This window comes from Snodgrassella sp. M0351, assembly GCF_016100575.1.
Taxonomy (GTDB): Bacteria; Pseudomonadota; Gammaproteobacteria; order Burkholderiales; family Neisseriaceae; genus Snodgrassella; species Snodgrassella alvi.
Genome location: NZ_JACFSG010000001.1, coordinates 230685 through 692057, shown reverse-complemented (window position 1 = coordinate 692057; position 461373 = coordinate 230685). Strand labels below are relative to the sequence as shown.

General features: G+C 41.0%; 413 protein-coding genes, 7 tRNA genes, 1 other RNA gene and 5 pseudogenes (2 of these 426 running past the window's edge). 208 read left to right on the top strand and 218 right to left on the bottom strand.

Annotated features, from left to right (window positions below; all coding sequences use genetic code 11):
* The 6 genes from H3V01_RS03085 to H3V01_RS03060 form a co-directional block, all read right to left on the bottom strand.
* Nucleotides 1-58 carry the 5' end (the start) of a phage major tail tube protein gene (locus H3V01_RS03085; protein WP_037475438.1) on the bottom strand. It extends 458 nt beyond the left edge of the window, so only the first 58 of its 516 coding nucleotides appear in the window; its start codon is at nt 56-58; the stop codon falls past the left edge of the window.
* Between the two features lie 9 nt (nt 59-67).
* Entirely contained in the window at nt 68-1471 is a 1404-nt protein-coding gene (locus tag H3V01_RS03080; protein WP_198185969.1) for a phage tail sheath family protein, read from the bottom strand.
* An 8-nt stretch (nt 1472-1479) separates the two neighbouring features.
* Entirely contained in the window at nt 1480-1986 is a 507-nt protein-coding gene (locus H3V01_RS03075) for a Gp37 family protein (protein WP_172397401.1), read from the bottom strand.
* 263 nt (nt 1987-2249) lie between these two features.
* Nucleotides 2250-2340 (bottom strand) — tRNA-Ser (locus H3V01_RS03070).
* A 68-nt stretch (nt 2341-2408) separates the two neighbouring features.
* Nucleotides 2409-2864 carry a DUF441 domain-containing protein gene (locus H3V01_RS03065; protein ID WP_198185968.1) on the bottom strand — a complete coding sequence of 152 codons (456 nt, stop codon included), beginning with the start codon at nt 2862-2864 and terminating at the stop codon, nt 2409-2411.
* A gap of 111 nt (nt 2865-2975) precedes the next feature.
* Nucleotides 2976-3473 carry a DUF1841 family protein gene (locus tag H3V01_RS03060; RefSeq protein WP_198185967.1) on the bottom strand — a complete coding sequence of 166 codons (498 nt, stop codon included), beginning with the start codon at nt 3471-3473 and terminating at the stop codon, nt 2976-2978.
* 1177 nt (nt 3474-4650) lie between these two features.
* On the opposite strand from H3V01_RS03060, the gene ssrA reads away from it, so the two are divergent.
* Nucleotides 4651-5011: a transfer-messenger RNA gene (gene ssrA, locus H3V01_RS03055) on the top strand.
* A gap of 471 nt (nt 5012-5482) precedes the next feature.
* Here ssrA and H3V01_RS03050 read toward each other — a convergent pair.
* The 4 genes from H3V01_RS03050 to H3V01_RS03035 form a co-directional block, all read right to left on the bottom strand.
* On the bottom strand, nt 5483-5917 hold the full coding sequence (locus H3V01_RS03050; RefSeq protein WP_198185966.1) for a M15 family metallopeptidase: 435 nt from the start codon (nt 5915-5917) through the stop codon (nt 5483-5485).
* Nucleotides 5918-5968: 51 nt separating this feature from the next.
* Nucleotides 5969-6310 carry a hypothetical protein gene (locus tag H3V01_RS03045; RefSeq protein ID WP_078474178.1) on the bottom strand — a complete coding sequence of 114 codons (342 nt, stop codon included), beginning with the start codon at nt 6308-6310 and terminating at the stop codon, nt 5969-5971.
* 3 nt (nt 6311-6313) lie between these two features.
* Complete coding sequence (locus H3V01_RS03040; RefSeq protein ID WP_078474179.1) at nt 6314-6802, bottom strand: hypothetical protein; 489 nt, start codon at nt 6800-6802, stop codon at nt 6314-6316.
* A 298-nt stretch (nt 6803-7100) separates the two neighbouring features.
* Nucleotides 7101-8003, bottom strand: a complete 903-nt coding sequence (locus H3V01_RS03035) for a phage antirepressor N-terminal domain-containing protein (protein ID WP_084549712.1) — start codon at nt 8001-8003, stop codon at nt 7101-7103.
* Nucleotides 8004-8365: 362 nt separating this feature from the next.
* Between H3V01_RS03035 and H3V01_RS03030 the strand changes: the two genes are divergently transcribed.
* On the top strand, nt 8366-8956 hold the full coding sequence (locus tag H3V01_RS03030) for a helix-turn-helix domain-containing protein (RefSeq protein WP_084549710.1): 591 nt from the start codon (nt 8366-8368) through the stop codon (nt 8954-8956).
* 500 nt (nt 8957-9456) lie between these two features.
* Here the strand turns inward: H3V01_RS03030 and H3V01_RS03025 are convergent, their stop codons facing one another.
* Nucleotides 9457-9885 (bottom strand): hypothetical protein, encoded by a 429-nt coding sequence (locus H3V01_RS03025; RefSeq protein WP_084549689.1) that lies wholly within the window; start codon nt 9883-9885, stop codon nt 9457-9459.
* A 378-nt stretch (nt 9886-10263) separates the two neighbouring features.
* Between H3V01_RS03025 and H3V01_RS03020 the strand changes: the two genes are divergently transcribed.
* From H3V01_RS03020 to H3V01_RS03000, 5 genes are all read left to right on the top strand, one after another.
* Nucleotides 10264-10881 carry a LexA family protein gene (locus tag H3V01_RS03020; protein ID WP_084552753.1) on the top strand — a complete coding sequence of 206 codons (618 nt, stop codon included), beginning with the start codon at nt 10264-10266 and terminating at the stop codon, nt 10879-10881.
* Between the two features lie 642 nt (nt 10882-11523).
* Nucleotides 11524-12201 (top strand): XRE family transcriptional regulator, encoded by a 678-nt coding sequence (locus H3V01_RS03015; protein WP_084552752.1) that lies wholly within the window; start codon nt 11524-11526, stop codon nt 12199-12201.
* Between the two features lie 445 nt (nt 12202-12646).
* On the top strand, nt 12647-12868 hold the full coding sequence (locus H3V01_RS03010; protein WP_078474571.1) for a hypothetical protein: 222 nt from the start codon (nt 12647-12649) through the stop codon (nt 12866-12868).
* 580 nt (nt 12869-13448) lie between these two features.
* Nucleotides 13449-14243 (top strand): hypothetical protein, encoded by a 795-nt coding sequence (locus tag H3V01_RS03005; RefSeq protein ID WP_198185965.1) that lies wholly within the window; start codon nt 13449-13451, stop codon nt 14241-14243.
* A 64-nt stretch (nt 14244-14307) separates the two neighbouring features.
* A complete protein-coding gene (locus tag H3V01_RS03000) occupies nt 14308-15387 on the top strand; it encodes an XRE family transcriptional regulator (RefSeq protein WP_198185964.1) in 1080 nt (359 codons plus the stop codon).
* A 295-nt stretch (nt 15388-15682) separates the two neighbouring features.
* Here the strand turns inward: H3V01_RS03000 and H3V01_RS02995 are convergent, their stop codons facing one another.
* The 48 genes from H3V01_RS02995 to H3V01_RS02760 form a co-directional block, all read right to left on the bottom strand.
* Entirely contained in the window at nt 15683-16222 is a 540-nt protein-coding gene (locus H3V01_RS02995) for a TIGR02594 family protein (protein WP_198185963.1), read from the bottom strand.
* A 192-nt stretch (nt 16223-16414) separates the two neighbouring features.
* Entirely contained in the window at nt 16415-16627 is a 213-nt protein-coding gene (locus tag H3V01_RS02990) for a BrnA antitoxin family protein (protein ID WP_198185962.1), read from the bottom strand.
* Nucleotides 16624-16905, bottom strand: coding sequence for a BrnT family toxin (locus H3V01_RS02985; protein WP_037393889.1), 282 nt, complete (start codon nt 16903-16905; stop codon nt 16624-16626). Before H3V01_RS02985 ends, H3V01_RS02990 begins: the two co-directional genes overlap by 4 nt.
* 508 nt (nt 16906-17413) lie before the next feature.
* A complete protein-coding gene (locus tag H3V01_RS02980) occupies nt 17414-17746 on the bottom strand; it encodes a hypothetical protein (RefSeq protein WP_041880597.1) in 333 nt (110 codons plus the stop codon).
* Entirely contained in the window at nt 17746-18222 is a 477-nt protein-coding gene (locus H3V01_RS02975) for a hypothetical protein (RefSeq protein ID WP_041880599.1), read from the bottom strand. The genes H3V01_RS02980 and H3V01_RS02975 overlap by 1 nt, the downstream gene beginning before the upstream one ends.
* A gap of 43 nt (nt 18223-18265) precedes the next feature.
* Nucleotides 18266-18925 carry a hypothetical protein gene (locus H3V01_RS02970; protein ID WP_198185961.1) on the bottom strand — a complete coding sequence of 220 codons (660 nt, stop codon included), beginning with the start codon at nt 18923-18925 and terminating at the stop codon, nt 18266-18268.
* A gap of 11 nt (nt 18926-18936) precedes the next feature.
* On the bottom strand, nt 18937-20334 hold the full coding sequence (locus H3V01_RS02965) for a hypothetical protein (protein ID WP_198185960.1): 1398 nt from the start codon (nt 20332-20334) through the stop codon (nt 18937-18939).
* The gene (locus H3V01_RS02960; RefSeq protein ID WP_198185959.1) at nt 20331-20939 is read right to left on the bottom strand and encodes a DUF2612 domain-containing protein; all 609 of its coding nucleotides are present in this window, start codon (nt 20937-20939) and stop codon (nt 20331-20333) included. Before H3V01_RS02960 ends, H3V01_RS02965 begins: the two co-directional genes overlap by 4 nt.
* A gap of 20 nt (nt 20940-20959) precedes the next feature.
* A complete protein-coding gene (locus H3V01_RS02955) occupies nt 20960-22156 on the bottom strand; it encodes a baseplate J/gp47 family protein (protein ID WP_198185958.1) in 1197 nt (398 codons plus the stop codon).
* Complete coding sequence (locus H3V01_RS02950; protein WP_198185957.1) at nt 22153-22506, bottom strand: hypothetical protein; 354 nt, start codon at nt 22504-22506, stop codon at nt 22153-22155. Before H3V01_RS02950 ends, H3V01_RS02955 begins: the two co-directional genes overlap by 4 nt.
* Nucleotides 22503-23213, bottom strand: a complete 711-nt coding sequence (locus tag H3V01_RS02945; RefSeq protein WP_198185956.1) for a Gp138 family membrane-puncturing spike protein — start codon at nt 23211-23213, stop codon at nt 22503-22505. The genes H3V01_RS02950 and H3V01_RS02945 overlap by 4 nt, the downstream gene beginning before the upstream one ends.
* Complete coding sequence (locus H3V01_RS02940) at nt 23191-24087, bottom strand: baseplate hub protein (RefSeq protein WP_198185955.1); 897 nt, start codon at nt 24085-24087, stop codon at nt 23191-23193. Before H3V01_RS02940 ends, H3V01_RS02945 begins: the two co-directional genes overlap by 23 nt.
* Nucleotides 24077-24352: a phage baseplate plug family protein gene (locus tag H3V01_RS02935; protein ID WP_198185954.1), complete on the bottom strand. Its 276-nt coding sequence runs from the start codon at nt 24350-24352 to the stop codon at nt 24077-24079. The genes H3V01_RS02940 and H3V01_RS02935 overlap by 11 nt, the downstream gene beginning before the upstream one ends.
* Entirely contained in the window at nt 24349-24987 is a 639-nt protein-coding gene (locus H3V01_RS02930) for a phage baseplate protein (RefSeq protein ID WP_198185953.1), read from the bottom strand. Before H3V01_RS02930 ends, H3V01_RS02935 begins: the two co-directional genes overlap by 4 nt.
* A 90-nt stretch (nt 24988-25077) precedes the next feature.
* Entirely contained in the window at nt 25078-25587 is a 510-nt protein-coding gene (locus H3V01_RS02925; protein WP_198185952.1) for a hypothetical protein, read from the bottom strand.
* A gap of 111 nt (nt 25588-25698) precedes the next feature.
* Complete coding sequence (locus H3V01_RS02920) at nt 25699-25983, bottom strand: HigA family addiction module antitoxin (protein ID WP_078474829.1); 285 nt, start codon at nt 25981-25983, stop codon at nt 25699-25701.
* A 140-nt stretch (nt 25984-26123) separates the two neighbouring features.
* Nucleotides 26124-27056, bottom strand: a complete 933-nt coding sequence (locus H3V01_RS02915) for a hypothetical protein (RefSeq protein WP_198185951.1) — start codon at nt 27054-27056, stop codon at nt 26124-26126.
* A 211-nt stretch (nt 27057-27267) separates the two neighbouring features.
* Nucleotides 27268-28209 (bottom strand): SHOCT domain-containing protein, encoded by a 942-nt coding sequence (locus H3V01_RS02910; protein WP_100125160.1) that lies wholly within the window; start codon nt 28207-28209, stop codon nt 27268-27270.
* Between the two features lie 51 nt (nt 28210-28260).
* Nucleotides 28261-28647, bottom strand: coding sequence for a hypothetical protein (locus H3V01_RS02905; RefSeq protein WP_100117069.1), 387 nt, complete (start codon nt 28645-28647; stop codon nt 28261-28263).
* On the bottom strand, nt 28644-31292 hold the full coding sequence (locus H3V01_RS02900) for a CHAP domain-containing protein (RefSeq protein WP_198185950.1): 2649 nt from the start codon (nt 31290-31292) through the stop codon (nt 28644-28646). The genes H3V01_RS02905 and H3V01_RS02900 overlap by 4 nt, the downstream gene beginning before the upstream one ends.
* Nucleotides 31273-31473: a hypothetical protein gene (locus tag H3V01_RS02895; protein WP_025330135.1), complete on the bottom strand. Its 201-nt coding sequence runs from the start codon at nt 31471-31473 to the stop codon at nt 31273-31275. The genes H3V01_RS02900 and H3V01_RS02895 overlap by 20 nt, the downstream gene beginning before the upstream one ends.
* 8 nt (nt 31474-31481) lie before the next feature.
* Entirely contained in the window at nt 31482-31889 is a 408-nt protein-coding gene (locus H3V01_RS02890) for a hypothetical protein (protein WP_198185949.1), read from the bottom strand.
* Nucleotides 31889-32338 (bottom strand): phage tail fiber protein, encoded by a 450-nt coding sequence (locus H3V01_RS02885; RefSeq protein WP_198185948.1) that lies wholly within the window; start codon nt 32336-32338, stop codon nt 31889-31891. The genes H3V01_RS02890 and H3V01_RS02885 overlap by 1 nt, the downstream gene beginning before the upstream one ends.
* A gap of 16 nt (nt 32339-32354) precedes the next feature.
* Nucleotides 32355-32873, bottom strand: coding sequence for a phage antirepressor N-terminal domain-containing protein (locus H3V01_RS02880; protein ID WP_198185947.1), 519 nt, complete (start codon nt 32871-32873; stop codon nt 32355-32357).
* Nucleotides 32874-32963: 90 nt separating this feature from the next.
* Complete coding sequence (locus H3V01_RS02875) at nt 32964-34430, bottom strand: DUF3383 domain-containing protein (protein WP_198185946.1); 1467 nt, start codon at nt 34428-34430, stop codon at nt 32964-32966.
* A gap of 8 nt (nt 34431-34438) precedes the next feature.
* The gene (locus H3V01_RS02870) at nt 34439-34945 is read right to left on the bottom strand and encodes a phage neck terminator protein (protein ID WP_198185945.1); all 507 of its coding nucleotides are present in this window, start codon (nt 34943-34945) and stop codon (nt 34439-34441) included.
* A complete protein-coding gene (locus H3V01_RS02865; RefSeq protein ID WP_232332581.1) occupies nt 34915-35295 on the bottom strand; it encodes a hypothetical protein in 381 nt (126 codons plus the stop codon). Before H3V01_RS02865 ends, H3V01_RS02870 begins: the two co-directional genes overlap by 31 nt.
* The gene (locus H3V01_RS02860; protein ID WP_198186462.1) at nt 35282-35863 is read right to left on the bottom strand and encodes a hypothetical protein; all 582 of its coding nucleotides are present in this window, start codon (nt 35861-35863) and stop codon (nt 35282-35284) included. The genes H3V01_RS02865 and H3V01_RS02860 overlap by 14 nt, the downstream gene beginning before the upstream one ends.
* A gap of 1 nt (nt 35864) precedes the next feature.
* Nucleotides 35865-36272, bottom strand: a complete 408-nt coding sequence (locus H3V01_RS02855) for a DUF4054 domain-containing protein (protein WP_198185944.1) — start codon at nt 36270-36272, stop codon at nt 35865-35867.
* Nucleotides 36273-36281: 9 nt separating this feature from the next.
* The gene (locus H3V01_RS02850; RefSeq protein WP_100117059.1) at nt 36282-36593 is read right to left on the bottom strand and encodes a hypothetical protein; all 312 of its coding nucleotides are present in this window, start codon (nt 36591-36593) and stop codon (nt 36282-36284) included.
* A gap of 53 nt (nt 36594-36646) precedes the next feature.
* Nucleotides 36647-37648 (bottom strand): DUF2184 domain-containing protein, encoded by a 1002-nt coding sequence (locus tag H3V01_RS02845; RefSeq protein WP_100125152.1) that lies wholly within the window; start codon nt 37646-37648, stop codon nt 36647-36649.
* Nucleotides 37649-37659: 11 nt separating this feature from the next.
* The gene (locus H3V01_RS02840) at nt 37660-38136 is read right to left on the bottom strand and encodes a structural cement protein Gp24 (RefSeq protein ID WP_198185943.1); all 477 of its coding nucleotides are present in this window, start codon (nt 38134-38136) and stop codon (nt 37660-37662) included.
* A 10-nt stretch (nt 38137-38146) separates the two neighbouring features.
* On the bottom strand, nt 38147-39265 hold the full coding sequence (locus H3V01_RS02835) for a DUF2213 domain-containing protein (RefSeq protein WP_198185942.1): 1119 nt from the start codon (nt 39263-39265) through the stop codon (nt 38147-38149).
* Nucleotides 39262-40065, bottom strand: a complete 804-nt coding sequence (locus H3V01_RS02830) for a phage head morphogenesis protein (protein ID WP_198185941.1) — start codon at nt 40063-40065, stop codon at nt 39262-39264. The genes H3V01_RS02835 and H3V01_RS02830 overlap by 4 nt, the downstream gene beginning before the upstream one ends.
* On the bottom strand, nt 40016-41557 hold the full coding sequence (locus H3V01_RS02825) for a DUF1073 domain-containing protein (RefSeq protein WP_198185940.1): 1542 nt from the start codon (nt 41555-41557) through the stop codon (nt 40016-40018). Before H3V01_RS02825 ends, H3V01_RS02830 begins: the two co-directional genes overlap by 50 nt.
* Nucleotides 41554-42897 (bottom strand): PBSX family phage terminase large subunit, encoded by a 1344-nt coding sequence (locus H3V01_RS02820; RefSeq protein WP_198185939.1) that lies wholly within the window; start codon nt 42895-42897, stop codon nt 41554-41556. The genes H3V01_RS02825 and H3V01_RS02820 overlap by 4 nt, the downstream gene beginning before the upstream one ends.
* Nucleotides 42890-43321: a terminase gene (locus H3V01_RS02815; protein WP_198185938.1), complete on the bottom strand. Its 432-nt coding sequence runs from the start codon at nt 43319-43321 to the stop codon at nt 42890-42892. The genes H3V01_RS02820 and H3V01_RS02815 overlap by 8 nt, the downstream gene beginning before the upstream one ends.
* A 16-nt stretch (nt 43322-43337) precedes the next feature.
* The gene (locus H3V01_RS02810) at nt 43338-44750 is read right to left on the bottom strand and encodes a DNA methyltransferase (protein ID WP_198185937.1); all 1413 of its coding nucleotides are present in this window, start codon (nt 44748-44750) and stop codon (nt 43338-43340) included.
* A 235-nt stretch (nt 44751-44985) separates the two neighbouring features.
* Nucleotides 44986-45510 (bottom strand): hypothetical protein, encoded by a 525-nt coding sequence (locus tag H3V01_RS02805; RefSeq protein ID WP_025331427.1) that lies wholly within the window; start codon nt 45508-45510, stop codon nt 44986-44988.
* Between the two features lie 10 nt (nt 45511-45520).
* Nucleotides 45521-45814, bottom strand: coding sequence for a DUF1364 domain-containing protein (locus H3V01_RS02800; protein ID WP_198185936.1), 294 nt, complete (start codon nt 45812-45814; stop codon nt 45521-45523).
* Nucleotides 45815-45816: 2 nt separating this feature from the next.
* The gene (locus tag H3V01_RS02795; RefSeq protein WP_198185935.1) at nt 45817-46416 is read right to left on the bottom strand and encodes a DUF1367 family protein; all 600 of its coding nucleotides are present in this window, start codon (nt 46414-46416) and stop codon (nt 45817-45819) included.
* A 2-nt stretch (nt 46417-46418) separates the two neighbouring features.
* Nucleotides 46419-46766: a DUF1064 domain-containing protein gene (locus H3V01_RS02790; protein WP_198185934.1), complete on the bottom strand. Its 348-nt coding sequence runs from the start codon at nt 46764-46766 to the stop codon at nt 46419-46421.
* The gene (locus H3V01_RS02785; RefSeq protein WP_198185933.1) at nt 46696-47019 is read right to left on the bottom strand and encodes a hypothetical protein; all 324 of its coding nucleotides are present in this window, start codon (nt 47017-47019) and stop codon (nt 46696-46698) included. The genes H3V01_RS02790 and H3V01_RS02785 overlap by 71 nt, the downstream gene beginning before the upstream one ends.
* On the bottom strand, nt 47012-47275 hold the full coding sequence (locus tag H3V01_RS02780; RefSeq protein WP_198185932.1) for a hypothetical protein: 264 nt from the start codon (nt 47273-47275) through the stop codon (nt 47012-47014). The genes H3V01_RS02785 and H3V01_RS02780 overlap by 8 nt, the downstream gene beginning before the upstream one ends.
* Nucleotides 47268-48083 carry an ATP-binding protein gene (locus H3V01_RS02775; RefSeq protein ID WP_198185931.1) on the bottom strand — a complete coding sequence of 272 codons (816 nt, stop codon included), beginning with the start codon at nt 48081-48083 and terminating at the stop codon, nt 47268-47270. Before H3V01_RS02775 ends, H3V01_RS02780 begins: the two co-directional genes overlap by 8 nt.
* Nucleotides 48074-48970 (bottom strand): hypothetical protein, encoded by an 897-nt coding sequence (locus tag H3V01_RS02770; protein ID WP_198185930.1) that lies wholly within the window; start codon nt 48968-48970, stop codon nt 48074-48076. Before H3V01_RS02770 ends, H3V01_RS02775 begins: the two co-directional genes overlap by 10 nt.
* 85 nt (nt 48971-49055) lie before the next feature.
* Nucleotides 49056-49274, bottom strand: a complete 219-nt coding sequence (locus H3V01_RS02765) for a helix-turn-helix domain-containing protein (RefSeq protein ID WP_198185929.1) — start codon at nt 49272-49274, stop codon at nt 49056-49058.
* A gap of 17 nt (nt 49275-49291) precedes the next feature.
* Nucleotides 49292-49510, bottom strand: a complete 219-nt coding sequence (locus H3V01_RS02760; protein ID WP_198185928.1) for a transcriptional regulator — start codon at nt 49508-49510, stop codon at nt 49292-49294.
* A gap of 131 nt (nt 49511-49641) precedes the next feature.
* Between H3V01_RS02760 and H3V01_RS02755 the strand changes: the two genes are divergently transcribed.
* The 23 genes and pseudogenes from H3V01_RS02755 (at nt 49642) to H3V01_RS02645 (ending at nt 63520) form a co-directional block, all read left to right on the top strand.
* A complete protein-coding gene (locus tag H3V01_RS02755; RefSeq protein ID WP_198185927.1) occupies nt 49642-50361 on the top strand; it encodes a S24 family peptidase in 720 nt (239 codons plus the stop codon).
* A 656-nt stretch (nt 50362-51017) separates the two neighbouring features.
* Nucleotides 51018-51239, top strand: a complete 222-nt coding sequence (locus H3V01_RS02750) for a hypothetical protein (protein WP_198185926.1) — start codon at nt 51018-51020, stop codon at nt 51237-51239.
* A 131-nt stretch (nt 51240-51370) separates the two neighbouring features.
* Entirely contained in the window at nt 51371-51721 is a 351-nt protein-coding gene (locus tag H3V01_RS02745) for a hypothetical protein (RefSeq protein WP_198185925.1), read from the top strand.
* 45 nt (nt 51722-51766) lie between these two features.
* Nucleotides 51767-52561, top strand: coding sequence for a hypothetical protein (locus H3V01_RS02740; RefSeq protein WP_198185924.1), 795 nt, complete (start codon nt 51767-51769; stop codon nt 52559-52561).
* A 64-nt stretch (nt 52562-52625) separates the two neighbouring features.
* Nucleotides 52626-52883 carry a hypothetical protein gene (locus H3V01_RS02735; RefSeq protein WP_198185923.1) on the top strand — a complete coding sequence of 86 codons (258 nt, stop codon included), beginning with the start codon at nt 52626-52628 and terminating at the stop codon, nt 52881-52883.
* 182 nt (nt 52884-53065) lie between these two features.
* Entirely contained in the window at nt 53066-53383 is a 318-nt protein-coding gene (locus tag H3V01_RS02730; RefSeq protein ID WP_198185922.1) for a hypothetical protein, read from the top strand.
* Between the two features lie 37 nt (nt 53384-53420).
* The gene (locus H3V01_RS02725; RefSeq protein WP_198185921.1) at nt 53421-53651 is read left to right on the top strand and encodes a hypothetical protein; all 231 of its coding nucleotides are present in this window, start codon (nt 53421-53423) and stop codon (nt 53649-53651) included.
* Nucleotides 53652-53850: 199 nt separating this feature from the next.
* On the top strand, nt 53851-54735 hold the full coding sequence (locus tag H3V01_RS02720) for a recombinase RecT (protein ID WP_198185920.1): 885 nt from the start codon (nt 53851-53853) through the stop codon (nt 54733-54735).
* Nucleotide 54736: 1 nt separating this feature from the next.
* Nucleotides 54737-55384 carry a translocation protein TolB precursor gene (locus H3V01_RS02715; RefSeq protein WP_198185919.1) on the top strand — a complete coding sequence of 216 codons (648 nt, stop codon included), beginning with the start codon at nt 54737-54739 and terminating at the stop codon, nt 55382-55384.
* A 12-nt stretch (nt 55385-55396) separates the two neighbouring features.
* Nucleotides 55397-55864, top strand: coding sequence for a single-stranded DNA-binding protein (locus tag H3V01_RS02710; protein ID WP_198185918.1), 468 nt, complete (start codon nt 55397-55399; stop codon nt 55862-55864).
* Between the two features lie 11 nt (nt 55865-55875).
* A complete protein-coding gene (locus tag H3V01_RS02705) occupies nt 55876-56142 on the top strand; it encodes a hypothetical protein (RefSeq protein ID WP_198185917.1) in 267 nt (88 codons plus the stop codon).
* A gap of 54 nt (nt 56143-56196) precedes the next feature.
* Nucleotides 56197-56856, top strand: coding sequence for a hypothetical protein (locus H3V01_RS02700; RefSeq protein ID WP_198185916.1), 660 nt, complete (start codon nt 56197-56199; stop codon nt 56854-56856).
* A 39-nt stretch (nt 56857-56895) separates the two neighbouring features.
* Nucleotides 56896-57198, top strand: a complete 303-nt coding sequence (locus tag H3V01_RS02695; protein ID WP_198185915.1) for a hypothetical protein — start codon at nt 56896-56898, stop codon at nt 57196-57198.
* Nucleotides 57199-57276: 78 nt separating this feature from the next.
* On the top strand, nt 57277-57681 hold the full coding sequence (locus H3V01_RS02690) for a DNA methyltransferase (protein WP_198185914.1): 405 nt from the start codon (nt 57277-57279) through the stop codon (nt 57679-57681).
* A 106-nt stretch (nt 57682-57787) separates the two neighbouring features.
* Nucleotides 57788-58018, top strand: a pseudogene (locus H3V01_RS02685) (DNA methyltransferase); the annotation flags it as partial.
* A gap of 60 nt (nt 58019-58078) precedes the next feature.
* Complete coding sequence (dcd, locus tag H3V01_RS02680) at nt 58079-58645, top strand: dCTP deaminase (protein ID WP_100125396.1); 567 nt, start codon at nt 58079-58081, stop codon at nt 58643-58645.
* Nucleotides 58646-58787: 142 nt separating this feature from the next.
* The gene (locus H3V01_RS02675) at nt 58788-59357 is read left to right on the top strand and encodes a hypothetical protein (RefSeq protein WP_198185913.1); all 570 of its coding nucleotides are present in this window, start codon (nt 58788-58790) and stop codon (nt 59355-59357) included.
* A gap of 34 nt (nt 59358-59391) precedes the next feature.
* Nucleotides 59392-59841: a hypothetical protein gene (locus H3V01_RS02670; RefSeq protein ID WP_198185912.1), complete on the top strand. Its 450-nt coding sequence runs from the start codon at nt 59392-59394 to the stop codon at nt 59839-59841.
* A gap of 27 nt (nt 59842-59868) precedes the next feature.
* Entirely contained in the window at nt 59869-60303 is a 435-nt protein-coding gene (locus H3V01_RS02665; RefSeq protein WP_198185911.1) for a hypothetical protein, read from the top strand.
* A gap of 85 nt (nt 60304-60388) precedes the next feature.
* Nucleotides 60389-60628 (top strand): DUF4224 domain-containing protein, encoded by a 240-nt coding sequence (locus tag H3V01_RS02660; protein WP_198185910.1) that lies wholly within the window; start codon nt 60389-60391, stop codon nt 60626-60628.
* A 15-nt stretch (nt 60629-60643) separates the two neighbouring features.
* A complete protein-coding gene (locus tag H3V01_RS02655) occupies nt 60644-61702 on the top strand; it encodes a tyrosine-type recombinase/integrase (protein ID WP_198185909.1) in 1059 nt (352 codons plus the stop codon).
* A gap of 485 nt (nt 61703-62187) precedes the next feature.
* Nucleotides 62188-62451 carry a hypothetical protein gene (locus H3V01_RS02650; RefSeq protein ID WP_198185908.1) on the top strand — a complete coding sequence of 88 codons (264 nt, stop codon included), beginning with the start codon at nt 62188-62190 and terminating at the stop codon, nt 62449-62451.
* A 598-nt stretch (nt 62452-63049) separates the two neighbouring features.
* A complete protein-coding gene (locus H3V01_RS02645; protein WP_198185907.1) occupies nt 63050-63520 on the top strand; it encodes a hypothetical protein in 471 nt (156 codons plus the stop codon).
* 175 nt (nt 63521-63695) lie between these two features.
* Here H3V01_RS02645 and argH read toward each other — a convergent pair whose 3' ends face one another.
* Both argH and tgt read right to left on the bottom strand, forming a co-directional pair.
* Nucleotides 63696-65078, bottom strand: coding sequence for an argininosuccinate lyase (gene argH, locus H3V01_RS02640; protein WP_084564532.1), 1383 nt, complete (start codon nt 65076-65078; stop codon nt 63696-63698).
* A 123-nt stretch (nt 65079-65201) separates the two neighbouring features.
* The gene (gene tgt / locus H3V01_RS02635; RefSeq protein ID WP_198185906.1) at nt 65202-66317 is read right to left on the bottom strand and encodes a tRNA guanosine(34) transglycosylase Tgt; all 1116 of its coding nucleotides are present in this window, start codon (nt 66315-66317) and stop codon (nt 65202-65204) included.
* Between the two features lie 241 nt (nt 66318-66558).
* On the opposite strand from tgt, the gene thrS reads away from it, so the two are divergent.
* The 9 genes from thrS (at nt 66559) to H3V01_RS02590 (ending at nt 74653) form a co-directional block, all read left to right on the top strand.
* Entirely contained in the window at nt 66559-68466 is a 1908-nt protein-coding gene (gene thrS, locus H3V01_RS02630) for a threonine--tRNA ligase (RefSeq protein ID WP_198185905.1), read from the top strand.
* A gap of 7 nt (nt 68467-68473) precedes the next feature.
* Complete coding sequence (infC, locus tag H3V01_RS02625; protein WP_080690443.1) at nt 68474-69007, top strand: translation initiation factor IF-3; 534 nt, start codon at nt 68474-68476, stop codon at nt 69005-69007.
* 287 nt (nt 69008-69294) lie between these two features.
* The gene (rpmI, locus tag H3V01_RS02620; RefSeq protein WP_025330522.1) at nt 69295-69492 is read left to right on the top strand and encodes a 50S ribosomal protein L35; all 198 of its coding nucleotides are present in this window, start codon (nt 69295-69297) and stop codon (nt 69490-69492) included.
* Between the two features lie 12 nt (nt 69493-69504).
* Nucleotides 69505-69861 (top strand): 50S ribosomal protein L20, encoded by a 357-nt coding sequence (rplT, locus tag H3V01_RS02615; RefSeq protein WP_025330521.1) that lies wholly within the window; start codon nt 69505-69507, stop codon nt 69859-69861.
* Between the two features lie 276 nt (nt 69862-70137).
* Nucleotides 70138-71127, top strand: a complete 990-nt coding sequence (pheS, locus tag H3V01_RS02610; protein WP_078474578.1) for a phenylalanine--tRNA ligase subunit alpha — start codon at nt 70138-70140, stop codon at nt 71125-71127.
* Between the two features lie 341 nt (nt 71128-71468).
* Nucleotides 71469-73826, top strand: coding sequence for a phenylalanine--tRNA ligase subunit beta (pheT, locus tag H3V01_RS02605; protein ID WP_198185904.1), 2358 nt, complete (start codon nt 71469-71471; stop codon nt 73824-73826).
* Nucleotides 73827-73928: 102 nt separating this feature from the next.
* The gene (locus H3V01_RS02600) at nt 73929-74231 is read left to right on the top strand and encodes an integration host factor subunit alpha (RefSeq protein ID WP_025330518.1); all 303 of its coding nucleotides are present in this window, start codon (nt 73929-73931) and stop codon (nt 74229-74231) included.
* A complete protein-coding gene (locus tag H3V01_RS02595) occupies nt 74215-74541 on the top strand; it encodes a hypothetical protein (RefSeq protein ID WP_078474580.1) in 327 nt (108 codons plus the stop codon). Before H3V01_RS02600 ends, H3V01_RS02595 begins: the two co-directional genes overlap by 17 nt.
* A gap of 35 nt (nt 74542-74576) precedes the next feature.
* Nucleotides 74577-74653: transfer RNA gene (locus tag H3V01_RS02590), tRNA-Pro, on the top strand.
* 77 nt (nt 74654-74730) lie between these two features.
* Here H3V01_RS02590 and tssE read toward each other — a convergent pair.
* The 24 genes from tssE to panC form a co-directional block, all read right to left on the bottom strand.
* Nucleotides 74731-75138: a type VI secretion system baseplate subunit TssE gene (gene tssE / locus H3V01_RS02585; protein WP_051506417.1), complete on the bottom strand. Its 408-nt coding sequence runs from the start codon at nt 75136-75138 to the stop codon at nt 74731-74733.
* Between the two features lie 128 nt (nt 75139-75266).
* The gene (gene tssJ, locus H3V01_RS02580; protein WP_084552745.1) at nt 75267-75986 is read right to left on the bottom strand and encodes a type VI secretion system lipoprotein TssJ; all 720 of its coding nucleotides are present in this window, start codon (nt 75984-75986) and stop codon (nt 75267-75269) included.
* A complete protein-coding gene (locus tag H3V01_RS02575) occupies nt 75987-76949 on the bottom strand; it encodes a type VI secretion system baseplate subunit TssG (protein ID WP_025330514.1) in 963 nt (320 codons plus the stop codon).
* A complete protein-coding gene (gene tssF / locus H3V01_RS02570; protein WP_198185903.1) occupies nt 76946-78706 on the bottom strand; it encodes a type VI secretion system baseplate subunit TssF in 1761 nt (586 codons plus the stop codon). The genes H3V01_RS02575 and tssF overlap by 4 nt, the downstream gene beginning before the upstream one ends.
* 9 nt (nt 78707-78715) lie before the next feature.
* Entirely contained in the window at nt 78716-80293 is a 1578-nt protein-coding gene (locus H3V01_RS02565) for a TssA family type VI secretion system protein (RefSeq protein ID WP_198185902.1), read from the bottom strand.
* Nucleotides 80283-83525 (bottom strand): ImcF-related family protein, encoded by a 3243-nt coding sequence (locus H3V01_RS02560; protein ID WP_084585986.1) that lies wholly within the window; start codon nt 83523-83525, stop codon nt 80283-80285. Before H3V01_RS02560 ends, H3V01_RS02565 begins: the two co-directional genes overlap by 11 nt.
* 21 nt (nt 83526-83546) lie before the next feature.
* Complete coding sequence (locus H3V01_RS02555; RefSeq protein WP_084585987.1) at nt 83547-84668, bottom strand: hypothetical protein; 1122 nt, start codon at nt 84666-84668, stop codon at nt 83547-83549.
* Nucleotides 84655-85293 (bottom strand): tetratricopeptide repeat protein, encoded by a 639-nt coding sequence (locus H3V01_RS02550; RefSeq protein ID WP_025330509.1) that lies wholly within the window; start codon nt 85291-85293, stop codon nt 84655-84657. Before H3V01_RS02550 ends, H3V01_RS02555 begins: the two co-directional genes overlap by 14 nt.
* Before the next feature lie 13 nt (nt 85294-85306).
* On the bottom strand, nt 85307-86080 hold the full coding sequence (locus tag H3V01_RS02545) for a DUF4123 domain-containing protein (protein WP_078474588.1): 774 nt from the start codon (nt 86078-86080) through the stop codon (nt 85307-85309).
* 3 nt (nt 86081-86083) lie between these two features.
* Nucleotides 86084-88513: a type VI secretion system Vgr family protein gene (locus tag H3V01_RS02540; protein ID WP_198185901.1), complete on the bottom strand. Its 2430-nt coding sequence runs from the start codon at nt 88511-88513 to the stop codon at nt 86084-86086.
* Between the two features lie 536 nt (nt 88514-89049).
* Nucleotides 89050-93453: a T6SS phospholipase effector Tle1-like catalytic domain-containing protein gene (locus H3V01_RS02535; RefSeq protein WP_198185900.1), complete on the bottom strand. Its 4404-nt coding sequence runs from the start codon at nt 93451-93453 to the stop codon at nt 89050-89052.
* Nucleotides 93454-93476: 23 nt separating this feature from the next.
* On the bottom strand, nt 93477-94235 hold the full coding sequence (locus H3V01_RS02530; protein WP_198185899.1) for a DUF3304 domain-containing protein: 759 nt from the start codon (nt 94233-94235) through the stop codon (nt 93477-93479).
* Between the two features lie 129 nt (nt 94236-94364).
* A complete protein-coding gene (locus tag H3V01_RS02525) occupies nt 94365-95114 on the bottom strand; it encodes a DUF3304 domain-containing protein (RefSeq protein WP_198185898.1) in 750 nt (249 codons plus the stop codon).
* A 550-nt stretch (nt 95115-95664) separates the two neighbouring features.
* Entirely contained in the window at nt 95665-96354 is a 690-nt protein-coding gene (gene narI / locus H3V01_RS02520) for a respiratory nitrate reductase subunit gamma (RefSeq protein WP_025330500.1), read from the bottom strand.
* 12 nt (nt 96355-96366) lie between these two features.
* Nucleotides 96367-97002 (bottom strand): nitrate reductase molybdenum cofactor assembly chaperone, encoded by a 636-nt coding sequence (gene narJ, locus H3V01_RS02515; RefSeq protein WP_037488732.1) that lies wholly within the window; start codon nt 97000-97002, stop codon nt 96367-96369.
* Nucleotides 97003-97011: 9 nt separating this feature from the next.
* Nucleotides 97012-98565 carry a nitrate reductase subunit beta gene (gene narH / locus H3V01_RS02510; protein WP_198185897.1) on the bottom strand — a complete coding sequence of 518 codons (1554 nt, stop codon included), beginning with the start codon at nt 98563-98565 and terminating at the stop codon, nt 97012-97014.
* Nucleotides 98566-98578: 13 nt separating this feature from the next.
* Nucleotides 98579-102274, bottom strand: a complete 3696-nt coding sequence (locus H3V01_RS02505) for a nitrate reductase subunit alpha (RefSeq protein ID WP_084585995.1) — start codon at nt 102272-102274, stop codon at nt 98579-98581.
* Between the two features lie 100 nt (nt 102275-102374).
* A complete protein-coding gene (locus H3V01_RS02500; RefSeq protein ID WP_198185896.1) occupies nt 102375-103745 on the bottom strand; it encodes a NarK family nitrate/nitrite MFS transporter in 1371 nt (456 codons plus the stop codon).
* A gap of 12 nt (nt 103746-103757) precedes the next feature.
* Complete coding sequence (locus H3V01_RS02495; RefSeq protein WP_096765892.1) at nt 103758-104981, bottom strand: MFS transporter; 1224 nt, start codon at nt 104979-104981, stop codon at nt 103758-103760.
* 189 nt (nt 104982-105170) lie between these two features.
* Nucleotides 105171-105824, bottom strand: a complete 654-nt coding sequence (locus tag H3V01_RS02490; RefSeq protein ID WP_084547296.1) for a response regulator — start codon at nt 105822-105824, stop codon at nt 105171-105173.
* 17 nt (nt 105825-105841) lie between these two features.
* Complete coding sequence (locus H3V01_RS02485) at nt 105842-107773, bottom strand: histidine kinase (RefSeq protein WP_198185895.1); 1932 nt, start codon at nt 107771-107773, stop codon at nt 105842-105844.
* Between the two features lie 489 nt (nt 107774-108262).
* Complete coding sequence (locus H3V01_RS02480; protein WP_084552727.1) at nt 108263-108640, bottom strand: DUF805 domain-containing protein; 378 nt, start codon at nt 108638-108640, stop codon at nt 108263-108265.
* Between the two features lie 763 nt (nt 108641-109403).
* The gene (locus H3V01_RS10980; RefSeq protein WP_232332579.1) at nt 109404-113075 is read right to left on the bottom strand and encodes a DNA translocase FtsK; all 3672 of its coding nucleotides are present in this window, start codon (nt 113073-113075) and stop codon (nt 109404-109406) included.
* A 53-nt stretch (nt 113076-113128) separates the two neighbouring features.
* Nucleotides 113129-113968, bottom strand: a complete 840-nt coding sequence (panC, locus tag H3V01_RS02470; RefSeq protein ID WP_198185894.1) for a pantoate--beta-alanine ligase — start codon at nt 113966-113968, stop codon at nt 113129-113131.
* A gap of 243 nt (nt 113969-114211) precedes the next feature.
* On the opposite strand from panC, the gene H3V01_RS02465 reads away from it, so the two are divergent.
* The 3 genes from H3V01_RS02465 to H3V01_RS02455 all read left to right on the top strand — a co-directional run bounded on the left by H3V01_RS02465 (nt 114212) and on the right by H3V01_RS02455 (nt 117786).
* The gene (locus H3V01_RS02465; RefSeq protein WP_198185893.1) at nt 114212-115009 is read left to right on the top strand and encodes a basic amino acid ABC transporter substrate-binding protein; all 798 of its coding nucleotides are present in this window, start codon (nt 114212-114214) and stop codon (nt 115007-115009) included.
* Between the two features lie 184 nt (nt 115010-115193).
* Entirely contained in the window at nt 115194-116195 is a 1002-nt protein-coding gene (locus H3V01_RS02460; RefSeq protein WP_198185892.1) for a 2Fe-2S iron-sulfur cluster-binding protein, read from the top strand.
* A gap of 7 nt (nt 116196-116202) precedes the next feature.
* Nucleotides 116203-117786, top strand: a complete 1584-nt coding sequence (locus H3V01_RS02455) for a phosphoethanolamine transferase (protein ID WP_198185891.1) — start codon at nt 116203-116205, stop codon at nt 117784-117786.
* Nucleotides 117787-118009: 223 nt separating this feature from the next.
* On the opposite strand, the gene clpA is transcribed toward H3V01_RS02455, so the two are convergent.
* Together clpA and clpS are read right to left on the bottom strand one after the other, a co-directional pair.
* Nucleotides 118010-120304, bottom strand: coding sequence for an ATP-dependent Clp protease ATP-binding subunit ClpA (gene clpA / locus H3V01_RS02450; protein ID WP_198185890.1), 2295 nt, complete (start codon nt 120302-120304; stop codon nt 118010-118012).
* A 142-nt stretch (nt 120305-120446) separates the two neighbouring features.
* On the bottom strand, nt 120447-120752 hold the full coding sequence (clpS, locus tag H3V01_RS02445) for an ATP-dependent Clp protease adapter ClpS (RefSeq protein ID WP_198185889.1): 306 nt from the start codon (nt 120750-120752) through the stop codon (nt 120447-120449).
* 226 nt (nt 120753-120978) lie between these two features.
* Here clpS and H3V01_RS02440 point away from each other — a divergent pair, with 226 nt between their 5' ends.
* Nucleotides 120979-121182 (top strand): cold-shock protein, encoded by a 204-nt coding sequence (locus tag H3V01_RS02440; RefSeq protein ID WP_025330479.1) that lies wholly within the window; start codon nt 120979-120981, stop codon nt 121180-121182.
* Nucleotides 121183-121489: 307 nt separating this feature from the next.
* Here the strand turns inward: H3V01_RS02440 and H3V01_RS02435 are convergent, their stop codons facing one another.
* Nucleotides 121490-122710, bottom strand: a complete 1221-nt coding sequence (locus tag H3V01_RS02435; protein ID WP_078474813.1) for a uracil-xanthine permease family protein — start codon at nt 122708-122710, stop codon at nt 121490-121492.
* 201 nt (nt 122711-122911) lie between these two features.
* Here H3V01_RS02435 and H3V01_RS02430 point away from each other — a divergent pair.
* The 6 genes from H3V01_RS02430 to H3V01_RS02405 all read left to right on the top strand — a co-directional run bounded on the left by H3V01_RS02430 (nt 122912) and on the right by H3V01_RS02405 (nt 129347).
* Nucleotides 122912-122987, top strand: a tRNA-Thr gene (locus H3V01_RS02430).
* A 445-nt stretch (nt 122988-123432) separates the two neighbouring features.
* Complete coding sequence (locus tag H3V01_RS02425; RefSeq protein ID WP_198185888.1) at nt 123433-125166, top strand: MFS transporter; 1734 nt, start codon at nt 123433-123435, stop codon at nt 125164-125166.
* Nucleotides 125167-125183: 17 nt separating this feature from the next.
* Nucleotides 125184-126443 carry an HlyD family secretion protein gene (locus H3V01_RS02420; RefSeq protein ID WP_198185887.1) on the top strand — a complete coding sequence of 420 codons (1260 nt, stop codon included), beginning with the start codon at nt 125184-125186 and terminating at the stop codon, nt 126441-126443.
* On the top strand, nt 126440-127834 hold the full coding sequence (locus H3V01_RS02415) for an efflux transporter outer membrane subunit (RefSeq protein WP_198185886.1): 1395 nt from the start codon (nt 126440-126442) through the stop codon (nt 127832-127834). Before H3V01_RS02420 ends, H3V01_RS02415 begins: the two co-directional genes overlap by 4 nt.
* A 145-nt stretch (nt 127835-127979) precedes the next feature.
* On the top strand, nt 127980-128822 hold the full coding sequence (locus H3V01_RS02410) for an RnfABCDGE type electron transport complex subunit B (protein ID WP_198185885.1): 843 nt from the start codon (nt 127980-127982) through the stop codon (nt 128820-128822).
* A gap of 90 nt (nt 128823-128912) precedes the next feature.
* Nucleotides 128913-129347: an META domain-containing protein gene (locus H3V01_RS02405; protein WP_080690442.1), complete on the top strand. Its 435-nt coding sequence runs from the start codon at nt 128913-128915 to the stop codon at nt 129345-129347.
* Between the two features lie 136 nt (nt 129348-129483).
* On the opposite strand, the gene fumC is transcribed toward H3V01_RS02405, so the two are convergent.
* Nucleotides 129484-130872 (bottom strand): class II fumarate hydratase, encoded by a 1389-nt coding sequence (gene fumC / locus H3V01_RS02400; protein ID WP_084563420.1) that lies wholly within the window; start codon nt 130870-130872, stop codon nt 129484-129486.
* 371 nt (nt 130873-131243) lie between these two features.
* Here fumC and H3V01_RS02395 point away from each other — a divergent pair, with 371 nt between their 5' ends.
* Nucleotides 131244-133013 carry a cation:proton antiporter gene (locus H3V01_RS02395; protein WP_038648789.1) on the top strand — a complete coding sequence of 590 codons (1770 nt, stop codon included), beginning with the start codon at nt 131244-131246 and terminating at the stop codon, nt 133011-133013.
* A 199-nt stretch (nt 133014-133212) separates the two neighbouring features.
* Here the strand turns inward: H3V01_RS02395 and sbmA are convergent, their stop codons facing one another.
* From sbmA to H3V01_RS02370, 5 genes are all read right to left on the bottom strand, one after another.
* Nucleotides 133213-134415: a peptide antibiotic transporter SbmA gene (sbmA, locus tag H3V01_RS02390; protein WP_198185884.1), complete on the bottom strand. Its 1203-nt coding sequence runs from the start codon at nt 134413-134415 to the stop codon at nt 133213-133215.
* Nucleotides 134416-134897: 482 nt separating this feature from the next.
* Complete coding sequence (locus H3V01_RS02385; RefSeq protein ID WP_198185883.1) at nt 134898-135626, bottom strand: 5'-methylthioadenosine/adenosylhomocysteine nucleosidase; 729 nt, start codon at nt 135624-135626, stop codon at nt 134898-134900.
* A gap of 146 nt (nt 135627-135772) precedes the next feature.
* Nucleotides 135773-137554 carry an exodeoxyribonuclease V subunit alpha gene (recD, locus tag H3V01_RS02380; RefSeq protein ID WP_198185882.1) on the bottom strand — a complete coding sequence of 594 codons (1782 nt, stop codon included), beginning with the start codon at nt 137552-137554 and terminating at the stop codon, nt 135773-135775.
* A gap of 35 nt (nt 137555-137589) precedes the next feature.
* On the bottom strand, nt 137590-138285 hold the full coding sequence (lolD, locus tag H3V01_RS02375; protein ID WP_198185881.1) for a lipoprotein-releasing ABC transporter ATP-binding protein LolD: 696 nt from the start codon (nt 138283-138285) through the stop codon (nt 137590-137592).
* Nucleotides 138278-139528 (bottom strand): lipoprotein-releasing ABC transporter permease subunit, encoded by a 1251-nt coding sequence (locus H3V01_RS02370; protein WP_198185880.1) that lies wholly within the window; start codon nt 139526-139528, stop codon nt 138278-138280. The genes lolD and H3V01_RS02370 overlap by 8 nt, the downstream gene beginning before the upstream one ends.
* A 470-nt stretch (nt 139529-139998) precedes the next feature.
* Between H3V01_RS02370 and H3V01_RS02365 the strand changes: the two genes are divergently transcribed.
* The gene (locus H3V01_RS02365) at nt 139999-142776 is read left to right on the top strand and encodes a flavocytochrome c (protein ID WP_198185879.1); all 2778 of its coding nucleotides are present in this window, start codon (nt 139999-140001) and stop codon (nt 142774-142776) included.
* Nucleotides 142777-142800: 24 nt separating this feature from the next.
* Complete coding sequence (locus H3V01_RS02360) at nt 142801-143769, top strand: FAD:protein FMN transferase (protein ID WP_198185878.1); 969 nt, start codon at nt 142801-142803, stop codon at nt 143767-143769.
* A 78-nt stretch (nt 143770-143847) separates the two neighbouring features.
* On the opposite strand, the gene hisC is transcribed toward H3V01_RS02360, so the two are convergent.
* From hisC to H3V01_RS02335, 5 genes are all read right to left on the bottom strand, one after another.
* Nucleotides 143848-144906 carry a histidinol-phosphate transaminase gene (gene hisC, locus H3V01_RS02355; protein WP_198185877.1) on the bottom strand — a complete coding sequence of 353 codons (1059 nt, stop codon included), beginning with the start codon at nt 144904-144906 and terminating at the stop codon, nt 143848-143850.
* A gap of 81 nt (nt 144907-144987) precedes the next feature.
* Entirely contained in the window at nt 144988-146523 is a 1536-nt protein-coding gene (locus tag H3V01_RS02350) for a SulP family inorganic anion transporter (protein WP_037394002.1), read from the bottom strand.
* Between the two features lie 30 nt (nt 146524-146553).
* Nucleotides 146554-147741 (bottom strand): 5-(carboxyamino)imidazole ribonucleotide synthase, encoded by a 1188-nt coding sequence (locus tag H3V01_RS02345; protein WP_198185876.1) that lies wholly within the window; start codon nt 147739-147741, stop codon nt 146554-146556.
* A gap of 480 nt (nt 147742-148221) precedes the next feature.
* On the bottom strand, nt 148222-148812 hold the full coding sequence (locus H3V01_RS11235; RefSeq protein WP_198185875.1) for a ricin-type beta-trefoil lectin domain protein: 591 nt from the start codon (nt 148810-148812) through the stop codon (nt 148222-148224).
* Between the two features lie 28 nt (nt 148813-148840).
* Entirely contained in the window at nt 148841-149788 is a 948-nt protein-coding gene (locus H3V01_RS02335; RefSeq protein WP_198185874.1) for a class I SAM-dependent methyltransferase, read from the bottom strand.
* Nucleotides 149789-150213: 425 nt separating this feature from the next.
* Between H3V01_RS02335 and H3V01_RS02330 the strand changes: the two genes are divergently transcribed.
* From H3V01_RS02330 to H3V01_RS02295, 8 genes are all read left to right on the top strand, one after another.
* Nucleotides 150214-151545 carry a DEAD/DEAH box helicase gene (locus H3V01_RS02330; RefSeq protein ID WP_078475279.1) on the top strand — a complete coding sequence of 444 codons (1332 nt, stop codon included), beginning with the start codon at nt 150214-150216 and terminating at the stop codon, nt 151543-151545.
* A gap of 297 nt (nt 151546-151842) precedes the next feature.
* Nucleotides 151843-151983, top strand: a complete 141-nt coding sequence (locus H3V01_RS02325) for a hypothetical protein (protein ID WP_157785008.1) — start codon at nt 151843-151845, stop codon at nt 151981-151983.
* Nucleotides 151984-153263: 1280 nt separating this feature from the next.
* The gene (locus H3V01_RS02320) at nt 153264-153803 is read left to right on the top strand and encodes an RNA pyrophosphohydrolase (RefSeq protein ID WP_037394009.1); all 540 of its coding nucleotides are present in this window, start codon (nt 153264-153266) and stop codon (nt 153801-153803) included.
* 127 nt (nt 153804-153930) lie between these two features.
* Nucleotides 153931-155907 carry a DNA topoisomerase IV subunit B gene (locus H3V01_RS02315; RefSeq protein ID WP_198185873.1) on the top strand — a complete coding sequence of 659 codons (1977 nt, stop codon included), beginning with the start codon at nt 153931-153933 and terminating at the stop codon, nt 155905-155907.
* A gap of 608 nt (nt 155908-156515) precedes the next feature.
* The gene (locus tag H3V01_RS02310; RefSeq protein ID WP_025330457.1) at nt 156516-156878 is read left to right on the top strand and encodes a roadblock/LC7 domain-containing protein; all 363 of its coding nucleotides are present in this window, start codon (nt 156516-156518) and stop codon (nt 156876-156878) included.
* A gap of 447 nt (nt 156879-157325) precedes the next feature.
* Nucleotides 157326-157823: a PAS domain-containing protein gene (locus H3V01_RS02305; RefSeq protein ID WP_025330456.1), complete on the top strand. Its 498-nt coding sequence runs from the start codon at nt 157326-157328 to the stop codon at nt 157821-157823.
* A gap of 1 nt (nt 157824) precedes the next feature.
* Nucleotides 157825-158571, top strand: a complete 747-nt coding sequence (locus H3V01_RS02300) for a phosphate/phosphite/phosphonate ABC transporter substrate-binding protein (RefSeq protein ID WP_198185872.1) — start codon at nt 157825-157827, stop codon at nt 158569-158571.
* Nucleotides 158572-159349: 778 nt separating this feature from the next.
* A complete protein-coding gene (locus tag H3V01_RS02295; protein WP_198185871.1) occupies nt 159350-160750 on the top strand; it encodes a DHA2 family efflux MFS transporter permease subunit in 1401 nt (466 codons plus the stop codon).
* A gap of 251 nt (nt 160751-161001) precedes the next feature.
* On the opposite strand, the gene H3V01_RS02290 is transcribed toward H3V01_RS02295, so the two are convergent.
* Nucleotides 161002-162396, bottom strand: a complete 1395-nt coding sequence (locus H3V01_RS02290; RefSeq protein ID WP_198185870.1) for a nucleobase:cation symporter-2 family protein — start codon at nt 162394-162396, stop codon at nt 161002-161004.
* 224 nt (nt 162397-162620) lie between these two features.
* Here H3V01_RS02290 and dapA point away from each other — a divergent pair, with 224 nt between their 5' ends.
* The 12 genes from dapA to H3V01_RS02230 all read left to right on the top strand — a co-directional run bounded on the left by dapA (nt 162621) and on the right by H3V01_RS02230 (nt 172904).
* Nucleotides 162621-163496 (top strand): 4-hydroxy-tetrahydrodipicolinate synthase, encoded by an 876-nt coding sequence (gene dapA / locus H3V01_RS02285; RefSeq protein WP_198185869.1) that lies wholly within the window; start codon nt 162621-162623, stop codon nt 163494-163496.
* Nucleotides 163497-163542: 46 nt separating this feature from the next.
* Nucleotides 163543-164691, top strand: a complete 1149-nt coding sequence (gene bamC, locus H3V01_RS02280; protein ID WP_198185868.1) for an outer membrane protein assembly factor BamC — start codon at nt 163543-163545, stop codon at nt 164689-164691.
* Nucleotides 164692-165536: 845 nt separating this feature from the next.
* Nucleotides 165537-165740: a hypothetical protein gene (locus H3V01_RS02275; protein WP_084552937.1), complete on the top strand. Its 204-nt coding sequence runs from the start codon at nt 165537-165539 to the stop codon at nt 165738-165740.
* 192 nt (nt 165741-165932) lie between these two features.
* Nucleotides 165933-166172, top strand: coding sequence for an NGO_0222 family membrane protein (locus tag H3V01_RS02270; protein ID WP_037394032.1), 240 nt, complete (start codon nt 165933-165935; stop codon nt 166170-166172).
* Complete coding sequence (gene rdgB, locus H3V01_RS02265) at nt 166165-166776, top strand: RdgB/HAM1 family non-canonical purine NTP pyrophosphatase (protein WP_025330448.1); 612 nt, start codon at nt 166165-166167, stop codon at nt 166774-166776. The genes H3V01_RS02270 and rdgB overlap by 8 nt, the downstream gene beginning before the upstream one ends.
* Complete coding sequence (gene hemW / locus H3V01_RS02260; protein WP_198185867.1) at nt 166769-167968, top strand: radical SAM family heme chaperone HemW; 1200 nt, start codon at nt 166769-166771, stop codon at nt 167966-167968. Before rdgB ends, hemW begins: the two co-directional genes overlap by 8 nt.
* 30 nt (nt 167969-167998) lie before the next feature.
* Nucleotides 167999-168385 carry a RidA family protein gene (locus H3V01_RS02255; protein ID WP_084552939.1) on the top strand — a complete coding sequence of 129 codons (387 nt, stop codon included), beginning with the start codon at nt 167999-168001 and terminating at the stop codon, nt 168383-168385.
* Nucleotides 168386-168445: 60 nt separating this feature from the next.
* A complete protein-coding gene (locus H3V01_RS02250) occupies nt 168446-169264 on the top strand; it encodes a symmetrical bis(5'-nucleosyl)-tetraphosphatase (RefSeq protein ID WP_198185866.1) in 819 nt (272 codons plus the stop codon).
* Between the two features lie 257 nt (nt 169265-169521).
* The gene (locus tag H3V01_RS02245; RefSeq protein WP_174831343.1) at nt 169522-170070 is read left to right on the top strand and encodes a hypothetical protein; all 549 of its coding nucleotides are present in this window, start codon (nt 169522-169524) and stop codon (nt 170068-170070) included.
* Between the two features lie 231 nt (nt 170071-170301).
* A complete protein-coding gene (gene hslV / locus H3V01_RS02240; protein ID WP_025330443.1) occupies nt 170302-170835 on the top strand; it encodes an ATP-dependent protease subunit HslV in 534 nt (177 codons plus the stop codon).
* Nucleotides 170836-170892: 57 nt separating this feature from the next.
* Nucleotides 170893-172230, top strand: coding sequence for an ATP-dependent protease ATPase subunit HslU (gene hslU, locus H3V01_RS02235; protein WP_084563441.1), 1338 nt, complete (start codon nt 170893-170895; stop codon nt 172228-172230).
* Nucleotides 172231-172316: 86 nt separating this feature from the next.
* A complete protein-coding gene (locus tag H3V01_RS02230; protein ID WP_198185865.1) occupies nt 172317-172904 on the top strand; it encodes a biotin transporter BioY in 588 nt (195 codons plus the stop codon).
* Nucleotides 172905-173007: 103 nt separating this feature from the next.
* Here H3V01_RS02230 and H3V01_RS02225 read toward each other — a convergent pair whose 3' ends face one another.
* Nucleotides 173008-173346 carry a P-II family nitrogen regulator gene (locus tag H3V01_RS02225; protein ID WP_078475291.1) on the bottom strand — a complete coding sequence of 113 codons (339 nt, stop codon included), beginning with the start codon at nt 173344-173346 and terminating at the stop codon, nt 173008-173010.
* Between the two features lie 166 nt (nt 173347-173512).
* On the opposite strand from H3V01_RS02225, the gene purL reads away from it, so the two are divergent.
* The 16 genes from purL to H3V01_RS02145 all read left to right on the top strand — a co-directional run bounded on the left by purL (nt 173513) and on the right by H3V01_RS02145 (nt 191757).
* Nucleotides 173513-177448: a phosphoribosylformylglycinamidine synthase gene (gene purL, locus H3V01_RS02220; RefSeq protein ID WP_198185864.1), complete on the top strand. Its 3936-nt coding sequence runs from the start codon at nt 173513-173515 to the stop codon at nt 177446-177448.
* Between the two features lie 19 nt (nt 177449-177467).
* A complete protein-coding gene (luxS, locus tag H3V01_RS02215; RefSeq protein WP_198185863.1) occupies nt 177468-177974 on the top strand; it encodes an S-ribosylhomocysteine lyase in 507 nt (168 codons plus the stop codon).
* Nucleotides 177975-178360: 386 nt separating this feature from the next.
* Complete coding sequence (gene nrdA / locus H3V01_RS02210; protein ID WP_198185862.1) at nt 178361-180640, top strand: class 1a ribonucleoside-diphosphate reductase subunit alpha; 2280 nt, start codon at nt 178361-178363, stop codon at nt 180638-180640.
* 86 nt (nt 180641-180726) lie between these two features.
* Nucleotides 180727-181860 (top strand): class Ia ribonucleoside-diphosphate reductase subunit beta, encoded by a 1134-nt coding sequence (gene nrdB, locus H3V01_RS02205; protein WP_096765293.1) that lies wholly within the window; start codon nt 180727-180729, stop codon nt 181858-181860.
* Nucleotides 181861-181915: 55 nt separating this feature from the next.
* The gene (yfaE, locus tag H3V01_RS02200; protein ID WP_198185861.1) at nt 181916-182227 is read left to right on the top strand and encodes a class I ribonucleotide reductase maintenance protein YfaE; all 312 of its coding nucleotides are present in this window, start codon (nt 181916-181918) and stop codon (nt 182225-182227) included.
* 79 nt (nt 182228-182306) lie between these two features.
* Entirely contained in the window at nt 182307-183038 is a 732-nt protein-coding gene (gene pdxJ, locus H3V01_RS02195; RefSeq protein WP_084563445.1) for a pyridoxine 5'-phosphate synthase, read from the top strand.
* 29 nt (nt 183039-183067) lie between these two features.
* The gene (acpS, locus tag H3V01_RS02190) at nt 183068-183454 is read left to right on the top strand and encodes a holo-ACP synthase (RefSeq protein ID WP_025330433.1); all 387 of its coding nucleotides are present in this window, start codon (nt 183068-183070) and stop codon (nt 183452-183454) included.
* On the top strand, nt 183451-184242 hold the full coding sequence (locus H3V01_RS02185) for an NUDIX domain-containing protein (protein WP_037394061.1): 792 nt from the start codon (nt 183451-183453) through the stop codon (nt 184240-184242). The genes acpS and H3V01_RS02185 overlap by 4 nt, the downstream gene beginning before the upstream one ends.
* 87 nt (nt 184243-184329) lie before the next feature.
* Entirely contained in the window at nt 184330-184770 is a 441-nt protein-coding gene (locus H3V01_RS02180) for a hypothetical protein (RefSeq protein WP_025330431.1), read from the top strand.
* Between the two features lie 90 nt (nt 184771-184860).
* Nucleotides 184861-185166: an accessory factor UbiK family protein gene (locus tag H3V01_RS02175; RefSeq protein ID WP_025330430.1), complete on the top strand. Its 306-nt coding sequence runs from the start codon at nt 184861-184863 to the stop codon at nt 185164-185166.
* A gap of 11 nt (nt 185167-185177) precedes the next feature.
* Nucleotides 185178-186674: a YifB family Mg chelatase-like AAA ATPase gene (locus tag H3V01_RS02170; RefSeq protein WP_025330429.1), complete on the top strand. Its 1497-nt coding sequence runs from the start codon at nt 185178-185180 to the stop codon at nt 186672-186674.
* Between the two features lie 98 nt (nt 186675-186772).
* A complete protein-coding gene (locus H3V01_RS02165; protein WP_198185860.1) occupies nt 186773-187483 on the top strand; it encodes an SPOR domain-containing protein in 711 nt (236 codons plus the stop codon).
* Between the two features lie 29 nt (nt 187484-187512).
* Nucleotides 187513-188208 (top strand): thiol:disulfide interchange protein DsbA/DsbL, encoded by a 696-nt coding sequence (locus tag H3V01_RS02160; RefSeq protein ID WP_025330427.1) that lies wholly within the window; start codon nt 187513-187515, stop codon nt 188206-188208.
* Nucleotides 188209-188306: 98 nt separating this feature from the next.
* Entirely contained in the window at nt 188307-189125 is an 819-nt protein-coding gene (locus H3V01_RS02155; protein ID WP_038648776.1) for an undecaprenyl-diphosphate phosphatase, read from the top strand.
* Nucleotides 189126-189276: 151 nt separating this feature from the next.
* Entirely contained in the window at nt 189277-190428 is a 1152-nt protein-coding gene (locus tag H3V01_RS02150) for an ATP phosphoribosyltransferase regulatory subunit (RefSeq protein ID WP_198185859.1), read from the top strand.
* 36 nt (nt 190429-190464) lie between these two features.
* The gene (locus H3V01_RS02145) at nt 190465-191757 is read left to right on the top strand and encodes an adenylosuccinate synthase (protein WP_198185858.1); all 1293 of its coding nucleotides are present in this window, start codon (nt 190465-190467) and stop codon (nt 191755-191757) included.
* Nucleotides 191758-191892: 135 nt separating this feature from the next.
* Here H3V01_RS02145 and H3V01_RS02140 read toward each other — a convergent pair whose 3' ends face one another.
* Nucleotides 191893-193035 (bottom strand): D-alanyl-D-alanine carboxypeptidase family protein, encoded by a 1143-nt coding sequence (locus H3V01_RS02140; RefSeq protein WP_232332577.1) that lies wholly within the window; start codon nt 193033-193035, stop codon nt 191893-191895.
* 199 nt (nt 193036-193234) lie between these two features.
* On the opposite strand from H3V01_RS02140, the gene ilvA reads away from it, so the two are divergent.
* Complete coding sequence (ilvA, locus tag H3V01_RS02135; RefSeq protein WP_084551640.1) at nt 193235-194767, top strand: threonine ammonia-lyase, biosynthetic; 1533 nt, start codon at nt 193235-193237, stop codon at nt 194765-194767.
* A gap of 160 nt (nt 194768-194927) precedes the next feature.
* Here the strand turns inward: ilvA and recR are convergent, their stop codons facing one another.
* From recR to dnaX, 3 genes are all read right to left on the bottom strand, one after another.
* A complete protein-coding gene (gene recR, locus H3V01_RS02130; RefSeq protein ID WP_198185857.1) occupies nt 194928-195533 on the bottom strand; it encodes a recombination mediator RecR in 606 nt (201 codons plus the stop codon).
* A gap of 384 nt (nt 195534-195917) precedes the next feature.
* Nucleotides 195918-196259 carry a YbaB/EbfC family nucleoid-associated protein gene (locus H3V01_RS02125; protein ID WP_025330421.1) on the bottom strand — a complete coding sequence of 114 codons (342 nt, stop codon included), beginning with the start codon at nt 196257-196259 and terminating at the stop codon, nt 195918-195920.
* A 57-nt stretch (nt 196260-196316) separates the two neighbouring features.
* Complete coding sequence (gene dnaX, locus H3V01_RS02120; protein WP_198185856.1) at nt 196317-198275, bottom strand: DNA polymerase III subunit gamma/tau; 1959 nt, start codon at nt 198273-198275, stop codon at nt 196317-196319.
* Nucleotides 198276-198943: 668 nt separating this feature from the next.
* Here dnaX and H3V01_RS02115 point away from each other — a divergent pair.
* Nucleotides 198944-200101, top strand: coding sequence for a hypothetical protein (locus H3V01_RS02115; protein WP_198185855.1), 1158 nt, complete (start codon nt 198944-198946; stop codon nt 200099-200101).
* Nucleotides 200102-200450: 349 nt separating this feature from the next.
* On the opposite strand, the gene mltB is transcribed toward H3V01_RS02115, so the two are convergent.
* The 5 genes from mltB to rpsF form a co-directional block, all read right to left on the bottom strand.
* On the bottom strand, nt 200451-201530 hold the full coding sequence (gene mltB, locus H3V01_RS02110) for a lytic murein transglycosylase B (protein ID WP_025330418.1): 1080 nt from the start codon (nt 201528-201530) through the stop codon (nt 200451-200453).
* Between the two features lie 116 nt (nt 201531-201646).
* A complete protein-coding gene (gene rplI, locus H3V01_RS02105; protein WP_025330417.1) occupies nt 201647-202102 on the bottom strand; it encodes a 50S ribosomal protein L9 in 456 nt (151 codons plus the stop codon).
* 15 nt (nt 202103-202117) lie between these two features.
* Nucleotides 202118-202348: a 30S ribosomal protein S18 gene (gene rpsR / locus H3V01_RS02100; RefSeq protein ID WP_025330416.1), complete on the bottom strand. Its 231-nt coding sequence runs from the start codon at nt 202346-202348 to the stop codon at nt 202118-202120.
* Nucleotides 202349-202353: 5 nt separating this feature from the next.
* Nucleotides 202354-202650, bottom strand: coding sequence for a primosomal replication protein N (gene priB, locus H3V01_RS02095; RefSeq protein ID WP_037394077.1), 297 nt, complete (start codon nt 202648-202650; stop codon nt 202354-202356).
* Nucleotides 202651-202669: 19 nt separating this feature from the next.
* Nucleotides 202670-203053: a 30S ribosomal protein S6 gene (gene rpsF, locus H3V01_RS02090; RefSeq protein ID WP_025330414.1), complete on the bottom strand. Its 384-nt coding sequence runs from the start codon at nt 203051-203053 to the stop codon at nt 202670-202672.
* 318 nt (nt 203054-203371) lie between these two features.
* On the opposite strand from rpsF, the gene H3V01_RS02085 reads away from it, so the two are divergent.
* From H3V01_RS02085 to H3V01_RS02035, 11 genes are all read left to right on the top strand, one after another.
* Entirely contained in the window at nt 203372-204811 is a 1440-nt protein-coding gene (locus H3V01_RS02085; RefSeq protein ID WP_084552963.1) for a mechanosensitive ion channel family protein, read from the top strand.
* Nucleotides 204798-205241 carry a dihydroneopterin triphosphate diphosphatase gene (gene nudB, locus H3V01_RS02080; protein ID WP_084586539.1) on the top strand — a complete coding sequence of 148 codons (444 nt, stop codon included), beginning with the start codon at nt 204798-204800 and terminating at the stop codon, nt 205239-205241. The genes H3V01_RS02085 and nudB overlap by 14 nt, the downstream gene beginning before the upstream one ends.
* Nucleotides 205242-205263: 22 nt before the next feature.
* Entirely contained in the window at nt 205264-206019 is a 756-nt protein-coding gene (locus H3V01_RS02075; protein WP_198185854.1) for an endonuclease/exonuclease/phosphatase family protein, read from the top strand.
* A 232-nt stretch (nt 206020-206251) separates the two neighbouring features.
* Nucleotides 206252-206854 (top strand): LysE/ArgO family amino acid transporter, encoded by a 603-nt coding sequence (locus H3V01_RS02070; protein ID WP_198185853.1) that lies wholly within the window; start codon nt 206252-206254, stop codon nt 206852-206854.
* A gap of 360 nt (nt 206855-207214) precedes the next feature.
* Nucleotides 207215-208222, top strand: a complete 1008-nt coding sequence (gene hemB / locus H3V01_RS02065) for a porphobilinogen synthase (protein ID WP_198185852.1) — start codon at nt 207215-207217, stop codon at nt 208220-208222.
* A 1021-nt stretch (nt 208223-209243) separates the two neighbouring features.
* On the top strand, nt 209244-210134 hold the full coding sequence (cyoA, locus tag H3V01_RS02060) for a ubiquinol oxidase subunit II (RefSeq protein WP_084547451.1): 891 nt from the start codon (nt 209244-209246) through the stop codon (nt 210132-210134).
* A gap of 19 nt (nt 210135-210153) precedes the next feature.
* Complete coding sequence (gene cyoB, locus H3V01_RS02055) at nt 210154-212139, top strand: cytochrome o ubiquinol oxidase subunit I (protein ID WP_025330407.1); 1986 nt, start codon at nt 210154-210156, stop codon at nt 212137-212139.
* Nucleotides 212139-212750 carry a cytochrome o ubiquinol oxidase subunit III gene (locus tag H3V01_RS02050; protein WP_025330406.1) on the top strand — a complete coding sequence of 204 codons (612 nt, stop codon included), beginning with the start codon at nt 212139-212141 and terminating at the stop codon, nt 212748-212750. The genes cyoB and H3V01_RS02050 overlap by 1 nt, the downstream gene beginning before the upstream one ends.
* Entirely contained in the window at nt 212747-213079 is a 333-nt protein-coding gene (gene cyoD, locus H3V01_RS02045) for a cytochrome o ubiquinol oxidase subunit IV (protein ID WP_025330405.1), read from the top strand. The genes H3V01_RS02050 and cyoD overlap by 4 nt, the downstream gene beginning before the upstream one ends.
* A gap of 9 nt (nt 213080-213088) precedes the next feature.
* Nucleotides 213089-213979: a heme o synthase gene (gene cyoE, locus H3V01_RS02040; RefSeq protein ID WP_025330404.1), complete on the top strand. Its 891-nt coding sequence runs from the start codon at nt 213089-213091 to the stop codon at nt 213977-213979.
* Between the two features lie 95 nt (nt 213980-214074).
* Nucleotides 214075-215460: an MFS transporter gene (locus tag H3V01_RS02035; RefSeq protein WP_232332576.1), complete on the top strand. Its 1386-nt coding sequence runs from the start codon at nt 214075-214077 to the stop codon at nt 215458-215460.
* 136 nt (nt 215461-215596) lie between these two features.
* Here H3V01_RS02035 and H3V01_RS02030 read toward each other — a convergent pair whose 3' ends face one another.
* Nucleotides 215597-217327 (bottom strand): cation:proton antiporter domain-containing protein, encoded by a 1731-nt coding sequence (locus H3V01_RS02030; RefSeq protein WP_198185851.1) that lies wholly within the window; start codon nt 217325-217327, stop codon nt 215597-215599.
* Between the two features lie 333 nt (nt 217328-217660).
* Between H3V01_RS02030 and H3V01_RS02025 the strand changes: the two genes are divergently transcribed.
* Nucleotides 217661-218599 carry a Dyp-type peroxidase gene (locus tag H3V01_RS02025; RefSeq protein WP_198185850.1) on the top strand — a complete coding sequence of 313 codons (939 nt, stop codon included), beginning with the start codon at nt 217661-217663 and terminating at the stop codon, nt 218597-218599.
* Between the two features lie 104 nt (nt 218600-218703).
* On the top strand, nt 218704-220206 hold the full coding sequence (locus H3V01_RS02020) for a cation:proton antiporter (RefSeq protein ID WP_198185849.1): 1503 nt from the start codon (nt 218704-218706) through the stop codon (nt 220204-220206).
* A gap of 65 nt (nt 220207-220271) precedes the next feature.
* Here the strand turns inward: H3V01_RS02020 and thrC are convergent, their stop codons facing one another.
* Together thrC and H3V01_RS02010 are read right to left on the bottom strand one after the other, a co-directional pair.
* On the bottom strand, nt 220272-221687 hold the full coding sequence (gene thrC, locus H3V01_RS02015; RefSeq protein WP_198185848.1) for a threonine synthase: 1416 nt from the start codon (nt 221685-221687) through the stop codon (nt 220272-220274).
* 38 nt (nt 221688-221725) lie between these two features.
* Nucleotides 221726-222073: a hypothetical protein gene (locus H3V01_RS02010; RefSeq protein WP_041880335.1), complete on the bottom strand. Its 348-nt coding sequence runs from the start codon at nt 222071-222073 to the stop codon at nt 221726-221728.
* 168 nt (nt 222074-222241) lie between these two features.
* On the opposite strand from H3V01_RS02010, the gene H3V01_RS02005 reads away from it, so the two are divergent.
* The 4 genes from H3V01_RS02005 to recX all read left to right on the top strand — a co-directional run bounded on the left by H3V01_RS02005 (nt 222242) and on the right by recX (nt 225945).
* On the top strand, nt 222242-223555 hold the full coding sequence (locus tag H3V01_RS02005) for a replication-associated recombination protein A (protein WP_198185847.1): 1314 nt from the start codon (nt 222242-222244) through the stop codon (nt 223553-223555).
* Nucleotides 223542-224612, top strand: coding sequence for an aldose epimerase family protein (locus H3V01_RS02000; RefSeq protein ID WP_172397380.1), 1071 nt, complete (start codon nt 223542-223544; stop codon nt 224610-224612). The genes H3V01_RS02005 and H3V01_RS02000 overlap by 14 nt, the downstream gene beginning before the upstream one ends.
* 158 nt (nt 224613-224770) lie before the next feature.
* Entirely contained in the window at nt 224771-225478 is a 708-nt protein-coding gene (locus tag H3V01_RS01995; RefSeq protein ID WP_100125302.1) for a phosphoglycolate phosphatase, read from the top strand.
* The gene (recX, locus tag H3V01_RS01990) at nt 225475-225945 is read left to right on the top strand and encodes a recombination regulator RecX (RefSeq protein WP_198185846.1); all 471 of its coding nucleotides are present in this window, start codon (nt 225475-225477) and stop codon (nt 225943-225945) included. The genes H3V01_RS01995 and recX overlap by 4 nt, the downstream gene beginning before the upstream one ends.
* Before the next feature lie 147 nt (nt 225946-226092).
* Here the strand turns inward: recX and panS are convergent, their stop codons facing one another.
* The 6 genes from panS to aceE all read right to left on the bottom strand — a co-directional run bounded on the left by panS (nt 226093) and on the right by aceE (nt 235190).
* Nucleotides 226093-227046 carry a ketopantoate/pantoate/pantothenate transporter PanS gene (gene panS, locus H3V01_RS01985; RefSeq protein ID WP_198185845.1) on the bottom strand — a complete coding sequence of 318 codons (954 nt, stop codon included), beginning with the start codon at nt 227044-227046 and terminating at the stop codon, nt 226093-226095.
* A gap of 32 nt (nt 227047-227078) precedes the next feature.
* A complete protein-coding gene (gene rpsT / locus H3V01_RS01980) occupies nt 227079-227345 on the bottom strand; it encodes a 30S ribosomal protein S20 (protein WP_025330392.1) in 267 nt (88 codons plus the stop codon).
* Between the two features lie 121 nt (nt 227346-227466).
* Complete coding sequence (locus H3V01_RS01975) at nt 227467-228594, bottom strand: AI-2E family transporter (protein ID WP_198185844.1); 1128 nt, start codon at nt 228592-228594, stop codon at nt 227467-227469.
* 273 nt (nt 228595-228867) lie between these two features.
* On the bottom strand, nt 228868-230619 hold the full coding sequence (gene lpdA, locus H3V01_RS01970) for a dihydrolipoyl dehydrogenase (RefSeq protein ID WP_084549993.1): 1752 nt from the start codon (nt 230617-230619) through the stop codon (nt 228868-228870).
* Nucleotides 230620-230731: 112 nt separating this feature from the next.
* Nucleotides 230732-232372, bottom strand: a complete 1641-nt coding sequence (gene aceF / locus H3V01_RS01965) for a dihydrolipoyllysine-residue acetyltransferase (RefSeq protein ID WP_198185843.1) — start codon at nt 232370-232372, stop codon at nt 230732-230734.
* Between the two features lie 109 nt (nt 232373-232481).
* Nucleotides 232482-235190 carry a pyruvate dehydrogenase (acetyl-transferring), homodimeric type gene (gene aceE / locus H3V01_RS01960; RefSeq protein WP_370520371.1) on the bottom strand — a complete coding sequence of 903 codons (2709 nt, stop codon included), beginning with the start codon at nt 235188-235190 and terminating at the stop codon, nt 232482-232484.
* Nucleotides 235191-236143: 953 nt separating this feature from the next.
* On the opposite strand from aceE, the gene H3V01_RS01955 reads away from it, so the two are divergent.
* Together H3V01_RS01955 and H3V01_RS01950 are read left to right on the top strand one after the other, a co-directional pair.
* Nucleotides 236144-237112 (top strand): DnaJ C-terminal domain-containing protein, encoded by a 969-nt coding sequence (locus H3V01_RS01955; RefSeq protein WP_198185842.1) that lies wholly within the window; start codon nt 236144-236146, stop codon nt 237110-237112.
* Between the two features lie 15 nt (nt 237113-237127).
* Nucleotides 237128-237394, top strand: a complete 267-nt coding sequence (locus H3V01_RS01950; protein WP_078475325.1) for a chaperone modulator CbpM — start codon at nt 237128-237130, stop codon at nt 237392-237394.
* A gap of 34 nt (nt 237395-237428) precedes the next feature.
* Here H3V01_RS01950 and mtgA read toward each other — a convergent pair whose 3' ends face one another.
* A complete protein-coding gene (mtgA, locus tag H3V01_RS01945) occupies nt 237429-238124 on the bottom strand; it encodes a monofunctional biosynthetic peptidoglycan transglycosylase (protein ID WP_084547417.1) in 696 nt (231 codons plus the stop codon).
* Complete coding sequence (gene aroE, locus H3V01_RS01940) at nt 238121-238930, bottom strand: shikimate dehydrogenase (RefSeq protein ID WP_198185841.1); 810 nt, start codon at nt 238928-238930, stop codon at nt 238121-238123. The genes mtgA and aroE overlap by 4 nt, the downstream gene beginning before the upstream one ends.
* Nucleotides 238931-239391: 461 nt before the next feature.
* On the opposite strand from aroE, the gene H3V01_RS01935 reads away from it, so the two are divergent.
* From H3V01_RS01935 to recG, 15 genes and pseudogenes are all read left to right on the top strand, one after another.
* Nucleotides 239392-240864 (top strand): MFS transporter, encoded by a 1473-nt coding sequence (locus H3V01_RS01935; RefSeq protein ID WP_198185840.1) that lies wholly within the window; start codon nt 239392-239394, stop codon nt 240862-240864.
* A gap of 74 nt (nt 240865-240938) precedes the next feature.
* The gene (locus tag H3V01_RS01930) at nt 240939-242069 is read left to right on the top strand and encodes a DmpA family aminopeptidase (protein WP_198185839.1); all 1131 of its coding nucleotides are present in this window, start codon (nt 240939-240941) and stop codon (nt 242067-242069) included.
* 431 nt (nt 242070-242500) lie between these two features.
* Nucleotides 242501-243919 (top strand): type I glutamate--ammonia ligase, encoded by a 1419-nt coding sequence (gene glnA / locus H3V01_RS01925; protein WP_198185838.1) that lies wholly within the window; start codon nt 242501-242503, stop codon nt 243917-243919.
* Between the two features lie 352 nt (nt 243920-244271).
* Complete coding sequence (ppx, locus tag H3V01_RS01920; RefSeq protein WP_198185837.1) at nt 244272-245771, top strand: exopolyphosphatase; 1500 nt, start codon at nt 244272-244274, stop codon at nt 245769-245771.
* Between the two features lie 25 nt (nt 245772-245796).
* Entirely contained in the window at nt 245797-246873 is a 1077-nt protein-coding gene (gene corA, locus H3V01_RS01915) for a magnesium/cobalt transporter CorA (protein ID WP_084549883.1), read from the top strand.
* A gap of 81 nt (nt 246874-246954) precedes the next feature.
* Nucleotides 246955-247452, top strand: a complete 498-nt coding sequence (locus H3V01_RS01910; RefSeq protein ID WP_025330379.1) for an acyl-CoA thioesterase — start codon at nt 246955-246957, stop codon at nt 247450-247452.
* A gap of 20 nt (nt 247453-247472) precedes the next feature.
* A complete protein-coding gene (locus H3V01_RS01905; RefSeq protein WP_198185836.1) occupies nt 247473-248096 on the top strand; it encodes a riboflavin synthase subunit alpha in 624 nt (207 codons plus the stop codon).
* A 939-nt stretch (nt 248097-249035) separates the two neighbouring features.
* Nucleotides 249036-250112 (top strand): annotated as a pseudogene (ribBA, locus tag H3V01_RS01900) (bifunctional 3,4-dihydroxy-2-butanone-4-phosphate synthase/GTP cyclohydrolase II); the annotation flags it as partial.
* A 152-nt stretch (nt 250113-250264) separates the two neighbouring features.
* Complete coding sequence (locus H3V01_RS01895; RefSeq protein WP_198185834.1) at nt 250265-251161, top strand: DMT family transporter; 897 nt, start codon at nt 250265-250267, stop codon at nt 251159-251161.
* Nucleotides 251162-251294: 133 nt separating this feature from the next.
* Nucleotides 251295-251747 carry a 6,7-dimethyl-8-ribityllumazine synthase gene (gene ribH / locus H3V01_RS01890; RefSeq protein ID WP_198185833.1) on the top strand — a complete coding sequence of 151 codons (453 nt, stop codon included), beginning with the start codon at nt 251295-251297 and terminating at the stop codon, nt 251745-251747.
* A 34-nt stretch (nt 251748-251781) separates the two neighbouring features.
* Complete coding sequence (gene nusB, locus H3V01_RS01885) at nt 251782-252198, top strand: transcription antitermination factor NusB (protein WP_084586444.1); 417 nt, start codon at nt 251782-251784, stop codon at nt 252196-252198.
* Between the two features lie 232 nt (nt 252199-252430).
* Complete coding sequence (locus tag H3V01_RS01880; RefSeq protein ID WP_198185832.1) at nt 252431-253189, top strand: RDD family protein; 759 nt, start codon at nt 252431-252433, stop codon at nt 253187-253189.
* A 485-nt stretch (nt 253190-253674) separates the two neighbouring features.
* Nucleotides 253675-253881: an RDD family protein gene (locus H3V01_RS01875; protein ID WP_198185831.1), complete on the top strand. Its 207-nt coding sequence runs from the start codon at nt 253675-253677 to the stop codon at nt 253879-253881.
* Nucleotides 253882-254165: 284 nt separating this feature from the next.
* Entirely contained in the window at nt 254166-256034 is a 1869-nt protein-coding gene (gene ilvD / locus H3V01_RS01870) for a dihydroxy-acid dehydratase (RefSeq protein WP_198185830.1), read from the top strand.
* A gap of 191 nt (nt 256035-256225) precedes the next feature.
* Nucleotides 256226-258262 carry an ATP-dependent DNA helicase RecG gene (gene recG / locus H3V01_RS01865; protein WP_198186420.1) on the top strand — a complete coding sequence of 679 codons (2037 nt, stop codon included), beginning with the start codon at nt 256226-256228 and terminating at the stop codon, nt 258260-258262.
* Between the two features lie 151 nt (nt 258263-258413).
* Here the strand turns inward: recG and H3V01_RS01860 are convergent.
* The 5 genes from H3V01_RS01860 to H3V01_RS01840 all read right to left on the bottom strand — a co-directional run bounded on the left by H3V01_RS01860 (nt 258414) and on the right by H3V01_RS01840 (nt 261541).
* Nucleotides 258414-258488: transfer RNA gene (locus H3V01_RS01860), tRNA-Glu, on the bottom strand.
* A 10-nt stretch (nt 258489-258498) separates the two neighbouring features.
* Nucleotides 258499-258575: transfer RNA gene (locus H3V01_RS01855), tRNA-Arg, on the bottom strand.
* A gap of 159 nt (nt 258576-258734) precedes the next feature.
* On the bottom strand, nt 258735-260075 hold the full coding sequence (locus H3V01_RS01850) for a deoxyguanosinetriphosphate triphosphohydrolase (protein WP_084564835.1): 1341 nt from the start codon (nt 260073-260075) through the stop codon (nt 258735-258737).
* A 157-nt stretch (nt 260076-260232) separates the two neighbouring features.
* Nucleotides 260233-260988 carry a hydroxyacylglutathione hydrolase gene (gene gloB, locus H3V01_RS01845; protein WP_198185829.1) on the bottom strand — a complete coding sequence of 252 codons (756 nt, stop codon included), beginning with the start codon at nt 260986-260988 and terminating at the stop codon, nt 260233-260235.
* A gap of 16 nt (nt 260989-261004) precedes the next feature.
* Nucleotides 261005-261541, bottom strand: coding sequence for an NUDIX hydrolase (locus H3V01_RS01840; RefSeq protein WP_025330368.1), 537 nt, complete (start codon nt 261539-261541; stop codon nt 261005-261007).
* Between the two features lie 123 nt (nt 261542-261664).
* Between H3V01_RS01840 and crcB the strand changes: the two genes are divergently transcribed.
* A complete protein-coding gene (gene crcB / locus H3V01_RS01835; RefSeq protein ID WP_078474455.1) occupies nt 261665-262051 on the top strand; it encodes a fluoride efflux transporter CrcB in 387 nt (128 codons plus the stop codon).
* Nucleotides 262052-262099: 48 nt separating this feature from the next.
* On the opposite strand, the gene H3V01_RS01830 is transcribed toward crcB, so the two are convergent.
* Nucleotides 262100-262645: a GNAT family N-acetyltransferase gene (locus tag H3V01_RS01830; protein ID WP_100116310.1), complete on the bottom strand. Its 546-nt coding sequence runs from the start codon at nt 262643-262645 to the stop codon at nt 262100-262102.
* A 48-nt stretch (nt 262646-262693) separates the two neighbouring features.
* On the bottom strand, nt 262694-264322 hold the full coding sequence (locus H3V01_RS01825; protein WP_198185828.1) for an ABC-F family ATPase: 1629 nt from the start codon (nt 264320-264322) through the stop codon (nt 262694-262696).
* 145 nt (nt 264323-264467) lie between these two features.
* On the opposite strand from H3V01_RS01825, the gene H3V01_RS01820 reads away from it, so the two are divergent.
* The gene (locus tag H3V01_RS01820; protein ID WP_198185827.1) at nt 264468-265700 is read left to right on the top strand and encodes a chloride channel protein; all 1233 of its coding nucleotides are present in this window, start codon (nt 264468-264470) and stop codon (nt 265698-265700) included.
* 25 nt (nt 265701-265725) lie between these two features.
* Here H3V01_RS01820 and hemF read toward each other — a convergent pair whose 3' ends face one another.
* Entirely contained in the window at nt 265726-266652 is a 927-nt protein-coding gene (hemF, locus tag H3V01_RS01815) for an oxygen-dependent coproporphyrinogen oxidase (protein WP_198185826.1), read from the bottom strand.
* 221 nt (nt 266653-266873) lie between these two features.
* On the opposite strand from hemF, the gene grxB reads away from it, so the two are divergent.
* The 8 genes from grxB to H3V01_RS01775 all read left to right on the top strand — a co-directional run bounded on the left by grxB (nt 266874) and on the right by H3V01_RS01775 (nt 273766).
* A complete protein-coding gene (gene grxB / locus H3V01_RS01810; RefSeq protein WP_198185825.1) occupies nt 266874-267521 on the top strand; it encodes a glutaredoxin 2 in 648 nt (215 codons plus the stop codon).
* 543 nt (nt 267522-268064) lie between these two features.
* Complete coding sequence (locus H3V01_RS01805; RefSeq protein ID WP_198185824.1) at nt 268065-268301, top strand: hypothetical protein; 237 nt, start codon at nt 268065-268067, stop codon at nt 268299-268301.
* 140 nt (nt 268302-268441) lie between these two features.
* Complete coding sequence (locus H3V01_RS01800) at nt 268442-268759, top strand: hypothetical protein (RefSeq protein ID WP_198185823.1); 318 nt, start codon at nt 268442-268444, stop codon at nt 268757-268759.
* A gap of 37 nt (nt 268760-268796) precedes the next feature.
* Nucleotides 268797-268958, top strand: a complete 162-nt coding sequence (locus tag H3V01_RS01795; RefSeq protein ID WP_198185822.1) for a hypothetical protein — start codon at nt 268797-268799, stop codon at nt 268956-268958.
* 138 nt (nt 268959-269096) lie between these two features.
* A complete protein-coding gene (locus H3V01_RS01790; RefSeq protein WP_198185821.1) occupies nt 269097-269762 on the top strand; it encodes a hypothetical protein in 666 nt (221 codons plus the stop codon).
* A gap of 25 nt (nt 269763-269787) precedes the next feature.
* The gene (locus tag H3V01_RS01785; protein ID WP_232332575.1) at nt 269788-270867 is read left to right on the top strand and encodes an XRE family transcriptional regulator; all 1080 of its coding nucleotides are present in this window, start codon (nt 269788-269790) and stop codon (nt 270865-270867) included.
* Nucleotides 270868-271246: 379 nt separating this feature from the next.
* A complete protein-coding gene (locus H3V01_RS01780; RefSeq protein WP_198185820.1) occupies nt 271247-272959 on the top strand; it encodes a thiamine pyrophosphate-dependent enzyme in 1713 nt (570 codons plus the stop codon).
* 132 nt (nt 272960-273091) lie between these two features.
* A complete protein-coding gene (locus H3V01_RS01775; protein ID WP_198185819.1) occupies nt 273092-273766 on the top strand; it encodes an XRE family transcriptional regulator in 675 nt (224 codons plus the stop codon).
* A 531-nt stretch (nt 273767-274297) separates the two neighbouring features.
* Here H3V01_RS01775 and H3V01_RS01770 read toward each other — a convergent pair.
* From H3V01_RS01770 to pcnB, 16 genes are all read right to left on the bottom strand, one after another.
* Nucleotides 274298-276298 carry a transglutaminase family protein gene (locus tag H3V01_RS01770; protein WP_198185818.1) on the bottom strand — a complete coding sequence of 667 codons (2001 nt, stop codon included), beginning with the start codon at nt 276296-276298 and terminating at the stop codon, nt 274298-274300.
* Complete coding sequence (locus H3V01_RS01765; protein WP_198185817.1) at nt 276292-277227, bottom strand: DUF58 domain-containing protein; 936 nt, start codon at nt 277225-277227, stop codon at nt 276292-276294. Before H3V01_RS01765 ends, H3V01_RS01770 begins: the two co-directional genes overlap by 7 nt.
* A complete protein-coding gene (locus H3V01_RS01760) occupies nt 277211-278122 on the bottom strand; it encodes an AAA family ATPase (RefSeq protein ID WP_084586638.1) in 912 nt (303 codons plus the stop codon). Before H3V01_RS01760 ends, H3V01_RS01765 begins: the two co-directional genes overlap by 17 nt.
* 197 nt (nt 278123-278319) lie before the next feature.
* A complete protein-coding gene (gene greB / locus H3V01_RS01755; RefSeq protein WP_084547692.1) occupies nt 278320-278826 on the bottom strand; it encodes a transcription elongation factor GreB in 507 nt (168 codons plus the stop codon).
* 76 nt (nt 278827-278902) lie between these two features.
* Nucleotides 278903-281173 carry an NADP-dependent malic enzyme gene (locus H3V01_RS01750; RefSeq protein ID WP_025330355.1) on the bottom strand — a complete coding sequence of 757 codons (2271 nt, stop codon included), beginning with the start codon at nt 281171-281173 and terminating at the stop codon, nt 278903-278905.
* A gap of 939 nt (nt 281174-282112) precedes the next feature.
* On the bottom strand, nt 282113-282778 hold the full coding sequence (locus H3V01_RS01745) for an HAD family hydrolase (protein WP_198185816.1): 666 nt from the start codon (nt 282776-282778) through the stop codon (nt 282113-282115).
* Complete coding sequence (gene hda, locus H3V01_RS01740) at nt 282775-283443, bottom strand: DnaA regulatory inactivator Hda (protein WP_037392794.1); 669 nt, start codon at nt 283441-283443, stop codon at nt 282775-282777. Before hda ends, H3V01_RS01745 begins: the two co-directional genes overlap by 4 nt.
* 141 nt (nt 283444-283584) lie before the next feature.
* The gene (glnE, locus tag H3V01_RS01735; protein ID WP_198186418.1) at nt 283585-286278 is read right to left on the bottom strand and encodes a bifunctional [glutamate--ammonia ligase]-adenylyl-L-tyrosine phosphorylase/[glutamate--ammonia-ligase] adenylyltransferase; all 2694 of its coding nucleotides are present in this window, start codon (nt 286276-286278) and stop codon (nt 283585-283587) included.
* Nucleotides 286279-286471: 193 nt separating this feature from the next.
* Nucleotides 286472-286954, bottom strand: a complete 483-nt coding sequence (locus H3V01_RS01730; RefSeq protein WP_025330351.1) for an FKBP-type peptidyl-prolyl cis-trans isomerase — start codon at nt 286952-286954, stop codon at nt 286472-286474.
* Nucleotides 286955-287041: 87 nt separating this feature from the next.
* Entirely contained in the window at nt 287042-289039 is a 1998-nt protein-coding gene (gene rep, locus H3V01_RS01725; protein WP_037392787.1) for a DNA helicase Rep, read from the bottom strand.
* A gap of 72 nt (nt 289040-289111) precedes the next feature.
* On the bottom strand, nt 289112-289771 hold the full coding sequence (ung, locus tag H3V01_RS01720; RefSeq protein ID WP_025330350.1) for a uracil-DNA glycosylase: 660 nt from the start codon (nt 289769-289771) through the stop codon (nt 289112-289114).
* A 93-nt stretch (nt 289772-289864) separates the two neighbouring features.
* Nucleotides 289865-290689 (bottom strand): bifunctional hydroxymethylpyrimidine kinase/phosphomethylpyrimidine kinase, encoded by an 825-nt coding sequence (gene thiD / locus H3V01_RS01715; RefSeq protein ID WP_037392786.1) that lies wholly within the window; start codon nt 290687-290689, stop codon nt 289865-289867.
* 172 nt (nt 290690-290861) lie between these two features.
* Nucleotides 290862-291653: a 3-methyl-2-oxobutanoate hydroxymethyltransferase gene (gene panB, locus H3V01_RS01710; RefSeq protein ID WP_198185815.1), complete on the bottom strand. Its 792-nt coding sequence runs from the start codon at nt 291651-291653 to the stop codon at nt 290862-290864.
* A 545-nt stretch (nt 291654-292198) separates the two neighbouring features.
* A complete protein-coding gene (locus H3V01_RS01705) occupies nt 292199-292831 on the bottom strand; it encodes a deoxynucleoside kinase (RefSeq protein ID WP_025330346.1) in 633 nt (210 codons plus the stop codon).
* A 19-nt stretch (nt 292832-292850) separates the two neighbouring features.
* Entirely contained in the window at nt 292851-293357 is a 507-nt protein-coding gene (gene folK, locus H3V01_RS01700; protein WP_198185814.1) for a 2-amino-4-hydroxy-6-hydroxymethyldihydropteridine diphosphokinase, read from the bottom strand.
* Nucleotides 293354-294688, bottom strand: coding sequence for a polynucleotide adenylyltransferase PcnB (gene pcnB / locus H3V01_RS01695; protein ID WP_198185813.1), 1335 nt, complete (start codon nt 294686-294688; stop codon nt 293354-293356). The genes folK and pcnB overlap by 4 nt, the downstream gene beginning before the upstream one ends.
* Before the next feature lie 204 nt (nt 294689-294892).
* On the opposite strand from pcnB, the gene H3V01_RS01690 reads away from it, so the two are divergent.
* The 4 genes from H3V01_RS01690 to purE are packed head-to-tail and all read left to right on the top strand — an operon-like array spanning nt 294893 to nt 296984.
* Nucleotides 294893-295078: a DUF3460 family protein gene (locus H3V01_RS01690; protein ID WP_084554069.1), complete on the top strand. Its 186-nt coding sequence runs from the start codon at nt 294893-294895 to the stop codon at nt 295076-295078.
* 17 nt (nt 295079-295095) lie between these two features.
* Nucleotides 295096-295764: an O-methyltransferase gene (locus tag H3V01_RS01685; RefSeq protein ID WP_198185812.1), complete on the top strand. Its 669-nt coding sequence runs from the start codon at nt 295096-295098 to the stop codon at nt 295762-295764.
* Between the two features lie 27 nt (nt 295765-295791).
* The gene (locus tag H3V01_RS01680; RefSeq protein ID WP_198185811.1) at nt 295792-296490 is read left to right on the top strand and encodes a tetratricopeptide repeat protein; all 699 of its coding nucleotides are present in this window, start codon (nt 295792-295794) and stop codon (nt 296488-296490) included.
* Nucleotides 296487-296984, top strand: a complete 498-nt coding sequence (gene purE / locus H3V01_RS01675) for a 5-(carboxyamino)imidazole ribonucleotide mutase (protein ID WP_174831396.1) — start codon at nt 296487-296489, stop codon at nt 296982-296984. The genes H3V01_RS01680 and purE overlap by 4 nt, the downstream gene beginning before the upstream one ends.
* Nucleotides 296985-297529: 545 nt before the next feature.
* Here purE and H3V01_RS01670 read toward each other — a convergent pair.
* From H3V01_RS01670 to gltX, 3 genes are all read right to left on the bottom strand, one after another.
* Entirely contained in the window at nt 297530-299194 is a 1665-nt protein-coding gene (locus tag H3V01_RS01670; protein ID WP_198185810.1) for an AMP-binding protein, read from the bottom strand.
* Nucleotides 299195-299348: 154 nt separating this feature from the next.
* Nucleotides 299349-300455 carry a tRNA 2-thiouridine(34) synthase MnmA gene (gene mnmA / locus H3V01_RS01665; RefSeq protein WP_198185809.1) on the bottom strand — a complete coding sequence of 369 codons (1107 nt, stop codon included), beginning with the start codon at nt 300453-300455 and terminating at the stop codon, nt 299349-299351.
* Between the two features lie 258 nt (nt 300456-300713).
* A complete protein-coding gene (gene gltX, locus H3V01_RS01660; RefSeq protein WP_198186417.1) occupies nt 300714-302105 on the bottom strand; it encodes a glutamate--tRNA ligase in 1392 nt (463 codons plus the stop codon).
* Between the two features lie 112 nt (nt 302106-302217).
* Between gltX and H3V01_RS01655 the strand changes: the two genes are divergently transcribed.
* From H3V01_RS01655 to H3V01_RS01620, 8 genes are all read left to right on the top strand, one after another.
* Nucleotides 302218-303219 carry an asparaginase gene (locus tag H3V01_RS01655; protein ID WP_198185808.1) on the top strand — a complete coding sequence of 334 codons (1002 nt, stop codon included), beginning with the start codon at nt 302218-302220 and terminating at the stop codon, nt 303217-303219.
* Between the two features lie 517 nt (nt 303220-303736).
* Entirely contained in the window at nt 303737-304951 is a 1215-nt protein-coding gene (locus H3V01_RS01650) for a sugar efflux transporter (protein ID WP_198185807.1), read from the top strand.
* A 1084-nt stretch (nt 304952-306035) separates the two neighbouring features.
* Nucleotides 306036-306476: a hypothetical protein gene (locus tag H3V01_RS01645; RefSeq protein ID WP_096765477.1), complete on the top strand. Its 441-nt coding sequence runs from the start codon at nt 306036-306038 to the stop codon at nt 306474-306476.
* 772 nt (nt 306477-307248) lie between these two features.
* Entirely contained in the window at nt 307249-308523 is a 1275-nt protein-coding gene (gabT, locus tag H3V01_RS01640) for a 4-aminobutyrate--2-oxoglutarate transaminase (RefSeq protein WP_198185806.1), read from the top strand.
* An 81-nt stretch (nt 308524-308604) separates the two neighbouring features.
* Entirely contained in the window at nt 308605-310062 is a 1458-nt protein-coding gene (locus H3V01_RS01635) for an NAD-dependent succinate-semialdehyde dehydrogenase (protein WP_198185805.1), read from the top strand.
* A gap of 161 nt (nt 310063-310223) precedes the next feature.
* Nucleotides 310224-311609 (top strand): amino acid permease, encoded by a 1386-nt coding sequence (locus H3V01_RS01630; RefSeq protein WP_025330330.1) that lies wholly within the window; start codon nt 310224-310226, stop codon nt 311607-311609.
* 122 nt (nt 311610-311731) lie between these two features.
* On the top strand, nt 311732-312982 hold the full coding sequence (gene kynU / locus H3V01_RS01625; RefSeq protein ID WP_198185804.1) for a kynureninase: 1251 nt from the start codon (nt 311732-311734) through the stop codon (nt 312980-312982).
* Nucleotides 312983-313064: 82 nt separating this feature from the next.
* Entirely contained in the window at nt 313065-314438 is a 1374-nt protein-coding gene (locus tag H3V01_RS01620) for an amino acid permease (RefSeq protein ID WP_198185803.1), read from the top strand.
* A 299-nt stretch (nt 314439-314737) separates the two neighbouring features.
* Here H3V01_RS01620 and H3V01_RS01615 read toward each other — a convergent pair whose 3' ends face one another.
* Nucleotides 314738-315058: a hypothetical protein gene (locus H3V01_RS01615; protein WP_198185802.1), complete on the bottom strand. Its 321-nt coding sequence runs from the start codon at nt 315056-315058 to the stop codon at nt 314738-314740.
* 216 nt (nt 315059-315274) lie between these two features.
* Nucleotides 315275-317173, bottom strand: coding sequence for a molecular chaperone HtpG (gene htpG, locus H3V01_RS01610; protein WP_198185801.1), 1899 nt, complete (start codon nt 317171-317173; stop codon nt 315275-315277).
* A gap of 215 nt (nt 317174-317388) precedes the next feature.
* On the opposite strand from htpG, the gene H3V01_RS01605 reads away from it, so the two are divergent.
* From H3V01_RS01605 to H3V01_RS01580, 6 genes are all read left to right on the top strand, one after another.
* The gene (locus H3V01_RS01605) at nt 317389-318489 is read left to right on the top strand and encodes a conjugal transfer protein (protein WP_198185800.1); all 1101 of its coding nucleotides are present in this window, start codon (nt 317389-317391) and stop codon (nt 318487-318489) included.
* Entirely contained in the window at nt 318489-318968 is a 480-nt protein-coding gene (locus H3V01_RS01600; protein ID WP_198185799.1) for a low molecular weight protein-tyrosine-phosphatase, read from the top strand. The genes H3V01_RS01605 and H3V01_RS01600 overlap by 1 nt, the downstream gene beginning before the upstream one ends.
* A 170-nt stretch (nt 318969-319138) precedes the next feature.
* Nucleotides 319139-319867: a YebC/PmpR family DNA-binding transcriptional regulator gene (locus H3V01_RS01595; protein ID WP_198185798.1), complete on the top strand. Its 729-nt coding sequence runs from the start codon at nt 319139-319141 to the stop codon at nt 319865-319867.
* A 63-nt stretch (nt 319868-319930) separates the two neighbouring features.
* Nucleotides 319931-320140, top strand: coding sequence for a hypothetical protein (locus H3V01_RS01590; protein WP_025330322.1), 210 nt, complete (start codon nt 319931-319933; stop codon nt 320138-320140).
* Nucleotides 320137-320520, top strand: a complete 384-nt coding sequence (locus tag H3V01_RS01585; protein ID WP_198185797.1) for a VanZ family protein — start codon at nt 320137-320139, stop codon at nt 320518-320520. Before H3V01_RS01590 ends, H3V01_RS01585 begins: the two co-directional genes overlap by 4 nt.
* Nucleotides 320426-321838, top strand: coding sequence for an aminopeptidase P N-terminal domain-containing protein (locus tag H3V01_RS01580; protein ID WP_232332573.1), 1413 nt, complete (start codon nt 320426-320428; stop codon nt 321836-321838). The genes H3V01_RS01585 and H3V01_RS01580 overlap by 95 nt, the downstream gene beginning before the upstream one ends.
* A gap of 74 nt (nt 321839-321912) precedes the next feature.
* Here H3V01_RS01580 and hslO read toward each other — a convergent pair whose 3' ends face one another.
* Complete coding sequence (gene hslO, locus H3V01_RS01575; RefSeq protein ID WP_198185796.1) at nt 321913-322827, bottom strand: Hsp33 family molecular chaperone HslO; 915 nt, start codon at nt 322825-322827, stop codon at nt 321913-321915.
* A gap of 1231 nt (nt 322828-324058) precedes the next feature.
* Between hslO and H3V01_RS01570 the strand changes: the two genes are divergently transcribed.
* The 4 genes from H3V01_RS01570 to H3V01_RS01555 all read left to right on the top strand — a co-directional run bounded on the left by H3V01_RS01570 (nt 324059) and on the right by H3V01_RS01555 (nt 336077).
* Nucleotides 324059-326290, top strand: a complete 2232-nt coding sequence (locus tag H3V01_RS01570) for a calcium-binding protein (RefSeq protein WP_198185795.1) — start codon at nt 324059-324061, stop codon at nt 326288-326290.
* A 753-nt stretch (nt 326291-327043) separates the two neighbouring features.
* Nucleotides 327044-327931, top strand: a complete 888-nt coding sequence (locus H3V01_RS01565) for a hypothetical protein (RefSeq protein WP_198185794.1) — start codon at nt 327044-327046, stop codon at nt 327929-327931.
* 50 nt (nt 327932-327981) lie between these two features.
* Complete coding sequence (locus tag H3V01_RS01560) at nt 327982-335046, top strand: calcium-binding protein (RefSeq protein WP_198185793.1); 7065 nt, start codon at nt 327982-327984, stop codon at nt 335044-335046.
* Nucleotides 335047-335234: 188 nt separating this feature from the next.
* Nucleotides 335235-336077: a class II glutamine amidotransferase gene (locus tag H3V01_RS01555; RefSeq protein ID WP_100125261.1), complete on the top strand. Its 843-nt coding sequence runs from the start codon at nt 335235-335237 to the stop codon at nt 336075-336077.
* Nucleotides 336078-336340: 263 nt separating this feature from the next.
* Here the strand turns inward: H3V01_RS01555 and H3V01_RS01550 are convergent, their stop codons facing one another.
* Together H3V01_RS01550 and H3V01_RS01545 are read right to left on the bottom strand one after the other, a co-directional pair.
* On the bottom strand, nt 336341-337702 hold the full coding sequence (locus tag H3V01_RS01550) for a sodium-dependent transporter (protein ID WP_084551781.1): 1362 nt from the start codon (nt 337700-337702) through the stop codon (nt 336341-336343).
* A gap of 199 nt (nt 337703-337901) precedes the next feature.
* Nucleotides 337902-338705, bottom strand: coding sequence for a carbon-nitrogen hydrolase family protein (locus H3V01_RS01545; RefSeq protein ID WP_198185792.1), 804 nt, complete (start codon nt 338703-338705; stop codon nt 337902-337904).
* Nucleotides 338706-339109: 404 nt separating this feature from the next.
* On the opposite strand from H3V01_RS01545, the pseudogene H3V01_RS11230 reads away from it, so the two are divergent.
* The 3 genes and pseudogenes from H3V01_RS11230 to H3V01_RS01530 form a co-directional block, all read left to right on the top strand.
* Nucleotides 339110-340387, top strand: a pseudogene (locus H3V01_RS11230) (AAA family ATPase); the annotation flags it as partial.
* On the top strand, nt 340364-341323 hold the full coding sequence (locus tag H3V01_RS11225; RefSeq protein WP_370570120.1) for an ATP-dependent nuclease: 960 nt from the start codon (nt 340364-340366) through the stop codon (nt 341321-341323). The pseudogene H3V01_RS11230 and the gene H3V01_RS11225, both read left to right, overlap by 24 nt.
* A 2-nt stretch (nt 341324-341325) precedes the next feature.
* The gene (locus H3V01_RS01530) at nt 341326-343554 is read left to right on the top strand and encodes a UvrD-helicase domain-containing protein (RefSeq protein ID WP_198185789.1); all 2229 of its coding nucleotides are present in this window, start codon (nt 341326-341328) and stop codon (nt 343552-343554) included.
* Between the two features lie 128 nt (nt 343555-343682).
* Here the strand turns inward: H3V01_RS01530 and H3V01_RS01525 are convergent, their stop codons facing one another.
* The 3 genes from H3V01_RS01525 to H3V01_RS01515 all read right to left on the bottom strand — a co-directional run bounded on the left by H3V01_RS01525 (nt 343683) and on the right by H3V01_RS01515 (nt 346363).
* Nucleotides 343683-344132: a Fur family transcriptional regulator gene (locus tag H3V01_RS01525; RefSeq protein WP_370386278.1), complete on the bottom strand. Its 450-nt coding sequence runs from the start codon at nt 344130-344132 to the stop codon at nt 343683-343685.
* A gap of 62 nt (nt 344133-344194) precedes the next feature.
* Entirely contained in the window at nt 344195-344947 is a 753-nt protein-coding gene (locus H3V01_RS01520; RefSeq protein WP_100125256.1) for an SDR family oxidoreductase, read from the bottom strand.
* Between the two features lie 465 nt (nt 344948-345412).
* A complete protein-coding gene (locus H3V01_RS01515) occupies nt 345413-346363 on the bottom strand; it encodes a D-alanyl-D-alanine carboxypeptidase family protein (protein WP_084547286.1) in 951 nt (316 codons plus the stop codon).
* A gap of 410 nt (nt 346364-346773) precedes the next feature.
* Between H3V01_RS01515 and clpX the strand changes: the two genes are divergently transcribed.
* Nucleotides 346774-348036, top strand: a complete 1263-nt coding sequence (gene clpX / locus H3V01_RS01510; protein ID WP_084547285.1) for an ATP-dependent Clp protease ATP-binding subunit ClpX — start codon at nt 346774-346776, stop codon at nt 348034-348036.
* Nucleotides 348037-348200: 164 nt separating this feature from the next.
* Here the strand turns inward: clpX and H3V01_RS01505 are convergent, their stop codons facing one another.
* Nucleotides 348201-348878: a S24 family peptidase gene (locus tag H3V01_RS01505; protein WP_025330304.1), complete on the bottom strand. Its 678-nt coding sequence runs from the start codon at nt 348876-348878 to the stop codon at nt 348201-348203.
* Nucleotides 348879-349061: 183 nt separating this feature from the next.
* Between H3V01_RS01505 and H3V01_RS01500 the strand changes: the two genes are divergently transcribed.
* A complete protein-coding gene (locus H3V01_RS01500) occupies nt 349062-349337 on the top strand; it encodes a hypothetical protein (protein WP_198185788.1) in 276 nt (91 codons plus the stop codon).
* Nucleotides 349338-349531: 194 nt separating this feature from the next.
* Here the strand turns inward: H3V01_RS01500 and mpl are convergent, their stop codons facing one another.
* Together mpl and H3V01_RS01490 are read right to left on the bottom strand one after the other, a co-directional pair.
* Nucleotides 349532-350935, bottom strand: a complete 1404-nt coding sequence (mpl, locus tag H3V01_RS01495; RefSeq protein WP_198185787.1) for a UDP-N-acetylmuramate:L-alanyl-gamma-D-glutamyl-meso-diaminopimelate ligase — start codon at nt 350933-350935, stop codon at nt 349532-349534.
* A gap of 242 nt (nt 350936-351177) precedes the next feature.
* Nucleotides 351178-351594: a hypothetical protein gene (locus H3V01_RS01490; protein ID WP_041879145.1), complete on the bottom strand. Its 417-nt coding sequence runs from the start codon at nt 351592-351594 to the stop codon at nt 351178-351180.
* Between the two features lie 657 nt (nt 351595-352251).
* Between H3V01_RS01490 and H3V01_RS01485 the strand changes: the two genes are divergently transcribed.
* Complete coding sequence (locus H3V01_RS01485) at nt 352252-353292, top strand: alpha/beta hydrolase family protein (RefSeq protein WP_198185786.1); 1041 nt, start codon at nt 352252-352254, stop codon at nt 353290-353292.
* A gap of 143 nt (nt 353293-353435) precedes the next feature.
* Here the strand turns inward: H3V01_RS01485 and pnp are convergent, their stop codons facing one another.
* A complete protein-coding gene (pnp, locus tag H3V01_RS01480; protein ID WP_084585678.1) occupies nt 353436-355559 on the bottom strand; it encodes a polyribonucleotide nucleotidyltransferase in 2124 nt (707 codons plus the stop codon).
* A 430-nt stretch (nt 355560-355989) separates the two neighbouring features.
* On the opposite strand from pnp, the gene H3V01_RS01475 reads away from it, so the two are divergent.
* Entirely contained in the window at nt 355990-356565 is a 576-nt protein-coding gene (locus H3V01_RS01475; protein WP_041879139.1) for an acyl-CoA thioesterase, read from the top strand.
* 85 nt (nt 356566-356650) lie between these two features.
* On the opposite strand, the gene rpsO is transcribed toward H3V01_RS01475, so the two are convergent.
* On the bottom strand, nt 356651-356917 hold the full coding sequence (rpsO, locus tag H3V01_RS01470) for a 30S ribosomal protein S15 (RefSeq protein WP_025330297.1): 267 nt from the start codon (nt 356915-356917) through the stop codon (nt 356651-356653).
* An 87-nt stretch (nt 356918-357004) separates the two neighbouring features.
* Nucleotides 357005-357928: a tRNA pseudouridine(55) synthase TruB gene (gene truB / locus H3V01_RS01465; protein ID WP_100126402.1), complete on the bottom strand. Its 924-nt coding sequence runs from the start codon at nt 357926-357928 to the stop codon at nt 357005-357007.
* An 815-nt stretch (nt 357929-358743) separates the two neighbouring features.
* On the opposite strand from truB, the gene adhP reads away from it, so the two are divergent.
* The gene (adhP, locus tag H3V01_RS01460) at nt 358744-359757 is read left to right on the top strand and encodes an alcohol dehydrogenase AdhP (protein WP_025330295.1); all 1014 of its coding nucleotides are present in this window, start codon (nt 358744-358746) and stop codon (nt 359755-359757) included.
* A gap of 65 nt (nt 359758-359822) precedes the next feature.
* Here the strand turns inward: adhP and nagZ are convergent, their stop codons facing one another.
* The 11 genes from nagZ to H3V01_RS01405 all read right to left on the bottom strand — a co-directional run bounded on the left by nagZ (nt 359823) and on the right by H3V01_RS01405 (nt 371997).
* Entirely contained in the window at nt 359823-360920 is a 1098-nt protein-coding gene (gene nagZ, locus H3V01_RS01455) for a beta-N-acetylhexosaminidase (protein ID WP_232332572.1), read from the bottom strand.
* 167 nt (nt 360921-361087) lie between these two features.
* The gene (locus H3V01_RS01450) at nt 361088-362557 is read right to left on the bottom strand and encodes a DegQ family serine endoprotease (RefSeq protein ID WP_198186414.1); all 1470 of its coding nucleotides are present in this window, start codon (nt 362555-362557) and stop codon (nt 361088-361090) included.
* Between the two features lie 86 nt (nt 362558-362643).
* The gene (gene nth / locus H3V01_RS01445) at nt 362644-363285 is read right to left on the bottom strand and encodes an endonuclease III (protein ID WP_198185785.1); all 642 of its coding nucleotides are present in this window, start codon (nt 363283-363285) and stop codon (nt 362644-362646) included.
* A 12-nt stretch (nt 363286-363297) separates the two neighbouring features.
* On the bottom strand, nt 363298-363948 hold the full coding sequence (locus tag H3V01_RS01440) for a thermonuclease family protein (RefSeq protein ID WP_198185784.1): 651 nt from the start codon (nt 363946-363948) through the stop codon (nt 363298-363300).
* A 162-nt stretch (nt 363949-364110) separates the two neighbouring features.
* Nucleotides 364111-364779: a ribose-5-phosphate isomerase RpiA gene (rpiA, locus tag H3V01_RS01435; RefSeq protein ID WP_037393496.1), complete on the bottom strand. Its 669-nt coding sequence runs from the start codon at nt 364777-364779 to the stop codon at nt 364111-364113.
* Between the two features lie 87 nt (nt 364780-364866).
* Nucleotides 364867-365349 carry a 2-C-methyl-D-erythritol 2,4-cyclodiphosphate synthase gene (gene ispF, locus H3V01_RS01430; RefSeq protein WP_084553989.1) on the bottom strand — a complete coding sequence of 161 codons (483 nt, stop codon included), beginning with the start codon at nt 365347-365349 and terminating at the stop codon, nt 364867-364869.
* Complete coding sequence (gene ispD, locus H3V01_RS01425) at nt 365346-366053, bottom strand: 2-C-methyl-D-erythritol 4-phosphate cytidylyltransferase (RefSeq protein WP_198185783.1); 708 nt, start codon at nt 366051-366053, stop codon at nt 365346-365348. Before ispD ends, ispF begins: the two co-directional genes overlap by 4 nt.
* Entirely contained in the window at nt 366050-366790 is a 741-nt protein-coding gene (gene dnaQ / locus H3V01_RS01420; protein ID WP_232332571.1) for a DNA polymerase III subunit epsilon, read from the bottom strand. Before dnaQ ends, ispD begins: the two co-directional genes overlap by 4 nt.
* Nucleotides 366791-367392: 602 nt before the next feature.
* Nucleotides 367393-368766, bottom strand: coding sequence for a TolC family protein (locus H3V01_RS01415; protein ID WP_370570112.1), 1374 nt, complete (start codon nt 368764-368766; stop codon nt 367393-367395).
* Nucleotides 368767-368868: 102 nt separating this feature from the next.
* Nucleotides 368869-370806: a MacB family efflux pump subunit gene (locus H3V01_RS01410; protein WP_198185782.1), complete on the bottom strand. Its 1938-nt coding sequence runs from the start codon at nt 370804-370806 to the stop codon at nt 368869-368871.
* Between the two features lie 3 nt (nt 370807-370809).
* Nucleotides 370810-371997 (bottom strand): efflux RND transporter periplasmic adaptor subunit, encoded by a 1188-nt coding sequence (locus H3V01_RS01405; RefSeq protein WP_198185781.1) that lies wholly within the window; start codon nt 371995-371997, stop codon nt 370810-370812.
* 845 nt (nt 371998-372842) lie between these two features.
* On the opposite strand from H3V01_RS01405, the gene coaD reads away from it, so the two are divergent.
* On the top strand, nt 372843-373358 hold the full coding sequence (gene coaD, locus H3V01_RS01400) for a pantetheine-phosphate adenylyltransferase (RefSeq protein WP_025330283.1): 516 nt from the start codon (nt 372843-372845) through the stop codon (nt 373356-373358).
* A gap of 100 nt (nt 373359-373458) precedes the next feature.
* On the opposite strand, the gene H3V01_RS01395 is transcribed toward coaD, so the two are convergent.
* Together H3V01_RS01395 and H3V01_RS01390 are read right to left on the bottom strand one after the other, a co-directional pair.
* A complete protein-coding gene (locus H3V01_RS01395) occupies nt 373459-373809 on the bottom strand; it encodes an antibiotic biosynthesis monooxygenase family protein (protein WP_198185780.1) in 351 nt (116 codons plus the stop codon).
* Nucleotides 373810-374040: 231 nt separating this feature from the next.
* Nucleotides 374041-374934 carry a LysR substrate-binding domain-containing protein gene (locus H3V01_RS01390; protein ID WP_041879106.1) on the bottom strand — a complete coding sequence of 298 codons (894 nt, stop codon included), beginning with the start codon at nt 374932-374934 and terminating at the stop codon, nt 374041-374043.
* Nucleotides 374935-375039: 105 nt separating this feature from the next.
* Between H3V01_RS01390 and H3V01_RS01385 the strand changes: the two genes are divergently transcribed.
* The 3 genes from H3V01_RS01385 (at nt 375040) to H3V01_RS01375 (ending at nt 377719) form a co-directional block, all read left to right on the top strand.
* Entirely contained in the window at nt 375040-375444 is a 405-nt protein-coding gene (locus tag H3V01_RS01385; RefSeq protein ID WP_080690438.1) for a CidA/LrgA family protein, read from the top strand.
* A gap of 35 nt (nt 375445-375479) precedes the next feature.
* Nucleotides 375480-376169, top strand: coding sequence for an LrgB family protein (locus tag H3V01_RS01380; RefSeq protein ID WP_041879103.1), 690 nt, complete (start codon nt 375480-375482; stop codon nt 376167-376169).
* 179 nt (nt 376170-376348) lie between these two features.
* Complete coding sequence (locus tag H3V01_RS01375) at nt 376349-377719, top strand: NAD-dependent succinate-semialdehyde dehydrogenase (RefSeq protein ID WP_198185779.1); 1371 nt, start codon at nt 376349-376351, stop codon at nt 377717-377719.
* A gap of 98 nt (nt 377720-377817) precedes the next feature.
* On the opposite strand, the gene H3V01_RS01370 is transcribed toward H3V01_RS01375, so the two are convergent.
* The 9 genes from H3V01_RS01370 to gluQRS form a co-directional block, all read right to left on the bottom strand.
* A complete protein-coding gene (locus H3V01_RS01370; RefSeq protein WP_198185778.1) occupies nt 377818-378306 on the bottom strand; it encodes a hypothetical protein in 489 nt (162 codons plus the stop codon).
* Between the two features lie 28 nt (nt 378307-378334).
* Nucleotides 378335-378697 (bottom strand): DUF423 domain-containing protein, encoded by a 363-nt coding sequence (locus tag H3V01_RS01365; protein WP_100126447.1) that lies wholly within the window; start codon nt 378695-378697, stop codon nt 378335-378337.
* A gap of 370 nt (nt 378698-379067) precedes the next feature.
* The gene (locus tag H3V01_RS01360; RefSeq protein WP_037393517.1) at nt 379068-379349 is read right to left on the bottom strand and encodes a hypothetical protein; all 282 of its coding nucleotides are present in this window, start codon (nt 379347-379349) and stop codon (nt 379068-379070) included.
* Between the two features lie 260 nt (nt 379350-379609).
* Nucleotides 379610-379729: a cytochrome bd-I oxidase subunit CydX gene (cydX, locus tag H3V01_RS01355; protein WP_025330274.1), complete on the bottom strand. Its 120-nt coding sequence runs from the start codon at nt 379727-379729 to the stop codon at nt 379610-379612.
* 64 nt (nt 379730-379793) lie between these two features.
* The gene (cydB, locus tag H3V01_RS01350; protein WP_084553976.1) at nt 379794-380942 is read right to left on the bottom strand and encodes a cytochrome d ubiquinol oxidase subunit II; all 1149 of its coding nucleotides are present in this window, start codon (nt 380940-380942) and stop codon (nt 379794-379796) included.
* A gap of 9 nt (nt 380943-380951) precedes the next feature.
* Nucleotides 380952-382496, bottom strand: a complete 1545-nt coding sequence (locus tag H3V01_RS01345; protein ID WP_198185777.1) for a cytochrome ubiquinol oxidase subunit I — start codon at nt 382494-382496, stop codon at nt 380952-380954.
* 378 nt (nt 382497-382874) lie between these two features.
* On the bottom strand, nt 382875-384530 hold the full coding sequence (locus tag H3V01_RS01340; protein ID WP_198185776.1) for an amino acid ABC transporter ATP-binding/permease protein: 1656 nt from the start codon (nt 384528-384530) through the stop codon (nt 382875-382877).
* Nucleotides 384527-386230, bottom strand: coding sequence for a thiol reductant ABC exporter subunit CydD (cydD, locus tag H3V01_RS01335; RefSeq protein ID WP_198185775.1), 1704 nt, complete (start codon nt 386228-386230; stop codon nt 384527-384529). The genes H3V01_RS01340 and cydD overlap by 4 nt, the downstream gene beginning before the upstream one ends.
* A gap of 38 nt (nt 386231-386268) precedes the next feature.
* A complete protein-coding gene (gluQRS, locus tag H3V01_RS01330) occupies nt 386269-387162 on the bottom strand; it encodes a tRNA glutamyl-Q(34) synthetase GluQRS (protein WP_198186412.1) in 894 nt (297 codons plus the stop codon).
* A 261-nt stretch (nt 387163-387423) separates the two neighbouring features.
* Here gluQRS and tsaB point away from each other — a divergent pair, with 261 nt between their 5' ends.
* From tsaB to H3V01_RS01275, 11 genes are all read left to right on the top strand, one after another.
* Nucleotides 387424-388107, top strand: coding sequence for a tRNA (adenosine(37)-N6)-threonylcarbamoyltransferase complex dimerization subunit type 1 TsaB (tsaB, locus tag H3V01_RS01325; RefSeq protein WP_025330268.1), 684 nt, complete (start codon nt 387424-387426; stop codon nt 388105-388107).
* A complete protein-coding gene (gene rimI, locus H3V01_RS01320) occupies nt 388104-388535 on the top strand; it encodes a ribosomal protein S18-alanine N-acetyltransferase (protein ID WP_198185774.1) in 432 nt (143 codons plus the stop codon). Before tsaB ends, rimI begins: the two co-directional genes overlap by 4 nt.
* Complete coding sequence (locus tag H3V01_RS01315) at nt 388529-389395, top strand: uracil-DNA glycosylase (protein WP_198185773.1); 867 nt, start codon at nt 388529-388531, stop codon at nt 389393-389395. Before rimI ends, H3V01_RS01315 begins: the two co-directional genes overlap by 7 nt.
* A gap of 99 nt (nt 389396-389494) precedes the next feature.
* Nucleotides 389495-391468, top strand: a complete 1974-nt coding sequence (locus H3V01_RS01310) for a monovalent cation:proton antiporter family protein (RefSeq protein WP_179300377.1) — start codon at nt 389495-389497, stop codon at nt 391466-391468.
* Nucleotides 391469-391533: 65 nt separating this feature from the next.
* A tRNA-Val gene (locus tag H3V01_RS01305) sits at nt 391534-391609 on the top strand.
* Nucleotides 391610-391641: 32 nt separating this feature from the next.
* Nucleotides 391642-391718, top strand: a tRNA-Asp gene (locus tag H3V01_RS01300).
* Between the two features lie 462 nt (nt 391719-392180).
* Nucleotides 392181-393125, top strand: a complete 945-nt coding sequence (locus H3V01_RS01295; protein ID WP_198185772.1) for an ABC transporter ATP-binding protein — start codon at nt 392181-392183, stop codon at nt 393123-393125.
* A complete protein-coding gene (locus H3V01_RS11220) occupies nt 393122-393910 on the top strand; it encodes an ABC transporter permease subunit (RefSeq protein ID WP_025330263.1) in 789 nt (262 codons plus the stop codon). The genes H3V01_RS01295 and H3V01_RS11220 overlap by 4 nt, the downstream gene beginning before the upstream one ends.
* A gap of 268 nt (nt 393911-394178) precedes the next feature.
* Nucleotides 394179-395378, top strand: coding sequence for an MFS transporter (locus tag H3V01_RS01285; RefSeq protein ID WP_198185771.1), 1200 nt, complete (start codon nt 394179-394181; stop codon nt 395376-395378).
* Nucleotides 395379-396038: 660 nt separating this feature from the next.
* The gene (locus H3V01_RS01280; protein WP_198185770.1) at nt 396039-397007 is read left to right on the top strand and encodes a LysR family transcriptional regulator; all 969 of its coding nucleotides are present in this window, start codon (nt 396039-396041) and stop codon (nt 397005-397007) included.
* Between the two features lie 191 nt (nt 397008-397198).
* Nucleotides 397199-398209, top strand: coding sequence for an aldo/keto reductase (locus H3V01_RS01275; protein ID WP_078475075.1), 1011 nt, complete (start codon nt 397199-397201; stop codon nt 398207-398209).
* Nucleotides 398210-398282: 73 nt separating this feature from the next.
* Here the strand turns inward: H3V01_RS01275 and H3V01_RS01270 are convergent, their stop codons facing one another.
* The 5 genes from H3V01_RS01270 to H3V01_RS01250 form a co-directional block, all read right to left on the bottom strand.
* Nucleotides 398283-399326 (bottom strand): zinc-dependent alcohol dehydrogenase family protein, encoded by a 1044-nt coding sequence (locus H3V01_RS01270; RefSeq protein ID WP_198185769.1) that lies wholly within the window; start codon nt 399324-399326, stop codon nt 398283-398285.
* Between the two features lie 457 nt (nt 399327-399783).
* Entirely contained in the window at nt 399784-400461 is a 678-nt protein-coding gene (locus H3V01_RS01265; RefSeq protein ID WP_037393534.1) for a protein-L-isoaspartate(D-aspartate) O-methyltransferase, read from the bottom strand.
* On the bottom strand, nt 400455-401207 hold the full coding sequence (gene surE / locus H3V01_RS01260) for a 5'/3'-nucleotidase SurE (RefSeq protein ID WP_037393579.1): 753 nt from the start codon (nt 401205-401207) through the stop codon (nt 400455-400457). The genes H3V01_RS01265 and surE overlap by 7 nt, the downstream gene beginning before the upstream one ends.
* 454 nt (nt 401208-401661) lie before the next feature.
* On the bottom strand, nt 401662-402798 hold the full coding sequence (locus tag H3V01_RS01255) for a polyamine ABC transporter substrate-binding protein (protein WP_084548292.1): 1137 nt from the start codon (nt 402796-402798) through the stop codon (nt 401662-401664).
* A gap of 176 nt (nt 402799-402974) precedes the next feature.
* A complete protein-coding gene (locus H3V01_RS01250; protein WP_370570111.1) occupies nt 402975-404591 on the bottom strand; it encodes an inorganic phosphate transporter in 1617 nt (538 codons plus the stop codon).
* Between the two features lie 622 nt (nt 404592-405213).
* Between H3V01_RS01250 and H3V01_RS01245 the strand changes: the two genes are divergently transcribed.
* Nucleotides 405214-406857: a lactate permease LctP family transporter gene (locus tag H3V01_RS01245; protein ID WP_096765744.1), complete on the top strand. Its 1644-nt coding sequence runs from the start codon at nt 405214-405216 to the stop codon at nt 406855-406857.
* Between the two features lie 71 nt (nt 406858-406928).
* On the opposite strand, the gene moaA is transcribed toward H3V01_RS01245, so the two are convergent.
* Nucleotides 406929-407903 (bottom strand): GTP 3',8-cyclase MoaA, encoded by a 975-nt coding sequence (moaA, locus tag H3V01_RS01240; RefSeq protein WP_037393542.1) that lies wholly within the window; start codon nt 407901-407903, stop codon nt 406929-406931.
* Nucleotides 407904-408089: 186 nt separating this feature from the next.
* Here moaA and H3V01_RS01235 point away from each other — a divergent pair, with 186 nt between their 5' ends.
* From H3V01_RS01235 to H3V01_RS01220, 4 genes are read left to right on the top strand one after another with little or no spacing between them, the layout of a single operon-like run.
* Nucleotides 408090-408338 (top strand): MoaD/ThiS family protein, encoded by a 249-nt coding sequence (locus H3V01_RS01235; protein ID WP_198185767.1) that lies wholly within the window; start codon nt 408090-408092, stop codon nt 408336-408338.
* 1 nt (nt 408339) lies between these two features.
* Nucleotides 408340-408801: a molybdenum cofactor biosynthesis protein MoaE gene (locus H3V01_RS01230; RefSeq protein WP_198185765.1), complete on the top strand. Its 462-nt coding sequence runs from the start codon at nt 408340-408342 to the stop codon at nt 408799-408801.
* Nucleotides 408792-409403 carry a molybdenum cofactor guanylyltransferase gene (gene mobA / locus H3V01_RS01225; protein ID WP_198185763.1) on the top strand — a complete coding sequence of 204 codons (612 nt, stop codon included), beginning with the start codon at nt 408792-408794 and terminating at the stop codon, nt 409401-409403. Before H3V01_RS01230 ends, mobA begins: the two co-directional genes overlap by 10 nt.
* Nucleotides 409400-410590, top strand: coding sequence for a molybdopterin molybdotransferase MoeA (locus H3V01_RS01220; protein ID WP_198185761.1), 1191 nt, complete (start codon nt 409400-409402; stop codon nt 410588-410590). The genes mobA and H3V01_RS01220 overlap by 4 nt, the downstream gene beginning before the upstream one ends.
* A 203-nt stretch (nt 410591-410793) precedes the next feature.
* On the opposite strand, the gene H3V01_RS01215 is transcribed toward H3V01_RS01220, so the two are convergent.
* On the bottom strand, nt 410794-411363 hold the full coding sequence (locus H3V01_RS01215; protein ID WP_078475083.1) for a TetR/AcrR family transcriptional regulator: 570 nt from the start codon (nt 411361-411363) through the stop codon (nt 410794-410796).
* Between the two features lie 238 nt (nt 411364-411601).
* On the bottom strand, nt 411602-412741 hold the full coding sequence (locus H3V01_RS01210; RefSeq protein WP_198185759.1) for an MFS transporter: 1140 nt from the start codon (nt 412739-412741) through the stop codon (nt 411602-411604).
* An 80-nt stretch (nt 412742-412821) separates the two neighbouring features.
* On the opposite strand from H3V01_RS01210, the pseudogene repC reads away from it, so the two are divergent.
* The 4 genes and pseudogenes from repC to H3V01_RS01190 form a co-directional block, all read left to right on the top strand.
* Nucleotides 412822-412962 (top strand): annotated as a pseudogene (gene repC, locus H3V01_RS01205) (replication protein C, IncQ-type); the annotation flags it as partial.
* 307 nt (nt 412963-413269) lie between these two features.
* Nucleotides 413270-414085: a sulfonamide-resistant dihydropteroate synthase Sul2 gene (sul2, locus tag H3V01_RS01200; RefSeq protein WP_001043260.1), complete on the top strand. Its 816-nt coding sequence runs from the start codon at nt 413270-413272 to the stop codon at nt 414083-414085.
* 60 nt (nt 414086-414145) lie between these two features.
* The gene (gene aph(3'')-Ib, locus H3V01_RS01195; RefSeq protein WP_001082319.1) at nt 414146-414949 is read left to right on the top strand and encodes an aminoglycoside O-phosphotransferase APH(3'')-Ib; all 804 of its coding nucleotides are present in this window, start codon (nt 414146-414148) and stop codon (nt 414947-414949) included.
* Nucleotides 414949-415785 carry an aminoglycoside O-phosphotransferase APH(6)-Id gene (locus H3V01_RS01190; RefSeq protein WP_000480968.1) on the top strand — a complete coding sequence of 279 codons (837 nt, stop codon included), beginning with the start codon at nt 414949-414951 and terminating at the stop codon, nt 415783-415785. Before aph(3'')-Ib ends, H3V01_RS01190 begins: the two co-directional genes overlap by 1 nt.
* 106 nt (nt 415786-415891) lie before the next feature.
* On the opposite strand, the pseudogene H3V01_RS01185 reads toward H3V01_RS01190, so the two are convergent.
* Nucleotides 415892-416296: pseudogene (locus tag H3V01_RS01185) on the bottom strand (IS91 family transposase); the annotation flags it as partial.
* 532 nt (nt 416297-416828) lie between these two features.
* Between H3V01_RS01185 and H3V01_RS01180 the strand changes: the two are divergent.
* Nucleotides 416829-417896 (top strand): hypothetical protein, encoded by a 1068-nt coding sequence (locus tag H3V01_RS01180; protein WP_198185756.1) that lies wholly within the window; start codon nt 416829-416831, stop codon nt 417894-417896.
* A 266-nt stretch (nt 417897-418162) separates the two neighbouring features.
* Here H3V01_RS01180 and H3V01_RS01175 read toward each other — a convergent pair whose 3' ends face one another.
* A complete protein-coding gene (locus H3V01_RS01175) occupies nt 418163-418699 on the bottom strand; it encodes an HPP family protein (protein WP_198206709.1) in 537 nt (178 codons plus the stop codon).
* Between the two features lie 124 nt (nt 418700-418823).
* On the opposite strand from H3V01_RS01175, the gene H3V01_RS01170 reads away from it, so the two are divergent.
* Nucleotides 418824-419372 (top strand): TetR/AcrR family transcriptional regulator, encoded by a 549-nt coding sequence (locus tag H3V01_RS01170; protein WP_078475087.1) that lies wholly within the window; start codon nt 418824-418826, stop codon nt 419370-419372.
* Here H3V01_RS01170 and H3V01_RS01165 read toward each other — a convergent pair whose 3' ends face one another.
* The 7 genes from H3V01_RS01165 to fdnG form a co-directional block, all read right to left on the bottom strand.
* Complete coding sequence (locus H3V01_RS01165) at nt 419373-419936, bottom strand: hypothetical protein (RefSeq protein WP_198185752.1); 564 nt, start codon at nt 419934-419936, stop codon at nt 419373-419375.
* Between the two features lie 88 nt (nt 419937-420024).
* The gene (locus H3V01_RS01160; RefSeq protein WP_198185750.1) at nt 420025-420954 is read right to left on the bottom strand and encodes a formate dehydrogenase accessory protein FdhE; all 930 of its coding nucleotides are present in this window, start codon (nt 420952-420954) and stop codon (nt 420025-420027) included.
* A gap of 244 nt (nt 420955-421198) precedes the next feature.
* Nucleotides 421199-422524, bottom strand: a complete 1326-nt coding sequence (locus tag H3V01_RS01155) for a cation:dicarboxylate symporter family transporter (protein WP_037393559.1) — start codon at nt 422522-422524, stop codon at nt 421199-421201.
* 100 nt (nt 422525-422624) lie between these two features.
* Nucleotides 422625-423425 (bottom strand): formate dehydrogenase accessory sulfurtransferase FdhD, encoded by an 801-nt coding sequence (fdhD, locus tag H3V01_RS01150; protein ID WP_198185748.1) that lies wholly within the window; start codon nt 423423-423425, stop codon nt 422625-422627.
* 141 nt (nt 423426-423566) lie between these two features.
* Nucleotides 423567-424226, bottom strand: coding sequence for a formate dehydrogenase subunit gamma (locus H3V01_RS01145; RefSeq protein ID WP_084548277.1), 660 nt, complete (start codon nt 424224-424226; stop codon nt 423567-423569).
* Nucleotides 424226-425140 (bottom strand): formate dehydrogenase subunit beta, encoded by a 915-nt coding sequence (gene fdxH / locus H3V01_RS01140; RefSeq protein ID WP_037476001.1) that lies wholly within the window; start codon nt 425138-425140, stop codon nt 424226-424228. Before fdxH ends, H3V01_RS01145 begins: the two co-directional genes overlap by 1 nt.
* A gap of 12 nt (nt 425141-425152) precedes the next feature.
* Nucleotides 425153-428260 (bottom strand): formate dehydrogenase-N subunit alpha, encoded by a 3108-nt coding sequence (gene fdnG, locus H3V01_RS01135; RefSeq protein WP_198185746.1) that lies wholly within the window; start codon nt 428258-428260, stop codon nt 425153-425155.
* Nucleotides 428261-428723: 463 nt separating this feature from the next.
* On the opposite strand from fdnG, the gene modA reads away from it, so the two are divergent.
* The 4 genes from modA to H3V01_RS01115 all read left to right on the top strand — a co-directional run bounded on the left by modA (nt 428724) and on the right by H3V01_RS01115 (nt 431786).
* Entirely contained in the window at nt 428724-429491 is a 768-nt protein-coding gene (modA, locus tag H3V01_RS01130) for a molybdate ABC transporter substrate-binding protein (protein ID WP_025330237.1), read from the top strand.
* A gap of 65 nt (nt 429492-429556) precedes the next feature.
* Complete coding sequence (gene modB / locus H3V01_RS01125; protein WP_084587188.1) at nt 429557-430237, top strand: molybdate ABC transporter permease subunit; 681 nt, start codon at nt 429557-429559, stop codon at nt 430235-430237.
* 72 nt (nt 430238-430309) lie between these two features.
* Complete coding sequence (locus tag H3V01_RS01120; RefSeq protein WP_198185744.1) at nt 430310-431005, top strand: ATP-binding cassette domain-containing protein; 696 nt, start codon at nt 430310-430312, stop codon at nt 431003-431005.
* Nucleotides 430992-431786, top strand: coding sequence for a TOBE domain-containing protein (locus H3V01_RS01115; protein WP_198185742.1), 795 nt, complete (start codon nt 430992-430994; stop codon nt 431784-431786). The genes H3V01_RS01120 and H3V01_RS01115 overlap by 14 nt, the downstream gene beginning before the upstream one ends.
* A gap of 366 nt (nt 431787-432152) precedes the next feature.
* Here the strand turns inward: H3V01_RS01115 and H3V01_RS01110 are convergent, their stop codons facing one another.
* From H3V01_RS01110 to H3V01_RS01095, 4 genes are all read right to left on the bottom strand, one after another.
* Nucleotides 432153-432707, bottom strand: a complete 555-nt coding sequence (locus H3V01_RS01110; RefSeq protein ID WP_232332570.1) for a TPM domain-containing protein — start codon at nt 432705-432707, stop codon at nt 432153-432155.
* A gap of 434 nt (nt 432708-433141) precedes the next feature.
* Nucleotides 433142-434071, bottom strand: a complete 930-nt coding sequence (locus H3V01_RS01105; RefSeq protein WP_198185740.1) for a DnaJ domain-containing protein — start codon at nt 434069-434071, stop codon at nt 433142-433144.
* 124 nt (nt 434072-434195) lie between these two features.
* A complete protein-coding gene (locus tag H3V01_RS01100; RefSeq protein WP_232332569.1) occupies nt 434196-435059 on the bottom strand; it encodes a TPM domain-containing protein in 864 nt (287 codons plus the stop codon).
* A 395-nt stretch (nt 435060-435454) separates the two neighbouring features.
* Nucleotides 435455-436045 carry a LemA family protein gene (locus tag H3V01_RS01095; protein WP_078475098.1) on the bottom strand — a complete coding sequence of 197 codons (591 nt, stop codon included), beginning with the start codon at nt 436043-436045 and terminating at the stop codon, nt 435455-435457.
* Nucleotides 436046-436188: 143 nt separating this feature from the next.
* Here H3V01_RS01095 and H3V01_RS01090 point away from each other — a divergent pair, with 143 nt between their 5' ends.
* Nucleotides 436189-436410 carry a YdcH family protein gene (locus H3V01_RS01090; protein WP_025330229.1) on the top strand — a complete coding sequence of 74 codons (222 nt, stop codon included), beginning with the start codon at nt 436189-436191 and terminating at the stop codon, nt 436408-436410.
* Nucleotides 436411-436479: 69 nt separating this feature from the next.
* Here H3V01_RS01090 and H3V01_RS01085 read toward each other — a convergent pair whose 3' ends face one another.
* From H3V01_RS01085 to H3V01_RS01065, 5 genes are all read right to left on the bottom strand, one after another.
* Nucleotides 436480-436920, bottom strand: a complete 441-nt coding sequence (locus H3V01_RS01085; protein WP_198185738.1) for an acyl-CoA thioesterase — start codon at nt 436918-436920, stop codon at nt 436480-436482.
* Nucleotides 436921-436922: 2 nt separating this feature from the next.
* Nucleotides 436923-437963, bottom strand: a complete 1041-nt coding sequence (pyrC, locus tag H3V01_RS01080; RefSeq protein WP_100126374.1) for a dihydroorotase — start codon at nt 437961-437963, stop codon at nt 436923-436925.
* A 142-nt stretch (nt 437964-438105) separates the two neighbouring features.
* Entirely contained in the window at nt 438106-438345 is a 240-nt protein-coding gene (locus H3V01_RS01075) for a sulfurtransferase TusA family protein (protein ID WP_037475987.1), read from the bottom strand.
* A gap of 323 nt (nt 438346-438668) precedes the next feature.
* Entirely contained in the window at nt 438669-440330 is a 1662-nt protein-coding gene (recN, locus tag H3V01_RS01070) for a DNA repair protein RecN (RefSeq protein ID WP_198185736.1), read from the bottom strand.
* A gap of 241 nt (nt 440331-440571) precedes the next feature.
* A complete protein-coding gene (locus H3V01_RS01065; protein WP_198185734.1) occupies nt 440572-441462 on the bottom strand; it encodes an NAD(+) kinase in 891 nt (296 codons plus the stop codon).
* A gap of 700 nt (nt 441463-442162) precedes the next feature.
* On the opposite strand from H3V01_RS01065, the gene miaA reads away from it, so the two are divergent.
* The 5 genes from miaA (at nt 442163) to H3V01_RS01040 (ending at nt 447590) form a co-directional block, all read left to right on the top strand.
* Nucleotides 442163-443122 carry a tRNA (adenosine(37)-N6)-dimethylallyltransferase MiaA gene (gene miaA, locus H3V01_RS01060; RefSeq protein ID WP_198185731.1) on the top strand — a complete coding sequence of 320 codons (960 nt, stop codon included), beginning with the start codon at nt 442163-442165 and terminating at the stop codon, nt 443120-443122.
* 341 nt (nt 443123-443463) lie between these two features.
* Nucleotides 443464-444981, top strand: coding sequence for an acetyl-CoA hydrolase/transferase family protein (locus H3V01_RS01055; protein WP_037475978.1), 1518 nt, complete (start codon nt 443464-443466; stop codon nt 444979-444981).
* Between the two features lie 317 nt (nt 444982-445298).
* Nucleotides 445299-446549 (top strand): serine hydroxymethyltransferase, encoded by a 1251-nt coding sequence (gene glyA, locus H3V01_RS01050; protein ID WP_025330221.1) that lies wholly within the window; start codon nt 445299-445301, stop codon nt 446547-446549.
* Between the two features lie 293 nt (nt 446550-446842).
* Nucleotides 446843-447049, top strand: a complete 207-nt coding sequence (locus tag H3V01_RS01045; protein ID WP_025330220.1) for a hypothetical protein — start codon at nt 446843-446845, stop codon at nt 447047-447049.
* Nucleotides 447050-447338: 289 nt separating this feature from the next.
* Nucleotides 447339-447590: a GlsB/YeaQ/YmgE family stress response membrane protein gene (locus H3V01_RS01040; RefSeq protein WP_025330219.1), complete on the top strand. Its 252-nt coding sequence runs from the start codon at nt 447339-447341 to the stop codon at nt 447588-447590.
* A gap of 54 nt (nt 447591-447644) precedes the next feature.
* Here the strand turns inward: H3V01_RS01040 and H3V01_RS01035 are convergent, their stop codons facing one another.
* Both H3V01_RS01035 and alaS read right to left on the bottom strand, forming a co-directional pair.
* Nucleotides 447645-448262: an MlaC/ttg2D family ABC transporter substrate-binding protein gene (locus H3V01_RS01035; protein ID WP_025330218.1), complete on the bottom strand. Its 618-nt coding sequence runs from the start codon at nt 448260-448262 to the stop codon at nt 447645-447647.
* Nucleotides 448263-448347: 85 nt separating this feature from the next.
* Nucleotides 448348-450975, bottom strand: coding sequence for an alanine--tRNA ligase (alaS, locus tag H3V01_RS01030; RefSeq protein ID WP_198185729.1), 2628 nt, complete (start codon nt 450973-450975; stop codon nt 448348-448350).
* A gap of 320 nt (nt 450976-451295) precedes the next feature.
* On the opposite strand from alaS, the gene H3V01_RS01025 reads away from it, so the two are divergent.
* Complete coding sequence (locus tag H3V01_RS01025) at nt 451296-452459, top strand: extracellular solute-binding protein (protein WP_084565456.1); 1164 nt, start codon at nt 451296-451298, stop codon at nt 452457-452459.
* 91 nt (nt 452460-452550) lie between these two features.
* Here H3V01_RS01025 and H3V01_RS01020 read toward each other — a convergent pair whose 3' ends face one another.
* The gene (locus tag H3V01_RS01020; protein ID WP_198185727.1) at nt 452551-453048 is read right to left on the bottom strand and encodes a hypothetical protein; all 498 of its coding nucleotides are present in this window, start codon (nt 453046-453048) and stop codon (nt 452551-452553) included.
* A gap of 234 nt (nt 453049-453282) precedes the next feature.
* Here H3V01_RS01020 and H3V01_RS01015 point away from each other — a divergent pair, with 234 nt between their 5' ends.
* Together H3V01_RS01015 and H3V01_RS01010 are read left to right on the top strand one after the other, a co-directional pair.
* Entirely contained in the window at nt 453283-453918 is a 636-nt protein-coding gene (locus H3V01_RS01015) for a flavin prenyltransferase UbiX (protein WP_198185725.1), read from the top strand.
* Nucleotides 453919-454119: 201 nt separating this feature from the next.
* The gene (locus tag H3V01_RS01010; protein WP_232332568.1) at nt 454120-454695 is read left to right on the top strand and encodes a hypothetical protein; all 576 of its coding nucleotides are present in this window, start codon (nt 454120-454122) and stop codon (nt 454693-454695) included.
* An 18-nt stretch (nt 454696-454713) separates the two neighbouring features.
* Here the strand turns inward: H3V01_RS01010 and H3V01_RS01005 are convergent, their stop codons facing one another.
* Complete coding sequence (locus H3V01_RS01005) at nt 454714-455145, bottom strand: Lrp/AsnC family transcriptional regulator (protein ID WP_157784877.1); 432 nt, start codon at nt 455143-455145, stop codon at nt 454714-454716.
* Nucleotides 455146-455211: 66 nt separating this feature from the next.
* Between H3V01_RS01005 and H3V01_RS01000 the strand changes: the two genes are divergently transcribed.
* Nucleotides 455212-455757 (top strand): cysteine hydrolase family protein, encoded by a 546-nt coding sequence (locus H3V01_RS01000; protein ID WP_198185723.1) that lies wholly within the window; start codon nt 455212-455214, stop codon nt 455755-455757.
* Nucleotides 455758-456070: 313 nt separating this feature from the next.
* On the opposite strand, the gene H3V01_RS00995 is transcribed toward H3V01_RS01000, so the two are convergent.
* Together H3V01_RS00995 and rsmI are read right to left on the bottom strand one after the other, a co-directional pair.
* On the bottom strand, nt 456071-457006 hold the full coding sequence (locus H3V01_RS00995; RefSeq protein ID WP_198185722.1) for a peptidoglycan DD-metalloendopeptidase family protein: 936 nt from the start codon (nt 457004-457006) through the stop codon (nt 456071-456073).
* Nucleotides 457007-457156: 150 nt separating this feature from the next.
* Entirely contained in the window at nt 457157-458035 is an 879-nt protein-coding gene (gene rsmI, locus H3V01_RS00990; protein ID WP_198185721.1) for a 16S rRNA (cytidine(1402)-2'-O)-methyltransferase, read from the bottom strand.
* Between the two features lie 259 nt (nt 458036-458294).
* On the opposite strand from rsmI, the gene H3V01_RS00985 reads away from it, so the two are divergent.
* The 3 genes from H3V01_RS00985 to H3V01_RS00975 all read left to right on the top strand — a co-directional run bounded on the left by H3V01_RS00985 (nt 458295) and on the right by H3V01_RS00975 (nt 460204).
* Complete coding sequence (locus H3V01_RS00985; protein WP_025330207.1) at nt 458295-458882, top strand: D-sedoheptulose-7-phosphate isomerase; 588 nt, start codon at nt 458295-458297, stop codon at nt 458880-458882.
* A gap of 30 nt (nt 458883-458912) precedes the next feature.
* Complete coding sequence (locus tag H3V01_RS00980) at nt 458913-459539, top strand: BON domain-containing protein (protein WP_198185720.1); 627 nt, start codon at nt 458913-458915, stop codon at nt 459537-459539.
* Nucleotides 459540-459679: 140 nt separating this feature from the next.
* Nucleotides 459680-460204, top strand: coding sequence for a hypothetical protein (locus tag H3V01_RS00975; protein WP_025330205.1), 525 nt, complete (start codon nt 459680-459682; stop codon nt 460202-460204).
* Between the two features lie 217 nt (nt 460205-460421).
* Here the strand turns inward: H3V01_RS00975 and H3V01_RS00970 are convergent, their stop codons facing one another.
* Nucleotides 460422-460637, bottom strand: coding sequence for a hypothetical protein (locus H3V01_RS00970; protein WP_025330204.1), 216 nt, complete (start codon nt 460635-460637; stop codon nt 460422-460424).
* Nucleotides 460637-461176 carry a C40 family peptidase gene (locus tag H3V01_RS00965; RefSeq protein WP_025330203.1) on the bottom strand — a complete coding sequence of 180 codons (540 nt, stop codon included), beginning with the start codon at nt 461174-461176 and terminating at the stop codon, nt 460637-460639. The genes H3V01_RS00970 and H3V01_RS00965 overlap by 1 nt, the downstream gene beginning before the upstream one ends.
* A 73-nt stretch (nt 461177-461249) precedes the next feature.
* Between H3V01_RS00965 and H3V01_RS00960 the strand changes: the two genes are divergently transcribed.
* Nucleotides 461250-461373, top strand: partial view of an ABC1 kinase family protein gene (locus H3V01_RS00960; protein WP_198185719.1) — the start only. It continues 1547 nt past the right edge of the window; only the first 124 of its 1671 coding nucleotides appear in the window; its start codon is at nt 461250-461252; its stop codon lies beyond the right edge, outside the window.

Sequence of the window (461373 nt, the reverse complement as noted above, 5' to 3'; positions counted from 1 at the left end):
ACTGACTATTACCATTAACATAAACATTGGCATTATAAATTGCATTAAATTCTGTCATAACTCTTTCCTAAGCGGCAGACTGGTTACTAATCAAATTAGCCAGATAAGTACGGGTCATCACACTGGTATTAGTGATACGTTCTGCAGGCAGTTTAGGCGTATAGTCATACTTAATTGGTACCTGCCCTTTACTGAAAGCATCAGCCAGATCATAGTCATAATCCAGGCTGACACTAAAACCAACAATACTCTTCAACGTACCCAGATAAGTGCGCACTGTACCCAGAAGGCTGTCAATCAGCGCATCATCAATAGGCAAATCAATATACTGTAACTGAGCACGGCGAATTGATTCATTAATCAAATCACCAGTACGCTGTGCAGTTTCAAAGTTTTTAATATGTGTTACTGTCGGGAAACAGGCCAGACGGTTACCCCATAAGCGGAAACCAGTACCATAACTGTTAAATACCGTCGTAATACCCTTTTCATTCAGACGATTGGTTTCTGCCTGCGGATCATCAATACGTGCAGTCAGCGAAACCTCCATACCCGTTACACCGGACAGTTCACGATTGGAAATACTGAACCAATAACCCTGTTCAACATCAGTTCGCATCCGTAAACCGGCCGCATGAGTAGCCAGACTTTCCAGATCACCACTGGTACCGGTAACATAGGGATAAAATAATTGCGCCCGATCCGAAGACGTCTGAAAATTAATATTACCGAGTGAACCGCGCCCCTGAACAGCCTGAGTAAGCGTTGTTCCTTTCGGTGCAGCAATATAGGCAATAGCTTCAAGCTTATCAGCCAGAGTAACCATAGCTGCCGCCACAGTCGCTTCCGCATCAAACTGAGGCACAATTATAATTTTTGCATCTGCTCCCAGCCGGGTAAAACCTTCCGTAAGCAGTTCCATCCCTTTGCGTTTACCGGTAGCTGCCTCGTAACCGCCGATAATATCCTTTGAAGTTACCTTACTTGGATCAAGATAAGTATAACTAATAGATACATCTGAACGCATTTGAACAAAAGTCAGCTCACCTGTTTCATTATTCAAAGCATAGTCAGTACCCTCTGACAATGTCTGATTACCAGCCAGAACTGTATAACCTGCCTGTACAGCCGGATGTGCTGTTTTCGCAGTCAGCGTATCACCGTCAATAACCAGTAACTCAGAATCAACGACCGTTTTATGTTTATCTGGATCCAGTACATTCACCACATAAGCAACACCAGACTGATAACGAGTCCAGATATTGGCCGCATCAGGTAAAGTGAAACCTGCACCAGTCAGCAAACCGAACTGACTGAAATCTTTAACAGTCTGACATACAGTTAACTCATTAACCGGACCAGACATACCAGTACCGACAATTGCAGTAATTGCCCCGTCTACGGTATAGACAGGGCTGCTGCCACCATCAATACGAATTGTTTCAACACCATGCAAATAGGCTGCTGCCATGATGATTTTTACTCCTTCGAAATTACAGAATGTGAAATAGCTCTGGCCTTAATCTCACCACGAGTTGGTATAGACTTGACCAAATTTTGCTGATTAATCACCGGACGCTGCTCCACCTGAAGTGTCTCGGTGCGAGCGCGTAACCGGTATTGCCAGACCCCTTCGGCCTCACCCAGAAAGCGCTCACTCAACAATCGGATTTGCTGGCAATGTTCAGGCTGGAATCCCACTAATGCCAGACGTAAAGAATCGAGTAAATCCAGCACACCGTTTTCACCATCCAAAGCACGTGCAAAAACAATAAAACGCAATTGCAAATGCCTCTCCTGTACAATCAGATCCGTACTGCGCGGCTTTTTAAATTTACTGCGCTGATAACCGATTAAGACCGTACCCAGCGAATGAACAAACTGATAATTCTTTAAACTATTAGGCATCAGTTGTACTGAATATTTCGGCAATGCATGCTGAAGATGTGTCTGCACATCATTTAAAACAGAACGGGTTAAATTCATCCAGTACTCTCCATACATTCCGGCAGGCACAAAAAAACCCTCACAAACAAAATTGTGAGGGAAATAAATATTGCGACTAAACAGTTTACAGCTTAAACCTGCCAGCAAAAAATCAATAAGATATTTACAAAATCAAATTGTCATCTTTAACAAAGATGACATTCAGAATATGAATATACAAAAAAGTATAAACATAAAAATGACAAAAGCATTTTAAATAACAGCTATAAAAAAAGCTGCATTCGCAGCTTTTAATCATAATTTGGCGGAGAGGAAGGGATTCGAACCCTCGATACGCTATTCACGTATACACGCTTTCCAGGCGTGCGACTTCAACCACTCATCCACCTCTCCGTGAGAATGGAATTGCGCGCATTATAACGAGAGCGTATCTTTCTGGCAAGAACTTCGCAATCCGGCTACTATAAAATCAGCGATAACAATCCTGCCGCAATCAGAGGTCCGACCGGTACTCCGCGTAAAAAAGCCACACCAATAATAGTGCCAATCATTAAACCAGTGACAATGGTCGGATTGACCTGCATCAGATGAACACCGCGTCCGCCCAACCATGCCACCACTATACCTACCGCTACCGCAGCCATGGTTTTCCAACTGGTTACCAGAGCTGCAATTTGTGCGGGCTGAACCTTACCAGTAATTAAAGGAGTCAGTACCCCTATCATAAGTAACATAATACCCAGTTGCACACCGTATTTTTCCAGTACAGGTGCATATTTAAGCAAAGGCGTTTGCTGCACCAGCAAAATAATCAGTGCAGAAATGGTTACAGAAGGGTTATGCCCCATAATACCCAAAGCCACAAACAATAATAGCAGCAAAGCATTTGCATTACTTGCCCAGAAAGACATATTCATCCCCTGATTTAAGATTATTGAAAATAAATACCCGTATCAATCCCATTGCAACAATATGGGTAACTGATACAAATGTACAAAACAATAAACCATAATCAAAGTCTGAGCAATTCATGCTTGCATATCAGAAATTTTTCCGACTTCATGAGGGTTTAAACGAGCCTTATCTTCCTGCCCCAATCCGACCAGACTGCGTAAACGTGTCATATAATCATTAACATCCAGTCCCTGACCATAACGTTGCGCCTGCCATAAAGTTTCAGCCAGAACTTCTATCATATCGTGTTCCGCTTTCACCCAGTCGCCTGCATATTGCTGACACAAACGCTGATGAATAGCAGCAATCCCGAAAGGCTGATCTATCGCTACCTGCTCCTGTACAGACAAATGCAAAGATAAATGCAGAAATGGATTAGTTTCACCTTCTTCAGGCCGCCATACCCGGGTTAAATACTGCTCGATATTTTCCAGATAAGGTGCATATTCAGTGTGTGCAGCAATAATTCTTAACGCTTTTTGTTGCAGCGCATCCAGCAACTGCGGCTGCTGACGTTTACGCCATACATCCGCAAAAAAATGACGTACATCATTAGTATTAACATCATACATAACAGCACTCATTGCAGACAAAATAATGCAAATTATAAAACAATGACCTTATTACTGATAATTTATTACTTCTATCGCAATCAGTTTCTTCTTAATAATCCTTATTTCTGTAACAGCACATATTTTCAAAATGGATTAATAACCGGTCATCAATAAGTATTCATTAAATTGTATATCAATCAAAATAAAGAAAAATTAGCTGATGTATACAGTAATTACTGCTAGCCTTACCGCAGCTAGGGTAATAAATTAATCATAGATTTTTTATTTTCTTATAAGTCAGACTCATCCTATCAATTGGCATTATCAGATTGCCAGTACCGTAACTTTATAAAAAAAGCTAGCAAATAACTTACGATATAAGTTAACTGTTTGCACTAAATGTCTATGGCATACATTTTACCTGTACTGGTGACTTTTTTTTTCACAATAAGTTGCTTCCTTCGCATTAAGAACAACGTAATGACGGGTATTCTCATACGTACAAACTAATGAAGGTTCCCTTAATGTATCTAAATCCCATACTTCTTTATTTTTTTATACTCAGGTACTAATGATACATCCATACATACTGGACCATCATATACCATGACATTAATAAGTTTATGAATACCATGTCCGTCAGAAAAAGTTGACGGGCAGGCTACAACAGGAGGCTAGGCATAGCAATTAAACGAAATTAGTCCAAGAAAATAGATTGAAAATAATATCGCGTTTTTCTAGTTATTCAATAATATAAAATTGATTCCCGTCATTAAAAACATAACCATGCCCTTTAAATTGGATCAAACAAAAATGTAAAGTTACTCTATTTCATTGATCATAAACATTAATAGCGGCAGCTGTTCGACTAATATAAATTGCAGCATAACCTTTAAATTTACCGTTACTATTAAATGCTGCTGTAGTATTAACAGATTGAATACTAATTATTTACTTTAATTCTGGTGCCTTTTTCCAAAAACAAACATGTAGTGCTTTTGCAAAATATTTTACTATAACAACAACACATTCATGCATGTGATTCTCCAACCCAAATTCCATGCTCTTTAAACTCCTCAATTGATAATAATTTATCATTTTCTTCGGAAGTGAAGATTATTTTTCTGGGAAAAGAACCGGTAGCATAGATAACTATGCAAAATCACCAAAAAAAAGTATAATTGCCAGACCATCTGGGGGCGACCTTGGTTTCGACGGGGGTTGCAAAGCAGATGCGTGCATACCGGGGTCTCAGATTCCCGTTAAACACTGAATTTATATAGTCGCAAACGACGAAACTTACGCTTTAGCCGCTTAAGGCTAAACGTTGCAGCGGTTCGCCAATGGGCCGTGTGAGGCAACTCACCGCAACGACATTCACATTGGCTGGTTTAATGTCGTGTTGTCTGACATTAAACAAGATTTATGGCAACTGGTTTACAAACAGCCTGTCTGTCGGCGGTTTGTGAATAAGATTCGAAGTTGGCAAGACTAAGTATGTAGATCGCTCTGTAGAGGACTTTCGGACGGGGGTTCGATTCCCCCCGCCTCCACCAGTCTTTCTTTTTTTATTTCAAATTCTTTCTAATTTCTAAACATCTGTATAACAACCTGTCAAAAAATATAAACATAAAATTTCATTTCTTTAAAATGAAAAAAAGCTCCCTTTCGGGAACTTGTGTAATCAGCTGTTTAAGGTTAAGCATACCTGTTAATTTTTAAGAATTATAACATATTTTATGATTAAGTCAATAAATTTATTTTAATTAAGTAAATATTATCGTTGATAATATTAAAAAATAAACTATATAATTAATCTTGCTAGATTTTTATCTGATAAACAAGTAAGCAAGATTTTATTTTTAAACAAAAAATAAACTTACTATTACCAGAAGAATATATCATTTTATAATTATTTTTTATATATAATGTACTTTAATCAACTGATTTAATCTGATCTTTTTAGCTTGAAAAAAGCAAAAAAATAATTTAAATCAGATAAATTATCGCTATAATTATAAAAATATTTATAAAATTTCAAAATGAGGATAATCCTTACTGGTTTTCCAGTCTCCGCCCCAGATTATCTTCACTCCAAGTTCAGCAGCCGCTTGCTTCATTGCCAGCGCAATAGTCTGGAATTTGTTCAAATCAGTCCAGTCAACAGGATATGGAACCAGATCCACAGCTTTGCCTGTAACATGCTTACTGGCATAAGGATTATTTAACCAGGTCACCTTACTTAAACTTGGCTGAGCATATTTTACCGGTATTCCTTTCTGGCTGCATTGTTGTGCTGTTCGCCCCTTACCATAATTAATACAGCATTGCTCACGCGAACGCACCCCTTCAGTTATCATAAAATCTTGATTAGTTATCTGTATAGCCCGCTTTACCACGTTGGTCAGGCTGCAATTGACTCCATACAAACGCTGTAAGGATCGGTTACTTAATTTATACATATTTATCACTCAAAAAAAGCAGCCCAAAGACTGCTTGATTTATATTTATATTTATTCTTTTGTTGATTTATCACTACCAACAAACTCTTCTGCTTTTTTACTAACAATATTCATTATGCGTTGTGCCAGTTTCGGTGCAGCAGCTTTAAATGCATCAAGAAACGATGTAGTTGACATTCCTGCAAACACACCAACTCCGGCAAAAAGCCATGGATGATTCTGTGGGAAAAAATAATCAGTTATTGCCGCTGCAAAAATCATTCCCAACAGGACAAATAAAATTGTCATAAACCAACCATAGCGTTTGTAATCTGTAACCAGTAAAGAACCAGCCAGCCCACCTACCAGCGCAAATAAAATACAGACGGAAAAAGCATCTTTTAAAAATTCCATACTTTATCGTCCTTTATATTTAGAATCTTCAATCCGTTTAGCGTAGTTGATCAAATTTCTCCCGGCCAGAGCACATACCACAGCCAGCACAGGATAAGTTGTCATTCCGGTTGTTAATGGTGGATAAGAGGCCCAGAAAGTAGCTGAAATTACAGCCCATATTAGTGCTGAAAAAATCAGCAAATATCCAGACAATACACTGCATCGATTAGACTTAAATATTGCAATAACCAGCTGTGTTAAAGCCACACCTATCAGCAACACAGACAGAGTTAAAGGATGCAATAGCAAAAAACCTTTATACAGTTTCAGATGAAAAACTTCGCTGCCACCCAAAATAAATATGCCAGCAAAACCTATCATAACCAGCGCACTGGTAACAGTAATCACCCTTGTACCTGTATCAAACAACCATCTTTGTAATTTATCAGGTAAAAATCTTAAATCCAGCAGTGAATAAAGTAATTGAAATACCAATTCCACATTTTTCATAAATCTTCCATCAAATCCTCAAAAACAAAAAACCGGCTGAAAGCCGGCTTTAATACCAATATTTTATAAATATCTATTTATAATCATAAATATAAATAAATATCTTCCAATATATTTTTAATCTTTTATGAAATTTAAAATACAATTTAATAATATAAAACTATATTTTATATTCATAATCCTGATTTAAATCGTTTGTAATATTGCGAAATATCTTTAACAAATTAGCCATACCTTTAATTTTATAAAGCATGGCTAAAACTCAGTGAAAATTAAAATACTTCTTCAGCCTGAATGTTTACATCAATTTAGCCAGGTATTCCCGTGCTGATTCCTTGGCAGGAGAATCCGGTATTTTTTCGAATAAAGGTAAGAAAGCTTTATGACATTTATTAAAAATGCTATCCATACCATAGCCAAATTCATGAATTTGAGATTCATATTTACTACCCAGAATACGGAAAGCAGGTAATAAATGTTCATACATCAAACGCATTTTCTGAGAACAAACAAATGATTCATATAAATTTACCAGACTTTGTACCGAAACAAAAATTTCGTCTGAACAGTTTTTTGTAACTTCCTTACTGTTAAAATTAACTTTTTTAACAGCGACCCGGCTTAAAAGGCAAATTACATCAATAAATTTAGATGACGGAACTTTTTCATAGCTGACACCATAACGTGTGCGTACAGCCTGCCATAATGTCATAGCCAGTTCAGTCTGTTTTTCAGGCTCTACAGACATTACCAGCTGTTTGTGCAAAGTCTTAATCATGGTAATCTGTGCCGGCAACAATCCGGAAGCGCCATTCTCTTTAACTAATCCAGGTCGGCCACGCTTTTTAGCTACTCTTGATTTACGCCAATGTGAATGAATGGCTTGAGAACACTCATTCTGATACACCCCAACCAATTCCTTCAAACTGTCTTTTACTTTTTTCGGATTAATGCTTTGCAACCAGTTTGTCAGTTTTTTTAACGGAATAACCAGAATTTTTTTTGTGCCGCTTTTGATTGGTATAGATAAAAATCCACAACCATATTTTTGATAGCAGCCTTTTAATTTACGATGCTGGGTTGACCAATCCAGTCCAATCCCCTGCACCACGGATTTCATGCAAACGTAAATAGTATTTTTGACCTTGACAGTGGCCAAACTACTCCCATGAAAAGAAACAAATGTGATATTATTATCCATTCAAAACTCCTTAAATTAGTCTTGGGTTTTGTTTATCTAATACCTCATAGGTGGCAGCCTTTGAGGTATTTTCCTTTTTAAAAATAAATTCTATGTATCTAAATTTAATTTATTCAATTTTAACCTTATACAAATTAACCAATACTTAATAAAATATATTTACAAAAGCTATATAATAAGTTGAATAGCTGTTTTAACTCTATGTAAGTTTAAGGTAATATAACCTTAATTGGTTATCAAAATAACCATATATGGCTATATTAAAATTTATAAAAGATAATTACAAGCACTTTATGGTCTTTTAGTGCCATATTTTATCATTCATTATCATTTTTCCACTATTAATCAATTATGCTTATATTATGAAATTTGCTAATCAACTAAAAAATGCCAGACTGGCTGCGGGACTTTCCCAAAAAGAACTGGCTCAAAAAGCCTGTATTACCCCGTCTTTGATATCCAGATATGAGCTGGGCAAAGTTATACCCAGGGTAGATACAATGAATAAAATTATGAAAATACTTGATTTTCACAATATTGAATCATTAGCGCCTTCTAAAGATAATCAAAATAGTTATTTAACTATACCACCTTTATTTCAACAAACTGCAAATTCAGAGAATACTCATATTACTATTTTAAAAACTGATATAACTGCCCATAAATTTCATATGGATAATCTGTTCTATGTCATCATGAGTGGTAATTCAATGCAAAATCTTTTAAATGATGGAGATAAACTCATAGTTGATACTTCGCAGAAAAAATTAATAGATGGAAAAATATATGCTTTTAATCAAGGTAATTTATTCAGAATCAAAATTCTGCAAAACCTACCTGAACAGCGAATACGTATTAAAAGCTATAATTCCTATGAATATCCAGATGAAACTGTAACATTAAAAGATATCGAATTAATCGGCCAAATCATTTACAGAGGAGGCTTTTTATAAACTCTTTAATTACAACCTCAATATCAATAATAAATGCTTTCATCAGATATTAAGTCGAGTGCCAGAAATGTGCATTTGACTTAATATATAAATATAAGATTCTAAAAATATTAACAAGTAAATTTTTATAATTTACTAATAAATTGAAAATTTCAACATTTATATACCATACACTCTAAAATACAGGAATTTAATCTATTTAAAAATATTTAAAAATATTTAATTTCAATTTATTAATATATAAATGTAAAATTGAAATTGAATACAAAAATGATTAATTAAATAATAATTTAAAATTAAAATATAAACTGAGCTATAAACCTGCTTTAATTTTACTCATTCAATAATGAAATATAAAATTTATCTTAATAGTAAAAGGAAGTGAAAAACACTATCTCAAGACGCAAAAAAGCTCCCTTTCGGGAACTTTAATCATCAGCTGTTTAAGGTTAAGCATACCTATAAAATATAAATGTATTATAATCTTTGTAATATAATTGTCAAGAAGAAAACCGAAAATATTTTTCAAAATCTGGTTGTGTTTTCATTTCTTGCCAAAAAAGCCACAAACTTTGTTCAATTGACTCATTCCAGTCCTTACTGGAATAACGTCTACGCTGATTACGTTTGATTGTATTTTGATTCTGGCGTTTATATAAGGGACTTAATTTACAGTACTTACTGGATAATAAAGCAAAAGCTTCACGATTCTTGTAAAACAGATTTCCCATAGATGCTTTTACCATATCATACACTTCTGGCTGATAAGTAGGATAAAGTGTCTGCTGAACATTTTTTTTAGATGTCTGTGCCTGATATTTCCACTCTATACTTCGGCAATGTCCTTTTTTGATTGTATCTCTCATGCAATATTCATAAGCACGCAATACATTTTCCGCCAGATCTACTTCAAATTTATAGTCTTTCATAGATATACCTTAATTTAATAAATATGCTAATTAATTTAATTTTATAATAAATTTTTTAATTTATTATATATTTTTAATTAGGCATTAATATTTAAAATATATTCTCAGATTAAATATTGGTTAAAAATTTTTTTGCAAAATCATTTGATTCCTCTTTTATATTATAAATATTCCTTATTGATTAGATTATGCATTTATATTTTCATATAATTTAATAAATATCTTTGCTTATGCCTTACATAAAATTGATTATGATTAATAAAAACCGTAATTATCTATCAAAATTGTCATAATAATAAGCCAATCACTAATAAAATGCAAATCATTGCCTAATTATGCAACCACTAAATAAGATTAGGTAAAAACTAAGGGTTAATTATGTATACTGGTAAAAAATTAGGTGAGGCTATTAAATCGGCGATTGAACTCAAAGGTGTCCGCAAAGCGGATGTAGCTCGTGCATTTGGAATCAAGCCGCCTTCAGTAACTAGTTGGATCCAGACTGGTCGTGTAGATAAAACACATATTGACAAGCTGGTTTCATATTTTGCCGATGTTGTTCAACCTGAGCATTTTGGTATTGGTTCATTTGAAACTAACGAAATTTTGTTTAATGGTTATAAAGTGCCTTTACTATCATGGATAGATGCTACCAAACAGCTGGACAAAAATGCTTTAACAGAAAGCAATATTATCTGGGTACCGACACTACGCAAACCCGGCAATCATGCATTTGCACTTGAAATTAAAGGTGACAGCATGGAACCTGAATTTACCGCAGGCGACAGAATTATTGTTGATCCAGAGCATTCTGTAAAAGATGGCTGTTTTGTTATTGTGCGTGAAAATGACAACGAAGCCATGTTTAAGCAGTATATCTGTGAGGGTAGCTATCATTATTTGAAACCACTTAATAATCGCTACCCGATTATTAAAATGTCTGATAACTTTTATATTTGCGGGGTTGTCATAGAAAAATTTAAAATATATGTCTAAGAATTTGACTTGTTTATTGCTAGTTATTGAATACTTATAGCATTAAATAAACATAAAAAAATATTTATTACTTGCTTAGATGTTTTGGAATCAGGGGAATTATCCCCTACCATTCTGAAAAAATCAAGATTAGTTAAAATGAATTTTATTCATATAAATTCATATTTTCTGCAAATTAGTTTAATATAATTTAGCGTAATGCATAAAATTAATTCCGTTTCATTATGTGTTAATAAATTTAAATCTTATAATAAATTTTAAAATCAAAATATTATTTTTATAACAAAATAGATGAACCATTTTCATTTAAGAATCGAATTATTTATAGCAAATTAGTGCAGCGCTTTTTATTAGTAACTATGACCATACTAGCTCTGATTAACTCTTACTACTCTACTGACTAATATATTGCTCTGAATATTAATAGTAACATATAGCATAGTTGTTATTGTTTAAAAAAATGTGATAAAATTATAATAAAGCCAACATTTGATAATAATGTAACACATAATTCAACCGGTTATTTTTGATTAATTGTAAACAAATCTTTATATAAATTTGTATTAAATAAATAATAAAATTAAGCTATTGAAGCATTATCACAAATGTGATAAATTTTGACTTTTATTCAGAAAGTGATCCATGACCACATTCGGCGAACGTCTGGCTAAGCTTCGTGAGGGTAAAAATCTTTCACAGGCTAAATTAGCAAAAATGGCAGGCGTTCCACAAAGTACAATAGCTCAAATTGAAACAGGGAGAAATAAAAGCACAAAAAAAATCATAGAACTTGCAGAGGTTCTTGATACCACACCGAATTACTTATTAAACGGTGTAAAGGACTTAAGCGTTGTTCCGTTATCCTCTGAAATTGGTAGTTATTCTGACAAAAATATTAGTAACAGTATTGGGGCATATGTGAAGATTCCATATTATGATATTAGTTTATCTGCAGGTATGGGTAACGCAACCTGGATAGTTCGTGATACTCATGACAAATTGCTTTTCAGAGAAAGCTGGTTACAGAGAAAGGGGCTTGATGAGTCATCTCTTAAAGCAATGTATGTCCGTGGCGAATCTATGGAACCATTACTTTATGACATGGATACAATTTTGTTAAACATAAATGATCTGGAAATTGTAGATGGCGGTGTATATGCAATAATCTATAAAAACAGATTATATATAAAAGAATTACGCAACACAGAAAATGGTATAGATATTATTAGCTATCATCGTGACTATGAAACTATGCATGTTACACAAGAAACATATGATCAATTCAAAGTGCTTGGTAAGATGGTCTGGCGAGGAGGTTAAAAGTCTAAATTCATACCGCCATCCAATAGCGGTTTTTTTTACGTCATTCAATCACAAAATTAATCTTTAATAGATATAATAATCAAATAATTATAATATTTACACTTAAATTATCACAAAAATGATTGCAAATATTTAATTACAATTGTAATATATACACATGGAAAAAGTTAAGAAACCAATGGCTTTAACATTAAACAAAACTTTAAAAAGGAAGAAATTTATGACGGAACTAATTACTTTTTTTCATAAACTTAGTTTAAATAACTTTCGTATATTTTTTATTTGTTAATTATTTTTCTAAATAGATTTTAGCCAAAACAGAATTAAAGTGAGTTTAAAAACTACAGTATATTTGTCACATATAAGTATGTTTCAGTTTTTAGAACTTGGTAATAGCAAATTTTTATTACTACCACTTAATCATATTTTCAAGGAGCTAATTATGTTGGAAATTGTCAAACCTTCAAGTGAGAGAATTACTTATCCGGTAGCTCGCAGAGATCCGGAATATGGATTTATTGTTTTGTTTTTTTCTGAAAGCCATGGAGTAGTTATTTCTACAACTGAAGAAAATGAGTACAACATCGGCGACACATCTCTTAGTTGGTTATCTTGTAAAAATAGTGATGATTGGGAACCAATCGATATAACCATTTCTGGCTAAAATCAACTATTATAAGTACTGAGAGCATAATAAAAACCCCCATTTTACGGGAGTTTTAGCTTATTTTCTATTCCGCAAACATGCTTTTTTACTTGAAAATAAATGCTGAAAAATCAAATACTGTATTTTTTTTGCGGAATAGAAAAATGCAATTATAATTATAATATTTAAATATTTTGATATCCAAAATAACTGAATGTAATTCACAAAATCCAGTCGTTATGCACATCATAACAACTGAATCAAACTAGTAGAATTCAACCGTTGTGGAAATCGCAACGGTTGAATGTAATTCACGAATTCCAGTTATGGTGAATATCACCACAACTGAGTTAAAGTTATTGTAATCTCCACTGAAACTAAAGAGGCTTATTATGAACACAATTTATTCTGAAGATTGGGATTTTTGATATTTCCCCCAATGCTAGGATAGAAAACTTGCCAGAATTCAACTGTGGTGTTCTCCACCACGGTTGAAGATGTACGTAGTCTTAAAGCAGATAATGCCAATTTGATTTACTAAACCTGATTAACTAACCCAAGCCAGCCAAAACGCTGGCTTTTTTATTGGGGAATAAAAATGGAAGCTAAAGAAGAAGAATTTATAGTTACTCAAGAATGGATTGAAAAAGTGGGGGCTTATAAAGATGGGTTTCAAGCTTTTAAACAGCATTTCCCTAATGGCGGAGAAGCTTTAGAGGTACTAAAGCAATGCGAAAAGTTCAATTATAGAGATCTTGGGGAATGGTTGGTAGATATCTTGCCTATCACTTATCCACCTTTAGAGCTTAATAATTTAATAGGTAATCTTTTCTACCCCAATGATGTACATATTAAGGGCGATATTTCTACTCAAGAGTTCTTTTATATCAAAGGAAGTCTTAAGGTAGATGGGAAATTAACAGTCAACAAATATGGGGAGGCCTCCACCAATAAAGACTTTATAAATGCTGATGAGATTGATCTTGGTGAATATGCATATCTTTACTCACAAATTAAAGCTAATTCTATTAGCATGAGTGATTATGCTCATATTTTCGGGAATACTAAAGCTAAGGTTATTAATTTTAAAGGCGGTTCTATCACTGGCGATGTTGATGCTGATGAAATTATTAATGATAGTGGAGAGATTCAGGGATACGTTAAAACTATTAAAATTGAAAATATTAATGGCGGAGTAATAAAAGGAAACGTTAACACTATTAAAATTAAAAATATCAATGGTGGTCAGATACGTGGAGATGTTGATGCCGATGAAATTATCAACGATGGCGGATTGATTAGAGGAGACGTTAACACTTTCACCATTGAAAATATTAATGGTGGTAGAGTTAAAGGAAAGATTACTTATAAACGTTCTGATGAACATAAATAAAGCCAGCCGGAAAGCTGGCTTTTTAATTAAGGTTTACAATCTGAAATAAGAAAGGAATTGAAAAATGTTCAATCCAGATCAACTTAAATTTGCTTTAGATCTACGCGGATTATCAAAAGCAGATCTGGCAAAAATGATGGAGGTAACACCTAGAACAATAACTAATTATCTTAAAGGAAGAAGTGAACCTGATCTAAAAACATTGGGGAGAATCTTAAAATTCTCTCCTGATTTTTTTAAAAGGGATGATTTACCTGTTATTAGTGAGCATGCAGTCAGTTTCAGATCTTATGCCAGAATGCCTGCAAAATACAAAAAAATGGCTTTAAGCTATGGTGTAACTGCTTTTATTTTGGATGATTGGATTAATAAAAAGTTTGAACTAAAAACAGCAAATCTTCCTGATTTATCCTCTCTTCCCCCTGAAACAGCCGCACAGATATTAAGGTTAGAATGGAGCTTAGGTAATAAACCTATTCCTAATCTTATTGCACTACTGGAATCAAAAGGTATAAGAATTTTTTCTATATCTGTAAAGGCGAAAGAGATAGATGCTTTTTGTGTATGGAATAATAGCACTCCTTTTATATTTCTCAATAATCAAAAATCGGCTGAACGAAGCAGATTTGATGCGGCTCATGAATTAGGACATTTAATTCGCGATACTTCAAGTATGAAACATGATGGTTCCTTTAATGCTAATAACAATGATGGCGAAGATACCAGGCAAATAGAAAAAGACGCTAATACTTTTGCGGCGGCATTTTTGATGCCAGAACAGGCTTTACGCCAATATCAAATTACTCAAATTAGTATTGAGCAACTTTTAAACCTAAAGGCAATATTTGGTGTATCTATTACGGCATTAGCGTCTCGGATGTATAGTTTAAATATGATTACAGAATGGGTATATAACAGAGTATTATGCCCACAGTTCGCTCAACTGAAATACCGAACAAATGAACCAAGACCAATGAAGAAAGAAACATCAAAGGTTTGGGAAAAATTACTTCTCCTATTAGAAGAAGACAACATCTCAATAAAAGATATCGCAAACCAATTAAATATACATGAAAATGACATTTCAGATCTAATATTCAAGTTAACAAAAAACTCAAAAAATCAGCTTAGAGTTGTTAAATAGATTGTAGTCCCCCTCTCACACCAGCATGTTTAAGCCATCATCTAGCTGGTTTTTTTAGCACTTTTAAAATTGAGATAAAATAGACGAAGTATATAAATTAATGTACACTTACTAATGCATTGTATGTTAGTAAGAGTGCAAAATTATTTTGATCTTGCCTTTACAGAAGATGGAGAATAATTCCGTCTACCTCTCGAACTCAGTGAAGTTGCAGCTTCACTGAGTTCATCCTGAAATTATTTTTTCACTGTATCAAAGTAAAGCCAGCCAAAACGCTGGCTTTACTTTTTAATAACTACGCCTCATTAGTACTGAGTTTCCCAGAAGAAGTTAGAACAGGGAGCACATATCGACCAGGTAAAGGAGATGATTTAACTGCTTTACCTGACCATATGCTAGGCCAGTAATAACCTGTTACCCTACTTCGTGAAAAAGCGGCAATCTTAACCTCGTCCCCCTGATTACCGCCCAGTACCATCAGATTGTTTTTTGCATCTACGCCTACAACAAAACCAACATGACCGCCACCCTGCCGGGTAAAGGTAACAATACAGCCATATGCGGGTTTATCCAGCTTGGTCATTAATTGAGCATTATCCCATTCTCTTGCCCTGAACCAGTTTTTAACCACATACCGACCAGTTTCACCCAAACAATGCCCGACAAATAAGCCACACCATGGCGTTTCATCATCACGCCACCATGCTTTGTTTTCCGTACCGTACTTACCCATATCATCAAGCCATTTTAAGATTGTCGGGTTATGTTTAGCGCCTTTAATCTCACGTAACCCGATGTATTTACGTGCTTCACTAATCCATGATAATTCATTCATTGCTAAACCTTTCATGCATAAAAAAAAGCAGCCAGAACGGCTGCTGTGTATAGATTATTTACATTTATTAATGTATTATTAAATTTATTTCCCCTTTAATACATTTAAAGCCCTCAAATACTCCTCCGTGTTGAGGGTATTTTTTTGCCATAAAAAAGCTGCCTACTGGCAGCTTATTCAATTCCCAAAAATTCACTTAGTCCATTTAATATCAAGCTTACGCTTATTTTCGGCACAATCTTTTAAATACATATTCATTAAAACCTGATACGGTAATCCGGTTTCATCAGCCATATCTTTGAAATAGGTAATACTATCTTCATCAATCCGAATAGTGATTGCTTTCTTTAGCTGTCCTGAATACGGATTGCGTTTTGCTTGACTAAAATCGTACTCTTTTTTCATAAATGTGCCTCGTATTGTTTGCGTTCTTGCTTGGTGGCCGTTCTTGCAGAAATCAAACGGATTGTATTGCCTCTTTCACAATGAATAACCACTAATATGCGTAAATTCTCACTCATCCCTAGCAATATGAAACGGTCTTCATCTTCGGAATGATCTGGATCATTAATTATCAAGGCATTTTCGTCCCAAAATACTGTAACAGCTTCATCAAATGAGACGCCGTGCTTTTTGATATTGCTTGCTGCTTTTTCCTGATTCCATTCAAAGCCATTAATCATTCTATCCCCTTAGTTGTAAATATATTATATTTATATTTTAAATATACAACTAGTAGTTAATTTTTATAAAGATGATTTTTTCATATCATCTATGGTATGGGTCTAGCTTTGCAGCCGCAACAGAGAAAGCTAACAAGCAATCAAAGGCGGGTATCATCATTTTGATGACCCCTGCCAATGGCGACACTAAAGATGCTTGTTGTATTCCCTTGTATAAGTTATTTGGGAAGTTAAATCATTAATTCCTTTGTAATAGTTAAATAAGCCATAATTAAACGTCCTGTAAAAAAGCTGCCCTGAGACTACAATAGAAAAGCCAGCATTTAGCCGGCTTGAATCTGTTACACAATCAAATCACTATAACATCTGATACTAAAACAGGGTGGTGCCCAAATCACTCATATTTACCCCTAACTATTTGATAATTATAAATTTAGGGTGGTGCCCAAACCTATGTATCATAGCAGTTGATTGCGTAACAGAATCAAGTTAGCCACCAGCCGGCACCTTATTTCTGCTTATCATCTGTATCACCGATTATCTTTTCCGCCCTGTTACACACAGCATTAATCAGTTTTTTAGCCAGCTTAGGCGCAGTTGCTTTGAATGCGTCTAACAGAGATTTAGAAGCCATTCCGGCAAATACACCGGCACCGGCAAATAGCCACGGGTGATCCTGTGTAAAGAAATACTCTGTTACTGCGGCTGAAAAAACCATCCCTATAATGATGAATGTCACAGTGAGCATGACCCCATAGCGTCGATAATCAGATACTACCAGCGAGCCGAGAAAGCCGCCGGCAAGGGCGAAACAGTTGGACAGTGTAAAAACTTCATTCATTATTTCCCGCCTTTTTTATCTTCTGCCTGCTGAGTGTTTTTAATCAGATTCCTGCCGGCTAATGCGCATATGATAGCAATCAGCGGATAGGTGGTCATGCCTGTGGACAGTGGCGGATAGGCGGCGATAAACGTTCCGGATATCACAAACCAGATCAGTGCCGACCACAGCAGGCAGCACCCGGACAGAATATTGCTGCGGCTGGAATGACAAAAAGCAGTAAATAACTGCCCGATAGCAACCACAATTAAAATGGTCACAAACACCTTAGGGTATAAATGCGGGAATTTGCCGTACAGATCCTCCTTAATTATCTCATCGCCATGCAGGCCGAACACCAGTGCAAAACCCAGCATAGCGAATCCGTTCAGTACTTCGATTATTCGCGTACCGGTACCGAACAGCCAGTTTTGCAGTCTGTCCGGTAAAAACCGGAAGTCCAGTAACCAGTAAAACCATTTAATCGCTTTTGTCATGACATCTTTACTCCGTAAAAAACCGCTTTTCAGCGGTTATCAGTTAATAGTTGCTTTTAGCTTCTTCCCATAGCCGGAACAGCCTGTCCTGATCAATATCCAAGGTATCAGTAAAAAACTGCCAGATATCATCATTTTCCAGTGTGAATGTCTGTGCTTCCATGATGGCATTGCGCACTTTAATCAGATGAATACCGGTCAATTCCCGCTCTGCAATTTCCACCAGTTTTTCTTTATTTTCCCCATGCTCCAGCTCAATCTGAGTTAGTATCTGGTTACGATTCAGACTGCCGGCGTTTTTACGCCGGTCTTTTAAACGCAATTCCTCGGCATTGGTTTTTTCAACCCATTTGTTTTCAGATTCTGACCATTGGCTATATGGAGGTGGCACAATTGAGGTAACAGTATCAGGAAAGGCTCCTAACTCTCTATACACGATTTCTTCTCCGGTTGTTTTGAGATAAACCTTCTGTCCGCGAAAATCGTCGATTGTCGATACATTTCCGGTCACCGTAAAATATCCGTCCGCGTTTCGCTTTCCGGTTACGATAAATGTCTGATTTTCTAATAAAACCGGCAATTTACTATTTGCTATAACTGAATTTAACGGAATACTTGGTGTGCAGGCATCCAGATGATCTGCTTCTCGTAAGGTTTCAGGTATCAGCTCTTTCGTCTCGTTATTGTATGAATATATCTGCATCACATATCTTTCTAAATTCTGGTTGCAATCAGCATGGCAATGTTTACCGGTCGCGTTTCGTCCGCCCAGTTGCCCTCGTCCCCGTAACTGCCATCTTTTAAAGTTTTAGCTGGCTTATCAGTCGTACTTGATGGAATTTTATTTGACTTACCCCACGTCCAAACATCATCCGGAATAGCCCATTCATTTCCATTTGCACTTGTTGAGGTTGGCAAATAATGGCTATGGCCTTGAATACTATGATTTTGAAAACTATTAATATTTCTTAGTCTGTCTATACCTCGGCTGTCGTCTAAACCTCGTAAAAAAACACCTCTAAGATCGGCAATGTTAATAACATTATTGGTTATTAAATCCGGATATAGCAAAGCCAGCCGCCAAAACTTGTCTTTGTGCAGATTGCCGTCATTCCGGTATTTAATCAGTCCCTCACGAATGTTAGTTGTAGGCAAATAAATTGCACTGCCAGTTTCAGGGAAAGACAGCCAGCGACCAATTTTTAACCAATAATATGGCTTGGTCTGATCTGTATTCTGCCAGCCGCTGGGCCGGTATACAGGGTTCCTCGGGTCTTTACCTTTACATCCATCAGGGTGATAACATTCGTACCATTCACCATCAACTTTGACTAAATCCCCAGCTTCATACTTTTCTGTAGGAATATATCCGCCAGAAACTGGCAGATGGATATCTTGACTGCCGTTAAACGGTACGCTACCGATATTGCACGGGCTGAATAATTTAGATGCGGTCGCAGCATTACCGGTTGTATCCTGATTGCCGGGTTTATTTACACCGGGCAAATCTATATCTGTTTTGGCATTGAAGGTAACGCCACCGATTTTACGTGCCGCAATCTGGCCTGCATATGTAGCAGTGGAAGCATTGCCGGTTGTATCTTGGTTACCTTTGGTATTCACGCCGGGCAGATCAATATCCTGTGTACCGTCAAAGAAAACCCCGCCGATATTGCGTCCCTCAAATAATTTTGAAGCTGAAGCAGCGTTAATTCCTATGCCGGCAATAACCTCCCAGTATTGGGGATTCTGATTAGGGTTGTTAGTGTTCTTATCTGCAACTGAGATAAATACCTTCGTACCATCATCAGCCAGCAATATCGCACCTTTCTGATATCCGCCAAAAGCATCGCAATAGGCTTTATCAAAATAGAACAGATTACCTTTCTGCATATGTACAATAGTGGCGGATAAGGCGTTAAGAATGCCGTTAAAGTCCATACCCTTTGGAGGCAGGCCGCCCGATTCTACCGGCTGCATGGTTACGTTCGGAAAACCGTCGCTCCATGTTGCATCCTCCGGATCTTGTCCGGGCTGCCGGGTGTTCTGAATATTGTTTTTACTGCCGTTAGCCGCAAATGCCTGCGGGATTAATACTGGATTTTTACTCATGCGAAACTTCCCTGGTTAAATGGTTGAAAACCTGTTCCGGAAAAACCAAAAATCCCCGCAGGCGGGGATTCACGATAATCAATTAAAACGCCGGACGGGCGCGGTAATAATTGCAGGTTATAGATAATATGCCTTTCAAATTTATTGGGTATGAATTCAAAAAAATACCGCCCTTTCATGTGGCCGGTAATTAAAAAATACACGCGCTTCTCAGGAAATATCATGCGCAGGTATTTATTAATATTCGGTGCCGTTGCATGAAGAATATTGGCCGCTGCCTTAATCATAATAAGCAAGCGGAAATGTTTATCCGATAATTTATAAGCAGTAAATCGAGCCCCAGACGCACTAAACGGCCGGTTATTAAACGGCGTAAAAGCTTGAGGAGTGGTTTTAAAGCCGAAAGTATCGATATCATCAGGCGGAATACTGATATTGCGATTCACGCCCACAATCCGCCCCCAGATATCCAGCCCGAAACTCTGTGCAGTTTTCACATTGAAAGCCAGCCGGTAAAAATCATCAATTGATCTGGCAGGGTCTATGCATTCATTCATGCTTTCAATCAGACTGCAGATAACCGGACTGTTCGCATACTGTGACATTAAAGTGTCTTGAATATTTTTCATGATATTTTAATCTGATAAATTGAGGCTGTCGGGTATTCATCCACGCCGATTTCAAGCATGTCTGCCCATTTTTTACCGTTCTTACTCACCCGCAGCGATACAATACTTAAATGAGGAATAGCTGCAGCAACCGGACAGATAAATTTAGAAGCAATAACCGGCTGTCCGATTGCCGCCTTTGCGGCTCCGGTTGTAAAACCGGTAATAATGGCTGCTTTTACAGCCTCGCTATCCTGATATGACAGCAAATCAGGATCATCAACCATAACCTGAAAAAAAACCGGCACAAAAGCCGGTCGTAAAAATTTCACGGTGTATGTCGGCGGTCTGACGGGGAAATTTTCTGTATCCGCTATCACGCATTCTGTATTGCCATTAAAAGAACAGCCCGAACCGGCTTTGTTCAAAATGGTACGGGCAATGGTTTCATCATCTCCGCCCACTACGGAAACCAGAATACTGTTTCGGATAACCGGATAATTAGTGGCACCAACCTGTATAGTCTCATCTGTCGGGTTATCGATAACAAACACATCTTTAACATCGGCTAAATCAGCCACTGCGCCATAAGTTGAGGCATTGGTATTTTTGCTGTTAATCGCTACCGATGCCCGTCGGCGTTTTTCAAAATCTAGACGGCTTTCTTCTTCAACACCAGCAATGGCAGCATATGGGTTAGTTACCCGATCCAAGCCAGTAATTGCTTTAGGAATACCGGTAATCGTATCGGGTGCAGCACTGATATTGCCGGCAGATACGCATTGTGCATGCACGCTCACTTTACCGTCTCCGGCAATGGTTGCTTCATTAGTTAACTGCCATTTATTACCGTTATCGTCGTTAAATACCGTACCGGCAGGAATAGTTACCCCGGCCAGCCCGTTCAGTACCAGCATTACACTGGAATGCGTAGCCTGTTTGCGGGTCATAAAATAGATATAGCCCAGCCCGTCCTGCCAGATACCCTGCGCATAACGCGGGTCGAACTGATTCAGCAGGGTTATCATCTGATTGCGCTCATCGGTGATAATGGCTGCCAGAGAAGTTACTAACTGCCCTTGCGGTGTGTTCATGGCAGTATTCAAGTCCTGCCCGAAAGCATTTCTGAACAGCTCCCATAAGCCACTAATTACCTCATCTGTAGACGGTGCAATAATCCCCTTATCAGTAATCTGTAATTGCGGAATGCTCATAAACCAATTACTCCCGTTTTATGATTGCTGTTAGTAAATTTAATTTGTCCGCGGATAATCCGCTCACCGTCAAGCATTAACTCTGCCTGAGCGGTGACAACTCCGGGGACGCTGAGCGCGGCATCGTGAAGATGTTTGCGGTATAAAGCCAGCGGATAGCGACCGTTGCCAAGAATGCGCGTTAAATACGGTATTCCCTCCTGCTGGTTAAAATACATATCTTCTTTCATGGTACGGCAGGCACTGGCAATATCCTGTGCTTGCTGATAGGTGCTTTCAGCGACAGCGATATTGCCATCAGCATCAAGCACCAGATCCCATGTATCAGGCATTAAAAATAATGTTTTCATGAATTGGGCTTCCCTGTATTGCCGTTGCCAGTAGTTACACCTTTGTGAGTGTGATTTTGCAGACTGACTGAACCGGCTTTAATATCTCCATCGGCACTGATACCGCCGCCACCGGTAAACTGTGCGGTCTGTAAAGCATTGACCGCATAGCTGCCTGTCGTAGTAGTTACCGCTGAAGCTTGCATGTTGATTGATGGTGCCTCCAGCGTGATACTGGTCGGTGAGTGAATCACTATGCCGCTGTCTGAAAAACTAATGTACTGCTGCGGTGTACCGTTTAAAAATCCGCCGATATACAGCCCGTCATTCCAGTCATGCTGGCGGCGGCTGCCGGGTGCGGATTCGGCTTTATTGCGCTTAACTGCGGATATGTCGCGTGAGGCAAAAGCACATAAGCCGATATCGCCTGCGACCGGATCGCAGATAACCGCATTGCTGCCGCCCTGTAAGCGGAAATACGGAACGCTGAATATTCTGCCTGGTGAGTAGACATTACCTGCACCGTCAAGCATCTGCACCAGCGGCTGTACGTTTACTTCACCCACCGGACTGACACCGGTACCTGAAACCGCCAGCACTTTGACAAGGGTTACGGTCTGAACCCGCGATATCAGGTTGGAAATAACCGCGTTAAATTCTGCTGCTCCGCCTAGTGAATGATTGATATTCAGGTTGTCCAGATTTTCATATTCTGCTGATTGCTGCATCTTTGCTGTCTCTCCATGTTGCGGCTATATCACAAAACCAGTTCCCGTCCGGCTGATTGGATTCAAGGCTTTTATGCATGCCGTATATGCGCCATTCGCTGTTACATACTTCAACCTGGCTATCCTGTATCTTGCAGATACCGCCGAAACGCAATAACGGGTCGTACAGGCATTTAAAAGTTACGCCGCGTATATCGGGTACCGGATAGCTGATCAATCCTGAGGCGGGCGTAATGACCGGAATTTTGATGTTGCGTGAGCCGCCTTTCGGTGTAACCGCAATCAGGTTATTCTCAATGTACATATCAAACTCAAAATCATGTTCAAGCGTTTTAAGCTTATCCAGATTAGAGCCGTTTAAGGTCAGGTTTTTGGTGATTGCAGATACGCCGTTATTCTCAAGCTGATAACCCATACTGTCACAGATATCTTTGATTGCATCGGCAATATCCACCTCACCTTCTTTTTCATACGGCGGCTGCGGTTTTTTGTACTCCAGCATGGCCGCCTGAGATTCAATAACCAGACAGACATCGGGAGCCACGGAAAAATCCATTGTCGCAAAAGTAATATTGCCCTCAAATTCAGTAATCAGCTGATCACCCTCTTCTCCAACTTCAACTTTTACTCTGTTCATCAGTGCATCAAGCGTATTCCAGTGCACATGGAACAGTTTGGCCATTTTCTCCAGTGCCAGCCCGTAGATTCGTATTTGTGCTACCGGCATTACTGAGCCGTAACCGAACATGATGTTACACATCACACGAAAGCCGGTTGCGCTGATCTGGTTATAGTTGCCGGTAAAAACAATCTGCTCACCCTGTTTGTCCTTGTCCCGCAGGGTAACGGTTACTTTTATCTGTTTACGTTTCATCGGTATATACCAAAACAAACCGGCCATTCAGGCCGGTGTAAATTGGGTTATCGTCGCCATGTGTATCTATGAATACAAGATTTTTCGTTATCGGTGTTTTGTTGAGACAGACGCGGTTTTGCACCTGTACGCCGTCTTTGTCGTTTTCTACGCTGGCAAAAAGCTGCCCGAGCCGCGTAAATAACCGGATATGCCAGCGACTGCCGTTAATCACAAAAGATATATTCTGATTAGGATTAGCATCAAGAGGAATAACAAAAATCATTTAAATAATCCTTTTATGAAGTCCTTACCAAAATCAACAACTTTTCTAAGCACGGAGTCTGTTGGCTTTTCTGGCTGTTTTTCTCCGCCGTCGCTTTCTTTTGCATCATCAGGATTTTTTACCTCTTCGGTATCGTATTTCACTACCACTTCACGCACTTCTTCTAGATGGAGATTTACTTTAATCAGTTGTGCACCGTCTGACGCTTCACGCGCGGTGTCGTAACCAACAATACAGGCGTTGGTATAAACATATTCAGGCGTAATAATGTAAAACAGCAGTGTACTGGCAGCCAGTGTTTCAACCTGTCCGAGAAACACGCCGCGCATTAAAGTGCCTCCTGAGCCTTTAGTAAGCTGTACAGTGGCTTTATACGGATTGGCGACTTTGTTGTAACAGGCGAATGAGCCTTTTTCAACCGGTGCCTGTGCTATTTTGGCGGAATTACTGTACTTAAGAGAGGTAACGTTATCAGCCAGCAGAATGGGTATTCCATACTCGTTAAATACACCCCAGTAATTTCCGAATACGGCATTTATCAATGCTGCACCGCCCAGACTGATCAGGGCATTAGTACCGGCAACATTCAAGCCTTTAAAGTTTGGTATGTTAGGAATACCGTCAATTGGCAGCATAGTTTACTCCAATAAAAAAGCAGCCCGAAGGCTGCAATAGAAAAGCCAGCGCATGGCTGGCTTGAATTTTTATACAATCAAAATAGAAGCTTATAAAGCTTTATATTTTTCCATTATCATTCGTTTGTATTCTTCTACAGGCGCTTGAAAGGCAGCTTCAATATCACTATATTCTGACGATGTTACTGGAATCTCAAATCTTGTTTTATCAGATTGCGGTCTGCCATCATTTACCTGAATGATTAAGTTTTCATTTTCAATATAATTTTTAAAAGGTATATAAAAATTTGTTCTCTGAGAAGATTTCTCATCCCTTTCTAAAACTAAACTCAGCGCATAATCTATATAAAAAATATCTTCATTTTTAAACATGGGTATATCTAAAAAATTATCTTCAGACTTTTCCCCATTTTTATATGGATCAAGTCTAACATATTTTTTTTCTTGTCCATTAAGATTATATCTTTTATCCTGTAATCCTAAATTTTTAGCAAGTTCAACTGCAAATTTAAGAGCGGCTTCAATTAGTTGAGTTCTTATTTTGCTTTTAGTATCGATATCTTTTTTCCAAGCATTGCATAAATCTTTATATGTAATCACAATAAAACTCCTTTCAAGCAATAAACTTTATTGTTAATTTAATTTATACTATTGTATCAGTAAGTTAATTTTTTATAAATAAAAAGCCGGAACTGAGCCGGCTTGAATTTGTTAGATGGATAATGCTGTATTTAGTGGAACTACATCGGCATGTGATTTCTGGCTGGCTTTCCATAAATCATAATTTACCTGCATATTGAGCCAGAATTGCGGGCTGGTATTCAATAAGATGGATAACCTTACTGCCATATCCGCACTTATTCCGGTTTTCCCGTTAATGATTCTAGAAAGAGCCGCCCGCGTCACTCCTAAATGTTTAGCGGCTGTACTAATGCTGGTATCACCTAAATATTCTTTTAATACTTCACCTGCATGGCAAGGATTGTGCATACTCATACGCTTAACCTCCTAAAACCAGATATTTTGCTATAAATAAAACCACTCTTTGAAGTGGTTTTATTGTGTAATACATTCAAATATTCACTAAAAACTCATAGAAAAGTTGTTGCTATACTAAAGAATACTAAATTAATCAATTAAGATTCATCTTGGATAGATAATATAGTTGATTGTTTTATTTTATTTTCTTGTTTATCAAGATTGAGGGCTAGATTAATTTGACGTTTATTTCTGATTGCATCCCATATTTTATCAATATCATCTTGGCAGAACTCATCCTCATCAAACAAAGCTGTAAATTCACCTGTATTGGGGTTACTTAGTGTAAATTTACTAATTGTTTGGTGTTTAGTTTCTACAGCAAATATTCTAAAGTAATCTACCATGATCTCACTAGTATGTGATATTCTGTTGGCACGCCTACTTGCGTCCTGTATATCTGCTTTACTATATTCTACTTCATTTATAGTTGCTTTATCTGCATCTTTTATACCTTTAAGAATTGCAGCAACATTTTTTTCATTATTTTCTGTTAATTTATCTATTGCTCGATAGAAGCGTTTAGTTTGCTCAGTCTCTTTGTTATTCTCTAATTTAGTTTCCATGTACTTTCGACCCAAATAAACGCCACCCACAATAAGAGCTAATGTAACCAGTAAAATTATTTTTTCAACAGATGACATATCACTCATTGCCGTAGTAACCAAATTTATCAAGGATTGCTGATAATCCGACTCAACTTCTGTGCTTCCATTTTTAATTGTAAATGTTAATTGATATTTATCTCTATATGAGCTATTTAATCTTTTTAGGTTTTCTTCTCCAAACAAAGCTATGGATACAGCGCGATAAAAATTATCCTGAACTTCTACTAAACTTTGTGCAAAACTAGCAGGAAAACTGCAATTATAATTGTCTCCTTTAATTTTTATTATAAGCTTCGCATTAATTTTATCAAATACACATTTGTATAAAAATTCATCATCTTTATTAAGATTTTCATCAACTAATATTTCACTTAAGATTTTATCGATATCTACAGTATTATTCCCTGATACAACGTTAGTCAATTTTGTACCCTTTATATAAATTAGTAAATAATTATATTTATTTTACAATTTTTATCATATTTCTAAAATAAACAATTTTAGTAAACCTTATTAATAAAAATAATTGTCTTAATTATGTTACATAATCAAATTGTGTATACTTATACGCCTAATCTACTAAAACCCAGATAAACCACTCCGAAGAGTGGTTGATTGCGTAACAGAATCAAGATTAAAGTTTATATCCCTCAAGCTCTTTGGTTTTGGCTTTTATCAGCTTTATTCTACAGTTGAACCGGTTAATTTCTGTCTGCACCTCCGTATCAGCCGGCTTTTCCGAATCGCACTCATTATCCGCACTCTTAGTCCAACTTTTAAAATTTGAGCTTAACTGATCTCTAATTGATTCTGGTATAGCGTCCCATGTTGTTTGTAGTGTTTTTAATGAATCATCTGCTTCTTGCTTTAATTTCTGTAGCTTTGCTTCTTTTACGTTGACATAAACTTGATCCTGCTGTGCTTGAAGTTCTGAAATACGGCTACGCGTCAATTCAGTCTCACAGTTTAAATACTCAATTTGATTCTGCTCTGGCGTAGGGTATTGGTTTGACTGGCACTGCTTTTTCTTTTGTTGATTCCATGCAAGCTGTTGAGGCTTTAAATGGTTGCGCACATCAACGTCCATATTTGTCCATAAGGTATTTATCTCGTCATTTGCTGCTGCATTCTCCTGTTTTGCACTTTGTAATGATGCTTGTATATTTTCCTGAGTATCCTCTTGGCTATCTGTATTGGTAACAGTTTGAGCTGCCGGCTCTATTGCGGGCGTACTTGCTGCTGTCTTTTCTTCGCCATAGCATGCTTTCAGAATTACGCTAATTACAACCAAGAAACCAATCGTTGCCAAGATACTTTTTAAACAGCCACCATTTTTAGCTACAGCAGTCGCGCTAGATGATGCAGCCGCAGATGCACTTTGATTAATGATAATCTGCGGCTTTGCCTCAGTTGGCTTTGTTTGAACTGGATCACCATACCCATTATGGGAAGATGTATTACGGGCTTGGTTTAGTAATAAAGCTTTGTGTTCTTCATACTCTTCCTGAGTTATTGCCCCTTTTTCCAGTAATTCATATAAGCGTGTAAGTTCATTTGTTAATGATGGTTTAGACATAAAAAATCCTTATGCAGTATCAAAGTTTTTACCTAAGTTACTACAAAAAAATCAAGATGAACAAAACCAATTAGCAACTAGTGAAAACATTGTATCTGCCTTAATTTTCTTATACGTGTTTTCTTTTGCCTCATTATCTGTTTCGATAACTTTGTTATTTTTTAAATAAGCAGTATCAGCCATCTTCATTAAATTTTTTTCACAATTTATGTGAATTTTCAGCATTGTAGAATCAGCAGAATTTCCTTCTGGTGTTTTAAAAGGTTTAGGCTCCTTTACTATAATCCATGCAAAATCTTGCCCGTCATAAAAATTATTATCTGCATACAAAATCAAGCCATCAGGAGTATGGGCAATTTGTTCCCAATCAAACTCCTTTGCTGCTAAAGGCGTTGCAGTAATTAAACATGCTATACCAGATAAAACAAATTTCTTCATGTCATCGATACCCCTAGCTGGTTAAATAAATAGTTATGTGTTTCTTTCATCGCTGCCACGGTATTTCCACTAACAGTATTTGATGAAGTTTTAACATTCATATTTGGTATATTAACATTAACATATTTCCTATTGTCTGTATGTGTTGTTGTATTACCTCCAGCTAACTGATTGCTTTGGCTTACTCCTTTTGATATTCGATTTGCGTTATACGCCATTTCCATATTAGCGGTCTGTTTAAAAAAAGCATCCCGTCTGTCATGCCCGCTCTTGTATTTTGGGTCATCCTGCCGCCAGATAATATAATTATCACCTAATATTTTGTGTCCTTTATCGTATGCGACATTCGGATTATCCAAAAATTCTTTTTTGGTCTTGGAGTACGCGGGATTGTTGGATATTTCAGACAGCATATACTTAACCATTTCATCAAGCGAAGCTTTTGATCTGGTTATTTTTCCGTTTTTATATAAACCCTTTGCTGTTAATTCCGCAATTAGCTTTTTAGCCCGAATTCCCTGCCAAGAAATCAGTCCAACATTTGTTGCGCCATTTTTCGGGTCTGTATGCGAACCAAAAAGAAAATCCGGATTAAATGAATTTTCCCGACCAATCTCAGCAGTCATTATTCTCGCTTGCTGTGCGGATAAACCATGTTCACGAAGAGATGCATAAATTTGCTGAGCATAATTCATATTTCCTTTTACAGATACACTGGTTGCCGTTTTCTTCTGGTTTGGCGTTTCTGATGATTTCATACGTGCAATAACCGGCGTAATCTTTCCCGACCTGATATCGTTAAAATAAGCATCTGAAGGAGCGGCAGTATTCCCTCTTTTATTAGTCTGAATAAAATCTGAAACCCAATATTTACCGTTAAAGATAGCAGCATGACCATAGTTATGTTTCGATTTACTTGAGGACGGCATAGACATAACATCCCCTTTCTGAGGAGTGTAATTTTCATTGTAGGCAATACTTTGAAATTTCCCTGTTTTAAGTAAATTGCCTGCTACATCTCGTCCATGTCCCCAGATTTTAATACCTTGCGCTCTTAATGCATTATTAACATATTCAGCACACTTTTCCGCGCTAGCCTTTAAAGCATGGCTGGTGGCGTAATCCGCTGCTGCCTGCGCTGTTTCTGCTGTCTTTTTTGCTTTGGCAGGCGCATTAGCCTCTACAGGTTTCTGAATCCCGTTCTGCTCAAAGTAATCCTTACCGCCATGAAACAGCCGGTACATACTTTCACCGATGAAGCCCGCTACATCTTCTTTCTTTTCACCCATTGCATCAGCAATTATGCCTGTTGCAATATCAGAATAATTGTCAATCATCTGTTTGGCTTGCTTAGCCGCACCGGTAAAATCGCCGCGCACCAGTTTACCCAGAATTTCAGCATAACCTTTCAGGGTAGGAATGGTGTTATTTTTTACGGCATCAACCAGATTGCCAAATGCAGTACACAGAGTATCAACGGACATTTTGCTGTCTTTAATACCGGCACTGAATGAACTCCAGTCAAACAGAGATTTACCGCCCTTAGCCCAAGTGTCGTAATCGTCGTACAGAAGTACAAAAGCCCCTGCCAGAGCAGTTACCGCAGCAATAACCGGATTAATTGCGATTCCAAGGGCACCCATAAGGCGGATTAACGGCGTAAACGGAGCAATAAACGCCAGCAGTGCACGTCCGGCACTAAGTAAGGTAGGAATCAGCAGCATACCAATTACGATCGCTGCGGTCTGGAATACTGCCTTAATAACTTTTTCATGCCGTTGTAGAAACTCAAAGAAGCTGTTTACTACCTTAATCAGAGTAAGCAGTATCGGCGTTAATGCATCACCCACCAACTGCTTCATGCTTTGCCAGTGTGCGCTCAATATCGCCTGCTGTTTGGTTAATTCGCGACTACGGGCAATGGCTTCCCCGTCTGAGTGATACATTCTTTTCTGAATATTCAGAATTTCCTGTAACTCTTTGCGACCAGAAATTAAGGCGTTGATTGTGCCGTCATCAAAGCCCATTTTTTTACCGATTGTATAAGCCTGTTCCTTTGGCATTTTCTGGAATGAATCAGCCAGATCAAGCATTACATCATCCAGTTTGCGAACCTTACCGGCATCATCAACGACACTGACACCCAAGGCATTAAAGTATGGCAGCATGCTAGCGTCACCAAACATAACCAGCCCGTTCATAGCCTGTTTAATACCGGTTAAAGAGGCTGTCATACCCTGCGCACTGCCACCGAAAGCACCTGCCGCATTCTGCCAGTCTGTAATACTCGCAGTAGCCATACCTAGCTGACCGGAAAGCTTTGACACTTCCATATTGGCATGCGCAGCATCATTAGCCAGTTTAAACAGCCCTGTTGAGCCGATGATTACAGCAAAAAATCCGGTTAGCTCCTTAGTTACTTTTGCAATGGCCTGACCGAATTTTGCTGTCTGTTCGATAGAGGAATGATATTTCTTCGCTAGTTCCTCGTTAGCCTTTCCAGCCTGCTTTGAGGCTTTTTCGGTTTTATCCAGAGACTTTTCTAGTGCCTGATTTTTCTTTTCCGCTTTATCTGCCTGCGCAGCAAATTTAGATGTATCAAGCATTAGCTCGACAAGCATTTGTTCAACTATATTCGTTGTCATACTTATTCACCAACATTTTGTTATGTTCAGAAACCTGATAAACCTCAAGAATATTCAGTACATCCTCAAGCCCCAGCACACTATCCAGCTCAACGTAAGAAGCCAGTCCGGCTGTAATAACCTGACTGGCTAAAGAAGAGACATTCACTGTTTGTGCAAGCACGCCTTCACGGAAAGGCAATCCCGCCGTTAGTTCATATCTAGGGGATTGCCGTTCGTTAAAAAATCGATATGCACCAGTAAAGCCTCTTTGCGTAATTCAAACAGTGTTTTTAAATCCTCAATATCACTTTCTATATCCAGACTGCGCGCCAGTCCGCCAGAGGGCACTATCTGCACGCAGGTAAGCAGTTCATCCAGCAATTCACCGCCTATCTGCGGGTCTATCTTGCTGATAACACCAATGGCGAGTTTTGCCATTTCCAGCATGCCGCCGTTTGGATTGATACCCGCTGTATCAATGCCGCTTCCGGCAAGGGCAAACAGGGCGCGTTGTGCCCATTTATCCGCCTGTATAATCGGCATTTCGGTGATCAGAAAGGTTTTACCTTTATCGCGACCGGTATCTATGTTGATTGTTCTTGTTTTACGTGCCATCAGTTAATCTCCTCTGCGCCATTCAGAACTAATCTGAATGTGTACTGGCTACCTGCCAGTAATTTCTGACCGGAAGCCCCGCCGGTTAATTTAACCAGTGCACCAGTGGCACTGTAGCGTTTTTTTACAGACGGAATTTCAACCACAATATCAATCGGGCGTGTTTCCATGTTGGCATTGAAGTCTTTGCGGATATTCTCCATATGCTCGATTGACGGGCTGTTTGCTTCTAGATGCAGTGTCCATTCCACTTCGTGCGGCGTATAGCCCATTGACTGTTTACCATCTACGCCCATGCGGGTTTCTGAGATATTGGCATCACCAAAGCCCCATGCGTTATCTGCCTGAAAGCCTTGCATCGTAATATAGTTGTCGTATACACCTGTGCAGCGCAACATAAGTACGGAATTGGCTGATGTAATCGTTAGCGGGTTATGTCCCATTGGCATGATTTAATCCTTTTACTTAATCAATCTGTTTAAAAAGGTCGAGCTGATTAATTGCATCCAGTTGCATTTCAAGCTGCCGTTTTTCTAATTTGCGCTGATTTAAGGCTTTACCTGCTGCACTGCCGCGCGCCTCAGATTCAGCCTGCTGCTTTTTTAGCAGTTCCATTTCCTGCAAAATTTTTTCACGATTGGCTATGCCGTTAGTCCAGTACTGCCATAATGCATCGTCACATTCATTCTGATAGCGGATAATGGTTTGCCTTTTATGTGAGGCTACTTTGTTTGGGTTAATGGTCATCAGCCAGCCAAAAAGTTTTCTCAATGGAAGGCAAAGCATTGAACGATTTCTGTTATCATTGGCAACCGTGGTGATCTCCACCACGGTTGATTTAAATCTTTGTTTTATTTTTACAAATTGACTCTTCCAATCCAGTCCCATGCCATCAACAACCGTACGCATAGCCACATATGGCTCACCATCGTGGTTAATAACCATTATTTCTGAACCTAAAAAATTAACGTTTAAATATTCCATGTTTAACTCCGAATGAATAAATAAAAACCCGTACATTTTGTACGGGTTTTCAGGGTGGTTTCAGGGTTGTTCCCTTATTTGAATTCAGTGTTATTGCACAGCGATAGAAGCCAGATTCACAGTATGAACACTGCCGCCGTCTGCATACCAGAGCTTTAACGGCAGTGATTCGCGCTGTCCGCGTACCTGTGCTGAAGCTTTATTTATCAGCAGGCAGTAACCGGCTGTTTCAATCTGTCGCGCTGCATCAAAACCGGCCTCATAATTAATCTGCGATTTCTGCGCTTCGGAAAGGTTTACCCCGCGCTGAATGCCGCCAAAATTCAGCATTTCATTAATCGGGTCTTGTGCGGCTGCGCGATGAATAGCAATGCCTTCCTCGTTATACGGGATAGCTTTATAGCTGATAAGCATATTCATAAATGCCAGTTGCAGCTGAGCGTTGAAATACACCTGATTCAGGTAAGTATCCACCCAGGCAAAATCGCCGCTTACTCTGGTATTTCTGAAAAAGATAAACCGCTCATTAGCTGTTGCCCACGCGCCATAATAGGCGTAGCCGTTGCTTTCCAGCGCAGTGGCATCTTTAAGCGAAGTGACAGAGGCGGCAATACCGCTTTGCCGCTTGAATTCCATAGTCGAGCGACCGTTTCTTTCACTAAAGTTGATGGAGGCGGCATAACCGCAAGCCAGCCCTGCCTGTTCGAGTGTGCCGTAAATCGCTGTCGTTCCGGATATGGCATTTTCTTTCAGCCATGAGGCAAAGCAGTTGGTATTGTTGGCAATCAGGGCGGTTGGCTCCTGCGCATAATAAACAAACCAGTACCGGCTGTTCTGTTTACTGTTCCACTTAGCCAGTGCTTTCAGAACATCCTGAGTAAATGCATCGCCAATGGTAGTAATAACAGCATAATTCAGGGTATAGCCTGATACACGCTCCATTACAGAATCCGGACTGTCTGCCTTAGTGGCATTATCAGCAATCGCCCCGGTATTTTCAGTTAAACAGAGGGCTTCTGCCGCTGTTCCGCTGGCAAAGGAAATAGCCGAACCTGCACCGGCAGATGGCGAGCTGATAATAAATGCCTGTAACTGCGTATCAAAGACAACATCGTTAGTTAAAGCCTCTTTGATTTTTACCGCAGCATCACTAAAGCTTTTGGCTTTGCTTAAATCGATTGTTGCAGTGGTTACCGTGCCGTCTATGGTTAGGGTTATTTCTCCTTTGATGGCTTGCAGTTCATTCAACTGCAATGATTTAACACTAGCACCAATCAGCCGTGCACTAATATCAGTCTGATTGTATCGGGCGATAAACAGGGTTGCGGGCTTGATAGTTGAACCGACATAACCATCAAAATAACACTGAGCAAACTTATACTGTTCACTGTTATAACCGTATACAGTGCCTACATCGGCGGCACTGGCATACTGATTTATCGGGTAAATGCTGCTGTCTGACAGTACAACGGTATTTAAGTCCAGCGCATCACCGCCTGTACCGATTACCGCCGGATTGACGGTAACAATATTACTTGCAGGAATTGAAGGTAACATAATATTTCCTATGGGTTTTTCAAAGTTATAACCGGCATGTCCAAATAAGTCTGTTCATGCGAAAATTCAGGGTTGTATTGCAAAAGCAGTTCGACCATCCAGCGTTGCTCATAGCGTGACTGCTCATTGATAAACGTCATCTGTACAGGGGCTTTGCAGTAAAGCGGCTGGCAGGAGATAAGCCGCGCTGTGGAATAGTGGCTTTTCCAGAGATTGCACAGCTTGCGCGCTTTATCGCCTGAACCGGCACCATAAAAATCAATCTGCATGGTTATCTCAACTGACTGCTGCACAAAGGTCTGATTGTCTGCCGGCTCGTAATAATGAGCCGATACATCCAGTGCCTGTTCAAACAGAATTGACATAACGATCGCCTGATCAGGTAAAGGTGCATCATTCTGGTAACCCTGTATGACTGATTCAGGCGGGCATAAAAAAAGCCCGAGCAGATATGCGCGGACTTCTGTGTAAATCTGTTTATGCGTTACTGTCGCCATAGCAGCACCTTGCACCATGCCGGAAAGGATTCCAGCACCTGTTTAACCATCCATTCTGATGTTTCATTTTCGCCGTATGCGGTAAAAATTACCCGTTCCGCACCTTTGCCCTGTGAGCGGCGGATTGCAGCTATCTGACCGGTTAGATAGGCATAGATAAACTGCCCTTGCTGGTTAATCAGATTAAGGTGCTCAAGGTCGGCAGAGGAAATGCTTTGCAACTGAATAGTTATGGGCTTTTCCTCAAAGCATGGCTCAATGGCACCGGATTCATCTACTGCTGAGCCGGAATTGATTTTTAATACTGCCTCCTGATCAGGATTAACCCCGGCAATAATGCTGTTAGCCATTCCTCTAAGATTCATCATTATCTGATACCTCTACACCGATCGATCTGGACATCCGCATAGTGTCACGCAATGGAGCGTCCCTGCCTTTTCTGGCGATGGTCGCTTTTGAGTTAGGCGGGTCTGTCCATGTCATGATTGATTCAACCAGATCGCCTTTCATCGCCTTACCGACCAGTTCCAGTCCTTTTGTCGCGCCATGCTGGTTAACCAAACCCGGTAAAGCCTTAATCCATTTACCCTTATTCACCCGTACTGTTTTACGAAAAAATGAGCGCGCCGGAATGTTGATTGTGTGCGCCGGTACGGTATGAGTAGTGGCAAAATTGGCTTTAGACTGTTTAACAAAACGACCGTTAAGCCGGAAATCCCCGGTTTTCTCGCTAACCAGCCGGTAAACGGTTATCTGATGTTCCGGAACCTGAATCTGTGCGCCGTATTCATTCCAGAACGCCACCTGTGCAACAGGCAAAGGCTCGCCATCGGCTTTTGCATAGGTAGCTTTTTCAAAAATACCTGCCCGCACCTTTTTGTTTTTGCCGGCTGCATATTTTTTCAGTGCATCCGATAAATCACCGATTTTTTTCATACTAACGCCTAACCGGCATGGGAAACTTGCCGAGCACATAAAAGAATGAGCGGTACCGCTTCGTTAATACCCAATATCGTGCCCCATATGGTGTCTGCTGATACCATTTTTCTGAATCTTTAGTCTGCCCATTATCCAGCACAACAGACACACTACCCTCAGAAGCACTGGCAATACGACCGACCGCCTCGTTACCGCTGTCGATACGCTGCTGCAAGGTTGCAATATGCGCTGTCAATAAAAATAGCAAAAGCTCCCGTTCTTGCAGATCGTGGATAACACTGTGCTCAGTGTTATTACACGACATACTGGCTTCAACAAAAAACATACTAAGCTGATCATCAGTTGCGCTAATTTTCGGGTACAGTTTCCGGAACTTTAAGAGGTTAAACTGAACAATACCGCTCATAGTTGCACCTTATTCCAGCTCGTTGTTTTTGGGTGGCGAAATAGGCTCTGTGCTGGATTTAGTCTTGCGTTTCTCTTTAGCTTCTGCCGTAGTGTCTTTGGTGTTGCTGTGCGCAAAAATCAGCCCGTTCTTAGTAATATCGCGATCCTTATTTTTGGCCAGCCATGCCTGCCAGAAATCCGCCGGCACATTTTCGGTAATACCATGCCCGCCAATAACATTAGATGTATTAAACCCGTTAATCTTTACGGTTTTATCATCAACCTGTAAAAGCAAGCCATTAGCTATCTTGCACCCGATAATAACTGTGTCATTCGACATATGAACTCCTAAAATAAAAACCACCCCTGAGGGTGGTCGTCTTTATATAAAAATTAAGAAGCCAGCATACTTGCAATAAACAGCGGCCGGTAAATAATAGCTCCCAGTGTTCCCTGTGACCGCTTCTGCTCATAACCTGATGACATCTGAATCAGCGGGTGTACGCGCATTTTTTCGGTAAATCCCAGTTCTACTGTTGGCTGACCTTCATACTCGTCTACAATTAACTGAACTAATTCGCCAGCTTCGGTTTTATATTCCGGTATTGTGACTATTTTCAGATTCGGGAAATTTTTATTAACCTGATCAGTCACGTTTACATTGTAGGTATTGGTTTTCGTTAGTTGTACAGATGCATTTGGAGACAACAGCATAGTCATTGGTGTTTCAAGATCAACCAAACCGTCCGTTTGTTTTATGAGTTGAGCAAAAAGCCGCTGGATTGAATCATAAACCTCTTGTCCGTCCATGCTCTCCCATGATGAATCTACTATTGACGGCAATAGACGAGGATCATTTATCAAACCATAATTCTGCAAGCCTTCAATTCCGCGTAGATAGCTCTTGTTCTGGAATTTATTTAAAGTCAAGGCAGCCGCAATCTGCTTACGGCTTGCCCAATCCAGTCCGGCAGCACCAGCTATTGCTAATTCCCGTTCACCAATACGAATAAATGTCTGGTAGTGATAGGGCTGACGAGATGGATAGTTAACATTCGCATCACTTAGTCCGTTATTATTGAAATCACCATAGGACGAAGTCTCACCAGTGCTTTCCAGTACCTGAAATGTCACTGTTGTTGAGGTAAAGTCACCTTTTTTACATTCAGCGAATGCTTTTGCCGTTTTCATTGGCGTTACCAATACCTCAATAACCTTTGGATCAACATAAGTTGTAAACAAAGCGGGAATGCCGGCATTTGGCGAAGTTTGCAGGTTGCTGGCACTATCCATAGCCAGCGCCATTCGACTTTTATCGGTTAGCTCTACGGGAGCCTTACCCGTTGCAAATACAATCCCTGCACGTTGATTTAAAGTATTAAAATTTAATTCCATTTTAAATCCTTTTAATGTTTTGAAATCTTGGCTAATGCACCAGCTTCTGCTTTGCTGGCTGCAATAAAGCCTGTTTCTTCGTAACCGGCAGGAGCGGTATCGGCAGCAACAACACTGCCATTAGCTGTATTGGCAAAAACTTTCTGACCAATATTTGCACCACCAGCGAAACGAGCCCAAAAATCGCCGCCATCATATAGCGTTACGATAAAACCTTTTGGAATGGTTAAACTGGATTCAGCCAGATACTCATTAAGGAGTGCGGTATTGTCTCGGCGCACAAACCCGATTAACCCATTGGCAACTTTGGTATTAGTAGCCAATCCTGTTTCAGGATCGAACCATGCAAAGCTGCCAACAATTACGCCTTTATCACCGGCTTTGATTTGCCCTTCACCTGCAAGTACAGAGTAATAGGGATTGGTGGAGGCAAAATCACCCTCAACACCAACCGGCAGATCATTATTTAAATGTGTTTGAAATCCCATTTTTAATCCTTTATTTAAAACGTTCTGTAAGCTTATCCGCAGGTGCCAACATGCTATCCGTCGCCACAGTGGGTCTGGGTGTCTCCGTAATCAGCATTCCAACCATTGCCTTGTATGCGCTAGGGTGCACGCCATTAATATTTATGCCTTTTTGCTGTAAGGCATATTCATAAACCGCCTCGGCACTGTCCATAGCCACTACACCAACCAGCGGCTTGACCTGTTCGCGTGCTTCAAACAGCGCAGTAACATCCTTTACCGCTGCCGCACGGATTGAATCAGCATCCATCGCCGGCTTGGATTTTTCTGTATCGTCCGGCTCTTCGTCTTCTGCCTTTTCTTCCTTGTTATCAGATTCCTCATCTTCAGCGGTTTTTTCTGTTTTATCTTCGTCTTCCGCTTCTTTCGCCGGCTCTTCTGTGTTACTGGCAGCGGGTACCAGCATATTGTCTGCAACCGTTTTAATCACTCCCTCGACAACATCCGGCGTAATATCGCCATCCATGCCTATAAGAGGCTTTAACACTTCTGCTACAGCCTCAATTGCACCTTGTTTCAGCTTCATTGAATTCTCCATAAGTCCGATTGGTAAACCATCTGCAATAACTGCATCTCTTCCTATTCGTCCGCGTTCAACCATAGCTACATGATTGCCGTGGATATTCCTCATAATTCCGTCATATTTCTGTCCCTCAAATTCGCCCGAAGTCATATCTGCGGTGTAGGCATATCCGGCAGACAGTTCGTTAAGCTTTTCGTTTTCAATCAGTGCAATGGCTTCTTTGTCAAAAATACGCAAGCTGGCATAAACATCGTTACCCTCTAGCTGCGGGTTAATTACTGTTCCAACCGTAATATCGTTATGTGGCTCTTCTGCGCTGACTGGCGTATGCCTGAGCAGCAATTGCACCCCGTTAAAAGAAAGGAGAGCTTTTTCAAGCTCTCCCTTGTCGCGTAGCAGGTAATAGATTTTGTCCGGTTGCAGTTGCAGCCTTTCGTAATCCGGTATTTCCCGCCCGAAATACGGATTAACGGCAGCCTTACTGATAATTGTTCGTTCAACCAGTAAATGTCCGTTACCATCATAAGAACGCATGGATTTATCCATGGCCAGAGTTTTTTCGGTCATTGTCCTATCCCGTCTATAATGCTTTTACTGCCGCAGCGGCAATTAATCAGCATGCCCGGCTGTACCCATTCACCGTCCAGATACATTCCTTTGCTCACCTCAAATACTTTACCGTTTGCCTGTAAATGTGATTGCCGTGGCTTTTTGCTGCGGTGTGAATGCAACCAGATTGCCTTGGTGATACCCAGCTCCTGCCGCTTGGCGCATTCAATGACCGCATGCGCCTTTGCTCCCTGATCTCTTGCAATCAGTTCAGCACGGCGTTTACTGATGTCGTAATTTTTTTCAAGTTCTGTCGCCAGTCCTGAAAGGTCATAACCGCTGGTAACACACTGCCATACCTGCTTCTGTACCCGCTCCAGATACTGTGAAGCAATGGATTTAATCTCCCCGACATTATTTTCAATTGTCGCTTGTAACGCTTCACGCTGATATGGTGTTATCTGAAAACGAACAGTAAAGCCAGCTTTGCGCATTTGTGTTTTTAACAGGCTTTCGTAGTTAGTTACGGTTTTACTGACAAATGCCTCAGCAATTTCCGGCGCCAGCCTGTCCAGATTGCCTGACCATTTAGACGCCAGATAATCAACCACGTGGGCAACCCAGTCGACTATGCCGTCCATAGCCATCTGAGCTTTTCCCTGAGCGGCACGTTTGCGAAATTCTGTCACCAGCACCTGATTCACTTCATCGGAAATCTGATTAAGCAGTTTAACAAGTGCTTTGCGGTAGCTGTTTTCTATACCGGCATTAGGCCATAGTGCCGGCAGTGTCGCCGGCTTCTTCCTGATTATTGCCATAATTAAAATCCCACTGCGGCTGTTCCGGTACGTCTTCCACATCAATACCTGAGTAGTCTCCACTCTCATCTTTTGCTAACCGTGTGCGCACCTCTTCTTGCGCTAACACGCCTGCGGAAATTAAAGACACATCCCGTTCAGCTTTGGATTTTTCAATCGTTGCTAGCTGCTCATCGTTCATTTGTTCGAGTGGATTAAATTCGAAAATGATTTGATCGTCGATTTTTCCAAATAGATCTAATTGGATCAGATTTAAAATTACCTCAATCTGTGGACGTAAATGTGCCTCTTGCATACTGGCTATATACTCATGATAGACCTGTATTTCTCCATCACTGCTGGCATTAAGACCGCTAGGCGTAACACCCAGTAACTTCACTAGTGGTGTACGACTTGGCGCAGCCATTTGCTCTTGTGACTTTTGTAACAAATTATCCAAGGTGGACAGAGGCGTATTAAATTGGAAAAATTCCTCACCATCCTTATCAAGCATCATCAAGTTTTGATTGCTGCGCAGTAATGAAAATAACTTACTACGCAGCAATAATTGTGCTGTACCTTCGCCACCATCAGAAATGACATTCTGCATGTCAGTTTTTATACCTGTGATCGAAAACGAGTGAATTAGATCAGATACACTGTCTACAGTACGTTGCCAGCGTTCAACATACGGCTGCATAAGCTGCAACATGGAAATGCCACCAAAGTTATAAACAGGTTTAAACATATCGGGTACAGGGCGCATGATTAACGTTAACAGCCTGTCATCATGAATTTCCTTGCCTAAAACAAACCAGCGCAATGGCTTAAAAAAATCAGGTGCAGTGGCATCGTTGGCATTGTAAAAACTAGGTGTTGTCCAGATTGGCTCAATTAGAGTAAATCCCTTTAAACATCCCTTACCCAATGATTTATCATTAATCAGTAAGGGGATATCCAAATGTTTATGCTGTCTAATATCGATAAATATTTGCGAACGACCAAAAATCATTTCATTCTCAATATGCTTGCGCATTAATTCGCGAATATTGAGTTCTTTTAAACGACCCTCAATCGCCTTAATTTTGTCCTTATAGTCTTCATTACCTCCATTAGCGACTTTAACTTCACCCCAAGCACGTGTCATTTCTTGTGCTGTAGTCTCATACACGCAACGATAATCAGTTGATTGTGACATGTTCGCTAACGCAGGGTATCCAATGAATCCTTTATAAAAATGAGGAGCACTAGCTGCATAATTATTCAGATCAACAATACTATCTTGCGCAATTGCTGGCTGTTTACCAGCAGGAATGACACCAGCGGGGATCTCCGGCAAATCGCAGGCTGATTGATAACTTTTCTTTGCCTCCATTTCATTAATTAAAACAAATACTTGCTCATCTAGTTTATTGCGTTGTGCTTTAAGAGCTAACTCTTCTTTTTTAAGCCGGTTAGCCTCTTCAATTGCTGCAATTTCTCGCTTCTTTTTGCTTTGCCAAAATTTCATCATAAACCACTCAGAACATTAGGATTGATATTTAAACCAGCGGATACCGGAGCAAAAGCCATGATTAAGGCATCAGCACGGTTAGGTGACGGAATGCCGCGCTTTTTCATATCCTTTTTACTTTCTACCCGTACCCGCCCGTTATCGTCATACGCTACCTGCGGCCGGCTTAATTCAGCCTTGAGATATTCAATATCCCTGATACTTCCGTCCAGACTGATCAGCTCATCCGCAGGGTAGTTATCGCCTTTCTCAACTGCACGCCACGTCTTGTAAAACCGGTCGCGCACATGCCACCATGCCTGCGCTTTGATATTGGCAAACATATCTTTGTTCTTTTTAGCCGGCATATACGGCGATTCAGGCTTATAAACCTTGCCGCCGGCATTAAATCCTACGGTCTGAATGCGGCCTTTTTTACGCGCAAACTGAGCCTTGACACCAGCACCGACACCAATACTATCGAATATAACCTTATCAATATTGGCTTCCATTGCGTCCTGATAGACTTTATCAGCGGAATAGATGACATCCTGCCCGCGCCATTCATCCATACAGAACACAATCGAGCCATGCCGGCCGACAGTTGCGTTAGCGTCCTCGCCCTCGTCTGCCACATCAAACCCTAAAATGCGTTTGCCTGCTGCGGTTAAATCCAGACGGGTATGCGCATTTATTGCCGCCTCAATCCATGCTGGTTTAATAATAGCCAGCTCACTGTCTGCAACCGGCTCACCAAGCCAGATATGCCGGTACAGCTCATAATCCCGTTCCTTGCATGCTCCCATTTCTATTCGCAGCACTTCGGGGAAGTTCGGGTTATCGTAATAGTTGGCTTTAATAACAATTGCATTATCCGGAGGGCGGATTACAAACCGCTGGTGTGTATCGTCCAGCATATTTTTCGGATTGTAAGAAACCCATATCTCACTGCCCGGCGTACGGATTGTAGGGATCAGCGTATCCCACATCTCCTGAGTGATACTTTCCGCCTCTTCTATCCAGCATACGCCGGCACCCTCAAGTGACTTAATCTTTCCCGGGTCATTCTTAATCCCGAAAAAGATAAAGTTTGTACCTGTGCCTCTATGGATAATGGTTGATTTCTGTACTTCAAATTCATCATCATAGCCAAGGCGGGAAATAGTGTTTGAGAGTAGCTTGTGTACTGAATCAGCAATTGATAGCTGTAATTCACGTACACACGGGATAGTCGTTTTTGTACGTCTGGCTATTTCAATTGCCAGCTCTGCAAACATCCACGACTTACCTGATCCGCGACCACCATAAGCAACCTTGTAACGTGCTGGTCTGGCAAATTTGGCAAAGTGTTTACTAATCATCTGCCTGCTCAAAAACTTTACTTATTGGACTAGTCTCAATCATTACTTCATTTGTAACAGTAGACTTTTCACGCCATAGTTCAGGCTGTCTGTTCTTTAACCAGAATATCTGGGCGGTAGGATCAGGCGGGATGTGTTTTTTAGTTACACGCTTAACCTTTTTCTTGCCATCATCGCGCACCTCTACTTCCGTTACTTCGATGCCCGTAGCTCTTTTAAACAGCGATTCTGACACCTGTGCATCTGCGATAACCTTGCCGCTTTTTATGGACTTGCAAAATTCAGGATATTTCTGCTTCCATCTATTAATCGTGCTTTCGTTTACATCAAAAAAAACGGCTAGCTGCTTATCAGTAAAACCCAACAGACACAGTTTATGTGCCTGTTCGGCATACTCTTGCCTGTAGTCTGTTGGTCTTGCCATGTTATGCCTTCTCTATTTACTCTTCAGTCATCATAGTTATATCAACCTCACCGCATGCGGTAGTTGCTATTCTCGCGTCACCTTTAACAAATATGAGCACGTTCTGATGTGTTTTACCTAATTTGCGGCTTTTCTCGAACGGCTTACCTGCTCTTACAGGTAATGAGCCGGCCTGAGTAACCAGTATCGCTTCGTTATAGTATTTCAAGCCTGCATCTATAAATGCTCTTATCGTATCTCCGACAAAATTATAATAATTGCCCTTTTTATCCCTGACCTCACCCACAACAATACAAGCAAATCTATTCTCTTTTAACAAAGAGGTTGATTTTGAAATTATCTCTTTATAGACACCTATAAAATCCTGATATTTCATTGTTGAAAGGTCTCTAGGATCATCACTGTATACTTCTAAATCTGCATATGGCGGACAAGTAAAAACAAGATCTGCCTCAATACTCTGTGCATGCTCTGCTATGTCTTTGCTATCACCACATACCCATACTGGCGGGTATTCTGAATCTTGATTTAATTCTTTCCACTGTTCTTGATTGGCAGTAACTTGCTCTTGTCTCAGGTCGCAGCCGATGTACTGACGATTTAATAATGCTGCAACGATGCCCCTGACGCTGCCGCCGGCGAACGGGTCAAGTATCACCCCACCCTTAGGGCTAAACCATCGATATGCTATTTCACATAAAACAGGGTCGAAAACACTTGTACCGTTTAGTGTATTTAATTCCGGGTGTTTTAATAAAAATTCATCCCACGTGACCTTGCGCCCTATTTTTATTTCATATGATCTTTTGATTTCGTATACTTGAGGAGGTTTTGCCGAAGAAGAAAAAATTAAATTATCAGAACGTCCTACCTCTGATTCAATGCCGTAATCTAACCATTTTTTTTTACGTTCCTGCCACCATGCCTCGCGTGCATTAAACACAGAAAAAGGAGGTATCAGAAACTTATCTGACATGCTTGTTTTTTCGCCTACTTCGTTTAACTTTTCCTGTATATCTTCGTTAAACTGTTTAATAAATTCTTCGTCAAATCCCAGTAAATCAATATCAAACTCATTGAGTTCTAACGCTTCAATTTCAGCGCGCAAAATATCTAAATCCCACCCGGCATTTAAAGCCAGTTGGTTATCTGCAATCAGATATGCCCTCTTTTGCAATTCTGTAAGCCCATGCAGAATAATACAGGGCACCTCATTCATGCTTAGACTTATCGCAGCCTCAAGCCGCGCATGCCCTGCTATAACGTTGTGCTGCTCATCAATCAGAATCGGATTAGTGAAACCAAATTCCTTGATTGAATTAGCTACCTGATTGATCTGCTCAGGCGTATGCGTCCTACTATTATTCACATACGCGTTAATTTGTTTTACATCCTGATACACTACAACTAAATTTTTACTGCCTGTCATAAACTACTGCTTAACCCTGAAAATAAAACACCAACAAAAAAGCGGATTAGCTATTAGCCAACCCGCTATAAATAAATATCATATGTAATATAAGTAATTTGCTACTTAACAAAAAAACCAGCCTTTTGGCTGGTTAATATATACTGAATCGCGCGAATAAGGTTTATATATCTTTATCTAACGTCTTATCCGAAACATAGCATAATTATAAATTTTCACTCCCGCTTTTTCAATGCTAAAAGCTTGAATATTCCAAATTTTTACCTAATTTAACTAAAATATCACCCATTCCGACCTCCAGCTTATCTATACAGTCACAATGCAGCTTGTTAATGATGGTTTTAACATGGGATAACTTCCTGTTCAGCCTCTGTGCACCCCAGTCGAATTTATCCTGAAGCTGTATATAGGTTTTATTCTTGGTAAAAAGGTATTCCAGCAAGGTATCACACTCTAACGGCTGAATATATGAATCTCTGGCTAATACGTAGTTTGTTAAATCAATAATACCAGACAGGTTATAGCCGTATTCTGCATTAATCAGCGTCCATTCAATATCATTTAAAATACGTTCTACACGGGTTAATAGCATAGAACTGTTTGCATGCATATCATGCTGGCTTAGCCCTGATTTACTTCTGTCGACTACGCCTCTGGATTTAATCCATTCCTCAATGCGCGCAGAATTACTTTTACCCATGATTAGCGTATTTTTTATGAAAAACACTTCACACAGCATGTGATCTATTGATTCATACATTATTCAGCTCCTAAGCTATTTGTATCAAATGCTGTCTATTTAGTAGCAGTTGCGTCCTTAGTACGCCCTCTGCGTGGTACAGATGAGCGGTTTCTACATCCAGTATTGTTGTTCTTCTATCTGCCTCATCATGGCAGGCACTGCATGCGTATGCGCCTAATAGATCACTGGGTTTAATTCCGGTACCGCAACTGCCTGCCAGCCTGTAGTGAGCGAAAACCACTGTTTCAGGATTGCCGTTACAAATACCGGGCATGCGTACCTGACATTGCTGTCCTCGTGCTGATCGGGTGATTTTGCTCATGATTAATTCCCTAAAGATAAAAGCTGATCAATAGCCTGCTGTGCCTCATCTTCACTGGAGAAGCGGTTGCATAAAATCATGTTCCAGCAAACAGTGAAGCAGGCTTTATAGAAGGCGTTAAACTCGTCCTGATCCATCCTGGCAAAACTGATTGATTTAGGCTCTTTCACTACGCCAGCCGGTGTTACGCAAATATTAAAATATCCGGCTTCAATAGTTAGCCAGCGACGAAATGAATTAATGTCTTTGTCTATAACGGGTAGTTTTTCGGCGCGCTTTTTAGCCAGTAAGTTAAGTGCTTCCTCTGCGGCTTTAACAATAATGCCTTTATTACCGGCGAACTTATCCAGCCTCTTAGCTATCCACAGTACAACATCCCGCTCTTTAGGGCTGATAACTCCGCCTGCCGGTTGCCAGCAATCAAAAGCAAAAGGCAGTAAGCCACCAAAGAATAAACGGTGATGAGACAGGCTCCGGTCTTTTTGTCTTGTTACTTGTATCTTTACCGGTTGGCCCACTTTAAATCCTTTGAGACTATCGGCATCAATTGCTGTAACTGGTCGCAAGCTGTTATCAACTGCCTTAACTGCTACTAATTCCATGATTAAAATTCCTCAATGCTCCAGCCTCCGCCGTTCTTCTTGGCCCGGCGTTTTACCGCAATAAATTTAAGCGGGTACATATCAGCGGCTACTTTGATTTTTACCCTTGCATCATCCTGCCAGAAGCCTTTTACTTCATGCATTTCCATAGTGCCGTCACTGCGCATCACGCAATAATCCGGTGTGTAAAAGGTGTTATCTGCCAGCCTGAGTTTTACGCCTTCAAACCGGTACCAGCTTACTGATCCGTCCTGCATGGCCGGCTTTAATACTTCCATCTCATATGCCTGTTCTGTTTTGTTTTTTTGTCCGGTCGGTAATCTTCCCAGTGCGTAAAAATTTTTTGACATCTTTTCTCCAGTATTTATTTTTCCAGTTTCGTAAGCTACGCAGCTTTGCTTCAATGTCATCCGGGCTTATATAGATTTCTGCTAGAGCGCAGACTTCTTGAAAACCTCTACTCCTGAAATAGCCCATTTCCAGCCTAACTGCCTTATCCAGATCTCTGGAATCGCCTATAGCTTCAGTAGCGTCCTGCAATGCCTGAATTGCGTGATATTGTTCATAAGGGGATTCAACATAATCATCCGGCTGCTTATCCATGCTGCCTCCTGACATATTCACGCGGCTTATTATTTCGGGCTTCCCACCACTCTTCGCGCTTTATTCTCAGATCTTCGGCTATAGGTTCAAATTTATTGTTTGCACATTCTCTGCAACCGGGGAAATAACGCCATTTTTCATCATGAGCACAATAGCCATATCCGAGTGCCGCCATTTCGTGGGGGACATATTCGCCTTTATTATTTTTTTCTCTTAGCGTCCAGTATCGGCAAGCTATACAGGTATTTTCAGCCACGATGTGATCCCCAGTGAAAAACAAGCACTTCTCCGCCACCTTCTTTCAACCGGTCAAAGATTCGCTGACCAAGTGCTTCTCTGACCTGTGCCTGATTAAGGTTACTGATAACAATGGTTGATTTCATGTTCTGATAACGGGCATTAAAAACATCAAACAACGCACGGCTTTCTGCGTCTGAGCCGGATTGAATGCCTACCTCGTCAACTATCAGCAGGTCATAATTTCCAAAGGCTTCGATAACTTCCGTTTCTGAATATTTGGCGTTATAGCCTTTCGATTCTCTGACCAGTCTGTTGATTTCTGAAACACTGGTAAATCTTGCTGTACCGCAATATTTTTTAATGACATGTGAAGCCACCGCACAGGCAAGATGAGATTTTCCGGTGCCTGTATCTCCAATCATTACGATGCAGCGTCCAGAATGCTCCTGAGATGGTTTAAATTCCTCAGAAAAGGCAACAACACGGTTGAATACCTCTTCTTGCTTAGCGTTATCTTTGCTCAATTGATAATTATCGAACGTTTTTCCTTGAAAACGTTTTGGAATACCGGAATTGCCTAGAAGCTCATCAATCCGCCTGCTTTTACGTTTTTCCGCTTCTTCCTTTAGCTTAGTATTTTCATCTGCAATTCGCTGTTCTTCGTTTTCACGTTCGCAATCAGGGCACTTAGTTATCCTGCCGTTCTTGTATGTTGTTTGTATATATTCGCCATGAATGCTGCATAGGGCTGTATTTTTCCCAGTCTCAACAAACTGCGGGAAATTAGCCATCATTTTGCTTACTTGTGTTAAACCTACAGCCATGCCTGTACTCCTCCCTCCGTATGCTCCGGAATTTCTTTAACGCTAGGCTTAGGGTCGTTTTTAACGCTTGGCTTAGTTGATTGAGTTTGATTATGGCTTTCGAATAACCACGAAGCAGAAAACCCTTGCCAGTTTCTTTCTATGCATATTCGTAAAGCATTCTCAAGCGTCAACTTAGCCTTATTCGCTTCTCGTTTGATTCCATCTAACGCCGTTTGAGTGAGAGGCGCATTTTTTGCTTTGCGTATAGCAATAAAATCACTGGCAATCTGTTCATCTATGCCTTCAGCCAAGAGTAGCTTCATGCCTTCATTCCAATTTTTCTGATTTATGGCTTTTTTGGCTTTTTTGGCTGTTTCGGTTTTTTCGGGTTTATTTATATTTTTATTATTATTATTCTTTTCTTTGTTAGAAGTATTAGTATTTATTAATACACAGGGATTTTCCCCGTCGGGGATTTCCCCTGTTTGGGATTTTCCCCGTTTGGGATTTTCCCCATCAAGGATTTCACCTGTTGGGCTTTTTGCCTCTTCGGGATTTTCCCGATTTGGGTTTTCGACTAAACCAATATTGGCTGTCTCGTTGTTTGCAATCTGCGGAGTATCGTAAACAAAATAATCAACCTCACCAGTCGATCTGCGTTTCATGACTACATAGCCAGCCTCTTTTAACTCTTTCAGCATTGCGTACAAAGCATCTGCTTTTGAATGTTTCCGGCAGCCTTTAGTTTCATTTTCCAACGCTTTAACAATTACCGACCAGTCATCCGGCTTTGAAAGTAAAGTGCACAATAATCCTCTAGCGTCAAAAGATAAATTGCCTGGCTGAAAAATTATATTACCAACCACCGTAAATTTATCCTCACGCTTTGATCTAATTACAGCCATAATTTACCTCTGCTGCTTCTGTATCTTGATTATTCAAAATCTGAATTGTCTTATTTGCCGTTGATTTAACACTCATATTTCACCTCTAACTTAAGCTAACCAGTGAATAACGCGCGTATCGTTTCCCTGATATGTCATCTTTTATGATTAATGAATTGATGACATAGCCTTTCTGTCGTAAATCGTAGATACGCGCACCCAGTCTCAGGCAATTAAATTTGCGCATGGCTTCTAAGGGCGTTAAAGCGTTACCCGCCTGTAGGTATTTCAGGATTTGTTCTGATTGGGAGTAATTAATTTTCATTATTTATCTCGTTTATTTCAAAGCTCAGGCCAATATTTCCTATAATCTTTTGGCCTTAATTCTTTTCGACTAACTTCTCCATTAGTGAGGCTTTCAAGTAATAAGCATTTAGAAACTGGAATTGATTTTTTCCCAGATTTCCAAAGAGAAATATTAGATGGGTAGTCATTAACCCCCATTGCCAAACGCTTAGCTTCACCTCTTGGACGAGAGTCTAGATAAGATTTTAAATCCATTAAATTACCTTTTGTTTAAATATATTTCCTAATAGATAATTTTATTTTATCTATTATATTATCTTTTTGCAATTGTATTTTGGAAACTATTTAGGGTAAATTATTATCTAAATGATAATATGAATAGAGTTATGAAAATTACATCTGAAACAAGACTTGAAAATTTAAACCTATTAGTCAAAGAAGCTGGAGGTGTAACGCAACTAGCTAAAAAAGCAGGATATAAGCAGCCTAGCTACTTATATCAAATCATTAATCGCACACCTGTCCAAAATGGCAAAGCAAAAAATATCGGTTCTAATATGGCTTCAAAATTAGAAGAAGCCATGAATAAACCTAAAGGCTGGATGGATCAAGAGCACCAAAAAAATTCAAAATCAAATGCTGTATATCTAGGCACTCTAGAACTTTGGGATCATTCAACACCTTTAAGGGAAGATGAAGTGGAAGTACCGTTTTATAAAGAAATTTGTTTCTCTGCCGATAATGGTTTTGCAGAAAATATCGAAGATTACAATGGGTATAGGCTACGTTTTGCGCGCTCTATGCTTGAAAGGCATGGTGTTAATCCAGAATCGGTTGTATGCGTCAAAGCTAACGGAAATAGTATGTATCCTGTTATTCCTGATGATACAACTATAGGTATCAATACAGCAGATAAAGATATTAGAGATGGCAAAATATATGCGATTAATCATGACGGCTTACTTCGTATAACAATTCTAAAAAGACGTCCGGGAAATAAGTTATTGATACAAAGCTTCAACTCTGCAGAATATAGTGATGAAGAAGTAAATCAGGATGAAATTAAGATAATTGGTAGAGTATTTTGGTGGACTGTTTTAGCTTAATGTATAGGTCTATTTAAGAATAAATTATAATAAAACCTGCTATTAATTCGGGATTCTTTATAAAAGTTACAGTTTTTTTAAGCTAAAGCATCAATAAAAAGCCACGACTTATGTTGTGGCTTTTTTGTTGTCTATAAGTAACAAAAAAAATATTTAGAAATAAAATTAAATACTTTTTAGATACAATAAGATAACAATATTGTTATCTTTTGTTTAGTACTTTTTGTTGCCTTTTTATTATCTGTTAGATAATATAAGCCTATCGAAGTTAAACAACTTCACCGCATCGGCTCAGGGCAGCGGAATATAAAAGCTCGAGGCAAGTTTGAAAGCTTGCTGGCAAGCCGTTAAGCCCTAGCGGGCAGCCAGAACAAAATTGGTAAGCTCATGTAGGGCTTACAGACAGAAAAGTCTAAAAATCCAAAGAACTTTATGAAAGGACATAGATTTAAAATATTAAAAATATTAATTTTGTAGTTTATATCTGGATGACAAATTCCCAGATATAACAGTTATCAATTAGTTTTATTTGAGCAGTTGAATTCAGTTTAAAAATCGTAGCGCATTTATCAATGGTAAGTGCGCTTTAGTTTTTAAACTCGTAGCAGTCAATTTAAACCCTGCTATCACTTAGATATATTTGAAAGGAGTTAGTTATGTTGGAAGTTACTGAGTGGCCTAAGGAACAAATTAAATATCCGGTTGGTCGCAAAGGCCGCCTAACTGGAGTTGTTGTTATTTTCTTTTCTGAACAACATGGAATAGTTATTGATTGTGGTCCGGATTATGCAATAGAACAAGGTAAAGCTTACTTTACTGAGTTATCTTGTAACAATCGTGAAGAATGGGAACCCGTAAATATCACAATTACAGGTTAAGACAATACCAGTATCAATAATACAAAATCACACTAAGCAATCCAGTAAAGCCCAAAAATCGCAGCGCATTCAATTAGTAAATTGAGTGCGTTTTAGTTTTTGAGCTTATAAAAATCAAAGGAGTAAGAAAAATGTTACAAGTTTACAGTAATGAAAATACCACCAACCCAGAACCTGTTGGATACTTGAAAATGATGCAGTATGAAGAAGATTCGCAAAGAGCAAGTGACGCAACCGAAGAAAAGAAACAAGAAATACTGGAAGAGCTTGAAGACGATAATCTGATAGATATTGCAGCGGAAGCTTATGGTGAATTGTATCGTACAAAATATTCTAATGAAGCGGACAAGATTACAAATGAAATAGTTAAGGCAATTGGATCGGGCTGCAATAAAGAGATGACAGTAGGAGAACTAATAAGCAATCTGTCATCGGGAGCAAAAAAAATAGTAAATGATTATATTTTCACGCATGCTAATTAAATCAAAAGCCAGCCAAAACGCTGGCTTTTTTATTGGGGAATAAAAATGGAAGCTAAAGAAGAAGAGTTCATAGTTACCGAGAAATGGCTTAAAGAAATGAAAGCTTGTAAAGCTGAGCTTCAAGCTTTTGAACAGTATTTCCCTAATGGCGGAGAAGCTTTAGAAGTACTAAAGCGATGTGAAGAGTTAGATTATAAGAGTTTTGCAAGGTGGTTAGTATATCGCTTGCCTCCCATTTATCCACCTTTAGAGCTTAATAATTTAATAGGTAATCTTTTCTACCCCAATGATGTACATATTAAAGGCGATGTTTCTACTCAAGAGGTTATTTACATCAAAGGAAATCTTAAGGTAGACGAGAAATTAACAGTCAACAAATATGGGAAAGTCTGCTCAGGTAAAGGCTGTGTAAATGCTGATGAGATTGATATTAGTGGATATGCATGGATTCATTCAGATACTAAAGCTAACTCTATTATCATGAGTTATTGTGCTGGCATTCACGGTTGTGTTATAGCTGATAATATTAACCTAAGCGGTATTGCTGAGATTTTAGGAATTACTAAAGCTAAGGTTATTAATTTTAAAGGCGGTTTTATCACTGGCGATGTTGATGCTGATGAAATTATCAACGATGGCGGAATAATAAAAGGAAACGTTAACACTATCAAAATTAAAAATATCAATGGTGGTCAGATACGTGGAGATGTTGATGCCGATGAAATTATCAACGATGGCGGATTGATTAGGGGAGACGTTAACACTTTCACCATTGAAAATATTAATGGTGGCATAGTTAAAGGAAAGATTTCTTATAAAAGTCCTGATGAACATAAATAAAGCCAGCTAAAAATAGCTGGTTTTTTAATTGAGGTTTACAACCTGAAATAAGAAAGGAGTTGAAGTGATTAAACAAGAAATTCTGAGTAAATTAGCTAATAAAGAAGATTTAACACAAGAAGAAACTGAACTTATGTTGCAGGAGTTCAAAGAAGTTCAAAGCGATATTATTGATACTGGGCATTGGGATACTACTATTTCCGCCATCTTAGAGGTAGATGAAGATCTATATTATGAGGTAACCAGTTGTGTACCGAATAACGCTGAGGACATTGAATACCAACAACCCCGTAGAGTTAAAAAAAGAAACGGAACCTGTTGAATCTTTTGTACGTTGTGAGGATTAACTTATTAATTATTAAATTTGAATATAACCACTGTACAGTGGGTTTTAATTTCGAGCCTAAGCTAATCAATCCAAGCGCATTTAAACAAGTGTGCTTGTGTGGATTAGTAGACATGCCAGCTATTAGCTGGCTTTTTTATTAGCTATAGAGGTGATATATGTTTGCTGTATATGGAAAATCATTACAAAAAGAAAGAGCCAGAAAGCGCAGAGGTTGCAAATATGAAATATCAGATGAAACTGCAATGCGGGCGTTTAAGAAAGATACAGGAGCGTATCAGATTTCTACAGATTATTCATCTGAAAAACAGTGCTTAGAGTTTATTGACTTAGCAAAATCGTACCCAGAGGTCAGGTGTTTATACATTGCTAAATTAGACAGAGTGAAAAACGAAAAAGGCCAAGTCATTATCAATGAAAAAACAGACAAACCAAAAATGAAATACTTCCGATTTAAAGGTATCCCTACTCAATAAATTAAACCATGCAACAGCAACAACGAGGGAGTTGTACATGATTAAAAATTCTATAACTGCATTTATTGCAGTTTTTTTAATGTCTGCTTCTCTTTCAGTATCCCCTGCTTTGTCTGATAAGGAGCAATTAGAAATGCAGCACAATTATACGGCCAGACAAATGCAGCAGAAAGAATACCAGGCAGATCTGGAAGTAAAACGGTTAGCTGATGCATATGCGCGTATAAGTGATAGCGAGCGCATGAAAGGTGATGCAGAGCTTAAATGATTATAGGCTTATTCGGTTATAACACCGCCCAGCACGCCGGTGGCGGAAGTAACAGCGTGCAGCACGTGACTGGCCTGCCTTTCCAGTAGTACGTGCCGACTAGCCGCCGTAAGCGGCCATAACACAAGCAAGTAATTAAATTTTTAAACGAACGATCCCCAGCCAGCTAAATAGCTGGTTTTTTATTGGAGAATTAATAATGAGTAATAGTCCTGCCGTACAAAAAGCAATTAATATCAAGGCATTTCTGCAACTGCCTGCTACACAGAAAAAAATACAAGAGCTGGTAGATAAAAACTCTGCAAGCTTTGCAACATCAATCATGCAGATTGTTAACAGTAATCCAATGCTGCTTAATGCCGAACCCATGTCAATTTTCAATGCGGCATGCATGGCTGCAACGCTTAACTTGCCAATTAACAATAATCTCGGTTTTGCGTACTTGGTACCTTATAAGAACTCTAAAACAGGGCACGTTGAAGCCCAGTTCCAATTGGGTTACAAGGGATTTATTCAGCTTGCGCAGCGTTCTGGGCAATTTGAACGGCTGGTGTCGCTTCCTGTTTATAAGGATCAGCTAATAGAAAAAGATCTAATCAATGGATTTAAATTTAACTGGGCTATTGATCCGGACGAGAAAGAACAGCCAATCGGGTTTTATGCATATTTTAAATTGATAAACGGCTTTACTGCTGAGCTGTATATGTCAAGAGAACAAATTGACAAGCATGCCAAACGTTACAGCCAGTCATACAGAAAAAACTCTGGTGTATGGGCTGATAATTACGAGCAAATGGCTTTAAAAACAGTAACCAAATTACTGTTATCAAGACAAGCACCCTTGTCTATTGAAATGCAAAAAGCTGTTTTAACTGATCAGTCTGTAATTGAAAATGTAACTGAAGAAAACTTTGACTATCTGGACAATCAAACTGGCGTCCTTGACCTGTCGATGCCGGTAGATGATGAATTAATGAAAAAAATCATTGATAACATCACGACCGGAGAGATTGAAAAAGCTGATGTCCTAAACGGTAAATATGAATTTACACCTGAACAACGGGCAATTATTGAGGAGCTTTAATATGGGAAATTTAAAAATACGGTGCTCAATGATTAGCCAGATCATTGGCGATAGCAGAACTAAAAGCAGTCCGCTTTCAGATACGGCCAAATCCTGTTTAATGAATTTAGCCAAAGAATCTTTATTCGACTTTACTAAATTCCAAGGCAGTAAGGAAACGGAAAAGGGAAAGGTACTTGAAAACACGGCAATTCAGGCAAGCGGGCTGCATCGCTGTAAAAAATATACGAAAAATGAGACGCGCTTAGAAAATGACTGGATCACAGGTGAATGTGATATTTATGACCCTAAAGAACGTTTAATTATTGATACAAAATGTTCTTGGGACATAGGCACTCACCCGTTTTTTCCTGAAGAGGCACAAAAAAAGGCAGAAAAAGCAGGATATATCTATCAGATGCAGGGTTATATGTGGTTATTTGATTGTGATAAAGCTGATATAGATTTTTGGCTATTCCCCTGCCCTGAAAATCTGCTGGGCACTTACGATAATCCGACCATGTTGATTGATGCGGTTGAAGATATTCCTATCGCTAAGAGGTTAACAACGGTTACGGTAACAAGAGATGAAAAAATAATCGAAAAGATTAAAGAAAAAGTAGAAATTTGCCAGGAATATTATGACTTGCTGCTAAAACAGGTCGCGTAAAAGGATTTCATTATGTCAGTTAATAAAGTAATTCTAGTTGGTCGCCTTGGGCGTGACCCTGAAACACGATATATGCCCAATGGCGACGCTATAACGAATTTTTCTCTAGCTACTGATGAACAGTGGCGCGACCGTAATGGAGAACGCCAGACACGTCCAGAGTGGCATAACGTATCCCTGTACGGCAAACTGGGAGAAATAGCTAACCAGTACCTGAGAAAAGGTAGCCAAGTGTTTATTGAGGGCAAAATTCAGAGCCGTAAATATACCGATAAAGATGGTATCGAACGCATGGCATACAATATTATCGGCAATGAAATGAAAATGCTGGGCAATCGTAATGATGGTTCTGATTCTGGCAATAATAACGCTGCACCACCTACATCGAACCCACCGCCAGCAGCACCACGCCGGCAACCACCTCAACAAACACCAACAACCCCACCAATAGATGATATTGATGATTCCATTCCATTCTAGGAGAGATGATTATGGCTACTTATAAATATTTTGTAGATGATGAAAGTGATGAACTGTATGAATTTGAGTCTATTCGGGAATATGATTGTAATGTTCAGATTGAACTGGATTTGCTTGCGGAGTTGATAGCTGAGGATTATTACGATGAATATTATGGATGGGAAGATAATTGGCCTATTAGGATAACCATTATTAAGGATGGTCAGGAGATTGCTACTTTTAGCGTTAACAAAGAATATGAACCGGTATTCTCAGCATCTAGAATTGATGATAATTAAAATATTTATAACCCATAAACCAGCACTTAGCTGGTTTTTTATTAGAGAATTAAAATGGATACTGAACTTGAATATATATGTTTACGGTCATCTTACCCTGTTGGTCAAGCCTATTATCGTTTAGATTTAACCAATAAACTTGGTTACGATGAAATTATATGGCTTAACTCCCCAGAAAATCTCCGAGACGCATCTCTGAATGTTGTATTTTCTGAAATAAGAGAAGTACAACAGACTCAAATGTTAATTATTAATTATCTTTATTCAAACAAAGAGAAATTTAATTTTATAACAGAGGAACCGCAAGATGGAGAATACGTCTGGGTTAGTGACCTTTTCTATGAGGGTTTTGCGAGCTTCTTTGAATATGATTCAAGTTGGAATACGACTAAACAAGCATTTAAAAATCATATTTTATTTACAACCGCAGATGGAGCAGCTAAAGCCACTAAGAGCATAATACAAATTCTAAGGAGAGAGGCAGCAAGAAAGCGTTTTAAACCTCTTACTAAAACACCACCAAATGGGACTATCGTATTTGTGGCCGATGTTCTGGCGGAAGAAGGTTGGACATTCATTATTTATAAAGATATAGAGATATGCAACCGTTTGCTAAAAGCTGGGCTTTTATTTTCTACTGCGGAAGGAGCTAAACTGGCAACTACAGCAATGAGGCAATTAATTAACCCGGTAGTACCCGAATTTACAAGTTAAGCCCACTAAACAGTGGGCTTTAATTTTAAGGAGAGTATTTTGAGCAAAAAGGATCTTGAAAATCAGCTTCTTTATAAAATTGATAATAATAAACTATTAACAACAGCAGAGCTTTTTACTCTAGTAAAGAAATTTACGATTGAAGACGACAAGTTACAGGATGTTGATACTTTCATGCTTATTGAAAGCACTGTCAAAATACAGCAGAGACAGTTTGAAATACGTTGGCTACAGTCGTCCGTCCCAGACCAAAAAGATATTTTCTATATGCAGCCGCAAGAGTTTATCGACGTAACCAAAAGAGAACTTAAAACTATTACTTACAGAGAGTACGTCAGATAATTAATCAGCAATTAGCTGACTCTGTTTCGTATTAAACCACAACACAAGCTAAAGCCACCAAACGGTGGCTTTTCTATTATGGGACAACCTATGAGATTATTTAACGGCGACTGTCTAAATGAGTTACAGCACCTGCCAGATGCCAGTATTGATTTAATCATTGCCGATCCACCCTACGGCGTTACTAAGTGCGAATGGGATAAGGTGATCCCATTTGAACGTTTGTGGAAAGAGTTGCATAGAGTAGCAAAAGTCTCAGCAGCTATCTTAATTTTTGGAATTGAACCTTTTTCAAGTCGTTTAAGGCTTAGTAATGAAGATTACTATCGGTACGATTGGGTGTGGGTAAAAACTTATGTAACAGGGTTTCTTAATGCAAACAGACAACCATTGCGTGCACATGAATTTATTTCTGTGTTTTATAGGAAACAGCCTACATACAATCCGCAAAAAACAAGCGGACATATAAGAAAAAACATGTAGTAGAAATTCAGCAAATAGCAATCTTTACGGAAAAGCCGAAAAGGCTGTCAAATATGATTCCACAGAAAGGTATCCGCGCAGTGTCTTAGTTTTTTCAAGTGACAAACAAACCAATGCACTACACCCAACACAAAAGCCTATAGAGCTATTACAGTATTTAATCAAAACCTTCTCCAATCCCGGTGATACTGTCTTGGATTTTGCTATGGGATCAGGAAGTACAGGTGCTGCTGCTTTGATGCTAGATAGGGATTTTGTTGGAATTGAACAGGATCACCATTTTTTTAAAACTGCTGAGAAATGGCTTAATAGCATATGTAATTTTGAATTAGTTTAAACCAAAATACGAAATGAAAACAGCCAGCATATGCTAGCTTTATAATTTAAAGGATATGAAATGAGTATTAAGTCAGACAAATGGATACGCCGTATGAGTGAAGAGCACAGAATGATTAAGCCGTTTGAACCTAATCAGATTAAACAGTTAAACGGTGAAAAAATTATATCGTATGGTACTTCCAGCTATGGCTACGATATTCGCTGCGCACGTGGATGCGTAGTTTTTACTAGTATCAACAGAACCATTATTGACCCGAAAAATTTTGATACGCGTAATTTTGTAACTGTTACTGATGAATTTTGCATCATTCCGCCTAACTCGTTTGCTTTGGCGCGTTCAGTGGAATATTTCCGTATCCCGCGCAATGTCCTTACTGTGTGTCTGGGTAAATCCACTTATGCACGTTGCGGTATTATCGTTAATGTCACACCACTTGAACCAGAATGGGAAGGCTGTATAACTCTGGAGCTTTCTAACACTACACCGCTACCGGCAAAGATTTATGTTAATGAGGGTGTGGCACAGGTATTGTTTTTTGAAAGTGATGAAGAGTGCGATACTTCTTACAAGGATCGTGACGGAAAATATATGTATCAGACTGATATAACACCTCCAAGGATCTAAATCGTGCTAGTAATTAGCATGGGACCGGAATTCCGCCTTTTTGGGCTTGAAATATATAAATATCTATTTTAATCAATTTATTAAATCTGAAATATACCGGACCACTTCCGGATTTTTTTATATCTATATCACGGAGTAAACAATGGAAAACAGTAATCAAACTAAGATATTTTTTAAATTAGCTCTAGCTGAGAAATTTTATCATTCCTTTGAACAGTGCTTGCGAAGAGGTATAGATTTAAATTATCTTTGTAGAGGTAATGAAAAAAAAAGTTCATATGAAATTGTTATTCAAGCAGTTGAATTAACTAGGTTTTCAGATTTTAAATATAAATTTCAAATTGCTAATGTATTTCAAGAAATAGATGATGTTTTATGGAAAAATAAAACACTTATTGAAGGCAATTTTGCAATTAGCAATCATTACAATGGTTATTTAAATAGAGGTTTTCTTGCGCCGATATGTTCGCTTGTTGAAAATGCTGTTAGTGGGAAAGAAGAAGCTGAGCTACAAAAACTCCTAGATTCAATTATTGATAAATACACTAAAAACAATATTTGGCATTCAAATAACACAATTAAAGCAAGTATAACAATTACCAAACAGGAAGAAGATGATTTCCAAAGACATAATAAACTCAGTGAACGTTTAACCGATTGGGTAAACCAGTTGCTTAACAATCAATCACAACCATTAAACGCCACTGAATAGTGGCTTTTTACATATATAGCATGGAGTAAAAACAATGGAAAGAAATAGGCAAACTGTTATCTTATTCAGAACAAAAAATACCAATTATACTTATGACACATTATACGATTATGTATTTGATTCAGAAGATGGGAATATTCTTGAGGCAGTTGAATTCGATGGATTTACAAAATTCCCTCTCTCAGCGACGGGTATTATTGATGAGGCGGACAGGTATTTATATGAAGAGGGTTACATTGATGAAGATGATTACTATACAGGGCGCGTAACCCTAGAAGAAATAGAAGTATTACAAAAAGTCTTAGATTTAATAGCTAAATACCATAACAACGGCAATATACTCATAAATGGACGTACTGTACATATTCCAATAGCCATACGGCAAGAAGATATAGATTACTTTAATGAAACTAAAGAACTTAGTAACCGTTTAAAAGAATGGCTAAGCGAAGTAAAGAAAATTAGTCAAAACCTAAGCCGCTAAATAGCGGCTTTTTTAATGGAGATTACTATGAATAACGATTATCTAGATAACCAAGATAAATATATGTATGGTGTTTGTCGTAGGGATGAAAAAGATGTATATGAAAATACCTATTACAACACAATAGCTGATGCATTATCTGCAATGCCTTTTTTAGAAAAAGATTCACCAGCAGAAGTAAAAATTGCAGTTTGTGAACGGGGGGGCTTGTTCAAGCCAAGCGAATGCAACGCTTTTGATGAAGATGCGATAACGGATTTACTAGATCAATCTGATGAGATGTTAAGCCCTAATTTTATAGATGCTGAATTGTTTGATTTAACAGATGAAGAAATTCAAGAATTAAGAAAACTAATTAACGATTTCTTAGATCAGAAAATTGATACGACCGGTTATTATAGGGTAGGAAAATTTATCGAAGTAATAACCTTAACCAGAGAACAATATACAAAATATCTATGAACCAAGCCGCTTAAAAGCGGCTTTTTAATTAAGCATTATTAATGAACACGTCCCAGCAATAGCTGGTTTTTTATTGGGAAAAGCCATGAGTGAAAAATCGCCATATGATGAATTTTTAACCCGTGAGGAGGTATCTGTATTAACTGGATACAAATCCAAAGGCAAGCAAATTAACCAGCTCAAGAAGCAAGGCGTACCTTTTCGGCTAAATGGTAGAAACGAGCCAATAGTATTGCGCCAATCTTTATTAGGAATTAAAAAACAAAACTCTGGAAATTCGCCAGTTAAACCCAGATGGCAATCCCCTGTTTTTTCTTCAACATAATTTTATAGGTTATATATGGGACGTAAAGCAACTGTTAACCTGAATCTGCCTACAGGCATGCGCGCACGCAAGCGCAAGAAAAAAGGTGAGGTAATCATATGGTATTACTACGACACCGGAGGCAAGCCACGCAAAGAAATTCCCCTAGGCAGTGATTATATTATTGCCTGTAAAAAATGGTCGGAATTATCTTTAGAAAAGCTCGATAAAAGCCACAGGATTACTTTTGTGCAAGCTGCGCAAAGATTCCAACTGGAAGAAATGCCATTAAGAGCCGAAAATACACAAAATAGTTATAAATCTTCACTGAAACGTCTTAACTTATTTTTTGGTGGCAGTGATCCAGTTGCATTAGAAGATATTGATGCCGGACATATTAAAGATTATTTAACTTGGCGCAAAGAAACACCTGTGGGTGCTAATAGGGATTTAGAATTATTTAGTACGATATGGACGATGTGCAGTCCATCAAACTGGAATTATATTAACAAAGAATGTCCAATTAAAGGCATCAGAAAAAACAAAGAAAAACCAAGGGACGTATATGTTGAAGACTACATATATGAACTTCTTTACAGATATGGCACGCAAGAATTACAGGACGCAATGCGAATGGCGATGATGTTAGGGCAACGACCAAGCGATATGCTAAAAATCCATACTGGTCTTATTCACAATGGCATACTTAGTTTTAAACAAAATAAAACAAGCAATCCTTTGCGCTTTAAAGTTACTGAGAGCTTACAAGAAATAATCACACGACGCGCACCTCATGGAGGGTACTTATTTTTAAATACGTGTAAGCGCAAAATGACGATTGGCAACTTATGGTACCGCTACAATAAAGCACGGGATATAGCCATTCAAAAACACCCGGAACATGCTGAAGAATTAGCACAAGCTCAGTTTAGAGATTTACGCGCCAAATCAGCCACGGATAAATCATTAGTATCTAGTGAAGAGGCAGCGCAAAAATTATTGGGTCATTCCAACATAGAGATGACGAAACGGGTATATATCAGGCGTGAAAAAGAGATAGATCCATTTGAGGAAGGTGTAGTAAAAAATAAATGATGTTATTTAAATTGCGGAACAAGTAAAATAATTGCGGAATAGACATATTACAATTTATATTATTTATTAAATAGAACAATATCTTTCGAGAAAAGATGTTTTATTTTATTATGTACTGAGAACATAATAAAAATAGATTTGAATAAAATTAATACACTTACCTTATTTTGATTAAAAACATAAATAAGAATTTAAATAAATACATAAAAATATTAATTTATTAACTTATTAATTAATAAAAGCATGATGAAATAGTATATTTGCCAAAATACATAAACAGGTCTACAAAGGAGAAACATTGATTAATTATTGATTATCATGTAGATCAATTTTTTGACTACCTTTATCAGTATCAAATTCTTTTAATCATCTGAAAAAAATGTGATAGTCAGTATTTAATAAAGAAAAACATGAGAAAATCAAACGAGAAAAAAATATGAAAAAGTTATGAACAGTAAAGAATATAATCTTATAAGCGCTGTTATATGAGAGACATAGCAATGATTAACAATAAAATAACTTTATACCATTTTACGGACGAGGAACTGATTAACTATGTATGGCAAAATAGTGAAAAATTTACCAACACCTGTTTAGAAACAGAACTTTGTAAACGCCTGGATAATCGTCTGAATTGGATAAATCCGCTACTATTACAGCAATATGGCTATGCAGATTGTAGTGCTTTAATAGCAGATCTGGATATGCTTGCCCGACTACGCAATTACTTTTACTCTAAAATTGAATAATAAAATAAACAAAAAAATTTTATGAATACAACCATTGTATCAGCTGCTAAAATTTCTTATGACTTAATCTTAAATCTTTATGAAATAAATCTAACTGATTAAGTGAGTACAAATTTATCTTAAATTAGTTTTCTATTCAAAATAAGATAATATTTTATTAAACACTCCTTATCTATTAAAAATACCTCATAAGGAATCAATACATTTGATATGAACAATGCTATCCATGATATAAGATTAATTACTGTTGATTTTAAATCTAATAATAAATTATATAAGCAAAATTTATATAAATAATGATAATATGTTTTATTAATTGTCAGAATTCTTCTTAATTTAAAGGAATTTCTATGTAGCTGAAATTTAAAAAATGTTTTTTTATATTCGCAGTTGTAGAAATAGTTTCTTCATGTAGCCATATAATTGAAAACTCACTAGATACAAAACCATCTACCCATGCATCAGATACCATACCTGACAATAAATAACAGGGATATTCAACCACCAATATCACAGGAAACCATATCTGATATCTCTGTATCAGATTTATTAAAAAATTTACCCGATTATACATCTGATAGCTACGCCGCCGATCGAGATGTCTTCAAAAAAGGTAAATATTCATGACAGTTATGCAGCAATTAATCCCAGTGCTTTCAAAAAGGTAAATGTTGACAAGTACAGCAAAAGGCTAAAGGCAAAATATCAGCTCACGCCGAATACAGATAATATTGCAAGCTTGAAACATAATACTACATATCTTGATAATCTGAATATTTCTACGATATTAAAAGAAAGGTTATACAAAGCATATCCTGATAGTAAATATAAACCTGAGTTAGACGCTGCTGTAAAGAATATAGCTGCTTCATTATCTGATAGAAATAATTTTTTTATAAATAACCCAGATCAATTCGAATATCAATTTCTTCCAATGGTAAGCGATTTCTATTTTGATTCAAACGGAAAATTCATTAGTATAAGCTATCGGATTAAGATTCAAATAGAAATCAAAAATATAAACAAACCAATAAAAATAATTGTACCAATAGTATTCAGAGCCAAATAATATAATTATCTGAATTAATACTTTAAGCCAGTATGCACTGCATACCGGCTGTTTGATCCTGACAAATTATTCAGAGGAGATAATTTGAATTTAAATCCAATAATATAAATCAGACAAAAATATCTGACCCGTATTTTTAATATCCTCATAACCAGCTAAGCTGGTTTAACAAACGCTAAACCGCCTGCAAATACTGACGCCAGCGAGCAACCTGTGCGCGTACCTGAGCCGGCGCAGTACCGCCAATATGATTACGGGCATGAAGACTGCCCTCAGGAGAAAGTACCTGATAAACGTCTTCTTCTATCAAGCCGGAGAAAGACTGTAATATATCCAGCGGTAACTCACTCAATTCCCGTTGCTGCTCTTCTGCCAGCCGGACAGCACGTGCAACGACCTCATGACTATCGCGAAAAGGTAAACCTTTTTTAACCAGATAATCAGCCAGGTCTGTTGCTGTTGCAAAACCTTGCAAAACTGCCGCACGCATATTTTCAGGTTTAACGCTAACACCGCGCATCATCTCTGCGTAAATACGCAAAGTATCTGTCAAAGTATCAACTGTATCAAAAAGCGGCTCCTTATCTTCCTGATTATCTTTGTTGTATGCCAGTGGCTGTGATTTCATTAAAGTAATCAGCCCCATCAGATGTCCTACAACTCTTGCGCTTTTTCCACGTACAAGCTCAGGTACATCGGGATTCTTTTTCTGCGGCATGATACTGGAACCGGTACAGAACCGGTCGGCAATGTCAATAAAGCCAAAACGCGGACTCATCCAGTAAATTAATTCTTCACTCAGACGGGAAAGATGTACCATCAGAATGGATGCTGCAGCAGTAAACTCAATGGCAAAATCGCGATCAGACACTGCATCCAGAGAATTCTGGCAAATTTCTTCAAAACCAAGTAATTGAGCAGTTATCTCGCGTTGAATAGGAAATGTCGTTCCGGCCAGAGCAGCCGCACCCAATGGCATACGGTTTACACGATGACGGCAGTCCAGCATCCGTTCACTATCACGCCCCAGCATTTCCACATATGCCAGCATATGGTGGCCGAAGCTTACAGGCTGAGCTACCTGCATATGAGTAAAGCCCGGCATCACCACCTCTGCATTTTTATCGGCCAGATCAACCAAAGCAGATTGTAAATCTTTAATTAACAGAACAATACTGTCTATTTCATCACGCAGCCACAAACGAATATCTGTAGCAACCTGGTCATTACGACTACGTCCAGTATGTAAACGTTTACCGGCATCCCCTACTTTCTGAGTCAGTAAATGTTCTACATTCATATGAACATCTTCCAGATCTACTGACCAGTCAATTTTACCGGCAGCAATTTCTGCCAGGATTTCCTGCATACCGGTTTTAATTGCTGCAAGATCTTCTGCACTAAGCACGCCAGACTGATGCAGCATCTGTGCATGCGCCAGAGAACCCTGAATATCACATTGTGCCAAACGTTTATCAAAAGTTATTGATGCTGTGTACTGTTTAACCAGTTCACTTACCGGTTCATGAAAACGGCCTGACCAGGCTTTTTCACTCATACTTGCTCTCCACTATAACTCAACAATATTCAAAAAATTTACTAACTGCAGATTATAACCACTAGCCTGACATCATTTGCCTCTATCATATAAAGACAATAGTCGCTACCGTGCTTTTTCTGATCACAATACACCCCGGGCACGCTCAGCATGAAAGCGTGTTTGAAAATCTTCGAATTTACCAGCTTCAATAGCCAGACGCATTTCTGCAATCAGTATCTGATAATAGCGCAAATTATGTATCGTATTTAACTGTGCACCCAGAATCTCACCCACACGCTGTAAATGATGCAGATAAGCCCTGCTGAAATTGCGACATGTGTAACAGTCACAGCTTTCGTCCAGCGGACGCTGGTCATGCCGGTATATGGCATTTCGGATTTTTACATCACCAAAACGGGTAAATAGCCAGCCGTTGCGCGCATTGCGGGTAGGCATAACACAATCAAACATATCAATGCCGCATGCCACACCGTATACCAAATCTTCGGGTGTACCTACTCCCATCAGATAATGTGGCTTATGTGCCGGAAGTTTAGGTCCGATGGCACGCAAAATACGGTACATTTCAGGTTTTGGCTCACCCACAGACAGCCCGCCTACAGATAATCCGGGGAAACCGATTTCCTCCAGTCCGGCCAGTGATTGTTCTCGCAGATCCTCGTACATTCCACCCTGAACAATACCGAATAAAGCATTCGGATTATTCAGGCGTTCAAACTCATTTTTACTGCGTTCAGCCCAGCGCAAACTCATTTGCAGGGATTTTTCAGCTTCTCTGGCACCTACATTTCCATCAGGACATTCATCCAGCTGCATGACAATATCTGAATTGAGTACCGTCTGAATCTGCATAGAAATTTCAGGAGACAAAAACAGCTTGTCGCCATTAATGGGACTGCGGAAAGTACAGCCTTCTTCTGTTAACTTACGCATTTGTGCCAGTGAAAATACCTGAAAACCACCGGAGTCTGTCAGTATTGGCCGGTTCCAGCCAATAAAATTATGTAATCCGCCAAAATCACGGATAACATCAAGTCCGGGTCTGAGCCACAGATGAAAAGTATTGCCCAGAATAATCTGTGCCTTGATTTCTTCCAGATTACGCGGCGACATAGCCTTAACTGAACCGTATGTTCCTACCGGCATAAATACTGGTGTTTCCACCGTACCATGATTCAACTCCAGAATACCACGACGCGCAAAGCCATCGGTGCGCTTTAAAGAAAATTTCAGCATATTAAATAATTCAGAGGCAAAAATTATGACAGAATATATTATTATAGCCTAAAGCACCACATTTCGACGACCAAGCATTGCCAAGCAAAATCCAAATCGCTAAAATAAATTATTTAACAGAAGCAAAAGTGCACTTAAGTAACTTTGGCTTCTATTTACCCTTAATAAATATAATCAAAAGCAGCCATTTGATTTTCTCACTTGTATTAAGCGAGTCTGGTCTGTTGTTTGTGGAGTATGCATGCTGAACATCACCCTGCCTGACGGCTCTGTCCGTCAGTTTGAAGCGCCATTAAGCATAGCTGACATTGCCGCTTCCATAGGTGCAGGCTTAGCCAAAGCCGCAATTGCCGGAAAGATTAACGGCAAACTGGTAGATACATGTGATCAGGTAACAGAAGATGCTCAAGTCAGCATCATTACAGCCAAAGATAAAGAAGGTGTCGAAATCATTCGTCACTCCTGTGCACATCTGGTTGGTCATGCCGTTAAACAATTATATCCGGAAGCCAAAATGGTTATCGGACCGGTAATTGAAGATGGCTTCTATTATGACATCTGGTACGAGCGTCCGTTTACACCCGAAGATATTGCTGCAATCGAAACTCGCATGAAAGAATTGATTGCACAAAATTATGATGTAATTAAAAAAGTTACCCCGCGCGAAGAGGTAATTAATGTATTTAAGCAGCGTCATGAAGATTATAAGCTGCGCCTGATTGAAGATATGCCCGATGAAAAAGCTATGGGTCTGTATTACCATCAGGAATATGTAGATATGTGTCGCGGACCACATGTCCCTAATACTCGCTTCCTCAAGAATTTCAAACTGACCAAGCTTTCAGGTGCCTACTGGCGCGGCGATGCTAAAAATGAACAGCTGCAACGTATTTACGGCACCGCCTGGGCCAGTAAAGAAGATCTGAATGCTTACATCCGGCGTATTGAAGAAGCAGAGAAACGCGATCACCGCAAACTGGCAAAACAAATGGATTTATTTCATTTGCAGGATGAAGCACCGGGTATGGTATTCTGGCATCCCAAAGGCTGGTCACTGTGGCAGGTTATTGAACAGCATATGCGTCGCGAGCTGTCTGCTGCCGGCTATCAGGAAATCAAAACACCCATGATTATGGATCGCACATTATGGGAAAAATCCGGTCACTGGGATAACTACAAAGAAAACATGTTTATTACTGAATCAGAAAAACGTGTTTATGCTGTAAAACCCATGAACTGCCCTGGTCACATCCAGATTTTTAATCAGGGGCTGCGCTCATATCGTGATTTACCGCTGCGTCTGGCCGAGTTTGGTTCTTGTCATCGTAATGAACCTTCCGGTGCCCTGCATGGCCTGATGCGCGTACGCGGCTTTACTCAGGATGATGCGCATATATTCTGTACCGAAGATCAGATTGTCAGTGAAGCAAAAGCATTCAATGAACTGGTAATGCGCATTTACCGTCAGTTCGAATTTAATGATGTAGCGGTTAAATTATCCTTGCGTCCGGAAAAGCGCGCAGGCTCTGACGCCATCTGGGATAAAGCTGAACAAGGACTGCGTGATGCACTGACAGCCTGTGGTGTAACCTGGGAAGAGCTGCCCGGAGAAGGCGCTTTCTACGGACCTAAAGTAGAGTACCATATTAAGGATGCATTAGGCCGCTCATGGCAATGCGGTACCATTCAGCTGGATTTCGTTCTTCCGGAGCGGCTGGGTGCAGAATATGTAACAGAAGAAAACGGACGAGCCCGTCCGGTAATGCTGCATCGCGCCATTCTGGGTTCACTGGAACGCTTTATCGGCATCCTGATTGAACATCATGCAGGTGCATTTCCACTGTGGCTGGCACCTGTACAAATGGTAATTATGAATATTACTGAAGCACAAACCGAATATTGTCAGCAACTTGCCACGCGATTAACCGCAGAAGGGTTCCGCGTGCATTTAGACTTGCGTAATGAGAAAATTGGATACAAAATCCGAGATAACAGTACGCAACGCCTACCCTATCAACTGGTTATAGGCGAGAAAGAAAAACAGGACAACAAGGTTGCCGTTCGCAAACGCGGCGGTGAAGATCTGGGTCAGATGGATATTGAAACATTCATTAGCCAGCTGAAACAAGAAGCCTTGTCTCTTCATTAAACCGTGAATAAGGAGTACGACCATCGCTCAAGAACGCGAAGCACGCATCAACGGTGAAATCACCATTAAAGAAGTGCGTTTGATTGGTCCAACTGGAGAACAGTTGGGTGTAGTATCGACTCAGCAAGCCCTGAAACTGGCCGAAGAACACGATGTGGATCTGGTGGAAATTGCCCCCACCGCCAAACCGCCCGTCTGCAAATTAATGGATTTCGGTAAATTCAAATACGAGCAATCCAAAAAACGCGACGAGCAACGCAAAAAGCAGAAACAGGTACAGGTTAAGGAAATTAAATTCCGGCCTGGTACCGATGAAGGTGACTATCAGATTAAATTGCGTAACATTGTTCGCTTTTTGACTGACGGTGATAAAGTAAAAGTTACCTTACGTTTCCGCGGACGCGAAATGGCACATCAGCATCTGGGCACAGAACTACTCAAGCGTATTCAGGCTGATTTAATCGAAATTGGTACCGTTGAGCAGTTTCCAAAAATGGAAGGTCGCCAGATGGTAATGATTATTGCAGCGAAGAAAAAATAATCATTAACCGGAATTTCAGCCTGTCTTAAAAAAGTCTCATTTTATCTCAGTAAAATGAGATTTTTCATTTTATTAAAAACACAAATAATAACTTAACAAATCCGGATATATCTGGTCATAAGTTATTAACGCTATATTGTCTTAGCAGTACAGATATATTATAATCCGCTTCTTGTGCATCGCCGCTGTGCATGAATCAAATTTTAAGCGGCAAAAACCGTGGTGTGCGGGTTAAAGTGCTGAATTCAGCCACCCCTCGCCTGATCAAACAACAATGGAGTTTTCCCATGCCGAAAATGAAATCCAAATCAAGCGCGAAAAAACGCTTTAAAGTATTGGGTAACGGTGGTGTAAAACGCGCTCATGCGTTCAAACGTCACATTCTGACGAAAAAAACCACCAAAAACAAACGTCAATTGCGTGGCACCTCTATGGTGAATGAACGCGATATGGCTTCTGTTCATAAAATGTTACCCTACGCTTAAGGAGTTTAAATTATGCCTCGCGTAAAACGTGGTGTTACCGCTCGTGCACGTCATAAAAAAGTTTTAGCGTTAGCCAAAGGCTATCGTGGTCGTCGTAAAAACGTCTATCGCATTGCCAAACAGGCAGTAATGAAAGCCGGTCAGTATGCTTACCGTGACCGTCGTCAGCGTAAACGTCAGTTCCGTCAGTTGTGGATCGTTCGTATTAATGCAGCAGCCCGTCAGAATGGTTTGTCTTACAGCAAATTCATGAATGGCCTGAAAAAAGCTGCCATTGTTATTGATCGCAAAGTACTGGCTGATCTGGCTGTATTCGATCAGGCTGCATTTGCTCAATTGGCAGCACAGGCAAAAGCTGCTTTGGCCTAACAGACAAAAAGCTTAGCAAAAAGGAAACTTCGGTTTCCTTTTTTTGTATTTCTGCTTTAGTAAAAAATTTCCATCATTGTTCCATCAATATTTAGCATTGTTGAACAGATGAATTTCGCGCTAAAATAATCTTTTAGTACATACTTTATTATAAATTGTTATATAGCTCATTTAAGATCTGATATACGGTAATCGATAAAATACTGCTGCCATATTCAGCAAAACTAAAGAGCATCAAAACATTTTTTCATTATATTTTAAGTAAAGAATCTTGTTATGGAAAATGCCAACCGCATCGTTGCCGAAGGCATCGCTGCTGTTAATTCAGCCATTGATTTACCTGCATTAGAATTAGTAAAAGCCCGCTATCTCGGTAAAACAGGTGAACTGAATGCTTTATTAAAAACATTGGGTAAAATGTCGCCAGAAGAACGCAAAACAACTGGCGCACATATCAATGAGTGTAAAAACCAATTTCAGGATGCATACAACCGACAACGTGATGCATTAAATGAAGCAAAACTTCAGCAGCAACTGGCGGCAGAAGCGCTGGATGTTACCCTGCCCGGACGCGGACAAAATCTCGGGGGCTTGCATCCGGTCACTCTTACTTTGCAACGTATAGTAGAACTGTTTCATAGCATGGGTTTTACTGTAGCAGACGGACCGGAAATAGAAGATGATTTTCATAATTTTCAGGCTTTAAATATTCCGCCAAATCATCCGGCCCGTGCTATGCAGGATACTTTTTATGTAGAAAATGGTAACGTACTGCGCACCCATACATCTCCTATCCAGATTCGTTACATGCTGGATAAAAAAGAGCCTCCGATTCGCATTATTGCTCCCGGACGTGTATACCGCGTCGATTCAGATGCAACACATTCTCCCATGTTCCATCAGGCTGAAGGATTATGGATAGAAGAAGGCGTTACTATGGCCGATCTGAAAGCAGTCTTTACAGACTTTATCCGCCGTTTCTTTGAACGCGATGATTTACAGGTACGGTTTCGCCCTTCCTTCTTCCCGTTTACAGAACCTTCAGCAGAAATTGACATCATGGGTGAACGCGGCTGGCTGGAAGTAGGCGGCTGCGGCATGGTACACCCCAATGTATTAAAAAATGTCAATATAGATGCAGAAAAATATACAGGTTTTGCCTTTGGCATCGGTCTGGATCGCTTTGCCATGCTTCGCTATGGCATTAATGATTTACGCCTATTTTTTGATAATGACCTGAATTTTCTTAAACAATTTCAGGATTAAGATTACTGATCATGTAACTGACAGGTAATACTGAGCGGACTAAATCCCGTAAATATAGCGATTAAGTAGTTAGATTTTACATTCAGCCAGTTATCAATAACTGATTGTACAGAATACCGGATAGCGCACTGAAAATGAATTTCTCAGATTTAACCGACCGGAAACTGCCAGAAAATTATTTAGTCCAATTAAGTAACCTGAACTAATTTCATTAATCAAAGATATTAATTCCAAAAGTAAAAAAAGCGTTTGTAAGGCTTTATAATCGTGTCACTGAGCATGCCTGAATCAGCCTCCGAACTTTTGGATTAAACCGAAACAGAATATATACTGGAAGCATCATGCAATTTTCTCAAAATTGGTTATATTCATGGATTAACCCTGAATTATCTGCACAAGAGCTGGCACATTTATTAACCATGGCCGGACTGGAAGTAGAAGAAACCACCCTGGCTGCCCCTCCATTTCATGGGGTGGTCATCGCCGAAGTTAAATCTGTAATCAAACATCCGGATGCAGACCGTCTCAATATTACACAGGTTGATGCCGGTACAGGAGAACTGATACAAATCGTTTGCGGTGCCCCTAATGTACAACCGGGAATCAAAGTACCTTGTGCATTAGCTGGTGCTGTCTTACCGGGTGATTTCAAAATCAAACCAACAAAAATGCGCGGACAAGTCTCTAACGGAATGCTGTGTTCTGCCAAAGAATTAGGTTTACAAGATGAAGTAAACGGCTTACTGATTCTGCCTGCCGATGCACCAGTCGGCAATAATATCCGCGATTATCTCAATCTGGATGATTCTCTGCAAACCTTAAAAATCACACCTAACAGAGCAGACTGCCTGAGTATAAAAGGCATAGCACGTGAGGTAGGTGCTTTAACCCAGAAACCACAAAATCCAATAGAGATTGTTACTAATCCATCAACACTGGATGCCAGCCAGCCTGTCATCATCGAAGCACCAGAAGACTGTGGCCGCTTTATTAGCCGGATAATTCGCGGAATTAATATTAATGCTGTAACACCTGCATGGTTAAAACAGCGGCTCGAACGCAGTGGCCTGCGTAGCATTAATCCACTGGTTGATATAGGTAACTATGTCATGCTTGAGCTGGGCCAGCCAATGCATATGTTTGACGAAGATAAAATCTCCGGCAAACTGATCGTGCGCCGTGCCTACGAAGGTGAAACACTAGAATGCCTCAATGATAAAACCGTAATACTAAGCAGTAACACACTGGTAGTAGCTGATGAAAAACAAGTTTTGAGTATTGCCGGATTAATGGGTGGTGTTGACAGCTCAGTAACAGACAGCACGCGTAATGTTGTGATTGAAAGCGCATGGTTTACCCCGGATATCATTGCCGGAAAAGCACGGCAGTATGGATTCGGTTCAGATTCATCATTCCGTTTTGAACGCGGAGTAGATTTTAATTTACAACAACAAGCCATTGAACGGGCAACTACGCTAATAAAAGAAATCTGTGGTGGTGAAATTGGTGCAATTACAGAAGCAACCGGTAATCTGCCTGCAGTTAAACAGGTAAAAGTACGTACAGCAAGAGTAGCAAAAGTATTAGGCGTTACCATTGACTCAGCCAGAATTGCCATCATCCTGCAGCATTTAGGGCTGGAGCCGCAAGCTTGTGAAGATGGCTTTACCGTTACCTCACCCAGCTTCCGTTTTGATATTGAAATCGAAGCCGACCTGATAGAAGAAATTGGCCGCGTGTATGGTTATGAAAATATCCCCAATGATCATACCAATGGCAAATTGAACATGGTAGCTTTGCCGGAAACACAAAAGCCACTGTTTAGTGTTTACCATCAACTGGCTAATAGCGGCTATCAGGAAGTAGTCAGCTATGCATTTGTAGAAGAAGCATGGGAACGCGATCTGGCTGGTAATACTGATCCGATTCGTTTACAAAATCCGATAGCCAGTCAGCTCAGCGTTATGCGCTCTACTCTGTTTGGCGGCTTGATTGAAATATTACATAATAATCTGAACCGTAAACAAAACAGAGTAAGATTATTTGAAGTAGCACGTGTATTTCAAAAACAAAACCAGCAATATACACAAACCACAAAAATTGCCGGTTTAGCTTATGGTTCTGTCTTTCCTGAGCAATGGGCAGTACCCACTCGCAACACCGATTTCTATGATGTCAAAAATGATGTTGCAGGCCTGTTAAGTGCGCATAAAGTAAATTATCGCGCAGCACAGCACCCTGCACTTCATCCGGGCAGAACTGCTGAAATTATCATTGATAATAAAGTAGTTGGTGTTATTGGTGAATTGCATCCGCGCTGGACACAAAAATACGACCTGCCCTTGTCGCCTATTTTATTTGAGCTTGATTTAAGTGCTGTTCTGGCACAAGCCAGGATTACTTATCAGCCAGTATCTAAATTCCAACCGGTACGGCGTGATCTGGCCTTTATCATCTCCGAACAAACTACTGCTGAAGAGCTGATCAATGTGTTGTCTACTGTGAAACATCCAGCCATTCAGGAAATATCTGTTTTTGATGTTTATCGCGGTAAAGGTATGGCGGAAAATACGAAAAGTCTGGCGGTCAAAATTATTTTACAAAGTACAGAACAAACCTTAACTGATGAAGAAGTTGAAGAAATAATGACAAAACTCATTGATACAGCAGCCACAATTGGTGCACAATTACGTACTTAAAAAATTCAAACTGGGCAATTTGCCTAGTTAAAAATTTACATACTTGAAAACAAAAACTAATTTAGGGATAATAATGCCCTCTTTAATGAAAGAAATTCTGATATGACGCTGACAAAAGCTGAACTTGCTGATATTCTAGTTGAAAAAGTTGCCGGCATGAGCAAACATGATGCCAAAGAAATTGTTGAACTATTCTTTGAAGAAATTCGCAGTACTCTTGAAAAGGGCGAACAAATTAAAATTTCCGGCTTTGGTAATTTCCAGTTGCGTGATAAACCGCAACGTCCGGGACGTAATCCAAAAACTGGGGAAGAAGTACCTATTTCTGCCAGACGCGTTGTTACTTTCCACGCATCACAAAAATTAAAAGGTATGGTTGATCACTATAATGGAAAACAAGCCTAAGCAGTTGTTACCCATACCAGCACAGCGGTATTTTACTCTCGAAGAGCTATGCCGCCTTGCAGACATCAGTGCCGAGCAATTCTCTGTCTGGCAACAGACACATGGCATTATTGTAGGCTATGGCGGTAAGCACTATACCCGTGCTGATGTGATTAAAGTCAGACAATTGCGCGACAGCTTTACACCATATATAGACCCATTTACACGTAATCAGGTAGATGCTGATGGTAATCCCGTCATTAATGCACTGGAAACCCGTCAGCAAATTGAAAAAGTAGTAGATAACCTGAATAGTGTACTTGCTAAGTAATACGATTACTTTTATAATCGCTTCCTTTACAAAGTCGGAGTGTGGCGCAGTCTGGTAGCGCACTTGCATGGGGTGCAAGGGGTCGAAGGTTCGAATCCTTTCACTCCGACCAAAAAATAAATACAGCCTAAGTGGCTGTATTTTTATTTCCTATGATTCATATAAACATCATTCAATACTAAAAATCGATTATCTGAATACCTTAACTGCTTCATGCCCATCAAATGTGGTTGAAAATCGAATATAACCAACCTCTTTTAATTGGCATAATAATTCATAAGCAATAATAAAATCAGTAGATTTATTTTCAACTATTTGAATTTGTAATGCCTGTACGCGTGGTTCATATTTTAATAAAGTAAAAGTAATATATTTCTGTAATACAGACAAGCTGGAAGGCAAATGACGATAAATAATGCTTAAATCTGGTAATCCGTAATCAGGTATATGTTTAACGCTACCACGCCGAGTGTTTAAAATACGCTCAATATTATTCATAACGCTATAAATATAGCGTTCTTTAAGATCCAGAGTAATTAATGGAACATCTCCAGAAAAATTCAAAGTAATTTTCTCTAATAAAGACGCATCAATCATAATAAATTTATTTACACCTTCATAATATGTAATAATTATTTGAGTTTAATTATTTAACTATTTACCATCAGAATATTTTAGCCATGATAAATTGTGTAGTCCGGTTATTGATATCATCAGACAATACTCTATTTTTTCTTATCAGGTAATACTTTTTCTATTTTCTTCGCTACTTTATCCTGAGCTTTCTGCATACCCTGCTGTTGTAATTTATCCATCTGCTCCTGCATAGCCTGCTGAGCTTTTTTAGCTATCTTTTCCTGTTTTTTCTTCTCTTTTGATGCTTTTTTCTGTGCCTTCTCCGCTTGTTTTTGTTGTTTGCGTAAATCCTTAACCTGTTTTTTAGATTTTAACTGAGCCTGTGCTCCTTCCACCAAAATATAATTATTCCTAAATAATTTTAAATCATCTATAGGAATTAGTATTTTCCAGGTTTTATTGTCAGACTCTGGCTGATTAAAGAAAAACACTAATCCCAAATATTGTGTTTTACTATCTATATCTCCTTTTATATTCTGTGTATCAAAAGGATAAATCATACGTATATCTTGTTTAACCAGTTCATCACTAAGAGCATTGTCTGCATTAGTAAGTAAATCATAATAACTGGCCTGATTAAATAGATTATTACTCTTTAATTGAAAAATTACCATTCTGAAGGTATTTTGCTGCGAATTATCTGTCTGGTTTAAAAGATGCGCAGAAACCACCTTGAAATCATAATGATAATGTTTTAGCTCAATTGCTTCTTTTCCTGTTTTGCGTACATCCTCATATCCTTGTTGCAATAATCCACAACCAGATAATCCTGTTAGTAAAATTAATACAGACAAGAAACGATAATTCATCTATAGCACTCCGAGAAAAATCGAAAATAGTGCACCAGCTTCTGGCTGCCCTGCAGTAACACCAGCTTTGATTATCTGCGGGTTACTGCCATTTAATTGTGCCTGAGGTAATAAATCAGCACTGATTTTTGCCACTAGCTCTACATCCAGAGCGCATCCCACATATTTCCTGACCAAAGTTTTTAAAACCGTTCGCACAGGCTGATTTTCATAAAGTAAACTTAATATTGCATAATCATTAAGTTTCACAGATATCCTTATTCTGCTATTGGCATCATATAAAAACCGGCCTAGCACAGCCGTATCAAAAGTTATTCCAGTACCTATAGATCGTTGAGGCACGGCATATTTGACAGCAATAAACTCATCTATGACTACCTCTCTGGCAGCAGGAATAACATATTGAACAATCTCTTTTAAACCAAATATATTTTTATTTTTTTTATTTAAATTTTTAATTACACCAAGATAATAACATGGATCAATATCTAATTTGCTCTTACCATGAATCAGTGTCAGTAATGCCCGTGAAAGACGATCTGAAGCATCCGGACGAAATTGAAAATCATAATGAAAACGTTTCCATATCTGGTAAAACATAGTCATCATACGGTGATGAAACATATCCAGAAAGGCTAACAGATTTTCCATCCCGTCTTTTTTTTCTGCACTTTCTGCTATGAGCCAGTTTGGCATGACACCATCTGTACCGATTAAGCCCATAAAGGTAGTAAACACAACCGGTAATTTATAATCATATACAGATTCAGGCAGAGACTGTTTTAGCTCACTTGCAGGAAAACCAAGATATGGCCATGCACAAAATTGAAGAGTTAATTCACTATCACTTTGCAAGTCAGGTACGCGTAAATTAACCTGATGTGACTCCAGTAAATGACAAAACTGAAAAAAATTATATGCCTCTGGAGCCAGCATTAATCTGTTAAATAAACTGACATTCATAAAATTTTTTCATCCACACTTACTGGCCAGCTCAATGTAATAGCTTCAGGCTGCAATATGACATTTACTTTTATAGCCAGATTTAATTGTGCATAAGCTATTAAATAACAGTTCAGAACATAAGCAAATAAAGCAGCATCTGCTTCATTGATAAATCCAGTACTATCCAGTTCGATATCGATTACCAAACATCTAATCATCATACCATGATGCATAATATGTTGAATTTCAGTCTGAACAGAGTGAATAGCTGCTATATTTTTTTCATTTGCCGCTGCTGTCGACCAGTTCAATAAACGCAAGCTATTTTTCAAAGTACCGGTATCTAAGGTAGCCAGATAATTATTACTCATCTCAAACAATAATTGCCATTGCTGATTCTTATAATCCGGCGGGTAATGTAAAGCTGTAGGTACCATTACCATTTGAGCATCTTTTACACCCAGTACAGGCGAATGCAGACTGAGTATTTTGTTATATTTAGTAATCTGGCGTGGTAGATTACCATTAGCGCCAAGAATACTGATTGAAAAAATCTCTTCTTCATCAGGTTGGATTTCACCACTAAAACTTATAAAATTATCATAATGATTGCCGATACCTTGACGTGAGCGGATATAATAATATGGTCTGTCTTTATCAAATATATTGAGCTGACGTTTACTATGCTTAAACTCATTAAAAGGCAAATAATATTTTCTTTTACCACTAATCTGGCTGAATGATTCCACCTCAGTAACTGCACATACCGTTACCTGATCCTTAACTGAAAACGTGGGTGACAATTTGTATTCAGTATGTAATGGAGAACGCACAACCGGTTCTGCCTCTAAATCAAACAAGTTAATTACAGGTACACAAAACAGTTTTAAATAATTGCGGTTAAACACTAGCTCCAGCGGAAAATCCCGTTTTAAATGAAAATTTACCAATAGCTCATGTTTATCATTATTAAAATCTTTTTCACTTAGATTATTTAGTTCAAAAAAAAGAAACTTTTCTTTAAACAGGAAATATTCCATCACTAAATCATGTTCATTTGCCTGCCGGTTCTGTAACCATGTAACTGAATCATAATTAAAATGTGTTCGCTGTAATTTTAGCTTATGATTTATGATGTTTAAATCTTCATCAGTAGTAATATGTGACAAATAATTTGTCAGATAATGATAAATACTCAGTCTGGTTTCTATTTCACCAACAAGATGAAACTTGAGTGAAAAATTGTCTGGTAAACGAATATTCTGACCCGCATTCGTTTGACGAAGTTGTAAACGTAACTGGATGACAGATTGTCCGATATCATTATGTACAAGGCGGAAATCATTTATTTCAACAGGATAGATATCAACTGATTGAGTTGTCCGGTATTCACACGATATACCTGTATTGGTATCAACAGCAGTTTGCAGTATCAAACCAGCAGGAATATGCTGATCATTCGTATAAATCTCTTCATTTAACATTAATTGCACTATCGACATAGAAGCAATAGGCTGAAGATGATGTGGCCATAGTAATGCTACAGAGCTCTCAGTTAACTCTGGCATATCATCATCAATTTTTTGATACAATTTTGCAGCTAAAAAAGCAAATCCTTCAAATAATCGCTCCACCATCGGATCCCGCTCAAGGGAATCCTGCATTTTTAAATACTGTGCTGCATCAGGATGAACCTCAGCAAAATCTTCACCGGCCTCTTTCAGATAACGCATTTCCGCTTCATAATAACGCAGAATATTGTCTTTTTTTTCCATATTTTTCATTTACCTATACAACAATTGATGCGCCAGAAACGGATTGAGTAACACCAGTTCTTTTTTCAGCTCTTCAATTTGTCCAGCTATAAACTCTTTATTATTACCTTTGATAGTGATAAATTTTTGCTGTAAAAGCTTTAACAACTCTTGTTTGATCTGAAAAGTTAATTTTTTATTCCATTCAAATAATGGTTGCTGTGAAAAGGGCTGATTAAGCTTTTCCAGCAGAGATATTGCAAATTCTGTTTTGCCACTTTTAATAGCTAATCGGGCAAGTAAAAATTGTTTGTAGTATAACTGCTCAAGCCCTTCATCAAATTGCACAGTAGACAGCCATTCCATCGTTTTATCAAAACCCTGCTCTGCCAGAATTACAAATGCCTGTGCGTCAATATCTTCGGTTGATGTAAGCTTATTATCGGAAGACAATTGCATTTCTTCTACATTTTGCTGCTGAAAACGTGCATGAACTGCAATCCAGTCTAAAGCCTCACCGGAAGCAAAAGGATGATTATCATTAAAGGATAATGTTTCGAGTCCGGGTACACGGTTAAGCAGAAAAGCCATATCACTGCACAGCATATCAGCCCATACATTTGCTTCAGGTGCCAAATGCTGCATTGCATTCCAGCTCAGATATTGCAAATCAAGATAAAAGTGATTGGAAGCCTCCATAAAACCGGCATGGCATTGTTCTAATAATCCGTTCCACTCTTTACGCTGATACAATGTCTGTAAGCGATTTATCAGTTCCTGTCTCGGAGGAGGAATTTTTGTCAGTCCGTCCTGATGCAAAGGTAACTGCTCAAGCATATCCCATCGGAACTGACGCAATAATCTGTATGATGCATAGGGTTTCTGCTCTTTATCGGCAATGAACTGCCCTACAGTTTTCATTGTCTGCATCAAATCCTGAAAAGAACGTAAAATTACTTCATCATTATCAGTACTATTATTCTGGTTTGAATTATTATCAGTAGTTACTGAATCAGCTTGATTAATAGCTGCCTGAGTTTCACCAGCAGGCACAGGTAATAAGCTGAGTAAGCCATTGAGCTCATCTACTGTCGCTTCAAATTGTGCAGAAAAATTTTCCTGAATCAGCTCACATAATATGGTAATTACCTGATATTCGTTTGATGATAATGTACTTTGGCACAATAAAAATGCATCTTCCATTTTTGTGCCGCCCAGCCAGCGAAACATCGTTTTAATAAGGGTGATACGTTGGGGCTGAAAAGTAGGCGTATATATTGCCTGCATTCCATATATTAATAATAAACCTTTAATCAGTCCCTGAAAGGCTTCACGACGAAACAATACATAAGTCAGATATACCGCTACGCGAATATCCTTACCTACGTTCTGGCAAAGATAATTGGCCGCGTCTTCAATTTTACCCAGCTGAATATCACTGACCTTTTCCAATTCCTGTCGGATATCCAGAAAAGAATCGTGATGTGTAACATCTTCCATCTCACCTTCCACAGGAACAAGAAGATATTCAATACTATCCCATAAAGGTTTTATATCTTCATAGATTTTCCGCTTCTGGAGAACTTTCAGTGCTGCACTAATTTGCATCTTGATCCACCTTGAAAACCTGTTGCGGCAAACTCGCCCCTTTTAACTTCAATAATGTAATCAGGTCGTTAGTTTGTAAATTCTTTAGATTCATTTCTACAACCCTATTTTTTATTGTCCACTTAAGATGATAAGTATCATCATCATTTTTGCGTGCCTGAGCCTTTTCAAGTAAACGCAAAATACTCAAATCACCAACTACTTCAAGCTGAGCAGTCTTATCTGTCACATCAGACCACTGAATTGAAGCCTTTTTATCGGTACTATCACTAACAGACCAATTCACTTTATGCCAGAAAGATTTTTCATTATAAAATTGAATTTTCTGTTTATTAAAATTAAATGTAATCTGTTTAACTTCGGGAGTTGGCAATGGCATTATTTCAAAAGAAGCGGTATTTGAGCCATCTGAAACAAATTCTAGTAACTGATTTAATTCATTTAAACCAGTTACAAACTGATCATCAATCTGAACCTGATCCATTACAGCAGGATTAACAATCCACTGATTACCAACAAGATTCAGAATTTTATTTAAATATTGCTGATTAAACTGTGCAACAACACCCTTTTGCGGATCAATAAATTTCTGTAATTCAGGCAAAGAGACATCGAGATTGCTGGAAGGATTCAGTGGATAACGATTAGCAAAACGAGAATTCCATTGCGAAACCACCATCTGCTGCCACAATGCATTAATATTGTTTAAAGCCGGAAGCAAAATTGCTTTTTTAGCATCAGCAAAAGGATAAGTAAGTAAAGTGTGCCCGATATCCTGCCATTCCTCTCCCAGATTAGCTACTTGTAAGTTGATAGATTCTTCAGCTTTAGCCAGATTAGAACCATCATCACTATTCAAAATAGTATTGAAAGAAAGCTGTGAAGCAGAGGCCTGATTATTAGCTCCCTGAACTTTCTGTACTTCAAGATACATAGCCAGCAGATTTTCCTGATACTGATCCAGTTTACGGCTGGGTTGCTTATTCCTATCTTCAACTGTTTTAATCAAATCTACAATTGGTTCAAATTCCTGTAAAACTCCTTTGCCTTTTTCAGTCCGGTCTTCCGGATATCCGATACTGGCATTAAACTGAATGGCTGTTAGTAACTTAACAAGTACTGAATTCTTTTTATCTGAATATTTTTTCAAACGATCCATCTGTTTATTCAGACCAGTAACCGGTACCCACTGTATACCAGATAAAAATTGTGTCCATGCTTCAAAATAATCCTGCTTGTACAATGCCATTATCTGTTTACGGATATCCGTATTTTCGTTGCTTTGTTCAGACTCATTCAGCACCCATGAACCATTTTTAAAATGCTCAGGATTAAGTTTATCAATTTCCGGTTTAAACCATTCGTTCCATGCACGTGCAGTAAATGCACCATGCAATTTATTCTTATTTGTCCAGAATTGAGTGCTATCTTTGCCAGCCAGCTGCACTAAATCAATATCCCTATATTTTTCTAATGCAGAATCCAGCATATTCTGATAAATAACAACATCCTCCTGCTGCTGATTAACAATATTATTCAATACTCCCCGACTTTCTGCCACCAAAGCAGAATCTTCATTCAGAAACCAGCTTCGATGTTTCATCATATTCCGGGTATAAAATCTGAATATATTCTGAGCAGCATCGGCTTTTTGTAAGCCTTGTGTCCGATATAGGCGTGATAAATAATCACTTAGAAAAATATTATCCAGACGTTTAGGTCGACGTAACATTAAATATGCTTTCAGAGCATTAAAACCTTCGTCCAAAGCAACTGCATTACTGGTTTGTTCTGCAATTTTCTCTGTTTCCGCCGCATTTGTTTCAATTACGTTAGGTAAAGTCTGAAGCTGCTGTAAAGAACTCAGAACCAGAATAATCTGTTGATCAGCGGGTTTTATCAGCCATTTTTTTGCAGCATTACCATAAGTTACAAATGCTTTATTCAGCAAAATATCATCATGATTGAATCCAAGACGACGGTAAAATGGTTTCGGAACATTATTTATCAATGCAATATGATGTTGTAAACTGAGTATAGAATTAATCGCATTGTTGCTGCCCGAAGATTTATTCACGCTGGTGATTTGGTTTCGGAATGACTGTGCCTGCCTGTAATTACTGGTAAAAGCATACAGAATCATTAAAAAGGTTACAGTACAGATTACCAGACCGGCTTTGGCCAGTCGCTGAGTAGCGGGCTGTAGAATCAATTTAGCAGGTTGCTGATTTAACTGCTCTGCCACCATCGCCCATGTTTCCCACCAGTTACTCTGTTTAGCCTGTATAGCCATACCAGTAAACCAGGGTTGCTGCTGTTCAGAATAATTTTCAGCCGGATTTAATTTAGTAATAGCAATGGAATCAATCAGAGACAAAAACTGTCTGTCCCGGCTTTTTAAAAAAGCCTGAATAAATAAATCCTCAGCTTTAATTTTGATATCTGAAACAATATTTTCTGTTGGCAATGACCAGGTAAAAACCTGATTAAGAGGAAATTTATTTAAATCAATCTCACTTTGAAATACATGGATAAACGGAATTTTCCAGTTTAACAGCTGATAAAATTTTTCCAGCCAGACTGAAGTAGTATCGTGAGTAACCGGAGTTTTGTTACTTTTCATATCACGCAATATTATTAATCCATCAAAAGGACAATGATATTTGCCGCGAAAAGCCGGTATGGATTCAATTTCATCCACATCATTAATCAATACCAGATAAACATTGTCAACCTGTACCCACCCTGTACGCTGTAGCTGCTCACTCACGTCGCTGAAAGCATCCGGTTCACCATGTACTGCAAGAATATAACAGCGATTTAAAATAGATAAAGGATATTTCTGATCCAAATAATTCTGAAAAGCCACCAAATTCTGCTGTGCAGGACTTTCACGTGTATATTTCGAACGCTCAATAAAGCGGATTGTCCGTTCCTGCCCGTCAATAACCACAAAAATACGCCAGAATAATGGCAGTATAATGCAGAGAAATAAACCGGCCAGTGCCAGTATTATCAAATGAAATTTATGATTTTGCAGCCATTTTTTATCATAATACCAATATAAAAATGCAGTTAATCCGCAGATAAGTATCAACCAGAGGAAACTGCATAATAACCATAATTTGAGAATTTTAGGGCGCTGGGTAATTTTCTGATTCACCTGCGCTAATTTGGATAATTGGCTATTTACACGTGAACTGAATTGTCTTAACGGGTTCCACCTTAACATAAACGCGCCTGTAATTGAATTTTACTTAACCTGGGAAGCAGGTATTATCTTTTCTTTATGATTAAATAGTACTACATAGGAATGTTTATGCGCCTGATAAACTGCCAGCAGCAATTGCATCCAGTCACTCGTATACTGTAATTTTTGAAAAAAATCCGGTTTATCTATACTATACGGCAAGATTTCATAATCTTTTGCAGTTAAATCTTCAGTCAATTCTTTTATTTCCGGCTGAGTTACTTCTTGTGTATGGCTTTCAATCTGGAAACCAGAAACTTTTTCAGTCATGGCTGTAAAAAAATAATCCTGATCCATACGCCACATTTGTGTATCAAAAGCTCGCTGTATTTTTGCTATTTTTCCTTTTCGGGCAAAAATCATTGCCAGATACAATTCAAACTCAGGCTGACACTCAAACCCGAGTAATAGAATTTTTTGATAAAGTTCTTCCTGAAAACGGTCAATAATCCAGTTTAAATCCTCAAACTTAACATAATAATCCGGTACCGCCGGACAATATCCGCCTTCAGCAATAACAAGCTCCCTAAATACCAGCCAGCTTTCTCTGTCTGCTGCCCATAGCCATAAATACTGTGTATATTGTTCAGTAAAATATTCTTTTGAAGATAATATCTGAACCAGTTGTGATAAAACAATATGCAAACGGTCAGAATAAACAGAAGAATTGCTCTGAACCGGTATTTCCATACTCATTGATTCAAATACAGATTTCTGCCGCTCTTCTGGAGACAGTCCTAGATATGTATAAAAATCGGAAGCATGATTTAACTGGCCGCAGTGCAATATTACCTCTTCCAGTACCATATATTCCGACCAGTACTTTTGATTATTCAAAATTTTTTCATTATAAACAAACTGATTATTACGCTGGTAAATTAACCATAACTGATACCAGATACAGCGCACCAGCAGAAGTAAAGTTACTATTACTACTGCCGGCATTACAGATATCATCCACTTTTGCCAGTGTACTGTGATTTCCAGTCCGAAATGGGTAATAATTGAATCTGCATATTTTTTATTAATACCAATTGCCAAAGCATATAAGGCCAGCCACGCAAGCCAGCGAACTGGTCTTGGCGGCAGCCATGTAGTCTGACGTTGTATACTATTCGTAATCATGCCAGCCTAAATAATCTAACATAATATCCATAGGCGGTTTTTTACTCTTTACCTGATGCAGGGCTTTAAAAACTACTTTACCCTGCTCAATTTCCGCTTTGGTCATTTTGGTTTCAACTACAGCAAGATTATGCGGTGCTTCTCTGTCTTTAAGAATCGCAGCACTGGCAAACAAAGCCCATGCAACAGAAATATTTTTGGGCAGAATTTCGCCATTAAGGGCCATCACCCCCAGATTGTTCATGGATTTGCCGTCACCTCTGTTCAGACCATTAAAATAATAGCCCATCGCCTTGCCCCAATCCTTTTTTACACCTAATCCGCGCTCATACAATACGGCGAGATTACCATTGGCTTTTACATTGCCTTTTTTTACAGCCTGTTCATAATATTTTGCTGCGGTAGCATAATCCTGCGGTACACCCAAACCCATTTCATACAGCGTACCCAAACTGTTATATGCCCGTGCATCATCATTTTCATTAATGGCTTTCTGAAATAAAACTAAGGCTTTATCATATTGCCGGTTTTGAGCAGCAGCAGCGGCATCATCATATGTACCCGCCCAGGCCATTTGTATCAAAGCAAAGCATAAACAAAATGCTGTCAATATACGTCGTAACATCTTTCAGCCTTTCCTATATAATTTTCTGCAAATTATTCCTAAAAAACTGAACACGTTCTTCCTGGCTTAAAATCAATCTGGTATCAGCTTCCGCAGCAAGGACATATAGCTGGTTAATTAACATCCTTTCACCGCCATACTCATCTGCATCCAAAGCAATACCATAATTACGCCGGTAATTATATGCATCAGCCCATAACAACAAAGTATCATACTGTTTTTCAGTAAAAACAAAACCATTTACATCAAATTCATTCTGATCACACTGCGGATAATCGGCCTGATAAATTACCCACTCTCCGGAATCATCAACAAAAAACCAGCGCAACATATATTGATGCAGCCAGTTTTTTTGTGAATTTGTTAACACCATGTTAACCGGATCAAACATATCTGGTGCATAAAATCGAAGTAATCCCTCTTTTTTACCCCATTTCACTTGCATGGCACGGCGAAGATGAACTTCTAAAGTACCAAAAGGATAGTTGCTGTTGAAAGCCAGCAAGCGATTATTCATATGAGTAATTTCACATATTTTTTCCAGTATTTCCCGATGGTTTTCATTCCTGATATCAAGTGCCAGCAACAGCGGCCCTTCTTCCTTGATATGAGATTCGGGTGTTTGCTCAAATAGCAGAGAATACTGCAATGCCGGCTGCCAGTTTTCTATGGCAGCCAGAAGAGGATAGTCACAAGTACATAAATCGATAATCAGAAAAAGAGTTTTCTCATCAGTCTCGTTAGTAAAATTGATAAATTGTGCCAGCACGTCACGATAAGTATTCATTGATTATCTCTCTACAATGCCAACACCTTGTGCACGTGCCTTGCGCAAGCACTCAAGACAAACTGAACCAGGTAATTCCGGTAACGGGAAATTACCGCCCTGTGGCCCCTGAAACTGATGATTACCTTTATATTCAATCGGACCGGGGCTGTACAGGCTGATTTTTCCGCCTTTAATTTCTATATAAGCACCACCGCTGGCCAGCTTGATACCGCTTTTTGCATTAACCAGTACCTCATCACCTACAGACTGAACAGAGATTTTTTTCGCCGCAGTAATTTCCACTGCGCTACCATGTGAAGCCAGACGCGCAGTTTTCTTGCCGGCTACCAGATTTAAATCTTCTGTCTGAGCCAATACCTGTACAGATTTGACAGCAGTTTGTGTAATGTTTTCACCGGCACCGGTAAATACATCTTTACCCGCCTGCTGATGAATATCCTGACCAACACTGTTAAGAATAGATTTTGGTGAAACCTGCGCCATTCCGGCAACTGCACTGGTTAAAATAACCGGTTTTTCCAGATAAGCACAGTTTTCACCTAAATCAGATAATGTCTCTAATCTGGGTTTGATTGAAGTATGCTTGGCTGTCACGTCGGCAAGATGACTGGCCTGACTGAGTGCACCTTCAATTTCTTTGACTGCTACCGTACGATCCATTTGCATGCCGTTGGCGGCAGCCTGATTTTCAGTAGTCAGATATAATGCTCGTGCAGAACGCAAAGCTCCCCAGCCATCAGTTCGCAGCTCAAAACCTTCTCCACGCTTATCCCGTCCGCTGTCTACCAGATGCCCCAGATTAAGCTGGGTTTTATGGTACTCAGTAGCCATTTTGATATGTTCATGACCGCTGAGGTCTTCCATGCGGATTTTATTATTTGCCCAGGTACGAATTACATTACGGGTACGCCATGTATTCGGAACATGATCCGGCTGAGTGCTGGTATGTAAAACGCCAATAATATACGGCCGGTCGGGATCACCGTTCTGAAAAGCCAGCTGTACTTCTGTACCTACATGCAGCGGAAAATGCTGCCCGTACTGCCCGCCCGCATAAGGCTTAGCCAGACGGATGGGTCTGCTTTCACCACCCGGCTGCCAGCCATCCATATCCAGATTAAACTTAACGATGTAACGACCCATCTCATCAACCCATGCATATGGCCCCTGGCCGGCATCACAGATGGTTCCCGGTATCGTTCCGTCTATAATCGGGTGTTTAATCGGCTCCGGACGCCACTGGCTGTCTGAGGGTATAGCAGAGAATGAATTAATGTAATCTTCATCGCGCGCACCAGAATGATGAACACTGACCAGCAGCCACTGACGAATATTGCCTACTCTGGCATCAGAGGAAAATCCCATGGTAAAACCGGGAGCAAAGCTCTGAACATTACTTTTACCAGTGGCCAGAATATGGCGGGATACAGAATGCTCATGCAAAATTCGGGCATATTCCTGCGCCTGCCCGCTATCTTTATGATGAAAAAATCCGTAGATATAAGGCTGACCAAATGCTGCAGGCTGCTGCTCATTAAAGCCGGCTTTGCCTAGCAGACTGTTATTAGCATCCCGATAGTTATAATCTTTAATCTGTACACTTTCATACTGAGCTTTATAGCGAACATGAAATTCGGATACAGAATATTTTGCCATCAGCCCCTGCATTAATTGCTGTTTCAAATTATCCTTGATACCCTGTGCCGTAGCATTCACATCAAATGAGAGCTGCGCTTCCAGTTTGCTTTCCAGCCCCTCCAGATCACTTTCTAAACCAGCATCCGGTTTGAATGGTAATGCCTGCTGCCGCAGCTGAATATAATGGCTTACATCATCAGCTACAGAAATTACTTCATTGGAAGCTGTCTGTGTAAAGGTAAACCATAATCCTTCACGAGCCAGTACACGCTTAATAAATGCATAATCGGTTTCCCGATACTGCATGCGATGTTCATAGCGCGGTAACGAACGGGATGATTTCAGCAGAAAATCTTCACTGGCAAAACCATGATGACGCAGAATTTTCTCAACAATACTCAGTGCCGTCTCATTCTGAAACAGCCTTGTGGTAGTAATACGGTTCAGTAAAGCCAGGCGAGGCACAATAGTAAATCGATAGCAGGTTTCATCAGCACTGGTTGCTATCTGTTCCGCACTCTGAATAACACCATGCCAGCGCCGGTTGTCAGAATCATCGAGCTGCTGCCGAGACACCTGCATCACTCCGCTCCAGTCAATATCCGGAGCCATCTCAAACATTACACGCTGATGAATAAAATTTTCCAGAGGTAAGTCAGCAGCTATATGCGTTGCTTCAAGCTGTAACACGTAATAATCATCCAGCTTTTCTTCCAGATTGAATCTTCGCACCGAAAACTGGTCAAAATTAGCCAGATTTGCGTTCAGTTTCAGATAATAACGCTGTTGCATTTAATCACCCTTTATTAAACCTTTATACATGACTGACAGTTCTGTTTCCGTATCAGCCGATATAGTGCTGATACGGAAAAATATTCCCGCATACAGGTTACTGACTACAAAATTTAAAAAATCAATACAATTGAAAATATATATTTACTCAATTTATATACAGTCCAGTCTGCCGTATACTGCCAACTTTATTCCCGCATGAAATTCAAAAGCAAAACAAAAATATAATATCAGATTCAATCTACACTTGTTCACAGATTCGGTTAGTTTTCACAGCAGCCAGCCAAATCCGATTTGAATCTGAAATCACTTTTCAGGATTATAAGATGTAAATATTTTTGAAATTTACATCTAACTGATTTAATAATTTTAACACAAAAATACTTATTTTATATATAAATCAACTTTTCAGTTATTTGTGCAACACTATTCATCATTTTTGCTTCTTATGATTCAAAACCAAATCAGATAATATACTTTCACCTTTGCACAGTTTTATCAGACCGGCAGAGAAATAATCATGCCGGTCGTAAGCCTCAGACAAGCCAGCTTTCCAGCACTTTGGCCATTAGCTGCAAACGGTATTTCGGTAATGATTGCAGTTCAGCCGGAACATTTCCGCTGCGCAGTTGCTGTACCAGCTGAATAATTTCTGTCTGGCTGCGGTTAGCAATATTTTCCGGTAAGAATTCATTCAGCTCCAGATCCGACATTCCCATACTGTTTAGTGTAGTTTTGCTGATGTTATTTACTGCCTGGTCAGCAATATCACCCTGCGCATTTCGGTAAAAGACCTGTGCAAGCGTCTGCGGATCATTGACGCCATTGTGCATAAGCGATACGGTAGCCTGAGTCTGCTGCAGCAGATTTTGCTGATATTGAGCAATTTGATTACTCAGATAATCTGCCATAGATTGCGGATTAATATCCGCTAGTTGCTGTTGCGCCGGTAATACATTTACCAAACTGCCATTCGGAACCGTTATATTTCCGGCTTGTATGGCATTTTGAGCTCCATTTAAAGCCTGACGGGCTTTATCCAGATTACTGAGATTGTTTAGATTTAATCCTTTCACCAGTTGCGGATCAAGCTGCTTGAGTATTTCCTGAGCATGCTCCAGCGCACTGGCGTCCCCGCTACTACCCGACGATTCCAGTAATGATTGCAGCTGATTAATATTTTTATCAATTTTGCTAATCATTGTATTTAGCTGTTGTTCAAGCTGAGCGGCTGTTTCGGCACCGCCAGCCTCGGCCTCATTGGCTTGTGCTTCGCTTGCCTTAGCCATTGCTGCTGCCTGGCTTTGTGTTAATTCAGCCTGTTTCTTTTGTTTTTCAGCTTCGGCAGCTGCTTTAAGCGCAGCCTTTTGTTCCTCCAGCAGCTGGCGAATCTGCTGTAGATTTTTTATTGTTTCATCGCCATATTTTGCTATTTCCTGAGTAATCTTATCTGCAAAATCACGTCCGTTCCATTCAGTTAGTTTTTCATGGGCTTCTTTTATTTTCTGAATTGATTGCTGCGAATTCTGATACAGATTATAAATATTTTTAATATTTTTACCGTTAAGTATAATTTTACCGGTATCAGGATTGACTGCAATCGCATCAAATCCGTTAATCAGTGCTTCATATGCTTTGCGTTCATTTTCTGTTACAAAAAATTCAGGGTTATTGAGTCCTAACAAAATATAGGCCGGATTACCATAGCGGATAGACATATAAGCACTGCGAGCAAGACCGGCGATACCAATAAGATTATTCTGCAACATTAGCGGTGTAATCTGTTTATTAGACGTTGAACCACTGAATACAAGCCGGTGTGCAAAATAACTGGTAAATGGTTCACGGTCATTCAATATTGAATGCATGTATTTGGCACGCGAATCATGAATCTGTTCGTCAAACAGCGTAACTATTTTTCCGAATGTTTTGGAATACTGCTCCGGTGTTTTTTTAATTTTATCCATTAATACCGTTACATCACGCTTATCTTTGCTATTAAGCCGTTCCCAGACGCTGGATAAAATTGCCAGAGCATTATCCTTGCCGGATACCTTTTCCGGCTTTTTGCCAGACTTATCTTTTGCGGCTTCTGCTTTTTTCTTACCCTTATTAATTTTATCTTTTACTCTGTCTAATATAATGCCTGTAGCTACAGCGCCAATATCCAGATTTTCAAACAGCCCGTCAAAAATAGAACCAGACTTATCCTTTTTATTAGATGATACTATCGGCGGTGTTGCTCCCGTTGCTACCGGATCACCTTCAAATCCATCATCCTGAGAAGGAGGCGGAGGCGGAGCTTTTTTTTCATTTTTTGCCGGATCTCCAAAATAAAGCTTATCGCCTTCTTCATGTATATTTTTAAACTCAGCCGCCTCATCTACATTATTGAGCATATAAATACTGCCGGCAAAAGTTTTCATTAAGAATCCTAATGACAGGAAAGATTCAAAACGAAACTCATGCAGATAATCTGCTTTGAATTCTTTGGCACTTTCCAGCATATCCCAACCATCATTCACCGGATCATAATTTTTATTAATCATGCCATTTAAAAAATCATCGCGTTTTTCTGCCGGTATGTCTCCCAAACCGGCCTGCTGCCATAATTTATCATCATCTGCAATTGAATCAGATGATGCCGGCACTAAACCACCGGAGGCATTAGAAAGTTTTTCATTTGCCTCTTTGCGCCCCTGAGCAATGATTTTTTCCCGTGCGCTAACCTGTTCAGCATCTTCTTTTTCTCCGGCAGATCCTTTTTTGCGTGTAATGGCCAGCCCCAGAAATGTAGCATAACCATCTATTCCGTCTTTAACCCAGCGCAGAATCCGCCAGGCCGTAATATGATGAACCTGCTTCTGCAAACTCTTCGTGATATTGTCGAGAACAGTTGTTTCCAGCCAGGCATTAAACCGCTCTACCATTTCAGGTTGTGTGTCAAATTCCTTAATAGTATTTTTATTCATTTTCTCATAACGTTTAAGCTGAAATTTTGGCTTTTTTTTCATTTGAGAACTTAAACTTGGATGCTCTGCCCAAACTTGTAAAGGCATGCCATGCTGCCAGCAGCGTTTATACATATCATGCAAAGTTATCTGAGCTACTACATGCCCCATACCAAAGTTACTTTTAAACTGTGCACCCGGCGGATAGCCGCCGCCTATATCCGCATGGACACCAGGATAAGTATACTCACGAAACTCAGCGCCGCCACCACGCGGATAACCGCCGTCAATACAGATACTTTCAACGGAAAAACTTCTGCGCTGTTCATGCCCGGCCACAAAGTGATAGCAGCTTTTTACAAAGCGCGCAGCCGCTGCCTGTTCCAAAGACATGGTGCCATGCGCCCAGCCAAAATGACCACTAATCAAGGAAGTTAGCGGAGACATACCTACATTGGCTACCGTATCGAACAAACCAGCCATTTCGATATAGATCGGGATACCTCTAAGCTTAAGATAGATAAATTCAGGTTTAGGTTCAGTCTTCTTATCATCCTTGCGATTGGCATTGATATTGGCAGACTGATTCAGACTGGCCGTGGTATTGGCTCCGTTAACCGGACCGCTGTTGTTTGAATTTTTATTCGTACCATTATTATTGTTTTGCTGATTACCCGTATTATTGCCCGGGGCTTTAGGCGGCGCTGACTGCGACCCTTGTCCCGGCTTGGCTCCGTTCTGTGTTGTATTCGGTTTAACGCCACTGCTAGCCGCTTTTTCCTCTTCTATCGCCTGCTTTTGAGCTTCTGCCTTTGCTTCTGGATATTTACGATAGTACTCGCGTAATTCTTTTCGTTGCTGGCGACGCTGTTCCATCAATTTTTCCAGCTGTTTTTTTGCATCGGCATTCTCCGGACGCTCCAGCAAGTATTCCAGCAGCCAGTTAATAAAAGTACGTCCCTCAGCCGCTCCGCGTGAAAATCCGATTACATACAGTTTGATTGCCTGTGGTAATGGCTGATTACTGTTGGCAAAAACCAGCGAGTCTATATACTCATCAAGCTGGTTTTTACGGCCAATTTTTGAATCCATGCCTTTAATCATTTTTTGCGCTGTTGTTAATAATAAAGGCTTTTCATTAAAAACTTTACATAGACCAAGTGTGGCGCATAAGCGTGTCAGTGCCCAGTTAATCCGCGACTGCCCATAGCGTGCAAACATCTCACCACTGAAACCCGGATCCAAATCACCGATTTCTTCAAAACGCGTTCCCACGCCTTGAATATAATGTTTAAACCAACCATTTTCTATCATAGGCGAACTATAGCTAACCTCACCCGGTGTTCCTCCTGCTCCCATACAGGCATGGAATAAACGTGCTACATTACTGGTACGAGGATAGGTATACGCAGCTATCATTTTGGCTTGCGGTGCTGCTTTTTCCTGTTTTTTCAGTTCATCTTCAGTAGGTGCTTCGGCACCGCTGACTACTTTATCTGCCTTTTCATGATTATTGGTACCATCAAAGAAAAAACTGATTTTAATGATTTTCTGGCACGGCTTGTCCTCTTTAGGACCCTTATAAAAGCAATCACCTCTATTTTCCTGAATTACCTCAATTGAAGCCGGCAGGCGCCCGCCCGGCTCAGTTGGAAAAACCTGTGGCTTATGCATAACCGGCCAGTCAAAATCAATATCTTTCAATGGTGGTAACTCATCCAGTACCCCTTGAACTGCATCTATGCCTTTTTGAGCTATCTCACCTATACCTGTGCCAATCTCTCCTATTTTTTTACCGGCTTTATTAATTACTTTTCCGATAGCACTGGGTTTATCATTCGGGTCGTCGGTATTGACTTCGGGACGGTTTAAACCAAATATATCTTCTACCATATGTCCCAAATTAAACTGCTTATCGATATTTGAAGATTTAGAGCTGCCATTGGCTTTTGGTTTACTATCATCAGGCTGTTTTGCATTATCAGTCATAATAATCTCCCTTATTAATAAAATTATTGTACTTTACTGCCACTTACCGGTAATTTGCCTTCTGCTTCCAGTTGCTTGATATAACGCGGTAAGATTACCTGCGGAATATTTTTACGTTCCGCTTTCACTGCATCCATTCTGGCTTTGTTGCGGCGATAATCTGCCATCGATTTAACACTTGGGCGTGGCGTACACAATTTCTGGCTTTCGGCAAACAGTTTGTAATGCATTGGTGTATTACGACCTTCTTCTATCGTCCCATAAGTGATAAATAACTGATTGCAAGCAAGAAAATGTACCGTAATATTTGCTACTTTACCAAAATCATCTCCGGCTGATGGTGGTGGTGGTGGTAAGGGTATTTCTGCTGAATAATATTCATCATACTGATCAATTATTCGTTTTTCTTCTTTATCTAAATTCACTCCTGCGGTATTTAGCATTCTTGGCACCCATCCCGGATAAGGTAATATTTTCCAATTAATTTTCATAGTCATGCCTGGTGTCCATTTTGCTCTCAGTGCCGCTGCACCACAGGTAGCTCCTCCTCCATAACGTCTTTTACCAACTTCATAATCATCAACACCTGGTGTACCCGGAATACATCCTCCTCCGATACTACCCCCGCTCACATTTTCATAATTGTATTCATAAGCTTCAACAGGTGCGGCATACATGCGGTTTTTACCTGAGGTTATGCCAACAAAAGGTTCGAAATGGCTGGTACAACCCATTAATTCGATTGTTGCCAGTATCGCCAGCCACATCCATGTTTTTTTCATCTCTTCTGCCTTTCTTGTATTTATATATTTATAGTTATTGCTGACTTTTAAAATTCTATCTACCTATATCCTATTATTATAAAAATGAATTAACTTTGTTTGTTGTTATATTTATTTGATTATTAATATCTATTTATGTGTCGTTACCGGTAATTTACCTTCCTCTTCCAGCTGCTTGATATAACGCGGTAAGATTACTTGTGGAATATTTTTACGTTCCGCTTTCACTGCATCCATTCTGGCTTTGTTGCGGCGATAATCTGCCATCGATTTAACGCTTGGACGTGGCGTACACAGTTTCTGGCTTTCGGCAAACAATTTCCAGTGTACCGGATTACGCCCTTCTTCTATTGTTCCATAAGTGATAAATAACTGATTGCATGGAAGGAAATGTACTGTAATATTAGCTACCTGACCAAAATCATCTCCGGCTGATGGCGGCGGCGGAGGTAAGGGTATTTCTGCTGAATAATATTCATCATACTGATCAATTATTTGTAATTCTTTTTTATCTATATTTACTCCTGCAGTATTTAGTATTCTTGGCTTCCATCCTGGATAAGGTAATACTTCCCAATAAATCTTCATGGTCATACCCGGTGTCCATTTAGCCCTAAGTGCTGCTGCACCGCAAGTCGAACCGCCACCATAGCGTTTTTTACCTACATCATAATCATCTATTCCCGGAGTGTTAGGGATACAGCCTCCGCCAATACTACCCCCGCTCATATTTTCATAATTGTATTCAATTGCTTCTACCGGTGCGGCATACATGCGGTTTTTACCTGAGGTTATACCGACAAATGGTTCGAAATGGCTGGTACAACCCATTAATTCGATTGCTGCCAGCATCGCCAGCCATGCCCATGTTTTTTTCATCACCCTAACCTTTTTGATATTTATAGTTATTGTTGAATTGTACAAATTTTATCTATCAATATCCTATTATTATAAAAATGAATTAACTTTGTTTTTCGTCAATATTTACTTTATTAATCTTTATTTATGTGTCGTTACCGGCAATTTTTTCAAGCTGCCAGATATATCGCAGTAAAATTACTTGCCAAATATTTTTACGCTGTGTTTTCAATGCATCCGTTCTGGCTTTATTGCGACGATAATCTGCTATTGATTTAATGACTGAGTGTAGCTGACACCGATACTCACGTTGCTGAAATTATATGGTCAAATGATTCTTTTGCGAGTAAGTTTATTTCAGGCGGAAATGTTGATTTAGTAATTCTATCCACCAGTTTAAAAAAATATAGGTAAATTTTAATAATAGTAAGAAGACAGGAAAAAACAAAGATTTTCTGAAAATGAAATTTAAGCTGTAGAGGCAAATGAGCAGGTTAAATTTTAGATTGATTTTTAAATTATAAAAAAGGCAGTACTGAATACCAGTACTGCCTTTTTTTTTAGAAACTATTTAATAACGTCTGCTTCTGACCAGCTGTGTTTTACGCTTCAGATAGACTAAAGTACCAAATCCGCTCCAGATATGCACCAGACGGGTAAATGGAAAGATTACAAATACACTCATACCCATAAAGAGGTGTAATTTAAAAATCGGGCTGACATGCGCAATAATATCCGCTGCACCGCCTCTGAATGTCACAATATGCTGAGCCCACTGCATCAGGCTAATCATTTCTGCTCCGTCCAGATGATGCGCAGAAACATGGATAGTACCCAGCCCCAGACAAAGCGTAATCAGCAACCAGATTAATACCAGTTTGTCGCGCCAGCTACTGTTGGCCAGTAAACGTGCACAGCTGAAACGCCGGTAAATAAGCATCAGTAATCCGATTAAAGCAAGGGTACCCATTATTCCGCCGGCAATCATTGCTGTCAGCTGCTTGGCTTCATGAGTAACACCAAGTGTATCCCAAACTACTACAGGCGTAAGCAAACCGACCAGATGTCCGAAAAACAGTCCGAGTACACCAATATGAAACAGAATATTGCCAACTCGCAGCAGGCGCGGATAAAGCAGCTGGCTTGATTCAGACTTCCATGAATACTGATTTGTATCAAAACGAATCAAACTGCCCAGAAAAAAAATACTGGCGGCAATATAAGGAAAAATGCCGAAAATAAATTGATTAAGATAATACATGCTGTCTCCCGGCTAACTGAATTTTTTATTGCGGAAAAATTGCACTTCCTGCACAGACGGCTGATTTAATAACGGTTCCAGTCCTTCTGCTGTTGGTCCGAATTTTTCCAGAGCTTCGTCCATATTGCGTACTGGTGCAGCCTGTAATGGCTGTGGTTTAACTGGAGATAAAGCGACAACTGCATCCATAACCGGTGCATACACTGATTTACTCTGATGCAGGTTGTCAGCTATATAGCCAATCACATGTACTGCATCAGCAAGTAAATTTTTGGCTTCATCTTCGGCAACATGAGACAAAAATTCTAAAAATAAAGGCAGATAATCCGGCAATTCATTATCGGCAGGTTCAAAGCCGTGTTTCTGATATTCTGCCAGTAAATCGACCATCGCCTGACCACGGATGCGATCTTCTCCATGCAGATGTTCAAACATGTGTAAAGCATGTTTGCGACTGCGATCAAAAGTAGCTACATATACTTCTTGAAGATCGATTTCATCATGCGTGCGTAAATGTTCAAAAAATGGCTGTAATACCGAAATCTGATTAGCAGATAACTGATCGGCCAGAATTGAATGCAATTCATCAGTATGGTCTAACCATTCCTGCCTTGGATAGCTTAGTAAGATGGATAAAATTTTATACATTTGTCTGTCCTATGAGGCCGACTGACGATTATTTTTCTTACGCAGTCCATGAAAAATAATCGGTGAAGCTTTGCGTGTACCAAACAGGCTTTCTTTGCTGTGGCCGTTATGGCAGCCATCTCCAAAAGAAAATCCGCAACTGGCTTTTTCCTCAAAAGTATTGCTGACCAGTTCTTTATGTGCACTTGGAATGACAAATCTGTCTTCATAATTGGCAATTGCCATTATCTGATACATTTCTTCAATTTGTGCAGCACTCAAACGATGTCCGGACAATTCCTGTAATGCCTGCTCTTCAGAATAAATATTTTTGCTGCGCATGTATTTACGCATATCAATCATGGTTTGCAGCGCATTAATAATGGGTTCGGTTTTACCGGCAGTCAGCAGATTGGCCAGATATTCAATCGGAATTCGCATATCTTTTATTTCCGGAATCAGACCATTCTGACCAATAACACCGGATTCAACCGCAGACTGAATTGGTGATAACGGCGGAATATACCAAACCATCGGTAAAGTACGATATTCTGGATGCAACGGAAATGCCACTTTCCATTCAACCGCCATTTTATAAACTGGTGAATTCTGAGCAGCCTGTATCCAGTCTGCCGGAATTCCCTGAGCCAGTGCTTCTTTGGCAATTTCAGGATCATTCGGATCAAGAAAAATATCCAGTTGCTGTTCATATAAATCCTGAGGATTTTCTATCGCAGCACTCTCACTGATCCGGTCTGCATCATAAAGGAGTACACCAAGATAACGTATTCTGCCAACACAGGTTTCTGAACAAATTGTCGGTTGACCGCCTTCAATGCGCGGATAACAGAAAATACATTTTTCCGCTTTGCCTGCCACCCAGTTGTAGTAAATCTTTTTATAAGGACAGCCAGAAACACACATACGCCAGCCACGGCATTTATCCTGATCAATCAGGACAATCCCATCTTCTTCACGCTTGTATATTGAACCGGACGGGCAACTGGCCACACAGGCTGGATTCAGGCAATGCTCACACAGACGCGGCAAATACATCATAAATGTGTTTTCAAAAGCAGCGTAGATGTCTTTCTGAATGCCATCAAAAAGTTTATCTTTAGAACGCTTGGCAAATTCACCGCCTAAATCATCTTCCCAGTTCGGTCCCCAGTGAATTTTATCCATTTTCTGCCCGGTTAATACCGAAACAGGCCGTGCTGTAGGCGGTGTTTGCATCAGCGGGGCATTTTGCAGATGCTCATAATCATAGGTAAACGGTTCATAATACTGGTCAATAGCCGGCATATTAGGGTTGGCAAAGATATTGGCCAATACTTTGAGACGATTACCCTGCTTCAGTTTCAGTTTGCCTGAATTTTCACGTACCCAGCCACCTTTATACTGTTCCTGATCCTCCCAGTTTTTCGGATAACCGATACCGGGTTTCGTTTCTACATTATTAAACCAGGCATATTCGACCCCGTCACGACTGGTCCATACATTTTTACAGGTAACAGAACAGGTATGACAGCCAATACACTTGTCCAGATTTAACACCATTCCGATTTGTGCACGAATTTTCATGATTGTGTCCTTTTTATTCTGTCACCGGTGTTTTGGCCGGTTGATCCAGCCATTCCACTCTGTTCATTTTGCGTACCACGACAAGCTCATCACGGTTGGTACCTACCGTACCGTAATAATTAAAGCCCCATGATAATTGAGCATAACCACCAATCATATGCGTTGGCTTCATAACCACTTTAGTGACTGAGTTATGAATACCTCCGCGTTTGCCGGACAGCTCTGAACCGGGCACATTGACAATTTTTTCCTGTGCGTGATACATCAGAATCATGGTTTCAGGTACTCGCTGACTAACCACTACCCGTGCGGTCAGCGTACCATTCACATTGAATACTTCCACCCAGTCGTTATCTTCGAGACCGGCACGTTTAGCATCAATTTCAGAAACCCACACATGCGGACCACCGCGTGATAAGGTCAGCATGCGCAAATTATCTGAATAAGTACTGTGAATACCCCATTTCTGATGTGGTGTGATGAAATTCAGCACGATTTCAGGGTTGCCATTGCTTTGATGGCCTTTCACATTCAGCGTGGTTTTCAGGTCTACAGCCGGACGATAGGAAACCAGTCCCTCACCAAACAGTCGCATCCATTGATGGTCCTGATAAAACTGCTGCCGGCCGGTTAAGGTGCGCCATGGAATCAGTTCGTGCACATTGGTATAACCAGCGTTATAGCTGACTTTTTCACTTTCCAGACCAGACCAAGTGGGTGATGAAATAATCTTGCGCGGTTGTGCCTGCACATCGCGGAAACGAATAGCATCATCTTCACGGGCAATGGCCAGATGAGTATGGTCGATACCTGTATTTTTTGATAAAGCTTCCCATGCTTTAACTGCCACATGACCATTGGTCTCCGGAGCCAGTGTCAGAATCATTTCCGCAGCATCAATAGCTGTGTGCAGTTTCGGCTGGCCTGTGGCCACACCTTCGGATTGGGTGTTGTTAAGTTTGCGCAGTAAATCTACTTCTGCACCAGTCTGCCAGCTAATACCTTTACCACCATTACCGATTTTTTCCAGCAACGGTCCTACAGAAGTGAATTTGTCATAAATAGCACCATAATCACGTTCAACCACGGTCATTTTCGGCATGGTTTTGCCCGGTACCGGTTCACATTCACCCAGTTTCCAGTCTTTCGGGTCAAACGGCTGTGCCAGCTCTTCTGGACTGTCGTGCATCAATGGTGTTAATACCAGATCCTTACGTACTCCCAGATAATCTTTGGCAGTTTCGGAAAATGCTTTCGCCAGACCACGATAAATATCCCAGTCAGTTTTACTTTCCCAAAGCGGTTTTACTGCCTCGCTAAGCGGATGGATAAAAGGATGCATATCCGAAGTATTCAGATCATCTTTTTCATACCAGGTGGCTGTAGGCAGCACAATATCTGCATACAGACAGGTAGTGGACATACGAAAATCCAGTACGGTAAGTAAATCGAGCTTACCCTCTGCTGCCGGACGGACTTGTACATCAATCGGCTTAATAGCATCAGTTTCATCACTCATCAGTGCATTTTGTGTGCCAAGCAGATACTTGAGGAAATACTCATGCCCCTTACCGGATGAACCAAGAATATTGGAACGCCAGACAAACAGATTACGCGGGAAATTCTGCGGATTATCCGGATCAGTACAAGCCATATCCAGTGCGCCCGATTTCATCTGCTCAACAGCAAATGCAATCGGATCTTTACCTTGTGCTTCTGCATCACGGGTCACATCAAGCGGATTACGTCCCAGCTGCGGAGCAGAAGGCAGCCAGCCCATTCGTTCAGCTTTAACGTTGAAATCCAACTGACTCATATTAGCCATCTGACCGGCATGAGTAGGCGCAATAACTTCCGACATCTTGAGTTTTTCATGCCGCCACTGGCTGGTGTGTGCATAGAAGAAAGAAGTACCATTCATCTGGCGTGAAGGCCGGTTCCAGTCTGCAGCAAAAGCCAGAGGCGCCCAGCCGGTTTGCGGACGTAATTTTTCCTGACCGACATAATGGCACCAGCCGCCGCCGCTCTGACCGATACAGCCACACATCATCAGCATATTGATAATGCCACGATACGCCATGTCCATGTGATACCAGTGGTTCAGACCGGCACCCACAATTACCATACTGCGACCATGTGTTTCATGCGCGTTTTGGGCAAATTCGCGTGCCACCTGAATCACCAGCTCTGGCTTCACGCCAGTATGTTTCTGCTGCCACAATGGTGTATAAGGCACATCAGCCAGATAATCATCGGTAACACCATCACCGCCAAAACCACGGTCAATACCATAATTGGCACACATCAAATCAAATACTGTGGTTACCAGTATTTTTTCGCCATCTGCATTAATTATCTGCTTAACCGGTATATTTTTAACAATTACTTCTGCTGCATCATCTCCGCCGAAGTAATCAAAAGACACACCCATGATGGCATCATGATTATCTTTAAGTGATATCAGCGCTTTGATTTCTGTACTGTCAGATTTTTGTGCCAGCAGATTCCATTTACCCTGCTCACCCCAGCGGAAGCCTATCGATCCTTTCGGTGCAACAATATCACCGGTATTTTCGTCGATAACCAGTGTTTTCCATTCAGGATGATTGCTTTCATCCAGCCCGCCTGCTATCTGGCTTGCACGCAGGAAGTAGCCCGGCAGCAGTTTACCGTTTTCCTGATTAATCACCACCAGATTAGGCATATCTGTCAGACGACGGCAATAATCAATAAAATATTCTGACGGATTCTGCAGATGAAATTCTTTCAGAATCACATGCCCCATTGCCATTGCCAGTGCAGCATCCGTGCCCTGTTTTGGTGCCATCCAGATATCACTGAATTTCACCATTTCACCATAATCAGATGAAACAGCTACTGTTTTTGTACCTTTATAACGCACTTCAGTATAGAAGTGCGCATCCGGAGTGCGTGTCATGGGTACATTTGAGCCCCATACCATCAGATAGTTGGCGTTATACCAGTCGGCAGATTCTGCAACATCGGTTTGTTCACCCCATGTTTGCGGGCTGGAAGGCGGTAAATCGCAATACCAGTCGTAAAATGACAGCGGTACACCGCCAATCAGACTCAGATAACGCGAACCGGCAGCATAGCTCACCATCGACATTGCCGGAATCGGAGAAAAGCCAATTACACGATCCGGACCAAACTCTTTAATTGTGAATGCATTGGCAGCAGCAATAATTTCATAAGCTTCTTTCCAGTCCAGACGGACAAAACCACCCTGACCACGCTCAGATTTGTATTTTTTTGCCAGTTCCGGATTCTGAGTAATACTCTGCCACGCCTCAATTGCATTCAGAGTCTGGCGTTTTTCACGCCACATACGCAGCAGAGAAGAGCGAATCATTGGATATTTCACCCGCTGAGCAGAGTAAACATACCAGCTATATGATGCACCGCGCGGACAGCCCCGTGGTTCATGATTGGGTAAATCGGCACGAGTACGCGGGTAATCTGTCTGTTGCATTTCCCATGTAATCAAACCGTTTTTAACAAAAACGCGCCAACTACAGGAACCGGTACAATTTACTCCGTGAGTTGAACGTACAATTTTGTCATGCTGCCAGCGCTGGCGGTAAGCATCTTCCCATTCTCTGCTCTCAGCCACCACTGCCCCATGTCCGGCAGAAAATGTTTCTTTGGTTTTACGTAAAAAATTCAGTCTGTCTAAAAAATGGCTCATGAATTTGTGCTCCATAGAGGCAAAAGCCTCAAACAGTTTCTTATTGATTTATATTTTTTTTCTGCACCATTATCTATGACAATGGTGCGATCACTTCAAATTAACAACTCGTAACTGATTGTTTGCGAACATAAAACCAGTAGTTAACTATCAGACAGCTTACATAGAAAACAATAAAGCCCCATAAAGCCACTGATGCGCTGCCTGTCGCCTCAATCGAAGAACCAAAACTTTTCGGAATCAGAAAACCACCATAAGCACCGATTGCGCCCATAAAGCCTAATACCGTAGCTGACTCTTTAGTGGCATGAGCTTCTGAGGTCTTAATATCGCCCTGATGCAGATGACGATGAAACTGAGAGAAAATCCGCGGCACCTGCGCGTAAGTTGAACCGTTACCAATACCGCTAAAGGCAAACAGCAACATAAAACTACAGAAAAAACCAACAAAACTGCCTTCATTGCCGCCAATAGGCTGAGATACCAGAACGCCAATAACCCCGACAATCATCATGGCATAGCTGATTTCAGTAAGTTTTGCCGCAGACATCTTGTCAGACAACCAGCCACCCACAACACGCAGTACTGCACCTACAAACGGACCTAAAAAGGCAAACTTAACTGCATCCAGATGCGGGAAAGAATGGCTGATTAATAACGGAAAAGCAGCCGAAAAACCGATAAACGAACCAAATGTGCCCACATAAAGCCAGCATAAAATCCAGTTGTGCAACCGCTTGAAAATAACAAACTGTTCCTTTAGTGAGGAATGCATGCTGCCAATATCGTTCATCCCAAACCATGCAGCCAGCGTACTGAGCACAATAAACGGTACCCAGATAAAACCCGCATTCTGCAACCAAACCTGTGCAGAACCCTGCGGTGTGGAAATTGTCTGAGACTCACCGCCCATTGCACCAAACAGGCAGCTAGTAATCGCCAGTGGCACAGCAATCTGTACTGCGGATACGCCCAGATTACCCAAACCGGCATTAATTCCCATCGCCTGACCTTTTTCCGATTTCGGGAAAAACAGACTGATATTGGACATAGATGAACTGAAATTTGCTCCGCCAAAACCACATAAAAGTGCCAGAATGAACATCGTTGTATAAGAAGTATTCGGATTCTGTACAGCAAAGCCCAAACCCAGCGCAGGAATCAGCAAACTGGCTGTAGAAATTGTCGTCCATTTGCGGCCACCAAAAATCGGAATCACAAATGAATAGAAAATTCGTAAAGTAGCACCTGATAATGCCGGCAAGGCCGCCAGCCAGAACAGTTCATTGCTGCTGAACTTAAATCCAACCAGTGGCAGTTTCACTACCGTCACACTCCATACCTGCCAGATGGCAAACGCCAGCAACAATGCAGGAACGGAAATCCATAAATTTCTGCGTGCTATTGCACGACCGCCTGACTGCCAGAATTGTTGATCTTCCGGCCGCCAATCTTTTAAAACTTTACCCATATCAAACTCACTTTATTGGTGCTTAGGGTTTTTCAGAGAAAAATGCATCCAGATTAAACTGATACATACCGTGCCAAACATCAGCATGAAAGAGGTAGAACGTACACCTGTCCAGTCTACTAACCGACCAAACATAATCGGCAACAGAAAACCGCCCAGTCCCCCGGCCAGACCCACTACACCAGACACAGTACCCATATCATCCGGAAACTCATCAGAAATAAACTTGAATACCGAAGCTTTACCGATTGCCATAGCCACACCGACCACAAACAGCAGCACAGTAAATATCGTTGCATTTAAACCAATATGCATATCCAGATGACCACTCACTGTACGAATAGACATTTGTGTTTGCGGATAAGACAACAGAAAGAATGCAATTGCGCAAATCCACATTACAGCCCAGGTAACTTTATAAGCACCGTATTTATCAGACAGCCAGCCACCGAACGCACGCAGTACACCCCCCGGCAGAGAGAAGCATGCAGCCAGCAATCCGGCCTGTGCTAAGCCGAAGTTATATTCGTTAACATAGTAATTCACCATCCACAGCGAAATACCTACATAGCCGCCAAACACTACCGAATACAGCTGACTGTATTTCAGCACTTGCGGATTTTTCATTAATAACAACTGAGCTTTCAGACTTGGCTGTTTCGCAGAAGCTGCTTTAGGCTCCGGATAACTGAAAAACCAGAACAATACTGTAATGACCAGCAAAATTACGGCATATACACGGGGTACAGCCTGCCAGCCATATGCTGCAATCAGTGCAGGTGCCAGAAACTTATTTACGGCAGAACCGGCATTACCGGCTCCAAAAATACCCATTGCCAAACCCTGACGTTCCTTGCGAAACCATTTGGCCACATAAGGAGTACCAACAGAAAATGAGCCGCCTACTAATCCCAGCCACAGCGCAATCCAGAGAAACTGACTGTATGTGTGTGCATATTCAAGCAGCCAGACTGCCGGAACACATGACAGCATCAGCAGAAAAAATACAATACGGCCGCCAAAACGGTCAGTCCAGATACCTAAAGGTACCCGGATAAGTGATCCGGACAGTACAGGCATCGCTACCAGCAAACCAAATTGAGCTTCACTAAGTTGTAATTGTTTTTTGATAGGTATTCCCAAAACGGCAAATATCATCCAGATCATAAAACAGACAATAAATGCAATTGTGCTGGAAGTAAGCACTGTTACCGATTTTCTAACACCAGAATCCATTCTGTACCCCCATTAATAATTCTCTTTAGTGTACGTAATCACCTTTTCATATCCAATTAGTCATCCGAAGCAAAATCATTAACCAAAAAGCACAACGCCAAATAAGCAAAAAGACCTATTGACAAACTCAATAGGCCTTTATCAAATTCTGATATTCAGTAGTTATTACCCGATACTCAACTCACTTGTTTATTTATCCAGACCATGCTCAATGGCATAGACAGCAGCCTGCACCCTGCTGGCTACATTTAATTTGCGTAAAATATTCTGAACATGCACTTTTATAGTGCTTTCAGTTACATCCAGATTACGCGCAATCACCTTATTACTATTCCCACCTGCCAGCCAGCGCAAAATTTCCCGTTCGCGCGGTGTCAGTGGTTCAGTAATTTTCTCGTCTGCCTGCTCCTGCCTGCGCAACCTTGTTACCAGCTTACTTGTCATTTCAGGCGATAACACACTATCACCGCTAATCGCTTTTTCAATACTATCCAGCAAAAATTCTGTATCAATATTTTTTAACAGATATCCGCGGGCGCCCAGCCGCATACATTCGAGTAAATCGCTACCGTCTTCAGATACTGTCAGCATCAGCACCACCTGCTGCGGATTATGATTTATCATCTGCGGTAGTGCTTCAAGTCCTCTCATTACCGGCATATCCAGATCCAGAAGTACAGCATCCGGCTGGAGCTGTTGCTGCATTTTTACCCCTTCAAGCCCGTCTGTGGCTTCACCCACCACCTCAAAACGCTCACAACTATCAATCAGTGCACGCAAACCACGCCGAAACAAAGTGTGATCATCAACAATCAGAATCCGGTACTTGTTTTCATTAAGCATTATTAAATTCCCAAAAATTATTCCTGCGCATGAATATACTGACGCGGCACCATCAACTCTACACAGACCCCGTTATTTTCACGTGCAAATATTTTTAATTCTCCATTAATCTTGCCGGCTCGTTCTTTCATGATATGCACACCCACATGCCCGTGCAGCCCCTTCTGAATTAGCGTATCCTCGGCAAAACCTATTCCGTTATCTTCAATACAGAGATTCAGGCGATCAGCCAGATATACCAGCCTCACCCGCACAGCATCGGCGTGCGCATGTTTACGTACATTTGATAATGCTTCCTGCACAATGAACACCACCTGCAATTGTACATCCGACTCTACCTCATACACATCGCCTTCTACTGACCAGTCCGCAACAATATCTGTTTGTTGTTCAAATCTTTTCATCACTTCCTGCAACGAACTGATTAGCCCTTCTGAAACCAGACGTACCCGGAAATTTGACAATAATTCGCGTACATCATCATAGCATTGCTGAATACCCTCATGAATAAAATCCAGAGTCTGTTTAGCCTGTTCTTGTTTATGCTCTACAAGAGATTTTTCCAGTACCTGTATCTGCATATTCATAAATGAAAGCGACTGCGCGATACTGTCATGCAATCCTTGCGCCATCAGGTTACGCTCTTCCAATATCGCCATCTGCTTATCCAGTTCATTCAGGCGCATACTTTCAATCGCTATCCCGAACTGACTGCAAACAGTTGAAATCAGACGTTGATTTTCTTCACTCAGCGCAAACGGCTTCAGTGCAAACAAATGCAGCATACCAATTTCATCATCTACTGATTTCACTGCAAAAGTCAGACAAAACGGCAGAACCTGCTGCATCTGACAGCAATGATTATTTTCCTCATGAATGACCAGCGATTGATTATTGTAATTAACCACAGACTGATGCAACCGCACACAGCGCCCGCCATCACAGCGATAATCACGGAACATATCTACCTGCTCTTCTGTCAGCCCGTCCGAACCGGCTACTTCAAGCATCTGTGAATGGCGGTTTTTTAACTGCACCACACAGGCATCCGCACCACTGAATGCCTTCATTTTATGCATAAATATTTGTACCAGCACTGTCAGATCATGCTGTTCCTGAAACAATGAGGTCATAGCATATAATACCGCCAGCTCACGATTACGCTTAACCACTGCCTGCGTCTGTTCAGCCACCCGGTTTTCCAGCGTGTCATATACCTCATACAATTTGGCGGCCATCAGATTAAAACCCTTTGCTACCTGCCCGAACTCATTGGCTGTACCCACTTTCAGGCGTGTATCAAAATAACCCTTACCAATCTGACTGATCCCCTGATTCAGACGTAACAGCGGCGAAATAACCAGATGATGCAGTAACAGCAATGATACAATCGCAGATAGAACAGCCATTATTAATACTAGCACCTGCAACCAGCGCAACAGTTTGATATTGTGCGTATTATCTTGCTCAATAAGCAAAACCAGCCGGTCAATTACCGCAGTGAATTCTCTGGCCTGAGCAAGAAAAGCTTCTCCGCTTAGTCTGCCCTGTAAATAAGCTTCACGGTCAGCAAGAAAATCCTGCAACTGCTCCTCAATTTCCTGAACTTGAATTAATAACTGTTTATGACGCTGGCCGTTCATAACCCCGGTATCATGCAATTCGTATAAATGACCAAGTATTTCCTTAAATTGACGCTTTTCATCCGCAAACTGCTGCTCTGCACCCGGTGTTTTCGTGACCAGTACCATATAAAACACCCGCTTGCGCAGACTACCAGCTTCATTAATCGCCATTCCCAACTCTTCCAGCCTCCATGAGGTATTCAGCGACAACCCTACCAGACTGGTAGCCAGAAACAGCCATACAGCAATCAGCACAACCAGTACTTTTGATAACTTCTGTCCGCGTAAAAACGACCGATCAAACTTTTGCCACAGATTTTTCATAACACCCCAATCAGAAAACTGGCAGCACTATAACGCAAAAGTCGAAATATATCTTTGATATTCATTTAAAGTTTGATAAGAGTAAATTTATACATTGTTTAATTTTGGATTTTATTAAGTATTGCATCACCGAATTTGATATTGAGCAGACAGACTGGTCTGCTTATGGAACTGCCATATTTTATTGTTCTGAAAGTATTAACATTATTGATATTGGCTGATAAAAGTATTCAGCGATGGAAAATATCTGATTCAGTGTTAATGAGCCAACGCAGCATATGAAGAATGAGTACTGTAGATATCCAGTATCAAAAAATTATTTAAATCAATAAATAATATATTTTTAGCAATAGCAATTAAGATATTTATCCAGCAGCTTAATTTCAAGTGAAATAAGCTGCTGGTAAAAAGAAAAAATAAAACTAAGTTATCAAACAGCCAATTTAAGTAATACTGAGCTATTATTACAAACCAAATTGCCAAAAAGCACTAGAATAACCTTTGCTCAAAACGGTTTGGCTTACCCGGCAACAGCATCAGTATGATAAACCAGATTTGCCCGATGATCGGTATAAGAGTAATCAGAATCCACCATGCAGAACGGTTTGTATCATGCAGCCGTCTGAACTGAAGTGACAAAGTCGCTATCCACACAACAAAGCAGACTACCAGAAAGACAAAATCAATCGTCCAGTCGCCCCATGTATAGATATCATTAATCGGATGTCCGAGCATTTTTTCAACTGCATACGTCAAAATTATTCCAAGAACATAGTTAATCACAATCGGCCACCAATAATCAGCACGATTAGAAGTCCCTGAAAAATTCAGAATGTTATGCCAGAACCGTTTGTAAGATTCAATCATAAATTCATCTCCAGATAATTAATATATTTACATTTATATAAATTTTAAAATTAGGATTTATATTTCAAACATTGCCAAATTATCTTAAGACTTATCTATAAACGATTCAAACAACTTAACTTTAAAAACAATTACTTACAATATTTATTTATTGATAAAAATTGATATATATATTTTTTTATAATTTATCAATTATGAGAATTTATATACTTTAATTAATATATTTGTATATTTATTTGCGTTTTTATACGTACAAATCAAAATTAATTAATTGTTTGACATTATTTAAGCATAGACCGCATTTCAGCGTAGCAGACAATTCTTAATAAATATGACATTTTATTAAAAAAAGCTGTAAAATGTATAAATTAAACAACATTATTACAATCAATTCATTTTGATCATACAAATAAATACAAAGAATTAACTCAAATACTTAATTTGTTTAATATTCAGACTAAAAAATTTAGTTTAAATCTTCTATTTATCGTTTTTTTTATAAATATCTACATATCAGTAATTGAAAAAATTCAATACTATAAATTGATATTAAACATACCGTACTACCGAATATTATTTTATTGAATTTTTCATCAGATGCTGAATACTGATATCAACTATTATGCAGCAATACTGTTTTTTTAAAATCATCACTTTAATAAAATACTAGTACATACTAAAGGGTACATTTCATATTGATATAAAAAAACGCATATACAAATATGCGTTTAAGAAATCTATTCAATAAACTTATTTGAAAAGACTATCCATCCAGATGACTATTTTGCGGAGCCAGTACAGTGCGATTGCCATTACCTTCAGCAGCAGACACGATACCTTCTGCTTCCATCTGCTCAACCAAGCGCGCAGCACGGTTATAACCGATGCGCAATTGTCTTTGCACAGAAGAAATACTTGCCTTACGGGTTTTGATTACCAGCGCCACTGCTTCATCATACAGAGGATCAAGCTCATCATCACTACTGCGTGACGATGCATTGCTGAACATATCATCATCACTGACCCCGGCAGTTAAAATATCATCAATATATTGGGGCTCACCAAACTGTTTCAGATAATGTACTACCCGATGCACTTCTTCATCGGCGACAAAGGCCCCATGCACACGCTCCGGATAGGCGGTACCCGGTGGTAAAAACAGCATATCACCCTGTCCAAGCAAGTTTTCAGCACCCATCTGATCAAGAATGGTACGACTGTCTACTTTACTGGATACCTGAAAAGCAATACGGGTTGGAATATTGGCTTTTATCAGTCCGGTTATAACATCTACACTGGGACGCTGGGTAGCCAGTATCAAATGGATACCGGCAGCACGGGCTTTTTGCGCCAGACGCGCAATAAGTTCTTCAATTTTTTTGCCGGCTGTCATCATCAAATCGGCAAATTCATCAACAATCACAACAATAAAAGGCAATTTTTCCAGTGGTTCAGGATTATCCGGCGTAAGTGAGAACGGATTAAACAGTTTTTGATTGCGTGCACCCAGCTCAGCAATTTTCTGATTGAATCCGGCCAGATTACGCACACCGGCATGACTCATCAGCCGGTAGCGTTTTTCCATCTCGTTTACGCACCAAGTCAGCGCATTGGCAGCCAGCTTCATATCTGTAACCACGGGCGCCAGCAGATGAGGGATACCTTCATAAATGCTCAATTCAAGCATTTTCGGATCAATCATAATCAGGCGTACATCTTCAGGTGTGGCTTTAAACAGCATAGACAATATCATGGCATTAACACCTACCGACTTACCAGAACCTGTTGTTCCGGCTACCAAAAGATGTGGTGCTTTAGCCAAATCCGTTACCACAGGCTGACCGGTAATACCCTGACCAAGAGCCAGTGTCAGTTTAGAACGGGATTGCTGAAATACCGAAGCTGAAAAAATCTCACTAAGACGAATAATTTGTCGTTTGGGGTTAGGTAATTCCAGCCCCATACAGGTTTTGCCCGGAATCGTTTCAACTACCCGGATAGAAGCAAAGCCCAGACTGCGTGCTAAATCTTTTTCCAGATTAACTACCTGACTACCGCGAACGCCCTGTGCCGGTTCAATTTCATAACGAGTAATTACCGGGCCGGCAAATGCATCAATTACGCGAACTTTGACTTTAAATTCAGCCAGTTTTTCTTCGATGGTAATACCATTTTCCAGCAAGGTTTCTTCACTTTGCTGTGCTGCGGGATCATAATATGGTGGTAATAATAAATCCATCCCCGGCAGCATAGGTTTTAACTGTGGTTTATGCACCGGTGTGACAGCTACTGTCTTATGCAAAGCTTTTTGCAGTGCCATACCGATAGCAGTTTGCGATGACTGAGCACTATAGTCTTTTTGTTCTGCGGGTAGTGACTGCCGGTTATTTCGGATAACTACTCCGGTGCTTTCGACAACCGGTACTGATTCAGTCTGTTGTTCATCTTTTTCAATTACTTCAACATGATTAACTACTTCCGAACTGCCTTGTGGTTGAGTTTCAACCTTTGGCAAAAATGCAGATATATCTGTATTAGCTTCTTCTTCGTTGTAATGTTCATGCAAAGGGAAATAATCAGGTGTTTCTGTCTGCTCTTCAATTTCAGCAAAAAACGGATCTTCTGTAGCCAATACCGGAGTTTCCGCCACAGCAACATCTCCATCACTATCATCAGACAAATAGGAAGTGTTTCCAATACTAAAATCAGAATTCTCATAATAAGAATTTTCTGAATTATTATTGACAGTTACTGCCTGCTTTACTGTTGGCATATCCTGAGAATAATGAAACTGGCTTCTTCTCGGGCGCAGATTCTCAGTAAAATTTTCATTCTGCTGCTGTACTGGCTGCCGATTAAAAGAATCGCTATAGTCAGCATTACTGCTGGTGTAATTTTCTGCTACAGGAGCATTTCCGGCCACAACTGTAGTAATAGATGTTGGCGGCATGGAATGAAAAGGTGTAAATCTGGTTGACAGTGGTGCCTGTGCACTGCCGGCAGCATCTGTAAAACCTTTGTCTGCAGACATATCAGCTACTGGTGCCGTCATTTTTACTGTATGGCTTTTACCGATACGTGCGGCTGCCGGAATAACACTTTCTCTGACTACCGGTCGCTGAAATTTCTGTCTGTTTACCGGTGAATCGGTTTTGGCTAAATTCGCATATATTTCATCTTCAGCTATTACCGGTATGCTATAACCAGAATTAAACTGCTGGGCATTCTCGTTATGGCGCTGTCTTGCCAGTCGCTGACGCAGCAGATTCAAACGAATATCTTCTTCGTTAATAATTTGCACGCCATTATGTTCTCTCCCGAGTCTATGCTCATGAACTGACTGCTCAGGAACAGTAGTTACAGAATGCGGCAAGTGCGAAGGGGCTCCAACAGAATTACCCAGTTTGTGATGGGTAGCCTGTTGCAAATCATCCAAATCAAAATTTTTTAATGCCCGGGCTTTTAACAAAGCAGCCTGTTCGGCTTTAGTACGCGAACGAACCTTATTTAATATCGGATCATCGACAGTAATTTCTTTCGCATTGCGATTGCGCTGCTGATTCTGACTGTTTAAAGGTTTGTACTGCCATTTAAGCTGAATAACTTCAAGAGCAGGCGCCTGTTCACTAACCGTATCAGTAAGCGGATGAGTTGCCACTTTACGGGTAGCTTCTGCCAGAGTAATTACTTCCAGATTTTTATCTGGAGGGAACACCACAGCAGTTTCAGCATGCTCATCACTGGTAATCAGTATGTTTTTATCTGTCTGATCATCATTATCGATATCAGTCTCTTCGTCTGTATCCGGCAGGATATTTTCTTCGGCCACAGCTTCGGCATGAATATCATTACCATCGGCTGCATCTTCTTTTAAAGATTTAAACAGTTTAACCGGAAACAAAGGGTTATCCTTTATTACCAGCAATTCATTATCAGTTTCGGCTATATCTTGTAAACTATCTCCATTTTCACTGACTGTTTTATCCGTTTCACTTTTTACCGGTATAGGGGCGGATTCAATAACTGTAATCTGAGGAGTAACCGATTCAGATTCCGATTTTTCAGTCTGTTGTTCTGGCTGACAGCTCTCACCAGTACTATTAGCCGGTACAGCCGGGTGAATTTCTTGATGATTATTTACAGTATTTATTGCTTCAGATTCAGTCTCTTGCAGCTCTGGTTCTGACGGTTGTTCTTGTTGCGCTGAACTTTGAACTGTCTGATTGCGCTGTACAAGCTTTTGCGCCAGATAAGAAATACGGCTTTTCAAAGAGGGTCTGGCAACCTTCAATACCGGAAACTGACCTGCCTGAAACCGGTTTTCATAGCGGGTCAGGTAGGTCAATTCCAGTTGCCATTTGCGTTCCTGAATATTACGCCACCAGAATAAAGCGCCTATAGCAATAATTAACAGTATTAATACAATCCACCACATACGTGTTCACGCTGCCTTATGGTTAATATCTGGTTAACAGACTATTTTTATTATTAATGCGACAAATTGACTTCTATATTATCAATTAAACGGGTAGTTCCCAAAATTGCAGCAGCCAGAATAACCAGATTTTTATCGGATATCTGAGCTTTTGTCAGCGTTTGTGCCTGCCTGATTTCAATATAATCAACCTGCCATCCATTTTGTTGCAAATTCGTTGCGGCACTATTTTCCAAAGCCGAAAAGTTAGTATTTCCCAGCTTAATTGCATCGGCAATATTTTGTAACTGTGCAGACAGCTGTGCTGCCTGTACATGTTCCTGTGCCGAAAGATAACCATTACGGCTGGATAAAGCCAAACCGGTTTGCGCTCGTTCAATTTCTACCGGAATGATTTCTACATTCATATTCAGATCCTGAACCATGCCTTTTATCACAGCCAGTTGCTGATAGTCTTTTTTACCAAAACAGGCAACATCAGGTTGAACAATATTAAACAGTTTAGTTACTATTGTCGCCACCCCGCGAAAATGACCCGGACGGCTGCGCCCGCATAACTCATTCTGGATTGCCGGCGGTTCAACAAAATAACTCTGCACACCATTTGGATAAAGCTCGCTTTCATCGGGTGCGAATACCACATCGGCACCGGCTGCTTCAAGCTTTTCTGCATCCTGCTCTAAAGTACGCGGATATTTATCAAAATCTTCTCCGGCACCAAACTGTATCCTGTTAACAAATATACTTACTACCACTGAATCTGCATAAGCTTTAGCTGTACGTACCAGTGACAAATGACCTTCATGCAGATTACCCATAGTCGGTACCAGGGCTACGCGTTTAGCCTGCCTGCGCCATGAACGCATTTCAGCAATGGTATGTATTATATGCATAAATTATCCTGTAAAACTAAAACACACATAATTTATATACTGTTAATAAATGTCTTGTATATGTGAGAGTGAAATTATAACACTGCAAACCTACATTACAGAGTATCTATAAAGCTTGTGTCATCATTTAAATATGTTACTATCAAACCAGACATGGCAATAAGGATGCGCATTATCAAATGTAAATTTTTGTATAGAACATCTTCTTTAGCCAATTAACCCATCTGAACTCAAGGAGCATTTATGAAAATCAAACACTGGTTCGCCGCTGCAGCCATGTGCTCTGCACTGGTGCTAACGGCCTGTGGCGGAAGTAAAAATAATTCAGAATCTGCATCTGCACCTGCACAGTCTGGTGCCGATAAAACTTATATTGTGGGTACAAATGCCGAATTTGCCCCTTTCGAGTCACGTACCGCTAATGGTTCACTTACCGGTTTTGATATTGACTTGCTTACCGCAATGGCTAAAGCCGGTAATTTCAAAATACAGTTTAAAGACCAGCCCTGGGATGGTCTGTTTGCCAGCTTGAATAACGGCGATTTAGATATAGTAGCTTCCGGGGTAACCATCACTGATGAACGTAAACAAAGTATGACTTTCAGCGATCCGTACTTTGATATTTCTATGATGGTACTGACACCGAAAGCAAAAACCTTCCATTCTCTGGCAGAATTAAATAATATGCAGCGCGTAGCTGTTGCAAGTGGTCAGACCGGTGATCTGGCCGTTCAGAAGATACTTGGTGCCCAAAGTACCAAAATTGCCCGTTTTGACAATGTACCTTTAGCCATTAAAGAGCTGGAAAATGGCGGGGTTGAGGCCATGGTATCAGATGGTGCTGTTATCAGTAATTATGTTAAAGCCAACGGTGCTGATAAATTTACTATTAATAAGGTACCGGAATTTGGTGTAGACCATTATGGATTCGTGGTACGCAAAGGTGATACAGCCACAGTAGAAAAACTGAATGATGCATTGAAAAAAATTCGTGCCAGTGGCGAGTACGACAAAATCTACGCCAAATACTTTTCCAACTAAATCTTTCCCTGCCTTTTCAGGCAGTATTCATGATAAGCCTGTTATTAAGCATAACAGGCTTTTTTCATTAAACAATAATGTAATCTGCACTCCGATCTTTATTATCTTTTTTTACCTCCTGATTTGGCTTTTATCTGGCAAGGTTCTAAAATAATCGTTTTCTTTAAAATAATACAAAACAGATATGAGTTATCGGATAACTGTTTTACCGGCAAGTGAAACTTTTTACGCAAAACAAGGGGAATCACTGCTTAATGCGGCTATTGAAAACGGTATTATGCTGCCGCATGCCTGTAAAAGTGGCTGTTGTGGTGCCTGCAAGGCACAACTGACCGAGGGCAAAACTACTGAAATCAATTCACAGGCGGCCTTGAACAGTAAAGACAGCAATCAGCAGGATATTTTATTATGCTGTCAGAGTGCTGAAAGTGATATAACAGTTTATCTACCCAATTATCAGGGTAAAAATAATCAACCGGTTCAAACGCTGAATGCGCGGATTGATGATATTCGCTATTGTGCCAATGTAGCCATTGTTACCCTGAAACTGCCGCTAAAAAAACAGTTTAACTTTACAGCCGGACAATATGTCGATATTGTTCTGGCTGATAATTTACGCCGCAGTTACTCTATCGCCGGTTTTAATACTGATATTCGTCAGCTGGTTATTCATGTCCGCCGCCATACAGGTGGTGTTTTTTCTGAACAATTATTTGACGGACGGCTTCAGCAAAAAGATATTATTCACATTCACGGACCTTTAGGCAGCTTTCAACTGAGTAAACAGCAAAAACCATTAATTATGCTGGCATCTGGTACTGGTATTGCACCAATTGAAGCTATGCTGAATACTCTGGCTGAACAGCAATACCGGCAGGCCATCCATGTATACTGGGGAGTAGCCGCAGAAGAAAATTTGTACGATGCTGCCTTATTGGACAATCTCTGCGCCAAATTGGTTCAGGCAAAGTGGACTGCGGTACTGTCCCGTCCGGAATCAGCCTGGAAAGGAGCTCGAGGGTATGTACAGGATATCGCTTTAAATGATTATCCAGACATGAGCAACCATGAAGTATATGCATGTGGACATCCGCAAATGATTGCCAGCGCACAATCCTTATTCCTCAAACAGACTGCTCTGGCAGAAACAGCTTTCTTTGCCGATAATTTTACTCCTGCATCCTGAGTTATTTATGAAACTGACACCTCGTAAACATTATCTGCTGATGATTGTGTTATTACTTATTTACAGTCTGGTAATGATTTATGCGCTGGCTTATCCGCCTAATCCTAACCGGATTATTGAAACCTGGCTGCTTATGCTGCTTTTACAGCGTTTCTTCCCGAGTATATGGCACTGGCTGATGTGGTTAAGTGCTATTATTATTCTCTTATACCACCCTACTGCTACTCTGTACGGCCGGCCAAGTTTTGGCATTGTTGCTTCGTTATTAAGCACAACTGCCAGTGAAGCAAGTGAATATATTGGTGCTATTCCATGGCGCACCTACCTTGCTACTGTTTTACTGGCTGCCGTTCCGCTGTTTATTGTGCGTTTTAATCGTAAAGCCGCAGCACCTCGCTGGCGTTTTTACTGGAGTATTCCGCTGGTACTGATTCTGATGGTAATGACAGTACAGACAGCACGTAAGGGCTATACAACCGGTGGTTTTGCGTTGCGCGCACAGCCGGTTGAATTTTTAGCAGATGCCTATCTGCAACCACGAGCCTATTTTGCTGAACTGGCAAAAATGAAACAGGATTTAGCCAAACCTGACAACTGGCAAATCAGCAGCAGCCATCAGATTTATCGTAACTATGTACTGATTATCGGCGAAAGTGTACGTGCAGACTATATGCATCTGTATGGCTTTAAATATGCAGATACACCATTTCTGGATAAACATGCCAATATCGTTATGGATAATATGCTGTCTGCCGGCCCCAACACACCTATTTCATTATTACACGGCCTAACGCTAAGCCATGGCAAACCTTTCAGCATTCAGAATAATATTATTACTCTGGCTAAAAAAGCCGGTATGGATACTGTCTGGTTATCTAATCAGGGGGCTCTCGGACAATACGATACATCAATTTCCACTATTGCTCATCAGGCAAATCAGATGACTTTTCTGAAAACAACCGGATACGATTTTGGTATACGCAGCTTTGATGATCAGCTTATTGCACCACTGCAAAAAGTTTTAAATCAGCCACTGCCCGCGAATCGGTCACGACTGATTGTGCTGCATATCATGGGTTCTCATCCTAATCCGTGCGACCGCCTGCCTCAACCAGCGCATCACTATGTCGATAATAATAATAGTAACTGCTATATTGACACTATCCGGCAGACAGACAATTTACTAAGTCAGATATATAGTGCATTACAGCACAGCGGTCAGTCATTCAGTATGTTGTATTTCAGCGACCACGGTTTAAGTCACGATAAAAACAGTTATGAAAAAAACAGCCTCGTGCGTTCTGAAAGTATTCTTCGTCATAATGATCACTTCTATCAGAACTACCACGTACCATTAGTGATTATCAGCAGCAATCAAACCGGACAATTACGTAACAAAGCACGGCGCAGCGGTTTAGAATTGCTGGATGGAGTTGCACAATGGCTGGGAATCAGCACCCCGCAACTGCCGTATAGTAAACAATTTTTCAGTGAAACGGACAGTACTCAGCTACAGGTTCTGGATCTCAATCAGCGGTTACAACCTGTAGATAAGCTGCAAAACGATCCTCTTCCTGCACAATTGCAGTGATAATTGCATAAAAAAACAATCTCTCTGTTTCTCTTACAAAGCAGAGAGATTAAATTTTTCAAATAATTTCAGATTAAAGCTTTACATTTGATATGAATCAAAACACTTCTGAACAAAAACATTATAATGAATTTACTTTGATTGGTTTCCTCTTGATGTGTGTGTTTAAGTGTGGCTCTTCGCCACACTTTTTTTTATCTTAATTTTGACATTCTTAACATAATTATTCAATTGTTACTGATTCAAATTTGTTCTGACCAGATTTCTGCGAAGCCGCAAAATCCAGTACTACTTCATCTGACTGCGGAAGATAATCTATAAGCACGGCACCGCCCTCACTTAATCTGCCGAACAGTAATTCATCTGCCAGCAATTTACGGATACGTTCCTGTATCAGACGATGCATCGGACGCGCACCCATTGCTACATCAAAACCATTTTTAGCCAGAAAAGCACGCAGAGCCGGTGTAAATTCTGCTACAACCTGTTTAGACAATAACTGCTGTTCCAGAGCCAGCAAGAACTTATCTACCACTTTCGAAATAATTTGTTCATCCAATGCCTTAAATGGCACAATAGCATCAAGACGATTGCGAAATTCAGGAGTAAAAGTATTTTTAATGGCAATCAGACTGTCAGACTGTTCACGCTGACCGGTAAATCCAAGATTCGGTCTGGCAAGCTCGGCAGCACCTGCATTGGTAGTCATAATGACAATTACATTACGAAAATCCGCACTACGTCCATTGTTATCTGTGAGTTTGGCATAATCCATTACCTGTAACAGCACATTAAATACATCAGGATGGGCTTTTTCAATTTCATCCAGCAGCAATACACAATACGGCTGTTTATTCACCGCGTCAGTTAACAATCCGCCCTGCTCGTATCCAACATAGCCCGGCGGTGAACCAATTAAACGCGAAACAGCATGCCGTTCCATATATTCAGACATATCAAAGCGCAGTAATGGTAAATCCAGCAACTGCGCCAGCTGTCTGGCAACCTCAGTTTTACCGACGCCGGTAGGCCCGGCAAACAGAAAGCTGCCAATCGGCTTATCAGCCGGTTTCAAACCTGAACGAGCCATTTTTATTGAAGCAGCCAGTACATCAATAGCCTGATCCTGTCCAAAAACTTTTGCTTTCAGGTTATCGGCCAGAAAACGCAATACCTGCTTATCATCATGAGAAACAGCAGTTTCCGGAATACGTGCAACTTTAGCAACAATAGCCTCAATCTCAGCCCGTCCGATAATTTTACGCTGCCTGGATTTCGGCTGAATTTTCTGTGCAGCAGCTGCCTCATCAATAATATCAATCGCTTTATCAGGCAGAAACCGCTCGTTTATATAGCGTGCGGATAACTCAGCAGCAGCCTGTAATGCTGCACGGGTATAACGTACCTGATGAAAGTGCTCAAATGCCGGACGCAAGCCCTGCAATATCTGTACCGTTTCTGGTACGGAAGGTTCTACTACATCTATTTTCTGAAAACGCCGGCTTAATGCATGATCCTTATCAAAAATAGTACGGTATTCCTGATACGTAGTGGCGCCAATACAGCGCATACTCCCTTTAGCTAACGCGGGCTTAAGCAGATTGGATGCATCCATTGTCCCGCCGGACACACTGCCGGCTCCGATGATGGTATGAATTTCATCAACAAACAACACAGCTTTATCCAGCTCACTTAATTCTTTGATTACTGCTTTCAGGCGTGCTTCGAAATCACCACGATATTTGGTACCGGCCAGCAGTGCGCCCATATCCAGAGAAAAAACTACTGACCCCTTAATAGATTCAGGTACCTTTTCATTCACCAGCAAATAGGCCAGTCCTTCCGCCAGAGCTGTTTTACCCACACCAGCCTCACCTACCAGTAATGGATTGTTTTTGCGCCGGCGACATAATGTCTGAATCAAACGTTGCATTTCTTCATTGCGTCCGATTAACGGATCAATGCGTCCGGCCATTACCTCCATATTAAGATTCACTGTATACAGCTCGAGTGCTTTTGCCTCTGCTTTGGCTGCTTCTGTTTCATTATTCTGTTCAGTATTTTTATCCTGAGAAAAACGATGATTACCCAGTGTCAGATACCTTAGCACATCCAGACGGGTTACTGATTGCGATTCAATAAAATAGACAGCGTGACTGTCTTTTTCCGACATAATCGCAACCAGTACATCAACCGGTGTTACCTCTCCTTTTGCCTGAGCCGCACGTACATGCACGATAGCCTGCTGTAAAACCCGCTGAAAACCCAGTGTAGGCTGTAATTCAGACTGTTCCAGCTCATTATCCGGCAAGACCGGAGTGTTTTCATGTATACTCTGTTGTAATTGTTTGGACAGTAAATGATTGTCTACACCCACAGCCTGTAATACTTCACTGACATCTTCACTTTGCTGCAACAGGCCGAGCAATAAATGTTCCACTCCAATAAATTCAAAGGCACGGCTACGAGCCTCGGCATAAACATATTGCAGAATTTTTTCAAGCTGTGCCGAAATCATATCCGACCTCCTGACAAAGTAACGTTATCAATAGCGACTGCAACCAATTTTATTCACTTGTATAAACATGAAGCATACACGATAAAATTCAAGTGGCACCCGCAGAACCAATTTTTCACCCGTAATTACCCAAACAGGCAATTCAGGCCTCTTCTACCAAACACTGTAAAGGAAACCCGGCTGCTTCCGAGCGTGACAAAACCTGATTACATTTTGTTTCTGCAATATCTTTTTGAAACACACCACATATCCCGCGGCCTGATTCATGCACCATCAGCATAATGGCTATTGCCTGCGTATGTGGTAAATGAAACACATCCATTAAAATCGCAATTACAAAGTCCATTGTCGTGTAATCATCATTCAGCAAAACCACTTTATAGCGCTTGGGCGGCATTATCATGGATTTCTGGCTCTGGCTAACAATTTGTATCTTCGAATTTGACATTGTCTATTAATCTACATGTATCTGTGGGTTTTTAGTAACGGTTTTAATAATTTTATCATTTTTCGGTAAGCTTGCTTGACGTTAGTTCTTAACCTATGTAAAAAGACTACTTAACAAGTCAGACATAGACTGCCAGACAAACTGTTGTACAGTCGTTCACTACTTTGTTGGCCTTTTTGTGTCGTAAACTTGTTCTTTATTTTGTTTTTTATGTATAGGAAGTTTCATGGCAACTGGTATTGTTAAGTGGTTTAACGACGCTAAAGGTTTTGGTTTTATTACCCCAGATGAAGGTGGCGAAGATTTGTTTGCACATTTCTCTGCAATCAACATGAATGGTTTCAAAACCTTGAAAGAAGGTCAACGTGTATCTTTTGACGTGACCACCGGTCCAAAAGGTAAACAAGCGGCTAATATTCAGGCAGCTTAATCTTAGCCGGTTGTCCGGTTAGTCTAAAATAGCGGCAAAAGCCGCTATTTTCTGTTTGAATTTGAAGGAATTGTCTTTTGCAGGATAATGACCTGAATATTAATCTATATCATTAATCACTATTTAACTGGTCGTTAATATTCAGACAATTAATATTCCTGCACGTAATTTGTCCTGAAATTCCTGTAACTGAATGATATATTTCTTACTGAAACCATCTTAAAAGACAGAATTAATATCTAAATATAAAAACCGCAGCAATAAACAAGCTGCGGTTTTTTACAGGATAAATCGTTTAAATAATCTATCAGGACTGAACAGATGATTTAGCCGGTAACAGCAAATTAAGCACAATCGCCAGTAAAGCGCACAAACCCACACCAGCAAATGCCATCGTACCTATTTTCACAACCATACCACCGATACCGACAGTCAGTACGGAACTGACAATCACCAGATTACGCGGTTCCATCAAATCCACTTTGGCATCAATCAGCGTTTTCAAACCCAGTGAAGCAATAGTACCAAACAGCAATAACATAATTCCGCCCATTACCGGCAACGGAATAGAGCTGAGAAATGCATTAAACTTACCAAAGAAAGCCATAAAAATTGCAAAAACGGCTGCCCAGGTCATAATTACCGGATTACTGTTTTTAGTAATCATTACCGCGCCGGTAACCTCACCATAAGTAGTAACCGGAGGACCGCCAATCAGACCGGCTACACATACGCCCAAACCATCACCCAGCAAAGTGCGATGCAAGCCGGGGTCTTTGACATAATCGTGGCCTGTTACCTTACCAATCGCCATGATTCCGCCAATATGCTCAATAGCCGGTGCGATAGCTACGGGCAGCATAAACAGTGCAGCCTGCCAGTTAACCTCAGGCGTAGCAAAATGGGGCACAGCAAACCATGGTGCCGCTGCCATGGCACTGGTATCAACCATACCGGTAAATAAGGCCATAATATAACCGGCAGCCACACCGATCAGAATCGGAATCAGCCGCATCATTTTGCTGCCGAATACTGTAACAATAACCGTTACAGCAAATGTGAAACCAGACAAAAACAAAGAATGAGCGTAATCAACCACCTGCTTATCACCGGATCTGCCCATAGCCATACTGCTTGCTACCACAGCCACCGATAAACCTATCACCATAATCACCGGACCAATGACCACAGGTGGCAGTAAACGATGTACTGAAGCCAGACCGCGCCATTTAATTAATGCGGCAAAAACAAAATACATAAAGCCGGCAGCAAACAGACCAAACATAGTTGAACCCAGTCCCCATTCCTGCATGGCATAAATAATCGGTGCAATAAACGCAAAAGAGGAACCCAGATAAATCGGTACTTTACGTTTAGTACAAAGTTGAAATAATAAAGTACCTATACCTGCACCCATTAATGCCAGTGCCGGATTCAGCCCTGTCAGCAACGGTACCAGAACCATAGCACCAAATGCTACAAACAGAATTTGCGCGCCGGCAAGCGCGAGTTTCAAATGGTGTCCCACCCTGACACTCCCGATAAATAAACAAAACCCAGTATTATAATATAGGACGTTATAAAAAATAGTTATAGTTTGTCGCCGTCAGGCTAAAACTTGAATATTTTAATTAATCGTTAAAACAGCAGTTTAATTGTAAATTTAAAAAATAATCACCAAAAGGGCTTGCACGATTTAATTTTATTGCGCATAATGCGCTCCTCTTTCGCCGGCATAGCTCAGTTGGTAGAGCAGCTGACTTGTAATCAGAAGGTCCCGAGTTCGACTCTTGGTGCCGGCACCAGTTAAAAACAAAAAAGCATAATCTCAGGATTATGCTTTTTTGTTTTTAACGACCATCTACTCTTCTGGATTTTTTATTAACAAAATAAGTTAATACTTATGTGTGATTATCACTTTTGCCTGTCTCTAAAAATCAATCAGTAATTACTGAACTTTCATCCTATTTTGCATTAAACTAATATGCAGTCTTGTCTGTTTTAATTATCGTATATTTATGTAATCGTAACTTATCTCAATCACGTGAGACTTATTTTGACAGACACAATAGTTTTATATTTTTACAATGATAAATAATTTTAAAAATTAACAATTTATATCCGTTATTCTAAAGCAGAGTTATTATCACAGATATTAAAATATTGTTAGCAGAAACCAAAAATTTGTTTTAGAATACTTACACGCTGAACGTTTATCGCCCATCCATCTGAGTTAATCAGGATTACTGGATGGCATTTTTAATTGTAGCGGCTTCAGCATATGTATATTGCAGTAAAAAATCCATGTCTCAAAATACCTATCAGTTAAAACCGCATGAACGCCCCATGATGGCCGGCTCACCGTCATTTCCCGATCATCCGTGGAAAAGGCGTTTATGCTACGGCATCATTGGCACAATCGTTGGCTTAACTGCCGGATTTACCAATGGCATGATGCTGGCCAACATTCCCCAGATTCAGGGCTACTTGGGACTGACACCTGAACAGGGCGGCTGGATACAGGTATCCTATTACATGTTCAGCGCCATTATCAGTGTATTACTTTTTAAAATCCGCCAGAATTTCGGGTTGCCGCGTTATGTAGGCTATATCATTCTTGGGCTGATACTGACTAATTGCCTTCAGTTTTTTTTCCATGATTATTATATGGAATTATTTGCACGTGGTATGAGCGGGTTGGTAGGCGGCAGCTTAAACAGTGTAGCCATGTATTACATGATGCAGGCGATGCCGGCTATTCATCGTGGTAAAGGCATGATATTCGGGCTGGGGCTTACTCAGCTCAGCCAGCCGCTAGCCAGATTTATTTCTCCCCTGCTTTTACAGCACGAACAGTTTCAGCTTGTATTCAGTTTTCAGCTAGGTATGGCATTGCTGGTATGCGGTGCAGTATGGTTGTTACCTATACCATCCGGTTATCTGGAAAAATCTTTCGAAAAAATTGATCTGATAAGCTTCCCTTTGCTAGCTGCCGGAATTGCCTTTATTTCTGCAGGAGCGGTACAAGGCAGAATTGTCTGGTGGGACAAAGACTGGATTGGCTGGCTGTTTGTAGCCGGCGTCGTATGCTGTATGCTTTCCGTGATTATTGAATACAACCGCAAACGCCCGATGCTGGATATCAAATGGATGATGCATACCAATGGCATGCTCCAGATACTGATTTTCGGTTCATTGATACGAGTAGCTTTATCTGAGCAAAACATGGGTGCGGCCGGTCTGATGACAGCTTTAGGCCTGAGTAATGACCAGATGATACATTTTTATGCGGTTGTTTCCTGTGGTGCTGCACTCGGATTACTTACTAGTGTATTAACATTCAATCCTCTTGATATTAAATTACCTTTGGTCATTTCATTTGCCATTATTGCTATGGCCAGTTTTATAGAAGTTGGACAGAATCAGTGGTCACGACCGGTTAACTTCTATATTCCCGAGTTTATGATTGCCTTTGCTTCGCTGTTTTTCTTCGGACCGGTTATGATGGAAGGACTGATACGAGCTCTTTCCAAAGACCCTGTATATATCATGAGTTTCTCGGCAGTATTCGGTTTTTCACAAACTGTCGGCGGGCTAATCGGTTCAGCGTTACTTAATGCTTTCATTACGATCAGAACACGCATTCATCTGATTAACAGCGCAGACAGTGCATACCTGACAGACCCGTTAATCAATCAGGCAATTCAGAAGAATGCTCTGGCCAGCCAGCGTTTTAGTTTTGATAGCAGCTGGAATCATGCCTATGGTGTCAGTAAACTGATTCAACAGGACACCATGCTGGCACAAGTGGCTGCTTACAATGATTTATTTGTTTTGGTGGGAATCGGTTCGTTAATCTGCTTTCTGGTTGTCGGCGCACATCGCTGGTGGCATCAGATACACGGTACCAACCCAATCGGGCGTGAACTGAGAAACTATGCGGCTGCCCGCCAGCGTGCAATGCAAGAACCGCCAAAACAATAAAATAAAGAAGGACAATAATGACTGACACACAACAAAACAATCCGGATCAAAATCAGAAAACAACCGGCAATCAAACCGCACAGTCTGCTCCGGTAGCAAGCAAAACCGCTAATGAACAGACATCAGCACAGCCAAATACGAATCAGGCGGGCACAAATCAGCAAAGCAGCTCATCCGCTTCTGCCGGTAAGGCTAATCCCTCGCCTGCTCAGCCGGCAGCCAGTCAGTGGCAGCCTCCTAAACGTAAATGGTTTGTAACTGCCATTCTGGTACTGGTATTAATGCTTGGTGTCCTGATGATTTTACGTGCATGGAAATTACCGCCATTCCGCAACTCAATGGTATCAACTGATAATGCATATGTACGTGGTCAGACTACCATAATTAGTCCTCAAGTAACTGGTTACGTTACTAAGGTATATGTTCAGGATTTTGACGACGTTAAGGCTGGACAGCCACTCATACAGATTGATGACCGCATCTACAAACAAAAAGTTGCAGCCGCTGAAGCCGGAATTGGTTTACAGGATAGCTCTTTAGCCAATTACGAACAGAATCGCCGCAGTAAAGAAGCAACTCTGGCAGCTCGTGAGGCAGATATTGCCAATGCTCAGGCGCAACTGGAAAAAGCTCAGGCTGATATGGCCCGGGTAAATATTCTGGTTGCTGATGGTTCGCTTTCCTTACGTGAACGCGACCAGACAAGAGCTGCATTAAAACAGGCTCAAACCGGAGTTGCGGAAGCTAAAGCACAATATCGGGTTGCTCAGGAAGATCTGAAAAGCACTCATGTTAACAAGAGCGGCCTGAAAGCAAACGTTGATAATGCACATGCACAGCTTGGACTGGCTCAGATTGATTTATCCAATACCGTTGTCCGGGCGCCTGAAAATGGCCGACTAAGTGAAATCAGTGTCAAAAATGGTCAGCTGGTAAACGCCGGAACACAATTAATGTTTCTGGTACCTGCCCGCAAATGGGTAGTCGCTAACTTTAAAGAGGCACAGACAGCCAATATCCGTGTTGGTCAGCCAGCATGGTTTACAGTGGATGCCCTGAACGGAGCCAGAGTCAAAGGTATCGTAGAAAAAATTTCTCCGGCTGCGGGCAGTGAGTTTTCTGCAATCAAACCAGATACCACTACAGGTAACTTCGTTAAAGTACCACAGCGTATCGCTGTCCGCATACGCATTGATACCAGTAATGATCTTTTTGAACGTCTGCGCCCGGGCATGTCTGTGGTAGTAAGTATAGATACAACCAAAGTGAAAGCATGAAAACACATTTAATCAGACTATTTACCCTGATTGCTCTATCAGTCAGTGCCAGTGGTTGTATTCCCAGAATTCCGAACATTCCGGCAGCTGCGCGGGTCGATGTTCCGGTACAGTGGCATGAACAGTATCATCACTCCGCTCAAAATGCAGATGCACAATGGTGGACTCAGCTTAATGATCCGGTTTTAAACCGGCTTATCAGTGAAGCACTTGCTAATAACATTGATATCGCTCTGGCACAAACACGAATACAGGAAGCACTCGCTCAGGAACATGCTTCGCGCGCATCCTTACTACCCAGCCTGGAAGCCAGCGGCGGTACTTCACGGCAAAAAAGCCTGAATGCTTTTGGTATTGCTACCATTAACCGGGTAGAACAGCCAACATTTCAGGCTGCATACGAACTGGATGTTTTTGGTCAGAACCGTAATGCATGGAAAGCACGTCGTCTGAACCGGCAAGCCAGTGAAATTGCCGAAGAAGCGACCCGTCTAAGTGTCATTACAACTACGGTTAAATCTTATGTCACTTTACGTGCACTTGATGAAAAGCTGAATTTACTGCAAAAAACTCTGGAAGCGCGTCAGCGAGAGCTAAAAATTGCTCAATCTAAAGCTAATGTCGGCTATACATCCAAGCTGGAACTGAATCAGGCACAGGCTGAATATGCAGCTACACTGCAACAGATTCCGATAGTTCAATCCAGTATCAGCCAGCAGGAACATGCTCTGAGTATGCTGACAGGCAGTAGCAGCCGTACCATTGAACGCGGTTTATCCTTATCGGAACTGCATGCACCGGCTATACCTGACATACTGCCTTCTGATCTGATGAAAAATCGTCCAGATATAGTTCAGTCAGCACTATTAATAGCTGCCAGTGATGCCAGTCTGGCTTCGGCTCAGGCACAATTTTTACCTTCCGTGAAAATCAGCGCTACATTCGGCCGTCTGTTTACCACATCACCAATTAAAGAACCAGTTAATTTATGGAGTATAGGCGGCAGTATTCTGGCACCTGTATTCGAAGGCGGACAATTAAAAGCAAATTTTGATCTAAATGTAGCCAAACGTAATGAAGCTGTCTGGAACTATCGTAAAACTGTTCTGACTGCTCTGAAGGAAGTTGAAGACCAATTATCCGGCAGCTATCGCCTGCAGGAACAGGAACAAGCTTTGGAAATGGAAAGAGATGCACTGGCGAATGCCCTGCATCATGCAACAAATCGTTATCGTGCAGGTTATTCTCCTTATCTTGATGTTCTAGACAGCCAGCGCAATTTACTGAGCGTACAAAGTCAGCTGATTCAGAGTAAAGCAGATTATCTGATTTCACAGGTTTCACTTTATCAGGCTCTTGGCGGAGGCTGGACAGCACCTGCAGGTAAATAATTTCAGCAACAACCGCACAGGATTGAATACAAAGCAGAATAAACAGACTATAATATTTAATAAAGTCTGCTTATATGTATAAATTTGCTGTTTTAGCTTTATGTTAGAATAGTTCTTTAAGTATTAAAAACTACGTAGTTTTATCATGTCTATTGCTTCTGAACACATTGACCGGCTTTTACCTCAGACGCAGTGCAGGCAATGTGGATATCAGGGTTGTTTGCCGTATGCTCAGGCATTGAGTCGCGGCGAAGCTGAAATTAACCTCTGTACACCGGGCGGTACTGCTGTCATCAATGATCTGGCTAAACTGTTAAATGTGCAGATTCTACCTCCGGCTGATACACTTAAAGCTGCCTTTCCTAAAGCAATAGCTGTAATTGATGAAACCGAGTGTATCGGTTGTACGGCATGTATTAAAGCCTGTCCGGTAGATGCGATTATGGGCGCAACCAAACAAATGCATACAGTAATCAGCGCTGAATGCAGCGGTTGTGAATTATGTATTGCCCCCTGCCCGGTTGATTGTATCGATATGCAGCCGGTACTTGAACACTGGTTACCACAGGCAAGAACACTGACCGATGAGGAAGAAAGTGACCGTTTTGCCGCTGCTACTCAGGCCAATCTGCGATTTCAGCATCGTACCGAACGTCTGCAACGCTTGCAGCGTTTAAAAGAGAAACAACTGCATGCACGCAAAACTAAAGAACCTGCAACAACCACAACTTCTGCAGCAAAGTCTGCCGGCAAAATTAATCCGGCTGCCCTGATTGCAAAAGCAATGGCTAAAGCACAAACGCAACAGATACACAGAAGAGTGCCTGATAATCAGGACTCTTTTCAGCAGCAACAAATTGCCAAGGCACAGGAGCAGGCTGGTTACCGCCGCGCCATGCGAGATTTACAATATGGGAATGATCAGCAAAAAGCAGAAGCTCTTGAATGGTTACGTTTGTATAAACAACAACGCGAATCCGAACAATAATGCGCAAAATCTGACAAAATTGAATAAAAATGCTAAAATCCTAAAATATGTCAAAATTAATTGGCTATATAAGTAATTGAAATTTAAAAGATGAAGAAACTAACATTCTTTCTGGGCTGTATGGCTGTTTTGCTTATAACTAATGCCTGTGCTTTTGCAGATAAGCCTAATACCAGATTTTTATCCGGTAACTGGGAAATCCGTTCTCTGAATGGTGAACCCACACCAGATACTTCTTCTCGCATTCGTTTTGATCCGAATACACACCAGTATTTTGCTTATTTCGGCTGTAATCATATAAATGGAACCTATCGCGACTATCGTCATACATTGCGATTAAGTCAGCCTTTCGGCATCACTAAACTATGTGCCAATATAGAAGATGAACGGACTGGTACCGGTACACTAGGTTTTGTTAAATCATGGCGTATAATCAATGACACTACTGGTGTTCGTCTGCAATTACTGGACAAACACCGCTATGTAAGGTTAGAAGCGCGTTTAATTAAAAATACAGCAAACTAACTAAAATATACAAAAAATTTATTATCAGATTGTAATCAATTTCAATAGTTTAATCAGACACCTGATAATACTGAATTTAATATCAAAAAAGCCGCATTGAATTAATTTCGATGCGGCTTTTAATCAGATTACACCATTAGTGTGGTGCAATCATATCTTCAGGAATAACCCATTTATCAAACTCTTCTGCTGTCAGAAATCCAAGCTCTATTGCTGCCTGTTTCAAGCTTGTATTCTGTGCATAAGCAGTTTTAGCAATTTTAGCTGCTTTTTCATAACCAATATGACGATTCAGCGCAGTAACCAGCATCAGTGAATGATGTAAATTGGCATCAATTTTCTCTTTTACTGGCTCAATTCCCTGTGCACAACGCAGATTGAAACTATTGCATGCATCAGCCAATAAACGTACTGATTGCAGAATATTAAACACCAGTACCGGCATAAATACGTTCAGTTCAAAATTACCCGAAGCACCCGCTACTGTAATAGTTGTATCATTACCCATTACCTGAGCAGCTACCATAGTCATAGCTTCGCACTGTGTCGGATTCACTTTACCCGGCATAATACTTGAACCCGGTTCATTTGCCGGAATAGTAATTTCCCCGATACCGCAGCGAGGTCCGCTGGCCAGCCAGCGAATATCATTGGCAATCTTGTTCAGGCTAACTGCCAGAGTTTTCAGGCTTCCAGAAGCGAATACCACTGCATCACGTCCTGCAAGTGCTTCAAATTTATTAGGTGCACTAACAAACGGTAAACCGGTTAACTCAGCCAGTTTAGCTGCTGCTTTTTCTGCATACTGCGGATGACTGTTCAAACCAGTGCCTACAGCCGTACCACCCAATGGCAATTCATATAACCAGTGTAATGCCTGCTGCAAACGCTCTAGTCCATGATCCAGCTGGCTGACATAGCCACTGAATTCCTGACCCAGTGTCAGCGGTGTCGCATCCTGCAGGTGTGTACGACCAATTTTAACAATATCTTTAAAGGCTTCTGCTTTAGAAGCCAGTGTGTCACGTAAAGCCTGTACAGCGGGAATCAAATGCTTATTAATCTGAATTGCTGTAGCGACATGAATAGCAGTCGGAAATGAGTCATTGGTAGACTGAGCATGGTTAACATGATCATTCGGATGTACCGGTTTATAACTGCCCCGTGGCTGACCGGCTATTTCATTAGCCACATTAGCCAGAACCTCATTCATGTTCATATTACTCTGCGTACCAGAGCCGGTTTGCCATACTACCAATGGAAACTGGTCTGCCAGTTCACCAGCCAGAACACGTTCAGCAGCCTGTACTATTAAACCGGCACATTCTCCGCTGATACGTTCAAGCTGCTGGTTGGTTAAAGCTGCTGCTTTTTTCACCAAAGCCATTGCCTGTATCATTGCCGGAGGCAAAGTTTCGCCGCCAATATCAAAATTCTGCAGACTGCGCTGCGTCTGCGCACCCCAGTAAACATTTTCAGATACAGCGATTTCACCCATGCTGTCATGTTCAATACGTGTATTCATATCGTCTCCATGATTGTGTGCTTGTATTATTGATGAAAAACAATAATTTGTGCACAAGGCAGGCATTAATTACATTCACAGAAATCCGGAATATACTTAATTCCCATTATAAACATGCATAATTGTGCAGCGATTCAGCCAATTTAGCTACAAATTAATTGTATTTATAAACATAAATTAATATAACCTAAAGATATACATGTTAATTTCCATTAACATGTATTTGCCTGCCAAACAATCAGTCTAAGTTTGATAATCTGTCAATACAAATATCATTTAGTTAATACATAATCGTCACTTCATCGAAAATAATAATAACCAAACAAGTTTGTGGCAGAATAGCAATTCTGAGGACTACACAAATATAAGCAATGGATATCGCTTTTCAGTTATCGATATTACTGGCTCTGGGTATGGGCGCTCAATGGCTGGCATGGTATTTAAAACAACCGTCCGTACTCTTTTTGTTGTTTACCGGAATCATGATTGGTCCGGTTCTGGGCTGGTTTCATCCTGATACTGTGCTGGGAAGTTTACTTTTTCCTTCTATTTCACTTGGTGTTGCCATTATTTTGTTTGAAGGCGCACTGACCCTGCAATTTCATGAAATAAGTCAGCACGGACGTGTTGTGCAGAATCTGGTAACGCTTGGAGCAGTGATAACTATTATCGTATTATCGCTGGCGGCATACTGGCTGTTTAATCTGGATTTTCGGGTAGCTCTGTTATTTGGTGCACTTGTCTGTGTAACTGGCCCTACTGTCATTGCACCCATGCTGCGCAGTGTGCGTCCTCGTTCGAAAATTGCCAATATTCTGCGCTGGGAAGGGATTATTATTGATCCAGTAGGTGCCATTGCAGTTGTACTGGTATACGAATATATCGTTTCTGACGGACATGAAAATTCTCTATTACTTTTTAGCAAAATTGTACTGGTAGCATTTATTTGCGGAGGTCTCGGTGCAGTATTTCTTGCCAATGCCATCAAACGCTACTGGCTGCCTGAATATATGCGCAACGTCGTAACATTTGCTTTTGTTTTAATTTTGTTTTCCGTATCCAATTATCTCGAAAGCCAGTCTGGTCTGTTAACCGTTACAATTTTAGGGCTCGCCCTTGCAAACTGGCCGCAATTTCCCCGCCAAAGTATTCTAGCTTTTAATGAATCTTTAACTTTATTATTTATACCTACGCTGTTCATTATTCTTGCCGCCCGTATGGACGTTACTGCATTACTGGGTTTAGGCTGGCGTGGGCTGGCTTTGCTGTTTATCGCAATGTTTATTGCACGTCCTCTGGCTGTATGGTTCTCTTCTTTTAATTCCGGCCTGAGTATCCAGGAAAAAATAATGATTAGCTGGATAGGTCCGCGCGGTATCGTCGCTGCATCCATTGCTTCATTGTTTGCATTACGCCTGCAAAATCAACATTTATCCGGAACTGAGCTACTGGCACCAATGGTTTTTCTGATTATTATCGGCACTGTCTTGATACAGGGACTTGGTGCCAAAACCGTTGCCGGTATACTAAAAGTCCGTGAACCCGGTAATAACGGTGTACTGATTGTAGGCAGTAATGAAGTAGCCCTGATGCTGGCTACAACACTTAAGCAGCTTAATATTGATGTTTTAGTTGCCGATTATCACTATGTACAAATTGCCCGTGCGCGCATGAAGGGTTTGCGTACATATTTTGGCAACCCTGTTTCAGAAAATGCACAAACTGAGCTTGACCTGATAGGTATTGGCTATCTGTTTGCTGTTAGCCGAGATAAAGAACTGAATACATTATGTGAACTGCAATTTCGGCATGATTTTGGCGAACAGAATATATATCGCATCCGTTTTAATGAAGAACAGGATTTAACTTCGCGTGCACAAAAACAGTATCAATATGTTTCCCGCCAGCTTTTTGGCAAAGATGTGACTTTCAGAAGGTTGGAAAATATGCTTGGTAAGCAGACAAAAATTAAAATTACCAATATTACCGCTACCTATGATTATCACCAGTATTGTCATGATCATCCGCAGGCTATTCCGCTTTTTTTACAGGATAAAAATAACATTTTGTATATCATCAGCTCTGAATTTCAGCCAGCAACAGCTATTGATAAAAAATTGATTGCACTGGATTATCAATAAAAAAACTCTGCAAATATAATCAAGATTTATTTTGCTTAATTACAACTTGTAAATTTAAATTTGTGAAATACCCAATAAGAATCTCATGTAACTTTTGGTTACATTATCACTATTCATCCATTATTGGAGCAAACTGATAAAATTTAATGGGTATCCGGTCAGAGCTGAATACCCATAGAATTTTCTAAACAATCAGATATCAATTTTTGTCATTTAGTATAGATTCAAAAGCCTTCAAACGTTTATGAATTGACAGCAACTCAATAATGGTTTTCCATGAATTAATAAGATACTGAAATGATTCACGAACATTATTAAATACGTTAAGAATTTGATTAATTAAGCCCAGAGTCATGGTACCCGCTGCAATGGATGGAAATAACATAACAAGCCCATATATACCATCCAGCTGTAAATACCATATACTCACCATATTGAAATAGGCATAGTGAAAATACAGTCTGTAGTAATTAACCTTTACCCGTTCGAAAAGCTCTTTCAATGTCGCCGGCTGAGCACGTTCACTATCATCTTCCCCATATACCAGCTCTTTACGATATGCAGCTTCTACTTTTTGAATATTAAACTGAAGTCCGGGTAATTTAATACCGACCGCAACTAATAAAACTGTACCAAACAAGGACCAGCCCAGTGCTGCCCAAACCAGTGAATATTTTACTTCACCAATTAATGGTAATGCCGGCACATGACTGGATAACTGAAATAGTAGAGGTAAAAATGCAATCAATACCATAACCGCCCGCACCAGACTGACACTCAACTCTTCTACAATAGTGGCAAAGCGCATGGTATCTTCCTGAACACGCTGAGAAGCCCCTTCAACAGTACGCAGTTTCGACCAGTTTTCAATATAGTAATAATTCATGGCTGTACGCCAGCGAAATACATAATGACTGACAAAAAAAGTATTTAATACAAATACTGTCACTGCTACCATCGCAATCTGCAAAAATGTTAGTATATTCTGATACAAATCACTGATCGGCCCACCTCCACTACTGAGCATCTTCTGAATCATATCCCAGAAAGGACCATACCAGGCATTAATCGTTACATTTATCTGTACACTAAACCAGATATTAAAAAGAATTAAAGCAGAACCCCATATTGACCAGCGCTGCCACGGGTGTTTTGCTACTACTGACCAGAAAACAGCAAAAATGATTGTAGCCAGCAAAAACCAGAGATAAAACCACAAAAATGCCGGCGACCAGAAACGCGAAAGACCAATAGTCAGAGGTTTGTCCGCATAGCCTTGCGACCAGCCAAACCACTCTCCGGCACTCTCCCCACCGCAATACCAGAGGGCAATATTCAGACCTATCCACAATATGGCAGACGGAAAAAACCAACGTGGCTTTGGAAAAAATGAATGGAACACAATCTCATCCTGATGAAATAAATGCCGGTTAAAAATAAGCTATTATTAGTCTTAATTTTCTATAGCTGCGGGCAGCACAGTAAATACAGTTATTACATAACCAGCTATATTGTAAAGAAGCTATTAAATAGTGGCTTGTCTACAAAGTCAATTAATAATATTTAAATTGTTTATAATCAAATTTTTTCAAACAAAAATTTAATGTAAACACACAGCACCTGTATCAAATTCGATATCTGAGAAACCGGCAAAATTAAATTTTAGCAATGTAATGCTTGTAAGAAAATTTTCTGCATAAACATGCTCAATCACAGATAATCCAAATTATTTATTATTTTCTGCCAAGACTAATAAATGTCAAAAGATTGACAGTACCCAACACTATATTAAGACAATTCAGAGCAAGAAATAAAAAAACAGAGCAGTATCAGAATATTTATTTATCTGAATATCTACTCTGTTTTCAGTATCACTACTTTAATTTACTTGTTTTCAAAGGCAGATTTATTCAATCCTGAAGTAATTAAGTTGATTACCATTTGTGCAGAATTACCGGCAGCCTGTTGCAGAAACTGATCAAAGCTGACAGAAGCATTTGCATCACCATTATCTGAAATAGCACGAATAATCACAAAAGGGATATTAAGCTGATAGCAAGTTTGCGCAATGGCAGCGGCTTCCATTTCAACAGCCACAACATCAGAAAATTTTTCTTTAATCAATCGATTTTGTTCAGCAGTACCGACAAACTGGTCACCACTGACAATTAAACCAGTATAGATTTCTGCACCTGTAAATACGTGTGCGGCTTTTCTGGCTGCATCAGCAAGATACTGGTTAGCGTTAAATCGTGCCGGTAATTGTGGTACCTGCCCCGGCACATAACCAAAAACAGTTACATCAACATCATGATGAGCTATTTCGCAACCTACAACAACGTCGCCAATCTGAATACCGGCTTTCAAACCACCGGCACTACCAGTATTGATAACATAATCAGGTGTAAATCTTTCAATTATTACTGCTGTTGTCAGCGCCGCATTGACTTTACCAATACCACTCAGTGCAAGTATCACTGGTACGCCCTTAATTTCACCACGATGAAAATAAACAGCACCAGCCTGACTATCCTGCCGGTTATCCAGTTGTCCAAGCAGGTAATCCAGCTCAGGCTGCATCGCCGCAATAATGGCAATTAAAGGTTTTTGCATAATTGAAACTTTATTCTGTAACAGAATTAAACAGAATAGCATAATCTTATTTTATTCACCACATGGATGTAATGACACAATAATTTAACGATTCACAGATGAATTATTTGAACAAAACAACCAATGCGGATTCAGATTCCGCCAACTCAGAATAAAGACAATTGCGTCTGTTTCCTCAATAATTGAGCCAGAGCTGTACCTAATCCGCTATGCCGCTGCTGGTTATTTTTTATACCTTGTACTAGCTGTTTGGCCGTACCGCAAAAAGTAAACTGTTTTCTGGCTCTGGTTAATGCGGTATACAAAAGAGAACGGTTAAACAACGAATCATCAGCTGCTGCGCGCAACTGCGGAGCCAGCAACCAGACATCATCATATTCTGATCCCTGACTTTTATGTACCGTAATGGCAAAAGCTGCCTCATGCTGTGGTAAGCGGCTGAGGGAAATTGAACGATAATTTGCCCCTTCAGCAAAATAAGCGAGTAAATGCCCGCTATTATTCTGTTCAGGAAGAATCACGCCGATATCACCATTGAACAGACCCACACCATAATCATTCTGAGTAATCAGAATCGGCATACCAGCAAACCAGCTATCTGTATTCTGATGTAACTGAGTCCGTAAATAGCTTCGGTATTGCTGATTAAATGCTTCAGCATCAGTACGCCATGCAGTCAGCACCATAATATCGGTAAGATGGCTGAATACTTTAGTAATATTATTTTCAGCCACTGCCTGCCACCATAGCTGTTGCTGTGAATATAATTTGCGACACAGTACTTGTATATCAAATTGGTGCAGTTGTAACTGCTCCGGAAAACTGTTTACTGCATTAAGTGCAGACGTCGCGTCGCCGTTGATACAAGCGGAGGCCAGAGCGCCAATACCCTGTGTCGCATCAAACCGGTAACTGTGAGTTAAAGTTGCAACATATTGAGCCATACCGGCATTATCGCTGACAGGAGGCAAAGACTGTTCGGGCAATAAAGCTGTAAGCTGTTTTTTCAGTTCAGTAGACAGTACTGTCGGCTGGGATAATTCAGCCAGCACATTTCCTGCGCCTACAGCAGGCAGCTGATTAGCATCTCCCAGCAAAATGATACGAACATCAGGCTTTAAAGCACGCAACAGTGCACGAAACAGAGACAAATCCAGCATCGAAGATTCATCCACCACCAGTATATCAACCGGTAAAGGATGTTCTGCATCAAATGGTCCTGTTAACAATGGAGGCTGTAACTGTAACAGGCGATGAACTGTCTGACCTGATAAATCCGCCAGCAATTGCCTGCTGTCATCAGATAATGGCAGTTTATCCAATGCACGTTGTAAAGCACTGGCCATATGTGCCGCAGCTTTGCCAGTTGGTGCTACCAGTGCAATTTGCGGCGGGCGCGATAAATGCCAGATATGTTTAAGCAATAAACCCAGTATTTTAGCTACAGTAGTCGTTTTACCTGTTCCGGGACCGCCATTAATCACTACAAAATGTTGAATAAGAGCCAGCGCCGCAGCAAAACGTTGTTGGGAACTGTCGGCATCAGGAAACCAGTCCGCCAGATCAGCGGCTACATCCATATTCAAATGAACAGGCGGAATACTGGCCAATGCCAGCATAGACTCGGCTATATCCTGCTCAAGCTGCCACATTCTTCCTAAAAATAAATGATTGCTTTGCAAAATAAATGGCGTATAAGTACCAGCAGCTCCAACAAGAATTCTGCATTTACGAAGCGCCTCCGAATGCTGTCGGGGAACAATAATATAACTGTCTCCACGATTCAGCGCCCATAACAGCTTATCTGCCCATGGCTGAATAATTTCCCACTCATGCTGGGCAATCACCCGAAGCACATGCTCAATTGCAGCGAGTGCCGGATGTGCAGACTGTTCCTGAGTTTCTGACGGATTGATAGCTTCAGCCATATTTAATTAATCAATACAACCTATACATTCATACATCAACGAACATTGAATGGTACTAATTTACCATCTGTTACTGTCAATACTTCATCAAAACGTTGAGCAAGCTCATCATCATGGGTAACAACTACCAGACTTGTATTCAGTTCATGTTGTAAATCCAGCATCATATCCAGTACATTGCCGGCATTTTTCCGATCTAGATTGCCTGTAGGTTCATCAGCCAATATACAGGCGGGATGAGTAACCAGTGCACGGGCAATTGCAGCCCGTTGCCGCTCACCGCCAGACAATTCACCGGGGCGGTGGGTCATACGCTGCTTAAGCCCTACTTTATCCAGCATTTCCTTAGCACGTTCTTCTGCCTGAGCCTTCGGTATGCGCCCAATCAGTAAAGGCATCATTACATTTTCCAGCGCAGTAAACTCTGGCAACAAATGATGAAATTGATAAACAAAGCCCAGATATTGGTTACGCAACTGACCTATGGCTTTCTGCCCAAGACGGGTAATATCTTGTCCCATCAGACGTATAGTACCGCTACTGGGTGTATCTAGTCCGCCAAGTAAATGCAGCAAAGTAGATTTTCCGCTTCCGGACGCACCAACTATACTTACACTTTGACCGCATCTGACTTTGAAATCTAAATCATCCAGTACAGATACGTGTAAATGTCCGTCATCATAAGTTTTGCTGACATGCTCACACTCAAGAACATATTCTGGTTTATTCATAGCGCAGAGCCTCCGCCGGCTGAGTTTTGGCGGCACGCCAGCTTGGATATAAAGTAGCAACGAAAGCCAGTAATAATGAAATAACAGCAATCATACACACATCAGAAAATTCCACATCTGAAGGCAGATAGCTTACAAAATACACTTGCGAAGGAATCAGGTGCTTACCCGTCAGATGTTCAAAAAAGGCAACGATCCGGCCAATATTCAGTCCGAGTGTTACACCAAAAAATACACCAAAAAAAGTACCGAAGAATCCGGCTATGGCACCCTGAATCATAAAAATACGCATGACGCCGCCCGGCGAAAGTCCGAGGGTGCGCAATATAGCAATATCAGCCTGTTTTTCGGTAACAGCCATTACTAAAGAGGAAACCAGATTAAAGGCAGCTACAGCAATGATTAATAACAGGATAATAAACATCATCCGTTTTTCCATCTGCACTGCATCAAAATAACTGCGATTTTGAAAAGTCCAGTCGCGAATCCAGATTTCATTGTGAAGTTTTGCCGGTACAATATTTTGAATGACAGACGGGGCATTCTGCGGATCAGCCAGTTTTAAACGCAATCCGCTTACATTATTTCCCAGCCGGTACAATTTCTGTGCATCCGTAATATGAGTTAAAGCAAGTGTATTATCCACTTCATAGATTTTGGTTTTAACTACACCTACTAATGTAAACTGCTTCAGCCTTGGCACCATACCAGCCGGCGTAACATTGCCATCAGGGGTGATAACGGTTATCTTATCTCCGATATTGGCACCCAGTGCATCGGCTAAATCTTTTCCCAGAAGAATACCAAACTCACCCGCCTTAAGATCAGCAAACCCATTTTTGGGCATACCCTGACCATAATCTGCAACTTTACCCTCCAGTTCCGGATCTATTCCGCGTATTTGCACACCACGAACTTCGCCGGCATTAGCAAGCAAAGCCTGATCAGCCACATAAGGAGCTGAGCCCAGTACTTGCGGATTACCTTTAACAAGCTTCTGCAAATCCTGCCAGTGCTGGTCCAGACTATTTTCATAAAATCCCATTTCAGCATGAGGAGCAACACTCAAGAGCTGATTGCGGATTTCTTTTTGGAAACCATTCATAACAGATAAAACAACAATTAATGTTGTCACTCCTAATGCAATACCAACTATTGATACTGCTGTAATGAATGACATAAACCCATTACGTTTTCTGGCACGTAAATAACGTAAACCAATCCATGTTTCCAGAGATGCCATGAGTACTGTATTTCAATAGAAAAAACAGATTGTACCTGAGCGCAGCAGACAAAGTCATGCTTATACAGCAAATACCTGATTATTAATATTTGTAAAAAATTAATTTTTATCTTTTCAGCACGTTAAATAATATTCAGAACCAATACTAATTATGCTTTGCTGATAATATCTATTTCAATAATGAAAACCGCAAAGCCGGATGTGGCTTGTATGAAACAGTATGCAGTACAAACTATTTAATATAAGAGTGGTAGTGAACAATCTCACCCATAGTCAAAGAAGTATTTAAAACTGACCCAAAACAAATTATTTACCCGATTTAACCCGCTTAATTTGATAAACATCAATGCAATATATTATATATATGTCATTGTAATATATAACCCTTTTGCTTAATAGATGATTATTAGCGTTTACGCTACCATATATTTAAGTCTTTTTATCCCGTTCTGATGAACTCGTATCAAAATATGAACAAGCTATCTTCGCCCCTTTTCAATCCGCTGACGTTACCGAATGGTACTGTATTAAAAAACCGTTTAGTTATGGCTCCAATGACAACCTGCTGTGGTTTTTATGATGGAACTGTAACAGATAATCTGATTGATTATTATCGTGAACGTGCCGGCAGTATTGGCACAGTAATTGTTGAATGCGCGTATGTTGATACTTTAGGACCGGCTTTTCCGGGAGCAATAGGCATTCATAATGATGATTGTATCGAAGGTCTGAGCCTGTTAGCCACAGCCATAAAAGAGCGTGGTTCCAAAGCTGTTATACAAATCTATCATGGCGGGCGAATGGTTGAACCGCAATTAATCGGCGGTCAGACACCTGTCTGCCCCAGTGCGATTGCTATTCCGCGTCCGAATGCAACGGTTCCTGTAGCAATGACAGGCGGCGAAGTTGAAGATATGATTGAGAAATTCGGCGAAGCTGTCAGGCGCGCAATTGCCGCAGGTTTTGACGGAATCGAAATACATGGCGCCAATACTTATCTTATCCAGCAGTTTTTTTCACCACACGCCAATCAGCGCCAGGATAAATGGGGCGGCAGCCGCGAAAACCGCGCCCGCTTCCCGCTCGCCATACTTGAAATCAGCCGGCAAATGGCTAAAAAACATGCTTCTAATGAATTTATTATCGGTTACCGGTTTTCACCGGAAGAACTCGAAGTGCCGGGCATTACTTTTGACGATTCATTGTTCCTGCTAGACAAACTTGCTCAAATTGGTCTGGACTATATACATTTTTCAATGGCTGCCACACTGCGGCCATCCATTATTGACAGCAATGATGAAACACCATTAATTGATAAATACATACAATTACGCTCTGCCGTACTGGCTAAGATACCAGTTATCGGCGTCGGTAATGTCGTGAATAAAACTGATGCAGAAACAGCAATGACACATGGCTATGATCTCATCGCTGCAGGGCGCGCCTGTGTGGCCTATTCTGACTGGGCTGAACGCATTCAGAAACATAATAATTTACAGCTATCTATGAACAGCGATCAGCGTACTAACCTGAACATTCCCGAACCATTATGGCGCTTTCCGCTTATTCATAGCATGGTAAGAGAAATCAATACCAGAAAATTCCATGCCGGCACCTATCAGCAAACTGTCAGCGACGATTTTGATAACCAATTTGTCATAAATGTAGAGCTGGGGCAAGACTTTATCAAAGATTTGTCTTTAGTGAATGCCGAAAAACTGGATCATGTTTCTGTACGTAATTTCAATGAAATTAAAGAACGGATTCTGGCAGCCAATAGCCCTTATGTAGATGCAATCAGTGGCGCTACTTCACAATGTGATGCATTTAAAAAAGCTGTAACCAAAGCCATTTCAACCTCATATAAAGTAGCGACAATTGTAGAAGGCGGTGATGCTGATGATAAATCCTGTGACGTAGTCGTCGTCGGAAGCGGCGGTGCCGGACTGGCCGCAGCTATTGAAGCACATGATAAAGGGACTTCAGTAATTATTATTGAAAAAATGCCGGTTATCGGTGGCAATACCAACAAAGCATCCGCAGGTATGAATGCGGCTGAAACCCGCTTTCAGCAACAGGCAGGAATTACCGACCATAAAGAATGGTTTTATAACGAAACCCTAAAAGGCGGTAAAAATAAAAATAACCCGCAATTATTACACTACTTTGTCGAACATGCTCCCGCTGCAATAGACTGGCTGGATGAAAAAGGAATCCGGTTAAATAACCTGACTACCACAGGCGGTATGAGTGTAGACCGCACTCATCGTCCCGATAATGGTGCTGCAGTCGGCGGTTTTCTGATTAGTGGTCTGCTGAAAAATATTAATGACCGCGGGATAGAGGTAATGCTGGATACCTCTGTAACAGATATTGAAATGAAGGACGGGCGCGTTAACGCAGTAATCGTGCGTGACGAAGAAGGAAATGAACAACGCATCAGCACCAAAACAATCATTATTGCAACCGGTGGCTTTGGAGCCAATGCACAGATGGTCACCCATTACCGCCCTGATTTAGCTGATTTTGTCACCACCAATCATAAAGGAGCAACCGGTTCAGGCATTGCTTTATTACAAAAAATTGGTGCCGGCACTGTTGATATGAACGAAATACAGATTCATCCCACAGTAGAGCAAAATACCGCTTATCTGATATCAGAATCCATCCGTGGCGGAGGTGCTATTCTGATATCGCAAAAAGGCAAACGCTTTGTCAATGAACTGGACACACGTGACAAAGTATCCAACAGTATCATTGCCCTTTCTGAACATTATGCCTATATATTATTTGATGAACAGATTTGTGCTGAAAATAAAGCAGCAGAAACCTACATCAGCAAAGGACTGGCGGTAAAAGCCGGCTCACTGGCTGAACTTGCAGAAAAGCTGAATATTAATCCTGATTCTCTCATTACCACAGTAGAGCGCTACAATCATTTTGTAAAACAGCAGTATGATGAAGATTTCGGACGTGCTACCGGCATGCGTCACCAGTTGAACCAGCCATTCTTTTACGCTATCCGCATTGCACCGGGCATTCATCATACTATGGGTGGTGTAACCATCAATACGAAGACAGAAATTCTTGATACTCATGCAGAGATCATTAAAGGTGCTTATGCCGCGGGTGAAGTTGCCGGTGGTGTACATGGAGGTAACCGCATTGGAGGGAACGCCATTGCCGATATCATTATTTTTGGTATTCAGGCCGGTGATCAGGCTGCTGCATATGCTAAAAATCATTAATTACTGATAAATACCTCATCACTTATGTCTGGTACAAGTTACACCTATAGCCAACAGCTAATGGGGACAACGGTTTCCCTGAAACTGTTTGTTGAAAACCTAACCGCAGTCTCTGCCGTTTTTAACGCTATAGAGCAACTGGAAGACCGGTTAACGGTAAACCGCTACCATTCAGAGGTGATGAGCATTAACCATGCTGCCGGCAAACAGCCGGTAGCAGTAAGCAAACTGGTTTTTGATTTAATCAGTCAGGCCAAAGCAGCCAGCCTGTTACCTGACAGCAAGTTTAATTTGGCAATTGGTCCGTTGGTGAAATTATGGAAAATAGGTTTTAACGGACACAGTATTCCCGAAAAAGATGAAATAGGCCGTAGATTAACACTGACTAACCCGCATCATATTAAGCTGAACCGGACAAATCAAACTGTATATTTGGCTAAAGCTGGTATGGAAATTGATTTAGGAGCCATTGCCAAAGGCTATATTGCGGACATTATCAAATTGCTCTTAGCTCAATATAACATTTTTCAGGCAATTATCAATTGCGGAGGTAATGTGCTAACAATCGGCTACTCACCAATTACTGCTGACAAGCAATGGCATATTGGTTTGAAACGCCCTTTTGCCGAGGCAAACAATTTGCTCGGAATCATACATGTCGAAGACAAATCAGTAGTCACTTCCGGCATTTATGAACGCTATTTCATTTCTAACGACCAGCTATATCATCACATCCTAGATCCGCACACCGGCTATCCTCTGAACAATGAGTTGCACAGTGTAACCATCATTTCTGATAACTCATTAACAGGAGATATTTATTCAACTATGTTTTATGGCTTAGGTATCAGACAAGGGTTGAATGAACTGAAAAAAAAGCAAAATATCGGAGTCATATTCGTAACACGAGATAAAAAAATAATCATTCAATCCAATCAGCATTTCACATTTGAATTAACAGCAGATGATTATCAGCTCATCAGCTATTTTTAACTGCATTAACCAAACAAATACCTCTAGATAATAATTTGCATCTTCTTCCAGACCAGCAAAATCAAAATGTATATTTGTCTATGGATTCAGCATTTCTTCCAATACTTCAATCAGCCTTTGCTGCTGTTGCTGTGTTCCGACACTGATTCGTAAAAAATTATTGATTCTTTCCTGAGGAAAATGCCGAACCACTACGCCATGCCTGCGTAATTCAGCAGCAATTTCCACAGCTGTTTTATTTTTATGACTTGCAAAGACAAAATTGGCCTGCGAAGGTAAAACCTCAAATCCGAGCTGAGACAGATGTTTAATCAGCCAGATACGGTTTTCAATAACTTTGGCACAAGTTGAGCGAAAATAATTTTCATCTTCGAATGCCGCAATAGCGCCTGCTTGTGCTAAACGATCAAGCGGATAAGAATTGAAACTGTTTTTAACCCGCTCAAGTCCTTCAATCAGCTCTGCTTGCCCTAGTGCAAGACCAACCCGCATACCGGCAAGCGAACGAGATTTTGAAAGTGTCTGCACCACAAGCAGATTAGGATAATCAGCAATCAGTGCCACTGCAGATTCACCGCCAAAGTCAATATAGGCCTCATCTACCAGTACCACACAGTCCGGATTGGCTTGTAATATCTGCTCAACCTGAGCCAGAGGCAAAATACATCCGGTAGGTGCATTCGGATTAGGAAAAACAACTCCGGCCTGAGCACCATAATAATCGGCTGGATTAATAGCGAAGTGCTCATCAAGCGGGATATAACGGGCTTCAACATCATATAACTGACAATAGACCGGATAAAAACTATAACTGATATCGGGTAATAATAATTGTTGTTTTCCCTGAAAAAAAGCAGCAAATGCCTGAGCCAGTACTTCGTCCGAACCATTACCCACAAAAATCTGCTCCCTGGACAAACCATAATAATCAGCAATGGTCTGTTTTAATCTATCTGCATTCGGATCAGGATATAAACGCAAATCTTCAGTAGCAGCCTGCATTGCTTTTAATACCAATGGAGAAGGCGGAAATGGATTTTCATTAGTATTCAGTTTAACCAGATTAGCTATTTTGGGCTGCTCTCCGGGTACATAAGGTTGCAGCTGTCTGGTTTTCTCACTCCAGAATTTACTCATCTTCTCTCCAGCCTGAATAAAATATTCAGTATTAAAATCTCAGAACTGACATTCATATCAACAATTATCATATTGAGCAAATCATGCTATTACAGGACCATTATTATACTTATGACATATTAACAAAGATTCAGCACTGAGGGTACTGAATTGCTCGGCTGATAAATAATCCAGCTTTTTAGCAATAAGTATACGGTATGTTTTTTCATTCAGACCACATACAAATAACATTTTTTCCTGCTGATGCAATCTGCGGGCAAGAGCTTGTAAATGAAAAAATACAGTTACATCAGCATGACAGCCTGCACTCATATCCAGATATATTTTTTTAATATCCAGCGTATTAATAAGAAGATAGCTTTTATTCAGCAGCGTGCTGACATTAGCAAACAATAATATCTGCGGTAAAATGATAACCGCTTCTTGCGCAATAATCTGAACTTCAGGCAATAAAACCGGCCAGGCATGCATCCGGAGTGAATACCAGCACATTACTATCAGAGCAAAAGAAATCACCAGCCACAAACCCGTACAGACACCAAACAGAATAATCAGTATGGCAGATATACACAGCCACAATAAATCGCTCCATTGCCAGCAATATAAACGTAATTCACACCAGTTAATCTGAACACAAATAACATATAACGCAATTACTGCCAGCACCGGTAATGGTACATATGCCAGCCATGACCAGCAAAAAATCAGTGCCATAAGCAATAACATTGCTATCAGCGTATTACGCTTAATCCTGAGAACCTCATCAGCTATGTAGCCTAAACTGATTACCATACCTCCGGTGAATGCTGTCAGAATATTACTAAAACCAACCAGGCCAACATTACGCCTGAACTGATTAGATAAATACTGACAACTTTCCATATATATTAATAGTGCTATTGTGGCACTTAAAAAAAACAATAATGGCCAGTCAGCATGTACGGGATTCATAAATGGCCAGAGCTGCACATTTTGCTGAACCGGAGTAGCAATTCCGACTAGCGCAAACGGCCATATATAACTGAGAATCCATACCAGTAATAATACCCATAAAGCCTTGGGCTGAGTTTTACTTCTCCATAATACCAGCAAGGCAAATGATAAACCGGCCAAAACCACACTTGGCCAGTTCCAGCCTTGCCAATCAATCAGCAGTTCCCACATTCCCTGCCATGAACTATTATTGGCCTGCACACCTAAAATGACCGGAAAAAGCATGACAATCAGAGTCAGCGTCATACCCAAACCAATACCATGCCAGACTGGCCGTGCAATCCAGTTCAGACAATGTTTGGGTAATATCAGTGACATCAATAATAACCAGCCACCGGTAAACAGCGTAAGTAAACTGGCCACAGCAATACGTTCACTGACTACACCTGCATAATAGGCTATTGCCGCCATCAGCATTAGTGCGGAAAAAGGTGATGGTGTTAATAATATTTTTTTACTACCGCCCAAAAGCAGACTGCATAACAAAGCACACATCACACCTGCAATTGCCATAGAAACAGGTAAACCGGCAATACCAGCACAGGCTAGGGCCATTGGCAGGACATATCCCAATAATTTCCAGCCAGAAGAAAACCACGCCAATGGAGACAGTTTTGTGCTCATCAGTTTCAAGGTATTATCCTTTTGTCCATGTCAACAGGATTTATCTAAAGCAGTCGAGCAAGAATTTTGAGCTGAGTTTTGCAAGTGAAGATGAAGATCGAGTGCTGTCTGCCATGCCTGATCAGGGTTATCAGCCAGAACAGTAAAATGTCCCATTTTACGGCCGGGTCTCACCTGTTTTTTACCATACAGATGTAAACAGGCAGTTTTATGATTCAGAACAGCACTCCAGTCCGGTTCGCCGTTTTCAGGCCAGACATCACCAAGAATATTCGCCATACAGCAGGGCTTTAATAAATCTGAGGCTGCCGGAGGCAAACCACACATTAATCTTACCTGCTGCTGAAACTGATCAGAAATACAGGCATCTAAAGTGTAATGACCTGAATTATGCGGCCGGGGAGCAATTTCATTAACAATCAACTGCATATCATTGCCTACAACAAACATCTCAACTGCTAGAACCCCTTGATAATTCATGGCCTGAGCCAGCTTAAAAGCCATATTTTCAGCCTGCTTTAATATAGCCTGAGGTAGCCTTGCCGGTACTAATGAGTACGCCAGAATACCATTTTTATGCTGATTTTCTGCGGGCGGAAAACATACTGCATACTGATTATTCAGACGGGCAACCACTACTGATATTTCAGCACGCAAATCTACTTTTTTTTCCAGCACACAGCGCACATGTTGCAATTGAGTAAAAGCTTCACGCAATTCAGCGATAGAATCAACTGTTTTCTGTCCTTTTCCGTCATAACCCAGAGTAGCTGTTTTCAGAATACCCGGTAACAATTTTTTCAGAGAATCATTAATATCAGATTCTGTGCTGATAACAGTATAAGGCACGGTAACCAGACCGGCGCGGTCAATCCATTCTTTTTCCTGCTGCCTGTCCTGAGCAATCGCAACACAATCACCCGAGGGCGATACAACCGTATATTGTGCCAGCCAGTGCATTGAATCAGCACTTACATTTTCAAATTCAGTCGTAACAGCAGCACATTTGGCCATATGCTGCAAAGCATCAGCATCATCGAATGCGGAACACAAATGTCTGTCAGCAAACTGTGCTGCTGGCGCATTCGGATCAGGATCCAGAACCGTTACCTGATAACCCATTGTCTTAGCAGCTACCGTAAACATTGCACCCAGCTGGCCGCCACCCAGAATACCCAGCATCGCCGGCGGCAGAATACAGGAAGAAAAACGAGACATAGTGGTATTAAATTACCTTACCAAGAATATAAATAAAATTAGCTGAAATCAAAAATTCCTGCAATGAAAGTCATCAGTATGAAACCGCCTTTTCTCATACATATTTGTTATATTTTTACCTGATAAATCAAATTAATAGCTTAATTACCACTTCTTTAGCAGCTATTACTCCACCAGTGAAACCACTGAAACAGGCAAAGTTTACACAGGCACAACATAAATAAAACTGATGTCCGTATTTATGATTATGAAAATAAAAACAAATTTTTCAATAAATTTAAAGCAATTTCATTAAGCATTATCTTAACATAATAAAATATAACATTACATAAACATGTAGAATTATATTTAAGTCAAAGTTATTTACTTTTACTAAACTTATCAACTAAACAAAATATTACAAACATAGATTCGCATTATAAAATATAACAATAATTTTTATTGGATATATTTATTATATTAACAAATCTGTAAACAGATTTAATGAAACTGCTGACTTCTATCATTACTGCAAGGCCGCAATTGTAAATATCCTTGTGAACCATCCACACATAAATTACTGTTTCTGTCACGAATTTGTCTGCCTGTAAGCAACCAGTTATTGTTCCTGTCCGGCTCACAGGAAACAGTCCCTACTGAATGATTTTTCACCGCAAGACAACGATTATTCAGCCATACCTGTCCCTGATGAAAATAAAAAGCCTCGCTGATTTCACCACCGGCACAGGAATCGAGTGCTACCGACTGCCAGACCGAAGACATGCCGTCATTACGCAGACAGCCATGGCTTACTGGCCGTAAACTAATACTGGATGCAATAGGATAAACTGGCGGATACGGAAGTGCAGCAGGATAAACCGGCGTATCCGTATAAATCACTGTTGCACCGGCAGGAGCATCAATATGTACTGTTTTATTAATGGTTGTAGTTGATGAAACGGGTAAATCGACATAAACATGACGTTCGCCACGACCTGAATGGTAGATAACAGCGGCCTCAGCTACAGAAAATAACCACTCTGACAAACTCAATACACCAAAAACTAAAAATAATTGTATAGCCCGAATCATTTTTATCTCCCGCAAATTGACCTTTTGATTAACGATGCCGGATTTCCCAACATTGATGAATACGAGTATTGCGAAAATCTTCAGGTATTGTTTTTCTGGAAATATTATTTACATCATAACGTTGCTCCAGAACCGGATCTAAAGTAAAACTACGCAGATTATTTGAAAAATACAAACTACCCTGTTTCGATAATAAACGCATTGCACCATCTATCAGTTTTTCCTGATCCCGCTGAATATCCAGAATATCCAGCATTTTCTTACTATTTGAGAAACTTGGCGGATCCATTACAATCAAATCAAACTGTTTGTGATCTTCAACAGCTTTCTGCAAATATTGAAATACATCAGCACGAACAATCTGATGAGCCTGCATATCCAGCCCGTTCAATTCAAAATTTCGTTGTGCCCATTGCAGATAAGTATTCGAGAGATCTACAGTTTCGCTGAATAAAGCACCGCCAGTTGCAGCATATACTGAAAAACTGCCTGTATAAGCAAATAAATTCAAAAATCGTTTTCCCGCCGCTATATTGCCTATTTTCTGGCGAGTATTACGATGATCAAGAAATAAACCTGTATCCAGATATTTATCCAGATTCACCCAGAATGCACGCCCATGCTCATGAATTACAAAATCCGTACCCGTAACATCAGTTTTTTCATACTGATCTTTACCTTTTTGCCTTTGTCTTTTTTTCACATGAATATGTTCTTTAGGCAGACCAGTCACAAATAAAACAGCCTCTACTACTTCAGCCAACCATTTTTCATAGTCTGTCTTATGCATCAACCAGCCCGTATCATATTCTTGTAAATGTACATGATCGGCATAAATGTCAGCAGCAAATGGATACTGTGGAATATCCCGGTCATACATACGCCATGCCTCTATATCCTGACGTTGTGCCCATTTACGTAAATGCTTAATATTTTTGCCCAGACGATTGACAAAAGCACCAATATCTTCACTCATAAATAAAATTTTACATTTCTGCAATAAATACACTAACAGTCACATTGTAACGGAAAAAACCACAGAAACCTTCGCACATTTACATATATAGATATAATAGTGCTCTTGCTTAAAAAGACCATATCTCTTATAATTAAAAAGATAATATTTGAAACCATCGTTTGCAACCTTATTAAATACAGCGAATTCATTATTACTTTAATAGTTTTGTAATGCCGCTCACCCAACACCCGCAGCAATGCGTACGTTGTCTGGTTGTTGTCGATGTATAAAATACCTAAACACACACACTTACGACAACCAATTGCTATCTTTCCTTTGTTATTTTCTTTTTGGCTTAAGCTAGCAACAGTTCCCTGTAATCTAATTTCACATCAATAAACTAGATTATCACGTTTGGTTGCTCGTTTAACCAAAGGAAAATCATGACATTGTCTTTTTCAGATTTAAAACTAGACAAACAGCTTACCAATGCACTCACTGCTGCCGGCTACGAAAATCCAACACCAGTACAACTTGAATCTATTCCGGCAGTTCTGGATAACCAGGATTTAATGGTTTCCGCCCAAACCGGTTCTGGAAAAACAGCCGCATTTTTATTACCAACACTGCAAAAACTACTCAAACGCAGTGAAAAATCAGGCAAAGGCCCGCGAGCTCTGGTATTAACACCCACACGCGAACTTGCTCAACAGGTTGAAAAAAACGCTCAGATTTATGGTAAAAACATGCCTTGGCTGCGCACAGTAACATTGGTAGGCGGTACAGCTTTCGGTCAGCAAATCCGTGCATTATCCCGTCCGATTGATCTTATCGTAGCTACTCCGGGACGTCTGATGGATCACATGCGTCAGGGACGCATTGATTTTGGCCGGCTGGAAGTACTTATTCTGGATGAAGCAGACAGAATGCTGGATATGGGTTTTATTGATGATATTGAGACCATAGTTGCCGCAACTCCTGCTGAACGTCAGACCCTGTTATTTTCAGCAACCTGGGATGGCATGGTAGGTAAACTTGCCGAAAAATTAACACATCAGCCGCAAAAAATCGATATTGCCCGGGAAGAAAAACAAGGCAAAATTGATGAAAAACTGTATTACTGTGATGACATCCGGCATAAAAACCGTCTGCTTGATCATCTGTTGCGTGATACCAGTATTGATCAGGCAGTAATATTTACTGCCACCAAAGCTATGTCTGAACAGCTGGCTGATGAACTTTATGAAAAAGGCTTTTCGGCTAACTGTCTGCATGGCGATATGCCACAAGGCTGGCGTAACCGTACATTAATGGATTTACGCAAAGGCCGGATTAAAATACTAGTGGCTACTGATGTTGCCGCCCGTGGTATTGATGTACCAACCATTACACATGTCATTAATTATGATTTACCTAAGCAGGCTGAAGACTATGTACATCGTATCGGTCGTACAGGCCGTGCTGGCCGAACCGGTCTGGCCATTACTTTTGCTGAAGTAAACGAGTATATTAAAGTACATAAAATTGAACGCTACCTAAACCGTAAACTACCTGAGCAAACTATTGCCGGTATGGAACCGACACGTAAACGTGCTGGTAAAATAGCGAATAAAGGTCGCCGCTCCTATGGTAATCACAACAAAAATGGTAACTGGAATGCAAACCGCCGTCAGTCTGGCGAACAGCAACCAAACCGTTCCCGCCAGAACATTCCGGCTGCCCGTCAGAGAAACAGTCAGCCAAACAGACGTAGTAATAGCCAACCCAAGCAATAAGCTCCTCACTTTATCGTAATAAAAGGTCAGGCTACTGATTCAGGCCTGACCTTTTAACAATTCTGCGGTTTTTCTATTTATCATTTCCTCTCAATTTAAAGACAAACATACATCACCGTCTTGCAATATTCTGTTATATCTTATATATTGTTTAATGAACTAATAAATTATTACGTTAAAAACAATATCCGAACTGATAACTGATCTGCATTATTAATTTATCAGTAAACTTATACTTCCAAGTTATAAATGACAACAGTTGGTGCCCCACACCAGCAAGCGAGAAAGGATTTAACTATGCAACATCGTCGTAGATTACAAATTTTTCAGGCAGCTAAACGCGCTGCTTTTTATCAACATACTCAGGCTGTAAATGGCAAAGAGCAAACTCCTGAAAATGAAAAAGCCATTCACAATTTCGAACCTGTTCATCAATAAAATTTTTGCTAATAAAGAGCCCTATCTGTAGAGATAGGGCTCTTTTTATGTATGCTCTCTTTAATTCAAACTATAAATAATATTTTCGGAAAAATTATTAACAGTATCAAATACCTATAAACTCTTTACATTTTATTTATAATAAAATTTAAAATATAAAAAGATTGCAGTAATGTGGATTCTTTTCGGCTGAATTTGTTTTAATTCAATTATTAAGTACAGATTCAATTATTATAAATCGGTATGAAAATATTTTTTAATCAGTTATTAATTAGTATATTTAACCACATTAAATTAAATAAATTTTTATAAATCAAACGATTGCCTATACAATAAATATTATTATATCTTAGTCCTAAAATTGAATATTTCTGTGCTAAAATAAAAATATTAAATTTCTCTGCACCTGCATTCATTTTGTAAATGACTTTATTTCGACCAGATAGACATTTTTATCTTTTATATACCGTCCCACAATTTCAACCTTTTCAAGATTAAGCCCCAAGGGCGATATGAATTATCATCAGCTATACCAGTCACTATGCTATAAATTTAACTACCCTAACTACAACATTGCTTTTCTTTTAGACAATTAATTTTATGATAATTGATTAATATTAATGACTTTTTCAATTTAATATACCCTTACCAACTGTTCAATCATTCATAGATTTAACAGAATAGCCTTATTTAAAATATTAGAATGAAAATAAGCAGAACATTAGAAATAATGATTTACCTGTTTATCAACATAAAATTATCATCTTTCTGAGAGTATTGGAAATTAGAAAAATATTTGGAGAAATAATTTTTGTATATCGTTTATCCCGAACGACTATATAATCCCAATGATCTTCTATTCATAGATAAAGATAGATACGTTTTTTTACGCTCTTAACTGATTTGATATTTACTCAGTTATTTAGTTTCTGATAACTATAAATAAAATATAATGCAAACAAATATATTCTATCGATACAAATAAATAACCTCGCTGAATTTTTCATGCATCAGTTCGAATTGAAGCATAACAATTAATAACTAGACGATTAAATACCCAACTTGAATGATTAAAACTAACCCAGATATATAATTAATCTTTATTGTTAGACTTCACCAATATTATTCATAAATAAATCCTGATTTTTAACTGAAAACCTCATACATGCCAATATAATATAAAAATTTACTTAATTAAATTTGATATTTCACATTTAATCCTTACTAGTCTCACTGCCTGATTTGTGCGAAAATTCAATTTATTTATTGGGCGAACTACCATGTTAGACAGAGAAGGTTATCGCCCCAATGTCGGGATAATCATTACTAACGACCGTAACGAAGTTTTTTGGGGCAAGCGTGTACATGAACACTCTTGGCAGTTTCCGCAAGGCGGTATTAAGCCGGGTGAAAGCCCGGAAGCCGCCATGTATCGTGAGCTCATGGAAGAAGTCGGCCTGCTGCCGCATCATGTCAAAATAATCGGACGCACCCGGGACTGGTTACGTTATGATGTACCTACACATTGGATCAAACGCGAATGGCGAGGTTCTTATAAAGGCCAAAAACAGATCTGGTATTTGCTGCGCCTGACCGGACGGGAAAGTGATGTTCATCTGCGAGCAACCCATCATCCTGAATTTGATGCATGGCGCTGGCACCAATACTGGGCCCCTGTTGATGAAGTTATTGAATTCAAAAGAAATGTCTATCTGAATGCATTACACGAGCTTTCACGCTTTTTACACGAACTGCCCAGCTGGACTGAATTTGTTCAAACTCGACAAAATCATGATGATAAATACTCACTGGCAGAATGATGGCCTGTGAATAGTTCTGTATTGAAGATTCCGCCAAAATTCTGAATCTGAAACAAATTACCGAAAAAATAAATTTTTTACGGTAATTTGTTTTATATTGCGATTAATACTTATCTAAAAATAAATTATGAGCAAATCCACAACTTATGATGAATCCAGTGTCACCGTTCTGAAAGGACTGGCACCGGTTAAAGAACGCCCTGGTATGTATACCAGAACGGATAGCCCTACTCATATCATTCAGGAAGTAATTGATAATGCCGCAGACGAAGCTCTGGGCGGCTATGCACAAAATATCGATGTTACTCTGAATCCCGATGGATCCGTTACCGTCAGAGACAATGGTCGCGGCATTCCCACCGGATTACACCCAACCGAAAAAGTACCCGTAGTTGAACTGGTTTTCACCCAACTTCATGCTGGTGGTAAATTCAATAAAAAAAGCGGCGACGGTGCTTATGCTTTTTCAGGTGGCTTACATGGTGTAGGCGTTTCCGTGACCAATGCACTGTCTTCCCGGCTTGAAGTTACTGTTAAAAGAACCGGAAATATTTACCATATTGCCTTTGCTGGTGGTGACGTCATTAAACCTTTGTCTGTAACCGGTAAATGCGCCGTTAAAGACAGTGGTACCGAAGTTCGTATCTGGCCTGACGGACATTACTTCGATAATCCGCAATACAATCTGCCGGAACTGGAACGCAATTTACGTGCCAAAGCAGTTTTATTACCCGGCGTGAATGTTACCCTTACCCGCTACCAGAATGCTACGGATGAAGCTCAGACACAAAACTGGCATTATCCGAATGGCCTGAAAAGCTATTTACTTGACTTACTCTCAGACAGCCAGACTGCCACGCCCATTTTCTCCAGTGAAAATTATTTAAACTCAAATCATGGAACTGATTTTAATCAGGGTGAAGGTGCAGCTTTCGCTCTGACATGGCTGGAAGACGGACATACACCAAGTGAAAGCTACGTTAATCTGATCCCTACCGCGTTAGGCGGCACTCATGAAGCCGGGCTGAAACAGGCAGTTTTTCACGCTGTAAACAACTTTATCAATCATCATAATTTACTTCCGCGCGGCGTAAAACTACAGTCAGACGATGTTTTTTCACGCGTTGCCTTTATTCTCTCAGCACGGCTGCTCGACCCTCAGTTTCAAGGGCAGACAAAAGACAAATTAACCAGTCGTGATGCACTCAAACTGGTAGCGGCAGTATGTAGTGATCCATTAGAACTCTGGTTAAACCAGAATATAGATACAGGTAAAAAAATAGCTGAACTGGCTATTAGTCAGGCTCAGGCGCGAATGCGTTCAACTAAAAAAATTGAAAAGAAAAAAGGTTCTGGCGTAGCTGTTTTACCAGGCAAACTTACTGACTGCGAAAGTGAAGACATCCGAGAAAATGAATTGTTTCTGGTAGAAGGTGATTCAGCCGGCGGCTCAGCCAAACTGGCACGGGATAAAAATACTCAGGCAATTCTTCCATTGCGCGGTAAAGTTTTAAACAGTTTTGAAATTCATCGTGACCAATTGTTTGGTAATGCAGAAATACATGATATTTCTGTTGCCATCGGAGTAGACCCCCACGGGAAAAACGATAATCCTGATTTATCTGGCTTACGCTATGGAAAAATAGCCATTTTATCAGATGCCGATGTTGATGGTGCTCATATACAGGTTCTATTACTTACCTTATTTTATACCCATTTCCCGCGACTGATAGAGGCCGGACACATTTATGTTGCCCAACCACCACTTTTTCGTATAGATGTAAATGCACAGGGTAAAAGCAAACCTGCACGCAAGATTTATGCTCAGGACGAGGCAGAACTGGACAGCATTAAAGACAGACTGCAACTAGAAAAAAGTACTTATCACATAAATCGCTTTAAAGGTTTAGGCGAAATGAATCCTGATCAGCTCAAGGATACTACCATGAATCCGGATACACGCCGTCTGTTGCAAGTACATATTCCCGATGAAGAAAACAGTGAAACCCGAAATATTTTTATCAAATTAATGGGAAAAGGTGAAGCAGCTTCCAGAAGAGTATGGATGGAAGCTGAAGGAGATAAAGTAGAAGCCGATATTTGAAATTAATCTAACAAACAGGTTGTTTATCATATTAAGAACAACCTGTTTAAATTAATTTATATATTAAACAACAAAATAAACATAATTAACATTATCAAACTATAAAGGCATTAATTTCACTTAACTGTCTTTTTGATAAATAACATTAATTTAAATTTGTAAAATATATAAGCAAACTTACAACACACTATTAATTTATATATTAATATACACTAAAAAAGTAAGATTTTATTATTTAAAACAATTTATTTACCATTAAGTTAAGCATAGAATTAAACATATATTCGCAGTCTTAATAGCATATAAAATATAAAAAATGAGATAACATTTGATAAATATCAAACTTTAGCTAAGTTGACCGGATTATATTACGCAATCTCCTATTCAAAATGCTATAATTTCATTTACATTTCAATAGAATTCAATAAACTGTAACAATAGTTTTCATTGCTCTGAATAATTATAGATAAGCAAGAAAACTAAAGAAATGTAAATAAAATAGAAAACTTAAATAAAGATAATTAATAAAATTTAATAACATTTTTTTGCAAAAAAATTCACCCATCTTTATAATTGACAAAGTTACAGTCAATTTAAGAGGAATTTTCATGAAATATGATTTCATCGAAGGCGTATTGAAAACCCTGAACAGTACACCCGACATTACATCTTCAGCAGTTATCTCAACCGATGGTTTGCCAATTGCTTCAGCTTTGCAGAGTGGCATGGATGAAGACCGTATCGGTGCAATGGCTGCAGCATTACTGTCTCTGGGTAATCGTTCTGCAAAAGAAGTATTAAAAGGTACTCTGGACAACACCATTATTCACACTGATAAAGGCTACATGCTGCTGTTTCAGGCCTCTGAAGCTATTCTGTTAACCATTACTACCACTCATGAAGCCAAATTAGGTCTGATTCTGTTTGAAGCTAAACGGGCATTGAAAGAATTAGCTGACCATTTTGGTTAATAATCAATTTGCTTGATCTGAAATATGCAATGCTATTTAAATACCCGCTCATGCAAATTTGAAATTAACACGTTTTATTACAGTTTATAATACTGTAAAAATAAGCTTTAAAATCAGGCACTACCCTTATATCCGGATATTTTCTGAATTCTGACTAAATTGCTGTTAGTCAAACCTAAAGAAAACTAAAGCTAAAACAAAATTTATTGCATGAAAGGGCGTTTAAATGTTTTATAACTATATTGAAACGCATCGCATATATGTATTGGGTAATATTTAAAAATCCCGATTGTATGCATTTCCAGAAATTTATATTAGCAGTAAATTTATTAAAGCAGAAAGAATAAATTACTGTAAAAACATAAAAAATCTGAAATGCATTTCTATTAAGCACACACTCATTCTTTATCAGATTAAACCAAAATTGAAGGACAGATAAATATGGATATGAGTCGTTGGATTCAGCCAAAGCCTGAAGGTGAATTTTCAGAGTATAAAATTAAGCATTATCAGCAAGACGGAGAATCAACAGTATATGTAACTCATCAGGAATTTCCTTATCCTGATGGTGCTTTAATTGTATCACGTACAGATCTTAACGGTATTATCACGCATGCCAATGACGTCTTTGTTGATATCAGTGGCTGGACACGTGATGAAATTATTGGTGCTCCACACTGTTTGTTACGTCATCCTGACATGCCCAAAGCTCCATTTGCCGATATGTGGGAAACCTTGCAAAGAGGCGAACGCTGGTACGGTTATGTTAAAAACTTACGAAAAGATGGCGGCCATTACTGGGTATACGCCACTGTAATTCCGAACTTACGTCAAGGCAAAGTGATTGGCTATAGCTCAATTCGTCGCAAACCAAGCCGTGAACGTGTTAACGAAATGAGTGCCAAGTATGTAGAAATGCTGAAAACTGAACAGGAAGGAAAATAATATGCTGAGTTTAATGGTTGTACCCGATTATTTGCCTGATCAGTTCAGCACCTGGTATTTGCTGAATAATTACCTGCAAAAGAAAAGCGATCAGAATATTTCTCTGATTATGCCTCCTTCATTTGATGAAGTAAAAGCACAGCAAGATAAAGAAAAAGTCTCTATGCTTTTTGTTAATCCGTTTGCTGCTGGTAATTATGTACGTGAACAAGGTTATTTACCACTGGTTAAACCTAAAAATCAACCAGATGAGATTGTAATTGTTACTGCTGCTGATTCAGAAATTAATGCTATTGAAGAGCTGAAAGGTACTGTTGAACTGGCTCTTTCCAATAATGAAGATGCCAACTTTATTGGTTTGCGTTTGCTTGAACCGGCTAATCTGAGCGATGATGAGCTGGTTATCAATCGTAAAGATAACTTCCTCATGGTAGCTTCCAGCGTTATCCGCCAGCAGGCAAAAATTGGCATTATTCAAGCTGAAGTATATGACAGCTTTAATTCTGTAACCAAAGATCAGTTAAAAGTATTACTGAAAAGCCGGATTAATGAAGTATCTCATGTCATGTTATATCATAAAGATATAGCTGATAAAGTAGAGCCGTTAAGAGAGATATTATGCAAAATGGCAGAAGATTCTGATGGCGCTACTATTGTTAAAGCATTGAGTTTTCCAGAAGGCTTTATCGGACTATCTGAAGAAGACATGGAATTCATGATTGATGTTGTAGATACATTACGTATGTAAGTCTATAACAGTATTCTAGGCCGTGTTAGCTTTATTAAGCTAACACGGTTTATTTTATGTCTAACTTTTTTCTTTTATATAAACAGAGTAGATATTATCCATGTACAACATATATCAATTTTTTTGAGATTTATTCAATACTTTCTCATTTTTAAATTATCCGCCTTTGTCTAAAATTTTTTTACAAACCGGATACTAAAAGTAAGCTTGTACTTAACAGCATCTGCAATAATAAATTTATCTAATATTCATAATGATATATATACACAATGACTATTATTTAATATATCTGAATATTTTGTTTTTTACGCTAAATTTATAATAATTACTTTGTATGTTTGTTAGTTTTTTCCATTGTAGTGAAGCAATGTCTCCTCTGATAAACAATTTTAACAAATTTAAATAACAGTTATATCGTAAGTTATCCATATACTGGCATTTTTCACCAGACTTACATACAAGCTTAAATATAATTCAGAAAAAATAAAATAATATCTATCTATACAATTATCCGAATATTATAAACAAACTCAACAAACCTATGTTTTATAAAATTACTTATCAGAATTTGGTAATGCATGCCTGATCCGTATTATTAATCTGCCATAATAAAACATATGTCAACCCTAAAGCATAAACACTTGTTATATACATTTATTATCTTAAAATTATGAATATAAAATATATATTTTCATAAATTTATGCTTTTATATTAACAAAATGATGCATCACATGAGTCTGTTATAATAAATGAATCCATTATTGATAAACAGCAATTATGGCTACTATTAACGACAGTAAACCCTCACGCTTTTTGCCCATTTTGTTGGCAATAGCCATTTTTATGCAGCAGCTGGATGCTACTATCCTGAATACTGCTCTGCCCTCAATGGCTGCCGATCTGGGGCAGTCACCGCTTAATATGCAATCTGCAATTATTGCCTATGCGCTAACACTAGCAATAATGATGCCTCTGTCTGGTTTTCTGTCGGATAAATTAGGAACACGTAAACTCTTTATGGGTTCTATGGTCATATTTATTATTGGCTCTGTACTGTGTGCTGCAAGTAATAATCTGGCTTTGCTGGTACTGGCCAGAATCATTCAGGGTTTTGGGGGCGCAATGCTAACACCGGTAGCCCGTTTAACCATGATGCAGGCTTACGACCGCTCTAAACTCATAACTGTTATGAATTATGCCATCATGCCGGCACTGATCGGCCCAGTACTGGGACCGATTATTGGTGGCTATCTTGTGGTATATACCAGCTGGCACTGGATATTTTTGCTTAATGTACCGATAGGGTTATTAGGACTACTGGTTACCTGGTATATCATGCCCAATTTTAACCGGCCGGCAAATTACTTTGATGGATTAGGTTTCTTTCTGTTTTCGGCATCTGCTTTTTGCATGACGCTTACTTTTGAAACCATGTCACATGCTAACAATATTTTATTTGGCTGTATGATGGCTATTGCAGGTATTGGCGCTTTATTTGCCTATCTTGCTCATGCACGCCAGAACAACCGTGCTTTGTATCCTCCGCATTTAATTCTGGTGCGTACATTTCGTCTGGGGCTGGCAGGTAACTTAGTAAGCCGTCTTGGCATGAGCGCCCTGCCTTTATTATTACCTTTATTATTTCAGGTTGCTTTTAACTATAATGCGGTAAATTCAGGCTGGCTGCTGATGCCTCTTGCTTTGGCGGCTATACTTGCCAAACCTTTTCTAAAACCTTTAATGAATCATTTTGGTTATCGTAATACCCTCTCATGGAATACACGTATTATCGGTATACTGATTATGTCACTCGCTTTAATCAGTGCCAGTACACCGCAATGGTTGATATTATTACATCTGTGTATTTTGGGTGCCTGCAACTCTTTGCAATTTACTGGTATGAATACCATTACACTGGCTGATTTACGTCCTAATCAGGTTAGTAGCGGCACCAGTCTGATGGCTGTTAACCAGCAACTGGCATTAAGTTTCGGTATAGCAATTGGCGCATTACTTTTGCAATCTTTCAGTCGTGCCAGCTTTATCAATCACAATATTACTACCGCGTTTCGCATTACTTTTATTATTCTCGGCGTGTTCACTCTGCTTTCAAGCTGGATATTTGCCCGTCTGCATTCAACTGACGGTGCTAATCTGCTTTCAAAAGAAAATGCATAGATTAACAATTTTCTGAATTTTGACAAAAAAATTACTTATCCACCTGATATTGTTATTAAATCAAAGGATAATATCAAACTAAAAGTAATTTTTAATACAAAACTAATACCATTCAGAATTACAAATAATTAAACTTTTCCATGTAATTTATAGTACTCATTAATTAAAGTAGAACTTACTATTTAAAATTATTATTTTAAATTTTAAAAAAAAGCTGCCAATATTTTCGGCAGCCTTTTTTCAGATATTAATTAATGTGGAATGTCGTCACTTAAATAAACAGCCGGTTCACTTTTATCATGTGGCAGCACTATATTTAAAATAATCGCTACAATTCCACCCATACAAATCGGATTTTGAAACAATATTGGTAACTGAGCAAACACTTCCGGCTCAAAAGCCACACCCAGACCAAGCCCCAGTGATGTAGCACAGATAACTGCTTCACGGCGTCGAATACCAGCAGTAATAATAATTCTGATACCAGCAGTGACAATCAAACCGAACATAACTACCATTGCACCACCTAAAACCGGACTAGGAATAGTGGTAAAAATAGCTCCAACCCATGGAAATAAGCCAAGTATAATCAGAATAGCAGCAATATATTTACCGACATACCGGGAAGCAACTCCCGTCATCTGAATAACGCCATTATTCTGGGCAAAAGTGGTTAACGGCAATGAACCCAGTGCTGTAGCAATTACGGATACCAGACCATCAGCCATTACCCCGCCGCGTAAACGGTTTGTGTATGACGGACCATCTACCGGCTGATTAGAAATCATGGCGGTAGCAGTTAAATCACCTACTGCTTCAAACACACTTAAAAGATAAATGGTACCGGCCACCATAAAAGCATGCCAGTCAAAAGCAAAGCCGTATTTAAAGGGAATCGGTATTGTAATTAAGGGTAAATCGTGCAAATTGGAAAAATCTACAATTCCCATAAAAATCGCAATTACATAACCTGATATCAAACCTACCGCAATGCCGGCCATACGCCACCATGCATTTTTAAAGCAGTTAAATAACAATACAGTAAACAGTACAAATGTGGACAGAGCCAGATTAGACCATGAACCGAAAGTATGATTTGCTTTTGCAGCAAGACCACCGCCAAAGTCAGTAATACCGACATGAATAAGACTCAGGCCTATCATCAATACCACAACTCCGCTTACAGTAGGTGTGATGATTTTTTTCAGAAAAGGTAACAGCCATGATGCCCCGATTACTAAAAAGGCGCCCACGAATGAGACGCCCAGTAAAGTTGAAATCATAGTATTTTCATTCATCCCGCTTTCTTTCATGCCCAGCCCCAGCGCAATCATGACAGTGACAAATGAAAAATTAACTGATTGAATTGATAACAGCCCCGAACCAATAACACCAAAGCGGTGTACCTGAATATAAGTACCTATACCTGAAGCCACCATAGACATTGAGACCAGATAAGCAGTCATGTCAGCCGGCAGTTTCAGCGCACCGCCCACCACAAGAGCCGGTGCCACCATAGGGACAAAAAGAGCGAGTAAATGGGTTAATGCACTGAGCAAACCATTTAAAACAGGAGGTTTTTCCTCCAGACCATAGACCAGATCAGAGTGTTCATTCTGCTTACGAACAGAGGAATTATCGTCCATGTCATCCTTCCTTATTTGCTTTATGCATGTGTGAAATGTATATAAAGCAGCGTATTTTAAGCGATACGGCGCTGTTTAATCCAGAGCAAACTATTGAGGAATAGAATCTTTAACACAAGCAAACTACTTTTATCAAAAGTGGTTCAAATACCGGCAGTTTTCCATGTAAGCAAAAAATACGCTACAATCATCACATTTTTAGCTCACCTGTAAAGGGTAGAATTATGTTGACAGGCAGCCTGGTTGCCATCGTAACGCCTATGCATGAAGATGGCAGTATTGATTATGAACAATACAAACAGCTTATTGACTGGCATATCGAGTCCGGAACCGATGCCATTGTCGCCGTGGGAACAACCGGTGAATCAGCCACACTCAGCGTGGATGAGCATTTGAATGTCATCAAAACTGCTGTAGAACATGTAGCCGGACGTGTGAAAGTAATTGCCGGTACTGGCGCCAACAATACTCACGAAGCAATTTATCTGGCTCAGGAGGCTCAGCAGGCTGGTGCAGATATGACTTTGTCTGTAGTACCCTACTACAACAAACCGAATCAGGAAGGTATCTACCGCCACTTTAAAACTATTGCCGAAGCAACCAGTATCCCCATGATTTTGTATAATGTCCCGGGTCGCACTGTTGCCGATATGCAACCGGACACTGCCTTACGTCTGGCAAAAATTGACAATATTGTTGGTATTAAAGAAGCCACTGGAAACATTGGCCGTGCATGTTATCTGTTTAAGCACGTACCTGAAAATTTTGCAGTTTATTCCGGTGATGATCCTACTGCCCTGGCATTTTTACTGTGCGGTGGTCATGGTGTGATCAGCGTTACCGCTAACGTTGCTCCGAAATTGTTTGCAGATATGTGTCATGCAGCTTTGCGCGGAGATATTACAGGTGCACGCGCTTTAAATGATAAATTACAGCGTCTGCATGGTGATCTTTTCTGTGAACCAAGCCCTGCACCAACGAAATGGGCACTGTCTAAACTGGGTAAAATCAATCCGGTTTGCCGACTGCCTATTACTGAATTAACTCCTGCCGGACAGACTGTCGTGCTGGCCGCCATGCAGGAAGCCGGATTAATTTAAACACAAGCCTACATTGCCATTGTAATGCACACTGAAAGTGGCCGATATGAATATAAGTAAAACCGTTGCACTAACCCTGCTGGCAGCCAGTCTTGCCGCCTGTGCCAGCAAAAAAGAAAACCTGCCTAAACTGGATTATCAGTCTGACAATAAAAAAATTGTTCAGCTGGATGTACCTCCTGATTTGACTGATCCGAATCAGGGGAACCGCTTTAGTGCACCTGGCAGTACACTGATTAATGGGGCTGTACGTGCCAGTGACATGAACAAAAAAGCGGGCAAAACTCAGAATAATGCGAATGCACAGGTACTGACTCAGGTACCGAATATTCATTTGCAGCGTGATGGAAGTATTCGCTGGCTGACTATCGATAACAAGCAAGCTGCTGAATTATGGCCGCTGCTCAGAGCATTCTGGCAGGAACAGGGCTTTACTATCGAGCGTGAAGAACCATCTATTGGTCTGATGCAAACCAACTGGGCAGAAAACCGTGCCAAACTGCCATCTGATGTGATTCGCGGTATATTCGAAAAAGTAGGTCTGGGTGGTGTTTACTCCAGCGGCGAGCGGGATATGTTTACTATCCGTCTGGAACGTAACAGCAAAGGCGGTACAGATGTATTCTTCAGCCAGAAAGGTATGAAAGAAGTTTATACCAGCAAAGATGGTGACAGCACTGCATGGCAGCCAAGACCTAATGAGCCTGAGCTGGAAGCAGCATTTCTTGCACGCTTTATGCAATATCTTGGTGCAGACGCCAAACAGGTTCAGCAACAGATAGCTGCCCAAAAACAAAACCCGAATGAATACAATCTAGCCAAAATTGATGGCAACAGTATTTACCTGCTTGGGCCTCAGGAACGTAACTGGCGACGTGTTGCACTGGCTTTGGATCGTGTTGGTCTGAATGTAATTGGAGAAAACCAGAGTCAATATGCTTATCTGGTTGAAGTAGCTGCTGCAGAAGCCTCTTCTGTTTCTAATAAAAAACCAGGATTATTCGGACGTATGTTCGGACGCAGTAAAAAAGCTGAACAACAGCAACAGCCAAAACAGCAACCTCGTCTGATGGTACTGGCAATACCTCTCAAAGATAGCGGAACACGTGTCACTCTGGCCAATGAAGATGGCACAATATATACCGGAAAAGATGCCACAAAATGGCTTCAGCAACTGGATCAGCAATTACGCTAACTTTAAAAGCCTGCTTATGCAGGCTTTTTTAAACCAAACAACTACCCAGACTTTTATTTCAGGCCACCTAATTAAATAATTAGAATTAATTAGAATTAATTTGAATTAATTTGAATTAATTTGAATTAATTTGAATTAATTTGAATTAATTTGAATTAAATGGATTGTTTGATTTGTATTCAAAGCTAATCAATTACTTTAAGATTAATTTAACTGACATCAGATTTTTGTTTTATGCTGTTTTCAGGATTCGATTAAATTGCTTATCAAATACTTTTTTAAATTACATACTAACGACTTAATATTTATATCTTTTAAAAATAAAATTATTTTTATACAATCTTTTTTACTGTTCAATCTGTTTATTATAAAACCGGTTTTCTTGTTTATCAGACAGATAAACAGATTCTAAAGATAGAAAATAAAAAATTCTGAAGTGTCAAATATGAAAAAATTAATTGTTAGCTATTGTTTTCTTTCAATGACCGTAATTGCGGCTTTGGTTATCGGTACAATATTCTTTGCGGATATACATTATCCATTATGGTATAGTATCACCTGCTTTGTTATTGCTGCACTCGGCTTAATAATACTAACGCCATTTACCATTAAAATAATTAAAATTAATCGAAACTTAAATTAATTAAATATCCATTGTAAATAATATTAATTTATTTTATATACATATTTTCAACCGTAAGCTGTAAATATTTAGTGTTTAAATATTTACAATAGTTTTCATTTAACAGATTTTCTGTATATAATTAGTCGGAATTTCTTCTTTAACCTTTTATGATATCAGACTAATGAAAAAATTAATTATAATGCATATCTGCACAAGCCTTATGTTTGTAATCTTTCTCGGTATCGGATTTTTTCTCTATAATAAAGATCAGCAACTGACAATTTATAGTAAAACATTTTTTATCCTAGGTGCAATTATGGCCATCGGAGAAATGCCTTTGACCTTTAAACTAACCAAAATGAAACAAGAGAATCAGCAGAAATCTGAAACAACTACAGATTTTACTTCATTGGGAAAAAAATAAAATTTTTCAGTTTATGAAATCACTATAATTAATATTAATCTGTATTTTATAAATAACTCATATTTTTTACTTAAAATTGATTTATAAACTGATTTATTTTATTCCGGCTGTAAGTAATAATCGTATGTAGCTGTATCTTTTGTAATTAACCAATCTGCCCAGCCAATTTATATCTTTTTAAAGCATCCACGAATGACGAAACTCAAACTTTTATTACTCATTCTGGCTTCATGTACATTTATGTTTATTGGCTGGGTTGCGCTGGGCTGTTATTATTGGGTACATCAACAGCACACTATTGCGATAATCTGCTGTTTACTCGCTTTCATTAGTGTACTGGGGCAATTTGCTGCGCTGGCGTTTACTTTGCGTGAACGTGCATACCGGCAAATTAATCAAGTGTTATCCTCAAATGATGTAAACCATGAATAAAATTGTTCTTGCCAGTAATAATCAGGGCAAGCTGGCTGAATTCAGCCGCCTGTTTAATTCTTTAAATATCGAAGTTGTTCCGCAGTCTGAATTTAATATTCCTGAGTGCCCGGAACCTTATGTCACATTTGTTGAAAATGCACTCGCTAAAGCACGTCATGCCAGCCGTTATAGTGGCTTACCGGCATTAGCCGATGATTCTGGTATTTGTGCCAATGCACTGCATGGCAAACCTGGCGTCCATTCTGCACGTTATGCAGGTACAGAACCAAAATCAGATACAGCCAACAATGCCAAGCTGGATGATGAATTACGCAATTGTGATGACAAAAGTGTGTTTTATGTATGCGTACTGGTTTTAGTGCGTCATCCTGATGATCCACAGCCATTAATTGCTGAAGCCAATTGGTCTGGGCTGTGGCAATCCTCTGCTGCAGGAAGCAATGGTTTTGGATACGATCCGCATTTTTATGTTCCAGACCAGAAACTGACTGCTGCACAAATGAGTCAGGAAGAAAAAAACCGGATAAGTCATCGTGCTCAGGCATTAAATATTTTAATGGATAAACTGCGTCAGCAGTATGGTCTGAATACTCATGTCTGAGTTTCCCGTTTCTCTGCAAATACCGCATTCTGTTACGCCAGCTTTGACCAGTTTACCGCCACTATCTCTGTATATTCATATTCCATGGTGTGTTCGCAAATGTCCGTATTGCGACTTCAATTCGCATCAGCTTAAGCAGGAACTGGATGAGCAGAAGTATATTGCTGCCTTATTAACTGATCTGGAAACTGAACTGCCTTATTTCTGGGGTAGGTCTGTTCACACAATTTTTATCGGCGGAGGGACACCCAGTCTGTTTTCCGCATCTGCATTTGAAAAGCTCTTAAGCGGCATTCGTGCACGGGTTAATCTGATACCCACAGCAGAAATTACCCTTGAAGCCAATCCGGGCACATTTGAACGCGATCGTTTTGCAGACTATGCAGCAGCTGGTATAAACCGGCTTTCCATCGGAGTACAAAGTTTTGCCAATGACAAACTGGCTGCACTGGGTAGAATTCATAACCGCAAAGAAGCACTAAATGCCATTGAATCAGGCTTAATCCTGTTTCCTAAACTCAATATTGATTTGATGTACGCCTTACCAGGACAAACTGTCGAACAGGCAAAGGAAGATATTAATACAGCAATTGCAACCGGAGTAAGGCACATTAGTGCTTATCAGCTTACACTGGAACCCAATACACCTTTTGCCCATTCACCTCCTCCGAAGCTACCAGATGATGACCATATTGCTGATATAGAAGAAGCTGTACATACATCACTGTCACAGGCAGGTTTTCATCATTATGAAACGTCTGCCTTCGCCCACCCTCAGCAACAATGCCGGCATAATCTGAACTACTGGCAATTTGGCGATTATATCGGTATCGGAGCTGGCGCTCATGGTAAGATATCCAGTGCTCAGGCAATTGAGCGCACTACTCGGTGCAGGCATCCGAAAGATTATCTGCAAGCGATGCAGCAGCAACCTCAGTGTGCTATTGTCCGCCGGCAAATTTCTGCACAGGATTTACCTTTTGAATTTATGCTGAATGCTCTGAGATTAACTGATGGAGTTCCTACTACATGGTTTAGCGAGCGTACCGGCTTGCCTGTTACCTCCATTCAATATGCGATTACTCAGGCCGTAGAGCGAGGTTTAATGGACGCAGATCCGTTAAACTTACGTCCGACTGCACTCGGACGTACTTTTCTGAATGATTTACTGGCTTTATTTTTGAAAGACTGATAACCCCTTTTCATACCAAGGAGTAAAAACATGGGAAAAAATATTATTCATACTGAGAAAGCACCGGCCGCTATCGGTGCTTATTCACAAGCAGTACGTGCTGGCAATACAGTATATCTTTCCGGTCAGATTCCGTTAGTAGCTGAAACAATGCAAATCGTTGATGGTGGTTTTGCTGAACAAACACATCAGGTGTTTAAAAATCTCCGGGCGGTTGCAGAAGCTGCCGGAGGCAGTCTGAATGACTTGGTAAAAGTAAATGCCTATCTGACTGATTTGAGTAATTTTGCTACGTTTAATGAGATTATGGCGCAATACTTTACAACTCCTTATCCAGCTCGTGCTGCTGTTGAAGTTTCTGCCTTACCTAAAGGTGCTTTGGTTGAAGCTGAAGCCATTCTGATACTGGACAAGTAAACAGACAAATCGGGACAAATCAGTTTGATTAGGTTTATCCCGATTTCTCAGGAGATGAATATGGCACAGTATGTGATTGGTGATTTACAGGGATGTCTGACAGAGTTTAAAAAACTACTGGATAAACTGAATTTTAATCCCGGTACTGATACCTTATGGCTTACCGGCGATCTGGTAAACCGGGGCCCGCAATCACTGGCCACATTGCGTCTGGTAAAACAGCATGATGGTTGTATGCAGACTATTCTGGGAAATCATGACTTACATTTACTTGCACTGCATTATGGTTATGGCAAACTCAAACGTGCAGATACAATCAGTGACATTCTGAATGCGCCGGACAGAAAACAATTAATTGACTGGTTACTCCGACAGCCTTTATATCGCCAGCAGGACAATTATGTCATGGTCCATGCAGGGATCTGGCCAGAATGGACATGCGATCAGGCACAGCTACTGGCTCAGGAAGTGGAAACCGTATTGCAAAATACTCCCGAACAATTTTTTTCCCGAATGTATGGAAATAAACCTGTTCGCTGGAACAAAAATCTCAGTGGCGATGAGAGATTGCGTTTTATCACTAACAGCTTTACCCGGATGCGTGCACTGACTGATGATGGAGCAATGGATTTTGATTATAAAGGGACGCTCATTAATATACCAGCACATCATATTCCATGGTTTAAGGCGCCGCACCGACAAAATATCAATAAAACCATTCTATTCGGTCATTGGTCGGCATTAGGTTTTTATCAGGCCGATCATGTTGTATGTGTGGATACCGGTGCTTTATGGGGGGGCAGCCTGACAGCTTTTAATCTGAATGACAGAAGCGTGGTACAGATACCAAGTGAAATAAAGTTAAATATTGAAAATTAAATACAGTTAAAATAATGACCTTCACATACTGATAGTTGGCCTTGAATGCAAATATTTCACTTGAAACATGTTGTTGTGAAGAATTTTTTATTCATGTACTATTAATACAGTAACGATAACGTTTAAACTGTATTATTTAATACTACCCTACATTAGCTAAAAAAGACTAAGATACAGCTATTGCATCTTTACCTAAGCCAAGTATGATGGTTTATGTTATCAGAAGATTTATTCATAAATGCTTATAAGGAGTTGTCATGAAAAAAGTTCTTGTCCCGGCTGTATTGTTGATGCTGGCTGTTACCGGTTGTGCATCAAAACATCATCATAAAGCACCTTCTGCACAGGTAGCCGTACCTGCAGCAACTACAGCGAATGTACAGATTGATGCGCGTAAAGAAGTAGCTTATTTGTGCGGTACTGGTGCAGCTAAAAACCGTTTGACTGTAATGTATGGATTGCAAGGTCAGAACGTCGTGGCAGCTCAGGTAAATTATCAGGGCAGACTTTCTCCTGTAATGATGCGTGATGCACGTGATGTTAACTACAATACTTTCGTTTCTCCCGAAGGCATTACTTGGAAAACCGCTATTGCCAACAGCGATACTGTAGATAAAGTTGGTGCTCTGGGTCTGTTACAGCCAAGCAAACAGGTAATTAACGGTCAGGAAAAAATTGTTCCGCAAATTGTTACCCAGAACTGCGTAATAGATAATGGTACAGTGGCAGTAGCTCCGGCTAAAACCAAAACTGTTAAAACCACCAAAACTGTTACTACCAAAAAAGTATACAAACACAAAAAATAATTGATTGTGTTTTGAACAACGGCAACCTTTCTGGTTGCCGTTTTTATTTTATATATGAATAAAAAACTTTCCTGCTTAGTATCTGTACTAGCCAGCCGGAGTGATAGACAAATTCTAATAAATCAGAATAAATCATGGTTTAACTTGAAAGCGGTAATAACTGCCCTTATTTAAATGCAGTTATTTTATCCGGCAGCTATCCGGCTGCTGGTCAGCAAAGGATCACGAGACATGCAACAATTCGACGGTACAACCATTATTTCCGTTCGCCGCGGTGAAAACGTCGCCATCGGTGGAGATGGTCAAGTGACACTGGGTAATACCATTATTAAAGGGACTGCACGCAAAGTGCGCAAACTGTATAACAATCAGGTGCTGGCCGGTTTTGCCGGTGGTACCGCCGATGCATTTACCCTGATAGAACTATTTGAAAGCAAATTACAAAAACATCAGGGTAAACTGATGCTGGCTGCAATTGAACTGGCTAAAGAATGGCGTACCGATCGCGCATTACGCCGTCTGGAAGCAATGTTAATTGTGGCTGATAAAAAAAACACACTGGTAATTACCGGAAATGGTGATGTGCTCGAACCGGAACAAAGCATTGCAGCTATTGGTTCCGGTGGTGCATTTGCCCAGTCGGCAGCACGTGCATTAATGGAAAATACCGAGCTTGAACCGGCTGAAGTAGTTAAAAAGTCCCTCGAGATTGCCGGTGACATCTGCATTTACACAAATCAGAGCCACACTATTGAAACCTTGTAATTTTATTGGCCGTTTAATTTGTATTTTAAAACGGTCATATCTCAAGATTGGAACAAGATGAGTACATCTGTAATGACCCCGAGCGAAATCGTTCATGAATTAGATAATCATATTATCGGGCAGACTCAGGCCAAACGTGCAGTAGCAGTAGCGCTGAGAAACCGGTATCGTCGCAGTCGCGTTGCCGAACCCTTACAAAGCGAAATCGTTCCGAAAAATATTCTGATGATCGGGCCTACTGGTGTTGGTAAAACTGAAATAGCACGCAGACTTGCCCGTCTGGCCAACGCACCTTTTATTAAGGTAGAAGCTACCAAATTTACTGAAGTAGGCTATGTAGGACGTGATGTTGACAGTATTATTCGCGATTTGATTGAAATTGCCCTGAAAAACATTCGTAACCAGACAATCGCTAAAAATCGCGACCGTGCTCAGGATGCCGCAGAAAATCGTATTCTGGATGCCCTGCTGCCTCCGCCACGCAGCGTCGGTTTTGCCGGTGAGCCACAGGAAGCTCAACCGGAAAATCATACCCGGCAGAAATTCCGTCAGATGCTGCGTAAAGGCGAGCTTGACGATAAGGAAATCGAGATTGAGGTTGCCGCTAATCCTTCTCCGACCATGTCTGTTATGGGTCCTCCGGGAATGGAAGACTTCACGAATCAGTTGCAAGATATGTTCAGCAGCATGGGACATGGTAAAACCAAAGCTCAGAAAATGAAAGTAAGCGCTGCCATGAAATTACTGCTGGATGAAGAAGCAGCTAAACTGGTAAGCGAAGAAGAATTACGTGAACAGGCAATTAAGTCAGTTGAACAAAATGGCATCGTATTTTTGGATGAAATTGATAAAATTGCTACTGACAGCAGTCGCCATGGCGGAGATGTTTCACGTCAGGGTGTGCAGCGTGATTTACTGCCTCTGGTTGAAGGGACAACGGTACAGACTAAGTATGGCATGATTAAAACTGATCATGTTTTATTTATTGCATCTGGCGCATTTCATCTTAATCGACCCAGTGATCTAATCCCAGAATTACAGGGGCGCTTTCCGATTCGTGTTGAGCTGGATAATCTGAGTGTAGACGACTTTAAAGCCATTCTGACAACGACCCACGCTAATTTGACTGAACAGTACTCTGCTTTACTGGCTACTGATGATGTCAATCTGCAATTTACTGATGACGGCATTGCCCGTATTGCTGAAATCGCTTTTCAGGTTAATGAAAAAACCGAAAATATTGGTGCACGTCGATTGCATACGGTTATGGAAAAATTACTTGAAGAAGTTTCCTTTGATGCGCCTGCCGGCGATATAACCATCGATGCAGCTTACGTTGATGCGCGTTTACAGGATATAGCTGAACGTGAGGATCTGGCTCGTTACGTATTGTAATTTTATATTCAAGCGGCTTCGGCCGCTTTTTTATTAATTGCAAACCTCTTTTTTCTCCCTGATATTCAACTAAATATAACCAATCCATGACCTCAATTTTATCGCGTACCTATCAGCCTTATCTTTTACAGCACTATAGGTTAACCCAGTGGTCGCACCAATTACTTGCTACTACATTAGCAGCATTATTAATGGCTATATCAGCCAATATAAGCATTCCTCTGCACCCCGTCCCTTTATCGCTGCAATCGCTGGCAGTTTTACTGCTCGGTGCATTTTTAGGGCGGAAGCTTGCTGTATTAGCCATACTTGAATATTTGCTGCTCGGCGCCTGCGGTCTGCCCTTTTTTGCGGGTGGGCATGGCGGAATAAATGTATTGGTATCAGCCTCTGCCGGTTATCTGTACGGTTTCATATTCAGTGCGTATATCGCCGGCTGGGCTGCTGAAAGAGGCTATGACCGACATTTTTTCAGCGGATTATGCGCCTTTGCACTTGCTCATCAAGTTATATTTGTCTTTGGTGTTTTTTATCTGGCTTTTTATTTGCATACCAGTATTTATCATGCATTGCAATTAGGCTATCTGCCATTTGCCGGTTTTGATTTACTTAAATTTTTTATTGCTGCGGCTATTATGTTCACTCTGTGGCAATTTGGTAAAAAGCCAAGCTAATATCTTAAAGATAAGAAAACCGTACGAAAGCAATGTATTAACATACTTGAGTCATATTATCACTGCTATTCTCAGACGGTTTTCTATTTATTCGGACTATTTTTTAAATTGCCGTATCGTCCCGCTCTCCGGTCCGAATACGAATAGCGCTTTCTACCGGCAATACAAAAATTTTACCATCTCCGATTTTGCCGGAATGAGCAGCGGCAATAATTACCTCAATCGCCTGTTCAACTCTGTCATCAGGTAATACCAGCTCAATTTTTACCTTGGGTAGAAAATCTACTGCATATTCAGCTCCGCGATAAATTTCTGTATGTCCTTTCTGCCGACCAAAACCTTTGACCTCAGATACAGTCATTCCGCTGAAACCTACATCAGACAAAGCTTCACGTACATCATCCAGCTTAAACGGTTTAACAATTGCTTCAATTTTTTTCATGCCGCCATGTTCCTTTTTACTGTATCCACAGTGCTAAAAACTACCATATCCTTATCTGAAACTCAAACTACCATGATTTAATAACATAAATTTAAGCAAAGCACTTATTTTTCGCGTAAAATTGCGTTTCAGCCAAAACCCACTACTAAAGTGAGCTACTCTCATCATGTCAGTTGTTCTGTCACTGTGCGGCGAGGCCGCACTATCCCCGTTTCGTATCGAAAAATTGTTACAGCAGGCAGCCAGATTACAACTGGATTGTAATATTCAGATAAACAGCGAATATCGCTATTTTGTGGCTTCAGCCACCGAACTTGATTCTGGTCAACAGCAAAAACTGCTTCAACTTTTACGTGCTACCCATCAGAACAGCAATACTCTGACAGGCACGCAATTATTGGTTACACCCCGTCTGGGCACTATTTCACCGTGGGCATCCAAAGCAACCGATATTGCACACAATTGCGGACTAAACGTAATTGAGCGCATTGAGCGCGGCATCCTGTATTCATTTTCGCGCGAGCTTAGTCAGCAGGAACAGGATAGCTGGCAAACCATATTGCATGACCGCATGACAGAAAGTGTACTAACTGCTGTAGCAGATGCTGCACAACTGTTTTACACAACTGCTGCCAAAAGTTTTACCAGTATTGACATACTGGCAAATGGCAAAACAGCTCTGCAAGCAGCTAACCAGCAAATGGGGCTGGCATTATCCGCAGATGAAATAGATTATCTGGTTGAAAATTATCAGCAACTGCAACGTAATCCTACCGATGTAGAACTGATGATGTTTGCTCAGGCAAACTCAGAACATTGTCGACACAAAATATTTAATGCCCAATTTATTGTTGATGATGAAGCCAAACCTGAATCCCTGTTTGGCATGATTCGGGCTACGCATCAGGCGTATCCTGAAGGTACACTGGTCGCTTACAAAGACAATTCATCAATCATTGCCGGTGCTAGTATAGAACGCTTTTACCCACAGGTAAATCAACAGCAGAAATATCAGTTCAGCACTGAAGAAACACATATTCTGATGAAGGTGGAAACCCATAACCACCCTACTGCTATCGCACCATTTGCCGGTGCTGCAACCGGTTCCGGCGGGGAAATCCGTGATGAAGGCGCTACAGGAAAAGGCGCACGTCCTAAAGCAGGTTTAAGCGGTTTCAGTGTTTCTAATCTTTGTATTCCCGAATTTATCCAGCCATGGGAACAATATACAACTACACGTAATCAGTATGGTAAGCCAGCCCATATCAGCAGTGCGCTGGATATCATGCTGGATGGCCCGATCGGTAGCGCGGCCTTTAATAATGAATTTGGTCGTCCTAATTTGCTCGGCTATTTCCGTACCTTTGAAGAATTATTCAGCGGTACTATGCGCGGCTTTCATAAACCTATTATGATTGCAGGCGGACTGGGTAATATACAGGCACAGCAGGTTTTCAAAGACAATATTCCTGCGGGTGCATTACTTATTCAGCTGGGCGGACCGGGCTTACTGATCGGTCTGGGCGGCGGAGCAGCCTCCAGCATGAGTACCGGAGCAAATCATGCTGATCTGGATTTCGACTCAGTACAGCGTGGTAATCCTGAAATTGAGCGGCGCGCACAGGAAGTTATTGACCGCTGCTGGCAACTTGGCTCAGAAAATCCGATTATATCCATTCATGATGTTGGTGCAGGTGGTTTATCTAACGCTTTTCCGGAGCTGGTCAACGATGCCGGCCGCGGGGCAATCTTTCAGTTACGCCGCATACCACTTGAAGAACACGGCCTTAATCCGTTGCAGATTTGGTGTAATGAAGCTCAGGAACGCTATGTTTTGGCAGTACAGCCTGAAAATCTGGAAATATTTCAGTCCATATGCCAGCGTGAACGTTGTCCGTTTGCTGTTGTCGGCACAGCTACTAATGATGGCCAGCTGCAATTACGTGATGAATTATTCAATAACAACCCGGTAGATATTCCTCTGGACGTGTTACTGGGCAAACCACCTAAAGTGACCCGTACAGATTCTGCCGTTATTGAAGAGATTCCTCCTTTTGACGGAAGTAAACTGGATATTCGTGAAAGTCTGTACAGAGTATTAGGTCTGCCTGCTGTAGCCAGCAAACAATTTCTGATTACTATTGGCGACCGCAGTGTTGGCGGCCTCACGCATCGCGATCAGATGATTGGAAGATATCAGACACCGGTTGCAGACGTTGCCGTAACCAAAATGGGCTTTAATACCTTACGTGGCGAAGCCATGAGTATGGGTGAAAAATCACCTGTAGCCTTATTTTCCGGTGCAGCCTCAGGGCGTATGGCAGTTGGTGAAGCATTAACCAATATTGCTGCCACAGACATCGGAGAAATGGGCAAAATTAAACTTTCTGCCAACTGGATGGCTGCCTGTGGTTTTGCCGGAGAAGATGCCCGTCTGTATGAGACTGTCAAAGCCGTATCCGAACTGTGCCAGAAACTGCAAATCAGTATACCTGTAGGCAAAGATTCATTATCAATGCAAACACGCTGGCATGATGCCGGTGAAGAAAAAAGGGTAGTTTCGCCTTTATCTGCTGTCATCACAGCCTTTGCACCGGTTCAGAATGTGCTCAACACAGTGACACCAGAGTTACAGAATATTGCAGATACAACCCTGCTGGCCATTGACCTCGGTCAGGGATACAGCCGAATGGGTGGCAGTGCCTTGCAGCAGGTATGGAAAAATCTCTGCGGTTCAGCTCCGGATATCAGCAATCCCGAAATCATTTCTAAATTTTTCACACTTATTCAGTCATTGATTCAGGAACATAAAATTCTGGCCTATCATGACCGCAGTGATGGCGGATTGGTAGTAACACTGGCTGAAATGATGTTTGCTGCCCATATCGGGGTAACTATTGATATTGCATCTCTCATCCGGCAAACCAATAAGCACAGCCAGAATCAGAAGCTGCAAGATGCCGCTGTACGCAGTCTGTTTACAGAAGAGCTTGGTGCGGTTATTCAGATACACAATGATGACCTTGCCGGCATTCAGAATACTTTTGCCTCTGCCGGCATGGCTGAAACTTTACATGTACTTGGTCACATCAATACAACTGACCGGTTAATGGTTCAGCATGGTAATACTGTTTTACTCAATGAAAACCGTGTTGAATTGCAAAAGAGCTGGAGTGAAACCAGCTATCAAATGCAACGCTTACGCGATAATCCTTGCTGTGCAGACAGTGAATTTGCCTTACTGGAGCAGGAACAGCTGTCAGAATTATTTGCCAGCCTGAGCTTTAATCCGGCAGAAGATATTGCTTTACCTTATATTCATCGGCATCAGCAGCCTAAAGTTGCCATTCTTCGTGAACAGGGCGTTAACGGACAATTAGAGATGGCGGCTGCATTTACCCGCGCTAATTTCGAAACTTACGATGTTCACATGAGTGATTTACTAAGCGGACGGGTTAAATTAAGTGATTTTCAACTGCTGGCTGCCTGTGGCGGATTCAGCTATGGTGATGTACTGGGCGCCGGAGAAGGATGGGCAAAAAGTATTCTGTTTAATGAACAGCTGCGACAACAGTTTGCAGAATTCTTTGACAGACAGGATACCCTGACACTAGGCGTGTGTAACGGCTGCCAGATGCTCAGTAATCTGGCTGAAATCATCCCGGGTACAGATAACTGGCCACGCTTTCGGCGCAATATTTCCGAACAGTTTGAAGCTCGCCTGAGTATGGTCACTATTCCAGCTTCCTCATCATTAATTCTGGCTGATATGGTCGGAAGTAGTTTACCGGTAGTGGTGAGTCATGGAGAAGGACGTGCAGATTTTGCTCACCTGACCAATGAAACCATACCGGCAGATCTTTCTGTTGCGCTCCAGTATGTTGATGGTCAGAATCAGGTAACGGATATATATCCGCTCAACCCGAATGGCTCTCCGGCCGGTATTGCCGGTGTCAGCAGTACGGATGGTCGCGTCACCATTATGATGCCGCATCCTGAACGGGTATTCCAAACTGCGCAAATGAGCTGGGCTCCGCGTGACTGGCCGGAAATGTCCGGCTGGTACCGGCTGTTTGCCAATGCACGAAAAATTTTAAACTGATAATTGCGAGGGAATCATCATGCCATTACTCGACAGTTTTACTGTAGACCATACCCGTATGCATGCTCCGGCAGTACGTGTGGCTAAGAATATGACCACACCCAAAGGAGATGACATTACTGTATTTGATTTACGCTTCTGCAAACCGAATCAGACTATACTGCCTGAAAAAGGCATGCATACTCTTGAGCATTTGTTTGCCGGATTCATGCGCGACCATCTTAACAGTGATCAAGTGGAAATTATCGATATCTCACCAATGGGCTGCCGCACTGGTTTTTATATGAGTCTGATCGGAACACCTGATGAAGCAACTGTGGCAAAAGCCTGGGCGGAATCTATGCAAGATGTGCTTGCGGTAACTGATCAGAGCCGCATACCTGAACTTAACCGCTATCAGTGTGGCAGCTATACCATGCATTCACTCGAAGAAGCCAAGTTTATTGCCCGAACAGTTCTTGAAAGTCAGATTAGTATCAATTACAACAATGATTTAAAACTAGATGAGTCACTATTGCAACACTAGATACTAATCGTTGTCATTGCTGCCTGAAATTAAACGAAGCTATGCTGAGCTTATATTTTAGGCAGTTTTTCTTTTTTCCTGTAAATGTAGATATATACAGCATAAACTTATCCCCTGATATAAAAAAACTAATAAAACAAAAAAATTAATAATTTTTTTTACAATTTTATTCAAATTGAGACAAATCAAAGCAAACTACTTGTCAATCAACAAAAATCATTACTTCACTTAACCCAACCATTATCAAGAAGCGGATATAGTCAGTTTTGACAAGTCTTTTTTTTAAAGCAAAAAACCAGTATATTGTGTCTGGAATAACAGTTGACCACTACATTTTGTGTTGGCACTGTTTTTTTCTGCGTTAATTATGCTAGAAAGAATAACTCATGAATGCGGTTGCCAACCTTAAAGTAACCAAACGTAATGGTAGTTTGGAAGACATCAATCTGGATAAAATTCATCAGGTCGTTACCTGGGCTGCAGAAGGCCTGGATAATGTATCCGTATCTCAGGTCGAAATGCGCTCACACATTCAATTTTATAATGGTATTCGTACTGACGATATTCACGAAACCATTATTAAAGCAGCAGCCGACCTGATTTCCACAGAAACACCGGATTATCAGTATCTGGCAGCCCGCTTAGCTATCTTTCATCTGCGTAAAATTGCTTTCGGCCAGTTTGAGCCGCCTCACCTGTATGATCATGTGACTAAACTGACAGAAGCAGGTAAGTACGATAAACATATTTTAGAAGATTATTCTCGTGCTGAATTTGATGAACTGAATGACTGCATCGAACATAACCGTGATTTAACTTTCTCATATGCTGCAGTTAAACAGCTGGAAGGCAAATATCTGGTTCAGAACCGTGTTACCAAACAAATTTTTGAAAGTCCGCAGTTTTTATACATGCTGGTAGCAATGTGCCTGTTCGCCCGTTACCCTCAGGCTACAAGACTGACTTATGTAAAAAAATTCTATCATGCTATCAGTACTTTTAAAATTTCCCTGCCAACACCAATTATGTCAGGTGTTCGCACCCCGACCCGTCAGTTTTCTTCCTGCGTGCTGATTGAATGTGATGATAGTCTTGATAGCATCAATGCTACTACCAGTGCAATTGTGAAGTATGTTTCTCAGCGCGCAGGCATTGGCATTAATGCCGGCCGGATCCGTGCACTGGGCAGCGAAATCCGTGGCGGAGAGGCACAGCATACAGGCTGTATTCCATTTTATAAGATGTTTCAGGCAGCTGTGAAATCATGCTCACAAGGCGGTGTCCGCGGTGGAGCTGCTACCCTGTTCTATCCTTTGTGGCATCTGGAAGTAGAAAATCTGCTGGTACTGAAAAACAACCGCGGAGTTGAAGAAAACCGCGTACGGCATCTTGACTACGGTGTACAAATTAATCGCCTGCTGTATACCCGCCTGATTAAGAGTGAGAATATCAGTCTGTTTTCGCCTTCAGATGTCCCGGGGTTATATGATGCATTTTTTGCAGATCAGGACGAATTCGAACGACTTTATGTTTTATACGAAAAAGACAACAGCATCAACCGCCGCAGTATTCCGGCAGTAGATTTATTTTCATTATTAATGCAGGAACGTGCCGGTACCGGACGTATTTACATTCAGAATGTCGACCATTGTAATACCCATAGCCCGTTTGACCCGAAACTAGCTCCGGTTCGTCAGTCAAATCTGTGTCTGGAAATTGCTTTACCTACCCGTCCGTTAAATGACATTAAAGACCCTGAGGGAGAAATAGCTCTCTGTACCCTTTCAGCATTTAATCTGGGTGCACTGGAAAATCTGGAAGAACTCGAAGAACTGGCCGAGCTGGCTACCCGTGCTCTGGATGCTTTGCTGGATTATCAGAACTACCCTATCAAAGCAGCTGAACTGGCTACCATGAACCGGCGGACATTAGGTATCGGTGTCATTAACTTTGCATACTATCTGGCTAAAAATGGCGTTAAATACAGTGATGGTTCTGCCATAAACCTTACCCACCGGACTTTTGAAGCCATTCAGTATTATCTGCTGAAAGCTTCTGTCAAACTGGCACAGGAACTGGGAGCATGCCCAAAATTCAGCGATACTACTTATGCCCAGGGTTTATTACCGATTGATACTTACAAAAAAGATCTGGATAAAATCTGTCAGGAACCTCTGCATCTGGACTGGGAATCATTGCGTGCCGATATAGTTAAACACGGCCTGCGCAATTCCACCCTGACGGCACTCATGCCATCAGAAACATCCAGTCAGATTGCCAATGCTACAAACGGTATTGAACCACCGCGCGGGCTGGTATCTGTAAAGGCGTCCAAAGATGGTATTCTTAAACAGGTAGTACCGGAATTCGAACGTCTGCACAACCAGTATGAATTGCTCTGGGATATGCCGAATAATGAAGGTTATCTGCATTTAGTCGGTATTATGCAGAAATTTATCGACCAGTCGATATCTGCCAATACCAATTACGATCCGCAGCGTTTTGAAGGACAAAAAGTCCCGATGAAGCAATTAATCAAAGATTTGCTGACAGCCTATAAATTTGGTCTGAAAACTTTGTATTACCAGAATACCCGTGATGGTGCCGATGATATGCAAACCAGTATTCAGGATGACGGTTGCGCCAGCGGTGCTTGCAAAATCTGATTAAACAAGGGTGCATCAGCACCCTTATCTCCTTTTTCTACATTAATTAAATAAAGAGTATCGCCATGGCCTGTGAACATCTGTCTATGAATTACAGTACATTCTGTCAAAAACCGAATAATGCCCTGACAGAACCGATGTTCTTCGGACAGCCGGTTAATGTAGCCCGTTATGACCAGCAGAAATTTGATATATTCGAAAAACTGATTGAAAAACAGCTTTCATTCTTCTGGCGCCCTGAAGAAGTAGATGTATCGCGTGATCGCATCGATTATGCCAATTTACCAGAGCATGAAAAGCATATTTTTATCAGTAATCTGAAATATCAGACTCTGCTTGATTCCATTCAGGGGCGCAGTCCTAATGTTGCCTTACTGCCTCTGGTATCTATTCCTGAGTTGGAAACATGGATTGAAACATGGTCTTTTTCTGAAACCATTCATTCACGCAGTTACACTCACATTATCCGCAATATCGTGAATGATCCTTCGGTTGTATTTGATGATATTGTACAAAACAAGCACATTATTGCCCGTGCTGAAGAAATTGCCTGTTACTACGATGATTTAATCGAATATACCCAGTACTACAACTTACTGGGCGTAGGTGAACATGAGATTAACGGTAAAACCGTTGTAATCAATTTACATGAGCTGAAGAAAAAGCTGTATCTGTGCCTGATGTGTGTCAATGTACTGGAAGCAATCCGCTTTTATGTTTCATTTGCCTGTTCCTTTGCTTTTGCTGAGCGCGAACTGATGGAAGGCAATGCCAAAATCATCAAACTGATTGCCCGTGATGAAGCTTTACACCTCACTGGCACCCAGCAAATGCTTAACCTGATGCGTACCGGTGCAGATGATCCGGAAATGGCGGTGATAGCGGCTGAAACGGAAGAAGAATGTTTCCGGCTTTTCCGTCGTGCTGCCATACAGGAAAAAGACTGGGCAGAATATTTATTTAAAGACGGATCCATGATTGGTCTGAACAAAGATATTCTTGGTCAGTATGTCGAATATATCACCAACCTACGTATGCAGGCTGTAGGCTTACCGCCGGCTTTTGAACATGCCAAACAAAATCCCATTCCGTGGATTAATGCATGGTTGTCTTCCGACAATGTTCAGGTAGCACCACAGGAAGTAGAAGTCAGCTCATATCTGGTTGGTCAGATTGATGCCGAACTTAATGAAGACGACTTAAGCGATTTTGAACTTTAAAATTTCTGTCTGAACTCAGTTTTCAATAAAATCTACCGGAGCAGCTTCAGCTAAAATGAGCTTAATCACCACCTGCGACAAAACATTCACTCTTCAGCAGGATGAAACCCTGCTAGAAGGTCTGGAACGTACCGGACATGAAGTTGAATATCAGTGTCGCAGCGGTTATTGTGGTTCATGTCGGCTCAAACTGCTATCCGGGCAAATCAGTTATGCAGAACAGCCGCTGGCCTTTATCGCCCCGGGAGAAATACTTCCCTGCTGCTGTCAGGTAAAAACCGATTTGCATCTGGTCTGCCATCTTCGAACCGATACACCGGAACACAATCCAGACCTTTTTGACAACGATTTATTTGCAGATAAATAAAGTTAAACCGGTTATCTTTACCGCCGGAAAAAGGTAAAGTATCGAGACATCCATTTAACTCAGCACTAGGTAAAAACTTATGTTACTTGGCGTAAACATAGATCATGTGGCAACTGTACGTAACGCTCGCGGCAGTATCTATCCCAGCCCGCTGGAAGCAGCACTGCTTGCCGAAACACATGGTGCCGATCTGATTACCATGCATTTACGTGAAGATCGCCGCCATATTCATGATGCTGATGTATTTGCCGTAAAAAATGCCATCAGCACCCGTCTTAATCTGGAAATGGCACTTACCCCGGAAATGCTTGACAACGCTCTGGCTGTTCAGCCTGCCGACGTATGTATCGTACCGGAAAAAAGACAGGAAATTACCACAGAAGGCGGACTGGATGTTCTGTCACAACAGGATAAAGTAGCAGAATATGTCCAGAAACTGACAGCTGCGGGGATACGCGTATCACTGTTTATTGATGCTGATAGCCGGCAGATACAGGCCTGTCAGGAAGTCGGTGCACCAGTTATTGAGCTGCATACCGGTGCTTATGCTGATGCACCTGAAATGCATCAGCGCCGGCAGCAGCTGGCACGAATCGAAGAAGCAGCTCATCAGGCCAGTGAAATGGGCATAATTGTTAATGCCGGCCATGGTCTGAATATTCACAATGTCACCCCTATTGCTAAAATTCTGGCTATAAACGAACTGAATATTGGTCATGCCCTGATTGCTCAGGCTATTTTCATCGGCTTACCACAAGCCATTGAACAAATGAAGACCACTATTTTCCGTGCACGCAGCCTTCCTTATTAACCTAACCTTTTACCAGCAAAAGGATCAACATGATTTACGGCATAGGTACAGATTTAGTTAAAATTGAGCGTATTGCCAAAATGTGTAAAACCTATGGTGCCAATGCCGTAGCAGCAAAAATGCTGTCACGGATTGAAGCACTAGAGTGGCCTTCAGCCAATCATCCTGTACAGTTTCTGGCCAAACGCTTTGCCGCTAAAGAAGCTTTTGCCAAAGCCGTCCATACCGGTCTGCGCAGTCCAGTGACCTTACGCAATATCGGAATTGGTCATAATGAACTCGGCCGGCCTGAATTTATTGTTGAAAAGCCATTAGCACAATGGCTCAAACAAAAAAACATTGGCCGTATCCATTTGAGTCTCACAGATGAAGACGACTACATAGTGGCTTTTGCTGTAGCAGAGTATGCTAAATGACGCAGGATAATCTCATCGAAGTAGTTGCCGGTGTCCTTTATAACCAGCGCGGTGAATTTCTGCTTAGTTCACGTCCGGCAGGTAAAGCATATGCAGGGTACTGGGAATTTGCCGGCGGTAAAGTAGAATCAGGGGAAAGTCTGCTGGCGGCATTGCAGCGGGAATTTGCCGAAGAACTAGGCATAACCGTTAATTCAGCTACACCATGGATAAGCAAAACTCATCGTTACGAACATGCCCACGTACATTTACAATTTTATCGCATTGCAGCCGATCAGTGGCAGGGACAACTAACTGCACGAGAACAGCAAAGCTGGAGCTGGCAGCAGCCAGGTTGTCTTACTGTTACCCCCATATTACCTGCTAATGCACCTATTCTGGCCGCATTAGCCATTCCTGCTCATATGAGCGGAAATTTAAATACAGGTTTTCATACCGCGGCAAAGCAGGAACCTGCCTTAAAAATATACCCTTACCACTCAGGAATAGCAGCAGGATCAATTATTTACACACCAGCAGATCAGCTGCAGCAACTGGCGAATCTGCATCCTGTCAGCGCTATCTGGGCTATATGTCATAACAGTGAAGAGTGGCTACAGGCACAAGCAGCTGCGGCGATAATCTGGCCGGTTGGCCAGCATGAAGATATTCAGCTGCTGCTTCATCTGCTGCATAATCAGCCTTCCTCTGTACCCGTTATGGTTTTACAGCAAACAAACGCTCAGCTCATTGCACAGCCAGACTGGATGACACTGGGTGTTCATGGCATCATACTGGAACAACAATAATAAATAATACAACCTCTGTGTATTCACGACCACCTGTACTGCAATTACCGGATAATTTTTCTTAATTTATATTGGTCTGCCAATCTCATGAATCAGCCCGCAAAAAAATCAACTGCTGTTATCATCGGACTACTTATTTTTATCATAGCTGTTCCGCTTATTATTGGCATAGTTTTCTGGCATAACACCCGTACCGATGCTTTGAGCACCCTCAGTAACTGTAATGTCCGCACCGGCTGTATATTACCCGGAGGAGCTGTCATTCAGTTTACGCCTCCGGCAGATATCACCAAACCTTTTGATATCAGCATGCGTAAAGTACCTGCTTCTGTAAAACGAATCAGCATACATTTCACCATGCGCAATATGAGTCTGGGTTTTAATCGTACTGACTTCAAACCGCAGGGACAGGGGGTATGGGCAGCTTACCGTGCCGTATTGCCTGTATGTGTTGACGAACGTAATGACTTTCTTGGTGATTTAACTGTTGACGGCAAGCATTACAATATTGTATTCACTGCACCGTAAACAGCACAAGCATATAAGCATTGCATCTCAGACTGTTTCACCCGTACAATCACAGACATTGATTACCTTGCCATTAAAAGGATTCAGGTCATGATCAGCAAAAAATTTTTTGAAGACATCAGCGATAAACTCGGCGATACCATCAGTAACAGTCCCATCAAAGATATGGAAAGAAATGTTAAATCCATGCTTGGCAGTGCTTTTAACCGGATGGATTTGATTACACGTGAAGAATTCGATATTCAGCAACAGGTTTTACTAAAAACCCGGGAAAAACTGGCTGAACTGGAAAGCAGAGTGATCGCGCTGGAAGCGTTGTTAGCACAAAATAATAACAACCATGAAACCACCGATCCGGTTGCTCCGACAGATAATCATACTGATTTGTCTGACTAAGGAATTACGCCATGTCATGGGCAGTTGTTTATAGTCGTGCTCTGGCTGGCATGGCAGCACCACTTGTAGAGGTAGAAGCTCATCTGGCCAACGGCTTACCTGCATTCAGCATTGTTGGTCTGCCGGATACAGAAGTTAAAGAAAGCAGAGATCGGGTAAGAGCGGCTATTATTCAGTCCGGTTTTGACTTTCCGGCTAAAAAAATTACCGTTAATCTGGCACCCGCTGATTTACCCAAAGAATCAGGCCGGTTTGATTTACCGATAGCTATCGGCATACTGGCAGCATCCGGTCAGATTGATGGTACCAATCTACATCAGTATGAACTGGCCGGAGAACTTGGCCTGTCCGGTCAGATCAGGCCTATCCGCGGGGCTATCGCCATGGCAGAAGCAGCCAGACAGCACCAGCGTTCATTTATTCTGCCCTCAGATAATGCTTTTCAAACTGCCCTGTTACCTGATGCGCATGTTTATGGCGCTGATACATTATTGGCAGTAGCAGCTCATCTTAATCAGGACCAACCACTTTCCCCTGTTGATGTACAACATATACAACAACAGCCTGATGAAACAAACTATCCTGATATGGCCGATGTACGCGGGCAACAAACAGCCAGACTAGCACTGGAGATCGCCGCAGCCGGCGGTCACAGTATCCTCATGTCCGGACCGCCAGGAACCGGTAAATCTATGCTAGCACAGCGTCTACCCGGTATCTTACCGCCACTTACAGCCAAAGAACTCGTCAGCGTCTGGTCATTACAGTCATTGTTGCCTCACGGACAGCAAAAATACCGCCTGAACCGGCCATTTCGCTCGCCCCATCATAGTACTTCGGCTGTTGCACTAGTAGGTGGTGGCTCCGATCCCCGACCTGGTGAAATTTCACTGGCACATCATGGTATTTTATTTTTGGACGAACTGCCGGAATTCGACCGAAAAGTTCTTGAAGTTTTACGAGAACCACTGGAAAGCGGAGAAATTCATATCTCACGCGCAGCACGTCAGGCTACTTATCCGGCTAAATTCCAGCTGATAGCAGCAATGAACCCCTGCCCTTGTGGTTATCTCGGACATCCAGTTAAACCATGTCGCTGTACACCCGAAGCCATAACCCGTTACCGTGATAAAATTTCCGGTCCGCTGCTTGACCGTATAGACCTGATCATTGAAGTGCCCAGTTTACCTGCCAGTGATTTGTTACAGCAGGCAAACGGTGAAAACAGCAGCAGTATTCGTGAGCGTGTCAAAACAGCACGCTCGCGCCAGTATCAGCGTCAGGGTAAAATCAATGCTCAACTGAGCAACCGTGAACTGGATGATATAGCCCGAATCACCCCTGAAGCCAAACAAACCCTGGCCAGTGTGATGGAAAAATTGTCGCTGTCAGCACGCAGTTTTCATCGTATTTTACGTATTGCACGTACATTAGCAGATATGAATGATATACATGATGTTGAAACCAGCCACATTTTACGCGCCATAAGCTTCCGCCGTGCTTTATAATATCAGCAGAACTGAAATTGATAATGTTATCTATATAGATAACTTCCAGTTCTGAACAGAATTTGCCGTATATAATGCCAAACATAAAGGCTTTTAACATGCATATGTACACACCACTTCGTCAGGCAGGTAAGGGGCTTGTCAGCTTTATAATAGGTTTGCTTCTTGCAACCTTAATCATTGCCTGTATCCTATTCTTCCTGAATAAAAGCAAATCAGATTTTAAAATTCCTGATAATCCCGCTGCTTCTGTTCCGCCACAACCCGAAATACTTACTCCGGCCAATAGTACAACAGCATCTTCTCAAATCTTTACTCCTGATACTCCTGCGTCTTCAGGAACCACCGTTGAAACCCCGGAGACTATACCAGCTTCACAACCGGTCAATATGGGAGGGATTGAAAATGACATTACTATTGAACACACACCGACAACACAACCACCCATACCACATAAAACACCAGAAAAAACACCCAGAAAAGCACCCCCAGTCAGTCATACAGATATAACTCCGGAACAAATTCTGAATAACGGTAGTATTGAAAAAGCTCAGCGTGCAGCAGCAAAGCAGCATAGTGAAGACAAAGTTTTTTTACAAATCGGTTCATATAACAACCGTACTGATGCTGATGCCCAGCGTGCCAAACTAGTGATGCTGGGAATTAACAGCAGCGTACATAGTGCTAAAGTGAACGGTACAATCAAATATCGTGTTCAGACTGATAATCTGAGTCAGAATCAGGCAAAACAGATTAAACAAACTTTACAGCAGCATAATATCGACAGCCTGACCAGAACAACATCCTGAGTCAGCCAGTTTCATAACAGGAAATTAACATGCTAAAAAAAATCATTACTACCATGGTGACAGCAATGGCTTTTGTCACTGGCATAGCACAGGCAGCAATAGTAAAAATAGATTATGATGTACTGGATAAACCCATTCCGCAACTGCATAAAGACAAAGTAGAAGTTCTGGAATTTTTCTCCTACAGCTGTATCCACTGCTCTCATCTTGAGCCCTTTATGCTTAAAGAAATGAAATCTTTTGCGCCTGATACCTATCTGCGTCCCGTTCATGTTGTCTGGGATGATGACGTTTATTTCAATCTTGCCCGTGTTGCTGCCGCAGTAAACAGTACCGGAATGAAATTACAGGCAGACCCGCTAATCTTTGACGCTATTTTTAATAAACACATCGAATTATGGCAACCTGATGTATTTAACAAGTGGGCTATAAAACAAACTGCTTTTGACGGTCAGAAACTGGTAAAAGCCTATAATAGTCTGGAAAATTCAGCTACGGCTACCAGCATGCGTAAAATGGGCGAAAAATACAACATTACGTCAACACCTACTGTTATTGTAGGCGGTAAATACGTACTTAAATTTCCGAAAGGATTTGCAGCAGGAATGAAAACAATGAATGAACTAATTGAAAAAGTACGCAATGAGAATAGCGCGCATGCTGCAAGCACACGTAAACTACCCAAAAGCATAGGTGCTTCACTAGCAGCCTCTGCCAATCGATAGACTCTGGTCTTCGATCAAAACAATAGTGTGTTTAGCCTTAAACACACTATTGTTTTGTATAAATTTCATGGCTTAAATACACAAATACAGTAAATAAAATGGATATTGTCTTGTTTTTAAAAGCCCTGATTCTGGGCATTGTAGAAGGTTTGACCGAATTTCTGCCTGTTTCCAGTACCGGACATCTGATAGTAGTCGGTAATCTGCTGAAATTTGAGACTACAGGTGAAGTATTCGACATTACGATACAGCTTGGTGCAATTCTTGCCATTGTTTTTGAATATAAACACCGATTTGCTCATATCATTACCCATATTGGCAAAGAACCGGCTACCAACCGCTTTGTTCTTAATCTGGCTATAGCCTTTATTCCCGCAGCCATCATGGGCTTACTGTTCAGTGAACAAATCAAGCATTATCTGTTTAATCCAATTACTGTTGCTACAGCACTTGTAATAGGCGGTTTACTGATTCTCTGGATTGAAAAACGTCAGAGCCGTACCGAACCGAAAGTTAAAACTGTTGAGGACATGCGGCCTCGCGATGCACTTATCGTCGGACTGGCGCAAATTCTGGCATTAATTCCCGGTACATCTCGTTCTGGAAGTACGATTATGGGCGGCATGCTTTGGGGAATTGAGCGCAAAGCAGCAACAGAGTTTTCTTTTTTTCTGGCCGTACCAGTAATGATTGCTGCCACCGGTTACGACATGCTTAAGCATCTGCATGAATTTACCCGAGATGATTTATTGTTGATTGCTATTGGTTTTGTTGCCGCATTTCTTTCTGCCCTGGTAGCAGTGAAAGCATTACTGCGCTTTGTTGCTCATAAAAATTATATCCCTTTTGCGTGGTACCGAATTATATTTGGCGGTATCATTTTAGTTACCTGGGCTACAGGCTGGGTAAAATGGTAATCAGAATCTAATTGTCTCTGGTATAAAAACGTTAAATTGTGATAAAGTGATATTTTAAAAGACCTCAGGCACAACATTCAGCTGCCTTTCCACGTCCACGTCACACTGTTCCGTCAGGGTCAGTGTGGCTTGTATTTTGTGAGGAATCCCAATGCAGTCTTGGCAATTGCCCGAATATATTGCCGACATTCTACCTTCAGCGGCGCGCCAGCTTGAAAGCGCCAAAGAACAGCTGTTAGCACTTTATCGCGTCCATGGCTACGAACTTGTCAGCCCCCCTTTACTTGAATACAGTCAGTCCTTACTTACCCGTATTGATGAAGGGCTGTCACTAAAAACCATCCGTGTTGTCGATCAGCTTAGTGGCCGGCAGCTTGGCCTGCGCGCAGATATCACACCCCAGGTTGCCCGTATAGATGCTCATCTGCTGTCAGCCAATAGCGGGATTAACCGACTGTGTTATGCCGGTCCGGTTTTACATGCACGACCTGACGGCTTTTTAAGTACCCGGGAGCCTTTACAGATCGGCGCCGAATTATATGGATATGCGGGTATCGAAGCCGACATCGAACTTATTGATTTAATGCTAAAAAGCCTGGCACTCGTCAATGTACCCAAACCAACACTGTCACTTGGGCATATCGGTATTTTTCATACACTGGCTAATGCTGCCAGCCTGACTACACAACAGGCGGCAACTTTATTACAGCTGATGCAGGCTAAAGATGCTGCTGCAGTTCAGCAGTATGTACAACAATGGCAGCTTCCTGAGCAGTGGATTAAAGCTTTCGTCGCTTTACCTGCATTATATGGAACCCAGACAATATTGCAGACTGCCGCAGACTGTCTGCCAGACCTGCCGGAAATAAGTGAAGCGTTACAGCAGCTCCGGCAAATCTGCACTGCATTTGCAAACCATAATATATTTATTGATTTAAGCGAATTGCGAGTAGACAACTACCATACCGGGTTGCTGTTTGCTGCCTATAGCGAAGACTGGCCGGACGCACTGGCACGAGGCGGACGTTATAATGGTCTGGGTAAATATTTTGGCCGTAACCGCCCTGCTTCCGGTTTTAGTTTTGATTTACGTGATTTAATCGGGCATCTGCCTCCGGTAGAAAAACTGCGCGGCATAAAAGTCAGCGTACAAGATGCCACTGCTGCAAAAACCGAAATAGAGCAACTGCGTTCAGCCGGTGAGTGTGTCATTATTGATTACACTCCCGAATGTAACGATATCAGAGGATGCGACCGCCAGCTGGTATGGCAAAACCAGCAATGGCAGCTGATTCCTTTGTAGCAATAATTAACCCTTAGTATGAGCAGGTAAAACCATATGGCAAAAAACGTCGTTGTTGTCGGCACCCAGTGGGGTGATGAAGGCAAAGGTAAAATTGTAGACTGGCTGACTGAACGTGCCTCCGGCGTGGTACGTTATCAGGGCGGACATAATGCAGGGCATACTCTGGTGGTCAATGGCAAAAAAACTGTTTTGCGCCTGATTCCCAGTGGTATTTTACATACAGGTAAACGTTGTTTTATCGGTTCTGGTGTTGTCGTATCACCAGAAGCTTTGCTTAGCGAAATGGCTGAATTACAGCAGGCAGGTATTGATGTAACCAAACAATTAACCATTGCACCGACCTGTCCCTTAATTCTTCCCTATCATATCGCTCTGGATCATGCTCGTGAAGCAGCTAAAGGCGATAAGAAAATCGGCACGACCGGCCGTGGTATCGGACCTGCATATGAAGACAAGATTGCCCGGCGTGCAGTTCGTATTATGGATTTATTCCAGCCTGATGTTTTACAGCAGAAAATTAAAGATGCAGTAGCCATTTATAACTGCCAGCTTACCGGCCTGTACGGTCAGGAAGCACTTGATGCTGAAAAAATTTACCAGGAGACTCTGGAACTGGCCGATCAGATAAAACCAATGGTCGGAGATGTTTCCCGTGAACTGAACGACATGAATGCCCGTGGTGAATCCTTACTGTTTGAAGGTGCTCAGGGTACTTTCCTTGATATTGATTACGGTACCTATCCTTTCGTTACCTCCTCTAACTGTATTGCCGGAGCGGCAGCTGTCGGTTCTGGTGTAGGACCGACTAAACTTGATTACGTACTGGGTATTGTCAAAGCATACACAACACGAGTTGGTTCTGGACCATTCCCGACCGAACTTTTCGATAGCGTGGGTGAAGGTCTAGCAGAACGCGGCAATGAATTTGGTGCAGTAACCGGACGTCCGCGCCGCTGCGGCTGGTTTGATGCTGCTCTGATGAAACGGTCTATCCAGGTAAATGGTATTTCCGGCTTATGTTTAACTAAACTGGACGTTATGGACGGCATGGATAGCATTAATATTTGTGTCGGTTATGATTATAACGGGCAAAAAATAGATATTTTGCCTTGTGGTTCCGACGCCGTTTCTGCCTGTACGCCTATTTATGAAACAATGCCGGGCTGGCAGGAAAGCACTTTTGGTCTGAAATCATACGACGCACTACCAGACAATGCTAAAGCCTATCTGAAACGTATTGAAGAAATTTGCGGTGCTCCGATTGCCATGATTTCTACCGGTCCTGATCGGGAAGAAACCATTCTGCTCCGTCATCCTTATGAATAACTGAAATTAAAAATAAACCCATCAGCTGATGGGTTTATTTTTAAAACAAATCAATCAATTCAGCACATATTACCTTTAAACTGATTAATTAGTCGCTTAGATAAATGCTTATCTCTCAAAAAGCAGCCGGCTTTATCAGTTAAAAAGGTTATGCCACCACATGGCGATACCATCCAGCCAGCGACCAAACCCGCTTGCTTCTCCCACATTTTCCAGTGCCACAACATTCTGTCGGGCAATTTCCTGTTTACCTGACAGCAATTTTAAAGTTCCGATATTCTGGCCTTTGTACACCGGTGCTACCACTGGTTGAACAGACTCCAGCTCTACAGATAATCGTTTAACACTACCAGAAGGCAAAGTGACATAAGCATCACCTAAAAAACCTGCTGCTACTTTCCTGTGTGCACCTTTATAAACAGTAATATCACTTACTTTATGTCCGGCCGGATATAATCTGACCGTATTAAAATTAGTCAGAGCCCAGCTTAATAATTTACTCCCCTCTGCTGCTCTGGCCTCACTACTGTCAGCTCCTACAAGTACAGCTACAATTTTGCGTTCATTGCGTTTACTGCTTACAACCAGATTGTAACCACCATGTATAGTATAGCCGACTGCCAGACCATCTACCTGATCATCTCTGAATAGGAGCAAATTACGGTTTAACTGAGTAACACCATTATAAGCAAAAGATTTTTTAGCAAACCAGCTCTGATATTGCGGAAAATCGCGCACCAAAGCCTGAGCCAGCAGCAGCAGATCCCCCACACTACTATATTGTCCCTCTGCCGGTAATCCGGTGCAATTGACAAAATTGGTATTTGTCAGTCCCATTTTTTGCGCCTCAGCGTTCATCTTGCGCACAAATGCTTTTTCGTTTCCGCTCACAGCCTCAGCCAGCGTAATTGCTGCATCGTTAGCTGAGATAACCAGCATACCCTGCACAACGGTTTCCACATTTACCAGAACACCCTGCTGTAAAAACATCCGGCTACCATCTGCCTGCCAACCGGTAGCGGAAACTTTCAGCGGTTGCTGCGCTTTCAGTTTACCCGTATGCAAAGCATCTAATACCAGATAAGCTGTCATTAGCTTTGTCAGTGCAGCAGGTTCAATCCGGGCATCTTTATCACGGCTGGCCAGAACTGTACCACTTTGCTGATCTGCCACTGCATATGCAGCAGCATTAATTTCAGGCATAGTTACAGCATGTGCCGGTAGCAAAACACTCATCAGCACAATTGTAATGAACCAGCGAAAAAAATTTCTCATCATTTCTATTATCAAATTTAAATCTGAATTAACCGCGATTAACTACTTCCATAACCGCTTATTATAAACAGTAGTCTGCACAAGAGAAGCAATATTGGCAAATTTACTTGCATAAAAAAAACAGCCGCGTTATCGTTAATTTTTGATTAATTCAGTTAAGCAGATAATCTGCAAAATAAAATCATTTTTTTCATTCTACATTATGAACAATCACACAAACTACCTTACCCGCATTCTTACTGCCGCAGTATATGATGTGGCCATTGAAACACCCTTGGATTATGCTGCTAATCTGTCAGATCGACTCAACAATCACATCTGGCTGAAACGGGAGGATTTACAACCAGTATTCTCTTTCAAAATCCGCGGGGCCTATAACAAAATGGCCAAACTGGATAAAAATGCCCTGGAAAAAGGTGTCATCACAGCCTCGGCCGGCAATCATGCTCAGGGCGTAGCGCTTTCAGCACAAAAACTGGGGTGTGAAGCAACTATCGTTATGCCACAGACCACACCACAAATTAAAATCGATGCTGTAAAAAAACGCGGTGGCAAAGTAGTACTGGCCGGTGAGTCCTATAATGATGCCTACAACCATGCCATGCAACTGGTTGCCGAAAGTGGCCTCACATATATTCCACCGTTTGATGATCCTGATGTCATTGCCGGACAGGGTACCATCGGTATGGAAATATTACGCCAGCATCCGAAACCTATTGATGCTGTATTTGTTGCTATTGGTGGAGGCGGGCTGGCTGCAGGAGTGGCGGCGTACATTAAAAATGTACGTCCGGAGGTCAAAGTAATCGGCGTAGAAACTGAAGATGCCTGTGCTATGAAGCAATCTATTGCTGCCGGCAAACGCATAGAACTTAAAGAAGTAGGTCTGTTTGCGGATGGGACTGCAGTTAAACTGGTAGGTGAAGAAACATTCACACTATGCAAAGACTTACTGGATGACATTATTATTGTAGATACCGATAGTATTTGTGCAGCAATTAAAGACATTTTCGATGATACCCGCAGTATTACTGAAACCTCCGGTGCACTGGCTCTTGCCGGATTAAAAGCCTATATCGCCCGGAATCAATGTCAGCATCAAAATCTAATCGCAGTAACCAGCGGTGCAAATATGAATTTCCATCAACTGCGCCACGTCTCTGAACGCTGTGAACTGACAGAGGGACATGAAGGGATTTTTGCGGTAACCATCCCGGAAAAACCCGGTAGCTTTCGTTTTTTCATTGATCTAATCGGTAACAGAAATATTACCGAATTCAATTATCGCTATGGTGATGACCAGAAAGCCCATATATTTGTTGGTATTCAAAGCAATGATACTGCTGATTTACAGACTATCGTACAGGAACTGAACAACAATGGTTTGCCGGCTCTGGATCTCACTCATAACGAAATGGCCAAACTGCATATCCGGTATATGGTAGGTGGTCGTACCAGCAAAGTGGCTAATGAACGTTTGATTAGTTTTGAATTTCCTGAGCGACCGGGTGCCCTGAGACGTTTTCTGATACATATGCAATCCGACTGGAACATTACTTTGTTTCATTATCGCAATCACGGAGCCGATTTCGGCCGCGTACTGGTAGGTTTGAATATTCCCCCGGCTGATGCAGAAAAGTTCTATGCATTTCTGGATAATGTGGGTTATATCTATCAGGAACAAACTCACAATGCCGCTTATCAGCTATTTCTGAGCGAATCCGCCACCTCCTGATAATTAATCAGAAATACAACCACAAAACAACAGACAGAGTAATTGCTAAAATTACTCTGTCTGATTTCTTAAATGAATCTGTAACTGGCTTAATCTTTCCTAGTGATATTTTTATTCTCCATTCTGCCATTAAGCCGATTTTATCTGTAAATTATACTGTTTACTTTACATTACGGCGTTCATAAACAGCCTGAGCCAGAGTACCCGCATCTATGTATTCCAGTTCTGCTCCAAGTGGCATACCTCGCGCCAGACGCGTAACTTTTGCCGGAAAATCAGCCAGTAATTGTGCCAGCACATACGCAGTAGCATCTCCTTCAGCAGTAAAATTGGTAGCAATAATAATCTCATCTACTTCATGATGCTGTAATCGCGTTACCAGTTTATCCAAAGCAATGGCCTGCAAATCTGCTCCCTGAGCCGGACTAACCTGTCCCATCAATACAAAATACATACCATCATGGCAATGTGCTGATTCCATACTGGCTACATCCACCGGCATTTGTACTATCATTAATCGCCTGGTGTCACGCTGCTCATCAGAACAAATTGCACACAATTCACCTTCACAGAAAGTATTACATAAACGGCAATGCTGTACCTGTAATAAAGCAGCTTGAATTGCTTCCACCAGCTCTTCTGCGCCCTGACGCTGGTGCTGTAATAATTCATAAGCCATGCGCTGCGCTGTTTTAGGGCCAACATTAGGCAATACTTTTAATGCATTGGTTAAGCGGCTAAATGCGTCCACTTGTTTTGTACTCATTCTTTACCTGTAACAAACTCTTAAGTCATACATAAAACCAGCCCGTTTTCACTGATTGACTACCCGGATCTATTCCATAAAAACTATAGACTATTTTATATAGCTCTCATGTAATTAAACTCTCATCAAACCGGAAGAAACGGAACTGGCTTCATCAACTCAGACCAAATATCTTCACCTTACCCAACCTGACATTTGTATACCATGTAAGATTACCATCAGACTAATCCGGATCACTTATCATCCTGCCTTCTGAACTTCAATATAACATTTTATCTGCTTAGTTTCGTAACTAAGCAGAAAACAATGGTTTTAATGATAACAACTTAAACTAAAAACAATAAAAAAGGGTAACATAACCGTTACCCTTTTTTATTGGCGTAATTATTTAAATAAATCTCCCATACCTGCTGGTAAATTCATACCCTGAGTAAACTGACTCATACGTTCTGAAGAAGTTGATTCAGCTTTACGTACGGCATCATTAACCGCAGCTGCAATCAAATCTTCCAGCATCTCTTTGTCATCAGCGGCATCAGCAAGCAAACTGTCATCAATATGGATACGTTTTACTCCATAGTGACAATTCATGGTTACTTTAACCATACCAGCCCCAGATTCACCTTCCACCTCTACATTAGCCAGATCAGCCTGCGCCTTTTTCATGCGTTCCTGCATCTGTTGCGCCTGCTTCATCAAACCACCCAAACCTGCTTTTCCAAACATAATATCTTCCTTACACGTCAATTAAATAGAGAGAAAAAATTAAACAAATAATGGCAATTATTCTTTATCCAGATGTAAACTTTCCGGTATCCATTCTGCATTAAAAGTTTCCATCAGCATCTTTACAGCGGGCTGCGCTTCTAACACTGTCTTTGCCTGCTGTTGTTGTTCTGCATGTAATCGCTGCTGACGCATTTGCGGTGTTTCCGGCATACTCTGCTCCTGCCAGCTACAGGTATGCAGATGTATCGGCCGTTGATAAACTTCTGACAACGATTCAGCCAGCCGGTTTAATAACTCACGATTGGCTGTCGGCTCACCCTGCTCAGCCAGAGCAATAGTTAAATCACCACTATTTTCATCATAAGCAACAATCGCCGTATGCTGACTGAACAACTGTACTGCACCGAGACGATGTGCCAGCAAAGTTAAAATTTCCGGCCAGTTCTCTGCCGTCAATGGCGGAAAAGCCTTTTTTACCAGAGTTAAATTCTGATCATCTCTGGGCTTTTCTGCGGATATATCCGTATTTTCATCATACTTTTCTGCCGCGTTTGCATTGACTGATTCTACAGACTCAAACACACTCACAGCCTCGCAGGATAAGTCATCAACACCTGTTTCCCAGGGTGGCGGAGGCTCATCGCTAATCGTTACAGACTGAGATTCCTGCAAAGCAGGTGAAGAATCATTTAATATCTTGCTATCAGCAGCTGTTATCGACGACGATTTTTTTTCGATTATTTCAGTTTCTAATGTTACCGGTACTTCAGTAGTTGCATCAGATGCTGTCTCTGACAGTGCTTCAGATACTGAAACTGGACTATTTTCTTCTGAAACAGTTGGTATATTATCAATCTGCTTATTGTTTACTGGCACATCATGCAACTGTGTACCGTCGATTTGTCCATGCAAACGTTGTCTATTCAGTGCAGCCAGAGGTGCAAATGCAAGCATCCGCAATAAGGTCATGACAAACCCGGCTTTCTCATCCGGAGCAAGCGGCAAATCTGCCTTACCTCGTAATACACACTGATAATATAATTGAATCTGCTCTCCTGAAAACAAACCCGCAAAACGAGTTAAAGCCGCATACTCAGGATCATCAGCGCCGACTGCCGGAACAGATTGCAGTATTGTTAATCGCTGTAATAACAGAGCCAGCTCAGTTAACGCACTATCAAATCCTACCGCGCAACTGGCCATTTCCTCCGCTTTAGCCAGTAATGCCTGACCATCCCGTACAGCCAAGGCTTCCAAAAGCGCATACAAATAACTTTTATCAACTGCACCGATCATATTTCGCACATCAGATTCAGTTACCTTTCCTGAACCAATGGCAATAGCCTGATCAAGCAGGCTGAGTGCATCACGCATTGAGCCGGCAGCAGCCCGGCCTAATAGCCATAATGCCGGATCTTCATAAGCAATGTGCTCCTGCTGTAATACATAAACCAGATGATCATGTACCTGAGTACTATTCAGATTGCGCAAGACAAATTGCAGACACCGGCTTAAAACCGTAATCGGTACTTTCTGCGGATCTGTTGTCGCCAGAATAAATTTCACATGTTCAGGCGGCTCTTCTAAAGTTTTGAGCATGGCATTAAAAGCACTTTTCGACAACATGTGCACTTCGTCGATGATATAGACTTTATACTGCCCCATCGTTGGCGCATATTGTGCGTTTTCGAGTACTTCGCGGATATTATCAATTCCTGTATTGGAAGCAGCATCAATTTCCAGCACATCAACAAAACGGCCGGCATCAATCTGGCGACAAGAATCACATTGGTTACATGGCTCACCATGTTCAGTATGCTGGCAATTCAGGCTTTTGGCCAGAATACGGGCAATGGTGGTTTTACCTACACCCCGAGTCCCTGTAAGCATATAAGCATGATGCAAACGTCCTTTATCAAGCGCATTTAACAATGCCCTGACTACATGCTCCTGTCCTACTAAATCGGCAAACTTTTTTGGTCGCCATTTTCGTGCCAATACTTGATAAGTCATAACCATCCGCAACTGCCAGCCACAGCAAAACTTAAAGGCAAAATAAATCTTGTTCAGTGCAATCTAAACAAGCACTTTATTGTAACCAAAAACCAGCATAAAAGGTTATACCAAAGCCACAAACTAGGTGAAACAATCAGATGAAACAACCTCAACTTGCTTTAACATCTGTTGTTATTACTTTAAATAGTTAAGATTGCAGAATATATATTTAATATGCTTAAATCATCAATAATAAATTAAAGTACAAATATTTTACACAAATCGCTCTTAGTAAATATAACTACGCGAAAATAAAAACAAATAAAAAGTCATTTGCTACATGAAAAATTATCTGAATACATGTAAACACGCACTTAGTCTGTATGCTTAATTATAAATCAATCTTAATTTATGAAATATATAACATTACTTGAGCAGCCTCGTTTAACAATCACATTATTCCAATATTAAATATTTTTACCCTTAATCTAAGCATTTGGATGAGTAAAAAATTACCAGAGATTTATTTATCCTTGTCAAAAGAGTTTGTAATTACAAATTAACCTACCAATAATTTGATATAAATACACAATATATCAATATTATTTGTTTTAAATAAAATAATTAATTTATATTAATAACAGGGTCAATATAATTTTAAAAAGATATTTTTAGTGAGCCTGTACATGGATCATCCTTATTATCACACTGATAGTTATGTTTTTGTATGGATATTTATACTGCCTTTTTTCTACATCGTTTTTCTTCCTACCCTGATAATTGTTTATGGAAAAATTTATAAATTTATCAAAATAGGCTTTGCCATTATTATTGCCGGATGGTTAGTTTTCAGCCTGATATTTGCTGACATCTATATTTTTTTATTTTCAATAACAGGAGCACTTTTTCCAGTTATTCTTCGCTACTGTCAATCCTTCACGGCTCATTTTCAAGGCATTAAGCAAAAATTTTATTCTGTTATTGTTTATATTGTTTTGCCATTCTTATGTACCTTTTTCTGGCCAGCCTATCTCGTCGCTCCGCCGTTAATAGAATACTGGCAAAACCGTCCAGACAGTGAATGCAAACAAAATGGCCGATTAGTGGCTTTATCAGAAGATATTAACTTACGTATTTATCCGATCTCCAAATATCCATCATTTTGGATTAGAAGTCTTGCTCCTAAGTTAGAAAATTATATTTTTAATATTGCTGAAAAGAATTTTTGCAGACAGTTTTCAGCTTCTCAACCAACTTTAATCGATTCTATTGGTAAAATAAATATTGATTTAAATACCTTATGTCAACATCCGGTTTCAAAAAAAATGGCCGGCTATTGTGAAAATCCGGCAACCAGACAAATAAAATTTGAATGGCTTGAATTCGAATTGATAAAAAAAGATAAGAATACTAAAAGTCCCTGGCAACAATTTCAACATGATCTGGATAATAAATATATTTATACTAAAGAAGAAAAAATAAATTATGAAATAGTGAATCATCACACTGAATTGATTGAAAATTTAAAATTTGATAATCAAGTACAAATGTTTAAGTTTTTTGATCACTACTATAATGTCATAACCGTTCCCAATCCCGGTTGGTTACCATCTGTAACGGAACCTCTTGTTATTAATTGCCCGACTGATTATGATTTAAAATGCTATATAACTCATGATTTTACTAATAATTGGGAAGTTTCCTACTTATACTCTTTTACAATTAATTATAAGAATAATCCTGATAATGATGATCAAAATTCTATCAATCAAAAATTAGATGCAGCTAAACTGGCCTATCAGATTATAGAAAGTGTTATCGAGGAAATGCAGGTAAATCATTAGTTTACACACTATCTAATAAACACGAATAGCTATGTTTAGATAAAATTTTAAATCGGAGTTATCGGCAATGAAAGATAAAAACTTATTTGAACACATAAACTAATATTAATAGCTTCTACTATAACTAATTTAATAATCATTAATCAGAGATTTATCCTCATTTCAATGATAAATCTGACTATGGTTTAATTGAATATCCTGCAATATTAATGTAGGTAAGAATTACACCAGATTAGTTTCATCTTTATTTAAATTTTTTAATAATTATTTTAATCAATCACTACTTACCATAGCAAGATAAAAGCCATCTGTATAACAAGATGGCTGATGATTGCAAATGAATACTCATTTATAAATTAGCATTGGCATCTGCCAGATTATTCGCAATCTGACGAACGGCTGCCACATAATGCCGGCTATGATTATATTGCCAGATAGTGTAGAAATTATTCAGACCAAACCAGTAATCATATTCGCCGGGAGATCTTTCCAGACGATATAAAATACCCTTTTCCTGATCTTTAATCTGCACAGGAATGATTACGCCTAACTGACGCAACTGACCTGCGGTGTATTTAAGCGAAGTAGGTTCATCAATGATTTGCTGTAATCGCGGTGTTGGCTGCATATTTACCGGAACGGCAATCGGCGCTCCGGACTGCCAGCCATGCTGTTTCATATAATTGGCCACTGAGGCCAGTGTATCACCGGAATTACGCCAGATATCCCGATGTCCGTCACCATCCCAGTCAACGGCAAACTGGCGAAAACTGGATGGCATGAACTGTGGCATACCCATTGCCCCGGCAAAGCTGCCCTTAAAGCTTAATGGATCCTGCTTTTCTTCATAAGCCAGTTGCAAAAATTCAGATAGCTCACGCTGAAAATATTCAGCCCGCCGTGGATAGTGATAGCCCAATGTTGTCAGTGCATCAGCAACCCGATATGAGCCCATAGTATTGCCGTAATTGGTTTCAATCCCAACAATCGCCACCAGCAGTTGCGGCGCTACTCCATAACGTTTTGATACTGCCTGAATTATTCCGGTGTTATTTTTCCAGAAGATATTTCCGGTATTAATACGAACATTATTGGCATTATTCTGTACAAATGTATACCACGGTAAGGATGTTCCCGGTTTATCCATACCACGAACAATACTTGGCCGGTAGCTTACCTGTCGGAAAAAATTTTCCAATTGAGCCCTGCTATATTGTCCCCGCTTAACTTCAAAATCAATAAAACGATTTACATCATTACGTTTCAGTAAATCTATTCCACTGTCCGTCAAAGCAAACACTTTATTATCAGCTGGTGACGATACACTGGTTGTAGCAGTAGGCTGAAGTGGTTTTTCCTGAATTGGATGGGTACTTTGACAAGCAGACAGAAACAAAGCTGCACTTATCATCCTGACTAATTTCATTATTATGGTTCCTAGCATATGCTTCATGCACAGTTTAAACTAATTTTACCATCAATAACAAAAAAGCTGTCCGGATTAACCCGAACAGCTTACGCTTTCCTGATGTGTGTCAGTTATATTTATTCTGCAGCAGCTACAACAGTTACTGTGATAGCAGCAACAGCATCACTGTGCAGAGCTACTTCGATTTCATATTCACCAATGGCTTTCAAAGGACCATTAGGCAAACGCACATTAGCTTTAACTACTTCAACACCAATAGCAGTTTTAATAGCTTCTGCAATATCATGAGTCGTTACAGAACCAAACAGACGACCATCAACACCAGCTTTTTGCGCTACACTGATGTTCTGACCATCCAGTTTCAGTTTACGTGCTTCAGCATCAGCAAGAACAGCAGCCTGATGTGCTTCATATTCAGCACGTTTTTCTTCAAATGCAGCCAGATTGGCAGCATTAGCACGCTGAGCCTTACCCTGAGGAATCAAAAAGTTACGGGCATAGCCATTTTTTACATTAACCAGATCACCCAGATTGCCCAGGCCACCGACTTTTTCTAACAAAATAATCTGCATAATAACTCTTCCTTATTATTTATGTTGATCGGTGTAAGGCAGCAAAGCCAGAAAACGGGCACGTTTTACCGCTGTAGACAGCTGACGCTGGTAATGTGCTTTGGTTCCGGTAATGCGTGCCGGAATGATTTTACCATTTTCAGTAATAAAATCTTTTAACAAATCAACTGCTTTATAGTCTACTTGTTTGATACCTTCCGCAGTAAAGCGGCAAAATTTTCTACGTTTGAATGATTGACGAGCCATGTCGTTTAACCTTTATATTCACGAATTTGTTGGATATGCAGTACCGGACGGGAGTGGTATATACCTTTCTGGCTGAGAAATCCGCTGACTTCGACCATATTTCCCGGCTGATACGACCAGTTTTCAGCCAAATTGCCCAGTGCTTTCGCCTGAATTTCCACTTTTGCCAGATACTGCTGCTGCAGTTCCGTTTGCCATGACTCATGGGTAAGCCACATGGTCAGAACCGGCAAACCGGCTGGCGTATAGCGTAAATTGTCCAGACTTTTAATCTGTGCACACAGGCATATTTGATTCAGCAAACCGGCCTCAGTAAATTAATCAGGCTTCAGCTGCTTCTTCTGAAGCAGTTTCAGTGCTGTTACCGGCTAACAGATTTTTAGACTTCTCGTCTTTCATCATTGGAGAAGCTTCAGTTACTGCTGCGTCCATTTTTACAGTCAGATGACGCAATACAGCATCATTAAAGCGGAATGCTGTTTCAATTTCGTCAATCACTTCAGGTGTGGTTTCAATATTCATTAACACGTAGTGTGCTTTATGAATTTTATTGATCGGGTAAGCCAGCTGACGGCGGCCCCAGTCTTCTAGACGGTGAATTTTACCGTTAGCTTCGGTAATCATGGTTTTGTAACGTTCAACCATAGCACCGACCTGTTCGCTTTGATCCGGATGGACAATGAACACGATTTCATAATGACGCATGAGTACTCCTTGTGGCTAATCGATCCCTTTACCATGCGAAAGTGCAAAGGGCAAGGTTGGAAAACCGATTATTATAAGCATCTTTGTATTCAGAATCAAATAATAAGTTGCCTGCTTAAGCTGATTTATTAAAATCACAACAAAAATATGTTTTTATGAACAATTTTAAATAAACCATCATTCTTAGAAGTATTATTCACCACTATCATATGCACAGCTTAGTTATCTATATTTGATAATTTTAATAACGACAGTTTACAGAAACCTATTAAAACGCCTACTATTAGGTCAATTTTAAAATTTTTTCTTTGCCCTACCATGAATAACTACTTTGACTCCATGTTTGCCCGCAAAGAATTTCTGGCACGCCTGATAGTACATAGTTTAAAAACCACTACCGGCTGGCTGGAACTGGCCTGTGCAGTGGTGATTATGATTGGTACTTATTGGCTCAGCCTGCAAATGCTGTCGGCCATATCCAAACGTACTGAAAACCAGAACAACATTAAATTTCCGTTTCTGTACCACCTGTTTACACGCCTGCTATGGCCTGTATTGCTATTTATCTGCACTATTATCGCAATGATTATCTGGAGGGCCAGTACAGGCGAATCAGTATTATGGCTGCAAATAACCACATTTACCGCGCGCTGGTTACTGATGATTCGCATCATTATGGCCGTATTGCACAACGCAATCCCGAATAACCGTTTTAATGAGCATTATGAGCGCTCACTATCCACATTCCTATGGGTATGTTTTATTCTATGGCTCACCAGTCTGGATACCTTTATTGTCCGCCTGCTCAAGTCACTGGCTCTGCCCATAGGCTCAACCAGTCTGAGCCTGTATACCGTCATTACCGGCAGTATTATTGTCGGGATTGCCATCATTATTGCCATGTGGCTGTCCCGATTTACCGAAAGACGCATTCTTAAAGCAGAAAAACTCGACGTCAATCTGCGTTATGTACTGGTAAAAATTGTCAAAACATTACTGGTTGTAGTTGCCGTACTGATTGCCCTGCCAATGGTAGGAATTAACTTAACTATTCTCTCTGTTTTTGGTGGTGCTCTGGGTGTTGGTCTTGGCTTGGGCTTACAGAAAATTGCCAGCAACTATGTATCCGGTTTTATCATTCTGGCAGACCATTCCGTGCGTCCTGGTGACAGACTGAATATTAATAATTTCACCGGCTATGTAACCAAGATAACTGCCCGCTTTGTAGTACTACGCAGCAGTGACGGCTCAGAAGCCCTGATTCCGAATGATACTTTTGTTTCCAATACAGTTATCAATGACTCTTATTCCAGTAAAATCATGTCCAACAACCTGACCTTACAGGTAGCCTACAATACTGATCTGCCTCAGGCTCTGGAAATACTAAAAGAGGCAGCAGCCAAACAGGCAAGAGTATGCGATGATCCTAAACCAAACAGTTATGTTACCGGCTTTGCTGATTCCGGCATTAATCTGTATGTTAATTACTGGATTCGTGATCCGGAAAATGGTTTTCTAAGTATCAATTCTGCAATTTTGCTGGAAATCTGGAATCGTTTTAAAGAAGTTGGTATAGAATTTCCATTTCCGCAACAGGAAATACGTATTCTCAATGATAAAGCAGATCCGATTGCCTGCGATACCATAACCAGTTCAGTAAAAACAGAAACTGCTTCAGCTTATCCGGAGCCTTTACCCACAGCATTAAGCGTTTCATCTTATCGCTCAGCTCATCAACAGCATCATGATCAGCAATAAACCATATAAACAACCTGTATCTGTACTGGTTGTTATTTATAATAACAACCGGCAGATACTGCTACTGGAACGCGCAGATAAGCCGGGTTTCTGGCAATCTGTAACCGGCAGTCTGGAACCGGGAGAAACAATTGAGCAGACTGCAAAACGAGAACTGGCAGAAGAAACCGGCATTTACAGCAATGATATTCTTAACTGGCAGCAATCCAGTATCTACGAAATTTATCCGCACTGGCGTCATCGCTATGCTCCCGGAGTTACTCATAATACCGAGCATATTTTTTCCCTGTGTATTACAGCAGAAACTCCTATTCTTCTGTCACCACGCGAACATTTAGACTATATATGGTGTTCGCCTGAACAGGCTGCGGAAAAAGTATTTTCGCCATCAAACCGTTCAGCAATACTGGAACTAACCCAACACTGGTAATTTAAAATCACCGGCCATTTTCATGAATAAAATTACTATTGCCTCCTATAACATACATAAAGGCATGTCAGCACTTAATAAAAAAGTACAGCTTCCTCAAATGGCGGCAGCACTGCATCAGCTGGCACCAGACATACTGTTTTTACAGGAAGTACAAGGAATCAATAGTAAACGGGCAGAAAATATGCCGGATTTTCCCAAAAAACCCCATTACCAGGTACTCGGCGAACAACTAGCCTATAATGTCAGTTATGGTCGCAATGCTCGTTATAAATTTCGTGATCATGGTAATGCTATTTTAAGTCAGCTACCGATCGTAACCTGCCATAATCTGGACATCAGTGTTAACAGTTTTGAGCAGCGCGGACTGCTACATTGTGAAATTCAGCCCCCGCACTGGACACGACCATTGGTATGCCTGTGTGCCCATTTAAACTTACGTGAACCAGACCGAATAAAACAGTATCAGACTATTTATGACTATATCCAAAGTGAAATAGATCCGGCCAATCCATTAATTTTAGCCGGTGATTTCAACGACTGGCGCCAGCGTTCCCACAATACTTTAGGCTTAAAATTAAATTTGCATGATGCATTTTATGCTTATCGCCATGCGCCGAAAACTTTTCCAGCCCGCCTGCCTATTTTAAGTCTCGACAGAATCTTTACCCGCCATCTGGAAATACATGAAGCAAAACCATTAACAGGTCTGCCATGGCAAAAACTTTCCGACCATCTGCCTTTGTACGCAGTTGTCAGCCCTCTGAATAAAACTTAATAACCTGTTTTCAAATGAATCTAAATCATTATTCCTAAGCTGGATTTCATCTAAGCTATTTTTATCCAGACATTTTCCGAATAATTTTAAAAACCGTCGTATCTATTGAATTAATAAAGCTTTCAGCAGAATTATTAATAAAATAAACTTGTTATAAATATACTTTAATATAACAAGTAATAGAAATTGCGTTAATTATTTTACATTTCAATAGGTTAATAGGTTAAATTCAATGTTTGCTTTACTATCAGGACTAGGCCTTGGCTTTTCATTAATTATAGCCATTGGTGCCCAAAATGCATTTGTTTTAAAGCAAGGTTTAAAGCAGCAATATATTTTCTGGGTATGCCTGATCTGCTCAGTATCAGATACTATTCTGATTTATTTAGGGGTAACCGGATTTGCTAAAGTACTTAACCGCTATCCGGAAATCATTATTTATGCTAAATATTTTGGTGCTACTTTTTTATTTATTTATGGCATACGAAGTTTTTATTCTGCATTGAATCAAAATTCAGCGCTGAAACCAAGCCTGATTGATAAAAGTTCCTTAATGAAAGTTATAGGAGTATGTCTGGCTTTTACATGGTTAAATCCACATGTGTATCTGGATACAGTGATTTTAGTTGGTTCGATATCGGTATCATTCAAAGATAATCTTCATTTATTTACACTTGGAGTTATGCTTGCCTCATGGCTGTTCTTTTTTTCATTAGGCTATGGTACAAAATTTTTATCTCCTTTATTTAATCAAAATCTTTCATGGAAGATATTAGACTTAGTTATAGGCGTTATTATGTGGAGTATAAGTTTTAGCCTGATTTTCACTAAATAATCGCATTGAACGCTAAATTCATTGAAAATCAATTTTTTTAACAGCAAAAAAATTATTCTATTAATTAACTCAGTCTGACTTTATTTGAGACATTTACTGCTTATCAATTTTAAGTAAATACCAACACAAGAAATGTTAAAAGCAATTATGCTTTTTCCTAATTATATCTTTAAAATACAATTTTAATTACAAACCAAACTTTAATAGTTTTTATTAATAATCATTACTAAATTATGTCATTAGAAGTCCTGCCTGAAAGGGTTTAGAATAACAATCCGAATTTCACTAAGCTTTACAGGCCGTGATTTTAGCCAGCTTATAGGTGGCTGGCTGTAATTATTAAAAATCAGGATTATTATTATGAACTTTCCTCCTCGAATTATGCCCAATACACGTATGCGGCGTATGCGACATGATGATTTTTCACGGCGTATGATGCGTGAAACGATACTGACAGCCAATGATTTTATTTTGCCGGTATTTGTACATGAACAAACTGGTCGTATGCCTGTTGACAGCATGCCTGGTGTAGAACGTTTATCTATTGATGAATTATTAAAAGTTGCGGAACAGGCTTTAAAACTGGGTGTACCGGTTCTGGATTTATTTGGTGTTCCCAATCCTGATAGCAAAACTGCTGACGGACGGGCGGCATGGGATGAAAACGGTATTATTCAGCGTGCTATCCGTGCTCTGAAATCCCGTTTTCCTGAGCTGGGTGTAATGGCTGATCAGGCTCTTGATCCTTATACAACCCACGGGCAAGATGGCCTGCCGGATAAAAATGGGTATATTAAAAATGATGAAACGATAGAAGCACTTATCAAACAATCACTTTCACACTCCGCAGCCGGTGCGGATATTCTTTCTCCAAGCGATATGATGGATGGACGTATCGGAGCTATCCGCGAAGCACTGGAAGAAAATGGTTTTATTCATACTCGGATTATGTCTTATGCTGCCAAATATGCTTCAGCTTTTTACGGTCCGTTTCGCAGTGCTGTAGGCAGTGCCGGTAATCTGGGCAAAGGTAATAAATATACTTATCAGATGGATCCTGCTAACAGCAATGAAGCGCTACATGAAGTAGCACTTGATATAGCTGAAGGAGCCGATATGGTAATGATTAAACCGGGTATGCCTTATTTGGATGTAATCAGACGGGTTAAAGTTGAATTTGGTGTTCCTACATACGCCTATCAGGTATCTGGTGAGTACGCTATGCTGCAGGCGGCCATCAGTAATGGCTGGCTCGAAGCTGATAAAGTAATCTTAGAAAGCCTGCTTGCATTCAAACGAGCCGGAGCAGACGGTATTCTGACCTATTTTGCACTGGAAGCAGCACAGCAATTACAACAAAATAGCTAGAATAAAAAGATATATAGCCATCAGGAATGCATCAGTTTGCAAACAACCCAGCCGGTATGAAAGCAAACTGATGCATTTATATATTTATATTTGAATGCATGCTGATTTATTTTGAATTTGATCACTGATTCTTCTATACCATCATACAAATATCATTAACAATATAGATAATCAGATAGTTAAAACACTTAATGATTATTTTGAGAAATTACAATAAATATGAATTCAATACAGAAAATATGCAAAATGGTATGAAAATTGCTAAACATTTACTCAAATGTTAACAAGTAAGGAAAATAAGCATAAAAACAATAAAGATAATAATTATCTAATTTGAATTAGATTGTTTACTTTAGTTATATTATTTAAACCATGTTGCAAAAAGAAATCAATCAATATTTTATTTCAGTCGATACCTTTACAACACCCGAATATTTGTTTATTTCAAAACGAGTTCATAAAAAACCATATAATACAAAATTTTAAATACAACAATTAGACGATCTGGCTTTTAATTATTGTTGAAATTATTTTAAAAAAATTATTTTTTAAAATAATTCACACAAAATTGATACAGATTAACCTTTTTATAATCTTAACATTTATCTTCTTTTTTTTCAGAAAAAAAGCTTGCTGTTTTTTTCTTAAAACATACACCCTATATTTATCTATATAAATCAGCATTTTATATTTAATAAAAATTTAAGTTTATTCATGATAAATTTAAATATTAAACTAATTTTCAAGATGACATTTATGTGTTAATAAACGGATTTTATCGGAAATCAAAGCAGTATTCTTATCTTCACGACAAAGAAATATAAAGTAATTTTTTTAATATACATATTTGTTTTATATAATAAATAATAAAAAATATTTTAAAAATTTTTTATTTATTCCGCTATGTTTTTTAATAATGTGTTGAATACTGCAATATACAGTTCAGCTACATTGTCTTAAAATAGTAGCACCCGTTTTTTACAAACGTTAATCGTGTTTCCCGTAATGTTGAGGTCGTTACATGAAATTAAGTAAGCTCTCAGGGATAGTATTGACGATGCTGATCGGTTCGCTTTTTTTAAGCGGCTGTGATGCAGCTCTACTAAACCCTAAAGGCCATATAGGTCAGGAAGAACGCACACTGATACTGACAGCCTTAGGCTTGATGTTGATAGTCGTAATTCCGGTGATTATCATGGCAGTTTTATTCTCTCTGAAATACAGAGAGGGTAGTAATGCCAAATATTCACCGAAATGGGCGCATTCCAACAAACTCGAAGCCGTAGTTTGGGGTATTCCTATCCTGATTATTCTCATTCTGGGAACAATCACATGGAAAACCACTCACTCTCTGGATCCCTATCGTCCGCTGGAAAGTGATAAAAAACCGGTGGTAATCGAAGTAATTTCATTAGACTGGAAATGGCTGTTTATTTATCCTGAACAGGGTATTGCCACTGTTAATGAAATTGCTTTTCCGAAAGATACCCCGGTGGAATTCAGAATCACTTCCAATACAGTGATGAATTCATTCTTTATTCCGCAGCTGGGTAGCCAGATTTATGCTATGGCTGGTATGCAAACCAAATTACATCTGGTTGCTGATACAGCAGGTGAATACAAAGGTATTTCATCCAGCTACAGCGGTGCCGGTTTCTCTGGCATGAAATTTACTGCCATTGCGACACCGGATGAAGCCAGCTTCAATCAGTGGGTGGATAAGGTGAAACAGTCGCCCAATACACTTAATGACATGGCTTCATTCAACAAACTGGCTGCGCCTAGTCAATTCCATAAAGTGGAATATTTCTCCAGCGCAAATCCGAGTTTGTACGGCAACGTGATTGCTAAATTTGCCAATCACAATATGCCTGCTGCTCTACAGGCCAGTGCAGCCAGCAGTGCTGAGTAAGCTTGCGAGGAAATAAACAATGTTCGGAAAATTATCTTTAGATGCGATACCGTTCCATGAACCGATTGTCATGGTAACGATTACAGCTATCATCGTCATTGGTCTGGCGCTGGTAGGTGCAATTACGTATTTTCATAAATGGGGCTATCTGTGGAAAGAATGGTTTACTACAGTTGACCACAAACGCATCGGTATCATGTATATCATTGTCGCTATTGTGATGCTGGTTCGTGGTTTTGCCGATGCAGTGATGATGCGTAGTCAGCAGGTTTTAGCTTCATCAGGTACCAGTGACGGCTTTTTGCCACCACATCACTACGATCAGATTTTCACCGCTCACGGTGTAATCATGATTTTCTTTGTTGCCATGCCTTTTGTAATCGGCCTGATGAACTTTGTCATCCCGCTGCAACTGGGTGCGCGCGATGTGGCCTACCCATTCCTGAATAATCTGGGTTTCTGGTTTACTGCTGTAAGTGTGGTACTGGTTAACTTATCACTGGGAATCGGTGAATTTGCACAAACCGGCTGGTTGTCCTATCCGCCGCTGTCTGGTCTGGAATTCAGTCCGGGGGTAGGTGTTGATTACTGGATATGGAGTTTGCAGATATCAGGTATCGGGACAACGGTTAGTGCTGTTAACTTTATTGCTACTATCCTGAAAATGCGTGCACCGGGCATGACTATGATGAAAATGCCTATTTTCTGCTGGGCATCTTTCTGTAGCAATATTCTGATTCTGACTTCCTTCCCTATCCTGACAGCCTCTGTTGCCATGCTGACATTAGACCGTTACCTCGGCACCCACTTCTTTACTAATGAACTGGGCGGTAACATGATGATGTACATCAACCTGATCTGGGCATGGGGTCATCCGGAAGTATATATTCTGATACTGCCAATCTTTGGTGTGTATTCAGAAGTTACAGCTACATTCTCACGCAAGACCATGTTTGGCTATACTTCAATGGTATGGGCAACTGTGTGTATCACCATATTGTCTTTTATCGTATGGCTGCACCACTTCTTTACCATGGGTTCAGGTGCCAATGTCAACGCATTCTTCGGTATCGCAACCATGATTATTTCTATCCCGACCGGGGTAAAAATCTTCAACTGGCTGTTTACTATGTATGAAGGTCGTATTTCCTTCCATGTACCGATGCTGTGGACTGTAGGCTTTATCATTACATTCTCTGTAGGTGGTATGACCGGTGTACTGCTTGCTGTGCCGGGTGCGGACTTTGTACTGCATGGCAGTCTGTTCTTAGTCGCTCACTTCCATAACACCATTATCGGTGGTGTAGTGTTTGGATTGTTTGCAGCGCTTAACTACTGGTTCCCGAAAGCATTCGGCTTTAAGCTGGATGAAAAATGGGGCAAACGGGCTTTCTGGTGCTGGTTTATCGGCTTCTTTGTAGCATTCATGCCTTTATATGCACTGGGCTTCATGGGTATGACCCGCCGTCTGAGTCAGCACATTGATCCGGCTTACCATAATTTGCTGTGCGTTGCTGCCAGTGGTGCTGCCATTATCGCTCTGGGTGTAGTATGCATGGTGATTCAAGTTGTAGTTTCCTGCCTGCATCGTAAGGAAAACCTTGATGTTACGGGTGATCCGTGGGATGGTCGTACTCTGGAATGGTCTACTTCTTCCCCTGTACCTTTCTATAATTTCGCTGTGCAGCCACAGGTTGAAAGCCGTGATGCATTCTGGGATGAGAAAGAAAAAGGTATTGCTTACAAGAAACCAGCCAAATATGAAGAAATTCATATGCCGAAAAATACTGCTGCCGGTCTGGTGATTGCAGTGTTCTCAATGATTTGCGGCTTTGCCCTGATCTGGCATATCTGGTGGATGGCTATCGTTGGCTTTGCCGGCATGATTATCAGCATTATTGTCAAGAGCTTTGACACGGATGTGGATTACTACGTTCCGGTTGCTGAAATCGAAGCTATTGAAAGCAAACGTTTTAATGAATTAACTAAAGCAGGACTGAAATAATGTCAACTGAAACCTTGATTCACGGTAGTGCGCATGAGCACGCTCACCACGACAACGGTTCACTGAAGGTATTCGGGTTCTGGATTTACCTGATGAGTGACTTGATTTTGTTCTCCTGTCTGTTTGCCACCTATATCGTGCTCCTGCCGGGCACAGCAGGTGGTCCAAGCGGCAAAGACATTTTCGAGCTGCCTTTTGTGCTGGTAGAAACTTTTGCTCTTTTATTGAGTTCCATTACTTACGGCTTTGCCGTGCTGGCAATGAATCGCAATAATCAGAGTCAGGTTTTATTATGGCTGGTGATTACTTTTGTATTCGGTGCATGCTTCATCGGGATGGAACTGTATGAATTTCATCACCTGATTACAAGTGGTATGGGTCCTGACCGCAGTGGTTATCTTTCTGGCTTTTTTGCTCTGGTCGGCACCCACGGTCTGCACGTTACTGCCGGTTTAATCTGGATGGCTGTAATGATGATTCAGGTAGCTTCACGCGGTCTTACCAGTGTTAACCGTATGCGCATCAACTGCCTGAGCCTGTTCTGGCACTTTCTGGACATCGTGTGGATTTGCGTGTTCTCAATTGTATATCTGATGGGGGTAGCGTTATGAGTCAGTCAAACCATCAAGACCATATCCCACAACATGGCAGTGCTAAAAACTACATTATCGGGTTTATCCTGTCTGTAGTTTTAACTCTGATTCCATTTATGATGGTAATGAATCAGTCTGCTGACAAACAGACTTTGTTTGCTGTGATTGTCATTACTGCCGTTTTGCAGCTTATTGTTCAGCTGGTATGCTTTTTACATCTGGGCAGTAACCCTGAAGAACGCTGGAATCTGATTTCATTTATCTTCACTGCTATTGTGATTGTATTGCTGGTAGGTCTTTCCATCTGGATTATGTGGAGCCTCAACGCAAACATGGTGTTAGGTTAAAGGCAGTTCATGATTAAGCCATACCTGCAAGTAACAAAACCAGGTATTATCGTCGGCAACCTGATTTCGGTTGTCGGCGGGTTTTTGCTGGCGTCAAAAGGCAGCATAAACGGCTACCTGCTAATCCTTACCCTGCTGGGCGTGTCTTTGGTAGTAGCCTCCGGCTGTGCGTTTAATAATCTGATTGACCGTGATATTGATCCGAAAATGGAGCGTACTAAGAATCGTGTGCTTGTGCGGGGCTTAGCATCTGCCCGTGTAACATTTGCACTGGCCACGATACTGGGTATTGCCGGATTTATTGTGCTTTATTTTGGCGCAAATCCCTTAGCCATGTGGTTATCTGTAATGGGCTTTGTGGTTTATGTAGGGATTTACAGTCTCTATATGAAACGGCATTCAGTTTACGGAACTTTAATTGGCAGTCTGTCGGGTGCCGCACCTCCAGTAATCGGTTATTGCGCTGTAAGCAATAATTTTGATGCTGGTGCACTTATTCTGCTAGCGATTTTCAGTCTCTGGCAGATGCCGCATTCCTATGCAATTGCGATTTACCGCTTTAAGGATTATCAGGCGGCTAATATTCCGGTTTTACCGGTAGTAAAAGGCATTGCTGTAGCAAAACACCATATCACGTTTTATATTATTGCCTTTATGTTTGCAACATTGATGCTGTCAATAGGCGGCTACGCCGGCTACAAATATCTGGTCGTTGCTGCGGCTGTAAGCGTGTGGTGGCTGTGTATGGCATTATCTGGCTATAAAGCACAGAATAATGATCGTATATGGGCGCGCAAACTGTTTGTGTTTTCGATTATTGCTATCACTACCTTAAGCATAATGATGTCGGTAGATTTTATGACTCCGGCCTCACAAACTGTATTAAGCTTTGCTGGCTGATACCGTGACATAAATATATAACAATACGCAAACCAACCCAACCTGCCTTTGTTTCTTTTACAATAGGCAGGTTTTTCTTTTAAGCAGTATTAAACATGAATTCCAAGAACAACACCGATACACACATGAATCTTGCCGAAAGGCGTGCAACTTGGGGGTTAGGGGCAGTTTTTTCGCTACGCATGCTGGGCATGTTTATGGTTCTTCCTGTTCTGACTACTTACGGTATGAAATTAGAGGGAGCAAGTGAAAGCCTGATCGGAGTGGCAATCGGAATTTATGGTCTGATGCAGGCTATATTGCAAATTCCTTTTGGTTTGTGGTCTGACCGTTTCGGGCGTAAACCTTTAATTGTAGGCGGCTTGCTGATTTTCACTCTGGGCAGCATTATTGCTGCTTTAACATCCTCTATCTGGGGAATCATACTGGGACGTGCATTACAAGGCAGTGGTGCTATCGCAGCAGCTGTAATGGCATTATTATCTGACCTGACGCGCGAACAAAACCGCACCAAAGCCATGGCTTTTATTGGTATTAGCTTTGGTATCACTTTTGCAATTGCCATGGTCTGCGGCCCTATCATTACACATGCAATAGGTTTACACGGATTATTCTGGGTTATTGCGATACTGGCACTGGCTGCTATCGGCCTGACATTGTTTTTTGTACCCGACAGTACTGTTCATGTACTTAACCGTGAATCAGGCATTGTACGCGGCAGTTTTGGTACTGTACTGCGCAACCCTGCCCTGTTTAAGCTGAACATCGGTATTTTCTGCATGCATTTTCTGCTTATGTCGACTTTTGTTGCACTGCCTATACAACTAGAACAGGCAGGCTTTCCGGCAGCCAGACATTGGCAGATTTATTTATACACGATGCTGATTGCTTTCATTACTGTTCTGCCACCAATTATTTACGCTGAAAGCAAACGGCAAATGAAGCAAGTGTTTATCTTGTGTGTTGCCGGACTGTTGATTGCTGAAAGTGTATTATGGCTGGCTAATATTTCTTTCTGGCCGCTTGTCACAGGTGTTTTATTATTCTTTATTGCTTTTAATCTGATGGAAGCACTCTTGCCTTCATGGGTAAGTAAAGAAGCACCGGCTGGTTATAAAGGCACTGCAATGGGCATCTATGCAACCGGACAGTTTCTGGGCGTAGCCTGCGGAGGAACAATCGGAGGCTGGCTGGCTGCACATACCGGTGCACATAGTGTTTTTATCTTCGGCACAGGATTAACTTTTATCTGGCTTCTACTGAGCCTGACAATGCACGAACCACCCTATTTGGCCAGTCTGCGCATTATCCTGAAACAGGGTCGTGTTTTACCTGACAATGCCCGAGAACAATTACTTGAACAGGCTGGTGTACATCAGGTACTAATTATTCCTGAAGAACACAGTATATATATCAAAATAGACAGCAAAATTACTAACCGTGAACAACTGGAAGTATTCATCGATACTATAAGTAATTAAACCAAAACAGGCGCAAACCAATATTAGATAATTATTGATTTACGCCTGTTTCAGAAAATATCATTCTCAGGATACTGGATTATTTTTAAAAACTAATAAAAAAATTATATTTTTCTATGGGAATCAATGCCAGTTTTCAGACCTGTCCGAATGCTTGCATAATTTCATTGGCCAGTACGAGCTGACTGTCAACAACTTTGGTTGCCCCTGCCTGAATAAACAACTGTTTGTCCTGTTCATATCTGCTGAATGTGACTATGTGCAGTTGCGGATTAAGTGCAATGGCAGCCTTTATAATTGATATCACTTCAGTTTTATTCTGAATAGTAATAATCAGATTTTTAGCCTGAGCAACAAATACAGCGTCCAGCATCCCATCTGATAATGCATGCCCATAGGCAACGGGTATCTGACGTGCACGCAACTCGGTAACAACTTCTAAACGATTTTCCTGTACATAGACTGTTTCATTACGTGCGTGCAAATGTCTGATTATTTCTTGTCCGACCGGGCCTGCACCCACCAACACTGTATGATCGCTCACCGCAGGAGCAATAGCCATATCTTCATCTACAAAATAGATTGAAACCGGCTTAATCGGTGCAGCTACTTTTGCATGAGGTTTATCCGATAATCGATTACTCTCGGACATAATGGTTATAGCAGAAGTTTTTTGCTGTGACTGTTTTTCCAGATAGCGGTTCAGCCAGACAAATAAAAACGGATTACAGATTATGGATATTAGTGCACTACCCAGAATCAGATCACTGGCTAATTGCGGCAAAATATTGTATACCGCGCCCAGACTGGCAATCATGAAGGAAAACTCACCGATCTGAGCCAGCGCAACAGCAATTGTTAGTGCAGTTTGAGGCGGATAGCCGAATACACGCACAATCAAAAATGCTCCCGCACTTTTACCTATTACCACCACTAATAAAGTGGCTAAGAGTAATAATGGATTACGGATAATAATACTAGGATCAAACAGCATACCCACTGAAACAAAAAACAGTACGGTAAAAAAATCACGTAAGCCGCCGGATGCTTCTTCAGCAGTGTGATTCATACTGGTTTCGCTGATGATGGCTCCGGCAAAAAAAGCACCTAGAGCAAACGAAACACCGAAGAAATAATTGGCCAGTATGGCACAGCCTAAAGCAATAGCAATGACAGCCAGACGAAACAACTCAGGACTTCCGGTGCTCACTACACGCTGTAAAGACCATGGAATTATTCTGCGACCAAGAAAAAGCATAACCAGTATAAATGCAATGATTTGTACTCCGGTTTTACCCAGCAAATAAAGCAAATTTGCACTGGAAACAACACCCTCTCCTGATAAAACCGGCGCCAGAGCCGGAATCATCACCAGCACAAACACCATGGCAATATCTTCAACAATCAGCCAGCCGGTGGCAATTCGCCCCTGTGTAGAATCCCCCAAATGCCAGCGCTGTAAAGCCGCTATTAAGACAACAGTTGAAGCACAAGATAGAGCCAATCCGAAGACGATACCGGCACCTGTAGTCCAGCCAGCCAGATAAGCAAGCAGCCAGCCAAGTAAAGTAGCCAGAATAATCTGGATAAGTGCGCCTGGTATTGCTACCCGCTTAACCGCAAGTAAATCGCGAATAGAAAAATGCAGCCCCACCCCAAACATCAGCAAAATCACGCCCAGTTCGGCCAATTGCTGTGATAAATGCATATCAGCAGTAAATCCTTTGGTATACGGTCCGACAATTATGCCGGCCAGCAAATAGCCGACCAGCGGGGGCATACGCAGCTTATGTGCAATATAACCGAGCACAAAGGCGAAAAATAAACCACCTACGATGGTTTCAACCAATGGAAATGAGTGATGCATTGCTTTCTCAGGGTAATAGTAAATAATAGTAAGCAATCTATACTAGCGGAAAAATATCAGCAAATAAAAGCTTTTATACGCTTTTAGGTTATAATTATCATATTTTATCGATAATTTTCATATCTTATGTATAAGTATCCCCATTTATTAATTGCGTTACTAAAACAGGCAGTGAGAAAAGCCGGATTTATTACTCGGTTCGGTTTTACAGTGCTGAACGTATTTACAGGCGATTTTTTATGACATGGTTAAAAATATCTAAATTCATGTCAGTTTTTACTTAATAACGTACGTTGATTTCATTATAATAATGGTTTAGGAAAGTATTTATTAATGACAATATACAGAACACCTTCAGTATTAGCTTATCCGGGTAAAAGTGCTTTATTTATTACGTTAGGGATACAGAATAATCAGGCAGCGATTACCAAGGTACTCGAATTTATTACTGGTTTTTCAGCGTTAGTACGCAGCATGCATGGCCGGTTTCATGATGAAAATTTTAATGCATTAATGGGGATTGGTTCGGAAGCATGGGACAAGCTGCGGCCGGGTAAACCAAAGCCTAAGGAACTGGTTCCTTTTACTGCTATTAAAGGCGAAAAACATACTGCCGTAGCGACAGCAGGCGATCTTTTCTTTCATATCCGTGCCGATCGTCAGGACATTTGTTATGAAATGGCCGCAATGATTGATGAATTACTGGCTGATGCGACTTATTCCATTGATGAAGTAAGTGGTTTCCGTTATCTGGATGGTCGCGCTATCATCGGTTTCGTTGACGGTACCGAAAATCCGGAAGATGTATCCAAAGCAGAATATGCTCTGGTGGGTGATGAAGATCCGTTATTCCGCAACGGCAGTTATGCTTTTACTCAGAAATATCTGCATAACATGCAGGCATGGCGGCAATTATCAGTAGAAGAACAGGAAAAAGTCATTGGCCGACGCCGTTTTAATGACATTGAGCTTTCTGATGAAGAAAAGCCGAAATCTGCACATAGTAACGTGAGTAAGGCTTATGATGCACAAGGCAATGAACTGAAAATTATTCGTGCCAATGTAGCATTTGCTCATCCGTCAAAAAATGAGTACGGTACGTTTTTTATCGGTTATGCACGTTCATTTGCAGTAACACGCCAAATGCTGCAGCATATGTTTACCGGAAATGACGAAGGTCACGTAGACCGTCTGCTGGATTTCAGTACACCGGTAAGCGGCAGTCTCTATTTTATTCCAGCACCTGATTTACTGGATGAATTTGATTCGTAAGTTATTATTGCAAGTTTTGATTCAAGGGGAACCTGCTACAAACTGCGACAGATTCGATTCATCAGCAACTTATTACAATACTTAAATAAAGGAAAACTGTTTGCATGGGTAGTGTACTTTTTTTACAGGCAATAACGGTTATTTTTTCACTGTCTATTGTCACCACATTATTAAATAAACGCTTATTTGACATGCCGCAGGCCATTGGCGTACCGATTGTTTCTGCGATTTTGGTATTTGCACTGCAATGGGGCATGAATTTATTCGGACGCAATCATTTTATCCATGTAGATATCATGGCGTTAAAGGCAGCCGTAAGTCATATTAATTTTTATGATTTTCTGGTAAACGGCGTAATCTGCTTTATCCTGACCTCCTCTGCTCTTAAATTTAAGATCTCTGATTTAAAGCGTTACTGGAGACAAATTCTGATTCTGGCCACTCTGGGATTATTGCTGTGTTCAGTGCTGTTTGGCGGTCTGCTATATGGGTTTCAGTTTCTGGTTGGCGATCATGTTCCTCTGCTGGTTCTGCTGTTACTGGGCTCTGCTCTGGGTGCAACAGACCCTATCGGTATTAAAGGCGTACTGAGCTCAGTACGTACCCCGCGCCATTTAATGGTTAAACTAGAAGGTGAATCATTATTCAATGATGCCATGTGTATCGTAGTATTCATGACCATTCTTACCCTGATTAATGGTCAGCACGTATCGCCTTTAGGTGTTATTGAAAATTTCTTCTATGAAATTGTTGTTGCCGTTATTATCGGGTTTATTTTCGGCATTGGCGCATTGCGCCTGTTGCATGGCAAACATGAAAATGAATCACTGATTCTGACAACAGCTTTGCTGGCTTCCGGTTCTTATCTGGTGGCTTATTTCGCTCATGCGTCCGGCCCGATTGCCTGTGTAGTCGGCGGTTTGATCGTTGGAAATAAATGGCAGGAAGTTTTACAGAAAAAAGAAATAGATGATGTTAATAACTTCTGGCACGCCGTAGAAGGCATCATCAATTCATTTCTGTTTACCTTAATCGGTCTGGAACTCTTTATCGTTGATATGAGCAAAACACTGGTTATCGGCGGTATTGTAGCTTTCGTATTACTGCATTTGAGCCGTTTTGCCGGAAACATACTGGCATTTATGTTGTTCCCGAAAGTATATAAGAAAAGCTACCATGGCAGCCTTACCATTTTGTCCTGGGGCGGTGTACGCGGTGGTATCTCTCTCGCCCTGATACTGGCTGTAGCCAATATGCCGGCATTGGCTAAATACAGCGATATTCTGGTTGGTTATACATTTATCTGTGTATTGCTTTCCGGTGTGGTATGCGGCCTTGGCTTACCGGAAATACTCAATGCATTCTATTACAACCCGAATGAACCTAAAACCGGGTTCAGGGGCTGGTATCAGCGCCAGTGCCACCGTTTCAACCGCAGCGGAGTGATGTACACCATTGAGGATCGTTCTGACGGGTCAGAATACATTTCTGTCTATAATCCTGTTGCAGTAGCCACTGCAGCCGCTAATCCAAGTGAAGAAATTGCGCTGACTCCTGAAGAATTAAAACAGAAAGTAGATAAACTGGAAAATCCGGATAATTTCTAACCTGAAAAACTAAGGCCGGCATAACCATGCCGGCCTTTAATATTTAAAAACGCTTACGTCTACTTTTATTTATCCAATTGTGTCTCCACAAACCGTTTAACCGCAGCTGCATCATTATCCATCACGGTAACATGCTGTGGTAAATCTTCCAATCCGTCTAAATTATCCGGGCGCGGTATGGTTACATCACTTCCGACTGCCTCATGAATGGTCTGTGCAAATTTAGCTGCCAGAGCAGTTTCCAGACACACAATGATTTCGCCGGCTTCGCGCAACTGTCGCGCTACCTTCACACCATCTGCTGTATGCGGATCAATCAGTTCATTGTCTTCCCGATACACCTGAGCAATGGTTTGCAAACGATCAGCATGAGTACTTTTACCAGCAGCAAAACCATACTGATGCTGAATTTTATTCAGCATATGGCTTAAATCAAATCCCTCACCAGCTGCAACTTGCTGCCAGAGTTTTTGCACATGGGAACCATCATGGTCAAGCAAATCATAAACAAAGCGTTCAAAATTGGAAGCCTTGGAAATATCCATAGACGGGCTTGAAGTAACAAATGTATGTGCCGCATCACGGGGACGATAATGGCCGGTATTGAAAAATTCATTCAACACATCATTTTCATTTGTAGCAACAATCAGACGATGAATAGGCAGACCCATGCTTCGGGCAATATGTCCTGCGAGCACATTACCAAAATTACCACTGGGTACGCAGAATGAAACTTTCTGTTCATTTGTGCTGGTAGCTGCAAAATAGCCCTTAAAGTAATACACCACCTGCGCAACAATACGCCCCCAGTTGATAGAATTAACTGTACTTAAATGATAGTGTGCCTTAAAAGCATGATCATTCTGCAGCGCTTTTACAATATCCTGGCAATCATCGAACATGCCTTTAACAGCAATATTAAAAATGTTACTGTCTTTCAGGCTATACATCTGAGCACGCTGGAAATCACTCATTTTTCCATATGGAGACAACATAAATACATTTACCCGCTTTTTGCCGCGCAGAGCATACTCAGCAGCAGAACCGGTATCGCCACTGGTGGCGCCGATAATATTCAGAAAGCGGTTTTCACGTTCCAGCACATACTCAAACAAATTACCCAATAATTGCATGGCCATATCTTTAAATGCCAGCGTCGGACCATTTGAAAGTCCTTCAATCAGAATTCCATCATGCAAAGTTCTGACCGGAGTAATCTCATTACTTCCGAATATTTCTTTTGTATATGTCTTATTAACTATCTTCTGTAAATCTGCTTTAGGAATATCAGTAGCAAACAGACTGATAATCTGCATAGCTAGTTCAGCATAACTTAATGACCGCCACTCATGAAGAGTAAATGTATCAATATGCGGATAGCTTTGTGGTAATAATAAACCACCGTCATCTGCCAGACCTGCCATTAATGCCTGACTAAAACTTTTTGGCGCGGTCTGCCCTCTGGTACTAATGTATTTCATTGTTTCTCCCGTATGATTTAATCATATTTGAGCTATAGTTAATAACGCTGGAATCTTATCCTGCATACTCTGGCCTGAGATACAGTAAATTCACGCACTCTTTGCTGACGAACCTGCGGATCGACCATTTTTGCAATTTCTTTAATACTGAGTTTTCGACTTGCATGTACTGCAATACAGTTACAATCCTTTTGACTGATTCTTTTGATGATAAATAATTCTGTCAACTGTTTATTTACCGATTGACCAAACTGACGCTGACATTCCTGATCGATCATATATCTGCCAATACCAGATATCAGCCCGTATTCTGATTTTCTGTCATAATTTATATAAGCCCCTATCACTACAACTATAAAAACCAGAAAAAACAATATTTTACTCATATAATTTCTTCAGCTGGATTAAATTTAAGTCTAGAATACAACTTTTCTTATTTATACAATATATAACCATACTGATTATACCTATAATCCAATGGTTATCAGCCCTGCAAAGTTTACATAATCAGGTACAATATATTACACGAATTATCGTGTACTGAATGACACGTTATGGATTTATTTAATCAGAAACCTTTACCACCACTGGCAGAACAGTTACGCCCGAAAAATCTGAACGAAGTAATCGGGCAGCAACACCTGATTGGTGCCGGTAAACCTCTGCGTGTTGCTGTAGAAACCGGACATCTGCATTCCATGCTGTTATGGGGTCCTCCCGGCGTGGGTAAAACCACTCTGGCACGGATTCTGGCACAAAGCTTTAATGCTCTGTTTATTCCTTTATCAGCGGTTTTTTCCGGAGTAAAAGAAATCCGTACTGCGGTTGAAAAAGCTCAGATGGCTTTACAACAGGGACAACGCACCATACTTTTTGTCGATGAAGTACATCGCTTTAATAAATCACAGCAGGATGCATTTTTACCTTATGTCGAAAACGGCTTATTTACTTTTATAGGCGCTACAACAGAAAATCCTTCTTTTGAGGTTAATCCGGCACTGCTAAGCCGATCACAGGTGTATACCCTGCACTCACTCAGCATTGAAGAACTGAAACAATTGCAAAATAAAGTTTTCAGCCTGCCTGAGTTTCAATCATTCAGTATCAGTTCGGATGCACAGACATTAATCCTTAACAGCGCTGATGGTGATGGCCGGCGTTTTCTGAATTTACTCGAACAACTGATCCATACCGCACAAGCACAGCAGCAAACTGAAATCAGCGCAGAGTTAACTGCCGGCAGTCTTGGCACGCAATTACGCCGTTTTGATAAAGGCGGCGACAGCTTCTACGAACAGATTTCTGCACTGCATAAATCAGTACGCGGATCTCATCCGAATGCCGCTTTGTACTGGTTTACCCGGATGCTGGATGGTGGTGCTGATCCCCGCTATCTGGCAAGACGTATAATCCGTATGGCATGGGAAGATATTGGTCTGGCTGATCCAAGAGCGATGCAAATAGCCAATGATGCAGCGCAGACTTTTGAACGACTTGGCAGCCCTGAAGGGGAACTGGCTCTGGCGCAGGCAGTACTGTATCTGGCGTGTGCAGCAAAAAGCAATGCCGGTTATCTTGCGTATAACGAAGCCTGTGCTTTTGTCAAAAAACACCCGTCTAATGAAGTACCGGTTCATTTACGCAATGCACCGACTAAGTTAATGAAAGAGCTGGGCTACGGGCGTGAATACCGCTATGCCCATGATGAACCTAATGCCTATGCAGCCGGAGAAACCTACATGCCTGAAGGGATGGATGAACCGGCATTCTATCAGCCGGTAGCTCGCGGGCTGGAAATTAAAATCGCCGAAAAACTGGCGTTCTTACATAATCTTGATGAAGAGGCCGGACAGAATGAAATCAAATGAACATTCATTATGTACGATTAGTACTCAGCCATTCGGTTTGGTAGACGGTGAAAGTGCCACATTGTGGACACTGACAAACAGTCAGGGGATGCAGGTATCTGTTATGGATTTCGGTGCCATAGTTACCTCGATCATCATGCCTGACAGAGATTGCAATCCTGTGCAATGTGTTCTGGGTTTCAATAATGCTGAGGATTATGCCAGCACCAGTTATCGTGCCAGCAATCCCCATCTGGGCGCTGTAATCGGACGGCATGCCGGACGCATCAGCTTTGCCCATGCACCGCTTAACCATGAACTGCTCCATCTGACTGCTAATCAGGGAGAACATCATATGCATGGCGGATATACTGGTTTTGATCAGAAGTGGTGGAAAGTATGTGCTACCCACAATGATGAACATTGCGCTTCGGTTACCATGCAGCTTTTTAGTGCCGATGGTGAAGAAGGCTATCCGGGTAACCTGAATGTACAGGTATGCTATACCCTGACAGTAAATAACGAACTGAATATTGATTTCAGCGCTGAATCAGATCGTGATACTTTAATTAATCTGACTCAGCATAGTTATTTTAATCTGGCTCTGAGAGAAAGCACGATCAGCGAACATCAGTTATGGCTGTTACCACAAGAAGTCATCGTGACTGATAAAGAAATGATACCAACTGGTGATATTCATAAAGCACCGGCAACGCTTGATTTCCATTCAGCACGTCCCATAGGCAGCAGCATTATTGATACGGCCTATGTATTACCTCCAAATTCAACAAACAACATTGTTGCGCGCTTAAGTGCTCCGGATACCGGTTTGTCCATGGCGGTAAAAACAGATGCGCCTGTAATGGTGGTCTATAATGCCCAAAATCTGCCTGAGCAGCAGATACCGGCACGTAAATCACTTCTGCCATTTGCAGCAATCTGTTTTGAACCGCAAGGCTATACAGATGCTCCGAATCACCATGCATTTCCGAATAATATTCTGCATGCCGGTACAAAGTTTAAACAGCATATAGCTTATATATTCAGCCGTGATCCCATTCAGCCAGTTATAAACTAACTGCAATTGGATTAATTGTCTGTAGTTTTATCCGGCTATGTCTGAACCTAAATAATACCAGATTGCTAAACAGAGTAAATATACTGCTACCGGCAGCCTTACTGGTTATTTGAACATGATAAAATAAGCATGTCTTTTACCCAATCAATAAGCCAATCATGAAATGGAATGATATTCATGCCATAGCATTCGATCTGGATGGTACCCTGGTCGATTCAATCGCCGATTTATGTGCTGCTGCCAATCATATGCGCGCGGAACTAGGACTGCCATCATTGCCAGAATCTGAACTGACTACCTATGTAGGTGACGGTTTATCCAGCCTTGTACACCGGGCTCTCAGTGGTAATCGGGACGGTCTGGTGGATGAAACAATCTGGACACAGGGATTTACTGCTTTTATTTCCTATTACCGTACTCATTTAAGTGTCCACACCCGCCCCTATCCTGAAGTAGAAACCGCACTGGCATTATTCCGTGCCCGTGGTTTGCCTTTAGCAGTAATCACAAATAAAAATGAAATTCTGGCAGTGGAATTATTATGTGAGCTTGGATTGGCTGATTCATTCAGTTTGGTTGTGGGTGGTGATACACTGGCTGAAAAAAAACCCTCTCCTATGCCTTTATTGCACACAGCAGAAGTATTAGGCGTACCCGTCGGCAATTTACTGATGGTTGGTGACTCTGCTAATGATATTCTGGCAGCTAAAGCAGCCGGAGCTTTAAGCTGTGGCGTCACATGGGGTTATGCAGATATGGCACAGCTGGCAAAAAACACACAGACTAAACCGGATATTATTGTTGATCATCTGCCTCAGATTGATGATGGCATACGTCATCATGCTAACAGCGAAATCCGCGCATGAAGCAAAAAATCAGTTTACGTGCCCGTGCCATTACTCTACTGGCACGGCGGGAAATCAGCAGAGCTGAGCTGGCACGTAAGCTGCATCCTTATGCAGATGAAAACGACAATCTTGAAGCATTACTGGATGAACTGGCACAAAAGCACTGGCAGTCAGATGAGCGATATACGGAAACTTATATCAATAGTAAAAGCCGGCTGCATGGTAATCTGCGTTTAGAGCAAAGCCTGAAGCAAAAAGGTGTTGATGCAGCTCTGATTGCAGATTATTTACCGGACAGAGAACAACAGACAAATAATGCTATAGCTGTTTTGCAAAAAAAATATCGCCAGCCTCCCGCTGACTTAAAAGAAAAACATAAATGTATGCATTTTCTTGCTTACCGCGGTTTTAGTATGGATATTATTCACTCAGCTATCCGTCAGGCGTGGGCTGATACTTCGCTGCCTGACGAAGATGAATACTGATTATAATGTCAGGTGTTGACAGCACATCCTGAAAATACAAAATTTCGTATATATACAAAATCAATACCTGTACATTTAATTCAGCAAAGCATTATTCAATAAAAAAAGCCCAGACTAATAACCGGGCTTTTTGGTATATCAAATTAATTAATGTAAACTAACATCTTCACGTTTCACATGGTCGTTACTTGTACCTGTAGGCTTTCCCGACCAGTAGCTGGCGAGAAATGAACCGGAAATATTATGCCATAATGAAAATATTGCGCCCGGTAAAGCAGCCATCGAACCAAAAAAGTTAGATCCCAATACTGCTGCCAGACCAGAATTCTGCATCCCTACTTCCAGAGCCAGTGTGCGACAGATGGATTTATCAAAACCAAACAACCGTCCACCCCAGTAACCGCCAATCAGCCCTAAAGCATTATGCAAAATCACACCAATAACAACAATTACCGTCTTTATTCCGATTTTATCGCTGCTTAATGACACCACAGTTGATAGCACAATAATAATCATACACATCGTTAGCAGTGGCAGTGAAGGTATAATTTTTTTTACCAGTTTCGGCGCAAAATAATTAATGCTTACCCCTATAGCAATAGGTAAGGCAACAATCAGCAAAATTTCCCTGAGCATATTGACGACAGGTACTTCAATTGATGCTGCTATATAAAGTTTTGCCAATAGTGGTGTAGCAAAAATGCCCACTACAGTAGACAAGGCACTGATTGTGACAGACAGTGCAACATCACCTTTGGATAAAAACACCATCACATTCGAAGCAGTACCACTGGCCACACACCCTACCAGCACCATTCCTGCCTGCAATTCTGGCGACATGTTCAGCAATCTGGCAATCAGCCATGCGGCCAGTGGCATAATCAGATAATGCAGACCAATACCTGCCGCAATAGGCGCCGGCCGCTTCAATACCCGGGTAAAATCCTCAATTCTCAGCGTCATGCCCATGGATAGCATCACCAGCATCAGCATTTCAGAGATATGAGATTTCAGAGGAATAAAAACGGCAGGATTATAATAGGCAAAGATAGAACATAAGGCTGCCCACAATGGGAACAGCCTTGTGATAATAGCAATCATGAGAATCGTCTCATGCAATGACAAAAATCAGCTTAAGCAGCCATAGCCTTGATTTTGGCAGCCAGACGGCTTTTATGACGTGCAGCTTTATTTTTATGGAAAACACCTTTATCAGCAATGCGATCAATCACTTTTACGCTCTCGCTGTAGGTAACCTGAGCAGCTGCTTTGTCACCAGCTTCAACGGCTTTCAATACTTTTTTAACCGCAGTGCGAAAAGCGGTACGCAAGCTAGCGTTATGGGCACGTTGTTTCAGTGCCTGACGGGCGCGCTTACGAGATTGTGCACTATTGGCCATCAATATCTCCTAACATACATATACAAATTATGAAACGCAGAATTTTAATGACTTCACAGCATAAATGCAAGTACCGGTGTTGTTTTTTCAGCAGGCAACATATAAAAACAAGAAGCCAAGATTATCTGTCCTGCTGTGTTTTTTCATCCTTGATTATGCTATTTTCCGGCAATTTGCGGAAATACTCACTTCTCCAGTACGCCTGAGTTCCTTCCCGAATCAATACCAGACATATAGCAGCCAGTGGTAACGCCAGCAGCATACCGACAAAACCAAGTAACTGCCCGAATGCCATCAATGAGAAAATAACCCAGAACGGCGACAGACCAATTCTGTCGCCCACAATTTTCGGAGTGACAAAGAAACTTTCCAGAAACTGACCAATGGCAAATACACCCCAGACAAGTAATAGTCCTGTCCAGCCATCAAACTGCAACAATGCTGCCAGCGTGGCCAGCAGCAAACCGGTAAAAGCACCCAGATAAGGCACAAACACCAGTAAACCGGCAACCATACCTATGGCAAATCCGGATTCCAGCCCTACCAATGCCAGCCCCAGACCATAAACCATGCCCATAATTACCATTACCAGCAATTCGCCGCGAAGGAATTCGCCCAATACCGTATCCATATTGGTAGCGATACGATTATAAGTAGGTAAGGCACGGCGCGGAATCAGATGACGGATACCGGAGGTCCAGCGATTCCAGTCCAGCAGAAAATAATATAAAAGAAAAGGCAGTAACAGCAGATTGGTCACCCACTCTACCATACCACTGCTATGCTGCCATACTACAGGTAAAACTTTTGAAGCGGCATCTTTAATACTGGCATTATGAGTTTGAATCCATTGTGCTACATACTTGGACATATAATCCGCATCCCAGCGGATACGGATATGAAATGTCTGATTAAGCCATGGAACAAGACTGTGATGCACCCAGTCAAGAAAAGCAGGCAGTTTCTCATAAATACTGTCCAGCAAATTAATCAGCATCGGTATCACAATCAGCAGCAAAATCACAATAACACTCAGTCCCAGAAACATCACCAACATTGCTGCCAGCGAGCGGGAAATCTTAAGACTATGCAGTTTTACTACCAGCGGATTTAAAATATAGGCCAGTACTCCGGCTGCGGCAAAAGGCATTAAAATCGGTTTTAGCCCTATAAATAGACCGATGGTTGCCAGCAGTACCAACCCTCCTATAATCCAGGGGGCAATACCAGAAGAGGTTTTGCTGTTCATATTCATTCAATTACACTCATACTAATTAATAAAAATATAAGCTCACAGCAATACACGGATAGTGATTTATCAGCATATTTATTTTGATAATAGCTGAATAAGCGCAGTACTGGAATGTCTAAATGTAACTTACGTATCAGATACTGATATTTTTTTGCAAATATTATTCAATTTAACCAGCTGATTTAATCAATTGTTTCCGAATTTACCCTTTTTCCAATAAAAAAGCTGTCCGGAAAAATCGGACAGCTTGTGACATAAGAATTTTAGTTCTTACTTTTTACGCTGTGGTGGCAGATCAGTACACGTACCCATAGCGACTTCAGCCGCCATACCTATTGATTCACCCAGCGTCGGATGAGGATGGATGGTGCGACCGATATCATCTGCATCACAACCCATTTCAATAGCCAGACAGATTTCACCAATCATATCGCCAGCACTCGGACCAACAATTGCACCGCCGATTATCAGTCCACTGTCGGCGTCAAAAATCAGCTTAGTTGCACCCTCACTGCAACCATTGGCTACAGCACGGCCGGAAGCAGCCCAGGGGAATACAGATTTAGTGATTTTTACCCCGTCTTTTTTCGCCTGATCTTCTGTCATGCCTACCCATGCAACTTCCGGATTGGTATAAGCCACTCCGGGGATAACACGTGCATCAAAATACGCCTGATGACCGGCACAATTTTCAGCAGCCACATGGGCTTCATGTACAGCCTTATGCGCCAGCATCGGCTGACCCACAATATCACCTATGGCAAAAATATGCGGTACATTAGTACGCATCTGCTTATCTACATTAATAAACCCGCGTTCTGTAACGGCCACTCCAGCGTTTTCTGCGCCTATCAGTTTGCCATTGGGTGCACGACCTGCTGCAACCAGAACCAAATCATAGCGTTGCGGCTGTGTCGGAGCTTTAGCGCCTTCAAATGTCACGTAAATACCATCTTCTTTAGCTTCAACAGCTGTGGTTTTGGTATTCAGCATAATATTATCAAAACGATGTTCGTTTTTCTTCTGCCAGATTCTGACCATATCACGGTCAGCACCCTGCATCAGACCATCCATCATTTCTACCACATCCAGACGTGCGCCCAGTGTGCTGTACACTGTACCCATTTCCAGACCAATAATACCGCCGCCGATTATCAGCATTTTTTCCGGCACAAATTTCAGTGCCAGAGCGCCTGTTGAATCAACAATGCGCGGATCTTCAGGAATAAACGGTAAATTAACTACGCGACTGCCGGCAGCAATAATGGTATTTTTAAAAGCCAGTGTTCTGGTTTCACCGGTTTCAACACGTCCTTCACCTGAAGTCAGTTTGACTTCAATATGATGCGGATCGATATAGCGACCATTACCGCGAATAATATCAACTTTACGGGTTTTAGCCATGCCAGCCAGACCGCCGGTCATTCTCGCTACTACTTTTTCCTTGTAGCTGCGCAACTGGTCGATATCAATTTTTGGTGCCGGATACTCAATACCATTGGCTTTCAGTTCTTTAACTTCATCGATTACAGCTGCATTATGCAGTAAAGCTTTGGATGGAATGCAACCAACATTCAAACAAACACCACCCAAAGTTGCATAACGTTCCACGATGGCAACTTTCAGGCCTTCATCAGCTGCGGCAAAAGCTGCAGAATACCCACCCGGGCCGCCGCCAAGTACAACAACATCGTACTCAGCATCACTGCTGCCGGAGTAACTGGCTGCCTGAGGTGCTGCTATCGGTGCACTTTCAGCTGCAGGAGCACTTGCTGCCGGTTTAGCTGCAGCTTCTACTACTGCAATCACACCACCTTCAGAAATTTTATCACCAACTTTAACTTTAACCTCTTTCACCACACCGGCTGTTTCTGCCGGTACATCCATCGTGGCTTTATCTGTTTCCAGCGTAATCAGTGTGTCATCTACCGCAACGGTATCGCCCGGTTTGATTTCTACCGCAATAATATCGACATCTTTATAATTGCCGATATCCGGTACTTTCAATTCAATTAAGCTCATGGTCTTACCTTTTGCCTGACTGTTGCATCAGATACAACAGTAATTGCCTGTATTTCATGTATACAGGCTGCCAGAAACCAATCTGTTTTCAGGCAGCCTGTTATTTAAAAACTTACAGAGATACGCGGCGGAAATCAGCCAGCAGCTGGCTGATAAATACCAGAAAACGCATACCGGCCGCACCATCAATCACACGGTGGTCAAAAGACAGAGACAGCGGGCATTGTAAGCGCGGCTCAAATTCCTTACCATTCCAGGTCGGTTTGATCTGTGATTTACAAACGCCCAGAATAGCCACTTCCGGTGCATTAACAATAGGCGTAAAGCCTGTACCGCCAATACCGCCTAAAGAAGAAATGGTGAAAGAAGCGCCTTGCATTTCCTGAGGTTTCAGCTTGCCTTCACGGGCACGCTTACTCATATCAGCCAGTTCTTGCGTGATTTCTTTCAGACCTTTCTGGTCAGCGTTTTTAATAACTGGCACAACCAGACCATTCGGCGTATCAGCGGCAAAGCCGATATGAATGTATTTCTTCAGAATCAGGTTATCACCATCAAGCGAAGAATTAAATTCAGGGAATTCCTGTAATGCTTTCACGCAGGCCAGAATAATGAAAGCCAGTGGAGATACTTTAATACCTGCACGCTCCCATTCTTTATTCAGCTGTTTACGGAAAGCTTCCAGATCTGTCATGTCTGCATCTTCATGCAAGGTAACATGAGGAATCATTACCCAGTTACGAGCCAGATTCTGACCGGAGATTTTCTTGATTCGTGACAGTTCTTTAACTTCAATTTCGCCAAATTTGCTGAAATCTACTTTAGGCCATGGCAATAAATCCAGTCCTCCTCCGAGAGAAGCACCACTACCACCCTGCTCAACCTTCTGCATAACCGATTTAACAAATTCACGCAGATCAACAGGGGTAATGCGCCCTTTACGCCCACTACCAGTTACACGTCCTAAATCTACGCCAAGTTCACGAGCCAGTTTGCGTACAGACGGGCTGGCATGGGCTTTTTCAAAACCTTTCTCATCAATATCAGAGCTGCCAAAAGCCTGAGGCACGTGGCTTTTGATTTCGGCCCGTAACTCGTTATTTTCAGCAGATGGTGTGGCAGCAACCTGTTTTTTGATTTCAGAAGCTTCTTTTTGTTCCGGCGTTAACGGTGCGGCAGTAGTACTTGCCGGAGCAACAGCCACTTCAATCAGAGCACTTCCTTCTGATACTTTATCGCCTACTTTTACATGTACAGCCGTTACTTTACCGGCAACAGTAGACGGTACATCCATCGTCGCTTTATCAGTTTCCAGGGTAACCAGTGTCTGATCAACAGCCACATCATCACCAACCTTAATATCTACTTCAATTACATCAACATTCGAGAAATTACCGATGTCCGGTACTTTCACAGCAACAGACTGAGCAGCTGTACCGGCTGCTTCGGTAGTTGTTGCCTTAACCGGAGCTTCAGTAGTGGTACCGGCAGATGAAGATGCACTTGCGGCAGCAGAAGTTTCTACTTTCACAATCACATTACCTTCAGATACTTTATCACCTACTTTAACCAGGACTTCTTTCACCACACCAGCCTTATCAGCAGGAACGTCCATAGTGGCTTTATCTGTTTCAAGCGTAATCAGGGTATCGTCTACCGCAATGCTATCGCCAACTTTGACCGCCACGTCAATAACATCGACACCGGTATAATTACCGATATCAGGCACTTTTATTTCTACAATCTGACTCATCATTATGTCCTTTGATGACAGCAGGCTTAAGCCTGCGTCCGACAATCATTAGCTTGCACAGCCAGCAAAACCTGCCTGAAATCCGAATGAACTTCAGGCATTGGGTTTATTAACGTGCCCAGCTCGGTTCTACATCAGCCTTGATACCATATTTATTGATGGCATCCTGTACCACCTGTTTACTGATCTTGCCTTCATCAGCCAGACCATTCAGAGCAGCTACAGCCACGTGGTAACGGTTGATTTCAAAGAACTCACGTAAATTGTCACGGGAATCACTGCGACCAAAGCCATCTGTACCCAGAACTGTGAACACATCCTGTGGTACATAAGCACGAATACGGTCAGCAAAGTGACGTACATAATCGGTTGAAGCCACAATCGGACCTTCATGACCAGACAGTAATTGAGTCACATAAGGTACTTTCTGGGTATCGGTCGGATGCAGACGGTTGTAACGTTCGATATCAATACCATCACGGTACAGTTCGTTAAATGAAGTCACACTCCAGATATTGGCATCAACATCGAAATCCTGTTTCAGCAATTCTGCTGCAGCAATCACTTCCTGCAAAATAACACCGGAACCCATTAACTGCACTTTCAGTTTACCGCTGGTACCTTCCTGCAACAGATACATACCTTTCAGAATCTGCTGTTCGATTCCATCACGCTGCGGCATAGCCGGATGTTTATAGTTCTGGTTCATCAGAGTGATGTAATAGAACACATCTTCACGATCTACATACATGCGCTGCAGACCATGCTGAATAATGACAGCAACTTCATAAGAGAAGGACGGGTCATAGGAAATGCAGTTCGGAATCAGCTCAGCCTGAATATGGCTGTGACCATCCTGATGCTGCAAGCCTTCACCGTTCAGAGTTGTACGGCCGGAAGTACCGCCCAGCATAAAGCCGCGGGCACGCTGATCACCAGCAGCCCAGGCTAGATCGCCGATACGCTGGAAACCAAACATTGAATAATAAATATAGAACGGGATTAGCGGGCAATCATTATTGGAATAGCTTGTTGCAGCAGCAATCCATGAGCTCATTGCACCCGGCTCATTAATACCTTCCTGGAAAATCTGACCATTTTTAGATTCTTTATAGAACATCAGCTGGTCGTGATCCTGCGGGGTGTAAATCTGACCTTTTGGATTCCAGATAGCATACTGACGGAACAAACCTTCCATACCGAATGTACGGCTTTCATCCGGCACAATCGGCACAATCCGCTTGCCGATATTTTTATCTTTAAGCAGTGTACTCAGAATACGTACAAAGGCCATTGTTGTAGAGAACTCACGGTCACCGCTATCCTGCAACTGAGCTTCAAATTCACTTAATGGCGGAATTGGCAGCTGCTCAGAATCAGGATGACGGTAAGGCAGGAAGCCACCCAGCTGAGCACGGCGCTCTTTCATGTATTTCATTTCTTCGCTGTCTTCAGGCAGTCGGAAGAATGGCAGAGTATGCTCCATCTCTTCATCAGTTACCGGAATCTGGAAACGATCACGGAACTGTTTCAAAGATTTCATATCCATTTTCTTAGCCTGGTGAGCAGTATTCTGTGCCTCACCAGAAGCACCCATACCATAACCTTTAATGGTTTTAGCCAGAATTACAGTCGGACGTCCATCCGGATTATTAACTGCTTCATAGTAAGCGGCATACACCTTATGCGGATCGTGACCACCACGGTTCAGTGACCAGATTTCATCGTCTGACATATTAGCCACCATGGCTTTCAGTTCAGGCGTATTGAAGAAGTGTTCGCGCACATATGCGCCATTCTGTGATTTATACATCTGATAATCACCGTCAACACATTCTTCCATGCGTTTTTTCAGCAGATTATCTTTATCCTGAGCCAGCAGTGCATCCCACTTACTGCCCCAGATTACTTTCAGTACATTCCAGCCGGCACCGCGGAAGTTGCCTTCCAGTTCCTGAATAATTTTACCGTTACCGCGTACCGGTCCGTCCAGACGCTGCAAGTTACAGTTAACAACAAAAATCAGGTTATCTAATCCATCACGGGCAGCCAGTGCAATTGCGCCCTGACTTTCCGGCTCATCCATTTCGCCGTCACCACAGAATACCCATACTTTACGGCCCTGAGTTTTCGCCAGACCACGGGATTCCAGATATTTCAGCAAACGAGCCTGATAAATACCCTGGATTGGTCCCAGACCCATAGATACTGTCGGGAACTGCCAGAAGTCAGGCATCAGCCATGGATGAGGATAAGAAGACAGACCATTACCATGTACTTCCTGACGGAAATTACTCATCTGTTCTTCAGTTAAGCGGCCTTCAACAAATGCACGTGCATAGAAACCAGGTGCACTATGACCCTGGAAAAATACCAGATCACCTTCCTGATTATCTGTTTTACCATGCCAGAAGTGATTGAAACCAACATCATATAAAGTAGCACAAGACTGGAAGCTGGCAATATGCCCGCCCAGCTCAAGATTCTTTTTGCTGGCATTTAATACCAATGCTGCTGCATTCCAGCGCACCAGTGATCGGATTCGGTGCTCTAATTCATGATTACCCGGTGATTTTTTTTCTTTACCAACAGGAATAGTATTCAGATAGGCTGTTGTGGCACTGAACGGCATATAAATGCCTCGGCGGCGGATATAGCGCACCAGGCTTTCCATTAAATAATGCGCACGTTCAGGTCCCTCTTGTTTCAGCACCGAGCTGAGTGAATCCAGCCATTCCTGGGTTTCAATCGGATCGATATCTTGATCATGGAAGTCAGCAGACATAGCAATATCCTCTTTCATTTGGGATTGAGTCATGAACAAAACACTTTATGTTGTTGCTATTTCATTTATCATTTTCTTTATTAACCAGATGCTTTACCAAATTAATTAAAAGAAATACAAATAAATTCAAATAACTTACAATAAATCTGCATAATCTTAGTTGAATAAAAGCATATATTATTGTGATGCAACATACTGTATTTTCGTTTAAATCGTACCAGCGTAATACCTAAACAGCAATGTATTTTTACACCAATTTTCTGATTTAAAACAAGTAAACAAATTATCACAGAAATTTTATCAGAATGTGGTAAATGATTTTTACTATGTCAAAAACAGGTAATTAGATAAAACAAAAGTAAATATAATAAGTTATATTAATACTAAATACGTAATTATCATTAACAAAAACTATTTCTTATTAATAAATTCAGAATTGAAATTATTTTTGAATTTATGCACATTAGTTGGCATTTATTAACAAATAAATTTTATTTTATACAAACGCTATTAATGAGTAATCATATTTGTTTATTCGCTGCTTTAAACAACCAAACCTAAATCAAGTTATCAGTATCAGTTTTATTCAGACAAATGAGATTTTCTTTATTTTTTATCTTAGTTTTAATTCTTTAGAATTTTATTTATAGTTTAATGTTAAATAATTATCATAAATTGATCCCATAAAATTATTTCACATTCTGTTATTTTCAATCTCAATTTATAATTTATTTAATCTAATCAATATTATATTAGCTGGATTATTACAATTTTTCTTTACCGCATTATCAAATCAAGTTTTAATTTCTTTCAGACTTCAAAAATTAATCATTTCATTTTTATTTATCTATAATTAAAACACAAATATACATTTTATTAATTGTTTTTACTACCTAAAATAAGCACTTTAAATCTTAATCATTTGACCTTATTTTGATTTAAATAGTATTTTGAAAACGAATAGAAATTTCAGCAAAGGATAAAATATGGCTGAACGCAATTATTATGAAATTCTCGGTGTTGATCGAAAGGCCAGCGAAGACGATATCAAAAAAGCCTATCGTAAACTAGTTCGCAAATATCACCCTGACGTGAGTAAAGATCCTGATGCCGTAGCCAAAACTAGTGAAATCAATATTGCTTATGAAACCTTACATGATAAGGAAAAACGGGCTGAATATGATGAAATGCTGGACAATCCGTTCCGGCATAGCAGCCGGCAGGCTGGAGGCAGCCAGGGTGATTACAGTTATCAGCAGTATGATTTTGACCCGAGTCACTTTGGCCAGAACGGAGCCTTTGGCAATGGCGATTTTCGTTTTGACGACTTGTTCTCTGCTTTCGGCAGCAGTGCAAGACAAGGCTTTCAACAACGCCGAAGCGGCCCGGCAGGCGGAGAAGACCAGCATGCTGAGCTAGTTATTGATATTGCCGCAGCCTATCAGGGAGCACAGCGTAATTTATCCCTGGATATGCCTACACTGAATGCTCAGGGGCAAATGGCTTATGAGCGTAAAACACTTAATGTAAAAATTCCGGCAGGGATTACTGAAGGTCAGCAAATCAGGCTTAGCGGTCAGGGATTACCTGGTTTTAACGGTGGTTCATCTGGAGATTTATATTTAAAAATCAGTTTCCGTAATCAGGATAATTTATATGTCCAGAACCGTAAAGATGTTTACCAGCGTATCAACGTCGCTCCCTGGACTGCTGCATTAGGCGGTAAAACAGATATTACTACTCCGGCCGGCAAACTGAGTGTCAATATTCCTGCCAACAGCCACAACGGGCAGAAAATGCGCCTGAAAGGTAAAGGTATACCGGCAAAAGCAGCCGGTGATTTGTATCTGCTGATTAATATTGTGCTGCCACAAGCCAGTAACGAAGCAGACCGTGCCGCATGGCAGGCACTTGCCACGCATTACGCCGGTTTTAAACCACAGAATCATGTTTGATAACAGGAGCGAAGAATGAATAAAAATCAACAAGATATTGAATTAAGCTTTGATGATCTGGTTCGTGCCTGTGACAATCAGAGTAACTGGATATTAAGCCTGATTGCTGAAAGCGTTATTCCTGTTGAACAAGAACCGCAATTGGCGCGCTATAGTGGCTACCATATGGCTATTGCCCGCCGCGCATGGCGTATTCATCGTGATTTTGATGCCAGTGCGAGTGCCACTGCACTGATTCTGCAATTACTGGATGAAGTAGAAGATTTACGCCGACGCGGTTAATCCGGAGTGAGTAATTAACCAATACTCTTTGCAGTTACTGGTCATTATCCGGCAATTGTGCAGAACCCATTCGCCGTAAAATAACATTGGCTTTACGGCGGATTTCTTTATCTCGCGGATGATCAATGTAATAAAGCGGCCTGGGTACACGCGCAGCGAGTTTGGCTGCCTGTTGCGGAGACAACTGCATAGCGGTTCGCCCATAAATCGTTTCACTGGCCGCTTCGGCACCGTATACCCCATATCCCCACTCAATAACATTCAGATATAGCGCAAAAATCCGGTCTTTATTGGTTGTAGCTTCAAGCAGCGAAGTAATCACTGCTTCTTCTGCCTTACGCCAATAACTGCGGCTTTCAGATAAAAACAGATTTTTAGCCAGCTGCTGGCTGATGGTTGACCCGCCAGCCTTAATATTACCCTGACGTTCATTTTTTTTGATTGCCGTACGGATACCATTCCAGTCAAAACCATCATGTTCAGCAAAACGCGCATCTTCTGAGGCAATCAGCGCTTTTTTCAGATTGGGCGAAATACGGTTGTAAGCTACCCACTGATAATTCAACTGCGTATCCGGACGGGTTTCAGCCAGCTCATGCATACGTAACAACATAAACATGGTGCGGTGCGGTGCCACTGTCCGATAGATTAACAGACTGCCATAAATATAAACATTAAACAGCAAAAACAGCGTAACGAGCACAATTAACAAATTACGCACGATTTTCATGACCGTTCCATTTCTTTACGTATCTGCTCGGTTACCGGCCGGATATCAGGATTAAAACCATGCCACAGTGCATATGAGGCTGCTGCCTGCGCTACCAGCATACCAAGACCATCAGCCAGATTGCGGCACCCTGCTTCATGAGCCTGAAGCAAAAAAGGGGTTAGCTTTGCCGAATACATCATATCGTAAACCAGTTGCGCTCTGGCCAGTACAGGTGCGGACACAGGCAATTTCTGCCCGTGTAAACTACCTGAGGTAGCATTGATAATGACATCATATTCCGGTTTTATCTGCGTTACCGCACACCAGTTTACATTATGCTCCTGAGCAAGCAGCTGCGCTTTTTCTGCTGAGCGGTTAGCAATGGTCAGCGAAGCCGGCAGTTGCTGCAAAAGCGGCTGAATGACACCACACGCTGCTCCACCCGCTCCCAGCAGTAATATATGTTTATTACTCAGAGAAAAAGACAATAATTCTTCAATTGCCCGCACCAGACCGATACCGTCAGTATTGTCTCCCAGCAACTGTCCGTTGCGCCAGAATAAGGTATTAACAGCTTTTGCTGCTTTAGCCCGCTCAGTCAGCACATCAGCCAGAATATAAGCCTCATACTTAAAAGGCACAGTAACATTAGCCCCGGTTCCGCCGGCTTTAAAAAATTCTCTGGCTTGTGCAGCAAAATCATCTAAAGCAATCAGACGCCGCTCATAAATTAACTTTTGACCGTGCTGAGCAGCAAAAGCCTGATGAATTTGCGGAGAACGGCTATGCGCTACAGGATTACCCAATACTGCAAATATACTCATTGACTCCCCTCTGCTATGTAAATAACTGTTGCCATTATCCAGACTACACTGGTCAAAGGCAAAACCCTATCATAAAACCATTAATTTTTCTTTCATGATAAGCAGACGCTGGCTTTCATACGCATGCATATCTGGCCGCTAAATAAACTTCTGCCTGAATAAAATTAATTTTTTAGCCTGAAAACCAGACAAATTAGCAACAATTGTAAAAATTTATTTTTATTTAACTTCAATTTACCGTATGATTTACCCACGCTTACTCTTTAATTTTCGGATTATCGATTAGCTGTAATAAAACCTGATTACATCCAGGTAAACACAAAACTACTTATCAATCAGCTGGCATTTAATCAATCAGCACGTTCAAAAAATAATTTGATATCAGACCAGTATCTGAAGCAAAAATTTTTATGCAATGCATATTGCAATGCCAATTGATATAGTTTTTATCAGGATGAATCATGCATACTCGCCGGCCTGTCACTCCTCACACATTCAATAAATTACCCTTACACGTTAAACTGGGATATGCCATCGGACAAATGGCTGATTCACTCGCCTATAATCTTTTTTATGTTTTTTATCTTTTTTTTCTGACAAACGTTGCCAGCATTCCTGCTGCTCAGGCAGGTACCATTGTTCTGATTGCTGTTATCTGGGATGCTGTGGCTGATCCGCTGGTAGGTCAGTTTTCAGATAATATCTGTTCACACTGGGGGCGGCGCAGACCATTAATGCTGGCAGCTATTCTGCCATATACGCTGCTATTGTTACTGCTCTATACTGATATTTCATCTCTCAGCACCAATCAGAAAATGGTTTATTTCACCATAATTGCCATTCTGTTCTGGTCTGCTTACAAAATTTACGTCATACCTTTCTACACTTTAGGTGCAGAAATGACCAATAACTTTGATGAACGTACTTCGCTTCGGGTATGGGCGGGTTATGCACTTAATGCAGCCGTTCTTGTATCTTCTTCCGCTCCGCCGCTGATTGTTAAATGGATTGTAGATCATGGATTCAGTGTCAGCAGCGGCTGGCACGGCGTGAGTGTGATATTTGCTGTTCTGACTTTACTGAGCGGACTCACCTGCTGGTTTCTGACACGTGGTTATGAACTGCCTGTCCGGCATAAAACAAGCCGAATACACAGCAGATACCGGCTTCTGGCTTTTATTCGCGAAGTTATCAGTAACATGATTGAAATCTGGCGTCTTTCATCAAGTAAATTTCTTGGCGCATCAGTTTTTTTCTGGTCGGCTGCTTACGCGCTCAGTACCGGAGCCTTATATTATTTATTCTTAAACAACATGGCATACAGCGAAAAAGATGCTGCGATCTGTTTTTTGATTTACAGCTTACTGGCTCTTGCCTGGCTTCCCGCTGTTAATTATACCGCGCAGAAATTTGATAAAAGAAATGTCTATTATCTGTCTATGCTCATCAGCTCAATAGGCACAGGCCTATTCTTTTTTTGCGGATTTCCTAACAGAACTATGCTGATAATTTTTTTAATTCTGCTGCAACTTGGTAATAGTTATTTTTGGACTATATATTATTCCATGATGTACGACATTAGTGAGCTGGATGATTTTATTAACAACAAACGAAGAGAAGGAGCAATTACAGCCCTAATGTCATTCTTACAAAAATTCGGTAGTGCACTGGCCATTTGGTTTATTGGTTTTTATCTGGAGAAACATGGATATATATCATCCACAGGTCAGGAAACCATTATTCAGCCACCACTGGCACAACAGGCTATTCTGGAATTAAACACATGGATTCATGCATTAGCCGGCATTATTGCTGCACTGTGTGCCATTGGTTATCCACTGACCCGCAGCCGTTATCAGGCATTACTTACAGCCCTTAAAGCAAAAAAAGAGCAGCAGCCGTACACCACCAGTAATTTCAAACAATTATTGTAAAAATACTGCAAAAGCTGATATTTACAATATAATCAAGATAAACAACATGATACATGTAAAAAAGGAGAAATATTATGACTAAGAAACGTGCACGGGAATTAGGAATTCCTCTAACCGGCACCACTGGCAAAAACAATGCGATAACCGATGTATGCGGCATTGAAGTTGGCTACAGTACCATTATCTATGGTACACCGGATGATTATACAGGTCCGGGTTCAGCCTTTGCCCGTACTGGTGTAACCGCTATTTTGCCCAGAGGTAAACAACGCAGTGCTGTATTCGTTGGCAGGCATGATTTAAACGGTAATGGAGAATTAACCGGCACACACTGGCTGGATGATTCAGGTTTAATGCATGGTCCGGTACTCATTACCAATACTAACAGCGTAGGTATTGTTCGCGATACCTCCAGCAAATGGATGATAGATAATCACTTTTATTTTCCATATGTTAACAATGGTCACCCTGTAGACGGCGTTGGATATTTTTATCCGGTAGTGGGCGAAACATGGGACGGATTATTAAACGACATCAATGGTTTTCATATCAGGCCAGAACATGCACTTGAGGCTTTAAATAATGCACACGCAGGTGCCATTGCTGAAGGTAACGTCGGTGGTGGCACCGGCATGATCTGCCATGATTTCAAAGGTGGTACCGGCACCGCATCACGTATAGTCAGCACAGAAGCCGGTGAATTTACTCTGGGGGTACTGGTACAGGCCAACCATGGTATGCGTGATACTTTTCAAATTTGCGGTATTCCGCTGAAAGATGAATTTGGTCCTGAAACCATGCCAGTAATTAATACTTTTGCCCCCAAACCGGGAACAGGATCTATCATTGTGATTCTGGCTACCGACGCCCCTTTACTTCCCTGGCAACTGAGTAAACTCACCAAACGTGTTCCTATTGGCATCGGCTTACTCGGCGCTTATGGTGATAACGGTTCCGGCGACATTTTTCTGGCTTTCTCTACCGCTAATGAAAATGCTTACAGTCTGGGCATCAGCAAAATTGATATGCTGAGCGATGAAATTATTGATCCGCTTTATATTGCCACAGTAGAAGCAGTTGAAGAAGCTGTATTAAATGCTTTATGTGCAGCTGAAACCATGGAAGGTCGTGACCACAATCTGGTTCAGGCACTACCGCAGGATCAACTGTTAGCTATTTTGAAAAAATACGGAAAAATCAAATAAATAATTAATATTTATTCATTTCAGCCCGTTAATTATGAGTTGATAGATAACTTACAGGCTGAAACAAATCAATACGATTCGATTCAAATATCAACATTCTGAATCAATAACATAAGAAAATTTGAAATAACGCCTTTTATTTACGGTAATATTCTGCCTGATACATCAACCTGGCTCTTCCTTATTTCCTGACAATATTTGATTTATTAAATTTTTCTGTAGTGAATATCTAAATCTGATAGTTCACAAATTCTGATATAAACCAGAATAGATATATATAACAACATGTTTTTAAATAAATTAATTTAATCCGTTATAAAAAACCAGCTTTTTTTACATCAATGCGTTTTTTTTACAAATTGAATGTGGCAGAATCACCTTAACTTGCCGGAGAGTTTGTCACTCTCCAGACCTTAATGGGAGCCTTAAATATGTCAATAAAAAAAGTAGTTAGCCTGATTGAAGAAAATGATGCCAAATTCATTGATTTGCGCTTTACCGATACAAAAGGCAAACAGCAGCACGTATCCGTACCAGCCAGAATTGTGCTGGAAGACCCTGAAGAATGGTTTGAAAACGGTCAGGCTTTTGATGGATCTTCCATCGCCGGCTGGAAAGGAATTCAGGCTTCCGATATGACTCTGAGACCAGATGCATCGACAGCATTTATTGACCCTTTCTATGATGACACCACAGTTGTTTTAACCTGTGATGTTATCGATCCGGCCAATGGTCAGGGTTACGACCGTGATCCGCGCTCCATCGCAAAACGTGCCGAAGCTTATCTGAAATCAACCGGTATCGGTGATACTGCATTCTTTGGTCCGGAACCGGAATTTTTCGTGTTTGACGGCGTAGAATGGCAAACCGATATGAGCGGTACCCGTTACAAAATTCATTCTGAAGAAGCCGCATGGTCTAGCGGTAAATCATATGACGGTCAGAACACCGGACACCGCCCGGGCGTTAAAGGCGGCTATTTCCCTGTAGCACCTGTTGATTCCGGTCAGGATTTACGTTCTGCCTGCACCCAGACACTGGAAGCGATCGGCATTCCGGTAGAAGTACATCACCACGAAGTTGCCACAGCCGGTCAGATGGAAATCGGTACCCGCTTCAATACATTGGTGCGCCGTGCTGACTGGACACAAGATATGAAATATGTCATCCAGAATGTAGCGCACAACTTTGGCAAAACTGCTACTTTCATGCCAAAACCTATTCTGGGTGACAATGGTTCCGGCATGCATGTACATCAGTCTATCTGGAAAGACGGACAAAATCTGTTTTCCGGTGACGGCTACGCCGGCTTGTCTGATCTGGCTTTGTACTACATCGGCGGTATCATTAAACATGCTAAAGCACTGAATGCGCTGACTAATCCGTCAACCAACTCTTACAAACGTCTGGTACCGCATTTTGAAGCCCCGACCAAACTGGCCTACTCTGCCAAAAACCGTTCAGCTTCTATCCGCATTCCGTACGTTGCCAGTGCAAAAGCCCGCCGTATCGAAGCTCGCTTCCCGGATCCAACCGCTAATCCTTATCTGGCTTTCACCGCTTTGTTAATGGCGGGACTGGACGGCATCCAGAATAAAATTCATCCGGGTGATCCTTCAGATAAAAATCTGTACGACTTACCACCGGAAGAAGATGTTCTGGTACCAACCGTATGTGCTTCTTTAGAAGAGGCACTGGAAGCACTGAAAGCAGACCACGAATTTTTAACCCGTGGCGGCGTATTCAGTCAGGACTGGATCGACAGCTATATTGAATTCAAGAGCGATGATGTAAAACGCATCCGTATGGCACCACATCCGCTTGAATTTGAAATGTATTACAGTCTGTAAGATATTAGTCTCAAGCTGATTCTCAGACCGCTTATCTGTGAATAAATCTTCCATACCGGCAAAATTTATCCCACAGATACAGCGGTCTGAATTGTATCCGGATTTCAGCTGACTCAAGCTTTATACACTGCTGCAATCTGTCAGCATAATAGCAATGTAAAGTATTCAGCTCTGCCGAAATACTTAAGTACATTCAATCACAAATTTCCCCTTTTTATTTTTATCCAAAAATAAAATTCACTGTTACTTGTGTATCATTTTCGCCGACAGCATTCGGTAAAACAGCCATTCATGGCAGTTACGGTAGGGATACGGTAACATTATGTCTATCTGAACTAAAAAAATATTTATTATGACCACGCAAGACATGCTCGCTACTGTAGACCTAGGCTCTAACAGCTTTCGTCTCCAGATTTGCCACAATCAGAACGGCCATTTACAGGTCATTGATTCCATCAAAGAAATGGTAAGGCTGGCAGCAGGACTGGACGAACAAAAAAATCTTGATCAGGATTCTCAGCAACGCGCATTGGATTGTCTGGCCAGATTCGGAGAAAGGCTGCGTGGTTTCAATCCTGATCAAGTAAGAGTTGTTGCAACCAATACTTTTCGCGTTGCCAAAAATATCAGTCAATTTATACCGCTTGCCGAAGCCAGACTGGGTTTTCCGATTGATATTATTGCCGGACGCGAAGAAGCCAGACTGATATATACCGGTGTGGTTCATACCTTACCGCCTAAGGGTGAAAACATGCTGGTAATAGATATTGGCGGCGGCTCTACTGAATTTGTTATCGGACAGGATTTACAGCCTGCCATTACCGAAAGCCTGAATCTTGGCTGTGTTTCCTACAGTATGCGGTTCTTCCCGCGCGGTAAAATACACCATAAAAATTTTCAGGCCGCAGTCAACAATGCACGGGCAGAAATTCAGCGTATTTCTGTCGCACTCAAAAATATTGGCTGGCATCACGCTATTGGTACCTCCGGCTCTGCCCGCTCTATTCGCGATGTGATTGCAGCCGGTGACACAACCATCGATGCAATTACCGCAACACAAATGCACAAAATTGCCAATCATATTATTGCAGCCGGAAGCACCAAAAAAGCCAAACTGGAAGGCTTAAAATCAGACCGGACAGAGGTTTTTGCCGGCGGACTGGCTGTAATGATCGCCGCCTTTGCCGAACTGAATATCAGCGAAATGACAGTAACCGATGCAGCACTGCGGGATGGTGTGTTTTACGACATGATCGGACGACAACTTGGTGATGATATGCGCAACCAGACTATAGCTGATTTTCAGCAGCGCTATCATGTTGACACCATCCAGGCAGAACGGGTAGCTGGGCTGGCTCAAATGATATTCAATCATCTGTCCGCCTCCGTCTCTCCTGATCATCCGGAACAATGGCAGCAATATGTACACTGGGCTGCGCTGGTACATGAAATTGGTCTGGATATTTCCCATACTGGTTTTCATAAGCATGCAGCCTATATCCTCGATCAGGCTGATATGCCCGGTTTTTCACGTAAAGAACAGCATATTCTGGCCACAATGGTATTAGGACAGCGCGGCGACCTACGGAAAATAGCCGAATTCAGTCAGCAGGAAATGCTCTGGCTGGGTATATTGTCATTACGGCTGGCTGCACTGTTCTGCCGGGCACGGCAAGACATTCAGATACCGGTGAATCATTGTGACATTCACTATGACAAACAGTTAAGGAAACTGACCATCAGCCTGAGTAAAGAATGGTTAAAACACAATCCGCTTACAGATAGTGTCTTATTGCAGGAATCTGTTTTATGGCAGAAAATTGGATTACAGTTAGAAATCAAAGCTATGTAAACCAGAAATCAGTCAAGGATGTCCCATGAGTACAACGCCGAATGTTTCCAGTAACAAACTGGCTCAGACCCATAATCTGCCTAGTCTGGTACATCGCAGCAATGTCAGCAACATGCCGGCACAATCCATGACTATTATCCGGATTAAAGAAAAGCAATTAATCAATCATAGCTTCACCGGCGACGATATATGCAGTAAAAACATACCTGCACCTGATACAGACTGTCTTACATGGATTCACCTGATTGGTATTACTGATAACGAACAGCTGCATCAGCTATTACAGCCTTTTAATATCCATGAACTGGCCATGGAAGACATGCTTAGTCGCAAGCAGCGTCCGAAAATTGAAGACTACGGACATTATCTGTTTGTAGCCGCACGAGTTTTTGTTTATAAAAAACAAAAACTGCAATATAACCAGATTTATATCATCATTGGTCAGAATTATATTATTACTTTCCAGTTTGAACCGCTCGGATTACTGCATATTATCCGTAAATATATTCAGCATAATTACAGTGATATCTACCGCAAAGGAATTGATTTTCTGGCGTATTCATTGCTGGATCGTATCATTGATGATTATTTCGTTACTGTAGATGAATTTGATAATCGGGTTGAAGGTGTAGACAAACGCCTGTTTAGCAACAGTAATAAAAACTTACTGATTCTGATCCACCAGTTAAAACGTGATGCCAGTAATCTGCGCCGTACCCTTTCCCCCATCCGTGATATTGTCGGCCGAATTGTACATGGTGAATTTTCCATGTTCAGTCAGAACACCCATGTTTATTTACTTGACGTGTATGACCATACCCAGCAATTAATGGAAACGCTCGACAGTGCACGAGATACTGTAATGGGCATGATGGATGTGCATTTATCCTATCAGTCAAACCATCTGAATGAACAAATGCGCATGCTTACCGTTATCACTATCATCGTCATGCCACTGAATGTCCTTACCGGTATCTATGGGATGAATTTTGATAACATGCCTGAATTACACTGGCATTATAGTTATTTTGTGGTACTCGGCCTTATGGCGACTATAATTATTAGCTTATTAATTTATTTTTACAGACGTCGCTGGTTATAACTATCAATAGCTTCTATAATAACAACCAGTCTTCATAGAAAGACAATAATTAACACAGAAACACACATCAGAGGCTATTCCATGAAACCTACACCTTTACCACCGCAAGGTGCGCAGCATCAGCTTTCCATGTCTGTACTTATGACTCCGGCATTAGCAAATTTTCACGGAAATGTACATGGCGGAGATTTACTCAAGCTACTGGATCAGGTAGCCTATGCCTGCGCCAGTCGTTATTCTGGCGAATATGTAGTAACATTATCTGTTGATCAGGTAATATTCAAAGAACCAATTCACGTGGGCGAACTCGTTACTTTTTATGCGTCAGTTAACCATGTCGGCCGAACTTCTATGGAAGTTGGTATTCGCGTAGAAGCACAGGATATCCAGCATCGCAGTGCACGACACACTAATAGCTGTTATTTTAGCATGGTTGCTGTAGACAAAAACGGCAAACCTACAGTTGTACCGCCGCTATGTATTGCCAGCGAAGAAGAGGCTCGCCGTTTTCAGGAAGGAGCCATTCGCAAAGAAGCCCGGTTAAAGGCTGCAAAAACCAGACATACACAATCTGCCTGATCTGTTTAAAGGAATTATAAATGTTTACAGGAATTGTCTGCGGTTTAGGTACCGTTACCTCTATTCAAGAGTATGAACAATTGCGCACAATACAGGTACGTCTCCCTGAGGGAGCCTGTAACAACCTGACTATCGGTGCTTCTATTGCCAATAATGGCTGCTGCCTGACCATTACAGCTATTAAAGGTGATGAAGTATGTTTTGATGTCATGGCGGAAAGTCTGGCCAAAACCAATTTAGGACAACTACAAGTAGGTGATGCGGTAAACATTGAGCGTGCTGCACGCTATGGGGATGAAATTGGCGGTCATATTATGAGTGGTCATATTTTTACTACGACCACCATTAATAAAATTGAAGACACCCCTGATAATCGTACTGTCTGGTTTAACCTCCCTGAAAGTGCAGCCCCTTATATCCTTACTAAAGGTTTTATCGGGCTGAACGGCTGCAGCCTGACCATCGGCGAGGTAACCACTACTGAATTTAACGTTCATCTGATTCCCGAAACCATGAACCGGACTTTATTTGGAAGCTGTCAGGTAAATGATCGCATCAATCTCGAAGTGGATGCTCAGACACAGGCAATTGTTGATACCGCGCAGAAATATATGCAACAGTATATAAATAAAGTAAAAAATTAATTATAAATTTACTTATATACAAAATATGTTATATAAATATACAGAAACTGATTACTATTTATCCAAATAAGTAATAATCGGTTTCAAAATATTCGGCTATAAATAATTATTTGTTAGTTTATCATCTTTCTTAAGTAAAAAATTCACATAGTATAAAATTTGAAACAACACAATTTAAATAAATATGTATATCAATTATATTAATGTTTAAAAAATAGTCAACACCTTAGTTTTTAATAAGTAGTATGGTTTATTTTAAAAATTTGTATGGTTTAGTTTTAAAAGTTGTATAGTCTAGTTTTAAAAAGTTGTATGGTCTAGTTTTAAAAAGTTGTATGGTCTAGTTTTAAAAAGTTGTATGGTTTAGTTTTAAAAAGTTGTATGGTTTAGTTTTAAAAAGTTGTATGGTTTAGTTTTAAAAAGTTGTATGGTTTAGTTTTAAAAAATTACTTGGTTTATTGTATGGTTTTAAGAAAAAATCAGATTTTTTAATTTAATTCTTTTTATATCTTTTACGGCGATTTCTGATAAATATTTGTTTTCCAAATGATAAAAGCTGTTCCGTCAAGTTTGTATTTATCCACTTTTTACAATCAGTCCGTTTTGAAAACGGTTTGCTACTTTCAAAAAAGTTTTGTACCTGAAAAATTAAAGAAAGCGACTGACTCATCTTTTATTCATCAATAATGCCTGCGAGTAAAATTTTATTATCTCATTGCCTATTCTGTAACTTGAGTAAAAAATCATTATTATTTATATAATTTCCTGCCTGATTAATGATATTGCAGCTTAATCTGTTTATTTTAATTTTTTTATTCCGGTAATTTCGTAGCCGGCATTCGAATAACGCTAAGATAAAAGCGCACCAGTCCCGGTAATCCAGAGTAAAATAACCTTTATTTTATTAAGGGAGCGTTGTTTACTATCATGAGTATTGCCACCATTTCTGAAATTATTGCCGACATAAAAGCCGGTAAAATGGTTATTATTACTGATGCAGAAAACCGTGAAAACGAAGGTGATTTAATCATGGCTGCACAGTTTGTCACACCTGAAGCCATCAATTTCATGATTAAATATGCCCGGGGTCTGGTTTGCCTGCCTCTGGAAGAAGAAATAGTAGATCGCCTCCGCTTACCACTGATGACACAGAATAACGGCGCTCAGTATGGTACTAATTTTACGGTTTCCATAGAAGCAGCACATGGTATTACTACCGGTATTTCCGCAGCAGACCGTGCCCATACCGTACAGGCTGCAGTTTCCCCTACAGCCAAAGCAGAAGATATTGTCCAGCCGGGCCATATTTTTCCGCTACGTGCACAAAAAGGCGGCGTTCTGGTTCGCACCGGGCACACTGAGGCAAGCGTTGATTTAGCCAAACTGGCCGGCTTGATTCCGGCAGCCGTTATCTGTGAAATCATTAATGACGACGGCACCATGGCCCGTATGCCGGAGCTGATGGTTTTTGCTGAAAAACATGATATTAAAATTGGCACTATTGCTGATTTGATTGAATATCGCAGCCGTCACGAAAGTCTGATAGAAGAACTGGGAGTAAATACTATCCATACAACATGGGGAGATTTTACTCAGCATGTATATGTTGATCAATTATCCGGTGAAACCCATCTGGCACTGGTTAAAGGCGATCCGGAAACTGCCGGTGAAGTGCTGGTAAGAGTACATGAACCATTTAGTGCCATGGATTTTCTGCAACCGGATCAGTTGCATACATGGCCACTACCTGAAGCTATGGCACGTATACAGCAAGCTGATGCCGGTATAATTATTCTGATGCACCGTACTGAAACCGGAGCCACTTTATTAGACCGCACCTTACCCAAAGGCACTCATCAGACGAGACAGTGGGATAGTAAAACTTATGGTATCGGTGCTCAGATACTGGCTGGTTTAAAAGTCAAACGCATGCGGGTAATGGGTAAGCCTTCTGCCTTTACCGGCCTGAATGGATTTGGTCTGGAAGTTACCGGGTTTGAAGAACCATCCCGATAATAATTCTTTACTAAACAAGTATATATTTTAGTAACACAATTAAATACAATACCCTACCTCAGGCTGTCTGAATTATCTGTTGCCATTGAACACCGGCATCGGGTATTTTCCGACAGCCTATTGTAATGGCTGTTATTTAAGGATGGTATCTAATGCAACTGACCCCGCAAAAATGGGCTGCTTCCGGTTTAACTTTCGGCTGCGTTGTTTTCGGACTCGGCAGTCTGATTGTTAAATTTGTATCTATTGGTTCTTATGCCATTGCATTATGGCGTGTATTCATTGGTGGTATCGTTTTTCTGTTTTTAAGTCGCTATTTTGGTCAGAAACTGCCTGAAACCAATAAAGCAAAACGGTTTTGTATGCTATCAGGTGTATTTTTAGGTTTTGATCTGGCATTCTGGCATGAAAGCATTCATGCCGTAGGTCCGGGAATTTCTACACTGCTCAACAGTATGCAGATTTTTTTTCTGGCGGCAATTGCCTGGTTTTTCTTCGGTGAACGACAGAGTAAATTACAACTATTCAGCATGATATTGTCTGTAATCGGCATTTTACTGATCGCCCACCCCGAACTCAGACACAATTCACATGGTGGTTATGGTATTTTTATCGGTCTGATTTCCGGTGCAGCAATGGCTGCCTCCATGGCATGTATTCGTCAGGCACATCTGGCAGAGCCGGTTGCATTATTTCCGCTGATGCTGCTGGTCAGTGTCGGAGCAGTCGGTGCATTAATTGTGCCAAGTATTCTCATTGATTCAGGTCATTTCTGGCCTACTAACACAAAAGATATTCTTCTGATCATGATTTACGGTGTGGTCATGCAGTGTTTTGCCTGGGGGTTAATTGCTTATGCCGTACCTTTGCTGTCACTGACTTTAACCGGTTTATTATTATTAAGTGAACCTGTTGCTGCGATTCTGATCGATTTTTTCCTGCTGAATAAACCGATAAATACTGTGCAATGGACTGGTACTGCACTGACCTTACTGGCCATTTATCTGGGCTCACTTAAGCCCAGACACAAACAGAAAAAAACAGTTTAAACATTCCACCCTATTGGCAAATTCGGTAAAATCAGAATGCTAAGCATAAATACTTGTGTGTCTGTGATGTAAGTATTTTATTCCGGACAATGCAATGGTGCTTGAGGCGTAACAGATGAAAAAAGGAAACTGAATGAATACCATCACCCCGGAACATAACGGCTCTGGCCTGCGTATAGGCATTGTACAGGCACGCTTTACTAATCCTGTCGGAGCGGAGCTGGTCAAAGCCTGTTGCAGCCGCTTGGTTAAACTGGGGGTTAAAGACAGCGATATAACTTTGGCTACTGTACCGGGTGCTTTAGAAGTACCTCTGGTATTGAAAAGCATGGCTGACAGCGGCAAATTTGATGCTTTGGTGGCCATCGGAGTGGTTATCCGCGGTGAGACTTATCATTTTGAGCTGGTGTCCAACGAAGCTGCCGCAGGTGTATCCCGAGTTAGTCTGGATCACAATATACCCATTGCCAATGCTATACTGACTACCGAAAACGATGCTCAGGCACTGGCACGTATGCACAATAAAGGCAGTGAAGCGGCTATAGTAGCAGTAGAAATGGCCAATCTGCTTAAAATTCAATATTGATTATTTATTAAACAAGGACATTGTATACATGTCAATGATTACACCACGTCGTCGTGCCCGTCAGTTTGCTGTTCAGGCTTTGTATCAGGCACAACTGAATAACGAAGAATCAGCTGCTATTATTGCGCAAAATATTCGTGATAATGAATATTTCGCCAAAGCTGATGAAGAATTGTTTACCCAGATATTTTTTGGTGCCTATAACAATCAGCGTGATTACATGAAAAGGATCCGTCCTCTGCTGGACCGCCACGAAGATGAACTTAATCCAGTTGAACGGGCTGTACTACTGATGGCCTGTCATGAACTTTCTGCCATGCCGGAAACACCCCATCCAGTAATCATCAATGAAGCTATCGAAATTACTAAAACCTTTGGTGGTACCGATGGCTATAAATTCATTAATGGTATTCTGGATAAACTCTCGGCTGAGTTGAGAACATCTGCATGATATAAAAACGGATTAGCTACATCATAAAACAGATATTTTATTTAAAAATATCTGTTTTATTTATAAAAAAACATATTTACCAAATAAATCTAATGAAATATAAATAAATTCTGATATTATTATCAAATAATATTATGTAAATATATAATATTATTTTTTATAAAATTAACTTAAACATTGCTGGTTTATAAGCATATTGAATTTGATTTCACACTAAGAGATTTATAAATTTATGTCCTGTACTCAACAATCTTCAGCATTAAATGATAAACATAATTTCTTAATGACAGAAAAAGGCGGCCTGGTTGAACTGGCTCCGCCATGGAAAAGAGTTACAGCATATCTGATTAATTATGTAATATATTATTTTATATTTTACATTGCTTTACATGTTTACAATTTTCAAACTGATTATGAATCGAATTATTCACAAAATATTATAAATCCTTTTGAATTATGGATTTTTGCAGATTATAGTACTGATAAGCCAATAAGATCTATTTTTTCATTCTTATTTATGGATGATAATTTTGAGGGAGGTGTACATCAACCAATACGTATATTCTTATATATCATATTACCTTTACTCATTTATGTTATGTTTCAATTTATACAAATGAGTCTAACAGGCCAATCTGTTGGTAAGCGATTAATGAAAATCAAAGTTATTAAAAAGAATGGTGAGAAAGCTGGCTTTTTCAATGCAGTATTCGTCCGTGAAATTTTTTATACATTCATTACTCTTATCCTTTTGTTTAAATTAGTAGGAATATATGTATATTTCAGTGAAATGGAACCTGCTAAAAATGTTGGTGTATACCTGAATTTTATTGATAAATTTTTAGATTATTTATATAGGATTTTAAGTATATTCACTGAATTTTCAACTCTATTTCTTTTTATTTGTATAATTATGTTATTTATAAGAAAATCAAATTATCGTACACTGCAAGACTTTTTGGCTAATACAATCGTCGTTAAAATTAAATAACTAAGAAGCCTCAGGAAAAATTAAAATTTCTTGAGGCTGACTAAATTTAAAATTACTCAAATAATATTAATATATTTTTTATAAAGCTATTTTGAAATATTTTGTACTACTTTGGTTTTTGCAAGTTTATCCTGTAAAGTGATAGATAAAAATTTATCTGAAAATAGTCGATATAGACACGTTAAATTGAATATATTTATCAAAAGAATGATAAATAATAATGGAAGTGTCATTAATAATGACCATAGCTTAAGCAACGTCAGTAAGAAAAAATCCACAAAACCTCATTATACGGAACTGGTAAATAAAAATAGTCATTACAAGAAAAATTATATATAAATAATAAATGATCTCTCTTTTTATCACATTAATCCAAAAATCAGACAACCTAATATTAAGGTGTATTACCCTGAACCCATTATCTTTTTACCTATAAACTGCCACCGTGTATACCTTCAATACCAATTATCACAGCACAATGGATTATGATGAGTAAAACTGGTCAGCCCTTTGGTAAGCGCATTATGAAAATTAAAGTTATTAACCTTCACGGACGCAATGTGGGATTTGTGGGTACCGTACTGATTCGTGAAATTCTGTTTCAAACAATTTTTGGTATTTTTTCATACTTATTGATTAAAATTTTCAACCTTAATCCTGAATCTACACTGAGAAAACATGTAACTATTTAATTACATTTATTTGTTTTTTATGGTGTTCAGAACGAAGGCCAATCGACGTACTTTGCAAGATTATTTAGCCAAAACAATTGTCATAAAAGTATAATTATATATACTTGAGAATATTACATATTGATATACTGTGTCAGCTATATTAATTTCTGTGTAATCTAAAATTAACCTGTTAAAATTATATAATCAATTCAGTTCTAAGTTTACAAACATCAACTGTCTGCGTACCATGCTGGCAGTTGTTTTACATTTATAGATAAAAAACCAATACAAGGGAATGCATAATGCCACAATACCGTTCACAAACTTCTACACATGGGCGCAATATGGCCGGTGCACGCGCACTCTGGCGTGCAACAGGTGTCGCTGATAGTGATTTTGGTAAACCGATTATTGCTATAGCTAATTCTTTTACTCAGTTTGTTCCCGGACATGTGCATTTGCATAATATAGGTCAGCTGGTAGCACGTGAAATTGAACGTTCTGGCGGTATTGCCAAGGAGTTTAATACCATCGCGGTTGATGATGGCATCGCTATGGGACATGAAGGAATGCTTTATAGCCTGCCTTCACGCGACCTGATTGCGGATAGTGTGGAATATATGGTCAACGCACATTGTGCTGATGCACTGGTGTGTATATCCAACTGTGACAAAATTACTCCGGGAATGCTGATGGCATCTATGCGCCTAAACATTCCGACTATTTTTGTCTCCGGTGGTCCGATGGAGGCGGGTAAAATAATCGCAGCCAACAATGGTGAGCAACAAATTCGCAAACTGGATCTGATTGATGCAATGATTGAGGCTGGTAACGATAAAATCAGCGATGAAACAGTTGCACAAGTGGAGCGTAGTGCCTGCCCTACCTGCGGTTCATGCTCAGGTATGTTTACAGCTAATTCAATGAACTGTCTGACTGAAGCTCTGGGTTTATCCTTACCAGGTAATGGTTCTTTACTCGCTACTCATGCATTACGTAAAGAACTTTTTCTTGAAGCAGGCCGGCGTATTGTTGAATTAGCCAAACGCTATTATGAACAGAATGACTCCAGTGTGCTTCCGCGCAGTATTGCAACTAAGGCAGCTTTTAATAATGCTATGAGTCTGGATATTGCTATGGGTGGTTCTACCAATACGGTATTACACTTGCTGGCAGCCGCGACCGAAGCCGGTGTTAATTTTAAAATGGCTGATATTGACCAGTTAAGCCGCCATGTACCCTGCCTGTGTAAAGTGGCTCCGGCTACACAAAAATATCACATGGAAGATGTGCATCGTGCCGGAGGTGTTATGGCCATTTTATCCCAGCTTAATCATGCTGGTTTACTTGATACCAGTGTACATACTGTACATATGCCTACACTGGCAGATGCGATTAAGCACTGGGATGTAAGCAATCAGAACAATACTGAGGCAATACAACGATATCGGGCTGCACCGGGCGGCATCCGTTCAACAGAGGCCTTCTCACAAAACGCGATGTGGCCTACTCTGGATCTGGATCGTGAAAATGGCTGTATCCGTGATAAACAGCATGCTTATTCTCAGGACGGCGGTCTTGCTGTGTTATTCGGTAATCTCGCAGAACGTGGCTGTGTAGTTAAAACGGCTGGTGTAGATGATAGTATTCTTAAATTTACCGGCCGTGCTCGGGTGTTTGAAAGTCAGGATGAGGCTGTTGAAGCCATTCTGGGTAACCAAATAGTAGCTGGTGATGTGGTTATTATCCGTTATGAGGGTCCCAAAGGCGGCCCCGGAATGCAGGAAATGCTTTATCCGACCAGTTATCTGAAATCTAAAGGTTTGGGTAAAGCATGTGCTCTGCTTACAGACGGTCGTTTTTCCGGGGGCACTTCGGGGCTTTCAATTGGTCATGCTTCTCCTGAAGCTGCCGAAGGCGGCAATATCGGGCTGGTACAGGAAGGAGATATTATCGAAATTGATATTCCTGAACGCCGGATACATCTGGCTGTATCTGATGCAGAGTTAGTACAACGCCGCACAGAAATGGAAAGTCGTGGTGCTCGTGCATGGAAACCTGTTAAACGTCAGCGTCATGTCTCTGTTGCTTTACGTGCCTATGCAGCCATGACTACGAGTGCTGATACCGGTGCTGTACGTGATGTAACACAAGTAGAGCGACAAGATTAATTCATTCTGTCAGAGTACCCGTTTCGCTGTCCGGATAGCGAAACGGGTTTATTTTTTTAATCAAAATACACAGTGTATTAATTTGATATTCTGATCAATTCTTTAAATATGATTAAAGTGGTCAGATTAGCGCTATATGTGCAAACATGCTATCGTAACCATGTTGTAATATGCTTTTACTGTTTGTCACTATGTCTACTGCTGATTTTCCCTTTCCAGTAAGTGCCAATACGCTTGCCAAACTGACCAAACTCAATATTACTAATATTTGGGATTTGGCTTTACACTTACCGTTACGCTATGAAGATGAGACACATATTACGCCGATTGCTGATGCACAGAACGGGGTGCCGGTACAGATTGAAGCTACTGTTATTCATCAGCAAATACAATTTCGTCCGCGCAAACAGTTGGTAGTACAGGTTCAGGACGTATCTGGACATGTCTTGTACCTGCGATTTTTACATTTTTATCCTAATCAGCAAAAACAACTGGCAGAAGGTAATGTGATTCGGGCTCTGGGTGAAATCAGACATGGTTTTTTTGGCGATGAGATGGTGCACCCAAAAATTCGCACTGATATTGATAAAGGACTGGCAGAAAGCCTCACTCCTGTTTATCCCACCGTTAACGGACTAAACCAGCCTGCTCTTCGCCGGCTGATTCAGGCTGCACTCAAGCACTTGCCGGCAGATGATACACTGCCGGCAGAATTATTACAGCAGTTACAATTACCTCCTCTGCTGGAAAGCCTGATTTTTCTGCACTCCCCACCGCCAGAGTACACTGCGCGTGATTTACATAAAGGTACTTTACCAGCATGGCAAAGGCTGAAATTTGATGAATTGCTGGCTCAGCAGTTATCCATGAGGCTGGCACGCCAGCAACGCTTAAACGGGCATGCAAAAGCTTTAACTGGTAACGGCCATATTAGTGAGCATTTACTGGCTAACCTGAGTTTTACCTTAACAGAAGCTCAGCAACGTGCTCTTGCTGAAATTACTGATGATTTAGCCCAGACACACCCAATGCACCGTTTACTACAGGGAGATGTGGGCAGCGGTAAAACCATTGTTTGTGCTCTGGCAGCGGCAATAGCAATAGAAGCCGGTTTTCAGGTAGCGGTCATGGCACCCACAGAAATTCTGGCTGAACAACATTATCTGAAATTTACACAATGGTTTTCACCTTTAGGAATCCGGATTGCCAGACTTTCAGGCAGTATGCGCAAAAAAGCCCGTGATGAAGCACGGAAAGAACTGGCAGATGGTATTGCCCAGCTGGCAATAGGTACGCATGCTCTATTTCAGGATGATGTTACTTTTCATAATCTGGGTCTGATTATTGTTGATGAACAGCACAGATTTGGTGTTGCCCAGCGTCTGGCATTAAAAAATAAAGGTGAAGATGTACATCAGCTGATGATGTCCGCCACACCAATACCACGCACACTGGCAATGAGTTTTTTTGCCGATCTGGATGTTTCTGTCATTGATGAACTGCCTCCCGGACGAACACCTGTTATAACCCGTCTGGTAAACACGGCCCGCCGTCAGGAAGTTGAAAAACTGGTAAAGCATACCTGTGCACAAGGCCGGCAGGTATACTGGGTCTGTCCGTTAATTGAAGAATCTGAAGTACTGCAATTGCAAACTGCCGTAGATACAGTTGCTCAATTACAGACGGCGTTACCAGAACTGAATATAGGCTTAATACATGGACGGCTCAAGCCGGCAGAAAAAGCAGCTGTTATGACAGCATTTGTTGAAGGCAGTATTCAGGTACTGGTGGCTACAACAGTGATTGAAGTTGGTGTAGATGTACCCAATGCCAGTCTGATGGTAATAGAACATGCTGAACGTATGGGACTGGCACAATTGCATCAGCTTCGCGGTCGGGTGGGACGTGGAGCAGCAGCCAGCCGCTGTGTATTGTTATTCAGTGAACCTCTTAGTGATGTAGCCAAAGCACGTTTGAAAGTAATTTATGAAAATACCGACGGCTTTGAAATTGCCCGGCAAGATTTGAATATTCGCGGACCGGGAGAGTTTCTGGGAGCACGCCAGAGTGGTGTGCCGATGCTGCGTTTTGCCAATCTGGAAGAAGATCTGCCCATACTGGAAAAAGCACGTGATTTAGCGCCTGTTCTGATTAGCCAGCAACCTGAAGTAGTCAATAAACACTTGCAACGATGGCTATCTCAACGGTCTGCTTATTTGGGTGTATAAAATATTTATCTGTATTAACAGCTCCAGTGAAACCTGAAAAAATTAATGACAAAATTCAGCAGCTATATTCTCAGGACTAAACAATTAAACCAGCAATATTTCAAGCTAAAATAAAAAAACCTGTTTGAAAAATCAAACAGGTTTTAAAATCTGGCACGCCCACGGGGAATCGAACCCCGGTTACCGCCGTGAAAGGGCGATGTCCTAACCGCTAGACGATGGGCGCATTAGCTTGATGGTGCACCCGGAGCGATTCGAACGCCCGACCCTCTGGTTCGTAGCCAGATACTCTATCCAACTGAGCTACGGGTGCACTGCTTTCGAACTCGTTTAAGAGTCACCGAAAATCAAGAAGCGCGATAATACGCAATAAATGGTCTTTTGGCAAGCCAAAAATAGATAAAAATGAAAACAAATATATAAATATCTTGATTTTTATATATTTATTTTGCAACTATATAAGCAAAAAAATCTACAGCATTCCGATTCCGGATACTTCACGCGCCAGCTTTGCCGCAGTATTGTCAGTCATACCACCTACAAAATCCAGAACTTTCATATATCCCAGATATAAACCATCCTTTTTATCCAGTTTTTGTTCTTTTAATAATGACAATGCCAGCTCTTGCCTTTTACTAAGCTGACCGGTTTTAATAAAGGCATGTACCGCAGGTACAAGCAAACCCAGTATCGAACCCAGACAAGGAAAAGTAGCTATTTCAGTAATCAGTTTGCTTTGATGGCGGAATATACGTGTGCGAGCCAACTCTTTTGCAGCGTTCAGGGCTTCACTAACATCCGGACTAGCCAGAGCAAGCAAATCCTTACCACGAAATGAACCATTCAATAAATCCCGATGATGCTTAATAAAAGTATGTGCAATATCGTCTACTGCTCTTCCGATGGCAATTCCGCGCAATCGGGCACAACGCTCCTGACTGCTATAAGACTGCCAGAAATATTCTTTATTTGTCAGCCTGGATAGAATTTGCTCTACGTCTGCCACCTGTAATAATCCCATTTCAACAGCATCTTCCAAATCCAGCAAGGCATAACAAATATCATCAGCAGCTTCCATTAAATATGAAAGCGGATGGCGCATCCACTGATTTTCACCGGTTTGCGGCAATCCCAGCTGTTCTGCAATACAGCGCATAAAGGGCAGCTCAGTCTGATAAATATTGAATTTATTCCGCCTATGCGGTGCAGAACTGGTCCACGGATACTTAATTAAAGCACCGATAACAGCAGCAGTCAGACGCATTCCGCCATCATTCTGATACATTTCCAGACTGGATACCAGACGCAAGCTATGTGCATTTCCTTCATAAGTTTCGATATCATTGCGTTCTGTATTGCTCAATTCCTGTAAATAATGAGCATGCTGCGGATCACGGAACCATTCACGCAAAGCATCTTCACCTGTATGACCAAATGGCGGATTACCGAAATCATGAGCCAGACAGGCAACCTGTACAATCGCTCCGATATCAGCAGCATGGCTGCCAGATGGCAGGAAATGGCCGGCATTCAGCATTACACCGACCCGATTTCCCAGACTGCGCCCGACACTGGCAACTTCAACACTATGAGTCAGACGATTATGCGTATGGTCATGTAAGGCAAACGGATGAACCTGCGTTTTACGGGCGAGACGGCGAAAACCACTGGAAAAAACCACACGATCATAATCAATATGAAAATCAGTACGCAGTGCATCCGCCCCCTCTTCACTTGAAGCGGTCACTGTAGGCACAATACACCCATTTTCGGGCTTAAAGCGCTGGGTACTGAGCAACTTAGTCCAGTCCATGCAATATGATGATTTTTTCATATTCAGATAAATTGAAAGCTTTATATGCCGGCTGAGATTATCAGTCGCCATTCTTTAGCTCAGTTTCAACTCATTTATTCCTTCGTTATTATGTTGAAATAATCATAGCATGCAAAAAGTCACACTGTGATTAATTTTAAAAATGATTTTTCCACTCCCTTAAATAAGTAAACGCTGCCAATGGTTGGGCAAGCTGCTGCTCTGAGAGGCCTTTTTGGCGTAATGTGGCCATCACTTCCGGCTGACTGGTACGCAAAAAAGGATTGATTGAGCGTTCATGTGCCAGACTTACCGGTAAGGTAGGTAATTTATCTGCCTGTACTAATGTATTTCTGATTGCAGAATTATTCGGTTCAACGGTTTGTGCAAATTTCAAATTTGCTGCGGTATATTCATGTGCCGGATAAAACAAGGTATCAGGCGGCAGACTGTTTAAACGCTGCAAACTGCTGAACAATTGTGCCATAGTCCCATTCACTCGTCCGCAGCCTGCACTAAACAGCGTATCACCACAAAATACTCTGTAACGACCGGCAGAATCGCACACCAGATAAGCCAAATGATCAGTAGTATGCCCGGGAATATGCCAAACTGTTACATGTTGACCGAATACTTGAAATTTACTGCCTTCAGTTACGGGTATATTCACAATATGCCAATCAATGCAACCGATAATCTGGCATTGCGAATAATGTTTTTTTAATTCCGCCACCCCATCAATATGGTCATAATGAGAATGAGTAAGCCAGATAGCATCCAGGGTCAGGTTATGTTTAGTCAGATAATTTATGACAACAGGCGCTTCGCCCGGGTCAATTACTATAGCCTGATTTTCTTGCTGCAACAGCCAGATATAGTTATCAGAAAGAGCGGGTAACGGGATTATTTTCATGACAAATATAAATTTATTAACAATATAACAACCAGTACTGCAAAGCAATCAGCGTTTTTCCATCATGAATCTGATTATTTGCCAGTGCCGAACGCACTTGCTCACGATTGAGCAACACTGGTTCAATAATTTCATCTTCATCCGCCGCCAGAGCACTATTTGGTTGCACATTTTCAGCCAGATAAAGATACATTTTTTCATCACCGAAACCGGGAACAGTATAAAAAGTATGTATCAGTTTTACTTCAGCAGCAGTATAAGGGGTTTCTTCAGCCAGCTCGCGCAAAGCAGCATGCGCAGGATCTTCATTTTTTCCGTCCAGCTTACCTGCCGGGATTTCCAGTAAAGCCTCACCTACCGGATAGCGCCACTGTCGTACCAATACCACTTTTTGCTCAGCCGTAACCGCAAGTACAGCCGCGGCACCCGGATGCTGTACAACTACCCGCTGTGCCTGGTTGCCATTGGGTAAACGAACAGTGTCCTCTGAAACATTTAAAAAGGAACCGCGATAAACTTCTTTACTGGAAATTTTGGTTTCAGTCAGATCCATATTGATACTTTCTATATGTCTAAAAACACTAGCGTAGTCATTTCAGCAGCAGAAGGCAATATGGCATGTCCGGCTTTAGTTTAAAATTATTAATTGTATATTCGTTGTATGATTGGATTGATTATGTATTTATCTTTATTTGCCATTGCTGCCGGCGCAGCTCTGGGTGCCATCATGCGCTGGCTTCTGGGAATCTCGCTGAATACGCTTCATTCCGGTTTGCCCTATGGCACACTGCTGGCAAACTGGATCGGTGCTTATCTGATTGGTCTGTTCAGTGCATTGTGTATACACTTTACCCAGATCGCTCCGGAATGGCGTCTATTTGTTATTACTGGTTTTCTCGGCGGGCTGACTACGTTTTCCACCTTCTCACTCGAAGCCGTGCAAATGCTTTTGTCACAACGTTATACTCTGGCAGTAACACATATACTGCTGCATACAGGCGGTTCTTTACTGCTGACTATTCTGGGTTTGGTAACTGTGCACTGGTGGCTTAAAACCGGCTAAGATATGATTTTGTATTGATGGCGAGCTTTGTAAAAAGCCGAGTTACTATTAACCATCGACAGGCTGAGCTGGAGTATCCAGAATTAACTGATAAAGTGCCGCATCCAGCCAGTGACCAAATTTAAAACCAATCTGAGGCAATGTACCAACATGTTTGAAGCCAAGCTGTTCATGCAGAGCAATACTGCTGTCATTAGCTGCATCAATCACACCCATTAATACATGTAAATCAGCCTGACGTGCACGTACAATCAGTTCCTGCATCAGTTTGCGTGCCAGTCCCTGCCGGCGACAGTCATTACGTACATATACACTGTGTTCCACCGTATATTTATTGGCAGGATAATCACGGAATGCACCCCATGAAGCAAAAGCCAATAGTTCACCCTGACTATTTACTGCACCAATAACCGGAAAATTGCGCTCACGCTTAGCTGCAAACCAGCCATGCATAAATGATAGTGAACGGGGCTCATAATCATACAGTGCAGTTGAGGTGGCGATAGTATCGTTAAACAGCGCCAGAATGGCTGCCGCATGTTCCTTTTCATTACATTCAATCAGCTCAACTGCGTTACTTTTGCCGGTATTCATTTTTTCCCATATAAAAAACTGCCTGTAAACACAGGCAGCTTACAAATATTAAACTACACCTTTTTTAGCCAGATAACCTTCATAATCACCCAGATAATATTCATAACCACCTTCACCATCCAGCTCAATAATCTGTGTAGCCAGACTGGAAACAAACTGGCGGTCATGAGATACAAACACAAGAGTACCCGGGAATTTTTCCAGCGCCATATTCAGCGCCTCAATACTTTCCATATCCATGTGATTTGTAGGTTCATCCATTACCAGCACATTAGGTTCCTGCAAAATCAGTTTACCATATAGCATACGGCCTTTTTCACCACCGGAAAGTACTTGTACCTGCTTGCCGACTTCATTACTGCCAAAAAGCAGACGGCCTAAAGTACCGCGAATCACCTGCTCATCATCGCCTTCCTTGCACCACTGACGCATCCATTCAGTCAGAGTCATAGATACATCGAAATCATTTTCATGATCTTGCGGGTAATAGCCAACCTGTGCTTTCTCTGCCCATTTTATAGTACCGCTATCTGCTTTAATGCCATCAGTGTATGCTTCATTATATGCACCAGCCAGTAATTTCAGCAGTGTAGATTTACCGGCACCGTTAGGACCGATAATTGCCAGACGTTCACCGGCATCAAGCATCAAACTCAGCTTTTTAAACAATTGCCGGTCAAAACGTTTTGATAAATCCTCAACTTCAAGCGCCTGCCGATGCAACTTTTTCTTATCATCAAAATTAAAGCGGATAAACGGGCTTTGACGGCTGGAAGGTTTCACTTCCACCATATCTGCCTTAATTTTATCAGCCAGTTTCGCCCGGCTGGTTGCCTGTCTTGCCTTGGATTTATTGGCAGAAAAACGTGCCACAAACTCCTGTAATTCCTGAAGTTTTTCCTTAGCTTTAGCATTATCCTTTAAAGTACGTTCACGTGCTTGTGCAGAGGCAAGCATATAATCATCGTAGTTGCCCGGATACAAAGTAATGCCACCATAGTCTACATCGGCCATATAAGTACATACTTCATTCAGAAAATGGCGGTCGTGCGAAATAATAATCATGGTGGATTCATAGCTGTTCAGCACACCTTCCAGCCAGCGAATAGTATTAATATCCAGATTATTGGTCGGTTCATCCAGTAACAGCACATCCGGTTTGGAAAACAGTGCCTGTGCCAGTAATACGCGCAGTTTAAAACCCGGTGCAACTTCACTCATGCTGGCATTATGCAGATGTTCATCGATACCGACACCGGCAAGTAATTCTCCCGCCCGTGCCTCAGCTGTATAGCCGTCATACTCGGCAAATTTTGTTTCCAGATCGGCTGCACGCATATAATCATCTTCAGTGGCATCCGGATTAGCATAAATGGTGTCGCGTTCTGTCATGGCTGCCCACATTTCTGTGTGCCCCATCAGTACCACGTCCAGTACGCGCATATCCTCATACGCAAACTGATCCTGTCTCAGCTTACCCAGACGCAGGCCCTGATCAATGGCCACCTCACCACTAGTAGGTTCGAGATCACCGCCGAGAATCTTCATAAAAGTTGATTTACCCGAGCCATTAGCACCAATCAACCCATAACGATGGCCTCCACCGAACTTAACCGATACATTCTCAAACAATGGCTTCACGCCAAACTGCATCGTAATATTATTGGTACTGATCACTGCAATACTTCCTTTAAATTCCTGACAAAATATTCTGATTTTAACACAGACGCGTGCCAAAATTCGGCAAAGTCTGTGCTGTCGTTTACAATATCGTTATTTAAAATGCAAAAGTACCTTTGATTTATCGCAAATTTATCATGCCATGTTCAGATTAAATCCGAAACTGATTGCCTTATTACTATTTTGTGGTGCCATTGCCGGCGTGGCAGGCATGTCACTTATCGGATTATTGCATTTCATTCAGCAGTTAGTGTACGGAATAGTCCGTACAGACGGCATCACATTTCGTAATATTGTCGAACAAACCACAGCCATACATCGTTTACTTGCATTAAGTGCATGTGGCGTAATAGCGGGCGCCGGCTGGTATCTGCTGCACCGTTTTGCTCCCAAACTGGTTGATATCAGGGAAGCAATTGGCAACAGTGCCACACCTATACCGTTAGTTTCTACCTTCTTTCATGGTATGTTACAGATATTCACAGTAGGCATGGGTTCACCTCTCGGACGTGAGACAGCACCACGTGAAATCAGTTCAGCCATTGCAGATTTTATCGGCCGGCGATTTAACATCAGTACAGAAGAGAGAAAAGTCCTGCTTGCCTGTAGTGCAGCCGCCGGTCTGTCCGCGGTTTTTGATGTACCTCTGGCCGGTGCTCTGTTTGCCCTGGAAACGTTATTATTCAGTTTCCAGCGCAATACCGTTATTGCGGCTTTAATCTGCTGTACAACCGCAGCATGGGTAGGCCGGATCGGACTGGGCAGCCAGCCAGCCTATCAGCTACCGGCAATTACCCTGAACAGCCCGCTGTTAATCTGGTCGTTGTTACTGGGGCCACTGATTGTTGCATTCTCATGGCTGTTACAATACCAGCTCGCCTGTTGCAAACCGGCTGTGCGTACCAGCCCCAAGCTGATCTTTATCAGTATCGGTGCCTTTATACTCATCGGGGTTTTGTCCATGCAACTACCAGAGATACTTGGTAACGGAAAAGCCGGTAATGAACTGTTATTTAATGACCAGATAAGCTGGCATTATGCTCTGGCACTATTAATCGGTAAATGGCTGGCGCTTCTACTGGCCACCCGTGCCGGAGCATACGGGGGATTTATTACTCCTTCGATGATGCTTGGCGGTCTGATTGCATTACTGGCAGCCACTGCATGGAACAGCATGCTGCCACCTGTTCCCATAGTCGCCGCAGTTGTGACCGGAGCTACCGTTTTTCTAGCAGTACAGCAAAAAATGCCTCTTACCGCCATATTATTTGTATTGGAAATAACCAATATTACGCCCGACATGATAATGCCAATTTGCCTGTGTCTGCTTACAGCACTATCCTGCCAGCAAGGATTGAACAAAAAACAAAGTTAAACAGTATATATAATAATTTTACTACTCAAACCAGACAGTTTTCTGCTTCTGCCAGCCAGTCACGCGCCCGTAAATATTCGGCCAGACCTGCTTCAGCAGAACCAGGTACCGGTTCATACTGATATTCAAAGCGGGCTAAAGGCGGCATAGACATCAAAATAGATTCTGTTCGCCCGCCGGCATGTAAACCAAACTGAGTGCCTCTGTCCCACAATAAATTAAATTCAATATAACGTCCACGCCTGTATAGCTGAAACTGACGTTCACGCTCGCCAAAATCCATATTTTTGCGCCGCGCCACAATAGGCAGATAAGCTTGTAAATAAGCAGCACTTATTGCACGTACAAAAGCAAAACAACGAGCAAAATCCCAGCGGTTTAAATCATCAAAAAATAAACCGCCTACACCTCGCTGTTCCTGCCGGTGAGGCAGATAGAAATAACGATCACACCACTCTTTAAATTCAGAATATACCTTTTCACCAAAAGGCAGACACGCATCATAAGCAACCTTATGCCAATGCACCACATCTTCAATAAATGGATAAAAGGGGGTCAAATCAAAACCGCCACCAAACCACCAGACCGGGTTACTGCGTTCCGGATATGCAATGAATAAGCGTACATTCGCATGACTGGTAGGTACATATGGATTACACGGATGTACCACCAGTGATACCCCCATTGCTTCATAAGGAGCTCCTGCCAGATACTGGCGTTTACGCACAGCTGAAGCCGGCATAGTGGTACCTTTAACATGAGAAAAATTAGCGCCAGCCTGTTCAAACACAGCACCTTGTTTGAGCACCATACTGCGCCCGTTTCCCAATTTGCCAGACCATTCATCTGTTACAAACCCCGCAGTACCATCTTCTTTTGCCAAAGCATCAGCCAAATGTAATTGTAAGTTTTGAAAAAAATCCAGATTTTGATTAAAGACATCGCAACTCATGAAAAAACCGTAAACTAAGTTTAATTAATATATGTATAATATTAATTAATATTTGTAATACACAATCTACAATAACAGATTATTTTAATCAGTATTATTGTTACCTGACAGTATTTATCGCTTATTTAACAATACGAAACTATCAGTATAAATATTAAAACATGATATTTTTTGTATATTGTACATTTAATCAACACACTAAATCCGAAAAGGAAATCTGAATGCAACTTTATATTTATGACCATTGTCCCTACTGTGTACGAGCCAGAATGATATTCGGTAAAAAAATAGTACCGGTAGAAAATATCTATCTGCTGAATGATGACGAAGACACCCCGAATAAATTAATCGGAAAAAAAATGGTACCGATTCTGGTAAAAGATGATGGTACTGCCATGGGTGAAAGTCTGGATATCGTTCACTACATTGACCAGCTTTCTGGTACTGCTCTTATAAACAATTCTGTACGTCCTGAAATTGAAGGCTGGATAAAAATTGTTGATACTTACCGTAATTTCCTGACTTTACCGCGCTGCATCAGTATTAACCTGCCTGAGTTTGCTACTCAGAATGCCATCAACTATTTCATCAACAAAAAAACTGCTATTTTTGGTGATTTTCAGCACCATTTACAAAACAGTCAGACCTATATTAACCGGTTCAATGCCGATCTGATTGCACTATCGCCGTTAATTGTGAATGATCATGGTAGTAATGGTACTTTCGGAATGGAAGATATTCTTTTATTTCCCTTACTGCGCAATATGACTATGGTCAAAGGAATCGAATGGACTGCGCCGGTGCTGGATTATATGCACAGCATTAGCCGGATTACTCGCATTCCATTGTTTGATGACCGCGCAATCTGATTATTAATCAGCAAAAAGCCCCCATTTTACGGGGGTTTTAGCTTATTCCTCGTTCCGCAAACATGTATTTTTACCTAGAAATAAATGCTAAAAAATCAAATACTGTTATTTTTTTTGCGGAATGGAAAAATGCAATTGGCATTCTAAAATTCAACCGTTACGGAGATCACAACGGTTGGGTGAAATTTCTAAAATCCAGTTGTTGTGGATATCACAACGACTGAATGCAATTCACGAATTCAAGTTATGGTGGATAGCACCACAACTGAATTAAAGTTATTGTAATCTCCACTGAAACTAAAGAGGCTTATTATGAACACAATTTATTCTGAGGGTTGGGACTTTTGATATTTTTCCCAACGCTAGGATAGAAAACTTGCCAGAATTCAACTGTGGTGATCTCCACAACGGTTGAAGATACACAAGCTAATCCGTTAAGTACTAGAACAGATTATGCCAATTTGATTAACTAAACCTGATTAACTAAGCCTGATTAACTAACCCAAGCCAGCTAACTGCTGGCTTTTTTCTTGGAGAATTAAAATGGATAAAGCTAATACAGATATTCAAGTTTTTAAGCTTAATAACGGTGAAATTTTTATCGGTTATTTCGACAACCTAGAAAAATATCTTAAAGATAATGATTGTTTATGCTTAGAAGAGCGTACCCCAGAATCAGAAATAGAATGTAATGACGGAACTAAAAAGAAACTATCAACATTGACACTAAAGTACAACGGAAAAATTCTTCCTAAGCAAATCCTTTACTGGGAAATATAAGTTTAAATTTTAAAACTTTATACGGCTTTATTTTTGCAACCAAGCTAATCAATCCAAGCACATTTAAACAAGTGTGCTTGTGTGGATTAGTAGACATGCCAAACTTGATCTGGCTTTTTTATTAGCTATAGAGGTGATATATGTTTACTGTATATGGAAAATCATTACAAAAAGAAAGAACCAGAAAGCGTAGAGATTGCAAATATGAAATATCAGATGAAACAGCAATGCTGGCGTTTAAGAAAGATACTGGGGCGTATCAGATATCTCCAGAGTTTTCATCTGAAGAACGGTGTTTAGAGTTTATTGAATTAGCCAAATCATATAAAACACTTAGATGTTTATACATTGCCAGATTAGACGGAGCAAGAAACAAAAAAGGAGAAGCCATTATCAATAAAAAAACAGGCAAGCCAAAAATGAAATACTTCAAATTTAAAGATATTCCTACTCAATAAATTAACCCATGTAATAGCAACAACGAGGGAGTTGTACATGATTAAAAATTCTATAACTGCATTTATTGCAGTTTTTTTAATGTCTACTTCTCTTTCAGTGTCCCCTGCTTTGTCTGATAAGGAGCAATTAGAGATACGGCGCAATTATACGACCAGACAAATGCAGCAGAAAAAAATACCAGGCAGATATGGAAGTTAAACGGATAGCTGATGCATATGCGTGGATGAGTGATATAGAACGTATGTAGTTATTTTTTTTAAATCTAATATTTACTATTGCAATATTTCATTTTCCAATTACAATACATCAATTTGATGTATAAAAAAAGGAAATTCAATGTACGAATTACAAGCTCCTCCATCATCTTATAGTAATATTTCTATAAATGAATTGGACGATGTCGAGCGTGCGCTTCATGAAATTGACCGTAATCTATCTTTAGAGTTATTTTATGATGTAGCAAGTGCATCGCTTTTGCTATCAGAAGAAAGTCGTAGTATATTCTATTCACCTAAAGCTTTCGGTACTTCGTTACAATTGTACTTTGAAGGGCAGCTACGTGAAAAATTAAGCTTACTAGGTTGGACTTTACAAAATGGCAGCGGGGGCGCTGCATATAGTATCTCCCCTTGTAAAAACCATGCAATATACGTTCTTACTGGTACGGAAGATGTGGGTTTAACTGAAGGCAATCCCACTAATAAAAATAACAAAGGCCGCGAACTATGTAAAGCTATTTCAGACCCACAGATATATTTTCAAGGTAATACCGTTTTACACGTTTTACTAATCCACTATAAAATTGATCATTTATCTATGGAGTTGTCTACCCCTAATGAATTTGAGAAGAGGCACATTCAATCTTGGAGTCAACGTATTTTATTCCCGTCATATATCCTAGAAAATGCAATAAATAGTAATATTGATGTAAATCGAAAAAATTCAGCCACCACAACGGATACAGAAGAAATCACTGTAAAGCGAAGGAAAAACGCTGGATAAATTGTTAAAGTAAGAGGTAATCATAATGTTCAATCCAGATCAACTTAAATTTGCTTTAGATCTACGCGGATTATCAAAGGCAGATCTGGCGAAAATGATGGAGGTAACACCTAGAACAATAACTAATTATCTTAAAGGAAGAAGTGAGCCTGATCTAAAAACATTGGGGAGAATCTTAAGATTCTCTCCTGATTTTTTTAAAAGGGATGATTTACCTGTTATTAGTGAGCATGCTGTCAGTTTTAGATCTTATGCCAGAATGCCTGCAAAATATAAAAAAATGGCTTTAAGCTATGGTGTAACTGCTTTTATTTTGGATGATTGGATTAATAAAGAGTTTGAACTAAAAACAGCAAATCTTCCTGATTTATCCTCTCTTCCCCCTGAAACAGCCGCACAGACATTAAGGTCAGAATGGGGCTTAGGTAATAAACCTATTCCTAATCTTATTGCACTACTGGAATCAAAAGGTATAAGAATTTTTTCTATATCTGTAAAGGCGAAAGAGATAGATGCTTTTTGTGTATGGAATAATAGCACTCCTTTTATATTTCTCAATAATCAAAAATCGGCTGAACGAAGCAGATTTGATGCGGCTCATGAATTAGGACATTTAATTCGCGATACTTCAAGTATGAAACATGATGGTTCCTTTAATGCTAATAACAATGATGGCGAAGATACCAGGCAAATAGAAAAAGACGCTAATACTTTTGCGGCGGCATTTTTGATGCCAGAACAGGCTTTACGCCAATATCAAATTACTCAAATTAGTATTGAGCAACTTTTAAAACTAAAGGCAATATTTGGTGTATCTATTACGGCATTAGCGTCTCGGATGTATAGTTTAAATATGATTACAGAATGGGTATATAACAGAGTATTATGGCCACAGTTCGCTAAACTGAAATACCGAACAAATGAACCAAGACCAATGAAGAAAGAAACATCAAAGGTTTGGGAAAAATTACTTCTCCTATTAGAAGAAGACAACATCTCAATAAAAGATATTGCAAACCAATTAAATATACATGAAAATGACATTTCAGATCTAACATTCAAGTTAACAAAAAACTCAAGAAATCAGCTTAGAGTTGTTAAATAGATTGTAGTCCCCTCAATGATCTTAAATTTATTATTTGAGTTGCAGTCTTCCTCTCACTCCAGGTAGCTATAATGCTATAACATGTTTAAGCCAGCTCAAAGCTGGCTTTAATTTTGATTAATAAGCAGTTTTTTGGCAACCGGCAAAACATAAAGGCTGCCATTTTTATAAAAATTTATTCAAAAATATCGATTTTAAATGATTTTCAACAATAATCTTGTTTTGTTGATTACACAATATTACAATACAAACAATATTGATAAAGAATTAATATAAAAATTTTATTTATTTATAACATATGGTTATATAAATAAATAGTAAGAAAATATTTACTTTATTATTTTTGAAATAAATAATCAATTTTAAGAGGAAATACAGCATGTCTAAAACGAAAACTGTATCAGAAATATTGGTTGATGTTCTTACCGAAGCCGGTGTCAGCAACTGTTACGGCATTATCGGTGATACCCTGAACTTTGTTGGCAAAGCGATAGAAAAAAGTAGCATTAACTGGGTGCATACACGTCATGAAGAAGCAGCTGCCTTTGCTGCCGGCGCTGAAGCTCTGATTACCAACAAACTTACTGCATGTGCTGGTTCTTGTGGTCCCGGCAGCTTGCATCTGATCAACGGCTTATACGAATCCAACCGCAATAATGCACCAGTAATCGTTATTGCCAGTCAGCTTGCCGCCACTTCTATGGGCACCGGATTCCCGCAGGAAGTGGATTTCCTCAAGGTTTATCAGGATACAAGCGTTTTCTGCCAGATGGTAAACCAGCCGGAAGAAGCTCAGCGTATATTCACTCAGGCCGCACAGGCCGCCATTAATAAACGCGGTGTAGCCGTTGTAATCCTGCCCAGCGACATCAGTAAAATGGAAGTAGCTGAAAAACCAGTAAAAATATGGTGCCCGCAGCCAGTTACCCGTCCGAATGATAACGAAATAGAAGAACTGGTTAAAGCGATTAATCAGGGAAATAAAATTACCATTTACGCTGGTTTTGGCGCTAAAGATGCACATGATGAAGTAATTGCACTGGCAGAAAAACTAAAGGCACCAGTTGTACACACTTCCCGTGCTAAAGACAGCATTGCCTGGGATAACCCTTATCAGGTGGGTATGACCGGGATGTTTGGTACTAAGGCTGGTTATGATGCCATCAAAAACTGCAATACCTTGTTATTACTCGGTTGCAGCTTTGCATGGTCTGAATATTATCCGGAAAAGGCCAATATCATCCAGATTGACCATGAAGCTACTCAGTTAGGCTTGCGTCATCCGATTAATCTGGGGCTGGTTGGTGATGTTAAAACCACTCTGCAAACAATTTTGCCGAAAATACAAACTCGTAACGACAGCAGTTTTCTGGAACACCATACCGCTTTATTTGCCAAAATTATGGATAAATTTGAAACGTATGCCACTCCGGATGACAAACACCCAATTCACCCGCAGCAACTAATCGAATTGATAGATAAGCATGCCAGTGATGATGCATTGATTACCGCAGATGTAGGAACACCAATGCTATGGGGAGCCCGCTATTTAACCATGAACGGCAAACGGCGCTTCCTGACCAGCCTTAAACACGGCACCATGTCAAACGGTATGCCTCAGGCTTATGGTTTCCAGAAAGCCTTTCCGGGCAAACAAGTCATTTCTTTATCCGGAGATGGCGGTTTAGCCATGCTGATGGGTGATCTGCTTACTGCCAAACAGGAAAATCTGCCGATTAAAATAGTTGTTTTCAACAACAGTTCCCTGAACTTCGTGGAGCAGGAACAAAAAGGCGAAGGTTTGGTAGAAGTCTATGTTGACCTGAAAAACGGTGACTTCAAAACCATTGCAGAAGGCTGTGGTTTCAGTGCTCAAAGCGTAAGCAAATCTTCTGAGCTGGAGACCGCTGTAAAAACATTCCTTGCACACGAAGGTCCGGCATTACTGGATGTCGTAATCAGTGACAAAGAACTGATAATGCCACCAGCAATCAGCTATGAAAATGTGAAAAACATGGTCTGGTATGGTTCTAAAGCCATCCTCGAAGGTAAAGGCAAAGAAGTTATTGATATGATCAAAAATAACATCTAAACCTTAACAGGCCCGCTGATTGATACAGCGGGCGCTTTTTTACACATTAATCAAAAAATAATTATTTAAATTAATAATTTAATTGTATTCTTGAATCTCTTATTATTTGAAATAAAAAATAAGTCAAAATTTATGCACACTATTCATAGCCGTATTAAACAAGCTAGAACTAATAAGGGTTTAACCCAAGCTGAATTAGCAGAGAAGTTAAATATATCAATTACAGCTATCCAACTATGGGAAAATAAAGATGAGACTAAAGCCACAGCTCCAAAAAGAAAACGGTTAGAGGAAGTAGCAAAAATTTTAGGAGTAACGGTTACATGGCTATATACAGGGGAAAATTTTATACAAACAGATGAAAATCCAAAACCAACTGAAAACCCCGGTCCCAGTGACGAATATAAAAAAATTATGATATACAATATTGATTTATCAAAAAATCATGAAAATATCAATTGGGTTTTATCAGAATTTGAAGAACCACTACTCATAAATAATAATTGGTTCACATCTAAAAATTTAATCTCTGATGATTTGCGTGCCATACGTGTAAAAGGTAATAGCATGGCTCCTAACTTGGAAAATAACGACATTGTTATAATAAACACTAATGATGTTGAGCCTGTTGATGATGAAACATATGCTATTATTTACAATAAACATTTTTTTATAAGACAAATCCGTCAAACTGTTGAAGGTATAAATCTCATAAGCTCAAATAGTGATTATGAAACTATTAAAATTTCTTCTAATCATCTAGATAACTTTATAATTTTAGGAAAAAAAGTCTGGCGCTGTGGCTAATTAATATTCTTTATTTCTTTTTTTCTTCTGACATTTTGAAAATAGACATCAAAATTTTTTATACATTTAACATAAAATATTTTTCTAATTCATAAAGATAGCTAATTAATATGAAATAAAATTTTAGTGATGCAAGATACAAATATCCGGCAGCATCAACAATCTAAAAGCAACTTCAAAATTAAAAAATATTATATTTTTAACAACAATCTATTCTATTTTTATATTTTTTAAAATCAAATAGTTAATTATTAACATTAATTACTCCTTTTCATTCCAAAGAATTTAAAGTATTGTTATTTCTTAACTTTTATTCGAACCGAGTAAAAGTTATCTGTCAGTAGTGATTTCGGAAAGTCAGGCATTCCAGACCACACGGAAACACGACTGATCTAAAAATTAATATGGTCATTAAATGTAATAATAAACTACCCAGCTCTAGATAACATTGATTGCTGGGTAGTTTTCGTTTCTGTGCTTAATAATTTATCCAGACAACTTCGATATGATGTATCAGGATAATTGGCATAATTACAGATTGCGTACAGCTTTCTTCATTTTACGCAACCATTTGCGCTGGCTGTGCATATCTGGCATTCCTGCTGCTCCATACTGCCAGTCTATATACTGTGTCAATAAAGCAGCCAAATCTTCATTAAGCAAATCATGCTCTGCCAGAATATTTTGTAACTCAAGCGGCCCGATTGCAGATAATTCTGACTCTTCACCTTCTACAATAGTCTGCTTAAGCAGATTAATACCATCGGTTAATGGCTGAGTCTGCACATTACCCTGACGGCGTAACCAGAAAATCAGTGGAAGTGACGTAATGACAATTGCGATTATAATGACTATTATCAATACATATATAGGTATATTTTTTAAATTCAGCCAGCTAAGTATTGACTTCTGACTGCCCCTATCATAATTAACCACCCATTGCTGCCAGTAAAACTGACCATTATCCAGATATTTCTGTAATAACGGAAAAGCTGAAGATAATCCGGCACGCTGTTCTGCCGGTAAAGCACTTTCCACCCCTTTGTCTATACGCACTGATGAAACTGCCGTGGTCGGATCTACCCGTTTCCATAAACCCTTTTCAGCAATCCAGATTTCAGTCCATGCATGGGCATCCTTACTGCGAATTTGCCAGAACTTATTGTCAGGGTGATATTCTCCTCCCTGATAACCAATTACGATTCGTGCCGGTACACCGATTGAACGAGCCAGCCACACCATAGCATCAGCATAATCTTCACAAAAACCTTCATGTCCCTCGAATAAAAAATAATCTATTTTATTCTGTGTTTCATGGTTTCGTTTTGGGGTTAGAGTATATTGAAAATGACTGCTTTTGAAATAAGCTAGTATATGATTGATAAACTCTTCGCTGCCACCAGATTTGTCCGCCAGCTGTTTTGCCAGCCTGCGAGTTTCAGGATTCAGTCCATCCGGCAACTGCGTATAATAATTCAGTAAAGCCTGATCCATTTGCTGACGCAGGTATGGTGTCATCTGAGAATATAAATGTACCCTGCGCAAACCTTCGCGACTATTATTGACCCTGACAACGTTACCTACTCGTCGGCTGAAACCAAACTGTTCATTAGGCAAAGGCTGATCCAGAGCCGGTAATCGTCCGTGATCATCCTGAATAATCAGCTGATATCCTACCATTTTGCTGTCGTTACGCTGTTCCAGCAAAGCTCTGCTTGGCAGCTGTAAAGTATCTTCATCCGTATACTGTTCTTTTACCGCATGCCATTTTCCATCCGTGTTATTACCCATTACCATTACACGCCAGTACATATCAGCATTGTGTGGAATAGCATCATTATCAAAGATAACATTGAAAGCCAGTTCATTACTCAAAATCAGATTGCTGACACTCCCTGATTCAAGGGTATCCGACAATCCTGTAACAGATGATTGCTGCGGCTGCGGCACTCCCCATAATGGCGTATTTCTGCGCGGCATTGCTATAAATAAAATAACGGCCAGTGGAAAAGACAGAATTAAAATTACTGCACCCTGCCGTATTGCCGTCATCGGTTTGATGCCCGCCAGTAATCCCAGAGATGAAATCAGGCAGAACAACGCTACAATCAGCCAGGGAGCCATTAATATACTTTGATTAAACAGCAGACCGCCGCCCATCAGTACTAGCTGAGCTAACAATAATATTTGCCAGTCGCGTAAGGTTTCACCTTCAAATGCCTTGAGTATTATCATTAACATGAGCAAAGAAACACTGGCATCCCGGCCAATAATCGTTCCCACACGAAAATATACCCATACAGAAGTTGCCACCAGCAATATTATTAATGCCCATAACGGCAATTTTTTAATACTGGTAAACAGCAAAGCAACGCGCGCAATCCACAACAGAGCGAATGCAGCGCATACACTCAGTGGTAATTCAAATAATAAGGGTAACGATACCCATGCCAGCATCAGTAACAGAATAAGCTGAGTGCGTACGGATGGGGATTTACGTAAAAAAACCGGATCAGCAAGCCACATTACCATCTACCCAAAGCATTCAGACATTTTGTCCGTTGACCTGTCGTTGCCTCATAGCGCTGTCTTGGTAACTCCAGTATATATTTTTCCCCGATAGCATCTGCTGCCAGTACCCGATAGCACATCATACTCGCCATCTTTTCCAGGCTGGTTTCCTGAGGATAATCCCGATAGGAAATCAGTAGCGGCTCAACCCGCTTACCTCCCTGTTCAAAATATTTATCCAATAAATCACCTGTTTTGGCATAATGTTTCCATGCTATCTGCCGCATTGAAGCTGAACTCTGATGAGGCAGCAGATAAGCCGGATCCTGACCGCTCAGACTGATTTGGGTGCTGGGTTCGTCATCACTGCTACGCTGTGCTGAAATAGTATGTTCTAAAGGTTCTGGAAAAATCACAAGTTCTTCAGTAAATTCCCATTGAGTTTTAATCATCAGCAACCCAAATGGCGCCATACTGGCTCCGGCAAGTATTAACGGTGGCAGAATACCGCGGCGCTGCGGAGGTAATTTCCAGAGAAATTCAGTATTTTCTGGTGTAATTGTCCACAATTCCCAGTCACTGGCTGTACCGGTTATTTCCTGTGCTGTTTGCAGCCATAACCAGCGTGTACGTTTGCAGCTGTCACAGGCTCGCAAAGTCAGAACACATTGTTTACCGGCAAAATATTCCTGTTGGGGTTTAATCGCCAATACTATCCCGGTAAGCTGGCGGACACCGGCAAGTGCACCAAATAATAAAATGCCCACTAACCAGAACACCAGTGCATGGGCTACGTTTACCTGATAATTAACTGCCATAACCCATAACAGAAAACTGGCAATAGCCACACCCCAGCCCATACGTGTCAGGTTGACACGTATATTACGTGCACGCAAAGCTGTGTGCCCGTCAATAAGTGTAGGTGCAGGTGTCTCAGACCACAGCCACATGGTCCAGCATTCCTGTAAGTAAAGTACTGCTTCGGGACTGACTTTGTAAAGGTTGCAGGCGGTGTGCCGCTACTGCTACCCAGACAGCTTTCACATCTTCCGGAATAACATGTGCCCTTCCCTGTACCCATGCATATGCTTTTGCAGCCTGAACTACCGCCAATCCGGCACGCGGACTCAGCCCGACTGCGAATGTACCGGGAGTACGCGTAGCTGCAACTAGCCGATAAATATAATCCGCCGCAGCTGCAGATAAATTTATTTTGGATACTTCTGCCTGCCATTGCTGTAATATTTCCGCATTGCATACTGCTTTAATGCGCGGCACAAACTGGCGACGCCCGCCAGAGATGTAGAGCTGTTTTTCTTCTTTTTCTGCCGGATAGCCAATACTCAGACACATCATAAACCGGTCCAGCTGCGATTCAGGTAAAGGGTAAGTACCCAGCTGTTCTGTCGGATTCTGGGTAGCAACTACAAGAAATGGTTTCGGCAGCGCATAGGTTTTACCATCCACAGATACCTGCCCCTCTTCCATAGCTTCAAGCAAAGCCGATTGCAGTTTGGGAGAAGCACGGTTAATTTCATCAGCCAGTAAAAAAGAATTGAAAACCGGTCCCGGATGAAAAATAAACTCGTTGGAATTTGGCTGGAATATACTGACTCCCAGCAAATCAGCCGGTAACATATCGTTAGTAAATTGTACGCGCTGATAATTTAATCCTAGTACCGCTGCCAGTGCATGCGCCAGTGTGGTTTTACCAACTCCTGGTACATCTTCAAGCAGAATATGTCCGCGTGCCAGTACACAGGTAACAATTTGTATCAGCAATTGTTGTTTGCCCAGAATAAGGGCATTGAGTTGTTTGAAAATCGGTTCGAGTTTTGGGTTCATGTTTGGATACAGTAATAATAAAAAATCCGGCAGTGATATCGGGTTTGTTATCGCAAAATGTAACTACTGGAAATAATTCTGTATTATTTATACAAAATTTATTTTATACATATATTTTTGCAGCAATACATACGTATATAAATTGTTAAAATTAAATTTTATAACGAATATTAACACTATTCATGAGTATGTGTACATTATTCAATGCGAATATATTCTACTGTTAATATTTCAATATTTTCCACTCCGTCAGGACCATGCAAACGCACTTCATCACCTTCATGTGCTTTTAATAAAGTACGCGCAAGCGGTGAAACCCAGGAAATTTTATTTCTACTGGTATCGATTTCATCTGTACCAACAATATGTACAGTCTGCTCTTGACCATTACCGCGTAAAATAGTTACAGTAGCACTAAAAAAAATCTGATCACTGGGTTCACGTGCTTCCGGATCAATAACCTGCGCAGCTTCCAGTCTTTTAGTCAGAAAGCGGATACGTCGGTCAATTTCACGCAACCTGCGTTTTCCATACAGATAATCACCATTTTCACTTCGGTCACCATTACCCGCTGCCCAGTTCACCACATTAACAATTTCAGGGCGTTCTTTATGAACAAGCTGATAAAGCTCATCCTGTAAAGCCTGATGGCCCGAAGGGGTAATATAATTAGGTGCAGTCTGGGGTGCTGACACATTACTCATAACTGTCTCCATAATTGACACAAAAAGGCTGTCTGAAAACACAGACAGCCTGCATGATTCTTCCAGAATTCAGCGATTATTTACGCTGGGCATCTACAGCAGCCAAAGCCACCATATTTACTATACGGCGTACAGAAGCCATAGGAGTAACAATATGTACAGATTCATTCATACCCATCAGAATCGGACCAATCGTTACGCCATGAGATGAAGTACGTAATAGATTGTAACTGATATTCGCTGCTTCAACATTCGGCATTACCAGCAAGTTTGCTGCACCTTTGAGTTTGCAGTCCGGCATCAGTTTCTGACGCAGTTTTTCATCCAGTGCCAGATCACCCTGCATTTCACCATCCACGTTTAGTTCCGGAGCTGCCTCTTTAATTAAAGCAAGCGCTTCCTGCATTTTGGTGCTGCTTGGCTGATCAAGTGAACCGAAGTTTGAATTGGACAACAAAGCCACTTTTGGTTCTATACCAAAACGTTTCATTTCATCAACACACATCAGTGTATTAGCAGCAATCTGCTCTGCAGTCGGTTCCGGATTAACATAGGTATCGGCAATAAACATATTACCTGAGGTCATAATCAGTGCGTTCATAGCACAGGCATTCTGTTCAGGATTGTTATAGCCGATTACTTCTTCCAGAATATTGAAATGATCATGGAAGCGACCTACCGTGCCACACAGTAATGCATCAGCACTACCCATCCGCACCAGCATTGCACCAATCAGAGTAGAACTGCTAATCATCCGGCGCCGAGCCATTTCCTCGGTGACACCGTGACGTTTACGCAGCTCGTAATAAGCCTGCCAGTATTCACGGTAGCGAGGATCATCCTGATTATTAACAATCTCAAAATCTTTGCCTGGCTGTATAGTCAGACCCAGTTTTTTCGAACGTGCTTCAATTACTGCCGGCCGGCCAATCAGAATCGGGAAGGCCAGCTTGTGGTTAACAATGTGCTGCGTTGCATGCAGAACACGCTCATCCTCACCTTCACACAATACCACACGTTTCAGTTCTTTTTTCGCCTGAGAGAATACCGGTTTCATAAACAGGCTAGATTTATAGACAAACTGACTCAGTTTCTCTACATAGGCTTCCATGTCATCAATTGGACGAGTTGCCACACCGGAATCCATAGCTGCTTTGGCTACAGCAGGCGCCACTACAGCAATTAAACGAGGGTCAAATGGCTTCGGAATCAGATATTCACGTCCAAAAGAAAGCTCGGTATTGCCATATGCAGCAGAAACTTCATCACTCAGCTCAGCTTTGGCCAGTTCAGCAATAGCATGCACACAGGCCAGCTTCATCTGCTCATTAATGGTAGTTGCACCTACATCCAGTGCACCACGGAAAATAAACGGAAAGCATAAAACATTATTTACCTGATTCGGAAAATCAGAACGTCCGGTACCAATTACCGCATCCGGTCGTGCAGCTTTAGCTTCAGGCGGCCAGATTTCCGGAGTCGGATTAGCCATAGCCAGAATAATCGGATCTTTGGCCATAGTTTTGAGCATATCCACGCTCAACACATTCGGACCAGATAATCCGAGGAAAATATCTTTGTCATGAACAGCATCAGCAAGCTTACGCTGACCATTATCCGGTATGGCGAATAATTTTTTCGATTCCACCATGTTTTCTTCACGATTCTGGTAAATCACACCTTTTGAATCGCACACAGTGATATTTTCACGCTTCATACCCAGCGCAACCAGCAGCTCCAGACAGGCAATCGCTGCTGCACCGGCTCCGGAACATACTAGTTTAACCTGACTGATATCTTTACCAACAACTTCAAGACCATTTTTAATCGCTGCTGCAGTAATAATTGCTGTACCATGCTGATCATCATGGAATACCGGAATGTTGCAACGCTCACGCAGTTTTTTCTCAATATAAAAACATTCCGGAGCTTTAATATCTTCAAGGTTAATACCGCCGAATGTCGGCTCCAGTGAAGCAATAATATCTACCAGTTTGTCCGGATCAGTTTCATTAATTTCGATATCGAATACATCAATACCACCGAATTTTTTGAACAGTACACCCTTACCTTCCATTACCGGTTTTCCGGCCAGAGCACCGATATTACCCAAACCCAGTACCGCTGTACCATTGGAAATAACTGCAACCAGATTACCGCGTGCAGTATATCTGTATGCATTCAGGGGATCACGGTGAATTTCCATACACGGTGCAGCCACACCCGGTGAATAGGCCAGTGACAAATCATATTGAGTAGCCAATGGTTTGGTAGGCGTAATTTGAATTTTACCGGGACGGGGTTCTTCGTGAAAATGTAATGCTGCTTCTTTGATTAATTCATCCATATCTTTTCTCAGTCTTAGGTTTTCAACACCAGTAAGCTGTTCTTGAAAGAGCACGCTAAAAAGTCACTTTTACCCGAGCAATTTACTAAATATGGCCAAGATAAAAGTTATTCACATTATAGCGTTAATTAACAAAATCATACACCGCTTTATTATCAGTATAATCAATTGCCATTCATTGTAAACATCCGGTTCTTGCAATTCTGCTGGATTTAAAACAACTATTCTTTAAACCGGAAAATACGTTTTCTTATTTTTATAAAACATCAGTCGGTATTTATTAAAATTATTTTTACCGGTTAATTTAAATTCAGTCTGAATCATCATATTTCATACAATACAGCCTACTGATTAATTTATATAGATTCAGGAAATATAGTTCAGTTAAACTAATTAAAAAGAGAAATTATAGTTTTATAATCTGACAATATTATTCAGAATATAATTTATTTAAATGAAACCTATGCTATTAATCAGACAATGATTTCAGCAAATTTTAACTGATATATCAATAAGCCGGCGCATCTAATATCTGAAACGCCGGCTTTTCTTTTAAATATCGAATTCAATATATTATATTTAAAGATTATAAAGTAAGTTCCATCTGCATATTTAATAAGTTAAAAGTATTTGCCTGACCAGTGATTTCCTTAAAACCGGTTTGTAGATAAAGGTCTATTGTCGGCTTCAGACTGGTATGAATTTCAACATATAGTTTTTTTTACACCCAGCTTTCTGGCTTTAGCTAGACAGCCTCAATAAGCTTTTTATCAATGTGTGTCCGCCCTTTTCAAGAACAGCCAGCTTCGGATTATCCAGTATCTGATAATCGCCACCTTCCAATTGGCCAGCCATGCTGCATTTAAATCACGTAAAGTGGGCTGATAGCGATCACTTGACTGAAATCTGTACACTGTCTGCCAAAGTTATGATACATCATTACATAAAATTCAGTATCGGCCAGCCATGGCGATGGGCATACTGCACCAGTTTCTCATCAGGATTAACGGCAACCGGATCAGTTACCAAATTGAGCAAAGGCAAATCATTATGCGAATCACTGTAAAAATACACTTTAGTAAAATCTTCCAGCTGCTGTCCGCGCTGTGCTAGCCACTGCTGCAAGCGGGTAACTTTGCCTTCTTTAAAACTGGGCGTACCTGTATAGTGTCCGGTATAGTTACCGTCTGCATCTGTTTCTAACTGCACGCCGATAATATTCTGAATACCAAACGCTTTTGCAATGGGTGCAATAATAAATTCATTAGTAGCAGACAAAAGCAGCATTTCATCACCGGCATCGCGGTGTCCTTGAACCAGCATTTTAGCCATAGTAGAAATATGCGGCACGATAAAATCACGCATATACTCATTATGCATTTCATCCAGCTCTGCACGGCTAAAGCGTGCCAGTGGTGCAAGCTGGAATTTCAGAAATTCATCAATATCCAGACAGCCATTCAGGTAATCCTGGTAGAACTTGTCGTTTTTGATGTCAACAAATGATTTATCTACCAGTCCTTTTTGCATCAGATACTTCGGCCATTCATTATCTGAATCACAGTTAATCAGTGTGTGGTCAAGGTCAAAAATAGCCAGATTCATGCATTTTCCTGTTGTTTAAGTAACTGGCGCAATAATGTAAGAGTGATGCGTCGACCCTGCGCCAGTGAATAATCATTCAGGGTATTGAGCATCAGCAGCAAGCTATCCAGATCTCTGCGCCAGTGAGCCAGCAAATAGCGGATTACTTCTGCATCAACCGGTATTTGCCGTGCATGAGCCATGCCTACCAGAGCGTTGAATTTTTCATCATCACTTAATGGTTTGATTTCGTAGACAAGACAATAGGCCATGCGTGTACGTAAATCTTCACGGATCATTAGCTGCTGAGGAGGAATTGCTGAACTTAAAAGCAGATTACCGTGCCGGCTGTTGCGAAAATGATTGAAAAGAGAAAATAGTTGCTGCTGTTCAGTGGCACTGAGTAATTCAATCTGGTCTACGGCAACACAGTCCAGATCGAACAGCCAGTGTCCCAGACCTTCTCTGGCTGCATCAACATATTCAGCTTTCAGCCCGCGTGACTGTGCTTGAGCCACCCATGCTTTGAGCAAGTGGCTTTTACCACTGCCTGCTTCCCCCCAGACAAAGATAAACGGGTCAGCCTGATGCTGTAACACATAAATCAGTTCCGCATTGGTATGGCCAAGAAATTTATCAAATCCGGGATAGCTACGATCGTCAAAGTCAAATATCAGTTGGTTCACTACAGTAGACCAGTTTGAAAGCTAGTGCGACCTTTGATTGTAGCTGTCTGCTTAGTTCATATCAAGCAGCATAACGATGGAATTTAACTGATGAATAAGGATTTTATATTTAGCAGAAGTGAAAACCGACAGATAAAATATTTACTCCGACGGTTCGGCGGCAAATACCTGTTTCCATAGTTTCTTCACTATCTGATAATATTCAAGTAAGGAAGCATCTATGGGCGTAGTGACTGCGTCACGAAGACGGGTGTTATGCTGTAGCTGTCGATAATAACGATACGCAGTACGGCTGCCTTCCGCCAGTTTAGTGTCAATCAGCCCCAGCTTAGCAGCAATACTGAGTAAAGCAATATTGCCATAATTTTGTAATAATTGCGGATACTGATGTGCAAAAGAAAGAATCAGATACTGCACAATGAATTCCACATCAACGACACCGCCGCGGGCATATTTCACGTTACTATCAACTGGAGGATGTGTAGGGAACATTTTTTCGCGCATGGCAATAATTTCTTTCCGAAGCTGTTCTGCATCACGCTGACGACAAAGTATCTCATTCCGTACAGCATCAAAGCGTCTGCCAACTACACTGTCTCCGGCAATAAAGCGGGCACGTGTTAAAGCCTGATGTTCCCATGTCCATGCACTTTCACGTTCATAGCGCTCATAAGCCTGTATATGTGTGACGGTAAAACCGGAGTCTCCGTTCGGACGCAGACGTAAATCAATATCATAGAGCATACCGGCGCCAGTCGGAACAGTGAGCCAGCTGGTCAAGCGGCGTGCCAGACGAGTATAAGTATCGACAGCATCCGGATGGTTATCATCAAATACATAAACCAAATCCAGATCAGAAGTATAGCCCAGCTCTTTGCCGCCTAATTTGCCATAACCAATCACGGCAAAATGTGCAGTATCAGTATGCCTGCGTGGTAATTCAGTCCATACTCTTGTAAGTGCAGCTTGAATAATCAGATCTGCTAAAGCAGAAAGCTGGTCGGATAAGGACTCAACTGTCCACAAGCCCGCCAGATCCTGCACAGCCAGACGGAAAGTCCATGCATGTTGAAACCGGCGTAAAACATCCATCTGGGCTTCAACATCACCGTGACACTCATCAAGCTGATGCTCCAGTTCAATCGAGTGAGCTGCCCAATCAGTATCTATACGCATTAATTCATTGCTGAGCAGCTCATCCAGCAATACCGGATGCTGCTGCAGATAAGTAGCTACCCAGCTACTCTGGCTCATTAAACCAGCCAGTTTTTCCAGAGCCTCAGGATGCTCATGCATAAATGCCAGATAAGAGCTGCGCCGGCCGATAGCCTCAAGAAAATCCAGTAAACGGGCTAAAGTAACATCCGCTTGCGGACATTTTGCAGCAATACTAAGCACTGACGGTATGATTTCGTCAAAACGCTGTTGCGCAGTGGACGATAGCTGCCGGTACTGACTGCCATGATGCAATTGTTGCAGACGCTGCAATACATTTTTCGCATCAAACCCGTGCGCAGTCAGCAAAGCGATTTTTTCTTTGTTGTCACTTTCATCCTGCCATACACGCAGCATATCCGGATCGTTTACTTTGGCTTTGTCTTCCGGTTCAGTAAATATTGCTTCGAAAATCTGGTGCACAGCCTGTCTGTGCTGATTCAGGGCAGCCAGATAATCCTTATAGTCGCTGTATCCCATACTTTGTGCCAGCATTTGCTGTTGCTTTTCACCAGTTGGTAACATCTGGGTTTGCTGGTCATCCCAGTATTGCAGCCGGTGTTCGGTATCCCGCAAAAAATAATAGGCTTTCAGTAATGTATCGACACTATCCTCCGACAGCATACCGTGCTGAAGCAAAGCATGCAGCGTTTCCTGTGTACCTTTTAATTGCAGGCTGCGTACCTGTCCGCCCCGTATTAACTGGAATATCTGGGCAACAAATTCCACCTCGCGGATACCACCGGCACCAAGTTTGATATTATCAGCCATACCTTTACGGGTAACTTCACGCTGTATCTGCCTATGCAGGCTGCGCATGCCGTCATAAGCATTAAAATCCAGATATTTGCGATATACAAAAGGTCGTACCAGTGCAGCAATATTATTCGGATAGTCTGTGACCAGACGCGCCTTTGTCCATGCATAGCGCTCCCACTCCCGCCCCTGCTGAATCAGATAATGCTCCAGTGCGGTTTCATTGATTACCAGAGCTCCAGAATCACCATCTGGACGCAAACGCATATCAACCCGAAAGACCTGACCATCTCCGGTAATATCATTTAACAGAGCAATGATTTTCTGTCCGACTTTTGTAAAAAATTCCTGATTGCTCTTCTGTCGTTTACCATCAGTATCTCCGGCTTCCGGAAACACAAAAATTAAATCAATATCAGACGATACATTCAGCTCATAGCCACCCATTTTCCCCATACCTACAATACTAAGGCGTTGCTTATCCCCGCTATACTGACCGACTGGCTGTCCGTACAAACCAGCATAGTAGGCATGTGCATACTGCTCAGCAATATTTATAGCGAAATCCGCCAGATGGGTAATGGTTACAGTGACTTCATTTAAATCGCTTACCCGCGCCAAATCACGAGCCATAATATGTGCCATTACATAACGGCGCAGCAGGCGTAACTGGCGTGCCAGTTCAGCTTCATTTTCACTGCTCTGTAATTGCGCCCAGTCAGCGAAATTCCGGAAATCATCAATGGTCAGTTGCCGTTCCAGCCAGAGATAAAGTTTGTCTGTATTAAGTAACTGATTATCCAGTAAACGGCTTAGAAACAATGAATACGGACGTGCTGCTGCAAGAATTTGTTCGGGAGTCATAATAGCATTAATAAGAAAATGAATGCATGGTTTATCATACCGTCTGAAACTAATACTGTGAATCAGTAAATCAGAGACAATAACATGCAGTATTTCAGTGAGAAGCTGAATATTGCCGGAATTAAAAAAAAGAAGTTTGCGCATTCAGCGAAACTTCCTTTTTTCAGGTTTAATTACCCAGTAATGTAACTAATTAGTGATGATGGTGATCATGCGCCCCATGAACATGACCATGTTCCAGTTCTTCTGCAGTAGCAGGGCGAATATCTTTTACAGTTGCTTTAAAACGAATACACTGTCCAGCCAACGGATGATTACCATCGACGACAGCTTTACCATCTGCTACATCGGTAATACGATAAACCATTACATCACCAGTTTCCGGGTCATCTGCTTCAAACATCATGCCCACTTCAACTTCAACCGGGAAAACATCCAATGGTTCAATACGAATCAGATCTTCATCCTGTTCGCCAAATGCATCATCTGGTGCCAGTTTTACATCTACTACATCGCCAACCGTCTTATCATGTAACTGTTCTTCAACCAACGGAAAAATACCGTCATAGCCACCATGCAAATAGCTAATCGGTTCTTCAGTTTTATCGATCAGCTGGTTATCAGCATTGAACATTTCATAGTCCAGTGTCACAACAGAATTTTTGGCGATTTTCATAATTTTTTTCCATAATCAAGCTGCACAGGCAGCAAACAATTTGTATTTTAACATGTAATGGTGCAAACCACATGACGTTACAGACTGCTATTGCAGACTATCCAGCCGTGCCATCATTCCTGCAAGAATACTTTTACCTTCCGACTGACTAACAATGGGTTCACTGCCCTTACGTCCCAGCAAACGAATATCTTCGCCCGGCATTTCATCAATAAAACGGCTGGGTTCATGAAATTCCCAGGAACCGGCACGTTTGCGTTTATGACAATGTGTAAGAGTAAGAGTTTGCCGCGCACGGGTGATACCCACATACATCAGCCGGCGTTCCTCATCAATATTGCCTTCTTCGATACTGTCAGCATGCGGAAATACTCCTTCTTCACAGCCTACCAGAAACACATGCGGATACTCCAGACCTTTAGACGCATGCAGAGTGGACATACTCACCATATCTGCATCTTCATCTTCTTTACCATCAAGCAATGTCATTAGTGCTATAGTCTGGGCTATTTCCAGAATATTCCGGCCATCTTCTTCACCTTTTTTGCCTATCCAGCTGAGCAAATCCTGCACATTGCGCCATTTAATTTCTCCGGCCCGTCCTTCCTCTGTATTGAGCAAATGTGTTTCATAAGCTATATCGGCAAGCAAACTGTGCAACAATTGTCCGGCATCTTCCACAGTAGCACGTGCCTGATAATCAGCCAGCAAAGCCATAAACTGCTGTAACGGTTCACGGCTTTTTGCTGACAGCTCTGCCAGCGCATCCATACTGCGTGCAGCTTCAAATAAACTGCATTGTGCTACTTTGGCATAATTATTCAGCTTAGCCAGTGTGGTTTCACCTACTCCTCGCCGTGGTGTCGTTACTGCGCGCAGAAATGCCGGATCATCGTCCGGATTAGCAAGTAAACGAACATAAGCCAGTACATCTTTGATTTCGGCCTTATCAAAAAAACTTTGTCCGCCTGAAAGTCTGTATGGAATTCTCCGGCTACGCAATGCCTCTTCAAAAACTCTCGCCTGATGATTACCCCGATATAAAATCGCAAAATCCCGGTAATGTACGGCATCACCACCAATCAATTTTTGATGAGCAATTCTGCTGACGACCACATCAGCTTCGTGAGCCTCATTTTTACAGGCAATAACATCAATCATGTCACCCAACCCGTATTCACTCCATAATGTTTTAGCAAAAAGTTTGGGATTATGGGCAATCACCTGATTGGCTACACGCAGAATACGTGCAGTAGAACGATAATTCTGCTCCAGTTTAATAATCTTTAAATCCGGATAATCTTGTTGCAGCAGACGCAGATTTTCCATATTGGCACCACGCCAGGCATAAATACTCTGATCATCATCACCTACGGCAGTAAACTTACCTTCTGCACCGGTAAGCAGACGCATCAGCGCATACTGACAGGTATTGGTATCCTGACACTCATCTACCAGCAAATAACGCAAACGAAGCTGCCACTTATAGCGAATGTCTGCCTGTGACTGAAGCAGCTCAACCGGTATCCGGATTAGATCATCAAAATCTACTGCCTGATAGCTGGTCAGAGTATCCTGATAAGAGGCATATAACTGCCCCATCTGATGTGTCCAAGTATCATCAGCCTGCCGAATAACAGTTTCCGGAGAAAGCAGACTATTTTTCCACAGTGAAATCTGATGCTGGGCTTTAAACACCATTTCCCTGCCGGTACTGCCCAGTAATTCACTGATGATTTTGCCCGCATCGGCACTGTCGAGAATAGAAAATTGTTTTTTATATCCCGCAGCAGCTGCTTCCTCACGTAAAAAGCGCATACCCAGCGAATGAAAAGTACATATAGTTAAACCGCGGGTTTGCGGTTTACTTAATAAATGACCAACACGCTCCTGCATTTCCCGTGCCGCTTTATTAGTAAAGGTAATTGCAGCTATCTGCTGGGCAGGATAATGTGCTTGTGTAATCAGGTAAGCAATTTTTTCAGTAATAACACGCGTTTTACCACTGCCGGCACCGGCCAGCACCAGTAATGGTCCATCAAGATAGTGAATAGCTTCGTGTTGTTGCGGATTCAGATTTAACATGGTTTTATTGATGCTTCCGGCAAAAACACAACCGTACTGTTTATCAAGCCGGCTTCTGGTCAGCCGGATATCTTACAATTGCCAGTCTATCGGGCTTATTCCGTGCTCCTGCAGATATGCATTAGCCCGTGAAAAATGTCTGCATCCGAAAAAACCACGGTATGCAGATAAAGGAGACGGATGAGGTGCAGTTAATACCAGATGTTTTTTCCGGTCAATCATAGCACCTTTTTTTTGGGCATGGCTGCCCCAAAGCATAAATACAATATGTTCACGTTCAGCATTTAAGACAGCAATCACATGGTCAGTAAAAGTTTCCCAGCCCAGCTCTGCATGTGAATGTGCCTGACCGGCGCGCACAGTTAAAACGGTATTAAGCAACAATACACCTTGCTCTGCCCAGTGCTGCAAATAGCCATGCTGCGGAATACGAAAGCCGGGTATATCTTCAGCCAGTTCTTTATATATATTGACTAGTGAAGGAGGAATGGCTACACCTTGCCGTACAGAAAAAGACAAACCATGCGCCTGCTGCGGACCATGATAAGGATCCTGACCAAGAATAACCACTTTAACCTGAGCAAATTCAGTTGCCTTAAACGCATTGAACACATCTTGTGCCGGCGGATAAATCACCTTACCGGCCAGCCTTTCAGCACGTACTGTTTCCAGAATATGCTGAAAATATGGTTGCTGTTTTTCTGCACCAATTGCCTGATGCCATGTCTGCATTAAAACTTCCCCTGTCTGATAAAAAGGCAATTTATGCCTTGCAATCGGCCTTATACCGGCCAAGCTGCCAATTTTAGCATAGCGGCAAAACTACTAATCATGCCTTATACGCCAGAAATGCGCTAACGGACCATACCCATGTCCCAGATGCCAGTGTTGCCCTGCCTCAATCGCACCATGTACATAACTTTTGGCAGCCGCAACTGTATTGGCCAGATTTTCATGCTGTGGTCGCAAAGCGGCTATCGCAGCTGAAAGAGTACAGCCGGTACCATGAGTATGTGAAGTATGAATCCGGAGACTTTTAAAACATACCGGTTCATTATCCCGTTCCATCAGCCAGTCTGCAGCATCTTCAGAATTATTTCGGTGCCCGCCTTTTACCAGTACTGCATGACAGCCTTCATCCAGTAAAATCTGTCCCTGTTCCAGCATTTCTTGATCCGTAGTGGCTATCGGCTTATGTGTCATGATAGACAGTTCAAAAAGATTAGGTGTCAGAATATCAGCCAGCGGCATCAGCAATTGCTTCATTGTCTGCACCGTATTTTCTATCGACAAAGCTGAACCTGAAGTAGCCACCATGACCGGATCCAGTACAGTAAAAGGCAGATGATATTGTTGCAGTGATTGAGCAACCGTACGGATGCTGTCAATATCAGCCAGCATACCGATTTTGACCGCATCAATACGAATATCAGACATCACTGCCGCACACTGCGCTTCTATCATATCCGGCGTTACTACCATAACCTGCTGTACACCAAAAGTATTCTGTGCAGTAATGGCTGTAATCACACTGGTACCGTATGCACCCAGTGCAGCAAAAGTTTTTAAGTCCGCCTGAATACCTGCTCCGCCACTGGAATCAGATCCGGCAATAGTTAAAGCACGGGGGTAAGGCTTGGCGAGCGCCATAAGCATCTCCCTGAAAATTTTTATTTGTCAACGAATTAACTTATATATACTTCCAGAAAAAAAAACAAGCCCGTATAAATATCCGCAAAATATGCCTATTGACTATTTGTAAAGAAAAACCCACAAAAAAATATAATATTTTCAATTAAAAACAGAAATTTAATTCAAACTTTCAATCAGCAAAAATATGTTCTGCTGCCGGAAAAGTTTTTGCTTTTACTTCGCGAACATAGGCACTGACAGCTGCCTGAATACTATCCTGATCCCGCATAAAATTTTTGACAAATTTAGCTGTTTTACCCGGATAAATACCGAGCATATCATGCATTACCAGAACCTGTCCGTCACAGTCGACACCTGCACCAATACCGATTGTCGGACAGCTAAGTGCTGCTGTCACCTCTGCTGCCAGCCGGCCGGGTACACACTCCATTAATACCATATCAGCACCAGCCTGTGCATGAGCCTGAGCATCGGCTATTAATTGTGCCGCGGCTTCACCACGACCTTGTACTTTATAGCCTCCGAGTGTATGAACGGATTGCGGTGTAAGACCGATATGTGCACATACCGGAATACCTCGCTGCTGTAAAAACTGAGTGGTTTCTGCTATCCATGCCCCTCCTTCCAGTTTCACCATATGTGCACCGGCAACCATCAGGCGTACTGCAGCAGCAAAAGCCTGTTCTTTGCTTTGCTGATAGGCACCGAAGGGAAGATCAGCCAGAATCATTGCCTGTTGATTACCCCGTGCTACAGCAGCCGTGTGATAACAGATATCATCAACACTAACCGGTATAGTAGATGTTTGCCCTTGTACCGCCATACCAAGCGAATCACCAATCAACAATATATCAACACCGGCATCGCTCATCAGACGAGCAAAACTGGCATCATAACAAGTCAGCATGGAAATTTTTTCACCGGCTGCCTTCATTTTCCTTAAAGTATGAATAGTATGCATATACAGATAAATCCGCTATTTATGTTTTATCAGAAAATACTGCCGGTAATAACAGCTCATTTATTTTTAACCTGCATTCCGGCTAAAGAAACCCAAATTTGTTACAACAAATATCCGGTTAGTTGTAATGACCGGCAAAATACCACAGACTACAGTCAAACCAGAACAGATTAACAAATATTTTGCCATCCTTTATTCCCATCTGACCGGAATATCTTTAAAACTATTTATCTAATATAGATATATCCAGATATTGGTACTAAACCAGTAATTTCATCCTCGATAATGCCGGAAAAATACGTATCTGAATTCTGTAATCCCATATACAAAAACTGTACTTTTTTCTAAAAAAAGTACAGTTTGTAAGTCTGAAATCCATCGCAAAGGAAAAATAAATACCAAATTAACAGAATATTGTCATTGATATTTTTTTACTCAAATTAAACGGCATAAAATGCCGATATAGCTAATTTACGACAAATCAGATTGACGAAATATCCACGCAGACAACGGAAATAATTATTTCACCAAACAATTTTAAATAACTATTCGCTCAAATTGAGATAATTACGGCTGCCCTGCATATTGGCAATGGTGTTCAGCAACAATTCAAAATGATCGTCATTACCAAGAAAATCCAGCTCATTAGTATTAGCAATCAATAGAGGAGCATGCTGATATAAATGGAAAAACCGTCGATACTCAGCATGAATCTGCTGTAAATAACCAGCCGGAAACAGATTAACCATTCCGTCATCCCGCTGACGCAAACGCTTATCAAGCAACTCGTCATCAGCTTCCAGATAAATCACCAGATCCGGAACCGGAAATTTCGGCATTACTTTTTGCTTAATCTGCCAGTACAGAGTCTGTTCCTCTTCACGCAAAATTACCGGCACATATATCTGATCTTTCTCAAGCAGAAAATCAGCAATAACCCGCGAGCGTCGCTCATCCTCAGCATAAATAACATTTATTGCCTCGCAACGACGCATTAAAAAATGCATCTCTGTGGCTAGCCCGTGATTAGTCGCATTCAGATAAAATTTTTCCAGAAACGGATTGCTTTCCGGAATTTCCGACAGCAGTAGAGCATCAAAATATTGTGCCAGACGGCGGCTTAAAGCTGATTTCCCACTGCCAATAGATCCTTCTACGACAATGTAGCGATAATCCATACTCCCTGTTCCCCTGCTTTTATTCCTGTTCGTCAGTAATTATAGTTACTGCATCCGGCTGTTTCTTCAATAATGCCGCGGCTACCGCAGAAGCACTGTCATGAGTATCAATTACATAATAAGGCGCAATCGCAGCCAGCGGTGCCATTACAAAAGCACGCTCACACGCACGCGGGTGCGGCAGTGTCAGATTCGCATCATTAATATTCTGATGATCATAATCAATTATATCCAGATCAATCACTCGCGGTCCGTTTGGAACATCACGTACCCGTCCCAGCCGGTTTTCCAGATCCAATAAAGAATTTAATAGTTCATGAGCACTTAAAGTAGTATGAACCAGAACAACAGCATTGACAAAATTCGGCTGGTCAGTCATTCCTACCGGCTTAGTAATATAAAGTGGTGAAATTGCCTTGACCCGAACCCCTTTAATTTGATTCAAAGCTGCCAGAGCTGTTTCAACCTGTTTACGTGGATTATCAAGATTAGCCCCTAAAGCAATTACCGCTGTAACTAAATTCATGCTTCCTCCTGCTTGGGTTTGTTGGTACGTCTGTTACGGTATCTTTTTTGTCTTGTTGAATTTTTTTCTGATTGCGAAGCAGTACGAATTAATTGCTCACGCTCTACATCTGAACCATGCTGAAAAGCCTGCCACCACTGAACCGTATCCTGTGATAATTCGCCCAGACTGGCACGCAAACACATAAAATCAAAAGCAGCACGAAAACGCGGCTGTCCGAGTAAGCGGTAAGGACGCGCCCCGCGCATAATTTCAAACTGCGGCTGCAAACTCCAGATTTCACGCATGGTTACACTATATCGCTGCGGCACACCCCAGTTTTTATCTACATGCTGACGTTCTGAAGTAATCGCCGCATTCATCGCCGCACTGGAGCGCATACCACTATTCAGTTCCCGCTGCCATACTGTTCTGATATGCGGCCATAATACAGCCGCCAGTACAAAGCCCATAGATACAGATTTATCTGCCCGCAGGCGTTCGTCAGTATTGTGCAGAGCCAGTGCGACAATATTATCATTACTTTCGCCGCCCGGCATTAATGCATCAAGTAGCGGATGAATATCTTTCAGACCAAGATTATTCATCTGGCGCAGACATGCCTGTGCATAACCACTGAACAATATTTTCAGCACTTCATCAAACAGCCGTGCCGGCGGTTCCCGCTTTAACAACTGCGCACATTCAGCTATCGGTTTAGATGTATGTTTATCTACGGTAAAGCCAAGTTTGCCAGATAATCTGGCTGCCCGCAGCATGCGCACCGGATCCTCCTGATAGCGCTCAGCCGGATTACCTATCATTACCAGACGCCGGTTAAGTATGTCTTCAACGCCATGATGAAAATCCAGAACTACTTGCTGCTTCGGATCATAGTACAGAGCGTTGGCAGTAAAGTCCCGGCGCATTGCATCCTGTTCAAGCGTACCGAAACTCACATCTTTCATAATCCTGCCCAGCTCATTATGGCTGTTGACTGCCCCGCCCCGAAAAGTTGTTACCTCGATAGTTTCCGGACCAACCATAACATGCACAATCGGAAAACGCCTGCCGATAATGCGGCTGCGCCGGAAAAGTTTATGTATCTGTTCGGGGATGGCATCTGTTGCCACATCAAAATCTTTAGGTGTCACACCAAGCAGTAAATCACGCACAGCTCCACCTACCACATAAGCCTGATAGCCTTCCTTCTGCAAGCGGGTGATTACCTTTTCCGCTGCAAAACTCAGATCATCTGCCTGAATATGGTGTTGTGCCAATGAGATTTCCCGCCTTTTGCCACGCCGGGCAGACTTTCTCGGCAAAACCTTGTGTAACCACTTTGTTAGCATAAATAATACAAAAGCTTATGAAAAAATACTCGCGTGCCGCAGCAACCACGACCGATAAAGTACTATAGTATAACCTATCTATCCGTATCTCATCATTCCTCACCGCACAGACAAGTGCAATCTGCCGGCATTTTCTTCACTACCACTGCCTACTTTGTATATAATACACCCGTTTCTGAACTCATCATGTAAGAAGAAACCGATATGTATAATTATCAGTCTGACACTACCCAGTTTCTGAATGAATTTCTGACTAAGCACCCGGAAGAAGCACAAGCACAAATCGAACATCGCGGCATGCTATGGGATGTACAGCTCAATCCGGAAGATGAAGCAAACTTTGCCGCCGCCAGATTGCCGAAAAAAGGCTATACCTATCTAACTGAATAATCTCTGTTTAACCCGTTATGAGCCAGAATGGTTGTCTGACTACCCCGGAGCTGAGGCAATATCTTGCCGGAATAAACCCTGCAGAAGCGCCACTACTGGCACAGCTGCGTGCTGAAACGGCCCAGCATCGCAAGGGTAATATGAGTATCGCACCGGAACAGGCTCAATTAATGGTATGGCTTGCACGGATGATTCAGGCTCGCAACTATCTGGAAATTGGTGTTTTTACCGGTTACAGTAGTACAGCTATGGCAATGGCACTGCCGGAAGACGGACATATCACTGCCTGTGATATTAACGTAACCTATACCGATATTGCCCGCCGCTACTGGCAAGAGGCTAATGTCAGCCATAAAATCCAGCTGTATCTGCAGCCGGCAATAATAACCCTCGATAAACTGATTACCAGTAATCGAAACAATTATTACGATATTGCTCTGATAGATGCGGATAAGATACCCACTCCTCAATATTTTGAGCGCTGCCTGCAACTGGTTCGTCCCGGCGGTATTATCGCCATTGATAATGTCTTATTGCACGGTCGTGTTGCACAGACAGCCAATGCTAATGAATCAGAAAGTGTTCATATTATGCGTCAGTTCAATGCCATCTTGATAAACGATACGCGGATAATTCCGTTAACTATACCACTTGGTGATGGTTTAACACTTATTCAGAAAAGATAATAACAAACAACCAGAGGAGAAAAATACATGAATTCACGTTTAAATCAATACCATTTCAGCCTAATTCTGATACTTACATTTTGTATCAGTGCTTGCAGTAACCTACCATCCTCCTCTGTTGTGGCTAGCACTTCTGCGGCGGAAGAAGTACACACAAATAGTAACCAATCCACTGAACAGATTGGCCAGATTCAGGCGCAGCTGAATGCTTTACAGATACAGATTAATGGTCTGCAAAACCAGATGAATGATATTCGTCAGCAACAAGATACATTATCGCGCTACCTGAATGTTCGCACTCCGGTCAGCCATACTACTCCAGCCAAAGCCTCTGCTAATAATGATAATACCAGCGAAGCACGCCGGCTATATAATGCCGGTCTTTATAGCCAAAGCATTCGTCTGCTGAAAAATGCTGATAGTGGTGGCAATGGCAGCGCCCAGGCACAAGAGCGCATGTGGCTGCTGCTGCAAAACCATTCTCGTTTGAATAATTGTGAATCGGTAATTAATATCGGCAAGCGCTTTAACAGCCTTTATCCGCAAAACAGTCAAAGTGCCAACGCCCTTTATCTGGTGGCACAATGTCAGACTCATTTACAGCAGCAGGATATTGCCCGCCTTACTTATCAGCACATTATCAGTAGTTATCCCAACAGTAATGCCGCTGTTAAAGCCAGGCATCAATTAAAAAACCTGTTACCAATCAAAAAAGGAACTCGATGAACACTCCGCAAATTGGCATTATTATGGGTAGCAATAGTGACTATCCGGTTATGCAACAGGCAGAGCAGTTTTTGCAACAATTCAGTATTCCTTATGAAATACAGGTTGTATCCGCACACCGTACTCCGGATTTAATGTTTGAATACGCTGAAACCGCCCGTTCCCGCGGCTTGAAAGCGATTATAGCCGGCGCCGGCGGGGCTGCTCATCTACCGGGCATGGTTGCTGCCAAAACCACCGTTCCTGTTCTGGGCGTACCTGTACCAAGTAAATATCTGCGCGGTGAAGATTCACTACTGTCTATTGTTCAAATGCCTAAAGGCGTACCAGTAGCCACTTTTGCTATTGGTGAAGCTGGTGCAGCCAATGCTGCTTTATTTGCCATTTCCATGCTAGCCAATGACAATCCGCAGCTGGCACAAAAACTGGCAGAATTTCGTGAAAGCCAGAAACAAAGTGTTCTGGATATGAATTTACCCAGCATTCCAGCCTGATTACTACTTAATTCAGACATATTTGCTGCATAAATATACTGAATAATATCATTATGCTATTGATATTAATTGTATTCAAATAAGAAAGAAAATTGACTATTATCCTCAGTAGCATTTTACATGATTAGAATTAGCTCTAGAAAGCAATATCAGTTTTTTAGTTATCAACTTAATCTAAAGAATTTCTGCTAAGTAACTGAAAGTAGAATACAGATTTAAAATTAAAAATAAAATTCCAGCTTTCTTATTATTGCCAACAACAAGTACTAAAAATATTCATTCTAAATTAAATATTCTATTTGAATTACAATCAAAATTGGACTGATTTACGATTCAGTTTAACAACAAATTAAGCTAAAAAATAAGTAAATTCATTTATTTATTCCAATCAGACCGAATTTAGATATTAAACAAATAAAACCTATAAATATGTTTATATCATTTATTGTACTTTGTACCCATAATAAATTATTACATTTTATTTACTGAATAAAAAACGGATACTGCTCCTATATTAGCAGTATCCGTTTTTTAATAACAAAATATTAATTTTCTGTTCGCAAATCCTTACGCAAAATTTTTCCTACAGCAGATTTGGGCAATTCTGAACAAAACTCTATATCTTTAGGCACCTTATAACCGGTCAGATTCTGGCGACAATAGGCAATAATTTGTTCACGAGTCAGATTCGGATCCCGTTTTACTACAAATAACTTGATTGCTTCGCCTGATTTTTCATTAGGTACACCGATACAAGCCACTTCCAGCACCTCTGGCATAGCGGCTACAACCTCTTCTACCTCATTCGGATATACATTAAAACCCGATACCAGAATCATATCTTTTTTGCGATCTACCAGTTTTACATAACCTTTAGCATCAATTTCAGCCATATCACCGGTAGCTACAAAACCACGGCTATCAAGAACTTTAGCTGTTTCTTCCGGTCGGTTCCAGTAGCCTTTCATTACCTGCGGCCCCTGAACCCATAACTCACCTACTTCACCAACCCCGAGAACCTTGCCGTTATCATCACGAATTTCAATATCTGTATTCGAAACCGGTAAACCGGCAGTACCCGTATATTCAGGATTATTCAGCGGATTAGCGCAAACGCCGGGGCTGGCCTCGGTTAGACCATAAGCATCAATAATGGGCACACCCGTAATGGCTTTCCATTCCTGCGCCACCATTTTCTGAGTTGCCATTCCTCCACCCAGCACAAGCTTCCAGGTTGAAAAATCAATCGTTTTAAATTCTTCATTATGAATCAGTGCATTAAATAGAGTATTAACGCCACTCATTACCGTTACCCGATTGTTTTTCAAAACTTTAACCAAAGCTTTGATATCACGCGGGTTAGTAATCAGAATATTTTTGGAACCGGCATTAGCAAAAATCATAATATTCACAGTAAGTGAAAAAATATGATATAGCGGCAATGGTGTTACTACTACTTCCTTTCCGGGCACCAGATTTGCCTTAATCCATTCTGATGCCTGCTGCATATTGGCCACAATATTACCGTGCGTCAGCATTGCGCCCTTGGACATACCGGTTGTCCCGCCGGTATATTGCAACAAAGCCAAATCTTCCAACTCAAGCGGTACCGGAGTAAAACGTTGTTTTTTCCCTAATTCCAGAGCATGAAGAAAAGTAACTGACCGCTCAATCTGAAAAGGCTTCACCATTTTTTTGACTTTGCGCAGCATGAAGTTCACTACAGCACCCTTCAGCCAGCCAAGCATATCACCCATACTGGCCACTATCACCTGCCTGATTGCAGTCTGCTCCAGTACCTGAGCCACAGTATGCGCAAAATTTTCCAGTACGATAATCGCAGTCGCACCGGAATCAATCAACTGATGAGCTAATTCCCTCGGCGTATACAGAGGATTGACGTTCACAACTACGCCGCCAGCCTGTAACACCCCGAATACCGCAATCGGATACTGCAATACATTAGGCATCATAATTGCTACCCGCTCACCTTTTTGCAGATTCAGTACATTCTGCAAATATGAGGTGAACTGATTTACAAAAGTAGCAGTTTGAGTATACGTGAGTGTAGTACCCATATTGGAAAAGCTTGGCTGCGGGCCGAATTTCTTCACACTGGTGTCAAGAACGTCAATAATTGACGAATATGCACGCACATCTACTTCTGCCCGCACCCCTTCCTGATAACTTTGTAACCAGATTTTTTCCATTATCTTTTTCCTCTGCAACAATGCGTCTAATTTAAAGTGAAGTAAGGAAATATCAGTCAAAACAGACTGCAAAGAAAACATCAAATCAGAACATCAGCATTGTCTGCAAGATGACTGACTGTAGCCAGCCAGTCTGTTGATATAAGTGATTAAATTAATTATTTTGAATACTATGACTGTCGGTATCTCTGATAATACCACCACCCAGACACACAGCGCTAGCATACAGTACAGCAGACTGACCGGGCGTCACTGCCCATTGTGGTTCATCAAATACCAGTTCCGCGCAATCATCAGCCAGATAACGCAATTGAGCCGCCGCATCAGGCATGCGATAACGTGTTTTCACGCCATAGCGCCCTTCTGCCGGACGCTCTGGTGTCGTAAAACTTAAATCATGCATAATCAGGCTGCGACTGAACAACAGTGGATGATCATGTCCCTGCACAACCAGAAGCTCATTATTCGGCAAATTTTTTCCGGCAACAAACCACGGCTCACCGTCGCCTCCGATACCCAAACCTTTGCGCTGCCCCAGTGTGTAATACATCAGTCCTTCATGCTCACCTACAATTTTACCTTCCGGTGTCACCATTGCACCCGGATTAGTAGGCAGATAACGCTGTAAAAATTGTCTGAAAGGTCGTTCACCAATAAAGCAGATACCCGTACTGTCTTTTTTTCCGGCTGTGGGTAGCTGAGCCTGCTCCGCCAATCGGCGTACTTCAGATTTTTCCAGGTCACCGAGCGGAAACAATGCACGTTGTAATTGGTATGGTTGCAGTCGATACAGAAAATAGCTTTGGTCTTTATTCCGATCCAGCCCCTTGAGCAGATAATGTACGCCATCGCGTACATCCTTACGTGCATAATGTCCTGTTGCAATCAGATCTGCACCACCGTTCAGGGCATGTTCCAGAAAACATTTGAATTTAATTTCTGCATTACACAATACATCAGGATTGGGTGTGCGACCAGCCTGATACTCCTGAAGAAAATATGCAAAGACATTATCTTTATACTGACCTGCAAAATTAACAATATCAATATCCATATCAATCAGATCAGCTACTGCTACTGCATCCAGTGAATCCTGCTTGATAGAACAATATTCGTCATCGTTATCGTCTTCCCAGTTTTGCATGAAGACACCGCGCACATCATAACCGCCCTGCTTGAGCAGCCAGGCTGTAACCGATGAATCCACTCCACCGGACATGCCAACAACAATACGTTGTGATAAATTTGCTTTTGTATTCATTTACATTCATCCAAAACCGGCGCAGATTGTGCCACAGGCAGAGCATAGCAGCAACCTGCCGGCATAATTAATTGTGTATCAAACTTACACAAAAAAGCCATAAATACACAATTTACATCCATAATCAGCTTTTTATTTACACACAAAAAATTTTTACTCAATATTATCAGCCTAAATAACACAGGCTGCCGGCACTGTAATATCTGTCTCAAGACAAATAATCACAAGACCGGCAGCCTGTGTAAATGCAAATCAAACTCAGTTCTGACGCAGACGGTGCAATACCTCATCGCGCCCTAATAAAGCCAGCACCTGATCAATCGACGGGGTTTTTCCAGTACCACATACAGCCAGACGTAAAGGCATACCCAATTTACCCATTTTAATATTTTCTGCTTCACAAAATGGTGCAAAAAGAGCGTGAATACTTTCCGCATCCCATTGTGATAACTGTTCAAGTCGGGCTGCAAAGCGCTGCATACGTGCCGGAGCATCAGCATCCCAGTGTTTAGCTACTTCCTTTTCTCCGGGAGTGGCTTTAGCATAAAAATATCTGCATTCTTCAGCTAGCTGATTTAAATCCTGAGCACGTTCTTTAACCAGTGCTATCACTTCAGCCAAATCCGGCTGCTCAGTCACTTCAATGCCCTGCTGTGCCAGACGCGGACGCACCAGCTCAGCCAGACGGGAATTATCACTGGCTTTAATATGCTGCGCATTCAGCCACAACAGCTTTTCATGATCAAAACGGCTGGCTGAAGGGCTGACATCTTTTAAATCAAACCATTCAACAAACTGTTCCATCGTGAAGAATTCATCATCACCATGTCCCCAGCCGAGTCGTGCCAGATAATTCAGTAAAGCTTCCGGTAAAATACCTTGCCGGTCATAATCAACTACACTAACTGCATCACGGCGCTTACTCATTTTTGCGCCTTTTTCATTCAGAATCATCGGCAAATGAGCATATTGAGGCAAAGATGCACCCATAGCCAAAAGAATATTAATCTGTTTAGGCGTATTGTTGACATGGTCATCACCTCGGATAACCTGCGTAATACCCATATCATAATCATCTACAACTACACAGAAATTATAAGTAGGCGTACCATCGGCACGTGCAATAATCAGATCATCCAGATCCTGATTGGCAATGGCAATATGACCTTTAACCAAATCATCCCATGCAGTTTCACCAGTTAGCGGCATTTTAAAACGTACAACCGGCTGAACACCTTCGGGTACAGGTGGCAGTGTTTTGCCTTCATCCGGCCGCCAGCGGCGGTCATACCAGAAGTGTTCACCACGTGCCTCAGCTTCCTGCCGCATTGCTTCCAGCTCTTCACGACTAGTATAGTCATAATAGGCATGACCGGAAGCCACTAACTCACGTAAAACTTCAGCATAACGGTCAAAGCGCTTTGTCTGGTAAAACGGACCCTCATCATAGTCCAGACCAACCCAGTGCATACCGTCCATAATCGCCTGCACTGATTCAGCCGTAGAACGTTCTAGATCCGTGTCTTCAATTCGTAATATAAACTTACCATGATGTTTACGTGCAAATGCCCAAGAGAACAAAGCAGTGCGCACACCACCAATATGCAAAAAACCGGTAGGACTGGGAGCAAAACGAGTACGAATCATGATTACCATTCTACAGACACAGAAAAAACCTTATTGTACGCGTAAGCCAGAGTAAACAAAACCCGTTCGTGATATGCTTGCACTAATACCAGTAACCGTATGAAAGGCAGCATATATGAACTCCCCGAAACATCTGGCTGTTTACTACACTGGCGGAACCATTGGTATGCAGCAAACACCGGCCGGACTGGCTCCGGCTGCCAATCTTGCCAGCCTGGCTGCGCCCATATTTCAGGAATACAGTCACCAGCTCAAATGCGACTGGTTTATTTGTGAACCACTGATTGATTCTTCAGCGATTACCCTGTCAAACTGGGAGACATGGATTAACTGGATAGACAGCAAAGCTGAAAATTATGATGGTCTGCTCATTCTGCATGGTACCGATACCATGGCCTACAGTGCCAATATAATTGCGCTAGCACGGCCGCAACTGAATATCCCCATTATTCTTACCGGAGCCATGCTACCCCTGGAAGCTGATAACAGTGATGCACCACAAAATCTGCGAACTGCATTAGCTGCATTCAGCCTGCCGGGTTTTTCCCAAACTGCCATTGCCTTTAACAGACAGCTCTGGCCGGCTGTCGGCAGCAGCAAAATCAGTACAGAACAGGCAGACGCATTTGCCAATCCCCAGTTTGGTTCACTCGCACAATGGTCTGAATCTGAAGGATGGTTTAATACTAATCTGCCTGTTGCCGGCAATTCAGACCTATCTGCACAATATGACATCAGTACATCAGCCAGAATTCACTGCTTTACTCTGACTCCGGGTGCTAATCTGGCAATGATTACCGCCAGTCTTACTCACAATCCGCCTGACGGAGTAATTTTACAAAGCTATGGCAATGGCAATACCCCTAATGATAGGAATTTTCTGGCTGCAATCAGACAGATTAGTGAGCAATCTATACCTATTCTGAATATCAGTCAGGTTTTACAGGGATGTGCCTCTGCTGTTTACGCACAAGGACATGAATTGCGTGCAGCCGGCGTCATCAACGGCGGTAAATGTAATCTGGAAACTGCTGTGGCTATCATGACTCTGGCTGTAAGCAATAACTGGAATAAAGAACAAATTGAAAATCTGCTGCATACACAGAAATTGATTTAAAAATTTACTTTTGCAGGATTACCCGGCTTACTCTATAACCGATTAATCCTGCACAATTTTTGTTAATAAACAGCTTCTGATAGCTTAGTCCGGTATCGTCGAACCAGAAAAAGCTATTAACAATTTTTGTATCCTCGATTACTTGAAACTTTCGTTGAAAAATTATTCAAATTCCTCAAAAAATTTCATTTTAAATTAATCGTATAAACTAAATTGTGATAATCAAATATTTTTTATACAAACGCTGGTCTCTGCCAACTATTTTTAGATAAAAGTTTACGGCTTTTATAATCATATTGCTAATTTTTATCAAACACGATTTCATATATACTGCATTTATATTTATTATTAATAAATTCAAATTAAATAAATATCCACAATTTGAAATTTAATTAATAAATTAACAATAACTTATGTACTTTATTAGAAAAAATATGATATTTTTATTAAGAGTTTTAAATACCTATAACCATGAATTATGATATAACTCTTTCTTTTCAGAATAGAAAAGTCAGTTATGGAAGAAAACCTTGCGATAAAACAAAAGGCTTATATTATTCTGGGTTCTTTTCTAGTTGCCGCATTTATTATTGGTATTGCCGGTGCATTGCAGGCACCGACACTCAGCCGTTATCTTGCCGAAGATGTGAAGGTTAATCCATATCAGGTAGGTTTGTTTTACTCAATCAATGCCGTTGCCGGCATTGTCGTCAGCTTTCTGCTGGCACAATATTCAGATAATAAAGGCGTTCGACGGAATATTATTCTATTTTGTTGTCTGATGGGCATAGGAAATTGCATTACATTTGCATTTTCGCGCCAATACTTTATCCTCGTTACCGTAGGCATATTTTTTTCAGCTTTTACCTCTGCAGCTATGCCGCAAATTTTTGCATCTGCACGTGAATATACAGATAAAACCGGCCGCAACGTTGTCGTTTTCAATGGCATTTTACGGGCGCAATTGTCACTGGCCTGGGTAATCGGTCCGCCATTATCATTTGCATTAGCCGTGAATTACGGATTTACCATTATGTATCTGAGTGCGGCAGCTATGTTTTTTGTAGCCATGCTGATCGTTTTTCTGTGCTTTCCTGTCATAAAACATCCGGCATCTGTTACTAAAAAACAAGAGCCAAAAGAAAAGATTTTCAATAATTCTAATGTCATTTTGCTGTTTATCGCTTCAATCAGTATGGGTACAGCCAATATGATGTATTTGATTGATATGCCTTTATATATTGATGATATTTTGTCCGGTTCACCTTCACTGCCCGGACATTTGATGGGCATAGCTGCTGCCATTGAAATTCCCGCTATGCTGATTGCCAGCATGCTGGTACCGCGCTTTGGTAATAAAAATCTGATTTGTTTTGCAGTCATTTGCGGCATCATATTTTATATCGGTATGGTTTCTACCCAAAACGAATGGATGCTGATTGGTTTACAATTCTTTAATGGTTTATTTATCGGCATAATAGCCAGTATCGGTCTGATTTATTTTCAGGATTTATTACCTAAACGTACGGGTGTTGCTTCTACATTGTTTAATAACTGTATTTCTAGCAGTATTATTCTTGCCGGTATGTTGCAGGGTGTTATTTCGGCCAACTTCGGACATCAGAGTATCTATACCATTTCTTTAGCCATGGTAATTTTATCTTTCATCTTGTGCCTGATTATTCAGCCACCGCCTTCAACAATTAAATCGCCCTCAAAGGTTAATCACTGATCGGCACCGTAATCACCGTTCTAATAAGGTTCTAAAACTGACTATAGGCTTATCTTAAAACATCTATTATCAATATAAATAAAGCACTGTAGTAATAAATAAATTCATACCGCCAAAATCCGCATTAACAAACAAATATTTTCCTAAACTATCCGGCATAATCATATTATCGTTTAACAGTTGTAAACGTTTAAATAGTCATATTTCAGGGAAAATAAAACGCAGTTGTATGATTCTAAATTATTCAAAACCCGGTGCTAAGTTGATGGTGAATGGTTAAATGCTGATGATAAAAAATCATACCCGTATCCAATCCTTCAATCGGTGAAAAACTGGCTGATAATCCTAAAATGGTTGCCACAGAAGCTGTATGTGCGGTAACTGCCGCCCGGATTACTTTAAAAACGAAGTTGGAAAAAACTTATTGCGTAATAAGCATTTTCAGTAAAAAAGTTTCTATAGAACTTGGGGAAAGCTCTATCTATTGTTTTCAATGATACAGATATTGATGCAGCGGTAACCAGCGCCGTAATTTTCAAATTCCACAATGACGGACCTAAGTCTGTACCAATCATATTTATGTGCAAAACGCTGTCAACGACCAGTGTGACTAAATTCTAACAAACTATCAACAATTTGACATTAGTAACGGTATGGATGCGGGTGTTACCCTAAGCCCTTTGATAGATACTCAGGCAGTAGCAAAATTACTGAATACACTCAAGATGCTGTCACTGAAGGCGCTAAATAGTTACAGGTTTGGTCGCAATGTGGGTGTTTGGGGAAAATCATATATTAACAAAAGTTATTATCAAAAGAATAATAGGAGCTTCTCTGAATTACTCAGACAATTTAAAAAGAAAAACAAATTCTTCGTCATTTAGTGATAAAATCCTAATTAAATTTAACGTATTGTTTTTTTTATTTACATTAATATACATAATATTGCAAATAGAACAGAGAGAGTTTACAATCTGCATGGTACAAAACCAATTGATAAACCCGTAATTTTTGCTTGGTTCTACTTTGATATTAAGCATATACATTTGTAAATAGCCGGATAATTTCAAAAAGAGGAAGATTAATGAAAAGAATCATCCTAACAGTAGTAGCATCTTGTGCCCTGTGTTTTGCGGGTTATCAATGGCATAAAAGCATACAAGAAAAAAGAATATTTGTTCAGGATATCAAATCCAGAACAGATCAATATGGTTTTCTGGATATATCAGATAATCTTCCCGAAAGTAAGGGAATTATCATTGTAGCTCCAGTCAATTGTCCGTCACAGCAGGCAAAGGTTGCTGATTATCTGGTCACAGAACTAAATAAACAGAATATTCCTGCGACCCGAACTAATAGTTACAATTTCAGACAGAAAAACATTATGTCAGAAAGAGAAATAAATCAGATGATTAAAAGATATCAATATGTCAGAACAATGGCTCCACCGCTGGTATTTGTAAATGGTAAAATAAAGTCTAATCCATCAATTGAAGCCATCAAAAAAGAGTGGGAGTTACAATAGTTGTTTCGTTAACCAAACTTACTTCAACATGTTCAATAAAAATTAAAATTAATCAAGTGTGCCAATGTCTGCATCTTGTATTTTCAGGATCAGCTTCCCAGTTGAACTGTTTAATTTCTAATTTGTTTAACAATTGCCTTTATACAGTACTATTCTGCCTAGTTTGTTACAGGAGGTAATTTCTGCCAACTTCGGTCATCACATTATTTATGTGATTGCACTTGCAATGGTGTCTGTTTCATTTATTTTTTGTCTGATTATTACTAAACCAGTTCATACCAAAATTGTTTCTTAACAACAGTATTGATTAGTTTTAACTGAATAACACTACACAACACCAATTTCTATCAGACTAAATCCAACCGGTTTAGCCTTTTTAATTAACACTGACATCTATACATCATTGAAATCAATAATCAAATAAGGCAGCACTTTATTTGCCTGCCTGCAGACGCTCAGCAATTAAGAATATACGCATAAATTAAGCAATTAATTCTTAAAATAATATTTATAATTAATATTAATTGCCAATAATACCAATTATAAAAACATTTAATTTCATTCTTATTGAATTTTTTTCAATATTCTACCTTAACAGAATATTTATCCAGATTGACAGTATAAATTTAATCCCGTAATTTAACCGAATAAACCAATCAATTATAAGACTGATAGATTCAGTCAGTTAATTATATTGTCAGAACATATATCATACCGTTGATATTAGTAAAAACCTGCTTAGGCCGGTCTGCACTTTTTTGGAGAAAATATTATGAGTCAAACAAGCAATGTTCGTCAGCGTCAACTGGCCGCAGCCCCTCGTGGCGTCGGTTTCATGTGCGATTTTTATATTGATCACGCTAAAAATGCTGAGTTCTGGACTCCTGAAGGTAAACGTTATATTGACTTTGCCGGAGGTATCGGCGTTCTGAATACTGGTCATCTGCATCCCAAAGTACAAAAAGCAGTAGCTGATCAACTGCAGAAATTTTCGCATACCTGTTTTAATACTGTTCCATATGAGCTGTATGCTAAGGTTGCCGAAAAAATTAATGCCAGAGCACCTATTGCCGGCGACAAACGCACAATGTTTGTTACCTCTGGTGCTGAAGCTGTTGAAAATGCCATTAAAATTGCCCGTGCCTATACCAAAAGACGTGGTGTAATCGCATTTAACGGTGCCTTTCATGGCCGTACCAATCTCACTATGGCTTTAACCGGCAAAATCGCACCCTATAAAGTAGATTTCGGGCCGTTCCCTGCTGATATCGTACATGCACCTTATCCGAATGCACTGCATGGCGTTAGCATTGAAGATGCATTGCACGGTCTTCATAATATTTTCAAATGCCATCTGGCGCCCAGCGATGTTGCTGCTATTATTATCGAAGTAGTTCAGGGTGAAGGCGGCTTTAATGTTACACCAAATGAATTTCTGCGTGCCTTACGCCAGCTGGCGGATGAACACGGAATCGTGCTGATTTTTGATGAAATTCAGTCCGGCTTTGCCCGTAGCGGAAAAATGTTTGCTACCGAACTGACCGGCGTACAGCCAGATTTAATGACCATTGCCAAATCTTTGGCCGGCGGTTTTCCGCTTTCCGGTGTAGTAGGCAAAGAAGCCATAATGAATGCTCCTGTAGTAGGCGGCCTGGGCGGCACTTACGCCGGTAATCCGCTGGGACTGGCTGCTGCTGATGCAGTTATTGATGTTATCGAAGAAGAAAAACTGTGTGAGCGCGCCAATATTCTGGGGAACAGATTAAAAGAACGCTTTAACAATTTAAAAGAAGTTATTCCGTCTATTACAGAAGTACGCGGACCGGGCTCTATGGTCGCCATTGAATTAGTTAAACCCGGCACCTCAGAACCAGATGCTGAACGTACCAAAAAAGTACAGCAACTGGCGCTGGAAAACGGTCTGATGATTCTGACCTGCGGACAGTATTACAATGTAATTCGTTGTCTCTATCCGCTTACTATTGAAGATCATGTATTTGATGAAGCATTGAATATACTTGAAACTGCCCTGCGTCAGGCTCAATAATATTCATTGTCTGCAGGCTGCTCCGGTAGAATATTTTACCGGCAGCCTGTCATGTCTGTTTCAGTTTTTTAGGAAAAAACTATGCAATTGCATGATTCTGCATTATTAAAAACCCAGTGTTATATAAATGGACAATGGCTGAACGCCGATAATGGCGCAGTTATTTCAGTTATCAATCCGGCTACCGGAAACAATCTGGCAGACGTGCCCCGCATGGGTACAGCAGAAGCTGAACGTGCTGTAGCAGCAGCACATGCAGCATTGAAACCATGGCAAGCCAAATCAGCCAAAGAGCGCAGTAATCTTCTGCGCCGCTGGTTTGAACTAATGATGCAGCATCAGGAAGATCTGGGCATTATCCTGACTTCAGAACAGGGAAAGCCGCTGGCTGAGGCTAAAGGTGAAATTGCCTATGGTGCATCTTATCTGGAATGGTATTCAGAAGAAGCCAAACGTATTTATGGTGATACCATACCCGCACCGTCAAATGACAAACGGATTATGGTACTTAAGCAGCCAATCGGTGTATGTGCAGCCATTACGCCGTGGAATTTTCCGAATGCGATGATTACCCGCAAGATTGCTCCGGCTCTGGCTGCCGGCTGTACTTTTGTTATTCGCCCGGCTTCACAAACACCATTATCTGCACTAGCCATTGCTGAGCTGGCACAGCGTGCCGGCATCCCGCCCGGAGTAGTCAATGTCATTACCGGCAGCTCCAGTGATATCGGTAAAGTATTAACTGAAGACGATCGGGTAAAAAAATTCAGTTTTACCGGTTCTACAGAAGTAGGTCGTAAACTGATTGCTCAGTGCGCCGGTACTGTAAAAAAAGTATCTATGGAACTGGGTGGTAATGCACCATTTATCGTCTTCAATGACGCTGATATCGACGCAGCCGTAGAAGGTGCGATGATTTCCAAATTCCGCAATGCCGGCCAGACCTGCGTATGTGCCAACCGGTTATACGTACAAAGTGCTGTATATGATGAATTCGTGGATAAACTGGCTCAGGCCATTGCCAAACTGAAAATAGGCAACGGACTGGATCAGGGTGTAACTGTCGGACCATTAATCGATGCAGGTGCGGTTAACAAAGTTCAGGAACATATTACTGATGCTATTGGCAAAGGTGCGGAAATCGTTACCGGCGGAACCGCAGATAATCACGGTGAATTATTCTTCCAGCCTACATTACTGAAAAATGTTACTCAGGACATGAAAGTTGCTCGTGAGGAAACTTTCGGTCCGCTGGCGCCGGTATTTCGTTTTGAAAGCGAAGAAGAAGTTGTCAGCTGGGCTAATGACACTGAATTCGGCCTGGCCAGTTATTTCTACAGCCGTGATATCGGCAGAATAGTACGTGTCAGCGAAAATCTGGATTATGGCATGGTAGCCATCAATACAGGACTGCTGTCAAATGAAGCAGCACCTTTTGGCGGCGTCAAGCAATCCGGTCTTGGTCGGGAAGGTTCTAAATACGGTATAGAAGATTACGTTGAAATTAAATATGTACTTCTTGCCGGCATTGACCAGTAATTCCTGAATCCGCGGCAGCCATAATCTGCTTTGCTGCCGCTTTCTTCATAATTATAAAAATCCTGAATGCACTGCATAAATCAGGTTGGGGCATTGTTGACTGAATTCAGCCAGCTAAAGGTGTTTCAGTCTGATATTACTCTTTCCAAAGGAGAATTAATTTGAGCACATCATCCACACTGAAAAACGGACTTAAATCACGCCATCTGACTATGATTTCTATTGCTGGCGTGATCGGAGGGGCTTTATTTATTGGCTCCGGCTCTGTAATTTACCATACGGGACCCGCAGCCATTCTTGCCTATGGTGCCGGCGGTCTTTTGGTCATGCTGATTATGCGCATGTTAGGAGAAATGGCTGTAGCTCATCCGGATAGCGGTTCTTTTTCCACATATGCCGATACTGCTATCGGCCGCTGGGCAGGTTTCAGCATTGGCTGGTTATACTGGTTTTTCTGGGCATTGCTCATGGGCTGGGAAGCCTATGTAGCCGGTAAAATTCTTAATAACTGGTTTCCTGTATTTCCCATCTGGAGCTATATGCTGGCAGTAACCGTAGCTCTGGTTGTTATCAATCTGATGGATGTTAAAAATTACGGGGAATTTGAATTCTGGTTTGCTTTAATCAAAGTAGTCGCCATTGTATTGTTTCTGATTGTAGGCAGTCTGGCTATTATCTATTTATGGCCGTGGGGTCAGGCAGATGCAAAAGGCTGGACACACTTAACTGATCAGGGATTCATGCCTAAAGGATCATCATCTGTGGTAACAGCATTGCTGGGTGTTATGTTTGCCTATATTGGTGCTGAGATCGTTACTGTTGCTGCTGCAGAATCCAACCATCCGGCTACAGAAATTCGTAAAGCCACAAAATCTGTTGTCTGGCGCATCATCCTGTTTTATGTAGGTTCGATTTTTATTACCGTTTGTCTGATTCCGTATAACGACCCGCGGCTGAATGATGCCACATGGGGAACATACAGTGTAGTATTAACCTCTCTGGGAATTCCTCAGGCACGTCATATCGTCAACTTTGTTGTCCTTACTTCGGTTTTAAGCTGTTTTAATTCAGCTCTGTATACCTGTTCGCGCATGTTATATTCATTGGCAAAACGCGGCGATGCTCATCGGATCATGTCCTATACCTCGAAAAATGGCAGTCCGCAAATTGGCGTGCTTATTTCCTGTATCTTTACCCTGTTTGCAGTGTATCTCACCGCTACCTCCAAAATGGATGTTTACGATGTACTGATGACTGCTACCGGTACGATTGCCCTGTATGTTTATCTCGCTATCAGCTGCTCACAATTATTTCTGCGTAAAAAACTGGAAAAACAAGGGCAGACACTGACATTTAAAATGTGGTGCTTTCCATGGCTGACTTATCTGGTTATCGGGCTGATTATTGCTTCGATTATTATTATGATTATCGAAGGAACCTATAAATATGAAGTAATATATACCAGCATACTGGCGGCTATCATCCTGATAATGGGTATAGTGGCACAAATATTTAAAATCGGCAGCCAGCAGAATAAAACAGAATAATATTTATCTATCTTGACACAGATTGATTAAGATAAATATTCGGATAAATTAATTTAAATTTTATTCGCCATAACTGGCAACAATTCAGTACACTATTCATTTTGAAATTCAACCGGCACAAAATGATTACACTAGAACAATGTCAGCAATGGGATGCCGCCGATATTCTGGCTCCCCTAAAAAATCAGTTTGAATTACCACAAGGGGTTATATATCTGGATGGTAACTCTTTGGGTGCGAAACCCAGAAAAGCTGCAGAAAATGCTCAGGCAGTGATTAATCAGCAATGGGGTACCGATCTGATTAATAGCTGGAATAAAGCCGGCTGGTGGGATTTACCGGTACGATTAGGCAATAAAGTCGGTCAGCTGATTGGTGCTCAGGAAAATGAAACCGTTGTTACCGATACAACCAGCCTGAATCTGTTTAAAGTATTGGCCACAGCCATCCATATTCAGCAGAATAATGACAATAATCGTAAAATCATTATCGCTGAGCGTGATTCTTTCCCTACCGATATTTATATGATTGAAGGTTTCATGGCTCTGATTAATCAGGGTTATCAGCTTCATCTAATAGATACACCGGCAGATCTGCCCGTCCGTATTAATGAAAACACTGCTGTTGTAGTGTTATCTCATGTTAACTATCGTACCGGTTACCTGCACGACATGGAAGAAATTAATGCACTGGTACATTCGCATGGTGCATTACTTATCTGGGATTTGTGTCATTCAATCGGTGCTGTACCTATTGATCTAAATGCCAGTAACAGTGATTTTGCTATTGGTTGTACTTACAAATATTTGAACGGCGGTCCCGGCGCACCTGCTATGCTGTGGGTAAATGAGCGTTATCAGACTGCATTCAGCCAGCCATTATCCGGCTGGTGGGGTCATGCGCGGCCGTTTGATATGGCTGAAAGCTATACACCTGCAGATAATATCCGTCGCTATTTATGCGGTACACAGCCAATTGTATCTATGAGTTTAATAGAAAGCGGCGTAGATATCTTTTTACAAACAGATATGCAGTCACTGCGGCACAAATCTCTGCAACTTACTGATTTACTGATTGCTCTTACTGAGCAGGAATGTGCCGGACATAACTTAACACTGATTACACCGCGTGAACATGCTCACCGTGGCAGCCATGTCAGCCTGCGTCACCCTCATGGTTATGCCATAGTTCAGGCTCTGATTGCCCGCGGTGTAATCGGAGATTATCGCGAACCGGAAGTGATTCGCCTGGGAGTTACACCTTTGTATCTGAGCTATACCGATATCTGGCATGCTGTTCAGCATCTGAAACAGGTATTAATTAATGAGGAGTGGGCACAGCCACAGTTTCACACGCGCGGACAGGTAACCTGATTTGCATTTCTTTAATCCACACAGGTACAGGCCGGGCATGAATATTCTGCTCGGCTTATGCTTCTCATCTTAAGGAAAAACGATGGGTAATTTCGAGCGTATTCAGTCTCGGGAAACAGGATTACACAAAAAGCTATCCGCCAGTCAGATGAGCATGATTGCCATTGGCGGAGCAATAGGAACCGGCTTATTTCTAGGCAGCAAATTTGCCATTGGCTTTGCCGGCCCTGCTGTTATCATCAGTTATGCACTGGGCGGCATGATTGCACTGGCTTTAATGGGATGTCTGGCAGAAATGACTGTGCAGCACCCTACTTCGGGTTCTTTTGGTGCTTATGCAGAATTTTATCTGCATCCTCTGGCTGGTTTTCTGGTGCGTTACAGTTACTGGGCCTGTATTGTTCTGGCTGTGGGTACAGAAGTCACTGCCATTGCTGAATACATGAAATTCTGGTTTCCACAGATTGATTCATGGATATGGATTGCACTGTTTTCATGCTGCCTGATCGGCGTTAATGCCTATAGTGTCAAAGCTTTCGGTTCAGTTGAATACTGGTTTTCCACCATTAAAATTTTTGCCATTATCGTATTTATTGTACTGGCCATCAGTGTATTACTAACGCAAAGCAGTATCAGCAGAATTGAACAAAACATGTTTAGCGGCGGTTTTGCTCCGCATGGATTTTCCGGTATCTGGACCGGTGTGATTATTTCCATTTTCAGCTATCTGGGTATTGAAATGATCGCTATAGCTGCAGGTGAAACCACCAATCCTGAACAGGCAGTTAAAACCGCGTTTAAAGGAACTTTTGCAAGGCTATTGATATTTTATCTGCTTGCACTCAGTCTGATTGTCATGCTGGTACCGTGGCAGGAATTAATTAAAGAAGGAAGCACCAGCCCGTTTGTCAGCGTAATGAAAAATGTAGGTATACCATTTGCCGACAGTATTCTGAACTTTATTGTCATTGTTGCTGCACTTTCAGCCATGAACAGTATGCTCTATATTGCCACTCGTATGATGTTCAGCCTGTCTCGTGCTAACGAAGCACCACAAATATTCGGTAAAGTAAAAAGTAATGGCGTACCACTGAATGCACTGGCTTTATCCTCTGCCGGTATCGCTGTCGCCGCACTGGTTTATATTTTAAATCCGGAAACGGCTTTTCCGGTTATGATAGCTTTGTCTATGTTTGGTGCATTATTCAGCTGGGGGGCTGTATTTCTGACACATCTGTGTTTTCGCATCCGAATGCAGCGGATGCAGCTAAAACTGAAATTTCGTGTACCCGGTTTTCCATTTGTCACTATAGCCGGTTTATTGGCCATAATCAGCATCATGATTACCACATGGTTTACCCCGATATTCCATGCTACTTTATTATTTGGCGTGCCTTTTCTGGCATTTTTAATTCTGGCATATTTTATTCAAATATACCATAAAAAGTACAAATAAATAAATAAATAAATACTAAGTGTATATACCCTCACAGCATCAATGCCAGCGGGCATTGATGCTGTTATTAAATTAATAGAATGCCATTTGTAATATCAGACTGGAAAAATCCGAGCCAGATAAAAATTTATATATTAAAAAATATATTTTCATATTGATAATAAAATGACTATTTACTGAGATTCAGTAAATAGTCATTTTAGAAATTAGAAATTGTTTAGATTATTAAATTATTTAATATAATCCTTCAAAAATATTGAAAGTTTTAGATTTTTTACTTTATGTAAGTAATAAGAAAATTAACCCGAAATCCAAAAAAACATTCTGGCTGAAAAGTCGCCCACACTAATACCAGTAGAAGGTTTAAACAGAATAAACATCGCTATAATAAAATAAAGCATCATTAAACAGAATGTCATTGAAATAGCTTTACGCCACAAATCTAAATATAAAAAAATACCATGGACCAAAAATGCCAATATATTTCTATTTAACTTAAACTTTAATTCACACGGTAAATTATTATAATTTTTCTGAAACTGCTCAGTGGGTTTAAATTTAGGTAATCCATTTTCTTCATAGAACTTAAATCCAAACAGCCATGCTTCACTAAGTGCCATATCGGAAGAATCACATAATTTTTAAATACTATTATTATCCATAAATAATTTATAAGTATGCTAAAACCAAAAAACTTCATTTTTTACAAAAAGTTGTTAATTATAATATAAATAATTATTTTTAAGAATGTTTGAACATTTTGTTTAAAATTTTTATTAATGAATTGAAAGAGCTGCTTTTATGAAAGCAGCTCTTTTGGTCTGATAAAAACAATATTACTGATTTAGTGTCAGCAATAAATGATTCATGCGTTTTACAAATGCCGCCGGATTTTCCAGTTTACCGCCTTCAGCCAGCAAAGCCTGATCATATACCAGCTCAGCCAGTTCATTGCGCTGTACTTCGTCCTGTTCAGAAGCAATTTTTTTAATCAAAGGATGATCCGGATTAATTTCCAATGTTGGTTTGGTCTGCGGAATTTGACCGGCTGCACCGGAAGCTTCCAGCATTCTTGCCAGATGCTGGCTCATATCATGCTCACCAACAACCAGACATGCCGGACTTTCTGTCAAACGGGCAGTGGCACGAACAGCCTCAACTTTATCACCCAGAGCAGTTTTAATCTGCTCTACCAGTTCCTTGTTGTCTTCTTCTGTTTTAGCCTGAGCTGCTTTTTCTTCCTCATCAGCCAGATTACCTAAGTCCAGTGAACCCTTGGCTACACTTACCAAACCCTTGCCGTCAAATTCAGATAAACTGTTAACCACCCATTCATCCACACGATCAGTCAGCAACAATACCTCAACACCTTTTTTCAGGAAAATTTCCAGATGCGGGCTATTTTTGGCAGCAGCATAACTATCGGCAGTAATATAGTAAATTTTTTCCTGCCCCTCTTTCATCCGGCCAATATAATCAGTCAAGGTAACATTTTGCTCACTACTATCATTATGCGTAGAGGCAAACCGGCATAAACCGGCTATTTTGTCTTTATTTGTGAAATCTTCAGCAATACCTTCTTTCAGTGTATTACCGAATACCTGCCAGAATTCTGTATATTTTTCCGGCTGATTTTTCTTCAGATCTTCTAAAAGAGACAATACTTTTTTAACACTGCCAGAGCGAATTGCATCCAGATCACGGCTTTCCTGCAAAATTTCACGGGATACATTCAAAGGCAAATCGCTGCTGTCGATCACTCCGCGAATAAAACGCAGATAAGAAGGCATCAACTTTTTCGCATCATCCATAATGAATACACGTTTTACATATAACTGTACACCATGCTTAGGTTCACGCTCATATAAATCAAATGGTGCATGTTTCGGAATGTACAGCAATCCGGTGTATTCATGCCGTCCTTCCACACGAAAATGTGTCCACGCTAAAGCATCATCATAATCGTGTGATACATGACGATAGAAAGTCTGGTACTGCTCATCGGTAATTTCATTTTTCGGCCGCTGCCATAAAGCCTGAGCCTGATTAACCACTTCCAGCTCATCTGAAACTTTTACATTACCTTCTTCATCATATTCAGGCGCTTTCTTCATATAAATCGGCACAGAAATATGATCACTATAAGTCGTTACAATCCGGCGCAGAGTCCAGTCAGACAACAAATCTTTTTCATCATCTTTAAGATGCAGAATTACATCTGTACCACGGGCAGACTTACTAATCGGTTCAACAGTAAATTCGCCGTCACCAGCACTCACCCAGCGTACAGCTTGATTTTCAGCAGCACCTGCCCTGCGGCTTTCAACAGTTACCTTATCAGCCACGATAAATGCAGAATAAAAACCAACACCAAACTGCCCAATAAGATTAGCATCTTTTTTATCGTCACCAGTCAGTTTTTCCAGAAATGCTTTGGTACCGGATTTAGCAATGGTGCCCAGATGTTCAATAATATCGGCTTCAGTCATACCGATACCATTATCAGATACAGTAATGGTTTTAGCTTCTGCATCAGCAGTAACCTTAATCCTGAATTCTGCATCATCTCCCAGCAAAGAAGCATCATTCAGAGACTCAAAGCGCAATTTATCGCACGCATCGGCAGCATTGGAAATCAGTTCCCGCAAAAAGATTTCTTTATTGCTGTATAAAGAATGAATCATCAACTGTAACAACTGTTTTACTTCAGTCTGAAAACTGTGTGTCTGTTTCATAATTTTCTCAAAAGCCCAAATATATGATTGTTGTTAATTTAAAATATGGGCAGCACATTTCAGTTTCAAGCCGGATAGTCATATGTTTGCTTGTTGTACAGCTTTTGCCGCAAGCACAAAATATCAGACAAATATCAGTATATACATTTCAGACAAAGCTAATTTGTTACAATAGAATATTTACTAAGCCTACTAAATAAAACCGATCAAACGTCATGAACACCCATCATTGTTTGCCTGATACCCGCGCATTTCCTACCGATCAGGTTAAAAACGAACTGCTGCTGCATGCAGCTAGTCTAGTAACACCTACATCAAAAGCACAAACTACCCTTGCCCGTGAGAGCCTGCAAACTGAAATCAGCCGTATGCTGGCACAAAATCACTATACCAACCTTTCTGTAGCACTGGCTATGGCTGCCAATAGTGATGTTTACAATGCACTGTGGAACAGTATGGAAACTGTATTACAAGCACGTAATCAGACAGAAGTACAATGGCTGGCCTTGCCCGTGATAATAGTAGGTGGTGCTAAAGAAAATATCTCTCTGCCAGACAGTATACCCGCAGAAGCCATTGCTGAAATCTTCAAAAACCGTCCATGGTCTGATGAATGGAATAAAATTCAATGGGCATCTCATCTTGTGAGTGATACTACCCTGCCCCATATCAAAGCCAGTCAATGGTATGCTGCTAAACAAAATCAACAAATGGCCGCAGATTTTCTCGGTCAGTTACCTAAAACACCACTGATAGTTGAAAGCGGACAATCAGTACAGGTTTTTTATGCCCTTGGTTTTTCCGGACCAGGCATTCAGTCTGCCCTTAACTGCAATCTGGCAGATACTGCCCTGCCGCTCATGCAAGTCTGGCAAACTCATCTGGCTACAGCCGGTGCTACGTTGTTTATCAACCCACTTGCGCCACAATCACCATTAAACGCCTTACGCTCTGGCAGTGCCATGCGTCTGCGAATGGCCTGTGATGTCTTTACGACTAATGCTATCCGGGCGATTCGCCTGCAAAGTCCACGAGTTGGCGTAGTTATTGCTGCTCAGGAAGGCGGGAATATATTATTTGGTTTCAACGCAACCGACAGTGTATTTGAACTTCAGCCACAAATTTTCCGCTGGCCGCTGACACAGGCAGACAACATTGACAGCATAATACAAAATTTCATTGATCTTCTGGCTGAGTGCAATGTTGAAAATATTCGTCTGTTACATGAACCAATCAGTGCGCAGGCCCAATTGCCTAATTATGCCCAATCTATCAATATGGTCGGGCATAACCCACTTTTCCCACGGAGTCATTGATGGCTGCAACTAAAGTATTATTTGTCTGTCTGGGTAATATTTGCCGTTCTCCCATGGCAGAATACATTCTGCGCGACCTAGTAACAAAAAAAGGTCTGAGTGAACAGATTGAAATTGCCAGCGCTGGCACTTCCGGCTGGCACAATGGTGAAGACATGCACTCAGGCACCAAAGAAATTTTGCATGCAAAACAAATCAGTACTAATGATTTTCAAAGTAGTGAAGTAAGGCCGGAGGATATTGCCATTTACGATCATATTATTGCTATGGATGATAAAAACCTGCAAGACTTATCCCGTATTTTTGGGTGTAGCCGTCCGGATAAAGTCTACAAAATTACCGATTTATTACCAGACAGCGAATATGACTACGTACCAGACCCTTATTTCAGCGGTAATTTTACAGAAACCTGCACCATTATCCATGCCGGCTGCGAGGCATGGCTCAAATACTGGCAAACCGCAGCAGGCAAACAGTAATCCAGATTACCCGCCGTTTATACTATCCGGATAGAATCTACTCAATAAAAGAGCAATATGGTAAAATTAATACCATATTTCAATTATTTGATGGTATTAAAACTTGCCAAAGCGCTCAGCTTTGGCATTGTTTTGGTACGTAAAATCAACACAGCAATAAGGAATTTAAAATGGCAGGACATAGTAAGTGGGCCAATATCCAGCATCGTAAAGGTCGTCAGGATGCCAAACGCGGCAAAATCTTCACCCGCCTGATTAAAGAAATTACCATTGCAGCCCGTCTGGGCGGTGGCGATCCGAATGCCAATCCACGCCTGCGTCTGGCAATGGATAAAGCCACTGATGCCAACATGCCCAAAGATAATATTCAGCGGGCAATAGATAAAGGTACAGGTAATCTTGAAGGTGTTGAATATGTAGAACTGCGTTACGAAGGTTATGGCATTGGCGGAGCGGCAGTAATGGTAGACTGCCTGACCGACAATAAAACCCGTACCGTAGCCGATGTACGCCATGCCTTCACCAAATATGGCGGCAATCTTGGTACAGACGGCTCAGTAGCTTTTCAGTTTGTTCATCAGGGCTATTTACTTTTCAGCCCGGAAGTAGATGAAGATACTCTGATGGAGGCTGCTCTCGAAGCAGGTGCTGAAGACGTTATCGTACAGGAAGATGGTTCTAAAGAAGTCATCACCGAGCCCTATCAGTACAGCAGTGTTAAAGAAGCACTGGAAGCAGCGGGTTTGCACGCGGCCGATGGCGAAGTAACCATGCGTGCAGTTAATGAAACCGTTCTGCAAGGAGCAGAAGCTGAAAAAATGCAGCGTTTATTAGACGCACTTGAAGATCTTGATGATGTTCAGAACGTTTATACTACAGCCGTATTGGAAACTGAATAAACATAAAACGGACTGTTACTCAGTCCGTTTTTATCATTAACAGCATATTATTACCATTGATTCATGCAAGCTATAACCGAACTTTTTCAAACAGCTTCTGCCGGTGAATGCGCTGAAATTTTAGATTTCTGGCTCAACGAATGCAGCCTTGATGAAGCACCAGATGTACATACAGTAAAATTATGGCAACAATTGTTTCAACAGCGCGGCAGTAAATTTAACCGTCTGGCTACCCTGTGTCAGCAATGGCTAATTGAAACAGACTCATTATGAAATCATCATGGATGAATAAATGGCTGTTCCTTGCCGCCATCTGGTTTCTGGCCAGCCTGTATTTTTTATTCTTCAAAGCAAGCGGTAATCCAGTACCTATTCCGCAATTTGATAAAATCTGTCACTTTGGCTTATTTTTCGGCCAATTCTGGTTCCTGTCCAAATCCTGCTTCAGTGCCGGCATCACAATTCCGCTACGCCTGTTAATTATAACTGCCATTATCTGGGCTGCTTCCAGCGAAATCATTCAGGCGCTGTTCACTAAACGTGAGGGCGATATAATGGATGCAATGGCCGATCTCATCGGTGCCGCACTGGCACTTTGGCTGGCTCGTCAAATACAAACAGCTCGCCGCAACATCAGCAGGGAGAAATATTAAAATGGATATTACCGTTTATCAGCAACGCCGTCAGACTGTACTGAATAAAATCGGCGAAGATGGCATTGCCATTATGTTTGCCGCTCCGGAACAACGCCGCAGTAATGACACAGAATACCCCTTCAGACAGGATAGCTACTTTCATTACCTGACCGGTTTTCCTGAGCCCGGAGCAGCATTGATACTGAATGGACGTGAACACACTTCCACTCTTCTGTGCCGCAATAAAGACCCTGAACACGAAATCTGGAACGGTTTCCGTTATGGTTATACAGCTGCACGAGAGCAATTTGCTTTCGACTCAGCCGATGATATCAACCAGTGGCCGGTTTTGCTTAAACAAGCACTGACTGGTCACCGACGACTCTTCGCATTGTGGGGACTATATCCTGAAAATGACCCTAAGCTCATTGAATTATGGTATGAAGTTGCCCGTATAGCCAATTATCGCAGTGCTAATGGCAGTACGATTGCACCTGACAGCCTGGTAAATCTGGCCAGCATCCTTGATCCGATGCGTCTTATCAAAGATAAACATGAACAGTCGATCATGCGCATTGCCGCAGAAATCAGCGCACAAGCTCATATTCGTGCCATGCAGACTACTCGTGCCGGTCAGTATGAATATCAGGTAGAGGCAGAAATTCTGCATGAATTCATGCAACGCGGAGCACGCTATCCATCGTACAACAGCATAGTTGCCGGGGGCAAAAATGCCTGTTGTCTGCATTATGTCAGCAATAACTGTCAGTTGCAGCAAAATGATTTACTCATGATTGATGCAGGTGCCGAATACCAGATGTATGCTGGTGATATTAGCCGCACCTTTCCCGTCAGCGGGCGTTTCAGCAGTGCACAAAAAGATATCTACGATATAGTACTGGCTGTTAACCAGGCGAGCATTGCCTCTACTGTAAAACAAGCAAATTGGCAGAATATCAGTGCTACAGCCATCAGCATGCTAACCCAGGGGCTGATTGATCTGGGCATCCTCCATGGCAGTCTCGAACAGAATATTGAAACTCAGACTTATCGGCGTTTTTATATGCATGGGCTCGGACACTGGCTCGGACTGGATGTTCATGATGTTGGTGGCCGTTTTGACAGCAATGAACAGCCTATTTTGCTTCAGGCGGGAATGGTAACGACCATAGAGCCTGGTTTATATATCAGCGCAGCAGATGATATACCTCAGGCATTTCATAATATTGGTATCCGCATTGAAGACAACGTTCTGATTACAGAAACCGGTAATGAAGTACTCACTGCTTCTGTACCTAAAACTACCGCAGAAATCGAAACATTGATGCAGCACTAAATCAGAATTTAATCAGTATTAGCCATTAAAATAGCCGGATAACATTTATCCGGCTATTTTTTATAAATGTACATTTAATGATTAAGCTGACGTGCGGCCAGTTCCTCCTGCGCAGTAGCCACAATATCAGTACCAAACAAAGAATTCACATCTGCCTCATCAAATACATAGCGTGCATGACAAAAATCACAGTTCACCTCAATACTACCCTGCTCCGCTACAGCCTCACCTACTTCCTGCCCGCCAAGCAATAGCAGCATATCACCAACCTTAGCGCGCGAGCAGGTACAGGAAAATTCAACATTCTGTGGTGTAAACACCCTTAGCTCATGCTCATGAAACAGCCTGTATAACAATGTCTGCACATCCAGCCGCAACAACTCATCCGCTGTAAGTGTCTCAGATAAAGCTGATAACTCTGTCCAGCTATCTTCATCTATATCTTGTTCGGGTAACTTTTGCAGTAATAGACCGCTGGCATGCTCATCATCCGCAGCAAGCATAATATACGTAGCCAGCTGTTCGGAACGCGCCATATAATTCATCAGCATCTGAGCAATACTGCTACCACTAAGCTCCACCATACCCTGCCAGGATTCACCCTGAGAGGGCTGCAAAGTCAGTACAAACATTCCTCCTTCACCAAGCAAATCTACCAGTGTCATATTGTCATCAATGACAGCAGATTCATCCCAGCGTGCTGTTGCTCGGCAGGTTGCTGCCGATGTGGCTTCCGCTACCAGCATTTTCAAAATGCCCTTACCCTGCACCTGTACTATCAGATTACCGTCAAATTTCAGATTACTGGCCAACAATACCGCAGCCACAGTCAGCTCACCCAGAGCTTGATGAATTGCCTTAGGATAAACTTTATTTGCTGCCACATGCCGCCATACCTGCTGCAAATTCACATGCAGACCACGTACAGGACAGTCATCAAACATAAACCTCGTTAACTGATCTGCTTGCACCATCTTATTTTCTGTCATCATTCCAATCCCGGCAAAATAATCAGACAATATGGCCTCATCCGACCAAAAATCAAGTAAAAGAAATTTGCGTTTGCATTAATATATATTTGACCTGACAAATCAGTTTATACCAAAAATATAAAATTAAACTCAGATATATATAAATTAAATTTTAATTATCATTTAATAATTTCAACCCAAAAATTAACTATAACACTGTAATAAACTATTTATAAATATACATACTTAACTTAAAAACAATATTAAAAGCAAAAATGCATAAAATATGAATACTATTATTGCAACTAAGTAACTATCAATTTGCAGAAGTGGCAATGATTGTCATATATAGAAATAATAATAATTGTATCCTGATTGAAGGTAAGAGTCTTAATTCTCTCTGGGAACAACCAAAAATAACATCTACTTTTTATAGCAGGATCCGGGCTGGATGAAATAGTAGAAAATACCATTCTTCCTGATAATATAAAAACCATCTTTGTCTCCGGCTGCGCCAGCAATGAACTTTGTTTAGCTTAAATTCTAATGAATTAATCATTAATCACATAGATACCTCAGATTAAATAAACATTAGTTCATAAGGCTCAATTACCTAACATTTTAATATCACAACTTCCGATACAAACAAATAGGTGCAGCTCAGCTCAGATAACTAATTAATGCTTTATCTGGATATTATAATACCAATGAAATAAATATAACTGATATTTGAATAAATAAGTATAATTGTTCTTCCTCTACCTGTTTTAATCCAGAAATAATCAACTAAATGCTGTAGTTTAATTCGTATGTAAACTTAGCTGCCATATAAGATTAATTAATAGATTTAGCTCTGCTTGTTTTTGTATAAACACCCCTGCCATTCAATAGCTTGCGGGTGTTTTTTATTTGGAAATGGTTTCTTTTTTCAATAACCTGTATTAAAAAGTTAATATAAATCAAATTTAAAGACAATATTTGATTTATATTAACTTTTTAACTCTTTGATACAGTATAATTTTCTTTCGAGAGATGAAAATTAAATTGTCACAATATCCTAGAATATAAAATTATAATTAATTCTATATTCTATTACTAATAAAAATATTTTTTAATTTATAAAGGAGAAGCATATAGATAATCAAATTCATTATGAGCAGTAAATATATGGCGATCATATTAATATTATACAAAATATGATCAGAATAATTTTATTTTATATTGAAATGATTACATTTAGGAGATAATAATGCCCCAATCTCAAAATACATCAACCGTTAATACTGTTGTTAGCACTTCAAAAAATGAATTTCTGAAAGGTACAGATAATAAAAAAGATCGTTATATTTTTCAGAAAGGTCACGGACAAGATATTATTGAAGATATTGGCTTTGCAAGCCGCCCGGATAATACTCTGGAATACTATGAAGAATCTGATGAGCAAAAACAATTAGAAAATTTTGAAAATGAAATTAACGAATTAATTTTCAAAGATTCAAATTCGGTTAATACTGCATTTATCAGGTCCGGAAATGATCTGATTATTAAAGCTTATGGCGAAAAAGATTCAGTCACTTTACGTAATTTTTTCATTGATCCTACTAATCCGGAAGACAACAATAGATATAGAAACTATAAATTTATATTTCAGGATAAAACAATTACGCTGAATGACATTAGTCATATGCCTTTTGAAACTCCATATAATCCCTTATTTAATGCTTATACAGGCTGGCTGGGAACTGACATTATCAAAGGTAGTTCAAAAGCAGATATTTTGTTTGGTTACGACGGTGATGACATTCTTTATGGCTATGATGGTGATGACGACTTGAACGGAGGAATGGGTAATGACACTATTTACGGAGGAGATGGTAATGATATTCTCTATGGAGGAAATTACTATCCTGATGCTAACAGGGATGGCGACGACTATCTTGACGGTGGTAACGGAGACGATGAAATTTATGGAGGTGGTGGACACGACACCCTGATTGGAGGAGCCGGCAACGATTATCTGGCTGGCGGTGACTGGGAAAGTGATTCTTACATTTTTCATAAAGGTCATGGGCAAGACATTATAGAAGATAAGGGCTACGATCAGTTGCCATTCTTATCCCAGAGCAATCAGCTCAAATTTACAGAGGCTAAAAGCACTGATGTAGTATTCAAACGTGACGGAGAAGATTTATTAGTTTATGCATACAAAAATGATGACTGTGTCAGACTAAAAGATTATTTTAAAGATGCTTTCCATCGGGCATTTATCTTTTGTTTTGAGGATCAGACATTGGATATTAGTGGTATTGCGCAGAAACTGTCAGAGCAAAGTGGTGAAAGCATGGCAGAGATACTTGATAATTTCATTTCTCAGGGTATACAGACTGCTTCAAAACCCGGTGATGTTTTATCAGGCGAAAATTCGGAAACCGGTGAATTGTATAATCAGCTAATCGGCAGCAATGGTAATGATAGATTATCTGGAGAAAATGAATATAACTTCATAGATGCCGGTGATGGTGATGACACTCTGATTGCAAACGGTGAATATAATATTCTGATTAGTGGTCGTGGTAACGATTACATGATTGGTTCTGAAGATTGTAAGGATATCTATATTTTTGAAGAAGGTCATGGTCAGGATACCATCGAAGATGGAGGTGAAAATAGTACTCTTAAAGATGGAGCCTTAACCAATGAACTGATATTTAAAGGTGCTCAAAAAGATAATATCCAATTTTACCGTGAATTCAATGATTTAATTATTCATGCATATAACAGTAATGATTCAATTAGATTAAAAAAATTCTTTTATGCTGAATATTATCAGGATTACAGATTGATATTTGAAGATGGTACTATATCAAGTATTGATATTCCTAAAAACCTACCAACTAATGGTACCAGCGATGATGATTACATCCTGGGTGACGAAACAAATGATATTATTTACGGGGGTGCAGGTGATGATACTATTTTCGGAGATGAAGGTGATGATATTATCTATGGAGATGCTGGAGATGATGATATTACAGGAGATGAAGGTAACGACATTTTAATCGGTGGCAGTGGAAATGATCTTCTTGATGGAGGAAGCGGAAGTGATCGTTATATATTTGAAGCTGGTCATGGACAGGATACGGTTACAGAATGGGATGTAAATCCTAAAGACATCAACTCACTTGAATTTACAGAATATAATAGTAATGAATTATGGTTCAGAGAGGATGGATCTGATTTGATTATCAGTCATATCGGAACAAACGATCAGGTAACAGTTACTTCATGGTTTGAAGATACTGATTATCAACACTATAATGTAATTACTGCTGATGGTAAAAAGATAAATTCAAATCAGATACAACAACTGGTTGAAGCCATGGCTGCATTTACAAATGATTGCGACTTTAACTCTCCAGATATTGCCAGTCAGATGCAGCAATTTATACAAAAAGCAAATGTTGCTGCCTATTGGGGTTAGTCAACCGATTTAATTAACTTTAATTATTACCTGCCAGCTTTAAACTGACAGGTAATTTTTTTCTTTCAAAGTTAGATTTTTATTTTATTTACATATTTAACAATTTTTCATTTAATCAGTTCATTAATGATCAAAAATAAACAATTAATTCGCTCAAATATAAAACAATTATGAATTTGATTTCTACTATGAATAAATATCTATATTGAGTATTTAAATATACAATTTTTTATATAGAGTAATTTTATTGTAGTATCTTTAAGAATATTCAGTTGATAAAAAGCTAATTTAAATTGGATTTAAGGCTTACTAGTTTAATATGTATGCTGCTGAAAATCTGCTACCGATATAAACATTTAAAAGAAATTTAACATACCAACAACCTCCCCCAGTTCGCCATCAGGGTTAATAATGTGATTTTATAGTTAAATTAAGTTTTAATTACACTTATTTTAAATTGATAATAATTCTGACATCATATTTAATATTGGCCATAGCCGTATTTATTCAAAGCTTTGTCTGAAAAAAAAAAATATTCTTAATAGTTGAATAGTTACAAATGAAAGTAAATTAATAAAAAAACATATTGGAAAATATAAAAATAATAACTATATTATGCAAACAGCCTGGATCTGAACATCATAAATCTTAAATATTATAAAAGCAATATGTGTTAATATTTGTATATATTACTGTTTATTTTAAATTATATTTATGGTAATTTGTACCTTGTCTTCAAAGGAAGTTCAGCTTATGAGAAACTCATTCAATTTGCACCTCAGGCTGGTCTGTTTAAACTGCATGCGGCTGATAGCCGGCTGTTCCGATAATAATCACTCTGAAAAAAATGTGGTACAGCAACAACCCGCCCCTATTCGCCATCAGGATAGATTTGGTCGTTATGACTCTATCGGTAATCTGGGCGGAAAACCGGTTAGCATTCCCAGTGGTGTGGTTTTTACCTGGGTTCGCTATATCGGCGATCCGGGTGATTTTGATAGCAGCATAAAAGCACAGCTGTATAATCGTCCGCCAGTTACCTATCAGCTGCCTATTGAAAGCTTTGGCTTTCAATACCGACTTACTGACGGAGCAGTTAAAGCCAGCTCAGAACAAACAGATGCAGATTATATGCATGATAATATTACACTAATCCCTAAAATGAAACCTTTTCCATGGGGGCATGTTATTGTTTACAATATTGTTGATCTCAATAAACCTCGAAATTACAATTTGGCACTTGAAGAAAGTTTACAAGCAACTAAAAAAGTCTACCATTTTAATTATATTGAACAATCTGATCCGGTATATGGCTTAATTTATTTGAAAGCCAATAATGGAATTGATCCCAGTACCAATAAACCCTGGCAAGAAGATACTTCAGGACCGGATATTTTTATTTCGAAAAATAAGAATGGTGAAATTAAGACTTATATTAAATGTGATTTTATAGGTAAGGTTCAGTATTGTTATCACCTATTTTATATAGATAATAATATGCATGTCACAATTTATATAAGCTATAACCGTGTTTATTTAAAACTCTGGCAACAAACAGAAAAAAACATAACAGCTATTCTGAATAGCTGGATTGTCACAAATGACGGCAAATTAATTAAAAAACAGGCAGGCAAAATATAGAAACACTAATTGATTTTTTATAAGTCAACAACTGATGAAAGGGTAGAAAAATGTCTCAACCGCAAATATTAACTAAAGAACAACTTAATTCATGGTACCAAAAAATTAAAACTGGTAATTTATCTGCAATAGGAGAAGTTTATCAGACACTGCAAGAAAAAGGTTATGACTATGCAGCATGGGCAATTGGTGTAGCAACAGGCGATAGCATTACCGGAAATGGCGCCTTAGAATTTATGCAAACTGTAGCTAAAGATCATAAACAAATTCTTACTCAGGCCAGAATTGACAGTGTACGGCGTGACATGGCTTTGGGATATTTAGCTATGCTACAAAAAAAGTTAAATGACGGTCAAGGCGGGGAAGATATTACGTATCAAGAAATGTTTATCTTTCATGAGGAGGTTTTTAAAAAAAACAATCTAGATCTCAGTTACTGGACATTGTATACCCCGATGTTAATTATTCAGAATAATGCATCTGTATCAAACAATAATGGTTATACTATTGATGGTAAGCAAATTGTAGAAAATATGTGGCAAGATATACGTGCTACTAAGGGAGAATTTTTGAAGGGTCCAGTAGTCAGTTTACTGTTATATGGAATAATGAAAGATGCTCAGAAAGGTTATATTTATATTAACAAATCTACCGGTGAAGCTGTCCCAACAGATTATATTATTAAAACAATTGCAGCTACTTATAGCATTAAGCTTGATTTAATTGGCATGACTGGCATTTTTGATCCAGCAGTAGATAAATTAGCGAATTTACTAGGTTATCAGAAAGTAGGGATTTCCATTTCTGATCAACAACTGGCACAACAATGGTGTAAGGATACTGATATCGTATCAACGATAAAAGAAGTAATGGCTGAATCAGCAAATCACAATTTATATAATCTCAGTAAACATTCTCCGTATAAAAATTATGTTACGTCTGAAGAAAAAATTACAGGTAATTTTTTTTCTAATCATAATACGCCTCAGTCCACCCGACAACAGCTAACCAATAACTGGCAACTTGTCGGCGGAGTAAATATGACTAAATGGATTATTGCAGCAGTATTAAATGAAAATATCAGTGATACGCTTAATACAACGATATCTTCTATTAATGAGAAAAACTTTTTAGATAAAGGTATAGAGTTTGTGTTTGATTCTCAAACCGGGCACCGAAAACCAGTTATGGGCTTATCAGATATATATGAGTTCAAATATCAACTGGAATATATTGATGGTTCTCCAGATAGAATACTAAATATATTGCAGGATTTAACCTGTAAACAGGAAACAAAAAAAGTATCACAATATTTACATGCACTAATGCAATTAAATCCCGTAGTGGTATTAAATCCAGACTCTCCTCCACAAGAATGCACTATCGCAGATGTCGGAGAAGATTGGATCAGAATCCGCTGCTGGATAATACAAGAGATGAAATATGCCAAAAGTGTAGAGCTATTTAATTACATACAGGATCAGGTGAATGCACTTAATGCGCTGTTACCTACACCGCTTCCCGTAAATAATAATCTGTCAATATCCAAACTTCTGAATCAACAAAAAGAATTAATTGAAATCATTCGAGCCGCATACGGATTTGGTAAAGATGATGTCATTTGTTTTCGTGACCAGAATACGGGAATAAGCTGGGTTACGGATAATAATATTAACAAACCCGGACATGTTGTACTGATGCTTTCAGACAAAGCCAGTGGTACATATTCTGGCGGTGATATGGCTGATGTAATTGTTGGTGATAAATGTGATGATGTCATTAATGGTGGCGAGGGAGATGACTATTTATACGGAGGTGATGGTAATGACATCTTAACAGGCGGCAAAGGTAATGATATTTTAAACGGCGGCAATGGTTTGGATTATTATTATTTTAATTCAGGAGATGGCAAGGATGAAATCTATGACGATGATGGTAACGGCATAATCTATCTGAATAATAAAAAATTTTCTGAATATAAATGGCGAGTTATAGCAAAAAATCTATGGCAGTCTGAAGATGATAAATGGCGACTAAAATTAGAAAACAATGGTGACTTAAATATTCAGTCATCAACTGATAAAAATAATTCGCTTACTATTAGACAATGGGACATCATGCATGGAAACAAGCTGGGGATTTCTTTTAGCGGCGGTGGGGATCCCTCCTCTACCGGCAAAAATAAAATTCTAGGAGACTGGCGTACTAAAATCATCCGAGTAGAAGGTTATTTTGATATGGATGAAAATAAAACGGGCCTATATTATCCAAATTGGAAAAATCGCAATACAGACGGCAGTATTGTAAACGGTGTAAAAGAAAATGGTTTTGAGGATGTAATTCACGGTACAGATGAGGATGATGAAATTTATGGTATGGGTGGTGGCGATGCCATTGATGGCGGTTTCGGTAATGATCTGATTTTTGGTGGTGATGGTAATGACCTGCTGACCGGAGGAGGCGGATCAGATACGATTAAAGGTGGTAATGGAAATGATTATATATATGCAAATAGCAAATTAAATGCATCAAATCGGTATCGCCCCGGCGAACGCTGGCAGATGCCGGCATTAGGTAAAGAGCTTATTTATGCAGGTCCTAACTGGGGAGTATATATTAGCTATGAAAATACTAGGATCACTAGTGGGATCACCAATGCCATTAATGACGCAGCAGATACAGGTGGAGATTTTCTCTATGGAGGAGATGGTAATGATCACATTATAGGCAGTAATCTGAATGATTATATTGAGGGAGATTCAGAGGTTTCCGAGCAGGGGGATGATACAGTTTTTGGAATGGGTGGAAATGATCATATTATTGGCGGTAATGGTAATGATTATTTATATGGCGATGGTATTATTGGTTATGGATTATTAAATTCACTGGATGGTGCTGATCATGGTGATGACTATATTGATGGTGGAGACGGCAATGATGTAATAGTCGGAGGTGGCGGCAATGATGTGATCATCGGTGGGAATGGTGATGACAGCCTTTATGGTGATATTGATGACTATATGGAAGCCCGATATCATGGTAGCGATACCATTGATGGCGGTGCAGGAAATGATGAAATAATTGGCGGCGGCGGAGACGATTATCTGCATGGCGGTTTTGGCAACGATAAAATCTGGGGGGATGATGGAGATAAAGCCGGTCGCCATTCCGAACTAAATGGTAACGACCACATCTGGGGTGATGACGGCGATGACTATCTGGATGGAGGTTATGGTAATGATAATATACATGGCGGAGAAGATAATGATTTGATTTTTGGTGGTGCCGATAATGATGAACTTTATGGTGATAATGGCGATGATATAATTTGTGGAGATAATCTAGATGAAAACGTCGCTGTACATGGTAATGATTACATTGATGGCGGCGAAGGAAATGATTATTTAGTTGGGGGCGGAGGCGATGATTGGATTATTGGAGGTGAAGGAAACGATACATTATACGGAGATGACTGTCAGCCAGGTTATCAGCTAAACACTGTAATGGCTGGCGATGATTATCTTTCAGGCGGTGCAGGCAATGATATTTTAATTGGCGGATACGGTAATGATACGCTGGATGGCGGTACTGGCGATGATCTGATTTACGGTGGTGGCGGATGCGATATTATTTATGGTGGTGAGGGAAATGATCAGATAGCAGGTGATTTCAGTCTGGCTGCCGATACTCATATCGACGCTACAAATAATGAATATAACGATGTAATTTATGCCGGTTCAGGTGATGATCTGGTTCTCGGTCAGCTTGGTGATGATCTGATTTATGGTGGTGAAGGTAATGATCAATTATATGGAGATATGGAAGAAAACGCATCAGAACATCATCCGCAAAATAATGGTAATGATACGATTTTCGGAGAAAGTGGTAACGATTATATAGATGGTGGATATGGCAATGATTACCTTGATGGCGGTACTGATGATGATACTATTTTTGGAGGCGGCGGAAACGATTTAATTTATGGTGGTGATGGTGACGATAAATTAATTGGTGATGCATCTAATGAATTTGATATAGATAATAATGGCGATGGAGATGATGTTATTTACGGTGGTAATGGCAATGACACAATCTATGGCGGAGGCGGTAATGATTTATTACAAGGTGATAATGGAGATGATGTTATCTATGGCGGTAGCGGCGATGACAAATTATTTGGCGGTGATGGAGATGACTGGCTTTACGGAGGTAAAGGAAATGATTATCTGAACGGTGGTCTGGGTAATGATATTTTTATTTTCAAAAACGGAGATGGTATAACCACTATAGAGGATTATAGTGGTAAGTCTGCTATCATAGTAGATAATTTAGATCAACTGAGTTTTACACAATATGAAAAAGGGATAATAATCCATACCAGTATACCTGGAGATGCTATTTATCTGATAGGCTGTTTTACTGATGGTCGAAAGAATAGTCTTCCTTTGGATCAGATTATATTCACCGACAATAAAAAAACTCAGACCTTGTCCAATCTGCTTTCATCAAATCTTAACACCATTGCGCAAAAATATAATCAAATTATTGATGGAGACTCTACTGACAACATTATATGGGGTACAGAAAATAATGATCTCATCTACGGCTATACAGGTAATGATACTTTACATGGTGGTGCAGGCAATGATGATCTTGAAGGTGGAGATGGTAACGATATTTTATATGGTGAAGATGGCGATGATATTTTAAATGGCGGACTGGGAGAGGATACACTCATCGGAGGTTCAGGTAGTGATATTCTGACTGGCGGAGATTATGAAAAGGACATATATATTTTTCAGAAAGGGCATGGACATGACACTGTTAACGATCGGGGGGAACAAACAGATCCCAATAATGTAATTTTTGAAAATGCCAGTTATTCACAGGCTAAGTTCAGTCGTACCGGTGTCGATCTGATAATTAAAGCTTACGGAACCGAAGATTCTGTCACATTTACCAATTATTTTGCTGGCAAACTTTATCAGAATTTTATTTTTAATTTTACAGATAAGACTCTGAATTTCGAAGATATAAATAAAATCGATTATGATAGAAATAATAATCATCAGAAATCGATAATTAAAGGCTGGAAAGGAAAAGACATCCTCTACGGTTCAGACGGTGAAGATGAGCTATACGGTGGTGATGGTGATGATGAACTGCATGGTGGTGATGGTAATGATGAATTAACCGGAGGAAGTGGTTACGATATTGTAGATGGAGGAAAAGGTGATGATATTATTTGGGATGATTTAGGTCCTGATTTGTATATTTTTCAAAAAGGTCATGGACATGATGTGATTTATGGTGAAGGTAAATCAGATGAAGATGATGAAGGATGGGAAAGTGCTGATCCTGATTTTGAAGACTTTATTGATACAATAAAATTTCAGGGAGCTATTTTTAATCAGGCCAGATTTATACGCGGCGGAACAGATGGAGATGATTTAATTATTTATGCATATGGAACAGATGATTCTCTCACGATCGCTGATTTCTTTTCTTATCCTACAAACAGAAGTTTTAAGTTTATCTTTAATGACAAGACTCTAACGCTTGATGATATCGCACAAATGCCTTGGATTCAGACAGTTTCAGAAAATAATACTTTTCTGAATGGATGGCGAGGAGTTGATTATCTTGAAGGCGGTAAAAATGATGATTACTTTATGGGTTATGACGGCAATGATATTTTAAATGGTTATGACGGCGATGATAGTTTAAATGGAGGATGTGGTAATGACATAATCAATGGTGGTGATGGTAATGATATTCTATGTGGAAATTTTGAAAACGTACACTTTATGGAAGATATTGATGGTGATGATATTTTAGACGGAGGCAGTGGTAATGATTACTTGTACGGTAACAGAGGAAATGACACTCTGATTGGTGGTGAAGGTAATGATTACATGGAGGGAGGAGACTGGGAAAAAGATTATTATATTTTCACAATAAATCATGGGCAAGACATAATTAATGATTTAGGATTTGATGATATAAATGAACACTTTAAATGTAATGAATTAATATTTAAGGGTAGTAATAGTGAAAATGCTGTTTTTAATCGTATAGGAGACAATCTGATTATTAAAGCTTACGGAGAAAACGATTCTGTCACTCTAACCGATTTTTTCAAAGACCGTTTTCATCGTGCATTTAGCTATAAATTTGATGACAAAACTCTTTATCTCGAAGATGTAATAATAAAATTAACAAAAAATAGCGGTGAAAATGCAGATAGTTTACTTAATCAATTATGGAATCAAAATGCTCATCAGTTTGATCCTAATTTAAGTGAAGATGAAAATAGTTTTATTTCACATGAATTTGATAATGAACAAAATACAGATGAAGAAATTTATGATGATGATGGTGCTCCATATGATAAAATCCTGGGAACTTCTGAATCAGAAACTATAAAAGGTTGGGCTGATGCTAATATTTTGATTGGCTATGATGGCGATGATCAGTTGTATGGTTCTGGTTATTATAACTTTTTCAATGGAGGGAAAGGTAACGATATAATGTATGGAATGAAATATCAGAAAGATACATACTTATTTGAAAAAGGTCATGGTCAGGATATTATTTATGATAAAGATTATAAATATAAATATGCAAATATTGTAAATAATGAATTAATCTTCAGGGGTGGACATTCTGAAAATGTTGAGTTTTCTCGTATTGAGGAGGATCTGATAATAAAAGCTTATGGAACAAATGATTCTGTGATGCTTAAGAATTTTTTTGTTAATGAAGATAATCAGGCCTATAAATATATTTTTGATGACAAAACAATATATTTTGATGATATTCCCAAATCAATTTTTCCAGAAAAAAAACCAGAGGAGCAATTAAATGAAAATCTTTTCGAGTCAGATTTTCAAAATCATAAACTTAATCAATCATACCCAGGGATTTCAATTGGAAATAGTAACAAAACCCACGATTATCAATCATATGAAGACGTCAATATAAATATTGATGCATTAATAAATTTAATGTCAATTTCAAAAACTAAATATTACGATGGTACTTTGGATGGAAAAACTGATCGTCCACTAGGTTCAGATAATTTATACTTTCATTTCTCTCATATTGAAATGTAGAATTATGGATTTTTAAGCATAGCAATTTATAAATCAATTTAGTTGCGATATTAGTTTATAATAACAATGTCTGTTAATAAAATAGCAGGCATTGTTTTTTTATACTTAATATTTTAAAATTTATAAAATTGATATTAAAATAAGCAGCTAATAATACTTAGATAACTTCAGTTAAGGAGAAATAATAAATGTGCCAGTTGTTAGGCATGGATTGCAATACCCCTACTGATATTGTCTTTTCTTTTGAAGGTTTTCGTTTGCGGGGAGGTCTGACTGACAGCCATGCAGATGGTTTCGGCATTGCTTTTTTCGAGGGGCACGGAGTGCGACTGCTTCAGGATGATAAGCCTTGTGCCAGCTCACCTGTAGCGGATTTGGTGCAGCAATATAAAATCAAATCGGAAAATGTAATAGCCCATATTCGCAAAGCTACTCAGGGACAAGTGCACTTAGTAAATACACATCCGTTTGTACGCGAGTTATGGGGAGAATACTGGGTGTTTGCACATAATGGCAATTTGCGCCGTTTTAATCCTTCTGAAGGTGAATATTTCAACCCGGTAGGCTCTACGGATTCAGAGCAGGCCTTCTGCTATCTTCTTGAGCAGCTACGCCAGCGCTTTCGTCACAAGCCTTCTCGGGAAATTTTATTTAATGCTATAGCAGAAATTACTGGTGAGCTGCGTCAGTATGGTTTATTTAATTATATGCTTTCGAATGGTGACTGGTTAATTGCCCATGCCAGTACCCTGCTTTTTTATATTATCCGGCAGGCGCCTTTTGGTAAGGCTGTTCTGGCAGATGAAGACGTGGCTATTGATTTTTCCGCGGTTACTACACCACATGATCGTGTAGCAGTAATTGCCACATTACCGCTTACCTGTAATGAGCAGTGGCAACAACTGGCGGTTAATGAACTGGTGATGTTCAGCCAGGGAGAAATTGTTTTGCGCGATTGTATCCAGCCGGCTCAATATATGAGTGTAGAAGATGGTCTGGCCATCGCACGCAAAGCCGGCGTTAGCATGTAACAGATTAAATTGAACTAAGAAACTAAAATTTTAGAAAATCTGTTATTAACTGAACTATCTTATGTTATTTATCCAGAATGGATTGAAATCAGATTAAAGTATAGTAACAATCGCAGATATTTGATGCAAATCCAAATATTCATTAAATATCTATATCTGCTTTCAGGCATTTTCTATAGTAATTGGCGAATCCATAAAAGAAAATCCCGGATAATTCCGGGATTTTTTGTTACTCAGATATGAGAATATTAACTATATATTGATTACATAAATCCATAAATCAGAATTGCTATTACAGCTATCGGAATAACATAACGGCATAGCACTTTCCAACAAGCAAATACAGCCGGGCCTAAATTCAGCTCCTGACGAATTCTTTCCTGATTCATCATCCAGCCGGCAAATACAATCGTACCAAGACCGGTTAACGGTAGCATAAGCTTACTGGTCAGATAGTCGAGAGAATCAAAAATATTTTTGCCGAAAATTGTAATATCCTGCCACTCATTAAAAGAAAGCAGGCAGGCAATACCCAATGCCCAGATAAACAAACTACTTACTAAAGTCGCTGATTTACGTCCCAAATGGGTTTTTTCTTCCAGTAATTCAACTGTCGGCTCCAGCAATGAAATTGAGGAAGTCAGGGCGGCAAAGGTCAGGAAAATAAAGAATACGACACCAATAATAGTACCACCGGCCATATTGCCGAAAGCGATAGGTAAGGTAACAAAAATCAGACCCGGACCTTCTCCCGGTTGCAGACCATTGGCAAATACCAGCGGGAAAATGGCCATACCGGATAACATGGCAACAATAACGTCCAGAATAACTACAGTACGTGCTGTAGAAATCAGATTCACATCTTTACCCAGATAGGAACCGTAAGCCATCATAATACCCATGCCCAGAGACAGACTGAAAAATGCATGCCCCAATGCCGCCAGTACTGCCTTACCGGTAATAGCAGACCAGTTAGGAGTAAATAGGAAAGCAAAAGCCTTACCAAATGAAGGTCCGCTGACAACAGCCGCATAAACTACCAGACCAATCAGTAAAAGACCCAGCCCTGGCATCATCACTTTACAAGAACGTTCCAAACCGGCACCAACACCCATGGCTACAATCAAAGCGGTAGCAAACATGAAGACGGTATGCCATGTAAGTAAATGGCTTACACTACCAAGAAATTGCTGGAAGACCTGACCGGTACCCTCGCCATTTAAACCTTTAAAAGTACCAGTACCGGCAAGAAAAATGTAATCAGCAGCCCACCCGCCAATAACGCTGTAAAAAGAAAGAATCAGGAATGAACCAAGTACGCCGATAATACCTACCCAGCGCCATGATTTAGATTGCCCTTCATCAGCAGCTACATCTTCCATGGTGTGAATCGGATTTTTCTGCCCGCGACGGCCAATCAGCCACTCAGCCACCAGAATAGGCAAACCAATCACAAACATGCAAATCAGGTAGGTAAGCACAAATGCTGAACCGCCCATCTGACCGGCCATATAGGGAAATTTCCAGATATTACCCAAACCAACTGCTGAACCTGCTGCGGCGAGCATAAACCCCATCCGCGAGCTCCACTGAGAATGCGACTTTTTCTTTGTTCCGCCACTCATCGCTACTGCCCCTTACTTCTTAATTCAAACTTTAATCAATAATCATGCCATGAATCGCATTTTTGGACAAGAAATGATTGTGAATGTACCGTTTTTGAGACCATTAAGCCCATTATTCAGACATTATGTCCAAATAATGAGCTTAAATATGGATTAAATTCAGGTTAGTTCCAAAAAGTACTAACTTAAAAAAACATATTTACAACAGTCGATGCTGTAGTGCCGGTAGCTTAGTACGTACTGATTGCAGAAATTCGGTATCCAGCTCTGCACAAATAACCCCCTCTCCTTCTGGCAAAGAAGCTAGGATTTCTCCCCAAGGATTAATAATCATACTATGGCCATATGTACGGCGGCCATTCTGATGTTGCCCACCCTGTGCAGACGCCAGCACATAACACTGATTTTCAATTGCTCTGGCAGTTAATAATGTGTTCCAGTGTGCTTTACCCGTGGTATAAGTAAATGCTGCCGGTAACACCAGTACTTCAAACGGAAGCTGGGCACGGAAAAATTCAGGAAAACGTAAATCGTAACAAATACCCTGTGCCACAGCGATATTATCAACTCTCAGCTCGGGTACATCCATGCCCCGAAGTATTGTATCGGCTTCTGCGTAAGACTCATTGGCACCAATGTAACCAAACAAGTGCATTTTATGGTAGAAACCCAGCAATTCTCCTGAGCGTCCGTACACCAGCATGGTATTAAATATTTTGGTTTTATCTGTACTTTGTAAAGGTATGGTACCACCAAATAATATGATCCCCAGTTCAGCAGCAAGAGTTTTCAAAGCGGTTTGCAATTGGCCATCTCCAAAAACCTCAGCTATAGCTACTTTATCTGTTTCGTCTTTACCCATTATCGGCCAGTATTCAGGTAATACTACCCATTCCGCACCTGCATTGGCAGCTTGCCGAACCAGACGCTGCATGGTTTGAATATTCTCAGCAATATCAGTACCAGAAACCATTTGTACGATGCCAACTTTGATACCATTCATGTATTACTCCTTCAATACTTTTGCCATAACTTTGTCAGTTGGGTTATTTATAGTCTTAACTATTTCAATAGGCAAATAATTTGTCTTGGTAAATTACAAACTAAAAGTTGTTCAAAACAAAATCAATAGCAAATAAAAACAATTCATACATTAATTAATTCATTTTGACTTTAGCATAAATTATTCACTACAATAAGTATTTACTTTAACAAAATTAAACTTTAACGCCACCTAAATAACATATTAACAGGATCATAAATGCGAACCAAATACCAGACACTATTATTTAAACAAGATAACCTGATTGGCAGCCTGTGAGTAATTTTCACTCTGCTAGATAAAATAATTGAATAGAAATTAAGAATAATCTTGAAATTATTCTAATTTACTCAGGAATAATCATAATGTATCTACAAAGCTTCACTATTAAAAATTTTCGTAAATTCGGGGATCAAGACAATGAACTACAATTTGTCAGCTCTAATAAAATAAATTATCAGAATCGGGATGGTATAACACAACCACTGGTTTCTCCGTCCAGTACATTAATTATCGGCAAAAATAATACTGGTAAAACAACTATTACTAATGCATTAAGTATGCTATCTGAAAATAAGTTGTCTATAAAATCCAGTGATTTTAATTTATCTTATCTTAAAAAATTGATTGAAAGCTATATAGAGGCTTTCCAGAATGATAAAAACGACTCTCAAAAACATCTAGAAACACCAAAACTGGAATTCCGATTAAAAATCAAATTAGATGATCTTAATGAAGATTTAATCACAAATCTATCTGAGTTTACTCCGATTAATGATTTCTCCCGCAATAAAGAAATTATTATCAATGCTACATATACACTGAAAGAAGAAGCTAATTTTCTTCAGCAGGTTAAAGATCTGATTCAAAACAATCGGATTACGTCTGAGAATAGTGACTCAGGACAGTCTGAACATAATATAAAATTAAATAATAAACTGCTGGAAGAAATCTGTAAATTACTGGACAATAGAAATGAAACAGAATACAAATTAAGCTTTACAAATAATCTCAATAGAGAAGTCAAAAATTTTTCTTTGCGCGATCTTCTGGAAATTAAATGTATCAAAGCTAATCGCCATCTTGATGAAAATGTTCTGTCTAATGTTTTCCAGCGTATTGTTAATTCTTTATTTACCAAAAATATTAAAAATAACAGTGAAGAATTATTTATCGACGAAATAACAAAAATTAATACTATTATCACAGATACTGTTAAAAATAAAAATGATTCTGTAAGTGGAATATTAGGAGAAATTGAATAGTTAAATCATATTGACATGAAACTGAGCGGAAATGTCAGTAAAAAAGATATTTTAAAAAAGCTGATTAAATACAGCTTTAGTGATGGCTATGACTATATTCCAGAAGATCAGTTTGGTTTGGGCTATATTAATTTAGTTAATATTATCGGCGAAATTATCTATTATATTAGCTCATATGAAGAAAACAGTCACAGAAGCAGAATTAATATACTGGTTATAGAAGAACCAGAGGTTTTTATGCATCCGCAGATGCAAGAATTTTTTATTAAACGCATTGATTTAGCGGTAAACAAGGCCATCAGGGAAATAAAACCTGATGCAGATGCAGCAGATTACATGTCTCTTAAGTGTCAGATTATAATAACTACTCATTCTTCACATATAGTAAACAGTAAAATACACAGTTCCAGTTCATTTGATAATATTAATTATTTAACTTTAAAGAATAAATGTAGCAAGGTAATACCATTATATGACGCATTATTTATTCAAGACTTTTCTAAAAAAAGTTCTCAGAAAACTGGTCAACAAATAAATCCTAAATTAGATCAAAAAGATTTATTATTTCTTAAAAAACACATTAAATATAAAATATCTGAATTATTTTTTTCAGATGCAATCATTGTGGTTGAAGGAACAACTGAAGAAATTTTACTCAATTATTATCTGGAAAAAGAAAAAAAATTAAGAAATTATTATATTTCAATATTTAGAATTGATGGTGCTTATGCTCATATTTATTTCCCACTATTACAACAAATACAAATACCTTGTGTAATCATTACTGATATAGATATTAAACGCAATAACACTAAGCCATGTGAATCTACAAGTTCTAAACAAATTAGAAGTTTAAAAAATCGAAAAACTACCAACAATACATTGAAAATATTATGTGGAATTGAAGAACTGGATGATAATTTACAATATAAAAAAATCAAAAATACTTATATTGTTTTTCAAAAAGACCCTATCAACGAGCAATATGCTACCAGTCTGGAAGAAGCAATTATTTTAACCAATTATGATAACCAGTTGGTTATCGAATCACTTAAATCAACTTTATCCACAAAAATGTACAATAGTATAATAACTAATAATAGGATTAATCCTAATAGTTCTTTTGAAATACAGAAAAAACTCAATACGAACGGGAATAAAACTAAATTTGCTAGCACGCTCCTTTATAATATGATTACTGTTACTGCTAATATAAATGCAGACTCATCGAATACCATACCTAAATTACCTCATTATATTACTGATGGTTTTAAATGGTTAAAAAGACAATTGGAAAATAATAAAGGGAAATAAATATGGGTCTGGAAGAAAATCTGAATCAAGAAATTCAGCAACAGCAGAAAATATTTACAGCCATTGATAAGTTTGAAAGTTTTATTGTTTATGCTGGTGCCGGTGCTGGTAAAACCTACACGCTGATTGAAGCAATCAAATATATTTTGAGTCATCATTTAGATACTTTGCACAGGCATAATCAAAAAATTATCTGTATTACCTATACTAATGTGGCCGTTAATGAAATCCGCCAACGCTTAGGAGAAAGCCAATATATTCAGGTGTCAACTATTCACGAAATGCTTTGGCAACAAATCAGATTGTATAAACAAGATGAATTGATCGAGTTACATAAAAATAAACTTGAGAAAGAGCTTAGAAAAAATGAATTGAAAATAATAGAACAAGTTAATCATCCTAATCTTTCTTGTCTGAATACTGAGGAAAATAAAGAGTTATTTAAACAGTTTGTGAAAAAAAACAAAAAGCTATTTTTTAATCTGGAAAAAGTGCTAAACACAACCCAACTCAGAAAAGAAAAGATATTGGAAATAAATCAAACAAATCCAATATTAAATCAGGAAATTTTAGAAAAATCCTTAAAAAATTTTGCTATTTTCAAAAAATATTTTAATCTTGTCGATAGAAATATTACTTTTCAACAAGCAATAGAAAAAATAAATAATTCTCAAAACAATAATAATATTTTATCTGTAGAATATGACAGTAACTCTAACAGTGACCGTTTGGCTTCAATGAAATTTAGCCACGATACTCTGCTTGAATATAGCTTACAGCTAGTAGAAAAATATGATATGTTTAAAAAATTACTGACAGATAAATATCCTTATATGTTTATTGACGAATATCAGGATACAAATGAATCTGTTGTAAGAATACTGGCAAATTTACACCAGTATACCTATCAGCGAAAGCAGAAATGGCTTGCTGGATATTTTGGTGATAGTAAACAAAGTATTTATGATACTGGTATTGGTGATAATATCGAGAATATATATAAGGAAATATCGGGAAATAAGGAAATACCGGAAATTAAATTAAAAAAAATTATTAAAAATTTTAACAGACGCTCAGAAAATCAGATTATTGATTTAATTAATAAAATTAGAAATGATACTGTAAAACAAAAGCCAATTGATCCGGCTAAGAAAAATGGCATAGTTGAATTTTATTTTCTGAAGAACCAAGAATCAATCAGAAATGAAGAAAATGATGCTTTAGTAATTAATCAATTTATTAACAAATATATTACCACTTTAAACTGTAACAGACCTGTTGATTGTCTGCTGTTACTTAATCGTTCAGTTGCTTTTATGAGCGGTCTGCAACAAATTTATAGCGCTATTGAAAAAGCAGAATTTATCTACTGGGATAATATGAATGTTATGATATTTTCACACTTACTCAATAAATTGCATCCAGCTATACTACGTCTGTATCAGCTGGTAACAGCCTATAATACATTGAATAATCAAAATACTACTCTTTATGATTTGTTCGGAAATACTCAGCATAAGGTTACTTTTGCTGAAGCAAGTAAATTAGTTGAAATTTTTACAAACGGACACCCTCAAACTTTAGATGATTTAATAAGATATTTTTCAGCCAATTTAAAGATTTTCAGAGACCAAAAAGAAAATAAAGCAATCACATTTTGGTTGAAAAACTGCTTTGGAATTAATATCTCTGACGTATTTCAAAGCCACAATAAAGATTCAGATGACTCTGCTTTTGCCGATTATATATACGATAATTTATATGAAGAAATGTACGGCAATTCAGATTTGATAAACTTAGAAAGTGAAAACGCAAATAAAATTATTCAAGATAATCGAGATAAAATCCAAAATATATTAAATATAGAATTAATTCAATGGCAGCGCTGGATAGCTTTTATTAATGAAGAACATGATGAAGATGATCCGGTAATTTATCATACTTATCATGGTACAAAAGGAGAGGAATATGAAAATGTAGTTATCATTATGGAAAACAGTTTTGGGCAAAGGGAAAAAAATAAATTTAAAGATTATTTTTCTAGTCTATCTTCTGATACAGTACTGGAAAAGAAACAGGAGCTGGAAAATACACGTAATTTAATTTATACAGCATGTTCCAGAGCACGTAAAAATCTATGGATACTTTATCTGGATGACATTACTGATATCAAAAAAGAGATTGAATCTTTATTCGGCACAATTAAAACGTTTGTCCCAGAATTAAATTAGTCTGCTTTTACTATTTATTAGTCAGTAAAAAAATTAATGAACAATTCATACCCAATAAAAGATTCCAGATATATGCTTAATTCAAAAAAACAGATATCCAGAATTTTTGTATCAATCAAACTGAATACTTATGTCAGTTTAGTTTGGCAATGTGTACAGATACCTGTTAGCACGATATGCTCATCATTAAGCATAAATCCATTATCTGCAGCACGCTGCCGTAATGCTGCCCATTCTGAGCTGAGACTTTGTTCATCTACAGCTCCGCACTGGTTGCATACCAGAACAAAATCACTGTGATGAACGGTATTGTCCTGACAGTGACTATCGCACTCATGCTGTACATGACGGCAAAGTATATAGCCGTTAACAGCAGGTATTTTATGTAATACACCCTGCTCAGCCCAGAAATCCAGTGCCCGGTAAGCAGTAGGCGGAGCAACCGTACTGTTACTGTGCTGTTGCATAGATGCCAGTACCTGGTAGGCTTTAATAACACCACTCATATTTAATACAATATCCAGCACCTGAGTACGCAGTTGGGTAACAGTAACTCCTTGCTGAGCACACTGTGCCATGATACGTGCTTTTTCTTCGGCTTTGGATTGCCATACTGTAGGGTTAGACATACCTGTAAATCTTAAGCCAAATCACGGGTTACACTCAGACCGGCGAAGGTTTGTGATACCGGCATAATTTCAATATGGTTAACATTCATATGTGCCGGAGTCTGATACAGCCATAATACGGTGTTGGCAATATCTGCCGGTTGCAGATAGCTGATATTTTCATATACGGCAGCAGCCTGTTTATCATCGCCGCGAAAGCGTACATTGGAAAATTCAGTATCACCGCATAAACCGGGGGCAATATTGGTTACTCGTATACGTGTACCAGCCAGATCAGTACGCAAATTCAGGCTGAACTGGCGTACAAAAGCTTTGGTAGCACCGTAAACATTGCCACCTTTATATGGCCATGAGCCGGCAGTAGAACCCAGATTAATGATATAGCCGCTATTTTTGGCTACCATACGTGGCAATATTTGCCGGGTGACATAAGTTAAACCCAGAACATTGGTATGAATCATGGTTTCCCAGTCAGCAAAGTTTGCTTCCTGAGCCGGCTCCATGCCCAGTGCCAGCCCGGCATTGTTCACGAGTAAATCAATATCCGCCCAAGTACCCTGTAAGGATGCTAATGCATTATCTACACTGCTTTTATCGGCTACATCCATTTGTAATGGTAAAAACTGTGCACCCAGTTCTGTCTGTAAATGTTGCAGCTTATCCAGCCGCCGTGCGGCACCAATAACCTGGTAACCGGCATGAACCAGCACACGACACATTTCTGCGCCAAATCCTGCAGAAGCACCTGTAATTAATATTGCCATGTCAGTATCTTTCTCTGTTTAAAGATAACACCTCTATTTGTCCCTTATGAGATAAATCTATATTTATTCCATTTCCAATATTATGGTATTACATTTCTATTTTGCTACGACCGGGTCTTGTTTATCAACCGGTGACATCCATTCATACCTCAGGAATATTTATCTGTCTGAGAACCAATATTTTACACTGATGATTAAGCTTTTTACTCAGTACTATTCTCAGTAACTATGCCTTGCCTATTATTTTCAAATAAAAGATGCAGACGAATCAACTGGTACATTTATAAAAACGCTATTAATCATATCTGTTAAATTACTTTAGATTGCTGATGTTCACAGGCTATGTCTGGCTTTCTATCATGTTCATTAACTGCTTTGACAGTTACATTACGATATAAACGGATTGATTTATTGATAAAAAACCCCGTTATCGCTAACGGGGCTCTTTGATAACAGATATATGGTTTATAAAGATTGCTGCATTGCCCATGAACGTAAAGCTCGGGCATCGCTTACGCGGGTTGTTGAACTGGGAGAGTTCAGTAAGACAATGGTTACCGGCTGGTTCTGCACACTGGTCAGCAGCACCATAGACCGACCTGCTTCACGAATATATCCGGTTTTTTGCAGCGCGATCGGCCATAAACCTTCGCGTACCAGTGCATTGGAGTTGTGATATTGCTCTACTCTGCCATTACTGGTGTATACCGAACCGGAATTGTCAGTTGAATATTGTCTGATAAGCGGATACTGACTGGCACCACGCACCAGTAAAGCCAAATCCCGTGCAGTGGACTGATTGCGCGGATCAAGCCCGGTTGGTTCGTAAAAACGTGAATTAGTCATTCCCAGCTCAGCCGCCTTATTATTCATGGCTTCTACAAATGCCGGCATACCGCCCGGATAAGTACGTGCCAGAGCATGGATTGCCCGGTTTTCACTACTCATTAAACCAATATGCAATAGCTCACGCCGGGTCATTACTGTACCAACAGACAGACGGCTGGTTGAATTTTTCAGCCGGTCAATTTCGGCATCTGTGATGGTAATCTGATCATTCATGTTCTGATTGGCATCCAGCACTACCATTGCTGAAACCAGCTTAGAAATGGATGCAATTGAACGTACCTGATTGATATTTTTCTGGTAAAGAATTTCACCGGTCTGATTATTCATAATCAGAGCCGATTGTGAGCTTAATAAAGGACCGGCAATCTGTGCACGGGTTTCCAGATTGGCATCGGGATGGTTGCTGATAAATGTGCTGAGTGTGTCAGACTGACCACCTGTCTGCTTTTGTTCGATAAACTGGCCGAGAACATCAAGGTCTCCGGCTACAGCAGGTACTGCAAAAAACAGACTACTGCTTAACAGGCTTACCCACTGCCAGCGACGCAGACGTGATAAACATGACATGATAACTTCCTTTTTGACCCTGAATCAGGGTAATTTATTTCTCAAGAAAATACTACTCAAACTGAACGTAATAAAGAGACAGACATAATTATCGTCTGTGTTTGAAAGAAGTTTTTAACGTCCAATTATTCAATAAATATATTGTTTCTCAATCTAATTATAAGACAAATTTGCTTATGTCCGGTATTTTCTTATTATATTTGGCTAAAAAAGGTGTTTATAAACGATATTTTAATCAGATTTTCATTATCAAACTGATTTCTTCAGTGATTAAAACCACACTAGCATTCAGTTTGATATCAGCCTGATAAAACTATATACTCGTTTTTTGGCTGAATCCGATACGATATCATCTATGTATTTGGTCCGGCATTCAATATAAGCTCTATTTTCTTGATGAAATCCTGTTTATGAGTAAAGAAATTCGTTATTGTTCGTTTTGCGGTAAACCTGAAAACGAAGTTAAAAATTTAATTGAAGGTGAAAACGCATTAATCTGTAATGAGTGCGTGGATACATGCAATGAAATGCTACATAATCCGGGTGCTTCTTCTACAGAGAATGGCATGCCGGCAACTGACGGAGACGGTCAGGAAAAACTACCTACTCCGGCAGAGATTGTTGCTAATCTTGACCAGTATGTAATCGGACAAGAAACAGCAAAAAAATCACTGGCTGTAGCGGTATATAATCATTACAAACGCTTGCGTCTGGGTAAGGAAGAAGGTCAGGTAGAGCTGTCTAAATCCAATATTCTGCTGATTGGACCTACCGGTTCGGGTAAAACTCTGCTCGCTCAGACTCTGGCGCGCAAACTGGATGTTCCGTTTGTGATGGCTGATGCCACCACACTTACCGAAGCCGGATATGTTGGTGAGGATGTGGAACAGATTATCACTAAATTATTGGGTAAATGCGATTTTGATGTACAAAAAGCACAAAAAGGCATTGTATACATTGATGAAATCGATAAAATCTCCCGCAAAAGTGATAATCCCTCTATCACCCGCGATGTATCCGGTGAGGGTGTTCAGCAGGCTTTACTTAAACTGATAGAAGGAACTGTTGCATCTGTGCCGCCACAGGGTGGGCGCAAACATCCTAATCAGGAATTTATTAATGTAGACACTACTAATATTCTATTTATCTGTGGTGGTGCATTTGCCGGACTGGAAAAAGTTATCCGTCAGCGTACTGAAAAAGGTGGTATCGGCTTTGGTGCTGCGGTACACAGCAAAGACGAAAATACCAATGTAAGCGAGTTGTTTCAGACGGTAGAACCGGAAGACCTGATTAAATTCGGTTTGATTCCAGAGCTGATCGGTCGTCTGCCAGTTATTGCAACGCTTACTGAGCTGGATGAAGATGCATTGATTAATATCCTTACCGAACCTAAAAATGCATTAATCAAGCAGTTTCAGGCTCTGTTTGCGATGGAAGGTGTGGAGCTACAGGTACAACCCTCTGCATTACGGGCAATTGCCAAGCTGGCCATGGCGCGCAAAACCGGTGCCCGCGGCTTACGCTCAATTGTAGAAAAAGCGTTGCTTAATACTATGTATGCTTTGCCGGATTTAAACGATGTAAAAAAAGTGGTTGTTAATCAGGATGTAATTGATAAAGGTGCTGAACCTGAATGGTTACTGGCTGATGGCAGTGCTTATAAAGGCTAAAACCATAAGCTGAATTTTACGTACATAAAAAAACCGTCTGAATTCCAAAATTCAGACGGTTTTTTTATGTCCAGAATAAATGAGTTAACCGGTTAATAATGTGTCCGCAGTAATACCCGGATTATCAAACCGACTCTTCAGTATAAAATTTTATCATCAGAACATTATAGATAACGGCCAAACCACAATACTTTACCGATGATTTGTACATCATCACTTTCACTATCCAGCCGGATTTCAAAACTCGGATAGGCTTCATTAGCAGAAATAACATTCACTACATTACCCGGCATCAGCTGTAAACGCTTAACCAGCAGATTATCGTTAATACGCAATACATACAAACCATCACGGCGTATATGATTCATTTGCTGTACCAGAATGGTGTCTCCGTCATTGAGCACACCTTCCATTGAATCGCCTTTGACCGAAATCACTGACAAGCCACTAACTTCAGGGCTAATCATTGAATTTATCCAGTCCTTGCGGAACGCCATGGTAAACATCGGTTTTTCATTAGCAACTAAACTACCATGTCCGGCAGCTGCTTCAATTGCATAACGCGGTACATAAACAAAATCTTCAGTATTCACCGGATTACCCAGCGTATCATGTGCTGCCTGAGTTTGCTGTTCAGGAAAGGGCTCCCCTTCTCCGGTCAGCAGCCAGTCAATACTGCAACCTTTTAATTCTTTGATACGTTTCAGGGTTTCTGCTTTGGGTAACCCGCCTTCATGCCAGATACGGCTGAAACCGGCCATAGTCATATCAATGTCTGTAGCAATTTTAGACTGGCGCTCACCCGGCCACAGTGAAGCCAGACGATCTTTAAATGTTTGCATGCACAAATTCCGGCAATTTCTTAGAAATAACGTCAATAAATTTGTTTTTATTATACTTCATTTTTAGAAAAATGAAAAGTAACTAAATATTTAAGAAACAAATTCCTTGAATATTTATTTTTTTCTAATTAATATAATAAAAATTAAACAATTTATTAGATTTTTCTAAATAAGGAATGGATTATGAAATTATTAAAAATATATGGGTTAATGGCTTTATTATTGTTGCTGGGCAATTTTCATTCAGTACCAGCTCGTGCTACAGCTCCTGCGGCATTGATTTCGCAAACGCTGGACTGCAAGCATCTGGCGAATTTAACTTATACTGAAATGAATCCAACCCAGATTAAAGTAGCCAAAAACTGTGACCAGCGTGAAGCTGCACAAAGCTGGCAGAATGCATACGGAAAAATGAATCATACTGAAATGGCAAAAGCTACGGTTTATGAGGCTTCCTGAAATATTGTATCGCTCTGCTTCTGTTGTACTATTAATCACGTAATTTCATTATTTTTTATATTTACCCTGATACTGCACTGTTTGAAAACGCACATAAAATAAAAGCCTGAGTACCTGAAATAACAGATAGCTCCGGCCTTTAGAAAATCTGAACCAGGGGTTATTGTTTTAACTTGAATTCAGTACAAAAATAATTAATTATTTGCTTTGTGTTGTAACTTAGTCAGTAATTGCTGATGAATACCACCAAAGCCGCCATTACTCATGACCAGAATATGATCCCCCTGCTCTGCCTGTGCAGTGATAGCTTCAACCAGTGACTGCATATCCTGAAAAACTGCTACTTTATCCTGTAACGGACTTAGTGCAGCCGCAACATCCCAGTCAACCCCGCCAGCATAACAGAATACTTTATCAGCTTCCGCCAGACTGGCAGGTAAAGCAGCTTTCATGGTACCCAGCTTCATAGTATTGGAGCGTGGTTCAAGCACAGCCAGAATACGTGCATTAACAACTTTCTGACGCAAACCGGCAATAGTTGTGGCAATGGCTGTCGGATGATGAGCAAAATCATCATAAACAGTAATATCGTTAACTACACCTTTGACTTCCATGCGCCGTTTAACATTCTCAAAACGAGACAATGCTGCACAGGATTGCCGGATCGAAACACCTGCATGACGTGCTGCAGCAATCACTGCCAGTGCATTCATGCGGTTATGTTGCCCCAGTAGTTTCCACTCTATATGTCCCACCTTTTGTTGCTGATAGAGTACATCGAAGCCACCGGTTGCAGAAATTTCACCAATCTGCCAATCCTTATTCAGACCAAAACCTTCTACTTCTGACCAGCAGCCTTGCTGTAAAACTTCGTCCAGTGCAGCAGATTGTTCATTAACGACAATCAGCCCTTCACTGGGAATTGTACGAATCAAATGATGAAACTGAGTCTGAATTGCTGCGAGATTGGGGAAAATATCCGCATGATCATATTCCAGATTGTTCAGAATTGCCGTACGCGGACGATAATGGACAAACTTACTGCGTTTATCAAAAAAAGCTGTGTCATACTCATCTGCCTCGATGACAAAAAACGGACTGCACTCTGGTTCAGATGCGGATTGCTCAGCAGGTGGTACCTGAGGCAGGCGCGCTGATACAGCAAAATTTTGCGGCACCCCGCCAATCAGAAATCCGGGAGCCAGACCAGCATCTTCAAGCACCCATGCCAGCATACTGGCTGTCGTTGTCTTACCATGAGTGCCGGCTACTGCCAGTACCCAGTGCTGTTGAAGGATATTTTCTGCCAGCCATTGCGGGCCGGAAGTATAAGGTAAGTTACGATTGAGGATGGCCTCAATGACAGGCATGCCGCGACGGGCAACATTACCAATTACATAGACATCAGCAGGATAACTGTCCAGCTGTGCTGCTTCGAATCCTTCCACCACATCAATGCCCAAATCAGCCAGCTGTGTACTCATGGGCGGATACATTTTGGCATCACAACCAGTTACATGATAGCCTGCCTGTTTGGCTATAGCGGCAATTCCTCCCATAAATGTTCCGCCGATACCAATGATGTGGATATGCTGCATTTCTCTGTCTCTATGCGATGAAAACCAGCATTATAGACTTTCCTCATATTTACTACATGGATGTTTTGTATTTTCTATACACTATCACCACTGAAATTAAATTCAAAATACAAACAGGCACTGAAAAACAGAAAACAGACTATTATGATTAATTTAAAAGGGTTTGTATTGAATCATTATAAATATTTGATTATGAGATATATTATTATCTGCTAATACTGAGAAATAATTATTTGGTGTTTTTATGAATATTTAATAATGTAACGCTGAAGGATATTTTTCAAATTTCTTTTTTGCCATTTCGCGACAAGAATAAAGTTCGGGACTTTTATAAGATATTCCTTTTGTTTAAATTTAAATGTCAGCTTGCCTCTGATAAAGCCTGATTTGAAGCTTAGTTCAGAAACTTCTGTCATAGGAATAACAGTAATTGCATCTGTTAAATTTGTATTCAAGGTTAAACCAATCAGAATTATTTTTTCTGCATTAAAATAAATAAGCAGATGTTTAATAAATAATCCAGAAAATTCAGTTATTACAATCTTTAGCCATAATTTTGCATCTATTGATCCATACAATATTGATGAACTGTCGAATTTTGGTAATTTATGCTCTGCAAAATATGCTTCGATATTTTCTAACTTTAAACCATTACTCATATAAGATATCCGTAATTTTTAAAAAATTCAAAATTTCTTTAATCCTGTCAATATAATAAATATATTTTAGTTTATCCACAATCATAATACCTGATATTGTTTTCCCCAGTTTTTATCCACGTATCTGTCAGTGTATGCGATAAGATGAATAAATACACATTATTCCTGTGATTATTGGGATGGTGTTGCACATAAACTGTGGATAAGTAATTTATAGCCTTGTTATATATAAATTAAATTTAACTGCCTATTTTTTAATCAGCAAATTATAACTGAATCAATTTTCCTTGATTCCGTTGCATAAACTGCTCTGACAATATCTGTTTGCAAACAGCAGTATAGCCCTCATACCTATAATAGACATAACTGCTAGGACATATCAAATTCACTATTGTCTTGTTGAACTCGCTGATTATTTTGAAATGCTGATAAGTTTCCACCGTTATGATGTTAATCGGAATGGTTTTCTGAAAAGCTGATTATCTTTGTCATAAAAAACAAGTAAACGCTGAATTTTATATTCATTTCCGGATTTGAATTTGATTTATATAACGGAATATTGAGCATTGATTACTGCTTTGATAATGGCTTTGATTTATTCCTTATTATATTATTTGAAATTATTATAACAACACTCCCTTATTAAAGAGGGATGCTATGATTAAATTACTTTTTTGCCTTATCAATTCATTTATTTTACTTTTTCCACTTATCTCCAACGCTTCAGAACATATTGGTTTTAAGCGAATTCACTATGATATACATGATGGAAGACCATTAGATATTGCTGTTTGGTATGCCACTAATAATAAGCAAAATTCAATAACTATAGCTGATAATGCTATTTTTGATGGTTCTGAAGTTATTGCTGATGCGGTACCGGAAGTAAAGAATACTAAATCGCCATTAATTTTACTTTCACATGGTTACGGTGGGAGCTGGCGAAATTTAAGCTGGCTTGCACATGCATTAGCTACAAAGGGATATATTGTTGCAGCTCCTAATCATCCGGGGACAACTGGATTTGATCAGAATACTGAGCAGTCAGCCAAACTATGGTTACGGCCGCAAGATTTAAGTAAAACTATTGATGCGCTGGCTGAAAATCAAACATTCTCAAATATCATTAATTTAAATCAGATTTCCGCTATAGGCCATTCGCTTGGTGGTTGGTCAGTAATTGCACTTTCCGGAGCCAGATTTGATACAGAATCCTTTAAGAAAGATTGTAATAAATATTCATATTTAAAAGCTTGTCATTTGATATCTGAACTTGGTTTGGCAAATTCAGAGCTTAATAGGAATATGTCAGACCCCAGGATAAAAGCATTCGTATCATTGGATGCTGGTTTGACAAGAGGGTTTACCATTGAAAGCTTACAAAAAATCAAAATACCATCTCTTATTATTGGTGCAGGAGTTGATATAGGTGATACAAATACACAACTTGAATCGGGTTATGTACAAGAATTTCTACCAAAATCGTCCTCAACTTATATTATTATTCCAGATGCAATGCATTTTAGTTTTATCCAAATTTGTAAATCTGATGCAATTGATATATTGAATCAAGAAAAAGAAGGAGAAGGAATTATTTGTAAAGATGGCGGCAGTCGGAATAGAAGTGAGATTCATCGTGAAATTACTCATCTCATTGTTGATTTTTTATCTAAGACATTTTCAAATTATAAAAACTGATTTCAAAAAGCTGCTTTAAATGATGCGGTTTCTTATTATTCTTATAATGGGTTATACCCCTAATAAATGATGTAATACTTCTATTTTGCTACAAAAAAGACTGCCTTACATGTAAGGCAGTCTTGAATACTCAATATTAACGATTAATTTTCAGCCGGTTTTGGTTCTTGCGGTGCCTTTTCAAGCAAAGCTTTGATTGACAGGCGTACACGGCCGCGATCATCAATTTCCAACGCTTTTACTTTAACCTGCTGACCAATTTGCAGGTAATCGCTTACATTTTTCACACGATCATGTGAAATCTGGCTGATGTGTACCAAGCCGTCTTTACCCGGCATAACTGATACGATAGCACCAACATTGTTATCCAGAATCTTGATTACTGTGCCTTCGTATACTTTACCTACTTCTACTTCAGCAGTAATTTCCTCAATACGGCGTTTGGCCGCTTCTCCTGCTTCACTGGTGCTGGCAGCAATGGTAATCGTACCATCTTCGGCAATATTAATTTCAGTACCGGTTTCTGCGGTTAATGCACGGATAGTTTCACCACCTTTACCAATAACATCACGAATCTTGTCCTGATGAATTTTCATGGTAAATAAACGTGGTGCATGTGCAGATAATTCTTGCGGACCTTTTACTGCTTCCTGCATTTGTCCGAGAATATTCAAACGAGCTTCTTTCGCCTGAGCCAGTGCAATCTGCATGATTTCCTTGGTAATTCCCTGAATTTTGATATCCATTTGCAGAGCAGTCACACCTGTAGTGGTACCGGCAACTTTAAAGTCCATATCACCAAGGTGGTCTTCATCGCCCAGAATATCAGTCAGTACAGCAAATTTATTGCCATCCAGGATTAAACCCATGGCTATACCGGCAACATGACTTTTCAGAGGAACGCCGGCATTTAGCAGACTCAGACATCCGGCACATACGCTGGCCATGGAAGAAGAACCATTGGATTCAGTAATTTCAGACACCACACGCATGGTGTAGCTGAAATCTTCAACATCAGGCAATACAGCCAGCAGTGCGCGTTTTGCCAGACGGCCGTGCCCGATTTCACGGCGTTTTGGTGCACCCATACGGCCTACTTCACCGGTTGAGTATGGCGGGAAATTGTAATGCAGCATAAAGCGGTCGGTATATTCACCACTCAGAGCATCGATAATCTGTTCATCACGCTGGGTGCCCAGTGTTGCTGTAGCCAGTGACTGAGTTTCACCACGGGTAAATAAGGCAGAACCATGTGTACGCGGTAATACGCCGGTCCGGATATTAATAGGTCGAACAGTACGGGTATCACGGCCGTCAATACGCGGCTGACCTTCCAGAATCTGGCCACGAACTACTTCTTTTTCCAGATCTTTGAAAATACCGCGAATCTGGTTAGCCAGTAATGTATCAGTTTCTTCGGTAATCAAAGCCGCTTCAACAGCAGCCCATGCTTCATCTAGTTTTGCTGTACGGGCTTGTTTTTGCTTGATTTTGAATGCTTCATCAATTGTTGCACCAGCCAGCTCACGCACTTTGGCAATCAGGCTTTCATCAGCAACAGGAGCCTGCCAGTCCCACATTTCCGGATTAACTTCATCAGCAAATTCATTGATGGCACGGATGGCTGCCTGCATTTGTTCATGACCGAATACTACTGCACCCAGCATGGTTTCTTCAGACAGTACATCTGCTTCAGATTCCACCATCAATACGGCTTTTTCTGTACCAGCAACAACTAAATCCAGTTGTGACTGAGCCAGCTGAGTTTTAGTCGGATTAAGAACATATTCACCATTGACATAGCCGACACGGGCTGCACCAATCGGACCGGCAAAAGGAACACCTGTTAGTAGTAGTGCAGCTGAAGCACCTAGCATAGCCGGAATATCTGAATCAATTTCCGGATCAACTGAAACTACCATGGCAACTATCTGAATATCGTTGTAGAAACCTTCCGGAAATAAAGGACGAATCGGACGGTCAATCAGGCGGCTGGTAAGGATTTCTTTTTCACTCTGTTTGCCTTCCCGCTTAAAAAATCCGCCCGGAATTTTACCGGCTGCATAGGTGCGTTCCAGATAGTCTACGGTCAGCGGAAAGAAATCCTGACCAGGTTTAACTTCTTTAGCAGCTGTAACGGCTACCAGTACCACAGTATCGCCCATGGAAATTTTTACTGCACCGGCTGCCTGACGGGCAATTTCACCAGTTTCCAAAGTAACTGTCTGATTGCCGTATTGAAAGGTTTTAATGTGTTTATCAAACATATTGTTTTTCCATTCTAATTTTTTGCAGATACCGCACCTGCTAAAAAACCTAACAATGTACACGTAACTGGCATATACATAGGTAGGGTTTCTGGCCGGGCGTGATTTGCAAAATGATTATTGATGAGGTTTTAATCAAGCCTGTAACAGGCTATAAATACATTTTGTATTATGGTCAAATTCTAACATATATTTTTTACCTTATCGCAAACTCAATAACTATCCCGACGCCGGTTAAGCTCAGGGTATGCATTTTTGGTCTTTTTCAATTCGCCATAAAAAATATTTCTATTGACCATACATTTTTTCTTTACCAAAAATCATTAATATTAAAACTATTTGCTTGTATGTTAGAATTGATTTTATTAAGGTAAATTATCATATTGGTTCAACCGGATCTGGCTGTACCTGTATTATTGAGGACAAAGTAATGTCTGAATTTTTATATAAAAAACCAACTGACAGTGATGTACTGTTATCTGTTGTGATGCATCCGGAAGATACCAACGCAAACAACACTATTTTTGGCGGACGTATTCTGGCTTTAATGGATCAGGCCGCGTATGCATGTGCCTGTAAACACTCACGTTCTGTAACGGTAACAGCAGCTATTAATACTGTTAATTTCCGTACGCCAATTTATGTGGGTGATTTGGTCTCAATTAAAGCACGAGTCAATTATGTAGGTAAATCGTCCATGATGATTGGTATTCGTGTAGAAGCGGAAAATCTGGTTACCGGAGAAATTCGTCATAGTAATTCCAGTTATTTCACCATGGTCGCCATTGATTCTGCCACCGGTAAGCCACAGTCGGTACCCGGCCTGATTCTGGAAACATCCAATGAAGTACGCCGTTTTGTACGCTCATATACTCGCAAGATAGAACAGCAGGAAGCTTTGAAAGAATTTCAGGCAAAAGCTTTTCATTTAAATAAGGATCATCTGGACTGGTGTCAGACACAGAATGCGCGTTTAAATCCGGATTTATATAACGAAATAGGATAATCAAATATTGCCTGAATGGTTTTAGTTTGATGTATAAAAAAAGCCGCCTCTTTTAAAAGGCGGCTTTTTTTCAGATGGAGAATGCTTATTTACGCAGACCCAGACGTGCAATCAATTCGCGGTAGGTATCCGGTTTAGTGCGGCGGATGTACGCCAGCAAACGACGACGGGAGCTAACCATTTTCAACAGACCACGACGGCTGTGATGGTCTTTCGGGTTAGCTTTAAAGTGACCAGTCAGATCATTAATACGGAAAGTCAATAACGCGATTTGTACTTCAGAAGAACCAGTGTCCCCTTCGGCACGTTGATAATCTTTAATAATTTGTGCTTTTTGTTCAACAGATAACATGTAATTTACTCTTAAAAAAAGCCTTACGGCAGACAAGTTGGCCAAGCTAATATATGTCATTAACAAATACCAACTCCGGATACATATTTAACTGATATAAGCCGTATTCATCAGACGCAGCACTTTCAAACGCCTGCTGGGAGCCTGATATTGCACCAGCCCGATAAAGCGGCCATCAACAGCATAAATACGCAAGGGGCACATTGTGCCATAATTTTGCTCAGAATGCACGGCTATACCATGCTGTAACTGCAAAATATCTTTATCATTCAGAGTGACAGCCGGAAAATGTTGTACGAGTACATCACAAGGCAAAAGCCAGTTATCCCGTGCAGCTTCATCCAGATTACTGATTGCTGCAAGTGAATGAGTCTGTTCAATGGTAAAGCCGGCAGTAGCAGTGCGGCGTAATGCAGTCAGATGCGCTACAGTTCCCATATGTTTGGCCATATCTTCAGCCAGAGTACGTATATACGTTCCCTTACTGCAACGTACATTGATGACAAGCCGCGGGAAAGTAAATTCAATAATATCTATCTGATAAATCGTTACCTGACGGCTTTTACGTTCGATGGTGATACCCGCACGGGCATATTCATATAATGGCTTACCCTGATATTTAATAGCTGAATACATAGGCGGTGTCTGAGTAATTTCACCACTAAAAGCAGAAATGGCTGCCTGTACCTGCGCCAGTGTAATCACTGTATCGGCAGTGGCAACGATTTCACCTTCAGCATCACCTGTGCTGGTAGCCGCACCCAGCTGTAAAGTCGCTATATAAGCTTTATCTGCATCCAGAAGATACTGAGCAAATTTAGTTGCTTCTCCAAAGCATACGGGTAACAAACCTGTTGCCAGCGGATCCAGTACACCGGTATGCCCTGCTTTGGCCGCACCATATAAAAAGCGTGCCCGCTGCAAAGCACTGTTACTACTCATTCCGCTGTCTTTATCGAGTAACAGCACACCATTAAGAACGCGTTTGCGCCGGCTAGTCTGGGTATTCATGATGTTGTTTATCTAATTTCAGTTTCAAGGTCATTAGGCGAGCGCATCATAACATGCTTTATCCGGCCTATTCAGGATTAGTCGCTTTTTCGATCAGAAACAGGCTTGAGAACCGGTACTGGCTTTTAAAATTACCGGCTCTGCCGATAACAGAACTTCGGACATCTATATTTTCAAACTTAAAAACTGACTATAAAAGCATCTTATCAGGATGCACACAGATGACATAATTACCAGATTTCACTATCAGTGAAATCTGCGAACCCAGATAGGTGTATGAATCAGATGTATATGCCGGTAGTCATACTATTCATGATTTCCAGCGATGTTTACCCATGTGATAGTTAATTTTGCATACTGTTTTATTGTCTTAATTTAGGTGTGCAGCCTCTATGCAGATTTTATGTTTTCTTACCTGAGCAGATCTGATTAGTAGGATAATAGCAAAAAGGAATCATTGAAATTTATTAAAATTTCTTATAAGTATATGGTATTTTGCTGCAATTAAGTCTTACGCAGATGCTTTATTTAGAGTTACAATTATTTTATATACCAGTGCTGGTACTGCACTGATATATCTGTCAGAATAACTGGTAGAAAATAAATATTTTAATCCTGTTTTAAATGACATTTAATGGGTAATATGAGGTACATTTACACCTCTGAATAATTTTCTGTCATTTTTATTCAGGATTATATTTATACCGGTATCGATTTTATCCGGTAAATGATTTTCTGGTTGTACCGGTCTGTTTATCTGAGAACAGAAACTAACAGACTAAACACTTCTTCTTTACTGATGAAAAGGGTTCATTATGAAAGCAGCCGTAGTAACAAAAGACAAAAAAGTTGCCATCCAGGATAAAGCTGTACGCCCGCTGAAAGCCAATGAAGCATTGCTGAAAATGGAATGCTGTGGCGTTTGCCATACCGACTTGCATGTAAAAAATGCGGATTTTGGCGACGTAACTGGTGTAACACTGGGACATGAAGGTATTGGGGTTGTAACTGCTGTAGGTGAAGATGTTACTTCTTTAAAAGTGGGTGACCGTGCCAGTGTTGCCTGGTTCTTTGAAGGCTGCGGACATTGTGAATATTGCAACAGTGGTCGCGAAACCTTCTGCCGTGAAGTTAAAAATGCCGGCTATACTGTAGACGGTGGTATGGCTGAAGAATGTATCGTTGTAGCAGATTATGCAGTTAAAGTACCGGACGGACTGAGTTCTGAAGCAGCCAGCAGTATTACCTGTGCCGGTGTGACAACCTACAAGGCAATCAAAGTATCACACATCCAGCCGGGTCAGTGGATTGCGATTTATGGTCTTGGCGGTTTGGGTAATCTGGCGTTGCAGTATGCCAAAAACGTGTTTAATGCTAAAGTAATTGCTATTGATGTTAATGAAAAACAACTTGAGCTGGCACGCGAAATGGGCGCAGATATGACTCTGAACCCTGCTAAAGAAAAAGTAGAAGAAATCATTCAGGAAAAAGTAGGTGGTGCTTATGCTGCTGTGGTTACAGCTGTAGCTAAATCTGCTTTCAATTCAGCCGTAGCTTCTGTACGTGCCGGCGGACGTATTGTTGCGGTAGCATTGCCAGTTGACACTATGGATCTGAATATTCCGCGTCTGGTTCTGGATGGTATTGAAGTGGTAGGTTCACTGGTAGGTACACGTGAAGATTTGCGTGAAGCATTCCAGTTTGGTGCAGAAGGTAAAGTAGTACCAAAAGTAACTATGCGCCCTCTGGAAGATATCAATGATATTTTCGATGAAATGACTGCCGGTAAGTTTACTGGTCGTATGGTAATCGACTTTAAAAATGCCTGATATCTGTTAGGCAGTTTAAAAAAGCCATAGTCTGACTATGGCTTTTTTGTTGTCCGGAGAAATAATTAGCAGGCTTCGCCTACCTGAACACCATTGAGAGTGTCCTGAGCAGAGGCCAGACTGGCTACCAGTTGCTGAGCTGCCTGAAATTCAGGTGTCTGCATAGTAGCAACATATTCTGTTGCACTCCCCTTACCGGCAATCATCTGCCAGCGCTGTGCCAGCCGGCTGATATCCGGCCAGACAAAATCGGTCAGCAGATTATCTACCCAGTCTGGTTTATTACATACCAGAGCAATATCACAGCCGGCACCAAAAGCCTGCGCTGTACGTGCATGGATATCACCGGCGCAGCTGGCTCCTTCCATAGTTAAATCATCAGAGAAAATCACTCCGTCAAACTGCATTTTATCGCGTAAAACACCCTCCAGCCAGATAGTGGAGAATCCTGCCGGTTCTGTCGGATCAACTTTAGGATATACCACGTGTGCGGGCATGAGTGCCGGCATACCATTATGAATTAAATCTTTAAATGGCTGTATATCATCAGCCCATAATTCTTCCCAGCTGCGGTTATCTTCCGGCAAGGTAAGATGGCTATCACCACTGACTGCCCCATGCCCGGGAAAATGTTTGCCACAGCAAGCCATACCACCACGAGCCAGACCACGTTGCAAAGCTACTGCCAGAGAGCTGACTACAGCCGGCTGCTGATGAAAACTGCGATTACCGATAACAGCACATTCACCCCAGTCCAAATCCAGAACAGGCGTAAATGATAAATCTATGCCACAGGCACGTAATTCAGTAGCCAGCACCCAGCCTACTGTTTCGGCCATTTTGTCGGCCATTGCTGCACCATGCTGTTCCCAGCACTGTCCCAGAGTACGCATGGCCGGCAATCGGGTAAATTCGGGAATAAAGCGCTGTACCCGCCCGCCTTCATGATCAACAGCGACAATAAGCTCCGGTGTTCTTAATGCTTTAATTTCCGCAACCAGCTCGGTTAACTGAGCACGGGACTGATAATTGCGCCGGAACAGAATCACACCGCCAATGGCCGGATGACATAAACGTTCACGTTCGGTATCACTTAACCTGAACTCTGCCATATCAGCCATAACCGGACCACGTGCTAATGCTTTGGGATGTACTGACAACATAAATTATTCCAAAATTTTTCTGAATGAATCGCGTGGTCTGACCAGAAAGTGATCCATCATTAACAATGGAACAATTAAAAAAACCTGCATAATGGTGTAAACGACCTGTACGATTAACTAATAACCCAACTAGAACATATCCTAAAAACAATATCTTTATGAAAAAATTACGGCAACATCATAGCAATAAACAAGGTATTGTTTGCACGCCTGATTAACAGAGGTACATTTTTTCCACTGGCTGCTACTGCATTATCAAAATCTTTTTCGTCATGTACCAGTTTCTGACCAACGGCGATAATAATATCGCCACGACGTAAATCTACCTGTGCAGCCAGCCCGCTGATGTCTTCAATAATCAGCCCCTGAGCTGTTGCCCGCAATACCAGACCGAGACGGTGTTCGGCAAAACTGGTTCCGTCAGTTGGCATAATGGTACTACTGGCAGAACTGGCCGGATTAGCTACAGCCGGAGACACATTATCCAGCGTTACCTTGATTTCTTCTTTTTGACCTTTACGCCAGATACCCAGAACGATTTGCTTACCTGGTGGCAGTAAACCAACTTTCACCGGCAAATCGCTTGAATTTTTTAGCTCATCACCATTCACACTTTGTACGATATCACCGGATAATAAGCCTGCTTTAGCAGCCGGTCCGCCGGCAACAACTTGCGTAATCAGTGCACCATTAGCTTTATCCAGACCAAAAGATTTGGCCAGATTATAGTTGACTTCCTGAATAACTACCCCAAGCCGGCCACGCTGTACCTTACCTGATGTTTTCAATTGTTCGGCTACATTCATAGCCACATCAATCGGAATGGCAAAAGAAATACCCATAAAACCACCACTGCGGCTGTATATCTGTGAGTTAATTCCTACTACCTGTCCCTTAAGATTAAATAATGGTCCGCCTGAATTTCCGGGATTAATAGCCACATCAGTCTGGATAAACGGCGTATAGTTTTCTTCCGGCAGACTCCGTCCTTTGGCTGAAACGATGCCGGCAGTCACACTATTATCAAAACCAAACGGCGCACCAATGGCCGCTACCCATTCTCCGACTTTTAATTCTTCAGGATTACCCAGTTCTACAACCGGTAATTCATCGGCATTGATTTTTAATAATGCAACATCAGACTGAGCATCAGCACCAATCAGTTTTGCCTGAAATTCACGTTTGTCATTCAGTAAAACCTTAATATTATTCATACCGTTGACTACATGAGTGTTGGTAAGAATATAACCATCCTTACTGATAATAAAACCTGAACCAAAATTATATTCATCATCATTTGCCTGCGGGGTTTGCGGTACATTTGGCAAAAGGCGTTTGAAGTATTCGTAAAACGGATCATTGTCAGGCAAAGCATCCGTACCGGCTTCATTATCGATATTACGGTTATTGCGTGTAGCCTGAATATTGACTACTGCCGGACCTTGCTGGTCGACCAGCCGGGTAAAATCGGGCAACAACATAGCTACCTGATTGCTGTTCCCATCAGTACCGGCAGGTATTTCCTTCACAAAACCCTGACCGTCCTTATTTTTGCCAAACCATTGTTCCAGCCTGTCACAACCTGCTGCTACCAACAACACTGACAAAATTGCCGTCAACATATATTTGCGATTTATCCGCATCCACTTCCCTAACTTTTTTGTTTTCTTACACAAGCAAAGATTAATAATATTGTAACGAAAAGAGGCGTTAAGTTACACAATCAGACGGTTAAAGTCGTCTTTGCCGGGTACTCGCACAAATCATTTATCAGACATTGCTCACACAGCGGTTTACGCGCTTTACATATGTAACGTCCGTGTAAAATAAGCCAGTGATGTGCATTAAGTCTGAACTGTTCCGGCACCACCTGCATTAATTTATCCTCAACTTCACGTACCGTTTTACCCGGTGCCAGACCAGTACGATTACATACTCGGAAAATATGCGTATCTACTGCAATCGTTGGATGACCAAAAGCTGTATTCAACACGACATTAGCCGTTTTTCTCCCTACTCCCGGCAATGCCTCCAGCTCTTCTCTGGTTTGCGGTACATCTCCGTTATACTGCTGTACCAGAATCCGGCAAGTTTCCATCACATGTTTGGCTTTGGTTTTATATAAACCGATGGTCCTAATACACTCCATAACTTTATCTATTCCTAACTCCAGCATAGCTTGTGCCGTGGGTGCCATTCGGAATAAATGTACAGTGCATTTATTGACAGAAACATCCGTTGCCTGTGCCGAGAGCATAACAGCTATCAATAATTCAAATGGTGAATGATATATCAGCTCTGTAGTCGGATTCTGACAGACGGCCTGCAAACAAGTGAATATTTTCTTGCGCTTTTGTGCATTCATGAAATTAAACCATTATCGGTTTTTTTGTTGCTGACGAAACTGCCACGGTGCTATTGCACTGGCATTGTGCCATAAACCGAGACGATTTTGGCGCGCCTGTATCTGAACACTCTGATAACGGCCAAAACCTAATCGATCCTGCTGCTTTTTAGCAATTGAGTCGTAATGCCATGCATATCCCTGCTGAACCATCCATAAGTTAATATCTGCATTATTTAATATAATCTGACCAACCTCACGCTGATACTGATCTATAGCAACCACATTGACATCAACATACTTACCCTCAATACGTGTTTTTAAGGCATCACGACTGGCTATACCATAAGCTTGTTTGATTTCCGGCGCATCAATATTAGCCAGACGAACTTTATGCGTATGCCCGTCCTTGTCTCTGATATGCACAGTATCTCCGTCATGCACACTGTCAACATTACCGGAATAGCGTCCTTTACTGGCTACTGCCCACTTTTTTCCTCTTACAGGCGGCTTACCATTAAGCAAATCCTGTACAGAGCGCACAATACTGTCCGCTTTCTGTGTCCATTCCGCTAAAGGTGCAATTATACTTTCCGGCAACCACACTTTAGCGATGGTCAGAATAACAGCCACCCAGACCAGAATTTTACGCCAGTTAGTCAGAATTTTTTGTCTTTTATGCATTTATCAGAAAACCACATTGTTAAATATACCCGGCCTGAACAGAATAAATCACAGACAGTAAAATAAACCCTTAAAACAACAGCAGCCAGCTACCCTTTTTTCAGGTAACTGGCTGCGCAGATATTAATTAATTGTAATATTAAATACTTCTGTGCAGCGAATTCAGACTCTGGCAGTTAATACCTTGACACCATCGCTGCAACCCAGCACCAGTAAATCAGCCGGATGGTGAGTAAACAAACCATTTTCCACTACACCGGGTATCTTATTAATGGCATCTTCCATTTTAATCGGCTCATCAAAGTTCAAATTAGCTACATCCAGTATCTGATTACCATGATCAGAAGTAAAACCCAGACGCAGTTCAGGCTCTCCGCCAAGTTTCAGTAGCCGGCGCGCTACCAGTGAACGAGCATTGGGCGTCACTTCAACTGGTAACGATACATGACCAAGACGACTGGTATATTTACTTTCATCAGCAATACAAATGAATTTCTCAGCAGCACTGGCAACAATTTTTTCATTTAACAATGCACCGCCGCCACCTTTAATCATCTGCAATAAATGATTGATTTCATCAGCTCCATCAATATACAGTGGTAAACCATTCACTTCATTGAGTGTTACTTCTGGAATACCAAATTTTTTCAAAGTTTCACTGGTCAGGGCAGATGTGGATACTGCACCTTTAATCTGCTTTTTACTTTGTGCCAGTGCCTCAATAAAAAAATACACGGTAGAACCGGTACCAATACCCAGATACTCGTTTTCATTGACATATTCAACTGCTTTTTGCGCTGCCTGACGTTTCAACTCATCCTGTGTGGCCATTCTACTGCTCCTCGATCAGCTTAACTTTAAGTACATTTCAAACAATAATTATTCCTGCACGAAATTATAACTGATGCCGCAACAGGATTAAACTGCCGTCAACAATACGACTGCCTGAGCCTCAATAGCTTCCTTCCGCCCCAGATAGCCTAATTTTTCATTGGTTTTACCCTTAACATTTACTGCATCCACAGCTATATTCAAATCAGCTGCAATATTTATGCGCATCTGATCTATATAAGGACGCAATTTCGGCTCCTGAGCAATAACCGTACTATCAACATTGACCACACGCCAGCCGGCAGCCCGAACGGCAGCACAGGCACCGCGTAACAGTACACGGCTATCGGCATCTTTATTTGCAGCAGCTGTATCCGGATAAAGCTTGCCAATATCACCTAAAGCGGCTGCACCCAGCAGTGCATCGGTAATCGCATGCAATAGCGCATCTGCATCAGAATGACCAAGCAAACCTTTATCAAAAGGAATTTTTACGCCGCCAAGTAACAATGGTCGTCCGCTAACGAGCTGATGCACATCATAACCCTGACCAATTCTTAAAGAACTCATTTAATGGTATCCTGCTGTAAAAAATAGCTAGCCAGTAACGCATCCTGTGCACTGGTGAGTTTCAGATTGCGTATATCCCCTGCTACCAGTAATGGAGCCAGACCAAGCTCCTCTACGGCAGAAGATTCGTCTGTAATCACATCCAAATCTGCCTGTGCCAGTGCTCTGGCCAGAATATCGGTACGAAACATTTGTGGAGTCTGAGCCTGCCATAAACCTGTCCTGTTCACTGTCCGGCTTACCTGCTGTTGTTCATCTGCCTGTTTAAGCGTATCTGCTACGGGAAGCGCCAGTAACCCGCCTACCGCATGATTTTGCACAGCAGCTAATAAACGTTTTACAGAATCCGTACTCACACAGCAGCGAGCGGCATCATGTACCAAGATCCAGTCGTTATCCTGTACATTAAAATATTTTTGCGCCTGCACAATCCCATTGCGCACAGTTTGCGCCCGAGTCGCTCCGCCACAACGCAGGATATGCACATTCGGAGGTAATAAATCTGCCGGATAGACAGCATCGATATATTCATCCTGTTCTGATACAACAATCAAAAACAGATCAATTGCACTGATTTGTGCCAGTCGCGACACTGTGTGCTGTAATACAGTCTGACCAGCTAAAGTAACATATTGTTTCGGACATCCGGCACCAAAGCGTGCTCCGACACCTGCGGCAGGAATCAGTACTACATGCCGGGTCATACAGATTTATCTCCGTTATTTTCCTGCCATTTCCGCCATATACAGGGTTCACCAACTATTTTATCCAGTGACTGCAAATAAGCTTCATGTTCAGCCAGTTCTTCTGCACTGGGTTCCACTATTGTTAACCCAGTATGTTTTATCTGATATTTGCTGTCTGCAATCTGATTTTCACTGGCAGCAGCAGTAGCCATCAGTTCATCTACCAGACTGAACTGGCTTCGGGTCATGGCCAGATAAACTTCACCAAGTAATTCACAGTCAATCAGTGCACCATGCAGTACACGCTTACTGCGGTCTACTTCCAGCCGCGTACATAAAGCATCCAGTGAATTTTTCTGTCCCGGATATTTATCACGAGCCATTTTGAGCGTATCAACTGTCCCACTGGTAATCGTTTTAATTTTGGACATACCCAGACGCTCAAACTCCATATCCAGAAAGCCTTCATCAAACACAGCATTATGAATAATCAGTTCGGCACCATGCAGGTAGTCGGCAATCTGCTGAGCCACACCGGCAAACACCGGAGCATTCATTTCCTGTAGCTTTTCCAGTGTAATTCCGTGTACTGCCACAGCTTCGTCTGGTATATCGCGCTCAGGATTAATATACAGATGCAGATTATTTCCGGTGAGGCGCCGGTCTACCATTTCTACACCGGCAAATTCAATCAGGCGATCACCATTGTTTGCATACAGTCCGGTGGTTTCAGTATCAAGAATAATTTGACGCATATTGATTCAATGCTTTATGCGGTTGAACACCGCTGACTTAAAACTCCGATAATACTAAAAAATCAACTCCGGTGCATAACAGCCGTCCGTGCCGGTAAAACAAATCACTCAGCAGGCAAACCCAGCAGATGACTATTACAAACTAATAGTTATCAAGCGGTTTTATCCGGATAAAACATTATTTTTGGGTATTTTTTGTCATAGTCTCTATTAACGGGTATATATACCACTATTTATTTTTCTTTTAAAAACAAAACTATAAATAAAATTCTCATTTATTTTTGCAAATAATAATAACTATCATTTGCAATTAGAAAATATTTTGTTTATGATGCATCTATGTTCACGAAACGACACAAATATTCACAAATATTTTGCAGCCATTTCTGAACATATTCACAGATTTAAAATAGATTGTTTTTGTTCAACAATTTATTTAGCACTTTTCTATTGGTAGTGGTTTGTGTTCCTTTTTGCGCCCCCTTTTTGAGGGGCGATTTTTTTTGTTAGTCATTAGTGTAATAAAAACAGAAAAATAATTCAATTATCAACTAACCTATAAAAAGCCGGCCTGTATATTTTCAAACAGGCCGGCTTGAATATTATTGCGGCTGATAGCGTCCGGCCATAGCCTGATAAATCAGATTTTCATTTTGCAGGACACTATAACGGTTGTTTAACACATTTTGTGCCGAAGAATACTGAGTATTCAATGCATCCAGCCAGTCACTAAGCGGATTAGTACCGTATTGATAGCGGGCATGGTAGTAGCGACTGTTTTTTAAATCGTACTGGTATTTTTGTTCATTATTGGCCAGTGTATTGCGGCTAAGCGTGTATTGCCGGTAATAGCGTTCAACTTCATTAAGGGCGGTAGTCAGAGATTGTTCAAAAGTCAGTTTTGCACTTTCAAAATCTGCCTTAGCCTGTTTGTTTTGCCAATACAGAGTCTGCCAGTCGAGAAAAGGCAAATTTACATTAACACTTGCCGTACCGACTGGAAAATGTAAAGCCGAAGAAGCAGCCTCAGAACGCGAATTAACCGCACCATTCAGACTAATACTCGGATACCAGCTACGTTTAGTTGCCTGCTGACTGGAAAAAGCAGATTGCAAACGATATTCTGCCGCACGTAAATCAGGGCGATTAGCCAGTACAGACAATGGCACATTCAGATTCACTTCACTCAAATGAATCTGATTTAAAGGTGTTGGCTGAATATCCGTTACCTCACCCGGACGCTGATTGAGTAAATTATGCAGATTCTGCAATACTTCCAGCCGGTTCTGCTGCAATGAGGTCAGATTATTCTCTGCGCTCAGTAACGATTGTTTGGCATTAGTAGCATTAATGCTGCTGACTTTACCTACCTGATACTGTGCCTGAGAGATTCTGGCAATCTGCCGGTATTGTTCAATACTGTCTTTAGTTAAACTGATTGCACCATCAATGTAGGCAAGATGAAAATAATTATCGACGACACTATTAATCAGTGAGAGTCTGCTGGCGGCCAGATCCTCTTCACTGGCCTGATATTTCCAGCGTGCCGCATTGGTATTGGCACGAATCTTCTGCCATACGTCCAGCTCATAACTTAATCCGAGCTGGCCGGTAAAATTACGGCTGGACACCCCGCCATGTTTCAAATCTTTGGAGCTGCTGGCGCCAAGAGAACCACTTGCATTCGGTACCAGGTCTACTGCTGTCAGACGGGCACTATAACGTGCTTTTTCAGCTGTCAGTGCTGCCTGACGCAAATCAACATTATTAGCCAGCGCAGTATTTACCAGCTGATTCAGAGTGTCATCATGGTAGATTTCCCACCAGTTAGCATTAACCTGATACTGGGCAGCAATTTCTGCACTGCTTAGCATTCCGGCTTTATGCATGCTTTGCTGCGGATAGGAACTATGCGTAGCACAGGCGGTTAACAGCAGACTCAGACTGAGCATCCATACTACGCTGCGTTTTTTCACAAAATTATCTCTCATCATCGTAACTTTTTATTCTGACGCTTACTGCATTTATCAATGCAGTACAGCCATTTCCGCCAGATTTAAATTTCAGCATCAACACAATTAATCGCGTGACAGCGCGTCAATAGGATTAAGCTGCGAAGCACGTTTTGCCGGCATAAAACCAAACAGCACACCAATTACACTTGAACAAACTACAGCCATCACAATAGAGATGGTTGAAAATGACATGGCAAAATCTGTTGCCAGCAAATTAAATAGCATACTGATGGCAAACGAAAACAGTACACCAACCAACCCGCCAATCAGACAAATCAGCACCGCTTCAATCAGAAACTGTTCAAGAATATTGTGCTGACGTGCACCGATAGCCATGCGTATACCAATCTCCTTCACCCGCTCGGTTACCGATACCAGCATGATATTCATCACCCCGATACCGCCTACGACCAGAGATATCAGCGCAATACTTGATATCAGCAGAGTCATGGTGCCGGTAGTACTTTCAATTGTCTGCTTAATAGTGTCACTGTTACGGGTAAAAAAGTCCTCTGTACCATGACGTACTTTCAGTAATTCAATAATGCCTTTTTCTGCCGTTTGTGAATTGACATTATCTTTTACCTTCACCGTAACTGAAGTAATGTATTTAGAGCCGGAAATCCGGTTCATCAGCGTGGTATAAGGAGTAAACAGTTGTAAACTGTCACTGTCCGAAAAGCCGTTATTATTGGGTTCTGTTACTCCGATAATACGCAATGGCCGTTTATTAAACAGAATAACCTTTCCCAGCGGATTAGTACTATCTGCAAACAATTTGTTTTTGGTATTGTCATCAATTACGACTACCTGACTGTTCTGAGTTACATCATCCTCATTAAACAGCCGGCCAAAAGCAAGCTTGATACCACGTACATCAAAATACTGGTCACCTACACCGTATAGCTGAGCTGAAAGAGACTGATTATCATAAGTCAGCGTACCACTGGTATTAACACCCGGAGTGACACTGTCAACATAGTCCTGTTGCTTCAGAACCTCTGCATCACCAACAGTCAGCGTTTTAATACGGGAAGAACGGCGATCCCCATATCCGTAACCCGGATATACGGAAACCGTGTTTGTGCCCATAGCATTGATATTTTCAAGAATTTTTTCCTGCGACCCTCTTCCCAGTGCAACTACCGACACCACTGAAGCAATACCGATAATAATGCCGAGCATCGTAAGAAACGAGCGCATCTTATGCGCCATAATCGCCTGAATAGACATCAGAAAAGATTCAAAAAACTGATCACGGTAAAAATGCCATGAATTACGCTCTTCAATACTCTCAATATTGCTGGGCGGTATATCTGTATTCTTACTGTGGTCAGCGATAATCCGTCCGTCACTAATTTCAATTACCCGGTTAGCATTAGCAGCAATTGTCGGATCATGTGTAACCATCACAATGGTATGACCGGCATCATGCAGTTTATGCAGGATTTCCATCACGTTTTTTCCGCTACCGGTATCCAGCGCACCTGTTGGCTCGTCCGCCAGAATAATTTCACCGCCGTTCATCAGCGCACGGGCAATACTTACCCTCTGCTGCTGACCACCGGACAGTTCACTGGGACGGTTTTCTTCCTTACCGGCAAGCCCGAGCTGAGCCAGCAACTCATCCGCCCGTTTCATTCGTTCATCGTATTCCATACCGGCATATACAGCCGGCAGGGCTACATTTTCACGTGCTGTTAATGTGCCGAGCAGGTTATAGCGCTGAAAAATAAAACCAAAGCTGCGACGGCGCAAAGCGGCCTGTTCATCTGCGGTCATAGCAGCAGTTTCTACGCCATCAATTTTGTACGAACCGCTGGACGGCACATCCAGACAGCCAATGATGTTCATCAGAGTAGACTTACCCGAACCAGACTGACCGATAATAGCTACAAAATCGCCTTTTTCTATGCTCAGATTAATATCTTTGAGCACCTGAACCCGGTTTTCACCAGTGCCGAACCAGCGATTGATTGCCTTAATTTCCAATAAACTCATGGCTTACATTCTCGGACCGCGCATTTTCGGCTCTTTGCTGACACCATTTTTGGCGTCTGCCTTGCTCAGCGCAGATAAAACTACCCGGTCACCCTCTTTTAGGCCTGATTTCACTTCTGTGCGCATACCGTCTGTAATACCAGTCTCAATCTGTTTTTCCTGAACCTGCTGATTATCGCCCAGCACTTTCACCACTTTTTTACCACGGTTATGCCTGATTGCCTGATTCGATACAGTCAGTACATTTCTGACAGATTTCACAAAAATATTATTCTGAGTAGTCATCCCAATGTGCAGTGTGCCGTCATCATTCGGAACCAGAGCCCGGGCATAGTAATAAATAGCTGTATCAGTTGTATCCGTACTGGTGTCATAACTTCCCTGAGACATCTTGGTTAACCCCGGATCTACTGCTTCAAGAGTAGCTTTACGCACTTTGTTATTGTCCGCCAGCGTAGTAAAAGTTAAATGCATTCCTGCCTTAACCTTACTCATGTCGCCCTCGGCAATCTGCATTTTATTCAGCATTTTGCTTAAGTCAGCCAGCTGTACAATCGTAGGGGTATTCTGGCTGGAGTTCACAGTTTGTCCCTCTTCTACCGGAATGGATACAACTGTACCGTCCATTGGAGCAGTAATGCGGGTATAGCCTAAATCTGCTTCTGAAGTATTAATGGCAATCTGTGTTTGCCGGATTTGTGACTTCAGCTCAGCCACGTTAGCCCGTGCTGCGGCCAGATTATCCTGAGCATTATCAAAATCTGCTTTAGAGGTAGCATCCTGCCCCATCAGCGCGCGTTCACGGTCAAATGCACGCTGCTTCATTTTCAATGCAATTTGAGCAGATACCAGCTGAGCACGATAAGTATCTAGCTTAGCTTTATTAGTGTTGAGGGTATTTAACTGGGTAGTGGAATCAATATCAGCAATCAAATCACCTTTTTTAACCTGCTGACCCAGTTTGACATACAGTTTTTTGATCTGGCCGGAAGCCTGAGCACCGACATCAACCAATTGTGCCGCCGCAATTTCTCCTGTGGCATTAACTGTCTGCATGATATCGCTGCGGCGAACATCATCTGTCACAAAATTCATCTGGTCTTTAGGTTTAAAAAACAGGCTCCATACAATAGCAGCCAGCACCACCACAACTAACAACCATACAAACCTTTTAACCCATTTTTTTTTCATTTGCTTAATAATCCGTATATCACTCAAATTTTGCTCTAATTAATAAATTTAATAAATAGCGGCAAAAGATTAAGATTGTAAAGGATGAAAACCATTCTCATCAATATATCATGTTAGTTATTAATATCTGATATCCATTATCAATTTATGAATATTAAATAATAATCCAAGATCATTATAAAATCATATATATTAAATCGTTAGCTCGCTTAAAAAAAATAATGATAAAATTTTAAATGATTTCAACCAAATAAACATTTTACTGATACTCAAATATGAATAAGAGTCTGAAAATATATTTAACTGTTCATTGGCTACAGGGTCGCTGCTCCATATCGAAATTCTGCTAATAAAAACATATAGTAGTTATTAAGAAAAACCACCACTACAAATACAGCAGAAAAAATTAAAGGATTCCTCTTTTTTAAGTATTTTTTAATAAAATCAATATAAAAAATTATATAAATAGAAATTAAAAAAACTCCTCTTTTTATATGAACCGTTAAAATAAAATGACGAAATCTCATCTGAATATTCACATATGGCAAAATTAAGCAGGCAAACTACTTACTATTTACACTATTAAAACAAAAGTGATTATTTTATAATATTTCATATTATTCTTTTGAATTCTTTACCTTTATTCGGCTTAATATTTCTTTCCCTCATAAAAAAACATTTATGTTTTGACAATGCACACACAACTGATTAAGCTGCGCAGCTTTGTATTAACGACATTGAATAAAATAATAACTGTTTACAGTTAAATCAATCATGTTCAGCAGATAATATCTGCATACTGGTTATTTTCCGGCACATGAAAAAGCAGTTTGGAATAAGCAACAATGACTAATTCAACTACCCGCCGTGCAGTCTATGCCGGCAGCTTTGATCCCCCTACCAATGGTCACTTATGGATGATTCGTGAAGCACAACCATTATTTGATGAACTAATCGTCGCTATTGGTGTTAATCCGGAAAAAAATGCCACATATTCAGTTGAAGAGCGCAAAGAAATGCTTCAGGCTATCACGGCAAATTTTCCCAATGTTAAAATCTCCAGTTTTCAAAATCAGTATCTGGTTAATTATGCGCGCAGTATTGGTGCAGATTTCATTATCCGCGGTATCCGTACCGCTTCTGATTATGAGTATGAGCGTTCCATGCGCCATATCAATCATGACTTACAACCGGAAATTTCCACTATCTTCCTGATACCGCCGCGTGAATATGCCGAAGTGTCATCAACCATGATAAAAGGCATGGTCGGCCCGCAAAACTGGCAGGCCATGATTCGCCGTTATGTCCCTGATGCAGTTTATGAAAAAATTATGCAAGACCATATGTACACTGAGAATTGAACAGACAGAATGATCCGGACAGTCGCAACCTGCGTGCCCGGTTCAGAGACTGATTTTGCATTAATCTTGATTCTTGAATAATAGGATAGCTGATTATCAGCTACCCTATTCCATCTGGTTTTAAAACAGAGGATTCAAAAAATTTTTCATATTCAATTTTGCAAATACGAATTGAATATTCTTCGTACCATTGTTTAATACCCATTTTTTTCCCTTCTATATGCAGAGTATGGTTTTTCCATTTATCAATAGCCTCTAGTGTTCGCCAGTATGAAACTGTAATACCAATTCCTTCTGTATCTCTGACACTGTCCGCTCCCAAAAATCCTTTTATTTTTTCGGCTTCAATTAATAAATTTTGTGCCATCTCTGAGTAGCCAAAATCTCCCGAGCTGCGTTTAGAGGTAAAAATAACGGCATAATAGGGTAATTCAAATACTTTACTGATCATTTAAAACCTCTTTATTCTTGATTGCCGTATTGTGTAAGGGAAAGTGATAAAAGAGATTTTTCGATTATTATATAAATTTATCCCCAGCTAATTTTTACAATAACTCTTTGTAAAAAGATAAATCGTTATCATTCTGCAAACAATAAAGCCAGCTATATTTCAGGCTGCTGTTTGTCATTGGTTACTTTTTTCTGCATTTTCCAATACTCTGCTTACTTATACGTTGAACAGTTATTTGGAAAATTCCTCTCTGATAACTTTAAGCCATGCTTTTACAGCCGGTGTCAGTTTTTTGTGACGAGGCCACGCCATAGACAAACTCCAGTTAATTGCCGGATCGGTTAACGGAACTGCTGCAAATATTTTATCGTCAAATTCATCCGTATAATAACTGGGCAGTAAAGCAATGCCCATTTCTTTTGCTACCATATCACGCAAAAGTTCCCACTGGCTGGTACAGCAAACCACATTTGGCTCAAATCCCTGATCACGACAACCATTAACAACACGTTCAAATAAAACAAAACCGCGACTAAACAAAATAAAAGACTCATCACGCAAACTACGCAAAGACATAGATGCAGGTATCTTTGCTAACCGTTTACGCGGAAACAGTACCATCATCGGGTAATCGCATAAAGGAATATAATCAAATTCATCACTTACCGGTAACAGTAACTGACCTACATCCAGACGGTTATCCAGCAAGGCTGCTTCAATATCACGAGTACCGGCTTCAATAAAAGCCAGCTCAATATCCGGACATTGCTGATGGAAATTAAAAAAAGCCGGTGTTAGCAAACGGCTCCCTAGTAACGACATACCGATACGCAATGTACCCAATTTTAGTTCACGATAATCTTCTACCTCCTGTTTCAGCAACGACACCTGATTAAGTATCTGTAGGGAATATTCATATACACGCTTACCAATTTCAGTTGGCAGTACCTGACGCTTGCGTCCATTTTCTCCTTTCTGCAGTAAGGCTACATTTAAATCATTTTCCAGTGCGTGAATTATTTTGCTGATACTCGGTTGGGATAATGCCAGTTTTTCAGCAGTAACTGAAAAGCTGTGATTTTGAACCAGAGTGACCCAGCATTGAAGTGCTTTTATATCAATCATAAATATTCAAAAAAAGAATAATAATAAAATTATAATTCATATTATGCCTAATAAGGCTAATTATAATGAGTGGTTTCCAATAATTGGCTATAAGGAACAGCCATAATGAATATGTTACACCTTCGCATGGCAAACTGCTTACATATATGCGCACAAATTTTACTAATCATTTTATTTTGGCTGATAGGGCTTGGTATCGAAAAAGCTGCCCATATCCCTTTATCTGCCGGTGTAATCGGATTGTTTCTGGTATTGCTGTTATTACAGCTTAACATATTGAAATTATCATGGATCGCCAGTGGCGCACAGGTTTTGCTGGGTGAATTAATGTTGTATTTTATGCCTGTTCTTATTGCAGTGGTTCAATACAAGGCATTGTTTGCTGCTGAAGGATGGCAATTGGTTATTAGTATCGTAACAGGTACATTTCTGGTAATGAGCAGTACTGCTCTGACCTTAAAATACTGCTATCGTCTGCGCCGTGTATGGATTAAACATCGCCATGTCTGAACTGGCCATATTTAATTTCTAACTGGATATCTGTTATGAATATAATTGCTGCCGGCTGTTTTATCTGGACAATTGCATTGTATGCACTGGCAAAAAAATGCTATCGCGCCAAGCCAGTTATATTTTTGTCACCCGCCATTACTTTTAGTGTATTAACCATATCCCTCATGCAATGGCTGGATATCAGTTATACACAATATAATCAATATACACGTTATATTTCCGGCTTACTTGGTCCTGCCACTGTTGCTTTTGCCATTCCGATTTATCAATATCGTGATGTAATGAAACGTCAGTTACCGATTCTGATGACAGCTATTATTGTGGGAATGTTTGTCGGAGTGGGTAGTGCTTATCTGATGGCTCGACTATTTCATTTTAACCACGAAGTGACTTACAGCCTCATGGCACGTTCCGTATCTACTCCGTTTGCCATTGAACTCGCAGACAAAATTCATGGTTCAGCCGCGCTGGTATCCGTATTCACCATCATAACCGGACTGGTAGGCATGCTGTTTGGTGATATCACACTAGCTTTCAGTCGCAGCCGGCTGCATCTGGCCAATGGTGCTGCTTTTGGTAATGCCGCACATGGATTTGGTACTTCGCGAGCAATTCAGCGTAATGCCGACGAAGGTGTGGTTGCCAGCCTGACTATGATTCTGGCAGGTTTATTTATGGTGCTGGCCGGACCTTTAATAGTGAAAATCATAGTCTGGTTATAATAAAGATAAGCTGCTTTACATAAACTTTACCGCTGCCGTACAATCATTAGCGGCTTCTGTTACTATTTCTTAATTGCGTTAAAGCTGTTCGGGCATGATTCGGACAGCCGCTTTCTTCTGCTCTGCATTTTTACAGACAAATTACTCTTATCTATTACATCTGTGGAGGATAGCTAAATATGGCTTATCAATCTATCAATCCGTTTACTGGCGAGCTGGCCAGAACTTTTTCCAATCATACTAATGCTGAGGTAGAAAACGCACTGACTCAGGCTCATACTCTGTACAAGTCTGAATGGTCGCAACCGGAAAACATCGGCGAAAGACAGGCATTACTACAACGCCTGGCTGAAATTATGACACGGCATCAGGAAAAAATTGCCCGTATTATCACATTGGATATGGGTAAGCGTATTGCAGAGAGCCGTAACGAAATTGTTAATTGCATTGAAATTGTCCAGTACTATGCAAAACAGGCTGCAGAATTGCTAAAACCGGCAGCCTATCCGAGCAAACTAGGCAAAGGCTGGGTGGAACATCATCCAATTGGTATCATTCTGGCAGTTGAACCATGGAATTTTCCTATTTACCAGCTTATCCGGGTTATTGCACCGGCTATTGCTGTAGGCAATCCGGTTGTAGCCAAACATGCAAGTAATGTTCCGCAATGTGCGCAACTAGTGGAAGATCTGCTGCATGAAGCCCAGGCACCAGCCGGTACTTATACCAATCTGTTTGTAACTCCGGAGCAGATAGAAACCATTATCGGTGACAAACGTGTACAGGGTGTGGCTCTGACAGGCTCAGAAGGTGCCGGCAGTATTGTAGCCGGACAGGCTGGCAATAAACTGAAAAAATCTACTATGGAACTGGGCGGTAACGATGTATTCGTTGTCACAGATGATGCAGATGTAGTAGCCGCCGCACATACCGCAGTAGCAGGTCGCTTGTTTAACGCCGGTCAGGTATGTATTGCAGCAAAACGTTTTATCGTGCACGAAAAAGTGGCTGAACAATTCACCCGGATTGTTCAGGAAGATTTTGCCCAGGTAGTGATGGGCGATCCGCTGGATGAAAATACGACACTGGCACCACTTTCATCTCGTAAAAGCAAGGATACATTACAAGAGCAGCTTGATGCTGCCATTGCCCATGGTGCTAAAGTATTATGTGGTAACAAACCTGCTGAAGGCAATTTCTTTACCCCTACACTGATTACAGATATCAGCCGGGATAATCCGGCCTACTTTGAAGAGTTTTTCGGTCCCGTGGCACAGTTATATATTGTAAAAAATGACGAAGAGGCAATTACACTGGCTAATGATTCTAATTTTGGTCTGGGCGGAACTGTTTTCAGTAAAGATATTGAACGCGCTAAAAAACTGGCTTCGCGAATTGAAACCGGCATGGTGTTTATTAACCGCTTCGGTGATTCCGTGGCTGAATTGCCGTTTGGCGGAATTAAACGTTCAGGCTTCGGACGTGAACTAAGTGATCTGGGCATTAAAGAATTTGTTAATCACAAACTTGTGGTACTTGCACAGGACTAATCATCCTATTTATGCAAAAAGCAGTCTGTTTATACAGACTGCTTTTTTTAGATAATAATCAGTTACTGGCCATAAAACACCAACTATATCTTTACTGCTTATGGTTGTAGCAATTTGAATTCCACTTTATCAGGTAAGTTTTTAGGCACAATCAATAGTATAAACGGATGCATCTGATAACTTTGTCTTGCTCCAGAACGAATGCGTACATCTAATACCAGCTTATCCTGAGCATAATTTAACGTTAAAGGCGTGATTTCCAGCTGCTTTTGCACGATTCCAGCATCATATATAATTACATCATGAGCTGCAAAATCAATAGGAGTTGGTTTCCCATTTTTCCCCATAGTTGCAGCCATACCGAAATAACGGGTAAATTCAGCAGATGATCTAATGTGTCTCGGGACTAATCCGGTTACATTATTTTTAATAAAGTAATTATTGGCCAGCTGATAAGTAACTGGTGTCACTGACTGGTTGAAAACCTGAGCAGAACCATTAGCTGTGACAGCTGCTGAATGACTACAAGCACACAGACAGACTGCCAGCAAGAAACTCATTATCATTGAATAAACATTACCGCGCATAGCTACCTCCAGTCAGGTTCCCTAAATTTTACTGCTGCTTAAAAGCCAGCCATGCCAGAGTCAGCCAGCCGGCAATCATTAAAACACCGCCAACGGGGGTAATTGCACCGAGCCAGCGTGGCAAACCTAAAGCCATCAGATACAGTGAGCCACAAAAAATAATCAATCCCAGTTGTAGTAAAGAAAACGGCATTTTTACCGTAAATGCCGGTACGGCTTTTGCCAGTACCCCTAATACCAGTAATCCCAGTGCATGCCAGAAAAAATACTGTGTTGCTGTATGCCACCATTCCAGTTGCTGCGTACTGGCCATATGTTTTAATCCGTGTGCACCAAACGCACCCAGCATTACTGCCAAAGCCAGATTAACTGCTGCAATACCTAACCACATATCAATTCCCCATTATTCAATTAATTAAACCGTAGATGTGCCTGTTTTATTACCAACAGACTATTCAGCTAAGCGCAGTATAAAGGTCGGTTTACTGAATCTCAAATTACTTACACAAATACAATCATGGCAAATTTTCATTTTCTGCCCTTCATGCAAGTAAAAACCAAAATAAAAGCTGATGGAAAGATTCTATTGCTGAAAATAAAATTTATAAAAACCAATCGAAAGAGTAAATTTTTCTCCAAGATACATTGATCTTTTCACTCTTTATTCTAATTTTCATCATGCTATTACCGATAAAAAAACTGACCCAATTACTATGAACAGGTCAGTTTTTCATCTTTTGATTGTAATAGCTGTTTTCTATTTATTTACAGCTGATACCGCTAATTTGTGGCGTTTTTGCCGTACCTACTTTAAATATACATTTAGTGTCACTACTGCCGGTAACAATGAGATTACCGGAAGCAACATTCATATTCAGAGGTTCTTTTACCCCCATTTTTACTGCTGTATTGGCCAGTTTCTGTATTTCTTCCGGCGTATATACAGTGTTATTACTAGCTACTTTGATTTCCTTAGCACTAACACTTGCGGCTACAACCAGCCCAATAGCAAAAATCAGACTATTACGCATAGATTTATTCATTCGGATTCCTTTCCGAAGATTATATTCATTAATTATACTAATACAAAAAACCAGCACTTTCCAGCAAAATACATCAAATTTACTGTAAATCAAACAATAATGAACAAATCATTTCAATAAATATAATTGTTATCTTTGTATTAACCTTAGTATAAAAGAAAAAGCTGTATACCAAGCAAACTGGTATACAGCAAACCAAAGGAACTTTTTTAAAATTAATTAATTCAGTAACAGAATGTATCGGATTGGCATACACTATTTCATTGTTGTGATTGCTGATCTAGCTTATCTCTATCTTGCTGATATTCACCCCATAATGCATTTACTACTCCAAGCAATATGGCAAAACCAATACCTAAACACCAGGCAAAATACCACATAAAATACTCCTTGTTTTACTGGCTTGTCTGCCGGCTAAAATACCAGCGGCAGACTAAGCCGAATTTAATACAGGCTATGGTCGTTCTTGCGAATCATGTCGGTCGTTACCTTACCGCGCATCACCCGATAACACCAGCTGGTATAACACAACATCAGCGGCACGAAAATTAATGCCACCACCAGCATAATTTTAAGAGTAAATTCACTCGAACTGGCATCCCATACCGTCAGGCTGGAGCGCAAATCTGTGCTTGAAGGCATGATAAAGGGGAACATGGATACACCAGCGGTACTGATTACGCCGCCAAGACCCAATGCTGAAAACCAGAATGCTACAAAATTCTTCCCGCCTTTTGCCAGAAGCCATGCCACTATAAAACCAACATAAGCCAGTACCGGTATCACTAACAGCAGCGGATATTGCTGATAGTTATTCATCCATGCACCAGTGGCACTGACCACCTGTTTATTCAGCGGATCAGGTGAAGCTCCGGGCAAATAACTGCCCTCAACCATGCTGTAACCATTAATTCCCATATTGACCCAGATACCGGCCAGTGAGAATGCGATTACCACAACAATCAGAGCAATTGTGCTGGCACGCAGTGCACGTTGTCTTACCTGTTCATCTGTGCGCAATGCCAGATAAATCGCACCATGAAAGGTAATCATTGCAGCCGATACCACACCACACAACAAACTGAAAGGATTGAGCAAAGCCCAGAATGAGCCTGTGTAGAAAGAACGCAAATCATCATCAAAATGAAATGGCACACCCAGCAGCAGATTACCAAAAGCCACACCGAAAATCAGCGGCGGCACAAAACTGCCGACAAACAGTAACCAGTCCCAGGTAGTACGCCAGCGGGCATTATTGATTTTACTGCGATAGTCAAATCCTACCGGACGGAAAAACATTGCCCACAGCACAGCCATCATTGCCCAGTAAAAGCCGGAAAATGCTGTTGCATAAGCATATGGCCATGCTGCAAAAATAGCACCACCACCAGTAAGAAACCACACCTGATTACCATCCCAGTGCGGGGCTACTGAATTAATAATGACACGGCGCTCGTTATCGTTTCTGCCAACAAACGGAAGCAGAGAACCTGCCCCCATATCCTGCCCGTCCATGATGGCAAAGCCAATCAGCAGAACACCCAGCAACAACCACCAGATGAATTTTAATACCGAATAATCCAAGAATTCCATGGTCTACTCCTAATGTTCTGCTTCATTAGCATAACGCCCTGTACCCAGTGAACCCGGGCCCTGACGGGAAAACCGTACCATCAGATACACTTCCACAATTAATAAGATTGTGTACAGTGTTACAAAACCGAAAATTGATCCCCAGAGACTAGCAGCCGTCAGCGAAGAAGCCGAAAGATTAGTCGGTAGTACACCATATACTGTCCATGGCTGGCGTCCATACTCCGCAACAAACCATCCTGCCTCACAGGCCAGCCAGGGCAATGGTAAACTCCAGAACACCCATTTAAGCAACCAGCGTTTATCTGCAAAACTATTTCTAACCGAAGTATAAAATGCTACAACCATCAGCAACAGCAGCAGACAGCCACACAATACCATAATGCGGAAACTCCAGAACATCGGAGCGACACGCGGAATTGTTTCCCGAGCTGCATGTGCGATATCAGATTCAGTAGCCTGACGTACATCCGGCACATAGGATTTAAGCAGTAAGCCAAAGCCCAGATCATCGCCATATTTTTTCATGGCAGCCTGTGCTTGTGCATCTGTACGGTCTTTACGCAATGTTTCCAGCGCAATCACAGCTTCCCGGCCATTGCGAATACGCTCCGTATTCTCAGCAATGATTTCCTTAATTCCCGGAATCTGTTTATCCAGTGACCGGGTACCGATTAAACCCATTACCCATGGAATTTCGATAGCGAAATCATTTTCCATTTTCTGCTCATTTGGCAGAGCAATCAGATTAAACGAAGCCGGAGCCGGTTCTGTTTCCCACATGGCTTCCAGTGTCGCCATTTTAGTTTGCTGTGATTTTCCCACGGTATAACCGGATTCATCACCCAGGATAATAACTGACAGAATTGAAGCTACACCAAAAGCTACGGCAATACGAAAGCTTTTCTTGGCAAATTCGACATCCTGACGTTTCAGCATATACCACGCAGAAATAGACATCACGAAAACCGCAGCGGTTACATAACCGGCAGAGACTGTATGTACAAATTTATTCTGCGCTACTTCATTCAGGAAAATTTCAGTAAAACTGGTCATTTCCATACGCATTGATTCAAAATTGAAATGCGCTCCTACCGGATCCTGCATCCAGCCATTGGCTACCAGAATCCACAATGCAGACAGATTGGAACCAAGTGCCATAAGAATGGTAACTAACAGATGGCCTGGCCGGCTCAGTCTCTCCCAGCCAAAAAAGAACAGGCCTACAAAAGTGGATTCCAGAAAAAAAGCCATCAGCGCTTCAATAGCCAATGGCGCACCAAAAATATCCCCCACATAATGCGAATAATATGACCAGTTGGTACCAAACTGGAATTCCATTGTTATACCGGTAGTTACACCCAGAGCAAAATTGATGCCGAACAATTTGCCCCAGAATCGCGTCATATCTTTATATATCTGCTTACCGGTTAACACATAAGTGGATTCCATTATTACCAGAATCCATACTATCCCCAATGTTAGCGGTACAAACAAAAAATGATAAAGCGCGACCAGCGCAAACTGCAGCCTTGACAGTTCCACTAAATCCATGGCTTTGTTCCTGTAATTTATATTAATAAAAATTATATTTATCTTTAAACCGGCATTGATAAATATTTCAATTTAATAGAATTTAATATACTATACAAATCGAAAATATTAAACTAATGCATAAATTTAACAAATAAATATAGTTATTTAAGTTTACATTAAATATGTAAAATTAAAAATAAACTAAACTTCTATTGTTAAAAATATTATATATTTTACTTTTACATTATAAATGCTAAAAATATATATTTAGAAATTATAATACAATGTCTTTGTTAAAATTTGTTATTAGTTATTTTTTTGATCCAGATCAAATAAAGGCAGCCACAAAATGGCTGCCAGAAAAGTAAATCAGCTAAAAATTTATTCAGAATTTATTCAATTTATTTGCAAAATCTGAGCCTCAGACCACGGATTAGTCTGATGGCTTGCTACAATCAGAATACCTTGCCGCTGATGCTGTTGCAGCACAGAAGCCAGCTCTGCCTGTGCCTGCTCATCAATACCGGCAAACGGTTCATCCAGTATCAGTATTTTATAAGGACGCAGCAGTAAACGTGCCAGAGCAATGCGACGAGCCTGCCCTCCGGACACAGCTGCTCCATACTCTCCTAGACGTGTCTCCAGAAGCTGGGGCTGATTTTCAGCCCATACAGCCAGCCCGACGCTGGAAAGCACTGACCATAGCTCATCCTCAGTAGCATCAGCTTTACCCAAACGCAGATTCTCAGCCAGAGTTAAATCAAATATATCAAGTTGCTGAGCCAGATAACCCACCTCTCCCTGCCACTGCCATACTGAAAACGGTTGCTGATTACAACACAATTCCCCTGCTGCTGGTTCCAGTTCCCCCGCTAATACTGCCAGCAAAGTTGATTTCCCGGCACCAGATGCTCCTTGCAGCAACAAAATATTACCGTTAACCAAATCAAAACTGACATTTTCCGCTCCGTTCAGCGCATCCGGCCAGCGTGCCTGTAATGCACGCGCCTGTAAATGCAGTTGTGCCGATAAAGGCTTTTTATCTGATTCTTCAACAGTCAGTGCGGGCGTAATTGCATTAAGACGTATGCATGCAGCCTGACACAGACCATAGGTCATCATATTCATACCCAGTACCAGCACCAGTTCTGTAAAACCAAATACAGCCAGCACCAGCGCCAGCAACATGGCTACTGAAAGGTTTGCATCGCCACCGAAACGCTCACTTCCCAACCATAACAAAACAGCCACTGCTGCAGCCATCAATACCTGCTGTAACAATACTACTCTTCCTGCCAGTTGCTGCTGATGCAGCTGACCAGAGACATAATATTGATCTTCGGCATGAAAAACCGTTGCAAAGCGTGACCATTGCTGCCATTGCAGCAAAGCTGTTATTGCTTCAAGCGGTTGCAATAAAGCTGTACGCCGCTTTTCAGCCAATCCTGCCTGCTGTTTGCCCCAGTTTTGTCCGTACAGTGCAGCCAATGCCGGAACCACGACAGTTGCCAGAAATAATGGAATAGACAGATACAATGTCAGTTTGCTGCCGGCCACAATTAAAGTTAGCCCCAGAATGCCCAGCAACATGAATAATGCCCATAACCATGGCAATACAACATTAAGCGGCCAGTTATTCAGCAATTCAATATCACTCAGTAAAGAATGCATCTGCCGCAGAGCGTTCTGTTGCTGCTGTTTACCTGTAGCCAGACGAGAAAACAGCCCGCTGCGTAAATCAGCCAGAAGACCCAGTACTGCATCATGTGAACCAAGACGCTCACCATAGCGCCCCGCGGTACGCACAATCGCCAGCAAACGGATCACCCCTGCCGGAGTAAAATAGTTAAAGGTGTAAGCTGTTGCCAGACTTATTATTCCGGCCAACCCGGCAGCAGTAATAAACCAGCCGGACAGAGCCAGCAGTCCGATACTGGCTATAGCCGTTACCTGCCCTAATAACCATGCCAGTAACCAGGCACGCTTGCGACTCAGCAATAAATTAGACAGTTTCAGCTGCTGTTGTGACCATAACAAATGATAACGCTTCATCGTAATTGCTCCTGCCGGTCAGTCAGCATGATTTCCCTATCAACCCATCCGGCAAAACTAATATCATGACTAACGAGTATCACCGTTTTACCGATACTCAGCTGCGCCAGCAACTGCATAATTTCCGATGCTGTTTGCGCATCCAGATGAGCGGTTGGTTCATCCAGCAGCCATAACGGTGCTTTTCGTAACAGCATTTGTGCCAGCGCCAGTCGTTGTAACTGTCCGCCGGACATTCCACGACCACGCTCACCCAGTTGTGTATCCATTTGATGAGGTAAACGCTGAATTAATACCCACAGTCCTACTTGTTGCAGTACCTGCTGCAATTCTTCATCCGTAGCATCCAGGCTGGCCAGCCGCAAATTTTCGGCAACTGATAGTGACAATATTGGTGGTGTCTGTGCCAGATAAGCCACCGACTGTCGTAATAGCGGTAAATTTAATTCAGCATAATTATGCTGATTGATCCATAAAGTACCAGAGTAAGGAGCAAACCCCAGTAAGGCCTGCAGCAGACTGGATTTTCCACTGCCACTCGCTCCTCTGAGCAGAACACGTTCTCCGGCTTCTATGCAAAAACTGAATTGCGGCAGACGGATACGTTCATCACGTCCGTATACCACCAGATAATCTGCGCGCAAACTGGGAGGTGTTTGCAATACAAAATCAACTTCTTCAGAAACAGCAGGAATATTTTCGACCACTTTATATAGTGGCATTAATGTCTCGGCTGCTGCCTCTGCCTTAGCTTTATCATGATAATCAGCACCAAGCTGACGCAATGGTGCATAAAATTCCGGCGCCAGCAATAAAATAAATAATGCCCCCTGATAAGGTACCGGTATTTGTCCGTTTGCCCAGGGCAATACACCCAGCAGTCCGAGACCCAGATAGACAGCCACCAGTGCGATTGCCAGTGAAGCAAACAGTTCCAGAACGGCTGTAGACAGAAATGCCAGCCGTAATACCGCCATTGTTCGCACCCGATAAGATTCAGCAGCGGCATCAATAGTCTTCTGTGCCTGCAACTGAGCACCTAAACGACGTAACGTGGGCAGACCCCGCAACAAATCCAGAAAACGTCCGCTTAAAGCCGCCAGTGCTGAAAACTGCGCACGATTTTTACGTGCTGCCGCCTGTCCGAGCAAAATCATAAAAATCGGAACCAGTGGCGCAGTCAGCAATAATAGCGCAGCAGCAAATGGACTATAAAAACAGGTAGCCGCGGCAATCAGTACCGGCATCAGTGCTGCAAGTTGCTGTTGCAGAACATAACGGCTTAAATATCCATCCAGAGCATCTACCTGTTCCAGAACCATTGTAGACAGAGCTCCATCACTGCCATACTGGCTGCGCTCCGGTCCCAGCAATGCCAGTGCCTTCATTAACTGGCTGCGCAACTGTAATCTGATTGCCACACTCGCCCGTAATAGCAAACGGTCTTTAAAATAATTCAGTAACGGCCGCAACAGCCAGCAGATTAATAGATAAGGTAAAAACTGGAATAAAGTCTCAGTTACATTCTCTCCATTAAGCCACAAAGCAAAAAGGTTAGCCAGTAGAGCACTCTGTACAATAATTAATACGGCTGCGGTAACCATCAGCACCCATGCCAGCCGGTATGAGCGGCGCTGTTGTTTTTGCCATAAGCGCAGATAAAATCGCGGAGCAGATACATGTAAGTTACTTCGAACCAACCCTTTTCTCCCTCGTTGTCTAAAACTTTCTATCAGCATTAATTTGTTGCAATTGCCTGTGGTGAAACACGCTTAAGCTGCCAGTGCTGCACCGCCCAGCTCAGCAAATCGGACAGACTATCCACTTCTGGTGCCTGCGGCTGCCCGAGATAAGTGAGAACCTGCCGCAGTAAAGTTTCACGCCGGCGCAAATCTAATGCAGGTGCCTGCGTCTGTTTTGACCATTTTTGTCCCAGCGTATTAGTCAGCAATGGTAAATGAGCATAAGCCGGCTGTGCAAAACCCAGTAACTGCTGTAAATAAATCTGACGGGGAGTAGATAATAACAAATCCTGACCGCGTACTACATGATTGATTCCCTGATCCGCATCATCAACTACGACCGCCAGTTGATAAGCCCAGAAACCATCTGCCCGCAACAAAACAAAATCGCCCACATCTCTGGATAGACACTGTTGCTTATAACCTTGTATTGCATCCGAAAAACCGGTTATATCTGCATCAGTCCGCAAACGCCATGCCGGCATTTTCTCTGAACAGACAGACTTATCTGCATTCAAAGATGAACAATGCCCGCCATAAATAAAACCATCCACACCCATGCCCTGTGCTTCAGCCTGTATCGTTTTCCGGCTGCAAAAGCATGGATATACCATTCCTTGCGCCTTTAACTGCGCCAAAGCCGCAGCATAAAGGTGATGACGCTTGCTCTGATAAACAACTTCACCATCCCAGTGCAGTTCAAAAGCTTCCAGTGCAGATAAAATAGCTGCTGCCGCACCCGGCATTTCACGTGGCGGATCCAGATCTTCCATCCGCACAAGCCAGCGTCCCTGCCGGCTGCGCGCATCCAGATAAGAAGCTACCGCAGTAAGCAGCGAACCAATATGCAACAAACCGGTAGGGCTGGGGGCAAAACGCCCTACATACAACTCATCCACAAACAACTTCCATTCTTAATTCAATTTCACAGCCGGCACAGCTAATATAACTTAACATCACACCCGAAAAAGTACAAACCAGCCGTGATAATTAATCACTAAATCTAGAATATAAACAATTATTTATCAAAAAATTACCCAAAAATAGCATTTATTACCCTTACCTATAACTTTACTCTGGCACAATATTTAACCTAAAAAATAAAGGCATAAAACGGTATAATTCAATTTATCCGAATACATTAACACATCATGATTAGCAATGATTCACGTCTGCTTGTAATCGATACCAGCACCAGTTATCTGTCACTGGGACTGCATCACAACGGACATACTGACAGCATCTGCGAAGCAGCCGGTGCAAAACAGTCTGAACTGATATTACCGCGTATACAGCAGTTACTGGCAGAATCCGGACTGATACTGTCTCAGCTGGATGCCATCATTTACGCACAAGGCCCCGGTGCTTTCACCGGATTACGCATTGGTCTAGGTGTAGCTACTGGTTTAGCATTGCCATTCAGTCTGCCACTGATTGGCATTCCCTGTCTGGATGCTGTAGCTGCTCTTGCACCGGATCAGCCTTGCGTACTGGCCGCAACAGACGCACGTATGAACGAACTATTCTATGCATGGTATGACACCCATAATCATAAACGTCTGAGTGATTATCTGGTGGGTACTGCCGAAAGCATCTGTCTGCCGGCCGGTCAGCATCAGGCTACAGGTATCGGTAATGCTTACGGGCTGAATATCAATTTACCCGTATCAGGGCAGAATCTTATGCCCGGAGCTCAGGAGTATGTGCAACTGGCCTTATCCGGTCGTTACAAAGCAACTGATGCTGCTCATGCCAGCCTGCATTATGTCCGCAATAAAATTGCTCTGACAGCTGCCGAACAGGCTGCCAGACGAACTGCGAGTCAGATAGCATGAATATCCGTGCCGCCACTCTCGCTGATGTCGCCGCTTTACATGAGCTTGAACAACAGTGTAATCCGGCGCCATGGTCAGCAACACAACTGGCCAATACGGTTTATGCGCCACAGCCTGTATGGGTAATCGACCTGCCTGTGCATGGAATTGTCAGCATGCTGGTCTGGCAAAAACTGCCAGAGGAAGCCGAAATTCATTTGCTTGACACCCAGCCTGATTTCAGACGGCAGGGTTATGCACAACAATTACTGGAACATTTATTCCAGCATGCAAAGCAACAGCATCTGAGCCGGATATTGCTTGAAGTGCGTGCCGGCAATTCCGGTGCACTGCAACTGTATACAAACAATGGTTTTGTATCCTGTGGCATACGTAAAAATTATTACCAGAATGGTGATGATGCTGTATTAATGGAAAAACCATGCTAGACAGCCGCTATCTTTATCTGCACGAAGCGCTGGGTCTCGGCCCCATGTGGTTATCACAAACTGCTTATCTGATACCTTCCGAGATTACAGAAACAAATACGCCAGTAAAAAACGATACCCGGCCTGTTGCACGTTCTGCTCCGGACAATTCTGTCCGTATACAACCAGTGAGAACTTCTCACCAGACGTCACCGGCTGATATTACTGCAACTCAGCCAGCCAACCGGCATCGTGACGCACTTCGGCAAATTATCAATCAGCCGGCAACTGAATCTGTAACACAGATTACCAAAGAAGATAACACTAGCAAAGTCAGTCACATTACCACACATGATAAATTAAATATCAGCTTCGAATCCATTCCAGCAACACTGACCGCATGCACCCGCTGCAATTTGCATCAGGAGCGCTGCACCCCACTGCCGGGGTATGGTGCAAGCAATGCACGGCTTCTGGTTATCAGCTCTAATCCTGCACCGCCGGACGACAGCAGCAGGCAGCTTTTCAGCGGAGAAGTCGGCAAATTGCTCAGCAATATGCTGGCAGCCATCAATATTACTGCTGAAGAAGTTTTTTTTACCAGTCAGGTGAAGTGTGCGCCTAATGTCAGCCTGCGTATTACTGATGAGCATCTGCAAGCCTGTTTGCCTTATCTGAGTGCTCAGATCGAACATATCCGGCCTCAGGCTATTCTGCTGCTCGGGCAGATATTCAGCCAGCTCGACCAGACAATACTGGCACAGAATCTGCACAATATTCCTTACGTAATATCGCCCCACCCTGCACGATTATTGCGTCAAAGCCATTTAAAAGCCAATGCATGGACAGCACTTAAACAATTGCGCAATTTCTTACAATAATCTGTTAAAAAATGTATCTTTATAAGGTATAAGTCCGCACAAGCCAAAACATCTATGTTAAAATATGATAATAAAATTTTAATTAAATAAAATCAATATATTATGCATATTTCTCTTGGCCCTGTCGTGATGATTCTTTTGGTGGCCGTTTTGGCCTCTATCATCTGCCGACGTTTACACATTCCCGCCATGCTAGGCTACCTGGTAGTTGGCTTCATAGCCGGTCCTGGCTGGCTGCATTTAATTAATCAGAGTCATGCCACCGAATTTATCGGAGAAATCGGCATTACTTTTCTTATGTTCAGCATCGGGCTTGAGTTTTCCATCGGCAAACTTAAAGCCATGCGCAGGCTGGTGCTTGGTTTAGGCGGATTACAGGTCGCACTTACCCTGTTGATACTTTTTATCCTGTTTGCAGCTATGCGTATTCAGCTGACATGGGCGTTTACCCTTGCCGCAGCCATGACTATGTCTTCTACGGCTATTGTCAGCCGCATTATGGTAGAAAAAAACGAACTGGGACAGCATTACGGCCACATGATTATGGGCGTACTGCTGATGCAGGATATTGCCGTCGTTCCATTGATGATTTTATTACCTGCTCTGGCTCACAGCAGTGACGGTCTGATCCTGCAAATGGGCAAAGCCCTGCTTACCATGGCACTTGCCTTAGGTCTGCTGCTGGTGGTCGGCAGTAAAATCATGCCTATGTGGTTCCGTCTGATTGCCCGCACCAAATCCAGCGAACTCTTCATGATTAACGTTTTGCTGGTCACTCTGGGGGTTGCTTATCTTACTCAGCTGGCCGGTCTGTCACTGGCACTGGGCGCCTTTGTTGCCGGTATGCTGATATCAGAAACCGAATACCGCTATCAGGTAGAAGATGACATTCGCCCCTTCCGGGACATTCTGCTCGGCTTCTTCTTCATTACCATCGGCATGAAACTGAATATACAAGTTTTACAATCAAGCTGGTTAATGATACTGATACTGGGAGCACTGCTGGTTATTCTGAAAGCAGCGGTACTATTTGGCATTAGCCGCTACATGAAAGAAAATACCGGCGACAGCATTAAAACAGCTTTGTATCTCGCTCAGGGCGGTGAATTCGGCTTTGTTATGCTGGCCATTAGCGGCGCATTAAAACTCATTTCTCTTGAGCTGCAACAGGCAGCCATTGCCGCCATTCTGCTTTCCATGATACTGGCGCCCTTTATTATGCGAAGTGCAGATAAAATCAACAAACTGCTGGTTAAACGCAGCTGGGACGAACAGGCAGTTGATTTACAGAGCATACTGGTAGATACCATGAGCAAATCTGACCATATCCTCATTATCGGTTTCGGCCGCTGCGGTCAGAGCATTGCCCGCATCCTGCAACAGGAGGAGACACCCTACTATGCCATTGATCTGGATGCTGAGCGGGTTGCCACAGCCAAAGCTGCCGGAGAACCAGTCACCTTCGGTGATGCCAAACGGCAGGAAGTATTACAGGCAGCCGGATTAAAACGTGCCAATACCGTACTGATTACCATCAACAACATGACAGAGGCCAAGCATATTCTCAATAATATTATGCTGATTGCCCCTACCATGCCGGTAATCGTGCGCGTTACCAACGACGACAACATTCCTGTGCTAACCAATATGGGTGCAGACGATATCGTTTCTGATGAGAAAGAATCCAGCCTTACACTCGCTAGTCAGGCATTATTAAGCTCAGGCAAACCGTTTGATGAAGTCTATCAAATCATGCAGCGTATTCGTCAAAATCGTTATCAGGCACTTGAAGGTTTATTTGCCGGCAGCGATGACACCGTCTCTGATGAGAATATCCATTATTTCCGTCAGGCTTTCACTCTGCCGCCAGATGCTTTTCTGGTAGGTAAAAGTGTAGACGACCTTCCGCTGGACAAATTGAAAGTAAAACTGCTCTCAGTACGCCGCAATGCTCATCAATTACGCAAATTTGACTCTGAATTCCGTTTTAAAAATGCAGATACTCTGGTTGTACTCGGCCCCAGAGACAAAGTAATTCTTTTTGAAAACTGGTCACTACAGGGAACGAACTAATTTTTTCATCACTAGTACTTGCCAGCGAACAGCATATCTGGTTTAATAGCGTCTTTCCCAAGCAGGGGTGATTAGCTCAGTTGGTAGAGCGTCTGCCTTACAAGCAGAATGTCGGCGGTTCGACTCCGTCATCACCCACCAGTTTTCTGTTTTATGCGTTGCATAAAACTTGCGCGGTGGTAGCTCAGTTGGTTAGAGTACCGGCCTGTCACGCCGGGGGTCGCGGGTTCGAGCCCCGTCCGCCGCGCCAAATAAAATAAAAAAAGCACAGCATAAGCTGTGCTTTTTTTATTATTCATTATATACAAACATTTTTCAGACAACCTATTACGGCAAACTTGAATATTCAAATACATAATCCTTATAGAACAGATATCCTTTAATCAGACCATTTATACATCATTCCAGAATTTTTCTGGTAGATAATTTCGATTACAGCAAAAATTATTTCAGTCAGATTTTTTTCTGCTTAGCTATTTATCTGATTCATTATATAAAAAAGATTCAAAAGCAACACTCAACTTATATTCAGCATGTCCAGCTGAATAAACCACCAATAAACCAGACATTTTAATATTGTTAAATTATGTATAATACATTATTATAAATAAGGAAAATAAAAATTCCGTATACCATAAAGACAGGTATTGCTTTACTCATATAACATCGACAAAATCAATAAATTTAACTCCCTGAACAAGAAAGGTTTAGAGTGGGAAAAATCAATTATCTCATTGAAGTTAAAAATGTTAGCAAAAAGATTAAAAACAGGAAGATTCTGGATAACATTTCTTTCAAGATTGCACCCGGTCGGATTATGGGCTTTTTAGGCCCCAATGGTGCCGGCAAAACCACTATGCTGAAAATACTCACAGGTCTGATGTTTCCCACTTCCGGAGATATTAAAATCTGTGGGCACAATATACAAAAAGACTTTGAAAAAGCAGCTTTTAATCTTGGTACCATCATTGAAAATCCGGAATTTTATAATTACATGTCCGGTTTTAATAATCTGCAAATCTTTGCTGATATGAGCCGTAAGTCAATCAGTAAAGATGATTTAATGCAAACATTAACCAGAACCGGGCTTAAAGGTGCAGAACACCAAAAAGTCAAAGGCTATTCTCTGGGTATGCGCCAAAGATTAGGCGTCGCAAACGCAACTATTCATCAGCCTAAAGTATTAATTCTGGATGAACCCATGAATGGTCTTGATCCGGAAGGAATGAAAGATTTTCGTACATTGATGAAAAATTTTGTCCAGCATGGAAACAGTATTATTATTTCCAGCCATCTGCTTTCTGAGCTTCAGGAAATTGTTAATGATATTTTTATCGTTAATCAGGGCAGACAGGTCTATGCGGGAACAATGAGTGATTTTCTGGGTAAATCCAATAACATTATTCATATCGAAGTAGACGGAGATTTAGCACCGGCAGAAAAAATTTTGCTAAACAACGGGTATCAGGTTACCCGTCAGCTCAATAATCTTGAAATTGCAACTGATTCAACTGACCACGATCCGCGTGCAGAAATTGCCAGACTTCTTGTTCAACATGATATTCCCTTAATTGGTTTGAAGCTGACTCATTACTCTCTGGAAAATTCTTTTCTGCAAAGCATAAAAAACGATAATCAACAAAAGGCCAACAAATGAAATTACTAATTAATGAATGGCGTAAATACCTTAAAAAAAACCGAAATATCATTATCATACCCATAATATTATTATTGATATTAATTATTTATTTCAGCACTATAACTCATACATCACATCCAATTTCTAAAGATGATAGTGACCGCGTCTTTTTATTTAGTATCACTATTTGTTACAAATTTATTAATTTTATCTCTATTATTTATGCATCTAATATTCTAAGTTCTGAAATATCCAAAGGAACAGTTAAATTTATTCTGACCCGTCCTTATCAGCGCTACAAAATATTACTGGCTAAACTTGCAGCGATTACTATATTAATGCCTGTGTTTCTGATTATATCTGTAATCATTTCCCTATTATTACATATACTGACAATTCACCAAATGCCGGAAATTAGCATCATATTAAAGTACACTGGAATACACGGCATATTCATATTAGCCATTACAATATTTTTTACTGCTTTTGCTCTGATGCTTTCTTCTGTATTTAACAGCAGTGCACTCATAACCGGTAGCTGTATTGTGTATTATTTCTTTGCTAGTGGTCTGTGGAGAATAATCAACTTTTACTACCTTGATTTACCTGAAGACGGATGGATATACAAATTAAGCCCATTAAATGTAAACAGCTATTTGATTGAGTTAATTTCTAAAACAGTTGATCAGTCTGTCCAGAGTGAATTTTTTATTATCTTGGCAGCCAATATTGTTTATGCATTGATTTTTTTCCTGATAGCCACATTGATATTCAGACGGCGTGATATTTCATTATCCAATTAACTGTTAACACTAAAATTTTAAAGGTCAGGCTTCAAAATATTATTTAATAATTCAGTAATTTAACTGACATTTTCAGTCTGACCTTTATGCTATTTTGCAATTTATCAACCTCAATCAGATTAGTATGATTGAGGTCTTTGCTTTTTGCATTGGTTTATCTTGTTTTTCTACAATACGAATTTCGTATAACAAATTATATATTTCTCAATTCTTATTTTGTTAGTTAACCTGTCTTGAACTCAATCACTCGCTAATCAGGATTTTGTTCATGGAAGCAAAGTCTAAAGAAAATTTTGTACAGACAAAACCGAATTTAATGTTATCAGCATTATTAATCATGCTGTTAGTCGGGTCGGTTTATATCAGCCAACTTATTTTTCAAGAGATCTCTCAAAGCTATCATATTGATATTTTAGCAGCGAGAAATGTATTCAGCTTATCTTGCTTTTTTTATGCCATTTCTTTTTTTATTTATGGTCCGCTTTCGGACAAAGTTTCGACAAAGTTGTTAGTTTTGGTCGGTAGTATTGGAACTGTTTGTTGTTTATTTTTATCGGTGATTGTTGATTCTTTTACGTTGTATTTGGTCACCATGTCATTAATCGGTTTTTTTGCCGCTGCTGTTCCTGCGGCATTATTCGCTTATACAGCTAAAAACACGCCTAACCATAAGTTACCACAAGCAATGGGAATGATGATTTCAGCTTCTATTGTGGGCATGATTTTTAGTCGAAGTATAGTCGCAATGCTGACCGATCTTTGGTCCTGGCAAGTTGCATTTATTATTTATGCAGGTTTGATAACTGCAACATGTCTTTTTGTCCCTTACGGTATAAAACGCTCAATAATTCAACCTTCAACTAATAGTGTACGGGGTACTTATCTAGCGGCAATTAAATTATTACTTGATAAAACGGTAGTTATTTTTTTATTAGTCGGCTTTTTGCTATTTTTTGTTTATTTAGGATTATCTTCATTACTTACTTTTTATTTGAAAAGTTCACCTTTTTATTTGTCTGCAACAACTTTAGGCTGGCTTAATTTTACCGGTCTAAGTGCGGTTATTGGCACCATAATTACTGGTAAATTATCACAGATTATCAAAGAACGGTCTCTCTTAATCATCTGTTTGCTAGCTGTATGTATATCGGTTGTGACTATTGGTTATAGCTCAGCAATATATATTATCGGATTCGGGATTTTTGCTTTGTTTTTATTTGTATTTGGCATTCAGCCATTAGTTATAGCCATGCTTAATAAAATTGTGCCAATTAATTCGCGCGGTGCGATTTCGTCTTTATATTTACTCTCGTGTTTGGCAGGAGGCAGTATTGGCACTTATCTATTAGGTATAGTTTATCAAAACATGACCTGGAATGGAGTAATAGCCATTTGTGTTCTGTTATCAACGTTAAATCTAATCTTAGCGTTAGTTGGTATTCAACTTATTAACAATAATCATAAATAATAAAAATACAGGAATTTATTAATAAGGAAACTCGTTATGAAATAAGATGATCACCTACAAGCTCAATGCTCCGATAGCAATTGCCTTTGGTAGCGCAGAGCTTATGTATATAACAGATTAGTCAAATAATTCAATAATCAAAGTAAACACCAACGGTGAAAAAAAGATTTTCTTTGACATCATACATAAACACTTAAATACAGATATGCAGACAATCTTTGGGATTCTGCCATTAAATAAAATAGCTAAACGAATTCATAAGTGAAACTGACACAACTTATTTTCAACAATATCTGTTTTCTGCTGATCCAGCCAATGCATAATTGATAATCAGCTTAGCCGATATCTCTAAACCATATATTTAGTTTTCCATACGATTGTTACACCAGATTATTTGGTATTATTTCTCTCATTATTAGTTTCTATAGATTTAATTAATATTTTCTCGTTAACTTTCATACTAACATTAACTATATCTTTTCTGTTATGATTCCCGACGATATCAATAATTACCTGCAGATAATTTAATTTTAGATTTGATTTTTTTAAATCATTTCCATTAAACATTCGCATGATGTGCTTTTCCAGTCTGATTGACGAAAATATTGCGCTTATACTGTTTAATTACGAACGGATGCACAACAATGAATTAGGGGAAATATGTATAATCAATTACCTGCTCAGACAGAACATAATCTCGATAACTCAGCCATTTACAGCCGGCATCTGCCAACAGTCCGACAATTGCAATATTTTCTGGCAGTATGTGAAGAAGGCAATTTTCGCAAGGCTGCCAGCAGACTGGGTATTAGTCAGCCTCCGTTATCGATGCAAATCAAAGAGCTGGAAGAAAAGCTGCAAACTACTTTATTAGTACGTAATACCCGCTATGTAATGCTTACAGAACAGGGAAGACAATTCAGAGACAAAGCCAGAAACTGGCTGGAAGGCTTATCTCTGGCCATAACCAATGTTAATAATTATTCAACAGACAGAATAACTGTTGGCATAACTAAAATTCTGGGTTTTAATTTTATTCCGCTATTCAGCGAATTTATTAATAAATTCCAGCCAAACATCGATCTTTTGCAGCAGGACTACTCTTCAAAAGAGCTATTGGCTGAATTTAATAAAAGTAATATTGATCTGGTTATTATTTCAGATTATAAAAAGAATAATGATCAGGCAAATAGTTTATTAGTTTATCAGGAAAAACTGGTACTGGCCTTACCTGAAAACCACCCTGCCTGTTCACGGGATGAAATAGATTTAAATACAGTAATAGACTTACCTCTGTACTGGTGTAAACGTTACCAAAATCCGGGATTGTATGATCAACTGCAAAAAGTCATCAGCAACTTAACCGCTTCTCTGGTTTTACAACCGAAATTACCTAATTTTTTAACCATGCTGATGGAAATTGCCATGGGCAGAGGCATGTTATTACTTCCGGCTTCTATGGCACAGGCACATATCCCGGGAGTGGTATATAAAAAATTAACTACTGAATATGAACAGCAACTATCAATCGATATACATCTGCTCTGGCATCAGCAGGCTGAAAATACTGTGATACAAACTATTATTGAGTATTTTAAGCACCATAATACAGTTGATACCCAATTGTGACATGTATATTTCCGGAAGGTTGTGAAATTCAAATCATTGATATATTTTTTATATCAATGATTTTATATTTCTCTTAGCAAGGTTAATTATTTACTATCACTATCAGTAATTAACAATTATCTGACCGCAGTCGAATAAAAGCATTATTTGATTAAGCGTTTCAGATATAACTAATCTGAGGATAGAAAATAATGAGCCATTCTTTACCACAACGAAAACTTGGACAAAACATTACCGTATCTGCAATGGGCTATGGAGCAATGGGTCTGAGCGAATTTTATGGTGATATGGATACAGCACATGCCCGCACAATGATGCACAAAGTTATTGATAGCGGTGTTACGCTGATTGACACAGCAGATATGTATGGTCGGGGTGAAAACGAAAAACTGATCGGTGCAGTATTGAAAACTCTGCCTGCTTCAGTACGGGCACAACTTACTATCGCAACCAAATGCGGTATTGATAGAAACAATACTTCCGGCTATAACCGCAGCATTAATAACCACCCTGAATATATTAAACAATGCTGCGATGACTCTCTGGCCAGACTCGGCATTGAACAGATCGATTTATTTTATATTCATCGTTTAGATCCTAATGCTGCAATTGAAGATACGATGCAGACTCTGGCAGAACTGGTACAGGCAGGGAAAATAGCCCATGTCGGTTTATGTGAAGTTTCTGCCCCTGTTTTGCAGCGTGCCCATGCAGTTCATCCGGTTGATGTGGTGCAAACAGAATATTCTCTGTGGACACGTCATATAGAAGATGATTCAGTGCTGCCATTACTAAAAGAATTGAATATCGGTCTTGTACCCTACTCACCTCTCGGGCGCGGTTTTCTGACCGGTAAAATTCAGAATAAAAATGAATTGGCTGAAAATGATTTCCGCCGTACCAACCCACGTTTTCAAGATGATAATCTGGAACATAACAAACGTTTGCTTCAGGCATTAGAACCCATGACTGTTAAATATAATTGCACTATGGGTCAAATCGCACTGGCCTGGCTGCTCGCTCAATGGGAACATATTGTACCGATACCGGGAACCAAAAGTGAAAAATACCTGAATGAAAATAATCAGGCTTGCCAGTTAAAACTGGATACAGCAGATATTCAGACATTGAACGAGCTGAAAAATCATATCAATATTCAGGGTGAACGCTATACACCGGAAGGTATGAAGGGAATTTTCTGATCAGATAGATAGAATAAGCGTTGCCGTTCATACAGATAACTCTCGCAGCTTGTTAAGCTGCGAGAGTTATCTATTATTCATGGCTGACAATAACTAATGATTTAATTGCCTGACGCTGATCCATAGCCTGATAGGCAGCCTGAATATCGGTTAAATCAAACCGATGGGTAAATACTTTCCCCGGCTGAATTTCTTCATTTAACACAGCTTGCAGTAATAAATTTTTATCATAAGTGGTGACACTGGCAATACCGCCGCGTAATCCAATATTCCGCCAGAAAACATCGCTAGTTTTAATTTCTGTGTCATGCTGTATACCAACACAACCAACAATTGCTCCGGGACGGGCTACTGCAACTGCTGTTTGCAGTGATTGCTGAGTTCCCACACATTCCAATACTGCATCAGCACCAGCCTGCCGGGTAAGCGACAACACTTTTTCTACCGCTTCATCGCCACGCTCAGGCACAATATCAGTTGCTCCGAACTCCTCTGCCAGTTTTGCTCGGTCAGGATGGCGGCTCATTGCAATAATTCGTTCAGCGCCGCGCAGTTTCGCCGCGATGACTCCGCACAGCCCAACCGCTCCATCGCCCATCACCACTACCGTATCTCCCGGCTTTACTTCAGCACTGGCAGCAGCATGATAACCGGTAGCCATAACATCGGCCAAGGTAAGTAACGAATTCAAAACAGCATCTGAATAATCCTGCGGCTGACCAGGAATTTTCACCAAAGCCCAGTTTGCATTAGTAAAGCGCAGATATTCACCCTGATACCCGCCGTTGCGCTCATCTTCTTTATTCTGACAATTACCGTCAAAACCTGCCTTACAGGCAGCACAATGACCACAACCATGCGTAAACGGTACAATAACAAAATCACCATTACGGACATGAGTTACTGCACTGCCGGTAGCTTCAACAACACCAATAGCTTCATGGCCGACAATTCGTTCCGGCTCACAGGTACTGATTCCGCGATACCACCATAAATCAGAACCGCAAACACAGGCACGAACAATGCGAATAATGGCATCAGTAGGTTTCTGAATAACCGGCTTTTCCATTTCCCGTATAGCTACTTTTCCAGGTTCAACGAATACTGCTACTTTCATAGTTATTTTCCCAGATTACTGTGATTTACCTGTTTCTGACAGCCAAATCACTTTATATAACATAGTGAATCAGTACTATTCAGATTAAGCCGGAAGGAGCCAAAGAATTTTTCCAGCTTTTTCTGTATTGTTTAGCAATAACTCTTTGCTATCATTATTTTTTTCATTAAAAAATATTAAGACAAGATTATTTTACGCTATTTACTGAGTTTTTCATCAGGCAATGCACAGTAGCAACCGGTTTGGTCATAACCTATATTATTTATTCGTTATTTCATAACGTTAGCTATTTTTATACATTTAATGGTGTTCAGTTATTTGATACTGTGATCCCGTTTACTCTTTCAGGCTCTTCTGACAGTAAAGGGGATCAGTCAGTTTGACAGGCATTGTATCTATGCCTGGATTCAAGTGGCTATGTAAACCGGCAAAAATCAAATGACAGAATGCTTTTGGTTTAATTATCATTTACCAATGGTACAAATAAAGTCTGTTGCACACAGGTTTCCTGAAAACCTTCAGCAGTTTTGTCGATTACCCATAAAAACTGCACCCCGCCTTCATCCAGAGGTAAAACCATACGCCCACCAATTGAAAGTTGCTGTAATAAAGGCAAAGGCACCTCTTTCGGCGCAGCTGTCAGTATAATGCCATCAAAAGGTGCTTCCTGCGGCAAACCCAGATAACCATCTCCACAGACCAGCCGTGCATGAGCCAGTAAACGTACTGCACGTAAATTCTGTTTGGCACGCTCATGTAACGGACGCAAACGCTCTATTGAGTAAATTTCACGTAAACCCAGTGCCTGTAAAATAGCTGTCTGATAACCGCAACCGGTACCGATTTCCAGTATCCGCAGATTATTTTGTATTGGCCGTCTGGCAAACAATAACTGCGTCATGACTGCGACCGTATATGGCTGGGAAATAGTTTGCCCTAAACCCAGCGGCAGAGACATATCATCATAAGCATGAGAGCGCAAAGCCTCTTCAACGAATACATGCCGGGGCACAGCAGACATAGCAGACAATACTTCAGCACGGGTAATACCCATCTGTTTCAGCCGTTCTACCATTCGTGCACGCCGGAATTCATATCCGGTCCAGCTTACGCCCTGTCCCACTTCTGTCACCATTGTATGTCGTGTAAAAATGTACTGACTGCACCCATTTGCTGATAATTAGTTAAGTCCAGCGATAATGGCGTAATGGTAATAAAACCTGCTTCGTTATCACTAAAATCAGTTTCCTGCCAGCGAGTATCAGCGGCACCTACGCCACCAATCCAATATAGGGTTTCGCCGCGAGGACTGCTATACGGCACGATACACTGGTCATGGTGTCGGCGCCCCAGTTTAGCCACACGATAGCCCTGCACTGATTCTGCTTTTACAGCCGGAATATTAACATTCCATAAAACTGGTTCAGCCGGGGGCTGTACACATACTTTTTCCAGAATAGTCATGACGGCTTTTTCAGCCGTTGCCCAATACTCACCGCTGCGATCATTAATTGAAAATGCCAGTGCGGGTATACCCATCAGAAAGGCTTCAGTAGCCGCAGCCACTGTACCGGAATACAGCACATCATCACCCATATTGGCACCATGATTAATACCGGACAAAACCAAATCAGGTTTAAAGTCAGTCATGGTATGCATAGCTACATGGATACAGTCGGTTGGTGTGCCATTAACATAATAAAATCCGTTTGCGGCTTTTTTAATCGACAGAGGCCGGTTCAGAGTAAATGAATTGCTTACGCCGCTCTGATCACTTTCCGGAGCAACAACTCTTATTTCAGCAAATTTAGATGCTACCTGTGCCAGTAAAGCGATCCCATCTGATAAATAACCGTCATCATTACAAATTAAAATTTTCATAACCATCCAATTTAAAACTTTAAAACCTTTATCCCGCTAACGCTGCTGCCCTTTACACTTTTTATCCGGCCGTGAGCAGCCAGTCAGACTAAAGGTTAAACGTAAAAATTTCAGAACAAACTTTTATTTTAAATGAATAAAAAACCATTACTTCCGATAATGACTGATAATTTCATTGATTTACTATTTGCTATATGAAAATATGCTGATATTCACTCTCAAATTTTGTCTGACCTTCAACAATCAGAACTGGCGCTGTAGCCTCTGATTATAAGTGTTTACCCATATTCTGACAGCTAATATCTATAACGATTCTGCCATTACCAGCATACTACACTCTTACAAAGAGTGTTATGTTCCGATGATTCTCCAAGATAAACTAATCATCCTAAATAAAAAACGAACCGGAACGATTCGTTTTTTATTGAAACCTGCATGTGCGTATATCAAACAACTACTGCCCTGCTTTTACCTGCTGGAACAGGCGCACAGCCAGACGCACAGCATCCTGTGATTTCGGTGATACGATAAAACTCTTATCCAGTACTTCCTGAGTAGGAAATATGCTGGGGTCGCTACCAATTTCACTTCTCATCAGTGCCCGTGCCGGTTTGCTGGCTGGTGCAAAAGTCACATAATTACCGTTTTTCGCTGCAACTTTAGGTTCGAGTGTGTAATTGATGTATTTCAGAGCATTGGCTACATTCTGGGCATCTTTAGGAATCATAAACGAATCAACCCAGATTCCAACCCCTTCTTTCGGTGCCAGCACCTGTAAATGCACGCCACTTTTGGCATCCTCAGCACGTTTTTTAGCGATGTTTAAATCACCACCGTAACCGGTAGCCACACACAGATCACCGCGAGCCATATCATCAATATAGCCTGATGAGCTAAAACGTTTCACATCATTACGTACAGATTTAATCAGATTGGTTGCAGCACGGATATCATCCGGTTCACTGCTGTTCGGATCTTTACCTAAATAATGCAAAGCCAGCGGATACAGCTCTGTAGGGCTGTCAAACAGAGAAATACCGCAATTTTTCAGCTTATGCGTATATTCCGGATTAAATACCAGATCCCAGAGATTATCCGGTAATTTGCCATCAAGTGCTTTCTCTACCATAGCGGTATTGATACCGATAGTATTAATACCCCAGAAATAAGGCACTGCATATTTATTACCCGGATCTACCTTATCCATCATTTTCAACAGATTCGGGTCGATATTATTGTAATAGGACAGCTGGCTTTTATCTACCGGCCGGTAAGCACCGGCTTTAATTTCCCGGCCGACATTGGCAATGGATGGTACAACCAGATCATAGCCGGAACGACCAATCAGAATCTTGGCCTCTAATGTTTCGTTACTATCATAATAATCGTAACGAACCTTGATATTATTTTCTTTTTCAAAATTTTTTACTGTATCGGGATCAACATAGTCAGACCAGTTATAGATATTAAGCTGATCAGTTGGATTCATGACTCCGTTATTGGAAGCAGCATCTTTATTTGCTGTACCGGCATCCGAGCAGGCAACTATCAGCAAGCTTACGATAGCTGACAATACCAGTAATTTTTTCATACACGATTTCCAATTTGTATGCCCCGTAATAACGGGAGGAAGCAAGTATCTATGACGTGCACCAGCACAGCCACCACTAAACCGACATTAAACTGTGAAATACCGTACCATGCAAGAGCATTTGGCAAATTATTACAGAGTTTATAACCACTCAGAACACAAATAGTAATACATACTCAGAAAATCATCCGAAAAAACCAGAATAAGCCTCCGGCCAGCAGAATGGAAACCGGCAGAGTAAGCACCCATGCCATCACCAGATTACGAATTGTGGATTTTTGCAGGCCACTTTTATTGGCAGCCATCGTACCGGCTATACCGGAAGTCAGTACATGTGTTGTGCTTACTGGCAGACCAAAGCGATCAGCAGCAAAAATCAGCGCGGCCGTTACCAATTCCGCAGAAGCACCCTGTGCATAGGACAAATGGGTTTTGCCGATTTTTTCACCCACTGTTACCACAATCCGTTTCCAACCAACCAGGGTACCCAGTCCGAGTGCCAGTGCAACCAGTACCTTTACCCAAACCGGAATATACTTAGTGGCATGATCAATTGACGTGTGATATGTCTTTAAACTGTCCATCTGTATCGGATTAAGACTGTATTGATGAACCAGGGCATTTTTTTGCAACAAGGTCATTGATTCAGACACCAGATACATATCGTTGCGGATATTACCTACCTGTTCAGGCGGTAAATTACGCAGACTGTCGCTTTTACTCACATCATGCGCCACAATTTCTACCAACTGAGCCAGTGCGTCCAGTTGTTGCGGCGTACCCTGTTTATTTTCCACTAAAGCTGTGACCTGTGCCCGCACATCTGTACCTTGTTGCAACACAAAGCCCGCTGGCAGCAAATCATGGATGGTTTTCTGTGCAGCCACTGAATGAGCTGAAAATTTTGCCCATTCTTCCTTGGGTACAGTATGGTTAAGAGCATACGCCATGGGCACGGTACCAATCAGAATCAGCATAATCAGACCCATACCCTTTTGTCCGTCATTTGAGCCATGGGCAAAACTTACTGTAGTACAGGTAAAAATCAGCAGCAGACGAATCGGCCAGGGTGGTGGCATATCATTTTCCGGTGCTTTATATAAAGCAGGGATACGCAATAATTTTTTAGACAGAATTAACAGTAAAGCAGCCAGAATAAAACCGAGTAACGGCGAAAATAATAACGATTCCCCAACATTAATTACCTGATTCCAGCTTACGCCGCTGGTTCCCTGATGTGCCGACATCAGCTGATTAGCCACCCCTACACCGATGATTGAGCCAATCAGGGTATGCGAGCTGGAAGCCGGTAAGCCAAGCCACCAAGTGCTCAGATTCCAGATAATGGCTGCTGAGAGCAAAGCAAAAATCATCGCGTAGCCAACATCACTGCCCATATGCAGAATCAGCTCCACCGGCAGTAAAGAAATCACACCATAAGCCACGGCACCGGTAGACAGCATTACCCCGAGAAAATTGAACGTTCCGGACCAGATTACCGCAGTATTAGGTTTAAGCGAACGTGTATAGATAACACTGGCCACTGCATTAGCGGTGTCATGAAAACCATTCACAAACTCAAACGCCAGCGCAATCAGAAGTGCCACTGTTAATAAGGCATATACCAGCAATGAAGAAGTGGGAATTCCCTGCAAATCATGATAAATACAAATGCCGGCATAGGTCAGACCGCCCATAAGTATCAGCAGGAATAAAATTTTACTTACTTTACTGGTTTTACTAGATACAGACATAATTGCCCCAGACGACGAAGCCGCAGACGAAGCAGACACAGCTTTCTCCCTAATTTTAGGAATTATCCTGACTTATTGTAAAAGACCAACATGACAACTTTGTGACAAACACAATTTTATTGCCAGTGCCGGAATTCTCCTTATTACCTAAATTTGGCTGATAAAAGACAATCGGTATACAAACAGCTGCATTTCTGCGCCAGCACAATATTCATATTATTCTTGCCGTACAGCAATCAAGTACTGTACATCTATCATTCTGCTGTATCAGTATACAGACAGTAATTAAACTCTACTATCACTAGCATACATCAAATTAACAATATAGTTATAAATCACCTGATCAAACCAGACCATAATTAAAAATAATCTGCTTTCTCAGATACTAAAATCAAACAAAATAAATAATTAATATATTATCATTGAAAATTTATCTTCTGGTTGAGCAGAAAAAAGACTTATTCAGCCGCATCGGCTTTAATTACAAAGATTAAAATATAAAATACAAACATTGACGTTAACATTTTTATTTTTTAAAGTAACAGCCTGCAAGGCATTATGCATTAGTTAGCATTAAAAAAATTAATAGTACTCAGCATTTTCAAAAACGCACATACCAATCAACTTATCACACACAGACTCATACATTGAGGAGAAATATATGCACCAATGGGTACAAAGTTACTCGGCATTAGGTAACAGCATTTATCTCACATTGCTGGCAGCCCTTTTACCAATTATATTTTTTTTTGCAGCACTCACTGTTTTGCGCATGAAAGGCCACGTTGCCGGAGCCATTACGCTGATTCTGTCGATTATCGTGGCTGTTGCCGCATATAAAATGCCGGTTGCTCTCGCCCTGTCCTCAGCCTTGTATGGTTTCTTTTATGGTCTGTGGCCAATTGCCTGGATTATTATTACCGCTGTTTTTCTCTATAATCTTACGGTTAAAAGCGGGCAGTTTGACATCATTCGCTCATCTATTCTGTCCATTACTAAAGATCAGCGTTTGCAATTGCTGCTGATTGGTTTTTGCTTTGGTTCTTTTCTGGAAGGTGCAGCCGGATTTGGTGCACCTGTTGCCATCAGTGCAGCACTACTCGTAGGTCTTGGTTTCAAACCATTATATGCAGCCGGCCTGTGTCTGATTGCCGATACTGCACCAGTAGCATTCGGCGCACTGGGCATTCCGATTCTGGTTGGCGGACAAGTATCAGGTATTGACCCATTTCATATCGGCCAGCTTGCCGGCCGGCAGTTACCTATGATGTCTGTCGTTATTCCGTTTTATCTGATATTCATCATGGACGGGATGCGCGGTATTCGTCAGACATGGCCTGCTTTACTGGTTTCCGGTGTTTCTTTTGCCGCTACCCAGTTCATCACAGCCAATTTTGTCGGGCCTGAATTGCCGGATGTTACATCTGCCCTGGTTAGTATGGTGTGTCTGGCACTGTTTCTTCGGGTCTGGCAGCCGAAACAGATATTTACGTTCAGCGGCATGCAGCAGCCTGAAAAACAACGCAGTACTTCAGAATACTGCGCCAAACAAATTGCCCTGGCCTGGTCGCCTTTCATTATTCTGACCGTTTGTGTTGCAGTCTGGACAATCAAACCACTGCAAGAATGGTTTAACTCATTCAGCCTGATTAAAATTCAATGGCCGTGGCTTGATAATCTGGTGATTAAAACCGCACCTATCGTAACGGAAAACACCCCTATCGCAGCCGAATTTAAACTTAATCTGTTAGGAGCAGTGGGCACATCCATACTGCTGGCTGCCATTATTTCCATATTGCTATTAAAAATAAAACCACGTCTGGCTGTCGACACATTCAAACATACTCTGTACGACTTACGCTATCCGGTACTGTCTATCGGATTAGTACTGGCTTTTGCATACGTGGTTAATTATTCCGGTCTTTCCTCCACTCTGGCTCTGGCACTGGCTGATACCGGCAAAGCATTTCCGTTTTTCTCACCATTCCTTGGCTGGGTAGGCGTTTTCCTCACCGGTTCAGACACATCTGCCAATGCTCTGTTTGGCGCCCTGCAGGCTAATACTGCTATGCAGGTAGGTATGGATCCGGTACTGGCTGTAGCAGTTAACTCAGTTGGTGGTGTAACCGGTAAAATGATTTCACCGCAGTCTATTGCCATTGCCTGCGCTGCTGTAGGTCTGGCCGGTAAAGAATCAGATCTGTTCCGCTTTACTGTACGTCATAGCCTGCTTTTCTGTGTAATCGCCGGCTTATTTACCGTCGTACAAACTTATCTGTTACCGTGGACACTCATCCTGTTCTGATTTATTTCTAAAACAAAAGCCCGCTCTCCTGAGCGGGCTTTTGTTTTCCGGTAACTGCAATAACCAAGATACTAACCACCGGTTTTGGCCATAATGCGCACAATTTTATCCGGTTTTTCATTGAATTCATGTTTTTCCGGTTTTAAATCCACTGCCTGCTGAATTGCCTGCTCCAGCAGAGCATCAGAACAATTTGCCATTAATAAAGGTTTTAATGCCATACTCTGTTCCTGCCCCAGACACAAATACAATGTCCCATCAACAGACATACGTACCCGGTTACAGGTGGCACAGAAATGCTGGGAACGTGGCGTAATCAGTCCTAAAGTAAATCGGCCATCCGCACTTTCCCAGTATTTAGCCGGCCCGCCGCCATAGACACGTTTACTTTCATGCAACTGATATTTCGGGCGCAAATTTTCAATCAGTTCCAGTAAATTAAAATAATCCAGTCCGCGGGCGCTTACACCCATCGGCATTACTTCAATCAGGCGCAGAATAAAGCCATTGGCAATACAGAACGCCACCATATCCTCTATATCACCGGTATTAACCCCCGGCAGCGGCACCATATTAATTTTAATCTGCTCAAAGCCTGCATCGCGTGCCGTCTGAAGACTATTTATTACCTTATCAAAGCTATCCTTACCGGAAATCTCCTGTACACATTCACGCCGCAGTGAATCCAGACTCACATTCAGCCGGTTTAGTCCCGCTTTGCGTAAATCATAGGCAAACCTGTCCAGTTGCGTGCCATTGGTGGTTAACGACAAATCTGAAACCCCAGGCAATGCCGCCAGCCGTGCAACCAGATCGGGCAGATTTTTGCGCAATAGCGGTTCACCGCCGGTTAAACGGAAACGTGACACGCCCATACGGGCAAATGCGCCGGCAACACGCTCAATCTCAGCAAACGACAGCCAGTTGACCGGTTTTTCAAACTCTGTAAATCCCTGCGGAATACAATAAGTACAGCGCAAATCACATTTATCCGTTACCGAAATTCGTAAATAATCAATACGTCTGTTGAAGCGGTCAATCAGCATGAGATAGGTAAAAGCCTGTTATCAGAAAAAATTTCAGAATAAGGCAAATGATTGGAATAATTAAGAAAAGAACGGCATTTTATCCTAAATTATTACTTAAATCCAATAGCATTGGCAGCAGCTATCTGCCATAAAAAGAAAAAACACGGCATAATAAACGATTATTGGTTTAACTATGTCTTTATCATGATTACGGTTATTTATCTGGCACGCTTTGCCGAAGAACTGGGCATGGCACAGGAAGAGCTTGCATGCAGTTTTGATGACAGCAATACTCTGCTCGCCTATCTGCGGCAGCGCGGAATACCGTTCTCCGAGGTATTAGCCGAGGGAAAAGTATATAAAATTGCTGTAAATAATATTATTCAGCATGGCAACACAGTTATTAGAGACGGAGACAGCATCGCACTGCTACCACCAGTAACCGGAGGTTAAAATGCAGACACGCATACAAATACAGACAGAAGACTTCAACCTCAGTCAGGAACTGGCACTGGCTGAAAAAAGTGCTCCGGATTGCGGAGCTGTAGTCAGTTTTATTGGTAAAGTGCGCGGCAACGATAACCCGCAGCAACCACTGAGTCATCTGTATCTCACTCATATGCCGGAAGTAACCGAGCATGAAATCAGCAAAATCATCACCCGTGCCAGCGAACGCTGGTCTTTACCCTACGCCTGCGTCATTCATCGTGTGGGTGAATTACCAATAGGCGCACAAATAGTACTGGTACTTACTGCCAGCGGCCATCGCGAACATGCTTATCAGGCCAATCATTTTATTATGGACTACCTCAAAACCGAAGCACCATTCTGGAAAAAAGAATGTTTTGCCAATGGTCTGCAGCACTGGGTAGAAATGAAACATACAGACCGGCTGCGCACACAGTCATGGGAATAAATGCAAATCTCGGGCTGATTATTCTGGCCGGCGGACTCGGTACCCGTGTAGGTGGTGCCAATAAAGCCCTGCTGACACTAAATGGTCAGCCATTGCTGGAACATATTCTGCATCAGCTTGGTCACTGCAGCGAGCACATTATTATCAGTGCCAACCGGGATATTGCCCGAATAGAAAAATACGGCTATCCCGTATATTCTGATTTGCCGGCCTATAGCGGGATGGGGCCACTTGCCGGTATCATCAGTGCTGCACAACATTTACCGGAAGCTATTGAATATCTGCAAATAGTACCGTGTGACCTGCCATTACTCAACACCGATATCATTGCCGGTTTGTATCAGAAACTATCCAGCCAGCCTGAACTTGATATTGTTTGCGCCGCAGATTCTTTCACTCTGCACCCTGTCGTTTGTCAGATGCGGCGTCGTCACTTACAGCATATCCGGCAACAGCTTAACAGCACTGGCAAACACAGTGTCCGCTCCGTCATTCTGCCATACCGGCATGCTATCGTTACTTTTGCCGACGATATTCCGTTTACCAACTATAACAGCAGCGCAATGTTTACCAGCATGCGCAGCGGAGAAACAACCTTATGATGGATTTTTACCAAGGGCAGGAAACCCTGTTGCAACAGGCAAGCCGCATAGTCGAAACTGAAACCGTACCGCTTAACCATGCTGCCGGGCGCATTCTCGCCCAAAGTATTATAGCTACTACAGACTCTCCCGCATTCGACAACAGCGCTATGGACGGCTATGCGATATGCGGACTCGATTGCTCTGAATGGCAACTAACCGATATAGCCGCAGCAGGAGATACACGACAGCTAACACTGCAACACGGTCAGGCTATGCGTATCTACACTGGTGCCGGAATTCCGGTCAATACTGATGCAGTAATTATGCAGGAGAACACCTGCGTTGAAGGACTCACCCTCAGCTGCACCAGCACACCCGTTGCCAATGAAAATATTCGCCGTCAGGGCGAAGAGCTGAAACAAGGGACAACTTTACTGGAAAAAGGTGCATTACTTAATGCTCAGGCAATCGGACTGGCAGCCTCACAGGGATTCAGTGAACTACAGGTTTACCAAAAACTGCGTGTAAGTGTATTTACCACCGGTGATGAACTAGTAAGCGGCAATAGCCAGTTACAGCAGCATCAGATATATGATAGTAACCGCCCCATGTTGCTGGCCTGTCTTCAAACTTACACATTTATTGAAATCATTGACGGCGGTATTCTGCCGGATAATCTCGATATCATCACCGAAACCCTTTCCAAAGCCGCCACCAGCAGCCACAGCATTATTATTTCCGGTGGCGCTTCTGTAGGTGATCGTGACCTGGTTAAACCGGCACTGCAACAATTAGGCAGTATAGAACACTGGAAACTGGCGATAAAACCGGGTAAGCCCTTCGGTTGGGGCAGTATCGGTGAATGTCGTGTCATGCTTCTGCCCGGCAATCCGGTAGCCAGCTTTGTTACCTTCAAACTGCTTGGACTACCGGCACTGCAAACAGCCGCCGGGCGCCATATTCTGCAAGCACTACCCGAATGCTATCAGGCCAAAGCTGCTTTCAGCATAACCCCGAACCGGCAAAAACGACGCGAATTCCTGCGCGGAACCTTGCGCTTTACCAATATTGGTCCGGAGGTTATTCCATTAAATAAACAGGGTTCACATATGCTTTCCGGTTGCGTGAATGCACAGGTATTAATCGATATTCCCGCACAAACTGATATTCAGCAGGGACAGTGGCTGACAGTTTATCCGATATAAAAAATAAATTATTCAGCAAAAATAAGGCCGGAAAGAGCAAGAGAGCTTTTTCCGGCTTTCATATAATCAGGATTTTTCTGATTTTATTATCTGATTAGCCAAATAATCTGATAACCTGAGCAGAATTTCAATTTGCTAATGGCCGACTATATTTGGTTTAAATTACTGCTCAATTTGTTTTATAAATATATTGCGCATCGTGATCAGGTGCTGCTGATAATCAGATTAATCGTATGCAGTAAATCTGCCTTAATTGTATCCAACTCAATGCCTGAGCGTTTTTTCCCCGCAACCACCCATATACCTTCGAGCAAGCTAACAATGATTAATGCACGCCGCTGTATTTCATCATTATTGAGTAAAGTATTCTGTGATTGGACGAAACAAGCTATTTTTTTTAAATATTCCTGATAAAACAAATCAATAGCATGATGAGCTTCTGTGGTTCGTTCAGATAGTGCCCAGATTTCCCACATTAACTGACAATTGTAAACATCATCAAGTTCTGAGCAAATGATATCTATCAGTACACTCATCGTTTCAGCATCACTTTTTAGCGCAAGATTTATTTTCCGCTCAACCAGTAGCAGCATATTTTCAACCAGCGCGCTAAAGAGTTTTTCCAGCGTAGGGAAATAATATTGCAGATTACTTAGCCGTATTCCCATTTCATCTGCCACTATCCGCATACTGAAATTCACCCCGCCCCGTGTCGCCAGCAACCGCGCGGCAGTAGTCAGTATTTGTTCTTTTTTTGGAGATAATTTAGCCATCAATATTCTCTGTCAAAGAAAGTTTTTATAAGCTAATTAACAATTTTTCCGAAATTAATTTAGATTTCAATGTAATAAGTTTACTAAAATTCGATAGAAACAGTTATGTTATTAGAATAAATAAAACGATAAATTCAAAATTCACTCATGGATTGACTATTAAAGGATTCAATGTAACCATACCGACATCCATCATTACATTGTTACTAGAATCCAATTCTAGTTGAATAAATTAACTTTAAACATCCTTGCTACACATAGAAATCAAAAGCGGAACCGCAATTAAACAAAGAAATAATAAAAATAGCATTTGATATTCAGAAACATCTAATACCAAACTTCCCAGGTAAGTACCAATCCCCCCTCCGCCAAAAATGGCGACACCAATTATACCTGATGATAGACCTTTATCATTTAACGCAAGCTCAAGCGCTCTACTCGCAAGAATTGATTGAACTAAAATATATCCCATTCCAAGAAACATTGTTGCGAAATAAGTCAGAAGTATGTTATGGCACATGAGCATAAGTAACAAGATTACCGAACAAAAAAACCCTGATATTAATACTTTCCTATTTGCAATATTTTTCAAAAAAAATCTATTAAGAAACCCCGTCATAAAGCAAATAATACCAAATAACATAAGACCAATACCGACATATCTATAATCAACACTAAGAGAAGTTGAAAAATAAGCACCAATATAAGAATATGTCCCAAGCACAATAAAACCATTACAGAATGCAAGAAAGTAAATTTTACGTAATGTATTCTGTGCTAGTAATGAACAAATAGCTTTGATAAATGCCGATTTTTTTGTATTTATATAGCCACTTGAAGGTAAGCAAAAGATGGAAAAAAATGACAATAAGGATAATATTGAAAATAATATAAATATATTTCTCCAATTGCTTATTTCAATTAACCACCCACCAACTGCTGAACTTAATCCCTGGCCTAAAAATATTAAACCAAGAAAAATTCCAACAAATTTAGTTAAAATTTCTTTTTCGTATAACTCTCCTAAAATCCCTAATGAAACTGCAATAATCCCTGCTGCAAATAACCCTGTGATAAATCGACATACAGTAAGTAGAGCAATATTGGGCGCTATCGAACACAATAGAGTGGAGATTGATAAGCAAAGCATGAGTAGTAATAGTATTTTTTTTCTACCATACCGATCGCTATAATAACCATAGACAGGTTGAAGTACCCCATATGGAATTAAATAGGCAGTTAAAACTATACTTACTTGAGAAATTGAAATACCGAAATCTTCAGATATGTCAGGTAAAAGAAGTGAAGCAACCCAATTATCTGCGGCGGAGATAAAACCAGCAAATCCGACTAAAACAAGAACAAAATAATTTTTCATGAATTTATAATCGAATCCCGTTTATTTGATAATTTCATATTTAAAATAATTAGTAAACTAAATATTAATATGTCTGGCCGTCAGAGGCCAGTGGTTCGACCATGCGCAAGCGCCGCCAGCGGGTGCGCGAGGCGTTGCCGGAGCTGGTCGCGCTGGGCTGGACGGTAACCGAGTTCGCGGCGGGCAAGTACGACATCACCCGGCCCAAGGCGGCAGGCTGACCCCCCCCACTCTATTGTAAACAAGACATTTTTATCTTTTATATTCAATGGCTTATTTTCCTGCTAATTGGTAATACCATGAAAAATACCATGCTCAGAAAAGGCTTAACAATATTTTGAAAAATTGCCTACTGAGCGCTGCCGCACAGCTCCATAGGCCGCTTTCCTGGCTTTGCTTCCAGATGTATGCTATTCTGCTCCTGCAGCTAATGGATCACCGCAAACAGGTTACTCGCCTGGGGATTCCCTTTCGACCCGAGCATCCGTATGAGACTCATGCTCGATTATTATTATTATAGAAGCCCCCATGAATAAATCGCTCATCATTTTCGGCATCGTCAACATAACCTCGGACAGTTTCTCCGATGGAGGCCGGTATCTGGCGCCAGACGCAGCCATTGCGCAGGCGCGTAAGCTGATGGCCGAGGGGGCAGATGTGATCGACCTCGGTCCGGCATCCAGCAATCCCGACGCCGCGCCTGTTTCGTCCGACACAGAAATCGCGCGTATCGCGCCGGTGCTGGACGCGCTCAAGGCAGATGGCATTCCCGTCTCGCTCGACAGTTATCAACCCGCGACGCAAGCCTATGCCTTGTCGCGTGGTGTGGCCTATCTCAATGATATTCGCGGTTTTCCAGACGCTGCGTTCTATCCGCAATTGGCGAAATCATCTGCCAAACTCGTCGTTATGCATTCGGTGCAAGACGGGCAGGCAGATCGGCGCGAGGCACCCGCTGGCGACATCATGGATCACATTGCGGCGTTCTTTGACGCGCGCATCGCGGCGCTGACGGGTGCCGGTATCAAACGCAACCGCCTTGTCCTTGATCCCGGCATGGGGTTTTTTCTGGGGGCTGCTCCCGAAACCTCGCTCTCGGTGCTGGCGCGGTTCGATGAATTGCGGCTGCGCTTCGATTTGCCGGTGCTTCTGTCTGTTTCGCGCAAATCCTTTCTGCGCGCGCTCACAGGCCGTGGTCCGGGGGATGTCGGGGCCGCGACACTCGCTGCAGAGCTTGCCGCCGCCGCAGGTGGAGCTGACTTCATCCGCACACACGAGCCGCGCCCCTTGCGCGACGGGCTGGCGGTATTGGCGGCGCTGAAAGAAACCGCAAGAATTCGTTAACTGCACATTCGGGATATTTCTCTATATTCGCGCTTCATCAGAAAACTGAAGGAACCTCCATTGAATCGAACTAATATTTTTTTTGGTGAATCGCATTCTGACTGGTTGCCTGTCAGAGGCGGAGAATCTGGTGATTTTGTTTTTCGACGTGGTGACGGGCATGCCTTCGCGAAAATCGCACCTGCTTCCCGCCGCGGTGAGCTCGCTGGAGAGCGTGACCGCCTCATTTGGCTCAAAGGTCGAGGTGTGGCTTGCCCCGAGGTCATCAACTGGCAGGAGGAACAGGAGGGTGCATGCTTGGTGATAACGGCAATTCCGGGAGTACCGGCGGCTGATCTGTCTGGAGCGGATTTGCTCAAAGCGTGGCCGTCAATGGGGCAGCAACTTGGCGCTGTTCACAGCCTATCGGTTGATCAATGTCCGTTTGAGCGCAGGCTGTCGCGAATGTTCGGACGCGCCGTTGATGTGGTGTCCCGCAATGCCGTCAATCCCGACTTCTTACCGGACGAGGACAAGAGTACGCCGCAGCTCGATCTTTTGGCTCGTGTCGAACGAGAGCTACCGGTGCGGCTCGACCAAGAGCGCACCGATATGGTTGTTTGCCATGGTGATCCCTGCATGCCGAACTTCATGGTGGACCCTAAAACTCTTCAATGCACGGGTCTGATCGACCTTGGGCGGCTCGGAACAGCAGATCGCTATGCCGATTTGGCACTCATGATTGCTAACGCCGAAGAGAACTGGGCAGCGCCAGATGAAGCAGAGCGCGCCTTCGCTGTCCTATTCAATGTATTGGGGATCGAAGCCCCCGACCGCGAACGCCTTGCCTTCTATCTGCGATTGGACCCTCTGACTTGGGGTTGATGTTCATGCCGCCTGTTTTTCCTGCTCATTGGCACGTTTCGCAACCTGTTCTCATTGCGGACACCTTTTCCAGCCTCGTTTGGAAAGTTTCATTGCCAGACGGGACTCCTGCAATCGTCAAGGGATTGAAACCTATAGAAGACATTGCTGATGAACTGCGCGGGGCCGACTATCTGGTATGGCGCAATGGGAGGGGAGCAGTCCGGTTGCTCGGTCGTGAGAACAATCTGATGTTGCTCGAATATGCCGGGGAGCGAATGCTCTCTCACATCGTTGCCGAGCACGGCGACTACCAGGCGACCGAAATTGCAGCGGAACTAATGGCGAAGCTGTATGCCGCATCTGAGGAACCCCTGCCTTCTGCCCTTCTCCCGATCCGGGATCGCTTTGCAGCTTTGTTTCAGCGGGCGCGCGATGATCAAAACGCAGGTTGTCAAACTGACTACGTCCACGCGGCGATTATAGCCGATCAAATGATGAGCAATGCCTCGGAACTGCGTGGGCTACATGGCGATCTGCATCATGAAAACATCATGTTCTCCAGTCGCGGCTGGCTGGTGATAGATCCCGTCGGTCTGGTCGGTGAAGTGGGCTTTGGCGCCGCCAATATGTTCTACGATCCGGCTGACAGAGACGACCTTTGTCTCGATCCTAGACGCATTGCACAGATGGCGGACGCATTCTCTCGTGCGCTGGACGTCGATCCGCGTCGCCTGCTCGACCAGGCGTACGCTTATGGGTGCCTTTCCGCAGCTTGGAACGCGGATGGAGAAGAGGAGCAACGCGATCTAGCTATCGCGGCCGCGATCAAGCAGGTGCGACAGACGTCATACTAGATATCAAGCGACTTCTCCTATCCCCTGGGAACACATCAATCTCACCGGAGAATATCGCTGGCCAAAGCCTTAGCGTAGGATTCCGCCCCTTCCCGCAAACGACCCCAAACAGGAAACGCAGCTGAAACGGGAAGCTCAACACCCACTGACGCATGGGTTGTTCAGGCAGTACTTCATCAACCAGCAAGGCGGCACTTTCGGCCATCCGCCGCGCCCCACAGCTCGGGCAGAAACCGCGACGCTTACAGCTGAAAGCGACCAGGTGCTCGGCGTGGCAAGACTCGCAGCGAACCCGTAGAAAGCCATGCTCCAGCCGCCCGCATTGGAGAAATTCTTCAAATTCCCGTTGCACATAGCCCGGCAATTCCTTTCCCTGCTCTGCCATAAGCGCAGCGAATGCCGGGTAATACTCGTCAACGATCTGATAGAGAAGGGTTTGCTCGGGTCGGTGGCTCTGGTAACGACCAGTATCCCGATCCCGGCTGGCCGTCCTGGCCGCCACATGAGGCATGTTCCGCGTCCTTGCAATACTGTGTTTACATTACGTATATTAACAACAAATCTTTCAACGATCCCCTTGTCAGTCATTTATAATCAACTTTATAGAATCAACATATTTAAAGCTCTAATCAAACTTTCTGAAAATGTGTGTACACTATTAGCATTACAAAGGTCATGTTGATATAAAATATCAATATAAACATTTGAATTGAACGGCTCAATATTAACTCTAACACCATGTACATTACCAGGATTACTACTTGAACCAAGCCATAAGTTGGTATTTTCGAGATTTAAAAAAATCATTCGTGGAGGAACCTAAACTAATATGATTATTCATAATCATATTAGGATAAATAATTTCAAAATCATCCGGTAAATTCATTTCTAAAAGATGTGGTAATGATTTGACAAAAAGTGAGTTAAGTTTATCTTTTTTAATATCTGAAATACATTATGATTTTTATAAATAGGTCAATTGACCAAAAATAAATTATTTAGTATATTATTTTAGGTCAATCAACCTAAAATAGAAAGTCTGCATGAACAATCAGCTGTCAGTATTATTAATCGGTGGCTATGGTGTAGTAGGCAAACAAGTAGCGGCACTGTTAAATCTATATTATCCGGATGTACATATTATTATTGGCGGGCGCAATATACATACTTCAACTGCATTTGCCAGTACCTTATCCAGAGCATCTGCAATACAATTCGATATTAATGCACCACAGCTTCCAGACAATATCCGACCCCAATTAATCGTAACCCTGGCCAATGATCCCGATAACCGCGTACTGCATTTTGCCATCAAAAATCAGATTGCCTATCTTGATATTACTCGCTGGACGGATAAATTAAAAACAGCGATTACCTATACCCATACATTCGACCAGTTGCATGCTCCCATAGTATTTTCTTCCACATGGATGGCTGGCGTAGCTGCCAGCCTGATAATCCGGCACACACTTAAATTCAAGCAGATAAACAGCATAGATATTAATATTCTCTATTCTATGCAAGATAACGCAGGAATCAATTCTGTAGATTATATGGACAGAATGCTGATTCCTTTTGAAGTCGTCGCCAAGAGACACACTCAAAGCTGTATGCCATTTTCAGACAGCAGACTGGTCAGCTTTACAGAAAAAAAACGTTTTCGGGTTTATCGCTTTGATACACCTGATCAGTTAACCTTGCCAATGTTAACCCAAGCCAGATCAGTATCCACACGAATTGGTTTTAACAGCAATATAACCAACCGCCTTTTCTATGTATTAATTCATAGTGGCTTCTGGCGTTTAATCTCAACGCAACGTTTTAAAACATTTCGCCAGAAACTGCTATACAATCCGGGTAAAGGTGATGAGCACCGTATTTTAATCAATATCACAGGTACAGATTCGACCAACCGGCCAACTCAATCCGTCTTATCCATTACAGATCCTAAAGGTCAGTCCCATCTCACCGCTATTGGTGCATTTAATCAGATACATTCGATATTCACTCAGCAATTATCTAATCGGGTTTACTTCGGCGAAACACTGCCGGATATGAATATTGCAACTAATATACTTAAAAAAGAAGGCGTGAAAATCGATTTCGACTAATATCTATCTGAAGTTTATCGAAGTCTTCAGACAATAAATTCTGAAATATTTTTATTAAACAAAAGATTATGATTCATTAATCAGTACATGAAAAGATTAATAAATCATTTCAACTAAGATTTTTTTAACAGCTGATTCAGCGGATATTACGAGCTTATCATAAGCTGATATACACTGGATTACCTTATCTTCTGACCAATTTTCTGCGCCAAAAAAGTATCACACAGTTTTTTCAATTTACTGATAACAACATGATAGGTTTATTATTATTTTTCCTTTTCTTTAAAGAGTGCCAGCCAATAGACAGGCCAATGCGTTTTATTAAAAAGATTATTAACTAAATAAGCAATTGCTACCAATATTACTGACCCGGACAGCACTGGAAATAATAGAAAAGTAAAATCATAATCTATTTTATCTGCTGTTAATAAAATGACTAATGGATTAGCACCGGCTGGTGGATGCACTGCCCGAAAATATTGCATAGCGATAATTGCTATGCCTACAGCCAAAGCAATAATAATAACATCATGACCGAATAGCTTTAAAAACAGTAACCCGCAAAAAGCTGAAATTAAATGTCCCAGAATAACATTTCTTGGCTGCGCAAGTGGTGACTGAGATACAGCAAACAAGATCACACAACTTGCTCCAAATGGCGCCATTATTAAAGTATAGCCGGTTACCCGACTAAACCAGATCAGAAAAAATATAGCTACGAAACCACCGGTCAGACTTTGCAATAATTCACTATTTGTAGGCTTTGGTGGCAGTTTCTCCTTGCCGAAAAAAAATGGTTTCATTATTCTTTATATCCTATAAGATTAGCTTGAGTGTTAGCAATTAGTGCCAGCACAAAAGTGAACAAATCTGTTCACTTTTATAATAGTACAGATCTGTCCACTTATCAAACACTTTGGATAATAAATGAAAAAAACATACAGATTAATTGCTGATACAGCAGAACAACTCTTTTATCAAAAAGGTTTTGGCAACGTAGGAGTTGATGAAATAAGAGACCAGTCAGGTTGCTCTAAAACAACGCTATATAAACATTTTGGCAACAAAGACAATTTAATCTTTGAAGTTTTAAAACTAAGAGACTTGCGATTTAAACAAGAACTTACCGAAGCAATAGCTGATCTTGACCAGCAACAGTCTATTATTCAGATACTTAAATGGCATTTAGACTGGTATAATCAAGACAATTTTAATGGCTGCTTATTTGTCAGAGCAAGAGAAGAAATCCATAACGACAATGCAATAAAAGAGCTGGTTATGGAGCATAAAGAATTTATTCGAAATTTAATCCGCGATAAACTCCGGCAAAACCCACAAAATGAGGCAATAACCAATCAATTAATGGTTATATTAGAAGGTCTGAGTAATATCAGTCTTATTTATAAAGATAATAAATTACTTTACGATGAAATAATAAAAAATAGTTTTAATTGGGTATCAGAAATACTTCTTTAATTATTTATCAAGCCTGTTTTTTAAAAAAATTTTATTCCAATAGCTGATTAGAGTAAGAATAATTCCCCCTATAATAATAAAAAAACCTTCAAAAAAGCCATAAGGGCTGGGAATCTCATGAAGAACTTTTGCATATGTCGCGGGTAAATTTATATTTGGATTAGCCGGGTCAAAAATGATTTCTTCTGAAAAAAATTCAGCTGAGTTCAGGCCTCCTGCAGGAAAATAGCGCAGTCCGGTTTTGGTAAAACCAAAACCTTCACTAAAAACACGCAAATCATCATTAATATAGGTTTTATCTGCTATCCGGAAATAATAGCGAAAATGATAAATTGGTGTACTGATGGATTTAGCGGATATATTTTCCGGATGGTTATATATCATTCTCCCCTGTGTAGTACATTGGTTTGGTGCACAATTCAATGATAAAAGATATTTAGCTTTATTTTGCAAAGGAAGATAATAGTGCTGGTGATTGCTTTTACTTTCAGCTAAACAGATTATCCCCAATACGATAATTAAAGGACCAATTACTCTAGAAAAAAATTTCTCCGTTTTCTTCATCTTTATTATCCATCTGTTTGATCAGATTTTCTTATTTAAGCTGTTTGACTCCCTATTATTTATTCAAGCCAAACAGCTTTAGCTTAATTTAATGTCTGGGTATTTTTCCCATCAGTAAAAACGGATTAGCTCCGCCACGCTGCCATCCCTCTTCATTCAACAGAATATCTAGAGCTAAAGAGGCCAAATCATCAGCAATCGGATCAGCATATTGTTGCTTGGACAGGCGATAACGTTTGCGGTAAGCATGGCAGCTGGGACAGCATTCCGCCTCTGCACCAGCCAATACACCTTCTTTTACCTGTTCAATCCGGTGTACGCCCAGATCACGGCTATTATCACAAAAACTACAGCGTGCCCGTACACTGTGCCAGCGACTATTGCATACACCACAACACAAATAGCGCAGCCCTTCAAGCTCACCCTGTCCGACTATTACTGAACCCACAGCATCAGTACCACAGCAGGGGCAAAAACCCGGTTCAGACAGAGGTTTTACCGTTGTAGCCGCCAGATTTAACGCTGCATGAGTATAAACAATCTGCACCACTGCATTTACCCAGACCTGATAATCCTGCTGAGCTATTCCGAGCTGCTGATTAAATGCATGCTGGCATAACTGGTTGCGGCTTTCACTGTCGAGCTGCAATAACTCTTTCCATACCTGCTGAGCAGTTGGTGACAAATCTGCTTGCAGTAAAGCATGTAAATCGGTAAACAGACGCTCTATCAGGCCTCTATTGGCACTTAGTAATGCCAGTGTAAGCGGAACTTCATCTTTATCAGTATCAGGAATTACCCAGGCTTCCTGTGCATATTGCTCAAGTAAATTTTGCTGAGCATTATTGATAACAGCCAGAAGCTGTAAGTATGGTTGCCAGTCACTATTGTCTTCTGCAGCCAATTCATTCAGCCGCAATGCGCGCCGGCTGAAAATATCAACAGGAGGCTGCTGCCAGAACGGGATGTGAAAAAATTCCTGTGCTTGTATGGTTTCTGGTGTTGCTTGTGTTTTCATGTATCAATGCGGTTATATAACGATATTACTTGTTCAGGTAATGGTACCGTTATCATTATCAACAAATTAAATAACCAAGTTTAACCAAAAATAGGTATTCTGTCTGGATTTACTGTCTATGATTTTCTATATGCCATCAATAGAGAAAGATAATGTCTCTTATCAATTTGTTTTTCAAAATGTGATAAATCGGATAACAAAAAAGGTTCAGAAATTTCTGAACCTTTTTATTACTGAAAACTAATTATTTAATACCAAGTGATTTCTCATATTCCCGCGCTTTTTCATCATCAAAATCATGTTCCCAGCGCGAAATAACCAATGAAGCCAGAGCATTACCGATTACATTAACTACAGTACGTCCCATATCCAGAATACGGTCGATACCCAGAATAAAGCCCAGACCTTCTAACGGAATGGATGTTGTAGCCAGCGTGGCAGACAGTACCAGAAACGATACACCCGGTACACCGGCAATACCTTTAGAAGCCACCATCAGCGTAATCACAATCATTACCTGATCACTAACCGACAGAGAAATACCGTATAACTGCGCCAGAAAGATAACTGCAATACTCTGATACAGCGTAGAACCATCCAGATTAAATGAATATCCGGTAGGAATCACAAAGCTGGTAATAGATTTCGGCGCGCCATATGCTTCCATTTTCTCAATCATTTTTGGCAGCGCAGTTTCTGAGCTGGAGGTTGAGAAAGCCACTATCAGCTCATCTTTCAGGATTTTGATAATAGTGAAAATGTTAAAGCGGCAGAAATAGGCCACGCCACCCAGAATCACCAGAGTAAATACTATCATCGCCAGATAAACTATTAAAATCAGTTTCATCAGCGGAATCAGCGAACCGAAACCGAATTTACTGATGGTAACAGTCATCAGACCAAATACCCCGATAGGTGCGTAACGCATAATCATATTGGTGATTTTGAACATTACGTCTGAAATCACTTTCAGAAAATCTGAAAAGAACAGGCGCTGATTATCAGGTAGCTTAGTTAAGCCCAGACCAAAAAACACACAGAAAAAGATAACCGGCAGAATTTCACCGCTGCTAAGCGAATCAAATATATTATGCGGAATCATGTCCAGAATCATTATAACCAGACCATGAGGCTTCTCGGCCAGTGCTTCACTTTTTTGTACGTACTGACTGACATTGCTGTGGTGCAGATTGGAAATATCAATGCCGCTACCCGGGTGAAACAGATTACCGAAAAGTAAACCCACACCAATGGCGATAGTAGTGATAATTTCAAAATACAGAATGGTTTTACCGCCCAGTCGACCCAGACTTTTGGAGTTACCCAGTCCGGCAATACCCAATGTCAGCGTACTGAGAATGATGGGCAGCACAATCATTTTAATCAGGCGGATAAAAATATCCCCCATCGGTTGTAATACATTGATTACCCACGACTGATAGGTTTTGTAGTAGGGATGAGAAGGATCTGAAAAAGTATGCAGATATAATCCCAGTGCTACCCCCATAATCAGTGCGATTAAAATTTGCCAGGCCAAATTACGGCTATATCGTTTGATAATCGATAACATAGTCGTCCTTACTGTAAGTGGTAATATAGTTCTTATTCAATCTAAAAAGCGAAACAAAAACAATAGAGTATATTCTATTATTTTTTGTTTTAAACATGCGTTAAGGATGAAAAAATTGAGGATGGGTATAAATTACTTGGCGATTATGACGCGCAAAACCCACCAGCGTGATATTAGCCTTGTGAGCCAAATCAATGGCATAGGTGGTGGGCGCAGATACGGCCACGATACACCCGATACCGGTTATTGCTGATTTCATTACCATTTCAAAACTAGCGCGACTGGACAATACCACAAAACCATGCTTCCAATCCACTTTTGCATGCAATCCCCAGCCAATAAGCTTGTCTAAAGCATTGTGCCGGCCAATATCTTCACGGACGGTTACAATCTTACCTGCCTTGTCAGCCCACGCCACGCCGTGAACTGAACCAGTTTGCGCCCGCAGCTGCTGATGATGGTTAAAATCGGTCAAAGCACGCCCGATTATGCTAAATTCTACATGCCAATCGCGTAAAACCGGTTCTATTTCTGGCTGAACAGCTGCCAGACTGTCAATACCGCACAGTCCGCAACCAGTGCGTCCGCTCATCTGGCGACGGCGACTTTTCAAACGTGCAAATGCTGCGCTGGCCAGCTCAATCTCAGCCACAATTCCATGAAGATGTTCAGTAATTTCAATCGCATAAATTTGCTCTGCATTTTCAATGATGCCTTCACTCAGGCTGAAACCCAATGCCAGTTCGGCAATATTAGCGGGCGTAGCCATTAATACGACATGGGAGATATTGTTATAAACAAGTGCTACTGGGATTTCGGCACTGATATTATCACTGGTACTACTGCATTCTCCAGCCTGTGCCACCCAGACAGTGCGATTTTGGGCGGGGGTGTAATTCATGAGGTTTCTGTATTTATGAACCGGTAACAGCCGGAAAAGACTTGTACCGACATATTAACCGAATCACGCAAGAAGATAAAATTTTACTGTCTGTATGACAATACGCCATACAGACAGCACTACAGATGATGATTATTTAAATTATTCAGTTGTCTGTGAAGTGGAATTTTGCTGCGCTTTGGCTTCTTTTTTTGCCATCATTTCGCGGTACCAGCGTGGATGGTGCTTTTTCGCCCATTCCTGACTAACCACTCCTTCCACCATCGCCGGAATTGTGCCTTTAATCCACAATGCGGCATACACATGAATAATAATACCGACAATCAGCAGGATAGCAGAGGCAGAATGCACTAGCAAAGCGATACGTACCACCCAAATTGGAAAATATCCGGAAAAAAACTGCCGCCAGGCAATCAGCCCGCTGATAAGCAGCAGTGCCATACTGATGGTCATCAGCCAGAACATACATTTTTGTCCGGCATTATATTTGCCAGTATCGCCAATTTCTCTTCCCAGCAGAATATGCTTAATTCCCAGTAACCATTTAATATCATCCCGCTCAAAAAAATTATATTTTACATAGCGGAAAAACTGGATAAAAAAGCCCAGAAACATCACCACTCCGATGAACGGATGCAGGATGCGTGCCAGTTGGGGAGAACCGAAAACTTCAGTAAGCCAGAAAAAAGACGGATAGAAAAAACCCAGACCGGAAACAGCCAGCAGCACAAAGCAGCCGGCTACTACCCAGTGATTAAACCGCTCGGATTTTTTATATCGCTGAATTAATAATCTTTTCATTATGCGTCCCCTTTATCTTTGAGGATTTCGCCTTCGCGATTCAGAACCTGTTCTTCATCATCGTCAGGGCGATTCGGACCAATGGTAATGTAGTGCAGCCAGCCAGCAAAAGCAGCGGTAGCAATACCGAATGCTGCTATCGGTTTGAGCATACTCTTCCACAATTTAACGGTGGTACTGATACGCGGATTGTCCGGCAGACCATGGTACAAGCTGGGTTTATCCGCATGATGCAGTACATACATAACATGGGTACCGCCCACACCCTGCGGGTCGTAGAGTCCTGCCTGCTCAAAACCGCGCTGTTTTAAGTCTTTTATACGCTCCCCGGCCAAAGACTTCATGTCTTCTTTGCTGCCGAAATGAATAGCGCCGGTAGGACAAGTTTTCACACAGGCCGGTTCCTGCCCGACGGCCACACGGTCGGAACACAGGGTACATTTGTAAGCGCGGTTATCTTTTTTCGAAATACGCGGAATATTAAACGGGCAGCCGGAAATACAGTAACCGCAACCAATACAGTTTTCCTGATGGAAATCGACGATACCATTTTCATACTGAATGATTGCACCCGGTGACGGGCAGGCTTTCAGACAGCCCGGGTCAGAACAGTGCATACAGCCGTCCTTACGAATCAGCCACTCCAGCTTGCCGTATTGCTCGGTTTCAGAAAACCGCATTACCGTCCAGCTATCCGCACTCAGGTCAATCGGGTTATCGTATACACCATGATTGGTGCCAACTTCATCGCGAATGTCGTTCCATTCTGAACATGCAGCCTGACAGGCTTTGCAGCCTATACAGGTCGAAACATCAATCAGTTTGGCAATTTCAATTGGTTTTCTTGCCTGTGGTAGCGGCGTGAGCTGATTAGTAGCCGAACGACGTTTTATATCCAAAGATTGTAAAGCCATGACTTATTCCCCTCACGCTTTTTCGATATTGCATAAAAAGGTTTTGTATTCTGGTGTCTGTGTATTGCAGTCACCAACAAATGGTGTGAGTGTGTTAATGAGAAACTGTTTTTTCTCACCAACATTCACCCAGCCACCATGCAGGGGAATACCTATCTGATGGACGGTCTGCCCGTTAATTTCTAACGGACGCAGGCGTTTGGTTACCACGGCTTTAGCCTCTACCCAGCCGCGCTTAGTACTGATTTTAACTGTATCGCCTTTAGCAATATTTTTTTGTGCTGCCAGCTCTTCGCTGATTTCAACAAACTGTTCAGGCTGAGCAATCATCAGCAATTTCACGGATTTCGTCCAGAACTGAAAATGCTCTGTCAGACGATATGTAGTGCCGACACAAGGAAATTCATCTTTATTGCCGATACGACCTTTAACGCTGTCAAACAAGCGCACTGCGGGTGTATTCAGCACTTTAGGATAAAGCAGGTTTTTGCCAACCGGTGATTCAGTAGGCTCATAGAATGTCGGAAACGGACCATCTACCAGTTTTTTGGTACAGAACAGACGACCAACACCCTCTTCATTCATAATAAACGGATTCATATTGGTATCAGGTGCCTGATCTGCCTTGTAGTCAGCCACATCCGCACCAATCCATTTGCTGCCGTCCCAGTGAATTAATATTCTGTCAGGATCCCAGGCTTTACCGGACGGATCACAGGAAGCGCGGTTATACAGAATACGGCGGTTTGCCGGCCAGGCCCACGCCCAGCCCGGGGTATTACCCAGTCCGGCATTGCTGTTATCACGCCGTGCCATCTGGTTACCGTTTTTAGTCCAGGAACCGGCAAAAATCCAGCAGGCGCAGGCCGTTGTGCCGTCATCGCGTAACTGAGCAAAGCTATCCAGTTGCCCGCCTTTAGGCACGATAATATTACCCTTCTCGTCTTTAATATCCGTCAGTGCCCAGCCGTTGGATTCCTGTGCCATTTCTTCCGGCGTCGGTGAATGCGGCACTTTATACGGCCAGCTCAGGTTCAGAATCGGCTCAGGTACTTTACCACCCTCTTTCTCATACAGAGCTTTAATACGTAAATGCAAATCAGCCAGAATCTCAAGATCGGCTCTGGCTTCTTCCGGAGCTTCGGCTCCGGCATAATGCCATTGCAGCCAGCGTGAAGAATTGACAATCGAACCATTTTCTTCTGCAAAACAAGGGACAGGCAGACGGAACACTGTCGTCATGATAGAGCGGGAATCTACGTCATGCGCATCACCATGATTTTCCCAGAAGGTAGCCGTTTCGGTATTAAGCGGATCCATTACTACCATCCACTTGAGGCGGGAAAATGCTTCGATGATACGGTTGGAATCCGGAAAGGAACCCATAGCATTGAAACCCTGTACCAGTAATCCGTGCATCTGACCCTGATACATCATTTCGGTCATTTGCAGCACATCATACATTTTGTCCCACTTCGGCAGCCAGTCATAGCCCCAGTCATTTTCTTTGGTAGCCTTATCACCAAAAAACCATTTGAGCAGGCTTACCATAAATTTGGGCGTATTGCTCCAGTAATTAAGCTGTCCCGGACGCATGGCTGCAGGTGTCTGAACTTTAAGATAATCAGCAAAAGTCGGATTTTTCTTTTCGTTAGGCAGGCTCAGATAGCCCGGAAGACTGGTAGACAGCAAACCAAGATCAGACAATCCCTGAATATTGGAATGGCCGCGTAAAGCATTCACACCCCCACCGGGCATACCGATATTACCCAGAATCAGCTGAATCATGGCCATGGTACGGATATTCTGCGAACCATAAGTATGCTGAGTCCAGCCCAGTGCATACAGAATTGTACCGGCTTTGTTTTTTGCCGAGGTTGCCCCCAGAGCTTCACACACCAGCAGAAAATCTTTAATCGGGGTACCGGTAATTTTGTGCATCATTTCCAGGGTGTACTGGGCATAATGCTTTTTCATTATCTGCCAGACGCAACGCGGATTTTCCAAAGTCGGGTCTACTTTGGCATAACCGTTTTCATCCAGCTCGTATGTCCAGCTGGCATTATTATAAACAGCCCCGCCTTTGGCACCTTTCGGAGCCGCTTCCGGTGCTGCGCTGCCGTCTTCAGTCGTGTAATCGGCATGTCCGGAAAACAGACCTTCATGAAAACCATAGCCATCAGCTAGAATAAAGGCAGCATTGGTATAGTTTTTAACATAATCCCATTGCACTTTATCATTTTTAATCAGCCAGTTGATTACCGCTCCGAGGAAAGCTATGTCGGTACCGGAACGAATTGGCAGGTAATGATCGGCTACAGAGGCAGTACGGTTAAAACGCGGGTCGCAAACAATCAGTTTAGTGCCTTTTTGTTTTTTGGCTTCAATAACCCATTTAAAACCTACCGGATGTGCTTCCGCGGCATTACCACCCATAACCAGAATAAAATCGGCGTTCTGGATATCAGTCCAGGTATTGGTCATGGCTCCACGACCAAACGTAGCAGCCAGTGCAGATACCGTCGGGCCATGACAAACCCGTGCCTGTGAATCAGCACCAACCAGCCCGAGCGAACGCATGAATTTCTGAGTCAGAATACCGGTTTCATTGGAGCTGGCAGAAGCGCACAGCATACCCACACTTTCCAGCCGGTTAACCGTAACACCATCAGCATTTTTTTCAATAATATTGGCATCACGTTCTTCTTTAATCAGGCGGGCAATACGCTCCAGTGCCTCATCCCAGCTGATGTCTTTCCACTCTGTGCTTCCGGCTTCACGAACCTGCGGATGCAGTACACGGTTCGGGCTGTTAACAAAGTCAATCAGTGAGGCGCCTTTGGGACATAAGCTGCCGCGGCTGACCGGATGATCGGGATCACCTTCTATGTGAAAAATTTTCTTTTTGGCGTTTTTGGCACCGTCACCCAGACTATACAACAACGTACCACAACCAACTGAGCAATATGTGCAGTTATTACGTGTTTCTGTAGCCCTCAACAGTTTGTACTGGCGGACTTCAGCAAAGGCTGTGGCAGGAGCCATGCCCATCACTGCCAGTCCTGTCGCGCCGGCACCCGCTGCGGTAACCTTGAAAAACTGGCGTCTTGTCAGGTTCATGTGTGTATGTTCCTAATAAAATTTTTATTATTTATTTGCAGGAAATCCATCCCCGCACTGCTTACTAATTATGCTAGAAAGTTAATTTATACTAACATTTAATCCTATTATAATACCTTATTTAAACTATTATAAAATTTTATCAGTATTTTCTACTTTAAATAAATAATTACAATTTCATTTAAATTCCAAATTTAATTAGTATAAAGGTTAAAATACAAGTTATTACATTAGCAATAAATAGAAATAATTTATTCAATAAATTATTTCTATTAATCATGAATATTTTGCATACAAATTGATTTATAAATTATTTATTTGCTATGACATATATGTTGTATCGCACATCTCTATGACTGTCTATCGCTATATACTTATATATATTTCGAAACAATTTTCCTTTATAATCGGTATTGCCTGACCTGGCGCCGGATAATAATTTATTTCAAATAGGGATAAGAATATGCGCTTTGACTACATTCGTCTGACTACTATCATTACTGCAATCAGCCTGAGTGTAATGAGCACTGCTTCACTTGCCGCCAATATCACAGTTTCAGCGGCTGCCAGTCTGACCAATGCATTTAATGACATTGCCAAAGCATATCAGCAGCAATATCCTCAGGATAAAGTACTGCTTAATTTCGGAGCTTCAGGCTCTCTGCTTCAGCAGATGCAAAACGGTGCGCCAGTAGATGTATTTGCTTCTGCTGATCAGCAAACTATGGATCAGGCTCAGACCAAGAATCTTGTGCGGGCACAGGACAGAATTAATTTTGTAAATAACAGTCTGGTACTGATTATTCCGAAAAAAAGCAGTCTGAATGTACGCGGACTGAAAGATCTGCAGCAACCAGGTATTAAACATATTGCACTGGGCAACCCCGCTTTTACACCGGCCGGACGTTATGCTCAGGCAGCAATGGAGCAGGCAAAAGTATGGAGTACGGTAAAGCCTAAAATTGTGAATGTGAATAATGTCCGTCAGGCTCTGGATTATGTAGCTAATCAGTCAGCGGAAGCCGGTTTCGTATTTGGCACAGATGCGGCCATTATGCCGGATAAAGTTAGTGTAGCTGCAACCATCCCGACCAGTAAGCCAATCAGCTATCCGATTGCTAAGACAGTAGCCAGTAAAGAACCGGCAGCTGCCAGCCGCTTTATTAATTTTATCCAGTCGCCAAAGGGTCAGAAAATTCTTAAGCGTTACGGTTTTCAAAACGCACGCTGAGTATTTTTCCACCGGCAGTTATCCTCCCGCAATTCTGTCTGAATTTTTATTTCAAGGAGTAGATAATGGCTGCGGCCTGGATTGCTCTTGCCCTGTCACTTAAAATCGCCCTGTGGGCAACTGCTATCAATCTGGTTCTGGGGGTTGGTATAGGTTATGTACTTGCCCGTAAAGCTGTCTGGGGTAAGGAGCTGATTGATACCATTCTCACTTTGCCAATGGTAATGCCGCCAACGGTACTGGGATACTACTTACTGGTTCTGATTGGAAAAAATGGCTTTATTGGTCAGTGGCTGGAACGTTATCTGGGTATTAATCTGATTTTCACCTGGCAGGGTGCTGTTGTAGCGGCAACAATCGTATCGTTTCCCCTGGTATTTAAACCGGCACGTGCTGCATTTGAAAGCCTGGATTCCCAACTGGAGCAGGCAGCGCGTGTTCTGGGTATCAGTAATGCCGGGGTGTTTCTGCGCATTACTTTGCCGCTGGCCTGGAGAGGGATTCTGGCCGGCGTATTACTGGCATTTGCACGCAGTATGGGTGAATTCGGTGCTACGCTGATGGTGGCAGGCAGCATTCCAGGGCAGACACAAACCCTGTCGATTGCCGTATATGAAGCAGTACAGGCCGGAGATGATTATCTGGCCAATACTCTGGTCTTGATTATATCTGTAGTCTGTATTCTGATATTACTAATTACCGGCAAACTTTTATCCGGCAAAGTACCTATGACCAATCTTAAATAATCCGATACCTGAATCAAACAATATTGTTTTCCGATATTGCTTTGCCTGTTTTTAATCCGGCCAATGGTTTTTATGTTAGATTTTAATTTTCAGAAAACCCTTCAGCGTAATGACGGAAGTCATTTTACTCTGGATATCCGCCTGTGCTGTCAGTCACAGCGTACAGTTATTATGGGAGCCTCAGGCAGCGGTAAAAGTCTGATGCTAAAGGCTGTTGCCGGTCTGCTGACTCCTGAACAGGGTCATATTAATGTGAATGGTGTTACTCTGTTTCAGGCACAGCAGCATATTAATCTCAGCCCGCAACAACGTAAACTGGCCTTTGTATTTCAGGATTATGCCCTCTTTCCTCATTTAAATGTCCGGCAGAATATTGCCTGCGGTATTTGTCATGGCTTATTCAATCCGAAAAAACGCAGCCGGTATACAGAAGTTGAACACTGGCTGACTGCTATGCATCTCAATTCGGTAGCTGAACAATATCCGGCTCATCTGTCCGGCGGGCAGCGCCAGCGTGTGGCTCTGGCTCGTGCATTGATTGCTCAGCCGCGGGCTATTCTGCTGGATGAACCATTTTCTGCACTGGATACTCAGCTACGGGCTCAAATGCGTTCTGAGTTATCTGCCTGGCAGCAGAAATTAAATTTACCCATGCTACTGATTACTCACGATCCGGAAGATGCAGCTGCTTTTGACGCTCAAATCTGGCATATGGATAATGGGTGTCTGTACTCAGCTCCCCGTAACAATCGCAATGAATCAATTTAATCTTAACAGCGAACTGATTCCCACTATTAACGGCCAGCGAATTGGCAACAGTAAACGGATTACTTTACTGGAAAATATCCGGCGTTTCGGTTCTATTACTCAGGCAGCTAAAGCGGTACCTATGAGTTATAAAGCAGCATGGGATGCCATAGATGCAATGAATAATCTGGCGCCTGAACCTTTAGTCTTACGGCAAACCGGTGGTCAGGGTGGCGGAAACAGCGTATTAACAGCTTTTGGTGAAGCTTTTTTAAATTATTATCACACTATGCAGCAACGTCATCAGCAGCTCATCAGGCAACTGGAAGCTGACGCTGACAATAGTCATCATGGTTTATGGCAAAAAATGAATCTGGATTTAAGTGCTGATAACCAACTTGCCGGAAGAATCAGCCAAATCATTGAAGGAGCTGTTAATAATGAGGTTCATCTGCAACTGAGCAACGGACAGGAACTGGTTGCCATACTTACCAGACACAGTTGTGAACAGATGGAACTGGCTGTAGGCGTTGATGCACTGGCACTCATTCAGGCATCAGCCATTATGCTTGCGCGTCCCGATCCGAATTTACAAATATCCGCTCGTAACCAGCTAACTGGTCAAATACGCCACATAGATACTGGTACTGTAAACAGTGTGATTACTGTGGATTTAGGCGCAGCTGTCAGCCTGACCGCTAGTATTACCTGTCATAGTGCACAAACTATGCAATTAAAAAATGAAGATAAAATCATGCTGTTAATCAAGGCGCCGAACATTATTATCGGACGTTTGCGCTGAATGTGCATTCATCAGACAAACTGAAGCCAGAATAACCCTGTCATGCAATATCAGATTATTCCGGCTTATGCTTACGTGCGATAGTCAAACTACCTGCGGCCATGCACATTCCCTCTTTGTCAATCTGTCCTTTTGAGCCGCAGATATATTATAGACCTTATATATTTGTATTTTAATATTATTAAATAAATTTAATTCAAAAAAACTATTTATGGCGTTTTATCCCGAAATATTAATAATTAATTCCACATCTTTTGTAATTATGGGCTAATTTACTGAAAATACTGCACACTGATAACTTAATTGAATATTAAGCCGTTACAGTACCTTGAAAATTTACTTATATAAATACTTAGTTTTTCAAAACTAGCGCAGAATAACTTCATCAGCCAGTTCATTAGTACCGGCATGTGTACGCGGAAAATACTGCACAAGTAATTCCGTCAGCTCATCCAGTCCGGCAGTTAAACCATCCATATATCGTTGATGCTGAAATGCCTGAGTAATGCGATTACATATCTGCTGCCAATGCAGCATACTGACACAGGTATTAATACCCCGGTCTGCAATAATTTCTACTGCGCGATCAGCAAAAAGTACATAAACCAAAATACCACTTTTTTCAGCAGTATCCCATATACCCAGATTTCCGAACCAATACTGTGCACGCTGGCGTGCCGTAGTGTGATGACACAAATTCGCTGTATCAAGGCTGGATTCAATCACAAACCGAAGCTGTCCGGTATGACGTTGCTCGGATAATGTAATTTGTTCAGTTAGCTGTTGCAATGCAAGAGCAGGAAAATATTTACTTACCCGCTGACGCGGATTTACCCAGTGGCGCCAGATACGTGGTAATAATTGCATATTGAGTTTATTTAAGCTCGTACATTCTGCTTTTTCCTGTATATCTGATTTCATCGTTAGCACCACAGATTTATTAAAAAGTATATATTGAGTTACTTAATTAATTTCATAATAATCAGCATTTTACTTACACTACCATAAATTTTCTTAATAAGAAAATGCTGCTGTTACCAGGCTGATAACAAAAACAATATATATCATATAAAAACAGAAAACCGGAAAATCAGATATAACGGATATTATTGCTGACGGCACCAGTTAACATATATTTTGATGATAACGATACTAATCAATTTATCAGGAAAATTAGCCTGTACAGTAAAAATCCAGATATTGCCAGAGAACAAAAATGATTTCTAACATAAAAACCAACCTATTATCAGAGCCAGCTCTGACAAATTCTCAGATTGGGAAATTAGAGATTATTCAAATTTTTGACGGTTATATATTTTGAAATAAATATAGATTCTATAGGCCTTATCTATTATCTAAACAAATCCGCGTAACTGTTTCACATAAGCATAGGCTGCCTGTATACGCTGAGCATGTTCAGTTGCCTGCTGCATCTTAGTTTCCGACAAATTTTGTTTAATGAGTTTATCCGGATGATATTTATTCATCAGGCGGCGATATGCCTGTTTAATTTCCTGCGGGCTCGATTTTGCTGAGATACCCAGTACCCGATAAGGATCACTACCAAACGGTTCTTCAGGCTGTTGTTGCTGATTATGGTGTTGTTGCTGGTATTGCTGCTGATATTGCTTCTGCTGTTGCTGATATTGTTGCCGGCGTTGCTCTGAACGCGCACGCTGACGCTGCTGTTTCCATTGTTCGTTGGTCTGCCAGTAATGCCGGTATTCATTTTCCTGATGAATAGTCTGGCTGGCAAAAATAAGCATTTGTGCATAAGGAATATGAAATTCATCCGCTATGATATTCAGAATGCGCCGTTCATTATTATGCAGCCGTCCGTCAATCAGCGCTAATTCCAGCATATTTTTACAAAACAGCATTAAACCGCGCTTGTCATCACTATAAGCCCGGTATAGTTGTTTAAGTCTGGTTCTGAGCGGATAATTTTTTGTCTGCCCCATATTAAAAGCATAACGCGACAAAACTTCAGTTTCTGCATCCAACTGCATTTTTTTAATCATGTCATAGACACGCGACCGATCTTCATCAGAAACATGTCCTTTGGCTGCACAAATCTGACCGGCCACTTCAAACATAACAACAATATAAAGATTATTGTCGGCAGCAATAGATGCTTCAGTACCATCATCTACAATCTGCACGGCCCGAAGATAAAACATAATCAGTATGATTAGTACAATATCAATCAGCACTCCGAACACGCTATAACGCATGACTAAAAAGTACATCAGCAGAAAACAGATACCATAACCGACTTTAGACATGTATGCCCACCAGAAACGAAATGCTAAATAATCATAATCATATAAATAAATAACTATACATTATTTTACGTAAAATTTACAAATTGTCAGTATTTAACGGGGAATTCAATTATGACTGCCAGTATTACCAGCTACCAGAGGCTCCGCCACCACCATAGCCGCCGCCTCCTCCGCTAAACCCTCCGCCTCCTGAACCACCGCCAAAACCGCCCCTACCACCGCCAGAGCCGCCAATAAAAATATTACCGGCAAAAATGAGTGCTATTATGAATGCCAGAATTGCACCAATAATCGCTGCAAACAGGCTCCAGCCCGAATACCAGCCAAAACTTAATACCAGAAATCCAACTATTGCACTGCCCAGCGTATTACCAAATATATTTTTCAAAAATGAACCGGCTATAAATATCAGTAACAGAATTCCAAAAATTGTTGAGCCTGAATCATCAGATTCCTGATGTGCAGATTGCTGTGCCGGTAATTTTTCACCGTTAATCAGCTTCTCCAGCTGATTTACAGCCTCACGTACACCGCCGTCTGCATTATTTGCCTGTAACTGCGGACGAAGCACATCATCCAGAATTCTTTTAGCATAAACATCAGGAATAGCCCCTTCCAATCCGCGACCGGGTGCCAGAAACGTTTTATGCTCATCGCGCACCAGCAACAACAGTACACCGTCATCAATTCCTTTACGCCCCGGCTTCCAGCTATCCATAACACGCGTAGCATAGTCAAAAGGTGTTTCCGGTAAGATAGCCGGAACTGTCAATACTATAATCTGGCTGCCATGCTGCCGGCTGAACTCCAGTAACTGCTGGTTTAATTCTGCACGGGTAGCCGGCTGTAACATATTAGCTGTATCCATTACCGGATCAGTCAGCGCTGTTACAGGAACCAAACCATCGGCAGCGAGCAAATGCATTGCAAAAAAACAGCCCATAAAAAGACCGAGTAGCCTGTGGACAGATAAGCGTATTGTGTTCATCTTTGCAACCTTAGTGCCATATAAGCAAATTTGCTTGTATTTTAGTTCATACTAACCTTTTGATTGTCAAGATAAAAGACCACTATTATCTGACTCCATACTTTCAGACAAACAGATTCTGTTATTACAACAGAATACAAGTATTCAGTCCGATACAGGAAATTTCCTCAGTTATCATTGCAAGTTTTTATCGGACTGCTGTTATGTTTAACAGTTACCCCTGTCTGTTCGGAAAACAGCCGCAACCATATAAACTTTTATTTTCCATTTTGTCATATTCTGCAAATAAACAATTTGCACAATAGTAGCAGCTGCTTACTATACTGATATGCAAACAGCCAGTTCTGACAAACTGGCTGTTTAATTAATCACATAAAATAACAACAGAAAACAAATTAAAATTCTACCTGCGGCGCCTGTTTTACCGCCGCTTCATTTTCCGGTACAAAATTCGGGCGAACATGCATTCCGAAAATTTTGGCTGTGATATTGTTCGGGAAAGAACGCAAAGTAGTGTTGTAAACCTGTACTGTCTGAATATAGCGGTTTCGTGCCAGAGCAATACGGTTTTCTGTGCCTTCAAGCTGCGCTTGTAAATCCCGGAAACTCTGATCAGCTTTCAGATCAGGATAATTTTCTGTTACTACCAGCAAGCGGCTCAGAGCACTGCTCAGATTTCCCTGTGCCTGTGAAAACTGTTCCATTTTTGCCGGATTATCAGCATCACTGCTGGTCATATTCAGACTGCCTACACGTGAACGGGCATTAGTAACGTCGGTTAAAACTTGTTGTTCATGTTTGGCATAGCCTTTAACTGTATTCACAAGATTGGGTACCAGATCAGCACGACGCTGATACTGATTCAACACTTCCGACCAGGCAGCATTTGCAGCTTCATCCTGTGACTGCATTGTATTATAGCCACACCCGCTGAGGCTTAAAACCAGAATAAATGCGCCTATCCAACCCATTAACCGTTTATACATTATAAACTCCCGTATGTATTATTGTGCCAGTTTAACATGCTCTTGTTACTTTTTACGTCATAACTAGCGCAATCTTATATACCTTAAGCTATAATTAATGCAAAATAATAAAAATCATTTTAACCAACTGTAAAGGATGTTATATGTTTCCTGAATATCGCGACTTGATTACCAAATTAAAGGCGGAAAATACCCATTTTGCTAATATATTCGAAGAACACAACCGACTGGACGATAAAATTACAGGTCTGACTAATAACCCGGTAACCAGTGGTCTGGATAATCTGGACGAACTGAAACGGGAAAAATTGCGCCTGAAAGATGAAATTTACGCCATGCTGCGTGAAGCTGACGGTAAAGCCTGATAGTGGTTGAGTTAAGTCAGTAAAAAACCCTGCCAAGCGCAGGGTTTTTTACTGACTTAACTTATATTGTTACCTGATAGCATTAAATCGTTCTTGTATCGCAGCAGGAAAAGAAATTGCTTTATTGCTTTGCTGATCGAAAGCCATAAACGTCACCACAGCCTGCACAACTGTCTGTCCTGTATTTTTAAGAGTAATCGTTTGATTAACTTCTACTTTGCGCGGTTGTATTTTGCTCAAAGCAGTAGATATCAGCAAATCATCTCCGAAACCGGCACTGCACCGGTAACTGATATTGATATTTATCACAGCCATTCCACAACCGGCTTCAGTAAACATTGGCGTTAAGCCGGCTTCATCAAAATAATGCCAGCGTGCCTCTTCCAGAAATTCCAGATAGCGTGCATTATTAACATGGCGGTATACATCTATGTGAAAGCCGCGCACCCGAATTTCGGTTTGATGTGCTTGTACTGATAGCCGGTCTGTAATTTGAGTTGAATCTTGCATATTTAATTATTTACCACACTCCAGCTAATGGTCTGATTAGCACGCAACGGAATCAGTCGTTCATGATTACCATACGGATAGTATGGTGGCACTGTGCGATTTATTTTTTCCAGTGTAATGGTTTCCTTATTGATTTCCAGACCATAAAACCGCGGACCGTTTTCTGCTGCAAAAGCCTGTAATTTATCCAGTGCTCCCGCCTGCTCAAAAGCTTCCGCATATAACTCAATAGCAGCAAAGGCACTGAATATACCCGCACATCCGCAAGCACATTCTTTACTGTGCTGAGCATGCGGCGCACTATCGGTACCGAGAAAAAATTTATGTGACTGTGTACCGCTTACAGCCTGTAACAGTGCCTGACGATGGGTTTCGCGCTTTAGTACCGGCAAACAGTAATGATGAGGCTGGATTCCCCCAACCAGTAAAGCATTGCGATTGTAGAGCAAGTGCTGGGGTGTTACCGTAGCAGCCACATTTTCACCAGCCTGAATTACCAGCTCAGCAGCTTGTGCAGTAGTGATATGCTCAAATACTAATTTCAGTTCAGTCAGACGTTGTAACAGCGGCTGTAAAAGTTCATCAATAAATACTGCTTCACGGTCAAAAATATCAATTTCACTTTTGGTTACTTCACCATGCACCAGTAATGGCATGCCTGTTTCAGCCATAGTTTCCAATACCGGCAATAAAGCCCACAAATCACTGACACCAGCCGCAGAGTTAGTTGTGGCACCGGCAGGATAAAGCTTACACGCAATAATACCTGCTTCTCTGGCTTCGCGTATCAGTGCCGGCGTAGTCTGGTCAGTCAGATATAAAGTCATCAATGGCTGAAAATGACTGCCCGCAGGTACTGCAGCAAGTATACGTTCACGATAAGCCAGTGCTGCTGCAACTGAGGTTACCGGTGGTTTCAGATTTGGCATAATCAGGGCTCGCCCCATCTGCCGTGCACTGAAAGGTACTACTGCTTTTAATGCTGCACCATCACGCACATGAAGATGCCAGTCATCCGGACGGGTTATAGTGAGAGTCTGCATCTGTATCCGTTCTATCAGCGTGTGTTACACAGCTAAAAAATAATAGGTTAATGTACTATTCTGTCGCAGCTTCTACAACCTGAACCTGAATAAAGTTAACAAAATATTGTAATTAATTGTAATAAATTACCGTCTGAAAAACTTAGCGGTGTTTTACCCACATCATTATTACATCATCATTTCTGATTTGCTGATGCAATAATTCATGACCTGTCTGCCGGCAGAAAGCTGCAAAATCATCAGGAGCAGTTTTATCTGTTGCCAGTACTAGCAATACTTCTCCGCTATCCATAGCTGCCAGCGCCTTTTTTGCACGTAAAATCGGCATTGGACAATTTAAATCGATAACATCTAGTGTTCTATCACTGTGTGGTTCACTCATCAGCAGCTCATCATAGAAAATTGAAAGTTATCATTATACATCGCGCATGAAACAGACTGAATCTATACACCTTGCTCAGGCTAAAGCAGCCCGTTCCAGTCTATATCAGTCATATATTATAAAAATGCACGCTGACAGGAAAATTATCAGAATATGTTTTGTTATTAAAACCGTTGTAATCAAGAACAGCATGCATAAAACATAAGCAGATAAACGTTATTTTATAATTATTTACTTAAATAAATATCATTTCGGCTTTTGCAGTAATGACATATATGCATTGAAAAATCAGAGAGCTTGCAGATAAATTCGTAATAGCAGAATTAACTTTGCGCCAGCTCCAGCATTTCCCTGGCATGATTACGTGTGGTATCGGTAATGGTTTCGCCGCCAAGCATTCGTGCAATCTCATTCACCCGATCTGTCGCAGCCAGTACGTTTATTTCACTTACAGTCTGCCCTTTGCTGTTATGCTTTCGCACCTGCCAGTGCTGCTGACCACAAGCTGCGACCTGCGGCAGATGAGTAACAGCCAGCACCTGACGATTCTGCCCCAGACTACGCAGTGCATGACCAACAACATCAGCTACAGCTCCGCCAATACCGGTATCCACCTCATCGAAAATCAATGTAGGTACCGCATTATACTGACTGGTAACCATTTGCAGAGCCAGACTGATACGTGCCAACTCACCACCGGAAGCAACTTTGCTCATTGCACGTAAAGGCGTGCCCTGATTGGCAGCTACCTGATACTGTACCTGCTCCAGACCATGCACAGATGGTGAGGCACTTAACAATTCAATATGAAAACGTGCACCTTGCATTGATAAATTTTGCATGTGAGCCGTGGTTTGTTTCGCCAGCTTTTTCGCAGCCTGATGGCGTTTCACTGATAATTGCTGTGCTGCATGCATATATTCATTTTCGCGTTCTGCTACCCGTGCCTGTAACGCTTCAATATCCGCAGCCGCCTCCAGTTCATTAAGAGCTGATTCAACTTTTGCAAGCTCTTCAGGCAATTGTGGTGGCTCGATCCGGTATTTACGCGCAACACTCATTAACTCCTGCATGCGCTGTCCCTGCTGTGCTAATAAATTTTCATCAGTCTCTACACTGGCAGTGGCTTCACGCAAATACGCACTGACTTCACTCAATTCTGCTTCTACTGATTCCAGTAATGCCACACTGTCTGCAAAAGCAGGAGCTGCTTTAATCAGTGCAGCCAGTTGTTGCCGGCAGTGATACAAACGGCTTTGTAAACCCTCATCACCATTGAGAACTTCTTCTACATTTTCCGCTGTTTGCAGTATTTCCGCCGCATGTACTAATGAATCATGACTCTGACTGAGATTTTCCCACTCATGCTCTTGAAGATTCAGGGCATTTAGCTCATCAAAGCGCCATTGCAAGCGCTCACGCTCAATATTCAGACTATCAGCCTGTGTTTGCGCTTTTTCCAGCTCTTTTTTGGCTTCATGCCAACGCTGATAGGCTTCACGTACTTGAGCAACTTCTCTATCAGCACCCGCAAATGCATCCAGTAATATACGTTGCGCGGATTCACTGTTTAAAGAGTGGTGAGCATTCTGACCATGTATATCAATTAATAATTCACCTATCTGCCGCAACTGACTCAAAGTAACCGCCTGATTATTAATGAAACTACGACTTTTTCCCTTTACATCAATTATACGTCGGATACTTAATTGCGTTTCGTTTTCATCCAGTAATCCCTGTTCCTGTAGTAAGGTACGGGCATGTGTTACATCACTGACATCAAACAGTGCTGATAACTGGGCTTCTTTGGCACCATGTCTTATCTGACCATAATCAGCTTTATCACCTAACAACAGACCTAATGCATCCAGCGTGATTGATTTACCCGCCCCGGTTTCACCTGTCAGAACGGTAAAGCCGCTTTGAAAACTCAGATTCAGCTCATCAACAATGACAAAGTCACGCAAAGACAGCGCCAGAAGCATAAACAACCTTTCTTAGAGAAAGTATTAATGATTTATGCCGGATTTTAGTATTTTTTAGGAAAATAAGAAACCATTTTTTAGAAAAATCTAAAATAATTGATAATAAATTTCGGTTTTATTAATTTTTATTGTGTTTTTTCCACCAATAGCAACATAAACATTATTTTTTCAGAGATTATGTCAGGCTACAAAAATTATTTAAAATCTGATTAACGGATTAAGTTTGTTTTACAGCACATAGCTATACCAGCTGGTCACCCCAATGCAGTTTCTGACGCAGAGTTTTGTAATATTGATAATTAACCGGATGTAAAATCCTCAGAGAATTGCGATAGCGGCAAATACGGATTTTATCCATAGTATGTAAATCAAAAAACGCCTGTCCGTCAAAATGAGCCCGGGCATCGCTGCCTTTGGTAATCAGCACTTCTATTTCACTGGTATCACTGACAGCAATCGGCCGGTTGGACATGGATTGCGGGCATATAGGCACCAAACTGAATGCACGCAGAGTTGGCTGTAAAATAGGACCACCGGCAGCCAGAGCATATGCCGTCGAACCAGTAGGTGTAGACACAATCAAACCGTCTGAACGCTGGGTATAAACAAACTCTTTATTGATGAATACCTCAAATTCAATCATCTGCCCCAGTGCACCACGGCTGAGTACAACGTCGTTTAGTGCCAGTGAATGATAAACTTCTTCACCTGCACGTACTACTGTCGCTTCCAGCAAAATACGTTCTTCGGGCAGATATTTGCCAGTCAGCATGCCGGTTAATTCAGTTACCATTTGAGCACGCGGTACTTGTGTCAGAAAACCAAGATGTCCCTGATGAATACCAATCAGTGGTACCCGGTAAGGTGCCAGTTTACGGGCAACAGACAATAAAGTACCGTCACCACCCAGTACCATAACGAGATCACAGCGCCGCCCCATTTCACATTTATTAATAATATTACAGCGTTGCAGCAATACCGGACTAATCTGGTTATCCGCTTGCGCCTCACTATCCAGATACACCGAAATTTCTTCTTCACATAAAAAAGTAATGAGTTCGTCCAGTACTTCACTCATCATTGGTGTTTGCGGCCGTGTCACAATTCCGATATGGTTAAACTGGCTATTCATGTAAACATTTATTCCTAACTAAGTTACTCTCTCTAAATAACTACCATAACTTTATTTGGCTATTATAAAGGTTAGTGTAACAATAAACTTATATTATGTGCATTTTCATGCCGAATGCAAATATTATGCAAATGCACTGATAGTGAATTTGAAAAGGTATAGATATAGGATATTACTTTCATAGTTGCAGATATCCGCAGCACTTATTCTTTTAGCTGGCTGAAATGTCTGCTACTGAGGTATCTGGATATTCCGAATCATAAAATTAAATCTTAACTTAAAACAAAATATTAATTACTAGCAGAATGCTTCTTGCACAACAGTTATATTAATTTGCCGTCACAGATCAATTTTAAAGTCGTTTGGCTGACATCTGATTAGAAATACACCCGTATTATGCAAGTAAATATCATTGCTTTCGTACAATAGCTGTTTTCTTCTCAATTCAGCTAATCAACAATTGAAATTACTCGCTAATTTTTGGTTACTTTATTGCTTCAAATATCTTCGAATAAAAGAAAATTTTAAAATATCTAATGTACAAAAAATAATCTTCATATTTATGCTTTGATTTTCTTTAACTGCTTTAACAGATTACATCACATTATGCTGCTTATCCCGATTTATACTCTTATCTAACTATCTATCGCTCAATTGAGCGTAAATCGCTACAATAACTGTTTAAACTACGGTAGCCACTATGTCTGCATCTCTGCCAAAAGTTTTTGCTCTACTTGGTCCAACAGCGTCAGGCAAGACCAGTCTGGCTCTGAGTCTGGCTGAGCAGTTTCCGATTGAAATTATCAGTCTGGATTCCGCCCTGATTTATCGTGATATGAATATTGGTACGGCTAAACCCAGTGCAGAAGAGTTAGAAGCAGTGCCCCATCATCTGATTGATATTATTTCACCGCTTGAAAGCTACAGTGCTGCCCAGTTTGTCAGTGATTGTGTGGATTTAGTCGAGGAAATTCATACACACGGTCACCTGCCTTTGCTCGTGGGCGGTACCATGATGTATTACCATGCCCTGACACAGGGACTGAACAGCCTGCCCGAAGCCAATCCGCAAATCCGTGCCGAACTGGATAAACTTAAACAACAGCATGGTACAGACTTTCTGTATGCACAATTACAGCGGGTGGATCCCATTACTGCTGCCCGCTTGCCTGCCGGTGATAGCCAGCGTATTGAACGTGCACTTGAAATCTATCACATCACCGGTGTCCCCATGAGCAGCCATCTGGCTAAACAGGAAAACCGGCAGAGTCCTTTGAATGTATGTACGCTGGCACTTTTACCGGCCGACCGTGCCCGTCTGCATACACAGATTGCCACCCGCTTTCATTCGATGCTGGCACAGGGTTTTGTGGAAGAAGTGGAAGCACTTCGTCTGCAATACCCGGAATTGCATCCTGATTTGCCTTCAATTCGCTGTGTAGGCTATCGGCAGGCTTTTGATTATCTTAATGGCACAACTAACTACAGTACATTTGTTGAACGTGGGATTACTGCCACCCGGCAACTGGCAAAACGTCAGCTTACATGGTTGCGTAAACTGAATCCCGAACATGTATGCGATCCGTTTAATCCAGCAGGGCTGCAAGAACATGCGCAGCAATTAATACAGCAGTTTTTTGCTGAAACTGATTTAATTTAGAAAATTCTCCGGCAATGAAACCTTAGGCAATACTATTAAAATATTGTGTAAACATTGTCTAATCTGATAGTCTGTTTATTTTGCAACTTAATGTATTAATTCAAATTCTTAATTATTAATTTGTAATTATTTATCTTTATCTGCTGTTCTGCACTTTTTCAGTACAAAGACAGAACAGCAAAACAAAATTATTTACAGTAAAATGCAGTCCGTTGTTAGAGTCATTATGTCATAGCATTCGTACTGAATTGAATATACGGCAAAGACAAACACTTATCTTCTACGCCTCACTCTGACCAGGCAAGGGTCAGGCATTTTTGATTTAATAAGGAGAAAACACGATGTCCGTACAGGATCGCATTCGTTATACCTCACTTCATTCCCGCCTTATGTCTGCTGAGCAAGCTGCTACCCTGATAGATAATAATGCCAATGTCGGCATGAGCGGATTTACCGGCGCCAGCTATCCTAAAGTTTTGCCGAAAGCTATTGCTGATTTTGCCCGTGCTGAACATGCTGCCGGTCGGCCATATAAAATTAATGTATGGACTGGTGCTTCCACTGCGCCGGAATGTGATGGCGCACTAGCTGAGGCACATGCAATAAATCAGCGTTTACCATTTAATACTGATCGCCATATGCGTCAGGAAATCAACAATGGCGATGTCAATTTTATTGACATGCATTTATCGCATGTTGCCCAGCAGGCATGGTTTGGTTTTCTGGGTCACATGCATGTAGCCATTATCGAAGTACTGGGCATTACTGAAGACGGACATCTGATTCCGTCTACCGCAATCGGTAATAATCAGACATGGCTGGATATGGCGGACAAGGTTATTCTGGAAATCAATACCGGTTTGCCGATACAAATGGAAGGCATGCATGATATTCCTATGGATAATGCTATTCCGCCCCACCGCAAACCAATTAACATGACTCGCGCTGATGATCGCATCGGTGAAAAATACTTGAAAGTTGATTTAAACAAAATAGTCGCTATTGTTGAATCCAATGCTCCGGATCGCGACAATGTTTTCAGCGAACCTGATGACAAATCCAAACAGATTGCCGCTTATATTGTTGATTTCCTGTCTCACGAAATCAAAATGGGGCGTCTGCCTAAAGAAATGCTGCCAATTCAGTCTGGCGTTGGTAACGTGGCAAATGCCGTACTGGCAGGTCTGTTAACCGGTCCGTTTGAAAATCTGTATGGATATACCGAAGTATTGCAGGACGGTATGCTGGATCTGATACGTGCCGGTAAAATGGCTACTGCATCTGCTACCGCTATTTCCCTGTCTGCTAAGGCATTCCAGGATTTTGCAGACAATATTGATTTTTACCGTGAACGCATTATTCTGCGCCCGCAGGAAATCTCCAATCACCCGGAACTGGTGCGCCGTCTGGGTATCATTGGAATGAATTCAATGATTGAAGCCGATATTTACGGCAACATCAATTCTACCCATGTAATGGGTACCAGTATGATGAATGGTATCGGCGGTTCAGGTGACTTTGCACGCAACAGTTTCCTGAATTTCTTTGTTACCCCGTCTACTGCTAAAGATGACAAGATTTCCTGCATCGTGCCGATGGTTTCACATGTTGACCATACCGAACACGATACACAGATTATTGTTACTGAGCAGGGACTGGCTGATTTACGCGGTCTGGCTCCGCGGCAGAGAGCAAAAGTGATGATTGAAAAATGTGCTCATCCGGATTATCGCGATCAGTTGCAGGATTACTACGACCGTGCTTTGCAAACGGCAAAAGGTATTCATACACCTCATATTCTCACTGAAGCTTTAAGCTGGCATGAACAATTCCTGAAAACCGGTTCTATGAAAATGTAATTGATTCCGGATAATGTCAAGCAGCCCTGTTTCCAACAGGGCTGTTTTTATCAGACAGCATCACTTCTCTACCAGATAATTTATTTTCGGTTCAGCATCCGCAATTGATTTACTGAAACCTATAAACAGGTTATTACCCTTACCAGACTGAAATCCAGTGCTACATCGTCAGAATGTGTATTTATGAATATACTTCATCATCACACATTATCAAATTCAGCCACATACACATTACTATCAGTTAAAATAGCCACCACTCACTCTCTGCTGCATTCAGCAAATTCTTTATTTCTTCATCCTCAAAAGGAACAACCACCATGTTTTCCAAAGCGTTAACCATCGAAAAATTTGATCCGGAACTGGCCGGTGCCATTGCCCGAGAAGATCAGCGCCAGCAAGATCACGTAGAACTAATTGCATCAGAAAACTACGTAAGCTGCGCCGTAATGGAGGCTCAGGGCAGCCAGTTAACCAATAAATATGCCGAAGGCTATCCGGGTAAACGTTATTATGGTGGCTGCGAATATGTTGATGAAGTAGAACAGCTGGCTATCGACCGCCTGAAAGAATTATTTGGCGCCAGTTATGTCAATGTACAGCCTCATTCCGGCTCTCAGGCCAATCAGGCTGTTTATGCCAGCGTATTACAACCGGGTGACACTATTCTGGGTATGTCTCTGGCACATGGGGGTCATCTGACTCACGGAGCCAGTGTCAATATTTCCGGTCGCCTGTATAACGCCATTACCTATGGTCTGGATGAAAATGAAATCCTCGACTACAAACAGGTGGAACAGCTGGCACTGGAGCATAAGCCGAAAATGATTGTGGCCGGTGCTTCCGCTTATGCACTGGAAATAGACTGGGCACGTTTCCGTGAGATTGCAGATAAAGTAGGTGCTTATCTGTTTGTAGACATGGCGCATTACGCCGGTCTGGTCGCTGGCGGAGAGTATCCGAATCCGGTACCTTTTGCTGATTTTGTGACCACTACTACCCATAAAACTCTGCGCGGACCGCGCGGCGGTGTGATTATGTGCCGCAGCGATGAACACGCAAAAGCACTGAATTCAGCTATTTTCCCGTGCCTGCAAGGTGGTCCGTTAATGCATGTGATTGCAGCCAAAGCAGTAGCCTTCAAAGAAGCCTTACAGCCGGAATTCAAACAATATGCCCGTCAGATTAAAGCCAATGCCAAAGTACTGGCAGAAACCTTGATTGAACGTGGCTTGCGTATTGTTTCAGGCCGTACTGAAAGCCATGTATTTCTGGTAGACCTGCAACCAAAAAAACTTACCGGTAAAACGGCGGAAGCGGTGCTGGGCAAAGCACATATTACTGTTAATAAAAATGCCATCCCTAATGATCCGGAAAAACCATTTGTCACTTCCGGTATCCGTTTAGGCACGGCAGCCATTACTACTCGCGGCTTTACTGAAACAGATACGCGTGAACTTGGTCATCTGATTGCTGATGTTCTGGATAATGCAGACAATGAAAAAGTTATTTCAGAAGTCTCAGAAAAAATACAGAAAATTTGCAATCGTTTACCTGTATATGGTAAATAAACCACAATATTATAGTATTAATATAATTTCCAATCATTCCTGTTGATTGACTATAAAATAGTACTTATACTCAAAGCAGACTTTTTCATCATTGAATCAATGATGTTTTAGTCTGTTTTTTATTGACATTAAACATCGCCATTGAGTTTCTCAATAAGAAATTCATCTTTAACTAATCAGGTATTATCAAAATACTAATAAAGTATTAATATAACCATATTGCAAAAGCAAAAATAACAATTTGGCGTTTAAATTTAAAATATTTTGATAATTCATTTTGAAAGGAAACAAAAATGAAAAAATTAGTTTCTTCCGCTTTACTGGCTGCTTCTTTAGCTATGACTGCAGGTTTCGCTATGGCTAATAGTAACAACGATGATACTGATGTTCGTCATTTCAGCGAATCTACTGCTCAAAATGGCCAGAACACTCATGTTTCTGACTCTACACCAGAAAATACTCCTTTCCGTACTGTTAATACCTATGCTGGTAACCACTAACAGTCTGGCAATAAAAAAAGCATAACTTATTGTTATGCTTTTTTTACTTATCTATTTTCATGCAAAATACTATTCTCTCAGAGAGTAAACTTAGAATTATCCTACACTTTTTTTCACACTGCTTAAATCTTCCGTCAGTTGTTCTTGTGTTTATCTTTAAAATATAACTTACTGATTACATATATTTATTTAAAAAATCATAATTAATATTGATTTTACTTAATAACTCAACTTTTATTATAGCCACAGGATTAAGATAAAGCTTCCTTATTCTCAGGAGTACAACATCATGGGGTTACTCTGGACAATTATAGTTGGCTTTATCATTGGTTTAATTGCCAAACTAATCTATCCGGGCAAACAGCAACTTGGCATAGTGATCACCACTTTACTCGGTATCGGCGGCTCATTACTGGCCGGATATGTTGGTCAGGCATTTGGCTGGTACCATGCAGGTGAAAAAGCCGGTTTAATAGCTTCGATTATTTTTGCCTGCATTATTCTGTTTATTTACGGCAAAATTAAAAACAGACAGATATAATGAAACGGTGATGGATATTCAATCCATCACCGTTTTTTTGCTCAAATAAATGCATTATTTATTGATCTGCACTTTACCCAAACCTTTATCACGTAACTGAGCAATAGTTGCATCAATACCCTGTTTCTGAATCAATTGATCAAACTGACTGCGGTATACCGTTACCAGACTGGTACCGTTGACCCGGAAATTATAAATTTTAAAGACACCATTAGCATAATACATCTGATAACCCACCGTGTAGTGCTTATTACCAGCACTAACAATTTCGGTAAATGTTTCCAGCCGGTTATTACCCTGATTCACTACCTTAGGTATAACCTTCACAGATGCATTACTGGCACCCATCAATGCTGAATGTGCATAAATGCGCACAATCATATTCTTAAAGGCCGCACTGAAATCCTGTCTTTGCTGTGCAGTAAACTGTCGCCATTGCATACCTACAGCCAAAGCTGAAATACGCTCATAATCCAGATACTGATCTGCATAACGTTCTATCTGACTAATACGCTGTTGTTCATTCAGGCTTTTGTCACGAGCCACTGATAACACCATATCCACATTTTGCTGTAACTGTTGTTGTGCCAGCTGTTCCTGCGTTGCAGCGAACGAACATACTGCAACCATCAGCATCCAGCCTGCCAAACAAGCTTTTACATACCTCTGCATTGTATTCTCCTGTGAATAAGCAAAAAAAACGGCTTATGTTTTTTTATCATCCATAAACCGCTTGCTGTTTTCATTTACTAAGTCTTTATCCTAATTTGGAAGCTAACCAGTCAGTTACACTGGCGAGCGCCGGTTCTAATGCAGCTATATCCTGACCGCCGGCTTGTGCCAGTTCGGGACGACCGCCACCCTTACCACCAACCTGACCGGCAACATAATTAACCAGCTCACCAGCCTTGATTGTTTTAGTTAATGCTTTTGATACTCCTGCTATGATGGCAATTTTACCATCATTTACTGCTGCCAGCAGAACGATAATATTATCACCCTGTGCAATTAAATCAGCAGCAATATCTCTCAGAGCACTGCTTTCTGCCTCAATTTGTCCCAGCACCAGACGAGCTGTACCAATAGTTCTGGCCTGAGCCAGCAAAGCGGTACCTGCCTGTCTGGCCAGTTCACTTCTGGCTTCAGTTAATGCCTTTTCCAACTGCTTGGTTTGAGTATGTATTGCCTGAAGTTTAGGCAGCAAATCTTCAGCAGTCTGTGCTTTTACTTCGGCAACCGCCGCCTTAAGCAGCTCTTCCTGCTGCTGAACAAACTGTAAAGCATTCAATCCGGTCACAGCTTCAATACGCCGTACTCCGGCAGCAATACCACTTTCAGAAATAATTTTGAAAAGACCAATATCTCCAGTCCGTGCAACATGGGTACCGCCGCATAATTCGGTAGAAAATTCGCCCATGCTCAGTACACGTACCTCGTCACCGTATTTTTCTCCGAACAGCGCCATCGCACCGGCAGCAATGGCTTCATCAAAGCTCATATTCTGCGCACATACAGGAACATTAGCCACAATTGCCTGATTTACCCGACGTTCAACTTCGGTCAGTTGTGCAGCGGTAACCGGCTGTGGATGTGAAAAGTCAAAGCGGGTGCGCTCAGCATTAACCAGAGAACCTTTCTGCTCAACGTGTGTACCCAATACTTCACGCAAGGCGCGATGCATCAGGTGAGTGGCACTGTGATTACGCATACTGGCTTCGCGCAGTACACTATCTACCTGAGCGGTAACAGCATCACCCACTTTCAGACTGCCGGACAGCATTTCGCCAAACTGACCAAATACTTTAGCTTTGATTTTTTGCGTATCTTCCACCTGAAAGCGGTTTTCACCGGCAAAAATATAGCCAATATCACCAGTCTGGCCACCAGACTCTGCATAAAACGGTGTAAAGTCAATCACGACCACACCTGATTCACCAGCATTTAACTGCTCAACAGCTTCACCATTCTGATACAAAGCCAGAACTTTGCTTTCATTCTGGCGTTGCTGATAGCCGGTAAATTCTGTGTCAGCACCTTCATAGGTAAGCTGAGTATTGGCTTTAAAATTCTGCGCTGCACGGGCACGGGCACGCTGAGCAGCCATTTCACGCTCAAACCCTTCTTCATCCAGACTAATATTACGCTCACGCGCAATATCAGCGGTTAAATCATATGGAAAGCCATAAGTATCATATAGTTTGAAAATTACCTCACCAGCCAGTGTCTGGCCGCCATCCTGCAAGGCACTTTCCAGCAGAGTCATTCCGGTTTCCAGTGTTTGCGCAAAACGGCTTTCTTCCTGTTTCAGTACATCACTTATTTGTATCTGTTTTTCAACCAGCTCAGGATAGGCAGAGCCCATTTCCTGCACCAGATCCGTTACCAGCAAATGGAAAAATGCCTGTTTACAACCCAGTTTATAACCATGGCGTACAGCCCGGCGGATAATACGCCGCAATACATAGCCACGCCCCTCATTGCTGGGTAATACACCATCAGCAATTAAAAACGCACAAGAGCGGATATGGTCGGCAATGACTTTCAGACTCGGTACATCCTGACTATACGGAATGCCTACAACACGGGCTACTGCATGCAGCAAATTGACAAACAGATCGATTTCATAATTACTGTGTACATGCTGCAATACAGCCGACACCCGCTCCAGTCCCATCCCTGTATCAACTGATGGCTTAGGAAGCGGATTCATAGTACCGTTTTCATCCCGGTTATACTGCATGAACACACAGTTCCAGATTTCTATAAAACGGTCACCATCTTCTTCAGCACTGCCCGGAGGCCCGCCCCAGATATGTTCGCCATGATCATAAAAAATTTCCGAACAAGGGCCGCACGGACCGGTATCGCCCATTTGCCAGAAATTATCAGAAGCATAGCGTGCGCCTTTATTGTCACCTATACGGATAATTTTTTCCGGTGGCAGACCAATCTCGTTTAACCAGATATCATAAGCTTCATCATCATCTGCATAAACAGTTGCCAGCAGTTTTTCCTGTGGCAGATTCAGCCAGTCCTTACTGGTGAGAAATTCCCAGGCAAAATGCAGGGCATCACGCTTAAAATAATCGCCAAAGCTGAAATTGCCCAGCATTTCGAAAAATGTATGATGGCGCGCGGTATAACCGACGTTTTCCAGATCATTGTGTTTACCACCGGCACGCACACATTTTTGTGCTGTTGTCGCACGGCTGTACGGGCGCTTGTCAAAACCCAGAAACACATCTTTAAACTGATTCATACCTGCATTGGTAAACAACAGGGTTTTATCATCCTGCGGAGGTACAAGTGAAGATGAAGGTACAACCTGATGACCCTTACTTGCAAAAAATTGAAGAAATTTAGAACGTAATTCTGCTGTTTTCATGGTAGTTTCAATAAGACGGGTGATTAATCGTATTCAGGCAGTCTGTATAAAACACAGACTGCCTGAACATAGATATAAAAACAGGACACTGGTTAGTCCACCTCAACCATCACCCTTGTTAAAATCATCCGCTTATCTTACCGCAGTTTTACGCATAATCCTACCTGAACAGACGAAAATCCATGCCAAAATGACAATTCCGACAACACTAATGCCTTATGCGGTATAGTTACCCCCATACGAACAGATTGAAGTTACAAAGGTGGTAATAACACATAACCATGCCAGCCAGCCTTGGCACATCTTTGAAAAGGACGGACATGAAAAACACAGCCTGTCTGGGTTTATCCGGTTTGATTTTATGTATTCTGACTGCATGCAGCGGTTCACACGACAATGCCGGTCCTCAACCGGCTTCTGCTGTAGCGGCCAGCAAACCTGGTAGTTTGAGCGACACCAAGACACTTAAAATATTTAACTGGTCAGACTATGTTGACCCGAAAACTATTGGTGAATTTGAAAAAAAATATGGCATTAAAGTCACTTACAATTTTTATGACAGTGACGAAACACTGGAAAGCAAAATTCTGACCGGACAGTCCGGCTATGATATTGTCGGGCCGTCCAACTCATTTGTCGGACGCCAGATTAAAGCCGGAGCATACCAGCCACTGGACAAAAATCAGTTGCCTAACTGGAAATACATTAACCCGAAATTACTGGATTTATTAAAAGACGTAGATCCAGATAATCAGTATGCAGTTCCCAACTACTGGGGTATGAATACCATTGCAATCAATATTGAAAAAGTGAATGCGGCACTCGGTACTACACCAATGCCGGAAAATAGCTGGGATTTGGTTTTTAATCCTGAGTATACCGACAAACTAAAAAACTGTGGCATCAGTTACATGGATAGTCCGGTAGAGATGATTCCGCTGGCGTTGCATTATGCCGGCAAAGATCCGAACAGCCAGAGCAAAGATGATATAGATATTGCTGCCAATGTTATCAAAGTGAACCGCAGCAATGTATTGCGCTATTCGTCTTCTGGTTACATCGACGATCTGGCACGCGGGGATGTTTGTGTAGCCATCGGTTTTGGCGGTGATTTGAACATTGCCAAACGACGCCGGCTGGATGCAACCGGTAAAAAAGATATCGTGGTACTGGTTCCGACTCAGGGGGTTTCTCTCTGGATAGATACATTAACTATCCCGAAAGATGCAACCAATCTCAAAAATGCCTATCGCTACCTGAACTGGATACTGGAACCGCAAATAGCCGCCAGAAACGCCAATTATGTTAGTTACGCACCTTCAAGCATGCCGGCAAAAGAACTGATAAAAAAAGAATATCGCGAAGATAACAGTATTTTTCCGTCAGATGAGGTTCTGGCTAACAGTTACCTGGTATTACCGGCAAAATCGGATACCCTGAAATACGAATTGCGATTATGGCAAAATCTTAAAGCAGGAAAATAAATTTCCGGCTAAACCTCATGTTTGCAAAAAGCCCCTCCTTTGAGAGGGGCTTGATATATTCTACTTTATGCAAATCAAAAACTGATGCCATTTAGCGGCACAGCTCAGGAAATTTTTTCCACGCTTCCGACAAAGTCATACCATTAGAATATAGATTAACTATACTTTGCGACATACCTGCTTTAACTACGTCTATCTGTAAACCTTCTGTCTGTGTGAAAGGATTTACCAGTGCCAGTGTCTGAGTGCCATTAGGATAGGAGCTGATTTTGTAAAATTCCTGCGGCAGTTTAAACCGTGACTGAAATTTTTCATGCAGACACTTACTCACTTCTGTCACCGACCGTTCAATACGCAGGCTGACTTCAGGTGGTGCGGTACGTTCAGGTTTCATTACAGGTAAGTTTTTTGACGATACCGCACAGCGAACATTATTGGTACCATAAGGCTGATTAGATTGCAATAAAGCCATTGCCATCGCTCTCGAATCACATTCACGCTCTTCAGCAACAGGAGGAGGAACCTGAGCACAGCCGGCCAGAATACTGACACAAAAACAGGGCCACCATAATATTTTTTTCCACAACATGCTTATCATTCCATGATCAGTATTAATATTTGTATTTAGTTATTCAGAAATTTAAGTTTTTTGCCAGCCTGCCATTTTCCGCAGAGCTTGATTAATTAATCACAATTACAGAAAATAAAACTTCAACTGGCTAATAATGGTTTTCATCTGAATATAGCTGTCATATGCCAAATGTTATATTGAAAACAAAATAGCTATAATAACAGGCATATTTGAATATACACTAGTTTTATTATGATTTTTCCCTCTGCTCATTCTGTCAAAACCGTTACACTGGCTCTTACCGGAGCATCGGGTATGCCTTATGCCAAACGTCTGCTGGGCTGCCTGTTACAGGCTGATATAAGGGTCTGGTTACTGTATTCACAGGCTGCCCAGATAGTCGCACAACAGGAAATCAACTGGCATTTACCTGCAAATGCTAAACAGTGTAATGCCGCATTGTGTGCAGAATACGGCGCAGACTCATCCATGCTTACTGTATTTGGCCGCGATGAATGGTTTGCACCTCCGGCCTCCGGTTCCAATCCTGCTGATGCAATGATTATCTGTCCGGCCAGCATGGGTTGTGTTGCTGCCATTGCAGCCGGTACTTCCGACCATTTACTTGAACGGGCAGCTGATGTATCGATTAAAGAAAATCGTCCGCTGATCATCGTACCGCGGGAAACGCCTTTATCAGCCATTCATTTGGAAAATCTGCTTAAACTGTCGCGTTTGGGTGTATGCATTCTACCCCCGGTATCCGGTTTTTATCAGCACCCGCATACTATTCAGGATATGGTGGATTTTGTAGTAGGACGTATTTTGGATCAGCTGCATATACCTCATCAGTTGATTACACGCTGGGGTGAAGAAAATAATTCTTGACACATGTTTCAATAAGGTTTAAGGTTTAGTAATGAAAAACGCAACCACTTTCTCTTTTGCTTATTATTGGTACCACACCTCGGTGCGGTGCTTTTTTGCGTTTATATAATATCTAATAAGCAAAATAAAAAAGTGAACCGCCCGGCCAAACCGAGGCGGTTTTTTGTTGCTACAAACGCCTCATACAGAAAGGCATTACAAATGAATCGACAACTACTGGAGAATAAAATGTCCGCATTACCGCTAAATCAGATACGGCAATCAGAATCACCTGTGGCTCAGCTTCAACGCTGGTACATGATTGTTGACGGCAATCAGCACCGCTCTGACCTATGTCAGCTACAGCCACAATTCCAGACTGCATTTATGCTTAGTGAAGCTCTGATTCCTCAGCTTCGCCTGATAGCAATGTTAATTGCTGCACAGCGTCTGGGCTTTGAACAACCTACTCCTGATATTATCAGTGATGAGGCAGATTGGTTTGCCGCACGTATTCTGGTAATGGGTGTAAGAATTTTTCATCTGGATATTACCCTGATACCCATGCTGAAAACAGCAAACAGCCGTGCACGCAGCTTCGCCCAAAAGCATAATCTGCCGTTTACTCCCGCACAAATGCGCATGAGCCTGCATGCCGGACGGCCGGAACAAATGCTGATTATTGAAACTGAAACTCAGTGCGAAGAAGATCTGGGGCTGGTAGAAAATAGTTTATATTTTGCTCACAATCTGTGTCTGAAAGAACATACCATTATGGCCGCATGTCTTACTCAATAAGCTTACGCAGATATCAGATTAAATCAGTCTGCGTAATTTATGGCTTACTTTATAACGTGCGTAAACTGTTATCTGTTGTAAAAACGGTTCCAGCTGCTCGGCAGTAAAATTTGCATGAATATAATAGCAACCATCACCCGTAATTTTATACAGAGCCTGTACCTCAGCAAAGGTACTCACCAAATGCTCGAATTCAGCAAACCGGCTGTTATTCATATAAATAAAAATAAATTGTTCCGATATCAAGTGTTCAGTCAGTGTAAAACGTTCTATCACGCCGGTCTCAAGCAGGTTCTGTACCCTTAGCCCCACTGCCTGTCCGCTAAGAAATACTTTCTCACCAATCTCTTTCCACGACAAACGACTATTATTTTTTAATAAATCCAGAATTGCTCTGTCTTTTTTATCCATAGTTTCATCCTGAAAATAAATAGAATATATCTTTTTCATCAGCCTATTCTGTCGAAAACAGATAAGGCGCATAATTAAATTATTAAAACCAACAGGATATAACTAATGAAACAAGCACTCATTATAATTGATGTACAAAATGATTATTTTTCAGAAGGTAAAATGGAACTGTACCAGCCACAACTGGCACTGGAAAAAATATTGAAGGTTCGTGAGTATTTCCGCAATCAGCAGCTGCCCGTGTATTACATCCAGCATATTAATAATAAACCGGGAGCTACTTTTTTTCAGCCTGACAGCCGTGGTGCAGAATTACATCATCAATTACTGCCGATTGCAGACACGAATGAATTTATAATTCATAAAAGCTATCCCAATAGCTTCTTACAAACAACCCTGCATGAACACCTTCAACAACAAAAGATAGAGCAACTGGTTATCTGTGGCATGATGACACACATGTGTGTCGACTCTACCACTCGTCAGGCAGTTGAATTCGGTTATCAGCCAATTGTTATTGCAGATGCATGCGCAACACTGAGTCTGGAGTTCAATAGCACCATCATTAGCGCGACAAATGTACAAAACAGTTTTTTAGCCGCATTGAATTATCTTGCTACTGTACAATCTGCTGAACAGTTCCTCAGTTAATACTTTTAATAGTATAAATTTTACTTGAATCGCAATTCAGTCAGCAGTTTACATAAATTTTTAGAAATACGCCTGTAAACCTTATCCGCTTGCAGAATAAAGGAGTGCATTTCTAATGCTGAATTTAACTTTTTATCAAATTTATCAATTTTATCCAGCAACCATTATTAATTTTTTCAATCGGGTTTAGTTTATTTCTAACTATATAAGTTAATTTATTTTGCATAAAAACAGCACTTACTCTCTGAATTTATTTATCCAGTGAATAAGTGCTTTTATTGACAACTAACACATTCAGTTAGTCGTCTGATACTCACATTGGCAGAAAACGGCTGGGATCCTGTGGCTGACCATTTTCACGCAATTCAAAATGCAGCTGAGTGCGTTTAGCATCAGTATTACCCATAGTAGCAATCTGCTGGCCACGTTTGACCTGCTGACCTTCTTTTACCAGAATATTCTGGTTGTTACCATAGGCGGTCAGATATGTCTGATTATGCTGTACGATAATCAGATTACCATAGCCACGCAAACCATTACCGGCATACACTACTTTACCAGAAGCAGCTGCCAGAATAGGCTGCCCAGCATTACCACCATAATCAATACCTTTACTGCTGCCGCCATAACTCTGCAGAATATTACCGGCGGTCGGACGCTGCCATTCAATTCCGCTTACATTGCGGACGCCTCCAACACTCACTGTTTTACTGGTTGATACAGTACTTGTACTGGTTGGTGTAGTTGTCGTGGTTGTACTGGTAGTAGTAGTAACATTTGCTGTTTGTACAGGAGCAGTCACAGTAGTAGTTGTGTTTGTGCTACCTGCCGGCGCCACATAGCCGGCTGGCTTCACGCGCAGAACCTGCCCTACCTTAATATTATTCTCTATTATATTATTCCATGAACGCAGATTATCCTGAGTAATCTGATAACGTTTGGAAATGTTATATACCGTATCTCCGCGCTGTACCGTATGCGTTGCTGCATTAATATCAACCGGAGAGTAATTGCCCACATAACCAGTAGAGGTACCTGCAGCAGCAGGTGTATAAGCCGGAGCTGTATTTGCCGGTGGCGTATAAGGAGCAGCACCATATGGATTGTCGGCAGTGGTAGCAGTAGTACCTGTAGTTACATCACTGCTACCCGTTTCTGTCGGTGCTGCCGGCTGTTTGAAAAGAGTACAGGCACTTAATGCCAGTACCAGCAAGCACCAGCCGGAACGATTCACACTTTTTTTCAACATAACGGTTTACCTTAAATCATTGCAATATTCAGGGGGTGCCAGCGCAACAGCGGCGGCAATAGCCAATTCAGACAGTATCATAAACAATGACCAGCATTGTGTAAAATAGCATCGGGCATAAATTATTTTAACATGTCCTAATGATTGTGTTTATTCTGATAACTTTTTAGCATTAATTGCCCAATCATATAAAGCTTTTCGGTTTTCACCACTAATCTGCGCAGCCAGTACAGCAGCCTGCTTGGTTGGCAGTTCCTGCACTAAAATCTGCATAATATTAATAGCTTCAGCAGACAGCTCGGTATTTTTTTCTACTGGTGCCGGATGAAGTATCAGTACCATCTCACCACGTTTCTGATTAGCATCTACCTGTACAATCGACTGAATTTCAGAAACTGTGCCGCATAGATAGGTTTCATGAGTTTTACTGATTTCACGCGCCAGCATCAGAGTACGTTGCGGATAAAGTAAAACCATTTGTGCCAGTGTATCTGTAATTCTGTGAGGCGTTTCAAACATAATTACCGGATAAGATACTTCTTTCCATAACTGTAGCTTTTGATGACGTTCACCACTTTTTGCCGGTAAAAATCCCGCAAAATAAAAATCTGACTGAGTAACTCCCGCAACACTCAAAGCTGTCATTACTGCACTCGGGCCTGCTACCGGTAATACCTGATAACCGGCCGCACGTACCCGTGTTACCAGCCGTGCACCAGGATCACACACTGCCGGCGTACCGGCATCAGAAACCTGCGCCACTACCTGACCGGCAGCCAGAGCAGCAATAACGCGCTCTGCCATACTTTGTTCGTTCTGTTCACGCACACTGATTAATCGTGCAGAAACACAGTATGCACGCAGTAATTGCTGTGTTACGCGTGTATCTTCTGCACAAATTAAATCTGCCCGAGATAATACTGCCAATGCATGAAAACTCAGATCTGCCAGATTACCAATCGGAGTAGCCACTACATAAAGGGTTTGCGGTACAATGCTGGCAACAGCTTTCTGGTAATGGGCTTGCATTTATAAATCCGTAATCTGATTAAACTTTATCATCAGGCATTAAACTGAAAACTCAGTACATAAGCCTGAAACTGTTACTATACCACGTAGTGATAATGTTTCAGAGTTTACAGTTAACAATTGCACGGGTTATAAACCGTATAATAGCGCCGTTTCAGAAGTCACGCAGCCTGAAACCTGCACAGGGGTATTTACGCGTAACATATTGTAAATACCAAGCATATTGCCTGCTCCCGCCTTAATTAACAAATTAATTTATATGACAGAATCCATCTCCGTCCATCAACATTTTGCCGATAGTGCCCAGCTTCTGAACGAGTGTGCAGACTTACTGGCTGAACCAATTGCCGAAGTTGCTCAGGGAATACTGATGGCCTTGATGAGTGATGGCAAACTGCTTATTGCCGGTAATGGTGCATATGCATCACTGGCAAACACGCTGGCCGCCTATATGGTGACCCGATTACAACAGGAACGCATGGCACTGGCCGCCTTATCACTGTGCAATAATCCTTCTGTACTCAGTATATTAACCGACAGCGGTCCTAACGATATGTTTGCCAAGCAAATTCACGCACTTGGCAAACAGCATGATATGCTCTGTGTACTATCGGCAGATGGTCAGAATATCAATCTGGTTAGTGCGATTAAAACCGCGCATGAACGTGATATGCGAGTGCTGGCGATTACCGGCGGAAGCGGTGGTGAAGTTGCCGGATTATTGCGCGATGACGATCTCTGGCTTAATGTACCCGGCGACCATCCGTTACGTGTACTTGAGGCACATCAGGTAACTATTCATGCTTTGTGCGCACAGATTGACCAATTATTGCTAGGTGGTATATAACCTGCAACAACCAATTTACAGGTGTATTTCATGAAAAAATATCTTTCTGCTCTGGCATTGGGACTTTGCCTGACCACTACCCTGACCGGCTGTCCGGCTGTTCTGGTAGGTGGTGCCACTGTTGGTACGCTTTCAGTTATCGACCGACGTACTACTGGCGCACAGGCAGATGACAAAATAATGGAAGTTCGGATTCATGATGGTGCTATCTCATACCTGAATAGTCAGTCACAGGAAAGTAAATTCCAGCCTACACTGTCCGTTATCAGCTACAACCGGCAGATATTACTGCTTGGCTTAGTAGCCAGTGAAAATGATAAAAATCTGGTAGAGCGCGTTGCCCGTGCCCAGCCTGCGGCACAAAAAATCTATAACTACATTGATATCGCCACTCAGAATCGTAAATTAAGTCATGTTACAGATGATACCTGGGTTACCTCAAAAATACGTTCCAATCTGCTAAATACCAAAGGCGTATCGGCAAATCACGTCAAAGTAGTTACTTATAATGGCGTCACCTATGTAATGGGTATTCTGACACCAGATGAACAACAGGCCGCTACAACGGCCATCAGTACAACGTCTGGTGTTCAGAAAGTTATTACTTTGTATCAAACCTTTGAAAATACTCCGAAGAGTACACCGGCCAATCCCTGATAACCGACATTCTGCTGCGATACAACCATATAGACCAAACTTATCGAAGCAGTAAATTGCCAGTATCTGATTAGCGTAAACAAAATTTTGCGTATAATAACGATATTATACACAACGATATCCCTGAAGGATTACCTATCATGAGCACTAAACCTACCGCACCGGAAACAAAAAACAAAAAAAAAGCGGTTAAAACTGGTCTGAGTACATTCACCAAAATTCTACTGACTTTATTTCTGATTCTGGCCATATTTGTTGTCTGGTTTGTTTTTCACGCATGGCAAGTTCTGAATTCAACCTCTGAAACCACAGAGTTCGCCTCGCAGGCAAGCTTTGAAGTACTGACCCCGACCGGTGCACCGGTAACAGGCAGTAATGTTCCAACACCAGTATTTTCACCCAATCCTGCTATAGCTGCTTCAGAGAGTACAGAACCTGATACTGCTTCCGAACCTGCTCTACCTGCTACTACCGGCAGAGCTAATACTAGAGACAGAGCCACCCCGGAAAATACACAAGAAATTCGGCCTATTACGCCCACAAATGTACCCGCTGCCACTAATAGAGAAAATAACTCTGAAACTCCTGTTAATACCGCTCCGACAACAAAACCAAAACCCGCAGCAAACGGGAATAACGGCAAACCGCTGGATAATCTGTTTTAAACCAATATTCACAGCAACAATAACGCCCATCCTGATGATGGGCGTTATTTATGGCCAACTGGTGACCCTGACAAAATTTCATAGTTGTATTTAATCATTTTAAAGGCAGCAGAAAACCATAGCTATGTACACAATAAATTAGCATACATAACCAAATATTCAGAACTCCGATAGATAAAGTTCGATGAGTGCTTAAGCAGTACACACTATCAATGCATTATTGATAGGGGTTCTCCACTGCGTTCATCAGTTCGCTCAGATAAGCGCGTAACTGCTTTTCCTGACACCCCATCAGTAATCCGTCTTCAAAAGCTTCCTGTGCCAGCTCATAGATCTCCTGCATATTTTGCTGCATCACCTTAATTTTTTCAGTGCAAGAGACCACATTACCCGCATCATCTACCCACTTCGGCATCGGTGGTAAAGGTTTCATCAGTGTTTCACCCTGCGCGCAGTCACAAAAGCACGAGACCAATAACCCTGTTCAATACTGGTAATTTCAATATTCTTACCCGTACGCGGCGCATGGATCATCCGGCCATTACCGATATACATACCAACATGGGAAATTCCACCACCACCCGGACTAAAAAATACCAGATCCCCCGGCTGCAAACTGGTTCGGCTGACTGCTTCACCTACCGTAGCCATCTGCCGTGAACTGCGCGGCAAAGTAACACCCATACTGCGCCGAAAGATATATTGCATAAAACCACTGCAATCCAGTCCGCTTGTGGGGGAATTTCCGCCAAAATGATAGGCAACACCAAGCAGTCCCATTGCGTTCATAATCAGGTCACTGGCGTCATCACCTGTACGCACAGCTGGTGTAGCAGTTCGGTCACGAATCAAACGCTCCAGCGCTGCATTATCCAGACCTTCATCCGGTGCCGCCATTACCGGCGAAATCAGAATGAAATTGGCACACAAGCATACCGTTGCCGTCTTCATTAATGTTTTTATCCACTTCATGCCAACATTATTCCATCAGTTCATCAAACAATTCTGCTATCCTGTAAATAGCAATTGTTCGGGACATCATCATATGTACTCACCCAGCTCATCCCATATCAGCGATTGGGCGCGTATGCGCGAAATTATCACCATTCTGGCCAAACACGGTCTGGGTGAATTTCTTGTTCGTATCAAATTACCAAGACGCTGGTACA

Bases quoted from the DNA above. Each gene is read 5' to 3' on its own strand.
- H3V01_RS03080 (WP_198185969.1), bottom strand. From the start codon at position 1,471: ATGGCAGCAGCCTATTTGCATGGTGTTGAAACAATTCGTATTGATGGT.
- H3V01_RS03075 (WP_172397401.1), bottom strand. From the start codon at position 1,986: ATGAATTTAACCCGTTCTGTTTTAAATGATGTGCAGACACATCTTCAG.
- H3V01_RS03065 (WP_198185968.1), bottom strand. From the start codon at position 2,864: ATGAATATGTCTTTCTGGGCAAGTAATGCAAATGCTTTGCTGCTATTA.
- H3V01_RS03060 (WP_198185967.1), bottom strand. From the start codon at position 3,473: ATGTATGATGTTAATACTAATGATGTACGTCATTTTTTTGCGGATGTA.
- H3V01_RS03050 (WP_198185966.1), bottom strand. From the start codon at position 5,917: ATGTATAAATTAAGTAACCGATCCTTACAGCGTTTGTATGGAGTCAAT.
- H3V01_RS03045 (WP_078474178.1), bottom strand. From the start codon at position 6,310: ATGGAATTTTTAAAAGATGCTTTTTCCGTCTGTATTTTATTTGCGCTG.
- H3V01_RS03040 (WP_078474179.1), bottom strand. From the start codon at position 6,802: ATGAAAAATGTGGAATTGGTATTTCAATTACTTTATTCACTGCTGGAT.
- H3V01_RS03035 (WP_084549712.1), bottom strand. From the start codon at position 8,003: ATGGATAATAATATCACATTTGTTTCTTTTCATGGGAGTAGTTTGGCC.
- H3V01_RS03030 (WP_084549710.1), top strand. From the start codon at position 8,366: ATGAAATTTGCTAATCAACTAAAAAATGCCAGACTGGCTGCGGGACTT.
- H3V01_RS03025 (WP_084549689.1), bottom strand. From the start codon at position 9,885: ATGAAAGACTATAAATTTGAAGTAGATCTGGCGGAAAATGTATTGCGT.
- H3V01_RS03020 (WP_084552753.1), top strand. From the start codon at position 10,264: ATGTATACTGGTAAAAAATTAGGTGAGGCTATTAAATCGGCGATTGAA.
- H3V01_RS03015 (WP_084552752.1), top strand. From the start codon at position 11,524: ATGACCACATTCGGCGAACGTCTGGCTAAGCTTCGTGAGGGTAAAAAT.
- H3V01_RS03010 (WP_078474571.1), top strand. From the start codon at position 12,647: ATGTTGGAAATTGTCAAACCTTCAAGTGAGAGAATTACTTATCCGGTA.
- H3V01_RS03005 (WP_198185965.1), top strand. From the start codon at position 13,449: ATGGAAGCTAAAGAAGAAGAATTTATAGTTACTCAAGAATGGATTGAA.
- H3V01_RS03000 (WP_198185964.1), top strand. From the start codon at position 14,308: ATGTTCAATCCAGATCAACTTAAATTTGCTTTAGATCTACGCGGATTA.
- H3V01_RS02995 (WP_198185963.1), bottom strand. From the start codon at position 16,222: ATGAATGAATTATCATGGATTAGTGAAGCACGTAAATACATCGGGTTA.
- H3V01_RS02990 (WP_198185962.1), bottom strand. From the start codon at position 16,627: ATGAAAAAAGAGTACGATTTTAGTCAAGCAAAACGCAATCCGTATTCA.
- H3V01_RS02985 (WP_037393889.1), bottom strand. From the start codon at position 16,905: ATGATTAATGGCTTTGAATGGAATCAGGAAAAAGCAGCAAGCAATATC.
- H3V01_RS02980 (WP_041880597.1), bottom strand. From the start codon at position 17,746: ATGAATGAAGTTTTTACACTGTCCAACTGTTTCGCCCTTGCCGGCGGC.
- H3V01_RS02975 (WP_041880599.1), bottom strand. From the start codon at position 18,222: ATGACAAAAGCGATTAAATGGTTTTACTGGTTACTGGACTTCCGGTTT.
- H3V01_RS02970 (WP_198185961.1), bottom strand. From the start codon at position 18,925: ATGCAGATATATTCATACAATAACGAGACGAAAGAGCTGATACCTGAA.
- H3V01_RS02965 (WP_198185960.1), bottom strand. From the start codon at position 20,334: ATGAGTAAAAATCCAGTATTAATCCCGCAGGCATTTGCGGCTAACGGC.
- H3V01_RS02960 (WP_198185959.1), bottom strand. From the start codon at position 20,939: ATGTCACAGTATGCGAACAGTCCGGTTATCTGCAGTCTGATTGAAAGC.
- H3V01_RS02955 (WP_198185958.1), bottom strand. From the start codon at position 22,156: ATGAGCATTCCGCAATTACAGATTACTGATAAGGGGATTATTGCACCG.
- H3V01_RS02950 (WP_198185957.1), bottom strand. From the start codon at position 22,506: ATGAAAACATTATTTTTAATGCCTGATACATGGGATCTGGTGCTTGAT.
- H3V01_RS02945 (WP_198185956.1), bottom strand. From the start codon at position 23,213: ATGCAGCAATCAGCAGAATATGAAAATCTGGACAACCTGAATATCAAT.
- H3V01_RS02940 (WP_198185955.1), bottom strand. From the start codon at position 24,087: ATGAAACGTAAACAGATAAAAGTAACCGTTACCCTGCGGGACAAGGAC.
- H3V01_RS02935 (WP_198185954.1), bottom strand. From the start codon at position 24,352: ATGATTTTTGTTATTCCTCTTGATGCTAATCCTAATCAGAATATATCT.
- H3V01_RS02930 (WP_198185953.1), bottom strand. From the start codon at position 24,987: ATGCTGCCAATTGACGGTATTCCTAACATACCAAACTTTAAAGGCTTG.
- H3V01_RS02920 (WP_078474829.1), bottom strand. From the start codon at position 25,983: ATGAGTATGCACAATCCTTGCCATGCAGGTGAAGTATTAAAAGAATAT.
- H3V01_RS02910 (WP_100125160.1), bottom strand. From the start codon at position 28,209: ATGTCTAAACCATCATTAACAAATGAACTTACACGCTTATATGAATTA.
- H3V01_RS02905 (WP_100117069.1), bottom strand. From the start codon at position 28,647: ATGAAGAAATTTGTTTTATCTGGTATAGCATGTTTAATTACTGCAACG.
- H3V01_RS02900 (WP_198185950.1), bottom strand. From the start codon at position 31,292: ATGACAACGAATATAGTTGAACAAATGCTTGTCGAGCTAATGCTTGAT.
- H3V01_RS02890 (WP_198185949.1), bottom strand. From the start codon at position 31,889: ATGGCACGTAAAACAAGAACAATCAACATAGATACCGGTCGCGATAAA.
- H3V01_RS02885 (WP_198185948.1), bottom strand. From the start codon at position 32,338: ATGCCAATGGGACATAACCCGCTAACGATTACATCAGCCAATTCCGTA.
- H3V01_RS02880 (WP_198185947.1), bottom strand. From the start codon at position 32,873: ATGGAATATTTAAACGTTAATTTTTTAGGTTCAGAAATAATGGTTATT.
- H3V01_RS02875 (WP_198185946.1), bottom strand. From the start codon at position 34,430: ATGTTACCTTCAATTCCTGCAAGTAATATTGTTACCGTCAATCCGGCG.
- H3V01_RS02870 (WP_198185945.1), bottom strand. From the start codon at position 34,945: ATGGTGCAAGGTGCTGCTATGGCGACAGTAACGCATAAACAGATTTAC.
- H3V01_RS02865 (WP_232332581.1), bottom strand. From the start codon at position 35,295: ATGATGAATCTTAGAGGAATGGCTAACAGCATTATTGCCGGGGTTAAT.
- H3V01_RS02860 (WP_198186462.1), bottom strand. From the start codon at position 35,863: ATGAAAAAAATCGGTGATTTATCGGATGCACTGAAAAAATATGCAGCC.
- H3V01_RS02855 (WP_198185944.1), bottom strand. From the start codon at position 36,272: ATGAGCGGTATTGTTCAGTTTAACCTCTTAAAGTTCCGGAAACTGTAC.
- H3V01_RS02850 (WP_100117059.1), bottom strand. From the start codon at position 36,593: ATGTCGAATGACACAGTTATTATCGGGTGCAAGATAGCTAATGGCTTG.
- H3V01_RS02845 (WP_100125152.1), bottom strand. From the start codon at position 37,648: ATGGAATTAAATTTTAATACTTTAAATCAACGTGCAGGGATTGTATTT.
- H3V01_RS02840 (WP_198185943.1), bottom strand. From the start codon at position 38,136: ATGGGATTTCAAACACATTTAAATAATGATCTGCCGGTTGGTGTTGAG.
- H3V01_RS02835 (WP_198185942.1), bottom strand. From the start codon at position 39,265: ATGACCGAAAAAACTCTGGCCATGGATAAATCCATGCGTTCTTATGAT.
- H3V01_RS02830 (WP_198185941.1), bottom strand. From the start codon at position 40,065: ATGGCAATAATCAGGAAGAAGCCGGCGACACTGCCGGCACTATGGCCT.
- H3V01_RS02825 (WP_198185940.1), bottom strand. From the start codon at position 41,557: ATGATGAAATTTTGGCAAAGCAAAAAGAAGCGAGAAATTGCAGCAATT.
- H3V01_RS02820 (WP_198185939.1), bottom strand. From the start codon at position 42,897: ATGATTAGTAAACACTTTGCCAAATTTGCCAGACCAGCACGTTACAAG.
- H3V01_RS02815 (WP_198185938.1), bottom strand. From the start codon at position 43,321: ATGGCAAGACCAACAGACTACAGGCAAGAGTATGCCGAACAGGCACAT.
- H3V01_RS02810 (WP_198185937.1), bottom strand. From the start codon at position 44,750: ATGACAGGCAGTAAAAATTTAGTTGTAGTGTATCAGGATGTAAAACAA.
- H3V01_RS02805 (WP_025331427.1), bottom strand. From the start codon at position 45,510: ATGTATGAATCAATAGATCACATGCTGTGTGAAGTGTTTTTCATAAAA.
- H3V01_RS02800 (WP_198185936.1), bottom strand. From the start codon at position 45,814: ATGAGCAAAATCACCCGATCAGCACGAGGACAGCAATGTCAGGTACGC.
- H3V01_RS02795 (WP_198185935.1), bottom strand. From the start codon at position 46,416: ATGGAATTAGTAGCAGTTAAGGCAGTTGATAACAGCTTGCGACCAGTT.
- H3V01_RS02790 (WP_198185934.1), bottom strand. From the start codon at position 46,766: ATGTCAAAAAATTTTTACGCACTGGGAAGATTACCGACCGGACAAAAA.
- H3V01_RS02785 (WP_198185933.1), bottom strand. From the start codon at position 47,019: ATGGATAAGCAGCCGGATGATTATGTTGAATCCCCTTATGAACAATAT.
- H3V01_RS02775 (WP_198185931.1), bottom strand. From the start codon at position 48,083: ATGGCTGTAGGTTTAACACAAGTAAGCAAAATGATGGCTAATTTCCCG.
- H3V01_RS02770 (WP_198185930.1), bottom strand. From the start codon at position 48,970: ATGGCTGTAATTAGATCAAAGCGTGAGGATAAATTTACGGTGGTTGGT.
- H3V01_RS02765 (WP_198185929.1), bottom strand. From the start codon at position 49,274: ATGAAAATTAATTACTCCCAATCAGAACAAATCCTGAAATACCTACAG.
- H3V01_RS02760 (WP_198185928.1), bottom strand. From the start codon at position 49,510: ATGGATTTAAAATCTTATCTAGACTCTCGTCCAAGAGGTGAAGCTAAG.
- H3V01_RS02755 (WP_198185927.1), top strand. From the start codon at position 49,642: ATGAAAATTACATCTGAAACAAGACTTGAAAATTTAAACCTATTAGTC.
- H3V01_RS02750 (WP_198185926.1), top strand. From the start codon at position 51,018: ATGTTGGAAGTTACTGAGTGGCCTAAGGAACAAATTAAATATCCGGTT.
- H3V01_RS02745 (WP_198185925.1), top strand. From the start codon at position 51,371: ATGTTACAAGTTTACAGTAATGAAAATACCACCAACCCAGAACCTGTT.
- H3V01_RS02740 (WP_198185924.1), top strand. From the start codon at position 51,767: ATGGAAGCTAAAGAAGAAGAGTTCATAGTTACCGAGAAATGGCTTAAA.
- H3V01_RS02730 (WP_198185922.1), top strand. From the start codon at position 53,066: ATGTTTGCTGTATATGGAAAATCATTACAAAAAGAAAGAGCCAGAAAG.
- H3V01_RS02725 (WP_198185921.1), top strand. From the start codon at position 53,421: ATGATTAAAAATTCTATAACTGCATTTATTGCAGTTTTTTTAATGTCT.
- H3V01_RS02720 (WP_198185920.1), top strand. From the start codon at position 53,851: ATGAGTAATAGTCCTGCCGTACAAAAAGCAATTAATATCAAGGCATTT.
- H3V01_RS02715 (WP_198185919.1), top strand. From the start codon at position 54,737: ATGGGAAATTTAAAAATACGGTGCTCAATGATTAGCCAGATCATTGGC.
- H3V01_RS02710 (WP_198185918.1), top strand. From the start codon at position 55,397: ATGTCAGTTAATAAAGTAATTCTAGTTGGTCGCCTTGGGCGTGACCCT.
- H3V01_RS02705 (WP_198185917.1), top strand. From the start codon at position 55,876: ATGGCTACTTATAAATATTTTGTAGATGATGAAAGTGATGAACTGTAT.
- H3V01_RS02700 (WP_198185916.1), top strand. From the start codon at position 56,197: ATGGATACTGAACTTGAATATATATGTTTACGGTCATCTTACCCTGTT.
- H3V01_RS02690 (WP_198185914.1), top strand. From the start codon at position 57,277: ATGGGACAACCTATGAGATTATTTAACGGCGACTGTCTAAATGAGTTA.
- dcd (WP_100125396.1), top strand. From the start codon at position 58,079: ATGAGTATTAAGTCAGACAAATGGATACGCCGTATGAGTGAAGAGCAC.
- H3V01_RS02675 (WP_198185913.1), top strand. From the start codon at position 58,788: ATGGAAAACAGTAATCAAACTAAGATATTTTTTAAATTAGCTCTAGCT.
- H3V01_RS02670 (WP_198185912.1), top strand. From the start codon at position 59,392: ATGGAAAGAAATAGGCAAACTGTTATCTTATTCAGAACAAAAAATACC.
- H3V01_RS02665 (WP_198185911.1), top strand. From the start codon at position 59,869: ATGAATAACGATTATCTAGATAACCAAGATAAATATATGTATGGTGTT.
- H3V01_RS02660 (WP_198185910.1), top strand. From the start codon at position 60,389: ATGAGTGAAAAATCGCCATATGATGAATTTTTAACCCGTGAGGAGGTA.
- H3V01_RS02655 (WP_198185909.1), top strand. From the start codon at position 60,644: ATGGGACGTAAAGCAACTGTTAACCTGAATCTGCCTACAGGCATGCGC.
- H3V01_RS02650 (WP_198185908.1), top strand. From the start codon at position 62,188: ATGAGAGACATAGCAATGATTAACAATAAAATAACTTTATACCATTTT.
- H3V01_RS02645 (WP_198185907.1), top strand. From the start codon at position 63,050: ATGTCTTCAAAAAAGGTAAATATTCATGACAGTTATGCAGCAATTAAT.
- argH (WP_084564532.1), bottom strand. From the start codon at position 65,078: ATGAGTGAAAAAGCCTGGTCAGGCCGTTTTCATGAACCGGTAAGTGAA.
- tgt (WP_198185906.1), bottom strand. From the start codon at position 66,317: ATGCTGAAATTTTCTTTAAAGCGCACCGATGGCTTTGCGCGTCGTGGT.
- thrS (WP_198185905.1), top strand. From the start codon at position 66,559: ATGCTGAACATCACCCTGCCTGACGGCTCTGTCCGTCAGTTTGAAGCG.
- rpmI (WP_025330522.1), top strand. From the start codon at position 69,295: ATGCCGAAAATGAAATCCAAATCAAGCGCGAAAAAACGCTTTAAAGTA.
- rplT (WP_025330521.1), top strand. From the start codon at position 69,505: ATGCCTCGCGTAAAACGTGGTGTTACCGCTCGTGCACGTCATAAAAAA.
- pheS (WP_078474578.1), top strand. From the start codon at position 70,138: ATGGAAAATGCCAACCGCATCGTTGCCGAAGGCATCGCTGCTGTTAAT.
- pheT (WP_198185904.1), top strand. From the start codon at position 71,469: ATGCAATTTTCTCAAAATTGGTTATATTCATGGATTAACCCTGAATTA.
- H3V01_RS02600 (WP_025330518.1), top strand. From the start codon at position 73,929: ATGACGCTGACAAAAGCTGAACTTGCTGATATTCTAGTTGAAAAAGTT.
- H3V01_RS02595 (WP_078474580.1), top strand. From the start codon at position 74,215: ATGGAAAACAAGCCTAAGCAGTTGTTACCCATACCAGCACAGCGGTAT.
- tssE (WP_051506417.1), bottom strand. From the start codon at position 75,138: ATGATTGATGCGTCTTTATTAGAGAAAATTACTTTGAATTTTTCTGGA.
- tssJ (WP_084552745.1), bottom strand. From the start codon at position 75,986: ATGAATTATCGTTTCTTGTCTGTATTAATTTTACTAACAGGATTATCT.
- H3V01_RS02575 (WP_025330514.1), bottom strand. From the start codon at position 76,949: ATGAATGTCAGTTTATTTAACAGATTAATGCTGGCTCCAGAGGCATAT.
- tssF (WP_198185903.1), bottom strand. From the start codon at position 78,706: ATGGAAAAAAAAGACAATATTCTGCGTTATTATGAAGCGGAAATGCGT.
- H3V01_RS02565 (WP_198185902.1), bottom strand. From the start codon at position 80,293: ATGCAAATTAGTGCAGCACTGAAAGTTCTCCAGAAGCGGAAAATCTAT.
- H3V01_RS02560 (WP_084585986.1), bottom strand. From the start codon at position 83,525: ATGTTAAGGTGGAACCCGTTAAGACAATTCAGTTCACGTGTAAATAGC.
- H3V01_RS02555 (WP_084585987.1), bottom strand. From the start codon at position 84,668: ATGATTACGAATAGTATACAACGTCAGACTACATGGCTGCCGCCAAGA.
- H3V01_RS02550 (WP_025330509.1), bottom strand. From the start codon at position 85,293: ATGTTACGACGTATATTGACAGCATTTTGTTTATGCTTTGCTTTGATA.
- H3V01_RS02545 (WP_078474588.1), bottom strand. From the start codon at position 86,080: ATGAATACTTATCGTGACGTGCTGGCACAATTTATCAATTTTACTAAC.
- H3V01_RS02540 (WP_198185901.1), bottom strand. From the start codon at position 88,513: ATGCAACAGCGTTATTATCTGAAACTGAACGCAAATCTGGCTAATTTT.
- H3V01_RS02535 (WP_198185900.1), bottom strand. From the start codon at position 93,453: ATGACTGATAATGCAAAACAGCCTGATGATAGTAAACCAAAAGCCAAT.
- H3V01_RS02530 (WP_198185899.1), bottom strand. From the start codon at position 94,235: ATGAAAAAAACATGGATGTGGCTGGCGATACTGGCAACAATCGAATTA.
- H3V01_RS02525 (WP_198185898.1), bottom strand. From the start codon at position 95,114: ATGAAAAAAACATGGGCATGGCTGGCGATGCTGGCAGCAATCGAATTA.
- narI (WP_025330500.1), bottom strand. From the start codon at position 96,354: ATGTATTATCTTAATCAATTTATTTTCGGCATTTTTCCTTATATTGCC.
- narJ (WP_037488732.1), bottom strand. From the start codon at position 97,002: ATGTATAAAATTTTATCCATCTTACTAAGCTATCCAAGGCAGGAATGG.
- narH (WP_198185897.1), bottom strand. From the start codon at position 98,565: ATGAAAATTCGTGCACAAATCGGAATGGTGTTAAATCTGGACAAGTGT.
- H3V01_RS02505 (WP_084585995.1), bottom strand. From the start codon at position 102,274: ATGAGCCATTTTTTAGACAGACTGAATTTTTTACGTAAAACCAAAGAA.
- H3V01_RS02500 (WP_198185896.1), bottom strand. From the start codon at position 103,745: ATGGGTAAAGTTTTAAAAGATTGGCGGCCGGAAGATCAACAATTCTGG.
- H3V01_RS02495 (WP_096765892.1), bottom strand. From the start codon at position 104,981: ATGGATTCTGGTGTTAGAAAATCGGTAACAGTGCTTACTTCCAGCACA.
- H3V01_RS02490 (WP_084547296.1), bottom strand. From the start codon at position 105,824: ATGCTTAATGAAAACAAGTACCGGATTCTGATTGTTGATGATCACACT.
- H3V01_RS02485 (WP_198185895.1), bottom strand. From the start codon at position 107,773: ATGAAAAATCTGTGGCAAAAGTTTGATCGGTCGTTTTTACGCGGACAG.
- H3V01_RS02480 (WP_084552727.1), bottom strand. From the start codon at position 108,640: ATGATTGAATCTTACAAACGGTTCTGGCATAACATTCTGAATTTTTCA.
- H3V01_RS10980 (WP_232332579.1), bottom strand. From the start codon at position 113,075: ATGTGGTGGATTGTATTAATACTGTTAATTATTGCTATAGGCGCTTTA.
- panC (WP_198185894.1), bottom strand. From the start codon at position 113,968: ATGCATATAATACATACCATTGCTGAAATGCGTTCATGGCGCAGGCAG.
- H3V01_RS02465 (WP_198185893.1), top strand. From the start codon at position 114,212: ATGAAAATCAAACACTGGTTCGCCGCTGCAGCCATGTGCTCTGCACTG.
- H3V01_RS02460 (WP_198185892.1), top strand. From the start codon at position 115,194: ATGAGTTATCGGATAACTGTTTTACCGGCAAGTGAAACTTTTTACGCA.
- H3V01_RS02455 (WP_198185891.1), top strand. From the start codon at position 116,203: ATGAAACTGACACCTCGTAAACATTATCTGCTGATGATTGTGTTATTA.
- clpA (WP_198185890.1), bottom strand. From the start codon at position 120,304: ATGATTTCGGCACAGCTTGAAAAAATTCTGCAATATGTTTATGCCGAG.
- clpS (WP_198185889.1), bottom strand. From the start codon at position 120,752: ATGTCAAATTCGAAGATACAAATTGTTAGCCAGAGCCAGAAATCCATG.
- H3V01_RS02440 (WP_025330479.1), top strand. From the start codon at position 120,979: ATGGCAACTGGTATTGTTAAGTGGTTTAACGACGCTAAAGGTTTTGGT.
- H3V01_RS02425 (WP_198185888.1), top strand. From the start codon at position 123,433: ATGGCATTTTTAATTGTAGCGGCTTCAGCATATGTATATTGCAGTAAA.
- H3V01_RS02420 (WP_198185887.1), top strand. From the start codon at position 125,184: ATGACTGACACACAACAAAACAATCCGGATCAAAATCAGAAAACAACC.
- H3V01_RS02415 (WP_198185886.1), top strand. From the start codon at position 126,440: ATGAAAACACATTTAATCAGACTATTTACCCTGATTGCTCTATCAGTC.
- H3V01_RS02410 (WP_198185885.1), top strand. From the start codon at position 127,980: ATGTCTATTGCTTCTGAACACATTGACCGGCTTTTACCTCAGACGCAG.
- H3V01_RS02405 (WP_080690442.1), top strand. From the start codon at position 128,913: ATGAAGAAACTAACATTCTTTCTGGGCTGTATGGCTGTTTTGCTTATA.
- fumC (WP_084563420.1), bottom strand. From the start codon at position 130,872: ATGAATACACGTATTGAACATGACAGCATGGGTGAAATCGCTGTATCT.
- H3V01_RS02395 (WP_038648789.1), top strand. From the start codon at position 131,244: ATGGATATCGCTTTTCAGTTATCGATATTACTGGCTCTGGGTATGGGC.
- H3V01_RS02385 (WP_198185883.1), bottom strand. From the start codon at position 135,626: ATGCAAAAACCTTTAATTGCCATTATTGCGGCGATGCAGCCTGAGCTG.
- recD (WP_198185882.1), bottom strand. From the start codon at position 137,554: ATGGCTGAAGCTATCAATCCGTCAGAAACTCAGGAACAGTCTGCACAT.
- lolD (WP_198185881.1), bottom strand. From the start codon at position 138,285: ATGAATAAACCAGAATATGTTCTTGAGTGTGAGCATGTCAGCAAAACT.
- H3V01_RS02370 (WP_198185880.1), bottom strand. From the start codon at position 139,528: ATGGCATCTCTGGAAACATGGATTGGTTTACGTTATTTACGTGCCAGA.
- H3V01_RS02365 (WP_198185879.1), top strand. From the start codon at position 139,999: ATGAACAAGCTATCTTCGCCCCTTTTCAATCCGCTGACGTTACCGAAT.
- H3V01_RS02360 (WP_198185878.1), top strand. From the start codon at position 142,801: ATGTCTGGTACAAGTTACACCTATAGCCAACAGCTAATGGGGACAACG.
- hisC (WP_198185877.1), bottom strand. From the start codon at position 144,906: ATGAGTAAATTCTGGAGTGAGAAAACCAGACAGCTGCAACCTTATGTA.
- H3V01_RS02350 (WP_037394002.1), bottom strand. From the start codon at position 146,523: ATGAGCACAAAACTGTCTCCATTGGCGTGGTTTTCTTCTGGCTGGAAA.
- H3V01_RS02345 (WP_198185876.1), bottom strand. From the start codon at position 147,741: ATGTCTCGTTTTTCTTCCTGTATTCTGCCGCCGGCGATGCTGGGTATT.
- H3V01_RS11235 (WP_198185875.1), bottom strand. From the start codon at position 148,812: ATGATTCGGGCTATACAATTATTTTTAGTTTTTGGTGTATTGAGTTTG.
- H3V01_RS02335 (WP_198185874.1), bottom strand. From the start codon at position 149,788: ATGAGTGAAGATATTGGTGCTTTTGTCAATCGTCTGGGCAAAAATATT.
- H3V01_RS02330 (WP_078475279.1), top strand. From the start codon at position 150,214: ATGACATTGTCTTTTTCAGATTTAAAACTAGACAAACAGCTTACCAAT.
- H3V01_RS02325 (WP_157785008.1), top strand. From the start codon at position 151,843: ATGCAACATCGTCGTAGATTACAAATTTTTCAGGCAGCTAAACGCGCT.
- H3V01_RS02320 (WP_037394009.1), top strand. From the start codon at position 153,264: ATGTTAGACAGAGAAGGTTATCGCCCCAATGTCGGGATAATCATTACT.
- H3V01_RS02315 (WP_198185873.1), top strand. From the start codon at position 153,931: ATGAGCAAATCCACAACTTATGATGAATCCAGTGTCACCGTTCTGAAA.
- H3V01_RS02310 (WP_025330457.1), top strand. From the start codon at position 156,516: ATGAAATATGATTTCATCGAAGGCGTATTGAAAACCCTGAACAGTACA.
- H3V01_RS02305 (WP_025330456.1), top strand. From the start codon at position 157,326: ATGAGTCGTTGGATTCAGCCAAAGCCTGAAGGTGAATTTTCAGAGTAT.
- H3V01_RS02300 (WP_198185872.1), top strand. From the start codon at position 157,825: ATGCTGAGTTTAATGGTTGTACCCGATTATTTGCCTGATCAGTTCAGC.
- H3V01_RS02295 (WP_198185871.1), top strand. From the start codon at position 159,350: ATGGCTACTATTAACGACAGTAAACCCTCACGCTTTTTGCCCATTTTG.
- H3V01_RS02290 (WP_198185870.1), bottom strand. From the start codon at position 162,396: ATGGACGATAATTCCTCTGTTCGTAAGCAGAATGAACACTCTGATCTG.
- dapA (WP_198185869.1), top strand. From the start codon at position 162,621: ATGTTGACAGGCAGCCTGGTTGCCATCGTAACGCCTATGCATGAAGAT.
- bamC (WP_198185868.1), top strand. From the start codon at position 163,543: ATGAATATAAGTAAAACCGTTGCACTAACCCTGCTGGCAGCCAGTCTT.
- H3V01_RS02275 (WP_084552937.1), top strand. From the start codon at position 165,537: ATGTTTGTAATCTTTCTCGGTATCGGATTTTTTCTCTATAATAAAGAT.
- H3V01_RS02270 (WP_037394032.1), top strand. From the start codon at position 165,933: ATGACGAAACTCAAACTTTTATTACTCATTCTGGCTTCATGTACATTT.
- rdgB (WP_025330448.1), top strand. From the start codon at position 166,165: ATGAATAAAATTGTTCTTGCCAGTAATAATCAGGGCAAGCTGGCTGAA.
- hemW (WP_198185867.1), top strand. From the start codon at position 166,769: ATGTCTGAGTTTCCCGTTTCTCTGCAAATACCGCATTCTGTTACGCCA.
- H3V01_RS02255 (WP_084552939.1), top strand. From the start codon at position 167,999: ATGGGAAAAAATATTATTCATACTGAGAAAGCACCGGCCGCTATCGGT.
- H3V01_RS02250 (WP_198185866.1), top strand. From the start codon at position 168,446: ATGGCACAGTATGTGATTGGTGATTTACAGGGATGTCTGACAGAGTTT.
- H3V01_RS02245 (WP_174831343.1), top strand. From the start codon at position 169,522: ATGAAAAAAGTTCTTGTCCCGGCTGTATTGTTGATGCTGGCTGTTACC.
- hslV (WP_025330443.1), top strand. From the start codon at position 170,302: ATGCAACAATTCGACGGTACAACCATTATTTCCGTTCGCCGCGGTGAA.
- hslU (WP_084563441.1), top strand. From the start codon at position 170,893: ATGAGTACATCTGTAATGACCCCGAGCGAAATCGTTCATGAATTAGAT.
- H3V01_RS02230 (WP_198185865.1), top strand. From the start codon at position 172,317: ATGACCTCAATTTTATCGCGTACCTATCAGCCTTATCTTTTACAGCAC.
- H3V01_RS02225 (WP_078475291.1), bottom strand. From the start codon at position 173,346: ATGAAAAAAATTGAAGCAATTGTTAAACCGTTTAAGCTGGATGATGTA.
- purL (WP_198185864.1), top strand. From the start codon at position 173,513: ATGTCAGTTGTTCTGTCACTGTGCGGCGAGGCCGCACTATCCCCGTTT.
- luxS (WP_198185863.1), top strand. From the start codon at position 177,468: ATGCCATTACTCGACAGTTTTACTGTAGACCATACCCGTATGCATGCT.
- nrdA (WP_198185862.1), top strand. From the start codon at position 178,361: ATGAATGCGGTTGCCAACCTTAAAGTAACCAAACGTAATGGTAGTTTG.
- nrdB (WP_096765293.1), top strand. From the start codon at position 180,727: ATGAATTACAGTACATTCTGTCAAAAACCGAATAATGCCCTGACAGAA.
- yfaE (WP_198185861.1), top strand. From the start codon at position 181,916: ATGAGCTTAATCACCACCTGCGACAAAACATTCACTCTTCAGCAGGAT.
- pdxJ (WP_084563445.1), top strand. From the start codon at position 182,307: ATGTTACTTGGCGTAAACATAGATCATGTGGCAACTGTACGTAACGCT.
- acpS (WP_025330433.1), top strand. From the start codon at position 183,068: ATGATTTACGGCATAGGTACAGATTTAGTTAAAATTGAGCGTATTGCC.
- H3V01_RS02185 (WP_037394061.1), top strand. From the start codon at position 183,451: ATGACGCAGGATAATCTCATCGAAGTAGTTGCCGGTGTCCTTTATAAC.
- H3V01_RS02180 (WP_025330431.1), top strand. From the start codon at position 184,330: ATGAATCAGCCCGCAAAAAAATCAACTGCTGTTATCATCGGACTACTT.
- H3V01_RS02175 (WP_025330430.1), top strand. From the start codon at position 184,861: ATGATCAGCAAAAAATTTTTTGAAGACATCAGCGATAAACTCGGCGAT.
- H3V01_RS02170 (WP_025330429.1), top strand. From the start codon at position 185,178: ATGTCATGGGCAGTTGTTTATAGTCGTGCTCTGGCTGGCATGGCAGCA.
- H3V01_RS02165 (WP_198185860.1), top strand. From the start codon at position 186,773: ATGCATATGTACACACCACTTCGTCAGGCAGGTAAGGGGCTTGTCAGC.
- H3V01_RS02160 (WP_025330427.1), top strand. From the start codon at position 187,513: ATGCTAAAAAAAATCATTACTACCATGGTGACAGCAATGGCTTTTGTC.
- H3V01_RS02155 (WP_038648776.1), top strand. From the start codon at position 188,307: ATGGATATTGTCTTGTTTTTAAAAGCCCTGATTCTGGGCATTGTAGAA.
- H3V01_RS02150 (WP_198185859.1), top strand. From the start codon at position 189,277: ATGCAGTCTTGGCAATTGCCCGAATATATTGCCGACATTCTACCTTCA.
- H3V01_RS02145 (WP_198185858.1), top strand. From the start codon at position 190,465: ATGGCAAAAAACGTCGTTGTTGTCGGCACCCAGTGGGGTGATGAAGGC.
- H3V01_RS02140 (WP_232332577.1), bottom strand. From the start codon at position 193,035: ATGATGAGAAATTTTTTTCGCTGGTTCATTACAATTGTGCTGATGAGT.
- ilvA (WP_084551640.1), top strand. From the start codon at position 193,235: ATGAACAATCACACAAACTACCTTACCCGCATTCTTACTGCCGCAGTA.
- recR (WP_198185857.1), bottom strand. From the start codon at position 195,533: ATGAGTACAAAACAAGTGGACGCATTTAGCCGCTTAACCAATGCATTA.
- H3V01_RS02125 (WP_025330421.1), bottom strand. From the start codon at position 196,259: ATGTTTGGAAAAGCAGGTTTGGGTGGTTTGATGAAGCAGGCGCAACAG.
- dnaX (WP_198185856.1), bottom strand. From the start codon at position 198,275: ATGACTTATCAAGTATTGGCACGAAAATGGCGACCAAAAAAGTTTGCC.
- H3V01_RS02115 (WP_198185855.1), top strand. From the start codon at position 198,944: ATGGATCATCCTTATTATCACACTGATAGTTATGTTTTTGTATGGATA.
- rplI (WP_025330417.1), bottom strand. From the start codon at position 202,102: ATGCAGATTATTTTGTTAGAAAAAGTCGGTGGCCTGGGCAATCTGGGT.
- rpsR (WP_025330416.1), bottom strand. From the start codon at position 202,348: ATGGCTCGTCAATCATTCAAACGTAGAAAATTTTGCCGCTTTACTGCG.
- rpsF (WP_025330414.1), bottom strand. From the start codon at position 203,053: ATGCGTCATTATGAAATCGTGTTCATTGTCCATCCGGATCAAAGCGAA.
- H3V01_RS02085 (WP_084552963.1), top strand. From the start codon at position 203,372: ATGAATAACTACTTTGACTCCATGTTTGCCCGCAAAGAATTTCTGGCA.
- nudB (WP_084586539.1), top strand. From the start codon at position 204,798: ATGATCAGCAATAAACCATATAAACAACCTGTATCTGTACTGGTTGTT.
- H3V01_RS02075 (WP_198185854.1), top strand. From the start codon at position 205,264: ATGAATAAAATTACTATTGCCTCCTATAACATACATAAAGGCATGTCA.
- H3V01_RS02070 (WP_198185853.1), top strand. From the start codon at position 206,252: ATGTTTGCTTTACTATCAGGACTAGGCCTTGGCTTTTCATTAATTATA.
- hemB (WP_198185852.1), top strand. From the start codon at position 207,215: ATGAACTTTCCTCCTCGAATTATGCCCAATACACGTATGCGGCGTATG.
- cyoA (WP_084547451.1), top strand. From the start codon at position 209,244: ATGAAATTAAGTAAGCTCTCAGGGATAGTATTGACGATGCTGATCGGT.
- cyoB (WP_025330407.1), top strand. From the start codon at position 210,154: ATGTTCGGAAAATTATCTTTAGATGCGATACCGTTCCATGAACCGATT.
- H3V01_RS02050 (WP_025330406.1), top strand. From the start codon at position 212,139: ATGTCAACTGAAACCTTGATTCACGGTAGTGCGCATGAGCACGCTCAC.
- cyoD (WP_025330405.1), top strand. From the start codon at position 212,747: ATGAGTCAGTCAAACCATCAAGACCATATCCCACAACATGGCAGTGCT.
- cyoE (WP_025330404.1), top strand. From the start codon at position 213,089: ATGATTAAGCCATACCTGCAAGTAACAAAACCAGGTATTATCGTCGGC.
- H3V01_RS02035 (WP_232332576.1), top strand. From the start codon at position 214,075: ATGAATTCCAAGAACAACACCGATACACACATGAATCTTGCCGAAAGG.
- H3V01_RS02030 (WP_198185851.1), bottom strand. From the start codon at position 217,327: ATGCATCACTCATTTCCATTGGTTGAAACCATCGTAGGTGGTTTATTT.
- H3V01_RS02025 (WP_198185850.1), top strand. From the start codon at position 217,661: ATGACAATATACAGAACACCTTCAGTATTAGCTTATCCGGGTAAAAGT.
- H3V01_RS02020 (WP_198185849.1), top strand. From the start codon at position 218,704: ATGGGTAGTGTACTTTTTTTACAGGCAATAACGGTTATTTTTTCACTG.
- thrC (WP_198185848.1), bottom strand. From the start codon at position 221,687: ATGAAATACATTAGTACCAGAGGGCAGACCGCGCCAAAAAGTTTTAGT.
- H3V01_RS02010 (WP_041880335.1), bottom strand. From the start codon at position 222,073: ATGAGTAAAATATTGTTTTTTCTGGTTTTTATAGTTGTAGTGATAGGG.
- H3V01_RS02005 (WP_198185847.1), top strand. From the start codon at position 222,242: ATGGATTTATTTAATCAGAAACCTTTACCACCACTGGCAGAACAGTTA.
- H3V01_RS02000 (WP_172397380.1), top strand. From the start codon at position 223,542: ATGAAATCAAATGAACATTCATTATGTACGATTAGTACTCAGCCATTC.
- H3V01_RS01995 (WP_100125302.1), top strand. From the start codon at position 224,771: ATGAAATGGAATGATATTCATGCCATAGCATTCGATCTGGATGGTACC.
- recX (WP_198185846.1), top strand. From the start codon at position 225,475: ATGAAGCAAAAAATCAGTTTACGTGCCCGTGCCATTACTCTACTGGCA.
- panS (WP_198185845.1), bottom strand. From the start codon at position 227,046: ATGATTGCTATTATCACAAGGCTGTTCCCATTGTGGGCAGCCTTATGT.
- rpsT (WP_025330392.1), bottom strand. From the start codon at position 227,345: ATGGCCAATAGTGCACAATCTCGTAAGCGCGCCCGTCAGGCACTGAAA.
- H3V01_RS01975 (WP_198185844.1), bottom strand. From the start codon at position 228,594: ATGAACAGCAAAACCTCTTCTGGTATTGCCCCCTGGATTATAGGAGGG.
- lpdA (WP_084549993.1), bottom strand. From the start codon at position 230,619: ATGAGCTTAATTGAATTGAAAGTACCGGATATCGGCAATTATAAAGAT.
- aceF (WP_198185843.1), bottom strand. From the start codon at position 232,372: ATGAGTCAGATTGTAGAAATAAAAGTGCCTGATATCGGTAATTATACC.
- aceE (WP_370520371.1), bottom strand. From the start codon at position 235,190: ATGACTCAATCCCAAATGAAAGAGGATATTGCTATGTCTGCTGACTTC.
- H3V01_RS01955 (WP_198185842.1), top strand. From the start codon at position 236,144: ATGGCTGAACGCAATTATTATGAAATTCTCGGTGTTGATCGAAAGGCC.
- H3V01_RS01950 (WP_078475325.1), top strand. From the start codon at position 237,128: ATGAATAAAAATCAACAAGATATTGAATTAAGCTTTGATGATCTGGTT.
- mtgA (WP_084547417.1), bottom strand. From the start codon at position 238,124: ATGAAAATCGTGCGTAATTTGTTAATTGTGCTCGTTACGCTGTTTTTG.
- aroE (WP_198185841.1), bottom strand. From the start codon at position 238,930: ATGAGTATATTTGCAGTATTGGGTAATCCTGTAGCGCATAGCCGTTCT.
- H3V01_RS01935 (WP_198185840.1), top strand. From the start codon at position 239,392: ATGCATACTCGCCGGCCTGTCACTCCTCACACATTCAATAAATTACCC.
- H3V01_RS01930 (WP_198185839.1), top strand. From the start codon at position 240,939: ATGACTAAGAAACGTGCACGGGAATTAGGAATTCCTCTAACCGGCACC.
- glnA (WP_198185838.1), top strand. From the start codon at position 242,501: ATGTCAATAAAAAAAGTAGTTAGCCTGATTGAAGAAAATGATGCCAAA.
- ppx (WP_198185837.1), top strand. From the start codon at position 244,272: ATGACCACGCAAGACATGCTCGCTACTGTAGACCTAGGCTCTAACAGC.
- corA (WP_084549883.1), top strand. From the start codon at position 245,797: ATGAGTACAACGCCGAATGTTTCCAGTAACAAACTGGCTCAGACCCAT.
- H3V01_RS01910 (WP_025330379.1), top strand. From the start codon at position 246,955: ATGAAACCTACACCTTTACCACCGCAAGGTGCGCAGCATCAGCTTTCC.
- H3V01_RS01905 (WP_198185836.1), top strand. From the start codon at position 247,473: ATGTTTACAGGAATTGTCTGCGGTTTAGGTACCGTTACCTCTATTCAA.
- H3V01_RS01895 (WP_198185834.1), top strand. From the start codon at position 250,265: ATGCAACTGACCCCGCAAAAATGGGCTGCTTCCGGTTTAACTTTCGGC.
- ribH (WP_198185833.1), top strand. From the start codon at position 251,295: ATGAATACCATCACCCCGGAACATAACGGCTCTGGCCTGCGTATAGGC.
- nusB (WP_084586444.1), top strand. From the start codon at position 251,782: ATGATTACACCACGTCGTCGTGCCCGTCAGTTTGCTGTTCAGGCTTTG.
- H3V01_RS01880 (WP_198185832.1), top strand. From the start codon at position 252,431: ATGTCCTGTACTCAACAATCTTCAGCATTAAATGATAAACATAATTTC.
- H3V01_RS01875 (WP_198185831.1), top strand. From the start codon at position 253,675: ATGATGAGTAAAACTGGTCAGCCCTTTGGTAAGCGCATTATGAAAATT.
- ilvD (WP_198185830.1), top strand. From the start codon at position 254,166: ATGCCACAATACCGTTCACAAACTTCTACACATGGGCGCAATATGGCC.
- recG (WP_198186420.1), top strand. From the start codon at position 256,226: ATGTCTACTGCTGATTTTCCCTTTCCAGTAAGTGCCAATACGCTTGCC.
- H3V01_RS01850 (WP_084564835.1), bottom strand. From the start codon at position 260,075: ATGGACTGGACTAAGTTGCTCAGTACCCAGCGCTTTAAGCCCGAAAAT.
- gloB (WP_198185829.1), bottom strand. From the start codon at position 260,988: ATGAAAATAATCCCGTTACCCGCTCTTTCTGATAACTATATCTGGCTG.
- H3V01_RS01840 (WP_025330368.1), bottom strand. From the start codon at position 261,541: ATGGATCTGACTGAAACCAAAATTTCCAGTAAAGAAGTTTATCGCGGT.
- crcB (WP_078474455.1), top strand. From the start codon at position 261,665: ATGTATTTATCTTTATTTGCCATTGCTGCCGGCGCAGCTCTGGGTGCC.
- H3V01_RS01830 (WP_100116310.1), bottom strand. From the start codon at position 262,645: ATGAATACCGGCAAAAGTAACGCAGTTGAGCTGATTGAATGTAATGAA.
- H3V01_RS01820 (WP_198185827.1), top strand. From the start codon at position 264,468: ATGTTCAGATTAAATCCGAAACTGATTGCCTTATTACTATTTTGTGGT.
- hemF (WP_198185826.1), bottom strand. From the start codon at position 266,652: ATGAGTTGCGATGTCTTTAATCAAAATCTGGATTTTTTTCAAAACTTA.
- grxB (WP_198185825.1), top strand. From the start codon at position 266,874: ATGCAACTTTATATTTATGACCATTGTCCCTACTGTGTACGAGCCAGA.
- H3V01_RS01805 (WP_198185824.1), top strand. From the start codon at position 268,065: ATGGATAAAGCTAATACAGATATTCAAGTTTTTAAGCTTAATAACGGT.
- H3V01_RS01800 (WP_198185823.1), top strand. From the start codon at position 268,442: ATGTTTACTGTATATGGAAAATCATTACAAAAAGAAAGAACCAGAAAG.
- H3V01_RS01795 (WP_198185822.1), top strand. From the start codon at position 268,797: ATGATTAAAAATTCTATAACTGCATTTATTGCAGTTTTTTTAATGTCT.
- H3V01_RS01790 (WP_198185821.1), top strand. From the start codon at position 269,097: ATGTACGAATTACAAGCTCCTCCATCATCTTATAGTAATATTTCTATA.
- H3V01_RS01785 (WP_232332575.1), top strand. From the start codon at position 269,788: ATGTTCAATCCAGATCAACTTAAATTTGCTTTAGATCTACGCGGATTA.
- H3V01_RS01780 (WP_198185820.1), top strand. From the start codon at position 271,247: ATGTCTAAAACGAAAACTGTATCAGAAATATTGGTTGATGTTCTTACC.
- H3V01_RS01775 (WP_198185819.1), top strand. From the start codon at position 273,092: ATGCACACTATTCATAGCCGTATTAAACAAGCTAGAACTAATAAGGGT.
- H3V01_RS01770 (WP_198185818.1), bottom strand. From the start codon at position 276,298: ATGGTAATGTGGCTTGCTGATCCGGTTTTTTTACGTAAATCCCCATCC.
- H3V01_RS01765 (WP_198185817.1), bottom strand. From the start codon at position 277,227: ATGTGGCTGTGGTCTGAGACACCTGCACCTACACTTATTGACGGGCAC.
- H3V01_RS01760 (WP_084586638.1), bottom strand. From the start codon at position 278,122: ATGAACCCAAAACTCGAACCGATTTTCAAACAACTCAATGCCCTTATT.
- greB (WP_084547692.1), bottom strand. From the start codon at position 278,826: ATGAGTAATGTGTCAGCACCCCAGACTGCACCTAATTATATTACCCCT.
- H3V01_RS01750 (WP_025330355.1), bottom strand. From the start codon at position 281,173: ATGGATGAATTAATCAAAGAAGCAGCATTACATTTTCACGAAGAACCC.
- H3V01_RS01745 (WP_198185816.1), bottom strand. From the start codon at position 282,778: ATGAATCTGGCTATTTTTGACCTTGACCACACACTGATTAACTGTGAT.
- glnE (WP_198186418.1), bottom strand. From the start codon at position 286,278: ATGACTCCCGAACAAATTCTTGCAGCAGCACGTCCGTATTCATTGTTT.
- H3V01_RS01730 (WP_025330351.1), bottom strand. From the start codon at position 286,954: ATGAAAATCGCCAAAAATTCTGTTGTGACACTGGACTATGAAATGTTC.
- rep (WP_037392787.1), bottom strand. From the start codon at position 289,039: ATGTTAAATCTGAATCCGCAACAACACGAAGCTATTCACTATCTTGAT.
- ung (WP_025330350.1), bottom strand. From the start codon at position 289,771: ATGCAGACATGGCATCAGGCAATTGGTGCAGAAAAACAGCAACCATAT.
- thiD (WP_037392786.1), bottom strand. From the start codon at position 290,689: ATGGCGCTCGCCAAGCCTTACCCCCGTGCTTTAACTATTGCCGGATCT.
- panB (WP_198185815.1), bottom strand. From the start codon at position 291,653: ATGCATACTATTCATACTTTAAGGAAAATGAAGGCAGCCGGTGAAAAA.
- H3V01_RS01705 (WP_025330346.1), bottom strand. From the start codon at position 292,831: ATGGATTATCGCTACATTGTCGTAGAAGGATCTATTGGCAGTGGGAAA.
- folK (WP_198185814.1), bottom strand. From the start codon at position 293,357: ATGAATTTAGTTACAGCGGTAATTGCTTTAGGGGCTAATCTTGATAAT.
- pcnB (WP_198185813.1), bottom strand. From the start codon at position 294,688: ATGCTAACAAAGTGGTTACACAAGGTTTTGCCGAGAAAGTCTGCCCGG.
- H3V01_RS01690 (WP_084554069.1), top strand. From the start codon at position 294,893: ATGTATAATTATCAGTCTGACACTACCCAGTTTCTGAATGAATTTCTG.
- H3V01_RS01685 (WP_198185812.1), top strand. From the start codon at position 295,096: ATGAGCCAGAATGGTTGTCTGACTACCCCGGAGCTGAGGCAATATCTT.
- H3V01_RS01680 (WP_198185811.1), top strand. From the start codon at position 295,792: ATGAATTCACGTTTAAATCAATACCATTTCAGCCTAATTCTGATACTT.
- purE (WP_174831396.1), top strand. From the start codon at position 296,487: ATGAACACTCCGCAAATTGGCATTATTATGGGTAGCAATAGTGACTAT.
- H3V01_RS01670 (WP_198185810.1), bottom strand. From the start codon at position 299,194: ATGGAAAAAATCTGGTTACAAAGTTATCAGGAAGGGGTGCGGGCAGAA.
- mnmA (WP_198185809.1), bottom strand. From the start codon at position 300,455: ATGAATACAAAAGCAAATTTATCACAACGTATTGTTGTTGGCATGTCC.
- H3V01_RS01655 (WP_198185808.1), top strand. From the start codon at position 302,218: ATGAACTCCCCGAAACATCTGGCTGTTTACTACACTGGCGGAACCATT.
- H3V01_RS01650 (WP_198185807.1), top strand. From the start codon at position 303,737: ATGGAAGAAAACCTTGCGATAAAACAAAAGGCTTATATTATTCTGGGT.
- H3V01_RS01645 (WP_096765477.1), top strand. From the start codon at position 306,036: ATGAAAAGAATCATCCTAACAGTAGTAGCATCTTGTGCCCTGTGTTTT.
- gabT (WP_198185806.1), top strand. From the start codon at position 307,249: ATGAGTCAAACAAGCAATGTTCGTCAGCGTCAACTGGCCGCAGCCCCT.
- H3V01_RS01635 (WP_198185805.1), top strand. From the start codon at position 308,605: ATGCAATTGCATGATTCTGCATTATTAAAAACCCAGTGTTATATAAAT.
- kynU (WP_198185804.1), top strand. From the start codon at position 311,732: ATGATTACACTAGAACAATGTCAGCAATGGGATGCCGCCGATATTCTG.
- H3V01_RS01620 (WP_198185803.1), top strand. From the start codon at position 313,065: ATGGGTAATTTCGAGCGTATTCAGTCTCGGGAAACAGGATTACACAAA.
- H3V01_RS01615 (WP_198185802.1), bottom strand. From the start codon at position 315,058: ATGGCACTTAGTGAAGCATGGCTGTTTGGATTTAAGTTCTATGAAGAA.
- htpG (WP_198185801.1), bottom strand. From the start codon at position 317,173: ATGAAACAGACACACAGTTTTCAGACTGAAGTAAAACAGTTGTTACAG.
- H3V01_RS01605 (WP_198185800.1), top strand. From the start codon at position 317,389: ATGAACACCCATCATTGTTTGCCTGATACCCGCGCATTTCCTACCGAT.
- H3V01_RS01600 (WP_198185799.1), top strand. From the start codon at position 318,489: ATGGCTGCAACTAAAGTATTATTTGTCTGTCTGGGTAATATTTGCCGT.
- H3V01_RS01595 (WP_198185798.1), top strand. From the start codon at position 319,139: ATGGCAGGACATAGTAAGTGGGCCAATATCCAGCATCGTAAAGGTCGT.
- H3V01_RS01590 (WP_025330322.1), top strand. From the start codon at position 319,931: ATGCAAGCTATAACCGAACTTTTTCAAACAGCTTCTGCCGGTGAATGC.
- H3V01_RS01585 (WP_198185797.1), top strand. From the start codon at position 320,137: ATGAAATCATCATGGATGAATAAATGGCTGTTCCTTGCCGCCATCTGG.
- H3V01_RS01580 (WP_232332573.1), top strand. From the start codon at position 320,426: ATGCAATGGCCGATCTCATCGGTGCCGCACTGGCACTTTGGCTGGCTC.
- hslO (WP_198185796.1), bottom strand. From the start codon at position 322,827: ATGACAGAAAATAAGATGGTGCAAGCAGATCAGTTAACGAGGTTTATG.
- H3V01_RS01570 (WP_198185795.1), top strand. From the start codon at position 324,059: ATGCCCCAATCTCAAAATACATCAACCGTTAATACTGTTGTTAGCACT.
- H3V01_RS01565 (WP_198185794.1), top strand. From the start codon at position 327,044: ATGAGAAACTCATTCAATTTGCACCTCAGGCTGGTCTGTTTAAACTGC.
- H3V01_RS01560 (WP_198185793.1), top strand. From the start codon at position 327,982: ATGTCTCAACCGCAAATATTAACTAAAGAACAACTTAATTCATGGTAC.
- H3V01_RS01555 (WP_100125261.1), top strand. From the start codon at position 335,235: ATGTGCCAGTTGTTAGGCATGGATTGCAATACCCCTACTGATATTGTC.
- H3V01_RS01550 (WP_084551781.1), bottom strand. From the start codon at position 337,702: ATGAGTGGCGGAACAAAGAAAAAGTCGCATTCTCAGTGGAGCTCGCGG.
- H3V01_RS01545 (WP_198185792.1), bottom strand. From the start codon at position 338,705: ATGAATGGTATCAAAGTTGGCATCGTACAAATGGTTTCTGGTACTGAT.
- H3V01_RS01530 (WP_198185789.1), top strand. From the start codon at position 341,326: ATGGGTCTGGAAGAAAATCTGAATCAAGAAATTCAGCAACAGCAGAAA.
- H3V01_RS01525 (WP_370386278.1), bottom strand. From the start codon at position 344,132: ATGGCACAGTGTGCTCAGCAAGGAGTTACTGTTACCCAACTGCGTACT.
- H3V01_RS01520 (WP_100125256.1), bottom strand. From the start codon at position 344,947: ATGGCAATATTAATTACAGGTGCTTCTGCAGGATTTGGCGCAGAAATG.
- H3V01_RS01515 (WP_084547286.1), bottom strand. From the start codon at position 346,363: ATGTCATGTTTATCACGTCTGCGTCGCTGGCAGTGGGTAAGCCTGTTA.
- clpX (WP_084547285.1), top strand. From the start codon at position 346,774: ATGAGTAAAGAAATTCGTTATTGTTCGTTTTGCGGTAAACCTGAAAAC.
- H3V01_RS01505 (WP_025330304.1), bottom strand. From the start codon at position 348,878: ATGCAAACATTTAAAGATCGTCTGGCTTCACTGTGGCCGGGTGAGCGC.
- H3V01_RS01500 (WP_198185788.1), top strand. From the start codon at position 349,062: ATGAAATTATTAAAAATATATGGGTTAATGGCTTTATTATTGTTGCTG.
- mpl (WP_198185787.1), bottom strand. From the start codon at position 350,935: ATGCAGCATATCCACATCATTGGTATCGGCGGAACATTTATGGGAGGA.
- H3V01_RS01490 (WP_041879145.1), bottom strand. From the start codon at position 351,594: ATGAGTAATGGTTTAAAGTTAGAAAATATCGAAGCATATTTTGCAGAG.
- H3V01_RS01485 (WP_198185786.1), top strand. From the start codon at position 352,252: ATGATTAAATTACTTTTTTGCCTTATCAATTCATTTATTTTACTTTTT.
- pnp (WP_084585678.1), bottom strand. From the start codon at position 355,559: ATGTTTGATAAACACATTAAAACCTTTCAATACGGCAATCAGACAGTT.
- H3V01_RS01475 (WP_041879139.1), top strand. From the start codon at position 355,990: ATGTCTGAATTTTTATATAAAAAACCAACTGACAGTGATGTACTGTTA.
- rpsO (WP_025330297.1), bottom strand. From the start codon at position 356,917: ATGTTATCTGTTGAACAAAAAGCACAAATTATTAAAGATTATCAACGT.
- truB (WP_100126402.1), bottom strand. From the start codon at position 357,928: ATGAATACCCAGACTAGCCGGCGCAAACGCGTTCTTAATGGTGTGCTG.
- adhP (WP_025330295.1), top strand. From the start codon at position 358,744: ATGAAAGCAGCCGTAGTAACAAAAGACAAAAAAGTTGCCATCCAGGAT.
- nagZ (WP_232332572.1), bottom strand. From the start codon at position 360,920: ATGTTGTCAGTACATCCCAAAGCATTAGCACGTGGTCCGGTTATGGCT.
- nth (WP_198185785.1), bottom strand. From the start codon at position 363,285: ATGAATGCACAAAAGCGCAAGAAAATATTCACTTGTTTGCAGGCCGTC.
- H3V01_RS01440 (WP_198185784.1), bottom strand. From the start codon at position 363,948: ATGCATAAAAGACAAAAAATTCTGACTAACTGGCGTAAAATTCTGGTC.
- rpiA (WP_037393496.1), bottom strand. From the start codon at position 364,779: ATGGCCACACAGGATGAGTTGAAACGTCAGGCAGCGCAAAAAGCAGTT.
- ispF (WP_084553989.1), bottom strand. From the start codon at position 365,349: ATGAGTTCTTTAAGAATTGGTCAGGGTTATGATGTGCATCAGCTCGTT.
- ispD (WP_198185783.1), bottom strand. From the start codon at position 366,053: ATGACCCGGCATGTAGTACTGATTCCTGCCGCAGGTGTCGGAGCACGC.
- dnaQ (WP_232332571.1), bottom strand. From the start codon at position 366,790: ATGCGTCAAATTATTCTTGATACTGAAACCACCGGACTGTATGCAAAC.
- H3V01_RS01410 (WP_198185782.1), bottom strand. From the start codon at position 370,806: ATGAGTTTATTGGAAATTAAGGCAATCAATCGCTGGTTCGGCACTGGT.
- H3V01_RS01405 (WP_198185781.1), bottom strand. From the start codon at position 371,997: ATGAAAAAAAAATGGGTTAAAAGGTTTGTATGGTTGTTAGTTGTGGTG.
- coaD (WP_025330283.1), top strand. From the start codon at position 372,843: ATGACTAATTCAACTACCCGCCGTGCAGTCTATGCCGGCAGCTTTGAT.
- H3V01_RS01395 (WP_198185780.1), bottom strand. From the start codon at position 373,809: ATGATCAGTAAAGTATTTGAATTACCCTATTATGCCGTTATTTTTACC.
- H3V01_RS01390 (WP_041879106.1), bottom strand. From the start codon at position 374,934: ATGATTGATATAAAAGCACTTCAATGCTGGGTCACTCTGGTTCAAAAT.
- H3V01_RS01385 (WP_080690438.1), top strand. From the start codon at position 375,040: ATGAATATGTTACACCTTCGCATGGCAAACTGCTTACATATATGCGCA.
- H3V01_RS01380 (WP_041879103.1), top strand. From the start codon at position 375,480: ATGAATATAATTGCTGCCGGCTGTTTTATCTGGACAATTGCATTGTAT.
- H3V01_RS01375 (WP_198185779.1), top strand. From the start codon at position 376,349: ATGGCTTATCAATCTATCAATCCGTTTACTGGCGAGCTGGCCAGAACT.
- H3V01_RS01370 (WP_198185778.1), bottom strand. From the start codon at position 378,306: ATGCGCGGTAATGTTTATTCAATGATAATGAGTTTCTTGCTGGCAGTC.
- H3V01_RS01365 (WP_100126447.1), bottom strand. From the start codon at position 378,697: ATGTGGTTAGGTATTGCAGCAGTTAATCTGGCTTTGGCAGTAATGCTG.
- H3V01_RS01360 (WP_037393517.1), bottom strand. From the start codon at position 379,349: ATGAATAAATCTATGCGTAATAGTCTGATTTTTGCTATTGGGCTGGTT.
- cydX (WP_025330274.1), bottom strand. From the start codon at position 379,729: ATGTGGTATTTTGCCTGGTGTTTAGGTATTGGTTTTGCCATATTGCTT.
- cydB (WP_084553976.1), bottom strand. From the start codon at position 380,942: ATGGAATTCTTGGATTATTCGGTATTAAAATTCATCTGGTGGTTGTTG.
- H3V01_RS01345 (WP_198185777.1), bottom strand. From the start codon at position 382,496: ATGGATTTAGTGGAACTGTCAAGGCTGCAGTTTGCGCTGGTCGCGCTT.
- H3V01_RS01340 (WP_198185776.1), bottom strand. From the start codon at position 384,530: ATGAAGCGTTATCATTTGTTATGGTCACAACAGCAGCTGAAACTGTCT.
- tsaB (WP_025330268.1), top strand. From the start codon at position 387,424: ATGATTAGCAATGATTCACGTCTGCTTGTAATCGATACCAGCACCAGT.
- rimI (WP_198185774.1), top strand. From the start codon at position 388,104: ATGAATATCCGTGCCGCCACTCTCGCTGATGTCGCCGCTTTACATGAG.
- H3V01_RS01315 (WP_198185773.1), top strand. From the start codon at position 388,529: ATGCTAGACAGCCGCTATCTTTATCTGCACGAAGCGCTGGGTCTCGGC.
- H3V01_RS11220 (WP_025330263.1), top strand. From the start codon at position 393,122: ATGAAATTACTAATTAATGAATGGCGTAAATACCTTAAAAAAAACCGA.
- H3V01_RS01285 (WP_198185771.1), top strand. From the start codon at position 394,179: ATGGAAGCAAAGTCTAAAGAAAATTTTGTACAGACAAAACCGAATTTA.
- H3V01_RS01280 (WP_198185770.1), top strand. From the start codon at position 396,039: ATGTATAATCAATTACCTGCTCAGACAGAACATAATCTCGATAACTCA.
- H3V01_RS01275 (WP_078475075.1), top strand. From the start codon at position 397,199: ATGAGCCATTCTTTACCACAACGAAAACTTGGACAAAACATTACCGTA.
- H3V01_RS01270 (WP_198185769.1), bottom strand. From the start codon at position 399,326: ATGAAAGTAGCAGTATTCGTTGAACCTGGAAAAGTAGCTATACGGGAA.
- H3V01_RS01265 (WP_037393534.1), bottom strand. From the start codon at position 400,461: ATGGTGACAGAAGTGGGACAGGGCGTAAGCTGGACCGGATATGAATTC.
- surE (WP_037393579.1), bottom strand. From the start codon at position 401,207: ATGAAAATTTTAATTTGTAATGATGACGGTTATTTATCAGATGGGATC.
- H3V01_RS01255 (WP_084548292.1), bottom strand. From the start codon at position 402,798: ATGAAAAAATTACTGGTATTGTCAGCTATCGTAAGCTTGCTGATAGTT.
- H3V01_RS01245 (WP_096765744.1), top strand. From the start codon at position 405,214: ATGCACCAATGGGTACAAAGTTACTCGGCATTAGGTAACAGCATTTAT.
- moaA (WP_037393542.1), bottom strand. From the start codon at position 407,903: ATGCTGATTGACCGCTTCAACAGACGTATTGATTATTTACGAATTTCG.
- H3V01_RS01235 (WP_198185767.1), top strand. From the start codon at position 408,090: ATGATTACGGTTATTTATCTGGCACGCTTTGCCGAAGAACTGGGCATG.
- H3V01_RS01230 (WP_198185765.1), top strand. From the start codon at position 408,340: ATGCAGACACGCATACAAATACAGACAGAAGACTTCAACCTCAGTCAG.
- mobA (WP_198185763.1), top strand. From the start codon at position 408,792: ATGGGAATAAATGCAAATCTCGGGCTGATTATTCTGGCCGGCGGACTC.
- H3V01_RS01220 (WP_198185761.1), top strand. From the start codon at position 409,400: ATGATGGATTTTTACCAAGGGCAGGAAACCCTGTTGCAACAGGCAAGC.
- H3V01_RS01215 (WP_078475083.1), bottom strand. From the start codon at position 411,363: ATGGCTAAATTATCTCCAAAAAAAGAACAAATACTGACTACTGCCGCG.
- H3V01_RS01210 (WP_198185759.1), bottom strand. From the start codon at position 412,741: ATGAAAAATTATTTTGTTCTTGTTTTAGTCGGATTTGCTGGTTTTATC.
- sul2 (WP_001043260.1), top strand. From the start codon at position 413,270: ATGAATAAATCGCTCATCATTTTCGGCATCGTCAACATAACCTCGGAC.
- H3V01_RS01190 (WP_000480968.1), top strand. From the start codon at position 414,949: ATGTTCATGCCGCCTGTTTTTCCTGCTCATTGGCACGTTTCGCAACCT.
- H3V01_RS01180 (WP_198185756.1), top strand. From the start codon at position 416,829: ATGAACAATCAGCTGTCAGTATTATTAATCGGTGGCTATGGTGTAGTA.
- H3V01_RS01175 (WP_198206709.1), bottom strand. From the start codon at position 418,699: ATGAAACCATTTTTTTTCGGCAAGGAGAAACTGCCACCAAAGCCTACA.
- H3V01_RS01170 (WP_078475087.1), top strand. From the start codon at position 418,824: ATGAAAAAAACATACAGATTAATTGCTGATACAGCAGAACAACTCTTT.
- H3V01_RS01165 (WP_198185752.1), bottom strand. From the start codon at position 419,936: ATGAAGAAAACGGAGAAATTTTTTTCTAGAGTAATTGGTCCTTTAATT.
- H3V01_RS01160 (WP_198185750.1), bottom strand. From the start codon at position 420,954: ATGAAAACACAAGCAACACCAGAAACCATACAAGCACAGGAATTTTTT.
- H3V01_RS01155 (WP_037393559.1), bottom strand. From the start codon at position 422,524: ATGTTATCGATTATCAAACGATATAGCCGTAATTTGGCCTGGCAAATT.
- fdhD (WP_198185748.1), bottom strand. From the start codon at position 423,425: ATGAATTACACCCCCGCCCAAAATCGCACTGTCTGGGTGGCACAGGCT.
- H3V01_RS01145 (WP_084548277.1), bottom strand. From the start codon at position 424,226: ATGAAAAGATTATTAATTCAGCGATATAAAAAATCCGAGCGGTTTAAT.
- fdxH (WP_037476001.1), bottom strand. From the start codon at position 425,140: ATGGCTTTACAATCTTTGGATATAAAACGTCGTTCGGCTACTAATCAG.
- fdnG (WP_198185746.1), bottom strand. From the start codon at position 428,260: ATGAACCTGACAAGACGCCAGTTTTTCAAGGTTACCGCAGCGGGTGCC.
- modA (WP_025330237.1), top strand. From the start codon at position 428,724: ATGCGCTTTGACTACATTCGTCTGACTACTATCATTACTGCAATCAGC.
- modB (WP_084587188.1), top strand. From the start codon at position 429,557: ATGGCTGCGGCCTGGATTGCTCTTGCCCTGTCACTTAAAATCGCCCTG.
- H3V01_RS01120 (WP_198185744.1), top strand. From the start codon at position 430,310: ATGTTAGATTTTAATTTTCAGAAAACCCTTCAGCGTAATGACGGAAGT.
- H3V01_RS01115 (WP_198185742.1), top strand. From the start codon at position 430,992: ATGAATCAATTTAATCTTAACAGCGAACTGATTCCCACTATTAACGGC.
- H3V01_RS01110 (WP_232332570.1), bottom strand. From the start codon at position 432,707: ATGAAATCAGATATACAGGAAAAAGCAGAATGTACGAGCTTAAATAAA.
- H3V01_RS01105 (WP_198185740.1), bottom strand. From the start codon at position 434,071: ATGTCTAAAGTCGGTTATGGTATCTGTTTTCTGCTGATGTACTTTTTA.
- H3V01_RS01100 (WP_232332569.1), bottom strand. From the start codon at position 435,059: ATGAACACAATACGCTTATCTGTCCACAGGCTACTCGGTCTTTTTATG.
- H3V01_RS01095 (WP_078475098.1), bottom strand. From the start codon at position 436,045: ATGTATAAACGGTTAATGGGTTGGATAGGCGCATTTATTCTGGTTTTA.
- H3V01_RS01090 (WP_025330229.1), top strand. From the start codon at position 436,189: ATGTTTCCTGAATATCGCGACTTGATTACCAAATTAAAGGCGGAAAAT.
- H3V01_RS01085 (WP_198185738.1), bottom strand. From the start codon at position 436,920: ATGCAAGATTCAACTCAAATTACAGACCGGCTATCAGTACAAGCACAT.
- pyrC (WP_100126374.1), bottom strand. From the start codon at position 437,963: ATGCAGACTCTCACTATAACCCGTCCGGATGACTGGCATCTTCATGTG.
- H3V01_RS01075 (WP_037475987.1), bottom strand. From the start codon at position 438,345: ATGAGTGAACCACACAGTGATAGAACACTAGATGTTATCGATTTAAAT.
- recN (WP_198185736.1), bottom strand. From the start codon at position 440,330: ATGCTTCTGGCGCTGTCTTTGCGTGACTTTGTCATTGTTGATGAGCTG.
- H3V01_RS01065 (WP_198185734.1), bottom strand. From the start codon at position 441,462: ATGAATAGCCAGTTTAACCATATCGGAATTGTGACACGGCCGCAAACA.
- miaA (WP_198185731.1), top strand. From the start codon at position 442,163: ATGTCTGCATCTCTGCCAAAAGTTTTTGCTCTACTTGGTCCAACAGCG.
- H3V01_RS01055 (WP_037475978.1), top strand. From the start codon at position 443,464: ATGTCCGTACAGGATCGCATTCGTTATACCTCACTTCATTCCCGCCTT.
- glyA (WP_025330221.1), top strand. From the start codon at position 445,299: ATGTTTTCCAAAGCGTTAACCATCGAAAAATTTGATCCGGAACTGGCC.
- H3V01_RS01045 (WP_025330220.1), top strand. From the start codon at position 446,843: ATGAAAAAATTAGTTTCTTCCGCTTTACTGGCTGCTTCTTTAGCTATG.
- H3V01_RS01040 (WP_025330219.1), top strand. From the start codon at position 447,339: ATGGGGTTACTCTGGACAATTATAGTTGGCTTTATCATTGGTTTAATT.
- H3V01_RS01035 (WP_025330218.1), bottom strand. From the start codon at position 448,262: ATGCAGAGGTATGTAAAAGCTTGTTTGGCAGGCTGGATGCTGATGGTT.
- alaS (WP_198185729.1), bottom strand. From the start codon at position 450,975: ATGAAAACAGCAGAATTACGTTCTAAATTTCTTCAATTTTTTGCAAGT.
- H3V01_RS01025 (WP_084565456.1), top strand. From the start codon at position 451,296: ATGAAAAACACAGCCTGTCTGGGTTTATCCGGTTTGATTTTATGTATT.
- H3V01_RS01020 (WP_198185727.1), bottom strand. From the start codon at position 453,048: ATGTTGTGGAAAAAAATATTATGGTGGCCCTGTTTTTGTGTCAGTATT.
- H3V01_RS01015 (WP_198185725.1), top strand. From the start codon at position 453,283: ATGATTTTTCCCTCTGCTCATTCTGTCAAAACCGTTACACTGGCTCTT.
- H3V01_RS01010 (WP_232332568.1), top strand. From the start codon at position 454,120: ATGAATCGACAACTACTGGAGAATAAAATGTCCGCATTACCGCTAAAT.
- H3V01_RS01005 (WP_157784877.1), bottom strand. From the start codon at position 455,145: ATGAAAAAGATATATTCTATTTATTTTCAGGATGAAACTATGGATAAA.
- H3V01_RS01000 (WP_198185723.1), top strand. From the start codon at position 455,212: ATGAAACAAGCACTCATTATAATTGATGTACAAAATGATTATTTTTCA.
- H3V01_RS00995 (WP_198185722.1), bottom strand. From the start codon at position 457,006: ATGTTGAAAAAAAGTGTGAATCGTTCCGGCTGGTGCTTGCTGGTACTG.
- rsmI (WP_198185721.1), bottom strand. From the start codon at position 458,035: ATGCAAGCCCATTACCAGAAAGCTGTTGCCAGCATTGTACCGCAAACC.
- H3V01_RS00985 (WP_025330207.1), top strand. From the start codon at position 458,295: ATGACAGAATCCATCTCCGTCCATCAACATTTTGCCGATAGTGCCCAG.
- H3V01_RS00980 (WP_198185720.1), top strand. From the start codon at position 458,913: ATGAAAAAATATCTTTCTGCTCTGGCATTGGGACTTTGCCTGACCACT.
- H3V01_RS00975 (WP_025330205.1), top strand. From the start codon at position 459,680: ATGAGCACTAAACCTACCGCACCGGAAACAAAAAACAAAAAAAAAGCG.
- H3V01_RS00970 (WP_025330204.1), bottom strand. From the start codon at position 460,637: ATGAAACCTTTACCACCGATGCCGAAGTGGGTAGATGATGCGGGTAAT.
- H3V01_RS00965 (WP_025330203.1), bottom strand. From the start codon at position 461,176: ATGAAGTGGATAAAAACATTAATGAAGACGGCAACGGTATGCTTGTGT.